Annotated in this window: 396 protein-coding genes and 11 pseudogenes (2 of these 407 only partly in view); 92 read left to right on the forward strand and 315 right to left on the reverse strand. The window is 45.9% G+C overall.

From position 1 onward, the window contains the following. Positions 1 to 390: the 5' portion of a C40 family peptidase gene (locus A7975_RS06005; RefSeq protein WP_053377818.1), read on the reverse strand. Its footprint begins 219 nt before the window's first position; 390 of the gene's 609 nt are visible here — the first part of the coding sequence; its start codon is at positions 388 to 390; its stop codon lies off the left edge, out of view. Positions 391 to 676: 286 nt separating this feature from the next. Then, complete coding sequence (locus A7975_RS06010; protein WP_483295906.1) at positions 677 to 1,846, reverse strand: MFS transporter; 1,170 nt, start codon at positions 1,844 to 1,846, stop codon at positions 677 to 679. A 125-nt stretch (positions 1,847 to 1,971) separates the two neighbouring features. Between A7975_RS06010 and A7975_RS06015 the strand changes: the two genes are divergently transcribed. Beyond that, a complete protein-coding gene (locus A7975_RS06015; protein ID WP_063846100.1) occupies positions 1,972 to 2,928 on the forward strand; it encodes a LysR family transcriptional regulator in 957 nt (318 codons plus the stop codon). A gap of 129 nt (positions 2,929 to 3,057) precedes the next feature. Here A7975_RS06015 and glnA read toward each other — a convergent pair whose 3' ends face one another. From glnA to A7975_RS34695, 15 genes are all read right to left on the reverse strand, one after another. After that, positions 3,058 to 4,386, reverse strand: coding sequence for a type I glutamate--ammonia ligase (glnA, locus tag A7975_RS06020; RefSeq protein WP_053376246.1), 1,329 nt, complete (start codon positions 4,384 to 4,386; stop codon positions 3,058 to 3,060). Positions 4,387 to 4,431: 45 nt separating this feature from the next. After that, positions 4,432 to 4,842: a MerR family transcriptional regulator gene (locus A7975_RS06025; protein ID WP_053376247.1), complete on the reverse strand. Its 411-nt coding sequence runs from the start codon at positions 4,840 to 4,842 to the stop codon at positions 4,432 to 4,434. 62 nt (positions 4,843 to 4,904) lie between these two features. Continuing rightward, on the reverse strand, positions 4,905 to 6,197 hold the full coding sequence (locus tag A7975_RS06030; RefSeq protein ID WP_065384485.1) for a methionine gamma-lyase family protein: 1,293 nt from the start codon (positions 6,195 to 6,197) through the stop codon (positions 4,905 to 4,907). Positions 6,198 to 6,234: 37 nt separating this feature from the next. Then, a complete protein-coding gene (gene hflX / locus A7975_RS06035; protein WP_053376249.1) occupies positions 6,235 to 7,527 on the reverse strand; it encodes a GTPase HflX in 1,293 nt (430 codons plus the stop codon). 28 nt (positions 7,528 to 7,555) lie between these two features. Further along, positions 7,556 to 8,542 carry an AAA family ATPase gene (locus A7975_RS06040; RefSeq protein ID WP_053376250.1) on the reverse strand — a complete coding sequence of 329 codons (987 nt, stop codon included), beginning with the start codon at positions 8,540 to 8,542 and terminating at the stop codon, positions 7,556 to 7,558. 90 nt (positions 8,543 to 8,632) lie between these two features. Continuing rightward, positions 8,633 to 9,310, reverse strand: coding sequence for a YdcF family protein (locus A7975_RS06045; RefSeq protein WP_065384486.1), 678 nt, complete (start codon positions 9,308 to 9,310; stop codon positions 8,633 to 8,635). Then, positions 9,307 to 9,864: a ribonuclease FAU-1 family protein gene (locus tag A7975_RS06050; protein WP_053376252.1), complete on the reverse strand. Its 558-nt coding sequence runs from the start codon at positions 9,862 to 9,864 to the stop codon at positions 9,307 to 9,309. Before A7975_RS06050 ends, A7975_RS06045 begins: the two co-directional genes overlap by 4 nt. Positions 9,865 to 10,088: 224 nt before the next feature. After that, positions 10,089 to 10,724, reverse strand: a complete 636-nt coding sequence (locus A7975_RS06055; protein ID WP_065384487.1) for a peptidylprolyl isomerase — start codon at positions 10,722 to 10,724, stop codon at positions 10,089 to 10,091. A gap of 2 nt (positions 10,725 to 10,726) precedes the next feature. Continuing rightward, entirely contained in the window at positions 10,727 to 13,201 is a 2,475-nt protein-coding gene (locus tag A7975_RS06060) for a penicillin-binding protein 1A (protein ID WP_065384488.1), read from the reverse strand. A gap of 149 nt (positions 13,202 to 13,350) precedes the next feature. Next, entirely contained in the window at positions 13,351 to 13,596 is a 246-nt protein-coding gene (gene hfq, locus A7975_RS06065) for an RNA chaperone Hfq (RefSeq protein WP_053376254.1), read from the reverse strand. 17 nt (positions 13,597 to 13,613) lie between these two features. Beyond that, complete coding sequence (gene miaA / locus A7975_RS06070) at positions 13,614 to 14,627, reverse strand: tRNA (adenosine(37)-N6)-dimethylallyltransferase MiaA (RefSeq protein WP_483295892.1); 1,014 nt, start codon at positions 14,625 to 14,627, stop codon at positions 13,614 to 13,616. Continuing rightward, positions 14,624 to 15,400: a class I SAM-dependent methyltransferase gene (locus A7975_RS06075; protein WP_053376255.1), complete on the reverse strand. Its 777-nt coding sequence runs from the start codon at positions 15,398 to 15,400 to the stop codon at positions 14,624 to 14,626. The genes miaA and A7975_RS06075 overlap by 4 nt, the downstream gene beginning before the upstream one ends. Continuing rightward, positions 15,397 to 17,442, reverse strand: a complete 2,046-nt coding sequence (mutL, locus tag A7975_RS06080; RefSeq protein WP_065384489.1) for a DNA mismatch repair endonuclease MutL — start codon at positions 17,440 to 17,442, stop codon at positions 15,397 to 15,399. The genes A7975_RS06075 and mutL overlap by 4 nt, the downstream gene beginning before the upstream one ends. A 27-nt stretch (positions 17,443 to 17,469) precedes the next feature. Further along, the gene (mutS, locus tag A7975_RS06085) at positions 17,470 to 20,169 is read right to left on the reverse strand and encodes a DNA mismatch repair protein MutS (protein WP_065384490.1); all 2,700 of its coding nucleotides are present in this window, start codon (positions 20,167 to 20,169) and stop codon (positions 17,470 to 17,472) included. 234 nt (positions 20,170 to 20,403) lie between these two features. After that, positions 20,404 to 21,144 carry a putative amidoligase domain-containing protein gene (locus A7975_RS34695; protein ID WP_255314214.1) on the reverse strand — a complete coding sequence of 247 codons (741 nt, stop codon included), beginning with the start codon at positions 21,142 to 21,144 and terminating at the stop codon, positions 20,404 to 20,406. Between A7975_RS34695 and A7975_RS34700 the strand changes: the two genes are divergently transcribed. Both A7975_RS34700 and A7975_RS34705 read left to right on the forward strand, forming a co-directional pair. After that, positions 21,128 to 21,490, forward strand: coding sequence for a hypothetical protein (locus A7975_RS34700; protein WP_255314219.1), 363 nt, complete (start codon positions 21,128 to 21,130; stop codon positions 21,488 to 21,490). The two genes, A7975_RS34695 and A7975_RS34700, sit on opposite strands and share 17 nt — an antisense overlap. A 3-nt stretch (positions 21,491 to 21,493) precedes the next feature. Next, positions 21,494 to 21,790, forward strand: a complete 297-nt coding sequence (locus A7975_RS34705; protein ID WP_255314220.1) for a hypothetical protein — start codon at positions 21,494 to 21,496, stop codon at positions 21,788 to 21,790. A 169-nt stretch (positions 21,791 to 21,959) separates the two neighbouring features. On the opposite strand, the gene A7975_RS06095 is transcribed toward A7975_RS34705, so the two are convergent. From A7975_RS06095 to A7975_RS06120, 6 genes are all read right to left on the reverse strand, one after another. Beyond that, positions 21,960 to 22,523, reverse strand: a complete 564-nt coding sequence (locus A7975_RS06095) for an outer spore coat protein CotE (RefSeq protein ID WP_053376259.1) — start codon at positions 22,521 to 22,523, stop codon at positions 21,960 to 21,962. Positions 22,524 to 22,929: 406 nt separating this feature from the next. Continuing rightward, positions 22,930 to 23,898: an aromatic acid exporter family protein gene (locus A7975_RS06100; RefSeq protein ID WP_065384492.1), complete on the reverse strand. Its 969-nt coding sequence runs from the start codon at positions 23,896 to 23,898 to the stop codon at positions 22,930 to 22,932. A 38-nt stretch (positions 23,899 to 23,936) separates the two neighbouring features. Then, complete coding sequence (locus tag A7975_RS06105; protein WP_483295907.1) at positions 23,937 to 24,734, reverse strand: ABC transporter permease; 798 nt, start codon at positions 24,732 to 24,734, stop codon at positions 23,937 to 23,939. Between the two features lie 82 nt (positions 24,735 to 24,816). Next, positions 24,817 to 25,614 carry an ABC transporter ATP-binding protein gene (locus A7975_RS06110; RefSeq protein ID WP_065384493.1) on the reverse strand — a complete coding sequence of 266 codons (798 nt, stop codon included), beginning with the start codon at positions 25,612 to 25,614 and terminating at the stop codon, positions 24,817 to 24,819. Between the two features lie 28 nt (positions 25,615 to 25,642). Beyond that, positions 25,643 to 26,653 (reverse strand): ABC transporter substrate-binding protein, encoded by a 1,011-nt coding sequence (locus tag A7975_RS06115; RefSeq protein WP_065384494.1) that lies wholly within the window; start codon positions 26,651 to 26,653, stop codon positions 25,643 to 25,645. A 166-nt stretch (positions 26,654 to 26,819) separates the two neighbouring features. Continuing rightward, a complete protein-coding gene (locus A7975_RS06120) occupies positions 26,820 to 28,334 on the reverse strand; it encodes a carboxypeptidase M32 (protein ID WP_053376263.1) in 1,515 nt (504 codons plus the stop codon). A gap of 139 nt (positions 28,335 to 28,473) precedes the next feature. On the opposite strand from A7975_RS06120, the gene A7975_RS06125 reads away from it, so the two are divergent. Together A7975_RS06125 and A7975_RS06130 are read left to right on the forward strand one after the other, a co-directional pair. Beyond that, positions 28,474 to 28,806: an iron-sulfur cluster biosynthesis family protein gene (locus A7975_RS06125; RefSeq protein WP_053376264.1), complete on the forward strand. Its 333-nt coding sequence runs from the start codon at positions 28,474 to 28,476 to the stop codon at positions 28,804 to 28,806. Then, the gene (locus A7975_RS06130; protein ID WP_053376265.1) at positions 28,803 to 29,369 is read left to right on the forward strand and encodes a beta-class carbonic anhydrase; all 567 of its coding nucleotides are present in this window, start codon (positions 28,803 to 28,805) and stop codon (positions 29,367 to 29,369) included. Before A7975_RS06125 ends, A7975_RS06130 begins: the two co-directional genes overlap by 4 nt. A gap of 23 nt (positions 29,370 to 29,392) precedes the next feature. Here A7975_RS06130 and A7975_RS06135 read toward each other — a convergent pair whose 3' ends face one another. Next, on the reverse strand, positions 29,393 to 29,932 hold the full coding sequence (locus A7975_RS06135) for a DUF309 domain-containing protein (protein WP_053376266.1): 540 nt from the start codon (positions 29,930 to 29,932) through the stop codon (positions 29,393 to 29,395). A gap of 192 nt (positions 29,933 to 30,124) precedes the next feature. Here A7975_RS06135 and A7975_RS06140 point away from each other — a divergent pair, with 192 nt between their 5' ends. The 3 genes from A7975_RS06140 to A7975_RS06150 all read left to right on the forward strand — a co-directional run bounded on the left by A7975_RS06140 (position 30,125) and on the right by A7975_RS06150 (position 32,936). Continuing rightward, positions 30,125 to 30,541, forward strand: a complete 417-nt coding sequence (locus A7975_RS06140) for a hypothetical protein (protein WP_053376267.1) — start codon at positions 30,125 to 30,127, stop codon at positions 30,539 to 30,541. Positions 30,542 to 30,543: 2 nt separating this feature from the next. Continuing rightward, on the forward strand, positions 30,544 to 30,822 hold the full coding sequence (locus A7975_RS06145; RefSeq protein ID WP_176707671.1) for a YxcD family protein: 279 nt from the start codon (positions 30,544 to 30,546) through the stop codon (positions 30,820 to 30,822). A 206-nt stretch (positions 30,823 to 31,028) separates the two neighbouring features. Beyond that, on the forward strand, positions 31,029 to 32,936 hold the full coding sequence (locus A7975_RS06150) for a glycosyl hydrolase family 18 protein (protein WP_255314186.1): 1,908 nt from the start codon (positions 31,029 to 31,031) through the stop codon (positions 32,934 to 32,936). A gap of 70 nt (positions 32,937 to 33,006) precedes the next feature. On the opposite strand, the gene A7975_RS06155 is transcribed toward A7975_RS06150, so the two are convergent. The 4 genes from A7975_RS06155 to A7975_RS06170 all read right to left on the reverse strand — a co-directional run bounded on the left by A7975_RS06155 (position 33,007) and on the right by A7975_RS06170 (position 35,864). Further along, positions 33,007 to 34,302 carry an ATP-binding protein gene (locus A7975_RS06155; protein ID WP_065384496.1) on the reverse strand — a complete coding sequence of 432 codons (1,296 nt, stop codon included), beginning with the start codon at positions 34,300 to 34,302 and terminating at the stop codon, positions 33,007 to 33,009. A gap of 212 nt (positions 34,303 to 34,514) precedes the next feature. Next, positions 34,515 to 34,961 carry a methyl-accepting chemotaxis domain-containing protein gene (locus tag A7975_RS06160; RefSeq protein WP_231637641.1) on the reverse strand — a complete coding sequence of 149 codons (447 nt, stop codon included), beginning with the start codon at positions 34,959 to 34,961 and terminating at the stop codon, positions 34,515 to 34,517. Next, complete coding sequence (locus tag A7975_RS06165) at positions 34,922 to 35,452, reverse strand: HAMP domain-containing protein (protein ID WP_369688901.1); 531 nt, start codon at positions 35,450 to 35,452, stop codon at positions 34,922 to 34,924. The genes A7975_RS06160 and A7975_RS06165 overlap by 40 nt, the downstream gene beginning before the upstream one ends. Then, a complete protein-coding gene (locus tag A7975_RS06170; RefSeq protein WP_065384498.1) occupies positions 35,346 to 35,864 on the reverse strand; it encodes a BMP family ABC transporter substrate-binding protein in 519 nt (172 codons plus the stop codon). The genes A7975_RS06165 and A7975_RS06170 overlap by 107 nt, the downstream gene beginning before the upstream one ends. 556 nt (positions 35,865 to 36,420) lie before the next feature. On the opposite strand from A7975_RS06170, the gene A7975_RS06175 reads away from it, so the two are divergent. From A7975_RS06175 to A7975_RS06185, 3 genes are read left to right on the forward strand one after another with little or no spacing between them, the layout of a single operon-like run. Further along, positions 36,421 to 37,518, forward strand: coding sequence for a fatty acid desaturase family protein (locus tag A7975_RS06175; protein ID WP_065384499.1), 1,098 nt, complete (start codon positions 36,421 to 36,423; stop codon positions 37,516 to 37,518). Between the two features lie 22 nt (positions 37,519 to 37,540). After that, complete coding sequence (locus tag A7975_RS06180) at positions 37,541 to 37,861, forward strand: MocE family 2Fe-2S type ferredoxin (RefSeq protein ID WP_053376275.1); 321 nt, start codon at positions 37,541 to 37,543, stop codon at positions 37,859 to 37,861. 12 nt (positions 37,862 to 37,873) lie between these two features. Further along, on the forward strand, positions 37,874 to 39,133 hold the full coding sequence (locus tag A7975_RS06185) for an NAD(P)/FAD-dependent oxidoreductase (RefSeq protein WP_065384500.1): 1,260 nt from the start codon (positions 37,874 to 37,876) through the stop codon (positions 39,131 to 39,133). A 369-nt stretch (positions 39,134 to 39,502) separates the two neighbouring features. Here the strand turns inward: A7975_RS06185 and A7975_RS06190 are convergent, their stop codons facing one another. The 15 genes from A7975_RS06190 to A7975_RS06260 form a co-directional block, all read right to left on the reverse strand. Beyond that, positions 39,503 to 40,399, reverse strand: coding sequence for a sugar phosphate isomerase/epimerase family protein (locus A7975_RS06190; protein ID WP_082197994.1), 897 nt, complete (start codon positions 40,397 to 40,399; stop codon positions 39,503 to 39,505). 130 nt (positions 40,400 to 40,529) lie between these two features. Beyond that, positions 40,530 to 41,360, reverse strand: coding sequence for a sugar phosphate isomerase/epimerase family protein (locus A7975_RS06195; RefSeq protein WP_065384501.1), 831 nt, complete (start codon positions 41,358 to 41,360; stop codon positions 40,530 to 40,532). Further along, entirely contained in the window at positions 41,360 to 42,460 is a 1,101-nt protein-coding gene (locus A7975_RS06200; protein WP_065384502.1) for a Gfo/Idh/MocA family protein, read from the reverse strand. The genes A7975_RS06195 and A7975_RS06200 overlap by 1 nt, the downstream gene beginning before the upstream one ends. Before the next feature lie 181 nt (positions 42,461 to 42,641). Then, on the reverse strand, positions 42,642 to 43,460 hold the full coding sequence (locus A7975_RS06205) for a sugar phosphate isomerase/epimerase family protein (protein WP_065384503.1): 819 nt from the start codon (positions 43,458 to 43,460) through the stop codon (positions 42,642 to 42,644). Positions 43,461 to 43,463: 3 nt separating this feature from the next. Further along, complete coding sequence (locus A7975_RS06210) at positions 43,464 to 44,360, reverse strand: sugar phosphate isomerase/epimerase family protein (protein WP_065384504.1); 897 nt, start codon at positions 44,358 to 44,360, stop codon at positions 43,464 to 43,466. Positions 44,361 to 44,372: 12 nt separating this feature from the next. Next, positions 44,373 to 45,185 carry an alpha/beta fold hydrolase gene (locus A7975_RS06215; protein WP_065384505.1) on the reverse strand — a complete coding sequence of 271 codons (813 nt, stop codon included), beginning with the start codon at positions 45,183 to 45,185 and terminating at the stop codon, positions 44,373 to 44,375. 17 nt (positions 45,186 to 45,202) lie between these two features. Further along, entirely contained in the window at positions 45,203 to 46,048 is an 846-nt protein-coding gene (locus A7975_RS06220) for a sugar phosphate isomerase/epimerase family protein (RefSeq protein WP_065384506.1), read from the reverse strand. 7 nt (positions 46,049 to 46,055) lie between these two features. Next, on the reverse strand, positions 46,056 to 47,048 hold the full coding sequence (locus A7975_RS06225; RefSeq protein ID WP_053376284.1) for a zinc-dependent alcohol dehydrogenase: 993 nt from the start codon (positions 47,046 to 47,048) through the stop codon (positions 46,056 to 46,058). Then, positions 47,045 to 47,824 carry a ThuA domain-containing protein gene (locus A7975_RS06230; protein WP_065384507.1) on the reverse strand — a complete coding sequence of 260 codons (780 nt, stop codon included), beginning with the start codon at positions 47,822 to 47,824 and terminating at the stop codon, positions 47,045 to 47,047. The genes A7975_RS06225 and A7975_RS06230 overlap by 4 nt, the downstream gene beginning before the upstream one ends. Before the next feature lie 6 nt (positions 47,825 to 47,830). Next, a complete protein-coding gene (locus A7975_RS06235; RefSeq protein ID WP_065384508.1) occupies positions 47,831 to 49,453 on the reverse strand; it encodes a glycoside hydrolase family 43 protein in 1,623 nt (540 codons plus the stop codon). 75 nt (positions 49,454 to 49,528) lie between these two features. Next, complete coding sequence (locus A7975_RS06240) at positions 49,529 to 51,187, reverse strand: ABC transporter substrate-binding protein (protein ID WP_065384509.1); 1,659 nt, start codon at positions 51,185 to 51,187, stop codon at positions 49,529 to 49,531. A gap of 68 nt (positions 51,188 to 51,255) precedes the next feature. Beyond that, positions 51,256 to 52,155: a carbohydrate ABC transporter permease gene (locus tag A7975_RS06245; protein ID WP_065384510.1), complete on the reverse strand. Its 900-nt coding sequence runs from the start codon at positions 52,153 to 52,155 to the stop codon at positions 51,256 to 51,258. Position 52,156: 1 nt separating this feature from the next. After that, entirely contained in the window at positions 52,157 to 53,128 is a 972-nt protein-coding gene (locus A7975_RS06250; RefSeq protein ID WP_442950626.1) for an ABC transporter permease, read from the reverse strand. Positions 53,129 to 53,284: 156 nt separating this feature from the next. After that, the gene (locus tag A7975_RS06255; RefSeq protein WP_065384511.1) at positions 53,285 to 55,516 is read right to left on the reverse strand and encodes a helix-turn-helix domain-containing protein; all 2,232 of its coding nucleotides are present in this window, start codon (positions 55,514 to 55,516) and stop codon (positions 53,285 to 53,287) included. 99 nt (positions 55,517 to 55,615) lie between these two features. Next, positions 55,616 to 56,446, reverse strand: coding sequence for a helix-turn-helix domain-containing protein (locus A7975_RS06260; protein WP_065384512.1), 831 nt, complete (start codon positions 56,444 to 56,446; stop codon positions 55,616 to 55,618). A gap of 136 nt (positions 56,447 to 56,582) precedes the next feature. On the opposite strand from A7975_RS06260, the gene A7975_RS06265 reads away from it, so the two are divergent. From A7975_RS06265 to A7975_RS06280, 4 genes are all read left to right on the forward strand, one after another. Continuing rightward, positions 56,583 to 57,398: a helix-turn-helix domain-containing protein gene (locus A7975_RS06265; RefSeq protein ID WP_053376291.1), complete on the forward strand. Its 816-nt coding sequence runs from the start codon at positions 56,583 to 56,585 to the stop codon at positions 57,396 to 57,398. 101 nt (positions 57,399 to 57,499) lie between these two features. Next, positions 57,500 to 58,171 (forward strand): Crp/Fnr family transcriptional regulator, encoded by a 672-nt coding sequence (locus A7975_RS06270; RefSeq protein ID WP_255314187.1) that lies wholly within the window; start codon positions 57,500 to 57,502, stop codon positions 58,169 to 58,171. Between the two features lie 149 nt (positions 58,172 to 58,320). Continuing rightward, a complete protein-coding gene (locus A7975_RS06275) occupies positions 58,321 to 58,512 on the forward strand; it encodes a YgaP family membrane protein (protein WP_053376292.1) in 192 nt (63 codons plus the stop codon). A gap of 284 nt (positions 58,513 to 58,796) precedes the next feature. After that, a complete protein-coding gene (locus tag A7975_RS06280; RefSeq protein ID WP_082197997.1) occupies positions 58,797 to 59,225 on the forward strand; it encodes a nuclear transport factor 2-like protein in 429 nt (142 codons plus the stop codon). 77 nt (positions 59,226 to 59,302) lie between these two features. Here the strand turns inward: A7975_RS06280 and A7975_RS06285 are convergent, their stop codons facing one another. Further along, a complete protein-coding gene (locus A7975_RS06285) occupies positions 59,303 to 60,175 on the reverse strand; it encodes an AraC family transcriptional regulator (protein WP_065384513.1) in 873 nt (290 codons plus the stop codon). 220 nt (positions 60,176 to 60,395) lie between these two features. Between A7975_RS06285 and A7975_RS06290 the strand changes: the two genes are divergently transcribed. Next, positions 60,396 to 60,824, forward strand: a complete 429-nt coding sequence (locus tag A7975_RS06290; protein WP_065384514.1) for a VOC family protein — start codon at positions 60,396 to 60,398, stop codon at positions 60,822 to 60,824. A gap of 105 nt (positions 60,825 to 60,929) precedes the next feature. On the opposite strand, the gene A7975_RS06295 is transcribed toward A7975_RS06290, so the two are convergent. Together A7975_RS06295 and A7975_RS06300 are read right to left on the reverse strand one after the other, a co-directional pair. After that, positions 60,930 to 61,625: a DUF7002 family protein gene (locus tag A7975_RS06295; RefSeq protein WP_065384515.1), complete on the reverse strand. Its 696-nt coding sequence runs from the start codon at positions 61,623 to 61,625 to the stop codon at positions 60,930 to 60,932. Positions 61,626 to 61,706: 81 nt separating this feature from the next. Then, entirely contained in the window at positions 61,707 to 62,204 is a 498-nt protein-coding gene (locus tag A7975_RS06300; protein ID WP_065384846.1) for a DinB family protein, read from the reverse strand. 236 nt (positions 62,205 to 62,440) lie between these two features. Here A7975_RS06300 and A7975_RS33525 point away from each other — a divergent pair, with 236 nt between their 5' ends. Beyond that, positions 62,441 to 62,767: a hypothetical protein gene (locus tag A7975_RS33525; RefSeq protein ID WP_065384516.1), complete on the forward strand. Its 327-nt coding sequence runs from the start codon at positions 62,441 to 62,443 to the stop codon at positions 62,765 to 62,767. A gap of 44 nt (positions 62,768 to 62,811) precedes the next feature. Here A7975_RS33525 and A7975_RS06310 read toward each other — a convergent pair whose 3' ends face one another. Beyond that, complete coding sequence (locus tag A7975_RS06310; RefSeq protein ID WP_053376298.1) at positions 62,812 to 63,354, reverse strand: DUF1697 domain-containing protein; 543 nt, start codon at positions 63,352 to 63,354, stop codon at positions 62,812 to 62,814. 236 nt (positions 63,355 to 63,590) lie between these two features. Between A7975_RS06310 and A7975_RS06315 the strand changes: the two genes are divergently transcribed. Next, a complete protein-coding gene (locus A7975_RS06315; protein WP_053376299.1) occupies positions 63,591 to 63,887 on the forward strand; it encodes a hypothetical protein in 297 nt (98 codons plus the stop codon). A 59-nt stretch (positions 63,888 to 63,946) separates the two neighbouring features. Here A7975_RS06315 and A7975_RS06320 read toward each other — a convergent pair whose 3' ends face one another. From A7975_RS06320 to A7975_RS06330, 3 genes are all read right to left on the reverse strand, one after another. Next, positions 63,947 to 64,864, reverse strand: a complete 918-nt coding sequence (locus A7975_RS06320; RefSeq protein WP_053376300.1) for a hypothetical protein — start codon at positions 64,862 to 64,864, stop codon at positions 63,947 to 63,949. Positions 64,865 to 64,940: 76 nt separating this feature from the next. Then, positions 64,941 to 65,396: a hypothetical protein gene (locus A7975_RS06325; protein WP_141680208.1), complete on the reverse strand. Its 456-nt coding sequence runs from the start codon at positions 65,394 to 65,396 to the stop codon at positions 64,941 to 64,943. Positions 65,397 to 65,575: 179 nt separating this feature from the next. Further along, on the reverse strand, positions 65,576 to 66,181 hold the full coding sequence (locus tag A7975_RS06330; protein ID WP_176707672.1) for an acyl-CoA thioesterase: 606 nt from the start codon (positions 66,179 to 66,181) through the stop codon (positions 65,576 to 65,578). A 172-nt stretch (positions 66,182 to 66,353) separates the two neighbouring features. On the opposite strand from A7975_RS06330, the gene A7975_RS06335 reads away from it, so the two are divergent. Next, on the forward strand, positions 66,354 to 67,247 hold the full coding sequence (locus A7975_RS06335; protein ID WP_065384518.1) for a LysR family transcriptional regulator: 894 nt from the start codon (positions 66,354 to 66,356) through the stop codon (positions 67,245 to 67,247). Positions 67,248 to 67,309: 62 nt separating this feature from the next. Here A7975_RS06335 and A7975_RS06340 read toward each other — a convergent pair whose 3' ends face one another. Next, on the reverse strand, positions 67,310 to 68,059 hold the full coding sequence (locus A7975_RS06340) for a phytanoyl-CoA dioxygenase family protein (protein WP_053376304.1): 750 nt from the start codon (positions 68,057 to 68,059) through the stop codon (positions 67,310 to 67,312). Between the two features lie 198 nt (positions 68,060 to 68,257). Here A7975_RS06340 and A7975_RS06345 point away from each other — a divergent pair, with 198 nt between their 5' ends. Beyond that, positions 68,258 to 69,238 carry an HD-GYP domain-containing protein gene (locus tag A7975_RS06345; protein WP_053376305.1) on the forward strand — a complete coding sequence of 327 codons (981 nt, stop codon included), beginning with the start codon at positions 68,258 to 68,260 and terminating at the stop codon, positions 69,236 to 69,238. 161 nt (positions 69,239 to 69,399) lie between these two features. Here the strand turns inward: A7975_RS06345 and A7975_RS32860 are convergent. From A7975_RS32860 to A7975_RS06355, 3 genes and pseudogenes are all read right to left on the reverse strand, one after another. Then, positions 69,400 to 69,815, reverse strand: a pseudogene (locus A7975_RS32860) (VWA domain-containing protein). Continuing rightward, positions 69,791 to 70,471, reverse strand: coding sequence for an LrgB family protein (locus A7975_RS06350; protein ID WP_065384520.1), 681 nt, complete (start codon positions 70,469 to 70,471; stop codon positions 69,791 to 69,793). Before A7975_RS06350 ends, A7975_RS32860 begins: the two are co-directional and overlap by 25 nt. Continuing rightward, positions 70,468 to 70,839 (reverse strand): CidA/LrgA family protein, encoded by a 372-nt coding sequence (locus tag A7975_RS06355; RefSeq protein ID WP_065384521.1) that lies wholly within the window; start codon positions 70,837 to 70,839, stop codon positions 70,468 to 70,470. Before A7975_RS06355 ends, A7975_RS06350 begins: the two co-directional genes overlap by 4 nt. 109 nt (positions 70,840 to 70,948) lie before the next feature. Here A7975_RS06355 and A7975_RS06360 point away from each other — a divergent pair, with 109 nt between their 5' ends. Then, positions 70,949 to 71,836 carry a LysR family transcriptional regulator gene (locus A7975_RS06360; RefSeq protein WP_065384522.1) on the forward strand — a complete coding sequence of 296 codons (888 nt, stop codon included), beginning with the start codon at positions 70,949 to 70,951 and terminating at the stop codon, positions 71,834 to 71,836. A 20-nt stretch (positions 71,837 to 71,856) separates the two neighbouring features. On the opposite strand, the gene A7975_RS06365 is transcribed toward A7975_RS06360, so the two are convergent. Then, the gene (locus tag A7975_RS06365; protein ID WP_065384523.1) at positions 71,857 to 72,810 is read right to left on the reverse strand and encodes a diacylglycerol kinase catalytic domain-containing protein; all 954 of its coding nucleotides are present in this window, start codon (positions 72,808 to 72,810) and stop codon (positions 71,857 to 71,859) included. Then, positions 72,807 to 73,865, reverse strand: coding sequence for an SPFH domain-containing protein (locus A7975_RS06370; RefSeq protein ID WP_053376310.1), 1,059 nt, complete (start codon positions 73,863 to 73,865; stop codon positions 72,807 to 72,809). Before A7975_RS06370 ends, A7975_RS06365 begins: the two co-directional genes overlap by 4 nt. A 266-nt stretch (positions 73,866 to 74,131) precedes the next feature. Here A7975_RS06370 and A7975_RS06375 point away from each other — a divergent pair, with 266 nt between their 5' ends. Beyond that, positions 74,132 to 74,494: a hypothetical protein gene (locus A7975_RS06375; protein WP_065384524.1), complete on the forward strand. Its 363-nt coding sequence runs from the start codon at positions 74,132 to 74,134 to the stop codon at positions 74,492 to 74,494. Beyond that, on the forward strand, positions 74,485 to 74,751 hold the full coding sequence (locus A7975_RS06380; protein WP_065384525.1) for an ATP-binding protein: 267 nt from the start codon (positions 74,485 to 74,487) through the stop codon (positions 74,749 to 74,751). The genes A7975_RS06375 and A7975_RS06380 overlap by 10 nt, the downstream gene beginning before the upstream one ends. 43 nt (positions 74,752 to 74,794) lie before the next feature. On the opposite strand, the gene A7975_RS06385 is transcribed toward A7975_RS06380, so the two are convergent. The 4 genes from A7975_RS06385 to A7975_RS06400 form a co-directional block, all read right to left on the reverse strand. Beyond that, on the reverse strand, positions 74,795 to 75,283 hold the full coding sequence (locus tag A7975_RS06385; RefSeq protein WP_053376313.1) for a hypothetical protein: 489 nt from the start codon (positions 75,281 to 75,283) through the stop codon (positions 74,795 to 74,797). Positions 75,284 to 75,436: 153 nt separating this feature from the next. Next, positions 75,437 to 76,429, reverse strand: a complete 993-nt coding sequence (locus A7975_RS06390) for an ABC transporter permease (protein ID WP_065384526.1) — start codon at positions 76,427 to 76,429, stop codon at positions 75,437 to 75,439. Continuing rightward, the gene (locus A7975_RS06395; RefSeq protein WP_065384847.1) at positions 76,426 to 77,916 is read right to left on the reverse strand and encodes a sugar ABC transporter ATP-binding protein; all 1,491 of its coding nucleotides are present in this window, start codon (positions 77,914 to 77,916) and stop codon (positions 76,426 to 76,428) included. The genes A7975_RS06390 and A7975_RS06395 overlap by 4 nt, the downstream gene beginning before the upstream one ends. Before the next feature lie 123 nt (positions 77,917 to 78,039). After that, entirely contained in the window at positions 78,040 to 79,176 is a 1,137-nt protein-coding gene (locus A7975_RS06400; protein WP_065384527.1) for a sugar ABC transporter substrate-binding protein, read from the reverse strand. A 144-nt stretch (positions 79,177 to 79,320) separates the two neighbouring features. Here A7975_RS06400 and A7975_RS06405 point away from each other — a divergent pair, with 144 nt between their 5' ends. Beyond that, positions 79,321 to 80,103: a hypothetical protein gene (locus A7975_RS06405; RefSeq protein ID WP_065384528.1), complete on the forward strand. Its 783-nt coding sequence runs from the start codon at positions 79,321 to 79,323 to the stop codon at positions 80,101 to 80,103. Between the two features lie 147 nt (positions 80,104 to 80,250). Here A7975_RS06405 and A7975_RS06410 read toward each other — a convergent pair whose 3' ends face one another. Beyond that, entirely contained in the window at positions 80,251 to 80,931 is a 681-nt protein-coding gene (locus tag A7975_RS06410; protein WP_082197998.1) for a TetR/AcrR family transcriptional regulator, read from the reverse strand. 174 nt (positions 80,932 to 81,105) lie between these two features. Between A7975_RS06410 and A7975_RS06415 the strand changes: the two genes are divergently transcribed. Further along, complete coding sequence (locus A7975_RS06415; RefSeq protein ID WP_065384529.1) at positions 81,106 to 82,077, forward strand: aldo/keto reductase; 972 nt, start codon at positions 81,106 to 81,108, stop codon at positions 82,075 to 82,077. A gap of 96 nt (positions 82,078 to 82,173) precedes the next feature. Here the strand turns inward: A7975_RS06415 and araA are convergent, their stop codons facing one another. Both araA and A7975_RS06425 read right to left on the reverse strand, forming a co-directional pair. Further along, a complete protein-coding gene (gene araA, locus A7975_RS06420; RefSeq protein ID WP_065384530.1) occupies positions 82,174 to 83,664 on the reverse strand; it encodes an L-arabinose isomerase in 1,491 nt (496 codons plus the stop codon). 184 nt (positions 83,665 to 83,848) lie between these two features. Beyond that, positions 83,849 to 84,034 carry a hypothetical protein gene (locus A7975_RS06425; RefSeq protein ID WP_053376320.1) on the reverse strand — a complete coding sequence of 62 codons (186 nt, stop codon included), beginning with the start codon at positions 84,032 to 84,034 and terminating at the stop codon, positions 83,849 to 83,851. 212 nt (positions 84,035 to 84,246) lie between these two features. On the opposite strand from A7975_RS06425, the gene A7975_RS06430 reads away from it, so the two are divergent. From A7975_RS06430 to A7975_RS06440, 3 genes are all read left to right on the forward strand, one after another. After that, on the forward strand, positions 84,247 to 85,113 hold the full coding sequence (locus A7975_RS06430; protein ID WP_065384531.1) for a class I SAM-dependent methyltransferase: 867 nt from the start codon (positions 84,247 to 84,249) through the stop codon (positions 85,111 to 85,113). After that, positions 85,113 to 85,826 carry an RluA family pseudouridine synthase gene (locus A7975_RS06435; protein WP_065384532.1) on the forward strand — a complete coding sequence of 238 codons (714 nt, stop codon included), beginning with the start codon at positions 85,113 to 85,115 and terminating at the stop codon, positions 85,824 to 85,826. Before A7975_RS06430 ends, A7975_RS06435 begins: the two co-directional genes overlap by 1 nt. A 151-nt stretch (positions 85,827 to 85,977) precedes the next feature. Next, positions 85,978 to 87,102 (forward strand): CapA family protein, encoded by a 1,125-nt coding sequence (locus A7975_RS06440; protein WP_255314188.1) that lies wholly within the window; start codon positions 85,978 to 85,980, stop codon positions 87,100 to 87,102. An 11-nt stretch (positions 87,103 to 87,113) separates the two neighbouring features. Here A7975_RS06440 and A7975_RS06445 read toward each other — a convergent pair whose 3' ends face one another. Further along, a complete protein-coding gene (locus A7975_RS06445; protein ID WP_053376323.1) occupies positions 87,114 to 87,518 on the reverse strand; it encodes a MarR family winged helix-turn-helix transcriptional regulator in 405 nt (134 codons plus the stop codon). Positions 87,519 to 87,721: 203 nt separating this feature from the next. Here A7975_RS06445 and A7975_RS34010 point away from each other — a divergent pair, with 203 nt between their 5' ends. Further along, positions 87,722 to 87,889, forward strand: a complete 168-nt coding sequence (locus A7975_RS34010) for a hypothetical protein (RefSeq protein ID WP_176707673.1) — start codon at positions 87,722 to 87,724, stop codon at positions 87,887 to 87,889. Here A7975_RS34010 and gyrA read toward each other — a convergent pair. The 17 genes from gyrA to leuC form a co-directional block, all read right to left on the reverse strand. Then, on the reverse strand, positions 87,870 to 90,332 hold the full coding sequence (gyrA, locus tag A7975_RS06450) for a DNA gyrase subunit A (protein WP_065384533.1): 2,463 nt from the start codon (positions 90,330 to 90,332) through the stop codon (positions 87,870 to 87,872). The genes A7975_RS34010 and gyrA overlap by 20 nt on opposite strands. 12 nt (positions 90,333 to 90,344) lie before the next feature. After that, the gene (gene parE / locus A7975_RS06455) at positions 90,345 to 92,315 is read right to left on the reverse strand and encodes a DNA topoisomerase IV subunit B (protein WP_053376325.1); all 1,971 of its coding nucleotides are present in this window, start codon (positions 92,313 to 92,315) and stop codon (positions 90,345 to 90,347) included. A 46-nt stretch (positions 92,316 to 92,361) separates the two neighbouring features. Continuing rightward, positions 92,362 to 93,348: an ABC transporter permease gene (locus A7975_RS06460; protein ID WP_065384534.1), complete on the reverse strand. Its 987-nt coding sequence runs from the start codon at positions 93,346 to 93,348 to the stop codon at positions 92,362 to 92,364. Then, positions 93,341 to 94,294 (reverse strand): ABC transporter ATP-binding protein, encoded by a 954-nt coding sequence (locus A7975_RS06465; RefSeq protein WP_141680209.1) that lies wholly within the window; start codon positions 94,292 to 94,294, stop codon positions 93,341 to 93,343. Before A7975_RS06465 ends, A7975_RS06460 begins: the two co-directional genes overlap by 8 nt. Positions 94,295 to 94,356: 62 nt before the next feature. Next, positions 94,357 to 95,181 (reverse strand): GDSL-type esterase/lipase family protein, encoded by an 825-nt coding sequence (locus A7975_RS06470; protein ID WP_065384536.1) that lies wholly within the window; start codon positions 95,179 to 95,181, stop codon positions 94,357 to 94,359. A 796-nt stretch (positions 95,182 to 95,977) separates the two neighbouring features. Continuing rightward, entirely contained in the window at positions 95,978 to 96,253 is a 276-nt protein-coding gene (locus A7975_RS06480) for a YqkE family protein (protein WP_053376330.1), read from the reverse strand. Positions 96,254 to 96,453: 200 nt separating this feature from the next. Beyond that, positions 96,454 to 97,638: a formate-dependent phosphoribosylglycinamide formyltransferase gene (gene purT / locus A7975_RS06485; protein ID WP_065384537.1), complete on the reverse strand. Its 1,185-nt coding sequence runs from the start codon at positions 97,636 to 97,638 to the stop codon at positions 96,454 to 96,456. Between the two features lie 159 nt (positions 97,639 to 97,797). After that, positions 97,798 to 99,621 (reverse strand): ABC transporter ATP-binding protein, encoded by a 1,824-nt coding sequence (locus A7975_RS06490; protein ID WP_053376332.1) that lies wholly within the window; start codon positions 99,619 to 99,621, stop codon positions 97,798 to 97,800. Next, the gene (locus tag A7975_RS06495; RefSeq protein ID WP_065384538.1) at positions 99,621 to 101,408 is read right to left on the reverse strand and encodes an ABC transporter ATP-binding protein; all 1,788 of its coding nucleotides are present in this window, start codon (positions 101,406 to 101,408) and stop codon (positions 99,621 to 99,623) included. Before A7975_RS06495 ends, A7975_RS06490 begins: the two co-directional genes overlap by 1 nt. 295 nt (positions 101,409 to 101,703) lie before the next feature. Further along, positions 101,704 to 105,363 (reverse strand): dynamin family protein, encoded by a 3,660-nt coding sequence (locus A7975_RS06500; RefSeq protein WP_065384539.1) that lies wholly within the window; start codon positions 105,361 to 105,363, stop codon positions 101,704 to 101,706. A 10-nt stretch (positions 105,364 to 105,373) separates the two neighbouring features. Then, complete coding sequence (locus A7975_RS06505; RefSeq protein WP_053376335.1) at positions 105,374 to 105,646, reverse strand: hypothetical protein; 273 nt, start codon at positions 105,644 to 105,646, stop codon at positions 105,374 to 105,376. A gap of 5 nt (positions 105,647 to 105,651) precedes the next feature. After that, positions 105,652 to 106,347, reverse strand: a complete 696-nt coding sequence (nth, locus tag A7975_RS06510; RefSeq protein WP_053376336.1) for an endonuclease III — start codon at positions 106,345 to 106,347, stop codon at positions 105,652 to 105,654. 163 nt (positions 106,348 to 106,510) lie between these two features. Beyond that, positions 106,511 to 108,991: an S-layer homology domain-containing protein gene (locus A7975_RS06515; protein ID WP_065384540.1), complete on the reverse strand. Its 2,481-nt coding sequence runs from the start codon at positions 108,989 to 108,991 to the stop codon at positions 106,511 to 106,513. A 128-nt stretch (positions 108,992 to 109,119) separates the two neighbouring features. Further along, positions 109,120 to 109,674: a GerMN domain-containing protein gene (locus tag A7975_RS06520; RefSeq protein ID WP_053376338.1), complete on the reverse strand. Its 555-nt coding sequence runs from the start codon at positions 109,672 to 109,674 to the stop codon at positions 109,120 to 109,122. Positions 109,675 to 109,693: 19 nt separating this feature from the next. Further along, entirely contained in the window at positions 109,694 to 111,121 is a 1,428-nt protein-coding gene (locus A7975_RS06525; RefSeq protein WP_053376339.1) for an N-acetylmuramoyl-L-alanine amidase, read from the reverse strand. Between the two features lie 157 nt (positions 111,122 to 111,278). After that, a complete protein-coding gene (leuD, locus tag A7975_RS06530; RefSeq protein ID WP_053376340.1) occupies positions 111,279 to 111,878 on the reverse strand; it encodes a 3-isopropylmalate dehydratase small subunit in 600 nt (199 codons plus the stop codon). 28 nt (positions 111,879 to 111,906) lie between these two features. Then, positions 111,907 to 113,322 (reverse strand): 3-isopropylmalate dehydratase large subunit, encoded by a 1,416-nt coding sequence (gene leuC / locus A7975_RS06535; protein ID WP_053376341.1) that lies wholly within the window; start codon positions 113,320 to 113,322, stop codon positions 111,907 to 111,909. 162 nt (positions 113,323 to 113,484) lie between these two features. Here leuC and A7975_RS06540 point away from each other — a divergent pair, with 162 nt between their 5' ends. Next, entirely contained in the window at positions 113,485 to 114,378 is an 894-nt protein-coding gene (locus A7975_RS06540; protein ID WP_053376342.1) for a LysR family transcriptional regulator, read from the forward strand. Here the strand turns inward: A7975_RS06540 and A7975_RS06545 are convergent, their stop codons facing one another. Continuing rightward, positions 114,379 to 115,179 (reverse strand): carbon-nitrogen family hydrolase, encoded by an 801-nt coding sequence (locus A7975_RS06545; RefSeq protein WP_065384541.1) that lies wholly within the window; start codon positions 115,177 to 115,179, stop codon positions 114,379 to 114,381. A gap of 122 nt (positions 115,180 to 115,301) precedes the next feature. Between A7975_RS06545 and A7975_RS06550 the strand changes: the two genes are divergently transcribed. The 8 genes from A7975_RS06550 (at position 115,302) to mtnB (ending at position 123,244) form a co-directional block, all read left to right on the forward strand. Next, the gene (locus A7975_RS06550; protein ID WP_065384542.1) at positions 115,302 to 115,763 is read left to right on the forward strand and encodes a hypothetical protein; all 462 of its coding nucleotides are present in this window, start codon (positions 115,302 to 115,304) and stop codon (positions 115,761 to 115,763) included. A gap of 87 nt (positions 115,764 to 115,850) precedes the next feature. Then, positions 115,851 to 117,041, forward strand: coding sequence for a pyridoxal phosphate-dependent aminotransferase (locus A7975_RS06555; protein WP_065384543.1), 1,191 nt, complete (start codon positions 115,851 to 115,853; stop codon positions 117,039 to 117,041). A 338-nt stretch (positions 117,042 to 117,379) separates the two neighbouring features. Further along, entirely contained in the window at positions 117,380 to 118,486 is a 1,107-nt protein-coding gene (gene proB, locus A7975_RS06560; protein WP_065384544.1) for a glutamate 5-kinase, read from the forward strand. A gap of 17 nt (positions 118,487 to 118,503) precedes the next feature. Next, positions 118,504 to 119,754 carry a glutamate-5-semialdehyde dehydrogenase gene (locus tag A7975_RS06565; RefSeq protein WP_065384545.1) on the forward strand — a complete coding sequence of 417 codons (1,251 nt, stop codon included), beginning with the start codon at positions 118,504 to 118,506 and terminating at the stop codon, positions 119,752 to 119,754. 61 nt (positions 119,755 to 119,815) lie between these two features. Next, positions 119,816 to 120,685 carry a pyrroline-5-carboxylate reductase gene (gene proC / locus A7975_RS06570; protein WP_065384546.1) on the forward strand — a complete coding sequence of 290 codons (870 nt, stop codon included), beginning with the start codon at positions 119,816 to 119,818 and terminating at the stop codon, positions 120,683 to 120,685. Further along, positions 120,682 to 121,911, forward strand: coding sequence for a 2,3-diketo-5-methylthiopentyl-1-phosphate enolase (locus tag A7975_RS06575; RefSeq protein ID WP_065384547.1), 1,230 nt, complete (start codon positions 120,682 to 120,684; stop codon positions 121,909 to 121,911). Before proC ends, A7975_RS06575 begins: the two co-directional genes overlap by 4 nt. Next, positions 121,911 to 122,594 (forward strand): 2-hydroxy-3-keto-5-methylthiopentenyl-1-phosphate phosphatase, encoded by a 684-nt coding sequence (locus A7975_RS06580; RefSeq protein WP_065384548.1) that lies wholly within the window; start codon positions 121,911 to 121,913, stop codon positions 122,592 to 122,594. The genes A7975_RS06575 and A7975_RS06580 overlap by 1 nt, the downstream gene beginning before the upstream one ends. After that, entirely contained in the window at positions 122,591 to 123,244 is a 654-nt protein-coding gene (gene mtnB, locus A7975_RS06585; protein WP_065384549.1) for a methylthioribulose 1-phosphate dehydratase, read from the forward strand. Before A7975_RS06580 ends, mtnB begins: the two co-directional genes overlap by 4 nt. Positions 123,245 to 123,314: 70 nt before the next feature. On the opposite strand, the gene A7975_RS06590 is transcribed toward mtnB, so the two are convergent. Together A7975_RS06590 and A7975_RS06595 are read right to left on the reverse strand one after the other, a co-directional pair. Then, positions 123,315 to 123,770, reverse strand: a complete 456-nt coding sequence (locus tag A7975_RS06590) for a hypothetical protein (protein ID WP_053376352.1) — start codon at positions 123,768 to 123,770, stop codon at positions 123,315 to 123,317. Between the two features lie 126 nt (positions 123,771 to 123,896). After that, positions 123,897 to 124,550 (reverse strand): TetR/AcrR family transcriptional regulator, encoded by a 654-nt coding sequence (locus A7975_RS06595; protein WP_065384550.1) that lies wholly within the window; start codon positions 124,548 to 124,550, stop codon positions 123,897 to 123,899. A 184-nt stretch (positions 124,551 to 124,734) separates the two neighbouring features. Between A7975_RS06595 and A7975_RS06600 the strand changes: the two genes are divergently transcribed. Next, the gene (locus A7975_RS06600; protein ID WP_255314215.1) at positions 124,735 to 125,748 is read left to right on the forward strand and encodes a MerR family transcriptional regulator; all 1,014 of its coding nucleotides are present in this window, start codon (positions 124,735 to 124,737) and stop codon (positions 125,746 to 125,748) included. 82 nt (positions 125,749 to 125,830) lie between these two features. Here A7975_RS06600 and A7975_RS06605 read toward each other — a convergent pair whose 3' ends face one another. From A7975_RS06605 to A7975_RS06705, 21 genes are all read right to left on the reverse strand, one after another. After that, a complete protein-coding gene (locus A7975_RS06605) occupies positions 125,831 to 126,511 on the reverse strand; it encodes a DnaD domain-containing protein (protein ID WP_063846103.1) in 681 nt (226 codons plus the stop codon). Positions 126,512 to 126,537: 26 nt separating this feature from the next. Then, the gene (locus tag A7975_RS06610; RefSeq protein ID WP_065384552.1) at positions 126,538 to 127,752 is read right to left on the reverse strand and encodes an acetate/propionate family kinase; all 1,215 of its coding nucleotides are present in this window, start codon (positions 127,750 to 127,752) and stop codon (positions 126,538 to 126,540) included. Further along, entirely contained in the window at positions 127,752 to 128,624 is an 873-nt protein-coding gene (locus A7975_RS06615) for a 3-hydroxyacyl-CoA dehydrogenase family protein (protein WP_082198001.1), read from the reverse strand. The genes A7975_RS06610 and A7975_RS06615 overlap by 1 nt, the downstream gene beginning before the upstream one ends. A 151-nt stretch (positions 128,625 to 128,775) precedes the next feature. Further along, complete coding sequence (locus A7975_RS06620) at positions 128,776 to 130,269, reverse strand: AAA family ATPase (protein ID WP_053376356.1); 1,494 nt, start codon at positions 130,267 to 130,269, stop codon at positions 128,776 to 128,778. A gap of 1 nt (position 130,270) precedes the next feature. Then, positions 130,271 to 130,801, reverse strand: coding sequence for a hypothetical protein (locus A7975_RS06625; RefSeq protein ID WP_082198002.1), 531 nt, complete (start codon positions 130,799 to 130,801; stop codon positions 130,271 to 130,273). 113 nt (positions 130,802 to 130,914) lie between these two features. After that, positions 130,915 to 131,412, reverse strand: a complete 498-nt coding sequence (locus A7975_RS06630) for a cell wall elongation regulator TseB-like domain-containing protein (RefSeq protein WP_053376358.1) — start codon at positions 131,410 to 131,412, stop codon at positions 130,915 to 130,917. Between the two features lie 32 nt (positions 131,413 to 131,444). Then, entirely contained in the window at positions 131,445 to 132,746 is a 1,302-nt protein-coding gene (locus tag A7975_RS06635; protein WP_053376359.1) for an amidohydrolase, read from the reverse strand. Next, entirely contained in the window at positions 132,727 to 133,383 is a 657-nt protein-coding gene (locus tag A7975_RS06640; protein ID WP_053376360.1) for a redox-sensing transcriptional repressor Rex, read from the reverse strand. Before A7975_RS06640 ends, A7975_RS06635 begins: the two co-directional genes overlap by 20 nt. Then, entirely contained in the window at positions 133,380 to 136,286 is a 2,907-nt protein-coding gene (gene dinG / locus A7975_RS06645; RefSeq protein ID WP_065384553.1) for an ATP-dependent DNA helicase DinG, read from the reverse strand. The genes A7975_RS06640 and dinG overlap by 4 nt, the downstream gene beginning before the upstream one ends. A gap of 16 nt (positions 136,287 to 136,302) precedes the next feature. After that, positions 136,303 to 137,004: a tetratricopeptide repeat protein gene (locus A7975_RS06650; protein ID WP_053376362.1), complete on the reverse strand. Its 702-nt coding sequence runs from the start codon at positions 137,002 to 137,004 to the stop codon at positions 136,303 to 136,305. A 122-nt stretch (positions 137,005 to 137,126) separates the two neighbouring features. Continuing rightward, complete coding sequence (gene panD / locus A7975_RS06655) at positions 137,127 to 137,510, reverse strand: aspartate 1-decarboxylase (RefSeq protein WP_053376363.1); 384 nt, start codon at positions 137,508 to 137,510, stop codon at positions 137,127 to 137,129. Further along, positions 137,437 to 138,387 carry a pantoate--beta-alanine ligase gene (gene panC, locus A7975_RS06660; protein WP_065384554.1) on the reverse strand — a complete coding sequence of 317 codons (951 nt, stop codon included), beginning with the start codon at positions 138,385 to 138,387 and terminating at the stop codon, positions 137,437 to 137,439. Before panC ends, panD begins: the two co-directional genes overlap by 74 nt. After that, entirely contained in the window at positions 138,384 to 139,298 is a 915-nt protein-coding gene (panB, locus tag A7975_RS06665; RefSeq protein ID WP_065384555.1) for a 3-methyl-2-oxobutanoate hydroxymethyltransferase, read from the reverse strand. The genes panC and panB overlap by 4 nt, the downstream gene beginning before the upstream one ends. Positions 139,299 to 139,554: 256 nt before the next feature. Next, a complete protein-coding gene (locus A7975_RS06670) occupies positions 139,555 to 140,529 on the reverse strand; it encodes a biotin--[acetyl-CoA-carboxylase] ligase (RefSeq protein WP_065384556.1) in 975 nt (324 codons plus the stop codon). A 54-nt stretch (positions 140,530 to 140,583) separates the two neighbouring features. After that, positions 140,584 to 141,864, reverse strand: a complete 1,281-nt coding sequence (locus A7975_RS06675; protein WP_082198003.1) for a CCA tRNA nucleotidyltransferase — start codon at positions 141,862 to 141,864, stop codon at positions 140,584 to 140,586. 28 nt (positions 141,865 to 141,892) lie between these two features. After that, the gene (gene bshA, locus A7975_RS06680) at positions 141,893 to 143,056 is read right to left on the reverse strand and encodes an N-acetyl-alpha-D-glucosaminyl L-malate synthase BshA (RefSeq protein ID WP_065384558.1); all 1,164 of its coding nucleotides are present in this window, start codon (positions 143,054 to 143,056) and stop codon (positions 141,893 to 141,895) included. A gap of 64 nt (positions 143,057 to 143,120) precedes the next feature. Next, positions 143,121 to 143,819 (reverse strand): bacillithiol biosynthesis deacetylase BshB1, encoded by a 699-nt coding sequence (gene bshB1, locus A7975_RS06685; protein WP_053376368.1) that lies wholly within the window; start codon positions 143,817 to 143,819, stop codon positions 143,121 to 143,123. Further along, positions 143,816 to 144,238: a methylglyoxal synthase gene (locus A7975_RS06690; RefSeq protein ID WP_053376369.1), complete on the reverse strand. Its 423-nt coding sequence runs from the start codon at positions 144,236 to 144,238 to the stop codon at positions 143,816 to 143,818. The genes bshB1 and A7975_RS06690 overlap by 4 nt, the downstream gene beginning before the upstream one ends. A 29-nt stretch (positions 144,239 to 144,267) precedes the next feature. Then, complete coding sequence (gene dapB, locus A7975_RS06695) at positions 144,268 to 145,074, reverse strand: 4-hydroxy-tetrahydrodipicolinate reductase (RefSeq protein WP_065384559.1); 807 nt, start codon at positions 145,072 to 145,074, stop codon at positions 144,268 to 144,270. 5 nt (positions 145,075 to 145,079) lie between these two features. Further along, positions 145,080 to 145,625, reverse strand: coding sequence for a tetratricopeptide repeat protein (locus A7975_RS06700; protein WP_053376371.1), 546 nt, complete (start codon positions 145,623 to 145,625; stop codon positions 145,080 to 145,082). Between the two features lie 54 nt (positions 145,626 to 145,679). After that, the gene (locus A7975_RS06705) at positions 145,680 to 146,015 is read right to left on the reverse strand and encodes a nucleotide pyrophosphohydrolase (RefSeq protein ID WP_053376372.1); all 336 of its coding nucleotides are present in this window, start codon (positions 146,013 to 146,015) and stop codon (positions 145,680 to 145,682) included. Positions 146,016 to 146,168: 153 nt separating this feature from the next. Between A7975_RS06705 and A7975_RS06710 the strand changes: the two genes are divergently transcribed. After that, positions 146,169 to 147,023, forward strand: a complete 855-nt coding sequence (locus A7975_RS06710) for a YitT family protein (protein WP_065384560.1) — start codon at positions 146,169 to 146,171, stop codon at positions 147,021 to 147,023. A 5-nt stretch (positions 147,024 to 147,028) separates the two neighbouring features. Here the strand turns inward: A7975_RS06710 and A7975_RS06715 are convergent, their stop codons facing one another. From A7975_RS06715 to A7975_RS06775, 13 genes are all read right to left on the reverse strand, one after another. After that, positions 147,029 to 147,901: a sporulation protein YpjB gene (locus tag A7975_RS06715; RefSeq protein ID WP_053376374.1), complete on the reverse strand. Its 873-nt coding sequence runs from the start codon at positions 147,899 to 147,901 to the stop codon at positions 147,029 to 147,031. Between the two features lie 42 nt (positions 147,902 to 147,943). After that, entirely contained in the window at positions 147,944 to 148,573 is a 630-nt protein-coding gene (locus A7975_RS06720; protein ID WP_065384561.1) for a DUF1405 domain-containing protein, read from the reverse strand. A gap of 90 nt (positions 148,574 to 148,663) precedes the next feature. Then, positions 148,664 to 149,539: a menaquinol-cytochrome c reductase cytochrome b/c subunit gene (locus A7975_RS06725; protein WP_053376376.1), complete on the reverse strand. Its 876-nt coding sequence runs from the start codon at positions 149,537 to 149,539 to the stop codon at positions 148,664 to 148,666. An 18-nt stretch (positions 149,540 to 149,557) separates the two neighbouring features. Then, a complete protein-coding gene (gene qcrB / locus A7975_RS06730) occupies positions 149,558 to 150,229 on the reverse strand; it encodes a menaquinol-cytochrome c reductase cytochrome b subunit (protein WP_053376377.1) in 672 nt (223 codons plus the stop codon). 16 nt (positions 150,230 to 150,245) lie between these two features. After that, on the reverse strand, positions 150,246 to 150,776 hold the full coding sequence (locus tag A7975_RS06735) for a Rieske (2Fe-2S) protein (protein ID WP_053376378.1): 531 nt from the start codon (positions 150,774 to 150,776) through the stop codon (positions 150,246 to 150,248). A 241-nt stretch (positions 150,777 to 151,017) separates the two neighbouring features. Continuing rightward, positions 151,018 to 151,440, reverse strand: a complete 423-nt coding sequence (locus tag A7975_RS06740) for a DUF2487 family protein (RefSeq protein ID WP_065384562.1) — start codon at positions 151,438 to 151,440, stop codon at positions 151,018 to 151,020. Positions 151,441 to 151,636: 196 nt separating this feature from the next. Next, on the reverse strand, positions 151,637 to 151,819 hold the full coding sequence (locus tag A7975_RS06745) for an IDEAL domain-containing protein (protein WP_065384563.1): 183 nt from the start codon (positions 151,817 to 151,819) through the stop codon (positions 151,637 to 151,639). Positions 151,820 to 151,841: 22 nt separating this feature from the next. Further along, positions 151,842 to 152,348: a gamma carbonic anhydrase family protein gene (locus A7975_RS06750; RefSeq protein WP_065384564.1), complete on the reverse strand. Its 507-nt coding sequence runs from the start codon at positions 152,346 to 152,348 to the stop codon at positions 151,842 to 151,844. A 106-nt stretch (positions 152,349 to 152,454) separates the two neighbouring features. Next, positions 152,455 to 153,630, reverse strand: a complete 1,176-nt coding sequence (locus tag A7975_RS06755; protein ID WP_065384565.1) for a hypothetical protein — start codon at positions 153,628 to 153,630, stop codon at positions 152,455 to 152,457. Positions 153,631 to 153,828: 198 nt separating this feature from the next. Beyond that, positions 153,829 to 154,407: a histidine phosphatase family protein gene (locus A7975_RS06760; protein WP_065384566.1), complete on the reverse strand. Its 579-nt coding sequence runs from the start codon at positions 154,405 to 154,407 to the stop codon at positions 153,829 to 153,831. A 71-nt stretch (positions 154,408 to 154,478) separates the two neighbouring features. Continuing rightward, positions 154,479 to 155,081: an anti-sigma factor gene (locus A7975_RS06765; protein WP_053376384.1), complete on the reverse strand. Its 603-nt coding sequence runs from the start codon at positions 155,079 to 155,081 to the stop codon at positions 154,479 to 154,481. Continuing rightward, the gene (locus A7975_RS06770; RefSeq protein WP_053376385.1) at positions 155,078 to 155,674 is read right to left on the reverse strand and encodes an RNA polymerase sigma factor; all 597 of its coding nucleotides are present in this window, start codon (positions 155,672 to 155,674) and stop codon (positions 155,078 to 155,080) included. Before A7975_RS06770 ends, A7975_RS06765 begins: the two co-directional genes overlap by 4 nt. 344 nt (positions 155,675 to 156,018) lie before the next feature. Beyond that, positions 156,019 to 157,464 (reverse strand): HEAT repeat domain-containing protein, encoded by a 1,446-nt coding sequence (locus A7975_RS06775; RefSeq protein WP_065384567.1) that lies wholly within the window; start codon positions 157,462 to 157,464, stop codon positions 156,019 to 156,021. A gap of 138 nt (positions 157,465 to 157,602) precedes the next feature. Between A7975_RS06775 and A7975_RS06780 the strand changes: the two genes are divergently transcribed. The 4 genes from A7975_RS06780 (at position 157,603) to A7975_RS06795 (ending at position 162,495) form a co-directional block, all read left to right on the forward strand. Further along, on the forward strand, positions 157,603 to 158,475 hold the full coding sequence (locus A7975_RS06780; RefSeq protein ID WP_065384568.1) for an AraC family transcriptional regulator: 873 nt from the start codon (positions 157,603 to 157,605) through the stop codon (positions 158,473 to 158,475). A 156-nt stretch (positions 158,476 to 158,631) separates the two neighbouring features. Further along, positions 158,632 to 160,164, forward strand: coding sequence for a spore germination protein (locus A7975_RS06785; protein ID WP_065384852.1), 1,533 nt, complete (start codon positions 158,632 to 158,634; stop codon positions 160,162 to 160,164). 28 nt (positions 160,165 to 160,192) lie between these two features. Next, positions 160,193 to 161,299 carry a GerAB/ArcD/ProY family transporter gene (locus A7975_RS06790; protein WP_065384569.1) on the forward strand — a complete coding sequence of 369 codons (1,107 nt, stop codon included), beginning with the start codon at positions 160,193 to 160,195 and terminating at the stop codon, positions 161,297 to 161,299. Between the two features lie 5 nt (positions 161,300 to 161,304). Then, entirely contained in the window at positions 161,305 to 162,495 is a 1,191-nt protein-coding gene (locus tag A7975_RS06795) for a Ger(x)C family spore germination protein (protein ID WP_082198007.1), read from the forward strand. Between the two features lie 99 nt (positions 162,496 to 162,594). On the opposite strand, the gene A7975_RS06800 is transcribed toward A7975_RS06795, so the two are convergent. Both A7975_RS06800 and A7975_RS06805 read right to left on the reverse strand, forming a co-directional pair. Then, a complete protein-coding gene (locus tag A7975_RS06800) occupies positions 162,595 to 163,962 on the reverse strand; it encodes a sensor histidine kinase (RefSeq protein ID WP_065384570.1) in 1,368 nt (455 codons plus the stop codon). Then, on the reverse strand, positions 163,959 to 164,672 hold the full coding sequence (locus tag A7975_RS06805; protein ID WP_065384571.1) for a response regulator transcription factor: 714 nt from the start codon (positions 164,670 to 164,672) through the stop codon (positions 163,959 to 163,961). The genes A7975_RS06800 and A7975_RS06805 overlap by 4 nt, the downstream gene beginning before the upstream one ends. A 161-nt stretch (positions 164,673 to 164,833) precedes the next feature. Between A7975_RS06805 and A7975_RS06810 the strand changes: the two genes are divergently transcribed. Then, on the forward strand, positions 164,834 to 165,565 hold the full coding sequence (locus A7975_RS06810; RefSeq protein ID WP_065384572.1) for a hypothetical protein: 732 nt from the start codon (positions 164,834 to 164,836) through the stop codon (positions 165,563 to 165,565). Between the two features lie 307 nt (positions 165,566 to 165,872). Here the strand turns inward: A7975_RS06810 and A7975_RS34715 are convergent, their stop codons facing one another. Both A7975_RS34715 and A7975_RS34720 read right to left on the reverse strand, forming a co-directional pair. Further along, positions 165,873 to 166,520 (reverse strand): CBM96 family carbohydrate-binding protein, encoded by a 648-nt coding sequence (locus A7975_RS34715; protein WP_442950661.1) that lies wholly within the window; start codon positions 166,518 to 166,520, stop codon positions 165,873 to 165,875. After that, a pseudogene (locus A7975_RS34720) lies at positions 166,497 to 167,768 on the reverse strand (family 8 glycosyl hydrolase); the annotation flags it as partial. The pseudogene A7975_RS34720 and the gene A7975_RS34715, both read right to left, overlap by 24 nt. A gap of 450 nt (positions 167,769 to 168,218) precedes the next feature. Here A7975_RS34720 and A7975_RS06820 point away from each other — a divergent pair. After that, complete coding sequence (locus A7975_RS06820; RefSeq protein ID WP_065384574.1) at positions 168,219 to 169,550, forward strand: ArsB/NhaD family transporter; 1,332 nt, start codon at positions 168,219 to 168,221, stop codon at positions 169,548 to 169,550. Between the two features lie 276 nt (positions 169,551 to 169,826). Here the strand turns inward: A7975_RS06820 and A7975_RS06825 are convergent, their stop codons facing one another. From A7975_RS06825 to A7975_RS35615, 9 genes and pseudogenes are all read right to left on the reverse strand, one after another. Beyond that, entirely contained in the window at positions 169,827 to 171,101 is a 1,275-nt protein-coding gene (locus tag A7975_RS06825; RefSeq protein ID WP_082198009.1) for a glycosyl hydrolase family 8, read from the reverse strand. 255 nt (positions 171,102 to 171,356) lie between these two features. Continuing rightward, a pseudogene (locus tag A7975_RS06830) lies at positions 171,357 to 171,536 on the reverse strand (glycosyl hydrolase family 8); the annotation flags it as partial. A 281-nt stretch (positions 171,537 to 171,817) separates the two neighbouring features. After that, positions 171,818 to 172,255, reverse strand: a complete 438-nt coding sequence (locus tag A7975_RS06835; protein WP_053376395.1) for an RrF2 family transcriptional regulator — start codon at positions 172,253 to 172,255, stop codon at positions 171,818 to 171,820. Positions 172,256 to 172,465: 210 nt separating this feature from the next. After that, complete coding sequence (locus A7975_RS06840) at positions 172,466 to 172,912, reverse strand: MarR family winged helix-turn-helix transcriptional regulator (RefSeq protein ID WP_065384576.1); 447 nt, start codon at positions 172,910 to 172,912, stop codon at positions 172,466 to 172,468. Positions 172,913 to 172,974: 62 nt separating this feature from the next. Next, the gene (locus A7975_RS06845) at positions 172,975 to 173,331 is read right to left on the reverse strand and encodes a DoxX family protein (RefSeq protein ID WP_063846107.1); all 357 of its coding nucleotides are present in this window, start codon (positions 173,329 to 173,331) and stop codon (positions 172,975 to 172,977) included. Positions 173,332 to 173,622: 291 nt separating this feature from the next. Then, positions 173,623 to 174,258: a pyridoxamine 5'-phosphate oxidase family protein gene (locus tag A7975_RS06850; RefSeq protein ID WP_065384577.1), complete on the reverse strand. Its 636-nt coding sequence runs from the start codon at positions 174,256 to 174,258 to the stop codon at positions 173,623 to 173,625. Between the two features lie 214 nt (positions 174,259 to 174,472). Further along, positions 174,473 to 174,805 carry a hypothetical protein gene (locus A7975_RS35245; RefSeq protein WP_065384578.1) on the reverse strand — a complete coding sequence of 111 codons (333 nt, stop codon included), beginning with the start codon at positions 174,803 to 174,805 and terminating at the stop codon, positions 174,473 to 174,475. Between the two features lie 89 nt (positions 174,806 to 174,894). Beyond that, on the reverse strand, positions 174,895 to 175,521 hold the full coding sequence (locus tag A7975_RS35250; protein ID WP_304362768.1) for an SBBP repeat-containing protein: 627 nt from the start codon (positions 175,519 to 175,521) through the stop codon (positions 174,895 to 174,897). Beyond that, entirely contained in the window at positions 175,418 to 175,693 is a 276-nt protein-coding gene (locus A7975_RS35615) for a DUF7948 domain-containing protein (protein WP_483295908.1), read from the reverse strand. The genes A7975_RS35250 and A7975_RS35615 overlap by 104 nt, the downstream gene beginning before the upstream one ends. A gap of 281 nt (positions 175,694 to 175,974) precedes the next feature. Here A7975_RS35615 and A7975_RS06865 point away from each other — a divergent pair, with 281 nt between their 5' ends. Beyond that, positions 175,975 to 176,205, forward strand: coding sequence for an inositol monophosphatase family protein (locus A7975_RS06865; protein WP_065384580.1), 231 nt, complete (start codon positions 175,975 to 175,977; stop codon positions 176,203 to 176,205). A gap of 67 nt (positions 176,206 to 176,272) precedes the next feature. Here the strand turns inward: A7975_RS06865 and sdaAA are convergent, their stop codons facing one another. Together sdaAA and sdaAB are read right to left on the reverse strand one after the other, a co-directional pair. Beyond that, a complete protein-coding gene (gene sdaAA / locus A7975_RS06870) occupies positions 176,273 to 177,193 on the reverse strand; it encodes an L-serine ammonia-lyase, iron-sulfur-dependent, subunit alpha (RefSeq protein WP_065384581.1) in 921 nt (306 codons plus the stop codon). Continuing rightward, positions 177,190 to 177,870: an L-serine ammonia-lyase, iron-sulfur-dependent subunit beta gene (sdaAB, locus tag A7975_RS06875; protein WP_065384582.1), complete on the reverse strand. Its 681-nt coding sequence runs from the start codon at positions 177,868 to 177,870 to the stop codon at positions 177,190 to 177,192. The genes sdaAA and sdaAB overlap by 4 nt, the downstream gene beginning before the upstream one ends. A 254-nt stretch (positions 177,871 to 178,124) precedes the next feature. On the opposite strand from sdaAB, the gene A7975_RS32870 reads away from it, so the two are divergent. Together A7975_RS32870 and A7975_RS33530 are read left to right on the forward strand one after the other, a co-directional pair. Beyond that, positions 178,125 to 178,238: a sporulation protein YjcZ gene (locus tag A7975_RS32870; protein ID WP_082198011.1), complete on the forward strand. Its 114-nt coding sequence runs from the start codon at positions 178,125 to 178,127 to the stop codon at positions 178,236 to 178,238. A gap of 131 nt (positions 178,239 to 178,369) precedes the next feature. Beyond that, positions 178,370 to 178,540, forward strand: coding sequence for a hypothetical protein (locus A7975_RS33530; RefSeq protein WP_141680211.1), 171 nt, complete (start codon positions 178,370 to 178,372; stop codon positions 178,538 to 178,540). 156 nt (positions 178,541 to 178,696) lie between these two features. Here the strand turns inward: A7975_RS33530 and A7975_RS06880 are convergent, their stop codons facing one another. Next, a complete protein-coding gene (locus A7975_RS06880; RefSeq protein WP_053376403.1) occupies positions 178,697 to 179,860 on the reverse strand; it encodes an MFS transporter in 1,164 nt (387 codons plus the stop codon). 171 nt (positions 179,861 to 180,031) lie between these two features. On the opposite strand from A7975_RS06880, the gene A7975_RS06885 reads away from it, so the two are divergent. The 6 genes from A7975_RS06885 (at position 180,032) to A7975_RS06910 (ending at position 186,727) form a co-directional block, all read left to right on the forward strand. After that, complete coding sequence (locus tag A7975_RS06885; protein WP_082198012.1) at positions 180,032 to 180,847, forward strand: SDR family oxidoreductase; 816 nt, start codon at positions 180,032 to 180,034, stop codon at positions 180,845 to 180,847. A 145-nt stretch (positions 180,848 to 180,992) separates the two neighbouring features. Beyond that, positions 180,993 to 182,495: a spore germination protein gene (locus A7975_RS06890; RefSeq protein WP_255314190.1), complete on the forward strand. Its 1,503-nt coding sequence runs from the start codon at positions 180,993 to 180,995 to the stop codon at positions 182,493 to 182,495. Continuing rightward, on the forward strand, positions 182,492 to 183,712 hold the full coding sequence (locus A7975_RS06895) for a Ger(x)C family spore germination protein (RefSeq protein ID WP_082198013.1): 1,221 nt from the start codon (positions 182,492 to 182,494) through the stop codon (positions 183,710 to 183,712). Before A7975_RS06890 ends, A7975_RS06895 begins: the two co-directional genes overlap by 4 nt. Positions 183,713 to 183,724: 12 nt before the next feature. Next, entirely contained in the window at positions 183,725 to 183,958 is a 234-nt protein-coding gene (locus tag A7975_RS06900; RefSeq protein ID WP_065384583.1) for a hypothetical protein, read from the forward strand. A gap of 13 nt (positions 183,959 to 183,971) precedes the next feature. Further along, positions 183,972 to 185,099 (forward strand): GerAB/ArcD/ProY family transporter, encoded by a 1,128-nt coding sequence (locus A7975_RS06905; RefSeq protein ID WP_053376406.1) that lies wholly within the window; start codon positions 183,972 to 183,974, stop codon positions 185,097 to 185,099. Positions 185,100 to 185,236: 137 nt separating this feature from the next. Next, positions 185,237 to 186,727, forward strand: coding sequence for an RtcB family protein (locus tag A7975_RS06910; RefSeq protein WP_255314191.1), 1,491 nt, complete (start codon positions 185,237 to 185,239; stop codon positions 186,725 to 186,727). A gap of 54 nt (positions 186,728 to 186,781) precedes the next feature. Here A7975_RS06910 and A7975_RS06915 read toward each other — a convergent pair whose 3' ends face one another. Together A7975_RS06915 and A7975_RS06920 are read right to left on the reverse strand one after the other, a co-directional pair. Next, positions 186,782 to 188,443: a M20/M25/M40 family metallo-hydrolase gene (locus A7975_RS06915; RefSeq protein WP_141680212.1), complete on the reverse strand. Its 1,662-nt coding sequence runs from the start codon at positions 188,441 to 188,443 to the stop codon at positions 186,782 to 186,784. A 211-nt stretch (positions 188,444 to 188,654) separates the two neighbouring features. Then, positions 188,655 to 189,134, reverse strand: a complete 480-nt coding sequence (locus A7975_RS06920) for a 2-thiouracil desulfurase family protein (RefSeq protein ID WP_065384584.1) — start codon at positions 189,132 to 189,134, stop codon at positions 188,655 to 188,657. A gap of 141 nt (positions 189,135 to 189,275) precedes the next feature. Here A7975_RS06920 and A7975_RS06925 point away from each other — a divergent pair, with 141 nt between their 5' ends. Beyond that, positions 189,276 to 189,827, forward strand: coding sequence for an undecaprenyl-diphosphatase (locus A7975_RS06925; protein ID WP_065384585.1), 552 nt, complete (start codon positions 189,276 to 189,278; stop codon positions 189,825 to 189,827). A gap of 47 nt (positions 189,828 to 189,874) precedes the next feature. On the opposite strand, the gene A7975_RS06930 is transcribed toward A7975_RS06925, so the two are convergent. From A7975_RS06930 to A7975_RS07010, 17 genes are all read right to left on the reverse strand, one after another. Then, positions 189,875 to 191,284 carry a HAMP domain-containing sensor histidine kinase gene (locus A7975_RS06930; RefSeq protein ID WP_065384586.1) on the reverse strand — a complete coding sequence of 470 codons (1,410 nt, stop codon included), beginning with the start codon at positions 191,282 to 191,284 and terminating at the stop codon, positions 189,875 to 189,877. Beyond that, on the reverse strand, positions 191,281 to 191,955 hold the full coding sequence (locus tag A7975_RS06935) for a response regulator transcription factor (RefSeq protein ID WP_065384587.1): 675 nt from the start codon (positions 191,953 to 191,955) through the stop codon (positions 191,281 to 191,283). Before A7975_RS06935 ends, A7975_RS06930 begins: the two co-directional genes overlap by 4 nt. 57 nt (positions 191,956 to 192,012) lie before the next feature. Beyond that, the gene (locus A7975_RS06940; protein ID WP_255314192.1) at positions 192,013 to 192,810 is read right to left on the reverse strand and encodes a COG4705 family protein; all 798 of its coding nucleotides are present in this window, start codon (positions 192,808 to 192,810) and stop codon (positions 192,013 to 192,015) included. 177 nt (positions 192,811 to 192,987) lie between these two features. Then, complete coding sequence (locus A7975_RS06945) at positions 192,988 to 193,743, reverse strand: class I SAM-dependent methyltransferase (RefSeq protein WP_065384589.1); 756 nt, start codon at positions 193,741 to 193,743, stop codon at positions 192,988 to 192,990. Positions 193,744 to 193,895: 152 nt separating this feature from the next. Continuing rightward, entirely contained in the window at positions 193,896 to 194,219 is a 324-nt protein-coding gene (locus A7975_RS06950; RefSeq protein ID WP_065384590.1) for a hypothetical protein, read from the reverse strand. 314 nt (positions 194,220 to 194,533) lie between these two features. Next, positions 194,534 to 195,232 carry an aspartate/glutamate racemase family protein gene (locus A7975_RS06955; RefSeq protein ID WP_065384591.1) on the reverse strand — a complete coding sequence of 233 codons (699 nt, stop codon included), beginning with the start codon at positions 195,230 to 195,232 and terminating at the stop codon, positions 194,534 to 194,536. 289 nt (positions 195,233 to 195,521) lie between these two features. Next, on the reverse strand, positions 195,522 to 196,490 hold the full coding sequence (locus A7975_RS06960; RefSeq protein WP_065384592.1) for a metallophosphoesterase family protein: 969 nt from the start codon (positions 196,488 to 196,490) through the stop codon (positions 195,522 to 195,524). Positions 196,491 to 196,530: 40 nt separating this feature from the next. After that, on the reverse strand, positions 196,531 to 198,282 hold the full coding sequence (locus A7975_RS06965) for a glycoside hydrolase family 35 protein (protein ID WP_065384593.1): 1,752 nt from the start codon (positions 198,280 to 198,282) through the stop codon (positions 196,531 to 196,533). Positions 198,283 to 198,313: 31 nt separating this feature from the next. Beyond that, on the reverse strand, positions 198,314 to 199,975 hold the full coding sequence (locus tag A7975_RS06970) for a DUF4091 domain-containing protein (RefSeq protein WP_065384594.1): 1,662 nt from the start codon (positions 199,973 to 199,975) through the stop codon (positions 198,314 to 198,316). Positions 199,976 to 199,977: 2 nt separating this feature from the next. Continuing rightward, entirely contained in the window at positions 199,978 to 201,252 is a 1,275-nt protein-coding gene (locus A7975_RS06975; protein ID WP_065384595.1) for a Gfo/Idh/MocA family protein, read from the reverse strand. A 39-nt stretch (positions 201,253 to 201,291) separates the two neighbouring features. Then, positions 201,292 to 202,182, reverse strand: coding sequence for a carbohydrate ABC transporter permease (locus tag A7975_RS06980; protein ID WP_065384596.1), 891 nt, complete (start codon positions 202,180 to 202,182; stop codon positions 201,292 to 201,294). 14 nt (positions 202,183 to 202,196) lie between these two features. Continuing rightward, positions 202,197 to 203,087, reverse strand: coding sequence for an ABC transporter permease (locus A7975_RS06985; protein ID WP_053376419.1), 891 nt, complete (start codon positions 203,085 to 203,087; stop codon positions 202,197 to 202,199). Between the two features lie 90 nt (positions 203,088 to 203,177). Then, complete coding sequence (locus A7975_RS06990) at positions 203,178 to 204,896, reverse strand: extracellular solute-binding protein (protein ID WP_065384597.1); 1,719 nt, start codon at positions 204,894 to 204,896, stop codon at positions 203,178 to 203,180. Positions 204,897 to 205,013: 117 nt separating this feature from the next. Further along, the gene (locus A7975_RS06995) at positions 205,014 to 206,354 is read right to left on the reverse strand and encodes a response regulator (protein WP_065384598.1); all 1,341 of its coding nucleotides are present in this window, start codon (positions 206,352 to 206,354) and stop codon (positions 205,014 to 205,016) included. 2 nt (positions 206,355 to 206,356) lie between these two features. Beyond that, positions 206,357 to 208,090, reverse strand: a complete 1,734-nt coding sequence (locus A7975_RS07000; RefSeq protein ID WP_053376421.1) for a sensor histidine kinase — start codon at positions 208,088 to 208,090, stop codon at positions 206,357 to 206,359. A 552-nt stretch (positions 208,091 to 208,642) separates the two neighbouring features. Continuing rightward, positions 208,643 to 209,287 (reverse strand): DUF7010 family protein, encoded by a 645-nt coding sequence (locus A7975_RS07005; RefSeq protein ID WP_053376422.1) that lies wholly within the window; start codon positions 209,285 to 209,287, stop codon positions 208,643 to 208,645. Between the two features lie 47 nt (positions 209,288 to 209,334). After that, positions 209,335 to 209,787: a GNAT family N-acetyltransferase gene (locus tag A7975_RS07010; RefSeq protein ID WP_065384599.1), complete on the reverse strand. Its 453-nt coding sequence runs from the start codon at positions 209,785 to 209,787 to the stop codon at positions 209,335 to 209,337. A gap of 189 nt (positions 209,788 to 209,976) precedes the next feature. On the opposite strand from A7975_RS07010, the gene A7975_RS34020 reads away from it, so the two are divergent. The 6 genes from A7975_RS34020 to A7975_RS07030 all read left to right on the forward strand — a co-directional run bounded on the left by A7975_RS34020 (position 209,977) and on the right by A7975_RS07030 (position 214,123). Beyond that, positions 209,977 to 210,129 (forward strand): hypothetical protein, encoded by a 153-nt coding sequence (locus A7975_RS34020; RefSeq protein ID WP_176707674.1) that lies wholly within the window; start codon positions 209,977 to 209,979, stop codon positions 210,127 to 210,129. Beyond that, positions 210,126 to 210,737, forward strand: coding sequence for an SCO family protein (locus tag A7975_RS07015; protein ID WP_065384600.1), 612 nt, complete (start codon positions 210,126 to 210,128; stop codon positions 210,735 to 210,737). The genes A7975_RS34020 and A7975_RS07015 overlap by 4 nt, the downstream gene beginning before the upstream one ends. A 427-nt stretch (positions 210,738 to 211,164) precedes the next feature. Continuing rightward, positions 211,165 to 212,517: a cytochrome ubiquinol oxidase subunit I gene (locus tag A7975_RS07020; protein ID WP_053376425.1), complete on the forward strand. Its 1,353-nt coding sequence runs from the start codon at positions 211,165 to 211,167 to the stop codon at positions 212,515 to 212,517. Beyond that, a complete protein-coding gene (locus A7975_RS07025) occupies positions 212,514 to 213,527 on the forward strand; it encodes a cytochrome d ubiquinol oxidase subunit II (RefSeq protein ID WP_053376426.1) in 1,014 nt (337 codons plus the stop codon). Before A7975_RS07020 ends, A7975_RS07025 begins: the two co-directional genes overlap by 4 nt. Positions 213,528 to 213,555: 28 nt before the next feature. Further along, entirely contained in the window at positions 213,556 to 213,660 is a 105-nt protein-coding gene (cydS, locus tag A7975_RS35620) for a cytochrome bd oxidase small subunit CydS family protein (protein WP_442950627.1), read from the forward strand. Positions 213,661 to 213,775: 115 nt separating this feature from the next. Further along, positions 213,776 to 214,123: a VOC family protein gene (locus A7975_RS07030; RefSeq protein ID WP_053376427.1), complete on the forward strand. Its 348-nt coding sequence runs from the start codon at positions 213,776 to 213,778 to the stop codon at positions 214,121 to 214,123. A 114-nt stretch (positions 214,124 to 214,237) separates the two neighbouring features. Here A7975_RS07030 and A7975_RS07035 read toward each other — a convergent pair whose 3' ends face one another. From A7975_RS07035 to A7975_RS07080, 10 genes are all read right to left on the reverse strand, one after another. After that, positions 214,238 to 214,588 carry a c-type cytochrome gene (locus A7975_RS07035; protein WP_065384601.1) on the reverse strand — a complete coding sequence of 117 codons (351 nt, stop codon included), beginning with the start codon at positions 214,586 to 214,588 and terminating at the stop codon, positions 214,238 to 214,240. A 20-nt stretch (positions 214,589 to 214,608) separates the two neighbouring features. Beyond that, positions 214,609 to 215,253, reverse strand: a complete 645-nt coding sequence (locus tag A7975_RS07040; protein WP_053376429.1) for a response regulator — start codon at positions 215,251 to 215,253, stop codon at positions 214,609 to 214,611. Next, positions 215,250 to 216,089: a sensor histidine kinase gene (locus A7975_RS07045; protein WP_255314193.1), complete on the reverse strand. Its 840-nt coding sequence runs from the start codon at positions 216,087 to 216,089 to the stop codon at positions 215,250 to 215,252. Before A7975_RS07045 ends, A7975_RS07040 begins: the two co-directional genes overlap by 4 nt. Positions 216,090 to 216,297: 208 nt before the next feature. After that, the gene (locus A7975_RS07050) at positions 216,298 to 216,828 is read right to left on the reverse strand and encodes a GNAT family N-acetyltransferase (protein WP_369688903.1); all 531 of its coding nucleotides are present in this window, start codon (positions 216,826 to 216,828) and stop codon (positions 216,298 to 216,300) included. Between the two features lie 173 nt (positions 216,829 to 217,001). Beyond that, positions 217,002 to 220,040, reverse strand: coding sequence for a family 43 glycosylhydrolase (locus tag A7975_RS07055; RefSeq protein WP_065384603.1), 3,039 nt, complete (start codon positions 220,038 to 220,040; stop codon positions 217,002 to 217,004). Positions 220,041 to 220,273: 233 nt separating this feature from the next. Next, the gene (locus tag A7975_RS07060) at positions 220,274 to 221,419 is read right to left on the reverse strand and encodes a Ger(x)C family spore germination protein (RefSeq protein WP_065384604.1); all 1,146 of its coding nucleotides are present in this window, start codon (positions 221,417 to 221,419) and stop codon (positions 220,274 to 220,276) included. Beyond that, complete coding sequence (locus tag A7975_RS07065) at positions 221,416 to 222,894, reverse strand: spore germination protein (RefSeq protein ID WP_065384605.1); 1,479 nt, start codon at positions 222,892 to 222,894, stop codon at positions 221,416 to 221,418. The genes A7975_RS07060 and A7975_RS07065 overlap by 4 nt, the downstream gene beginning before the upstream one ends. Continuing rightward, the gene (locus A7975_RS07070; RefSeq protein WP_141680213.1) at positions 222,891 to 223,988 is read right to left on the reverse strand and encodes an endospore germination permease; all 1,098 of its coding nucleotides are present in this window, start codon (positions 223,986 to 223,988) and stop codon (positions 222,891 to 222,893) included. The genes A7975_RS07065 and A7975_RS07070 overlap by 4 nt, the downstream gene beginning before the upstream one ends. 187 nt (positions 223,989 to 224,175) lie before the next feature. Beyond that, complete coding sequence (locus A7975_RS07075) at positions 224,176 to 225,462, reverse strand: NAD(P)-binding domain-containing protein (protein WP_065384606.1); 1,287 nt, start codon at positions 225,460 to 225,462, stop codon at positions 224,176 to 224,178. A 73-nt stretch (positions 225,463 to 225,535) separates the two neighbouring features. Next, on the reverse strand, positions 225,536 to 225,982 hold the full coding sequence (locus A7975_RS07080; protein ID WP_065384607.1) for a MarR family winged helix-turn-helix transcriptional regulator: 447 nt from the start codon (positions 225,980 to 225,982) through the stop codon (positions 225,536 to 225,538). Positions 225,983 to 226,166: 184 nt separating this feature from the next. Here A7975_RS07080 and A7975_RS07085 point away from each other — a divergent pair, with 184 nt between their 5' ends. Genes A7975_RS07085 through arsC form a run of 3 tightly spaced genes read left to right on the forward strand, consistent with a single transcriptional unit; the run spans position 226,167 to position 228,274 of the window. Beyond that, positions 226,167 to 226,484, forward strand: a complete 318-nt coding sequence (locus A7975_RS07085) for an ArsR/SmtB family transcription factor (protein ID WP_065384608.1) — start codon at positions 226,167 to 226,169, stop codon at positions 226,482 to 226,484. Positions 226,485 to 226,533: 49 nt separating this feature from the next. After that, positions 226,534 to 227,826 (forward strand): arsenic transporter, encoded by a 1,293-nt coding sequence (locus A7975_RS07090; RefSeq protein WP_065384609.1) that lies wholly within the window; start codon positions 226,534 to 226,536, stop codon positions 227,824 to 227,826. A 25-nt stretch (positions 227,827 to 227,851) separates the two neighbouring features. Further along, a complete protein-coding gene (gene arsC, locus A7975_RS07095; protein WP_053376439.1) occupies positions 227,852 to 228,274 on the forward strand; it encodes an arsenate reductase (thioredoxin) in 423 nt (140 codons plus the stop codon). 58 nt (positions 228,275 to 228,332) lie between these two features. Here the strand turns inward: arsC and A7975_RS07100 are convergent, their stop codons facing one another. Together A7975_RS07100 and A7975_RS07105 are read right to left on the reverse strand one after the other, a co-directional pair. Next, positions 228,333 to 229,235 (reverse strand): NAD(P)/FAD-dependent oxidoreductase, encoded by a 903-nt coding sequence (locus A7975_RS07100; RefSeq protein ID WP_065384610.1) that lies wholly within the window; start codon positions 229,233 to 229,235, stop codon positions 228,333 to 228,335. Positions 229,236 to 229,502: 267 nt separating this feature from the next. Further along, positions 229,503 to 229,808, reverse strand: a pseudogene (locus A7975_RS07105) (DUF6843 domain-containing protein); the annotation flags it as partial. Positions 229,809 to 229,954: 146 nt separating this feature from the next. On the opposite strand from A7975_RS07105, the gene A7975_RS07110 reads away from it, so the two are divergent. Beyond that, positions 229,955 to 231,193, forward strand: coding sequence for an RNA polymerase sigma factor (locus A7975_RS07110; protein ID WP_065384612.1), 1,239 nt, complete (start codon positions 229,955 to 229,957; stop codon positions 231,191 to 231,193). 186 nt (positions 231,194 to 231,379) lie between these two features. On the opposite strand, the gene A7975_RS07115 is transcribed toward A7975_RS07110, so the two are convergent. From A7975_RS07115 to A7975_RS07195, 18 genes are all read right to left on the reverse strand, one after another. Further along, complete coding sequence (locus tag A7975_RS07115; protein ID WP_065384613.1) at positions 231,380 to 232,399, reverse strand: S-layer homology domain-containing protein; 1,020 nt, start codon at positions 232,397 to 232,399, stop codon at positions 231,380 to 231,382. Between the two features lie 28 nt (positions 232,400 to 232,427). After that, complete coding sequence (locus A7975_RS07120) at positions 232,428 to 236,159, reverse strand: polysaccharide lyase family 8 super-sandwich domain-containing protein (RefSeq protein ID WP_065384614.1); 3,732 nt, start codon at positions 236,157 to 236,159, stop codon at positions 232,428 to 232,430. Positions 236,160 to 236,231: 72 nt separating this feature from the next. Further along, positions 236,232 to 239,660 carry a cohesin domain-containing protein gene (locus tag A7975_RS07125; RefSeq protein WP_065384615.1) on the reverse strand — a complete coding sequence of 1,143 codons (3,429 nt, stop codon included), beginning with the start codon at positions 239,658 to 239,660 and terminating at the stop codon, positions 236,232 to 236,234. Between the two features lie 401 nt (positions 239,661 to 240,061). Beyond that, positions 240,062 to 242,896, reverse strand: a complete 2,835-nt coding sequence (locus A7975_RS07130; protein WP_065384616.1) for a LamG-like jellyroll fold domain-containing protein — start codon at positions 242,894 to 242,896, stop codon at positions 240,062 to 240,064. Positions 242,897 to 243,198: 302 nt separating this feature from the next. Then, positions 243,199 to 244,122: a helix-turn-helix transcriptional regulator gene (locus tag A7975_RS07135; RefSeq protein ID WP_065384617.1), complete on the reverse strand. Its 924-nt coding sequence runs from the start codon at positions 244,120 to 244,122 to the stop codon at positions 243,199 to 243,201. An 89-nt stretch (positions 244,123 to 244,211) separates the two neighbouring features. Then, entirely contained in the window at positions 244,212 to 245,384 is a 1,173-nt protein-coding gene (locus tag A7975_RS07140) for an epoxide hydrolase family protein (protein ID WP_065384618.1), read from the reverse strand. A gap of 212 nt (positions 245,385 to 245,596) precedes the next feature. After that, a complete protein-coding gene (locus A7975_RS34025; protein WP_176707695.1) occupies positions 245,597 to 245,836 on the reverse strand; it encodes a dockerin type I repeat-containing protein in 240 nt (79 codons plus the stop codon). Positions 245,837 to 246,095: 259 nt separating this feature from the next. Beyond that, on the reverse strand, positions 246,096 to 247,049 hold the full coding sequence (gene nudK, locus A7975_RS07145; RefSeq protein WP_065384619.1) for a GDP-mannose pyrophosphatase NudK: 954 nt from the start codon (positions 247,047 to 247,049) through the stop codon (positions 246,096 to 246,098). After that, positions 247,046 to 248,272 carry a MerR family transcriptional regulator gene (locus A7975_RS07150; RefSeq protein ID WP_082198015.1) on the reverse strand — a complete coding sequence of 409 codons (1,227 nt, stop codon included), beginning with the start codon at positions 248,270 to 248,272 and terminating at the stop codon, positions 247,046 to 247,048. Before A7975_RS07150 ends, nudK begins: the two co-directional genes overlap by 4 nt. A gap of 105 nt (positions 248,273 to 248,377) precedes the next feature. Beyond that, positions 248,378 to 248,788 (reverse strand): GNAT family N-acetyltransferase, encoded by a 411-nt coding sequence (locus tag A7975_RS07155; protein WP_065384620.1) that lies wholly within the window; start codon positions 248,786 to 248,788, stop codon positions 248,378 to 248,380. Positions 248,789 to 248,908: 120 nt separating this feature from the next. Continuing rightward, positions 248,909 to 250,021, reverse strand: coding sequence for a Ger(x)C family spore germination protein (locus A7975_RS07160; protein WP_065384621.1), 1,113 nt, complete (start codon positions 250,019 to 250,021; stop codon positions 248,909 to 248,911). Then, positions 250,018 to 251,118: a GerAB/ArcD/ProY family transporter gene (locus A7975_RS07165; protein ID WP_065384622.1), complete on the reverse strand. Its 1,101-nt coding sequence runs from the start codon at positions 251,116 to 251,118 to the stop codon at positions 250,018 to 250,020. The genes A7975_RS07160 and A7975_RS07165 overlap by 4 nt, the downstream gene beginning before the upstream one ends. Next, the gene (locus A7975_RS07170) at positions 251,105 to 252,646 is read right to left on the reverse strand and encodes a spore germination protein (protein ID WP_082198017.1); all 1,542 of its coding nucleotides are present in this window, start codon (positions 252,644 to 252,646) and stop codon (positions 251,105 to 251,107) included. Before A7975_RS07170 ends, A7975_RS07165 begins: the two co-directional genes overlap by 14 nt. Before the next feature lie 160 nt (positions 252,647 to 252,806). Continuing rightward, positions 252,807 to 253,814, reverse strand: a complete 1,008-nt coding sequence (locus tag A7975_RS07175; RefSeq protein ID WP_065384623.1) for a FecCD family ABC transporter permease — start codon at positions 253,812 to 253,814, stop codon at positions 252,807 to 252,809. After that, the gene (locus A7975_RS07180) at positions 253,811 to 254,818 is read right to left on the reverse strand and encodes a FecCD family ABC transporter permease (protein ID WP_065384624.1); all 1,008 of its coding nucleotides are present in this window, start codon (positions 254,816 to 254,818) and stop codon (positions 253,811 to 253,813) included. Before A7975_RS07180 ends, A7975_RS07175 begins: the two co-directional genes overlap by 4 nt. An 18-nt stretch (positions 254,819 to 254,836) precedes the next feature. Beyond that, positions 254,837 to 255,814 carry an iron-hydroxamate ABC transporter substrate-binding protein gene (locus A7975_RS07185; RefSeq protein WP_065384625.1) on the reverse strand — a complete coding sequence of 326 codons (978 nt, stop codon included), beginning with the start codon at positions 255,812 to 255,814 and terminating at the stop codon, positions 254,837 to 254,839. Between the two features lie 136 nt (positions 255,815 to 255,950). Further along, the gene (locus tag A7975_RS07190; protein ID WP_065384864.1) at positions 255,951 to 257,600 is read right to left on the reverse strand and encodes a helix-turn-helix domain-containing protein; all 1,650 of its coding nucleotides are present in this window, start codon (positions 257,598 to 257,600) and stop codon (positions 255,951 to 255,953) included. A gap of 144 nt (positions 257,601 to 257,744) precedes the next feature. Next, positions 257,745 to 258,632 (reverse strand): SDR family NAD(P)-dependent oxidoreductase, encoded by an 888-nt coding sequence (locus tag A7975_RS07195; RefSeq protein ID WP_065384626.1) that lies wholly within the window; start codon positions 258,630 to 258,632, stop codon positions 257,745 to 257,747. Positions 258,633 to 258,760: 128 nt separating this feature from the next. Here A7975_RS07195 and A7975_RS07200 point away from each other — a divergent pair, with 128 nt between their 5' ends. Continuing rightward, positions 258,761 to 259,225 carry a MarR family winged helix-turn-helix transcriptional regulator gene (locus A7975_RS07200; protein ID WP_065384865.1) on the forward strand — a complete coding sequence of 155 codons (465 nt, stop codon included), beginning with the start codon at positions 258,761 to 258,763 and terminating at the stop codon, positions 259,223 to 259,225. Between the two features lie 485 nt (positions 259,226 to 259,710). Here the strand turns inward: A7975_RS07200 and A7975_RS33535 are convergent, their stop codons facing one another. From A7975_RS33535 to A7975_RS07225, 5 genes are all read right to left on the reverse strand, one after another. Further along, positions 259,711 to 260,319 (reverse strand): DUF4183 domain-containing protein, encoded by a 609-nt coding sequence (locus A7975_RS33535; RefSeq protein ID WP_141680215.1) that lies wholly within the window; start codon positions 260,317 to 260,319, stop codon positions 259,711 to 259,713. Between the two features lie 159 nt (positions 260,320 to 260,478). Beyond that, entirely contained in the window at positions 260,479 to 262,287 is a 1,809-nt protein-coding gene (locus A7975_RS07210; RefSeq protein WP_065384627.1) for a PAS domain-containing sensor histidine kinase, read from the reverse strand. A 295-nt stretch (positions 262,288 to 262,582) separates the two neighbouring features. After that, a complete protein-coding gene (locus A7975_RS07215) occupies positions 262,583 to 263,560 on the reverse strand; it encodes a cation diffusion facilitator family transporter (RefSeq protein WP_053376459.1) in 978 nt (325 codons plus the stop codon). Positions 263,561 to 263,710: 150 nt separating this feature from the next. Further along, positions 263,711 to 264,337, reverse strand: coding sequence for a TVP38/TMEM64 family protein (locus A7975_RS07220; protein ID WP_065384628.1), 627 nt, complete (start codon positions 264,335 to 264,337; stop codon positions 263,711 to 263,713). Positions 264,338 to 264,383: 46 nt separating this feature from the next. Further along, the gene (locus tag A7975_RS07225) at positions 264,384 to 265,634 is read right to left on the reverse strand and encodes an ATP-binding protein (protein ID WP_065384629.1); all 1,251 of its coding nucleotides are present in this window, start codon (positions 265,632 to 265,634) and stop codon (positions 264,384 to 264,386) included. Positions 265,635 to 265,925: 291 nt separating this feature from the next. Here A7975_RS07225 and A7975_RS07230 point away from each other — a divergent pair, with 291 nt between their 5' ends. Beyond that, complete coding sequence (locus A7975_RS07230) at positions 265,926 to 266,405, forward strand: GAF domain-containing protein (protein ID WP_053376462.1); 480 nt, start codon at positions 265,926 to 265,928, stop codon at positions 266,403 to 266,405. A gap of 134 nt (positions 266,406 to 266,539) precedes the next feature. Here A7975_RS07230 and A7975_RS07235 read toward each other — a convergent pair whose 3' ends face one another. Further along, complete coding sequence (locus A7975_RS07235; RefSeq protein ID WP_065384630.1) at positions 266,540 to 267,433, reverse strand: phosphotransferase; 894 nt, start codon at positions 267,431 to 267,433, stop codon at positions 266,540 to 266,542. A gap of 128 nt (positions 267,434 to 267,561) precedes the next feature. After that, entirely contained in the window at positions 267,562 to 268,386 is an 825-nt protein-coding gene (locus tag A7975_RS07240; RefSeq protein ID WP_065384631.1) for a phytanoyl-CoA dioxygenase family protein, read from the reverse strand. Between the two features lie 204 nt (positions 268,387 to 268,590). On the opposite strand from A7975_RS07240, the gene A7975_RS07245 reads away from it, so the two are divergent. After that, positions 268,591 to 269,424 carry a helix-turn-helix domain-containing protein gene (locus tag A7975_RS07245; protein WP_065384632.1) on the forward strand — a complete coding sequence of 278 codons (834 nt, stop codon included), beginning with the start codon at positions 268,591 to 268,593 and terminating at the stop codon, positions 269,422 to 269,424. Between the two features lie 76 nt (positions 269,425 to 269,500). Here the strand turns inward: A7975_RS07245 and A7975_RS07250 are convergent, their stop codons facing one another. The 4 genes from A7975_RS07250 to A7975_RS07265 all read right to left on the reverse strand — a co-directional run bounded on the left by A7975_RS07250 (position 269,501) and on the right by A7975_RS07265 (position 274,090). Then, the gene (locus A7975_RS07250; protein WP_082198020.1) at positions 269,501 to 270,274 is read right to left on the reverse strand and encodes a DUF817 domain-containing protein; all 774 of its coding nucleotides are present in this window, start codon (positions 270,272 to 270,274) and stop codon (positions 269,501 to 269,503) included. 206 nt (positions 270,275 to 270,480) lie between these two features. Further along, a complete protein-coding gene (locus A7975_RS07255; protein WP_053376466.1) occupies positions 270,481 to 271,620 on the reverse strand; it encodes a toxic anion resistance protein in 1,140 nt (379 codons plus the stop codon). 25 nt (positions 271,621 to 271,645) lie between these two features. After that, entirely contained in the window at positions 271,646 to 273,334 is a 1,689-nt protein-coding gene (locus tag A7975_RS07260; protein WP_053376467.1) for a vWA domain-containing protein, read from the reverse strand. Positions 273,335 to 273,346: 12 nt separating this feature from the next. Next, positions 273,347 to 274,090, reverse strand: coding sequence for a hypothetical protein (locus A7975_RS07265; RefSeq protein WP_065384633.1), 744 nt, complete (start codon positions 274,088 to 274,090; stop codon positions 273,347 to 273,349). Between the two features lie 332 nt (positions 274,091 to 274,422). Between A7975_RS07265 and A7975_RS07270 the strand changes: the two genes are divergently transcribed. Then, a complete protein-coding gene (locus tag A7975_RS07270) occupies positions 274,423 to 274,905 on the forward strand; it encodes a GlcG/HbpS family heme-binding protein (protein WP_065384634.1) in 483 nt (160 codons plus the stop codon). A 525-nt stretch (positions 274,906 to 275,430) separates the two neighbouring features. Here A7975_RS07270 and A7975_RS07280 read toward each other — a convergent pair. Then, positions 275,431 to 276,387, reverse strand: coding sequence for a D-2-hydroxyacid dehydrogenase family protein (locus tag A7975_RS07280; protein WP_065384636.1), 957 nt, complete (start codon positions 276,385 to 276,387; stop codon positions 275,431 to 275,433). 22 nt (positions 276,388 to 276,409) lie between these two features. Next, complete coding sequence (locus tag A7975_RS07285; RefSeq protein ID WP_065384637.1) at positions 276,410 to 276,742, reverse strand: hypothetical protein; 333 nt, start codon at positions 276,740 to 276,742, stop codon at positions 276,410 to 276,412. Between the two features lie 159 nt (positions 276,743 to 276,901). Between A7975_RS07285 and A7975_RS07290 the strand changes: the two genes are divergently transcribed. Next, the gene (locus tag A7975_RS07290) at positions 276,902 to 277,702 is read left to right on the forward strand and encodes a DUF2935 domain-containing protein (protein WP_483295893.1); all 801 of its coding nucleotides are present in this window, start codon (positions 276,902 to 276,904) and stop codon (positions 277,700 to 277,702) included. Between the two features lie 46 nt (positions 277,703 to 277,748). Here the strand turns inward: A7975_RS07290 and A7975_RS07295 are convergent, their stop codons facing one another. Beyond that, positions 277,749 to 278,822 carry a DUF4037 domain-containing protein gene (locus tag A7975_RS07295; RefSeq protein ID WP_065384639.1) on the reverse strand — a complete coding sequence of 358 codons (1,074 nt, stop codon included), beginning with the start codon at positions 278,820 to 278,822 and terminating at the stop codon, positions 277,749 to 277,751. A gap of 180 nt (positions 278,823 to 279,002) precedes the next feature. Beyond that, positions 279,003 to 281,597 (reverse strand): GH116 family glycosyl-hydrolase, encoded by a 2,595-nt coding sequence (locus tag A7975_RS07300; protein WP_065384640.1) that lies wholly within the window; start codon positions 281,595 to 281,597, stop codon positions 279,003 to 279,005. A 145-nt stretch (positions 281,598 to 281,742) separates the two neighbouring features. Between A7975_RS07300 and A7975_RS07305 the strand changes: the two genes are divergently transcribed. From A7975_RS07305 to A7975_RS07330, 6 genes are all read left to right on the forward strand, one after another. Continuing rightward, complete coding sequence (locus A7975_RS07305) at positions 281,743 to 282,609, forward strand: AraC family transcriptional regulator (protein WP_065384641.1); 867 nt, start codon at positions 281,743 to 281,745, stop codon at positions 282,607 to 282,609. 78 nt (positions 282,610 to 282,687) lie between these two features. Then, positions 282,688 to 284,160, forward strand: coding sequence for a spore germination protein (locus A7975_RS07310; protein WP_065384642.1), 1,473 nt, complete (start codon positions 282,688 to 282,690; stop codon positions 284,158 to 284,160). A gap of 42 nt (positions 284,161 to 284,202) precedes the next feature. Continuing rightward, entirely contained in the window at positions 284,203 to 285,396 is a 1,194-nt protein-coding gene (locus tag A7975_RS07315; protein WP_065384643.1) for a Ger(x)C family spore germination protein, read from the forward strand. Beyond that, positions 285,393 to 286,508, forward strand: a complete 1,116-nt coding sequence (locus A7975_RS07320) for a GerAB/ArcD/ProY family transporter (RefSeq protein WP_065384644.1) — start codon at positions 285,393 to 285,395, stop codon at positions 286,506 to 286,508. The genes A7975_RS07315 and A7975_RS07320 overlap by 4 nt, the downstream gene beginning before the upstream one ends. Before the next feature lie 611 nt (positions 286,509 to 287,119). Continuing rightward, complete coding sequence (locus A7975_RS07325) at positions 287,120 to 288,331, forward strand: MFS transporter (protein WP_065384645.1); 1,212 nt, start codon at positions 287,120 to 287,122, stop codon at positions 288,329 to 288,331. Between the two features lie 17 nt (positions 288,332 to 288,348). Beyond that, positions 288,349 to 289,308: a TIGR03571 family LLM class oxidoreductase gene (locus tag A7975_RS07330; protein ID WP_483295894.1), complete on the forward strand. Its 960-nt coding sequence runs from the start codon at positions 288,349 to 288,351 to the stop codon at positions 289,306 to 289,308. Between the two features lie 589 nt (positions 289,309 to 289,897). Here the strand turns inward: A7975_RS07330 and A7975_RS07335 are convergent. The 5 genes from A7975_RS07335 to A7975_RS07355 all read right to left on the reverse strand — a co-directional run bounded on the left by A7975_RS07335 (position 289,898) and on the right by A7975_RS07355 (position 297,350). Next, positions 289,898 to 290,722 (reverse strand): carbohydrate ABC transporter permease, encoded by an 825-nt coding sequence (locus A7975_RS07335; protein ID WP_082198078.1) that lies wholly within the window; start codon positions 290,720 to 290,722, stop codon positions 289,898 to 289,900. 82 nt (positions 290,723 to 290,804) lie between these two features. Continuing rightward, a complete protein-coding gene (locus A7975_RS07340) occupies positions 290,805 to 291,662 on the reverse strand; it encodes an ABC transporter permease (protein WP_082198079.1) in 858 nt (285 codons plus the stop codon). Positions 291,663 to 291,807: 145 nt separating this feature from the next. Beyond that, positions 291,808 to 293,448 (reverse strand): extracellular solute-binding protein, encoded by a 1,641-nt coding sequence (locus tag A7975_RS07345; protein WP_065384649.1) that lies wholly within the window; start codon positions 293,446 to 293,448, stop codon positions 291,808 to 291,810. Positions 293,449 to 293,589: 141 nt separating this feature from the next. Next, the gene (locus A7975_RS07350; protein ID WP_065384650.1) at positions 293,590 to 295,929 is read right to left on the reverse strand and encodes an AraC family transcriptional regulator; all 2,340 of its coding nucleotides are present in this window, start codon (positions 295,927 to 295,929) and stop codon (positions 293,590 to 293,592) included. Between the two features lie 260 nt (positions 295,930 to 296,189). Beyond that, positions 296,190 to 297,350 (reverse strand): Gfo/Idh/MocA family protein, encoded by a 1,161-nt coding sequence (locus A7975_RS07355; RefSeq protein ID WP_065384868.1) that lies wholly within the window; start codon positions 297,348 to 297,350, stop codon positions 296,190 to 296,192. 425 nt (positions 297,351 to 297,775) lie between these two features. On the opposite strand from A7975_RS07355, the gene A7975_RS07360 reads away from it, so the two are divergent. Next, a complete protein-coding gene (locus tag A7975_RS07360; protein ID WP_065384651.1) occupies positions 297,776 to 298,606 on the forward strand; it encodes an AraC family transcriptional regulator in 831 nt (276 codons plus the stop codon). A gap of 172 nt (positions 298,607 to 298,778) precedes the next feature. On the opposite strand, the gene A7975_RS07365 is transcribed toward A7975_RS07360, so the two are convergent. The 16 genes from A7975_RS07365 to A7975_RS07435 form a co-directional block, all read right to left on the reverse strand. Continuing rightward, entirely contained in the window at positions 298,779 to 300,854 is a 2,076-nt protein-coding gene (locus A7975_RS07365) for an alpha-galactosidase (protein ID WP_065384652.1), read from the reverse strand. Between the two features lie 74 nt (positions 300,855 to 300,928). After that, complete coding sequence (locus A7975_RS07370; RefSeq protein ID WP_141680217.1) at positions 300,929 to 303,322, reverse strand: glycoside hydrolase family 95 protein; 2,394 nt, start codon at positions 303,320 to 303,322, stop codon at positions 300,929 to 300,931. Positions 303,323 to 303,419: 97 nt separating this feature from the next. Beyond that, a complete protein-coding gene (locus tag A7975_RS07375; RefSeq protein ID WP_082198022.1) occupies positions 303,420 to 304,424 on the reverse strand; it encodes a carbohydrate ABC transporter permease in 1,005 nt (334 codons plus the stop codon). A gap of 18 nt (positions 304,425 to 304,442) precedes the next feature. Next, a complete protein-coding gene (locus A7975_RS07380) occupies positions 304,443 to 305,348 on the reverse strand; it encodes a carbohydrate ABC transporter permease (protein WP_065384654.1) in 906 nt (301 codons plus the stop codon). Then, complete coding sequence (locus A7975_RS07385; RefSeq protein WP_065384655.1) at positions 305,345 to 307,915, reverse strand: DUF5696 domain-containing protein; 2,571 nt, start codon at positions 307,913 to 307,915, stop codon at positions 305,345 to 305,347. The genes A7975_RS07380 and A7975_RS07385 overlap by 4 nt, the downstream gene beginning before the upstream one ends. Positions 307,916 to 307,936: 21 nt before the next feature. Next, the gene (locus tag A7975_RS07390; protein WP_065384656.1) at positions 307,937 to 308,557 is read right to left on the reverse strand and encodes a Yip1 family protein; all 621 of its coding nucleotides are present in this window, start codon (positions 308,555 to 308,557) and stop codon (positions 307,937 to 307,939) included. Then, a complete protein-coding gene (locus A7975_RS07395; RefSeq protein WP_065384870.1) occupies positions 308,547 to 309,989 on the reverse strand; it encodes a hypothetical protein in 1,443 nt (480 codons plus the stop codon). Before A7975_RS07395 ends, A7975_RS07390 begins: the two co-directional genes overlap by 11 nt. 25 nt (positions 309,990 to 310,014) lie before the next feature. Beyond that, positions 310,015 to 310,884, reverse strand: coding sequence for a carbohydrate ABC transporter permease (locus A7975_RS07400; RefSeq protein WP_065384657.1), 870 nt, complete (start codon positions 310,882 to 310,884; stop codon positions 310,015 to 310,017). 4 nt (positions 310,885 to 310,888) lie between these two features. Next, positions 310,889 to 311,767, reverse strand: a complete 879-nt coding sequence (locus A7975_RS07405; protein WP_082198081.1) for a carbohydrate ABC transporter permease — start codon at positions 311,765 to 311,767, stop codon at positions 310,889 to 310,891. A gap of 104 nt (positions 311,768 to 311,871) precedes the next feature. Further along, positions 311,872 to 314,769 carry an extracellular solute-binding protein gene (locus tag A7975_RS07410; protein ID WP_141680218.1) on the reverse strand — a complete coding sequence of 966 codons (2,898 nt, stop codon included), beginning with the start codon at positions 314,767 to 314,769 and terminating at the stop codon, positions 311,872 to 311,874. Positions 314,770 to 314,839: 70 nt separating this feature from the next. Then, complete coding sequence (locus A7975_RS07415; protein WP_065384658.1) at positions 314,840 to 316,231, reverse strand: ABC transporter substrate-binding protein; 1,392 nt, start codon at positions 316,229 to 316,231, stop codon at positions 314,840 to 314,842. Between the two features lie 481 nt (positions 316,232 to 316,712). Continuing rightward, entirely contained in the window at positions 316,713 to 317,723 is a 1,011-nt protein-coding gene (locus tag A7975_RS07420; RefSeq protein ID WP_065384659.1) for a LacI family DNA-binding transcriptional regulator, read from the reverse strand. A 445-nt stretch (positions 317,724 to 318,168) separates the two neighbouring features. Then, positions 318,169 to 318,294 (reverse strand): hypothetical protein, encoded by a 126-nt coding sequence (locus tag A7975_RS34740; RefSeq protein WP_255314194.1) that lies wholly within the window; start codon positions 318,292 to 318,294, stop codon positions 318,169 to 318,171. Further along, positions 318,291 to 318,923 carry a GerAB/ArcD/ProY family transporter gene (locus A7975_RS07425; RefSeq protein ID WP_082198024.1) on the reverse strand — a complete coding sequence of 211 codons (633 nt, stop codon included), beginning with the start codon at positions 318,921 to 318,923 and terminating at the stop codon, positions 318,291 to 318,293. Before A7975_RS07425 ends, A7975_RS34740 begins: the two co-directional genes overlap by 4 nt. Beyond that, positions 318,887 to 319,120 carry a GerAB/ArcD/ProY family transporter gene (locus tag A7975_RS33540; protein ID WP_065384661.1) on the reverse strand — a complete coding sequence of 78 codons (234 nt, stop codon included), beginning with the start codon at positions 319,118 to 319,120 and terminating at the stop codon, positions 318,887 to 318,889. Before A7975_RS33540 ends, A7975_RS07425 begins: the two co-directional genes overlap by 37 nt. A 52-nt stretch (positions 319,121 to 319,172) precedes the next feature. Further along, on the reverse strand, positions 319,173 to 319,439 hold the full coding sequence (locus tag A7975_RS07435) for a Ger(x)C family spore germination C-terminal domain-containing protein (RefSeq protein WP_065384662.1): 267 nt from the start codon (positions 319,437 to 319,439) through the stop codon (positions 319,173 to 319,175). 406 nt (positions 319,440 to 319,845) lie between these two features. Here A7975_RS07435 and A7975_RS07440 point away from each other — a divergent pair, with 406 nt between their 5' ends. Beyond that, complete coding sequence (locus tag A7975_RS07440; RefSeq protein WP_065384663.1) at positions 319,846 to 320,814, forward strand: NADP-dependent oxidoreductase; 969 nt, start codon at positions 319,846 to 319,848, stop codon at positions 320,812 to 320,814. Between the two features lie 224 nt (positions 320,815 to 321,038). Here A7975_RS07440 and A7975_RS07445 read toward each other — a convergent pair whose 3' ends face one another. Further along, positions 321,039 to 322,076, reverse strand: a complete 1,038-nt coding sequence (locus tag A7975_RS07445) for a YheC/YheD family endospore coat-associated protein (RefSeq protein ID WP_065384664.1) — start codon at positions 322,074 to 322,076, stop codon at positions 321,039 to 321,041. A gap of 386 nt (positions 322,077 to 322,462) precedes the next feature. On the opposite strand from A7975_RS07445, the gene A7975_RS34435 reads away from it, so the two are divergent. Together A7975_RS34435 and A7975_RS34440 are read left to right on the forward strand one after the other, a co-directional pair. Further along, positions 322,463 to 322,621: a hypothetical protein gene (locus A7975_RS34435; protein ID WP_218061006.1), complete on the forward strand. Its 159-nt coding sequence runs from the start codon at positions 322,463 to 322,465 to the stop codon at positions 322,619 to 322,621. Between the two features lie 62 nt (positions 322,622 to 322,683). Then, complete coding sequence (locus A7975_RS34440; protein WP_218061007.1) at positions 322,684 to 323,154, forward strand: hypothetical protein; 471 nt, start codon at positions 322,684 to 322,686, stop codon at positions 323,152 to 323,154. Between the two features lie 556 nt (positions 323,155 to 323,710). Here the strand turns inward: A7975_RS34440 and A7975_RS07455 are convergent. Both A7975_RS07455 and A7975_RS07460 read right to left on the reverse strand, forming a co-directional pair. Continuing rightward, positions 323,711 to 324,565 (reverse strand): alpha/beta fold hydrolase, encoded by an 855-nt coding sequence (locus A7975_RS07455; RefSeq protein ID WP_065384666.1) that lies wholly within the window; start codon positions 324,563 to 324,565, stop codon positions 323,711 to 323,713. An 86-nt stretch (positions 324,566 to 324,651) separates the two neighbouring features. After that, positions 324,652 to 325,866, reverse strand: coding sequence for a YbfB/YjiJ family MFS transporter (locus tag A7975_RS07460; RefSeq protein WP_255314195.1), 1,215 nt, complete (start codon positions 325,864 to 325,866; stop codon positions 324,652 to 324,654). Positions 325,867 to 325,975: 109 nt separating this feature from the next. On the opposite strand from A7975_RS07460, the gene A7975_RS07465 reads away from it, so the two are divergent. Beyond that, on the forward strand, positions 325,976 to 326,845 hold the full coding sequence (locus A7975_RS07465) for a LysR family transcriptional regulator (protein ID WP_065384667.1): 870 nt from the start codon (positions 325,976 to 325,978) through the stop codon (positions 326,843 to 326,845). A gap of 130 nt (positions 326,846 to 326,975) precedes the next feature. Here the strand turns inward: A7975_RS07465 and A7975_RS07470 are convergent, their stop codons facing one another. The 4 genes from A7975_RS07470 to A7975_RS07485 all read right to left on the reverse strand — a co-directional run bounded on the left by A7975_RS07470 (position 326,976) and on the right by A7975_RS07485 (position 338,113). Next, a complete protein-coding gene (locus A7975_RS07470) occupies positions 326,976 to 330,710 on the reverse strand; it encodes an NPCBM/NEW2 domain-containing protein (RefSeq protein ID WP_065384668.1) in 3,735 nt (1,244 codons plus the stop codon). Between the two features lie 2 nt (positions 330,711 to 330,712). Beyond that, the gene (locus A7975_RS32885; protein ID WP_082198026.1) at positions 330,713 to 335,977 is read right to left on the reverse strand and encodes an S-layer homology domain-containing protein; all 5,265 of its coding nucleotides are present in this window, start codon (positions 335,975 to 335,977) and stop codon (positions 330,713 to 330,715) included. A gap of 547 nt (positions 335,978 to 336,524) precedes the next feature. Continuing rightward, positions 336,525 to 337,583, reverse strand: coding sequence for an LLM class flavin-dependent oxidoreductase (locus A7975_RS07480; protein ID WP_065384669.1), 1,059 nt, complete (start codon positions 337,581 to 337,583; stop codon positions 336,525 to 336,527). Positions 337,584 to 337,627: 44 nt separating this feature from the next. Beyond that, positions 337,628 to 338,113: a MarR family winged helix-turn-helix transcriptional regulator gene (locus tag A7975_RS07485; protein WP_053376502.1), complete on the reverse strand. Its 486-nt coding sequence runs from the start codon at positions 338,111 to 338,113 to the stop codon at positions 337,628 to 337,630. A 517-nt stretch (positions 338,114 to 338,630) separates the two neighbouring features. On the opposite strand from A7975_RS07485, the gene A7975_RS07490 reads away from it, so the two are divergent. Beyond that, positions 338,631 to 339,731 (forward strand): GerAB/ArcD/ProY family transporter, encoded by a 1,101-nt coding sequence (locus tag A7975_RS07490; RefSeq protein ID WP_065384670.1) that lies wholly within the window; start codon positions 338,631 to 338,633, stop codon positions 339,729 to 339,731. Between the two features lie 3 nt (positions 339,732 to 339,734). On the opposite strand, the gene A7975_RS07495 is transcribed toward A7975_RS07490, so the two are convergent. From A7975_RS07495 to A7975_RS07680, 40 genes and pseudogenes are all read right to left on the reverse strand, one after another. Then, positions 339,735 to 339,965, reverse strand: a complete 231-nt coding sequence (locus A7975_RS07495) for a hypothetical protein (protein WP_065384671.1) — start codon at positions 339,963 to 339,965, stop codon at positions 339,735 to 339,737. After that, entirely contained in the window at positions 339,962 to 341,122 is a 1,161-nt protein-coding gene (locus tag A7975_RS07500) for a Ger(x)C family spore germination protein (RefSeq protein WP_065384672.1), read from the reverse strand. Before A7975_RS07500 ends, A7975_RS07495 begins: the two co-directional genes overlap by 4 nt. Positions 341,123 to 341,174: 52 nt before the next feature. Beyond that, entirely contained in the window at positions 341,175 to 342,704 is a 1,530-nt protein-coding gene (locus A7975_RS07505) for a spore germination protein (RefSeq protein WP_065384673.1), read from the reverse strand. Between the two features lie 230 nt (positions 342,705 to 342,934). Further along, positions 342,935 to 343,177 carry a tautomerase family protein gene (locus tag A7975_RS07510; RefSeq protein ID WP_053376507.1) on the reverse strand — a complete coding sequence of 81 codons (243 nt, stop codon included), beginning with the start codon at positions 343,175 to 343,177 and terminating at the stop codon, positions 342,935 to 342,937. Between the two features lie 61 nt (positions 343,178 to 343,238). After that, positions 343,239 to 343,976: an SDR family NAD(P)-dependent oxidoreductase gene (locus A7975_RS07515; RefSeq protein ID WP_065384674.1), complete on the reverse strand. Its 738-nt coding sequence runs from the start codon at positions 343,974 to 343,976 to the stop codon at positions 343,239 to 343,241. A gap of 22 nt (positions 343,977 to 343,998) precedes the next feature. Next, entirely contained in the window at positions 343,999 to 344,658 is a 660-nt protein-coding gene (wrbA, locus tag A7975_RS07520) for an NAD(P)H:quinone oxidoreductase (protein ID WP_053376509.1), read from the reverse strand. A gap of 102 nt (positions 344,659 to 344,760) precedes the next feature. After that, on the reverse strand, positions 344,761 to 345,414 hold the full coding sequence (locus A7975_RS07525; protein ID WP_082198027.1) for a DsbA family oxidoreductase: 654 nt from the start codon (positions 345,412 to 345,414) through the stop codon (positions 344,761 to 344,763). Further along, complete coding sequence (locus tag A7975_RS07530; RefSeq protein ID WP_053376511.1) at positions 345,414 to 345,953, reverse strand: NAD(P)H-dependent oxidoreductase; 540 nt, start codon at positions 345,951 to 345,953, stop codon at positions 345,414 to 345,416. The genes A7975_RS07525 and A7975_RS07530 overlap by 1 nt, the downstream gene beginning before the upstream one ends. A gap of 35 nt (positions 345,954 to 345,988) precedes the next feature. Continuing rightward, the gene (locus A7975_RS07535) at positions 345,989 to 346,330 is read right to left on the reverse strand and encodes an NIPSNAP family protein (protein WP_065384675.1); all 342 of its coding nucleotides are present in this window, start codon (positions 346,328 to 346,330) and stop codon (positions 345,989 to 345,991) included. A gap of 34 nt (positions 346,331 to 346,364) precedes the next feature. Beyond that, the gene (locus A7975_RS07540; RefSeq protein ID WP_053376513.1) at positions 346,365 to 346,688 is read right to left on the reverse strand and encodes an NIPSNAP family protein; all 324 of its coding nucleotides are present in this window, start codon (positions 346,686 to 346,688) and stop codon (positions 346,365 to 346,367) included. A gap of 61 nt (positions 346,689 to 346,749) precedes the next feature. Beyond that, complete coding sequence (locus A7975_RS07545) at positions 346,750 to 347,493, reverse strand: SDR family NAD(P)-dependent oxidoreductase (RefSeq protein ID WP_065384676.1); 744 nt, start codon at positions 347,491 to 347,493, stop codon at positions 346,750 to 346,752. Positions 347,494 to 347,809: 316 nt separating this feature from the next. Further along, on the reverse strand, positions 347,810 to 348,379 hold the full coding sequence (locus A7975_RS07550) for a TetR/AcrR family transcriptional regulator (RefSeq protein ID WP_053376515.1): 570 nt from the start codon (positions 348,377 to 348,379) through the stop codon (positions 347,810 to 347,812). A gap of 200 nt (positions 348,380 to 348,579) precedes the next feature. Beyond that, on the reverse strand, positions 348,580 to 350,769 hold the full coding sequence (locus A7975_RS07555) for a glycoside hydrolase family 88/105 protein (RefSeq protein WP_065384677.1): 2,190 nt from the start codon (positions 350,767 to 350,769) through the stop codon (positions 348,580 to 348,582). Positions 350,770 to 350,851: 82 nt separating this feature from the next. Then, positions 350,852 to 351,706, reverse strand: coding sequence for an AraC family transcriptional regulator (locus A7975_RS07560; RefSeq protein WP_065384678.1), 855 nt, complete (start codon positions 351,704 to 351,706; stop codon positions 350,852 to 350,854). 33 nt (positions 351,707 to 351,739) lie between these two features. Beyond that, positions 351,740 to 353,344, reverse strand: a complete 1,605-nt coding sequence (locus A7975_RS07565; protein ID WP_065384679.1) for an alpha-amylase family protein — start codon at positions 353,342 to 353,344, stop codon at positions 351,740 to 351,742. Between the two features lie 15 nt (positions 353,345 to 353,359). Then, positions 353,360 to 353,545: pseudogene (locus tag A7975_RS32890) on the reverse strand (glycoside hydrolase family 125 protein); the annotation flags it as partial. Between the two features lie 15 nt (positions 353,546 to 353,560). Beyond that, positions 353,561 to 353,805 (reverse strand): annotated as a pseudogene (locus tag A7975_RS32895) (glycoside hydrolase family 125 protein); the annotation flags it as partial. A gap of 67 nt (positions 353,806 to 353,872) precedes the next feature. Further along, positions 353,873 to 355,162 (reverse strand): ABC transporter substrate-binding protein, encoded by a 1,290-nt coding sequence (locus A7975_RS07570; protein ID WP_065384680.1) that lies wholly within the window; start codon positions 355,160 to 355,162, stop codon positions 353,873 to 353,875. Positions 355,163 to 355,217: 55 nt separating this feature from the next. Beyond that, a complete protein-coding gene (locus A7975_RS07575) occupies positions 355,218 to 356,921 on the reverse strand; it encodes a response regulator (protein ID WP_065384681.1) in 1,704 nt (567 codons plus the stop codon). Between the two features lie 27 nt (positions 356,922 to 356,948). Then, a complete protein-coding gene (locus tag A7975_RS07580) occupies positions 356,949 to 358,712 on the reverse strand; it encodes a cache domain-containing sensor histidine kinase (protein WP_065384682.1) in 1,764 nt (587 codons plus the stop codon). Between the two features lie 176 nt (positions 358,713 to 358,888). Continuing rightward, on the reverse strand, positions 358,889 to 359,734 hold the full coding sequence (locus A7975_RS07585) for a carbohydrate ABC transporter permease (RefSeq protein ID WP_231637539.1): 846 nt from the start codon (positions 359,732 to 359,734) through the stop codon (positions 358,889 to 358,891). A 2-nt stretch (positions 359,735 to 359,736) separates the two neighbouring features. Next, positions 359,737 to 360,621 carry a carbohydrate ABC transporter permease gene (locus A7975_RS07590; protein WP_082198029.1) on the reverse strand — a complete coding sequence of 295 codons (885 nt, stop codon included), beginning with the start codon at positions 360,619 to 360,621 and terminating at the stop codon, positions 359,737 to 359,739. A 371-nt stretch (positions 360,622 to 360,992) separates the two neighbouring features. After that, a complete protein-coding gene (locus A7975_RS07595) occupies positions 360,993 to 362,135 on the reverse strand; it encodes a GntR family transcriptional regulator (RefSeq protein ID WP_065384684.1) in 1,143 nt (380 codons plus the stop codon). 125 nt (positions 362,136 to 362,260) lie between these two features. Next, positions 362,261 to 363,370: a glycoside hydrolase family 76 protein gene (locus A7975_RS07600; RefSeq protein ID WP_255314217.1), complete on the reverse strand. Its 1,110-nt coding sequence runs from the start codon at positions 363,368 to 363,370 to the stop codon at positions 362,261 to 362,263. Positions 363,371 to 363,414: 44 nt separating this feature from the next. Continuing rightward, complete coding sequence (locus tag A7975_RS07605) at positions 363,415 to 364,356, reverse strand: carbohydrate ABC transporter permease (protein ID WP_053376525.1); 942 nt, start codon at positions 364,354 to 364,356, stop codon at positions 363,415 to 363,417. A gap of 5 nt (positions 364,357 to 364,361) precedes the next feature. Next, complete coding sequence (locus A7975_RS07610; RefSeq protein ID WP_053376526.1) at positions 364,362 to 365,327, reverse strand: carbohydrate ABC transporter permease; 966 nt, start codon at positions 365,325 to 365,327, stop codon at positions 364,362 to 364,364. Positions 365,328 to 365,351: 24 nt separating this feature from the next. Next, positions 365,352 to 367,937, reverse strand: a complete 2,586-nt coding sequence (locus tag A7975_RS07615; RefSeq protein ID WP_065384685.1) for a DUF5696 domain-containing protein — start codon at positions 367,935 to 367,937, stop codon at positions 365,352 to 365,354. A 29-nt stretch (positions 367,938 to 367,966) separates the two neighbouring features. Continuing rightward, complete coding sequence (locus tag A7975_RS07620) at positions 367,967 to 370,093, reverse strand: YIP1 family protein (protein ID WP_065384686.1); 2,127 nt, start codon at positions 370,091 to 370,093, stop codon at positions 367,967 to 367,969. Positions 370,094 to 370,114: 21 nt separating this feature from the next. Further along, positions 370,115 to 370,987, reverse strand: a complete 873-nt coding sequence (locus A7975_RS07625) for a carbohydrate ABC transporter permease (RefSeq protein ID WP_442950629.1) — start codon at positions 370,985 to 370,987, stop codon at positions 370,115 to 370,117. 1 nt (position 370,988) lies between these two features. Beyond that, positions 370,989 to 371,951, reverse strand: coding sequence for a carbohydrate ABC transporter permease (locus tag A7975_RS07630; RefSeq protein WP_065384687.1), 963 nt, complete (start codon positions 371,949 to 371,951; stop codon positions 370,989 to 370,991). A 40-nt stretch (positions 371,952 to 371,991) separates the two neighbouring features. Then, positions 371,992 to 374,811 (reverse strand): extracellular solute-binding protein, encoded by a 2,820-nt coding sequence (locus tag A7975_RS07635; protein ID WP_065384688.1) that lies wholly within the window; start codon positions 374,809 to 374,811, stop codon positions 371,992 to 371,994. Positions 374,812 to 374,983: 172 nt separating this feature from the next. Then, a complete protein-coding gene (locus tag A7975_RS07640) occupies positions 374,984 to 376,498 on the reverse strand; it encodes an ABC transporter substrate-binding protein (RefSeq protein ID WP_065384689.1) in 1,515 nt (504 codons plus the stop codon). 82 nt (positions 376,499 to 376,580) lie between these two features. Then, a complete protein-coding gene (locus tag A7975_RS07645; RefSeq protein WP_065384690.1) occupies positions 376,581 to 377,876 on the reverse strand; it encodes a glycoside hydrolase family 125 protein in 1,296 nt (431 codons plus the stop codon). Positions 377,877 to 378,174: 298 nt separating this feature from the next. Further along, positions 378,175 to 379,263 carry a response regulator transcription factor gene (locus A7975_RS07650; RefSeq protein WP_065384691.1) on the reverse strand — a complete coding sequence of 363 codons (1,089 nt, stop codon included), beginning with the start codon at positions 379,261 to 379,263 and terminating at the stop codon, positions 378,175 to 378,177. Further along, positions 379,260 to 381,065, reverse strand: coding sequence for a sensor histidine kinase (locus tag A7975_RS07655; protein WP_065384692.1), 1,806 nt, complete (start codon positions 381,063 to 381,065; stop codon positions 379,260 to 379,262). The genes A7975_RS07650 and A7975_RS07655 overlap by 4 nt, the downstream gene beginning before the upstream one ends. A 116-nt stretch (positions 381,066 to 381,181) precedes the next feature. Next, positions 381,182 to 387,448 carry a fibronectin type III domain-containing protein gene (locus A7975_RS07660; RefSeq protein WP_141680219.1) on the reverse strand — a complete coding sequence of 2,089 codons (6,267 nt, stop codon included), beginning with the start codon at positions 387,446 to 387,448 and terminating at the stop codon, positions 381,182 to 381,184. A gap of 103 nt (positions 387,449 to 387,551) precedes the next feature. Continuing rightward, positions 387,552 to 389,141 (reverse strand): extracellular solute-binding protein, encoded by a 1,590-nt coding sequence (locus A7975_RS07665; RefSeq protein WP_053376537.1) that lies wholly within the window; start codon positions 389,139 to 389,141, stop codon positions 387,552 to 387,554. Positions 389,142 to 389,239: 98 nt separating this feature from the next. After that, positions 389,240 to 390,121 carry a carbohydrate ABC transporter permease gene (locus A7975_RS07670; RefSeq protein WP_053376538.1) on the reverse strand — a complete coding sequence of 294 codons (882 nt, stop codon included), beginning with the start codon at positions 390,119 to 390,121 and terminating at the stop codon, positions 389,240 to 389,242. A 10-nt stretch (positions 390,122 to 390,131) separates the two neighbouring features. Further along, the gene (locus tag A7975_RS07675) at positions 390,132 to 391,070 is read right to left on the reverse strand and encodes an ABC transporter permease (protein ID WP_065384694.1); all 939 of its coding nucleotides are present in this window, start codon (positions 391,068 to 391,070) and stop codon (positions 390,132 to 390,134) included. Positions 391,071 to 391,925: 855 nt separating this feature from the next. Beyond that, entirely contained in the window at positions 391,926 to 392,138 is a 213-nt protein-coding gene (locus A7975_RS07680; RefSeq protein ID WP_065384695.1) for a hypothetical protein, read from the reverse strand. A gap of 337 nt (positions 392,139 to 392,475) precedes the next feature. Between A7975_RS07680 and A7975_RS07685 the strand changes: the two genes are divergently transcribed. Beyond that, a complete protein-coding gene (locus tag A7975_RS07685) occupies positions 392,476 to 392,826 on the forward strand; it encodes an AMP-dependent synthetase and ligase (protein ID WP_065384696.1) in 351 nt (116 codons plus the stop codon). Positions 392,827 to 393,578: 752 nt separating this feature from the next. Here the strand turns inward: A7975_RS07685 and A7975_RS07690 are convergent. The 4 genes and pseudogenes from A7975_RS07690 to A7975_RS07705 form a co-directional block, all read right to left on the reverse strand. Then, positions 393,579 to 393,824: a glycine zipper domain-containing protein gene (locus A7975_RS07690; protein WP_053376542.1), complete on the reverse strand. Its 246-nt coding sequence runs from the start codon at positions 393,822 to 393,824 to the stop codon at positions 393,579 to 393,581. 203 nt (positions 393,825 to 394,027) lie between these two features. Beyond that, a pseudogene (locus tag A7975_RS07695) lies at positions 394,028 to 394,734 on the reverse strand (L,D-transpeptidase family protein). A gap of 269 nt (positions 394,735 to 395,003) precedes the next feature. Continuing rightward, positions 395,004 to 395,534 (reverse strand): spermidine/spermine N(1)-acetyltransferase, encoded by a 531-nt coding sequence (gene paiA, locus A7975_RS07700; protein ID WP_065384697.1) that lies wholly within the window; start codon positions 395,532 to 395,534, stop codon positions 395,004 to 395,006. Between the two features lie 24 nt (positions 395,535 to 395,558). Continuing rightward, entirely contained in the window at positions 395,559 to 396,008 is a 450-nt protein-coding gene (locus A7975_RS07705) for a MarR family winged helix-turn-helix transcriptional regulator (RefSeq protein WP_065384698.1), read from the reverse strand. Between the two features lie 734 nt (positions 396,009 to 396,742). Between A7975_RS07705 and A7975_RS07710 the strand changes: the two genes are divergently transcribed. Beyond that, positions 396,743 to 397,726 carry an ABC transporter substrate-binding protein gene (locus A7975_RS07710; protein WP_065384699.1) on the forward strand — a complete coding sequence of 328 codons (984 nt, stop codon included), beginning with the start codon at positions 396,743 to 396,745 and terminating at the stop codon, positions 397,724 to 397,726. Positions 397,727 to 397,996: 270 nt separating this feature from the next. Here the strand turns inward: A7975_RS07710 and A7975_RS07715 are convergent, their stop codons facing one another. After that, on the reverse strand, positions 397,997 to 398,185 hold the full coding sequence (locus tag A7975_RS07715) for a hypothetical protein (RefSeq protein WP_065384700.1): 189 nt from the start codon (positions 398,183 to 398,185) through the stop codon (positions 397,997 to 397,999). 608 nt (positions 398,186 to 398,793) lie between these two features. Next, positions 398,794 to 399,588: an SDR family NAD(P)-dependent oxidoreductase gene (locus tag A7975_RS07720; RefSeq protein ID WP_065384701.1), complete on the reverse strand. Its 795-nt coding sequence runs from the start codon at positions 399,586 to 399,588 to the stop codon at positions 398,794 to 398,796. A 397-nt stretch (positions 399,589 to 399,985) separates the two neighbouring features. Between A7975_RS07720 and A7975_RS34030 the strand changes: the two genes are divergently transcribed. Next, positions 399,986 to 400,123 (forward strand): hypothetical protein, encoded by a 138-nt coding sequence (locus tag A7975_RS34030; protein WP_176707677.1) that lies wholly within the window; start codon positions 399,986 to 399,988, stop codon positions 400,121 to 400,123. Positions 400,124 to 400,415: 292 nt separating this feature from the next. Here A7975_RS34030 and A7975_RS07725 read toward each other — a convergent pair whose 3' ends face one another. Both A7975_RS07725 and A7975_RS07730 read right to left on the reverse strand, forming a co-directional pair. After that, positions 400,416 to 403,412, reverse strand: coding sequence for an S-layer homology domain-containing protein (locus A7975_RS07725; protein WP_141680220.1), 2,997 nt, complete (start codon positions 403,410 to 403,412; stop codon positions 400,416 to 400,418). A 60-nt stretch (positions 403,413 to 403,472) separates the two neighbouring features. Beyond that, positions 403,473 to 404,123 carry a hypothetical protein gene (locus tag A7975_RS07730; protein ID WP_065384703.1) on the reverse strand — a complete coding sequence of 217 codons (651 nt, stop codon included), beginning with the start codon at positions 404,121 to 404,123 and terminating at the stop codon, positions 403,473 to 403,475. Positions 404,124 to 404,482: 359 nt separating this feature from the next. Here A7975_RS07730 and A7975_RS07735 point away from each other — a divergent pair, with 359 nt between their 5' ends. Genes A7975_RS07735 through A7975_RS07750 form a run of 4 tightly spaced genes read left to right on the forward strand, consistent with a single transcriptional unit; the run spans position 404,483 to position 408,577 of the window. Continuing rightward, complete coding sequence (locus A7975_RS07735; protein WP_082198032.1) at positions 404,483 to 406,027, forward strand: spore germination protein; 1,545 nt, start codon at positions 404,483 to 404,485, stop codon at positions 406,025 to 406,027. Continuing rightward, a complete protein-coding gene (locus A7975_RS07740; RefSeq protein WP_176707678.1) occupies positions 406,027 to 407,196 on the forward strand; it encodes a Ger(x)C family spore germination protein in 1,170 nt (389 codons plus the stop codon). The genes A7975_RS07735 and A7975_RS07740 overlap by 1 nt, the downstream gene beginning before the upstream one ends. 2 nt (positions 407,197 to 407,198) lie before the next feature. Further along, complete coding sequence (locus A7975_RS07745) at positions 407,199 to 407,441, forward strand: hypothetical protein (RefSeq protein WP_065384705.1); 243 nt, start codon at positions 407,199 to 407,201, stop codon at positions 407,439 to 407,441. Positions 407,442 to 407,467: 26 nt separating this feature from the next. Continuing rightward, positions 407,468 to 408,577, forward strand: coding sequence for a GerAB/ArcD/ProY family transporter (locus A7975_RS07750; protein WP_065384706.1), 1,110 nt, complete (start codon positions 407,468 to 407,470; stop codon positions 408,575 to 408,577). Between the two features lie 404 nt (positions 408,578 to 408,981). On the opposite strand, the gene A7975_RS34745 is transcribed toward A7975_RS07750, so the two are convergent. The 7 genes and pseudogenes from A7975_RS34745 to A7975_RS34760 all read right to left on the reverse strand — a co-directional run bounded on the left by A7975_RS34745 (position 408,982) and on the right by A7975_RS34760 (position 417,419). Then, positions 408,982 to 409,104, reverse strand: a complete 123-nt coding sequence (locus tag A7975_RS34745) for a hypothetical protein (protein WP_255314196.1) — start codon at positions 409,102 to 409,104, stop codon at positions 408,982 to 408,984. 24 nt (positions 409,105 to 409,128) lie between these two features. Next, positions 409,129 to 411,315: a glycosyl hydrolase family 95 catalytic domain-containing protein gene (locus A7975_RS07755; RefSeq protein ID WP_082198034.1), complete on the reverse strand. Its 2,187-nt coding sequence runs from the start codon at positions 411,313 to 411,315 to the stop codon at positions 409,129 to 409,131. A gap of 359 nt (positions 411,316 to 411,674) precedes the next feature. After that, positions 411,675 to 412,763, reverse strand: a complete 1,089-nt coding sequence (locus A7975_RS07760; RefSeq protein ID WP_065384707.1) for a GntR family transcriptional regulator — start codon at positions 412,761 to 412,763, stop codon at positions 411,675 to 411,677. Between the two features lie 1,201 nt (positions 412,764 to 413,964). Beyond that, positions 413,965 to 416,001, reverse strand: a complete 2,037-nt coding sequence (locus tag A7975_RS07770; RefSeq protein ID WP_053376556.1) for a GxGYxYP domain-containing protein — start codon at positions 415,999 to 416,001, stop codon at positions 413,965 to 413,967. 542 nt (positions 416,002 to 416,543) lie between these two features. After that, positions 416,544 to 416,666 (reverse strand): annotated as a pseudogene (locus A7975_RS34750) (hydroxymethylbilane synthase); the annotation flags it as partial. A 207-nt stretch (positions 416,667 to 416,873) separates the two neighbouring features. Next, entirely contained in the window at positions 416,874 to 417,263 is a 390-nt protein-coding gene (locus A7975_RS34755) for an MFS transporter (RefSeq protein WP_255314197.1), read from the reverse strand. A gap of 15 nt (positions 417,264 to 417,278) precedes the next feature. Then, positions 417,279 to 417,419 carry a hypothetical protein gene (locus tag A7975_RS34760; RefSeq protein ID WP_255314198.1) on the reverse strand — a complete coding sequence of 47 codons (141 nt, stop codon included), beginning with the start codon at positions 417,417 to 417,419 and terminating at the stop codon, positions 417,279 to 417,281. Positions 417,420 to 417,787: 368 nt separating this feature from the next. Here A7975_RS34760 and A7975_RS07780 point away from each other — a divergent pair, with 368 nt between their 5' ends. Further along, positions 417,788 to 419,923, forward strand: coding sequence for a fibronectin type III domain-containing protein (locus tag A7975_RS07780; RefSeq protein ID WP_065384709.1), 2,136 nt, complete (start codon positions 417,788 to 417,790; stop codon positions 419,921 to 419,923). A 551-nt stretch (positions 419,924 to 420,474) separates the two neighbouring features. Here A7975_RS07780 and A7975_RS07785 read toward each other — a convergent pair. Next, entirely contained in the window at positions 420,475 to 420,837 is a 363-nt protein-coding gene (locus A7975_RS07785) for a YmaF family protein (RefSeq protein ID WP_065384710.1), read from the reverse strand. A gap of 361 nt (positions 420,838 to 421,198) precedes the next feature. Between A7975_RS07785 and A7975_RS32905 the strand changes: the two are divergent. Beyond that, a pseudogene (locus A7975_RS32905) lies at positions 421,199 to 421,465 on the forward strand (transposase); the annotation flags it as partial. A 40-nt stretch (positions 421,466 to 421,505) separates the two neighbouring features. Here A7975_RS32905 and A7975_RS33545 read toward each other — a convergent pair. The 33 genes and pseudogenes from A7975_RS33545 to A7975_RS07945 all read right to left on the reverse strand — a co-directional run. Next, a complete protein-coding gene (locus A7975_RS33545) occupies positions 421,506 to 421,856 on the reverse strand; it encodes a hypothetical protein (protein WP_065384711.1) in 351 nt (116 codons plus the stop codon). A 108-nt stretch (positions 421,857 to 421,964) separates the two neighbouring features. Beyond that, positions 421,965 to 422,993, reverse strand: a complete 1,029-nt coding sequence (locus A7975_RS07795; protein ID WP_369688905.1) for an SGNH/GDSL hydrolase family protein — start codon at positions 422,991 to 422,993, stop codon at positions 421,965 to 421,967. After that, the gene (locus A7975_RS07800; protein ID WP_065384876.1) at positions 422,963 to 424,300 is read right to left on the reverse strand and encodes an FAD-dependent oxidoreductase; all 1,338 of its coding nucleotides are present in this window, start codon (positions 424,298 to 424,300) and stop codon (positions 422,963 to 422,965) included. Before A7975_RS07800 ends, A7975_RS07795 begins: the two co-directional genes overlap by 31 nt. Before the next feature lie 31 nt (positions 424,301 to 424,331). Further along, positions 424,332 to 425,333 (reverse strand): glycoside hydrolase family 130 protein, encoded by a 1,002-nt coding sequence (locus A7975_RS07805; protein WP_053376561.1) that lies wholly within the window; start codon positions 425,331 to 425,333, stop codon positions 424,332 to 424,334. Further along, positions 425,314 to 426,942 carry a glycosyl hydrolase family 28 protein gene (locus A7975_RS07810; RefSeq protein ID WP_065384713.1) on the reverse strand — a complete coding sequence of 543 codons (1,629 nt, stop codon included), beginning with the start codon at positions 426,940 to 426,942 and terminating at the stop codon, positions 425,314 to 425,316. Before A7975_RS07810 ends, A7975_RS07805 begins: the two co-directional genes overlap by 20 nt. 32 nt (positions 426,943 to 426,974) lie before the next feature. Then, a complete protein-coding gene (locus tag A7975_RS07815; protein WP_176707679.1) occupies positions 426,975 to 428,612 on the reverse strand; it encodes an extracellular solute-binding protein in 1,638 nt (545 codons plus the stop codon). Positions 428,613 to 428,672: 60 nt separating this feature from the next. Continuing rightward, on the reverse strand, positions 428,673 to 429,548 hold the full coding sequence (locus tag A7975_RS07820; RefSeq protein ID WP_053376564.1) for a carbohydrate ABC transporter permease: 876 nt from the start codon (positions 429,546 to 429,548) through the stop codon (positions 428,673 to 428,675). Between the two features lie 14 nt (positions 429,549 to 429,562). Then, entirely contained in the window at positions 429,563 to 430,480 is a 918-nt protein-coding gene (locus tag A7975_RS07825; protein WP_053377849.1) for an ABC transporter permease, read from the reverse strand. Positions 430,481 to 431,237: 757 nt separating this feature from the next. Next, positions 431,238 to 433,460, reverse strand: coding sequence for a helix-turn-helix domain-containing protein (locus A7975_RS07835; protein ID WP_065384714.1), 2,223 nt, complete (start codon positions 433,458 to 433,460; stop codon positions 431,238 to 431,240). 858 nt (positions 433,461 to 434,318) lie between these two features. After that, positions 434,319 to 434,563, reverse strand: a pseudogene (locus A7975_RS34770) (IS110 family transposase); the annotation flags it as partial. A gap of 3 nt (positions 434,564 to 434,566) precedes the next feature. After that, a complete protein-coding gene (locus A7975_RS34035; protein WP_176707680.1) occupies positions 434,567 to 434,743 on the reverse strand; it encodes a transposase in 177 nt (58 codons plus the stop codon). A gap of 66 nt (positions 434,744 to 434,809) precedes the next feature. After that, positions 434,810 to 434,989, reverse strand: a pseudogene (locus A7975_RS35625) (class I SAM-dependent methyltransferase); the annotation flags it as partial. Between the two features lie 54 nt (positions 434,990 to 435,043). Further along, entirely contained in the window at positions 435,044 to 435,658 is a 615-nt protein-coding gene (locus tag A7975_RS07845) for a DUF1349 domain-containing protein (protein WP_053376567.1), read from the reverse strand. Positions 435,659 to 435,737: 79 nt separating this feature from the next. Beyond that, positions 435,738 to 436,712, reverse strand: coding sequence for an aldo/keto reductase (locus tag A7975_RS07850; protein WP_065384715.1), 975 nt, complete (start codon positions 436,710 to 436,712; stop codon positions 435,738 to 435,740). Positions 436,713 to 436,808: 96 nt separating this feature from the next. After that, positions 436,809 to 438,422 carry a glycoside hydrolase family 13 protein gene (locus A7975_RS07855; protein WP_065384716.1) on the reverse strand — a complete coding sequence of 538 codons (1,614 nt, stop codon included), beginning with the start codon at positions 438,420 to 438,422 and terminating at the stop codon, positions 436,809 to 436,811. Between the two features lie 163 nt (positions 438,423 to 438,585). After that, positions 438,586 to 439,422: a carbohydrate ABC transporter permease gene (locus A7975_RS07860; RefSeq protein ID WP_065384717.1), complete on the reverse strand. Its 837-nt coding sequence runs from the start codon at positions 439,420 to 439,422 to the stop codon at positions 438,586 to 438,588. Then, the gene (locus tag A7975_RS07865) at positions 439,422 to 440,291 is read right to left on the reverse strand and encodes a carbohydrate ABC transporter permease (RefSeq protein WP_053376571.1); all 870 of its coding nucleotides are present in this window, start codon (positions 440,289 to 440,291) and stop codon (positions 439,422 to 439,424) included. Before A7975_RS07865 ends, A7975_RS07860 begins: the two co-directional genes overlap by 1 nt. A gap of 96 nt (positions 440,292 to 440,387) precedes the next feature. Next, positions 440,388 to 441,641: a sugar ABC transporter substrate-binding protein gene (locus A7975_RS07870; RefSeq protein WP_065384718.1), complete on the reverse strand. Its 1,254-nt coding sequence runs from the start codon at positions 441,639 to 441,641 to the stop codon at positions 440,388 to 440,390. A gap of 218 nt (positions 441,642 to 441,859) precedes the next feature. Next, positions 441,860 to 443,413: a helix-turn-helix domain-containing protein gene (locus A7975_RS07875; RefSeq protein WP_065384719.1), complete on the reverse strand. Its 1,554-nt coding sequence runs from the start codon at positions 443,411 to 443,413 to the stop codon at positions 441,860 to 441,862. Then, on the reverse strand, positions 443,391 to 445,253 hold the full coding sequence (locus A7975_RS07880; protein WP_065384720.1) for a sensor histidine kinase: 1,863 nt from the start codon (positions 445,251 to 445,253) through the stop codon (positions 443,391 to 443,393). Before A7975_RS07880 ends, A7975_RS07875 begins: the two co-directional genes overlap by 23 nt. Before the next feature lie 268 nt (positions 445,254 to 445,521). Next, positions 445,522 to 446,349 carry a sugar phosphate isomerase/epimerase family protein gene (locus A7975_RS07885; RefSeq protein WP_053376575.1) on the reverse strand — a complete coding sequence of 276 codons (828 nt, stop codon included), beginning with the start codon at positions 446,347 to 446,349 and terminating at the stop codon, positions 445,522 to 445,524. A 47-nt stretch (positions 446,350 to 446,396) separates the two neighbouring features. Then, entirely contained in the window at positions 446,397 to 447,710 is a 1,314-nt protein-coding gene (locus A7975_RS07890; RefSeq protein ID WP_082198038.1) for an ABC transporter substrate-binding protein, read from the reverse strand. Positions 447,711 to 447,803: 93 nt separating this feature from the next. Continuing rightward, on the reverse strand, positions 447,804 to 449,411 hold the full coding sequence (locus A7975_RS07895) for a response regulator transcription factor (protein WP_053376577.1): 1,608 nt from the start codon (positions 449,409 to 449,411) through the stop codon (positions 447,804 to 447,806). Next, a complete protein-coding gene (locus A7975_RS07900; protein ID WP_065384721.1) occupies positions 449,389 to 451,146 on the reverse strand; it encodes a cache domain-containing sensor histidine kinase in 1,758 nt (585 codons plus the stop codon). The genes A7975_RS07895 and A7975_RS07900 overlap by 23 nt, the downstream gene beginning before the upstream one ends. Before the next feature lie 69 nt (positions 451,147 to 451,215). Then, entirely contained in the window at positions 451,216 to 452,061 is an 846-nt protein-coding gene (locus A7975_RS07905) for a carbohydrate ABC transporter permease (protein ID WP_065384722.1), read from the reverse strand. 2 nt (positions 452,062 to 452,063) lie between these two features. Further along, positions 452,064 to 453,008 (reverse strand): carbohydrate ABC transporter permease, encoded by a 945-nt coding sequence (locus A7975_RS07910; RefSeq protein WP_065384723.1) that lies wholly within the window; start codon positions 453,006 to 453,008, stop codon positions 452,064 to 452,066. A gap of 264 nt (positions 453,009 to 453,272) precedes the next feature. Then, entirely contained in the window at positions 453,273 to 454,178 is a 906-nt protein-coding gene (locus tag A7975_RS07915; protein ID WP_053376581.1) for an aldo/keto reductase, read from the reverse strand. 28 nt (positions 454,179 to 454,206) lie between these two features. Continuing rightward, entirely contained in the window at positions 454,207 to 455,115 is a 909-nt protein-coding gene (locus A7975_RS07920) for a dihydrodipicolinate synthase family protein (protein WP_053376582.1), read from the reverse strand. A gap of 58 nt (positions 455,116 to 455,173) precedes the next feature. Next, positions 455,174 to 455,983, reverse strand: a complete 810-nt coding sequence (locus A7975_RS07925; RefSeq protein WP_053376583.1) for a carbohydrate ABC transporter permease — start codon at positions 455,981 to 455,983, stop codon at positions 455,174 to 455,176. A 36-nt stretch (positions 455,984 to 456,019) separates the two neighbouring features. Continuing rightward, complete coding sequence (locus A7975_RS07930) at positions 456,020 to 456,883, reverse strand: carbohydrate ABC transporter permease (protein ID WP_053376584.1); 864 nt, start codon at positions 456,881 to 456,883, stop codon at positions 456,020 to 456,022. Positions 456,884 to 456,946: 63 nt separating this feature from the next. Beyond that, positions 456,947 to 458,266, reverse strand: a complete 1,320-nt coding sequence (locus A7975_RS07935) for an ABC transporter substrate-binding protein (RefSeq protein ID WP_065384724.1) — start codon at positions 458,264 to 458,266, stop codon at positions 456,947 to 456,949. 125 nt (positions 458,267 to 458,391) lie between these two features. Then, entirely contained in the window at positions 458,392 to 460,131 is a 1,740-nt protein-coding gene (locus tag A7975_RS07940) for a cache domain-containing sensor histidine kinase (protein ID WP_065384725.1), read from the reverse strand. Then, positions 460,128 to 461,373: the 3' portion of a response regulator transcription factor gene (locus tag A7975_RS07945; RefSeq protein ID WP_065384726.1), read on the reverse strand. The gene runs 317 nt beyond the window's last position; the window shows 1,246 of its 1,563 coding nt (coding positions 318-1,563); the start codon falls outside the window, past its right edge — the gene reads right to left on this strand; the stop codon is at positions 460,128 to 460,130. The genes A7975_RS07940 and A7975_RS07945 overlap by 4 nt, the downstream gene beginning before the upstream one ends.

The following is a 461,373-nucleotide window of genomic DNA, read 5'->3' on the forward strand; positions in this document are numbered from 1 at the left end:
AAAATAGGAGTGGACAGGCTGTAGGTCCATATCCAGCAGCACGCCAAACAATCCAATCAGATTGTAGCTGTAAAGATGTTTGTTCTTTTCAAAATCACGAATGGTTTGAATCAAATTAGCACGCTGCTCCGCGCTGACAGCTATTCGAAGCAAAGCACATCGTGTATGGGGAAAATGGCGAAAGGTCCCTTCATACATATCTTCCCTAACGAAACCCGCCAGTAAAGGATTGTTTGCTTTTTTTCGTCCGAAGCTAAATACTTCATGCAGGTTTTCATCCAGGACGAGTGAAGCATGATTGTATGGCGCACCCGTAAACCCTTTAATCAGCCTTGTAAAAATAGTACCCGTATCGGACAGCAACACGTAGATGTTATCCGTCTTGCACATTTCCATGCTAGCTTGTATCATGCTGTTCACTCTCCAATAAATAAGCTCGTTTATCTATACGATTCATTTGAATGTGATCTCGATAACTTCTGAATTGAATATACCAACACATCGGCCAACCGAATAGTACTAACTCTATCTAGTACTGTTGTGAAACAAAAAAAATACACCCTTCAAAGCAGTTAGCCAAATTCTCCCCAGAGAAATGGTGATGCCTGCTTTAAAGCGTGTATATAGCTGTCACATGAATTTATTAAAGTGGATCTCCAGCACGCCATACATATTATCAAACCGTTCTTACGGCCTTTTTTGGCTCCTCGCCGTTACTTATTAGAAGCTGAACACTGATCATAATAAGAATAACGGCAATCATCGTGACAAAAGCTAATGTGAAGCTGCCGCTGCTGTCATGGATCAATCCTATGACGAGCGGTCCCATTGCACCTATGAGGTAGCCGCCGCATTGTGACATCGCCGCCCAAGCGCCTGCTTCCTTGGCAGTTTTTGTCTCAACGATCGGAAGCATTAAAGCTAGCGGGAACAAGCCGCCGGCTCCAATGCCAAGAAATACGACTGCAACCATAATCGGCAAATGAAATAAAAGCATCAGCACGCCAACAAGCTCGCACAAGCTGCATAAGACAAGAAATAATTTCCGATTACCAAATCGCGATACGATTGCAGGCAATGTCATCGAGACCGGTATCTGCATGATGGTAAAGACGGTAAGAATCATCGCGGCGCTCGTTTTATTGTAACCGAGACTTTGCGCAATCGGTGCGATCCACGCCGTTATCGAATAGAACATACAAGCCATTAGGCCAAAGAAGAGCGTTAAAAGCAGTGCCCTTTTATTTTTGAGCGGCAGCCGTGAATGCTCCTCCTGCTGCTGCTGCTCCTCGTTGTTCTTGCGCTGCAATAGTGCTACCCAAAAAACCAAAGCCAGTACACCGAGCACAGCCCAGCATGCAAGCGTAATTGTCAAGCTATGATTGCTCCGCGTGTAGATAGGGATGGAAAGCCCAGAAGCGATCGCAGCGCCTACTGTCATGGATACGGAATAAACGCTCACAACACCCGGCTTGCTCGGAAAATGCTTTTTAATATAACCTGACAGCATAGGGCCCGCAAGTCCGATTCCGATGCCGGCAATAAACGCGGTCAAGATCAGTATCGTAACTGAGCTATAAAGTCCTCGCAGCGCAGTTGCAGCCGTAATAAGAAGAAGAGCCGAAAAAATCGCACGCTCCAGTCCTAACCAATCACGAATACGGGTCGCCAGCGGCGCAAATATTCCCATACATAATACCGGAAGCGTCGTTAACAGGCTTACTGCAAGACCGCTCATGCCAAGCGTTGACTGTATGGTATCCAATAGTGGAGCTACGGAGGTTATCGCAGGCCTCAAATTTAAGGAAGCTAAAAATAGGGCAAAAAGTAAATAAAACGTTCGCATCATTCTCTCTCCTGTCTCTGTTTAAACACCTTGTGTACTCTGAGTATAGTGACCCTAATTACATTGATCAATACTATTATTTCTATTATTATAATAGTAATAAACTATCATTGGGGGGCGAGCTCATGGACACTCGGCATATTCACTATTTTATGGCTGTATGCGAGCATCTGCACTTTACAAAAGCAGCCGATCGTCTTGGCATCAGTCAGCCTACGCTCAGCCAGCAAATCAGAGTGCTTGAAGGTGAGCTTGGCATGCCGCTCTTCGATCGTATCGGCAAAAAAATAGTGTTAACCGAAGCCGGCGAACTGCTGCGCTTGCATGGCGGAAAAATGATTCAAGCGGAGCAAGACGCCAAAAATGCGATACTCGAATTGCTGGCTGGTGAACGAGGAAACATCCGCCTTGGCGTTCTTCCTTCGGATCTCGATTTCCAGCTCGTTCCGTTGTTCATCTATTTTCATGAGAAATATCCATCCATTCAACTGCAAGCCTTTTCCACAATCCGCGTCCAAGAAGAGGTTCTCAGCAACAATGTGGACATCGGCATCGGCTTAAAAAGCGCTCCTGACCCCAGGCTAATTCAAATGCCGCTTGGTTCAGAACCATACCATTTGCTGGTATGCTCTACAAATCCTTTAGCTGACAGAAAACAAATCGAGCTTCAGGAGCTTCAGCATATTCCGCTCGTCATGTACCCGCTTGGTTATCTAGGCCGCGATCTGGTGGAGGAAGCATGCAGGGAGCTAGGCTTCTCACTCTCTACCGTTATGGAGACAAGCTCTGCTACGTCGCTGCTGCAGCTCGTCCGAGCAGGCATAGGGGCCACCGTCCAACCTGAGCATCTTCTCAGAGGCGTAACTGTCCAATCCGGCCTTGTTTCCATTCCGATCATAAACCGCCCCCCTTTCCGCCATTTGGTGCTCGTATATCGCTCTGACCGGTTTATAAGCCACGCTCAAAAACAGCTTGCCGCATGGCTCACTTCCTTTTTTCAAAATGATCATCAAAGTTCAAGTGACAACAATGCCGACTCTGCCGGATTAGAAAACAAAACCCGAAAGACAGACACCATTTAAAATGGTGTATCTTTCGGGTTTTCATTTATTCCAATTAAAAACCCCTTAAATAGCAATGGAAAAACCAATCGGTTCTTTCATTGCTTATTTTAAGGGGTACTCTACATTTCGGTATCAAAAATTTTAGATTTAGTAAAGAGTCAAATACTGATCGCGTTCCCATTGGTGAACTTGCGTGCGGTACATGTCCCACTCGATTTCTTTCAGCTCGTAGAAGTGTGCAAGCGCATGGTCGCCTAGAGCATCGCAAACGATGTCGCTTCTTAGCATTTCATCAAGAGCTTCCTTCAAATCAAGCGGCAAGCTTGGAATACCAGCATCCTGACGTTCTTCCTCTGTCATGATGTAGATGTTGCGGTCTGTTGGAGCCGGCAACGGAAGCTTGTTCTGAATGCCGTCCAGACCTGCTCTTAGCATCACAGCAAGAGCCAAATATGGGTTAGCCGCCGGATCTGGATTACGAACCTCTACACGCGTGCTAAGACCGCGTGAAGCTGGAATCCGAATCATTGGCGAGCGGTTGCTTGCAGACCAAGCGACATAACAAGGCGCTTCGTAGCCTGGAACAAGACGTTTGTATGAATTGATTGTAGGGTTCGTAATAGCTGCCATCGCACGAGCGTGAAGCAAAATACCAGCCATGTACTGACGGGCAACTGTGCTAAGGCCCAGCTTGTCCTTCTCATCGTAGAACACGTTTGTTTCGCCTTGGAACAACGATTGGTGGCAGTGCATACCGGAACCATTTACGCCGAACAACGGTTTTGGCATGAACGATGCATGCAAGCCATGCTCGCGTGCAACTGTTTTTACCACTAGCTTAAACGTTTGAATTTGGTCAGCTGCTTTAATCGCATCTGCATATTTAAAATCGATTTCATGTTGTCCCGGTGCTACCTCATGGTGGGAAGCTTCAATTTCAAAGCCCATCTCCTCAAGCGTCAGCACGATTTCACGGCGACAGTTTTCACCCATATCCATCGGCGCGAGGTCAAAGTAACCGCCTTGGTCATTAAGCTCTGTTGTCGGCTCGCCGCGCTCATCGGTTTTGAACAAGAAAAATTCCGGTTCTGGACCAACGTTCATTGCTGTGTAGCCAAGCTCTTCCGCTTCCTTCAAGGCACGTTTCAAAATACCGCGCGGATCTCCGGCAAACGGCGTTCCGTCTGGCATATAAATGTCACAAATCAAACGGGCAACGCGATCTTGTGTTACCCATGGGAATACAACCCAAGTATCTAAGTCGGGGTACAAGTACATGTCTGATTCTTCAATACGTACATAACCTTCGATGGATGAACCGTCAAACATCATTTTGTTGTCAAGAGCTTTCTCAAGCTGGCTGACTGGAATTTCAACGTTTTTAATCGTTCCTAGTAGATCCGTAAACTGCAAACGGATAAACCGAACATTTTGTTCCTGTGCTATACGTCTAATATCGTCTTTAGTGTAACTCACAGAATCATCTCCTTAGTTTGCGAATCATGGGTTATAAAAGTAAAACTAGCGCTTATTTAAGAAACGGGTCAACTGACCTTGAATAAGCGACGCTTGACCCGGCCTTTTCTCAAGCAATTGCTGCTTCAGCAAACGGTGCAGCTGCTGATCGGAAAGCTCGCGGCGCTTCACTTCCGATTGCTCGCTGACGATCGTTGCGTCATCCGACTCTTTCGATACCGGATTCATCACTTGCTTGATGCCTGCGATGTTAACGCCCTTCTCGATCAATGATTTTATTTCCAAAAGCCGTTCTACGTCATTAAACGAAAATAACCGTTGGTTTCCTGCCGTCCTTGCAGGTACGATCAATTCATGCTGCTCGTAATACCGGATTTGCCTTGCCGTTAAATCCGTCAGCTTCATCACGATGCCGATAGGGAATAAGGCCATATTTCTGCGAATATCATCAGCCATGTCGCATCAACCTTCCAGTCGCTCATTTATATGTCCATTCTATATGTTACAACGCAAACGTGTCAAGTTATGTAAGGTTTAATCACAATTAAACCGCTATCCACGAGCCGATATAACGCAGTTAGAACACCGTATTTTGCATGAGCGTAAGTAAGGCCGCCTTGCATATATGCAATGTAAGGTTCACGTATAGGCGCGTCAGCTGACAGCTCCAAACTGCCGCCTTGAATGAACGTACCTGCCGCCATTATAACGGCATTCTCATAACCGGGCATGTCCCAAGGTTCAGGCACGACATGGGAATCTACCGCCGCCGCCTGCTGGATGCCTTGCACGAATGCGATCAAATGCTCTGCTTGTCCGAAACGGACTGCTTGAATAAGATCGGTTCGAGGCTCATTCCATCTTGGCTTCGTTACAAATCCGAGCTCCTCGAACAAGGCTGCAGCTAGAACGCTGCCCTTGATCGCTTGTCCCACCAAGTGAGGCGCCAAAAACAGTCCTTGGAACATAGGGCGAAGCGTGCCTAACATCGCGCCAACCTCGCCGCCGATGCCAGGCGCAGTCAACCGATATGCCGCTGCCTCTACTGCAGCAGTTGTTCCTGCAATATACCCCCCCGTTTCGGCCAAACCGCCTCCGGGGTTTTTGATAAGCGAACCCGCCATTATATCTACGCCGACCTGGGTAGGCTCTAACAGCTCTGTAAACTCACCGTAGCAATTATCAACGAAAACAAGCACATCGGGTTTCAGCGCTTTGACACGTTTGACAATTTCGGCAATCTCAGCAACGGTAAAAGAAGCTCTCCAATCGTACCCGCGCGAGCGCTGAATCCCGATTACCTTCGTCTCATCTGTAATCGATTGCTCGATACGTTCCCAGTCAAGACCTCCGTCTTCTTGCAACGGAACCTCTGAATATTTCACTCCCCAATCCTGCAAGGAGCCGGTTCCGTCACCCGGCTTGCCAATCACCTTATGAAGGGTATCGTAGGGTCTTCCCGTGACATATAGAAGCTCGTCCGACGGCCGAAGCACACCGAACAAAGCACAGCTGATCGTATGCGTGCCGGACACAAAATGAGGCCTAACGATCGCAGCTTCCGCCCCCATCACGTCCGCATAGACGAGATCGAGAATTTCACGGCCGCGATCATTATAGCCATAACCCGTTGAGCCGGTAAAATGAAAATCACTTACTTTATGACGCTGAAACGCTTCAATAACTTTCCACTGATTTCGCTCCGCTATCCGATCAACGCTGCGAAAAGCTTCTGCAGCAAGCTCCTCGGATCGCTCTGCAAGCTGCTCGAGATGCTCCCAAAGCTTCTGATTCTCATGTTGCAAACTCATTTGATCTCTTCTCCTTCAACGTTTTGCTCAGCAAAACTTACTGCTCAATAAATTGTTTCAATCGATGCCCATGCTGTTCATACTCTTGTTTGCTAACATGTACAGTTAGCCGAAGCGACTGTTCATCGATCTCTTGATTAATAACCTCACCGCTGCGATAAGCGAGTGCGATAAGATCGCCGCGCTCAGCTGGTACGATGAACGTTAGCGTATCCCCGCTCAGCTTATCTTGAATGGTCTGCCTTAAAAGCTCAAGATCCTCCGCATCATAAGCGCTGATCACGAGGTTATCGCCGCCGGTGATGGGCAAATCCGCCAATGAACCGTCATTTATGCACATATCCTTTTTATTATAGACCATTACATAGGGCTTATCTGCGGCGCCAAGGTCGCCTAATATTTTGTTAACCACCTTAATTTGTTCATCGCGCATCGGCGAGCTGCTGTCAATAACATGGAGCACAAGGTCGGCCTCGCATACTTCCTCCAAGGTCGCACGGAAAGCGGCAACAAGGTCATGCGGCAAATTTTGAATAAAGCCTACCGTATCCGTCAGTACGATTTCTCTGCCGTTAGGCAGCTCGAGCGTCCGCGAGGTGGGATCTAGCGTAGCAAACAACTGATTCTCAACGTAAACATCCGCATTCGTCAGCTCACGGAGCAATGTCGATTTGCCGGCATTCGTATAACCAACCAATGCAACTTGGATGGCGCCTGATTTTTTGCGGCGTTCGCGGTGCAGCTTCCGGTGGCGGACAACCTCTTCAAGAACAGTCTTGAGATCAAAAATCCGATCACGAATATGACGGCGGTCAGTTTCAAGCTTAGTTTCCCCCGGCCCACGAGTACCGATGCCGCCGCCTAGACGCGATAGGTTTTTGCTTTGCCCAGATAGGCGCGGCAGCAAATAGCTGAGCTGTGCGAGCTCAACTTGGATAATACCTTCACGCGTTTTGGCACGGCCAGCAAAAATATCCAAAATCAACTGCGTCCGGTCGACGATTTTTAAATCCAGCGACTCTTCGAGATTGCGAACCTGAGCGCCGGAGAGCTCCTGATCGAATATTGCCGTTGTCGCCCCAAGCTCATCAGCCAGCGCTTTAACCTCCTGCACCTTGCCTTTGCCGATAAACCATTTGGAGTCGGCTGTTTCTTTATTTTGCGTAATGGTGGTTAGCACTTCAACGCCTGCTGTCTCGGTTAGCTGCACCAACTCCTGAAGCGACATCTCCGGGTCGCCGCCCTTACGCTTATCGTTATTTGTAACTAAGCTTATCAGTATCGCTTTTTCAACCATATTGGGGTTGGTATCGAATGTTTTCTCGCTCATCTCATACTCCTTCTAAACTACGCCGTCATTATGTCTTTGTGTCCCACTTCAAATCCTCAGGCCTGATCGTCATAAGCTCCTGCTTCGCAGGAACGGAACTGGCGTATTGCGTAAGCAGGCGAACGGCCTGATACCTGATCGACTTCTCAATAGCATTTCTAACATATCTGGCATTGCTGAAGGAGAACATGGTGCTTAGCTTCTCCTGCATCAGATGCTGCCTTAATTTAAATATGGTCTGCGGGAGCAAAATATAGTCACGATCCTTGGCCATCAGCTCGCTGATCTGTATCAACTGATCAACCGAATAATCCGGAAATTCGATCTGGATCGGAAAGCGTGACGGCAGCCCTGGATTCGTCAGCAAGAAGTCCTCGATCTCGGCAGGATAACCTGCGAGGATCAGCACAAATTGATTTTTGTGATCTTCCATCGCTTTGACCAATGTATCAATGGCTTCCTTGCCAAAGTCCTTCTCCCCGCCGCGGGCGAGGCTGTAGGCTTCATCCACGAACAGCACGCCGCCGATCGCCTTGCGGACGAGGTCGCGTGTCTTCTGCGCCGTATGGCCAATATATTCGCCAACAAGATCCGCTCGTTCCACCTCGATTAGATGCCCCTTCGCTAGGACACCCATCTTCTGAAAAAGCTTCGCCACGATACGGGCAATCGTCGTCTTCCCCGTCCCCGGATTGCCCTTAAAAATCATATGGTACACATGCGAGCCGCCAAACAGCCCCGCTTCGGAACGCATTCGGCTAATATAAAGCAAAGCATATATTTCGTACACAAGTGACTTCACGTTTTCCATGCCAATCATCGGCTCAAGCTCTTTCTGAATATCGGCATAATGATCTACGCCTGGCAGCGGCTTGACAGCCGGCAGCGGGTCAGCCTCGAGCGCATGCGCAGATGCGCCTAATTGAAATGTCTCTTGACTTCTAAGGACCACATTAATTTGCCGGGAAGGCCTTGCGGTGCCATTTCCGGGGCCTGATATGACGTGTCCACTCATCTGTCGCATCACCTATCCTTTGCATCAAAAGCTGTAGCGGCTAAACCGCACTACAAGTTTATTCTACCTTGCGGCAGCATATTAGCAGATTTACAGCGATGAATCCGAATAGGGAATTCCAAAAGCGAGAAGCAGCGAGTCGAGCCTCCATTTCGTAAATGCTAGTACCTCGCGTGACTCGTTGTATACCGGATTTAGGACCTTCGATTTGGTTGCAGCGACTTGAAAAGGCTTGAAATCAAGCTTTTTGGCAATCTCCTTAGAACGGGCTGCATGGTAATCATGTGTAATAACGATCAAATCGGTCAGCTTATGCTGCTCGGCAATGCTCTTGCTGAACGATAGGTTTTCGTACGTGCTGGTCGCTTTGTTTTCTAGCAACAGCTTGTCAGCTGAAATACCTTTTGCAATGAGATAGTCGCGCATGCCCTCTGCTTCCGTCTTCACCGAACCGTTGTTATCCAAGCCGCCGGACAAAATAAGCTTGTCCACCAATCCCGTATCGAATAATCGGTATGCGAAGTCCAGCCGTTCCTTAAGCGCTGGACTTGGTACGTCATTCCATAAAGCGGCCCCCAGCACAATGCCGGCATCCGCCTTGACTAACTGCTTATCCATGGGAAAACCATTAATTAACCATAATAAATATCCGCACCAAAAGACGCCTGCACAGATGGTCCATGCAACAACACGAAACAGGAGCAGCCACGGATGACGCTTTTTCGTTCGTTTCCGCGATCTGCTCCTCCTGCCTGTTGCCGTATTCATGATTCGCTTAACTCCCCGGTTCGCTCAAGCAAGCTCTTACGGTGTTTAAGGCTAAGCGTAAAATAACGGAATCTGCCGTTGCGAATGCTCGAGAGCAATTTACCGGCCGTTTTTCGAGCGAGTGCCACATCCTTGCCATTCACATCACCCTGCCTATGCGCGTCTTCGAGCTCATCCTCGTCCATGAGGAACACTTCTCCGCTTGGCAGTACGACTACGTCCAAATAAAGATCATCGAACCAAGGTACCTGCTGATCCGTTAAGCCTTGCGTTTTGCATACATCGATATACCACTGCACGACGCGTCCTTTATCATCAAACATCGTCGTTACGACAAAATGCTCGCCTCGTGGAAAATGCTGCATCCATAAGTAGCCGCGATCGGCCAAACAAAGTCTCCGTCCGTTATATTCCTTCCATAACGGCTCACGCAATTCATGAATCCGGTAAAACGTTACGAGCCCTTTGAACTCATCGCCGTCAAGCGCTAGGCACGAATAGCTTTTGCGCAGGATACGCCGCCAGTTAGCCCGGTCTGAAAATTTTCTCTTCATACGGAACGTACCTTTCCGTTCATTTAGGAAAAGCTTGCCAACTCATGCATAGCTTTTCCTTGCTTTGATTGAACAACGAACAACTCGTGATTAACGACAGTTGAAATTTACCTATAAAAAAAGATTACCATATCTTAACGTCCATCTCCAGCCGACCGGCAAAATAAACCAAGCTCTCCGTCCCAAAACAAAAAAATACCGCCACGAATGGGCGGTATTTTTGTTTATTGCTCAACGATTTCAATCGCTTGAACCGTAATATTTTCGGCAGGGACATTGTTTTTCAAAGGTGTCTTCGAAATGGCTTGGACGGTGTCCATGCCGCTCTTCACTTTGCCAAAAATCGTATAATTCGGCTCCCGGTTCAAATTGGAAGCGTCGGGCCCCGTGCATATGAAAAACTGGCTGCCTCCTGAATTAGGCTTGCTGGCATTTGCCATTGCGACGACGCCTTCTTCGTACTTCATCTCCGTATTAAGCTCATCCGGAATAGAATAACCCGGCGTACCCGTCCCATTGCCCTTCGGGTCACCGGTTTGAATCATAAAGGATTCGATTATACGGTGAAAGGACAACCCTTCATAAAAGCCTTCGCGGGCTAGAAACACAAAATTGTTCACCGTTACCGGCGCTATATCCGCGAACAGCTCCACCGTAAAGTCGCCTTTTGAAGTTTGAAACTTCGCTAAGTACGATTTATCGAGATCAATCTGCATTTCCGGCATCTTGTCCCAGCTCATCGTCTTAGCCGAAGCTTCTGCGCTTTTCCCAGAACCGCTTTTGCCGCAGCCTGACATTAACAGCACAACTGCGACAACTGCGATCAAAAAAAGGAATCGCGTTTTCTTTCTAATCACCATTACTAACCACCCGTTCCTTGCGTATTGCCGCCGGTTTCAGAGTTTCCTAAAGCATTGGTGCTGTTGCCGTTACCATCGCCATTTCCAGGAGTCGGTGTTGGACTTGGATTAATCGTTCCAGGATTTTCCGTTTCCCCTGGCTGCTCCGTTCCATCGCTAGGAGGAGGCGTAACTTCACCTTCTCCCCCATCGATTGGAGGGGTTATTTCACCACCATCGGGATTGTTCGGATCCGGTTCCATCGGAATGTCAGGAATTATTTCCGTCTCTGGAATGACAACTTTAACTTTCTGGGATGGCGGGCTTTCCTGATCGTTCTTGGCATCATAAGCAACGACATAATATTCATAGGTCATGCCCGGGAACGCACTCATATCGTCAACGCTAGTTGAAGGCGTATCTACAAAATGAATAAATTCACTCTCCGACGCTTCCTTGCGGAACACTTGATAAGTGACTTCTCCATCCTTATAAGCGTCCCATGACAACTGAACTCTTGTCTGTTCTGGAATATATGCCGCATTAAAATTCGTAATAGCTGCCGGCGGCTTATTTTCTTTAATGCCTTGCGGTTTAACAAAGTTCGACTTCGGTACATCCTTCATTGCGGACTTCATAACCTTAGAGAACATGGATGCGGCTTGACTGCTGCCAGTCTTTAGGATGTGTTCCTTATTTGTCTTATCGTATCCCATCCATACCGATGCTGTCCACTCCGGCGTGTATCCGACAAACCAAGCATCACGAATACCCGAGCCTGTGTAACCTGGAATACCGTGCTGCGTTGTACCTGTTTTACCCGCTAGCGGACGGTCGATTGCCGCACGTGTACCCGTACCGCCCTTCTGAACGACCGTTTGCATCATCTCCGTCAGATAATAGGCTGTATCGGCAGACATAAGCTGCTTCGATACTGGGGCTTTATAGACGTAAGGATTGAATTTTTTGCCTTCGATCTTCGTGATCGCATGCGTATCAACAGACTTCCCGCCATTTGCAAAAACACTGTATGCGGTAGCCATTTGCATTGGCGTGGCACCCTTCGTCAAACCACCAAGCGCGGCCGTCAAATTGCGATCATCTTTCTCCAATGCAAAGCCAAGCTTGCTTGCAAATGCAAAACCGCTTTTAAGGCCTACTTGGTTCAACATCCAGACAGATGCCAGATTTCGCGAATCCTTAATCGCTTGCTGCATCGTGACCGGAGTCGCTCCCCATCTATCCGTGGGACAATAGCTTCCGTAACATTTTTTGTCATTGGCAAGCACGGTCCATGGGTAGTACTCGCCTGTTTCAAGCGCTGGTCCATATGAAATGATCGGTTTAAAAGCAGAACCTGGCTGACGCGGAACTTCAACGCGGTTGAGCCCCTTCTTGACGTAATCCCTGCCGCCTGTCAGCGCCTGGATCGTGCCGTCACGGTGATCAATAATAATCATCGCGCCTTCAACCTGCTGCTCATCCTTGCTCTTTTCAAAGTTTTCATCGTTGTCGAACTGCGTATCCATCGCGTTTTGCGCTTGCTGGTTAAGCGTAGTATAGATACGGTAGCCTCCGATCCGAAGCTCTTCCTCGGACATTTTAGTTTTCTCTACCGCTTCCTCAACAACGTAATCGATAAAGGCTGGATACTTGTCCGTGTTTCTCTCATCAAAGTTTTTCGGAACCTCGTATACAACCGCTTTAGCTTCCTCCATCTCGGCCGCCGTTATATAGCCTTGATCGTACATAAGCTTGAGTACGACCGCTCTCCGGTTCATGGAATCCTCCGGATGCATGATTGGATTGTAACGGTTAGGCGCCTTCGGCATAGCCGCAAGCGTTGCGATCTGCCACAGCTCGAGCTTGTCGAGGTCAGTGTCAAAATAATATCTTGCCGCTTCCTTCACGCCGTGTACCCTTTTGCCGAAGAAGATCCGGTTTAAATACATGCCTAAGATTTCTTCTTTGGACATCTTATGCTCTAGCGCCACTGCAATAGAGGCTTCAGTCGCTTTACGGAAAAACGTTTTGTCCGCCGTCAAAAACACGTTTTTGGCTAGCTGCTGCGTAATCGTACTCGCGCCCTCTACTGCGCTGCGTGCAATAACGTCCTTCACCACTGCTCGCCCGATAGCAAAAAAGTCGATGCCCGAATGCTCATAGAAGCGTTGGTCTTCCGTTGCGACAATCGCATTAAGAAGCTGCTTAGGCATTTCAGAAAACTCTGCTATCTCACGGTTTTCATTCGGATCAGACAGTCTGGCAATCTCTTCGCCTTTCGCATCGTAGATAATGGATGCTTCGCCGAACACCAGCTTATTGGCATTTTCAGTCAACACCCGCTCACCGTTTAACACAATAAGCAAGTAACCGATAATGCCGCAAATGATTGCGATTACTGCAGTAAAGAATAAACCATAAAACCATTTTTTTCCCGATATCCTTTTTTTCTTCTTCTGTTTCGGTGCAGTCTTGCTGCGTGGTCGTTCAGCCATTGCCGACTCCCCTCCTGTTGTTCCAAAGTTCTTCTATCTATTTTTGCCACAAAACGACAAGAGCAACCCAGCTTGGAGCGGGTTGCTCTTGCATGCCGCTATCTAGTTAAACGATACACGTTGTTAGAAAGTTTCACTATTGCTCTTGCCTATGATTCGGAACCGCTATGATCCTGCTGCATAAGAGAAACGTTCCGCTGCGGGGTAAACGTCGAAATAGCGTGTTTATATACCATTTGTTGACGACCTTCGCTGTCGATGATGATCGTGAAATTATCGAACGCTTTAATAACGCCCCGAATTTGAAAGCCATTCATTAAAAAAACCGTAACCGGTATGTTGTCTTTGCGAAGCTGATTCAGAAACGTATCTTGAATATTGATCGATTTGTTCATTGGACGTTACCCCCGTCTTAAAAAGATTGATTAGAAGTATATTCAAGATTAACTTGAAACTTTCCTGCTATTATACCATGAACGACTTGCAAATTGTTGTGAAAATTTTCCCCCATATCGATCCAATGAATGTCATTCATATGGCGGAACCAAGAAAGCTGGCGTTTGGCAAATCTGCGCGTATCTCTTTTGAGCCTCTCTACAGCTGCTTCCAGCGAGCAATTTCCACGTAAATAATCTGCGATTTCCTTATAGCCAAGACCCTGCATTGCGACCGCGGCTGGCGGCAAATCTCGTTCAAGTAACTGCCTCACCTCATCTACCAGTCCTTGTTCCATCATCAAATCTATCCGCTGCTCTATTCTACGATACAACTCCGCACGGTCCATAGTCAAACCGATGATGCAAAGCTCATAAGGAGACTCCTTCGTTTGGCCTGCTTGCTGCTCCGAAAAAGTCTGGCCTGTCATATGGTAGACCTCAAGCGCGCGAATAACCCGTCTCAGGTCGTTGGGATGCAGCCGCTCTCCAGCCGGAGGATCAATGGCTGCCAGCTTCGCATGCAGCGCTTCATGACCAAATTCAGCGGCGAAGCGCTCCTGCTCAAGCCGGAAAGCTTCATCGGAGCCAATATCAGCAAACTGAAATTGATAACAAACCGATTCTACGTAAAGCCCAGTGCCCCCGACGATAAAAGGCAGTTTGCCGCGACCAGCAATTTGTTCGATCGCAGCTGTAGCGCCTGCCTGAAAATCGGCAGCGGAATACGCTTGATCCGGTTCGCAAATGTCAATCAAGTGATGCGGAATGCCTTCACGCTCATCGAGCGCGATTTTGGCCGTCCCAATATCCATTCCGCGGTATACCTGCATGGAATCACCGGAAATAATTTCGGCATTCCAAGCTTTGGCAATGTCAAGGCTCATCCGCGTCTTGCCGACTGCAGTTGGTCCGATGAGCACAAGCAGCGGCTGCTTGCGAACCGGCCTTTCTTCCGCAGCCTGCTGCGCGATGTTTAGTTGTTCACTCAAAGCTGTATCACTCCATATGCGATTTTCGAAGTATTGACATGCCGACGCTCGAAGCCGAGCCTTGCAAACTCTTCACTTGCTTGATGCTCCTTTAGCACTACGCTTTTGCGGGCAACCCGCTTTGCCTGCTCAATTGCATCACTTGATAAGGCATCCATATTGGCGACGGCGCGAAGCGGCTCCATCGAGCTGGATTCGTTAATCGGCTGTCTAAACATCGGATCAAAATAAACGATGTCCACGCTGTTGTCAGGCAATCCTGACAAATATTCTATATGATTCACGCATTTCATCGCAATGCGTCGCATTGCCTCATTCACATCGGGAAGACTGGTCTCGTAGCCAGCCAGTCCCTCTCGTACGAGCGCGCAAAGCACAGGCTCGCTTTCGATTGCGGTGACAGAACCGCTAGGTCCAGCGGCATATGAGAAGACAAGCGAATCCGATGCAAGCCCTGCTGTGCAATCGATGACATGATCCCCCTCCTCGCAGCCAGAGAGCTGAATGAGAGGATCCGTCTCGCCGCGCCGCAGCCGCTTTACCCGTACATAGGCCATGCTGGGATGAAAATAAAGCGGCGTCTCCGATTGACCGTCATAGTAGCGAACCTCTTCCTCGGTCACAACGATCAAACGCCTGTCATGGCTTAGCGTCAAAAGCTTATTCACCGTCAGATTGCCGCGCGCTTTGAGCGGAGAAGCAAGCTCTGCCGACAGCCTGCTTGCCTGTTCGAGCGCACGGGAAGAAGGCTTAGCCGTTGTAGTGACAATCAAGACATCACCCGCTTGAACATTTTCTCCAGCTGATAGGTCGAAAGATGCACGATGATAGGACGCCCATGCGGGCATGTATACGGCTGCTTGCAATTCGCAAGCCTTGCCAGCAATGTCTCGCCTTCCTCGCGATTCATCCGGTCATTTGCCTTGATGGATGCTTTGCAGGCGCACATAATGGCGGCTTTCTCGCGCAGCTTGCCGATATCAATGGACTTCCGCTCGGCAATAAGCAGCTCCGCCATCTCCTCAAGCAAGGACTGCTCCTCGCCCTGCGGCATCCATTCCGGGTAAGAGCGTACGAGAAACGTCTGCGAGCCAAAGGGCTCGAGCTCTACTCCCGCTTGCGCAAACATAGGAATAAGGTCCCTCAGCTGTGCAGCCTCGCCCGTCGTAAACTCAAGCGTAAGCGGAACGAGCAGCTGCTGGCTTGCCGCTTCGGGGTGGCCAAATTTATGGAAATAATATTCATAATTAATTCGTTCGTGAGCCGCATGCTGGTCAATCAAATACAGCCCATCCTGCGACTGGGCAACGATATAGGTGCCGTGATGCTGCCCGATCCAGTACAGCTCGGGGAATGACGGCTCGCCGCCGGGAGCATCGTCATCGGAAGGCAGCTGCGCAACCGGCGCTTCAGCCGGAGGCATGTCAGGCAAGCTGACTTCGTTTGCCGATGCGTCGCCTTCTAGACGTTCCGCTTCCAACTGCTCTTGTTGCAAATCAATCTGAGCAGGCTCTGCCATCGTTTGCTCGGCGACTGTGGATGCCGCTGCTTCAGCCCATGGCGCTGACGCCTCCCGAACAGCTAATGCCTCCATGTTCGGTGAAGGCGGCGCATACAGCTTCTCAGCCGCATTGCGAGGGACGTATTCACGTTCAATGACCGGCGGCTTATACGATGCTGCATTTGGCTTACTCGATGATTGGGCAGGCTGAAACGGCTTAAAGGAATCCGCAGCCGGCTCAGGACGGTGGAACGAGATCGCATCTTGCACGAACAAAGGTTTGGAACGCTCCTGCTTGCTGCTCGATTCAGGTCCCGGAATATGGCGCTGGCGACCGAGCACCGCTTTAATGGCATCCTCAATCAGCGTGCGTAGCTCCGGCTCCTTGCTGAATCTGACCTCCATCTTGGATGGGTGAACGTTGACATCAAGCAAGCTGGGATGCATGCCCAGCTCCAATATAGCCAGCGGAAAACGGTTGATCGGCAGCAGCGTATGATAGGCTTGCAGCAACGATTGGTTAATGGTGTGGCTTCGTATATAACGTCCGTTTACGATCGCGGTTATGCCATTGCGATTGGCGCGTGTCAGCTCAGGCTTCGAGATGTAGCCGCGCAGCTCGTAATCGGAAGTCTCCGCTTCAATGGGAAGCATGACCTTCGCCGTATTTGAACCATAAACGGCGGCAATGACTTGCAGCCTATCGCCTGTTCCAAGCGTTCGCAGTAGCACGTTTCCGTTATGTTTAAACGTAAAGGCGATGCCAGGATGAGCTAGCGCAATCCGGTTAATATAATCGGAAATATGGCCAAGCTCCGTTTGGATCGCTTTCATATATTTAAGCCGCGCAGGCGTGTTGTAAAATAAATCGCGCACGGTCATTTCCGTTCCTTGCGGCGCATTTGCAGGCTCATCAATCGTCACCTTGCCGCCTTCAATCGCGATGCGGCGCGCAAGACCGGTGGACGTCTCCGATGAGATGCATTGCAGCCGCGATACGGCGGCAATACTCGGCAGCGCCTCGCCTCTAAAGCCTAAGCTAGCAATGCGAAAGAGATCGCTGCTCGTCGAAATTTTACTCGTCGCATGCCGCTGAAAAGCCGTAACGATATCGGACGCCTCGATGCCGTAGCCGTTGTCGATGACCTTAATTAGCGATAGGCCGCCTTCTTCGATCATAATATCTACTGTCGTGCTTCCAGCATCAACCGCATTCTCGACCAGCTCCTTGACGACCGAAGCCGGTCTCTCGACTACTTCACCCGCCGCGATTTGGTTGGCAAGCTGCTCGTCCAGCACTTTGATTTTTCCCATGGCGTTACCTCTCCCCCTCTCGCATGGCTAGTCGTTCAATTTACTCTTCATATCATTTAGCCACTGCATCGCCTGCATAGGCGTTAAATTAAACAAGTCAAGCTTGCGCAACTGATCGGCCAGCAGCTCTGCCTTCGGGCTTGCTTTCCGCTTGGCAGGCTCTGCTTCCTTGGCAGCCGCCGGCTCGTCAAAGATAGAGAGCTGAACGATTCCGCGGGACTCAAGCGCCAGCTCGGCTTGCTTCTTCCCATCCGGTTGTTTGGCAGGAATCTCCTCATACGAATACGCAGATTCAGCGAGCGGAGTATTTGCTCTTCCGATCGGTGCCGCCTTTTGCAAATCCAATTCAACCGTTTCATCTAGCAGCTCATATGCTCTGCCGATAATCGACTGCGGCAAGCCAGCCAGCTGTGCACAATAAATGCCGTAGCTTGTACTGGCCGCACCCGGAATAAGCTTACGCAGAAACGTTACATTATCGCCGCTTTCCTCGACTGCCATACGTGCATTCGTGAGCGAAGGCAAAGATTCTTCTAAATGAGCCAGCTCATGGAAATGCGTGGATACGAGTGCTTTGCAGCCGATATGATGATGCACGTACTCGATAACTGCCTGAGCAATGGCCATGCCTTCGCCCGTTGAGGTGCCGCGGCCCAGCTCGTCAATAATGACAAGACTGTTCGAGGTTGCCTTCTCGGTCATCAGCTGAATGTCCTTCATCTCCACCATAAACGTACTCTGACCGCCAATAAGATCATCTGCAGCGCCGATTCGGGTGAAAATGCGATCGATTAGCGGAATAACAGCAGACCTCGCAGGAACGAAGCAGCCTATTTGGGCCATGATGCAAATGAGCGCCACTTGGCGCATGTAAGTGCTTTTGCCGGCCATATTCGGACCCGTAATAAGCAGCATCCACTGCTTGTCCTTATGAAGCTCCGTTCCGTTTGAAATAAATGGCGTTCCATCCATCATCGCTTCAACGACCGGATGCTTGCCGTCCTCGATGTGCAAATCATAGCTCTCCGTCACCTTCGGACGAGTAAACCTGCGCTCCGCGCTCACCGTTGCCAATGATTGATAAACATCAAGCTCGGCAATGATCGCGGCAGCTTTTTGGAGCCTATGCAGATGATGCGATAAATGGTCTCTTAATTCAATGAAGCGCTCATGCTCCAAATCGACCATTTTGTCCTCCGCTTCAAGAATAAGACGCTCTTTCTCTTTCAGCTCGGGCGTGACGAAGCGCTCTGCATTGGCAAGCGTCTGCTTGCGCTCGTATCTGCCTTCCGGCAGGCTCGATAGATTCGCTTTGGAAACCTCTAAATAATAGCCGAATATGCGGTTGTAGCCGATTTTCAACGTTTTGATGCCGGTTGCCTCGCGCTCTTGGCGCTCTAGCTCTGCCAGCCATTTCTTGCCGTTCGTGCTCGCTTCGCGCAATTGGTCCAAATAAGCGTCATAGCCCGCGCGGATCAATCCGCCCTCTCGAATCGTAACAGGCGGCTCATCGACAAGTACCGTCTCAATGAGATCAGCCAAATCAGAACAGTTATCCGTCCCGTCAACAAGCGCTTGGAGCACCTTTGATCCGGATTGCTCACATAACGCTGTAAGCTGCGGAATACGGCGCAGCGAGCTGCGCAGCGCATTCAAATCGCGTCCGTTCGCGCTGCCGAAGGCTACCCTGCCTACGAGCCTCTCCAGGTCGTAGATCGGCTGAAGCTCGCTGCGAATGTCGTCTCTCAAGATCAAATCAAGGTATAGCGTCTCAACCGCATCCAAGCGGGCTTCCACGGCAGCGCTGCTTAGCAGCGGCTTGTCAATCCAGCGGCGCAGCAAGCGCGCGCCCATCGACGTCTGCGTGCGATCAAGCAGCCAAAGCAGGGAGCCTTTTTTGTTGCGGTCGCGCACGGTTTCGGTTAGCTCTAGGTTTCTTCTAGTGTAATGATCCAAAATCATAAACTGATTGGGCTCATAGCTCGTTATTGTACGCACATGGCCGAGCGAGCGCTTCTGGGTTTCCTCCAGGTAACCCGTCAGGACGCTAACAGCCTGCAGCCTGGCTCCTGTTACTTTGCCAAGCTCACGCTCGCCGAACTGCTCGGTCAGCTTGTCCGCAGCCATCGGCTCGCGAGGAGTAAGCAGCAGCTGCTTATTCCAGACCGCTGCCGCTTGGACATGGCTCAGCAGCTCGCTGTCTCCAACGAGCTCGGAGGGCTGATAGACGTTGATTTCATCGATCAGCGCTTCCATATGCTCTGGGAAAGAGGTTACATAAAGCTCGCCCGTCGATAGATCGCAAGCGGACAGCCCTAATATGCCGCCAACCCGGACGATGGCAGCGATAAAATTGTTTGTTTTGCCTTCCAGCGCTTTCGATTCCATGACCGTACCCGGCGTAATTATTCGCACAATCTCCCGGCGCACAACGCCTTTCGCTGCCGCCGGGTCTTCTACCTGCTCGCAGATCGCTACTTTGTAGCCTTTTTCAACGAGTCTGCTAATATAGTTTTCGGCGGAGTGGTAAGGCACGCCGCACATCGGGATCTTTTGCTCTCCGCCGCCCTCTCGGCCCGTTAACGTAATCTCCAGCTCGCGGGATGCTGCTATTGCGTCCTCAAAAAACATTTCATAAAAATCGCCTAATCGAAAAAATAAGAAAGCATCCTTCGCTTCTTCTTTAATTGCAAGATATTGCAAAATCATTGGAGTATATCCAGCCATTCCGATCCTCCTCAATAACGTATCTATCATGGCGCTTCGTTCGTTCTGTTATAGTTAATATCATTAATTACATACGCAAGCCGATTGTGCTGCCCTATCCCACGCAGTAAACATTAGATATTCATTATAACAAGCGGAACAGATGTGCGCCATAACGGAAAACAGTTTGAATCGGAACAAAAGGTCTGATGTTCGTGGTTAAACAAACAAATACGAAAAAATTAACGGGGTTAACTATAGCGGCAGCCGCCACTTCACGCGGATGTCCGAGCTTTCATCCCAAGTCGTGCCGCGCCTTGCCGCTTCTAAGAGCGGCTCGATATAGGGAGCAAGCTCGCGGTAGCTGGAAGTGGCGGAGATGGATGCGGCAAGGCCGTCCAGGCAGCCGGCGAGCTCGGAGCGATCGCCGGCGTAATAGGCTTCGACATACCGCTCCTCGAGAGCCGGTATGTAAGAAAGCTTTAATGCTTCGCGGGCGCATAGCAGCGCTAACGCGAAGGAGGCTTTGGCCGCTGCCGGCGAGACGAGCCAGCTCGGCAGCGTCCGGTATTCGAACCCGCCATGCGGCTGCTGGCGGAAGTCCCCGAGCGTTCCGTACCGGGGACGGCGGGCCCGCCCTGCGGGGTCCTCTACGAGAGCGAGCGGGAATGCCGCGTAGCTGTCGAGCAGGCGGAGCAAGCGGCTCGTCAGCGGCGCTCCGCTGAGGTGGATATGCCCGCCGAGCGCAAGCCCCGGCACGGGCATGGCTCCTGCGGCCCAGCGCAGCGCGGGCTCGCTGATCCGGTCGGCGGCGCGCTGCAATAGCCGCCGCACGTTCGCGGCGAGCGCGGCCGGGCTATCCGCCGGCTCGGGCCGCAGCTCGGCGACGGGATACAGCAGCCGTCGCCCGACAAGCACGGCGTCGGCACCGGCTGCCCCGCCGACGCCAGCGCCAAAAAACCGCGACGCCGCCGCAACCTTGCCAGCCGGCGTCACGAGTACAAACTCCGGATCGGCGCCAATAAGCAGCTCCCGATCAGCAGCCCCAGCTCCCGCCGCCGCATGCCAAGCGGCGAATCGCCGCAGCGATGCCGCCTCCAGCCTCGTATCCCTCAGCTTCGGCCAAGCAGCGCGGACGGCTGTGCGCCCGTCCCCGCCAAGCGCGACCTCGGCCTCACCGATATCGAGGCCGAGCGTGTACAGCGCAGATATCGCTGTACGAACAACCCGCCGCAGCGCCGGGTCCTCTGGCCAGCCGCCTGTATCCCCTGCCAGCAGCGGCTTGCTCGGCATGATTTTCCCCATGGCATCGATGCGCTGCATTTCCACCGGCTCCAAATGAACGATGCCAACGCGTAACAAACGCTCGCTCTCAATGGGCGGTCCGCCGCAAAGCCCCGCACGGCGCCAAATGTGCAGCTTCTCTGCATCCGACTGCTTAGCAGCGATGTGGCCGCTTGCGTTCAGCACCCAAACGCCCGGAAACCGGCTGCAGTCAATCGTTCGGGCATCCGACCATGCGATTACCGCATCGCCAGCCGCCACCTCTGTCCACGGCTGGGAACGGAGCGGCTTTCCGCTGCGCTCTCCCGCAATATCCGGGTCATTTGGGCTATGTGCAACGCTCTCCAGCCGATCGTAGCTGCCTCGCCATATCCACGTCGAAGCCATCCTGCTTCCCGCCTTTAATCATTTTTTGCACGAATGTGATACATGCCGTTAAAGATTTCAAAAAAAAAGAGGGCTTTCGCCCTCGAATTTGCCGCTCCCGCAGCATATGATACCTTAGACAGTAAAGCTTCCCGGCTTGCTTACAGCTCGTCGTCCAGCAAATCTGGATCCAAATCCTCATAATCGTTATCGCCGAGGCTGAACTCCAAATCCTTGCCGTCCAGGTCGCCGCAACCGCCTGGAAGTACTGCCACGCAAACCTTAGTCTCGGCAACCAGCTCCACCGAAAACTCACGCTCTACCCGAATCACGACGCCAGAGCCGTTCGAAGAAATATTCGCTTCGATACAGTTCGGCTCCTGAATGACGTCGGCTGACACTTCCACTGTAGAAGGCCGATGTTTCGGATCTACATAGGAGAGGTTGACATGCTCGACGTAATGCACGGATTCCTTAGCTACGTCTGTCTGCGAGTTTTTGCTGTACGAATACCAAATGTTGATATCGTAAGTACCAATTACCTCAATGCCGTCGCCCGAACGAACCGCTTCATACTGATGGTTGATTATCCATGCTCCCAGAATACTGGTCGGATGATGAGGCGGCGTTACGGTATGGGTTACAGTGGAAAACTTACGACCTTTGCCGCAGACAGCTTTCGTAATTATTTCTCTGTACTGGAGCTGCTTATCTGCAATAGTCATTGATTTAACCTCCTCCATACAATCATTCATTTAAAGTGTATGCAGGACATTCGTCTAGGGTGACTGTTTATTTTCTCGAAATATAAGATTATATAAGTTTCATACTTATAGCGATCCATATAGATCTTTGCGTAGCGTATACTAGACCGCCCAAGGCCTTCATATAGCCGTTACGCTCAAAATATAAGAATACATAAGTCTCACCCTTATACCGATGCTTATATTTCTCAGCTATACGTATGCTGCGCCGTCTTAGTAGACGTCAGCCGTATACGTTCTGAATACGAGATATTATAGGTTTATTCCTATAAATACGCTTGTATTCCTACGTGATACGATAGCTGCGTCTCCCTTGCCGCCACAGCCGTATACGCTTGCCTTCGCAACGAATTTTTCCCTTTACATTCTATGGCAGAAGTTCGGACGACATGACTTTTCTTTTTTTTAATCGCTTTGCAATGGCTAAATACCGCTCCAGCTCGCGCAGCAGCATGAGAAGCGAAGCGCGTACCTCGAACTCATCGCGTGTTTTCGGCAGCTCCATCGCTTGGAATGATTGCGCCAGCCTATCGTGCCGGTCCTCCACATTGCCTTTGTACACATCTGATTTCACGTCGCTCGAGAGCTGATCCAGCAAATCCGCAATCATGACCGCCTGCGGGAATTTCTGATAGACGAATGCGAGCTCAACGAGCATTTGCTGCACCGATTCAAGCTGCTGCCTGCGCATCTCGAAATAGGTCGACCAATATTCCTCTTGGCCCCATAGCCGATTTTCCCGATTGCGGACGGATTGGTGCGCGCCGTCTTCAATAGCTGAGTAGGCTTCCAATATTTCGCCGCCATTCCATACATGTGCCGGATTGCGCAGCGTGAACGCCATTTCTTGAAAAATAACGCCGAAGTTATGCTCGATCGCTGAACGGTAATCGTTAAGGCGATGCTCATCCTTCGGCATGTATATGATGTTCACGATCGTTGCCCAGCCAAGGCCGGCGAATAGCAGCATAATCTCGTTGCCGATAATCCCCGTCGTCACCTCGCCGCGGTTGAATAGATGGAAGACGATAACGGAGCTTGTAACGATGCCGTCCTTCAATTGAAAACGCGACAATACTGGAAAGGTGATGAGAATAAAGACGGCAACCGCCCAAATGTGAAAGCCGAACAAGGTGAAAATAAGCGATGCAAAAAAAAGTCCGAGCACCGAGGCGATAAATCGCACAAATGCGCTCTTCAGCCCTTTCATCCGCGTCACTTCAACGCCGAGAATAGCAAGAATCCCGGCGCCGAGCGGCGGCTCAAGCCCAAAATATACGGCAGTATAGATGGCTGCGATGGCGGCTAACGCCGTTTTGATAATACGAATGCCCATGAAATAACCTCGCGTACGATAAGATTTATTTCTACATCCTACCGCTCGCGCCAGCCTTCCGTCAACCGCCGCTCAAGGGCGGCAACCAGCTGGTACATAACCGTTGCAACTACCGCGATAACGATCAAGCTGGACAATACCAGCGTAAAGTTGAAAACCTGAAACCCATAAATAATCAAATAGCCAAGACCCAGCTTCGCAACGAGAAACTCGCCAACGATGACGCCGATCCATGCCAGACCGACATTTACCTTTAAAGTAGATATGATGACGGGGAACGATCCTGGCAAAATGACAAGCTTGAACAGCTGCAATCGGGAGGCTCCGAACAGCCTGACAACCTTGATGTAGCCCGTATCGATTTCCCGAAAACGATTGTATATATTTAATGTCGTGATAATAACGGTAACCGACAACGTAATTGCCACGATCGACATAAAGCCCGGTCCTAGCCCTACGATAAAGATCGGGCCAAGCGCCACCTTCGGCATGCTGTTAAGCACGACTAAATAAGGATCAAACACGCGAGACAAAAACGGGAACCACCAAAGTGCCGCCGCTATCGCAGTGCCTAGAAGCGTGCCCAGCACAAACCCGACGATCGTTTCGGTGACGGTCATCCCGACATGCGGCCAAATCGAGCCGTCCACCATCGTCTTCCAAAGCTGCAAAAACATTTTGGACGGATAGCTGAACAGCAGCGGATCGATCCAATTATTGCGTCCGGCTGCTTCCCATAGGCTAACGAACAAGAGGAGAAGAACGGCCTGAGCAGCGATTACAGCAGCCGTTACACGCCGCTTCTGCGATTTAAAACGGGTATGAAGGTCGCTCATCCAATCGCGACGATCGTCCTGAATACCCGATATAGCAGCCTCATCCTGCTTATCCGTCTTCATCCGTCCCGTCCCTTTGTGATCATCCACTCTGCCCACCTACTTCCAAGTCTTCCTTATCAAGCTCTGCCCATAAACGGTCGAACAGCTCTTGAAAACCCGGCAGCTTGCGAGCCGCCATTGGCGCAGCCAGGCGAATATCCTCGGGTATTTCAACCTCCCGGCGAATATGGCCAGGGTTGCGGCCAAGCACGATAACCCGGTCGCTCATCGCAGCCGCTTCCGCCAAATCATGCGTCACGAGTACAGCTGTTTTGCCAAGCCGCTTCAGCGTCTGATGAACCAAGTCTTCAAGCTGAAGCTTTATATGAAGGTCTAGCGCCGAGAACGGCTCATCGAGCAGAAGCACCTCCGGCTCCGTGGCAAGCGTTCTGGCTAGCGCGACTCTTTGCCGCATGCCCCCTGACAATTCATGCGGATATCTGCGGCCCGAATCCGGCAAACCAAGTTCATCCAGCAGCTTATCGACGGCTTGCAGCGCCTTCTCTGTCTTGTGGCCGCTAATTTCTAGTCCTACGGCGGCGTTTTCTCTAATCGAACGCCAAGGAAACAAATAATCTTGCTGCAGCATATAGCCTACTTTAGGCGAGGGGCCGACAACCCGCTCGCCATTAAGCAGCACTTGACCTTTTGTCGGAGGAAACAACCCTGCGAGCAGGCTGAGCACCGTCGTCTTGCCGCAGCCGCTTGGCCCGACCAGACTAATGAACTCCCCTCGCTCAACCGTCAGCTCGATGTGCTCGACTGCGAGCGAGGCCCCCTTTTCATTCACATAAACATGTGATAATTGCTGCAGCTCAAGCACTGGTACATGCGTCATGCCTAAGCCTCCATTTCCTGCCCTGCGGTTATTTCACCGCTTCGATCGCTTTTTCAGCAAAGGTAGTATTCACCAGCTCGCTATGCTCCGTACGCTTCTCCAGCTCTCCGGCTGTCGTAATGACGTCCAGCAGGTTATTCCATTCCGCTTCGTCAATGATCGGATCCGTTGCGAATGAGCCTTGCTGCTTGTAACGATCGATCGAGCTGATCAAAATATCGCGATCTACGTTTTCAAAATAAGGAAGGACAACATCGGTAATTGCCGCAGCGTCGTTGTTTTGAACCCATAGCTGCGCTTTATGGATCGCATTTGTAAATGATTGAACGACTTTTTTGTTTTTGTTGATATAGCTCTGCTTCGCCATAAAGACGGTATAAGGCAGATGTCCGCTTTCTGCGCCAAATGAGGCGACAACATGGCCTTTGCCTTCCTTCTCAAAAATCGAAGCCGTTGGCTCAAAGAGCTGTACGTAATCTCCGGTTCCGGATGCAAAAGCTGCTGGAATGTTCGCAAAATCAACGTTTTGAATCAGCTCCAAATCCGCTTTCGGATCGATCCCCAGCTTCTTCAGCGCAAATTCGCCAGCCATTTGCGGCATACCGCCTTTTCTTTGACCTAAGAACACACTTCCTTTTAACGAATTCCAATCAAAATTGGCATCCGCCTTTCTTGCTACAAGGAATGTTCCGTCGGTTTGCGTCAGCTGCGCAAAGTTGATGATTGGATCGTCCGTTCCTTGCTGATAGACGTAAATGGACGTTTCAGAACCGACCAGGGCAACATCAATCGCGTTTGAGAGCAATGCCGTCATCGTTTTGTCGCCGCCCGGCGTCGTTGTTAATTCCACATCAAGGCCTTCCTCTTCAAAAAAGCCCTTCGCAACCGCAACATACTCCGGTGCATAAAACAATGATCGAGTGACTTCGCCGATTCGGACTTTCACTTTATCCGAATCTCCTTTGCCGCAGCCTGCCAGTACAGCAGTCATGACGAGTGCTAACGAAAGCAGCAGCGACAATACCATACGTCTTTTCATTTTGGGTCCCTCCTGCGCATTTGCGTTAAGTAGATGTAATCCAGCCTATGCGGTATCCGCATAGGCGGTGAATGTACGCAAAAAAAGAAGGCTGTCCGTGTCGCCATTTAGACGATCGGACAGCCTCCAATTGATACGCAATAATTTTCTTTGGTTCATTAACAGCTTACAGCTTATAAATATCCGTATATTTGTTCGTCAAATACGTAACCAAGTGCTGAGGGTCAAGCGGCTTGCCTGTCACGCTTTGAATGAGCTCGGAAGGTGTTCTAAGCTTGCCGTATTTGTATATCCGCTCGGTCAGCCACTCTTTAATAGGATGCAGCTCGCCGCTTTCGACATTTGACCAGAAGCCTTGAAGCTCACGCTCCATCGTATCTGCAATTTGAGCTGCGTACATATTGCCAAGGGAATAGGAAGGGAAGTAACCGAACGCTCCGCCTGACCAGTGAACGTCCTGCAGCACGCCTTCCGCATCGTTTGGCGGCGTTATGCCCAAATATTCTTTATACTTTTCATTCCAGATGGCTGGCAGATCAGCAGCCTTCACGCCTTCATTGAAGATCAGCTTCTCCATTTCGTAGCGGATAATAATATGCAGGTTGTAAGTCAGCTCATCGGCTTCAATCCGGATTAGGGAAGGCTGTACGACGTTGTTCCCGCGGTAGAAATGGTCTACGCTAACGTCGAGCTGTCCAGGGAAACGCTTCTGCATCTCGCCGAAATAACGATTCCAGAACGGTCTGCTGCGGCCGATCACATTTTCCCAGAAGCGAGACTGCGATTCATGAATACCCATGGACGTTCCTGTGCAGAGCGTTGTACCGATCAGCTCTTCCATAATGTTTTGCTCGTACAGCGCATGGCCGCCCTCGTGTATCGTGCCAAACAAAGCACTCGTGACATCGTCTTCCAAATAACGTGTCGTAATGCGGACATCGCCTGGATTTAGACCGGTAGCAAATGGATGCACGCTTTCGTCAAGACGTCCCGCTTCAAAGTTATAGCCCATTTGTTTCAGTATGTACAAGCTGAAATCCTTTTGTGCTGCTTTGTCATAATTTTGCTTAAGGAATGAAGCATCCGGCTGATGCGGCGAATTCGCAATCGCTGCTGCGAGCGGAACAAGCTGGGCACGCAAGCCTCCGAATACGCGGTCAAGCTCGGCTACCGTCATCCCAGGCTCATATTGATCGAGCAACGTATCATAACGGGTCGCTTTTGGACCCCAAAGATCGATAAATTGGTTCGTGTACGAAATAACCTTCTCCAAATACGGCTGGAAGCCGGCGTAATCATTATTTTCCTTCGCTTCCTCCCACTTCGACTCGGATTGCGAGGATAGCACGACATATTCTTGATAAAGCTTGGGAGGAATTTTGACGCTGCGGTCATATTCCTTGCGAGTCTCCGTGACGAGTCGCTGATCGATTTCGTTAAGCTCCGAATAAACTGAGCTTTCCTCAAGCGTTGACAGCCATTCTCCTAGCTCAGGCGACGTTGAAAGCTTGAATTGGTCGGCGGACAAGGCTCCGATAACCTCGGAACGGTTATCCATCCCTTTGCGAGGTGCGCCAGTGCGCAGATCCCAATAGAGAACCCCAAGCGCTTCTCCGTAGCTTGAAATTTTGCGAACCGTTTCCTTAAAGCTTTGCAGAGCTTCGTTATGTTTTGTCGACATTATTTATTCCGCCTTTCCATTTTGTTATCGGATTAGTCCCATTCATTTGAACTTCACTTGATCTTCATTATTCCAATCCTTATAATCATCTTAAACCTGCTAGACATACAGCGCAATAGAGAGAAAGAGAGGAAACCATATGCATATCCAATTTTCGAAAGCAGCTATTGAACGGTTATCTCCCTATTTACAAGACGGCAAAAGCTTGCTGAAGCTCCTCCACGATACCGAAGGCTGCGGCTGCGTCGTCAGCGGTGTTCCTGCCCTTCAGTTAATTAGCGAGCCTTCTGTCGACGACAAGCTTGCACAAGGTGAACCATTCCCCTTCTATTATGAGCCTCGACATGAGATCTATTATGAGCCGCAGCTTCGCGTCGATTACAATCCATCCAACGACAGTTTTAGCCTAAAGAGCGATAGCCAAATATATACGCTTCACCTTCGATTCATAACCAAAGGAAGTGCGGCATGAACAAGATCGACGAAATTTTAACCTACAACAAGTTTTTTGTTGAAGACCGTGAATATGAAAAATATGCAACAAGCAAGTACCCGAACAAACGAATGGTCATTGTCACCTGCATGGACACGCGTTTGACTGAAATGCTGCCCAAAGCGATGAATCTCAAAAACGGCGATGCCAAAATTATTAAAAACGCCGGCGCGATTGTCACGCAGCCCTTCGGCAACATTATGCGGAGCGTCCTCGTTGCGCTATATGAGCTGCAATCAGATGAGGTTTTTGTCATTGGCCATACCAATTGCGGCATGACGGGCATAAATCCCGAGCTGATTATTCAGCATATGGAGGAACGCGGCGTATCAACGGACACCATTACGACGCTGAAACACTCCGGGCTCAATTTAATGCGCTGGTTGACCGGCTTTGATAACGTGCGTGACAGCGTTCTAAACAGCGTTAGCATCATTCGCAACCATCCCTTGCTGCCGGCAAACATCCTTGTTCATGGATTAATCATTGATTCGGAAACAGGGGCATTAGAGCTGGTAGACGCCGCTTATCCAGAGGCGTAATAGAAACGGGAGCATGACGGCTGTTAAGACAGTCCGTTGCGCTCCCGTTTTTTTGCTGTATAGGCTTCCATTCTTGCCGCGATAACATCGGAACGGTCTCTCCTGGTATGCCGGTGAATAATCGATTCATCATCAAGCGGGCTTGAAGCCCCCCATATTAAACCTCGGCTTTTGCAAGCTTCATGACATAAAGAGATAACCTCTTCGTTAACGATTTGCAGGTTCAGATCCGTATAAATCGTTTCTTTCTCCGATTGAAGAGCAGCGATTCTCGGATTCAGCTCTAATAACAAACGATCCTTATCGATACCCAGCTCCTCCAGCGGCGATGCCGATAGCTTCCGCCCCGCCTGCGTCAGCATCTTCAAGGACCCTCGCAGATTGCCTCTTCGTTCATGATAAAGACCAACTGCCAGCTGGATTAGTCCAACCCATGTGTCCGCTAACGGATCATCAGGATGCTCCTTCCAATATTCCTCAAGCAGCTCGTGGCATTCGAAGAAATCTCGCGTAGCGTGCAGCTCAACCAAATATGAAATATACGCATTGGGAAATTTATTCATTTCATCCTCCAAGACAAGCATATTTCTATGCACGCTTTGTCATTATATTATAAAAATATTAGCATATGTCGCTTATACTTTCATACATTTAAACCAATCCTATATAAATAAATGAAACCTATGCCTCTATGAGCCGTATTAAAGTTTGGTAAACAATCGATGTATTAAGCATATCAGGAGGAGAAAAGACAGATGAAAAAGGGATTCATGGTCATGCTGGCATTAGCTCTATTCTTTACGTTAGGGTTCGGACAGTATGCCGATGCAAAACCACGCGGCGGCATTAAATCTCCAAAGCAAAGCGTAACACAAAACCCGAAGAAATCGGATAACGTTAGCCAAACGAATCCGGGCAAAAAAGCAGGCGCAACTGCAGGCACGACAAAGCCGGGATTTTTTAGCGGCGGCGGCCTAATGAAAGGCTTGATGATCGGTGGCCTAGCTGGTCTAATGTTCGGCAGCTTGTTCGCTGGCATGGGCGCTTTCGGCAATATTCTAGGGCTTATGATAAACTTGCTCGCTATTTTCGCGATCATTATGCTCATTCGCGTAGCGTTCGTATATCTTCGCAGCAAGCGTAACCCGCCAGATCAACGGAGACCTTACTAATCGTGCGTATCTATACGGATGAAATTATAAACGCCATCTGCCTGAACATGGCCGATCGAAGAGGCGTAAGCCCAACGGACGTGGAAGTGCAGCTCTCATGGGAAGAGGAGTACGGATACACGGCTGAGGTTTGGGTGAAAGGCCGCAGCCAGTTCATTATAGAGGCTAATATCCTCGAGGCTATCGAGCAATATATTTATAAGCAATACAATCTGCGCGTTTTCCGCTCCAACATTTCGCTCGACGCGGACGAAGAATTTTGGGCGGACATTACCGAATAAAAACAGGAAACATCCGAAGCTTGCTTTTATCGCAAAGATAAAAACGACAGCTATCGGATGTTTTTTTGTTCATTTCAGATCATCTCTTTCATCTGCTAATTATTGCTAGTGCAATATCGATAGCTTTCGAGCAACCTCCCCTCCTTTCTCGCGTCTAACTAAACGATTGCGAGAGGAGAGTGTGAAGACAGCATATGAGAAGAAAGATGAGCACAGCTTTACTGCTGCTGTTGCTTTGCCAAACGATAATGACCGGCACTGTCGGCATCGTAGACGCAGCAGCAACACAAATGACAAAGTTCCGGGTCTTTCAAAATGACCAAGCACTGCGTGAGTTTGCTACTGAGGCACAGGCTATCGCTTTTGCCAAAAAATTCGGTTACAGCCATGTAGAGAAAATTGCAGACCGAGGCTGGGTTTGGGATAACTTCCCTCGTTATAAGATTTACCAAAATGGTCAGACGAACCCCAAGTGGGAGTTTAGAACTTATGAGCAGGCATTGCACGTAGCTACAAAGCTAACCAATGTACATATTCGCGATCTTGAAAACATTGGTTGGGCCTATCAATCGTATGCAAAGTACAAGCTCTACCAAGGTGACAATACGAAGGAAAGCTGGTCCTTTCTCACGCTTGCAGCCGCAAAGCAAGAAGCTAAAAAATGGGGCAACGCGCATGTTATGGAGCTGTCAACGAACAAATGGGTATGGGGCAACCTAACTGAAGCTCAGGTCAAAGCGCAGCGCGCAGCAAATTCAGCCTATCAAATTACGGTCAATGGCATTCCGGTTGAAGGACAGCCGCTCTACTCTTTCCTTCTGGATGCGATCAATGCTTCCTCAGCCGTAGCTGGAAGCGAAGTGCTTAATACCGCAACAAGCAAAGTGGTTCATTCGAACCTGCCTAACTATTTAGTCATGCAAAATGGGGCAACTGTCAGCGCCGCTAACAGCTTGGACTCGGCCGTGCAAATGGCTAAGAAAACGCCAAATGCTGAGGTTTATTTTAATGGCAACGTTTATTGGTCAGGTATTCCCTACTTAGCCGTCTACCAAGGCGAGAAGAAACTAAGAACATTTAATACACGAAGCAGTGCTGTTGCTTTCGCGAAAGCTTATGCCAATAGCAGCGTAAGAACGAGCGAAGGCCGAAAAATGTGGAGCAACGCCAAAAGCCTCGTTTATATGGGATGGAATGGCAGCGCGACAAGCGCCACAGTATTAAGTCATGTGGCGAATACGCAGGGATTATCGATTGATTCTCCAACCTGGTTTGAACTCTCAGCTGCTGACGGCACTTTCACGGATACATCCGATCAAGCCGTTGCAGATACGTTTAAGAAACAAGGCATTAAGGTGATGCCGCTCGTTCATAACCAGTTCAACAAAAAACTTACGACAGCATTTCTTTCTAACCATGCCGCCCAGCAAAAGTTTATTGGCAATCTCACCGCTAAGCTCTCTAAGCTTGGAGCTGCTGGCGTGAATCTCGACTTCGAAGAAGTAGCGGGCAGCGATCGAAAGGCTTACACTGCCTTCGTTACCGCGCTGGCGAAAGCGGTGCACGCGAGTGGCATGCAGCTGTCCGTCGATCTGCCTAGAGGCAGCTTAAGCTGGAATCATAACGCCGCATACGATCATGCCGCTCTCTCCGCTGTGGTGGATACCATTGTCATTATGGCTTATGACGAGCACTGGAGCGGCAGCGATACGCCGGGCTCCGTCGCAGGTCTAGCTTGGGTTGAAGAAGGCGTAAAACAATTTCTAGGTTATGGTATACCAAGGAACAAGCTCATGCTTGGCATTCCTTTTTATGTTCGGGAGTGGAAGCTCGACAGCAATAACAAGCTGGTTGGGAATCGTGCGATTTTCATGAAGGAAGTGCCCAAGCTAATCGCCGATACGAATGCGCAAGGCGTATTGGATAAGGAATCCGGACAAATGAAATATAAATACATGAAAGATGGCTACACCTATTTATTTTGGGCGGAAACCGAGGCTACGGTCAAAGCTCGCATCAATCTTGCCAAAGCATATGATCTCGCTGGCGTTGCCGCTTGGCGGCTCGGATATGAGAGCTCGGATCTATGGACAATGATGCTGCGAATGAAGTAAATACGAATGCCCCCATTCTCTGATTAAGAGAATGAGGGCATTTGTTATTTTTTGCTTAGTAGATATACCGTTACATAGAAAACATGACTTTCTGCTCGGGTACTGCCGCCGGGAAACGTATCGTAATCTTTGTTCCCTCTCCTGGCTTGCTCTCGAATGTAATCTTACCGTTCAAGGCTTCGACAATTCGAATCGTTACCAATATCCCAAGCCCTGTCCCCGTCTCCTTTGTCGTGAAAAAGGCCGAGCCGATATTGTCCAAATCTTCCTTGCTCATCCCTGTTCCCGTATCCATGATTTCAATGAAAATTTCCTCGTTGCGATTATAAGCGTTGATTATCACCTCACCCGTATCCGGGATCGCTTCTACTCCATTTTTGATCAAATTCAATATGACTTGCGAGAGTTTTGGTTTATCCGCCCACACAAAGAGATCGGTTTGGCTGCAATTCAAGTGCATTTGGACATTTTGTATCAAGCTATACGAGTTCATGATCTCAATCGTATGCGTTAAAAAACTAGAAACCTCGATTAACTCAAGCTGGTCTGCCTGCGGCTTAGCCAGATTCAAATAATCGGTAATGATATATACTGCACGATCCAATTCCGATAAGGCTATATTCATATAACCCTTTTGTTTGTCATCGACGGACTCTTTGAGCAATTGCAGAAAACCTTTTACTACAGTTAACGGATTGCGAACTTCATGGGCAACCGATGCCGCGATTTGGCTGACGATCTTCAGCTTTTCGCTACGCTCCAGCTCAAGCTTCAGCATGTTGGTCTCTATAATATGCTCCTTGAGTAAAGCGGAAATGCCCATTCCAATTAGCGAGGCTAAAACCAACAATGACAACGTAAAAAAATTTGGAGTCTGATGCGTTAGCGACCCCTGATGCATGTCTATGTAAACATAAAAGAAGATTTTAATGAAAATGACTGAATTAAGCGCTAACAGCAAGCAAATAACGATTCTTTTGAACGCTTTATAATGAAGGAAAGGCTTCACTAAGAAAAAGCATGGACAAATTGTAAACAGTGCAATGATTCCTGCAAATACAACGGCATCGCCGCCTAAATAAACGCGGTACAAGGCAGCTATCGTTATGGCCAGGATGCCAGGAACATATTTACCGCCACTGTAAAGAATAGAGATAATGATAGGAATCGTTCTTAAATCGCCTTGAAATTCTCCCACCATGTGAACCGGAGCTGCCATGCAAAGTATGGCTGACGTGCCGAACATCAGTCCACTCACCACTTGGTAGCGCATGCTGTTCATGATCTTTTTACGATTTAAAAAGAACTGTTGGATAAAGATCGGAAACAATATGATAATGAGATGGATAAGTAGTTGGTTTACCATATCTTTTAATCCATTCCCTCTCCTTTTACATTATTTGTATAGTTCTTTGGAACTATCAATTACAGTTTTAATATAGCACAAATCATGCGCGAGCATCAGTGTTAAAATCGGCATTTTGTAAGGTGAAAAAAAATAAAACTAACTCGTGCGAGATCGCAACGAATTAGTTTTATAGGAGTAAATTATTTATTTTAGCTTGCCTAATGCAGCCCTCAATTTAGCCGAGTGCTCTCATCATGCAACTTAAAGCGCTCAAGCTGGCTATGCAGTTCGTTTGCAATTTGCATCAGATGCTTGACTTTGATTCGGGAGGAATCGAAAGCTTGCTGCTGTTCCAATGTCGACGCCGAAATTTCTTCGCTTCCGGCGGCTGACTGCTGCGTAACCGCGCTGATGTTTTCTACCGATTGCAACACGCGGCCGCTTTTTTCCTGAGAGATATTCATGTCTTGCGTTAGCTGTTGGAGCTGATTGACGATGTACTTAACCTTCTCATCAATGACTTGGAATGATACTGTTGTTGCATCCATTGCGCTAACTTGCTGCTTCGCAAGATCTAGCCCATCTTCCATTACGTTTGTCATCTTGTCCATACGTTCAGTAATTTGATTCACTAGATTTAAAATATGTGATGCCGTGTGGGTGGACTGGTTTGCCAGTTTTTTGACCTCGTTGGCAACAACCGCGAAGCCGCGTCCCGCTTCACCTGCTCCATTGCCTGCTGACCTTCCAAAACCGCATGCGCTGCTTCTTCACTATATCGGCTTGATAATAGCGATGCCTCCACATTTGTCGTGAAGCCTATCTGTACATCTTCCATCAAGGCTACGACGTTCAGCAAATCCCCGGAAACCACCTGATTGCCTTTAGCCAGCTCATCCGTAGCAATGGAGATTTGGCTGACAATTTCCGTTAAAATTTTATTTTCAGAATCAATCTCCTTAGCATTGCTATCAATCTTTGAGCCTGCATCACCAATGGATTGTGCCAAAGCGTGCAGGTTGGACACCATTAATGCAAAGGACACGCTCATCTGGGCTATCTCATCGTGTCCCTTGGGCTGCGGCACCCGGATGCGAAGATTGCCCGATGACACTTCCCTTGCGCATTTGTTCAGCTGGGAGAACACCAACCAAGAAGCTTCCCTCATCCTCTTTAAATGTCAGGGATGCTACATTCGGCAGCTCAGAAGTATCGTCAATTAATATAAATTGCTGCTCCGGAAATTGCTCCGATACGTTTTCCAGGCTTTCTTTTACAGCAAACCCTAGACCTACGATCAAGTCGCATTTTTCGTCAACAAGCTCCGTTAAACCTTGGTCAAAACTTTCTAAATCCGGCAGTTCCCGATAGTCCAGTTCAATGCCAAGCTCATCGCGTGCTTTCGTCAGCCCTGCAAAAGCCCCGTCGCTGAACGACTGGTCGCCCAGTCCGTCATTCGAGAGCATGATGCCAACCTTCAGCCGCTTGGGCGAGGCATGCTCTTCCTTTGCCCCGCATCCATTTAATAAGATGGTCATCATAAGCGGGAAAAGAATAAGCAATCGAAATGATTTCATCATACTGCATGCCCCCTTTGATCAAGTGATGTCGAATGTAGCTGAAAATTGTCTAATTAAGGATATTGTAAGTTTCATCTTCGCTAGCTGTGTTAAGGGGAGGTTAAGAAATTATAAAGTCTGGGACTTTTGGGGGAGGGGGAATTAGAACTTTCAAGTTAAGTGGAATAATCCCTATCTCATGTGGGATCAATCTTTATTGTCAATCGTGTCACCCTTCCAAGAAACATTACACACAAGCCTGTAGACCAGAAAAACCTCCACTCATCACAAGCCATCAATAGACACATCTATTTTCAACCTCACTTTATTTCCAGCAGCCCCCTTGCTTCCGCATCTGAAACTAATATCTCCCTTTTCCTTTAAAATGTAGCGCTTAACCTATCTCATATAGCTCCTTCATTTTCTTCCTTCTTTCAATTCCCTTCCAATCAACGTTTTATCAGCATAATCTTCAGAATATCAATTGCAGACAAATAACCATCAATCACGCGCATTGTTTAGCCACCCCGGATTGTGTACGATCCATATAAACCATTAACGAAGGAGGAAGCTTAAAGTGGCTACCCATTCGAAACACAAAAGGGACTACAGCCTAACAGGTCCCGAGAATGATTTGGCAAAGCAAAAAGGGCTTGTCGCAGCGGATTGGTATACGAGCCCTATCCCCCGCTCCAAGCTGAAGGAGCTTATGAAAAGAAAAGACGGACCCGCCATTCGGGATACGATCATTTGGTTTGGGGCGCTTGCGGCAGCTGGGTGGTTAGCCTATTTATCGTGGGGCACGTGGTGGGCACTGCCTGCATTTGCGATTTATGGCGTTCTTTACGCTTCGCCTGCCGACTCTCGCTGGCATGAATGCGGACATGGGACTGCATTCAAAACCTCATGGATGAACGAAGCCGTCTACCAAATCGCTTCCTTTATGATTTTAAGGCCGGCGACGCCTTGGAGGTGGAGCCATTCCCGTCATCATACCGATACGATCATCGTGGGCAGAGACCCGGAGATCGTATCCCCGCGACCGCCAGTTTGGCACGTTATTGCGATGGAGTTTTTCAAGCTTTATGGCGGTCCTCGCGATATAAAGCGCATGTTTCTACATTGCTTTGGCAAGCTGGACGCGGAGGAAAAAGAGTATATCCCGGCAACGGAAATACGCAAAACCTGTACCGAATCGCGTATTTATGTCCTTATTTTCATAGCAGTCATCGCTGCTTGCCTGTATTTTGGCACCATCCTACCCGCCATGTTCATTGTACTGCCTTCCTTCTTCGGAAGCTTTCTCGTCCTTATGACAGGCATGTCCCAGCATCTTGGACTGTATGAGGATGTGCTCGATCATCGACTCAACACGCGTACGACTTATATGAACCCTGTCCTTCGTTTTCTCTATTGGAATATGAACTATCACACCGAGCATCACATGTTCCCGATGGTTCCTTATCACGCTCTGCCGAAGCTGCATGAAGAAATGAAGCATGACTGCCCGGCACCTTCGCCAAGTCTTTACGCTGCGCTGAAGGAAGTGTTTACCGCACTTTTGCGGCAGAGACACGACCCGTCGTACACGATTATTCGGCCACTTCCCGCTTCGGCGCGTCCGTACGTCAACGGCCCAAACACCGGGGATCATAATGAAGCTGTCTCAAAATAAATGAAAAAAAGAGGTGTGTCATATGACATATGAAGGCTGGATTGCGGCATGTGAAGAAGACGATATCGAGGAAGAGGACGTTATTCGATTCGATTACGAGGAGCGAACCTTTGCGATTTACCGCTCCGCAAAAAACGAATATTTTGCTACAGACGGCTACTGTACGCACGAGAAATTTCATTTGTCGGACGGATTGGTTATGGGTAACCACATTGAATGTCCGAAACATAACGGAAGGTTTGATTATACGACTGGGGAAGCCAAGCGTGCTCCCGTCTGTCAGGCTCTCAGAACCTATCCGATTAAGCGGGAATCTGGACTCGTCTGGATCAGGATCAATTGAGGAGGCTTTATTTTGACTGAATACGGCATGGTTATCATAGGAGCAGGAGAAACAGGCGCACGAGCAGCATCTGAGCTTCGCAGCTTGGGCTGGACTGGCATTATTACACTTATTGGCGAGGAAGCCCATGCTCCTTACGAACGTCCTCCTTTATCTAAGCAAGCTTTACAAGAAGCAGCAGAGCCTTCGCCGGCTTTTATACTTGATCATAAAAAGCTGGAAGAGCTCCGCATCTTATGGAAGAAGGAAAACAAGGCCACTTCCATTGATAAGGGCAAACATATGATTAAGCTTGAAAACGGTGAATCGATTTTCTATGAACGCCTGCTGCTTGCTACAGGCGCCAAACCGAGAACGCTTCCAGCTGAACTATTCGAGCCACGGCCCGGTTCTATTATCGATACACCTCTCGTTCATTATCTTCGTTCGTTCAGTGATGCGCTCTCCCTTCGCAAGCGGCTGCAGCCGGGAAAACGTATCATCGTGATCGGCGGCGGCTTCATTGGCCTTGAAGTAGCGGCAAGTGCCAGCGCTTGCGGCTGTGAAGTAACCGTCATTGAGGCTGGACCGCGTTTATTGATGAGAGGCGTTCCCGAAGCAATTGCATCGATTGTGGAAGCCCGACATCGCTCGGCTGGCGTTCGGATTCAGCTCGGTGTGGGAATCTCTCAAGTATCAAGTATAGGCGATGAGAAAATCGTCACCTTGGCAAACGGTGAAGCGCTGGTTTGCGACACGATCATCGCAGGCATCGGCGCTATCCCCGAAACGACGCTCGCCGCAGAGAGCGGATTAGTTATAGAGAACGGGATTCGGGCGGATAATAGGCTTGCTACAAGCGACCCCGATATTTTTGCCGCAGGCGATTGCTGCTCCTTCCCGCATCCTCTTTATGACGGGGCACGAATCCGCTTAGAGGCATGGCGCGCCGCTCAGGATCAAGGTACCTTTGCAGCGGCAAGCATGCTAGGCGCCAAGGAGAGCTATGATGCCGTACCGTGGTTTTGGTCGGATCAATTTGAACTCGCCTTGCAGGTAACCGGCTTGCCTTCAGCAGGAACGGTAACCGTTCAACGCAGCCTTGGCAGTGCAGGGGAGCTGTTTTTCCACTTTACAGGCGAGCACCGCCTTATCGCGGCAAGCGGCATCGGAAGCCCCGGCATAGCAAAAGAGATTCGGCTGGCGGAGAAGCTCATTGCTGCACGGTCAATTCTGGATCCTGCGCAGCTTGCTAGACCCGATGTAAAGCTAAAGGCACTTTTAAATGCTTAGCTGCTTCCAGCCTGACTTGGCATCACATGTAGCATAATGCGCATAAGGGTATGGCAGAATCTTTTACAGCTCATACAGCATAAACCCACATATAACCCTTATATTTTAAAACGCAAAGGCATGCTTTTCTGAATAGGTCAACAATCCCAATACGCCAACGAGCCCTAGATGCAGCTTAATCTCTAGCGGCTCTTTTTTGCTTTGTCTACTCTTATATTCAGAATGTGCTTAGTCCGTCACGTTATCAAAAGTCTCCAACCCGTTAAAACCAGAATTGGAGACGCTCTTTTCTTATTAGTATTCCGAAAGGCTAATTGACGTCGGCTCGTACCTTATGGACTGTACGTTCGGTTCTCATACCATCAGCCACTACTTCCACTCGGACACTACACGCTGCCACTGCGCCTCGGCGATCTTTTTGAAGAGCAGCGCCTGCTGCCAGCGGTCCGAAATTTCGACTTCGTCTCCAGCGGTATTTCTACGCGTAACGGCATAAAACCCTGGAGGACCCAGCTCGGTTACAAAAGGCAGCACATCCCCCGGCTGCGCTTGACGGAGCCAATAGCTCATTCCCTTACTCCACCAGCGCTCAAAATGGGGCAGCATCGGATGGTCGCCTTCTGCACCTACGTCAATCTGAACTTGTTCACCGTTTGAAACACGAGCGTGTATGCCTGAAGTACGCTCCAGCAGCGTGTCAAAATATCTCTCTGTCTTTGTCAGTGAACCGTTCAACTCGCCAGCTACCACGTAATGGGACAAATCAATCATTAAACGAAGCTCCGGCAGTTCGCGAACATATTCGGCTGTCCGAATCAGGTCCTGCGTAACCGTTCCTCTATGCGTCTCGATGAACGTGGGAATGCCCGCTTCGCTTGCTTGCGATAGCAAGCCCGACAGCAGCTTAATCGCTTCATCATTTATAACAAACGAGTCCATCACCTGCAAATTCAAATATTGTACGCGGCCAAAGCGTTTAGCATCCTTAATGTACGCGCTTATATCTTCAACCTTATCCGGAAAGGCGATCGCATTAAAACCGAGCTTATACCGATCAAGAAGCCGTTGCCACTCCTCCTCTTCCGCTTGCGAGGGCACTGCTGCACTGATTGCCGTGTAACCTGCGTCCGCGATTTTCTCAAATTTTTGCTCCATCGTCCATTCCTTACCATCCTCGCCGAGCAGATTCATCGCCCACCACGATTGCTGCAATTCCAGTCTAGGCGCGTTTGACGAACCGTCATTTATCGCATTTCTTGTTCCCATATCAATTCCTCTTTTCTAGGGAGTATCTTCGACATATTGTGCACGGACGAAAAAGCCGACTTTAACTTAATAGCCGGCTTCCATTGTCCTTCCTTTTGATATCGAACCAGTCAATGGCCATTCCACTGCCTTATGCCAAAAGCCAATTCGGATGCTTCGCCAATCGATCCTCGATCAGCTTCAAAGCTTTTTTATTTCTCTCTAAATGAGAATAGGTGTCCCCACCCATGCCGTAGCCCTGAAAACCGAGCGGACCACCGTACCCGTGCTTTTTCAGCGCTGCCAAAAAACCGAACAGATCAAGCTCCCCCTGATCGATGCATTCAATCGAAGCAGGCAATCCGCCAGGAGGCAGCTTGCGGCTGCCGCAAATATTTACGGCATGCAAATATGGCAGGCAAGCGGATACAGCTTCATTTAATTTTGTACCGTCGACGGCATACCAATGGAAAGAACTAAAGGTCATTCCGAGCAGCGGGTGCGAAAGCTTGCTAATTAACCTATGCGCATCCTCCCAACGCTCCAGCCAAAAAAACACATGGTGGTAAAGTGAAATTTGAATCCCTCTACGTTCGGCAATCTGCAGCAGATACGATAACCACTCGAGCGCCAAACGGTCCCCATCCGGATCTGATGGCACGTACCTAGAGCCACCCATCGTTAAGGCTAACTCTACTCGGCTGCACCCCTGAATAGTCTCTAGCATGGCAACGATTTTTGCCGCTTCCGGGTGCTCCTTCGGCAGCGTTACATCCAGCACCGCATACACAGCGGCAATGTCCAATCCATAGTCATCCTTTACTCGGGGCAGCTTTTCAAGATCCGTCCAAGCCTGCTCATCCCATAAGGTTAAGTATGCCGCGTCGTAACCAAGCTCGCGCAGCATTTCACAGCGAACCTCAAACGGATAATGACCCAAGCTGTTATAGAAAAAAGTGTCCATCGCATATACGCTTTCCATCAGATTCCCTCCATCGCAACGACTTGCCCCTCTCCGCTGCGCGCACAGTCATAGATAGCAGCGAGAATTGAAAAGTTGAATACCGCTTGTTCGTTAACAATAGCGGGCGAATGTTGCCCGGAAATCGCTCGAAAAAAATAAACGATCGGCTTATCCATCATGCCCAGCCCTTCATTTGAAATGGTGCTTCGATTCTCAGCCGTATCACCGTTCATATCGTAATAATGAGCCAACTCGCCGCTTCCGTCGAAGCACAACCAATCCCATTGCAGCGCTCCCGCAGTACCTTCAATTTCAGTCAAGCTCCTCTCGGAGCCATGGCAGCATGCAGCGCGCTCGTATTGCACAGGCACAACGCTGCCGTCAGCCAAGTGAAACCTTAGTAACGCACCGACATGCTGCTCCACATCGCTTTGGATCTCGACCGCATGCGGATGGTTCGTTTCAGGATTTGTCGTCCACGCATGAAGGACCTCGACCTTTTGCGGCTGCAGCACTTCCGTTAAACTGGCAATATCGTATGGGCCCCAATCCATCAAGGTTCCGCCACCGCTTATTGCGCGGTTTAGAAACCAGCGGCTCGTCGGCTGATACTCGATGCCCGTCCGCGCCCTTTTCCTTCTCTGAATCCACTGTACTTGATACAGCTCGCCTATTCGGCCCTGATCCAGCAGCTCTTTTACTCCTGCAGTAATTTCCAATCCTGCAAACCGCGAGCTGCAGCAGCCCAGTATTTTCCCCGCTTCCCGGGCCGTTATCAGCATCAGCGCCGCCTCTTCCTTATTCATGGCCAGCGGTTTCTCGCATAACACATGACGTCCGGAGCGAAGCGCCCTGCAAGAAATTTCGGCATGCGTGAGCGGTGGTGTCGCAACGATGACAATATCGTTCTCCTCCGCTGGCTCATCCAGCATAGTATCTAAATGCTCCACTGGAAAGGCCCACGGATATTTTTCGGCAAACGCCGCCAAAGCTGACGGATTCACGTCCGTGACGTAAAGCAATGCCCGCTCGCTCTCTGTTTCAGTTAAACGAGCAATCGCCTCGGCATGGTATCCGGCAATAGCCCCAGCTCCAACGATATAAATCCGCTGTTTCATGATCCACTCTCCTCTATTTGCATTAACAAAGCTACAAAACTCTCAATCCCCTTCATACAATGGAGAGGCGCGTCCTCTTCTTACTATTAAAGCAGACTCACACCAAAGCCCATTCAACATTCCACTGCATAAATTTGCAATTGCGATCCATTCAATGCACAAACAGCTGAGTGAAGCTCGATTACTCCCCCATAACCGCCAGCTCTTCGCGAATATAAACTCCATTTTGCAGCGTTACCCGATCCGGGTCCGATTCGGCGCCTTTGGATTCTTCCTCCACCATGATCCAGCCGTCATAGCCGGTTTCGTTCAAATAACGCATTATTGCTTTATGGTCAATAGAGCCTTCGCCCAGCGCGGACCACGATTCGTTGGCAGCATTCATATCCTTAAAGTGGACATGCTTGATCAGCGAGCGGTACGTTCGAATTATGGCCTCAACGTCCATGCCTCCCTTGGAAATATGTCCCGTATCCGGCGCATAACCGCAGTACCGGGCATCCAAGCCGTTTAGCAGCACCTTGTAATCATCTTCCACTCTGAAAATCGAGCCGCTCGGCGAATTTGGATGATACGCGCATGGGATGCCTTGCTCGGAGGCGCGGCGGGCAACCGCATTAATATTCGCCAGAGCGTTCGCCTGCCGGCTCGCAAGCTCGCTGCGATCCTTGCCCGGAAGCTGCACCATGGTCAATACCGTTCCCGGGAAGTGCTCCAGATAGCGGATGACGCGATCCGCTTCCGATCTTTCTTCCTCAGTCTCTACACCATGCCGCCAATCCAAGGCTAAGCAAAGCGCGCCAAGCTGCAGTCCCCTCTGGTTCAGCGCGTCCAGGAGAGCAAGCGGCGCATCCCTGTACCGCCCAAGCATGCAGACTTCCGGCTCGATTCCTATCCCTCCTGCCTCCGTCGCCACGTCCATAATATGATCCAGCTGGTCGCGGTATTTTTCATAGGACATTTGCCACGTATAGGTTTGAAAACCAAATGAAATCGCCATCCGCTACTCCACCTCCTTAATGGCTTTGCGTATGAACGGAATCGCCTCGCGTCCCCATTCCTCCACCTCAGCGTTAAAGCAGAAATCGACGCACCACCATTCCATGGCTGATACCAATGGTTTCAGTTCTGACAGCACGGCTTGAAAGTCAATTTCTCCCGCTCCAAAAGCTGCATGCGTGCTCGTTTCTTCATCATGCAAGGTCCCGTCCGAATCGATGAGATGGAAATGCCCGATATGGTCTTCAAGCAGCCTTGCGTATTCCGTAATCCCGCCAGACAGCAGCTCTTTCTCCCCGGTTTGGCGGGCGCCGACAACTCCACTCATATAAGCATGACTCGTATCGAACAGCACCTGAAAGGCCGGGTGGTTCACCGCTTCCACGAGCCGCTTCACCTCTGACGGCTTATTCAGCCAGAAGCCAGGCTCAAATTCCCAAACGATGCGCAGCCCCTTCTCTGATGCCAATTCGGCGGAAGTGCGCCATGTCGATACAAGCCTTGAAAAACGCTCCTCGTACTCCGCCTCCGTCAGCGCTTCCGGAGGGCTTACGGTATCCACGCGAATCGTGGCGATGCCAAGGTCCAAGCAAAAATCGATGTAGCCTTGCAGCAGCTCCAAATAGGCGGATTGCTCGCTGCGGTCTGGCGGCGCTGAAGTAAAGTCCGGCGCGTAGCCCGAGATGCCAAGGCCGTAAGAGCGGATTTCCTCCAGCAGCGCTTGGCGGCTCTCGGCCGTCGGATAAAGCTCCGGCGTCGGATGGGGAGCAAATCCGTTGATTTCAACCCCGTCATATCCCGCATGCTGGGCATACTGCAATATTCGCGCGAGTGGCCAAGGCGCCTCTGCAAAAGGACCAAAAGCAAACGCCCAGGAACCGATTGAAATTTTTGGATTCATCTTCATCTCTCCTTATTCGTTAGCTTCCCTATGGCGCAGCAAAAAGTCCAGCGTAATCCGGTTAAAATCCTCCAGCCGGTCCCAGTGATGCGTATGGCCGCTGCCTTCAAAAATATGTTTTTCGGCGTGCTTTATTTCCTCCGCAATTGAAAGCGACAACGGCAGCGGTGTGAAGATGTCTTTATCTCCAACCGTAATGAGCGTCGGCGCTGCGATCGCTCCGAGACGTCCCATCGTATGATGCGAAATGCAAGCCTCACATTGCGACTGAAACGCATGAATAGTCATCGGTGAGGGCTGTTCGAACGCCGCCTGCTGCGCGGCCTCCAACACTTGCAAATGCTGCTCATGATAGGCAGGGGTATAAATGATAAGCTGAAGCAGCTTCTGGAAATCGTCCGCCTCCATAAGCGAATAGGCGTTGCCAAGCGTTTCAAAAACGCGCTTCGTATACGCATCGCAAACCGCCCACGAGCAATTCAGCGTCAGGCTTATGATTCGCTCGGGAGCCGTTAGCGCAGCTTCCTGCGCAATGGCGCTTCCCATGGAGATGCCTGAGAAGTGTGCCCGCTCAATGCCTAGCGCATCGAGCAGCCCTATCGTATCGGCGGCCATTATTTTCGTCGTGTACGGCCCCTTGGGCTCGGAAGAACTGCCCGCGCCGCGGTTATCTATCAAAATGCAGCGGAAATGCTGCTCATAGTCACGCACATGCTCCTCCCAAAGGCTGCCATCGGCCCCTAGTCCCATCAGCAGCACTAGCGGTTCTCCTTCCCCCCGTTCCGTATAAAACAGCTCGATGCCATTGGTATGAATCAAAGGCATTGCAGATTCCCTCCCCGTCAAGCCAAATGGCTTCTGATATATTGAACGCCTAGCCGTGCTGCATCGTCCGGATGCTCCGCATAATCGCGCCACAGATGCAGCCGGGAGATTAACCCCGGAACCTGCTGGCCGAAGGCTTCGATCGTAAGCCAGCCGTCGTAGCCGATTTCCTTCAGCACGTCGAAAATTTCTTTAGGCACGGCATGCCCGCTGCCGGGAACCCCGCGATTGTTCTCCGAGATATGAACGTGGACAATATGTTTTGCTGCCTTCCGCCATGCTTCAGGCACATTTAGCTCTTCGATATTGCCGTGATGCGTGTCTGCCAGTAGCCCTACATTCGCAAGCCCTACTTCTTCCACAAACCGGACGCCGTCTTCCATTGTATTGGCAAGGTACATTTCGAATCGGTTGATTGGCTCAAGGGCAAGCTTGATGCCCAGCTTCGCGGCAAATTCGCCCGCGGCGCGCAGCGTCTCCACCGCATAGCCCCACTCCTCGGGCTGCGGGCCTTGCCCACTGAAGCGGCCAAGGCCTTGGAACAAAGGACCGCATAACACATCCGCTCCGATAAGCTTTGTATTCAAAATCGCGTGCTTCAATATTTCCAGCGCATTTTCCCTTAAACGAACGTCGCTGCTGGCAGGATCAGCCGAAGCCGCATCAAGCGCTGCGATTCCCGTACTTCCAAGCCCTAGCTCCTGCAAAATCAAGCCAAACGCTCTTGCGTCCGCAGCGTCCATGCTGTCGACCGCAAGCTCCACGCCATCAAAGCCCCAATTTAGAATCTCTTGAAGCAAATGAAGATGCTTGCTGGGATCTGGCTTATCCGTCCAGAGAAGCAGATTCATTCCAACCTTCATGACCTGATCACTCCCATGGCTTTAAAATGATTTTGCCGCTTTGCTGTGATGCGGACACCTCGAACGCTTCCTGGATGCGGCTCATCGGAAAGGTATGCGTAATCAGCAGATCTGCGAGCGGAGACTGCTCAATCACCTTCATCAGATTCGGAAATTCATTCAGGTTGTAATGCCAAGAGCCTATCAGATGAATGCCTTTGCGAAGCAGGTCATCGCTCACTTTGATTGGCGTCTCGGAGAAACATTCCCCCACGAAGGCTACTTTGCCCTTACGCTTAACCGCATCGATCTGCAGCCGGTGCGCCGAGACGACGCCTGAGCAGTCTAGTCCATAATCCGGCCCAATTCCGCCGGTCAAAGCTTTGATTTGGCTAACGGCGTCCGGATCACGCGGATCAATGATATGCTCTACGCCCATCCGCTTTGCAAGCTCCACCCGGTATGGGTTCATTTCCGCCGCGATGATCGTGGCTCCCCGGAACTTTGCGTTAACGATCGCGCCGAGGCCGACTGGTCCGAGTCCCGTAATCAGCACGGTTGAGAATACGTTCACTCCCATCGTGGCGAAAGCGCCGTGCGACGGCCCAAGTCCGCAGCAGGCCAGCGATGCTTTCTCATAGGAAACGCCGTCCGGTATTTTGGCGAGCAGCCAAGAAGGCTTTGATAGATACTGCGTCATCGTCGGCTCATGATGGTTCTGATTATGCTCGCAGTAGATGAAGTCGCCTGCCACGCACATCCCGCATTCACCGCATGGATATTGCGGCATGACCACGACGCGGTCTCCGATCCTTACTTTGCTCCCCGGAGCAACCTCCACGACCTCGCCTGCCGCTTCATGGCCTAAGCAATCCGAATGATCGCCGTGGACGAAGCTTTTATATTCCGCACACATCGGCGCGGCATGGACCTTGACTAGCGCCCAGCCCTCCTTCAATGCCGGCTTTTCCCGATCGATCAATTCCGCTTTTTTCTCCCCAGTAATCGCTGCCAGCTTCATAACTCTTCTCCTCCTTCTATTAAATGCTCAGCTCCAACAGCCCAATGCACGGCATTTAGCAGCAGGCGCCTGAACGCTTCGAGCTCAAAATCCTCGGGATGCCCCATCGTCGTAGTAAAAACCCGTCCGCCGCCGGCATGTATCCGAGTCCAAGCTACCGGGTGCACGCGCGGAGTCTCGCTCGTATACGACCAGCCGTTATCCTCTGGATTGACGGTTGCCCCGTTTAGAAGCGGAACCGTTCCTTCCGGCGGATAAGGAAGCACCTGATAGAGCCAAGAACGGCATTCGAAATGCGTCGGAATGCCCTTAAGAGCCGGATGCTCAGCTGCACCCCATGCGACCGAGACGCTAGTTGATGAAGAATGTCCAAAATGGCGGATCCATGGCGCCCCTAGCACATCGATGCCAAAGCCATCATTCCACTTCTCAAGCGGGTGGCCAACTGGATATTGGAATGCGTGCGTGCTCGTCCGGAGTCCAACGACCGGCTTGCCCGCTTCCAAATATTCGCGGATATATCGGAACTGCTCCTCCGGCAGCTGGCGGAAGCGAATATAAAATACTGCCAGATCGGCATCTTGCAGTGCGTCGAGTCCAGCAATGTCCGTCGGATCGCCAGCGCCAAATGTCGCCGTAAGAACGGTTACTTTGGCTCCATGTTTCGTTGCAGCTTCTTCTGCGATCAGAGGCATCGTTTTTTCCGAATCATATTCATCCTCGCCGCAAACAAATACGATATGACGGCCTTTCAACGACTCGTTGGGTAATATCACGTTATCTCACTCCTTCTCCTCATAACGGAAGTAGTCGAAGTCGGCCGCCTTGCGCCCCCCCGACAAATCATGGGCGCATAAACCGATGAAGGCGCCGGTAAATCCCCAATCGGTAAAATAACCGTCTACCAAATGGGTCGCATATTCATCCGAGATTTTACTGGCATCAAGCACCGGGCCTATCGTATGCCAATCCGTTCCATCCCATGAATAATAGAATTGAAGCTCGGTATGCGAAATCACGAGCCGCAAGTAAGCGCGCGCTCCCGCGGGAACCGGAACCGGCGCATCGGTATGCTCTTGGTAAACGCCATGATCGTTGGCAAGAATAGCAAGATGAGTACCTGCTGCCTCGTCATAGCCAATACGAAGATAATAGTAGTTTTGAGAATTATAATAATAGATGAGTCCGGCCATCTGCTGGTAAGTCTTCGGTTCAAACTCTACCACCGTCTCCGCCTCGCACCGGAATGCTTGCTGGCGCCTGCCTGCTAGACTGTGCCGGAAGCGGGAATTGGGAGACTCCATACCCTTTAGGCGAAGAAAGCCCGGGCGTTCCGTAACGGACAGCCAGTCTTCCCTTATGGGCTGGCGAAGCGATTGCCACTGAATATCCAGCTTGCCGCCGTCGAAATCGTCTACGCTTGGAGATTCCGGAAATGGATGCTTTGGCAGTGCCGGCGCCTGGACGGTAACATTCGGTGAATTCCCGCCCCCATCAAGCCGGAGCCATCCATCCTCCGACCACGCACAGCGCTGAACAGCCGTTTCCCGGCCCAAATTGCAGCGTTTGTCCTCTGTCTCCAGCGGCCGTCCGCATAAATGGACGATGTACCATTCGTCGCTTTGCGTGTGCACTAGGCTGGCATGCCCAGCCTTTTGCAGCTTCAGATCCGGCTGATGGTAGGCGGTAAGCATCGGCCCCAAAGGATCCGTTTCATAAGGTCCGATAAGCTCTTTCGATCGAGCCACCGTAACGGCATGCTCATAGCTGGTTCCGCCCTCGGCAACCATTAGATAATAGAAGCCGTCTTTCTTATATAAATGAGGCCCTTCCGTCAGCCCCAGCTCCGAACCGGTATAGATCAAACGGGAAGGTCCGACGAGCTGCTGCCTCTCCTCTGAATATTCCTGCAAATAAATCCCGTTAAATGGATCATGGTCTTTGCGGTAATCCCACTGCATTTGGACGATCCATTTCCTGCCGTCGTCGTCATGGAACAACGAAGGGTCGAAGCCGCTGCTGTTCAAATAAACCGGGTCTGACCAAGGGCCTTCAATATCGGGAGCCGTTACTACATAATTATGCGTGTCCTTGTAGGCGCCAGCATGGCTTTTCACATCGGTGTAGACCAAATAAAACTTACCCTCATGGAAAGTAAGGCATGGCGCCCATACGCCGCCGGAATCCGGATTGCCCAGCATGTTCAGCTGGCTTGGCCGATCCAGCGGACGGGTAAGCAGCCGCCAGTGGATCAGGTCACGGGAATGATGGATCTGTACGCCAGGAAACCATTGAAAGGTCGAAGTCGCCACATAGTAGTCATCGCCGACTCTTACGATGGACGGGTCCGGGTTAAAGCCTCGCAAAATCGGATTTTGTATACGCGCCAGCTCTTGGCTCTTCATCGTCTCACTTCCTTCTCGGTAAAATGAACGGCCTGCAGCGCTACGCCGCAGGCCGCTAGTGTCATACTGAACGCATCATTTTTTCATTTTGTTCAGGTTCGCGTCATATGCTCTTTGCAAAATTTGCAAATATTCGTTCAGCTTCAAGCCTCCGAAGCCTTGCACATAGCCGTTCCAATCCTTCTCGATATCCTTATGCCCCGTGATGAACTGCAGCATATTCGAACGGACGTAATCCTCTACCGTCGCTTTATATTGCGCAGCTTTCTCGACGTCCTCGTTGCTGATAAAAATATCGATCGGGAGCATTTCATCCTCTTTCGGCTCGAACCCTTCATACTTTTTCGTCTCCGTGACCAGGCGCAGTTCATAGCCCTCCGGCGACAGCATATCTTGGGATACCGCTTCCGACTCGAAGCGTTCGCGCGGACGGAAATCCGGGCCTGCTTGATCCCAGCCGTCTGTGTGGATCGTCTCGCTTCTGTAGGAAGGGTCCACCTGATAGACGGCAGGCTTGCCGTTCACGTCAAGCTGGCCGTCGCTTGCCTTGCTCCAGGAATGCCCCTCAACCGAAAACACTTGACCCCTTGTTCCTTCTTCGGTCCATAGATAGTCCAGCATTTTGATGGCAGCGATTTGCTGCTCTTCGTTTGCTTTATCCGTTATGACGAATCGTCCCTGATTGCCCACCGATTTGTAATAGCCCGATAGCTGAACGCCTTTTGGTCCTTTGAGCGGCGGAACGGCGACGTAATCCTGATTGCGCTCATCCGTTGCGGCTACCCCCATCTGCACATGGCCGATTGCAAATGAGCCCAAAATCGTTTCGCCGACGTTGTTGCCGAGCTGCTGCAGCCCCTCCTGGTTTTGCGTGAAGGCTTGCGGATCGATCAAGCCTTCTTTGTACAAGGATGCCAGATAGGTTAGCCCGTCCTTCCATTCCGGCTGATTGGCGGAGAGCTGCACCTCTCCATCCTTGACGCGGATATAAGAGAAGGATTGACCATCGCCGTTATTGTAAATGAACGGATTCATCAGAAAACCCGTAATATCGCCATGCCAGGTGTATAGAGCGCCGCTAAGCGGAACTTCATCCGCAATGCCGTTGCCGTTCGGATCTTTCGTTTTGAAGGCACGCAGCACCTCTGCATATTCCTCGGTAGTCGTCGGCATCGCAAGCCCAAGCTTGTCGAGCCACTTCTGATTGATCCACAGCTTCTGCGCATACCAGCAGTGATAACATTCGTTAACCTGCGGCATGCCGTAAATATTGCCGTCCGAAGCCGTAACGGCTGTTTTCAAATCCGGACGCTCTTCAAATATTTTTTTAATATTCGGCGCGTATTGCTCGATCAGATCATTAAGCGGCAGGAACACGCCCTGCTTGCCGAACTTCATCTGCTCGGCAGGCGTAAAGTTGCCGCTAAGAAACACTTCCGGGTAATCGCCGCTCGCCATAAGCACGTTGCGTTTATCGTTGTTATCGTTAGGCGGCCCGACCGTAAACGAAAGCTTAACGTTCGTTTTCTGTTCCACCAGTTTGGTAAACGGATTATCAAGGCTTGCAAGGTTGGGCGATTGATTGATGAATGCGGACAATTTGACCGGTGCCGCTTCTCCTTCAGCGGCTCCATTCGATGCTTGACCCTTGGAATTATCGGTTTTCGAGCAAGCGCTGAGCAGCAGCGCAGCAGTCAATAGAACGCCGGCTATTAATTTCCATGATTTTCTCATTCTAGACACCCCTTTAGACTCGTTATGGATACAGCTTCCGGATAATCACTACCTATCATCTGTTTAGATTAACCTTTAAGAGAACCAATCATGACCCCCTTTACGAAATGCTTCTGAACAAATGGATATATGATGAGGACAGGCAGGCTCGAAACGACGATAAGCGAAAATTTCAGCAAATCTTTCATCCCTTGTCTGGCTTCCATTGTTCGTACGTCTACCATCATCGAATTATCGACGGAATTCTGGATCAGTATTTCGCGCAAAATCAGCTGAAGCGGATACAGGTTTACGTTTTTCAAAAAGATCAGCGCATCAAAGTAAGCATTCCAAGCGGTCACGGCGTACATGAGCGCAAGAACCGCAACGACCGGCTTCGATAGCGGGAGAACGATCGACCATAAGAACCGGAGATCGCTGCAGCCGTCGATTTCTGCCGCTTCGTTAAGCTCATCCGGAATCGACTCCTGGAAAAACGTTTTGGCGATAAATACCTGCCACACCGCAATGGCCTGCGGCAGCAGCAGTGCCCAGCGCGTATCGATCATGCCAAGGCTCTTTACCGTCAGATAATACGGTATCAGTCCTCCGCTGAAGATCATCGTGACAATGATCAGATACATAATTAACGTTCGCCCGTAAAAGGTCCGCTTTGACAACGGATAAGCAAGCGCGAACGTCAGGAAGACGCTGATCAAGGTGCCCACGCCCATATAGAAGAGCGAGTTGGAATAACCCGACCATATGCGCGGGTTGCTCAGTACGGCAGAATAGCCTTTCAGCGACGGTTCGACCGGGAAGAGCCATACCCTTCCGGCAACGACCGCCTGCGGCGAGCTGAACGAAGAGCTCACAATATAAATAAGCGGGTAGAGAACGGCAGCAAGCACGGCAAACAATACGATGTAAATGACGGTGAGCAGCACCTTGTCTGACAACGGCTCTTTGATAGCACTCGATTTCGCCATATTAGAACAACCCCGATCCTGTAGCGCGTCTTGCACCAAAATTGGCTAGCAGTATTAAAACTAGATTAATCAATGAATTAAACAAGCCGACAGCCGCCGAGAAGCTGTAATTCGCTTGAATCAAGCCGACTTTGTAAACATAGGTCGATATGATTTCGGAAGCGCTCGTATTCAGCGGATTTTGCAGCAAATATACCTTCTCAAAACCGATATTCAGCAGCTGACCCATGTTCAGGACCAAAAGCAGCACCATGATCGGCATAATGCTCGGCAGATCGATATGGATAATTTTTTGCAGCCGGCTGGCGCCGTCGAGCTTAGAAGCCTCGTATAGCTGCGGGTTGACTCCGGCAAGGGCGGCGATATAAATAATGGCGCTGTACCCCATGTACTGCCAAACGTCAGATAACACGAAGATGGTCTTGAACATGGACGGCTCGCCGATGAAATTGACGGAATCAAAGCCAAGCGCGGTACGCACATGATCAATTACGCCGATGCGCGGTGCCAAGAAAAGCAAAATCATCGAAACCATCACGACGGTAGAGATGAAGTACGGCGCATAGGTGACCATTTGAACGGTACGCTTGAAGAAGCCGTTTTTTAATTCATTGATCATAAGCGCCAAGATGATGGGAGCCGGAAATCCAACTGCCAGCGTGTACAAGCTTAGAAACAACGTGTTCTTAATGAGAAGCCAAAAATTCGGATGGTTGAAAAACGCTTCGAAATGTTTGAAGCCTACCCAAGGGCTGCCCCAGATGCCTGCCTTCGCGCTTAAATCCTTAAACGCGATTTGAACACCTAAAATCGGAACGTATTTGAATAGAACAAAATAAACGAGCGGCAGCAGGATCAAGAGATAGAGCTGCCAATGCCTTTGCATCTTTCTGACGATTTCGGTTCGAACCGTCCGCTTGATGGGTTCTGTCGGCATGCGTGCCGCGGCTGGAATTGAGGTCATGTTGGACACCTCGCAACGCCTCCTTGTGACTATGGATTGGTTTGTTGGGGCAACTATACCCCACGAAACCGCAGCCCGGCAATTTACAAGATTCCGGCGGTATACAAAAATCGGACCGAGCCAGGGCGGCGCGATCCGACTGTTTTCTATACCATTTTCCTAGTCTTAACCGGACTTTTCCTTGCGGTAATCGCCCGGCGGCACGCCAACTACCCGCTTGAAGACCCTGTTAAATGAAACCGGATTCAAATAACCGACCGTCCGCCCGATTTCCTGAACGCTCATCTCCTTTTCCAGCAGAAGCTGCTTCGCGAGCTCTACCCTTCGATGAATGAGGAAATCGATAAACTTGATATTGAATTGCTCCTTGAACAGCGAGCTGACGTTTTTGGAAGGAATATCGAACTGCTGGCTTAAATGGATAAGCGAAAGATCAGGATTGAATACATGCTCTTCAATATACAGTTTCATCTTCAGGGCAATTTCTGCCGCCCCGCCTCTGCTTGCTTTCTCCGAAATGACATATTCAAGCTTCTCCATAATGCCCAAAATCTCTTCCTGGACATCCTCCAGCGTTTCGAATTGATCGATAACATCCTTCATGATCGCTTTGTTCGTCTCCATAATTTCGTCGTTAAGGATGGTGCCGTGCACATGCTCAAACAAATAAAACACGAAATAATTGAGCAAATTAACCATATCCTCACGCTTCAGCTTATTTTGCTTGAACTGCTCAAACAGCGTGAAGTATTTCAACCGCCATTCCGGCTCCATCAGCCGGAACGCATAAATGAGATTGCGAATTTGCTCAAGCTGGTTATACAGCTCGAAGGAGGTTCCCGTCTCAGTCTCCCAATACCCGATCGTGCGGTTATTTCCGAACACCAGCCTGAAATTAACGGCTTCAATCGCATTCTTATATGAAGACTTGAGCATGGCGACCGAATCGGTCGTTTGCCCGATTCCGAATGTGGCCGTGAACGGCAAATTGGCTCTGATCCACTGAAGCGCATTGTCTGAAACCTTAAGAATGCTGTCCATTAGCTGATTCTCGTCGGCCTCTTGCACATAGATGAAGCCGCACATTTCTTTATCGTTCACCCATTCGCTCCAGCTGGAGAGTCCGTACCTCTGGATAAGCTCCATGTACATATTTTGAATAATAAACCGAAACAGGATCATATCCTGCTCCCGGTATCTCGACAATACGTCTGAATATTTGTCTATCGAAATGACGATGACGGATGACTTGCGGAAGCCGCCCGTAAAGCCATGGCGCTCCATCTCCGCATTCCATTCCGCATTGGCAAGCGATCTAGACCCGTTCATCACCTCAACGAAAATCGACTTTTTGCGGTAGCCGCTATTCAGATCGGATTGGGACTTGAACAAATTGAAGCGCTGGACCAAGGAATCGACGGTTGATTCGATATAATGGAACTCGTTCCGCTCAGCAGCGCTCTGCTCGCCTGAGGCATGGGAGATTTTATCCAGCTTCGAAATAAGCGCGCGCAGAGGCTTGTAATTACGGTTCGTCATATATACGATCGAGAGCATGCCGATAACAGCGACGACGAGGGCGAGAATGATCCATACGCTCGAGAAGGTTTGCAGCAGCGTAAAGCTGCTTCCTTTCTCCAGCCCGCTTTCATAGGTCCAGCCCGTGTAATCCGATACGATCGTTGAAATCGCTTTTCGCCTCTCCGAATTCTCTTTCACCGGGTTGAAAACCGGCTCGTTGTCTTTGCCCATTATCGTAACGTAACTGGCGGTTTGGTCCATCTTTTGCGATACCAGCCCTTCAAGCGAGCTTGCCCGCACGTTAATGATGATTAGGCCGCTTTCGCCGCGGCTCGTCAAATATTTACGCGCAAGCGAAACGACCGGCTCCTCTCTTGATGCATGAAATTCTTTGAATGGCCGTACATTCGTCCAGTGGTAGGAGTAATTATCCTGCCTCAGCTGGTCCACGAAGGCTTTGTCCGAGAACTGCTCAAGCGGCGACACCGTATTGGAGCTAAGCACGAAGCCGTCCCGTTCCCTAACTAAATAAATGGAATGGATGCTTTGGTAAAGCTGCTTCATATTATTGAATTCCTTAGTCATTTGGTACGTAAAAAAAACAGACGGCTGCCCCTCTTGGTCAAAATAATCGAGCATATTAAATTCGTCCGATTTGCTGCGCGTCTGAATCGTCACCATCATATGGTCGATCGACTGCAGAGGCTGCTCAACCGTCTGAACAATCTGATTGTTAACGCTTGCGTAAATATGCTCGGTATCCTTCTGTGCACGCTCCGTCAGCACCTGAAAAAAGATGAAAAACAAAAATGAGATCATTAGAAAGAAAACCGGCATATAAGAAAAAAGCAGGCGGTAGTACCACGTTTTGCTCATTTTTTTCATCTCCATCCCTATAGATATCCCATTTATCTGTAAGCGCTTTCGAAAAACGACAAGCCTTATGCATTCATATTAACAAGACAATGTGATGGGTTACAATGGAAATTGAGACCTTTCTTCAGCTTGCTCCGACTGTTTGGCGTAAGCACGGGGACTTTTCCCCATCCGCTCGCGGAACAGCAAGGCGAAATGGCTGTAATTATGAAACCCAACGTCGTAAGCCGCTTCTGTAACGTTTCGGCCGGAGTGCCTAATGAGCATTGCCGCTTGCCGAATTCTCATGTCGTTGATCGTCTTCACGATCGTTAGCCCTGTTTCTTCCTTAAACAGATGAGATAACCTCGAAGGGGATAATCCCACCGATTGGGCGATATCTTCAATCCGAATCGTTTCTCGCATATGTCTGGATAAATAGTGCAGCGTCTCCTCCACTCTCGGATCGCCTTTCCTCTCGCACCGTTCTGCAAGGAGCAGCAGAATTCCCCGAATTTCATTCTCGCATAACGGTTCCCAGTGTGTGCGCTGCTCCCTTGAATCTTGAATGACATTTTTAAGCGCCTGATAGACCCGTTCCTGCAGCCCCGCTTTCCCGAGCGATATTTTTATAAGCTCCTCGGAAGGCAAGTAACTCGTTTCAATCATAGTCGGAAAATGGGCCCAAATGAAATTCCATCTGCTTCCCGGAACTGTTCCGTATCGGTGGGGGACACCGCTTCGCAATATTGCAACTTCACCATCTGAGCAGATTTCTTCTCCTGCTGGTGTTTGGAAATATCCCTTACCTTCAAGCGTATACGTAATAAGCCAATCCGACATGCCCGAAGGACGGCTGGTCATATATCGGTCCGATTCATTAAAGTGTCCGGCAAAAATCGTGCCATAAGCCGGAGCATCATAGTTTTCCAAACGATCAAACCCCGTCAAGCAAACTCCTCCTCCGCCTTTTCTCCTAGCATACCGTCAAGAAATCCTCGCGGCAATGGCTGCTAGTTGCGATTTTGTATCTCCCATTGATATAATGCGGCTAGAACAATATTACCTTGCCAAAGAGGTGGAATCCATGTCTTTCCTTTCGCTTGGCCTCTCTATTTCCGATATCGGACATGCTACAGCCGGATCTATCGTGTATCCGCCAGGAGGTCGCCTTGGTCCCCGGATTCAGCAGGATGTCCAGCTCGTTATGTTATATACGGGCGAAATGAGTGTTGAAATCGACGGAAAAATGTTAAGCATCGGCCCCGGCCATGTCGCGCTGCTTAAGCCGGGCTGCGAGGAAAACTTCACCTTCTCGCGAACCGAAGAAACCTGGCATCGCTGGATAGCCGTACATTTAAACGATCTGTCAGAACCTGCACGGCAGGCGCTTGATCAGCTTCCTGCAAGCCTGCCGCTTACGGAGGAAATGAATCGGCTGCTCGATCTTATGCTGAACGTCCAGCGCTATGCGCAGGCGGAAGACCCGGCCGTCGTCAGTCTAGGCTTGGCCGCTCTTTATCTTTATCCTACCGAGTCGAGAAGAGCGCTGCTGCAGAAGGAGAAGCATCCTGCCATTTATCAGGTGTTATCCCTAATCCATGAGCGTTACATGGAAGAATTGACGCTTGCCATGCTCGCAAGCCAAGCCGGGTTGTCTCCCGAACATTTGGTTAGGCTGTTCAAGCAGGACGAGCAGACAACGCCCATCGCCTATTTGTGGAGCTACCGGATCGGCAAAGCTATCGAGCTGTTAACCAGCACCGGATTAAACGTAACCGAAATTTCGCATCGCTGCGGCTTCAAGACCTCACATCATTTTGCAAGAATGGTCAAGCAATCCACTGGTCGTACCGCATCCGAAATAAGGCGAATGTCATGGAGCGGCATGCGCAAATTTTGACGCTTAATATGTAATACGGTAACAATGTCACAGAAACGAGTCCGTTATGTATGGTAAAATACAGCTGCCATGAAGACCCATTTTGCAAGGAGATGAAGTCGGTGAGTTTAACCGTGCATGCCTGCATTCCGCAAATTATTTCTCTATTTCCATGCTTATCCGATATTAGTGAACAAGATTGGAGCATTAAAGGAATTGAAGTGCTCGAAATATCGCCGAATTTCGTGTTCCACGAAGGGCAGTTTTTGGAGCATGCGGTTATGCTTCTGGAAGGTACCGTCCGAATGTACAAAATTAGCTCCAGCGGCAGAGAAATAACGCTTTATCGAATCAATGGCGGGGAATGCTGTCCACTGATGACGTCCAGCATTTTAGGCGAGAGCGAATATGAAGCTTCTGCTTGTATCGAAAAACCATGCCGCGCCCTATTGATACCTGTATCGACTTTCCGGGACTGGATGGATAAGTATCGGAATTTTCGCCAGTTTATGTTTAAATCTTTTGCCAATCGAATAATCATCATGTCGAATCTGCTGGATAGCATACATTTCAAATCCATTCGCGGGCGCATTGCGGAGTATTTGATTCAGTCCGCGGACGGCAGCGGAAACGTAATGATTACTCATGATAGGTTGTCGATTGAGCTCGGAACTGCCCGAGAGGTCATTAGCCGCACGCTGAAAATGCTTGAAAAGGATGAGCTGATTTTGCTCTCCCGGGGCAAAATATCGATTATCGATCATAAAGCGCTTGAACATTATTTGGAATCATAGTCCTCGCCAACATCAACCTCGACCAATCTGTTTTACTCTTCGCTAAAACCAGACTAATTTTTCTATGTGACTTAGTTACGGTTTCTTGGGCTGCGCCTTGATATGATCAGGACTGTAGAGAATAACAAACCGAAACGGAGGAACAAGCAATGAAAAATGTAGGCGGAGCCGATCGTATGATACGCATTCTATTAGGAATTGCGTTTTTGTCGCTTTTCTATTTTTTGGGCGGGTACTGGAAGCTGTTCGGCCTTATCGCCCTGCCTTTGCTACTCACTGGCCTGATGCAGAGATGCGGTATAAATAAACTGCTCGGCCGCAACACATGCCGGATTGGCTAGACTATCAGACAAGTCTTGCAATTTACTTACACGGGCGAAACTATCCCTCTCAAAGCGCTGCTCCTATTGGCAGCAGCTTCAAGAGGGATATCTTTTTTATAAATAACTTTCCATCGTAAGACCTGCGGCTCTAGATAATTTGAACGGGAATTGTAAAATGAGAACAGCCTAACTCATGTAAAGTAGATTTACATAAAACGTTGTATGGCATATAATAACATGATACATATTTTGCATACTTCACATATTTTTTACAATTGATAAACATAAAGGAGCGGGATATTTTGATTCATGTTCAATCCGGAGAACTAAAGCTGATATGCGCTGAAGATTGCGGCAACTCGCCAAAAAAAAAGCTGCTCAAGGATTTTAACATCGCTTTTGCTAATTACGATATAGACTTTATTCGTGAGAACATTTCGGAGGAGATGTGCTGGAATTTAGTCGGCGAGCAGCTGCTCATCAAAGGGAAGGTTCCTGTCGTCGAGACGCTGAAAGTCATGAAGAAAAACAAAGTGAGCGAACTTTCGATCACGCACATCATTACACACGGGAATACCGGGGCTGCCAACGGCTTTATCAAATATGAAAATAACAAAAGCTATGCTTTTTGTAATGTGTATCTTTTCAGCGGCGCGGGTAAAAATGCAAAAATAAAAGAAATAACTTCCTATGTACTCGAACACGATGTGCCCAACAGCCCGACGGCTTGATCCAATTTTCAAATAATAGCCGCTTAATCTCTAGATTATGCGGCATTCAACCATCCCTATCCCGTTATCTACTCAGCTTACTTTTTTAAGATTGGTATCCATATCTCGCTTCTAAAAACGGGTGAGCTTACATCTTTATGCTCGTTCCACAAAATCTCCGGCCCCTCGGCTTGCTCGTAATTGGTGGATGGGAACCATTCGGAATAGATGCGTCCCCAAATCTCTTGCAGCGCAGCAGGAAAAGGTCCGGCCGCTTCAAATACCGCCCATGTCAATGCAGGCACCTCAAGCTGCGACAGGTTAGCTGGACATTCGTTAGAGGTTGCGACACCGATATAATGATCAAGCTCCCCTCTTTCCTCCATTCTGCCTTCAGAAAAGTTAGTGGAGGCGCTTAGCAGCCCCATCGGTGCCACATTTGATAAACCTTTTAGCGTCGTTATCGTTTCTTCATTCAAGCTTTTCCACATCGAGGCAATTTCCTGATTAACGCCATGGAATACAATCGGGACTCTTTTTTTAATTCCGATCACACGAAAAGCCTCTTTTTCTTCGATTCTGTAATTCATCTCAATGCCTCCCTTAATCGTTAATTGAAAGCTCATCCGCGGAAAGGCTCTTAGCGGTTGACCATTGTTTTTTGCATCGGTAGGTGTGATCCCGTGTAAGCCTTGAAATGCTCGTGTAAACGAGTCCGGTGAGCTGTAACCGTACTTAATTGCAAGATCGATAATTCTAACATTGCTGTTTGTCAGCTCCAAAGCGGCAAGAGTTAGCCGCCTGCGGCGTATATACTCCGATAGCGATACGCCCGCAAGGAACGAGAACATTCTCTTAAAATGATATTCCGAGCAAAAGGCTCGCCTTGCAGCTTCTTTAAAGTCAATCTCTTCCGTTAGGCTGGCTTCAATATAATTCAATGCCTGATTCATGTTCTCAAGTAAATTCATGTCAAACCTCCTTTCCACACCATTAGAATAACAAAAGCTGCATGCCTCGATCCGACATTCCGTGCACAATAACGATGGGTCTATGACAGCTGCCGCAGAATACTATCTTCAGCCTTATTTACACAAAGATATGAAATCGTATATTTGAATTGCTACTTGTAAATGATACAATAGGAAAGCAAAGAAACTATCAAAACAAATCGTTCGAGGAGTGAAACAAATGGCTGTTGATCCTTATCTTAACTTTAACGGTAATTGTCGTGAAGCTGTTGAATTTTACGCTAGCGTCTTTGGAGCGAATGAGCCAAAATTCATGACTTTTGGCGATACGCCGCCTAGTCCCGAATACCCTCTGCCAGAGGAAGCGAAAAGTTTAATTATGCACACGCGGCTAAACATTCTAGGAACGAATGTTATGTTTTCTGATATTTTTCCTGGCATGCCTTATGTAGAAGGAAACAACATTAGCCTCGCAATCGTTCATGAGAACATAGAAGAACTTCAATCGATTTTTCACAAGCTGAAAGAAGGCGGAGCAGTCGTCATGGAGCTTCAAGAAACGTTTTGGAGCAAATGCTACGGCAGCCTTAAAGATAAGTTCGGCATTGAATGGCAATTTAACTACGACGATGGTGAAATGAACTTCTAGATTTCGAACTACTCGCAGATTCAAAAATAGGGTACGGAGCTTTTCATCAATTGAAAAGTTCTATACCCTTTTTTTGAACAGCCAAATGGGATTTCTCCCATTCCTCTATTTTGCTTTCTTATTTTGTAAATCCGCAAGCGGCTTTGCCAGTCCCCTCCAACGTATAGGTAAAGCATCGGCTTCACTTAAGTATATAGCCCGCAAATACTTCGTTAAATCGTTAACCTGATCTTCAATCAAAACCTCGCGTATTTCCGATGCTTTTGTAGGTACCGTGTGATTGATTATGCGCTTAAACTCATTTGCCGGTAAAAACATACCCAAGCTTTTTTTATAAGAACAGCGATGCGGAAAGCGCGGCGCGCTCCCCGAGTCGTATTTAGAAAATTTCACGGCTGAATCATTTTCACTTAGCAAACAATAAGCATCCGCTTCCAATATGGCAAATTGCTCGTCTGGTTCTCTGCGGGTATACATATCCAACATTTTCAGGCAATCCCTAACAGTTGGCCAGAAGAACACATGTCGGTCCAAGCACGAACGAAACTGCTCCTGCGTCGTTGAAGGGTCGATCATACTATCAGGAATCCGAAGATGTGCATTTATCGTAATCGTTAATTCGTCATAGCTCACGTCCATCATACCAGCTCTGCGCTCGCCTGTAAGATGAGGATCGATGTTATAACTGGACAATAATCGATCCAGATGCGCAATAGCAGGCAAATTCCTTGCCCTCGTAAAATGATAAAGGGACTTTCTCCCCTTCGTTTTGGTCACTTCCGATATCACATCATCCCGCAACGCTCTCTCCCCTGTCGAAATTCGATAGCCATAGCATTTCTATAATGTCAGCTTTTCAAACTACAGCGATTATATTTAGCATTAAACGGGATAACCCCCGCCTGGCGGCGGCCAAGCTCCATTTATTCGGCGAAGCAGTACGATCTCCCCTAAATGATAGGAATTATGTGAGGCAATGTTGCGCAAAATGCCCGCTTTCGTTTCGGTAGGAAAATGTGCTATGGATTCATCCAGCTGCGTAGATCGAGCAATCTGACACGCTTTATCGATCCCACTTAGAAAATGCTGAACAATCGCTTGCCACTCCTCTTCGTTCTCCGGAGCTTCCTCGCTCGGCCAGCTATCCATCACATGCGAAGGCATGAGTGGCTTTCCTCCCTCAAGGTAGGTCAACAAAAAGCTTTGCCAGTAGCTCATATGCTTTAACAGCTGATAAATGCTGTAAGGCGCTTCACCGGTGCGTTTGCCTGCAAGCTCTGCTGTAATATCCGGCAATGCTCTAGCAATTGGGATATGTCCGCGTTCACCAATTAACGATTTTACGAGCGCTTCACCAAATGCTTGATTGGATTCTAGAATAGTCATCGTTGTTCTCCTCTTCCTTCTGTAAGGTTTCGTACGCTGCAATGTATTAGTTATTAGATTGTATAAAATTAAGTTTCACTAAATAATAATACTGCGCAGTTATTCGCTGTGTCAAGAAGGGTGATACGCACGTTAAAAAGCCTATTTAATAGAATCCGTACAAATGTACAAACATTATTCTATCAATAATCATAAGATGCTATTAATTCTGATTAAGGGAGATGATAGAAATGCCAAGAAACAAAAGCGGTGGTAACAGAAGCGGTGGAAATCGCAGTGGTGGTAACAGAAGCGGCGGCAACCGCAGCGGTGGTAACAGAAGCGGTGGAAATCGTAGCGGAGGTAATAGAAGTGGAGGCAACAGAAGCGGCGGCAACGTGCAACGCGTTTTATCCCAAATTGGAGTTGGTACTCCTGGTATTCGCATTCACTTTGACAATACTTTCCACACCGGCGTTTTCTTAGGATTTAGCAACGGCTCAGTCATCATTCTTGACAATGGAGTTCCCCGCTATATCAAGGTTACTGCTGTCACTGCCGTCGACGTTGGCGTTTAATTGTTTATAGAGTGCCTGTGCAAGGCACTCTATACATAAGTTTCTCAATGAGAATTCAATGCATCTGCCATTGCTTGAAGCTTTAAAACCGTTTTCCAGTTGCGTGCGGTTGCAGGAAGTACCTTTTGGAATTTTTTCGGAAGGTTGGAATCGAGCATGCTTCCGCTATAAAAGAAATAAATGTCTCTTCCGGCAATCAGATAATCATCGTCATTCAGTTCAACCTCTGGGAGCTTGTCAATCGTGTCATCGGTAGGCGGTTTCTTTAAAAAAGTAAGATGGATGCTCTGTCCCTCTGCCAAAGACTTAAAATCAAATGGGCATTTATCTATAATGCTTGCAAGCTCGGAAGCAGACCGTAAAATAACAGCAATATTAAATCCAAAGCATTTGCTAATTTCGCTTTCGATTTTCTCTTCCAGCAGTTCCTCCCCTTCCTCCGATTCGAACATCACATTTCCGCTATTTATGTAAGTTTGTACGCGTTCGAAGCCCATCGCTTCGAACATTTTTTTAAGCTCAGCCATTTTTATCATATTGTGTCCGCTCACATTAATTCCTCGCAATAATGCAAAATAAATGGTCATGACGCTGCTCCTTCTCGTCCATTGGCGTTTTTTTGGCATTCTTTACTATTATAACCTGCGCGTTAACGAATGTCCTGTCGACCGCCTCCGCCTTGCGGCATGATTCGTCAAATCATCCTATAATAAGCCCCGAGCGTTTGACAGCCTTTTTTGCCGAAATCCTATATTCTTGTCTTGTTCCTATGCAAGGCTTCACTGAAATATGCCAATTATTTTTAGAAAGAAAGAGGAGATGGATGATGCTAATTAAAAAGAAAACCGATATTGCTTTTATTTTAGAGAACTTTAACGAATTGGCGCAATGGGACGCTTCGGGCGAAAAATTTTATTTCGTCTTTGCCGATCGCAAGCGCGGCGGACAATGGACGCTCATGAGCTACCCGGAGGAGCGCTACAGTATACATGGACTAGGGCAGGACTATTTGGATGAGGCCGAGCATTTTTTCGATGAACAAGAGCAGATCCATTCCTTCCTTTGGGAAAATCGAGCTGCTTTCAACGCTGCTTTAAAACCAACGACCATGTGCAGCTAACTTTTGGAGCGCAAAAAAACAAAAAAAACACACATCATTGACGTGTGTTTTTTGCTGTTCTATTTTAACGAAGCTGGCGTCCCTTTGTAGCTCAGCCTCTGCTGCAGCATTTCAGCGAGTTCCTCTGGCGTGTCCCAAACAAATGGACGGATTGGATGTGCTTGAACGAGCTGCTCATTCATGGAGCTTCGTCTCACCGTCCATATAAGAGGGATATTTTTGCCAAGCGCATAACCCGCTGCAAAATAAACCTCGGCTGATTGATCGGTCAGATCAGCAATGATAAGCTTGCTATCGGAAATCATTGAAATCGAATGATTCTCTCGATCTTCCTGTTCGGATTGAACAAACAAGCGGGGCAAATACCCGCACTGCTCCATTTTGGGAAAGATACTCTCCTGCCATTCCCTGCGCAGCTCATGATCCTCTGGAAGAAGCATGAAGCATGGTTTTAATCTTCGCCCCCCTGCACCTGCAGCAGCTTCGCTCCACCCTTTCTCCGTCAGCTTAAATGTCATCCCTTCCCTAATGATCAGCTGCCCCTCTTTGAGCGTCTCTATAATGTACACAAGCTCTTGCAAATTCGGCGAATAGGTCAAGTTAAAGCTTTGCGACAGCGGATGGATGACTACTGCCTCTAAAGGCGCATCCGAATGCCGGTACAAATATTGCAGCAGGCGGCCTGCTTTATCTTCGACAGAAACAGGAATTTTCGGTGAATTAGCAATCACCTCAATGGTTTCACTTGTCAGCGTAACCAACTCGCCGCAATCGGTTTGTTCGCGGATATATGCGGAAATGACCGGAAACCGTTTGCTTTTCATTTGATAAGAAATCGAATTAATGGCATTATAACTCTCTCTTAGTAATCGGTAAGAACCGTCAGGCACACAATAGCAGCCCATATAATGATCATGCTCACCTTTTGCTTCAATTGGCACGATCTCAGAACAGAACAAGCATCGTTTCTTTTCCATTATCGTAATTCACCCCTATACATGTATCTTTCGCACATCTTACCGGATATTAGGGGTGATGTGCGATTAAGATTCTTTAATAAGGGGTGGTAATTTTTTCTTTACACCGGCATTGGCTCTCCAATTGGTCACATTTGTTGCAGTAATAAGGGTAAAGTTCGGAATCGTCATTCGCCTTTGCTTCAACAATAATTTTATAGAGTACATCAGCTTCCCCGTCCTGAAGATCAAGATCGCGATAGATGTCGCTTAGCGGCGGCGGATTCTCATTGCGGAAGGAAGCAAGCGTAACAGGACTCATCTCCCAGCTGCTTGCTTCATATTTCTTTATTCGACGCGGCGAAGGTTGATTGGAGCCATTAAAACGCACAATAATGAAAAGAATGAAAGAAGACACGAGCATAACGGTACCTGATTTCCATGAATCCGTTAATCCGAGTACAAGGACGGAGAAAATGACGGCTGGGAAAACAAACAGCAGCGAGAAAAGAGCGACAAACAGCTTCACTAATATTCTCCCTATTTCGTCCATGGCTTACTCCTTTTTTATAAAAAATCGCCTCTTTTCATCCTATGCTGCAACAGGTTATCCCTATTTTCAGTTTATGCCGAACAAGCTACGCGAGTGGAATCCAATCAAAACAGGCTGCAACGCATACATTCGCGGCAGCCTGATGATATAAATCTTTTGCAAACGGGTATTGCTTTCGCCTACCAATCTACGCCCCATGCCGACTCATAACCTTTGTTTGCAGCATTTTGCGGCCTAGACTGCGCACTTGTTTCCTTAACACGTTCCGTGCCCATAAAGCTTGCAAAATGTTTGCTTTCCTGCCGGCGGATCCGTCTAGCTTCCTTGCGGTCAGGCGCGGTGTCAAACAATAACCGCTCCTCATCCGATTCTGCGATTACGCCCGGAACTTCCGTTGGCTTGTCATCATCGCCTAGTGCAACAAAGGTCAGGAAAGAGGTCGCGCATACTCTGCGTCCGCCTGTTAACAAATCCTCAGTCACTACGCGGACAAATACTTCCATTGACGTTTTATGCGACCAAGTGACAAATGCGTTCAGACTTACCGCATCGCCTTTTTTGACTGGATACAGAAAATCGACGGAGTCCGTAGATGCCGTCACAACTGGCCTGCGGGCATGCTTAGTTGCGGCAATCGTAGCCACATCATCTATATAAGCCATTAGCTTTCCTCCAAAGATCGTACCGTGATGGTTCGTATCCGGCGGAAGGACGATAGCTTCTTTTATCGTTAATGACGCTGAAGCGGGTCTAGCTTTTATAGGCAATACTAATTTCTCTAACATGTTCATGGTAACACCTTTTTTCTTTATAAAATTTTTTCGATAACGCTAAGTTTACACCTGAATCACATATAGGTAAAATACATATATCGAATAGTTTTCATTCCTTTTCATTATACTTGCTCTTACCTTTGAACATATACGGATGCTGTCCAAGCAGAAGGAGACGACCCTCATGGATCTTAAACATTTGAATTATTTTGTCGCCGTCGCAGAAGCAGGCAGCTTCACGCAAGCTGCACGCAAGCTTCATGTTACGCAGCCTTCTTTATCGAAAATGGTACGTTTGCTGGAGGAAGACCTCGGCGTGCAGCTCATCGACCGCTCCGCCAAACAGATTGAACTGACGGATGCCGGTCTAACCATCCTCCGCTCGGCCAAGCATATTATTCAGTCGTTCGAGCATATGTCAAGCGAGCTTGAAGAGGTCGCCAAACTAAAAAAAGGAATGCTCCGACTCGGCATTCCCCCAATGGTAGGCGGTTATTTTCTTCCGTCCATTATTGAAAAATTTTTGACCCACTATCCGCAGATACGACTGCAAGTCATTGAACAAGGCGGCAAAAGCTTAGAGCAGGATATTTTGCAGGGCGAGCTCGATTTCAGCATGGTCATCCTCCCTGTCAAAGATGTGGAGAAATATCATGTTCTTCCCTGCATGAACGAAAACCTGCGCCTTGTCGTTCACGCCGGCCATAAGCTTGCTTCAGAGCCATCCATTCGGATGGATCAGCTGGAACATGAGTCCTTCATTATGTTTCGTGAAGACTTTACGATCCACCATCTGATCAAAGAGCAGTGCACGGCGGCTGGCTTCGAGCCAAAAGTCGTGTTTGAAAGCTCCCAGTGGGACTTCATGACGGAAATGGTCGCTGCAAAATACGGCATTACGCTTTTGCCAGAGCGCGTATGCATGCAGCTTGACCCAAAACGCTTCGCTTCCGTATCCATAGTCCAGCCGTCGATCCCCTGGCAATTATCGATGATCTGGAAGAAGGACAAGTACTTGTCCTTCGCATCGAAAGAGTGGATTCGGTTCATGGAAAACGAGCTCCAGAATAACAAATAACTTATAAAATGCCCGCCAGCCCATGTTGGTTCGACTTTAAAAGCCCATGGCGGACTCAAAGATTATTTCAACACATATTTCTCTCGCAGATCCTCACGCAAAGTTACAGCCGAATCCTCTCTAATGTAATGGCAAACGTATGAGCGGCGCCAGCGGTCTTTGCTGCGGTTGCGATTGGAGGAATGGATCAGCAGCTCATGGAAAAATAAAATATCACCTTTCTCCATTATGACTGGGATTTGCTCATTTAGATCAATGCCTTCCGTCTCTTCCGTCCACTCTTCATGCTCCTCGAGATTTTTCACCTTGCCATGCGGCAGCAGCCCTAGCTTATGCGTGCCCGGAATCACCCATAGGCAGCCATTCTCGGCATCAACCTTCTCTTCCATCGCTATCCATGCCGCAACCATCGTCATGGGATCATTTTTGATATAATAGTAGTCTTGATGTGCAGCTTGGCCTGGTGAGCCCGGTTCCTTGTAGAAATACATGCTCTGCACGCACACAGCCTCTTTCTCCATAAGCTGTGCAAGCGTTCCGCGTACGAGCGGCAGCTTCATGACCTGCCTTGAGAAACTGTCATGCTGATGAGGGTTGAACAGCCGTGTCGAGAAACGTGCTTTCTCTGAGGTTCGAGCAAAGTCAGGCGTCTCTTCCAGCGGAGCCGAACGCATCTCATAAATATGTCTATTAAAAGCATCAATTAAGTCGCCGCTGCAGCCTTTTTTTATTAAAATATAACCGTCTCTCTTGTATTGCTCAAGCTGTTCGTTGGATAATGGTTTTAAAAGCTCGTTTGGTAAGGTAATCATTGCAAACATCCCCTCTTCCATAAGTGAATGTGACCGGTGAATGTATACCCTGTCACTATACGTAAATCTTACGGTGGAAGGCCGTCATCAGCAATGGCTATAATTATCGTTCTTGTGTCTGAGATTGATATTCTCATGGAGGAGATATACAACCTTTTTACATACAGATGTTATTACATAGACAAGGGAGTTCAGGTTATGAGTACTAGACAAAATTTGCAACGCGGGGTTGAATTGATTGGTTTGCTTGCTGCTTGTTGGTTTGCAGTGTATGCCAACAATGGGACAAGCGGGGTATGTGTGCATTTATTTTATTTTCCGATTATTTTAGCCGCTAGATTCTGGGGATGGAGAGGCGGAGCAGCTGTTGGACTGTTAGGAGCGATTTCATTAGGGCCATGGATGCAGCAAAATATTCATTTGAACCTTGATCAAACGACGTTCAATTGGACGATCCGTATTTTCTTCTTTATCGGATTCGGTGCTTTTACCGGGATGTTATTTGCTATTTTAAAAAATAGCCGAAACCACATTCTGCTCCAAAATGCCGAGCTGGAACAAAAAAACGAAGAAATCATTAATCAAAAAAACGACATGGAGCAGCAGAGGAATGAAATCGAAAAAACGAAAGATCAAATCAAACAATTCGGCACCGAAATTATTAAAGTGCTGGCGCAAGCGATTGAAACCAGAGACCCTTTTACCAATGGTCATAGCCAGCGAGTAGCCGAGCTAGCCTATATTATTGGCGATCGTATGGGACTTAGCGAACGTGAGCTGCTGAGCTTGAAGTGGTCCGCCCTTGCTCATGACATTGGGAAAATAAACATACCTGAGCATATTTTAAACAAAGAAGGACGATTAACGGAGATTGAATACGAAACGATAAAGAAGCATACGGAGCATGGCAAGCGCGTGCTGTCCGGCATTCAATATGCGGAAAACGTGATAGATGGCAACGGTTATCGGGACGGGTTAACCGGCGAGCTGAATGCGCTTCAAACGCGCATCATCGGGGTATGTGACGTTTGGGATGCGCTGACCTCCAACAGAGCCTATCGCAAGGCTATGACGGATGAAGAGGCGATGACGATTATGATAGCGGGCAGAGACGTCCATTTTGATGCGGAGGTACTCGATATTTTGCTCGATTTTGTTAAAGAACAAGGAGTCGATTAATTGGGGTTATACGGCGGTTTATCAGCTCATTTGGCGGGGCTTGCGTAGAAATAAGTCATATTTCTATACTTATTATTCGAATTTGAGCTAGTTGGTGTGAAATAGAGCTAGTTTCTAGCTCTATTTCCATCAGTTAGCGGCTCTATGTTTAATGAAATGCCTTAGCTTGGCCTAATAATCCGTTTCTCTTTAGCAGCCTTCAGCCAGCTTGGAAATTCATTTAACAGCCAATCGTACAGCCTTTCATCCGATATGGCTGCAATATCATCAATATGGACGAAATTCGCATTATCCACGATCCGCCCCTCCATCGTATCAAGCTGCTTCAGCACCTCGAAGTCAGAATGGCCGATCCCGACAAACTGCCAGAAGATCGGTTGAACGCAGCGTTGATGATGACCTTCTTGATTGGCTTCACAACGCCCCCGTTATTAATAAAGATAATAAATACAGACGTTTCGCTATCCTCCTCCACCGTATATTTACGAATGACATCCTCCATGACCGGTGGCTCGTTATTGCGTTCAAACTTATGTTTGGCATGGTTGCTTCTTAACCAAATAAACCGATCAGCCAAGGGGCAGCTAGAAGCGTAACGAATGCGGTGACCATCATCGCAATGCCTGCAACCGAGCCGGTAACCGCATCATATTCAAGCGCTTTGCTAATACCGGCGGAATGAGCGCTTGTTCCAAATAAAACTCCGCGCGCGATGGCACTTTTGATCCCGAACCATTTCACGATAAGCGGTCCTGCAATTAAGCCTATTAGGCCTGTTAGGAGTGTAGCAATTGCCGTGATTGTCGGCACGCCGCCAATGGAGCTGGATATTGAGATCGCAATGGGCGTTGTTGCCGAGCGTGGGGCTAGACTCTCCATAATGTCTGGCTCTAGTCCAAATAAATAGGCTAAGCCTGCTGAACTCAGTATGGCGATGACAGCGCCGGCGGTAACGCTGGTTGCAATGGCCCAGCCATTTTTTTTCAAAATGTCCAAATGCCGATACAGCGTCATTGCCAGTGCAATCGTAGCAGGCTCAACCAGCTTCGTCAGCCACCCCGCTCCTTCATCATATTGATCAAAAGAAACGCCGCTAAGCTGCGTCGCAAGAATGACAACGATAGGCGCAACGAGCAGCGGCGTCAGATAAACCTTCGGATAAGCGCGGTACAATTTCTTTGCGGCCCAATAGACGGCAATCGTGCCGCATAACCAACCTATAGCTTGGATCATCTCGCTTCCTCGCCTCGTTTCACGGCCAATCGTTCACCGATCAGCCCCGCAAACAGCATAACCGCAATCGTGCTAATGAATATCGAGAGAAAAATAAATATACCGCTATGGATGACTAAGCTTTTGTAATTCGTAATGCCAACCGCAGCAGGAATAAAAAATAACAGCATCTCCGCCAGCAGCCATTTTGAGCCTAATTCGATCCACTCCATGCGGATTACTTTTAGCTGCAGCAAGGAAAATAAGATGACAATGCCAACGATGCTGCCCGAAACCGGCAAATGCAGCCATGCGACGATCGCATCCGATAGCTGCGCCAGTACAATAAATAGGAGGACCTGTACCGCTGTTTTTAGCATCTTCCCCATGATGACTCCACCTCTTCCACTACAAGAAGTATACAGAGTGAATCCTCATAGGTAAAATGAATATATCTTATGATTCGCATTCCATTTATCTATGTGAAGAGGTGACCGGATGGAAATCCGCCATTTGCAGTACATTGCTGAAATTGTCCGCTGCAACAGCTTTACCAAAGCGGCCGAAGCGCTGCACATTACCCAGCCTACGATTAGCAAAATGATCAAAAACCTGGAGAACGAGCTTAACTTTGAAGTGTTCGACCGCGACGGAAAGCCTATTAAGCTTACCGCTGCCGGCAAAGCCATCTATGATTATGCCGTGCCAATTCTAGAGCTGTTCGATAATTTGCAGACAGAAATTAATGATTTGACCTATTTAAAGAAAGGCAGCATCCGGATCGGACTGCCTCCGATGGCTGGTTCGAGCTTTTTTCCAAGCGTGCTAAAGAGCTTTCAGGATCGTTACCCCGGCATTGCGATAAAGCTGGCCGAAGACGGAGCGAAAAAAGTAGAGGAGCAAGTTGCGGAAGGGGCACTGGATGTGGGAGTTGTGTTATGGCCGGTTGACGAGACGCTGTTTGAATCCTTCCAGCTTGTCTCGGATCGGTTAAAAGTCCTTCTCCATCCTTCGCATCCGCTTGCAGCCAGCAAGCAAATAACGCTTAACGAGCTGGCAAATGAGCGGTTTATTTTGTTCAACAGCGATTTCGCCCTGCATGACCGCATTATTAATGAGTGCCAAGCGATAGGCTTTGATCCGCATATCGTCTATGAAAGCTCGCAATGGGACTTTATCGGAGAAATGGTCGCAGAAAATCTAGGGATAGCGATGCTTCCAGAGCGAATATGCGCGCTGCTTGATTCCGCGAAAGTAAGCACGGTTCCGCTCGTTCAGCCTGTTATTCCTTGGCGCCTTGCGATGGTGTGGAAGCGGACGGGCTATCTCTCGTTAGCGACAAGAGAATGGATAGCTTTTAACAAAGAACGTTTTGCCTCACAGTAGCAGCATATTGCTTCCGCCATCTAAATGATCAGCTGACCTTTGCTCTCTGCTGGACTAATCGTTGCTTCCACGCCGGAGTTAAATGACAAAAAGTCGCTTTCCATGCCATCGCTAAAGATGACGCCATTCTCAGGCATTTGTGACGTAATGCGTAGCGGGCTTGCTTCATCGATCTGGCCAAAAACAAGCTCTGCGCCTGTTATTTTGCTAGCGAACGGCTCTCTCACTGAGAAATATAGGTAAGGCGAGTGACAAGCGAAGTCATTCCGGTCGAGCATATTCGGCGCAAGCGTTATTTGCTGATTGGTTGCGCTGCTGACGATTCCGGCTGCTCCGGTTAGAACGCTTTTAAACCAGCCTGTAGAGCCAAGCCCCGTGGAGACGATAATTCCGCTCGAGGATTGCTGCTCGATCCGATTGTTCTGCATTAGCGAATAACGGGCGGATACATGCGTTTTTTGCCCTACGAACAGATCGTTCACCCCATACAAAAGCTGTCCATCATTGAGCTCGACTTTGGCTAAGGTCACTTCTTTGATCTGGCGCCTTTGATTCAGCACATCAGGCACGATTAGTTTTAAATCGTTGACCGCAAACGGCAGGAGCACCCCATCCCAGCGCATCGGATCGGGGTTGACGCCGATTAGCGGCTGTTCTCTTAAATATTTCAGCGTATTGGCGACAAGACCATCCTGCCCAATGACGACAACAACATCCTGTTTGCCAAAAATAAAATTAGGCACATGCTCCCTTTCTACGATTTGCACGCGTCCCATTACACTCAGCTCCGCTGCCGCATGCGCGACAGCCTTCCGGTACCGTTCGTCCTCAGCGATATAATCGCCAAAGTCCGCTCCAAGCCGCTCGATGTAGAACTGCGCCTGCTGAACGGTATTGTAGCGAACGGCCAGCTCCTCCAGACGCGTCCTGCGCTTAATTAAAATTATTTTATGGCTGAGCATCGCTTCCTTCATCGGCTCCCTCCTCCCCCTTTATTTCCCGGCATTGCCAAATGCTCTGATCCCGACAGAAGCCCCTGCAATAAATCAGGAGTAATATTGAGCTGACCAATCTTCTCAGCCTTCTCCGCAATATCCTGAAATGCAATAGCAATCAATTTGCTTGGTTCCATGCCCAGGTTCGTCATCGCCTGCAGCACATAAGGCTGCGTACCGTTTATCGACTTCATAATGGCTGCAAGCTCATAGGCTTTGGCATCTGCTTCGGCATTTTTGTTCGCAACGGCAAGCTCAATCAACGCTCGCTTCTGTTCCTCAAGCGCCGTGTCAAAATGAAGCTGCTCTTCTTTCATTTCGTTTTGCTTCTGCTTTACCAGCCTCTCGGCATCCAGCTGTGTTTCTCTAATTTGCTTTTTCTTTGTTTCGATCGCGATTTCAGTGCTCAGTTCGTTCTCCTTAACACGTCGTTCCTGCTCAATCGAAGCATTGCGGCGCTCGTATAACGCTTCATCCGCATCACGAAGAATCTCCTCGCGTGCCTTCGCTTCAAGCGCTCGCATCGTCTCTTTGTTAGGCAGGATCGCAAGCACGGAAAGACCCATCAGCTCGATGCCAAGCTTCTCGATTTCCTCGCTCTCTTTAACTTCCCTTATCGTGCGGGCAACCAATCTTTCGCTTGATTGAATCGCCTCTTTTAAGGGCATTTGCTCCAGTTGTTTTTTGATCAATACCTTCACGAGATGAATGATGCGCTGTGCCAGCTTGTTTGGATCGTCAGAGAGGTACGTTTTCTTTTTTAGATGGTACGTATAATTTAAAATTTGCGTCGTTTTCCTGTAATCGACAATGCGATAAGTCAATTGACCCTGCACCGTAACGGTCTGGTAGTCATGTGTAATCTCTTCGAACATAAACGGAACGTCAATTGAGGACACAGGCACGACAACCACCGAAGTAGTCGGCTCATAATAATAAAAGGAGAGGCCAACCCCCTCTTGGACGACCTTCCCGTTTTGCACCTTTAACACATACTCGCTTGGCTGAAATTTGACGAAACGAAATCCGAACATCAAAATGACCTCACTTTCGATTGGGTTTGGATAATTGTTTATATTTCAAATATATCAAATTGATATTATCAATACGATAACATCGATTTCCAATACTGTCAATATGAAAGTATCACGATCTAATCATAAAAGCTATGGCTTAAGTCCCCCTCCTAAATATCCATTTCTTGCAAAGTATTCGTTTACAAAAGGACTAATTTATTATAAAATTCTTAATAACGAACACCATGTTCGTAACTAATGTATTGTCGGGAGGTGTTGATGTCATGTCCAAATTCAAAAAAGTTTTATGCCTTACCTTGCTAATAGGCGTATGTATGTTCCCGGCTTCCGCATTTGCTTCATCTAGCCATTCATTTTCTGATGACAAGAAAACCTTTTTCTCCAGCATTCTATCCGTTTTCTCGGGGTCAAAAAGCAACAGCAATCAGAATAGTAACAATAATTATCAAAACAACAATAATAATAAAAACAACAATCAATCCAATAAACATAAGGTCGATAAGGATTGGAACTCCAAGGGTTGGTTTGATTGGTGGGATGATGATGACTGGTGGGATGACATCTGTTGGTGGGACAAGAACAAAGATGATTCCTACAAAATTTGGGAGCGCTACTATTGTTATTAATCCGCCATTATTTGCAAAACCGTTGGCTGGCGCCGGCGGTTTTTTTATATTTCCCAAGCACGGCAGGCGGTGAAGCATGGCATCTTAAGCCGCTTCAAAGGCGGCATGCTATTGGTTTATTAAATACGGATAGGCGTCTAAAACAGATGTACGGGAAAGGTCTTCAAATTGTGAGCACGCCTGATCAAGGAACAACCGTCTCCTTCATCATCCCGAATAAATCAGCCAACAACAAAGAAAGCGACAGGAGCCTATAATGGCAATGTCGCTTTCTTTGTTGTTCGATTCGCCACCTGTATGCTAATAGCGATAAGCTTTGCAATGCAGTCTTACACCGAGAACTGCCACCCAATCGTCAAAAGCACGCATCATCCGTCCTGTTCGTTTCTCGTTCTTATAACCACGGTAATCCTTTAACAAGGGAACAAGCCAGCTGCTTAACGGAGAAGCCGCATTTCCGATGGAATAACGGATCTGACAGCCTTTGGCATGCGGTTTAAGCTCGTAATCGTTGCGGTACCACCAGCCTCCGAATACCGTAAAATGCCCGTTCGCTGCATCGATATCCATATACGCTACGCGAATGGCTGCCGCTTCATCGCCCGTATAAATCGTAAACAGCTGCGGGCCTCCCTTCACCTGCAAAGTGCCGCCGCTTCCACTTGCACCCGTCAAGAGCAGCGGCAAATGGCTCGCTGTTATCCGGCCTATAGGCATTGTCGATAGATAACTCACAACCTCTTCGTATGGTTTCTCTATAATTCCCGTGTAAGAGATGATTTCCTTCAACGCCATAGCCCCCAATGAAAATATGTATCTTCATTTTGACAGAATTTTTCATGCTAACACTCGCACCTCAGCTCGATTTCTTCTCCGCCTTAAGGCGGAGAAGAAATAAAAAAACCATTCGAGCGTAAGCCCAAACGGTTTTGCCAATAGCAATTAATGCTTTCTCTTATAATAGGTAATCGCAAGCGCAAGGGCAAGAACGGAGCCCTTCACGATATCCATCGCGTAGTAAGGTACGGACAGCATAATAAGTCCGTTTGACAAAATGCCGATCAATACAGCGCCCGCAAATGTGCCAAAGGCGTTCGGCTTGCCTGCTCCTAGTACAGAATAACCGATAAATGCAGCCGCTACCGCATCCATCAAATAAGGCCCGCCGGCATTCACTTCCGCATTCATGACACGCGCGCCTAGGATGATGCCGCCAATCGCAGCAAACAGTGCTGAAATTAAATAGGCAAACAACCGGTATCTGCTAACCGCGATGCCTGACAGCTTCGCCGCTTCTTGATTGCCGCCAATCATATACATATAACGGCCGTGCTTCGTATACGTCAGAAAGAGATGAACAATAACGACGATAAGCAGCATAATGATTATGATCCAAGGAACTTGTCCAAGCTTGCCGAACAGCTTCGGTATTTGTCCAGTGGCAAAGTCTCCGCTTGGCATGACCATATTTTGCGAAATGGTTGCCCCTCTAGTGTAGGTTAGCGCCACCCCTTGGAAGACGAACATCGTTGCAAGCGTCATGAGCATATCTTGAATTTTAAAATTAATGACGAGAAAAGCGTTTATTAGACCAACGACTAGACAGAACGCAATGGTGACCGCGATGCCGAGCCCAAAGCTTTGACCGTGCCATACGTACATCGAAATGACAAGTGCATTGGCAAGCGATGCTACAGAACCTACCGACAGGTCAAAGCCGCCAACTGCTAAAGAGACGGTAAGGCCAATCGCAATGATCGTCACAATCGAGATTGAGCGTAAAATGTTGATAATATTAGCCGTGCTAAGAAAGTTGTCTGTAACGGTGCCAAAAAATACGACCAGCAGCAAAATGGTAATCAGCGTGCCATACTTGTACAAAAAATCAACGAATTGAAACGGTTTTTTCTCCCGAATGGAATCGGCAGCATTCATGTTAACAAGCCTCCAGTACTGTATAGCAATATCTCTTCCTCGTTCGTGCTTCGTGTCTCCAGCTCTTTAATAACTTCGCCGTCATACATGACATAGATGCGGTCCGTTATGCCGATCATCTCGGACATCTCGCTCGACGCATACAAAATACATTTCCCGCGCTTCGCAAGCTCTGCAACCAACTCATAAATATCCCGCTTAGCGCCAACGTCAACACCTTTGGTCGGTTCGTCGAATATATAAACATCCGCGTCAGCAAGGAGCCACTTTCCGATAGCTACCTTCTGCTGGTTTCCGCCGGAGAGGTTTTTCACTTTCGCTTGCCCGTTTGGCGTCTTGATGCCGAGACTTTGAATGATCTCGCCAGCGGCTTTCTTTTCCTTCGCTTTGCTAAGCCATGCGCCCCATCCCGTAAATCGGGCTAACACAGCAGCGGTCAAATTGTCGCTTACCGACTCCTCAACAAAAACACCCTCACGTCTCCGCTCTTCCGGGACGAGTGCGATACCGTTTTTTACGGCTTGATAAGGCGTCCGATTGGTTAAGCGTCTCTTATTGATAGATAACTCGGCAGAAGAGCCCGGCACTGCACCGAATAAAACACGGCAAAGCTCCGTTTTGCCAGCGCCAACCAAACCGGCAATTCCGACGATTTCCCCCTTGCAGATATGTAAATCAACACCGTTAACTTTATCCTGATCGCGAATGCCCTTAGCTTCAAACCACTTCTCGCCTACGGTAATTGTTGGTTTCGGGAACTGTCTGTCCAGCTTCTCCCCAAGCATATATTCCACGACTTTATGCTGATCTACGTTCGAGAGATGCTCTCGTATAACGAGCTGCCCATCCCTCATGATCGTAATATCGTCACAAATCTCGTAAAGCTCCGGCAAACGGTGCGAAATAAAGATAATACCGACGCCTTCCGATTTTAATAGGCGAATAAGATTGAATAGCTGCTCAGTCTCACTATGGCTAAGCGGTGCGGTTGGCTCATCGAGCACAAGGAAGCGGCATTGCTTCGAGATCGAGCGGGCAATCAGCACCATTTGCTTCTCGGCAAGCGTAAGATCTTGAACGAGCTTTTTCGTTGGGACCTTCACATTCATTCGGTCTAAAATGCTCTGCGCCGATCGGTGCAGCTGCTTCCAATGAATAAGCTGCTTGCTTCCCATATCATGCACGGTATGCTCCAGCATAATATTTTCGCCTACGGACAAAATCGGAATTAGCGCCGTATCCACCTCTTGATAAACGACCTGAATGCCGTTATCCTTCGCATCCTTCGGCGTGCGGATTCGGACCTCCTTGCCATCGATCAGGATGCTCCCTGTATAATGATCATGCGCCCCGGCAAGCACCTTCATGAGCGTGGACTTCCCTGCGCCGTTAGCTCCGATCAAAGCATGCGCCCTTCCGGCAGAAGTATGAAAATCAACATCGGTCAATGCCTTAACGCCTGGAAAGGCGATCGATATCCGTTTCATTTCCAGTCGGCTTGCCTTCGAGTCTATCAACAGACCCACCTTCCTCTCCAAACAGGATAGAGCGCCCTTATCCACTTGGACAAGGGCGCTATTTTAAAAATCTATTATACCATTATTTATGAATTATTTGCCGTTTGCGCTTTTTAAAGATTTCATCCACTCTTCTTCAAAAGCATCCGAAGTGCCCCAGCCTGGAATAATGTCTGCCAAGGTAACCATGTTAACCGGCTCGCTCGATTTTTTCAGGCCCTCTTGATCGATAAGCGCAGCTTCCAAATTGTAGGTGGAAGGCGTTTCTTCGCCAGCGATTTTTTTGGCTAGCAGCCTCACGTTCACCGCACCGATCATTTTTGGATCAACAGCCGCTGTAGCTGCCCATGGGCTGTTCTCTTCTTGCATGATTTGCAAGTCAGCGTTCGAAACGTCAATGCCGTAAATTTTGATTTCTGTGCGGCCCGCTTCAATCAGCGCTCTTGCCGCACCGATTGCAAATGCGTCCCATGTTGCAAAAATCGCGTCAATCTCGCCTTTTGGATGCTTGGTAAGCATAGCAGCAACCGCATTTTGCGTATCAACCGATGTATTTGCGTTCGCTACGCCAAATCGTTCAACTTCCTTGATGCCTGGATATTTCGCAAGCGTATCTTGATAAACCTTGTTGCGGCGAACCATCGGCGGGAAACCGTCTACCCATAGATAAACGATTTTTGCTTCCTCGCCTTTTTCTTTCACGAGCTGATCCAGTGAAAATTGCGCAAGCGCCTCATCATCCTGGGATGTCAAGGTCACGCCTGGAATAGCGGACAATTCGCCAACGGAGTCAAACGCAACTACTGGGATTCCTTTGTCCGTCAGCTTCTTTACCGCATCCACTGTTGCCGGGTCATCGCCATGCGAGATTACAACGCCGTCATAACCGCCATCGGTCGCTTGTGCGATTGCATCGTGGAATTTAGCAGTGTCGCCATTTGCAGAGAACGTATCGACTTTAAAGCCGAGCGATTCGCCTTCTTGTTTGGCACCGACCAAAAATTGCGCCGTATGGTCATCTCCGCCGATTTTGCGGATAACCATCAATTTAATTTCATCCTTAGCAGCAATAGCCGCTGGAAGATTTTCGATATTTTGGGCACCTTCACTGACAGTGCCTCCTTTTGAATTGCCATTCGAGCTTTCTGTTTTTCCTTGTCCGCAGCCGGTTGCAATTAACGCAATCGCAAGCAGCAAGCCAAAAACCATACGAAATTGCTTGTTAATCATTCTGACTTCTCCCCTTATGTATAAATATGACTATTATCATAAGTAATCCTATAGGATATTCAATTTTACGTCAAGATAAAGATGCCGACTAACAAGCAAAAAAATGATAAAATATAAGGGGACAAACAGAAAGGCGGAGATTTTATGGTACAGGTACATCCTTTTATTATTGAGCCAATCACGTACATAGCCTTCGAAAACGAAGCGGAGCAAATAGAGAAATGCAAGGAATGGAGCTTGCTGTCGGAGAAGGCGTCGAAGTCAAAAGCATTTTTCTACAAAGGCAACGGCATGAATCTTGCTTGCAGCATTGTGGGCTACGTCGATAGGATGACTGCTGTCATCTCATTTGACAACGAACAAAAACACTGCATTCACCCCTCCTACCTGAAGGAAATGCAAGCTGCCAACTATGGTCAGAGAAGCTCTGCCATTGCGGATGAAGCTGCTTCCTCAGATCCAGTTGAGGCTGTATCCATTGAAGCAGAAGCTAGCTCGCCTAATGAAACCGTGCTGGAGCCGCAGCCGGAAGCAGTTGCTCCAGCGGAAGAATCGAAGCAGCAAGAGCCTGAAGCACAAGCGCCGCCAAAAGGGAAAGCGAAGAAGGAAAAAACGCCTAAGCTGCAGCTTCCCGAAGAAAAAGTGAAAATGTCAGCTACGGTGAAGGAATTTACGACTGTGCCTAACAATTTCTCCGATACGGAGGATGAAGTGGTCATCTATGAAGCGGTGTCCATAGCAGATCCAGCAACCGACGTCGGCGTCGCTTGGTCGAGCCACAGCGCCACTCTCAAAAAATTCGAGCTTGAAATCGGGGATACGATCCATTTTGAAGGGAAAATTGTAGCCAAAAAGCTCACAAAGCACCCCATTCCCTACAAAATTAACAATCCGGCAAAAATTCAAAAAGAGACATCCGAATCTTAATCGAAGGATGTCTCAAAAGTATTGATTGCGCTGGAGAGATAGCCCGCTTTGAACAAAAAAGTTAGTAAGCATGAAAAATAGCGGTACAGGGGCTGTCCCTGTACCGCTTTTTTCTTTACTGTTTTTGAAACAGCCACTTCCATTTGATTATCCGACGCCATAAGTCACCTTACGGACTAAATATTCCAACTTCTCGTTCATAGCCGTGTCATCTGCTCCTATAAAGGCTTGTGAGGAAAGCAATTGCAGCTTTTTAATTTGATAATAGTCGAAAATAGCTCCTCTAAGCGTCAGCTGATGTTTCATCAAATAGAGCGAATCCAGCAGGTTTCTAAACATCAGCTCATCCTGGATGATCATTAAAGACGCATTAAGCTTATTAAAAACGGCAGCTTCCGCCCCTTTTTCGTATAGCTCTTTAAGACGGCCATTCCGCTCGCCAACCGCAACCTGAATTCGGCCGAACAACTCCGGATATACCTCATTCAGATCATTGTAAAAAACATCGGTGCCGTAATTGGCGATCAGCAGCGTTTGCGAGAACGACTTTTGAAAGCCTGCTATAAACGACCCGCTTCCATCCGTCAGCTCCTTGTCCGCTTCTATTATATAAGCAATAAAATTTTCGACCAAACGCTGGATGACTTCGTCCTTAGACGAGAAATACTTATAGAGTGTTGCCTTCGATAGATCCATATGTTTAGCGATATCATCCATTCGCATCTGTTCAAATCCATTCGTTTTGATTGGATTCAAAATACGGGATATAAACTTAAGCTTTATCGTCTCGTCCGAGTAACGAGAGGCTGCTTCTTCTTTTGGCTTCAATTCCGCTCACACTCGCTTCCTACGCTCCAGTATACACAGATATTTGATTTTAATAAATAAAACAAGACGAAGTAAACTCATTCACATATTTTGAGTTTACTTCGTCTAACTGATCGTATATGCTAGTTGGGTAGTTTAAACGTTGCTGCTTCCACCAAAAAGGAGGGATTCCTCGTGTTAACAAGAAAATTAGGCGATTTACAGGTTTCAGCGCTTGGGTTAGGCTGCATGGGCATGTCACCGGATTATTACGGCGCGCGTGATGAGTCGGAATCGCTTCTCACGCTGCAATATGCGCTAGAACATGGCGTAAACTTTTGGGATACGGCTGATGTATATGGCCGCGGCCACAATGAGACGCTGCTGTCGCGAATACTAAAGGATCGCCGAGACGATATCGTTCTAGCAACAAAGTTTGGCTTTGTCGTGAAGGACGGCAAGCTTGGCGTTGACGGCACGGCTAAACATGTCAGAGAATCTTGCGAAGGCAGCTTAAAGCGACTCGGCGTTGATCATATCGATCTTTACTATTTGCATAGAGTTGATCCGAATACGCCGATTGAAGAAACGGTCGGCGCAATGGCCGAGCTTGTAAAGGAAGGAAAGGTTCGCCACCTTGGATTGTCTGAGGTATCCGGCGATACGCTGCGGCGCGCCCATAACATCCACCCCATTGCAGCGGTGCAATCGGAATACTCGCTATGGAGCCGTGATATCGAAGAGACGACATTCCTTGCTTGCAGAGAGCTAGGCGTAGGCATCGTTCCTTATAGCCCGCTAGGACGCGGTTTCCTTACGGGGCAATTCAAGAAATTCGAAGATTTTGCTGAAAATGATTTTCGGCGCGGCGTTCCACGGTTTCAAGGCGATAACTTTCAAAAAAACCTCGACATCGTTTCCGAGGTAGAGAGCATCGCGATGGAGAAGGGCGTAAAACCCGCTTCCCTTGCGCTCGCTTGGGTTCTTGCGCAAGGTACGGATATCGTTCCGATTCCAGGTACGACGCGCAGACATAATTTGCAGACCAATATCGACGCCTTGAGCATTGAACTTACGACTGAGGAACGCCGCCGAATCGATTCCATTGCCGATCGTATAGAAGGCAATCGTTATTCCGAGCAAGGAATGAGCTTCACGAATTTATAAATAAGCGGTCAACGATAAAGAGGCTGCTGCGTTAAACCTTTGAATGGTCTAATGCAGCAGCCTCTTATTTTATCGCTTGATCTAGAATTATGCCGATTAACGAATGCGGTAGCTAAGATCATTCCAACGAAGCTCGTTGCGAATGCCGCGAACGGACGAGTGCTTATCGATCACGACGGTCTCGATGCCGACCTGATCAGCCCAATCCACAAGCTGCTCCGTTGTTACAACATAGGAGAAGACGGTATGGTGAGCGCCGCCTGCATAAATCCAGCTTTCCGCTGCTTCACGAAGCGATGGCTCAGGCTTCCATAATACACGGGCAACCGGTAGCTTCGGCATATCGTGAGTCGGCTTCACGGCATCCACTTGGTTAATGATCAAGCGGAAGCGGTTGCCGAGATCAATGAGCGAAGCATTAAGCGCCGCACCGGAGCGTCCGTCGAATACGATACGCGCTGGATCAGCCTTGCCGCCGATGCCAAGCGGATGAACTTCGATTTTTGGACGGCTGTCCGCAATCGTCGGACACACCTCAAGCATATGGGAGCCAAGAACAAGCTCGTTGCCTTCCTCCAAATGATACGTGTAATCCTCCATAAAGGAAGTACCTTTGTTGTTAGCAATCAGCTTCATCAGACGGGTAAGCGCGGAGGTTTTCCAATCGCCCTCGCCGCCGAACCCATAGCCTTGCTCCATCAGGCGTTGAACCGCTAAGCCTGGAAGCTGCTTCATGCCATGCAAATCTTCGAAGGAAGTCGTAAATGCCGAGAAGCCGCCCTCTTGCAGGAACGCTTTGAGGCCAAGCTCAATACGGGCTTGTTCGCCAATGGAAGCCAAAGAAGCTGCATTGCCGCGCGTTTCGGAGGAAATATCGTACTGATCATTGTACTCCTCTAGCAGCTGCTTCACTTCAGCGTCTGAAACCTCGTTCATCCGAGCAACCAGATCGCCAATGCCGTAACCGTTGATCGACCAGCCAAATTTTATTTGCGCTTCCACTTTGTCGCCTTCCGTTACCGACACTTGGCGCATATTATCGCCAAATCGGGCAACCTTCAAATGGCGTCCTTCGTTTACGGCAATCGCCGTACCCATCCAGCTAGCAATGCGCGAGCGGGTAACGCCGTCTTCCCAGTGCCCTGTTACGACTTTGCGTTCAAGGCCAAGACGGGAAAAAATATGGCCATACTCGCGGTCTCCATGCGCCGATTGATTCGTATTCATGAAATCCATATCAATCGTATCCCATGGAATATCGCGATTAAACTGTGTATGAAGATGAAGCAGCGGCTTGCGAAGCTCCGATAAGCCATGAATCCACATTTTAGCCGGTGAGAATGTATGCATCCATGTGATGAGGCCAGCACAGCTCTCGTCCGCTTTCGCTTCTATACAAAGCTTGTAAATTTCTTCAGGAGTTGTAACTACAGGTTTAAATACGATCTCGGAGGCAAAAACAGAATCTTCGTTCAACGCCGCCGTAATGATGCGTGAATGCTGTGCAACTTCCTCTAATGTTTCTGGACCGTACAAGTGTTGACTACCGGTAACAAACCAAAATTGATAAGGCTTAACTTGTAGCATTTGAATGGTTCCTCCTTAAGTATACTCATAAATGCATGAATCACACGCATTAACTTGTACGGACATTAGCGCTAGTTATCACTGGTATGACGGAGCACTTGTACATACAACTTGACGTACGTTTATCATACTCCGAAAGGTAAAGGTTTTCAATATCATTCCTCAATAAAATTAAAAACGGTTGTTAGATTTGTTCCAAACGATAGGTATAGCCGCAAAAGGAGCAGCGAAATAGAACGCTTTTGTCACCAATCGTGAAGGTTAACCGCTCATCGTCCTCGATCTCGATATACTCTCTTCCCTGCTCGTCCCGATCTCCCGTTGCAAACATAGCCGTTTTATTTCCGCACTCGCATTCAAAATTCATCATGATAGTGTTGCTCCTCTTAATATGTAATGGTAGTGAAATATTTCGTATCGATCTGAGATAAAATAGGAAAACAGCCGCCCTCTCCACTACTTTCGAATAAATACCAGCCTCCAATTGCTGTGGTTTCATTGCTTCATCGTGTTAGCTTCGATATAATTAGCGATGACATTATTATATTACAAAAACAACGTCAAGGAAGGGTTACGAAAAACATGTACATAGCAGATAAATGGGTTGATTACGAGGTCATAGATACGGGAGACGGAGATAAGCTCGAACGCTGGGGCAACTATACGCTCAGACGTCCAGATCCGCAAATCATTTGGCCGATCAAAAATGAAACAGGCCTGTGGAAAAAAGCAGACGGCCATTACCATCGGAGCAATTCCGGCGGAGGCCAATGGTCGATGAATCCTACGCTTCCTGAACGCTGGACGATTTCGTATGGCGAGCTTAACTTTCACATTAAGCCGACTAACTTCAAGCATACCGGCTTATTCCCGGAGCAAGCAGTTAACTGGAGCTGGATGATGGACAAGATCAGATCGGCAGGCCGTCCAATCCGCGTGCTGAATCTTTTTGCATACTCAGGGGGCGCTACCGTTGCTGCTGCCGCTGCAGGCGCGGAAGTTTGCCACGTTGACGCAGCCAAAGGGATGGTTCAGTGGGCGAAGGATAACGCTCAGCTGTCAGGACTGGAATCCGCGCCAATCCGTTATATTACAGACGATGTATTTAAATTTGTGCAGCGTGAGCAGCGCCGAGGCAAGCAATACGATGCGATCATTATGGACCCTCCTTCCTATGGACGCGGTCCAAACGGCGAGACGTGGAAGCTTGAAGAAAATCTGTTTCCGTTTCTGCAATCTTGTACGTCTATCTTATCCGACAATCCGCTGTTTCTATTGATTAACTCTTATACGACAGGCTTATCGCCTTCTGTGCTGCATAATCTGCTGCACATGACGATGAATGACAAATACGGCGGCGAAATTAATTGCGGCGAGATCGGTTTGCCGATTACGAAGTCCGGCCTAAACCTGCCTTGCGGAATATTGGGACGTTGGGAGTCTAAGTAATGGCCATCACCGTTTTATTTGAAGATAATCATGTGCTGGCGGTCGTCAAGCCGCCTGGCATTCTCTCACAAGAGGATGACACAGGCGATGCAGACATGCTGACGCTGCTTAAACAGGATTTAAAAGAGCGACACAACAAGCCGGGAAACGTATTTCTCGGCCTCGTTCATCGTCTTGACCGCATGGTTGGCGGCGTGATGGTTTTTGCCAAAACCTCGAAAGCAGCCTCCAGATTGTCTGAATCCGTTCGCAGCCGCCATTTTGGCAAAACTTACGTCTGCGTGGTGCAAGGCGTTCCAAGCAAGCCGCATGCAAGGCTGACGCATTATATCCGCAAGGATAATAAGCAAAATCAGGTCACCGTTTTTAATAAGCCGACGAATGATGCGAAGGAAGCCATTTTAGATTACGAGGTTGCAGCTGTTAGCGGGCGGTATTCATTAATTGCCGTTAAGCTCCATACAGGCAGGCCTCATCAAATACGAGCCCAAATGGCGCACATCGGCTGTCCGCTCGTAGGCGATCTAAAGTACGGCGCAAAGCCAACTGCCGGCATGAGCGACATCGCACTATGGTCAACCTCGGTTTCAGCTCCTCATCCCGTTACGAAGGAATGGATCAGCTTCCGCTCTATACCGAGCGGTTCGGATGTATGGACCTGGTGGTCTGCCGAGCAGCTTGAAGCTGCGTCCAAAATGTTAAGCGATGCGTAACCGGACGGACATGCACAAGACGCGCCGCAAAAGACACCGAAAAATCCAATCCGTTTTATTAGTGCTAAGCTTAATTGGTTTGTTGATTATTTTTTTGATGCCCTACGTTATCGATAGGGCTTCTCCACCTGCTATTCCGGCAGCGACCACTGTGACCACACCTAATGAAATAGCTATTGTGACGCCATCTCCATCCCCTTCTCCGCCGCCAACCGAACCACCAGAGCCTGAATTTGCAGATGCGGTATGGATGGCAGTAGGCGATGTCATGATGCATACGCCGCAACTTCCCGGAGCTTATGACAAAAAGACGAACCGCTATAACTTCAATCCTTTTTTCAAAGCGGTTAAGCCTATTTTGGAACAAGGGGACTGGGTTATTGCCAATCTCGAGACACCGATTGCCGGCGTAGAGTTCGGCTACAAAGGGTACCCGCAATTCAACGCGCCTGTTGAGCTTGGAGAAGCACTAAAGAACGCAGGCTTTAACCTCATTACGAACGCAAACAATCATTCTCTGGATCAAGGCGAATCGGGCATACTGCGTACGCTTGAAAATTTAAAGAAACTTGGCCTCCCGTCCAAAGGAACTGCCGCATCGCAAGAGGAAGCCGACAAGCTTGTCTTATCAGAGAAAAACGGCATTGTGATGGGACTGCTTGCATACACGTATGGAACGAACGGCATTCCTGTTCCTGAAGGCAAACCTTATCTGATCTCGTTAATCGATGAGCAAAAAATAAAAGCCGATATTGCAGAGCTTCGTGAAGCTGGCGCCGATTTTATTACGGTATCCCTTCATTTCGGTACCGAGTACCAGACAGCGCCAAATGACGAGCAGAAGCGTCTGGCCAGAGCGCTTATCGCAGCTGGGGCAGATATCGTTGCAGGCTCTCATCCCCATGTCGTACAGCCGTATGAGGTCGTTGAAGCAACCGAAGAAAATGGCCATTTAAGAAAAGGACTTATTATTTATTCTATGGGTAATTTTATTTCCAATCAGCGGGGCGAAACGAAGGATTACGGAGTTATATTCAAAGTGAATGTTCGTAAAAATATAACGGACGGTACCATTGACCTCACCGAGATCGAATCGATTCCGACATGGGTGCATCGCTATAAGCCGGATCATGCATTCCGCTATCGTATTTTGCCTATTGAAGAAACGATCACCGCTGCAAGCGACACCTTGCTAACACAAGCCGACTACGATATGCTCCAAAAAAATTACGATATGCTGCGCAATCGGCTCGATTCCATGAAAAAAACAGAGTAGCTCGCAGAAACTTACAAATTGGCTACTTTGCCAAGCAAATAAACAAGCAGCTGTTGATTATGAGAGGAAATGCGGTCCAACGATTGTTCGATCATTTCGGTCCGAATCGTTGTACCGCGCTCCGCTTCCGCTTTGCCCTTCTCCGATACAGACACCCACACGATTCTTCGATCATTATCATCCCTTGTGCGTTCAATAAGCCCATTTTTCTCCATACGGTCAAGCAGCGTCGTTATTGCAGCAGGCGTGGTCGCTAAATATTGAAGCAAATCCGATGGTTTCATAGGTTGATGCTGCAGCAATAAATCTAGCACGTTCAGCTGGCCTTCCGTCAAAGGAGCAAGCGACTGCTCTAAATTGTTTTTCCATTCCCGCGAAAGCTTCGTCCATAATCGAGTAAATTCTCCAGATACCATAGCTTACACCCGCTCCCTGTCAATTTACATCTATTTGCTATTCATTATAGCAGTCTTTAATGTCGAATTAAAGATTAACCCAATTAATAATTTGCGATATTAATCGATACAATAACGAACATTGTGACAGCGTTAGACATACAATGTGGCGAAGGCCCAGAGCTATGTCTATTTTTGCTTAAATAGTAAGGAGCGTGAACCCAGTGGAAGAAAGAAAAGCGATCATTATTCAAAAAATTAAAAGTTATGGCATCATAAAAGACCCACAATGGCTGGACCGCCCGGATGAGCTGGTACCATTGTGGGTCATGCTTGAAGCTATATTGGAAGTGATCGAACGTTTTGACCCGCCTAATCGCCCTTTTGACTAGAATCTAATAGAGAGCGTGCAAGCGTATTCGTGATCACATCATTTTTCTCGACGGGGAACACGAGCTTACCTATCGCTTTACGCTCTTCAATTGGCGCTTTCTCAGAGGCTGCAACCAGCTTCGCACCTGAAGTCGTAATGGCCACGATTTCTTTGGCCTCCCTGCAATAATAAGCACCAACCAGCGATGCGCCGTTCGGACGGACGCGCTTGCCTTCCTTGAACTCAAACGTTTGGACACCCTTGCCGCCTCTTCCCTGGATCGGATAATCCAGCAGGAGCGATCGTTTGGCATAGCCGATATCCGTAATGACGAGCACTTCGCCCTCGTCCTCTGCAACACGTTCCGCGGCAATGATCTCATCGCCATCCTTGAGCTGTATGCCCCTGACGCCAGTCGCCACTCTTCCCATCGGATTAATCTCGGACTCTGCAAAACGAATGCTCATGCCTTGCTTCGTGACCAGCATCAATTGCTTCGTGCTGTCGCTCAACACGACGCGGATAACCTCGTCGCCCTCAGAAACCTTGCAGGCTGCAACGGCAGTTGATCTCGTTGTTGCGTATTCCTTAAGCTCCGTCCGCTTCACCTGTCCTTTTTTGGTAACGAAGAATAACGAAGCGCTGGAGGCAGCTATATCCTTAATCGGAATGACACTCACGATCGAATCGTCCTTCGGCATCGGAACGACGTTTACGATTGCGGTACCTGTTTCCTTCCATTTGAATTCCGGAATTTGATGGACAGGCAATAAATAATATTGCCCTTTCTTCGTAAACAGCAGCAAATTGTCAATCGTATTGACCTCAAGCAGCTCTCTTACGAAGTCGCCTTCCTTCACTCCTGTATTTTGCCGCTCTCCGCCTGATCTGGTGAACGATAACATGCTTGTCCGTTTTACGTAGCCGTCTTGGCTAAGCGTAACGAGAACATCCTCAGCTGTAACAAGCACTTCAAGGTTAACCTTCAGCTCCTCGATTTCTCCGCGAAGATCGGAACGCCGGTCAATGCCGTATTTCGTTTGGATTTCAAGAAGCTCGTCCTTAATTACGCCAATCAGCTTCTTGTCGCTCGCCAAGATCGATTTCAAGTAAGCGATCTTCTTCATCGCTTCCTTCAGTTCTTTCTCAAGCGTCGTAATTTCAAGGTTCGTTAATCGGTACAGCTGCAACGTAAGAATCGCATCCGCTTGGCGTGCGGTGAAGCCGAACTTCGCAATCAGGTTATCCTGTGCGTCGCCGCGGTTTTTCGAGGCTTTGATCGTTGCAATAACCTCGTCCAAAATATTGAGCGCCTTTACTAGACCTTCGACGACATGCGCCCGATCCTCAGCCTTCTCGAGATCGTACTTCGTGCGGAAAGTTACGACTTCCTTCTGATGCTCGATATAGGCGGATAAGATTTGTTTCAAGCCAAGCTGCATCGGCGTTTTGTTCACGATTGCGACCATATTGAAGCTGTAGGCTACCTGTAGATCTGTTTTCTTGAACAAATAAGCCAAAATGCCCTGCGCGTCCGCATCCTTCTTAAATTCCACTACGATGCGAAGGCCATTGCGCCCGCTTTCGTCGCGAACCTCTGCGATCCCTTCGACCTTCTTCTCCAGACGAATGTTTTCCATCGCGGTAACGAGTCTGGATTTTACGACCTGGTACGGAATATCAGTAATGACGAGCTGCTGCTTGCCTCCGCGCATTTCCTCGATCGCGGTTTTGGCACGTATATAAATACGGCCTTTTCCGGTCGCGTAAGCGTCCCGGATGCCTTCTTCGCCCATGATTATGCCGCCGGTAGGAAAATCCGGGCCCTTCACATAGGTCATAAGCTCCTCAAGCGTAAGCTCAGGGCTTCCCATAAGCGCGATACAAGCGTCTATAACCTCTCGCAGGTTATGGGGCGGTATTTCCGTGGCAAAGCCGGCAGAGATGCCGCTGGTCCCGTTAACGAGCAGGTTAGGGTACCGCGACGGCAGCACAACCGGCTCCTTCGTCGTATTATCGAAATTATCTTTGAATTGAACCGTTCTTTTCTCAATATCACGCAGCAGCTCCATCGCGATCGGCGATAAGCGCGCTTCCGTATAACGCATAGCCGCTGCCGGATCATCATCCTGCGAGCCCCAGTTGCCGTGACCGTCTACGAGCGGATGCCCCATCTTCCATGGCTGCGCCATCCGTACCATACCCTCGTAGATGGATGAATCACCGTGCGGGTGATAGTTACCCATAACGTCGCCGACCGTCTTAGCCGATTTCCGGTATTGCTTATCCGGCGTATTGCCTGAATCGTACATCGCATATAGAATACGCCGCTGCACCGGCTTTAAGCCATCGCGAACGTCAGGAATGGCACGATCCTGAATAATATACTTTGAATAGCGTCCGAAGCGGTCTCCTACAACCTCCTCCAAAAACGCCGGTAAAAACTGTTCCAGCATACTCATGCAGAATTCCCCCTATTCCTCATACTCCATAAAGTCGACATTCTCAACGATCCAGCGCTTGCGCGGATCAACCTTATCACCCATAAGCGTAGATACCCTGCGCTCCGCTTTGGCTGCATCCTCGATTTGAACTTGCAATAGAGTCCGTTTCTCCGGGTCCATTGTCGTCTCCCACAGCTGGTCGGGATTCATCTCGCCAAGTCCTTTATAGCGCTGAAGCTCGTAGTTTTTTCCGTATTCCTTCAAATAGTTTTGCAATTGCTCGTCCGTCCAAGCGTAACGAATCGTTTCCAGCTTTCCTGATTTACGAGTAATTTTGTACAATGGCGGCTGTGCGATATATACGCGTCCCAAATCGATTAACGGCTTCATATAACGATAGAAAAAAGTAAGGAGCAGCACTTGAATATGGGCACCGTCTGTATCCGCATCCGTCATAATAATAATTTTATTATAGTTGCATTCCTCGGCAGCAAACTCCGAGCCTACGCCCGCGCCGATAGCCGAAATGATCGCTTTGTACTCGTCGTTTTTCAAAATATCAATGAGCTTGGCTTTCTCCGGATTCATCGGCTTGCCCTTAAGCGGCAGCAGTGCCTGATATTTCGAATCGCGCCCCTGCTTCGCAGAACCGCCCGCTGAATCGCCTTCCACAATAAATAGCTCTGTGCGCGTATAGTCCTTGGACTGCGCCGGAGTCAGCTTGCCGTTGAGGTTCGAGCTCTCGCTCTTCTTCTTGCCGCTGCGAATCTCCTCGCGTGCTTTGCGTGCGGCTTCGCGCGCTTTCGATGCTTGCAGCGATTTCTTAAGCAGCATTTGCGCAATTTGCGGGTTCTCTTCCAGAAAAACCTGCATTTTCTCGGTAACGATCGCATCAACTGCGCTCCGAGCGGAGGAGCTTCCGAGCTGATCCTTAGTCTGGCCGACGAATTCGACCTCAGACATTTTAATATTAATAACGACCATCATGCCTTCGCGCAAATCATTGCCCTCAAGGTTTTTGTCCTTTTCCTTGAGCATAGCTGCTTTGCGGGCGTAATCGTTCATGACGCGCGTGTATGCCGTTTTAAAACCGGTTTCATGAGTACCGCCGCCGCGCGTTGGAATGGAGTTGACGAATGAAGCGATCGTCTCGGTATACCCATCGTTATACTGCAGAGCAACCTCTACTTCAATTTCATCCCGCTCGCTCGCAAAATGAATCACATCATGCAGAACCGTTTTGTCCTCGTTCAGAAACTGAACGAATTGACGCGCTCCGCCTTCGTAGTGAAACACGTCCTGCTTGCCGCTGCGGTCGTCTTTAATCGAGACCTTAAGTCCGGAGTTCAAGAACGCGATTTCCTGCAAGCGCTCCGCAAGCGTATCGTAGCTTAGCGTCGTACCGTTCTGAAACACGCGGCCATCGGGTTTAAAAGTAACCTTCGTGCCCGTGCGATTCGTCGATCCGATCACCTCTAGACCACGAACCGGCTCCCCGACATGCTCCCGGCCAGCCTCATCCACCCAATATTCAAAACGCTGACGATGGATTTTGCCGTCACGGAAGATTTCAACCTCGAGCCATTCCGACAAGGCATTCGTAACCGATGCGCCAACGCCGTGCAAGCCGCCGGATTTCTTGTATCCCCCGCCGCCAAACTTTCCGCCCGCGTGCAAAATCGTAAACACGACCTGCGGCGTCGGTATACCGGTCTTATGCATGCCGGTTGGAATTCCGCGTCCATTATCATGAACGGTTACTGCGCCATTCTTATGCAGCGTTACTTCAATCGCCGAACAAAATTTGGCCAAATGCTCATCGACCGCATTATCGACGATTTCCCAAACGAGGTGATGCAGGCCTGAACTGCTAGTACTGCCTATGTACATACCTGGCCTTTTGCGTACAGCGGTTAATCCTTCAAGCACCTGTATATCATCGGCCTCGTAGTTCCTGTCTGCGGCCGCTGTATTAGCGAAGAGATCTGTTTGCTCTGACATGAGCGTCCCCCAATCTGTAATCACGTTTCCGTATCTTCAAGCTATTTTAATTCAAGATGTCCTGTTTCGTAAAGACGCCAAAGGACAAGACTACTGCAACAATTCCCCAAACCGCAAGCACCGTAAGGGAAAACGGCAATGACATTCCTTCTATCGGAGGCGGCGAACCGTCCAAATAAGCGGTCAGCTTCAAATTCACGGCGAATAAATATTTGGCGCTAGTCCAAGAAGATGTCATGCCTGATAAAATCGTACCTGTAATAACAGCCGCCATCATCGTCACCATGCTGGCAGTCGTGCTGCGAATAAGAACCGAAACCATAAAAGCCAGCAGAGCAACCGTCATCGCAGAGAACCACGCCAATCCCGATTGCATCCATATATAAATCCACTGGGGCACTGCATGCGCATTTGATGGATCAATCGCTGATCCTCTCATTTGGAAGCCGGTAAACACGGGCATCGTCCAGCCCGAGTAACCAAAAAACAAGCCGGAGAGCAAATAACATAATAAAGCGGTAATAACGACCGTAAGCGATACATATAAGGTTAACACAATAAGCTTGCTAAGCAACACCTTCCACCGTTGAACCGGCCTGGTGAGCAGCATTTTAATCGTTCCCGACGTCCGTTCGCTCGATACAATGTCTGCTCCTAGCGCCAAGACGAGCATTGGAATAAATAAAGTTACGGCATTATCCAGAAAGCTTCTTGTGAACGTTGCACCGTTTGGAGCGCTTGGATTAACATCATGGTCCAAATAATACTGCAGCTGCTGCACGGCTGCGCGCCTGCTCCGCTTCCATTCGTCCGGAATACGGTCGCTTGACAGCGTATTTTCCATATCGGTAATCTGCTGCAGCACCTGATTGCGCCAATCTGAAAATTTGGCTTCGTTATTTTTCACAACCTTCAGCTCAGCGTAAGTAAAAATCGGAATAAGCGCAAGCAAAATCAGTACGATTACAAAAAATCTTTTTTTCTTCCATATTTTCAGCATCTCGTTTTGGATGAGCGGCAATAAGCTAGTCACTTGTCTCCCCCTCCGTCAACGTTAAAAATAGCTCCTCCAGCGTAGGTGCTACTTGATGCACGGACATCACCCCGATATGCCGCTCAACAAGCTGCTCAACACTGCCAGGAATTTGATCCGTATCCATCGTCGTAATGATGGCATCCGGCATGCCGGCTAGCATGCTTTCATCCAGCAACTGTGAATCACGCTTTATGAATGCAATTTCCCGATTGCCTTCGAGCACCCGCTTGCCAAGCTCCGGCTTATCCAGCTGCCAGATCACATAGCCGCTAGCCTGCTCAACCAGGTCATCCACCTTGCCCTCAGCAAGCACGCGGCCGCCGTTAATAATAGCTACCCGATCGCACATAAGCTGTATTTCACTAAGCAGATGACTGGATATAAAAACGCTCATCCCATCATTCGCCAGCATTCGGACAAACTCACGCAGCTCCTTGATGCCTTTTGGATCAAGCCCATTCGTTGGTTCATCCAAAATAAGCAGCTTGGGCTTTCCGAGCAGCGCTTGGGCGATGCCCAGCCTTTGCCTCATGCCAAGCGAATAGGTTCTCACTTTTTCATGAATGCGCTCCTCCAGTCTCACGATGCGAATGACCTCCCAAATTCGGGCCTCGTCGATCCCTTTCATCATCCTCGCAAAGTAAGCCAGATTTTCAAAGCCGGTCAAATACGCGTATACCTCTGGATTCTCCACGATACAGCCGACAAGGCTCAAAGCCCTCTCAGGCTCCTTGTGCACATGATAGCCGCCTATATAAACCTCACCCGAGGTTGGTTTGATAAGATCGACCAGCATGCGGATGGTTGTCGTTTTGCCGGAACCGTTAGGACCTAAGAAACCAAAAATTTCCCCTTCGTTTACTTCAAAGCTAACATCATGGATGATCGTTTTACCGCGAATTTTTTTGTGCAGCCGGGTGACGGATAGAACGGGTTTCATCATGATCTCCTCCTGATGGGGCATTTCGTACCAGCTTTGTCCACTCTTAAGCGCTCTAAACCCAACTAATCCAAGGAATCCAAAATACGTGCCGCTATCTTGCCATAACCTTCATGATTGGGATGAAAATGATCGTTTGAGACATGCTCGGCAATTTTCCCTTCAAACAAGTCAAAGGTCGGAATCATCATCATATTCGGATAGCTGTGCAGAAGCGTATAGGCCTCTTCATTCCACTGCTGTACGCCAAGACTGCCGCCGCGAAGCTCCTTGATATCGTAAAAGGGATTGTATAAGCCTATATATACCATTTTGGCTGAGCTGTTTATTTTGTTCAGACTCGTAACCACCCTCGCCAATTGATTTAATGCTGCCGGAATCTCCGTTGCCAGCCCCGACATGCTGTAAGCGGACAGCTTGCGGCCGGTATTTTTGGCACGGGTATTTTGAAATAGATCATTGCCGCCTATGGACAAAAAAATTAAATTTGCGCTTTTGAGCGCATAAGCGAAGCCCTGGTCATGCTCTAGCCGATCAGCGAGCTGATCCGCGCGCAACCCGTTTATCGCGAGGTTGTTAACGATTTTAACCGGCTTTTTCCACTGGTCGCGGAGACCCTCGGCTGCTTGCTTTACATATCCCTCGCCTGTATGATCGCCAGTTCCCTTGGTAAGCGAATCGCCTAGCGCGACGATCCGAATTTCCTTAGCCTCTTTTAGAGATCCTGCTTCTGGCGTCATCGCATCTTGTTTTATTTCTATGGCAGCCTCTCCTGATTCCAAAGTTGGATAAAGAGTGTCCTTGACTGCCCATCCAAAACCAATGCACAACAACGCTGTGGCGCATATCGACGATACCGCTAAAAAACGCCAGAGCCAAGTAGCTTTCAAGTTGTATCTTTCCTCCTCACATAGCTTTGCAGGTATGCGCTGCGTTAATAGTTGTTGTTAGCATGTTTTGCAGATAAATGGGATTTATGTATAACGCTTCGAAAAAAATAAAGGGGGCGGAGGCAAAAGCGGCATTCGCTTATTGGATCATTGTTAGAGTTTGACAATTCTCGCCTACCTTTTGTAATATGTATAACGATTAATAAACTTAAAACGATATGGTTGAGGTAGCCAAATGAGCGAGAATGAACGCATTGACTGCATGAAGTGCAAACATTATTTCGTTACCTGGGACCCTGGCGCGCCGAAAGGCTGCAAAGCTTTTGGCTTTAAGACAAAAATGCTGCCAAGCATCATCGTCTTGCAATCCTCAGGTAAGCCTTGTTTGAATTTTGAAGCAAAGCTAAAGCAGCAATCATAATTGATTTTTTAGAATAGTCGGGTTTAACTGCAGGTCAAGCCTAGCTAGTTTGTATCCGGTTATTGTAACTTTTATTTTATTAACTGGAAAAACTCATGCTAATTCGCATCCATTTTGCAAACAAGTTGGTTTAAAAGGAATTTCTCACGCTAATGAAGCACAAAACTCGAAAATGAAGCCGATTTCTCCAAATTACAAGGAGTTATTCCAGTTAAATGAGTCTTATAATCGTTTTTAGTGAAATTAGCGGGAGTCTTTACTGTTAAGTTGGAACCGACTGATGTACCAAAAGAAAATGCGCTATAAAATCTATAGACATAAAAAAAGCACCCTAGGGTGCTTTTGGCATTGTTTACGCTTGGAGAGGCATAACCTCTATTTATGCTTGGACCAGTTCGGATCGCTATGATCCAGCAAATAAGAGAAGTCATTTTCCAAACGTTTTTGCTCTTGCTTCTTCTTCTCTTCTTCCTGCTTGCGAAGCTCTTCCTTGCGCGTTGCTTCCGCCTGCTTCATTTCATCCGCTTGCGCTTTAAGCTTGTTAAGCACATCGCTGCCGAGAAGATCCTTTAGCGTCAGACCATTGTCGGCTTCTTTTTTTGGCTGTGCTTTTGGCGGTTGCGAAGCCGCTTTTTTTTGTTTCTTGCCCATTAAGATGACACCTGCCTTATTATGAATTCATGCTATTTGCGGCTCTTGCAAACGGCATATTGGACTAAAAAAATGATCGTTAATTATAATAGCCTCCAACCGCGCTCCTTGCAAGTATCAACTGGAAAATAAATTTAAGCCTTTTTCCAGCAAAAGACCGTTTCTAAGCCTTTGCGCTTGGAAACGGTCACTATTGCTGCTTATTGCTGATCGTAATCGATATAAAGCGATTCAGTTGCTGTTCTTGCCAAATCACGCGCTTGCTCGACATTCGAAGCAGAGCTCAGCGCTACCGCCATCCGGCGTCCAACCTTCGTCTCCGGCTTGCCGAATACACGCACCTGAGTGTTAGGAACCGAAAGCGCTTCTTCAATTCCGCCAATACGGAATGCCGTTGACTCCCGGTCTGCTTTCAGCGTATGAGATGCGCCAGGCGAAAGCAGACGAATCGTCGGAATCGGAAACCCTAGAATCGCCCTTACATGCAAGGCAAACTCGGACAAATCCTGCGTAGCCATCGTTACCATGCCCGTATCATGCGGACGAGGCGACACTTCGCTGAACAACACGCCGTCCTTCGTAATGAACAGCTCCACGCCATAAATGCCGTAGCCTCCAAGCTCATCTGTAATGCGCAGAGCAATCGCTTCCGCTTGCGCGATTTGCTGCTCAGTCATTTCATGCGGCTGCCACGATTCTATGTAATCGCCGTCCTTCTGAACATGGCCGATCGGCGGGCAATAGCTTGTCCCGGAAACAGACCGAACCGTCAGCAGCGTAATTTCGGACTCAAACGTAATGAAGCCCTCCACGATAATGCGCTGTTTTTTGGCGCGGCCGCCCTCCATCGCATAATTCCAGCATTCTTCAAGCTCCGCTTCGGAGCGGCAGACGCTTTGCCCTTTCCCTGAGGAACTCATAATCGGTTTAATGACGCAAGGAAATCCGAGTGCCTCTGCCGCCTGGCGCAGCTCGTCCAGCGTATCGGCAAACCGGTACGGCGCCGTTGGAAGCTCCAAGGTTTCAGCGGCAAGGCGGCGAATGCCTTCTCGGTCCATTGTCAGCCAAGCGGCGCGAGCGGTAGGTATAACGCGGTGCCCTTCCTTCTCCAGCTCGAGGAGCGTTTCCGTAGCAATCGCCTCGATCTCAGGAACGATAAAGTCCGGCCGTTCTTTCTCGATAATCTGGCGAAGCTCTGCTCCGTCAAGCATATCGGTCGTATAGCTGCGATGAGCAACCTGCATTGCCGGGGCGTTAGCATAACGGTCTACAGCAATCGTCTCGACGCCAAGCCGCTGCGCTTCAAGCACAACCTCTTTGCCTAGTTCACCTGAGCCTAATAGCAGCAGCTTGCGAGCATTCGATGTTAACGGTGATCCATACATAAAGAAAAAGAACCTCCTGGAAGCAAATCGATTCGTTAACCACAGCGATAGCTGTAGACTTTAGCGAATCGGTTCGTTTTTTCTTCCATTGTGGAGGTTCTAACGATAAAAATCAATCATTTTTATAAAATGCAATGCTGTCCGTGTCTGACTTATCTGTTATAGAAAACGGTACTGCGCTTCGATCAAGCCGTTATAAACGCCGCGCTTTGCGATAAGCGACTCATGATTGCCTTGCTCAACGATCTGGCCATGATCCAGCACGATAATTTCATCGGCATGGCGAATGGTCGACAAGCGGTGAGCGATCATAAAGGATGTACGTCCTGCAAGGAGCGCTTTAAGCGCTTCTTGGATTTTTAGCTCGGTTTCGGTATCGATGCTCGCAGTTGCTTCATCCAGAATCAAAATTTGCGGATCGGCAAGCAAAGCACGCGCGAACGACAATAGCTGGCGTTGTCCCATGGAAAGCACATTGCCTCGCTCCTCAACCTGCGTGTCATACCCATCAGGCAGCCCCATAATGAAATCGTGGGCATTGACCGCCTGCGCAGCCTTCACAACTTCCGCATCTGTCGCATTCAGGCGGCCATAGCGGATATTGTCTCGGATCGTGCCTGCAAAAATAAACGTATCCTGAAGCACGATGCCCACCTGCGAGCGCAAGCTCTCGATGCTCACATCACGGATATCGATGCCGTCAATCAGCACGCGGCCTTCTACAGGGTCATAGAAGCGGCATAGCAGGTTAATGATCGTACTTTTGCCAGAACCGGTATGGCCGACGAGCGCAATGGATTGACCTGCTTTTACATCAATCGTAACACCCTTGAGAGCGGGCCTGCCCTTCTCGTATTCGAAGACGATATGGTCAAACTTCACGTCGCCTTTAATTTTAGGCAGCGGTTTCGCTTCCGTCAGCTCAGCAACCGTCGGCTCTTCATCGATAAATTCGAAGATACGCTCTGACGATGCCATTGCAATGAGCAGCTGGGAGTACATTTGGCCTAGACGGTTGATCGGGTCCCAAAAGTTGCCGATGTAGTTGGCATAGCCGACTAGAAGCCCGACGGTGATTGCTTCTGTTTGAATGAGATGCGCGCCGTACCAAAACAAAATAAATGTACCGATTGCCGATGTAACCTCGATTACAGGTCCAAAGGCCTGGTTGAGCGCAGATGCTTTGTTCCATGACTTCACATTGACCGTGTTCATATGATCAAAGAAGCTCATATTGTCTTTTTCTTGCACGTAAGCCTGCGTAACCTTCATCCCTTGAATACTTTCGTTCAAGTGGGAGTTGATGCGCGATTGCTTAATCCTTACATCCTGCCAGGCAAAACGAATTCTTTTGCGCAGCGTCGTCGAGACGAGGAACATAAGCGGCACCGTAATCATGACCGCGAGTCCAAGCTTAAAGTTCCACACAAGCAGGATGATGACGATACCAAACAGCTGGACACAGTCCATCAGCAGGTTGACGACCCCGTTCGTGAATAGGTCCTGCAGCGCATTGACGTCGTTCGTTACACGAACCAGAACGGAGCCGGCTGGCCGTTTATCGTAGAAACGGAAGCTCAATTTTTGAATATGCTGAAACAAATGATTTCTAAGGTCGTAGATGACGCTTTGCCCGATAATATTCGTGTATTTGATCCGGTACGTATTGGATGCCCATTGGATAACATATAACAACAGCATGATGCCGGCGAAGATAAGCAGCTTAGGAACGCTTGTAGCACCGTTTGTAGGCGCGATCGCCTCGTCGATGGCAAGAATAACGAGCGCCGGTACGCCGAGGCGCGTAATCGTGCCAAGGATCATCATAAAAATAACGGGCATTAATTGCTTCGTGTATGGCTTCATGTACATGAACAAGCGGCGCAATTGTCCCCAGTTAAACGGTTTTTCAATCAGCTCGTCGTCTTGATAGATGAAGCGTTCGTTTTTGTTAGTCGCTTTAGCTTTGACACTCGTGCTCATTATACGGTACTCCCTTTCCGATCATGCGCTTGCTTAACTAGTGACGAATCATCAAGCGGATAGTCAGCATATTGAATGTTGTAAGTGTCGCGGTATGGACCCTGCTGCGCAATTAATTGCGCATGCGTTCCCCGTTGAACGATATGACCATTGTCCAGCACGATGATTTCATCGGCGTGTCTGAGCGAGGAGATCCGGTGAGCGATAATGAACGTCGTCCGGCCTGCCATCAGCTCCTTGAAGCCGGCTTGAATTTCATGCTCGGTTTCCATATCAACGGCGCTGGTCGCGTCATCCAGTATAAGAATGCGCGGATTTTTGATGAGCGCCCGCGCAATCGCGATCCGCTGCTTCTGTCCGCCGGATAAGCCCATCCCTCTCTCGCCTACGATCGTATCGTAGCCAAGGGGCAGCTCCATAATGAAATCATGAGCTTTGGCAAGCCTAGCAGCTTTCTCGATTTGATCTGGCGTAACATCCTTAACGCCATAGGCGATGTTGTCGCGGATCGAAGCCGAGAACAGAAATGTTTCTTGGAATACCGGCGCTATCAAGCGGCGCAGGCTTGCGACATCCAGATTGCGGATATCGATGCCATCGAGCGTAATCGTGCCATTTTTCACGTTGTAGGCTCTCATCAGCAATTGAATGATCGTTGATTTCCCGGACCCTGTCGCGCCAAGGAAACCAATCACTGAGCCTGCCGGCGCATCGATCACCAGATCGGTTACCGCTGGCGTTTTGTCCGGATAGCTGAAGGTTACATGATTAAAACGAACATGTCCCTTCACCGATTCGCTATTCACTTCAACGGCATGCTCGGAATTTTTGACATGCACATGCTCGTTCAGCAAGCCGAGAACACGCTCGCCGGACGCTTTAAATTGCGTGTAGTTGTTGATATGGAAGCCAAGACCCCACATCGGACCGATAATGTACCAAATCAAGCTGAAAAATGCGACGAATTCACCAAGCTTCAGTGAACCATTAATGACGAGAATACCGCCGGTGACAAGCAGGATGACAGCGCTTAAGTTAGCTACAAGCTCCATAACCGGGAAAAATTTAGCCCAGATTTTTGCGGCGCCGACTTGGTTCGTTTGATACGCCTCGCTGCGCACGGAAAACTTTGAAACCTCATGCGATTCGCGCGCAAACGATTTGACCGTACGTACGCCCGTAATGTTTTCTTGAACCGCAGTCGTTAGGTTGCTCATCGCTTGACGCATTTCACGGAATGCAGGGTGAATGTTGCGCTCGAAGCGAATTGCGGCAAAGCCGAGCAGCGGGATTGTCACCAGCGTAATAAGCGTAAGCTGCCAATGAATCGATAGCATCATCGCTCCGCCGAACACGATCATCAGCACCATGTTCAAAATTTGCGCAAAGCCAAAGCCGATAAAGTTGCGGATGGCTTCCAGATCCGCTGTAAGGCGAGACATTAGGTCGCCTGTCTTCGCTTTGTCGTAATACTGAAAGGACAGCGTTTGCAGCTTGTCGTACAAAGCGTTTCTCATACGGAACGCCACGCGGTTGCCAAGGCGTCCGCCAAAAAATCCGTGTAAAAACTGCATGCAGCCTTTAAACGTAACAACTCCTACTACGGTAAAAGCTAGTGCCGGCACTAATTCGAATTTTCCTGGCGTGATCACATCATCAATGAGATATCGCAGCAAATTCGGATAGACAAGTCCGAGCGCCGTAGCGAACATTAAGCATAATATGGAGGAGAACAGAAATTTTCGCTCCGCCCAATAGAATGCTTTCAACTGCCTTAAAACGTCCAAGTAAATCCATCTCCCCGTATCTATTTTGTAAGTATGAATGAATATTATCAGCATCGTGATAAGCGAGCAAACAGTATAAATATGCATATATGTTATAGAAACCGCTTAAAGCCGCGATATGGAAATTGGAAACGGTTAATGCTCCCAAATGGTCCTAAATCATGACAAATATGTGCCTATTGCTCACTTTTTGCACAAAAACACACTAAAATAAAAAAAGCTTTTGCGGGCGCGTTTGGCGCCAGCAAAAGCATTCAGCTGTTAATGCGATAGAACAGTCGACATTCATTGACAATTAGAGATGAATGAGCTGCGCGTACAGCTGCTTCAGCTCAGCCGTATTTGCGTTTCCAGTTAACGAGCTGCGCTTGCCGCTTTCGTATGCAAGCATATCCGTTTGCAGCTGGCCGCCTGCTTGAACAGCAGCGTTCTGCCAGATCTGCTCGTATAGCGCAGTCCATAGCGCCGTTTGCTCTGCCATCCATCCATTTAATGAAGGAGCAAGCAGTGTTTCAAGCTCTTTGCGAAGCAAAGTCTTGCCTTCGCCTTCGAAAAATTGACGCGGCGATTTGAATCGGCTCCAAAGGAGCTTTGAATCGATCGTTGTTGCTTCCCATGCGGCTGGCTCCTCCGGTGTTGGCAAAGCGGCCGGTGCATAAGGGATCGCGCTGTAAGCGGCTATAGCCGCTTCAAGGCGCTGCGCCGTGCCAGCATAAAGCTTTTGAAGAAGCGAATGAACGCCCCGCTCCATCCGAAGCGAAGTCGCAAGCATCTCCTGTGACAGCTCAAGCTGGACGAGCCTTTGCAGCTCAAGCCATGAAGTCCATATCGCTTTGCGCAAATCACGTCCATCATCCTGCAGCGACGCAGGGTTGAACGCGAGATTGTAAAACTCGCCAAAGCGATACTGAATTCGCTGGACGACATAATACAATAGCTCGCTAAGCTCCTGCTTGAGCTGTTCGGGCATAGCGCCTGACTGCAAGGCTTCGATCTCGCTGGAGGCATCGCTTACGGCTTGCTTAAGCATATTTAACTCTGCTTCGCGCGCCGCTGCATCCCCCTCCGCGCTTTGAAGCCAGCCGGCAACGGTTGCTGCCGCACGCTTCAAATCCTGCTCTGCCGCATCGATAGCAAGGCGTCCGAGGTCGTTCTGAATAAAGGAAAGGAATGATTGCTCGAATGCTTCAATGCCTGATCGGGCGAGCAGCTCAGCGTCTCCGTCAAGCTTGCCGTCAAGAGCTTGCAAGCTAGACACAGGAAATAGGCGCGGCGATCGAATCGCATGCTGCAGCAGGTTCGTTTCCACATGCTTCAGTACGCCGTCAAGCTCCTCTTGATCGGCCGCCAAATCGGCTGCGTTCACAAGGAAAAACATTTTATCAAGCTCGAATTGATCCTTAACCCGTCCGAGCTGCATTAGAAATTGGCGGTCGGCTTGGGAGAAGGCGTGATTGTAATACGTCACGAACAGAACGGCATCGGCGTTCTTGATATAGTTAAAGGCAACGCCCGTATGTCTGGCATTCACGGAATCCGCGCCCGGCGTGTCTACGAGGACGATGCCTTGCGCCGTCAGGGCACAGTCGTAATGAAGCTCGATTTCGCTGACGAAGCAGGAGCGCGATTCCTCAGCAACGTAGCGCTCGTACTCCGCTTGGTCAACCGTGAGCTGCTCGCCAAGCAGCGATTCATGCTCTGCCCAGCCTGCGCGAGCGGCGCGCAGGAAGCTAAAGTGCGGGCGGCCGCCAGCCCCGATGGAATCGGGGGTTAGGCGGTCAATCGCCCGCATCAGCGCAGCGGCATCCGGCAAATGCTCGGTGCCGGCTTTCTCGCCGAGCAGCGCCAAGGAATAGCGCAGGTCGTCTTCGATTGCGGCGCGCGACTTCATGACGATGCGCGCCGTGCCATGGCCGTGCTCCGCCGTAGGAGGCACGAGCCGGTTGATCGCTGCGGTCGTCGGATTAGGCGAGACCGGAAGCACCGGTTCGCCGATCAGCGCGTTCGCAAGCGATGATTTGCCGGCGCTGAAGGCGCCGAACAAGGCGATGGTGAAGCGGCTGTCCTGCAGTCGCTTCGCCTTATCGCGCATCGCATGCGCAGCTGCCGCAAGAGCCGCATGCGGTGCAAGCAGCTCCGCCGCGCTCGTTAATCGCGCAGCAGCGCCATGCTGCTGCGCTAGAGCAGCTCCGCCAGCTAGGGCGCTCTGCCCTGCTGCTTCCCGCTTCGGCGCAGCAGTTGCGCCGCTTCGGCCGCTCTCGCTCGCCAGCACTTCCTTCGCCGCCGCAGCAAAGCTTGCCGCGGGCACAACACCCGCGCCAGCTGCGCGCGGTGCCGGCAATGCCGGCCTCGCCGGCGCCTCAGGCATCGCTGCCGCCAGCCGTGACTCATGCTCATCCGCGCGCGCCGCCAGCGCCGCCAGCGCACCAATAGCGCCAGCCTGCGCACGAAGCGCCGCCAGCTGTGCCTGTGCCTCAGCGGCGGATGCTGCGCCTACCGCCGCCGCATGGTCCGCCAGCGCATCGATCAGCTCAAGCGCCCGCTGGCGATAAACCGCCTTTACGTCCGCGGCTAGGTCGCGGCTATACGTCATCGTGTACTCATTCCCGATGACGGCGCCAGCTTTAACCCTCTCCAGCAGCCATTCCGAATCCGGCAGCCATGCCAAAGTCCGCGCGAGCTCTGCTTCCAGCCGCTCGCTGTCAAATCCGATCCGCTCCGCCTCAACGCGGAGCAAATGCTTCACATGCCAGTCAATTGAAGCGCTGATTAAGCTGTTCAATTCCTCGCTGAACGCCGCAAGGCGCCTCTCCTGCTCCGCAGCCGTCTTTGCAGCCGCAAATAGCAGCCCCGCCTTAAAGCCGGGTTTGCGGCTCTCTAGAAACGTCTGTGCCAAATCACGCAGTGCTGCCGGCGTTATGTTGGCATTATCGAGCAGCGACTGCAGCTCTTTGCGAAGCTGGCCGCGGTAAACTTCTTTTTCGCCCGCTAATTTGCCAATGAGCGCCTGCAAGCGGTCCATCTCGCTCGTAACCTTCGCAGCTGCTTCCTCACCGCCTGCCTCCGCAAGCAGCCGTTCCCGCTCAGGCTCGCTTTGCAGCTCGCTCCATTTCAAATGCCCTGCCGCCACATGGCGCAAGGAAGCGTCTACGCTGTATACGCATAGCGGCTTGCGAATCTTCTGCAGCGAATCGAGCAGCTCAAGCAGCGACTCCCATTCCTGCTCCGGATGATCCGGCTCGCGCAACGACAAATAAACGATCCCCGCCGGCTCCAAGTGCCAAGCGTGAAACGCATCCTGTACACTTTGGCGATAGCTGGCGAAGGAGAGCTCGCGATCGCGATGTTTATCAATCTGATTCACAATGAAATATAAGGGCTTGCCCCAGTCCTTCAACTGCTTGGCAAAAGAGAAATTGATTTCGGATTGCACATGATTATAATCCATTACATAAAACACGACGTCAGCAAGATGCAGCGCCGATTCCGTTGCCATCCGATGCGCGTCATCGGTGGAGTCGATACCTGGGGTATCAAGCAAAACCGTATGATCGCCTAGCACCTCGCTCGGATAAACGATAGATACAGACGTAAACTGTTCACCGTCCACGCAATAGCGATCAAGCTGATCGATTGGAACTTCCGCTTTTGTTGCCACGCCGCCGCGAAGCGTTTCTACTGCCGCATACGCACGATCGCCGCCGCGAATCGATACGACGTTTGCGCTGGTCGGAATCGGGCTTGACGGCAGCAGCTTCGTGCCGCATAACCGATTAATTAAAGTTGACTTGCCAGCCGAAAAATGTCCACAAAAAGCGACAGTAAGCCGACCATCGGTCAGCTTACTGTTTAGCTCCTGTGCTTGCTTGGCATGTAATGTATCTCCTGCCGCTTCCATAAGGCTTGCTGCCTCGGATATAGCTCCCGCTATGCTTTGCACCGTTATTTCTGTCATTTGCTTCTCCTTAAACGGCTTGCTCTTCTTCAGACGGCAAACAAATTTCAAATACATTGCCGTGCTGCAAAATCATAATGTTGCGCTCTTTGTCTCTCATCACGACAACCTCAGGTTTTACGCGCATACGCTCGATGTATTGCTCAGGCACGTCGCCGGAGCCGCTAACTGTAATTCCTTCAACGACTAGGTCTTCGTTCTCCTCTGGCGGAGACTCAAGCACCTGCTCGTAAATATCGGAAAAAAGCTCAAAATTGTTTGTGTAAACGGAAATACAGTTCATTTTCATCATCCTTCATTGGCTATTTTAGGTTTTATACTCTTATTTTTTGTTTTAAAACCTGGCTTCATACGTTGTTTTCCTTCTTTGCACAAATCAAGCAGCGGACAAATCGGGCACTGCGGGCTTTGCGCTTTGCAATGATAGCGGCCAAAGAAAATCAGCCTGTGGTGGGTTAAGGTCCACTCCTCGCGCGGTACGAGCTTCATCAGCTTCTTCTCAACCTCTAGCACCGAGTCCGCTTCCTTTGCGAATCCCAGCCTCTTCGATACTCGATCCACATGCGTGTCAACGGCAATAGCTGGAACGCCAAAAGCATTGGACATGACGACGTTAGCCGTCTTTCGGCCTACGCCTGGAAGCTCGGTCAAGCCCTCATGGCTTTCGGGCACTTCCCCGCCATATTTATCTATGACGATGCGGCATAGCTTTTGTATATTGGAAGCTTTGCTGCGAAACAAGCCGATGCGGCGAATGTCCTGCTCAAGCTCCTCCAGCGGTACGCTCAAATAATCCTCGGGACCCTTATATTTTTCAAATAAAGACACCGTCACTTTATTGACCGTTTCATCCGTGCATTGCGCCGACAGCAGCACGGCTATCGTAAGTTCGAACGGATTGCTGTGATTAAGCTCGCAGTGCGCATCTGGAAACATGTCCGCAATAATGTCCAGCACATGACGCATTTTTTGTTTCGCGGTCATCGTCCTCTCCCCTAATCAAACACTATCGTTCAAAGTGTAGCGAAATTTGTCACGCTTCGCAACCGTAATCAAGCACATTCTATAAAAAAACTGCCCATATGGGCAGTTTTTTCACAAAAAATAAATATCTAGCGCTATTATCGCCACATTTTTAAGGATTTCGTTACTTGACGATGGCAACCGCGTTATTTCTAAAGCTATAAATGGTAATCGCATCTCCAGCTTTAAATGCGGTAACCGCAGCTGCATTTCCGTTTATCAAATATTTGGTATTGCTGTTAACGTTAAAATAATTCCGGTTATCCGAATTGGAAGTAATTTCAGTCCACACTTGTCCGGAAAGAGCATTGTAGCTGGTGAATATGCGGCTCTCGCCAATCGCTGCCGTAATTTGCGTTTTAACGCCGTCAGGCTTCTGAACCTCTACATAATCACCAACGGCAAGCAGGCTTGTCGCATTGCCTTGATTTGACCCTTTAATGATGTTAAAGCCAGCATCGCTATTGTAAGCCAAAGTTTTTCCAGCAAGATCTACAATGGTTACGTTGGTAGCCGTAATCGATTGTACTTTTCCAAAAGTAACAGGAACAACTCTAGCTGACATCGCTTGTTTGCCGATGTAGTTGACCGTGATTAATGAGCCGGGAGCGATTTGATCAATCGCCAGCTTAGCTCCTGCTTCGTTTAACAGATCAGTACTGAGTACAGATAGATCAAATGCTGCTGTTGCTGCATTTTTAACACGGATCTTCTTATTGATCGTATCAAGTGAAACCACTTCGTATTGCGTGCTCGTATGCACTTTAATGCCGGCCACTCGGTCTTGGCTGCTGTTCAATTCCAGTGTAAGCAGATCTCCCGTTCTCAAATCGCTTAGGCTAGGTACGTTTATAGCTGAATGCTCCACGTATGGAGTGCTATAAGGTACTGCAATTGTAGCACCGCCGTCCAATTTAATCGTCATCATGCTGGAGCTTGCGTTCAAAGAAACCAAAGTACCAATATATCTTGTTACGAATTGCAGGGAGATAATTGAATTGCCAGTGTAGCTAATAATGATTTTACGGTTAGGCGTCAAATAGCTGTTTGCATTAGCCAATGAAATCGCGCCGCCGTTATATTCGATTTTTGTTTTATCCGTAAAATACAGCGCCTGAGCATTCCCGCCCGAAGCGTCCATCACGGTCAATAGCTTCTTGTCATAGACGAAGCTTGCAACCTGCGCGCCAGCGATCATTTTCACGTTCCGTTTCGCAACTTTAATTTTTGTTACTTGGTCCTTGTCATTGTATGTAAGCTCAACTTGATCGGCTTCCTTAATCAGGTCGCCAACTGTAGCTCCAACCACCCCGTCAATTTCAACAATTACCGTATCAGCCATGAATTTAGATACGAGCGTAGAGTCCGTCATTATGGTAATGAGCTCGCCATCCGTACCATAGAACGTACCGCTTGCTGTTGTCGTCGAAGGCTGCGGTGCTGCGACAATTTTAAGCGCCTGCGGCGTTTCGCGGAAAGAATCCTGCACAATGCTGATTTGGCTGTCACGTTTAATAGCGCTTAATGAGAGCGGATTGCCTTCCGTATCAACTACGGCAACCGAGTCATTATAGAAGATCTCTACCGGCTTATTGTCAATCCAAACATATATTTTTTTCTCAGCCGCAATCAAGCGGTCAAGCGTGCCTGAAATCGTTTTGGTGTACTGCTTGTCGCCCTTCACTTCCACATATTTCGCTTTGCCGTCTTTGGCGATGACCGTTACATCACCGTACTCTAGCAATTGCTGCTTCGTAATCGGCGTTTCTTTATCATAATGGTAGAATAGCGTGTCCGCATCGATCGTATAGCTTGTTTCCTTCTTGTCGCTGTACAGCGTAAGCGAAGAATCCGTAATGCGTGATGCGATTCCATTCACTTGGCCCTCGTAAGCTACCGGATACAGCTTTTCTGCACGGCTGAACATCGTGGCAAGACTCGCACGGTTTACATTTGCTTTTGGATCAAATTTAACGGTAGTAACCCCTTTTACCAAATCAAGCTTCAAGGCCGCATTTACATAACCATTGTAGATCGTGCTAATTTGCGAAGCATCCGAAAACGTTGATACCGTGTTTTGCAAACGTGCCGCTTCTTCTTCCTGTTCGATCGCTCGAACGAGCAGCTTCGTTACCCATTCGCGAGTAGCCGGTTTTGTGCCCCATGCTACTTTGGTGTCCTTCGCAGCGAGCTCGAACTCTTCTTTTTGATCGAGTAGGCCTTCTTGGAATGCTAGAGTTACGTACGCCTTAAAGAAATTGCTTACAGCAAATGATGTCGGGAACCCGATAATGGCATTTTGATCCGCTTTCTTATCAAGTCCCGCAAAGCGCAGTGCCATAAGCACAGCTTCCTGCTGACTGACGTTTTCACTAGGACGGAACATAAAGGCGCCGCTTGTCGTTGTATTTCCTTCAATAATGCCCTGCAAAGCAAGCTTTGCTATATGTTTTTCAGCCCAGTGGCCGCTGCTAACATCTTTAAAAGGAGTAGTTAGTGCAGCCGCAGCACTAATCTGTGAAGGAATAATTACACCGCTGCCAGCTACCAGCGAGAAAGCCAGCGCTCCAACCAAAATCTTTTTACCTGCAAATTGCAATGTCATAGATCATATTCCTCCTGAATGTTTATGATGATTCATGCAGAAACGACTTCGCTATCCTTTTGCAAGGGCGGAGCCGTTTCTGAAATACCTATAAGCAGCAGAATAATCTGCTTTTGAGCCTTTAAAGCTTATTGATTGCTTGCAGTTTCTCTCTTCATGGGATGCTCTAGTTCAAGATGTCCCATTAGCGTTTCGATCTTCTCGCCATCAACTAACAGCTGAATGGCTTGTACAAAATCAAATTGGAACAATGTTTTTTGAAGAGTTTCCAGCACCAGCTGTTCGCCAGGCGCGCCGAGGCGTGCCTCATCCGGCAAATGAATATCGAGCGTAACAAGTCCATCTGCTAGTTCTACGGATTTGATTTCAATTGGTTTCCATAAAACCAATACGTTCTCGCCAGCATCTTTCTGCAATTCGGCAAGTGCGGCTTTTACTAAATCAGCATCCGTTTCATACGTTAACTTAACGGTATGCTCGACTGTTTCAGTTAGCTCGTCATCGGTTAAATAAATCGTAGTGTCTCGCTCGTTTAATACCGGTGTAGGCTCTGGAGAAGGCGACGCCGTTGGAGCAATCGTACTACCTGGGTTGTTTTCTGGCTTTTCCTGTACACCACAGCCTACAATCGCAGCAGATAAAATGATGACAGCAAGCAGCCCGCGTGCTTTGAATGTTTTCATTACACTGAACACCTGCTTTCTATTTTACTTTCAAGTATTCCTTAATCCCTGCTACTAGCTCTGCAGCGATACGGCTCTGTGCTGCGTCGTCAAAAAGGATTTTTGCATCGGAGGTGTTTGATAGAAAGCCTGCTTCAACTAATACGGCTGGCATCGTCGTTTGCTTGATCACTTTATAAGCTTCTTTTTTGACTCCGCGGTCTTTAATGCCTGTTCCCGCAATCAAATGCTTATGCATGATATTTGCAAACGCTTTGCTGTTGTCCCGGTAATAGTAGGTTTCGGCACCGGATGCTGTACTTCCTCCGCTATTGGCATGAATGGACAAAAACAAATCGGCCTTAAGGTTCTCTGCAAACTTAATGCGATCGTCTAAGGATGGATAGGTATCGCCCGTTCTCGTAAAATGAACCCTTATTTTTTTTTCTTTTTCAAGCAGCGTTTTCATTTTCAATCCAACATTAAGATTAAATTCTTTTTCCCATTTGTTCAGGACGCTTTTTGCGCCAGGGTCTGAGCCGCCGTGCCCAGGATCGATTACGACGTCAAACACGTCATTCGATGCCGGCGGGTTTACAGGGTCGATAATAATTGGCGGATCAACTGGAGCGTTTGGATCGGCAGGAACATCTGCAAGCGCCATAAAGCTCAGCTGGATCTTGCCCAGGTCCTCCGTCAGCACATAACCCGTATTATCCGCGATTTCAATAACCAAACGTGCTGTTTCTGGCGTTTTTGAAAACAAGGAATAACGGATCTTTTGCAAATAAGTGCTGTCTGTTACATTAACCTCGATTTGGCCGCTAAGAAGCTGGGTGGTCAAGTCCGTAGAATATGCGGTATTCGGAAAATCAAATACGACACGTTTCGGATTTTCGAGCAGCAACGGCTTGTTCGCTTTGACGGCGCCTTCATAATTGACCGTCAAGCTGCTGTTGCCGTCATAATAGACCTGCGTGATCCAGCCTTTCGTTGTTTGGTCTGGCACAGTCGGAACTGAAGGATCCTTCGACTGCTCGTACATATGTACTTCCTTCTCGGTGGCCTTCCACTCAAAATTAAGGCCAAACTGCTCGCCTATAAATCGAAGTGGAACTAACGTCGTACCTTTGATGATAGCTGCTGTGGTATCCATTTGTACCACTTGGTCATTTACCATCGCCATTTTGTCATTTAATTTAATCTTGATGACATCAGTGCCATGATTGACCGTCGCTGTTTTGGTCGCATTATCCCAATCGATTTGGTAGCCTAAGCCCTCTGATACCGTCCGCACTGGCACAACAGTCGAATTGTTGATGATTTGCGGATTGACATCAGTTTTTAACAGCTGACCATTCAAAAAAAGCTTTGGGACGACCTCTGCTGCCGATGCAGCTTGTCCAACAGTGGCGAACATCGCAAAAAAGACCGACATTAACAACAACATGGATACAAATTTCTTCATTTCCCACCTCGATGACTGAAATTGCCCGCATCGAATGAGTGCATTCGACTTTTACAGACTAAATATTAGACGCAGCTTGTCAGAAAAAGTTGCGTATAAAGGAAAAAAGAGGACGATTCCCCCATAACGGTCGAATCGTCCTCTTTGCTTCAATAAATTAGCCAAGACGAGCGGCGTGCTTTTGCTCGTATGCTGTAATTTTGTCTTCATGCTGAAGAGTCAAGCCGATATCATCAAGCCCTTGCAGCAAAAATTGACGACGGTGCTCATCAAGGTCAAATGCGATCGTTAAGCCATGCTCATCGGAGAGCTGCTTGTTTTCCAAATCAACGTTAAGCTTGTAGCCTTCGTGCTTCGCTGTGCGCTGGAAGATCTCTTCCACTTGCTCTTCGCTGAGCTTGATTGGCAGGATGCCGTTTTTAAAACAGTTATTGTAGAAAATGTCCGCATAAGACGGAGCGATAATTACTTTGTAGCCGTAGTCAAGAATGGCCCAAGGCGCGTGCTCACGGGATGATCCGCAGCCGAAGTTTGCACGGGATACAAGGACAGAAGCGCCCTCGTAGCGTGGTTTGTTCGGTTCGAACTCAGCGTTCACATCACCGTTCTCGTGAAAGCGCCATTCAAAAAATAGGAATTGGCCAAAGCCGCTGCGCTCAATGCGCTTCAAGAATTGTTTAGGTATGATTGCATCAGTGTCGACATTGACCCGGTCGACCGGGGCGACGATGCCTGTAAGTTGTTTAAACGGTTCCATATCGGTGGTACCCCTCTCTCGCGTTCAATTAGTTCAACACTTCGGATTTAATTTCCCAATCGCGTACGTCTGTGAAATGGCCTTTAATCGCTGCAGCAACCGCCATAGCAGGCGAAACAAGGTGAGTACGTCCGCCGCGGCCTTGGCGGCCTTCGAAGTTACGGTTGGAAGTCGATGCGCAGCGCTCGCCCGGTTTCAATACGTCCGGGTTCATCGCAAGGCACATGGAGCAGCCAGCGTCACGCCATTCAAAACCAGCTTCTGAGAAAATTTTGTCCAAGCCCTCTTTCTCGGCTTGAATTTTTACGCGGCCTGAGCCTGGAACGACGATTGCCGTTACGCGGTCGCTTACTTTGTAGCCTCTAGCGATTTCAGCGGCTGCTCGCAAATCTTCAATACGGCCGTTCGTGCATGAACCGATAAACACATAATCGATTGCGATTTCGTTCATAGGCGTACCTGGTTTCAAATCCATGTACTCAAGAGCAGCTTCAGCAGCTTTGCGCTCATTCTCTGTTGGAAGATCAGCAGGGAATGGAACTTTAGCTGTAATGTTAGTTCCCATACCCGGGCTAGTACCCCAAGTTACTTGCGGGATCAACGCATCAACGTCAAAGTGAACGACTGTGTCGTACTCTGCGCCTTCGTCAGTTGTTAGCTGTTTCCAAGCTTCAACCGCTTCGTCATAGTTTGCAGGCGCATATTGACGGCCGCGAAGATATTCAAAAGTAGTTTCGTCTGGTGCGATCAGGCCTGCGCGAGCGCCCGCTTCGATGGACATGTTGCAAACGGTCATACGCTCTTCCATCGTCAAGCTAGTGATAGCCTCGCCAGTAAACTCAATGACGTAGCCTGTTGCAAAATCCGTGCCGTATTGCGCGATAACGCCAAGAATCAAGTCCTTCGCCGTTACGCCTGGCTTGCGAGTGCCGTTGAAGCGAACCTCAAGCGTTTTCGCTTTCGATTGCTGCAAGCATTGCGTAGCCATTACGTGCTCAACCTCGCTCGTACCGATACCAAACGCCAAAGCGCCGAAAGCACCGTGAGTAGAAGTATGGCTGTCGCCGCAAACGATCGTTTTGCCCGGGTGTGTAAGCCCGAGCTCAGGGCCCATAACGTGCACGACGCCTTGGTCGATGCTGTCAAGATCAAACAACGTTACGCCAAAATCTTTACAGTTTTGCGTAAGCGTGTCGATCTGCTGCTTCGAGATCGGATCTGTAATGTTGAAGCGGTCCTTCGTTGGTACGTTATGATCCATCGTAGCGAAAGTAAGGTCCGGGCGGCGTACTTTGCGTCCAGATAGGCGCAGGCCTTCAAACGCTTGCGGCGACGTTACTTCGTGAACGAGCTGCAAGTCGATATAAATAACGCTTGGCTTTCCTTCTTCTTGATGAATGACGTGATTATCCCAAATCTTCTCAAACATTGTCTTTTTCGTCATTATATTCACCCCATCGTTTCATTAAATCTTCTGCTTTTCTTAACTGAACCTACTATAGCATTTCTTTCTTCATTGATCCAAGATATAATATCTATAACGGCTATAGGTAATAACTATAATGGAAGTTTCATTGATCCCGGTCCGCATAGAAAGGAAATGGATATGGAATTAAGACAATTGAACTACGTCATACAAATCGCACTAGAAAAAAACTTTTCGCGCGCAGCGGAGAAGCTTCATATCGCGCAGCCTTCTCTAAGTCAGCAGCTCTCCAAACTAGAGCAAGAAATCGGCGTGCTGCTCTTTCGCCGAACAACCAATTCCGTCGAGCTGACTCAGGCCGGCCAGGTGTTCGTCGACAAATCGCAAGCTATTTTAGATGCGGTTGAACAGCTTAAGCAAGAGATGGACGATATGGCGCAAATGCGCCGGGGACGTCTAGTCGTAGGCACGCTGCCCATTACAGGCTCGCATATTCTGCCGATGGTGCTGCCGGTCTTCGGCGCGCAGTATCCGCAAATCGAGGTTGTTTTGGTCGAGGATACGACGGCTAAGCTGGAGCAGCTCACTGCCAGCGGAGGCACCGATTTAAGTTTATTGTCCCTGCCGCTTATCGACAGCTCGCTATCTTATGAGCCTTTTTTGGAAGAAGAAATATGTTTGGCGGTGCCTCCTGCGCATCCGCTTGCCCGACGCGAGAATCCAATCGGCATTTCGGAGCTGCAGGATGAGCCCTTTATCGGACTGAAGCGCGGCCAAGGCTTCCGCCAAATTACGGTTGATATTTGCGAGCAATCGGGTTTCTCGCCACGGATCGTATTCGAGAGCAGCAACATCGAAACCATTCAATCGCTGGTTGCCGGCGGAATGGGAATCGCTTTTGTCCCACAAATGCTAACGCGGATCAAAGGGACTGAATTTGCTCCCACTTATTTGCCCCTAAACCCAAAACCGACTAGGACGCTGGTGGTCGCTAGTCGGAAAGGACGCTATTTATCGAAGGCTGCTGACGCCTTTATTCGTACATTAAACAAGACGATCAGCAGCTATCAATAATTAGGCGTTATATATAGTAGGTCTGCGATCTTCAAATACCGGTATTTTCGAACGGACCGAATCAACCAATGACAAATCAATATCCGCATAAAGAATCGTTTCCTCTTCTCCTGCTTCCGCAATCGTCTCTCCCCATGGGTCCAGCACGAGGGAATGGCCGAAGAAATGGGCTTCTCCGCTTTTGCCCATTCGATTGCAGGCAATGACGAACATTTGATTTTCGATTGCTCGCGCGGTGAGCAGCGTCCGCCAGTGATGAAGCCGCGGATGCGGCCATTCTGCAGGTACGAACAGCAGCTTGGCACCGCCAAGCGCCAGCTTCCGCGCGAGCTCTGGAAAACGAATGTCGTAACAAATCATCATCCCTGCCCCTGCGCCTTCGATTTCCAGCTTGCCAAGCTTATCCCCAGCAGCCAAATACTTCTCTTCATCCATAAGCCGGAAAAGATGAATTTTGGAATAGTCGGCTACGACGTTCCCCTCACGATCGAAAACATAAATCGTATTGAGCACTTTATCGTCCTTCAGCTCCGCAATCGAACCTCCGATGATGTGGACATTATGTTTTTTGCTAAATGCTGATAAAAAGGTTTTTGTCCTTTCCCCTTCATGGTCAGCGATCGTTTGAATTTCGGTTAACGCATAACCCGTATTCCACATCTCAGGCAACATTATTACATCCGGCTTAACTTCCCCGCTTACCGCTTCCTCAAGCATGCTCGACAGCTTCGCAAAGTTTGCTTCCGGATATCCCGCTTCTATATGCATTTGCAGCAGTGCAAGCCGCAATTGATCGCTCATCCGCCATTCCTCCCCATATTGCTTTTTTTCCCTAATGATACCTTGTCATGGTTCTGTGTCAAGATGGGAACCGTAACTAAGAGCTCTTTACCACTTTACGATAGAGAAGGAGAATGTCTGTTATGCTTCCAAAACGAATAGCCGCGATGCTTCTGGCATGCTGCTCGCTTTTCCTGTTTGCACAAATCGCTGCCGCCCATCCTGCCCATGTCGCTCCAAGCTCTGAGGTTGGCCTTAAACCGGTTCAAGTATTTGATGTTGCTGCCGGCAAAGTTATCAAAACGATCCCGAACGACGCAGCTTATCAATCCTTTGCTGCTTCATGGATCGGTTCCATAACGGGGCTTGCTCCCCAAATGACAAGCGACGAAACGTGCAGCTACGTGTATAGAGTGCCGCTTGAGAAAGCGGTAACGATCAAAACGGGAGATGTAAAAGTTACTTCAGATGATCTGTTTTTATTTTACTGCAAGGATAAACCGCCGCTGCTGCTCGTATTTGATGAGAAGCGCAGACCGTATTTGTTCTTATTTAAGGCGGACATCAAGCCGTTTATTCAAAAGGTCGGCGTTCCCGCTATCTAAGCCAAATGCTTCTCTTCTCCCCACTTTCGTGCTACATTTATGCTATTGTCTAAATAGATAGCGATTTTTCATGTGGAGTGTGAGGGAATGGAAACACAAATCGGTCAACACCTTATTCAACCTGCAGATCGGATGAACGGACTTCCGACGCAATTTTTTGCCAAGCTTGTCGCCAAGGCGAATGCCCAAGCGGCTAAGGGACGCGATGTCATCAATTTGGGACAAGGCAATCCGGATCAGCCGACCCCTCCCCATATTGTTGCAAAGCTGCAGGAAGCTGCCGCTAATCCGCTTTACCATAAGTATCCGCCGTTCAGCGGCTACCCTTTTCTCAAGGAAGCCGTTGCGAAGCGATATAAAGAAGATTACAACGTAGATATTGATCCAACGACTGAAGTCGCTATTCTTTTTGGCGGAAAAACAGGCCTTGTCGAAATTAGCCAGTGTCTGCTTAATCCCGGCGATGTGTGCCTCGTCCCAGATCCAGGTTATCCTGATTACTGGTCAGGCGTTGCGCTTGCGGGAGCCGAGATGGCCTTTATGCCATTAACGGTGCAAAACAGCTATTTGCCGGATTACGATGCCATAAGCCCAGAGCTTGCAGCGCGAGCAAAGCTTATGTTCATGAACTATCCGAACAATCCTACAGGTGCAGTCGCGAATGCTGAATTTTATGCCAAAACGGTGGAGTACGCCGAGAAGCATGGCATTGTAGTCGCAAGCGATTTTGCTTACGGCGCAATCGGCTTTGATGGCAATAAACCGATAAGCTTCCTTCAAACGCCTGGCGCCAAGGAAGTAGGCGTGGAGTTCTATACGCTCTCCAAAACCTATAACATGGCTGGTTGGCGAGTTGGATTTGCGATTGGCAATGCGCAAATCGTCAAACTCATTAATTTAATCCAGGATCATTACTATTGCAGCTTGTTTGGCGGCATTCAAGAAGCTGCTGCACTCGCTCTGACCGGTCCACAGCAATGTGTATCCGAGCTGAGAGCGATGTATGAACGCCGCCGCGACGCTTTATTCACGGCGCTAGAGCGTATTGGCTGGAAAGCGGCTCGTCCCGGCGGATCTTTTTTCTGCTGGCTCCCTGTTGCCGAAGGTTATACTTCCGAATCGTTTGCCGACCTGCTTCTGCAAGAGGCTGACGTTGTGGTTGCACCGGGCGTTGGATTCGGTACGCATGGCGAAGGCTTTGTCCGTCTTGGCTTGCTGACTGATGAAGCGCGCTTGGAAGAAGCGGTTGAGCGTATCGGAAAGCTGAATTTATTTTAGAGCAATCCCGCCATTTGCCTTTCTTTACAGCGGCATTGGATCGTGATATGCTTGTAGGAATTGAACATGAAACGTGATGACGGGACAATTAAGCAAGAAAGGTCGCGATCAGAGAGTAAATTCCATGGGCTGCAAGAATTTACCGAAGGCCGCTTGCTGAACCTACCTCCGAGCGGCCGGTGATGAACCGGACAGCGCCTTCTGTTATAGGCTTAAGCTGGATGATCCTACCTGTAGAGATCATCAACAAAGGTGGTACCGCGGAAGCTAAGACTTTCGTCCTTTATGGACGAAAGTCTTTTTTGTTGTCACGAAACAAGCATAGGATGGGATTAATGATGACAGAACGTATTGTCGTAAAAATTGGCAGCAGTTCGCTTACGTCCGAAGAAGGCGGCTTAAATCGCGAACGCATTCAGTATTTTGCATCGGAACTTGCTGTGCTTCACCAAAGAGGCAGCAGCGTGATGCTCGTAACCTCCGGCGCGGTTGCAGCCGGCTTTCGCCAAATCGGCTACGCGACTAAACCTAAGATCGTACACGAGAAGCAAGCTGCGGCCGCAGTTGGCCAAGCGCTGCTCATGCAGGCTTATCAGGAAGCATTCAGCGGATACGGCATCGTAGCCGCGCAAATTTTGCTGACACGTGCGGACTTCTCCAATCGCCGCCGCATTCAAAATGCTCTGATGACGATTGAAGAGCTGCTCCGGCTTGGCATTATCCCGATCATCAACGAAAATGATACGGTAGCGACCGACGAGCTGGTTCCCAAATTCGGAGATAACGACAGCTTATCTGCGCTTGTAGCGGCCATGACGAAGGCTGCTCAGCTTGTCATCATCACCGATATGGATGGCTTGTATACCGAGGATCCGCGTAAAAATCCGCAGGCAGTCAAAATTGAGCGCGTAGATCAAATCTCCGAGGATATTATGAAGGTTGCAGGCGGCGCAGGCTCCTCTGTCGGCACAGGCGGCATGCGCTCCAAGATCGAAGCGGCACGCATTGCCATGCGGGGCGGTGTCCTTGCTTTTATTGGAAAGGTACAGCAAGAAGGCGATTTGGCGCTTGCGGTAGAAGGCAACGGCCGCGGCACTTATTTCGATACGAAGCTGAACAGCCTGCCTATGAAGAAACAATGGCTCGGCTTTCATTCGATGCCGCAAGGCAAAGTTACGATCGACGAAGGTGCTGTTAACGCCCTGCTCGAAGGGGGCAAGAGCCTTTTGCCAGCAGGCGTAACAGAAGTGCAAGGCGAGTTCCTCCCCGGCGACGTCGTTGAAGTGACGAACAGCCAAGGCGACACGCTCGGTCGAGGCGTCGTCAATTACGCCGCATGGCAAATCCAAGCGGTTGCCGGCATGACCACTGAGGAAGTAAAACGCAGAGTTGACGTTTCCCGCATCGAATTTATTCATCGCGACGAGTGGATTACATTGAAATAATAAGGAGGCTTCCTATTATGGCCAGCGAAGTAAGACAGAAAGCAACATTGGCGCAAGATGCATCAGCCATTATGAACCGATTGACAACAGAGCAAAAAAACACAGCACTTATACATATGGCAGACGCCCTGCTCGCCGAGCAAGCTGCCATTATTTCCGCAAATGAGCTTGATTTGCAGCGCGGTCGCGAGCAAGGCACTAGCCCTTCCCTGCTCGACCGCCTTGCTCTAAATAGCGACCGTGTAGCAGCGATTGCCGAGGGACTTAGACAAATCGTGGATCTACCGGATCCTGTCGGTGAGCTTCTTGAGCATTTTGACCGTCCAAACGGATTAAAGGTAGAGAAAGTTAGAGTTCCGCTCGGCGTCATTGGCATGATCTACGAAGCGCGTCCTAACGTTACTGTAGATGCGGCAGGTCTTTGCTTGAAAACCGGCAATAGTGTCGTCCTTCGCGGCGGCTCTGCAGCAATCGAATCAAACCGCAAAATCGTAGAGGTTCTAAAAAATGCGCTTGCCGCAACGGCAATGCCTGCAGATGCCATTCAGCTTATAGAAGACTCGGACCGTGCCTCGGTGAACGAGATGCTGAAGCTTAACGGCCTGCTTGACGTTGTTATTCCAAGGGGCGGAGCATCACTAATCCGCAACGTAGTCGAAAACGCTACCGTGCCCGTCATCGAAACCGGTGCTGGCATCTGCCATACTTTTGTGGATGCTACCGCCGATTACGACATGGCCGTAGACATTGCATTTAATGCAAAGGTGCAGCGTCCTTCCGTCTGCAATTCAATGGAAACCTTGCTTATAGAGGAATCGTTTGCCGAGCAGCACCTCGCAAAGCTTTCCGATCGCTTTGTTCAAGCCGGCGTAGAGCTTCGCGGCTGCGAGAGAACCGTTTCGCTTATTCCTGGCACTAAGCATGCTACGGATGAGGATTATGGCACAGAATATAATGACTATATTATGAATATACGTATCGTTCCGAATCTTGACGCCGCGCTTGCGCATATTCGCCGTTTTGGAACGAAACATTCGGAATGCATCGTAACGGAAAATGCTCACCATGCTGAGCGGTTTATCCAAGAAATTGATGCGGCAGCCGTTTATCATAATGCCTCCACCCGCTTCACCGACGGCTTCGAGTTCGGTTTTGGCGCAGAAATCGGCATAAGCACGCAAAAGCTCCATGCACGCGGACCAATGGGCCTGCCGGCTCTAACTTCGACCAAATACCGGATTTACGGTACCGGTCAAGTACGCGGCTAATGCAGCTGATTCAAAGGCAAGCTAAATCAAATTTATTATGATATTACGGAGGTAAACAACAATGACCCTGCTAACACAAGCTGGAGTAGCCAGCCTACAGATCTGTTTCTACGGAGCTGGTTCAATGGCCGAAGCGATCGCGCGAGGTTTAATTAACAAGAAGCTCGTTGAGCCAAACCGAATTTCGATGCTTAATCGGCAAAATGAAGAACGCCTTAACGAGCTGAATGAGCGTTACGGCGTGCAAACGATCGTTCAAGGCTCAAGCAATGAAGCCTACTTGCGTGAAGCCGACATTATCTTTTTGGCGATGAAGCCTAAGGATGCTGCCGCAGCTATCGCGTCCATCCAACCATTGGTTTCACCGAAGCAGCTTATTATTTCAGTTATTGCCGGACTATCCATTAACGCGATCGAGAAGCTGCTTGGCGGAAAAGGCGCTGTCGTCCGGGCAATGCCAAATACCTCCAGCACGATAGGCCTTGGCGCTACGGGCATCAGCTATTCGGATAACGTGACTCCGCAGCAGCGAATCATCACGGAGGCGATCTTCAGCTCCGTCGGCATCAATGCCGTCGTTGATGAGTCCTTGCAGCAAGCCGTGACCGGCGTATCCGGCAGCGGGCCTGCTTATGTGTATTTCTTCATGGAATCGATGATTGCATCCGCCATTGAGCTTGGCATTTCCGAGGCTTCGGCCAAGGAGCTTGTCGTGCAAACCGTGCTCGGCGCTGCGGAAATGATTCGTTATACGGGCGAAGAGCCGGCAGAGCTTCGTCGCAAGGTAACTTCGCCTAACGGCACAACGCATGCTGCCATTGAGCTGATGCGCGAGAATCAGTTTTTGGAAACGGTCAATAAGGGTGTCAAGCGCTCTGCCGAACGTGCGGGAGAGCTCGGAGCAGAAATCGAGAGGAGCATTACGGAATGAACGGAGTATGTATCGCAACCTATCGTTCCTATGACGATAAAGCCGATTTTAACAAAAAGGCGCTTTCGATAGCAGTCGGGTTGACGGTTGGCAGCTGGACCGAGCTTCCTGAAGCGCAAAAAGCAGACATGGAGAAGCATCTGGGGAAAGTGCTGTCCGTGACCGTCAATGAGCCCGCAAATGCTATGCCTGGCGAACGTTACGCTGACATTAAGATTGCATATCCGGACATAAACTTTAGCCGCGATCTGCCTGCCCTTCTCGTTACAGTGTTCGGCAAGCTTTCGATGGATGGCAAAATCAAGCTGCTTGACCTGGATGTATCCGAACATTTTGCTTCGGCTTTCCCTGGGCCAAAATTTGGCTTAATCGGCGTTCGCGAACTGCTTGGCGTTGCGGAGCGGCCGCTTTTAATGAGCATTTTCAAATCGGTTGTTGGATATGACCTTGCTAACTTGCAGGATCAGTTCTATAAACAAGCGCTTGGCGGCGTTGATCTGATCAAAGACGATGAAATCTTGTTTGAAAATCCGCTTACGCCGCTTGAGAAACGCGTTGAGGCTTGCATGGACGCCGCTCGTCGCGCTGAAGCGGAAACCGGCCAGAAGCTGCTGTACGCTGTGAATTTAACTGGACCTACCTCTCAGCTTGCCGCGAATGCACGCAAAGCGATAAACGCAGGCGCAAACGCATTATTGTTTAACGTGCTCGCGTATGGCTATGATGTGCTTCACGAGCTAAGCAGCGACAAATCGATAAATGTGCCTATAGCCGCTCATCCAGCTATGGCAGGCGCTATGTATCCGTCGCCGCACTACGGAATCAGCGCTTCGCTGCTTCTTGGCAAGCTTATGCGCCTTGCTGGCGCCGATCTCGTTCTTTTTCCTTCCCCGTACGGCTCAGTAGTCATGCCGAAGGAAGAAAACTTGGCGGTTAAGGATGCTTTGCTTGAGCCGCTGCATGGCTTGCGGACGAGCTTCCCGGTTCCGTCTGCCGGTATTCATCCCGGACTTGTTCCGCTTATTCTCAAAGACTTCGGTACGGATGTTGTCGTTAATGCAGGCGGCGGCATCCACGGCCATCCGATGGGCACAGCGGCTGGCGGACAAGCGTTCCGTCAAGCTATTGCTGCTACATTAAATCAAGTGCCGCTTCGCGATGCTGCTGCGCAGCCTGGCAATGAAGCATTGCAGGCCGCTATAAACGCTTGGGGGATCAAAGAATAATGACGGAGAAAATAACAGCTAAGAAACGCATCGTATTCTGCGATTTTGACGGAACGATAACGGTAAATGACAATATTATCGCTATTATCAAACATTTTAACCCAGAGGGCTGGGAGAAGATTGCTGAACAAACGATTTCGCAGGAGCTTACGATTAAGGATGGAGTCGGGCAATTGTTCCGCCTTCTCCCTGCTTCCATGCAAGAGGAAGTTGTAGCATTCAGTATTTCCAATGCCCGCATTCGGGACGGGTTTACTGATTTTCTCGCTTATTGCAAAGAGCAGCAGATTGAGTTTTACGTAACGAGCGGCGGCATCGACTTTTTTGTTTATCCGATTCTCGAGCAATTCGGTATTCCAAGTGATCACATTTATTGCAACGGAAGCGACTTTAGCGGCGAATCCATTGAAATATTGTGGCCGAATCCATGCGATGGGCATTGTATCAACGATTGCGGCATGTGCAAAACGACCATTATGCGCCGCTTTCCTGCCGATCAATACGAACGGATTATTATCGGCGACAGCGTAACCGATTTTGAAGGCGCAAAGCTTGCAGATGTCGTGTTCTCACGTTCCCATCTAACTGTGAAATGCAAAGAGCTTGGGCTTGCGCATCATGAATACGAAACTTTCCACGATATCATCCATTATATGAATGCTGAAAGGACGACTTCGCAATGAGCTTTCAACAAATCGCATTAGAAGATAAACAACGCGCTCTATCCGAGCTGCGTGACGTGAAGGAGCTATTCGCTTCGCGCGGCTGGTTTCCGGGCACAAGCGGCAACCTATCGATTCGTGTAGGGGATTTCAAGCCTGATGATTTTCAATTCGCGGTTACGGCAAGCGGCAAAGATAAAACCGTTCATACGCCTGAGGATTATTTGTTCGTTGACCAAGATGGCAAACCATGCGAGACCACTCGCCTGAAGCCTTCGGCAGAAACCCTTATTCACTGCGAAATCTACAAGCTGACTGGCGCAGGCGCGATTTTCCACGTTCATACGGTTTTCAACAGCGTCATCTCTGAGTACTTCTGGGATCGCAAGTCGGTGCCGGTTGATGGGGTTGAGCTTATCAAAGGCTTTAACATCTGGGATGAGGAAGCGCATATCGATATTCCTATCGTCTCCAACTTCGCTCACATCCCTTCTATCGTTCCCGAGGTAACGGATCGCATCATTCCGAACATTCCAGGCATTTTACTTCGCAAGCACGGCATTTATGCTTGGGGCGCCAATGCTTTCGAAGCAAAGCGTCACCTTGAAGCGTTCGAGTTTATTTTTGAATATGTATACCGACTGGAGCTGCTGCAGCACGGCAATCGATAAATTTTTTACGTATGCAAAACAGGTGTCTCAATAGCAGAATGCTGTTGGGACACCTGTTTTTTTATAACGGTTATTCGTTTTCGATTTCAACAAATTGCTGCGGATTGGATCGAATATAAGTGCTGATTAGCTTCAACGAATTAGGAGCAATTAACAGAAACCGTTCAAAGAGAAGATTTACAGTACTTAGAAGAACATCATCATGACCCAAATCGTTAAACGCGGCGTCACTCCATTGCAAACCCAGCTTGTCATTTCTCGCTTTAAGCACTTTCTCGGTGTCTTTAAGCAATTCAAGCATAGGCGCATCGCCAAAGAAACGTAATCCGCCCGTCACCCCGTTCCAATACGACGGCTTATCCAGCAAATAGGAGATCCAAGCGTAATACTCGCTGCTCGAGTTTTTTGCATGGTCGTACATCACTCTGAACATGCATAACGCCTGCTGTCCTTGCGTGAGCTGTGAGATGGCTGCCGTTTTGATCGAGGTCTCTTTTCCGCGAATTCGAGAAAATGTGGGTTCCATGCATGCCCATCCTAATCTTTCATCATCCAGTGAAACAAATGTCTGTTTTCTAATCGCTACTAATGTCATTCAATCGCTCCCTTGTTTTTTGACTAACATGAATGTCAATTAAAAGGGCAAAAAAAATTAACCGACTCGAATTACTGCTAATGCAGATTCAATTACTTGCTCTAAGACAGTCGTTAGCCGCTGCTTCATCTCTTTCTCTGAAATGCCCCGTGAAATAAGCTCCTGCTGCTCTTTGTCCAAATAATTCATGCCTTGCGATACCGCTCCCCAGAACTGCATAGCCATAAGGCTAGCGTCTCCCGGCAAAATCATCTGCTGGCTGATACCCTTCTCAATCGCATGCGTCATAGGACTTATAAAGCTCTTCACCCATTCAAATGGAGAAAACGTCTCCGCCGTATACAAATAATGAACGTCCATGCTAATTCGCATAAAAAAGCGTGACACAGCTGCATCATCCAATACTTGCGTGCAAACGATGCGGGCGTACTCACTGAACAGGTCTAGAGGTGCCCCTTCTTTTTCAAAATGGGACTTCGTGAACTGTTCGCTTTTGTCCATCCGATCCTCATAAAGCTCACGAAACAACGCCTGCTTGTTTTTAAAATAATGATAAACCAGTCCGCGCGCCAGACCGGCCCGTTCCGCTATTTCGCCAATCTCGGCAGCCGCATAACCTTTTTCCGCGTACACGAGAATAGCTGCTTGCAAAATCTCTTTTGTCCGCTGTTTGCGAATTTCTTCATTTTGTTCATTTGTCCGTGGCGACATGCTGTATCCCTCTTTTTCGTTGACATTCATGTTAATCAAAAGCATACTTCAAAATCTGGAAATTGTAAATGACTTGCTATCCCTTTCTCTTCTCCCCTCTCAAACAAATAGCGATAATATTTCATATTGACTTTAACGTAACGGAAATGTTCATAATGGCATGAGGGAGTTGATTGAATTGAAGGTGCATGAAGCTGCAAAGCAGCTCGGCGTAACACCGCGCACGCTGCGATTTTACGAAGAAAAAGGGCTGATTAGTCCTTATAAAGCTGCGGAAAATAATTATCGCTCATACTCCGATGAGGATCTTATTCGGCTGCGCTGGATCATTTCCTTGCGGGAGCTGGGCATGACGGTATCGGCAATTCAAGATGCACTGGCCGTTCTGCATGCACCTGATGCTTTTATTCGCAAAGTTGACGGTGCGCGAGCGCTTTTATATGAGCAATGGATAACGGCTACGAAATCGCTTCAGGCACTTGACGAGACGATCTTGGCTTGGCAGCGAAACGGCCGCGCAGAGCTAACTCAAGCTGAAAGTGCGGCGGAAGAGATGAAGCAGAACCGCGTCGAGCGGGCGTCATGGACCGACCAGTGGAATTATGATAAAATGGCGCTCAGCTATGGCTATAAAGCTCCAATCGTGACGCTTGAAGGCGTACTTTCAGAGGAGCAATATAACCAAGCTCTCTTAAAAACCGCCGAATGGCTTGATCCGCGTGTGGATGAGCTTGGCTTGGAACTCGGTGCAGGCAGCGGAAATTTATCGGTTTTATTAGCTTCTACAGGAGCACGATTAACCCTTATTGAGCAATCCGCAGAAATGCTTGCCATCTTAAGAGAAAGGCTGCCGCAAATCGATGCCAAACAAGGCAACCTGCTCGCCCTTCCGTTAGCTGCCCAAAGCTATTCTTTCATCGGCTGCAGCTTCGCCATGCATCATTTGACACCTTCCCAGCAACTGCTCGCTCTGGAAGAGATGGACCGGGTACTCGTAAATGGCGGACGGCTTGTGCTTACGGGTTTAATAGTTCATCTAGTTGATAACCAACATAACGGCACGCTTACCTATCTACCGGCAAAATGGACACCATCCTCCGCCTCAGAACTCGCAAGCTGGCTTGAGGGCAGAGGCTATTTAACGGTTACTGATCGCCTCAATCCAGTTACAGGACTACTTTACGCAAGCAAACCTTAAGCATTCAGGAGCTCAGCATATCGAAACAAAATCATTAGAGAAGATTGGTGAGATTGAAACAAAAAAAGCTAAGCCATATGGCTTAGCCTCTTCCTCCACGAAACTTTTGCGCATGAGCGCGCGCTTCTTCTGCATTCGTAACCCGATTGCGGCTCCACTCGATGAGGATCCGGTCGATGTAGCGCAAGCTCAGCTTGCCTGCGAATACGGCTTCCTTAAGCGCAAAGCGGATAATTTCATCCGTATAACGGTCATGGTCAAGCCAGCCGGAAATCGTCTCACATTCGATCGGCGACAGCAAGCGTCCGAACTCTTGCTCGAATACGCTGAACAAATCCGAGGATGACACCGCTTTGGGCTTAGCAGGCTGCCGTTCAGCCTTCTTCGTCTCCCGCTTCTGCTCCGCTGTCAGAGCTGCAGCTTTAAGCAGCCAGCCCGTCCAGTTGTAGCGCTCTGACTGCATGCCAGTCCCGATATCCACATACTCGTCAATCGTCAGAAAATCGTCCTTCATAAGCCGCCCCAGCATTTGGCCAACCTCACGGCCTGTCAGCCCCATCCGCTCTGCCAGCTCTTCCGGTGTCGGAAAATCATTCAAATCCGCTTCCATGTAAACCATGATTTGCAGCAGCAGCATCGCTTCTGAGTCCGACAAATCAAGCTGGCGGTAAGTGCGAAGGAGCATCGCCGATACATGTACGCCGCCCTCTTGCACTGCAGCGGCCATTCCATGCGAATACGCCTTCCATATCTCGTTGTTCACTGCCAGCTGCCCCCTATACTAAGCTTTTATGATGTTTTAGCTGCTTGCTTAACTAGGTTGTACGTATCTCTCGCGATCAACAGCTCTTCATTCGTAGGAACGACGAGTACTTTAACGCGCGAGCTGTCCGTCGTAATTTCACGTGCATCCTTGCGGCGCTCACCGTTACGGCTTTCATCCAGCTCGATGCCAAGGAATGAGATTCCATCGCAAATCGCTTTGCGCAAAGCAACTGAATTTTCGCCAACGCCGGCGGTAAATACGATCGTATCTACGCCGTTCATCGCCGCAGCGTACGCGCCGATATACTTTTTCACCCGATAAGCATACATGTCGAAAGCAAGCTTCGCGTTTTTGTCACCTTCGAGCATCGCCTCGGTAACCTCGCGCATGTCGCTGCTAATACCGGAAATCGCGAGCATGCCGCTATGTTTGTTAAGCATAGAATTAACTTCATTTAATGTCAATTCTTCTTTATTCATAACAAACGGTACAATCGCGGGATCGATATCGCCGCTTCTCGTGCCCATCATAAGACCCTCCAAAGGAGTCATGCCCATGCTCGTATCAAACGATTTTCCGTCCAAAATAGCCGCGCAGCTTGCACCGTTGCCAATGTGGCAGGTAATCATTTTGAGCGATTCCAGCGGTTTCTTCAAATAGTCAGCCGCCTGCGCGCTTACATAGGAGTGCGAAGTGCCGTGAAAGCCGTATCTCCGAATTTTGTGACGGCGGTATAACACCGTTGGGATTGGATATAAATAAGAGGTATTTGGCATGGTCTGATGGAACGCCGTATCAAATACGACAGCTTGCGGAACATCGGGCAAATTCGTCTCTACCGCCGTAATCCCCATCATATGAGCAGGGTTATGAAGCGGCGCAAGATCAAACAGCCTGCGAATTTCAAGCTTTACGTCTTGCGTAACGAGCACCGAGCTGCTGAAAACTTCTCCGCCGTGAACGACGCGGTGGCCGACGGCATCGATTTCGTTCAAATGGCTAATAGCGCCAAATTCAGGATGCGTCAGCATATCCACTACGCGCTTTACCGCTGTAACATGGTCTAAAATTTCGCTTACGTTGCGAACCTCAGGTTTATCGACCGGTTCATGTGTGACGATGGAAGAATCCATCCCGATGCGCTCTACTCGGCCGCTTGCAAGCACCGATTCATCCCGCATGTCGTATAGCTGATATTTTAACGAGGAACTTCCTGCATTGATGACTAGTACTTTCATTAGATCCGATCCCCATCCTTATCGTATTTGAAGAAGCCGACGCCTGATTTGACGCCAAGATGCCCGGCACGGACCATTTTTTTCAGCACGATGGATGGACGGTATTTAAGCTCGCCATACTCGCGGAACATCCGGTCAAGCGCTGCCAGAACAGAATCAAGGCCGAAGCGGTCGCACATTTCAAAAGGACCATGCTGGAACGAATAGCCGATGCGCATAGCATTGTCAATATCCTCGGCTGAAGCTACGCCTTCCTCCAGTACATGGAGCGCTTCGTTAATAAACAAGCAAATAAGGCGCGTCGTAACGAAACCAGGAGATTCAAATACCATGATTCCTTTTTTGTTAATGACCTCTTCTACAAAATGTTTCGTGCGTGCAAATGTTTCTTCCGAAGTTTTTAAACCACGAACGATCTCAACCAGATCAATTTTGAATACCGGATAAATAAAGTGCATGCCGATGACACGTTCAGGGTGCTTCGTTACGCTGGCAAGCTCCGTCAAGCTTAGCGTGGACGTATTGCTGGCAAGAATAGCTGTTGGACTGCAAATGCTGTCGATCTGCTCGAAAACCGCTTTTTTATCGTCCAGGTCCTCTGTAATCGTTTCTATAATCAGCTCGCACTCCGCCAATTTCTCGAAGCTGGTTGTCGGCTCAATTCTATTCATAATCAGCTTCTTCTCTGACTTCGTGAGCGCCCACTTCTCGATTTGCTTATCCAGACTTATCTCGATCATTTGTTTACCATATGCAAGACGCTCATCTGAGCGTTCGATGATAATGACGTCTAACCCTTTCGAAGCAAGCATCTCTGCAATGCCTTGCCCCATTGTTCCTACCCCAACCACGCCAACTGTTTTTATGTGCAATGTAATAGCTCCTTTAATATGGTGAGTTTGCCTCGTGCAGCCTATTGAGAAGCATTCTCTGCAAATATAGTTCAACCTTATTATAACGGTTTTCATCAAAAAGAGAAGGCGGACAGACACTCCGCCTTCAAATTGTAATATTGTAAACGCTTTATGCTGCTGAGCTTGCCGAAAAGAGGCTTCTAAACTCATCTCCGCTCAATGTTTCATCGCGCAGCAGCGTCTCCAGCGATTGCGTAAATACATCGCGCTTCGACTCCAGCGTCGCTTTTGTCTGCAGCATCAGCTCATCTAAAATCTCGCGGTTGATTTTCGCATAAGCTTCCTTGGTGATCATCGAGGCATCGATGATGCCAAGGTCAGTCAAGCCGGATTCGACCAGCGTTTTCACGATGCTCATCGACTGTTCAAAGTCGCCTCGCGAGCCTGTGCTGCGGCCGCCGTAGAACATTTCCTCTGCGGCCGCCCCGCCTAGCGCAATCATAATTTGGCCATTTAGAAACTGCTTCGTATAAAGGTACTGATCCTGCTGCGGATTGTGACGAACATAACCAAGCGCTTGTCCGCGCGGCGATAATGCGACCTGCGAGACGCTGCCCGGCCGAACAACCTCAGCCATAATGGCATGTCCTAGCTCGTGCAGCGCGATGCGCTCGCGTTCTTCCTTCGTAGCTTCACGATCCGTTTTCTCGCCCATCATGACTTTATCAATAGCCATCGATAGATGGTTTTCGCCTATTTTTTCGCTGCTTTCACGCATGGCATAAATCGCTGCTTCGTTCATCACACTCTCAAGCTGAGCGCCCGAGAAACCAAATGACTCTCTGGCAATGCGATCTAGGTCCACATTCTCATCAATTGGCTTATTATTGGCATGGATGTTCAAAATATGCAGTCTGCCCTTCTTATCCGGGAGATCGACCCCAATATGCCGGTCAAAGCGGCCTGGGCGCAGCAGCGCGCTGTCGAGCATTTCTTTACGGTTGGTAGCCGCTATTAACAATATGCGAGGCGATTCATTTGCGTAAATGCCATCCATCTCCGTCAACAGCTGATTTAACGTTTGATCATATTCCCGTTGTTGGCCGCCGTCTCTTTTGCCGCCGATGACTTCAATCTCATCGATAAAGATGACGGCGCTGCTTTTTTTCGCTTTATTCGCCTTCGTGCGGGCTTCCTTGAACAGATCGCGAACGCGCCCCGCCCCTACGCCTACATACATCTCTACGAACTCACTGCCTGATGCTGCTAAATAGATCGAATCGGTATACTGCGCCGCCGCTTTGGCAAGCAAAGTTTTCCCCGTTCCGGGAGGACCCGAAAGCAGAATGCCTTTTAGCGGCCGGATGCCAAGCTTCACGATTTGCTCTTGATGCACAAGAAAATCAAGCGCCTCTACAAGCTCCTGCTTTGCCCGCTCCTGGCCTCCAATTTGTTCAAAGGTCAATGGTGTCGATTTGTCTTCGGCGCGGCGCTTCTGGCTGGATACGGCGGTTAGCTTGCCTCTGCCGCGTGCTGCAAAGACGACTGCAAAGCCAAGAACGCCGAGCAGCAGCATCGGAACGACGTTTTGACCAATAAAAATAAAGAAAGCAATAAGAACAGGTACAAATCCAATCGCGATATCTGCTCCGTATTTTCTCATATTACCATGCCTCCAATTGGGCTGGCGTACGTGGAAGCACCACATATTTGACGGCTTCCGTATTTTTAATCGTAATATAAACGTTGGTATCGTCCATTTCTGTCGTTACCGTTGTGTCCTTCATCGATTTAGCTGCATCATCCATAGCAGCCGGAATGCTCGAATACGTTTTTGTCTCCATTGCTTCTGCAACTTTGAACATCGAAGAATACCAAAGATCATCAAGCTGTTTATTCGATTTGCCTTTGATTTCAAGATCGAGCCTGCGATTGCCAAACACGTCTTTGCCATTCGTTGCAATGCTGCCGTATATATCTCTAATATTGGCGTCAGGCGCCAATTCCAACTTAATCTTTACTTCGTCGCGGTTCATGAATGGTTTGTCCGAAGATAAGACCCCGTGAACTTCGTTCACTACTTTGTCTAGTGGCGCTGCCACAGCCACTTGATTATAAATCGCCCAGCCTCCGAACAAAACGGATGCCGTAATTGCAGCGGTAATGATTACAGGTATTATTCGTGGTTTTATCATAATCAAAATCCCTCCCGCAGCTGTATATTGATATTTCGTATATCAACTCCGCTATACGAAAGTATATCATGTTTACCTGCGGGAATCGTCCATCAATAAAAGGAAACGGAGCCTTATGGCCCCGTTTTTGCTGGTAATGTATATGTTTCGACCAATGTCCCTGTATCAAAGCTATAGAAATCATATAGCGAGTGCTGAGGCTTTTGGCCGTTATCGTAATAAACTTCCCAAACCTTTTTGTCATCTAGCAATCCGGGTTGAATCCGTTTGATCTGCGCAGCAGGCTTCTCATTTTTAAATGAGTTCTTTAGCGCTTGCTCAGAGATGCCATCAGAGGCTTTCACAATTTCGGGCAGCTTGTCTCCGGTCATAAAGACGAATACCTTTTCATCCGCTTGATTGACGCCTGTTACGATCCAGCTCTCTTTGCTCCAGATGTGATGGTAGACCGTTTCGATAGATGTAAGGTCAGCCGCCTTGGTCGCTTGCTCCTTGGCGTCCTTTATAGCAGCCCAATGCGGGCTCTGTATCTCGCGGAAATAAATGAAGAAAGCAGTTATAAGCAGCACGAGACATAAGGCGATTAAAATGATCCATCGCTTCAGCGTCATAAACGGCGGACGTTTCCTTGATTGTACTCGCATTAGGCTTGCAGCAAGCGGTCGAAGCTCGCTTGCGCCTCGTAACGGATTTTCTCCTCATCCAGCAACGTGCATTCGCCGTTTTTGAGAACTTGGCGACCGTCGATCCACACATGCGCAACATCGCGTCCAGATCCGGAATAAACCAAATGCGAGATCATATCTGTTTTCGGATAGAAATGCGGCTGTTCAATATCAATAGCGATGAAATCGGCTTTCATTCCTACCTTAAGGCTGCCGATTTGATCCTGCTGCCAGATGGACTTAGCGCCATAAACCGTACCCAGCTTTAATGCCTCGTAAGCAGGAATTGCGGTAGGATCGCCGGAAACGCCTTTATGCAGCAGCGCTGCCATACGAATTTCCTCGAACAAATCCAAATTGTTATTGCTTGCAACGCTGTCTGTTCCAAGTGAAACGGTAACACCTGCGCGAATCAAGTCTGGTACGCGCGCGATGCCGCTCGCCAGCTTAAGATTGCTGACCGGATTATGCGATACCGCTACTCCTTTTGCAGCTAGAAGCTCGATTTCGGCATCATTTAAATGAACCGCATGCGCAACGAGCGATGGGCGCGAGAAGAAACCAAGGCGATCCAAATGCTCGACCGGACGAAGCCCATAATCTTTAACATTTTGCTCAACCTCTGCAATGGTTTCGGACATATGCGTATGCAGCGGCAGATCATAATCATGTGCGGCTTGGACGAAGCGTTCGATATATTCCGGCGGGCAAGTATATGGCGCATGCGGTGAAATCATCGTCGTAATGCGTCCATCCGCTTTGCCGTTCCAATCACGGGCGAAAGCAATCGCTTCAGCAAGCTTAGACTCTTGCACATCCGGCGGGCATAGGCCAATTACGCCTCTTGTCAAAACGCCGCGAATGCCGCTTTGATCAACCATTTGAGCCACTTGATCCATCCGGTCGTACATGTCCACGAATGCTGTCGTGCCTGAGCGCAGCATTTCTACGATAGCAAGCGCGCTGCCGGCACGTGTATCTTGGTCGACATATTTGCCTTCCATCGGCCACATTTTCTGCTCCAGCCATACTTGCAGATTTTGATCATCGGAGTATCCCCGAAGCAAGCTCATCGCTGCATGACCATGCGTATTAATAAGTCCCGGCATAAATGCCAGCTTGCTTCCGTCGATTTTTTGAACGTCCTCTGAGAGCTGCTCCGGCGCCGCCGTACCTATGTAGGTAATTCGGTCGTTCGTAACGACCATATGTCCTTTAAATGTTGGATTTGCGTCATCCATCGTAACGAACAAACCATTTTCAATCCAAATCTGACTCATCCTTTGACTCTCCTTCTCTAACCAAATAGTAGGCTAAGCTAAGCAATTCCTTCGTAAAATCCGCATTGTGTATCCGAATTTCATCGGGTACCCGCAGGATGGCAGGCGCAAAATTTAGAATGCCCTCCACACCCGCTTCGACGAACTGATTTGCAACGTTTTGCGCTTCGAAGGCAGGTACCGTTATGATGCCTATTCTTATCTTCTGCTCCGCAACGGTTTTGACCAGCTCGCTCATAGGCAGCACGATCAAATTGTTGATGCTCGTTCCGATCTTGCTTGGATGCACATCGAATACGGCCGTAATCTGCATATTATCCTTTGAATATTTATTGTAATTGCATAAGGCATGCCCCAAATTACCGGCTCCCACCAGTGCAACTTTGATTGTCTGATCAACCTTCAAAATCTGCCTTATCTTCTCGATTAGATAAACAACGTCATAACCGACACCCTTGCGCCCAAAATCGCCGAAATAGGCAAGATCCTTTCGGATCTGAGCAGGGTTAAGATCAAGCTTCACGCCCAAATCCTGTGAAGAAACGGTCTGAATTTCGCGATTATGCATCTCATTCAATACTTGGAGATAAATCGGAAGCCTCCTGACGACAGCCTCCGATATTTTTGTTTGCTTCATCGCTTATCCTCCTCTGCACTTGACGCTACTTGACTAACCTGCAGTACTCCTGGCTTCTCGTCCGATAACCATTCGCGCATTCGAACAATCATTTGGTCCGTATGCATCGTTTCGATTTTTGGACCTGGCAAAGAATACAAGAAATGTTTTCCATAATACGTGTCAATGACTCTCGTATCGTAAATGATGACAATGCCCTTGTCTTGCGACGTTCTTACAAGCCTGCCAAAGCCCTGTTTAAAACGGATTACCGCTTGGGGTATGGACAGCTTCATAAACGGATTTTGCTTTTGGCGCTGCAGCATTTCAGCTTTAGCTTCTGCCAATGGATGGTTTGGCGGCTGAAAAGGCAGTCTGACGATTGCCAAGCAAATCAAAGCCTCGCCAGGGATGTCTACACCCTCCCAGAAGCTGCTTGTGCCAAGCAATACAGATTCAGGCGTTTGGCGGAATCTTCTCGTAAGCTTCGTTCGGTTGCCGCTGTCGATCCCTTGGCCCAGCACTTGAATGCCGGAAGCGCTTAGCATCTCTTTGAGCGGCTCATAAACTTGCTTCAACATGCGGTAGGATGTGAAAAGGACGAGCATCCTGCCCTGTGTTTCCTTCGCCGCGTCACCGAGTGATTTTACAAGCATCTCCAGATAAGAATCATCCACTGCAGCGCCTCTTAATACCGGGAAATTACGCGGGATAACGACAAGCGCCTGCTCCCTATAATTAAAAGGCGAAGGAAGCTGAACGGTTTTTAGCCGCCCTTGCTCTTCATAACCCGTAAGTCCTAGCTGCTCAGCCGCATATTGGAAAGATTTCTGGACGGATAACGTTGCTGACGTTAACACGATGCTTTCTTTTACATCAAAGAAATATTTTTGCAGCTGAGCGCTTACATCAACAGGCACGCCGTACAGGTGCACAGACCGGTAACGATAAGTGCTGCTTGCTTCGATCCAGAATACCGAATCCGCCAAATCGAGCTTAATAAACGTCCGCAGCTCATCCTTCAGCCGTGATAAATCACGGACCGCACCGTTCAAATCGGTTATGATCGCCTGCACGCTAGGATCGTCGACGCGGTCCTTAATATCCGTAACCATCTTGTCAACGGTTCGTGTAACGCGGTTCAGCTCCGTATGCAAGTTTCCTTCAACCGTTACGCCATCCTCCCAGCTCGCAGGAAGCTCGTTTTTCTTAAGACGGCATACGGTTTGCCCGTTCTCGGTTGGACCGTCTGAAGAAGTCGCCGTGAAGCTGTAAAGCATCTCGAACAGCTTATCCCAATGCTCCTTGATCTCTTGAAAAATAGGAATGACCGTATCAATCGTCTCCAGCCATGAAGCTTGATGAGCATCATCCTCATACATCAGCTTTTGGCGGAGCGCTGGCAATAAGCCTGACCGGCTGTCCTTAAATAAGCGAAGCACAGCCTGCGTCAAAGAGAAATAGTTGATTTGCATGCCAAGATGCTTTCCTGCCACCTCTTCGACATGATGCGCTTCATCAATAATAAGATGAGTATAGGTTGGAAGCAAACGATGGTCCGCTTGGACGTCCGTAAACAGCATCGAATGGTTCGTAATCGTAACGTCGGCAATATTGGATTCGTGTTTTGCCCGGTGATAAAAGCATCTTTTGAACCATGGGCATGCCCGGTTTAGGCAGGAATCCGTATCGCTCGCTACAGTTGACCAAAAGTCAGCGCCTTTGTTGCCAAAATTCAGCTCCTCTTGATCTCCTGTTTCCGTTTCGCCTAGCCAAACAACCATCTGCGCGGCAGTTACCGTATCCTCAATCGGCGATACCAAATCCTTCGTATTTACTTTCCCTTCGAATTTGCGGAGGCACAAGTAATTGCCTCGCCCTTTGAAGATAGAAGCTCTAAATTCGAAAGGTAAAATCTCTTCGAGCAGCGGGATATCACGCTGCCTGAGCTGCTCTTGCAAATTAATCGTATGCGTGCTAACGACAACCTTTTTGCCGTTCTGAATGCCATAGTATAGAGCCGGAATCAAATAACCTAATGACTTCCCCGTACCTGTCCCAGCTTCAATAAGCAAATGCTGATTTTGATTAAGCGCACTGTATACCTCTTGAAACATCGCTACCTGCGCTTCACGCTCTTCATAATTTTCGAACTTTTGTTCAAAACGTTGCCTGACCTCAGCTAAATAATTGTCGAAAGAAACATCCGTCAGCGGCAAAGCGTCGCTGCTCCCTGCGCGTGCAGGCTGCTCGTCGCTCCATTCGCGTACCTTCATCGCGAATTGATTAAAGTAGTCGTATTCATTTGATTCAAAAACGGTTCGATACTCCATCTGCTGCTGCGTATGCTTAATAAACCAGCTCAAATCGCTGCCATCATCCACAAGCGCAGACAGCCGCTGCAAAGTGAGCAGCGGCAATTTGCGTAGCTTTGTAATCGATTCGATCAGCAATTGCGCGGTTGCCCGCGCATCGCTGTCGGCACGATGATGCTGATCATGCTGTATACCGAAGAGCTCAGAAACGGCTCCAAGCTGATACGTATTAATTGTAGGATATAATATGCGAAGCAATTCAATGGTATCGAGCCTGCGCCCGGCAAAAGAACGCAAACCGCAGCGTACCAGCGCTTGGTTCAAAAACCCTGCGTCAAAGCCGACATTGTGTGCGACAAGTACCGCGTCGTCCAATAAGGGGACAAGCTTCGCGATTACCTCGTTTAGCCTTGGAGCATCCGCAACGACCGATTCATCAATGCCGGTTAATTGTGTAATGAAGGCCGGTATTGGGATGTTAGGCCGAACAAAGGAGCTAAACGTATCGATGATTTCAAGCTCATCGGAAACGATGACCAGACCAACTTGCAAAATGTCATCCTCGTGGCCATGTCCCGTCGTTTCTAAGTCCAATACTGCAAATTTCATTCATTCCCCGATCCTCTCACAAACAGCACAGCTCCGTGCTTCCGAAATATAACGATAATTGCTTGGGTGTTTCCTGGCATGACTTCAAATTGTTGAGCGGATCCTTGAAGCTTGGGCAGACCTCGTAAGCCTTTTTGAATAACAGCTCCGCTTGCGCCAAATTCATGCGCACCGCTTGAATGCACCCTAGCGCATTATAGCCCATAGCGAGCCATTTGGGAAAGTCCGTCAACGCAATCAACAGTTGAAAATGCCGCTGCGCTTCATTCCAATTTTGGAGATGCATATGAGTCATGCCCAAAAACAGTCTAGCCAAGTTACATTCCGGCGATTGTATAATAGCCGTTTGAAATTGTACCGCTGCTTGCGAAAACATAAATAACTTATAATAGCCTTGACCTTTGGAAATAATCGACGCAAGCTCGTCTGGTATTTCTAAATCAGCTGAATTGCATGGTATTGCAGATGCTGCAGCCTCGCCATGCACGGGTGCGACCAGTTGAGGCTTTGCAGCTGTGGCTAACTCGCCTTGCTGATCCTTGAACTCAGCAAACTTCTCCTCGAATTCAAGCCACTGCGCAATAAACGTATCGCTAACTTTTTTTAATTCATTCATTTGTTCTTCGAATTGCTGCTTTTCCTGTGCGCCTGCACCCTCATACTGTTCAATAATTTGATCAAGCATGTCGTTCATGGATGAAAACATATGCTGGAACATACCGCATCCCGCCTTCGCCAAAGAATTAAGGAGTGTTATGTTCATTTTTTGTTTTAACGGCGCTTTTCATACGGTGTCCCATTCGTTACATAACGCAGGGATTAACGTATCCGATTCGCAAGTTACAGGATAGTCGCGTGAAGCTCTTCATTCAACATTTGCAGCGGGCGATTGTTGGCATCTAGGATCGTAACGATTGGTTTGTGCTGCTTTGCCTCTTCGTCCGTCATCATTGCGTATGAAATAATAATAACCTGATCGCCTGGCTGTACTTGCCTTGCCGCTGCACCATTTAAGCAAATGACGCCTGAGCCTCGCTCGCCTGTAATGACATAGGTTTCAAAGCGCGCTCCATTGTTGTTGTTTACGATTTGAACCTTTTCGTTCTCCCAAATGTTTGCCGCATCCATCAAGTTCTCGTCAATGGTAATGCTACCTACATAGTTCAGGTTCGCTTCCGTGACGGTTGCCCGGTGCAGCTTTGACTTCATCATCGTTCTGAACATGCTCATTCACCTCCGCTGCTTGTATTAATTGATTATCGATAAGACGCGTAGTACCAAATTTTACGGCAAGCGCCAATATTAACGGTTGTTTAATGGATTGAATTAGAGCTATCGCTTCCGGTGCCTGCAAGGATGGGTAATGCAGCAATTCTACATAATCGATCACCGCTTCGCTTGCTTTGCTCAGCTCGACTTTAACCTTCGCTTGAAGGCGCTCAACGGTCATTTCCGGCTCCTCCGCCCATTCAGAGGCTTGCTGGAGCGTTTTTGATAAAATGACGGCCTGTCCGCGCTGCTCGGCGTTAAGATATACGTTTCTAGAGCTAAGTGCAAGCCCATCCGGCTCGCGTACGATTGGGCATGGAACAATTTGCACAGGGAAGTTAAGATCATGGACCATTTGCTCAATAACCGCCACCTGCTGCGCATCCTTCATGCCGAAATAAGCGCGGTCCGGCGCGACCAGATGAAACAATTTACTGACAACCGTTCCAACGCCATCAAAATGGCCGGGTCTCGATGCGCCGCATAAACGATCGGTAACCTGATTGACGATGACCATCGTAAGCGGCTTGCTCGGATACATTTCCTCAACGGAAGGGATAAAGACGATATCGGTTCCGCATTCTTCAGCCAGCGCCAAGTCCCGCTTCTCATCGCGCGGATAACGATCCAAATCTTCGTTTGGCCCGAATTGCAGCGGATTTACGAAGATGCTAAGAACGGCAACCTCACATTCTGAGCGCGCTTGGCGCAGCAGCGAGGCATGGCCCTCATGCAAATAACCCATCGTCGGAACAAGTCCAACTTTTTTATTTGCTTGGCGGAGGTTCGACAACTGCTCTTTGAGCTCCGCTTTCGTCCGGCAGATGATCATGGCAGAGGAACCTCCTTTTTTGGCTCGCTTTTATCCGCTTGTTCATTCTTTGCCGCATTCGAATCAGCACTGCCGTACAACGAAGGAATAGCTGCTGCCGGCTGAGCGGAGAAAACATGCTCCTCTGCAGGGAAAACGCCCGTTTTTACTTCGTCGACATAAGATTGAATGGCATTTCTAATCGTCGTTCCGATATCCGCATAGGTTTTCACGAATTTTTTCTCAAAGTAAGGTGATGAATATTGCAAAATATCATGGTAAACGAGCACCTGCCCATCACAGCCGCGGCCTGCGCCGATGCCGATAATCGGTATCGTAAGAACATCGCTGATCATCGTGGCAAGCGACTCGGGCACAAGCTCGATAACAATACTGAAAGCGCCTGCTTCCTCCAATGCCTTCGCGTCTTTGATCAACTGCTGAGCTTCCGAATCCAGCTTGCCTTGCACCTTATAGCCGCCAAGCTGATGAACCGATTGCGGGGTAAGCCCGATATGCCCCATTACCGGTATGCCTGCTTTCACAAGCGCCGCAACATCAGAAGCGATCTCTTCGCCGCCTTCAAGCTTTACCGCTTGGGCGCCGCCTTCTTGCATAATCTTCGCTGCATTGCGCAGCGTGGATTCGCGGCCGATGCCATAGGTCATAAACGGCATATCGGCAACGATGAACGTATGCTGGGCACCCCTAGCAACCGCTCTTGTATGATAAACGATATCGTCGATCGTTACGGGTATCGTCGTGTCATAACCCAGCACGACATTCCCGAGTGAATCGCCGACCAGTATAACATCAATTCCAGCTTCTTCAGCAAGCTTGGCTGAAGGATAATCATAAGCTGTCAATACGGAAATCGCATTGCGGTCCTGCTTCATCTTCTTCATATTCGTAATCGTCAGTCGTTTCCTCATCAGCTTCATCCCCTTTTCAATGATAGGATAAACACAAAAAAACCTTTTAGCCGCTGCTAAAAAGGTCCCCAAACTGAAAAGGAAACGTTTGCTTGTTGTGCTTCCTTCTGTCTCGGTCCCTACGGCTCAGAGCAGAGTGTGCATTCCCAACCATTTACATATTTTTTGTTCGTCATCAGTGCAGCTTCCGTTAGAATACCGCCCGATAACACTAGTTTACCAAACTTTCTGCAATCCGTAAACGGCTTGAAACGCGCTATAGAGGTTCGCCCATTTCTGCGGAGAAAACAGGCTTCACCGTTCCGTCCGCAAGCTGAATTCGGATCGCCCCGCTCTCATCAAGCCCGATAGGAATACCCGTAATATCACCTTGAGGCGTTATAAGCCTTGCAGTCTTGCCAAGCGATACCGACAACGCTTCCCAGAGCGTAATGATCGGACTAAACCCTTGCTCTTGGTAAAGGAAATAAAGCTGTTCCCATTCCTTCAGAAACTCGGCGATAATATCCTCCCGCACCCATTTTTGCTCCGCGCTGATGCGAAGGGAAGTTGCCTTCTCCAGCAATTCCACGGGATAGTCGGCTTCTTCTAAATTTACGCTAATGCCGATGCCTGCAATTACATAACGCAAACGTTCATCCTCAGCAGCTGATTCAAGCAATATTCCGCTTATTTTTTTCCCGCCGATGAGCAGGTCATTTGGCCATTTGATGCCGATAGGCAAAGAAGTAACCCGCTTCAAGCTTCTGCATAACGCGACAGCCGTCAATAACGTAAGCTGCGGCGCAAAATGAATCGGCACGGATGGACGCATCACCATACTCATCCAAACGCCCTTGCCGCGTGGCGATACCCAGTTGCGCCCCATCCGGCCGCGTCCGCTGACCTGCTGCTCCGCTAGAAATAACGTACCTTCCGCAGCGCCTTCTTCTGCTGCTGCGCGAGCGAGATTTTGCGTAGATTCCACCGTTTCAAAATAATGAATCGTCTTGCCAAAAGCGCTTGTATTCAAGCGGCTTGTCAGCTCTTCGACAGCAAGGTTGTCCGGAACGCTAAGCAACCGGTAGCCGAGCCTTCTAGACGCTTCAAAATGATAGCCTGCTGCTTCCAGCTTGCGGATTTGCTTCCAGATCGCAGTCCGGCTAACGCCGAGCTCTTGGCTCATGCTTTCTCCCGATATGTATTCACCTGGCCTGTCCTCAAACAAGCGAAGCAAGGGCTCATGATTCATTCCAATCCCTCCTAAACTAAAAGCGAAGAAGGACTGAGTTCCCAGTCCTCCTGCTTATTTCCACTGTGATGCTTGCTTAAGAAGCGTTTCCTTTTGATTTTCCAACTCTCCCAATGCTACCATTTGGAGCAACCGTCCAAGAAACTCTTTTACCCAAGGTCCCGCATCTTTTTGCATATGGCTCGTTAAATCTCTACCGCTTATTTTAAGCTGTTTTAGCGAAGTGACAGGAATATCTTCAAGCCAACCGTTCAAACGGTTTAGAAGGTCGCTTGAGAAGATCTCCGGCGCTGCATGAACCTTACGCATGATCACGAGCCACTCGCCAGCTTCAAGCTTTCCAAATCGGATGATGATATCCAGCCAGAACGCATGCAGCTCATTTATATCGGCTTGCTTCGACCTTATTTCCATACATTTATGGATTTCTATTATCGTTAAAATAAACTTGCTGCGCGAATTGGAAAATCGAAGAACTTGAAGCGCTTGCTTAGCAGCATCACTTGAAATCCTAAGCGCAATAGCAATCGCGGCCCAGCGTCCATCGATTGACTCCACCTCATGCAGCAAGCTAAAGAGATTTCTTGCTTTGCCGCTCTGGTAAGCTTCTTTCATCGATATAGCCGCTTCGTCCGGAAAAGGCTCCTTCAAATGAAACAGCAATTCGCTTGCCGCAACATACCGAAGCGCTCTCTGCGGATCTGCGCCGGCAAGCATTTTGTCTAGCTCTACCTGTACACGTTCCATTGCGATAAATTCAAGCAATTCCCGATGGCGGATAATCGCTCTCCACGTGCGAAATGCAGGGACCAACTGATAAACGCCAATGAAACGGACAGCTCTCATCATCCGCAGCGCATCCTCTTGAAAGCGCGCTTCAGGGTCGCCTACAGAGCGAATCGTCTTATTTTGCAAATCATGCATGCCGCCATATGGATCATATAGCTCGCCGTCCTCGGCAAGCGCCATGGCGTTCATCGTGAAATCCCGCCTAAGCAGATCTCCGTCAAGTTCCGTTATATAGAGCACGCTCTCCGGTTTACGATGGGCTTCATAAGCGGATTCCTGTCTAAACGTCGTAACCTCATAGGTGACGTCTTCATGGATGACCGTAATCGTGCCATGTTGCAAACCCGTCGGTATGCAGCGCTCAAAAAGCTCTAGCACCTGCTCCGGACGGGCTGAAGTTGCAATATCGACATCCTTGATTGGCAAGCCTAATAATGAATCCCGCACTGCGCCGCCCACAAAGACGGCTTCGAAATGATGTTCTCGAAGCCGCTGAACGATGGGCAATGCGGATAAAATCGGTTCAGGAAACGAAAGCCGCATCATACTCACCTTTCTTGGCAGCAGCTACCTCTTAATCGCTGCAGACGGCAATCGGCAAGTCTGCCTCGATGCCAAGCACCCGATAATAAATTTCCTCATATTGCGTCGTTATTACGTCATTGCAGAACTCATTTCTAGCTCTGAATATGCAGGCTTGTTTAAACTGCTCGTGCAGCTTCTCATTTGTAAGGAGCCGTTCAACGTTTTTCGCCATGTCCTCTACATCGCCTATTGGCGACAAGAATCCTGTCTCACCGTGCGTAATCAGCTCGGGAATGCCCCCTGCATCCGATCCGACAGTCGGAACGCCGCAGGCCATCGCCTCAAGCGCCACTAAGCCGAAGCTTTCCTTCTCCGAAGGAAGCAGCAGCACATCCGCCATCGAGATGACCTGTGCGACATCCTCCTGCTTGCCAAGGAAATGAACGCGATCCTCAAGACCAAGCTGCCTGATCCGGCACTGGATCTTGGAAAGCTCTGGCCCTTCGCCCACGAGCAAGAGCTTAGAAGGCACCTTCTCTGATACGCGTGCAAAAATATCAACCACATCGCCAACACGTTTTACGGGGCGGAAGTTGGATATATGCATCAAGATTTTCTCGTTCGGCGCCGCGTAATCCGCTCGAAGCGATACGACATCCCTTGGGTAATACACACGCTTATCGACAAAATTATAAGTTAAGTCAATAGGTGTGGTGATATCAAGCAGCTGCCTCGTTTCATTGATTAGATCCTTGGATACGGCCGTAACGGCATCGCTTTGGTGGATGGCAAGACGGATCAGGTTCTTTAACGATTCATCCTGCGCCAGCACCGTAATATCGGTACCGTGAAGCGTCGTCACCGTTTTAAGTCCATCCCCGTTCATCTGCTTCGCCAAATAAGCACAAACCGCATGGGGTACCGCATAATGTACATGGAGCAGATCAAGCTGCTGCATTTTGGCTACCTGCGCCATTTTGCTCGCCAAAGCTAAATCATACGGCGGATAGCGGAACACATAATAATCATTGACCTCTACTTCATGGAAAAAAATATTTTTATTAAAGTGTCCCAACCGAAAAGGAATACTGTGCGTTATAAAATGAATTTCATGGCCGCGTTCTGCCAGCAGCTTACCAAGCTCAGTAGCCACGACTCCCGATCCGCCCAAGGTTGGGTAACAGGTTATGCCAATCTTTAATTTTCTCGCCACTGTTGTCGCGCCTCCTGTGTTCGTCACGTATAACTATTGTATTACACAAGAGCTGTACGATTTGTCAAAAAAATTGTACGGCGTGTGGGCGCTTTAAAGCAAAGCCCTCCGCATACGACCAGCCTCTTGCTTGTCCAAGCAGCGAATCACGCGCTTCCACTCGCTCTACATAACGGTTCGTGAGCGGTGTTGCCACACGGTCTGATCCGGCTGCCGCTGCATCAAATTGCGAACGATAAGCCAAAAGCGCGTTACGCTTCGTCTCATGGAAATCACTAATATCAACGATCAAGGACACTTGATCAACGTCATTTATATAATAATAAATAAGCTGCGACACTTGCACCGCAGGCAGCTCCGGCATATACCTTCGAAGCTTGGCATTAAACACAGCCTCTTCAATCAATTGGCTTGTTGCCACATGATCGGGATGACGGTCTACCCAATATGGTGCAAAAATGATGCGCGGCTTAAATGTACGAATTTCAGATACAATTTGCTCAATCTGATTTCTTGTAGGCTCTAGCCCCCGGTCAGGCAGTCCAAGATTGGAACGCATACTAAGCCCAAGCACCTTAGAAGCCTCAGCCGCTTCCTGCTTTCGCAGCTCCACCGTGCCGTTTGACGACATCTCAGCCTCAGTCAAATCACAGACGCCGACTTTGAAGCCGGCTTGCACATGCTTCGCGATCGTACCGCCCATTCCAATCTCGGCATCGTCAGCATGTGCGCCAAAAACGAGAATATCTAGCGATTCGGTCATTCGGCAACACCCGGTTTATATTTATGGACAAGCTCCCGCCATGCGAAGTCTCCGCGCTCAAGCGCCTTTACGAGCAATTCAGCAGTCGCAATATTGGTCGCAACCGGAATTCCCTGAACATCGCATAAACGAAGCAATGCAATAATGTCGGGCTCATGAGGCTGAGCCATCAGAGGGTCGCGCAAAAAAATAATTAAATCCATCTCATTTTGAGCCACTAGCGCTCCAATTTGTTGGTCGCCGCCTAGCGGGCCCGACATGAACCGATGGATGGACAAGTTGGTTTGCTCCATAATACGCGTGCCTGTCGTACCTGTCGAATACAGCTTATGCGGAACAAAAACCTTCTCATATGCGATTACAAAATTTACGATTTCCTCTTTTTTTCGATCATGCGCGATAAATGCTATGTTTAACATGCCGTTCCCCTCTCCTGGTGACGAAATACCTAGTCCATGATATGTTCGAAGCCGTAAATTAAACCGCTGTATGTCATAACCTTCTTCACGGCTACATTGACACCTGGCATATATCCTGCGCGGTCATAGGAATCATGACGAATCTTAAGCGTCTGGCCGTTGCCTCCGAATACGACCTCCTGCTGTGCAAATACGCCTGGAAGTCTCACGCTATGTATGCGGAATCCGTTGTAATAGCCGCCGCGAGCGCCTTCTATTACCTCTTCCTCATTTGGATTGCCTTGGCGCAATTCCTTGCGAACCTGCGAGATCAACTCAGCGGTCTTGATCGAAGTGCCTGACGGCGCATCCAGCTTTTGATCGCCGTGATATTCGATAATTTCCACATGCGGCAAATATTTTGAAGCCTCAGCCGCAAATTTCATCATCAAAATAGCTCCGATTGAGAAGTTTGGCGCTATAAGGCCGCCAATCCCTTTTTCTTGGCAAAGCTCGTCCAGCTCCTCGATCTGTTCCGGCGTAAATCCGGTTGTCCCGATTATGGGACGCACGCCAAACCCAATCGATGTTTTGGTGTTGCTATAGGCTACCTGGGGCACTGTAAAATCGACCAGCACATCGGCATTCGAGCTGCTGAGCGCCTCTTCAAGCGTAGCGCTAACAATGACTCCTGTATTTGCTTTACCGGCAAACAAGCCAGCGTCAACAGGACCCGCTGAAGGAGCGACGGCCGCAACCAATTGAAGCGTCTCGTCCTCCAGCACCATTTTGACAACCTCGCGCCCCATTCTTCCGCTTGCGCCAGCTACTGCCACTCGTATTTTTTGTGTCGTCATGCTTATCACCTGTTCCTTTTTCTTTTTCGTACGTTTATGCGCAAGTGCTGCATGCGTCGCTTTCGGTTCACGTCGGCAAACAATCTTCTCGCTGCTGAATGGCTTGGATCAAGCCGCATCGCTTCCCTTGCGTTACTGGCAGCCTTATCGTATTGATTAAGGGCAGCGTATATCACTCCAAGCGTATAAAATGCATCAAAGCTAAGCGGGTCTAGCGAGCTCGCACGATCCAGCAGCTCTGCTGCTTCGACAAGCTTCGGCGGTACCTTCGCTAGCAAAAGGTCCGCTTCAGCCAGCAGTATCCTAGCTTCAACGGTTTGTAAATGATATTTGTATTCCGCATGCTCAGGATCCAGCCTTAAAGCTGACTCCGCATGCTGCTTCGCTTTCGCCCATTTGCCGCTGCGAGCGCATGACACGGCGCATGTGTGATAATAAAATGCATTTTCCGGTTCGGCTTCGATCGCCTGCTCGAACCAATATATCGCTTGCTCGAAATCGCTGTTAAAGATGAATTCATAAGCTTTTTTGATGCAGCTCTCTCCATCCATCCGCCCATCCTCCTTGTACACAGGTTGATGGTACAGCATATGTTAGGAGCTTGTTTACAGTTCGGTTATTTTCTTCGTCCACCGATTCGCATCACGAGTTGTAAACTTATGCATGACTTTATTATGCGCTTCCGTTAAATCAATATTGAGCGAATTCGCAAAACAAGAAAGAATAAATAAAATATCGCCAAGCTCCATTTCAACGGAATTATCCGCCTCATCCGCTTTTTTGGGCTTTTCTCCATAGAAGTGGTTCACTTCGCGAGCAAGCTCCCCTACTTCCTCTGACATTCTGGCCATCAGGGCAAGCGGGCTGAAGTAGCCTTCTTTAAATTGAGAAATGTAATCATCTACTTCTCGCTGAATATCTGACAATGTTTTTTCCGACATCGAAACATTTCCTTTCTGTCGATAGCTATACTTCACTATGTTAACGTAAAGGCCTATTTAAAATCAATGTTTTTTGATTGATGATATTTAGCCATACTACATGTAAGTCATTGTTAGCCATTCGAAAATAGAAACTGAACGGGGTTGCCAAATATGCTACAGCAATTGCGGTTGATTATTCCCATCATGATCGGCACTGCTATCTATGCGTTTGGGCTGCACTATTTTGTCATTCCAAACCAGCTTATGGAGGGGGGTGTTACAGGCATCGCCGTCTTACTCAACTATGCTGCTGGACTCCCGCTATCCATCTCTACATTAGTACTCAACATCCCCTTGTTCTTTCTGGGCTGGAAGGCGCTTGGACGCGGGCAAATGTTGTATACGCTTATTGGCGTTATATCCTTATCCTGCTTCCTTGCGCTTATGGAACAGCTGATTGACCGCGAATGGGTCATCCCGTTCCACGGCACCAACGACTATATGCTCGTAGCTCTCTATGCCGGCGTATCCCTTGGGACAGGACTCGGCATCGTATTTCGATTTGGCGGAACAACCGGAGGCGTAGACATTATCGCGCGCATCGTTTCTCGTTCAAAGGGAATGAGCATGGGACAAATTATCCTTTCATTTGATGCCTTCATCATCGGAATTTCTTTGTTTTATATTACGATTGAAAAGGTGCTTTACACCCTTGTGACGGTGTTTATTGCCTCAAAGCTGATAGACTTCATTCAGGATGGCGCCTATGCAGCCAAATCTTTTTCGATCATATCCGAGCATGGCGAAGCGATCTCCGATCAAATATCGCTTGAGCTTGAACGCGGCGTCACCCTTATCCCCGCAAAAGGCGCTTTCTCCGGACAACAAAAAGAGGTCGTCTATTGCGTCGTCCAGCGGCAAGAAATACGCCGGCTGAAAACGATCGTCCGCAATATCGACCCCAAAGCTTTTATCGTCATTAATGAAGTGCATGATGTGCTTGGCGAAGGTTTTAAAGAAGAATAACCGCTCTACTTCGTAATCGGCTTTACGCCAAATGGATTTGCTTTATATTTTCTCCAGCCCGAATAGGTAAGAATGGCGGATATAAGCGCACCTAAGAAAAGCGTCCAGCTAAGCGGATTTGAGGTTGGAATAGCTGCAACAGCCGGCAAAGAATTTTCTCGCCCACTCTGATCAAACAAGCGTACGAGCGATTCCTTTAACGCCTTCAAGGAGCGGTCAATCATAGCATCATTCGTAATATTATGTACATTGGCTTCGAGCAGCTTATTCGTATAGAGAATCCGTTCGGTAAGTTCAGCCTCAAGCATGCCGCCGTACAGCATCCGAATGGCCGGCTCTATCCGCTTTGCATGCTCCTGCAGGCCCGTCATTGAAGCCCTTGCCGCAATCGCCCCATCACCCGTCTGACGTTTCCATGCTTTCTCTACACGTGATAGATCATCCAGCATGACGCTCTCGTATTGCAGCCATAAGGCATGCTCGGGTCGAATTAGCGCATCTGCAGCCAATTTAATGCGAGCTGCCTCCATCAACCAGCTTGAGCTGCCAGCACCGCTTACCAACGTATGCTCAATCGTTCTTGCATCCTGCGCCATTGCCGACCAGCCCTCTTCATTTCCCATTGTTTGCCTAAGCCCGCCTTCAATAACCCGCTGCAGCTGCTGGACGTACTGATAGCTTGTCTGGCGATTATTCGTATTAGCTGCTTCATATAATGAGCTTGCCATATCATCCAATCGCTGTAGTTGCTTATATGGGCTTGACGATAACAAAGGCGCATACTGGCTTAGCGGCGCACTATTTCCCCATACAGAACCGGCATAACCGATCGTCATGACGATACATATGACGAATGGAATTATAAATCGTATCTTCATGGACATCCCCCCATAGATCAATCTATGAGGGGATGTCCACTGTTATACCTTCTTTCTAAATCGCCACACGAGCAAAGCAGCCCCTAAGCTGAAGAAGGACAAACCATATGTAAAAGCACGCACTGCCGAAAGATCATCATTTAATTCATCCGCCAGGTACGGGTATATTCCAAACGTATAGTCAACCGTATCATTCAGTAGCAGCCAGCAAGTAGCCGCGATCAGAGCAACGACTCCCGCTTTCATAAATCGAAAAAAAAGCAACGCCTCGAATGCCATGCCCAGATGGGAAGCAATAAGCATATAATGCTGCCAGTGAAGCTCCGCGCCCTGCCAAGCCCCTGCCACGATCATCGAAACGGCCCAAATCCCGTATTTTACGGAGCATACGACTGCTAATGCTTCTATTATACTGCGGCCAACTTTAACAAGGCCGTAGGACTTTCGTGGCGGAAACAAAAAATAAAGGAGAGCAATAGTGAAAAACAAGCTTGCCGTCGGGGAATCGGGTACAAACACAATTTGCCATAGCGGATGAGTTTCAAGCGTAGCGACAAGCTGGCTTTCATACCAGATGTAACCATACACCGTCCCGCCCAAATTGACGATAAAAAGGAGCCATAAAAATGGCCGGCTAAGCAAAAATTCGCGGCTCCAGAAATAACTGAGCATGTTGAACCACTACTCCTTCGACATAAGCTAAAATGTTATATTCGAGAAAAAAACCTGACCGTATAATCCGATCAGGTTTTTTCAAACAATTTATTCAGTTGCTGCTTTTTGCTTAGACAGCCAAGTCGTTAGCTGGTCTATTTCTTCGGCAGACAACGAATCTTTAAATGCAGGCATCGCGCCATTGCCACGACCATTCGTAACCGTTTCAACGAGCTGCTCTTTAGATAGTCTATCGCCAACGCCGACTAAGCTTGGTGCATTCCCTTGACCTTTAAGATCAGCGGCATGACAGCCTACGCATGCTGCTTGCTTAGCGATGTCCATTGCTGGATCATTCGCATCAACAAGAGATGCTTCAACGGTTGGTTTCGTGTAGTTTGGACGCTCTTTACCTGCTTCCGCAGCTTCGCGCGCCTTCTCTTCACGTTCAATATGCTCTGGAACTTGACCATTGATCTCCAGCTGATGCTGGTAGTGGTCCCAAGAAACTACTGTTAAGTATACGCATGCGATTAGCGTTAGCCCCATTAGAGAGGATGCAATCGGACGACGGTAGAAGCGGCGCTCCTTGCCAGTGTCCAAAAACGGTGCTAACAGCAATGCGCCGAACATAATGGCTGGAATACCTACAGTACCAAGCAAGATGTAATCTTGCGATACGTATGGGTATTTCAAAAATTGATACAAGAACAAGAAATACCAGTCCGGCATCGGTATGAAAGCCGCATTCGTTGGATCTGCTGGATAGCCAAGTGGAGCCGGCTCAGCGATAACCCATACTAGAAAGCCGACTAACACAACGCAGCCTACCATCCATTCCTTAAGCAGGAAGTTCGGAATAAACGCTTCCGATTTACCTGGGAATGACGTGTAGTCCGGTGGGATGTTCGGATGGTTGCTCTTCTTAACACGCGAGTCGCCTACAAAGACAACCTTCTCATTCGAATTATGACCATGCGCCATAAGTAAGCCTCCCTTCGCTTAAAGTGGTCCCGAAATACCTTGTTTCCGAATCATGATAAAGTGCGCTGCCAACATCGCGATCAAAGCGCCAGGCAAGAAGAATACATGGATCGCGAAGAAACGAGTCAGCGTTTGCGCGCCTACGATATCGCCCCCGTATAGGAAGGAAGCGAGATATGGTCCGATTACCGGTACGGATTCAGCAATTTGGACACCAACTTTTGTTGCGTAGTAAGCTTTGTTATCCCAAGGAAGCAGGTAGCCTGTAAACCCTAGGCCTAACATGATGAAGAAGATCAGCATTCCGACAACCCAGTTCATTTCGCGCGGCGCCTTGTAAGAACCGGTAAAAAACACTCGAAGGGTATGTAGGAACATCATTACAATAACTAAGCTTGCCCCAAAATGGTGCATGCCTCGAACGATTTGTCCGAATGCAACCTTATGCTGCAGGTAATCAACGCTCGCATAAGCGTTAATGATGTCCGGAACATAATACATCGTCAAGAACATACCGGACAAGATTTGAATGACTGTGATGAAAAACGTCAAGCCGCCGAAACAATAAACGAACGCAGAGAAATGGTGTGCTGGGTTGACGTGCTCAGGCACTTCATGGTCAGCTACATCTCTCCATAGCGGCGTAATGTCAAGACGTTCGTCGATCCAGTTGTATACACTTTTAAACATCTGAAATACGCCCTCCTTACGTTCTTGTATTCGGCATTACTGGACCCAAATAAACGAATCCGCCTTCAAGCTTCACTTCGTACTCATCCAATGGATTTGGTGCAACCGCTAGGTTTTTGCCGTCTTTCGTGTAGCGCGCGTCGTGACAAGGACAATCGTATTCATTTTTACCCTTTGTGTTCCAGCCAATTGTACAGCCCAAGTGCTTACAAACTGGCGAAAGCGCAAAAATCTTACCATTAGCATCCTTTGAAATCCAAGCTGCAAGCTCAGGATCACTTACGTACCAACCGTCGATCTGATGAATTTTAAATTTAAATTCTTGTGGTTCGTTCGTAATTTTGCTCTCTTCCACAACTTTTACGTAAGTGCCCTCACCCTTCTTTTCAAGGAGTGGGTCCACTGCAAAACGAACCATTGGCAATACCGCGCCACCCATCATAAATGCAGTTGTGCCGCCGAGCGTATATGACAAAAATTGACGCCGGGACATTTCTTTGCGCTGAACCGGTCGATGCGCGGTCTCGTGTTGTTCATGGTTACTCATCTTCTGTTCTAACCCCCTTTGCCAACCATATCTCGCGTCTTGCCGCAGGGCAAAAACACATGACGAACTAGGACATAACTTATAATAGCCTAGGTGCTTGGGAGCGTCAAGAATATGGCTTCATATTTGAACGTTTATCAAATTACCGTTCAATAATTTGTTATCATTTTGTCACATTTGACCTTGTCTGGCATTTGTTTTCCCCAAATTTTGATCATATTATACGGCAAATTCAAGAAGTTTATGTAGCTTGTCCACTCCAAAGCGCGCGAATTTGATTCGATACCTCGGTTTGAAGAGGCAGGGCGTCTTCCTCTGTCGGCTGCAACCATAAATCGACGGAAGGGCACTTGAGTTTCAATTCTTTGTCCGGCGTAACTACGATGACGTAACGAAAGCCAGCCTGCTTCACCGAAGCGCACCACCGCTCCACATGCGCAGCAAAATTGTCCTTACCATAAATGTAATGCCAAGCCGGATAAGTAACGACTCTCCCTTTAAACGGTATCTCAATTAAATCGAGCAAGTCCCTTAGCCGCTCCAGCCACGCCGTCGCCTCGTAAGGCTGCATAGGCTCAACCATTCCGGTTATCGGCAGCAGGCAGGTGTCCAAATAAGGACTAAGCTCCTCCCACTGCTCCTTTGATATTTCACTAAACTTCATCCCTTGCGCTCACTCCTTAACATATTAACAGCATTCACCAACATGACTGTTTCTATGTTAACTCCATTTCTACCGATTGCCAATTGCTATGTTCAGAAAAAAAGCTTTCCTGCACTTAAAGCGGACGCATGCGTCCGCTTCAATCAGAAAAGCTTCTTGCGATCTATCGACATAGAGCAGTCTAGGGCGACGAACGCTATTTTTTGAGAGCATTCAACTGTTTCGCGAGACGGTAAAACGTATCCTCGTCACCTGCGGCCAGTGCTTTGTCTATTGCCGTATAAATTTGATTGGTTTGAAATTTCAATACCGCTTCGTCTAAGACGAATTCTGCGGCCAAACCGAGCATCGCTTCATACGCTACTTTCATTTTGTCCATAGGATACACCTCCAAACCGGCGTTAAGAGATCCTATATTCTATTCCTTTTGTCACGTAGCTCTCCATCGTCTTTCTCATGCGCAGCAAATCATCCTCTGTCAATTCTCTTACGACTTTGGCGGGTGAACCGATAGATAGAGTATAGGGTGGTATTTTTTTATTCTCTGTAACAATCGAACCGGCTCCTATTAAAGCATATTCACCAATGTCTGCGCCGTTAAGTACGATTGCCCCCATTCCAATTAATGTGCCTCTGCCTATCGTGCAGCCGTGTATAATTACGGCGTGGCCAATAGACACCTCGTTATCTAGTATTAATGGTTGATTTGTATTTAAGTGACCGACTACGCCATCCTGAACGTTGCAGCTGTGACCGATCTGTATAGGCGCAAGATCTCCGCGCAGAACCGCATTAAACCAAACCGTGCTTTTCTCAGCTATCGTTACATCTCCAATAATTTTAACGCCTTCTGCTATGTACACATCTTCATGAATTTTTGGCATTACACCTTTGTAGGGAATCAACATCTTTTTTTATCCGCTCCTTCTGATACTCAAATATAGGTTGAATGCTGAGCTTATTCCTTTAACTCTAACTTATATTTGATTGTACACCAAGAGCGGATAATTAAAGTTATCGCAGCGCAATAGGTGGAGTTTCGTCTATGCTGACGCCTGACACGATGGCTTGGCCTGCCTTCGTCATTCTGACAACCGCCCCATACACGGGATGCTCGCCAAGCCGCAGCAGCCCCAAATGAACCATCATCGTCATTACGCGCTGCTCTAAGATCGTATTTGCATCGTCATAGTAGTAAGGCTTAATGAACGGAACGAGCACGCTTCTCAGCGATTCGACCGTAACCCATTCGCCGGCCAATGCATGGATCCAGTGTACGAGCGATAACAAATGTGTGATCGGTCCTTTATAGAGCTTGAGCCAGAACCGATAGATTTGCTCCGCTTCGCCAGCAGGCTTGCTAAGGATGCGCTCCTCGCCGGCAGCGGTGACCGACAGTACCGTTTGATTCTCGCTAATAAACTTGGCGTAATAGCAATAATCGTAGATGAACGACAACCGATTCGGATATTGATTGAAGTGCCGGCCATAACCAAAACGCCATGCCCCTTTGGCGGGAAGCTCTTCTTGGACACCAAACTGATCAAGCAGCTGCAGAGTGAACCTTTTGTACATCGAGCCGTCAGCCGTTACCTGCACCTCGTTGTGGCGTATGTAATGAAGCAAATGTGTAATGTCCTCTTGAATGAGCATCTGCTCATCGCGATAAACTGGAGGTTCGTCGGTGTATTGCAGATCTGCGGCAAACCGTTTGGCAAGCGTGTTCCGAAAGCGAGCTTTCATATCGATCGGCACCTGAAACAAATACCTGCTCGGACCGCTGAATCCGTTAAACAACCAGCCCTGATGCTTAAATTTTGCGATCATTTCCCTAGGACTAAGCGGCTTATCGGCTGCCTCTGTCTGTTTTTTGGCTCTTTTTGACTTTTTAGGCGGCTCTGGCTCCGGTTTTACAGCTTCATCCCCGAATCTGCTTTGCTGCACACGAGCGATTAAGTCCTCCAAACTAAAGGAATTTCGCGCTTCGAACAGCAAGGAATTCAGGAAGCGTAAATCCTCCAGCTTCATGCTGCTTATTTGCGCTTCAAAGACATCATTCCGACTTACGGTAGAGAGAATGGACTGTATCAAATCATTTTTCGAATGTCCGTTGCACTCGCAACGGTATACATCTGCAATTCTGCTAAGCTGTTGGATGTCTGCATAACCTAGCATATCCGATAAATTCATAGCTCTCTCCTTTCTGCAAAAGCCGCTTTTCAGCTGCTAGTGGCCCGCTTCGTAAGCGTACTGTGTAATGGATAAGCGTCTGTTAATACCATTATGGGAAAGTATCTATCTTTTTATAACCTAGCTTGCAAGGAGTTTGCGCAAAAAAAAGAGTCCTGGCTTCATACGCATGAAGGCAGAACTCTTTGCTCGATGTTTTTACGGATTTAAATGTATCGTACAATTATATAGCTGCGGATGCCATCTCTGGTCCCTATGCTCCAAGATGGAGTAAGAAAGGTTCGATAGATGCTGATCCTCAAGCTCCGAACAAAGCTCCGCCAGCAATTGAGCCAAAAAGCTGCCATGCGATACAACGAGCAAGTTGCGGTCTGGGTACTCAAGCTGCCATTGCTTAAGCGCGCTTATCCCCCGTGCTCTAACGTCAGCATCCGGCTCGACACCCTCGGCAACGCTTCGCCATTCTTTGCCCCAGCGGGCATGCCGCTCCTGCTCCTTCGTTCCTTCAACCTCGCCAAAGTAACGCTCTCTAAGGCGCGGGTCACTATCCAGCATAGGCAGCTCCAGCTTCTCCGCTATGATTTGCGCTGTCGCGTATGCGCGCAACAGATCGCTTGAAACGACAGCATCCCAAATCCGTTCTTCACCGCTTAACCGTTCAGCTAATGCTTTAGCTTGTGCGATTCCCTCGATATTAAGCGGAATATCGGTCTGACCTTGAATTTTCCCTTCGGCATTCCAATCTGTTTTTCCGTGGCGCACTAATCCAATCAACAAGTCTGCATCCAGCTCCCTTTCATGATAGATACAACAAAAAGCTCCCTAAGGAGCTTTACGATAAAACAGCGTTAGCTTCGCGTTCGTGACAGCCAATTCAAAATAAGCAGCGTCATAATGATACCGAGCAACGACAAAGCAACATAATATTGCGGAAAGGCTGGCATAACCTTTAGAACAAACGGATCGCTGATGCTGGCAACCGGAACCTCAGCATAAAATCCAGCCGTCACCACTCCATCGCCGGAAGCATTAGCCGTATCCATCAATCCGCTTAACTCGGCTACTTCCGCTTGTGTGGGACCCCCCTGGTTATCAAATATGAATACAAAAAACGCACTCGCAAACATAGCCATGCAAGCGGCAATGATTAGCGCAAGATTTCGGCGAAACGACTTGGAGAACTGATAGCTTTTGTGCGGAACCGGCATTAACCAGGATTCCTCCGCATAGATGCGATCCATTACACTGCGATTAACATGCTCTGTTGGACCAAAGGTATCCTCCTCCTCGGAAAGAAAACGGATCATATCCTCGCTCTCTTCCCATAGACGGAACTGTTCCGCACAAGCCGTGCACTCCTGCAGATGAGCGTCTATCGCTATCCGATCCTCATCATGCTCAGATAAATCCCAATATTCGCCGAATTTGTCTTGCGCATCGTTGCAATTCATCTCGTATTCATCCCTTCGTATTCTTCCATCAGCGGCGTTTGTCCGAAATATGGCTCCAGCTGCGTCTTTACGCTTGCTCTCGCTCGGAAAAGCAGTGATTTAACAGAACTGACCGTTTGCCCCAAAATATTAGCGATCTCTTGATAGTCCAGCTGGTCATATTCCCGAAGAATAAGTGCTGAGCGCTGTTTCTCTGGCAGATTGTTGATCGCTTCGCGTACCATCGCCATCCGTTCATTCCGCAGCACATGCTGCTCCGGAACCGCATCAAGCGCAGCAACAGGCTCGAATCCGGATTCATCGAGCGAGACATGCGCTGATTTTTGTTTGCGAAGCTCACTGAGCACCGTATTCCGGGCTATCGTATACAGCCATGTCGAAAAAGAAGCATCCAGCTCGCGAAACGAATGAAGGCTGCGATATGCTTTATAAAAGGTTTCGGAGCACAAATCCTCAGCCAGCAGCTCCAGCTTCGCACTCTTGAGCATATGATATATAAAAGCTAATATTTTACGTTGATAGCGCCGCATAAGCTCGGAGTACAGCTCGACATTGCCATCCTTTATCTCACGTATTAATTGGGAATCAGTCATGACAGGCGAACCTCCTCCACCTGCGGATTATTCCCGGACCGCCATACTACATTGTACCGGCCGGGGAACGAAAAGTTGCGGTCTTTATCATAAAAAATTCTTAAAATACGAGTATACATATTATTCGTGTCGCAGAGGCAAATTCCTGCTTCTTTCGACAAAAGGATAAAATACAATATTTTTACAAAATGAAAATGATTTTCCGAATCGGCACCCTTAAAATGTATAATCTGGATTTGACCTTTGTATGCCTATATGCAAAACAAAATGAGCCTTAGATACAAATCCTAAGCGCTCATTTCTTTTGAAAGTATTAATAACTGGTTTAGCCGCTTCTTAGCCTTTTAAAAAGTGCTTGCTTTATTCGTATCCGGGCACCAACGGGCTGACCGGTAATAACGCAGCAGGACGTCCACTGCCTCCTCCGTTCTCAAAAACGTTAATGCTTCAAATGCATACGCCCGAACATATCGATCCGAACTGTCCAGCGCCTTGTTTAGTGCCGATATTACTTCGCTGACATTTCCATATCTTCCGACTCGCAGCAGCGAGAGTGCAGCCGCATAACCGATCTTATTTCGAATATAGCTCTGATCAGTCTCGGGATGGCCTGCCCGTTCTTCCCGCTCTTTTGCCACCGCTTCCTCGAGCGTGCGTGTTAGCGCTGCTACAGCTTGTTCGGAAGGCTCTGCGATCATGCCCAGCGCTTCTGCCGCATGACGGCGAACAGACTCGTTTTCGTCCGATAACGACTGGATAAGCTCACGAAGCGCCTCATCCGTTGGAGCGCCAATCATCCCTATTGCTGAGCATGCTAACGAGCGCTTCTCTCCATCCTCATGCTCAAGCAAGTCAATTAACCCGTTAATGGCCTGCTCTCCAGCTGTCAAAATCGCATAGGTTGCTCGTTTGGCTGCTTCATATGTGCCAGTGCTAATAATCGCATGCAATTTGCTGATGCCTTCTGCTCCTGCACGCGCTAACGCATATGCCGAATTTAATGCAGCATCTTCGTTTTGTGATTGTGCCAAGCTTGCCAATCGCTCGATATCGATGGATTGATCCGTGCCTTCCGGCTCCGCTTGCCCCCTCATCCAATCCCAAATGCTCTGCCACACTGGCAGGCGTGCTTCGGACATTCCATCCGGAAGCTGGAACGCTTCCTTCTGATGATCCCAGCTTGGGGCCGTAGGCGCACTCAGCCTTGCAAATTGGAATTTCAGCATGTAACGATCCATATTGGACGTATTAAGCGAAGCTTTATGCCATAGATCAAAGTGTACTAGCACCATTGTGCCGGCAGGACCTGTTGGCAGCATAAACGGCTTGTCGTCTCCGGGGTACGCTTCATTATATTGTGAGCCTGGCATAATCGCGGTTGGACCAAGCTCCTCCGTAATAGCCTGCGTGTAATAAAAAATCATCGCCCACCAAGGCCGGTGGCTGCGCATGGCGCTCCAGTAACCATCCTTATGCCAATTCCCGCCTCCAGGGTTCTGATTGGCAGGCTGGTTGTAATGGCAATGGCGATGCGGATGCAGATAATAGTCAGGTCCAAGTATGCCTGTTAGCGCCCCCTTCACGACTGGCGTATCAAAAAACTTCTGAATGTCGGGCACTCTTGGCAAAATGTTGTTTCCAGGATTGCCTTCCTCCTGCAGCACCTCATGAATCCGGCTCATCACCTTCAGATGCAGCTCATTTGGAAGCTCATTGTTCAGCACTAGATAGCCTTGGGTTATGAATTGTATAATTTGTTCATCAGTCAGCAATTTCAAATGTTGTTGCATTATGAACACTCCTTAATTTATCTTGTAACTACAGTATTTAATGTATTTCATTAGCCTTAAGAAGTATTTAGCAGGCTGTCATTTATTTGCACAATCGACGGATTAATTCCATTCAAATGAATAACGGAGGATACAAGCATGTCTTTTTCTGGATTCCACCCTTACGTTTATTACGCGACCCGCTACCCTTTTGCCAAAGAGCAGTCCAGCTTCCCGCGGATTTGTTATTCCAGCTCCATTTATTTAATAAGCGAAGGCTTCGGTATTCTGAAAACAAACGGTCGAGAGTATGAGACAGGCCCCGGATCACTCATTCATATCCCTGCCGGCCAGCATCACGAATGGCTCGCGGACAAGCAGCAGCCTATGGTGCACATCTGTTGTTACTTCGATTGGCATTACGTGGAGCGTCAATGCATTTCCGATTGGGCTGCCCCAATCTGCTATCAGCCAAACCAGCTTCAGCATGCGCTTGTCGGACCTGCCTTCCCCTATTCCATTCCTGAAATCATTCATGTGGACGCCACACGCCCATGGATTGATCATTTTCAGAGCTTTTATAAATCAGGGGAATTTACAAATGAGAAAACGTTTATGCGCAGCTTGACGACCCAAAGAAATTTTCAAGCCTTTATCGATTACTTCTTAACGGTCATGCTGAAGGAATCCCATATTCCTGACCCCCGAATCGGACGGCTGCTTGATCGAATGGAACAAAATCTGTTGCGGGGGCTGAACTATCCGCCGGCGTATTATTACGGGGACCTTAACATGAGCCGCGGCCATTTTTTTGAGCTTTTCAAAAAAACAACCGGGTATTCCCCTGTCCAATATATGAATAGATTTCGAATTGGCCGCGCGGTGGAGGATCTGCTACATACGAATCTCAGCATCACGGAGATCTCCGACAAGTATCATTTCAGCTCCGTTCATTACTTTTCAAGGCTCTTTCATAAACAGACCGGCCAGTCGCCAAGAGGTTACCGCTCATCCGAGCAATTCAAAAATTAAAGACTGGATGCCGAGACAGCACAACCTCGCTGGGACTGTGAGCCATTTTGCATAATTAAGCCGATTTAAATCAATAATACCAAGGAAAATGAATACATTTCTTTGGAGAGAAGGAAGATTGCCATTATCCGTTTCTTTAAGAATAAACAAAATAAAATGACCTCTCAGCCTGCGACACAATTGGAATACGATAGACCAGCTGAACAATTGACTCCAAGTATTCGTGAAAACGAGACTCTTTTTAGAGATGTATTTCATAACTGCTCCGACATTTTATTTCGCCCTATCCAGATCGAGGAACAGCTGAAATTAATGATCATATATGTAGATGGACTAATTGACACCGCAACGCTAGAAAGCATCGTCCAAAAGCCTCATTTGTTTCAAGATAAACTGCAAGGAAATTTAGCTGAGCAAATCAAAAAGGAAGCGGCTGCGATCGCCTCAACCCAATCTTCAGCTTCAACAGACGACGTAATTAAAGCCGTCTTGAAAGGCAATGCTGCCATACTGATAGATGGGGAAGCAAACGCTTTGATTGTGGAAATACCATCCTATGAGAAACGTGCCATACAAGAGCCTACCTCGGAAGTGACGCTGCGCGGACCAAGAGAAGGATTCATAGAAACCTTGCGCGTGAATACAAGCCTTGTTCGCAGAAAAATCCAATCTCCCAGACTGAAATTTGAATCGATGGTAATTGGAGAGCTATCCCAAACGATCGTCTCGATTGCTTACATAGAAGGAATCGCTGAGGAAACGGTCATAGACGAGGTTCGAAAAAGGTTAGGCCAAATCAAAATCGATGCCATTCTCGGATCGGGGTATCTCGAAGAGTTTATTGAAGATTCCCCCTACTCCCCATTTCCGCAGGTACAAAATACAGAGCGGCCCGATGTAACAGCCGCTGCACTGCTGGAAGGCAAAGTTGCCATTATGGAGGATGGTTCACCCTATACGCTTATCGTACCAATGACGTTCTGGGTATCACTGCAATCCGCTGATGATTACTATGAGCGTTTTTTCTATTCGTCGGCGATTAGGTGGATTCGGTATGTTCTGTTAATCATTTCGCTGTTATTGCCATCCGTCTATGTAGCGATCATTTCCTATCATCCGCAGCTGATGCCGACGAATTTGCTGCTCAGCATAGCGGTAGCAAGGGAGCCAAGTCCATTTCCAGCCGTTATTGAAGCGTTTATTATGGAATTTACGTTCGAGGCATTGCGGGAGGCAGGAGTGAGGCTGCCGAGAGCAGCCGGTTCGGCAGTCAGCATAGTGGGTGCGCTAGTTATCGGGCAGGCTGCTGTACAAGCTGGCATCGTCTCGGCTCCCATGGTTATCGTTGTAGCGGCAACCGGCATTGCTTCGTTTACCATTCCGCGTTATAACTTCGGGACCTCATTCCGTTTGCTGCGTTTCCCGCTGCTGATCCTCTCCGGAATGATGGGGTTTTTCGGGATTGCATTTGGCATTCTCTTCATCCTTATCCATCTTGTGAACCTGAATTCCTATGGCGTGCCGTACTTCTCCCCGATTGCTCCAAGATACAACAGCGATCTAAAAGATGTGCTCTTTCGTGCGCCTCGCTGGACTATGCACAAGCGTCCGGCGTTCACAGGAGTGAACAAAGAGCGGCTTTCATCCAGTCCGATGCCTAATAAGAAGACGAATCAAGACGAAGATTGATGTTTCTCACCACTTGAGAGGAGGAATAATGATGAGGAAGATGAGCATATCAGGAAACCAGCTTTTTTGGTTAATCTTCACGATGCAAACGGGAATGTGCCTGCTGCTTAGCATCACGCCTGTAATCAGACACGCCATGCAAGACGCATGGATCTCCGTTATTCTAGCTGGAATCGTATCCTTGCTCGTCACTTGGATGAGTGTCAAACTGTGCATGCGTTATCCGAAAATGACTCTGATTGAATTTAGCCGAAGCATACTCGGCAAATGGCTCGGCAGCATCATAATCATCCCTTACCTCATCAAATGGTATTCCATAATAGGGGCTATATTAAGGCAATGCTCGGATTTTTTACATTTGATGCTGTTTGACAGAACCCCGTTTTGGGTCTTGATCATCATGACCATCGCTCTTCTTGTCTACGTGACGATCACTAGAGGTATTGAAAGCATCGCAAGATGCGCGGAAGTAATCGGTCCTCTCCTGATCATGACGGTCATTATCGTGTTTCTGCTATCGCTAAAATACATGGATTGGCATAAAATTCTTCCCATTTTAGTAGATAACAAACCATCGGATATATGGAAGGGATCGCTGCCTCCCATGAGTTTTTTTGCTGAGTCCACCATTTTAACGATGTTAATCCCGTTTATGTCTAAACCAAAAGCAGCGATGTCTAAAGCCATGAGAGGCTCACTCGTCGCTTTTATGCTGATATGGCTCATTACGATCGCTGTCGTTATCTCGTTTGATCAATTGGCTGTAGGGATGAGGTATCCCTTTTTTGTCATGACCGGTTTCATCTCCACCATGGAGTTTATTCAAAATGTCGACGCTTACGTCGTAATCATTTGGTTTTTCAGTGTGTTTATAAAATTAGCACTGTATGTGTTCGCGGCAAGCTACGGTACGGCGCAATGGCTCGGCATGAAAAATTGGAAGAACGTGATCTGGTTTGTTGTCATCGTTGGCTTCGTTGTTTCCGTCTCTTTCAAAAATGTGGATCAATCTTCCATTGACTACCCAAGTATGTACCGTATCCCGCTCGATTTTCCTATCACCGCTTTCGCCATTCCTTTACTTCTGCTCGTAGTGAGCTTTTTCCGCAAAAAAACAGCCAAAGAAGGAGGTTGAACCGTTTGAGACAAGTCATGCGATGCGCCAAGCTGCTCCTCTGCATTTCTTTGATCACTTTAACCGGCTGCTGGGATCGCAAGGAGCTTAATGACCGAGCTATCCTGTTAGGATGGGGAATGGACTACAAAGCAGGCATGTACCATGCTACAGCCCAGCTTGCGACTACCTCCCAATTCAGCGCGGAGCAAGGAGGGGGAGCCGGCAAGACCAGCTCGTTCGTTACCTCTGTAGGAAAAGGGAAAAATATCCGTTCTGCCGCTGACGATATGGATTTGAGGCTGTCTCGCTCTTTGTTTGCCGGACATCGAAGATCAATCTTGATTGGCGAGGATCTGGCCAAGCATGGCATTGCAAAAGTCATTGACGAGTATTCGCGTTATATCATCGTGCGATTGCGTACCGATATGTTCATCGTAAAGGGGGGTACTGCTAATGATATCCTTAAACAACAATATCCGTTTGAACGGATTCCTGTATTAGGTATTTTCAAAATACACTCTCATCTCGTAATTGGAGCCGAAACCGCATTGCGGGATTTTTTGATTGCCGCTTCCTCCGAAGGCAGCACCCCTGTTCTGCCCGTGCTTCAAGTTTTGAAAAACGTAGAGAAGGAAAATAAAAAAAACAAAGCAAATGAATCGACGATTATTTTTGCCGGAATTGCCGCTTTTGACGAGCAGTTGAAATTAATCGGTTATTTGGACGCCAAAACCAACGCGATGCGGCATTGGATCATGGGCAACATTAAAGATCTCTCTTTGACGCCAGATGTTCCGGAAGAACACGGCAACATGTCCGTTGATTCAAGGCAATTAAAAAGCAAGGTGACGGTTGATTTAAAAGGGGATAATGTGACAATCAATATTCGTTTATCTGGCAATGGCAACATTCTTGAAAATAACACGAAGCTGGATCTTGCGAAGTCAGACAATATTATGTATCTGCAAAAAGCATTAAACAAAGATGTGGAAAAAGAGGCGCAGAATGCGGTTCAAAAAGCGCAAAAAATAAAAGCTGATGTTTTCGGATTCGGCGAATTTGTACATAGAAAGTATCCGAAGCGCTGGAAAACGATGCAAAAAAATTGGCAGCAAACTTTTGCTCGTGCGAAGATTGAAGTCGTCTCGGATATTATCATTAGAAAAACAGGTCAACTAGGAGAACCGCTTCAATTGAAAAAAAAGAAAAGCTAATGCAAATAAGGCAGCTAACGTACCCCAGTCGAACGACTAATTGGAAAAACGTTTCGCAGCCTTATTTTTAATTGAAGCAAAGTTTGGCTTGTTTAGCAGTTACGCAGCCTTCAACGGGAATCGCATCCGCACATGCGCGCCCCCTTCGTCATGGTTTTGCGCCATAATGGTGCCGCCGCAGCGCTCAACGATTGCACGTGATATCGCAAGCCCAAGCCCCGTTTCCCCGTCTTTCCCCTTTACGAAGCGATGGAACAAATGTGGAATCAGCTCCTCCGGCAAGCCTGCCCCGTCATCCGTAATCGAAATTTCCATCTCGGTTTTATGAATCCCTGCATGGATTCGAATCTGGCTGCTCGCATATCGGGTGGCATTGGACGCTACATTAAGCAGGGCCTGCAGCAATTTGTCCCGATCCGCCTGTATCGCCCATTTTGCTTCCAGTCCATCGGATATGGCCGTCGTTATCGTCAAATCGTTTTTAGTCAGAAGCGGATTTATCCTCTCAATCGTCTCTGTGATTAGCTCTGATACGCTAACCTTCGTAAATTTGAAATGCTCTTCCTCTCCATCGAGCTTAGCCAGCAAGGTCATCTCGGTGACGATATTTTTCAGCCTGCTGCTCTCGCTCATGATGATGTCCAGTCCTTTGCCAACCTGCTCCCCTTCAAATATGCCATCCCGAATGCCCTCCGCATAGCCGGAGATCGACATTAACGGCGTTTTCAGTTCATGCGACGCATTCTGGATAAATTGCCTTTGTATAAAATGATACCTTTCCATCTCGCCAGCCAGCTCGTAAACCGATTGGGCGACGTCGCCGATTTCGCCTCCGGCTTTCACCAGCTTCACCTCGGAAAATCGGCGGCTTTCTACTTTTTTCAGCTCGCTCTGTACCTTCATTAGAGGTTTAATTAACTTCCTCGTAATGACAAGGCTGAGCAGGAACGCGAATGCTCCGCCGCAGCACAATACGATAAGAAGCCGACCCATGAGCGATTGCTCAATCGCTTTGATTTTGCTCATAGGCGCAAACAGCGTCAAGGTACCTCCCTGCGGAATCGCGCTTGCCGCCACCAATACCTGCGAATTATCCGCTTGATAGACATTTTCGTAGCGAATGCCGCTATCGTTCAAAGGCTTGACGGAAACGTCAATCTTCTGTGCTTCGAGTGTACTGAATACAACATTTTCGCTCGCATCCGTAATTACGGCATCCATGCCTACTAGCCCTTGCTTAGAAATCGTTGATACTGCTGTGCCCATTTCAACCGGATAGAGCGTCGCCGCTGACGCTTTGCTAGTCGTAAGCTGGGTCGAAATGGAAGTGCTTAGCTGCTTCATATCCATCTTCTGAACGTTAATAAAGTGATCCAATAACACGTAATGAAAAATGACAGCCGTTAGAGAAAGCACCAATACGAGCAAAACCGCAAACGCTATATTAATCTGGTAGAGCAGCTTCATCCTTGAGATTCGCCTCCATCCATACGCAGCCGATAGCCGTGTCCCCATACCGCTTCAACAGGCAATAACTCGATTTTTTTGCGCAATCGCTTCACTAAATGGTCAACCGCCCGGTCACTCCCAAAATAATCGTCTCCCCAAACGATCGTGAGCAGCTCATCCCTTGCAAACGCCCGGTTCGGACGTTCCGCCAAAGTTTGGAGCAAGGCAAACTCCTTCGAGGTTACATCAACCTCTTCTCCGCACCAAAAAGCTCTTCGCTCTTCTACTGCCAGCTGGAGCTGACCCGCATCAAGCTGTAGAACCGGCGCTGCTTGCTTGCCTTCCTCGATCGTCTTCATCTTATACCAGCGCTGAAGCTGCCGTTTGATGCGGGCAACAAGTTCACGCGGACTAAACGGCTTAACCAAATAATCATCGCCGCCAAGCTCCAACCCCAATATTTTATCAACCTCATTATCGCGGGCTGAAATCATAATAATAGGCACTTCCGCTTCCAACCGTATCCGCCTGCAAAACTCATAACCGTCCATTCCCGGCAGCATAATATCGAGCACCCACATGTCTGGAGGATCAACTCGGAGCTGCTCCAATGCTTCCTCCGCAGTTGCGAGCGCTACCGTTCGAAAATGGTCCTTCTTCAAATAAGCTTCTACAAGCTCGCGTATATGTTGATCGTCGTCGACGACCGCTATGAAATAATCATTCATCTTACAGCCTCCCTGTCCATGTTCCTTTATCAGTATATCAAAGGGACGGCTCCTAATGGGCTTTGCCATCGTTTTTCCACAATCCGTCACTTAGTTTGCCATACTTGATCGATAAACTAGGAAATGTAAGACAAACCCAAACCTTGAAGGAGTGTTTATCAATGAATTACAAGATGATGTTCAAAAATGTTGCCATGACCACCCTGCTGCTCTCTGCTGTCGCTGGTCCCCAAGTATTTGCTGACTCGGCCAAGCAATCGGTCAACCATGCAGAAAAGGCAGGCACTGCTGTAAGTCATTTAATGGAAACAGTTAAGCTGGAGAATGCTGCTGCCACTACCTTTGCTGCCAGAAACATACTGGATCCTTTGAAGCTAGCCGAAACTTATGCGCCGGATACGGTTAACGAATGGAAAAGCACGCTTGAGCGATATAATAACCTAACATCTAAACTTTTCTATTTCGCTAGTGCAGATCAGCTTGAAATCGTCGGCTCAGCCGATCTAGGCAAAATGGTTAACGAGAAGTCTTCTGCGGACACGATCAGTGTATCGCTCAAAGCTTTGTCAGCGGAGGAAGTAAAGCAAATCGGCGAAAAATCGATTACATTGACCAAAGCGGAAGGCGTACCAATTGAAGTTAAAGCACTTGATGGCAAAGAAATCGCCTCTGCAGAAACAGGTACGACAAGTGCTGTAAGCGCAGTACGCCTTACAACTGCAACAGCAGTTCCCCTAGATGGCAAGTTCGAGCTCTCACCATTTGCTCAAGGATGGACGGAACTGGACAAGGCTGTCGGCTCCAAGGACGCAAACGAGATCAAACAAGCGCTTAGCAAACAATTAGAGCTGTACAAGCAGGAGATTGCCGCGCTAGAGAAAGCGGAGAAGTGAACTTCTCCCAAACCTTTCCTATAATAGCATGAAAAAAAGGGCACTGAAAAATGAAAATTTTTCAGTGCCCTTTCGTATGCCGAGAGCGTTTTTTGACTGCCGATTCATGCTCGGAGAGAGAGTCTAGTAACTACTCGCTAGCTCCTACGTAAAATCGGTCATATTCTCACTTTCATCTGCTTGGGCAAGATGGTCAAAGCTGCATGGGGAGATTTTAACGGGAAAACCTCACATTTCATAACCCCCGATAAGTCAAACGAGCCTTAGAATCACTTCTAAGGCTCGTTTACTTAGCTAATTGATTGGTCTAGCCACCGTTGATAATAAGAACCGGACGTCTCGATGAAGTCGAATTCTCTTTAGACGCAAAATCCGCTCCAGCATCATCGGTCAAGCCGACGATTCGGAATGAAATCGTATTGCCCGAAGCATTCTGAACGAAGGAAGTGACGTCTAGATTGACGTATGTCCCTGCCGAGCTAGCCGTTGCTGATCCGAGTGCAGTACCGGAAGTTGTTGGCTGGTTCGAATATTTAATCGTAGATTCCGTCCATGAGTTTGTCGTTATGCCAATCGCTTGTAATGGGAACGAGCTCGTATTGCTGTGAAAGCTGTTTACGTACAATCTTATGACTGCCGAGTTTACCGTACCTGTAACCGATGATTTATTGAATTTCAAATAACCTTTACGGTCAAACGATACATTTGACTCTCTTTTCTTAAGCGTTAGCGACGCTTGGCTGCCATAATTATCGCCGCTATATGTGCCTCCACGCACAAAGCTGTCTTCCGTTACCGCCAGTGTCGTCCCAGGATTGTTAGGTCCAGAGGTCGCGGTTGGACTTGGTGTTGTCGTCGGGCTAGGAGTAGCGGTTGGCGTTGGAGTCGGTGTTGCCGTCGGAGTTGGCGATGGGCTTGTTCCGCCGCTTCCCGGTTTCCACCAGTTGCCTGAGATGTAAAGCAAATTAAGTAAGTTGAAAGAATCGCTGAAGTAGCTCGACTTTGCATTTTTCATCCAGTCCCAGCCAGCGTTCACCCAAGCCTGGTGGCTAGTGCTCGTCGTTGCCGCAGAAATCAACGGCGCTGTAAACACAGCTTCACTATAGCTATTAAGAGCGGTACCGCTTAAAGAATAACCTGCTTTAATGCCAGCTGGCGAGTTGCCTGTCTTGCCTTTGATCCATACCGCCATTTTGTCAGCGATTGTTTTGGATCTGGTGTCACCGTAGAGAGCGTAATCCATGACGATCCGCAGCGGTACGCGGGAAGCATTGTAATAAAACGCGTTCGTTTCTTTAAACTCATCCAAATACCATTCCGGCGCCGGCTTGGCAGGATTATCCACAATGAAATCGGAAATCAATCCTGTTGTGGAAGCATACGAATTGCTGACTTGCGTGTACGCCGTATATAAGCTATTGATGACATTGATCCACGTTTGATCGCCCGTTACATCATAAAATGCACGGAGATGGCTGAGCATCCAGTCAGACGGCCTTGAATTTGTTGCCGTCTTCGTATCCCAATCCCCTAGGTTAAGGCGATTGCCATTCGTCACGTTGCTGGCTTTAATGGCATTGATCATTTTCTTGGCTTCAGACAAATAATTGATCGTCCCGCTGGAGCCCCATTGATTATGCGCCAATACGAGGGAATAAGCGATATCCAAATCCCCATCCGTAGCGGAGCCAAAATGGCCTTGCGCATTAATGCTGTCCGCTACAACCCAGCCCATCAAAGCTGAATTGCCTGAGCTTTTGAAAGCTCTTGCCGTTTTGAACATCCCATCATAGACCGTCTTAGCGTTCGAATCATATCCTGCCATCAATGCCGTAATAACCATGCCGAAGCCCTGACCCTCAGAGGTTCCAAGCGGATTAAATCCCTCTGCGCTTCCTGTTATGTCTCCTTTAACGTAATAGCCTCCAGGAAGTGACGACAGGTTGTTTTTCACATACTTGCCTTTCCAGTAATCATAATACGATGAGACGGAAGCATTCATGGATGATTGACTGACATGATTAGGTTTAATAATGCCGGGATAACTGACTTGCTGCGGAAAAGGCTTCAATTCCCCTGCTGCGCGTACGGTGCCCTCGAACGATGCAGGTACCTGGGATACACCGGCAACGATGATCGTTGCAAGACCAATAACGGCAGCTTTCTTAAACGTGCGGGCCAATCGAAAAACGCTTTTGTACATCATTTCGCCTCCCTTATAATTTAAGCGCTTAAACTTTTTGGTTAAAAAAAATGAAAAAGGAATGTCCCATCCATATTTCTTCTTCTTTCCCAAGTAAGTCAAGCGCTTTCACAGAGAGTGTATCACAAAAGATACTGGTTGAAAATGTATTTATTTGCGATTTTCGCACTCGGATATGGCGTACTTAAATAGACTCTTATCCATTGTCGGTAACTATCATTACGAGACAAACATCTTCAATTGATACTCGCGCATTTTAATAGGAATAGGGATATTGACCAGTACGAATGATATGTCTTGTACGTATACATACATTACATCTTAACTATTAAATGCAACTTTAGAGGAGGGATCGCCTATTCACTAGAAACGCAGTTGGGACGGAAGTAAACGTATATAAAATGCAAACTAACTAGAGAGAAACTTCTATCCACGAAAAGAGGTTTAAGCATGCACGATTTAATGATTATTATGACACTCTGTTCCTTCCTTTTGACGATCGGCTTCATATTTTGGCGTCCCCATGTTAACGAGGCGATTCCGGCATCGATTGGCGCTTTTTTCGTCCTTCTCAGCGGCAGCGTTTCACTAGCAGACCTCGGTCAAATAACAGAGACGATAAGCGGCGCCGCTATCACCATTATGGCAACTATTGTTATGGCTATTGTTTTAGAGAGCTTTGGATTCTTTTATTGGGCGGCGGAGCTTCTCACAAGAAAAGCAAAAGGCTCCGGCATTCGGCTATTTTGGCTAACGAATCTATTTTGTTTTCTCATGACTCTTTTCGTTAATAATGACGGCAGTATTTTAATAACGACACCGATTTTATTGCTTTTGCTAAAAAATATGGGACTGAAAAATCATCAAAAAATACCTTATTTGCTATCAGGCGCATTAATTGCGACAGCATCAAGCGCTCCCATAGGCGTTAGTAATATCGTGAATTTGATCGCACTGAAAATCGTTCACATGGATTTGTACATGCACACCGCGATGATGTTCGTGCCAGCCTCATTAGGGCTAGTCCTATTGACCTTGCTGCTCTTTCTTACCTTTTACCGCGTCCTCCCTAAAAAGCTGCCTGAAGTAAAGCAATGGAATTTGATTCCGGGGAGCCATCCTTTAAAAGAAGTCGTCCAGCATGAAAACCGCAACAAATTTATGCGCAACATACTCATCTTCGTATTTTGTGTCCGGATTAGCTTGTTTGTAGCATCCTATTTCCACTTTCCGATCTCGTTAATGGCTGTAATCGGATCTTCCTTGCTGTTAGTATGGCGCTGGTTTTATTTGAAAGTCCCCCCTACCGATATGCTGAAAAAAACGCCTTGGTACATTTTCATCTTCGCCTTTTGCATGTACGTGATCATTTACGGCTTAAATAATATAGGGCTCACGGAGTGGCTTGTTGGTTTTCTCCAGCCTTTGGTATCAAGCAGCTTATTAAATGCCAGTGTTTTTATGGGTATTCTGCTCAGTATTCTATCGAATTTATTTAATAATCATCCAGCGCTAATGGTAGGCACGTTAACCCTAATGGATATGGGACTCAATCCAATAACGTTAAAAATCGCTTATTTAGCGAGTGTTGTGGGCAGCGATATCGGTTCACTTCTTTTGCCTATCGGCACGCTTGCTACATTAATGTGGATCCACATCGTAAGAAAAGGCGGAATATTGATAACCTGGGGACAATATTTGAAAGTCACTGCCCTCGTCATTCCCGTTACCGTCATTTTCACTTTGGTCCTTTTATCATACTGGGTATCGTGGTTGTTTTAATGAAGCAACTTTTATTTAACGCATATATAAAAAAAAAAAGACCTCCGATAAGGAGGTCGTCAAAAAGAGGATTTATGCACATTTTAGTTTATGCCAGCAGGAAATGAAGAGTATGGGTTTTCCATGCTAATTATTTAACCAAATGAAAAATAGATGATTTTGATGAACCTGCCATTTAAAAAGCCCGCCAAGCGTGAACGCTTGGCGGGTAAGTGGCGGGTGATTTTACGATGAGGTCAAAATTGCCATAGCTCGTATGTTATTGGCTCCGCCGCTTCACGGCTTCCACCAGTTACCGGAGATAAAGAGCAAGTTAAGTAAATTGAATGAATCACTGAAGTAGCTTGATTTGGCATTTTTTATCGTGTCCCAACCTGCATTTACCCAAGCTTGGTTGCTGGAGCTTGCAGTAGCAGACGAAATCAATGGTGCAGTAAATACGGCTTCACTGTAGCTGTTGAGAGCTGTTCCGCTTAACGAGTAGCCTGCTTTAATGCCTGCAGGCGAATTGCCCGTTTTACCTTTGATCCAATTGGTTACTTTATCTGCGATTGCTTTGCCTCTTGCATCCCCGTAAAGAGCGTAATCCATTACGATCCGAAGCGGTACGCGGGATGCATTGTAGTAGTAAGCGTTCGTTTCCTTGAACTCATTCAAATAATTTTCTGGGGCTGGCTTGGCAGGATTGCCAACAATAAAATCAGAAATTAGTCCCGTAGACGAAGCATACGTGTTGCTGACTTGCGAATATGCGGTATACAGGCTGTTAATGACATTGATCCACGTTTGATCGCCTGTTACGCTATGAAATGCGCGAAGGTGGCTCAGCATCCAATCAGACGGCCTGGAATTGAGGGCGCTCTTCGTGTCCCAATCCCCAAGATTAAGGCGATTGCCTGTCGTTACGTTGCTAGCTTTGATCGCATTGATCATTTTTTTGGCTTCAGACAAATAGTTCACCGAGCCGCTTGAACCCCATTGCCGATCTGCAAGAATCAAGGAGTATGCGATGTCCAAATCGCCATCCGTGGCAGAACTGAAATGGCCTTGTGCGTTTTTGTTGTCTGCGACAACCCAGCCCATCAGATTGGAGTTAACTGAGCTTTTGAACGCTCTTGCTGTTTTGAACATTCCGTCAAAAATAGTTCTGGCATTCGAATCATGGCCTGCCATTAAAACGGTAATGACCATTCCATAGCCCTGGCCTTCTGATGTGCCAAGCGGCTTAAATCCTTCCGCACTTCCTGTGATATCTCCTTTTACGTAGTAGCCTCCAGGAAGGGATGCCAGATTGTTTTTGACATATTTGCCTTTCCAATAATCATAATACGACTTAACCGTTGAATTCATTGAAGCTTGGTTGACATGGTTCGGTTTAATAATGCCTGGATAGGAGACTTGCTGTGGAAATGGCTTCAGCTCCCCTGCTGCCCGTACGGTCTCCTCAAGTGATGAAGGAACCTGTGACACACCCGCAATAACGATCGTTGCAAGTCCAATTACTGCTGCTTTCTTAAATTTACCCGCCAAACTAAAAACACTTTTGTACATCATTTTGCCTCCTTTAAAAGTTTAAGCGCTTAAACTTATTTGGCTAAAAAAAAGGTGAAATCCTTATGTTGAACCCACTTTTTTTTAAAGCATAACGCATTGAAGCGCTCTCAAACAGAGTGTACCACAAAAATTACTGGTTGAAAATGTCTTTTTTTATTGTGCTTAGATCCGCCAAGACCGGATCGATTCTCTGATCTTGGCGGGTACATTCAAGCGATGGAAACTAGTCTCCAATCTTATTAAGGATTGGCATCACGGTTTCCACCAGTTACCCGAGATGAAGAGCAAGTTAAGTAAGTTGTAGGAGTCGCTAAAATAACTTGATTTGGCATTTTTTATTGCGTCCCAGCCTGCATTCACCCATGCCTGATTGCTTCTGCTCGTCGTAGCAGCAGAAATAAATGGCGCGGTGAATACGGCTTCACTGTATGCGCTCTTGTACATTTTTCAGCCTCCTCAAAAGTTTAAACGCTTAAACTTTTGGCCAAAAAAAAAGATGGAATAGTTTTTTTTCTAAACCACTTTTCTTCTTAGCCCGTTATAGAAGCGCTGTCAGACAGAGTGTATCACAAAAGTTTCTGGTTGAAAATGGGTTTTTTTAATTTCTTTTATGGCTGCGGTATCGATACTCAAAGAGAAAGAGAACCATGCGCCTTAATACCCTTATCTGTATGTTAATATTTGGTAAACTAAAACCCGTTACTTACATTTCGTTAAATCACAAAAAAATCCACGCGCTCCATTACATCCACAATCGTAAATCGACGTAAGTAATCAATCGTATGTTGTTCGGCCTCAAACAGTATTTTTTCCAGCTCGACGTCTAATTGTTCACCCGCTTCTCCGCAATCCACTGCAAACTCTGGCTCTCCTGCTCCTGCGCTGACGGCCATGTAAATCTCACCCAACGTAATTTGATCTGCTGCTTTCCGCAAAATATAGCCGCCCTCGCGCCCGCCCTTAGACTCCACGATACCTGCAACCGTTAATGCCTGCATGACTCTTCGCATAAAGGTGGCGTGCGAATTCACCTGATTCGCAATCATTCCGCTCGACAGCATGCTTCCGCTTTTAGCTAGCCATACGATCGAATGTACCGCTATTTTAAAACGAGGAGGCCCTATGTTTATTCCTCGGCTTGCTGTACTCATTCTCGTTCACTCCTTATTGCCTTTTCATTCTATTATGCAACTTTGTATAGCACATTATAGTGCATACCCAATTAATGTTCAACATTTCTGCCATTAAGCTGCGATGTCTCGTCAAAAACGTATAAAAGCACAATAAAAAAGACCTATTTTCAAGGTCTTATTTCATGAATGTTCTCCATATTGTTACCTAAACATCCGATACCTCGTTACTCAACTTTCCTGTGCGCCTAACCCGATTTTTTTGAGCAGATGGATCAGTTGAAGCTTCTCGTCATTATCAATATAGGAAAGGTTTTGAGAAATCACTTCAACATGCTTGGGAAAAATCTCATTAAATAATGCTTCCCCCTTATCCGTTAGGTTAACATTAGATGTTCTGCGATCCGTGGGACTTGGCTGCCGTTTTACGAAGTCGTTTTTCTCAAGCTTGTCTACCACATAAGTAATGCTTCCGCTTGGAATGGAGAATATTTCACTGATTCTTTGAATAGGATGCGGCCCTTTATTGTAGAGCAGCTCTAGAATCATAAAATGGTCGGGACTGATCCCGTGGCTTGCAATATCCCGCTGCACATTTTCAAATACAGCTTTGGACGCTTTAGCCCAAATTCGGAATAGTCGTAAATCAAGCTCGCTTTGCTCGTTTCCTTGGTACATTAGACTACCTCCTTAAACTTATCGATCAACCGTTCGAATAAGGAGAGCTCGCCGCTCTGACCTTATCCAAACAAAACGCTCCAATTCAAAATGAGGACGATCAACGATAAAACCATCAAAATGATCGGCATGCCTGCTTTGGACACCGGGTCCTTCACTCGTAAATGCGTAATTATGGCTCCAGCCATAATTACAGCAAGCAAAAGGGCTCCGATTGCTGCAAGCCTGTCATTCCAGATTCCTGCAACGAGCAGCGCGGCACCGCCAATTTCAAGCAAGCCTGTTATTACTCTAAACCATTGAGGCATACCATAACGCCGAAACTCATCTACCATTTGCTTGGAACCGAATTTTGAAGCACCAAATACCAAAAAACCTAAACTTAAAATAATTTGAATCACAATCGCAACTATATTCATTTTAACCCACCTCTTATAATTTTCCTACTCTTAGATATACTAAGTATATATATCTTATAATTAGGATATTATTATCCTAACATTAGCGTAATTAGCTGTCAACTACTTTTTTGATGCAAAAAAGAGCCGATCAGTCCCAGAGAGGCATCGGCCAACTTTTTAAGTATACGTTCAGGTTACTTCTCTAGGAAAACGAAGTTCAAATGGCATCCGCAACAGAGGCTATCTCAATGGTGACATTCATTTCAAACCACCTTTCGATTCGTTCAATGTTTATTATTCAAAAAAACATTAATACAGCCGCTTGGCGTAACCCTCCTCTAGATTTGCGGCAATAACCTCTGAGGTTATTCCTTCAAGCTTGATATGTGCGGATAAGATTTTTGATGCGGAAGGCAGCTTCTCCTTTTCTATACGAGTCTCTAACTCCCATAGACCTGAACGTTTGAATGCTTTGGCACAATGCAGGAAGCACTCTTCAACGGCAACAACGATACCTACTGTTGGAATGATTTGATTTACGGCCATAGACTTTAACAATTCACTATCCTTCGTTATAAAAGCACGTCCATTGACACGCAACGTTTCTCCGAGACCGGGTATAAGAAAAATAAGACCTACTTCAGGATTCGAGAGTATATTGCACAAAGAGTCCATTCTTTTGTTCCCTCTTCGTTCCGGAATTACTAAGTAATGGTCGTCAACTACGTGTACAAAACCTGCAGCGTCCCCTCGCGGAGATACATCACATTTTCCGCTGGCATTAGAGGTTGAAATAAATAGGAACGGAGACTTAGCGATATAATCTCTGCAGTGCTCATCAAGATGAGAAATGGACTTTTGCTGAACGATCTCGCTCGGGTAACCAATGATGGATCTCAGCTCAGATTCGGTCAATATGATCTCCTGATCATTAATAAATGACATAATTATCCCTCCATAATGGTATGACAAAAACGTTACTACTAAAAGTACAACAATTGTTCAAATTCATTTTCATTGATTCGACTGAAATTATAATTAGTAGGGATTCTCTGTTTTGATTCAGTAATCCTGCCCAATGAGGAGATGCAGCTTAAAAACAAAAAAAGCCGAAAAACAATCCTATCAAATAGGATTGTCTTTCTGCTAAAAGTTGATGTTATTTTATTTTCTTGCTTAGCTTTCCGCTTTCGCATGATTTTTTGGAAATTTGTTTTTTTCGCATGATGCGTTTTTTGCAAACTTGTATTTTCTTTTTAATCACACATTTATAACGTTTCTTTTTCCTTTTAATAATTTTTATGGCGCACTTTTTGCCTCTTGGACCTCGAGCCCCTTTTGGTCCTCTAGGACCTCTATTACCTCTTGGTCCTGTTTTTCCTGTTTTTCCTGTTTTTCCAGTCAAACCATTAACAACCGTTGCTCCCGTTGCTCCAGTTGCACCTGTTGGTCCCATCAATCCGTTTATTCCATTCTGGCCTACGAAATCCATTGCTCCCGTCGTCCCTTTCGCTCCTATCGGTCCTATCGGACCTGCCGGACCAGTCGTTCCCGTCGGTCCCCGCAATCCAGCTGTTCCGTTTAGGCCCGTAGAACCTGTAGAGCCTGTTGAGCCTGTTGCTCCGGTCGCTCCCCTAGCGCCCATTGCTCCTGTTGCTCCAGTAATTCCGCTAGCCCCTGTCGATCCCGTAGTTCCATTTGTTCCTGTTTCTCCCGTAGCTCCAATTGCACCAGTAGTTCCCGTAGCCTTTGACCGCCAAGCGATGTTTGATAGGCATCTGCTGACAGAGGAAAGGTAGTGGATTCGGTATAGCCGGTCACATAGGCGTTTCCAGAGGAATCAACTGCTATAGCCCGCCCTGAATCAAAACCATTTTCGCCATAATAGGTGGAATAGACAAGGGCATCACTCCCTCCATTTAAGCTTGATTGTAATGCGCCGCTTGTAAGGGGGAAATTGGTTGAAGTCGTATTTCCAGTTACATAGGCATTGCCGCTTGCATCAATTGCTATCCCTTGAGCATGGTCATAGGAACTTCCCCCCAGGTAGGTGGAGTAGATTAACGCGGTTCCAGCAGCGTTTAACTTTGTAATAAACACATCGTTATCTCCGCCAAAAGCCGTTTGAAATGCTCCTGCTGTCGTTGGGAAATTTAAGGCTGTCGTTTTTCCCGTTGGAGAGTTCTGTATGCCAGTTGGCTGTATCATTTCCAATCAAGAAATTTACTTTTTCCGCACTTTTGTGACGGCCCGTAACTTTTACCTCTGGGTTAGCATCAAGAAATTGAAGCGCAAGGACATGATTCTCGTCATGCTGGTCGGTTTTATCAGTGAAGACGAACGCTGCTTCTAGCGCAGTAAAATAAATGCCATAACCCAGCCGATCTGTAAAATATCATATATCCGCACTCGCAACTCCAGAATTTTCGACAAAGGTTAATGGGATCTTGCCATAGTTATTCATGATGATATGACTATTTTGTTCGTACAGCCCTTTGATAGGGAGACTAACGAAAATACTTTGCTGTCAAAGAGAGTTCAATAAGAATACGGCTTAAAAATCCCAAATAATGGTTTTTTCCTAAACCATATGGTTGAGCTTTTTACACGAGTTGGGGAGCATTTATTGGAAAATTACAGCCGGAAGCTCTTGCCGTTCGTATGCTTGGATCTGTCGCTCTGCAGCTGGCGGATGTAGCCTGTGGCAGAATAGATGCTTACTGGGAATATGGGGAACAGTTCTATGATTGGATGGCAGGCGCTTTAGTTGTTCAAGAGGCAGCAGGCGCTGTAACAGACATTAACGGAGACCCGTTCACTTGGGCATCAACGGGCATTATTGCGGGAAACATGCAGCTCCATGCAGTAATACAAGCGATGCTTAAACGTTAATTATGAGTAGAAGCAAATATTGCCCACTAACCTAAACGGTTAGTGGGCAATGAAGTAACTCCGCGCATTATTGGTCAATATCGTTCCCCTGTCCTTCATCGCGAGCATTCTTTCTGTCTTTGGCGAGTTGTTCGAAAATTTGTATGCCGGTTGGCGTCTGAGCCAACCCCCCGCCAGCCGTCTCACGGTGAATATCCGGCATTGCGCTCCCTACTTCGAGCATGACTTGTATAACCTCATCTGAAGGAATAACGCTTCTTACGCCCGCAAGCGCCATATCAGCGGCAGCTAGCGCATTGACCGCCCCAAATCCGTTTCTAACAATACAAGGAATTTCCACTAAGCCGCCTACCGGGTCGCAAATCAAGCCAAGCGTGTTTTTAAGCGCAAGTCCGACTGCGTGAACGGCTTGCGCGGGGGTTCCGCCTTTCAGCTCCACAAGCGCTCCGGCAGCCATCCCGATGGCAGAGCCGATTTCAGCTTGGCAGCCTCCTTCTGCTCCGGATATAAAAGAGTTGTTCGCGATGACATACCCTATTGCCCCGGCGCAAAACAGACCGTTCACCAAATGATCGTCATCCCAGCCGAACCGTTCCTGACTGCTGATAAATACGCCGGGGATGACGCCGCATGATCCGGCGGTTGGCGTAGCGACGATGCGCCCCATAGACGCATTCACTTCAGAAACCGCGAGTGCATAGGCCATTGCCGAGCCAGCAAACGGCTCCAATGAAGCATCCGGCTTGCGGGTATATTCATACACCCGTTTCGCATCTCCGCCAGTCAGACCGCTCCGGGACGTTTTATCCGAAGAGATTCCCTTTTGGGTGGCTTCCTTCATGATGCCGTAATAGTTCTTCATTTTGTCCCATTCCTGATCCTCCGTCCGGCCGGATTCCTTCGCTTGATCCTCCAGCATAATACGGTAGATCGGTTTGCCTTCACTTACGCTAACCATCGCAAGTTCCTTTAGGGTTTTAAATCTCAATGCGGAACACCACCATTTAAATTAATGTAATTAAGGTTATTCACATGATCCAGCCTTTTGGCCTTCGCTAGCAGCTCTTCAGAGATCTCGCCATCCGTTTCAACTGCCGTCGCAGCTTGTCCGAGTCTGCCTTTGCGGTCTACATCCATATAACCGATATTGATATTGGCATCGCTTAGCAGCCGCGTGATGCTTGCAAGCACGCCAGGTTGATCGTCATGGAATAAAATGAGGGTCGGATAATTAGCGGTAAATTTGAGATCAAACCCATTCACCTCCACCACTTCGATATTGCCACCGCCAATCGAGCAGCCCGTCATTTGAGCGCTTTTCGAACCCGAAAGAAGGTTAATCGCCAATGTGTTCGGATGAACGGCAGCCCCGCTACCCGTTTGAAAAGTCACTTTCATCCCAAGCTTATCCGCCAAATCCAGCGAATCCGGTACTCGCTCGTCATCGGTATCGAACTGAAGCAGTCCCGCGATTACAGCCAAATCCGTCCCATGACCGCTATATGTAGCTGCGAAAGAACCATAAAAAATAATATCAGCCTGCTCAGGCTGTTCGCCAAACAAACCGCGCGCAACCCTTCCTAACCGGACGGCACCTGCCGTGTGTGAGCTTGACGGACCTATCATGCCTGGACCGATAATAGAAAACACATCTTTAAAGCGCATATTACTTAATACCTCCTACGAAAGCCAGCTATTCAAATGTTGCTTAACAAATTTGTCATCCATAACAGTCTTGCCCAACTTGGACCTATTTCTCCGCTGACAATTAACAATAAAGGATTTCCCTCCGTGAGGATCAGTAATTAGCCTACTGGGCAAATAACCTTTATCAAATGTACCCGGTACAAACATCCAATCATTCCTATTCTAATCTGCATAACCTACAGAGTAGTCAGTATCAGGGAGGTGAAAGTTTAATGTCTGGATTCGTTGGTGGTGCAAATAATAGCATTGGTTTTATCCTTGTTCTTTTCATCCTGCTTGTGATTATCGCTTGCAGCTGTGGCTTTGGTGGATTTGGCGGTTACTAATCGATAAACGTGTATGAAACCCTTTTGGGCAAATGAATATGATCAAATAACTCTGTAACAAACACCCAATCACTCAGCTGTTGCCGTGCATAAGTTACAGAGTACCCAAAACGTAAGGAGGTGCAATGAAAATGTCCGGTCATGTAGGTGGTGCTTTCTCACACACTGGTATTATCCTGGTGCTTTTCATTTTGTTGGTCATTATCGCTTGTAGCTGCGGTATATTTGGCGGCGGCGGTTACGGCGGCGGTTACGGTAACGTCGGCGGCGTAGGCGTTGGTCCTTACGGCAAAGGCTACTAATTAACCACTGAATGCACCTGTGCATTCAAATTGCACAAATTCCTTTAAATAGATTGAAGAAAAAGGCCCATCCAATGGGTCTTTTTCGTATGTCGCTGCATAAAAAAAAGCACCTCATCCAAGTGAATTGGATAGGTGCTTTGCCGTCTCGAGCTTTTATACCGCTTCGTTGCTAGCATTATTCTTGCCGCCATAATACCGATAAAGAACGAAGCCAAACAACATGCCTAGAAAGGACATGGCCGAAATCGAGAGATAAAGCGTTTTAGCGCCAAATGTCCCGTAAATAAAGCCTCCTAAGTAGGAAGCGAGTATCCCTGATACGCCAAAGAACAGCAGCGCCAATACGGTCTGGCCTGTCGCCCTCCACTCTACTGGAACGATCCGGTACAAATATTGAATAGCCGCTGAATAGAAAATCGGGAAAGTCAGCACTTGCAGGATTTGCAGATAAGCCAATACATGCGGATCTGTTATCCAGGCTGAAAGAAAAAAGCGTATGAAGAAAAAGATGGACGCGAATGAGATCAGCATCATCTCCTTGCCTTTGCGCATCCACCAAAAGCTCAAAGCAAATACAATAATTTCACTCCCCGCCGCTAGAAAAAAAGCCTGTCCGATCAGTTCGGGCGTGCCTCCCAGCTCGCGGATATAAATGCCTAGAAACGTGTCGTTCATCCTCGCCGGAACCGAGCAAACAAATACGAGCAGCAGAAACATTAGCGTCTCTTTATTGCTCATAAAATGTTTAAGACTGCTTAAGGTAACAGGTTTTCCTGTAACCGGCACGTCAGACATTTTCCAGCTTATAAGTAAACTGATAAGTCCAATGCCAACAAAAAGCAATGATAAGCTGTGTGCGCCAAAATAGGACATGACGTACCCTGTGAGCAGCGACGTAACCGCATAACCTAAAGCTCCATATGTGCGTACGGATCCGTAGCTAACACCGGATTTTTCAGATATAGAGAAGTTAAGACTCTCTAACAACGGGTCGATCGGCATTAAAAAGAAGTACAGCAGCATCGCGAATAAGATGAGCAGAAAAAAAGAACTGGAGCTGTACAAAAAATAACCGATCACGCTTGAAATTAAGACCAATAGGATGAGTATTTTTCGAATGGTTCTCGTCTTATCGCTGATCATTCCCCACAACGGCTGTGTAATAATGGTGATAAAGCCGCCCGTACCGATAATAAAACCGATCTGCGCTGGCTGCAAGCCCTGTTCTGCAAGGTAGACGGGAAGAAATGTAATGAACATTGAAAGTAATGCAAAGTACAAAAAATTAAAGCCTCGTAATAATTTTAGCGGATTCATGAACGTTAAAGCACCTCAAATAATCTATAGTTTGGATTGATTTCTTACAAGTATAGCAGATGAGGGCCAGATTTTATTACTAAATCATTCGCGTTCTTGTTCATTTAGAATAAAAAAGCATTCCCAAGGAACACTAAATCGGAAAATTACTGTCCTTCAGGAGGGATAATCATGAACATAACCGAAGAAAAACAGCAGCAAACAAACATGCTTCGTGTAAAAGATAAAGTGGCCGTCATTACAGGCGCTGGATCTGGAATCGGACGTGCGGCAGCACTGCTTCTGGCTAAAAATGGCGCAAAAGTATGTCTCATCGATTTAAACAACAACCGAAGTGAGAGCGTGGAAAAACAAATCAATGAATTAGGCGGAGAATCCTTATTTATAGATACAGATGTATCAGACCCAGACCGGGTAAATAAAGCGATTCAAGCTGCGTTTGAACAATGGGGCCGAATAGACATCGTGTTTGCAAATGCGGGAATCAACGGCGTCGTCTCTCCCATTGAGGACATGACGCCGGAAGCATGGGACCATACGCTGACAACGAACTTAAAAGGAACATTTCTAACTGTTAAATATGCGATTCCGCATATGAAGAAAAACGGCGGAAGCATCATTATTACAAGCTCCATTAACGGCAGCCGTAAATTTTCCGGATTTGGCATGTCAGCCTACAGCAGTTCAAAAGCAGGCCAAATTGCTTTTGCCAAGATGGCAGCCCTTGAATTGGCTAATTATAAAATTCGGGTGAACGTTATCTGCCCAGGCGCAATTCAAACCAATATCGGCGAAAGTACAAAAGAAACGCCCCAACTTGATAAAATCAAAATTCCGGTTAAATATCCGGAGGGCAGCCAGCCGCTAGAGCATGGACCGGGTCAGCCAGAGCAGGTTGCTGATTTGGTATTGTTTCTAGCGTCGCAGGAGTCGAGCCATATTTCAGGAACTGAAGTATTTATTGATGGGGCGGAGACGCTTCTTTAGGTGAATGAAAGGATTCAAATGAGGAGCGCTGAAACTGCGCTCTTTTTTTGTGCTGCCCTGTACCCCGCATTAACATGTATTTATATGGATAAACAGGATACCCTAACTATACGACTATATTAGCCATCAGATCAGAGGTATTCAGATGATTAATCAAACAGACACCATTGATGACCAGCCTTTGCACGCTGCTTTAAAGCTTAATTTAAAACAGCTGCGCGATAATCTCGGAAATAGTCCTGACCTGGTTTCCCGTCAATTTCAAGTGAATTTAGCAAATAACATGCCTATACAAGGAGCCATCGTTTATATTGATGGGCTATCAAGCTCAAGCTCTATGCTTCAATCCGTCTTTACGGGTAACAATGAGAACAATCCGTGTACCACACCAAATGAACTGTTGGACTACTACAAGGAAAGCGTCATTCCTGAAGGCGCCGTATTTAATCCCGCTTCGTTTAATGAGATCTTTGATCTGCTGCTTACTGGGAACAGCATTCTCCTTCTTGACGATTGCGCTCAAGCGCTTGCTGTTGACACAAAAGATTTAAAAGCACGCCCTGTGGAAGAGCCTAATGTCCAATCCGTCGTACGCGGCCCGCGTGAAGGATTTACAGAAGTGTTAAGCTGGAACACCGCTATGATTCGCAGAAAAATCAATAGCCGGCATCTATGGTTTGAGACCTATAAAATAGGAAGCGTCACGCAGACAGAAGTTGCGGTTATTTTTATCGAAAATCTCGTTTCGGATAGTGTCCTTGAAATGGTTAGAGAACGTTTGCAGCAGATCAATATCGACGGCATTCTAGAAAGCAATTATATAGAAGAACAAATTCAAGACAAAAAATATTCACCTTTTCCAACCATATTTAATTCGGAGAGGCCTGATGTGGTAGCTGCAGGACTACTGGAGGGCAGAGTCGCGATCATGGTGGATGGGACCCCTTTTGCCTTGCTCGTTCCTGCGCTGTTTACGCAGTTTTTTCAATCAAGCGAGGATTATTACGAACGGGCAGATTTTAGTACACTAATTCGTTTGCTTCGCTTTCTTTCATTTATTTTGGCAACCATTACACCCTCTTTCTATATTGCGATAACAACGTTTCATCAGGAGCTGCTCCCAACGACCTTACTCTACAATTTGGCAAGCCAGCGCGAGGGTGTGCCTTTTCCAGCCTTTGTAGAAGCGTTGATCATGGAGATTACCTTTGAAATCCTTCGTGAAGCCAGCGTGCGAATGCCGAAAACGATCGGACAATCGATCTCCATTGTTGGAACGCTAGTCGTCGGGCAAGCTGCAGTAGAAGCCGGTCTCGTAAGTGCTGCCATGGTTATAGTGGTTTCCATTACGGCTATCTCCAATTTCGTACTCCCAGCTTTCAATCTAGGAATTGCGGCTCGCATTATCCGTTTTCTGCTGATGATCATGGCAGCATCCTTTGGTTTGTACGGCGTATTTATCTTTATTATTGGGATTATCTTTCATCTGTGCAGCCTCACATCATTTGGTGTTCCTTATATGGCGCCGCTGGCTCCCTTCAATAGCACAGATCAGAAAGATACCCTCTTTCGTGTACCCTTGCGCTCCATGATTACACGACCAAAGAGTCTTAATCCCAAAAATCTAGTGAGGCAGAAAAAAACATGAATCGATCTAAGTCCCTGATTAGAAAACTTCTTGTCGTCATCGTACTCCTGCTCTTTGCTAGCCTTATATCTGCTTGCTGGAGCAGGCATGAGCTAAACGAGCTGAGCATCGTCGTAGGGCTTGCCATCGATAAGAAAGGCGACCGATACAACGTAACCGTACAGATCGTCAATCCGAGTCAGGTTAGCAATAAGAAAGCGGGTTCAAGCAGCTTCAGTCCCGTCGTTTCTTATGAAGCAACAGGCGTTTCCGTACCGGATGCCCTGAGCAGAATGACGGTTAAAGCAGCTCGGCAGCTGTATTACCCGCATCTACGTATATTGATTATTGGCGAGGATGTCGCGCGCAGCGGAATCAGCAAGCCGCTCGATTTTATCGCAAGAAACCGTGAGATGAGAACCGACTTTTTTCTCATTGTGGCTAAAGGAACGACCGCGGGAAAAATTTTGAACATGTACAGCCCTATAGATCCGATTCCTGCGAACAATTTATATACCAAGCTGGAAACCTCAGACAGACTTTGGGCAGCGACCGGGAAAATCACATTGGACAAGCTTATTCAAGATTTATCCCAGCAGGGCAAAGGGCCGACATTGACCGCTATCGAAATTGAAGGCAACCCTTCAAAAGGAGATAAAATTACGAATGCTGAATATGTTGACCCCGAGGTCATTCTCAAATATTCCGGGATGGTCGCTTTCAAACTGGACCGCATGGCTGGCTGGCTGAATGAAAATGACTCGAAGGCTCTCAATTATATTCAAAATAGCATTATCAAAACTAGCGGCATAATTGCTTGTCCAGAGTCTAAAGGAAACATCAGTCTTCAAATCGTCCATTCTCATGCTAATATTCGTGTAAATACGAAGAGCGGAGCTCCGGAATTCGAAGTCATTCTCAAAACGGAGCAGGACATCACGGACATTAGCTGCGAGCTCGACATTACACAGCCAGAAACCTTTGCGAAATTAAACAAACTCGCTGACAAGAAGCTGGAAGAAATAATCAATCGCACTCTGCATAAATTTCAAAAGCAAGTCAAAGTAGATATATTTGGATTTGGTTCAGCTCTTCACCGTTCCGATCCGAAAATGTGGCATGGCATTAAGGATTGGGATAAAACCTTCGAGAACGTGAAAATCACTGTCCATTCCCACTGCACCATTCGGCGAATTGGCACTACGGTACAGTCTGTCAGAAGCACGATTAAAAAGTAGGTGGCGGCAACGATGTGGTTATGGTTAGGCGTAATTGGAGCATGGGCGTGGGTTTTCATTGTTGAAATCCCCCCCCTCTTCGGCAAACGCAGAATGAAGGAGCTCATGCTGATCATTCTAATTATGATTTTAGCAACCTCTGGCAGTCTGGTTTTCATGTATATGAACGTACCGCCTAACCCTGTGGAATGGATAGCAAAAATAATATCACCTTATGCTCGTGCACTTTACTCGTTGATGTCCTGAAAGGAACAGACCGATGATGAAACAAGATACGTTAAGCGTTCGCACGTTCACCATATTAGTTATTTTTTTCATGATTGGCACCTCTATCCTCATCACTCCTGCGGGACTTGCTTTGGTAGCCAAACAGGATGCTTGGCTCGCTGCCATTGTTGGGGTCGGCCTAAACCTTTTAACCGTGCTCATCTATGTCGTAATCGGCAAACGATATGGGGACAAAACAATCATCGAGATGTGTCAGCTTGCTTTTGGAAAATGGGTTGGTAATGTAATAGGGTTATGTTTTATCGCTTTTTTCTATTTGCTCGCTTCCCTTATGATTGGTGATCTCGGTTTTTTTCTTACGACACAAACGTTGCCTGAAACGCCGATCGAAATTATCCAAATTATTTTCGTCATTATCGTAATCATCGGCGTTCGAGCTGGGATGATCGTGTATTCCCGTGCGTCGCAAATTTTTTTTCCGATACTGTTTTGCATGCTCTGCCTGCTCATATTGCCAATCTTTCCTCAAGTAGAAATCATAGATTTTGAACCGATGCTGGAGTATGGCTTTAAGCCGATTGTAAAAGCAGGCTTTACGTTTTCCGGCTTTCAGGAAATCATCGTACTCTCCATGCTCTACCCTTATGTAACGAAATCAGCAACAAAAGGACACGGCTTTGTATGGGGAACCGTGATTGGCGGAATGGTCCTGATCATCATTACCGCAGGATGTATAGGCGTAATGGGAGCAGCTGTCACAGGCAATCAATTATTCCCTGCATACGTCCTAGCTAAAAATATTAATATCGGCCATTTTCTCGAGCGTATCGAAGGGATCATGATGTTTATTTGGATATTGTCCATCGTGATGAAGATTGTGATGACGTTTGACGCATCGTTGATCGGAATATGCCAAATATTCAAGCTGAAGGACCCGAAGCCGTACACCATTCCCCTTGGATTTGGCTTGATAGCTCTTGCTCTGCTATGTTACCAAAACACAATTTCCATCAATAATTTCCTTACGAAAAACTGGACGCCGTTTGCTTCGATTTTTACGATAGTCTTGCCCCTTTTAATTCTAGGTATTCTAATGTTTCGCGGGTCGGTAAAAAGGGATAGCCAACAAACAGATGCTCCTGAAAATGAGCAAGCCTAATGCTTTTCCATTATTGAAATGCTATATTGGAAATATTCAACGAGGAAAGGGTGATTTGCCATGTTATGCATTTCCATCGAATACATCGCAATTACAAATTTGAAATATAAAACAACTAACCAAAAGGATGGTCCTTATTGAACATTAACAACAGCAACGAAATTCCAGTCCGTTTTTTTATAAACGATAATATTAAAGTAGAAAAAAATGCCATAGAAGAGCTTGACCAGCTGCTGACCGTGAATGAATCAGTAGCGACGTTAAAACATTATGCTCCCGGTTATTTTTCGAACGAAAATGCTAAAGTTGAAGAGGTTGCCATTACTCCGGATTTTCATAAGGGAAGCGGAATCCCGATCGGGACTACGATTTTCACCAAAGGGTTCGTCATCCCCCAAGCCGTAGGCAACGACATTAACTGTGGGATGCGGCTTTATACCACCTCATTAAAGGAAGATGATATTCGGTCGAATAGTAAAAAAATAGAAGCCGATATCCGCCATATTTTCTTTGAAGGCGGTCGTAGCATCCCCATGACAAAAGTTCAGCGTGAAGCAATCCTCAAAGAAGGCTTAATGGGCATTCTGGAGTCGCAGAAAACGATGAACCGCAGCGGTTTGTGGGCGTTTTATGATGCTAGGCAGCAAGAGGAAGACCTGTCCAAGGTAAACCGTTTAGGCTCATTCATTACTGACAAAGTGGACGGTCTAGATAGCTTTTTGGGCAGCAGTGAAGTCTCCTATGATAGTCAGATTGGCTCAATCGGCGGCGGGAATCATTTTGTCGAGATTCAGAAGGTCGTTCATATACGTAACCATGCGATAGCAAAAGAATGGAATATCAAAAAGGGCCAGGTTGTCGTGATGATCCATACGGGCTCTGTATCGATCGGACACCATGCCGGGCTTAACATCAAAGAGATGCTAAAAGAAATTTATCCCGCATCATTAAAGCATCCAAAGAACGGAATCTACGTACTGCCTCATTCTGAACAGCATGCTTCACAATGGAATCGTTATTGGAACCTGCTTCACAACGCAGCAAATTTTGCCTTTGCGAACCGGTTGTTTTTAGGACTCATGCTTCAAAAATCGTTAGCGCTAAGCATAAAGGATTTTGAGTATAAGCTATTATACGATGCTCCGCATAATTTCGTTTGGGAAGAAAATGTTGACGGCAGCGCAGGCTTTATCCACCGCAAAGGTTCTTGCACAGCAAGGTCTGCAGAACAAATGATGAACACTCCTTTCCAATTTACTGGAGAACCTGTCTTCATCCCTGGCTCCATGGGGGCAAAAAGCTATATTCTAGCTGGCCTTGGCAATCGGGATAGCTTGTACAGCGCAAGCCATGGCGCAGGCAGAAATCTTTCTCGAGGAGAGTCTGTAAAGGTTGACGATGCTTTGTTCCGCGATTTTATTGCAAGGTTTAATATTGTAACACCTATTGATCCGAATCGAAATGATATTAAAGCCAGACAAGATATTCTCAAGAAGTGGGAAGAAGAATTAAAGAAAGAAGCTCCCTATGCGTACAAGAATATCAACGACATTATTGAATCGCACGAACAGTTCGGTATGGCGCAAGTCGTTGCTGAAGTTGAGCCCATTTTAACAATAAAAGGGTAACCCCAAAATGCTAGAAGAGGCCCATGCATAAATGCATGGGCCTCTTCGGATGTATTAATGGGTTTGCGCGTGTGGTAAACTGCGCCCCTTACAAATAACAGGGAAAATGAGTGTAAACGCAAGAGCGATAACAGTAAGCAAAGCTCCTGCTAGTTGAAGGGTCATTAAGACATAGATCAAGTAACAGACTGGAGCAAACAGAAGCAGGCCCGGCATCGCAAAAAATACTGCCCCCCACTTCCCTGCGTCCCCTTTTTGACGAATAGAAAGATTTAACCCAACAAGGCTGGCTAGAAGCGGCCATAAAATGAGATAGCTGCCGCCGGGTAAATAAATCGCCATAACTATGCTAAGTACCGTCCATAACAGAAGCGTGCCTGCCCACACATTTTCCATCCGAATCTTCCTAGAAATCAAGCGCACCAAAAGGAAGACAATCGACACCGCAGCCACAATGTATCCAATTAAAAAATATAAACTCACTTGAGGGTCAAGTAAAATGACCTTAAGCTGCTCATTGGATACAAGCGAGGTTAATCCGCTCCATGACAGCGTTACTAACCCAAAAACGACTATTAAACTAATAAGCGTAATCATAAATCCTCCAGCCAGCCCTTTGACGCTTATCTTCTTCTGGCGAATGCCATGCGCTATAGTGAGGATAAAAAACAACGTGCCAACGATCATCAACCATATACTCCATGATTGTGGATAGCTGACCATATGACTGCCATATAGGTTAAAATAAATCAGGTCCTCTTGCTTTACTTGCTTGAGGTCAAGCTGTCCGAAGTGCCTGGACAAACTTAACATGTACTCTCCATGATGCTGCAAGCTTGAAGGATCGAGATTCTCCGGAGTGTCTATGGGTTGATGATAGGCGTTTAACCCCATGCCGAATGCAAAATTCAATCCAGGCAGATCTCCCTGCTTGAACACCGTTAGATCCGTGTCATTAGGCATCCTTTTGTATAGGCTATAAATGATGGAATACGCGATAGGATCAGGAGCGGCTTTGATGAACTCTTTGATTAACCATCCATTTTGGTCACTTGTCTCAAACATAAAGGAAGGCCCTTTATTGCCACGCGCTTCAAAATTAAGCACAACCCCAACATCCTTGGCGAATGGATGCTCATTTATAAACGCTTTAGCGCCATTAAGTCCCGTTTCTTCGCCGTCGGTCATGAGTAAAATAAGATCATTTTTCAAAGGACCCGATACCTGCAGCGCACGGATCGTTTCCAGCATTGCAGCAATCCCCGCTCCATCGTCCCCAGCACCAGGGGCAGTTGGTACGCTGTCGTAGTGTGCGGTTATCATAACAGCTTTGCTGTTATCCGTCCCCGGGATGCGCGTAACTATATTTTCAATCTCGCCTGCTTGCGGTGAAGAATCTGTTGCTTTTTGTATTTCTGGTGTTAAGCCGAGACCTTCAAGTTCGTTGACAAGATAATCTTGAACAGCTTGATGAGCTTGGCTTCCGATTGGATGGGGCATTTTCGCAATGATCTCAAGCTTCGTCATGGCCCTCCCAGAAGAGAACTGATCCGGCGGGGCATCCGACTTGACGCTTCGGGGTGCTTGTATTTGCAGTAAACCGATCAGAATCGGAACTATGATCAGCAAGCATACGACAATCCCCTTTACCCATTTAGGCGGAGCTTCATGCTTCGTTTTCAGTAAAAACTCAGGATGATTCGTTTTGATACCCACTCACTCCTTCTCGGCTTGCTTAGCCATTATTTTATTTACAATGTTAGGTTAAGCATAGCAGAATAATCCAATTTAGAAGTAAGGACTAAAGACTGGACTTTCACCTAGACTTTAGTCGATGTTGGTTTCAGTTAATGGCTTCAACTTCCTGATATATAGAAAAAACCACCTCAAGGGTAGTTTCCGTAATTTATTTGTAAAATAAAGAAGATTATTGCAGGGAGTATGTCGTCTCTTCTAACACGGAATCAAGATTCTCTTCCGAAACGACTCTCAGTCCATTTCTCCTAAGCAAAGCAGTCGTTACGCCGTTTCCGACCGCTTTCTGGCCAATAAATTCACCATTATATATCATCGAGCTTCCGCAGGATGGGCTATATTCCTTTAAAACAATGATCGTTGCTTGTACTTCTTGCGCTTTCTTCAGTGTCAAATATGCGCCTTTGATGTACATATCGGTAACGTCCGCCCCGGATTTCTCAACTACTTTGGCTTTCCCATCCAGCACATCTTCTCCATCGCCGCCAATGATTTCAGCAGGCTCCCTAGGCGTGGAGAAACCTCCCAGCAATTCAGGGCACACGGTAATCGCTTTATTCTGCTGCAGCATTTTTTTTATCCGTTGATCTAAACTATGCGTGCCGTTATATCTTACTTCTAGTCCGGCTAAACAAGAACTTACTAAAATCAAACGTTCCACCTCTTCTTCAAATCCAAATGATAAATCCATTATAATTTCCATGAAATCATATGTACATGTTTTCACAATCGATTCACGCTAAATTTTCATAAAGCTATGTTAAAGTTTTGAGAAAAAGAAGAGGTACTTGCTATGAACAATCGTATATTTTATTTCTTTAATCATTTCGCCGGCCGTCATGATTGGTTTGACGATTCAGTCGAACTGTTCGCACAGGGAATCGTCTGGTTCATGCTTGCCGTTATGGCCTATCTTTGGCTTACAGGGAAAGAGAGAAATCAGAAACTTGTCTTCTATTCCTTATTAACTGCTTCTGTCGCGCTCATGCTGGGAATCTTTATGATTTCACCTCTAGTCAACCACTCCAGACCTTTCGTCGATCATCAAATCATGCAGCTGATTCCGCATGTGCCGGATGCCTCCTTCCCCAGCGACCATGCGACACTCGCTTTCTCGTTGGCATTCAGCATTTTATTTGTGAAGCGTAAGCTGGGCATCGTGATGTTGGCGCTGGCTATCCTTACGGGCATCTCGAGAGTATATGTTGGCGTTCATTACCCAGGCGATATATTAGGAGCTGCTGCGCTTTCTTTCATCATTAGTTATGGAGTCTATAAACGAAGCAGCCGCTTGGAGGTTATCCCCTTATATATGATTAAAATGTATCGAAAGTTAATGAAATAAAAAAGACGCCTCCTTTCCCACTTGCTAAATGGGGTTTGGAGGCGTCTTTACGCTTGACCAGCTTCATCTTTGAATATCGGTAAAATGAAAGACACAATCGTTCCTTGTGCTTCGGAGCTCTTGATTTGAATGGTCCCACAATAAGCTTCAACTAGCCGTTTTGCAATTGAAAGTCCGAGCCCGCTGCCGCCCTGCTTACTGCTCCTTGCCTCATCGACGCGGTAGAAGCGGTCGAATACACGGGGCAGATGCACCGCCTGAATGCCCAATCCCTTATCCCTTATCTGGATCTGAACGGTTTGGTCATCAAGCGCGTCTCCGGCTATCTTTATATCCTTCTTATCACCGGAGTATTTGATTGCATTATCAAGAACAATCATTAAAATCTGTTTCAAATGATATCCTCGAATAGCCGCAGCCCTATGCTTCAGGGCGTCAATGTCGATTTGGAACACAAATTCCGGGTGAATTACGGCAAAGCCGTCCACTACATGATGCACGATTTTATAAATATCAGCTTGTTCCGTGCTTGTCTGCTCGCTAGTTGCCTCAGACGAAGCCAGCAGATCATGAGTGAGATTTTTGAGGCGCGCCAATTCATCCAGAGAAGCATTCAGTGATTCGGTTAATACAGTCGGGTCGTTCCTCCCCCAACGGGCTATCAGGTTTAGATGGCCCTCAATGATCGCGATAGGTGTTCTGAGCTCATGCGAAGCATCCTCCACAAATCGATTCTGTTGTTGGAACACCTCTTCCAGACGATCCATCATATTATTAAAAATAAAACTAAGATTGGACAACTCATCCTTATTGTCCCAATATTCTACTCTTTCCCCTAGTCCGTTATGTGTAATCTTCTCCATCGTCTCTGATAGCCTAGCGACGGGCTTGACCAATTGTCTGCCAAGCAGAACACCTGCAAACATACTGAATGCGGCGCCTCCCAAACCTCCGATAGCCATCACTAGCAGCAAAATATGATTCAGTCTTTCGTAGTTTTCCAAATTTCGGACAATTTCAATTGTGCCTATGAACTCATCTGTCCTGATGGGACTTCTCATGACTAATAAATGATCCTGTTCATGCCACAAGCTTACGAGCGTGTTAGCATCCACCTTCTCCGGCTTTACCCAGGAGTCGGGCAAATTACCGTTAACCGTAAATAAAGGTGCCCCGTTCTTGTCTAGTATGCGAATAAACTGATCCGGCTGATTCACTTTATCGAGGAAGTTTTTTCCAGAGGCCACATCCTTTGAGTCGTTATCCGCGTAATAAACGAGAATTTCATCCATGTTTTTTCTGATTCCATTCTCTTCTTGAGCAAGAATCCACCGATCCAGAACCAAATATTGAACCGAATTATAGAGGAGAAAAAAAACACACATCCATAAGGCGGACCACAAGGTGATCCGCCATTTCATCGGCAGCGTGTTTATTCGAGACATAATCATTTTCATAACCGCATCACATATCCTATTCCACGAACCGTTTTAATGTATTTCTCATCTCCCGGAGAGCCTAATTTATTCCTTAAATATCTGACATAAACATCGACAACATTCGTTTCCACTTCGGTATTGTGGCCCCACACTTTATTAAGCAGGTTGTCCCTTGACAACACCAAGTTAACATTTTGCATAAATACAGCCAGCAGATCGAATTCACGCTTCGTAAACGTTATGGTATCGCCTGATTGCGTAACGACTCTGGCATTCAAATCAACATTTAAATCCAGAAAAGATAACGCAGATAACGTCTGTTCACTATGCTCATACCTACGGAACAACGCTCGCATGCGGGCAAATAGTTCTTCAATGGCGAACGGCTTTGGAATGTAGTCGTCTGCTCCATAATCCAACCCGGTTACCTTATCCGTTACCTTATTCCGCGCGGTCAACATCATAATGAGCGTTTTCTTGTGTTCGCGAATGTTTCTGCAGACCTCAAATCCGTTCATCCCCGGCAGCATCACATCAAGCAATATCAGGTCAAAGTCATGCTCAAGTGCAATGGCAAGCCCGCTCGTCCCATCATACGCGACGGTGACTTCAAACGAGGCATGCCTGAGCTCCAGTTCAAGAAATCTTGCGAAGTTCGGTTCGTCCTCAACAATTAGAATTTTTTTCATATATCCTCCCGCTGCTTCCTTTTACCTATTATAGCCTTTTCACAGCGTTTGCCTGCTCTATTTTCCAACCGGGTTCACGGCTGAGTTTTCATCCTTACGAGATTTCGTCAAATAGATAACCAGACTCAGAATCGTAACTAAAAAGATTGCACTGGTTACAACCGTACCTAGGCCAAGACCTCCATCCTCCCGCGGTTGAGATAAATAGTCGCCTAGCGAGGCACCAAGCGGCCGAGTCAAAATATAAGCGATCCAAAAAGCGAGTACCGCATTTAGCTTGAAGCGAACATGAGCCACCGTCACAACAGCGATTAGCCCGGCAAATATAAGCGCTGACTTCCAATAACCCAAGTCAATGCTCTCCGCCACAAGATCGCCAGCTGCCGTGCCGAGCGCAAAGGTGAACAGAATGGCCAACCAATAAAAAGCTTCACGTCTACTTGTTATAATCGAATGAATAGACAGAGATTTCTCGCTTGCATACCACGCTGCGAATGTCGCCGCCAGCGCAAGTGTAAAAATAACTGTAGTCGTCACCAATGAAACACCCATGTTATCTACGAGATTATCTGTAATCAGAGTACCTATAATACTGATTAGGACGACTACCGACCAGTATACGACTGGCACGTATTTGTTCAATTTAAATTGATAATACAAGACTGCGATTAGAAGGATGCTCATCACAAATGTCGTATTGGTCAACCCCAAATCAAGGTTGCTGTCAAGAAAATCCGCTGCGGTTTCACCTACCGTCGTTGCTAAAATTTTGATGATCCAGAAAAAAATCGTAAGCTGCGGAACTTTGTTAAACAAATCTTGACTTAAAACGGTTTCATGCTTGTTCGTTTGCAAGATGAACCCATCCTCTCACCCAAAGTTATACGGCTTTCTCAACCGCTGCAATGAGTGTATCAAGCGATTATGAAAATTCGAGGTGAGTGATCGCCTCTATCCCCTTATTATTCCATAACAAACATAAAACCACTCCGTATGTTGGAGTGGATTCATTGATTATCGCTATCTTATTTTTTAAACTTCGCCCCAGTATACCTCGGTCTCGTATTCAAAAAACACTTTTCCATTCTCCTTATTCCGTTCAAATAAATGATGCAGCTCATTCATCATGAGATCGTATTTCGGTTCTCCGAATGCAGGCGTATAGGAAGACGACCGTAATCGACCGCTCAATCCTTCAAAATCAAACACTTGTTGATAGATGAATCGTTTTTCATGCATGTTCCCCGATTTGAAGAAAGAAACCAGTATTTCTGGCGAAATGTTTTTATGATTCACTTTATTGTAGTCCGTGCCAAAAGTTTGCAGCAGTTGCTCGTACCCTTCCCGAAAAGGGGTACCCTGAAGAAGCCTCGAATTCCATATTAACACAACCTTGCCACCGGGCTTCAAAATTCGTTTAAATTCCGATTGCGCTGCGCTGCGGTCAAACCAATGAAAGGCCTGAGCACAAACGATAAAATCTACAGACCGATCCGGCAGTCCAGTCATTTCAGCGGAGCCGGAAACGGCACGGTAATTTTTTTCACCGTTAAGCGTCTTTTCCGCAGCTCCCCGCATTTCTTGGTTCGGCTCCACGGCCGTAACATGACTCCCGCGCTCCAAAAGCAGCTTTGAAAAAATACCTGTTCCTGCACCAATGTCCGCGATCTTACTTTTCGCTTGCACTCCAACAACATCGTATAAATAATTAATCGCTTCATCCGGATAGCTCGGGCGAAACTTTACATACGAATCCACCCGGTCAGAAAACCGTTCTTTACTATTCATCAATTGCCACTCTCCTTCTAAGAAAGGTAATGAATGCTGTTTAATAACGGACTAACTTTCAAATCATTTTCGCCACACTGTTTCATTAGTTGAAACACAGTTTCACTTTTTAATATCATTTTACAATAAGACCTCTCATATGGCTAGCTATTCTAACTGTTTTTTTCAAAACCCAACATCTGCTTTATTAATTCGTTCGCCTCTTCTTTATTGTCTGCTGGGCCAAAAACATATCCATTAATCCCATATTTTTCATCAATGCCATTCAGCATCAGCCAGATTTTATCAAGATTTCTTGAGGCCGTGATGGTTCCAATGCTTTTTAGAACTGTCCAATTGTTAGTTTCTGTAATCAAGAAAAAGTATTTTTGACCGTCGAACTCTAATTTGAAAGGATATGTTAAATCTTTATCTACGGTCAGCGTTCCCATTACGGTATTTTTCCCAAGAAGCCTTTTATATCCATCTCCGCTCATTTTGATTATTGTTTCTTGCTCAAAATCGGAATCAAACGAATAGATAATAGATCGATATTCCCTCTATACTTCAAATTTTTTTGGATACAATGAATAAACGATCAAAGCAATCATGACGAGTATGAAGCTTCCTATGATTTGATTTTTTCTAGCCACATTTTTGTCCTCCCGCATCAACATTCCTGCCTTTTAATGCGCATTATCCCATTTAAGTTTATATCTGTAAACAAATTCTGTGAACAAAATATTTTTTTGCAGCACAAAAAGGATGCCTTTTATGATCGGCATCCTCTTCTATAACCACTTACTATGGCTTAGTTCTCTTTTAAAGCGTAATCAACAGCACTTTCTGCATGTAGCCTTGTCGTATCATAAATCGGGATACTGCAATCATCTTGTGCGATTAATAGCGTAATTTCAGTACAGCCAAGAATAACAGCCTCTGCCCCCTGCTTGTTCAAACCGTCAATAATCTTCAAATAAGCTTTTCTAGATTCATCATTAATGATTCCGAGACAAAGCTCTTGATAGATGATGTCATGGACGATCTTTCTATCCGATGCATTCGGAACGATCACTTCGAGCTCAAATTTTTCAGCGAGCCTGCCCTTGTAAAAATCCTGTTCCATCGTAAAGGCAGTTCCCAGCAAAGCGACTTTCTTAATGCCGGCCTTCACAATTTCTGTTGCAGTTGCATCAGCAATATGAAGCAAAGGGATCGATACCGATTCTTCCACTTCCTTTGCCATTTTGTGCATCGTATTCGTACATATGACGATTAGATCAGCCCCGGCAGCTTCTAGCTTCTGTGCGGAATCAATCATGATTTTTGTAGCTTCATCCCAATTCCCTTGATGCTGAAGATCGATGATTTCTTGAAAATCGACCGATAACAAAATACTTTTTGCAGAATGGTGTCCGCCAAGCTTTTCTTTTACGCTTTGATTGATGATTTGGTAATAGAGCAATGACGACTCCCAGCTCATACCGCCAATAAGACCTATTGTTCTCATCTTATTACCACTTAGATTTGCACTCATTCTATTCCTCTCCACTCTCTCTTTTGTATGTATTCCATCTTAACACCTTTATCCTTTATCCCGCTATAAATCCAGGCGACTTTGCAGCGGCACATTCGATGAACACTCATCCCTTTATCATATTGTTAGACGAATCGCATCTCCTCCACTAGCGGATTAGCGCCATTCTATTTTCCGTCGGTTTCCGTCACGATATCAAATACAAAAAGAGAAACCCATCGCTTCGGAAAAAGCGTGGGTTTCACTACAGCCTGAACCGGCCTTATAAGGCCGGTTTTTCATATTCCGGCAGATGTTCCGTTTGGTCTTTAATCGTTGAGCCATCCTCTAGACGAAGCCAGCTATCGATGCTGCGTTTGCCTTCCGTCAATTGAATAACGCGCGCACCCCGCTGGAACCCTTGCCTGCCGTAGGTATTGAATCCAGTCGCCCGGCCGTAATAAAGCCGTATGCCGTAAAGCTCTCCCCAATAATCGTTAATATGATCATGTCCGCAATAAGTAGCCATCACATCCCCTTGCGCTATCATCGCCGAGAAGATGCCTGCCTGCGTTTTGGCTGAGCATACCTTCTCATGTTTAGAGCCGTAGCATACTTCCTGCCTCCATACGGTTTCGTACTCAGGCAGAGGAATATGAAAGAATGAAATCGCCGGCAATGCTTCCCCGTCAAGCCTTGCTTTCCATTCACGAGATTGCTCGGTATACCACTCAACCTGATCATGGCGGATCCAATCGTACCCCGGAACGATCGGCTGCTCGGAGTATGCACCAGAATCAAAGCAATAGAGCAACGCTGCTGCTTTTTCGTTATTTGAGCCAAAGACGGGGAGCACATAGTTTCCTACGCCATGTATGTGTTCAGGTCCCCTTTCAGCCAATGTGTAAGCGTGTTTTAAAACTTCGCTCATCAGTTGATCCCTTGTAATGCCGTTCTCCGTGTCATGATTACCGAATACGACGCCCCAAGGGATGGCGCGTTGTTCGACGGCGGCAACCGCTTGCCGAAAGGCGCCAGCAGGATCGTGGCATAAGCTGGACCCGTCCTCATGCGTGCCCGTATAAATAACGTCCCCTGTAAACATAACAAGATCCGGTTGCTCCGCATCCAGCACAAGCTCCATAACAGCCTTCGATTGCAAATCTAAATCAGATCCGTCTATCCAATGAATATCTGTGAATTGAACGATTGTAAAGGTTCCATCTTTGCGAAAGCGAAGCGCACTTGACATCCATATACTTCCTCTCAACGAAGTTGTTATCTGATTTCATTTATGAGCCTAGATCAGGCTGATCCAAAAAGGTTACCGCTTTATCAGCGGCGCCATGCAATTCAAAAATGACAATCTCATTGTCGCCTTGCCTCAGTATCGGCCCCGGCACATACAATGTTTTCTGCGGCCCCATATTCCAATAGCGTCCTAAATTAAAGCCATTGATAAAGACGACTCCTTTGGTCCACCCTTCCAAACTGAGGAACGTATCGCAAGGCTCATCCACCGTTACATTTCCGCGATAGAAGCTTGGTTCCTCTTGCTCAAACAAGCCTCCAAATACTAGAGAGGACAAATCCTTTAACGGCAGCGTATGCGTTGTCCAATCCGATAGGAACTGTCGTCCGTAGCGCACGCCTTCGGTAATCCCTTTCCGGTCTTTCATGTAAGGCCCATAATTGACACGGCCTGCATTCTCGACAAGTATGGTGAGTTCAACTCCGTCAGCAGGAACTTCAAACTCAAGCTTCACATCGGCATGGACACGATCCAAAATGGCTGCAGGCTGCCCGTTAAGGAAGACCTGCGCACGGTCATGCAGATCTTGCAAGAAAAGCTCTTCTTTCGGACGAGGACCGCTTATAAAGGTACGATAATGAACAAAACCGTAATCCTGGCCCAATTTCTCCATCGTCTCCGGAAATGCGGTATGGATAGGTGTCGACATGCGATCCAAATTTGCCGTTAATGAGGCTTGCCCAGTCATTGCCACCCGTCCGTAAGCTTTCTTGGCGATTGGGGCCGGCAATTCACAAGGACCAAGCTCCACATACTTTGAAATGACATCGCGCACCGCATAATATTTAGCCGTTGGTTCACCGGATTCGTTCAGCAGCGCATCATAGTCATAGCTTGTAACCGTCGGTTCATAGCTCTCCTTTGTATGGCCGTTTGCGCCGTTATAGAAGCCAAAATTCGTTCCTCCGTGGAACATATAAAAATTAACGGATGCATGCAGGCTTAGCATTTCATCTAGTACATATGCGACATCTTCGGCTGGCCGGGTATGATGCTCCTCGCCCCAATGGTCAAACCAGCCGTTCCAATATTCCATACACATGAGCGGCGCGTCCGGTTGATATTGTTTAAGCTTATCGAATGCTTCAACTGCCCGGGAACCAAAATTCACCGTTGCCAATACACCGTCGATCATGCCGCCTTGCAGCATCGCGTCCTCAGGTCCGTCCGAGGTAAATAACAACACATCCACCCCACGGGCGATCATGCTCTCTTTTTGATGCGTTAAATATCGTTTGTCATTGCCGTAGCTGCCATATTCGTTCTCGATTTGCATGGCGATAATAGGTCCGCCGTTCGTGCATAATAGCGGCTTCAATTTCGGAAGCAGCACATCATAGTAGGCGTCTACATGATCAAGGAACGGCTTATAATAGCAGCGAAGGCGCATATCCGAATCAGCAAGCAGCCATGAGGGAAGTCCTCCGAACTCCCATTCCGCACAAATATAGGGCGAAGGCCGAACGATAACATGCAATTCCAGCTCTCCGGCCAGCTCTATAAAACGAACAAGATCAGCCATCCCTTCAAAATAAAACTGGCCTTTCTTCGGTTCGTGAAGGTTCCAAGGCACATATGTTTCAACGGCATTAAACCCGCAAGCCTTTAATTTCAAAAGACGGTCCTCCCAATACTCCGGGACGGTCCGAAAATAATGGATGGCTCCCGAAAGGAGTCGTATGGGCTGATCATTATAATAAAATGTAGATCCCGAATAATTAAATGTAGCCATTTGTCTTCCACCCCATCAACTATTTAATTGCTTATGCAAAATGGCTGGCTAACGCTTGATTGATCCGCTCTCTTGCCGCTAACAGCCATTCTCCGCTTCCTCTTGGATAATTGGCGAACGTCAATGGCTCAGCCAAATCCTGTTCCATGAGCTCAACCGTCTTTTGTTTGCCAATCTTCTGCTCCAGCAGCTCTAGAGCCCGCAAATCCTGTATGCCCTCGTAGAGCACTTCCAAACGAATCGACTCAATCGGGCCTTCTTTGCCCGGATAAACCAAGTAAGCGTCTCCCGAAGGGAAAGCCAGCTTCGCATCGGTCGTCCGGAAGGGGTCTAACTGCTGATCCAGCGAATATTGCGAGTACCAAAAGTTATAGCCCCAGTGCAGAAATCCTTGCAATCCAAACTTGTATAGCTGTAATCCGATGACCCGATTTCTGGCAGACGGCATGTTAAAAAAACGGTTCGACACCTGTTGATGCTGCCCGCAGCAATAATAAGTCCATAAGTCCGGAACTTGATGCTCTAGGAACGGTTCGATATGATTGTTCGCTGGAATCGGTCTCTTTACTAGACCCTCTTTATATAAATCCAGATCGGACAGCGCATCCATTACGGGATAATCGGATAGATGCTTATAAATGATCTCGCTTGCCGATCGGTACGATTCCATATGCTCGAGTGCAGGCTCATCGGATATATGGAACCAGCTTTGCTGCTCCAGCCCATTCTCTTTCAAATAACGGTCCAGACTAGGCAGAAACTGGTCCAAAAAGCCCAGATACGACTCAGAGGATGCATCCGTCTCCCAGCCGAATAGCTGCCGCTCTTCTCCATCAATCGTTCCCATAATTTTCGGCGCGCACTTCGCTCCCCACTGCGTAAATAAATGGGAAAACTCAAAGTATTTGAAGCCCAGCTTCCGGCACATCGTTATCCACCGCGTAAGCTGGTCATATCCGAATGAATAAGTGCTTCCATTCGCCGCCACTTCAACGAGTTGAACCGTCGGACGCTCTCCTCCTATTGCGGTATCGAGCGGAGGCGTAAACAAAGGCGTCAATATCATGTTCATCCCATGCCTTGCCATCGTATCTGCATAACGTTCCAGAAGTAACCAGTGCGATTCGCTAAACACCTCGACCCCGTACTGCGTAGCAATACAATCCGCATGAAACCATTCCGTGTGAATGAGCTGCTGCGGTGGCAGCGTGACCGGAATGACAGTCAATTCAAATACATCGGATTTCGCTAGCTGCTCGCCATCAGCTGATTGAAAGGAGATCCGTACCGGGTGAACACCCGCAGGAACCGATTTATCCAGAGCGATGCTCACCCATACTGAACGCCATTGTCCGGGAACCGATACAACCGATTGCTGTTCCAGCTCGTATAATGGATCTGGATATAATCCAGGCGCCGTTCGCAAGACGTCAGTATCCGGATCGCTGTAGCAGGGCATCTCCGATGGAACCAGTCCGACGGATCTAATCGTTGCATGCTCTGCGATAGGCGAATCTATTTTCAAAACCATATTTTTCAGAAGGGTGTCCGAGGTGTAGGCTACCTGAAAGGAGAACGTTTCGCCTAGAAGCGCCGATGCGTATTTATAGCTTTCATTAGCAGGCTTTTCATCCGCGAAAACCTTTGCCAAAGAGCTTAACAGCTTCGTTTGAAACGGCAACGGTTCACTCATCCTTATTTCACCTCTTCGCATAAGATGCTTTGTGCAAAATCTTTAAGATCGATACTGTTGCCGTCCAATCTTGACCGTTCCGCCGCAAACGCCATGAGATGGCTTTGAATCGATTGGTTGGCCGAGGTAAGGCCCTCGCTCTTGCCGTCATCCCTTACCAGCTTTAAGAAATCCTTGAGCAAACCCATATCGCCGCCGCCGTGGCCGACATGGCCTCCCCTATCTTCAAATACGATTCGCTCGATCTTGCCGCTGCCGAAATGAATAATCTCAATTTCATTTTTCTCCATGGCGCCGCGGATTTCGCCTTTCGTCCCCATCAGCTTGATCGTACGGCTGACGTCTCTCGTAAACGCACTCATCGTAAATGCCGCAGTGACCGAATTAGCGAACTCCAAATTGACAACCTGATGGTCAACGACATCGTTGTCGCAGTGATAGACACATCTGCCGTAAGGGCCTTCTTCCAGAGCCTTATAACGGGCACTGTAGCTGATGTCATTGCTAATTGCCGATGTAGGCCAATTCGTATCGTCTGTCAAATAAACATTAGGAGCATAATAGAGACAGTCATCCGCGGCCGGACATCCGTCCAAGCAGCGCAGCGGCGCCCCTGCCGGCGCTTGATCGGATTTGAAATGCGAGAGTGACCCGAAGGAGGACACGCGAACGCATTCTGAACCCGCCAGCCAGAGCAGAATGTCCAAATCATGGCAGGACTTCGCTAAAATCATTGGGCTGGACTCCTCTTTCCGGCGCCAATTCCCCCTGACAAAGCTATGTGCTTGATGCCAATAGCCTACGTTCTCATTGTGCGAAATAGCCATCAGCTTGCCTATTGCGCCGTCATCCAGCAAACCTTTTATAGTAGAGAAAAAATTCGTGTACCGCAGCACATGGCAAATCGAGAACACGCGGTTGTATTGAGACGCCATCTCTCCCATTAGCATACATTCCTTGGCATCGGGAGACATTGGCTTCTCTAGAAGGACATGATAACCTGCCTCAAGCGCCTTCATGGTCGGAATGAAATGCTGCTTGTCTTGCGTGCAGATAAGCACGGCATCCGCAAGCTTCGGCAAAGCAAAAAAATCATCCCAGTTATCAAAACACCGGTCATCTGCAATTCCATGCCTCTTTTGGAAGCTGTTCCTGCGTTCGGCGACCGGCTCGGCAACCGCTACGACCTGCAGCTCATGCGGATGCGAGAGCGCATATTCCAAATAATTGATTCCGCGCAATCCCGCTCCGATTATGGCAACTGTAACTTTTTTCATAAAACAATCCCTCTCCCCCGCTGCTGCAAACTTTTTCAGCTATTCTTTGACGCTTCCTACGGTCATGCCTTTAACAAAATATTTTTGCAAGAACGGATACACCAACATAATGGGCAGTGCGCCCATGAAGATTTGCGCCGTCCGCAGCGTTTTCTCGCTCAAGTTATCCATCGCTTTGAGCTGCTCGATAGACAAGGAAGACATTTGGGCATTGATCGACATAATGAGTGTGGACAGATAGGTTTGAAGCGGGTACTTATCCGGTGAATTCAAGTAAAGAATCCCGTCAAACCAAGCATTCCAATGCCCGACAATGGTGAACAATCCGATCGTTGCGATCGACGGAAGCGATACCGGCAAATAAATTTGCCAAAGCACTCGCAAGTGGCCTGCACCGTCAATCGTAGCCGCCTCGTCCAGCTCTCTCGGAATGGATCTGAAAAAATTCAACATAAGGACCATATTCCATACATTCAAGGCTCCCGGTAGAATGAGCGCCCAGATCGAATCTATGATGCCTGTATTTTTGACGATAATATAAGTAGGAATTAATCCGCCGCCAAAAAACATCGTAGTCGCAAAAAACCATACATACGGGGTTCTAAATTTAAACTGGTTATTCGATTTGGATAACGGAAACGCAGTAATGAACACGAGCAGCATATTTACGGCCGTTCCGAGTACGACCCGCTTTACGGAAACCCATAACGAACGGAAAAACTCGATTTTTTCTCCCAAATAGACATAGGCATCCGTGGAGAATCCGACAGGCCACAGGCTTACATCCCCGGCCATCGCAGCCGTATTGGAGCTAAGTGAAATAGAAAGCAGATGAATAAAAGGGATAATGCCGAGCAAGGTGACAGAGGTTAACAACAACGTATTGAGCACGACAAAAAGCTTTCTGCTGATTGATGGTTTGTGTACCATAGTATGACCTCCGCCTAAAATATTCGATAGTTGTTATACTTGTAAGCCGCATAGTAGGTGATGGATACCAGTCCTAAGGATAAGACAGATTTAAAGAGACCTATCGCGGATGCGGGTCCGAATTGCTGGCTGAATATGCCTAACCGGTATACGAAAGTATCAATAATATCTGCCCCTTCATAAACAGTCGGGTTATACATGATCAGAATTTGTTCGAAGCCTGCATTTAGAATGCCTCCCAAGCTTAAAACGCCAAGCAAAATAAGAATCGGTGCCATGCCGGGAAGCGTAATATGAATGACCTGCTTCCACCTTCCTGCCCCGTCCACCTCTGCCGCTTCATAGAGCGTTGCATTAATTCCGACGATGGCAGCAAGCATGACGATCATGTTGTAGCCCATTCCCTTCCAGACGTCTGACCCAATGATGATGCCCCTGAACCAGTCATTGTCCAGCATGAACATAATCGGTGACGCTCCCGCTGCGGACAACAAGCCATTTATCGGTCCATTTAGAGAAAACAATTCAATAATGACGCCGCCCAGCACGGTCCATGACAGGAAGAAAGGCAGGAAAATAGCGGACTGAATGAAGCGCGAGAACCATGTCTTCGTGACCTCATTCAGCAATAGCGCAAGAATGAGCGGCACAAGCAGGAACAGCACCATTTTTATGAGCGAGATCAACAACGTATTCCAAAGCACTTGATTAAAATCCGGTAGATTAAACACGTAACGGAAGTTATCAAGCCCGACAAAATCAGATTTAAAAAATCCGGACAACGGTTCAAACTGTTGAAAAGCCATGACAAGACCGGCCATTGGACCGTACGCATAAATCAATGTAGCGACAACACCGGGCAATAACATCAAATGGAGCAAATATTCTTTTTTCAACGTTCTCATAGATGACCCTCCTAACCGGATGCTAAAGGTAAAGCGGGAGGCGTTGTCGACTGCTCGACTCTTCTCTCCCGCTTTTTTTGGGACAAAGCTTTAATTTTTCGGCTGCTTGCTATACCACTCATTAACCTCTTGGGTAATTTGGTCGCCGCCAAGCGACTTCCAGCTTGCAACGAACTTATCGAATTCATCGATTGGCGCGCCCATGATGATTTTGGTAAAGGATTCTTGCATCAGCTTATCCAGCTGCGCGCCCTTCTCCACTTGCGTTATGGTAGGAAGGCCATAAAATTCGTTGTTCACAAAAGCTTGGGTTTCTTTAATTTTCCGTGTCGTTCCCCAGCCGCCTTCTTTGGCCGCACGGCTATAATATTGACCCCAATTGACGCCTTTGGAAGCATTAGCCGTATTCCCTGCAAGATAGTCGGTGCCTGCTTTGAAGACATCGGCTACGTTCTTATAGTTCTCGTCATCCAGCTCAATCTCAGTCAGCTTGGCATCCATCGTCTTGTTAACTTCTGTATAAATCGTGTCAATCTGAGCCGGATTATAAATCCGTGGGTTAAACCAGTTATATACGTAACCATTCTCGGCTTTGTTCTTTTCCAAATATTGCTTATTGCCCATTTCAATGTAGAAATTGATCATTTTAATCGCCGCTTCCGGATTTTTAAATTTTTTGTTCACGGCGAAGACCTTTCCTGCACGGATCTTTGGTACAAGCGATTTGCCTGGTCCATCAAGACCTGGAATTTGAACCGCGATCCATTCGGCCTTCGGATCATTGTCCACGTTCAAGTTAAGCGGCCAGTTCGGGTACCACCATTCTCCGAATACCAAGCCTACCCTGCCTGCCGTAATATCTTCTACTGCCTTATTCTCGTCCTTCAACGCAAACTCTTTGTTTAAAATGCCATTCTGATACCAGCTTTGCAGCTTGCCTAGAACGGTCTTCACTTCAGGCTGGATTAGTCCGGCCTTTAATTTATCGTCGCCATCCTTCAGCCAAGCGGTCTGGGCATCGCCAATGGAAGGGTATGCACCGAATCCGTTGAAGAGTCCCCGTACGTCAAAGCCCCAGAAAAACAAAGTCTTCTGCAATGAGATGCCGTAGGTGTCATCCTTGCTATTTTGATCCGGATCATTTTTTACGAATGCTTCTGCAACCTTCTCCAGCTCATCGATCGTCTTCGGAGCCTGCAGGTTCAAATGATCGAGCCAGTCCTTCCGAATCCAAAGCAGCTGCGTAGATAGGAATGGATCTTCAAAAGCCGGGATCGCTAGCTGCTTGCCATCCGAACTATACGTCTTCATTGCAAACCCGCCATCGGATTCCATATATTTTTTGAGAGTCGGCGATGCATACTGCTCATAGGCTTCTGAAAGATCAGCCAGCATGTCTTGCTTTTTCAGCTTCTCGAAGTTTTTTGGATCAAGCTCTAAAATATCAGGCAAATCGCCCGATGCCATGGCAAGTGCAAACTTTTGCTCATATTGGCCGGAAGGAACGGTCCACTTATATTTCACATCGATATTCATCATCTCTTTGAGATCCTTGAAGTAAGCATTTTGCTCCGGCGTAATTCCTTTTGGCGTTCTTGAATCTTCCGGCGGATTAAAGCCGAGCACTTCAGTAACCGTAACCGGCTCGGCATATTTGCCGAATGGATCCGGCGCAGCGGCGTCGTTCTTGGCATCCTCTGTGGAAGCCGGCGTATTAGCCTTGTCATTCCCCTGACCAGAGCATGCCGTAATTGCTGAAAGCGACAGCGTTAACAACAAAATCATTTTTAATTTTTTATCATTTTTCATATCGAACACGTTCCCCCTTTTGATCTTGTTCATGACTTTGTTCCCTGCATTTATTATAGGCTTCGGGAGAAAACGGTTTCAATTTCACTATTTTTACTTTGCTTTCACTTTTTTTACCTATCGTGAGTTTCGGTACTCTTGAGGGGATAAACCCGTCATTTTTTTAAAAAAGGTCGTGAAATAAGAAGGCGAATCAAAGCCTGTCCTAATCGCAATTTCATTGAGCTTCAAGGTTGTCGTCATCATCAGGTCAATTGCGACATTCAGCTTCGTGGATTGAATAAACTCGAGCAAATTATGCCCCGTGCTTTTCTTGTAATATCGGGACAGATAAGAGGGATTAAAATGCACCTCATCCGCAATGGCCGTTAAGGATACATCCCCCGATAAATGCTTATTTACGAATTGGTGGATTTGTTCAATCAGTAATTTCGTGAATTCATCCTGCTCCATCCCCCCGCTATTGCACAGCGCAGTTTCATAACCGGAGGACTTTTCCAGATCAACAATGACCATATTTTGCCCGAGCTGAACTCTTTTCTGAATCATGGCGCGAACGGCTTCCGCTTGCTGATGGATCACGTCCCATTTCCCCATCAAATTTCCTGAAATGCCAAATGAGACAGAAGCGTCCAGCACCTCTTCACATTCGTTTTGTACCAGCTCAAGAATACCTTTCATATAAGAAACAAAGCCCTGCCAATCCCGTTCCGCATCGGATCGTTCATTGGCAAAACGGTTCAATAAATCTTCATCCGGTTGAATAAGCCACGCTAGCACACACCCGTCATAAACGGCTTTCTCGCTTGTTATAGACGATGGCAAATGATTGTCAAATATCCGCTCTACCGATTGCAGCACCTTTAACTGGTGGACATCCAGCCGATCAACCTGTCCAACGACAAACAAGGAAGGACGGTCAAACAAGATGTTAAAATCCACCTCCGCATAAAGCGGATCGGTCAATAGCGAATTGATCGGTTCTCCGCTCAGCATGGCTTCCATCAGCTGTTTTTTAAGAAAAGGCTCGGCGATTTGAAGATGCCTTTGCGCCTTTTCCTGATGAAGCCTTTGGCGTTTCTCATCGTCCAGTTTATGAATAGCTCCCTTCACCGCTTGAAATATCGGCTCCATCCCTTCCGTTTTCAGAATGTAGTTTTCTACATTTTTGCGAATCGCTTCATACACATAATCAAATTCACTGTATCCCGTGAGAAAAATAATTCGGCATGATGGCCAATAATAGACCATTTCATCGACTAACTGCAGCCCGTTTTTCTGCGGCATCCGAATATCGCTCACCAATATGTCCAGTTTCATTTTTTTCGCGATCTCAAGCGCTTCGCTTGCGGAATACGCCTTGCACACATCTAGTTCAAAATCCGGATTTTGCTGAAAAAGCTGCACTAAACCATTTACAATGACCGGCTCGTCATCCACGATTAATAATCGGTACATATTCATTCTCCTTTGTTCCTCAGATGGATAATAAGCTCTACTTTTAAGCCGCCGTATTGGCTTCGAGAGACGAACAAGCCGCTCCCCGCGCCATATATGAGTTCCAGCCGATTGCTGACATTAATTAATCCCGTCTTTTCAACTTGCTTCGTTTTCACCTCTAGCTGCTCCTGCAGCTGCTCCATTTTGTCGTCGGTTAACAATTGACCGTTGTCTTCGACGGTGATGCGAACCGTCTCGTCCTCATAGCTAGCGCCGATATAGACAACACCCTGATTCGTGCCATCTTCAAAAGCATGATCAAACACATTTTCAACGATTGGTTGAATGATGAGCCTAGGCACGTAAACGGTATGCAGCCGATCGGATATGTCCGTATATTCATACGAGATCCGATTAGAGAAGCGGATGCATTGGATTTCGCAATAATCAAGCGCATGCTGGAACTCTTTGTCCAAGAGCACTTCATCTGAGCCGCTTCTTGTAATGTATTGATAGTAGCTTCCAAGCTTCTGAGAGAGCTCCGCCGCGCTGTCCGAATCGCCTACTTTACACATCATATAAATATTAAAGAAGCTGTTATACAGAAAATGCGGATTGATCTGAGACTGCAGCTGCTTCAGCTCCGAGTGCTGCAGCGCGATTTTTTGCTCGTAATTTTCCTCTATCGAGGTTTTCAATCTGTGCGCCATCCGGTTAAAGCTTTGAAATAAATAATGAAATTCATCCTTGGTCTTGGATTCAATGACTAAGTTTAAATTGTCGGTTTCGATCATTCGAAATGCCTTGCGTAAATTGGATAACGGACGGTGGATCATGACATTTACCGATAAGGAATACAGTACCAGTATGAGAATTGTAATGCCGAACAAGAAGTAATACAACGTATAAAACTGGCTGAGCGGCCTAGTAATTTCATTCTGATTCACATACATAATTAACGACAGATTTAAAGAACTGACAAAATTATGCGTAATAAAATAATTAATGCCGTCCACCTTTTTAATACCCGAGACGCTCTCCACATGATCGCTTTGTTCATGAACCAGCTGCTGCTCAATCTTGCTCGCATGCTCGTTTTGTGACGTGGATAAAATGCTTCCCAGCCCCTCGCTCCCTAGCAAAACCTCGGATTCCTGATACAAGGTGGCAATTTGATTCAGCTCTTCGAGCAGCTTTGTTTGGGAAATCTCAATGTATGACCAAATATTGTTCAACGACTCAATAAAGAAAATCCGATCGCCGACCCTGTAAAAGGAAGGTTTTTCAGTGCTCTCCAATAGCGATGATATGAGCTTATATTCCTCATTCGGAGTATCCGTAACGCCGGTCATGCTCGAAATGGTTTTGCCGACTGACGCAACATAAGTACCTGCGTTAACGACGTAATCACTGGCGTTCAGGATTGGATTTAACCGATCCCTCACTTGTTCGATTAATTTGACCTCATCATATTTCGCCAGGCTTCTTCCTCTGAAGCTTAGCTTCTGTAAATCGTCGCCATTTAGAAACTGCAATTGCTGGTTGCGGATAAAATACATTTCTTTATCCAATTGCTTAGCATAAAACGACGCCCCTGCAGCGGCTGAATCCAATATCGTATTTTTCGAAAAAGACATCCCTTTGTAATTCACCAAAATGTTCATCGTAATGAGCGGAACAAGAAACACGATAAATACGATGACTATTTTCTGGTAAACGAACCACTTTGCTTTGCCGGCAGCCTGCAATTTCATATGAAACCTCCATCAACATCTTAATTTGACCGAATTTCCCCATTTAGGTTGATCAGGAGAATGTAAACGCTTACTGTTTAGTTGGAAATACTCTAGTTAGTTTCTTCTAGAAGAAGGGCATCCCCTTTTTTAAGCTTTCATTTTTGTTTGAAGCATGGAGATATTAATCAAATACCACAGTCAAATCTATTAAACTATGAATATAGTAAATGAACTTATCAAAAGGAGGCGATCGGAATGGGATATTGTAAATGCAATCATAAAGAGAAACAAAAAGATGTAAAAGTCGTGTTTGTGAAGCCTGGTCAAAAAGTTCTTATTATCGGTAAAAAACATCAGCGCTCATGTAAACATTATTTCTAATTTCTTAGGGTGCTTGCTCATGCGAGCTCTCCTACATACTTGTATATGCATGATAAGATGAGCTGTATTATTTGTTATAAACGCTTTATTACTATAAAAGGTTTATCACAAAAAAACCACCCCTAAGGGTGGCTAACACTCTGTATGCCTTACGAAGCAACCTCTCATTCTACATTAACTTAATACCCTTTAAGCTCCAAAGCTATTTCCAGATTGCTGGCTAACAGCAGATGAAAGAAGCTTTTTCCCCATTAGCCATACTGCCAATCCTGTTCCCCATAAAATCAAGGCAGAACCGAGACCAACAATGGACATATACGCAAGAATCTGATGATCCCCAGCGGTCAGCGTTTCAGGAGCGAACAGCCACGTGCCTACCGCAAGCAAGCAAAGCAAAGAGCCCGTTATGTAATACAGTTTAACTCGAAATAAGGGCGCCAGCGGAAAAAAATGAACGCCAACTATAATGGCAATAAGTATGGGAATCAGTTCACTGTGATTCATCATATTGCATATGGCAACCGCTATAAAAATGGCGACGCCCTCAGCCGCGAATATGAGGTTAAACGTCTTCTTGTTTGGTTTGCCGAAGCCGGAATCTGACTTTGAACCTTGATTCGCTAGCTTTTTTGAAGCACGTATAAGTGCTCCTGCTCCAACCAACAAGGAGACGCCAATCGCCACCGCTATAATCAACAACCATGCCGTTCCCCAGCCTTGCAAGCCCATAACGCCCGTATACGCCCATAACGTGCCGAACAAAGCCATGAAGATAACGCCCGAAGCCGTCCCTCTTATAGCCGCTCCAGGAACCGTGTTTGATCCATTGCTCATTTTAAAATGATTCCCCTTTCATTTCAGCATTTTGATCTTGTTTATTTTCAGAAAATCTTTTTCATGCAAATGCTATCATCACTATTTACATACGGCTCATAATTTTCAATTCGTTCAAATCCGAATTTATAATAGAGTGCAACGGCTTCAGGATTGTTCGTGCCGGTTTCCAATATCGCGCCTGCTTTCCCTTCTTCCAGCGCCCATGCTTCAAGCTCCAATAAGATGGCTTTGGCGATGCCCATTCCCCTATTTTCTGCCATGACGAACATTCTTTTTATTTCAATTACGCTTTCATTCTCGGTGACTCTATAGCAGCCGCATCCAGCGGCATTGCCATCATCGTAAGCAACGATTACATTTGCGTCTAATTTAACGTGATTGAAGGCGACGAAATTTTGTTGTGTATCCGGGTATCGAATCCACAAATCTTTATCCAGCAATTCGATTAAACGGCAAAAATCCGGATCATTTGAAGTCGTTCTTTTTAAGCTAATCATACAAACCTCCGTTGCATTACTTGTTATCGATTCTTTTCCTAATCAAAATATGACCATAAATATTCGGCACAAACGAAACATAAGCGTCACAATTAACGCGAAAATAGCTCGTTCGAGTCATTATAGGATTGTGCCCTTTCCTCCTATAATGATGAGAAGATATTTAGAATCGAAAGGAGACTAAATCATATGCTTTATTGGTTTATTTTAGGCGGGTTATTTTTAGCTGGCGGGGCCTACGTGATGCTGAATGGAGCAAAGCTGGTCCAAGAAGATAATAGACTGCAGGACAAGGCGGCACATTCCTATTCAACTGGGATGCAAGAGAATTCACCCACATGACAACTAAGAAAATAAGCCCCTTTCTTATCGCGGTTATTGTACTGCTCATTGCGTTGGCTGCTTACTTATTTTATACGCTTCAAAGCAGCGGCAGCAAGCTTCCGATCGTCAAAGAGGCACCTGATTTCACGCTGCAAGAGCTAGACGGCTCCAATTTTGAGCTCAAAGACAATCAAGGCAAAGTTATGCTTATCGAGTTCATGTTCACGAGCTGTCCCGACATTTGCCCGGTTACCACGTATAACATGGTGCTGCTTCAGGATGAATTAAAAAAGCAAGGCAGCTTTGGCAGCAAGGTGCAGTTTGCCTCCGTCACCTTTGACCCCAATACGGATACGCCTGACGTTTTGCGATCATACGGACAGCGTATGGGAATCGATCAAGCGGGCTGGAAGCTGCTGCGTGGAGACGAAGCTTATACGATCGAGACGGCCAAACAATATGGAATCGCTATTCAAAAGCTAGACGATGGCCAGTTCGTTCATACGGTTACTTCCCTCATGCTCGTCGATGCCAAGCAGCAAATTCGCAAGGTTTATCGCATGGGTGACGAAATGGACAACTCGCTTGTTTTAAAAGATATTAACACCCTTTTAAAAGAAAAATAATATTCATCAATGTAGCAAGCTCATAGCCAATTAGAGCCGTCCAACCAAGTGAATCAAGCTTGGGGACGGCTCTTTCCATTCGCCGGATATAGCCGCTGCCAATGTTCAATGATTCGTTACAATTGTCTGTCCTTTTAGCCCTATCGAGCCATATTACGAATACGACTTAAAGGGCATAATAATCCAATATCCTTTTTTCAAAGCTAAGGTCCAGCATAGTTTGTGAATTACATCACAAAATTCGAAAGGTAGTGAAGGCATGAATTCGAGCAAAAATAATCGTTCCAGTCGGCAGGAGCGAAAATTGATAATGTTATGCGCGGTCGTAGCGCTGCTCATGCTGTTATCGATCATTCGCAAGTTCATGGGTTAAGGTCAATTGCCATAATGAAACCCTATCCATTAAATCTTCGAAGGAGTGAATGTCATGCTTTTAAACGGATATGATCCCGTTATTTTCAGCCGTATTCTAACCTCTTTGACTTTGGGCTTTCATATCATCTATGCAACGATCGGTGTCGGCGTCCCGCTGATGATTGCGCTGGCTGAATGGATCGGCATTAGGCGAAACGACTTTCATTACCTGCTTCTCGCTCGGCGCTGGGCGCGCGGATTCGTCATCACCGTTGCAGTCGGCGTGGTAACAGGGACTGCGATTGGGCTTCAGCTAAGCTTGTTATGGCCAAGCTTTATGAGAGTAGCGGGGCAATCGATCTCATTGCCGCTATTTCTTGAAACTTTCGCTTTCTTCTTCGAGGCGATCTTTCTTGGGATCTATCTCTATACATGGGATCGCTTCAAAAATCGGATGACGCATTTCTGGCTGTTGATTCCCGTCGTCATAGGCTCATCCGCATCTGCTTTTTTCATCACTATCGTAAATGCGTTTATGAATTATCCAGTTGGCTTCACTTTAACCAATGGCGAAATAACGGATGTGAATCCGATTGCAGCCATGCTAAGTCCAGCAATGCCAACTAAAGTAGCCCACGTCCTCTCCTCTGCCTACTTGACCTGTGCATTCGTACTGGCAGCAATCACGGCTTGGTCGCTCCTTAAAGGAAAAAACCATGTTTATTATAAGAAGGCTTTGAAGCTTACTATGGTTTGCGCTTTTGTATTCATGGTATCCACGGCGCTTATCGGTGATTTATCGGGCAAATATCTCGCCAAATACCAGCCGGAGAAGCTTGCTGCAACGGAATGGCATTTCGAAACGATGGGCAAAGCGCCGCTTGTGCTCGGGGGCGTGCTTACCGAAGACAATGAGGTTCGTTTTGGACTTAAAATCCCCTATGGGCTTAGCATCCTTGCCCATAGCAATCCCTTTGCGGAGGTGATCGGGCTAAATGAATTCCCGGAGGACGAACGGCCCCCGCTTTGGATTCATTATCTATTTGATATCAAAATGGGCTACGTCGGCTATATGGTGCTCGTCTCCCTTATCTTCCTCGTGGAGATGATCCGAAAAAAAGGAAATACGTACCGTCGCTGGCTATTACGCGCGATTATGCTAGCAGCGCCAATTGCGATACTTACGATTGAGCATGGCTGGATTTTCTCCGAGGTAGGAAGGCAGCCTTGGATTCTGCGCGGCATTATGCGTACAACGGAAGGCGCAACCACATCCAATCATGTTGATTTAATGCTTTTGCTATTTGCATTGTTATACCTTGTGCTAGGGGTTTCCTCGGTTCGGGTGCTGCTTAAAATGTTCCGAAACAATCAAGCCGAGGATGAAATAGCTAATTTTGAAAAGGAGGCTTCCGCTAAACGATGAGCTACGAGGTCATTGGCATTACCGTGCTTTGGACATTTCTGTTCGGTTATCTCATCATTGCTTCTATTGACTTCGGTGCCGGTTTTTTCAGCTACTACAGCTCGATTACAGGAACGAGACATTTGATTCACTCGATCATCGACCGTTATCTCTCTCCGGTGTGGGAGGTTACGAACGTTTTCCTCGTTTTCTTTTTTGTCGGGTTTATCGGCTTTTTTCCGGATACGGCCTATTATTACGGGACTGCCTTGCTCATTCCGGGCAGTGTTGCGATTGTGCTGCTTGCCATTCGCGGCGCTTATTATGCTTTTAACCATTACGGCTCACGCAGCAGAAAAATATATACGCTCATGTACGGCGCAAGCGGCCTGCTTATTCCTGCAGCCTTATCCACCGTACTGACGATATCGGAAGGCGGATATATCGAGGTAACGAAGGAAGGCAAAGTCATATTTCTAGTCCGTGAGCTGTTTACCAGCAGCTACTCATGGTCAGTCGTTTTGCTCGCGCTCGTCAGCGTACTCTATATTTCGGCTATGTTTCTAAGCTTTTATGCCCATAAAGCGGGAGACGCCCCGGCATTCCAGATCGTTCGGAAGTATGCGCTTGTGTGGAGCTTGCCGACAATATTGAGCAGCCTTCTCGTCTTTTTTGCCATACATGGCCATAACCTTGAGCATTTCGAGAAAATGATGGACCGAGCGTGGATGTTCGGGCTCTCCTTTCTGTTTTTTATGCTTGCTGTCTATTTCGTTTGGAAAAAGCAGAGGCTCGGCTTATCGTTCATCTTCGTTATTTTGCAATTTGCTTTCGCGTTTTATGGATACGGCTCTGCGCATTTGCCTTACATTCTGTATCCTTATTTGACCATACACGACAATTTCACAAATGAATCGATGGCCATTGCGCTTATCACTGCTTTTGTGCTCGGTCTGCTGCTCTTGATTCCTTCACTCTACCTGCTGATGAGACTGTTTCTATTTAACACCAATTACGTCAAAGGCAAATGAAAACTCAAAATGAAGGCTGGTGTTACGCATGGAGTTTTTCTTAATTATGATTGCCCCGCTGTTAATCGTAGGCATGGCGATAGCATTCCTTTTCCTATGGGGCGCCAAAGGCCAAACGTCACCCAAGAAATAAGGTGCAGCAATAAGCTAACTGGAAGTATAGTCGAAAAAGGAAATTAAAAATAAATCTCGAATATCTAATGTAATCGGATAGCTAAAAACGTGATGACAGACAGGAGTTAGATGCCATGATAAAAGGTTTCGGAGGAATATTTTGGAGAACTAACAATCTTGAAGTTACAAAGAAATGGTACAGTGAAGCGTTGAAGATTGAAATCGGAAATTGGAATGGGACGATCATAAAACCCCAATTAGGAAATGAGACTATCTTTTCTTTCTTTACCGAGAATGACCGTTATTTTCCGACAGAACAACAAGTGATGTTAAATTTCCAAGTGCATAATCTAGACGAGACTATTCAGCATCTTGAGCATATTGGTGTACCTCTTGCAAAGAAACAAGAGATCAGTGAATATGGAAAGTTTATTTGGATTGAAGATCCTGACGGTCGACTGGTCGAGCTCTGGGAGAAGTAACGCGTTGAAATTCAATTGCTATTTAGGTAACGGGAAACGTTTGTTCAATAAAGACAGCGGCGGGCCAAGACTTTATTTTTCAAGTCTTGGTCCTCCGCTGTTTCATTTTTACGATCAGTTATGCTCCGCAAGCCATGTAGCTAGACTTTGTATTTCTTCAGCCGAAATGCTTTTTCCGAATTTCGGCATACCCTTGCGGCCATTCGAGACGATTTCGATTATTTCATCCTCCGTTAGTCTGGCTCCAACCTTCTGCAAGTTCGGGCCGGCTCTTCCCTGCAGCTCGTTGCCATGGCAAGAAATACACATTTTCTTGTATAGCGCCTCCCCTTCGCTGCTCTCCACGCTCTCGCCTTCACCTTTGCCGCTAGCCGGCTTATCGCTGGTCGTTGCCTCCCCGCAAGCGGAGAGCAATAATACAAACGAAATAACAGATAATGCCGAAACATATTTTAATTTACGCATAATCAAATAACCTCCTACCGTTAATAATATCCTCGTTCATAAGCATATCTGGCAAGCTGGACCCGGTTTTCCAAATGCAGCTTTTGCAAAATGTTTTTCAAATGATTTTTGACCGTATGCTCAGAAATAATCAGCTCCGCAGCGATATCCCGGTTCAACATCCCACTTGCAACCAACGATAAAATTTCTTTCTCTCTTGCGGTTAATGGGGATTCCTCAACCTTTGGTTTTTCGATTCGGGAAAATTCGCTTAAAAGGCGCTGGGCAAGCTCCTGCGACATCGGCGCCTCGTCAAATGCGACCGCTCTTAAATATTCCAGCCATGCGCTCGGATTCAAGTTTTTGAGCAAATATCCTTGCGCTCCCTTCTTAAGGGCCTCAAACAGATGACTTATATTATCGGACACCGTTACCATCACGATTTTCACATAAGGGAACTTTGATTTGATTTCCTTCGTTGCTTCCAGACCGCCCTTGTTCTTCATGTTAATGTCCATTAAAATCATATCCGGCATAACCTGCTCCGTCCAAAAAATAGCTTCCTCGCCGTTTTGCGCTTCTCCTACGATTTCAAACAAGGAATCTCCGCTAAGAATTTCCTTCATGCCTTCTCTCGCATGGGGATGGTCATCTACGATTAGGACACGTACCGATTGTTGGTTCATCGCTGCTCCACCTGCCTTTTCTTTAAGACTGACAGTGTTGTTCTGCCCGATTCTCTTCTCAAATCCAGCTCCCAGCCCAGTTCAAACGTTTTTTCCTTTAAAAATTTCAAACCATAGCTGCCTTCCTTCAACAAAGGATTGCCGGCAAACCCTAAGCCGTTATCCGTAATCACGCATCGCCAGCCCGCTTCCCTCGTCTCTAAACGAATACGAATATGATTCGCTTCTTCCGCATGTTTTCTAATATTACGCAAGCCTTCTCTAAGAAACTCGTACAAGCCTAACTTTTCTTTCACGGTCAAATCAATCTCTGTTATTGGCCATTTGTACTCGACTTTCACCTTTGAATCCAGATGCATCTCATTGATAAGATCGCTGATTGAATTTTCCCCAGGCACGGTTACGGCTTCTGGCGGATATTTTAAATGAGCAATCGATTGGCGCACATATTCATTCACTTCAAGCACGGTTTTCTTTATGGAAAGCAGCTGTTCATTTTGTTCCTTGTTTTGGTTAACCTGATCTAGCTTGACAGAGACTAAAAATAAGGACTGCGCAATGCCATCATGCAGCTCCTTAGCAAGATTTTCACGCTCCTGCAGCGCCGCCTGCAGCTGCTTCGAATGCTGCAGCTCTGCTTGAATCGTTTCCAAAATAGCAAAAAGCTTTGTTAAGAGGAGCAATGTGATTAGAAACACAATTAACGGCGACAGCCAATTGCCAGCGTCCATGGATAGATAGGGAAGCAGGTATTCATGCCGGACGAACTCCCAAATCCAGATCGTTAATGTTGGGATAATAAGAATTAACCATTTGATTTGTTTATACAGCTCCAATAGCCTCCTTTGCGAATCGATGACATTCTTCGCTTGCGCTAAAGCTATTGTCTCTTATTCCCCCATGATCGCACATGACTCGTTAGAGCTACTTGATAAATAATGCTCCTTAACAAGGCTCAAATGTCACAAATCATCCACTGGTGCAGATAAACAAAAAAACCACCCCGCGGGGTGGCCAACATTTTTCAGCATCATGTTTAATAGCCTATAAGCTTAATTTCATGCCCTCGTGGCTGGAAACAAATCCTAATCGGTCATAAAATCGATGGGCATCGCTGCGTTTTTTATCCGTGGTTAATTGGACGAGTCCACAGCCGCTTTCCTTTGCGATATCGATAGCGTAGCGAAAAAGAGCTTCTCCAATACCTTTACTCCGATATTGCTTATCCACACGAACTCCCTCAATTTGAGCTCTTTTCATTCCGAGTCGAGCAAGTCCCGGTATGAAGGTAAGCTGCAGGCAGCCAATGACCTCTTCGTTTTCTACGGCAACTACAATCGAATTTCCATCCTGCTTTTGGATTTCCGAGAAAGCATCTATGTAAGCTTGCGGCAATGGCAATTCATATTGTTCCCGGCTTACTCCCAGCTCATCATCAACCAATAAACGCACAATTCCTTCAAGATCATTAATTGTAGCAGTTCTAATGTTCAAACGTATCGCACCTCTTCGCATTTCATAATATTCATTAGCATTTGACTGGCAGAGCCGATTCACAGCTAGTACAAAGTTCATTTCGTAAAAGCGTGGGCAGTAACTCCATTTTACCAGAGTACGGTTTCTTTTTGTTCACTTTCAGATTAACAGTATTGATTATATCGTACTATGGAAATCCGCTCGCTGTGAAAAAAAAGAAAGGTCTCGAAAGGTCATTGCAGACCTTTCGAGACCGATCGATACACCTTGCATTATTGCAGAATCGTCCTTGCAATAAACGCTAGATCAGCAATATCAATGATACCGTCGTTGTTAACATCTGATTTTTTGATCAAATGCCAATCCGGGCTCGTCGAATTTTTGCCGTAGCTGGCCGCTACAATGGCGAGATCGCCAATGGTCACTTTTCCATCTACGTTAATATCTCCCGACACGGCAGGATTGACCGCATTTTTAAAGGTTTGCAGCGCTTGATTAAGAATGCTCACAGCTTGATCAATTGCGGCTTGGCTAGTTGCGCTGTCCGATACCGCTTTGGCTGCATCGATCGCCGCTTGCATCGTTGCTTTGGAACCGAGAGGGTATTGTCCCGGCGCACTGCCTTCTGCCGCGGCATCCACAGCAGCCTGTGCTTGAGCAATTAACGCATTTAATGCTTCTTTGTTCAAATCAACAGTGCCAGTGACTCGAACGTTATACGTGACAGGAGCGAGTGGCGTCTCCACGCCCGCAGCATTCGCAATTAACGCTTTCGTGAGTGTAACACTTGTTTTCGCTGTCTCTTTGAGCGCCTTCCAGTTAAGTTTAATCAGATCCCCATCGGTCGTAACGGCGTTATCTTCCCCTTGGCTTGCCACTAGCATACGTACTTGGCCAGGGACATCCGTATTGAATTCAACGACCATAAGACCTTCCTTTAACGATTGGGCTGAAACAAATTCCAACTTATCGGAATCATAGTTGAATATTAGATCCTGGGCAAAAATAGCGTCATCCGCGCCCGCCGATACATGGGTTAGTCCATAGTTCACTTCGACGTTGCCGCCAAGCTGAACTTGAGCTGAACCTGTTAGCGTACCTGCTAAATCGCCTTCGACAGGAGAAGTTTGATTTGGAACATCCGCTTTATACATCGTCACAAAGTCCAAATTCAGATCGCCTATACTATCCGAATCAATACGGTAGCTGATCACATTTTTGCCCGCTTCTAGATCCAATCGCTCGGAACCTGTAAACCATTCATCCCAGCTGATTGCCGTTTTATCCGGTGCGATTGTTTTTACATGCTTGCCATTTACATAAACATTGATTTTGGCTCTCGCAGGCAGCTGCGTAGTAGGATTATTTGTGGATTCCCCGTCCACTTGTACACCATAAGCATATCTCACGCCTACGATATAATCGCCTGCTTCCTCTGCATTTACAACAAAGCTTGCTTCAGTACCTGCTTTTTTGGGCAAGTGAATATAGCCTGTTCCTTGGTAATTTTTATGGCTATTGTCTTTTGTAATCTCACCATATAGAATAGCATCCTCTGCTTGATACATGTCCCCAAGTCCCAAGTCGCCGGAAGGCAGCTGCTGCCATTCATAAGGAGAAACCGGCTGGCCGAAATGTGGCGTTCCATCGGCATTCCAGCCTATTTTCTTAACATTGACTTGGCGCCACCAGTTACGTCCCGTATCTTGATAGACACGAGAATGATAAATCATCCAGTCTTCCTTGCCGTCAGCCGATTTGACAAAACCTGCTCTCGCTGGACCAGATACATCGCCGGTTGCAACGAACACATCATTTGTGCGAGTCCACGAGCTTGGATTCAAGAAGTCCCCGTCCGTATTCGTAAAATATGATAATCGATAACCGTCGGAAGCATAGTCGCCTTCTGACATCGTAATAAATACTTTTCCGTCTCTTTGCAGAACGCGCGGACCTTCCCCGCCGCCACCCGGCAAAAACGAGCGGTCTGCCGTAATCGTATACGGGTTATCCATTGGTGCGATTGCGGGTCCAATGGGCTCCCCGGAGCCTAAGGTGCCCCATACCGCATACAGCTTCCCTTTATTTTCAAATACCGTAAAATCGTTTGCTTGTTTATACACGCCGTTTTCGCCTGCATATAATGCGCCTTTATCCACGTATGCCCCTTGCGGGTCAGCGGTTACGGATTCTAATACGGTAGCCATATGCTGATAGCCAAATTCTTTTAAGTCAGCGCAGTAATAAATATACCATTTGCCATCGAAGAAAAAGATTTCCGGTGCGAATATACGAGTTTGGTCACCTTTTGAATCATAGACCATGACCTTCTCGCCCTGATCGATCAGCGTCCTTGATTTCGATACATAAACTTTATTGTTAGAGTCTAAGTTGCTAGAGGACACGAAGTAATAAAAGCCGTCTTTATACGTTACAAAAGGGTCCTGCCCTTGATATAACGGGTTGTTAAATTTATCAGATATAGTCGAGCTCGTAACACCCATCTCTTTCATAAAATCGGAGCGTGCAATAGACAAGCTTTCAATCGCTTCTATTAATAATTGCACCTTTTCCCGATCGCTTATTTCTTTGCCGTCAATCGTGCCAAGCAATTCTTCCGCAATCGTTTTTGCCCCGTTCAAGCTATTTAATGCGCTTTCATTAACTTTGTCGGCAAAATTTCCAGTTAAATAATCGATCTTTTGAATTTCTGCTGTCAAATCGCCTTTTTTAGTTGTAATCAAACGGTCTGGCGGCAAATAAAGGGCTGATTCCGGTACGACTTCTCTGCTCTGGCTTGCGCTCTCCCATTCCATACGAAGCCATGTGCCTCCCCAGCCTTGTAAATATTCGACTTTAATATCGTAATGCTTGCCTGCTTCCAAAGAAACGGGAACGCTCACTTGCGGCTTTTCCCATGTTTGCTGCCAAAAGTCAATGATCAACTCGCCATTAACCCAAAGCCTGAATCCGTCATCGCCTACCATATGGAAAGTATAGTCTTCTGTATATTGGGGTACGATCGTTCCTGTAAAACGTGCCGTATTATAGTCGGGCGATCCAGTCAGTTGGTTGAAAATGCTTCCAAAGGAATCACCATTTAAATTAGCGACCGCTCTGTCCCCCCGAAAATCGTCAAAGGTAAATACCGAAATATCTTCACGATTATTAGGGTTTTTTACACATTTAAAAAATTCGCCTAACAATCCATGACCATCCATATTAGGATCAGCGGCATGGGCATTCGTAGGCAGGTTAATCATGCCTGCAAATAAGATGATGGCCATGAATATTCCTAAAATCTTTTTCATCGTTGTTCCTCCTAATCACTCATGTTCTATCGGTAAAACGCTTATGTATCACTGTTTTTTTCCTTATACGATTTCCTCCTTATTTAACTGTGTGCCTAAAGCTTATCACCTTTTTAAAATTATATATTTGTAATATCCCGACCTTTTTTACGATTTTCTATCCTTTTTTTCAAGCAAAAAAAGAACAGAGACTTTAACGTCCTGTTCATCATGATATAAGCTCATTCTATAGGCTAGCGCTCTGTCCCTTTATATTTGCCGGTATTCATTAAATGGATATCCACATGAATGTCACCTATCGAACCATCGGTCAAAAAAAACGGATTCGCACGGGACAAACGATGAAACTCGGAAGGATCGGAACGATACAGCGACTCCCGAAGCCGGAAAGGATCGCATTTAACCTTAATCGCTTTGAGATGAGTGGTTATAATCTCCTTGCGAATCGTTTCAATTGCTTGCCGCTTCAATTGATCCATTGGAACATCCTGCAGCAGCTCAATCACGTAACCCTTGGCATCCACTTCTATATTAAATTTAACATCTCCTTTGATGCTTGCCGGTTGAATGACCATTTTAGGAGTCATACACATAATGACGGCTGCTGGCGACCCATTAACGTCCACTTGAAGCGGCATTCGCTCCAGCTTTACTTCTGCCCACCTCATTCCTTGCAAATCTTTCTCGGACATCCATCCAATCATTTTATTTTTTTGAAAAAAATAGCCGCCGGATAAGTTGAACAGCGGCTTAGCCTTTTGATCCTCGGTCCAATCTTTGGCATCAATATCGATGGATGGGATCAAGCCCGGTTCGCCCGGTTCATTCAAATTTGCAATGATGCGATTGCCTGTCACCGGCATAATGATCGAGTATGGTGAATCAGACTGCATCGCCGTGAACATAATCGTAGAAAGCGGCGATAAATTCAGCAGCGATTTTTGCGTTAAGATTTCCGGAAGCTCCCGTTTTGTACCATAGATCAAAATGTTGTACCGCACTTCCCTATACCGATTAATTGCGCTGTAAACGGAGGTGACCCCTTTTTTGAGGACAGCTTCCGTCATGACCACCGCATTTACATGCCCCCAAAATACATGCAGCTGGGATGTTCTGCTGATATCCGTTAGCGCCAGTGCCAGCGTATCTCCCTTGCCCTTGCCGACCCAGATCGGAACCGGTTTGCCAATATTGACTTGCTCGCTATGGGAGATATTCGCAAAATTCAAAATTTGAGCGTAAGCGATCCATTTCCCTTTATCAAAGTCAACGCCGATTGCCGTCGCATAGGCCATATTTTGAATTTCCGGCGTCTTCGAGCAGCCATTTAAAATAAGAATGCTGGACAAAAGGATAGCCAAAGTCCGGAACACCTTCATTCCGTATCCTCCTTCTTCCTATCGCTATCGACCGTATTTAATCCAAGAGGTCTTCTCGATATCAGATCCCATGGCACTCTTAAGAACGAAATGATCATTTCTCTGACTGAAAGCGGTGAGAATGGCGCCAAGTAGCTTACGCCAAACGACTTCAACGAGCCCATGTAACCAACGAGCAAAATCATTCCCAGGATGACACCGTACATGCCCAGAATCGCCGATAAGAAAAAAAAGAACAGTCTCAGAATGCTGACCTGCGTACTTAACGTCTGATTGACCAGCGTCACGCCCGATACCGCCGTAATAGCTCCTACAACCACTACGGATGGGGATACTAGACCTGCGCGAATCGCTGCATCGCCAATAATGAGCCCGCCTATTGAGGTCAGTGTCTGGCCAATTGCGTTCGGAAGCCGTACCCCCGCCTCTCTGAATATTTCAAGCAGCATTAACAGGAGAAACATCTCCATATGCGAAGAGAGCGGAAGCCCAAGCCGGGTAACGGAAATGGTCGCCATCATTTGAAACGGAATCTGATCTTGATGGAATGACATAAGCGCAACCCATATCGCGGGAAGGAAGATAGACAGAAATAGGCTGATGCCCCTAATGATTCGTGAGAAAGAAACGTATGCATAGTTGAAATGAGCGTCCTCCGGCGATTTTAAAATAAAGGTTAATCCCGCTGGCGCAATTAGCACCATCGGCAATCCATCTACAACAAGTACCACTCTGCCCGATAACAAGCTTTGAACGGCATAATCCGGCCTTCCCGTAAAATCCATAATGGGCAATAGCTTGAATTTGGAATCGGACAACATTTCCTCCAAATGGCTGATGCTGAATACCCCATCAATATCGATCTTATTTAGGCGGCTGCGCACCTCGTTCAAAATGGCGGGATTAATGATGTCATAAAAATAGAGAATGCCGATCTGCGTCTTTGTTCTCCTTCCCAAAGTAACATTCTCGACATGGAGCGAAGTACTGCGAAGACGTTTGCGGATTAAGGCAATATTGACGGTAATATCTTCAACGAAACCATCTCTTGGTCCCTTGACGGAAATTTCCGTGCTCGATTCATAGGGCTGCCTCGTTGGCCGATCAGCAATGCTCACGTAAGCTACCTTGCTCTCATCTGTAAAAACAAGCAGAAGATTGCCTTGAAAAAGAGACTCCGCTAATGTCTCTGAAGATGCTTCTGCCAATTCCGTTATCGAGAGCGCATTCGACAAATGGGCAATCGGATCATTGAACGAGCCTTGTTCCTTAAATAACCGATTCAGCTCCGGTAAAATGACCCTTCCGATATCCGCAGTATTGCTAAGTCCTTCAGCGTATACGATCACGACTACCGCTCTGCCCTCTTCTCCAAACGGGCAAGCCTGAATTTTTACATCGGAAGACCCCGCGAAGAGCGACGTAATGGTCTCTTCATTCCAGCTCTCTGTTTTTGACTTTATTGGTTCAGTCATGTTTTGCCCTCCTCTGGAGCAGATCCTGCGAACAAGGCGATAATCATCCATACGAAAGAAATGGACAACAAGACAACTAACGAAAGAGGCATATAATAATGAACCATCCACAAATAGAAGGAATATTCGTTCACCGGAAATAGCGACAAAATCATGTAGCTTGCCATAATGGCACAAATAGCGATGTAGCGACTGCGCGCTTGACGAAGCGAAAGCAGCTCAACAAATAAAAAAACGGATAAGCTTATCCGGATGATTGCACCGGATAGCCACTGGAAGATCGATAGAAAGTCAAGATGCTCGATAAATTGCCCAATTTTCACTAGTCTCCACTGCTCATAAGGTGATGTCGTCTGATGCGCGGCCTCTAACGGCCCAAATTCTGTGATCGCGCCAATAATCGGACCCAGCGATATCACGATTGAGAAAAGTCCATACAGAAGCAATTGCCACGAACGAACTTTCGACTTCAAATGATGCTGAAGCACGATCAAAGCCAATAATTCCACGAAGCCGGCTCCGGAATAAACCATCCCATCCCAAACGGGTTCCCACCCGTGCTCTAATATTGGCCTCAGAAGCGCATAATCTTTCATCGGTGCATTAAAGGTGCTTACAAATATGCCTAGACAGACGACAATCGGCAGCAATACGCCGGCTACGACGGCTATAACTCTTATGCCCCACAAAGTTATGGCTGTACAAAATAACACCAAAGAAATAACTAACAGCATCTTTGGCGTTGATGGCAAATAATTTGTAATATGCCAAGTAGCGGTATGAACGACCGTCATTCCGCCAATCAAATACATTTGTATGCAAACAGGCAAAATGAGCAGCCAGGAGACAAAAGGTGATGTCCTTCTTGATAACCATTTTTTCCATTCCTGCTGTCCAGTACGGTTCATCAGCCACACTAATAATAGAATCCAAATGAGGAAGAACGCTCCGCTAGCTAAAACCGTAATCCATGAATCCCTCTTTGACGCCGATAAAATCATCGGATTTACGATCACATGGCTGGCTAAACCGTTCATCAAAGCAAACATCATAAATACTTGTACAAAATTAATTTTATTGCTCGAAGATATCAATCTTTATCACATCCATATCTGTACAAAGCATGAGCTGCTACTCTATTTTGGTACTTTTTTCATTTTTCTATTCCGATACTGTTGCTTTAGCTTGGAAACGAGCGAAATGCTTCTTCGCACCTGTTAGTCTGCACAGCAAAAAGAGCTGCTGATAAGCAGCCCTTACGAAATTGATTTGCCGCAGGCTTCACTCCGGTCCGCAGCAGGAATTTGGTGCTTTTAGTGTGATCTTAGCTTTTGAAATGCTGCAAACGCCTGTTTCTGGCAAATGGAGCTTCACGTCGAGCGCGGAGTTGTTGTCTCCGGCTAAATAAGCTGCGATACTCCTAACCTGCTCATATCCCGTTGCTAACAAGAAGGTAGGCGCACGCCCATAGCTCTTGGCCCCAACGATATAAAAATGCTGCTCCGGCTGTCTCAGCTCTGCTTCGCCATGCGGCCTTACCGTACCACAGCTATGAATGTTGGGATCGATGAGTTCAGCTAGCTTAGGAACGCATTCAATCGATGAATCCGCTTCGAACCTAAGCTCTCGAAGGAAAGAAAAATCCGGTCTTGCTCCCGTTGCCGCGATAATCTCATCAAAACCCTTTATCGAAGCATCGGCTTCAACTATATTTAGCTGATTACCTTCTCTCTCCAGAGCGTGGATATGAAACGGGGCATGCACATTCACAGCACCTTCCCGTACGAGCTGAGACGCGCGCATCCCCAGCTCCCCCCTCGCGGAAAATCCATCATTTTCTCCTCCGCCAAACGCTTCCTCAATCGTTTGTTTTCTCAAAATCCAATGGATCTCCGTAGTTGGGTTCGTTAACTTCAAATGATGGAGCAAAAGAACGGTATGGATAGCCGAGTGCCCGCTCCCTACGACAGCTGCGGTTTTGCCGGCGTAACGTGCAGAATGAGCGCCTTTTAAGTCTGGAATTCCATAATAAATAGATGCGTGCAAATCCATCTCCCTATCTGCATAATCACCGCTGACGCCAACCGGATTAGGCGTGCCCCAAGTTCCCGTAGCATCCATAATCGCGGCAGCCTCCAAACGATTCACGGTACTATTGTGCAGATAGACGACTTCGAAAGGCGCTTTTTCGCGGCCTGAGGTTTTCATCTTATCGAAACCTTTTCGGTGAATGGCAATCACGCGCGATTCTGTTTTCATATGAGGCTGCAACCGAGCTAACTCAGATAAAGGCTTTAAATAATGTTCAAACAATTGTTTGCCGGTGGGCAGCTCTTCCGCGGCTGGAGCGCTCCATCCTTCTGCAAGAAGAAGCTCCCTCGCAGCAGAATCGATGTTATATTCCCAAGGCGAGAACATTTGGATATGCCCCCATTCCCGTACGGATGCGCCAACCGATTTCCCCTGTTCCAAAAGAACAAACGGTATTTGTCTTATCGTTAATTGAGCTGCGGCTGCCAGAGCTATTGGCCCGCCTCCGATGATGGCTACCGGTAATTGATTTTTCATATAAATGCCTCCAATGATTTAATTTTATTTGCATATTGCAAGTATTTGTCCAAAAAACAGATGAGGCCAACTATTACCCCATCGGTGTGCAGCACATTTTTGATTTTTGCATGCTTCTGTTAAGCAATTGAATGGATCGAAGCACCGTATCTCGCTCAAACTCATTCATAAATGAAAAAACCTCGTCAAGATAATCCGTCATCATTTTATCAATCGAACCCGCTACGAACTTTCCTTCCGTAGTAAGTGACAACAAATACACTCTTCCATCTTCGGGAGATGCTGTTTTCTTTACTAATTTCCTTTTTACTAATGATTGTATTTGCCTGCTAAAGGTGGTGATGTCTACACCAAGCGTATCAGCGACCAATTGCATAGACGGCATGGACTGGCGGTTAATTTCGTATAAGATATGGCTGTGTATGATCGATATATCTTGCCCGCCGATCTGGCAACAGTTCTTGCTTAACAAACCAAACTGTCTTGCAAGGATTTGCAGTAGCTCACGTGGATTGTTCATTATTCATACCTCCTGTTCTATTTATAACGGATTTACTTGTAATATGCAAGTTGTTTTTTATATTCGTTCATACTTATATAATCCTTTACTTATATTAAAAAGCGGAGTATATTAGCGAGAGAAGAAATGGCACAGGAAGAGCTAGCTTGATGTACGCATTCTAATCCGATACAGGAGTGATTTGATGAAACAACCGATCGACTCTCTTTCCGAAACTTTAAAATTGTTGTCTGACAAAACTCGCCTTACTATTCTAGCCATGCTTAAAGAAAAAGAATTATGCGTCTGTGATATCGTCGCTATTTTAGAAACGACACAGCCTAATGTAAGCCAGCATTTAAAGAAATTAAAAGTGGGCGGTTTGGTCAATGAAACTAGGCGCGCACAATGGATTTACTATTCTTTGAATATCGAAGACAAGCCTTATCTTCGTGCAATCGTGGATGAACTTCCATCGATGAAAGAAGAGCTTGGGAAGTTGCGTCCTGATTGTTGCAATTAATGAGCAGCTTTCATTACAGCAGCTCTGAAGAAAGCTTTTAGGAGGAGATATGTTAGTACTTGCATCTGTTATTTTTGTAGTGACACTCATCTTCGTCATATGGCAGCCAAAAGGTTTGAATATCGGCTATTCGGCTGTTGGCGGGGCTGTTATTGCCTTGCTGTGCGGCGTCGTTAATTTGCAGGACGTGTGGGATGTAACCGGCATGGTCTGGAACGCCACACTCGCATTTGTCGCCGTTATTTTGATCTCCTTGATCTTGGATGAGATTGGTTTTTTCGAATGGTCAGCGCTCCATATGGCGCGTTTTGCCAAAGGAAACGGTTATCTCATGTTTACCCTCGTCGTGTTGCTGGGTGCTGCCGTCGCTGCTTTTTTCGCAAATGATGGCGCTGCACTCATTCTTACGCCGATTGTACTCGCAATGGTACGAGCTTTAAAATTTGATGACCGCATGATCCTTCCCTTTATTATGGCGAGCGGATTTATTTCCGATACGGCGTCGTTGCCGCTTGTAGTCAGCAATCTGGTTAATATCGTTTCTTCCGACTTTTTTGGGATTGGATTTGCCGAGTATGCGAGCAGGATGATTATTCCGAACTTCTTTGCGGTTGGCGCCAGTTTGCTCGTTTTATTTCTTCTCTTCAGAAAGAGGATCCCAAAAAGCTATGATCTGAGCCAGCTTAAACAGCCTCGAGATGCCATTAAAGATATGCGCTTGTTTAAGCTGTCTTGGATGGTTTTAGCCGTCTTGCTCATTGCTTATCTAGTTAGCGAGTTTATCCATGTTCCTGTATCGATTATCGCTGGACTGGCAGCTATCGTCTTTATTATTGCGGCGCGCAAAAGCTCTGTTATCCATACTGGCGCTGTCATTAAAGGCGCTCCATGGTCGGTTGTCGTTTTTTCCATCGGCATGTATGTCGTCGTTTACGGACTGCGAAATGTCGGACTTACGGATCAGCTTGGCGAAGTGTTTCAATGGACAGCGGATCAAGGCTTATTTATGGCCACCATCGGTACAGGCTTCATCGCAGCCATCCTCTCGTCCCTCATGAACAATATGCCTACGGTTATGATTGATGCTTTAGCTATCCAAGGAACGACCACAACCGGTGTTTTGCGAGAGGCGCTCATTTATGCAAATGTTATCGGTTCTGATCTAGGCCCTAAAATTACGCCAATCGGGTCGTTGGCTACTTTGTTATGGCTGCATGTTCTGTCCAAAAAAGGCGTGAACATTACATGGGGCTATTACTTTAAAATTGGAATCGTGCTCACGCTTCCCGTCCTTTTCATTACATTGGTTGGCCTTTACTTATGGCTTAGCATCATACACTAAACGAAATCATAAGGAGATATACAATATGGAAAAGAAGCTGGTCTATTTTTTGTGCACAGGCAATTCATGCAGAAGCCAAATGGCGGATGGTTTTCTTAATGCCCTCGGAAGCGAACAATACGAAGTGAAAAGCGCTGGTCTCGAAGCCCACGGCTTGAACCCGAGAGCTGTACAAGTAATGAAGGAAGCAGGCGTAGATATTAGCCAAAACGCTTCTAACGTTATAGACCCTGTGTTGTTGAATCGCGCTCATTATGTCATTACGTTATGCGGACACGCCGACGAGCACTGCCCTGTAGTTTCCAATCCGAATGTAGTAAAGTGGCATTGGGGCTTTGATGATCCCGCTAAAGCAACGGGCACGGAAGACGAAATTATGGAACAGTTCCGAGCCGTTAGAGATGCCATTAAGTCGCGCATCGAAAAATTCGTGACAGAAGGACAATAATCTTCTTTTGTTGGACAGGCTGCCGATCGTTCGGCAGCCTATTGTTGTAAAGGTTACGTTACTCGAAATCTTCCTCCGTCAAATCCATATTGACACCCGCAGCAGTTCGGCTGCCGGAAGCCGCAGCAAATATTAATTGGGATGGCATTTCGTTTGCAGCGTCCCCCGCGGAGTATATGCCAGGTATCGAGGATCTTCCCCATTCATCCGTCTTAATGCCGCCAGACTCCGTCCTCTCGCAGCCCAAATTTTCTCCAAGCGCTGTGCTTGGCACTAATTTTGGAGACACGAAGCCGCCGTACCTTGGTATCTCCGTACCATCCGCAAACCGAACAAGCTCTAGCCGCCCATTTTGCCCGATGAACGCCGACACAGGCTGCTCCATCACGACGACTCCTTTTGTTTCCAGCTGCTTTCGCTGTAATTCGGACAGGGATGCTTTACCGTTCGTGCAGACGACCAAATCCTTGCTCCAATTGAAAATCATTTTGGCCATGTGGAAGATGGACGGATGATCGGAAACGACGACGAGCGGCCGTTCCCTTAGCTCCCAGCCATCACAATACGGGCAGTTAAACAAGCTTTTCCCATACAGCGGATAAAACCCTTCGATCTCAGGAAAAATCTCCTTCACGCCGGTTGCCAAGATTATTTTTCTCGCTAGGATTCGATCGCCCGAGGATACATTTACTTCAAATCCCGATTCTTTTTTTTCAACCGAAACAACCTCGATCTGCAGATGCTCGACAGACGGATAACGCAGCACCTCCTCATAAGCAATGCGGCGGAACTCAGACGGCGTTACGCCATCTCTCGTAATAAAGCCGTGAGACGCATGCGTAACGGCATTTCTTGGTTTATTGCTATCGATCAACACAACGCTTCTCTTTGCTCTGCCAAGCACAAGGGCTGCATTTAGCCCGGCGGGACCTCCGCCAATAATAGCGCAATCGTAAATCATGAACTCATCTCCTGTTATGTGGATATTAAAGACTCTTTTTGTCTATAATATAGCGAAAAAAACGCATATTATAGACGCCAAACACAATCCGGCTTAACCCGAAAGCATGAACGAGCATTCGCGGCATGTGCGGTGCATCATTCATTGCTTTTGAAAAACTCATGTCAGCAGCGCCAGATTTAAAGACTTACTATATCTATAATATCCTTGATTTTTAGGATGTGTCAAGCAATGCTTTTTTTAAACGCTACGTTTAGGCAATCCCTATCACCTTCCCCAAACGCTAAATTCTTCGCTGCACTTTGTTTTAGTAATTTGCAGATACGTATGTCTCGTAATGATAGACCCGATCTCGGATGAACCATTTCCTTTGCCATAAACACAAAGCGTATCTATGGGCGTTCGCCGCCCGTCTTGGCTGACATAATAATATTGGTCGGTCACCAGTCCATACTCCATATCGGGTTTGGACGTATCAAATGTTCCGTCAGCGTTTATCGGTATGACATCAAATTTTCCTTCCTTAACAAGCATTGGTGCTCCTTTAACGTTGTAATTCACCTGAATATTTCCCTCAAAGCCCTGCCAGCAGCACGTAGGCTAGAGCCAACAAGCAACGCCATCGATTAGTAAACTCAAATTTTTTTTTTTGCTTGTTTGTGGCTTTTTGTTAAGCTGCGGTGTCTAATTGAATGTAAGGTCAAGAGGAGGTACTTACCATGTCTGGAGCTCAAGACAACTACTCTGTTTATCCGGATGAACAGGGTAACATCAAAAATTTTCAAATCGCCTACGAGCAATATCGCCATCGAATTTGCAAATATTTCGCATTGAAAATAAATCCGATCGTTGCAGATGACTTAACACAACAGGTTTTTTTAAAGGCAATCGAAAACATCCATACCTTCAAAGAAAACGCGAGTTTATTCACTTGGATTTTCAAGATTGCTCAGAACACGGTGAAAAATGAATTTCGAAGCTTATCACGAAAAAAAGAAATACCCTATGATTTTGTAGAATATGAATCACAGTCTATCTCTCTTGATTTTGCAAAAAATGTTGAGATTCGTATTGATATTGGTGCTGCGTTAAAAAAACTAACTGAGCTGGACCAACAAATTATTACTTTGCGTTTTTTTGTTGATTGTACCTTATTGGAAATTTCCAAAATCGTTGGGATGCGCGAGAGTGCGGTCAAAAACAGACTGTACCGGTCTTTAGAGAAATTAAGAAGAGAATTAAAAGAATGGGGTGACATTACTATAATGTCTATTCAAGATATGATATCAATCGTAAATAAAAGTGAAACAAATGACATGGCTGCTCGTCTGAAGAAGGTTCATCAAGACTTATTTCATGAGCTTAAGGATAAGGTCGAAACCATTTCGTTGAAGTATAAGCACCAGCCGTCAAGAAAAATCATCATTGAAATTTATCCGGACCTACCTACCTTCCATCAAGCCGTGGGAGAAGAAAATGCGCCTAATTGGTTCATGGGTACCTTTGAGGAAAACGATTTGAAAATTGTTTCTCCTTTGAATCCCGGACCGGAGCATACGTATCAATCCATTCTAAAATCCACCGTGCACTTGTTTACAATGTGGTTAATCACTGACATTAATCCGCTTGCTCCAAAATGGATTCGTCAAGGCATTGGAGGATATGAGTCAAAAGGAATGAGCGAAGAATTCATCAGGAGCAGTACTTTGGATATCATTGATACTCTTGTTATCCCGTCTTTTCAGGAGTTAAATAATGATACTTGGGATTTTGAAACGATGAAAGGATTCCAATTTTCATATTTAATCGTGGAATTCGTTATCGATAAATATGGTTTAGACGCATTAAACAAGGTGATTAGAAATCCGAATGATTTTAATGGAATCTTTCAACGATCTGAGCCCGAGTTGTATGATCAATGGGTGGAGTATGTAAAGAACAAACGTCAACAACCTTAACTCTACTCAATCCCCCCATAAATGAGCTGCCAAGGCGCTTCCGAATGAAAATAGAGCTAGAAACTAGCTCTATTTCATTCAAATAAGCGGAAATTCCAAAATCAAGTCTAAAAGTTAACCTTACTCTGCGCATTTCCGCCGCCAAAGGTACAACCGCACTGCCATCTACCCCAGACAAGTTCGTAGTTAAAGCGCTTGATTAGTCTCCAGCAATCTCAATACAATTACCGTAGCTTCCGCTCTTGTTGCATGTTCACCCGGTACAAACCTATTGCCTCCGCGGCCTTGCATGATGCCTTTTTGAGCAACAATCTCTACCCATTCCTTGGCCCAGCTCGGAATGCTGCTGTTGTCCGCGAAATTGATTTGCGTGCCATCACTCTCTTGTATTTTCAAGCTTCGAGCGGCTATTGCTGCCATTTCCGCTCTCGTAATCGTTTGATCACCCCGGAATGAGTGATCCTCATAACCTTGAATGAGTCCCGCTTTTACCGCTTTAGCCACTTCTGGCTTTGCCCATTCAGGGATTTTCTTCGCGTCGGTAAACGTTAGGCTGCTTTGTTCCTGTAACTGCAAAGCACGGGACAGGATTACAGCAAACTGTGTCCGAGTGATCGAGCCGTTTGGAAGGAAGCTGCCATCTGGGTACCCGGCTATCATCCCTTTGCTTGCCGCCTCCATAATGCTATCTTCCGCCCAGTGACCTTTAATATCCGTAAACGAGATTGCCGCCGCCGCAGCGATTAACACTTTTTTGTCCAATGTGTAGGTCAGGGATTGCAGGTGGCTATCTACAACCTTCATGGCTTCCCATTTTATAGCTGCGGCTTCATTTGTCTTAGCTTTGAATTTCAAAGTTCCAATAAAAACATCTCCCTCTTCCCCCGCAATGTTGCCGATTTTCGTATGTGCAATTGTAATTTCTTGGTCCTTCTTAATCGGAGAGACCGAGAAGCCTTTCATTTGCGATTTGGATTCGAGTAGTTCCAGCTTCTTGGGGTCATAGGTGAACTTAGCCTCGTATGCGTACATATCCTTGATATGTTTGCCGTCCATCCTGATGGTAACGGTTTCGCCTGCTTTTAGTTTCTGCTTGTCAGCGGTCAATTGAAACGCTGGGGAGTCCGCCGCAAAGGCAGCGAAAGGCAATAGACTTGGGGAACAAATTATACTCATTAATAGAATAAAAATCATTTTTCGTTTCATGTGAGCACTCCCTTGCGAATGATTGCGACTACTCTAAAATTTTTCGAGCCAACCCGACCAAATCTTCTAGATCAACCTGCCCATCTCCGTTAATGTCTGCGGCTTTAGCTTCATTCCAATTCGGGCTGTTCTTATCTTCTCCGTAGTGCTTCGAGATGATTGCCAAATCACCGATACTTACCTTGCCATCCCCGTTCAAATCTCCGACAAGCGTACTGCCGCCTGAGATATTTAACACGATCGACATCGTTTCGGCAGCGGTTTCGACACCTGCTTCATCAGCCAACATAGCCTCTGCAATGCTGATTTCGCTGCTGCCGGAGCTTTCCGGTTTCACTTTAAAAGCTAACTGAAGCAAAGTAGCATCATCTGCAATCGCATGCTGAGCCCCTAGACTCGCGAGCAACAGCCTGATTTCCCCTGGACTGTTCATTTCCTTCTCAATAAGTCCTAACCCTTCGCGTAGGTTATGTTCACCCATAAACTCTAGCTTCGCTGCGTCATAGTTGATCGTAATATCTTCCGCAACAACGGCTTTCGTCAACTGGCTTAAGCTTAAATCTAAGATAACGGTTTGGCCAGGTATGACATTCGTATCTTGGGCAGCCAATTTCACCACATTGGCAACCATTTCTTTGCGCAAGGAAATCGTGTGCGTCGCGCCAAGTGCCCCGGACGTATTCACTTCCAGCTTTATAGCAGGTGATACTTGCAGGATATCTACCGTGCTGTCCTTGCTGACCAAAGCATAGCCCTCCCTTGCAATTTCAACCGTTACCTTGCTTTGAGACTGGGTTGGATCGGAGACCGAGATGGTGAGCTCGCCATTTTTCTCCTTGACCATCACGGAAGCCGGCTGACTCGACGTGATGAAGGAAGCAGTGCTTGCTTTCCAGAAATTCGCTGCCGTAATGCCTAGCGTTTTTTCATGAACGGCCTGAACGTCCGGCGTATTGCTAATAATCTCGATTTGCGGATTACCGCTATAACGGGCAGAAGCCGCTTCGTCCTTCCCTGGCAGCAGCACATAAGAATAATCTGCATGGCTTGGTTGTACGCCATGCTCTACCGCTAGGCTCAAGTAATTTCTAGTGATGAGATCCGTCGTGCCATCTAATTTGTTAATATCGGCATAGCTGCCGGTTCTCGCCTCGCGCAGCCCCTTCAGGTTAACGCCCCCCGGAAAATAATAACCAATATCGGATCCGGGTACATTGCCTGCGAGATGCGCCCAATGTACCCCCGTTAAAGTCTCTGACAAGCCTAGTTCACTCGACTTCAACACACCATCAACAGTCAGCTTGTTACCGCCAAGCTCATTGAGCTTGCGATTCTCTACAATCGTTTCAACTGGACGGTTGTCCGTGCTATTGATGCCTGCCCCTAACGCCACTATTTCATCATCGAATGTAAACCAGGATTTCAGGCCGCTTAGCGAACTGCCAGTCACCTTCGATAAGGAGAAATCCATCCCTGCAGCGCCATATAGCCCCTCCAAAGAAGAACCTCCGACCCATTTTTTCGTATTCGGATAGTTCGCCCATTCTCCCGGCGTTTTCCCCTCACCCGAACGGTCTGTCGTCGTTCCCGCTAATCGGAAGGAATCTACCGTCGCCCAAAATGCGTCACGGTACTGTGTTTGATCCTGATTGTACAGCGTAGTCATGCCTATGCCGGTATACCAGCCTTTCTTGTTTTCTGTGTTCCCGTATTCAAAGGCTGAGATTCTGTCCGAGAACATACTGATTCCTAAACCAAAGCCTGGGCGTAGATGCACGACTCGATCCATTCCGGCAAACACCTGATGTTTAAGCAATTCCCCTCTCGGCGAAATCGAATTGTCATTCATCAAGGACTTTACGAGCTGCATCTCATATAGCGACACGTCCTCCACATAACTCGCTTGTTTATCCTTCTGAATCCATTCCTTCACCATGCGCTTGAACGCCAGTGCCTTGTTCCCCGGAGCGGTATCCGCCAATCGCAGGATGGACAAAATCATCGATTTGGCGCTTCCGTCAGCAGCTCGCGAGATGCCGCGTCCGTTAACCATATCCATCGACAAGCCGTTATAAATGATCGGTTGAAAAGCATTTATAACCCAATCGTACACGTTGCTGACGTTCGGATCGGTAATCGGCCATGGCGAATCTTTAAGTATGTACGCCATATCCGCAGTACGCGCCAACCATTGCGCACCATAACCCCCCGTGTAAGCAACGTAGAAATGCTGAACGACAGATCCATCCCGATATACGCCGTCTCCCTTATCCGTATACTTGTACTCATTGCCGATCGGGGCGAGGCCTTGTGCAATCTTTGCCGCGGACTTTCCGATGACGCCGCGAAGCGACACATTAAACGCTTTATCCATCAGGTTAGCGCCGACTTCCTTAACCCCGCTTACATCGCGTCTGGTCGGGTCCGGCAAAAACCGATCGAACGCTTTCAAGTAGTTTTGAAGCTGTTCCGAAGACAAATCCGCATACATGAGCACCATCAAGTCGTTCAACGTACGGGGCGTTGAAATCTCCCAAACGTACCAGTTGCCGTATTCATTTAACCGTTCATTGTAACGATTGACATACAGCCAATCCATGCCCTTGATAATAGCTGCTTTCAGCGTTTCATTCTGGTAAAAAGCAGAGCCCTGAATCGAATAACTCAGCGCCATCGCTTTTAAACGCTCATAGGATTGGCCGAATTGATAAGGATCCGTCTTGCTCGCAAGGTCGGTCCAAAGGGTGGTTCTCCCTTCGTTTTTGTCCATCGTGTCCCAGTAGCCGGTATGCTCATTATTGCTGACGCTATGAGTCAACTGATCCAGATATGCGGTTGCATCGGCATCCATACCATCGTTATTTGGTAACCCTGTTAGTCTTACAAACCATTTCTGGCGCATTGTGTCATACGCCCCGAGCATATCCTCTGACTCCACGCTTACCGTACTTTCACTGTAAAATAAACCGTCTTCCGTCATCGCGCGAATGACTGCTGTCCCTGCTGCTTTCGCAATTACTGATCCACCATCGACCGACGCAACCTCTTCATTTGATGAGCTCCACAGGATCGGCTTGCTTGAGGCTCCGCTCGGAATCGTATTAGCGGTCAGAACGGCTGATTTCCCCACCTCCAACGTTATGGACGAAGGTTCAATTTTAATGGCTGTCATACCGTCCCACTCCTCAAGCCAAAGATCATCAAACCAAGCCGTACCGGTTCCGGTTTCGAGAAACGGTTCAATTTTAAGCTTGCTCGCCGTTGCCGGAACGGTCATGACCGCTTCGTGCTTTGTCCAATCCTCCGTACCTTTTAATACAACCGTTTTGGGACCGTCGCTTACCTTGCTTCCTGTGCTGGTCAAATACTGGGTGCGAACGAATACGCCATTCTCTGAAACTACGTTTGCTGTCTTCATCCACACGCTTAGCCTATACGATTTCCCTGGCGTTACCTGCACCGTAGCTCCGATCGATCCCCTGCTGCTTGTCGGAGCGTCAATTCTGACCGATTTAGAACCTTCGCGGTATACGGAGCTATCTACAGAAGCGATAGGGTTACCGCTCGGATACCACTCCGTCCACCCGACAGGCTCGATATTATCCGTCCATTTATTTCTTGCTGTTGTTCTCGTCTCCTCAAAGCTGCCATTAGGTATTACATTTTGGGGCGGATCTGCAGCCACGGCAATGGATGCCCCAGGTGCAATGAGACCGATTAACAATGACATGCTAAGAAAAAAAAGACGTATTTTCCGCATATTGTTCTCCCTTCGTATTCCCTTCAAGTAAAATGAGGAGGAGAATGGTTCTCCTCCTCATTTGGGCTTTCGCTAACCGATCATAAGCTTGGCAACTGCAGCCAAATCGACAATATCAATTTTGCCATCATGATTGAGATCGAAGCGCTTCACATCTTGCCAATCTGAACTTGTCGTATCTTTGCCGTAATGTACGGCAATCAAGGCCAAATCGCCTACGCTTACTTTCTCGTCACCATTGAAATCGCCAGGAATGCCAGGCTCTTCTACAATCACCTTAATGCCAAGAGAAGCTAACTCAGCTGTTGTCTCAGCTCCTTGCTCATCGCCAAGAGTAGCAGAAGCAATGGAGATCGTTCCAGTTGCTGTCTCCGCAACCTCCTTAGCCTTAAAGGTAAGCAGCGCTATTTCAGCGTCCTTCGCCACTGCTTGCCCTGCTCCAAGGCTGGCGATAATGAACTGGAGTTTTCCGCTTGCTCCTACTTCCGAGTCCACAATGGTTACGCCATCGATTAACGAAGCCGCCTCCACGTATTCGAAGAGGTTCGCATCGTAATTCAATGCGATGTGCTGCGCATAAACCTTTTGTTCGACTCCGTTTAATCCGTATTTTATCGCGAATGATTTTCCGCTCTGGATAGATTCCGGTCCGGTTAAGATAGTCGCTAAACGCTCCGGCTTATTTACGGATACTTTGAGCTTTTCCGTTTTGTAAGTCGTTTTGACATCCGATGATGCATATTTGATGTTATCGAATCCGAATGTCCGTCCGCTCGCGTTATCCCAAACAAACGCAAGTGAAATCCGGTCAAAGTTTTTTATGGCCGTGGTCGTCTTAACAAGCTGATTGTCGATATACATCTTTAAATCTGTGCCCGACGTATAGTCCCATTTAAGTTCATGCCAGCCAACCGTGCGCGGAATGGAGGTTTTCTCCCAAGCGGTAGCGGAACTGCTAGCTCTTATCGAATAATTGTCCAAATTGCCTACAGTGCCGCCGTCAAAAAATATGCCCATTGCAGCAAAAAGATTTTCTCGTTTATTGCCGACATGGGATACGACTCTCGTACGTCCGTCTTTCGAACCGTCATCATATAACATCATCGTTACGATGCCTTGCTGATTGGGTCCAAATACTTTTTCAACAGCTGGCGGATTGTCATATAGGACGCCGTATTTGCCATGATAGGCCACTTTATCCGATAGCTTGCCGCCTGACCCGCTCGTTGGCGGATTTTGCTCCGTCACAAAATCTCCCCAACCATTTTCAAAGCTTTCCGAATAGATAAGATTTTTGTATTCTTGTATGTCAGCAGTTACGCCAATTTCATTTACTCCCGCTAAATCGCCTGTGAAGGTAAGTTTGCCGGTAAGCGGATCAACGGCAGCATGGGGGTTGTCGGTTTCATAAGAAACTTTATAATACGGCGGATTGTTAACTGTACCGCCGCCCTGCATTTCACCGTCAATTCTGAGCTGTACAGTCTTCTTATCCTCGGACAAATATGCGTCATCAGAAGCGACGATATATTTATTTACCGGTGTGCTCGGATGAACGGTGACCTGGCTAGTCGCTTTCACGCTGGCATTCACAACACTTTGTGCCGTTATCGCCGCAGTGCCAACAGAAATAGCCGAAATCTTGCCGCTTGCATCCACCGAAGCAACGGATGGGTTGCTGCTGGACCATTTCACTCCCTTAAACCAAGCATCGGCAGGCAGCACGGTTGCGGTAAGAGCAGCACCCGACTGTCCTAAATAGAGCTCCGTTGCCGTTTGATTAAGCTTTATTTCCGTCGGCAAAACCTCTGGCTTAACGATTACAGGCGGATCATTCGAAAATTCATGAGCGCCAATATCTGCAGCGCCGCTAATATTATTGTTAAAGAAGTCCTTTGATGCTGCCGCCCATACAGATGGCGTCAAGCTGGAAACATCCGCCCCCGCATTAATTAGCGGCGAATCGCTGAGCAATTTATAACCATCCAATGCGGCAGCGTTGAATGCATCCAAACCGGAGATTATATTTTTCGGCTCTTCCCCCGGTCTCGCGAACTTAGGACTTTCAAAAATACTGTTTTCCAACACAACGCCTGAGAAGCTTTGTCCTTTAATATCGCTCCCCGGATAAAATGCGTTGTTTTTAATCTCACCGCCGGCGAACGTGTTCGAACCCATATTCATCGTGCCTTTTGCCATAAAGATATTGTTATAGAGCTTGGCATATCGATTCGTATGGCTGAAGATTTTAGTGTTGATGTTCGAATCGGCAAAGAACGTATTATTATGAATCAACGGTGCATCATTTGCGGTTGTCGGCAAATAATGAAGCAAATACGCTCCATTGCCGTCATTCACGCTAATATTGTAACGGACTAGCGAATTTCTTGAGCCGCCCATGAATAAGATAAAGCCGCCTCTATTATCATGGCTGTAATTATATTGATAGAGAGTACCTTCACTAAACATATCAACGTCGAATGCTTGGCCGTCATTATAGCCAAACTTGCCGCCATAAACCTCGTTATATTGAATGACCGTATCTTTTACGGCGATAACCCACAAGCCCGCATAATTGACATTGCCGACGTTTTTGAAGGAATGATCAACAACCGTGTTATATTCGATTCTGCCATTGGTCCCGATATTGCTCATGACGATGCCGTCGCCTTGCACCTTCTCGATATAGTTATTTTTGAATTGCACATTCGTCAGCACTTTCGGGAAGTTAGCCGTTACGTCCCCTTCCTTATACAATCCTGCATTTCTTATGCCTTCAATATCAACATTAATGACCTTGTTGTTTTCCACGAGTGCATCGCTGATATTGCCTAGCAGAAGAATTCCGCCGCTGCCCATTTTATGTCCTTTGGGATTGCCGTTAACGTCGTGGACGTAGTTGTTTTTTATGACAATGCCTTTGTGGGCGTTAGCCAGCCACTGTGCCTGATTTGTTGCAGAGGTTTTAATCGCGATACCTGCTCTTTGCGAAATGATCGTTTCACTATAATTCGTTACCTCAAAGTTATTGATTTCTAGGTAACTGCCGTCTGTAATATCGATTACCGCAGACTGCGTTTTGTCCGATACCCCGCTGTAATACGTATATAGTGAGAAAGGTTCAGTCGTTGTCGTACCGTTTCCATTAAGGATTGGCCTGCTATTCGGATCTGTACTGCCGTATTTATCGAAGATAATCGGCGCTTCTGCAGTTCCGGCTATGTTCTTTAGCTTTAAGCTGCCCGCCCATACATCACCTGCTTTAAACAGGAATTTATCGCCCGGCTGCATAGCTGCGGTACTAATCTTCTCTAGCGACTTCCAAGGCTTCGCTTGCGATAAACCGTTATTATTGTCATTGCCTTCAGAAGAACTGATGTAATAGGTTGTGCCGGAAGCAGCGTGCGCTTCCTTTGGAGATATCGTGGGAACAAGTAAGGCGATCATAAGCGCAATCATAATAAAAGTGCGGTTCGTCTTATAAATCCGTCTTTTTCTCATTTTACAACTCCTCTTTACCGTCATTTTTCCATACGATCCCTGACTAACAATAAAAACGATCCATCCTGAAACGTGCTCCCTTTCGTCCCCCTTATTTTTATTTCTTATTGTTTCACCTCAAGAGAATGAAGTGTAAATAAGCTTATCCATTCCATTTTCGTTCATTACTTCGAAGCGTTGACCGGAAAGCGCTTTCAAACAATGCGATACGTTATGTATCCATTGTAATTTGAGTTCATCTATTCAATAATTGACAAACTTTACTTATACGAGACTATTTTTACTCCTTTTAATCTTTTGTGTTGAAGCGGGGATTATCTCCAACCAATCATGTGTTTATTCGAAAAAAAGGGTGCTCCTACGCCAGAATGACGTAATAAGCAACCCCTTTTTCCCTAGCTTTATTTGCCTATAATCTGCGAAGCAACAGCAGATAGATCGAGAATATCAATTTTGCCATCACGGTTTATATCGGCAATCTTCACTTGCTGCCAGTCTGGGCTTGCTATCGTCTTCCCATATTGAGCCGCAACGATCGCTAAGTCACCAACGCTTACTTTGCCATCATGATTGACGTCAGGCGAACCTTCCGCTTGGTCTGGCATAATAGTAACGGCAAGCGTGGAAGGCTTCGCTTTCGCTTCGTTGCCTTGCGCATCTCCTAACAAGGCATCCGTAATCGCGATCGTTACCGTGATCGCCTCTTCAACCGGCTTTGCCTTGAACGTTAACTCGATGAGCGGCGTACTGCCTATTATCGCTTTTCCATCCCCTAAGCTTGCTGAGATGAGCCGAATCGTGCCTGGTGTATTTTCTGATTTGGATACGAGATTCACATCACCATTCAACGATTTGGCATCGACAAATTCCAATGCGGAAGCATCATATTGCAAGGTGAAATCCTCTGCGTAAGTGCTGGTTGTCACGCGGTTTAATTCCATATTCACAGTAAAAGCTTGGCCTGAAGCGACCGCATCTTCGTTTAGAACCAACGTCGTGGCATTGTCAGGGAGCTCGACATTGATATGGGTGTCTAGTTCCGTCTTCGCTATTTTGATTTGGGCAATTTCTTGCTGCACCGCTTCTTTTGTTACGATTTTGGATGCAAATGTTTGCTCTGCTTCAGCTATTTTTTTCTTATACGTGTTCATCGCTGACGCTGGATATTGTCCTGGAGCTGAGCCTACAAGCTCGGTATTGTCCGCTAATTGCCTTGCAGCTTGGATCTCACTGTATAACGTGTCAATTTCGGTGATCGCCATACGCTGCGTGAGATCATCGTACAGCATTTGCACTTGCTCCGGATAAATCGCACTACTATACAACCGAGCTACACTAACGTCCCCATCCAGCACATAGTTCCCTCTATTGCTTGCCTCGGGATCCGCGCCGATCGCGAATTGAATGTCAGGCTGGCTCAAAGTGCCTGTGACCGCTATTGAACCTACATTCACGCCATTCAAATACATAACGATTTGCCCGCCATCATAGGCAGCAACTAAATGATAGATTTTCCCAGCCTGCAATTGAGCTCCTACACGCTTGTAGCCGCCATTGATATGCGCCCATAATTCCATTTTACCTGTTGATGTTGATTCGAAGCCCAGCCCTCCGCTTTGGGTGTTGCCGAACACATCTTGCGTACGGATCGTATTCAACTTGAACATGGATTCAATCGTAAATGCTTTCGTTACCGCTTTGATCGAGCTGCTTGTAGGAATGGCGAAATATTCATTCGTCGTTCCGTTCATGCGCCCAACGAATTGCCTAAACTCGGGGCTGTAAACGATTTTGGCGCTGCTGCCGGTCGATGTCGCATGATTCCTTGCAGGCGAGCGATCATTCGCCGTACCGTCTAAGAAATCAATATCAATGACATCAGCAACGGGCCTCTCGGTTGCAGGAGGCCTTACCTTCGTCGTCGCCTCATCTGTTAACGGAACGTCACTCCGATTGCTGAATGCATCGATAGCTGTAACTTCGACTCTATACTTTGTCGCTGGCTGTAAGCCGCTTATCTCGAATGACAACTGCGATGGAGCAGGATCATCATACATTTGCGCGAATGCAAGAAAAGATTGAGCCGCCGCGCCTGTCGTTGCGTTGACGGCCTTCACTTCATAGGATCTGACGAACAAATTATCGGTGGCCTGATCGAACGTTACGCTCATTTTGTTCGTACCTATGCTGGTTGGGTCAATGGCAGCTTTTGCAGCAGCAGGGAATGAAGGTTTAACTTTATCTCGGTCGCTTGTATACGTGAATTCGCTTTTAACCGCAGGATATTTAATCACCCAATCGTCGCCTGTCCAAGCATTCGCATGGAAATCTCTGCGCTTAATATGTACTTCTTGATCAAGCACTTCGACGACAAGCCCTTGCGTGATTTCATCCGTTGGATGGATGCCTTGGATCTTGCCGGGCTCGAGCTCAGGATACCGCACCGCAGATGTGCCTACGGATGTGAAATCCTTCTGCATAACAGAACCGGGATCATCCAGCACGTAATGAGAGTGCCCTGAGAACGTAATCACCTGAGGATACTTCGCTAACGTGTTATACAGTTTTGTCGCATTTTGCTTATGTCCCCACAAGTCGCTGCCGTAAACCGTGTTTGTTATAGGCTGATGCAAAAAAACAAAGATTGGTTTATTCGCGTCCTGCTCTTCCGCCAGCTTCACGTCAAGCCAGTCTAACTGCGTATCGGACAGCGTTCCGTCACGTGTGCCATCCTCGCTGCCAAGTATTATAAAATGGTACCCATTGATCCACTGGTCATAATAAATGCCGCTCATGCCTGTTTTTTCTTTAAATCGCTGCTGCGTGCCGCTAATATAATCATGGTTGCCAATCGTGAACAGCGGAACCGCATTCGGCTCTTTTCGTGCATGATAATTGCTCATCAAAGTATCGTACTGCGCTGCCGTGCCGGTATCGGTAATATCGCCTACTGCAGCAAATGCATCATAACCCGGTGCAATTTGTTTCAATTGATTGAGGACCATTTGCCATTTGGGGACATCCTTTGACGTTTTGCCAATATGAATGTCGCTAACAACTGGGAATACGAGATTTTTCCCATCTGGCCGTGCTGTTGTTGTACGCAAATCCGAAGAAGCGGCATTTCCTTGGCCCACACTGATCATGGAGCCAAGCAGCTGTAATGTTAAAGCTGCGATCAGTATTTTCGACATGGCCTGCGAAATCCTCAAACGTTTGAACCTAACTTCCATCATTGAAATTCCTCCTCATTTCATTGTACGGGCAGTTAAGAATCGAATCGCCAAGCTGTTGTTTAATGATACGTTTTGTATCCATTCATTCTATACTGGAAATGATGGCTTCAATAATAGACAATCTTTACTAATACGAGACTATATTTACACCTTTATCTGCATCATGTAATAAAGATGAAATCTATTTTTCATCTCGTTTTAATGAAGACCGCCTATAATAAAAACAACCCCTTTTGTGTTATATATATAATGAAGACCCACAGCACCGAATGCTGTGGGTCTCTTTTTGTCCAATTGGATGATTAGTTTATGTTATAGATTCGGGCCATTTTCCTTATATGCCCGGCTAGCTCCTCGATCAATTCAGCCGGCTCGATAACCAGGACAAAGCTGCTATAGCTCAAAATACTGCGTACCGCCCGCTCCGTCGAGGAGTAATGGGCAATGACCGATAACGTCCCGTCTGGATGATCGGATACTTCATCATAGCCGAATTCGTCCCTTACCCTAGTCTTCATTTCAGGCTGGAAGCGAAGCACTGCTCTCACCTTTTGAAAATCCGCTTTCTCCATGAATTGCCGTTCGACATCTTGCAGTGTGTAGTTCCTGCGAATAAAGGTATCCGATAAGCTGCTCAGATGAAGCATGCGGGAGAGCCTAAATACTCGAATGTCGGATCGCGTAAGGCAATAACCATATACGTACCAGACATACCCTTTGAGAAAAAGACCCATCGGCTCAATCGTCCGCTCCGTCTCCTGCCCTTTGTTGTCCAAATAATGAAAACGAACCACCTTCAGCTCCTTAATCGCTTTGTGCAGAGGTTCAATTTTCTCTTTGTCATTTGGTGCCGGTTTAAAATCAAGATCAACTTGAGCGGAGCTTGCTCCGCTTGCCGGAGCCGGCATTAATGCGCCCACTCGCTCCAGCAGCTCGTTAATGTCCGAGCTGTCCGTGGCGGATTTGGCTCCTCGGAGCGCAGAGCAAATCGCCGAAAAATCGTCAAAGGACAAAACCTGTTTATCGATGCGATAACCCGACATAATTTCATACCCTCCATCCGAACCCGGGAATGATATGATCGGAATGCCTGCTTGATTAATGGATTCCATATCTCGATAGATGGTGCGCAAGGAGACCTCGAAGCGTTCAGCCAGCTCGGTCGCACTCACGCGGGTTTGGTTTAATAAAGACATCGTTATAGCAAGTAATCGATCCAGTTTCACACGAGGTTCCTCCCTGCCGCAAATATGGTACCGGCTCAAGTTTCTACAATAGTTCTGCGCCTGCCTGCCTTTAACCTTCTTTGCTTATCTTATCTAAATCGGCTGAAGAAGTTTTGCAGTTCGGTAACTAGAAGATCAGACGCGTCTAATGCGGCAAAATGGGTACCACGCTCAAACTCTGACCACTGCACAATATTAGTGTTGTCCCGAGTTGCGAAACGTTTCATCGATTTAAAATCATGCCCGAACACCGAAACTCCCGTTGCCGTCGCGTTTGCTTCTTGCGAGGACTTCTCCTGTGGATGGACATTCTCATAGTACAAGCGGGCAGAGGATTCGGCTGTATTGGTCAGCCAATAAATCATTACATTTGTCAGCAGCGCATCACGGTCAATAAAATCGATATGGTCGCCAAAGCCGTTGAACAGCTCCGCTATCCAAGCAAGCTGCCCTACTGGGGAATCAGCGAGCCCATAGGACAACGTCTGCGGACGCGTCTGCTGTATGGCGTTATAGCCTGCGCGCTCATGGAAGTTCGCTAAAAACTGCAAACGGCTTTGATCATCCTCCGACAGGTCAACCATTTCTTCCGGATTGCCGGATGGGAACGAGAACAGCTGCAGAACTTGAATGGCGAGAAGCCCTTCCGGCTTTTGAATGCCCATCTCACGGGATACTAGTGCACCGCAATCGCTGCCATGAGCGCCGTATTTCGCGTATCCCAAACGGTTCATCAGCTCCGCCCATGCCCTTGCAATGCGAGAAATATCCCATCCTGCACCCAGCTCCCCGCCCGAGAAGCCAAAGCCGGGCACCGAAGGTATAACCAGATGGAAGGCATTCGCCGGATCTCCGCCATAAGCGCGAGGATTAGTTAACGGACCGATTAGATTCCAAAACTCCACAATGGAGCTCGGCCAGCCATGCGTGAGAAGCAGCGGCAGCGCACTAGGCTCAGGCGAGCGTATATGCATAAAATGTATATTGGCTCCATCAATGGTCGTCGTGAACTGCGGAAACTCATTCAAGCGGGCTTCATGCTTGCGCCAGTCATATTCATTTTTCCAATACTCAGCTAACTCTTTCACATATGCCGATGATACCCCGTATTTCCAGCCAGCGTCCTGCAAGCTATTCGCCCAGCGTGTATTCGTTAAGCGGTATTGCAGATCATCAAGCTGTGCCTGTGGGATTTGAATTTGAAAAGGTTGAGTTTCCGTATCTAAAGCGTTAGCTGCGTGGTTTGATTGAAAGGTTGACATTGTTATTTCCTCCTCGGATTTGGGTTTGTTTCGTTTTCTTCTCTACAATTCTTATGATAAGGCATCCACCCTGACAACATGATGTCAGGGTTGTAGAGGCTTATAAAAAAAGCAGCCAAAGCAAAATTTCTGCTTGGCTGCCGGTCTTATTCCACCAGTGCTTCATCTCACAAAATTTTAAATCCCCCTTTTATACCATGATTCCTTCACACTTACACATTCAAAATTTTTTTCGCCATTTTTGCAAAATCTTCAATATCAATCTGGTTATCGCCACTTAGGTCAGCAGCCTTCGCTGCGTTCCAGTCTGGACTGTCGCTGTTCTTGCCGTAGTGGCTGGCAACGATCGCTAAATCTCCAATCGAGATTTTACCGTCATGGTTCAGGTCGCCATCTGAGCCGCTGCCCTCAGTGCGATAGCCTCTCTCGTGTAATTCCCGCCATTGTCGAATTCTCCCGACCCCTTATTAAACACAACATAATACGATAATGGATGGCGCATTCTGCAGTTAGTTTTTAATGGGTGCGCTTCATCAGCATACATGTCCCCATAGCTATGTGTATTTACAAAAAACAGGAATTTATTGTTATTTTCCGTGAATAGGTGTGAGCTCAAGTAGAGCAAGCCCGTCAATATGCTGCCGAATTAATACCAAGCAACCCCCGCCTGTTCAACAGGGGAGGGGCTAATTTGATGCTAGCTTCATAACTTTAGAGGCTTCTAACCGGTATCTCATTGAGATCACAGAATATTTTTTTCCCCATAGCTTCAGCTGTTCTGACCATTTCATCGGCACCCTTTGACGGTCCCCCAATTCTCAGTACCGCGTCACAATGAGATAACAAGCGAACGGACGATGGGTGAAACATACGGTCGAAAATCTCATCTCCGATCCGTCGTGATCCTGCCATTTCCATGAGCGGCAGCGCATACCATTCGCCAAGTACCGGCATATGCCCTATTTCATAAACGCGTAATGCCGCTTCATTCATCAGCCGCATATTAGCCTCGATTAGCTTTGAATCGTCTCCCGTATTGGAACGGTAAGGCCCCGCTACCAATATATGCAGTGACTTGCTCTTGGGCTGAATCAACCCGTTAAGCTGAGCGTATTGAAGCAGCATAATCGTTTTCCCATCTCGTATTTCACCGTTCTCCACCATGCTCAGCGCTTGCTCGAAGGGCAGTTCCAGCACTTCGATCTCTTCCTGTTCTTTTTCTGCGCCTCCGCCCTGTCCCGTCTGCATATGCGAGGCATATTCCGCAACAAAAAAATATAATATTTCCGTGACCGAGCCCGGAGACATATAAGCCTCCCCAACCTTCTGGACATTAGCCAACCGGAATCCGGTTTCCTCTTCCGCTTCTCGGAGTATGCAGTCCTCCGGCGAGTCCTTATCCAGCAGCCCGGCGCAAGCCTCGATAAGTATCCCGTTCTCATTTCCGTTTATATAAGTCGGCATTCGAAATTGCCGGGTCAGAATCACGGTTTGCTTTTCCAAGTTATACAGCAGAATCGCAGCGCCGTTGCCACGGTCATACGCTTCTCTTTCTTGCGTTTCCCAGCTGCCGTCGCGCTTTTGATACTTGAAAGTCATCTTCTTCAAAACATACCAATTATTAGATAAAATTTCTTCTTTCACGATTTCAATATTCGGATTCATATGTATTTCTCCTTATCCTCAACCATTTTTTTTGCCTTAAAAAATCCCGAATCCTTCGTGATGTAGAGAGCTCCTTTTTCCGCTATCTTGGCACGCAAATAAGTTGTGAATTGGTCGAGCTTCCCGCCGACAAGAACCGTCCTCGCATTCATCGGCGTTGAAGTAATGTATTGGATGAGAGGCTGTTCATCGTCAATCAGCATGTGATCCTCAAAGCGGATCTGTTCGATCTCTGCAAACGAGTCCTGCAGCGCTTCTTTCCCGTTATCCAGATGGAAACGTTCCATTACAGGATCAAGCACCTGAATATTTGCGTCAAAAGCTTGCGTCAACTGCTCGATTTCCCGCAAATGGCTTTTGCTCATCGTTGAGGCGTACAAGCAGCCACCAGGCTTTAGTATCCGATGCATTTCAGGGACAGCCCGGTTAATATCGAGTACATGATAGAGCATGTGATTGGCAATTACGATATCAAATTCATTGTCATGAAAAGGAACCGCCTGGGCGTCGGCAACTAGAAATTTGAATCGCCCGCTGTGCGCACCCAAACTTATCTTTGCCTCATCAAGCATTCCTGGCGACAGGTCCGTAAGCGTAATGTTCCAGGTTTCGGGGATGAGGTCTACATTTCGCCGCCATAAGGCAGCATCACCGCAACCAAGCTCCAGCACCTTTAAATGGGGAACCGAGCCCAGATGTTCAAAGAACCACCTGTGCCATCCGATCTTATTGAGGCTAAACTGATCGTACAGACTTATTCTCGCTTGCAGCCGAAATGCGTTTTGGTACTGCTCACTCCAGTCCTTTTCCTTATGAATCGATTGGATTATGCCCGCTAAACCTTCCCAATCCACTTCCTCACCTTGCTCATCAACCATACCCAGCGCTTCTTCAATGGTTTTAGATACGTACATCATATGAGCGATCTTATGCTGGATGATGTCTTTTTGCATCTTCAATGAGCTTCTTAAGTCTCGTTCTGGCGCAGTGTCGTTCAGCATAATTTGACTGATCTCGGCCAGGGATAACCCGATGTACTTAAGCATCTGGATCTTTTCCAGTCGTGCTACATCATCTTTGCTGTATAGTCGGATGGATGTATGGTTGTATTTTGCGGGCTTCAGCAGACCGATCTTATCATAATAACGGAGTGTTCTGAGCGTCATCCCCGTTCGCTGCGCAAGCTGGCCTGTCGTCAGATATTGAACTTCCCCTGGCTTCAAACACCCATCCTCCTTTCGTGATTTCCATTATATAAGGTGACGTAACGTCACCTACAAGCTTTATTTAAAAGAAGGGCTGCCACATGGCAGCCCTTCGATATTACGCTAGATTAATCCTTTGGTCAGCAGAATTTCCAATGGCTCATTTTCAAGCAATAAACAGCCTGCATCCCTATAACCTAATTTTCTGTAAAAGTGCTGTGCCTCTTCGTTCGCCATCGTAGATGTCATCACCCATTTAAAACCATTTTGTCTCATCTCTTCTTCCCAAAAGAGCACAGCTTGCTTCCCTATCCCCTTGCTGCGATATGGTTCATCAATCCAAATCATATTCATAAAAGGGGTATTGTCCCAAAAATAACCATGCCTCATCCATCCGATATTCGTTTCATCATCATTTTGTAATAGATATATTTCATTTCCCTGAATTTTCGGTAAAATTAAACGCTCTAAAAGATGGTGATCATGGATTCTAACGTATTCATAGTCTGATTCCGTTGCGGCAACTACTCTCAACACTACCCCCCCTTTATATTCACAGGTTTTGCAAGTCTTTTTTAAGAGGCTGCTATGCTAGATTTACGAATATGGATCTCAACTATATTACCATAATTCGGAATCGCCCGTAACCTGAATTCACTCTGTAATGCCCGTGTTCACGATTTGCAAGGAGACACTTGTATCGAAAGGAATTTGCGGGTACTCTTTCTTCCAGTCGATCTGCTTCCATAGTTCGGGGTGAAACGACATAAGTCTGCGGGCAATTCCAAAACCGTCGTGCTTGGCCAATTGCATCTTTTGAATAATGGCTATCGATTCGTCCCTCATCTGTTCCGATAAGAACCGTTCAAGATCATGCATCACACTCATCTTATATAAATGGTCGCTTGGATCTTCTAAAATAGAAACCCTAAGCTTTAAATCTAGCTTAACCCTAATTTGCTGCTTGTCCGATACGATTACTTTAAGCTTTCGCGTTAATTTCTTTACTTCGAAGGTGACGTAGTTGTAGCTGTTTGTATTGTTTAAATCCACCGATTTTAATGTCAGCCTCGCGTTTTTGTTTTTACTGCCCGACAAAAGAAGATACACCCTAGCTTCGTCCCGGTCTAGCTTTCCCGTCATCTTGGTACCGCTGAACATCGCAATGCCGCTAACGGTTGGCATTCCTTTATGATTGATCAGATAGGGCAAGGCAAAGTCAAACCCGCGGTCCAGCGGATGAAGCGTTTCAATATTGACCCGGGGAATGGCCGACGATTCTTCCATACTGCTGAGAAGATCGTCGATGTACAAGCCGATCGTCTTCGTCCCAATATGCTGAAGCTCGATCATATCCTTCGCTTTTCCTTTCGTAACGGCGATTCTCGCGGTTAAGGGACTTTTCGGATCACGATAATACAGATCAAGGTAAGGTTTGATATCTGCGTTTTTCACTAAAGCTTCGCCGATCAGAAGCACTCTCAATTTGGCTGAAGAATAGCCGCCGGATACTTCCTCGTCAATCAATTCCGTTGCATGCTGGCTGCTTCTCGCCATCACGGAATGGACTTCGCTCCTATCCTTGCTGCCTGCTTCTGTCACCGTAATATCCCGAATGGATACCGTGGACTGAAGCATGCCATCGGTACCTTGATCCATGCCGCTTATGCTCACATTTCTCTCGTTCTTTAAAAGCTGTTGATCCCAGCATCCGCATAACAAAGCGGCAATTGAACCTATCATTACCCAGTGGAGGTGTTTGTTCATGCTTCCGCCTGTTCCTTCCTTTTGATCTTCAAGAGCAAGGAGATGCTCAGTAAAACGACCGGAATCACTACAAGAGAGACGCCGGTTAGGATCGATACAATTCTCTGCAGTGTATTAACCATGTCTTGATCGTGTGGGACAAGCGAAATACAGAAGATGATTAGGGCAACAAATGGCGCAGTCCCCGCATGATTTTTTTTACCGAACAGCGTGGATACCGCCTTAGCCGACATGTACAGAAAGACCATTACCGTCGAGATGACCACGACTGTCCAGATCGTTAAGAAATATAAATCGGCACGCTCGAATATGGTGAATGACAACCCCTTCACCATGTACAGAACAGGCTGAGGAATAACCCTAAGCTCTTCCGGGCTGAAAACAATCAAGCAGGTGAACACCAAAAAGGTATACATTAGCGTCGAGAATAGATTAGCGTAGAGCGTTGCTTTCAAAATTTGTTTGCTTTTCCCCTGTACGTAGGGATAACAGAACAAAAGAATTTCAAAGCCGTACAATGAATTCATGGATTTCAGCATGCCATTTACGATATTTGAAAACCCGGCTTGATTGATTGGCAAAATATACATAATATCCGCGTCTCGGTACGCATATGTCGCGATAAAGATTAAGGCAAAGATCAGCACAAATGTCAGCACTAAAAACCGCGCAATCAATCGAATATTTTCCCTGATCATATATAGGGATGTGAGCAGCATGAGAGCCAAGATTACCCAGGCGGGAGTTCTTAGAAAAATCCAATCCCTGATCACGTCGGCGAATTGGACCAACATGAGGCTGCATTCAAAAATGAACATCAGCACATAAATGATATGCACGATTTTCCCCACGAATTTCCCTAACAGCAGAGGTAAATAATCAAACAATATCATCGCGGGAAATCTCCGGCTCAGCCCCCACATGATCACGATCATGAGACATACCGCGAGTCCTGCCAAAATGACGGAAATCCAAGAATCGTTTTTAGCAACGGTTTCAACGATGGAAGGTAAAAACAAAACACTTACTCCGATCTGGGCTTGAATAACGATAACCGTCAGTTGTCCTGGCGTTATTTTCTCCTTATCCGCGATCATCACTCCTCTCCTCCTTCGAACTGTTTTCTTGAACCAGCTTTTGTGGATGCGCGTCAATAGGACGTTCATTCAGCTTCCAGAAGGGAAGCCGAACAATAGCGTCCTTCCAATCCTTCAGCCGCAAAGGAGCAACTGGGGCGAAGTAAGGAGTACCAAACGATTCAAGCTTGCATAGATGCACGGCAATCGCGGTTAAAGAAAACACGATGCCCAAAAATCCGAACAGCGCTGCCGCAATCATCACCGGAAACCTTAACAGCCGCACAGAATAACTCATCTCATGAGAGGGAACGACGAATGACGCGATTGCAGTCAAAGCAACCACGATGATCATCGGGTACGATACGAGTCCGACCCGAACGACCGCGTCTCCGATGACCAGACCTCCAACTATGCCAATCGACTGGCCGATAGGCGCGGGCAATCGCATTCCAGCTTCTCTGAGCAGCTCTATCGTAAGCTCCATGAACAACGCTTCCAGAATGGGCGGGTAAGGAATTTTCTCAACGCTGCCTTTAATTTGATAAAACAGTTCCATTGGGATGACTTCATAATGAAACGACACGACCGCAATATAGTAGGCAGGTAGAGTAATGGCGATCAGGAAGCTTAACAGCCGTAATAATCTTAGGAATGAACCAGCCAGGGATCGACTGTTGTAATCGTCAGGCGATTGATAAAATACGAAGAAGGTTGCAGGCATGATCAGTACGGCAGGCGTTCCCTCCATTAGAAGTGCAACGCGGCCTTCCAACAGATTACCCGCCACTCGATCAGGCCGTTCGGTTTGAAGAATTTGCGGAAATGGAGAAAACGAACGGTTCTCGATATATTCGAGCAACAGATAGGCATTCATTAAGTTATCCGCGTTGACCGCCTTCATTTTGCGATCAATCTCCTCAACTAGTTCCGGGCTCGCCAGGTCGTTCAAATATACGAGGGACGCTTCGGTCTTCGTCATGTTCCCCAACGTATATCGGCGCACGACCAAGTTCCGGCTGTTGATTTGCTTGCGGACTAACTGAAGATTAACATGCATGTTCTCAATAAATCCGTCATGCGCACCTTGAATTGATTTTTCGTTAGCAGGCTCATCTACTGCTCTAATGTTGATGCAAGGAACATAAATCGCGTGGCTTTCTTGACGGCCTTCAAGGAAGAGAACGGCATATCCGCGAATCATGAGATCGATGACATCCTCTAGATTGTTGTGTTTCTCTATTATTGCACCTGTCAGATCACGATCCGGATTCGCTTCCTGCGCTCGCTGCAGCGGCTTTAGGATAATCTCCTCGATTTTGCCCGGATCACATGCCGAATTGAGATAGAGAAGGCAGCTTTGCTCAGCTAGAAAATGGATGGGGCGGTTAACAAGATCTTCAGTATGGAAGAGGGCTTCGTTTACATATGAAACATTTTTATCAATGGTATCAGCCACGTTATGGAAAATCGGCTTTTTTCGGTTAGTGCTGGACATGCCCGTGCTTTTACGATGATTGTTAGAAAAGATCTGACTGAAAAACCCCATAACGGCACCCCTTTCCTCTTTTCTTCACAGCGTATTGTTACCAGCATATGGTTCCTTTATTCCAACGCCTAATCGTCCCATTGAAGTCGAAGAAACAAAAAGACGACATTCAATTGGTGAATTGAATGTCGTCTTTATTAGTATCGCCGCTTGGTCTCGGCTATTTTTTTAGCAATAGATAAACAAAGTACGGCCCGCCGATTAATGAAACCATGATGCCTGCCGGAATCCCGTCAGGATCGACGAGATTGCGTCCGAGCGTATCCGCGATTAACAGCAGCCAGCCCCCGAGCAAAACCGCAACGGGAATGAACAGCTGATTGCGAGGACCTACCAATGCTTTGGCAATATGCGGAGCCATCAGTCCAATAAATGCAATTCCGCCTGTTACAGATACCGCAGAAGCAGCAGATGCAACTGCGGTCAGAATTAACACAAGGCGTTCCTTTTCAAGTTTTAAACCAACGCCAATTCCCGTCTCTTCGTTTAACGCAAGAAGATTAAGTCTATGAGACTTATATAAGGTAAACGGTATGAGCAGGAACAACCATGGAAGCAATGCCCAAATAAATGGCCAATCCGCCCCCCATATATTGCCCGCAATCCATTTCGCGATAAAATCAACCTTCGAGCGTTCCGCAGACGAGATGATTACAATCATAATCCCCGACAGCGCCATGGAGAAGCCGACGCCAACCAGCACTAGCCGGATGGGATCAAGCCCGCGCGATCGGCTGTACGAGAATAAATAGATAAGAACGGCCGTTACCAATGCGCCTACAAAAGCAACAAGCGGCAGGACGTAAACAAATGATCCCACGTCGATCGGGACGTACAGGAAGAAGACGGCTATCGCCACGCCCGCTCCAGAGTTAATGCCGATGATACCGGGATCTGCCAGGTCGTTGCGCGTGACGCTTTGCAAAATGGAACCTGAGAGCGCAAGCGCCATACCTGACAGCAGCGTAATTACAATCCGCGGCAGCCGGACGGAGAACAAGACAAAATCTTCTTTGAATGTACCATGGCCGAATAAAACAGGTATCAGCCTGTCAAACGACAAAGAGGAATAACCGATCCCCATACTGGCTGCAGCTGTTGCAACGATAAGCCCTAAACTAACAAGCAGGATTAAGCGTTGTTTACGAATGAGCGCTAACCGTATCATGAGAAAGCTTTGCCTCCTCTGCGCACGACGAATAAGAAGAAAGGCAAGCCTAGCAAAGCTACTATAGCTGCCACCGGTGTCTCATACGGCGCGTTAATCGTACGGCTTAGCGTATCGGCAAGCAGCATGAACGTTGCTCCCACAACAGCCGAGAAAGTCATGATATGCCGATAATCGGTGCCTGCGAATCTACGGACGATGTGCGGAATCATCAGACCCACAAATGCCATATTGCCGACAAGCGCTACCGAGGCCCCAGTAAGTACAATGACAAGAATAAACAAGATGGCTTTGATCAGCATCAGCTTTTGTCCGAGACCCGTCGCCACCTCGTCGCTCAAACTAAGTATGCTCACTTGGCTAGACATAAGCAGTGCCACCGCAATCCCGATTAAAATCACCGGTGCAATAGCTTGGAGCTGGCTCCATGTTGTTCCGATCAAACCTCCAGCGGTCCACATCGTTACGTCTTTGGAAATTTTGAAAAAGATGCTGACGCCATCCGAGATGGCATACAAAAATGCGGAAACAGCAGCACCTGCCAATACGATTCGCATCGGAGACAATTTTCCCCGCCTCGTCGAGCCAAGAATGATGACTAAAGCTGCTCCAAGAGCGGCGCCAAGGAAACAAGCGACCATGATGCCGAAATAGTTCAGCCCCGGAATGAATACGAAAGCTAACGCAAGCGCCATGTTGGCGCCGGAAGTTAGGCCAAGCAGGCCCGGATCAGCAAGCGGATTGCGCGTGACCCCCTGCATGATAGCGCCGGATACGCCAAAAGCGGCGCCGATCAAAATCGCCGCAAGCTCACGGGGCAGCCTAATCTCACGCAGGACGAGAATGCTGTCACTTTTCGAGTCGGAAGTTAGTGCAAGCCAAAAATCCTCGAACGTCGTATCCGCGGCACCAAATATCATCGACGCGATGAAGCTCAGCATAAGCACAATTGCGCAGACAAGGAGCTTGTATGAGATAGGAACAAGGTGTCGTTTACTCTTCATTGGACTCTCTTCTTCTCGTTATTGGCCGAGAAAGTTTTTTATGAAAAATTCCAGTTGGTATTCCATGCTAAGCGGGTCGTTAAAATAAAATGCCTTCGCATCCGCTTCAAAGACATGCCGGTTTTTGACAGCCGGAATATTTTTATATGTCTCGGTATCTTGGAACGAGTTGTCTTCATCCGCGTTTTTGCTGAAAATAATATAGTCGCCTGTGTAATCCTTCAAAACTTCCGTCGATACGGCAAAGTAGCCCTCTTTCTTCGTCGCTTCCTTCACTTTCTCAGGCATGCCTAGGCCGAATTGCTGATAGAGGATTTCCGTTCCGCGGCCAAAATTTTCACCGTAAACGTAGAGCTGCTTATTGAACGTCTCGATGACCGAAACCGTCGCATCCGCGCCGATTTTCGCTTTGATTTCTTCTCCGACCTTTTTGGTACGCGCATTAAAATCTTCGACCCAATCCTTAGCTTCCTGCTCTTTATTCAACAGCTTGCCGATTTCAAGCTGCTGCGTCAGGAAATCAACTTTGCCGTATGTGTAAGTAACGGTAGGCGCGATTTGCTTGAGTTTGTCGATGTTCTTAATATCGGAGAGACCGATAATGAGATCCGGATTCAGCTCGATGATCTTCTCAAGGCTTTCGTCCGTAACTGCTTCTGTATTAGCTAGCTTCTCTACGAAATTCGGGTTGGACTTGGACATTTCGTCCACGCCGACAAGCGGCACACCTAACGCCATAACATTCCCCGTTAAAAATCGTGTGATCACAATAACACGTTGTGGATCAGTCGGAACCTCTACAGGCCCATTCTCGGATTGATAAGTAAAAGTGTCCGAATCCGTGGCGGTTGTAGGTGACTCCTCACCGGACGGTGCGTTCGAGGAAGACTCGGAAGTCGTGTTGCTAGCATTGGTAGTTTTGTTCGATTGATTGCTTCCGCAAGCGCTCAAAACCATAACTAAGATCAAAACGAGTGGTAAATAAAGCTTTTTCATAAGATGACTCTCTCCCTTTTCTAGTGCTGCCTTTTTTTACGGCATTGAAAATAATTATCATTTTCATTTCCATAAAACTATTATAGGGATCCCGTATACGTCGAGCCATGCCTTTTTGTTTGAAAAATCCTTTGGACTATTGGTTACCTGTAAACAACGTTACTGCCCTTTGAAGCTGCAAGCGAATAGATACCGGATTGTAAGGAATCCATTCATCCCGGTCGAGCAAATGCACATGATTAAGCTGTACGGCAGGAAGCTTGCTCCAATAGTAGGACTTGAATATCGCCTCAGAATGCGCGGTTGAACCTTTCACATCCGGAAACACAATGACAAGTATTCTATCCCCTGCATAATCTGCAAGCTCCGATATCTCAATGGGAATGGAATGAAATTGATCCCCGCGCGTCTCCATCTCCCGCTTGATCCTTGCAGGTGGCTGCAATCCTAGCGATTGATAAATAACACATCCTACATTGCGAACTCCATATACGAGCAATTCTTCCGGCTTTATAACTAGAATCGTAATCACTTCATTTGCAGCTTGGCTTTGCTCTACCTTCGAACGTGCTGCCTTTTCCTCTTTCTCAAAATCGGCCAACCATTGCTCGGCTTTATCACTTCGTTGTATGACCTCCGCGATCAGACGCATATGCTCTTTCCAGCCTAATTCCATCCAAGAAATTTCCACAACCGGCGCAACTGCACGCAAATGTTCTCCATTCAATCCATAATGATGCAGATGCTGGCTTGCCGCAATAATCAGCTCGATGTTGTTATCGAGCAAGGAAGCTTTCACCTGTTCTGCAGAACTGGTCGTATTTATAAACACCATCGTTTGCGGCGGCTGAAGACCAAACGTGTTAACGTATTCGCTGCTTTCCGAAATGAGCACAGCTGGCTCCAAGCCAAGCAGAAGCAGATGGCAGGCATAAGGCGTAAGCAATACGGCCACTCGCTGGAACGATCCTCGGTTGTAGGCAGAGGGCGCTGCGCCTGTCTGCTGCTTAAAACGGCGGCTGAGATAAAACTCATCCTTGTAACCAACCTTCAGCGCAATCTCTCTAAGCGTGCCCGAGCCGCTAAGCAATAGCTCCTTGGCACGGTGAACACGAAGCCGCGACAAGTATTCATTCGGCGAGAAGCCGGTATGCTGCTTGAAGAGAATCGAATAGTGCGATGCGCTTACGCCTGCAATGCCAGCTAATTGCTCACGCGTGATTTTATCGCTGTAGTGGTTCTCCAAGTAAGAAATGCTGCGTTCCATCGAAGGTTTTTCGCTAGAAGCATTTTTGGCCTCTTGCCCCTCCAGCAATTGGAGTAAAATTTGGTGAAACACAATTTGATTTTGCACATGCCGAATTTCGCTCTCTGGCAATCGATGGATATATAGCTCCTCCACATAGGCTGTGATCGCAGGTTCATAGGCGAAAAATTGAATATTCGAATTCGAGGCTGCCTCGCTCTTCCGCACCATTGTACCTTCCGGCAGTGAACTCGATTGCTCCCTTGTACTAATAGCAAGCTTATAGACATGGGGAGGATGCTGGATATTCGCAATAAGAGCAGCCTCGGTATGAGCCGGGAGAAGGATGACGCTTCCTGCCGTCAGCTCGTAAGTATCATCATTGGCCTGAAGGCTCCCCTTGCCGCTGGCGATCGCAATGAGAACAGTTGAACGCTCATTAATTTCATACAGCGGGAGATTAGAAGTGCTATAAACCGAAAGAATGTTGTCAGCCGTATATAATGGAAAGTGAGACTCTGCCCACTCAGAGACAACCATGTTTTTCACAACCAAAACCTCCAATCCAAATCATAGTGAAAAACGTCCTTGAGCTTTGCAACGAATTAGTAAGGTCCTGATGAAACCATTTTATTGTACAACCATTAGGTAGATATCATCCATACTCAGCTTCAACAAACAATATTAATCTATGCTTTCAAATAAGAAGCCTCTTTTTATTAATAATTGTTTCGTAGAATTCCACAGTATATTTTGCATAGCGATATCTCCGCCCGGGTATGCAGGCACAATAGCGTTTCCTGTTCCAACGTTAAAATATCCGCCGGTCACCCCTTCGTATTGCGGCTCCGCAACTAACCGGGTTATGATATCCGCTCCTTTGCGCGGATCACCGATACGCAAAAAATGCAATAGGTGCTCCAGCATAGATGCAAACCAAAGCTCACGCCCCAGACCCGTCACATTAAATCCTGGATTTAGTGCATTGACCGTAATCCCGGTTCCACTCCATTGACGTGCCAATTCAGCCGTAAACATAATATCAAGCAGTTTCGTTTTTCCATATATCGCCGATGAGCCTCTGGAAGTAAACATAGACGTATCGACCAGATCCTCTGGAAGCTTAAGTTTACCATGGCTGCGCGATGCTTCAGAAGCAACATTTACAATCCTGGCATTTCCTGCGTTCATTAGGGATTGCTTTAAGGTATGCGTCAATAACCACGGAGCCAAATAGTTTACTGCTATCATTTCTGCAAACCCTTCTTTAGTTATCCTCTGTTCGAATGCATGCAGCCCTGCATTATTCACTAATACATCTATTTTTCGATAGCCATTTTTTATTTCATTTCCGACTCGCCTGACATCCTCCAGCAAGGATAAGTCTCCATAATAGAAATCTACTTTTGTTTCGGGTGAACGATCATATAATAATTTCTTCGTCATTTCCGCCCTATCTCTGCTTCTAGCTGTCAATACCAAATACGTATTACGCTTTGCTAGTTCAATTGCCGCAAGTTGCCCCAAACCGCTTGTTGCGCCTGTGATTACAATAGTAGAACGAGTAGTCATCATGATTCCCCTTCACCTCAAACTTTTGACACCTAACAGGTGCCGCTTTATAATTGATATATATCAACTATATGTTTTTGATTGATATATGTCAAACATATGGCATTAACCAATTCGAGGTGAATAATATGGAGCATGATGATCCCTACAAAAATACGCCGAGAGCGCAGCTTGAACTTCAGCTCGGCGAACAGATAAATGCACTCATTAGCGCCTCGCATGCGCTCAATGTAAGAGCGGCGGCACGTTTTGATTCATCGCTGCAGCCTGCAGCTTTTCTTATTGTTCGTTGGCTTTTCTCGTTCGGCCCAACAAGTGCCACCATTTTAGCGGAATCAACAGCAATGGACCGCAGCTCAGTTACTCGTCTTGTCAATCAACTTAAGCTCTTGGACTATGTAAAAAGTGAGCCTTCCCCTGAGGATCGTCGAGGAATACGGTTATCTCTTACGGAGCTTGGACGACAAAAGACAATTGATGCCCTAAGAGAGAAAGAGTCTGCATTCTATGATCGCCTTTCAAAATGGGATGATGAGCAGCTTGAAAATTTTACAGCAATGCTCAGACTCTTTAACGGAAACGATCGTATCTAGCATCGTTCACATTTATCTAGAAATTAACCTAATTTTTTAATTATTACCGAAGCATTTACATTAGTTTGTGTCCCGCCAGAGACATGATTGCCTGTCCATTGGTTTGCTGAGTCCCTGCCCCTGATCCATATACGGTCCCTGGAGCCAGAACTCCATTTAGAAAGAGTGCGAATTGGTTCGGTTCAACGCCAGAGATCGAGATAGGAACATGTACAATTCCGGGTGTTACGATAACATTTGTATCAAAAATAACATCTGTCTCTAATGGTACAGTCTGAGCGCGCTTAGATTATAAATAAATCCGGATATGATTGGGGGGGAGATCGGCAATATGATCGGCATTATACTCATTTCCTTTCTCATCATGATTTGCAGCAATTATGTACGAAGCTCGATAAACAAAGAAAAGATAATGCCGACAATCCTTAAAATTAAGAATTGCTGGCAAGGGAAGGGCTGGAAAAATATATTTGATTAGAACCCTATTAAGCGATAACTTGAGCTAAAAACCTAACGATTTCAATAATAATTGGCGTACCCGAAAAAATATCTTGATTGTTGAAAATGATGGTCAAAGCGCTTTCGTTCAAAAGATATATACCACCTTCTTGCAGGATCCCGTTGATATAAAGATTGCTGTAGCTATTTGGTCCAATGTCTAAAAATGCGGTAATAGGTGTTCCCTCATCATTAGTGAATGCATTAGCTGGAAACGTTACTTGAGTTTGGGTGTCTTCGGTTATTACATGAAAATATCTTTGAACAGTAGGCAAAATGATGATGTCAGGGATGATAACAGTCCCCGTCGCGCCTCTTTCACCTTGTGGCCCTTGTGGCCCTTGTGGCCCTTGCATTCCCTGAGGTCCTTGTATGCCTTGTTGATCAATAACAACAGGATTCCGTTTTACAATAATGATCTTTTTATTTTTTTTCCTTCTTTTTCGAGGACGATTTGGAATGATTCTCTTATCGCATTTTTTTCTATTGCTAGAAATAGAGTATCTCCATTTCACCCCTGATGTTGAACATAATTTCTCGTTACATTTATGTTTTCTTGTCCGTATTATCTTCTTTGCAGCTAATTTCCTACCCAAGCCATATCACTCCCTATTACATTCATGTATATATGATATGATACGATCGCTTTGAGGTATGGACTAAATATCAAGTACGATTAGGTTGGAATCTATTTTTAACATAAATAGGTATCGGTAACCCTTGCCTAAAAATAAAAAAACCACCCCAAGGGGTGGCTACGGAAACGGCAATGTGATTGTCGTTGTGGTTCCTTTACCAAGTTCGCTTTGAATATCGATGTGCCCGTGATGGGCTTCAATGATCTTGAAACAAACCATCAAGCCTAGTCCCGTTCCTTTTTCTTTCGTTGTGAAAAACGGTTTTCCAAGATTAGCAATTTGATCATGGTGGATCCCCAAGCCATCGTCGCTGAACACAATTTGCAAGTCAGACGTATCCTTGGCAATGATCCTCACACTTATTGTACCTCCGGATGGCATGGCTTCTATTGAATTTTTGATCAAATTTATAAAAACTTGTTTCAGTTGATTCGGCTCGCAAAAAATCCGTGAATCCATCGCATCCAGATAGAAATTCAATTGAACATTATATAAAATGGCCTGTGGCTGCATCATAAATATGACGTTCTCAATCAGGTCTTTTGAATCGGTTTCCACAAACTTATCAGCTTGGGGCTTCGCCATACTCATAAATTCATTCACGATCTGGTTGATTCGTTCAATTTCTACGAGCATAATATCGACGTAAGCTGTTTCTTTTGACTTTAAAAGCTGTAAAAACCCTTTTAACGCCGTTAACGGGTTGCGTATCTCGTGGGCTATTCCAGCAGCAAGCTCGCCCACGATGGATAGCTTCTCCGCTCTTCGAATGATATGATCAGACCGTTTGCGTTCTGACATGTCTCTAATTACGGTTTGAATGACGGGTTCTCCATCATGCCTATGTATAAAAATAGATGACACCTCGACATCCACTACAGTCCCATCCAATCGCTGCAATTCAAGGCTTGTAAACTCCATAAAGCCATCGGTTTCTATAGCTTGTGCAAATCTTTCCATTATCCCCTCATGGTAACTGATACTGGAAAATTCGAAGACTGAGCGTCCTATAAGCTCCTCTGTCGTTTGGGCGTTAAACAATTTTAACGCCATATCATTAACGAAGGTAATGATACAGTTTCTGTGAAGTATGATAGGCTCAGGAGATAGCTTCAGTACACGGCTATATTCCCGCTCTTTTTGAGCAAGCTCAAACACTGCTTTTTTTCTTTCTGTAATATCTCGAAATAATAGCTGAACCGATCTATTGCCTTGAAATTGAATAGGTACGGCTTTGACTTCGATATGGATAATTTCATCATCTAACCGTATGAGCCTTTTATCCAAAAGCGAACAAGCTTGATTGAACGTATATAACTGATTGATTTCGCCGAGCAGGATGTCTAAATCATCAGGATGAAAAAATCGAGCTGCATTTTCGCCTATCAGTTCCTCCGGTTTTGAAACGCCAATGAGGATTACCGCTGCAGGATTTACAAAAGCAATCCTATTATCCTGTAATACCACGATAGGCTCAGGAGAGTTTTCGACCAACAGGCGATACCGCTCCTCGCTTTCTTTGATCAGCGCTTCTGCCTGTTTCTTTTCCGTAATATCCCTCTCGACGCCAACGAATGCAACGACCTCTCCGCTATCATCTCGCATCGCAGAAATAGTCACATTCGCATAAAAAGTACTGCCATCTTTTCTTAGCTTTTCAACTTCCCGCCCGCTGTATTCTTCGCCTTGTATAATTTTCTCATATAACTCAAACACCATAGCTTTATCTTTTTCCGGCGTCATCGGCAAAATCTTGCCAATCACTTCTTCTTCGGTCCATCCATGAAGTTCCTCGAACTTCTTGTTGATACCGAGTACTCTTCCTTCTGTATCTACGATAACGACTCCGTCAGAAGTAATATTTAGGAAAGATAATATTAGTCTGGGTTTATTTAATGTTGAAAAAAAATCTTTAATAAATATCACCCTTTTTCAATTATGTCACAGACTATTTTCCATCTATTTTTGCATCATATCGTATATTAATAATAAAATAAATGGTTGATCGGTCTATCGTTCAAAAAAAAATTAGTCTAACTTATTTTATTCCAAAATCATTATTTTAGTTTGTATTTTCGACAGTATTCGCTTCAAATTTTTATTTGATATACATCCTAATAGCTTTTTAGAGTTGCTTTATCATTCAGCAAAAAAAACACCCCGAAGGGTGGGACGTACGATAAAGATTTCATTTTATGTAAAAATTCATTCGCAAGCATTGTTAGCCCTCTTTGTCTGGAACCCAGTTTTGAAAACCGTTGTCTTCAAGAATGCCAAGCGTTACATCCGTGATGTCAGGATCGGTAAGCAGTTTGTCTCTTATGCGAAACTTAATATCATCGGCTTCGGCAAGCGTTAGCCCCGGCTTAAGTTCGATTAGGCCATCAACATGATAATATCTGCCTTCTTGCAAAATTCGCATTTGAAATATATCGGTGACATTCAGATCTGAACGTATAAGCTTTTCCACTTTAACCTCTACATCAAGAGGTGCCGCAACGCCGATCAGCCCGACCATGTTATCATAACCTACCCGAAAAGCGACGCCAACCATGAGTAAACCAATCAATATCGTCGATATCCCATCTAGCAGCTCAAAGCGAGTTACCGAAGTTACTACTACTGCCAACAGAGCTAGTAATGCTCCGAGCGTTGCCACAATGTCTTCATAAAACACTAATCGTGTCGGTGGAGCAGCACGGCCTACATTTCGGAATGAAGCGCTAATAATTCCAAAACCGCTCGCTTCTGTACGTGACTCCCGAACAACTTCCTTCATCACTTTTATCAGGACGAAACCATCAACCGCAATCGAGAGCAGAAGAACTATAAAATTAAGCCAAAAACCGTGCGCTTCCACAGGATTATGCAAGAGATGAAACCCTTCGATAATCGTATGGTAAGCCATAACGGTAACGACAATTACCGCAATCATGCAAAAAATATTTATAACCCGGCCAAAGCCGATGGGGAACTTGGGTGTAGGTTTTTTCTCCGCTAATACGCTCCCTGTAAAAACAAAGGCTTGGTTAACCGCATCGGCAACGGAATGCATTGTTGATGCAAACATGGCTCCACTCCCTGTTATTGCAGCAGCTATTCCTTTTACGATAGCTAATGCAGTGTTACCGATAGCGGCAGTTCCAGATGACATATTCCCTTTTTTCATTAAATAGATAAAACTATTTTGTTTATCCATTATTTTTACCTCCTGAATCTTAGCCCTTTACCATTGCGGCTGTATTCCATGCATGCTGATAACTATCAAAAATCAATCATTTGGCTTCGAGTTATTATATACCTGAATGTTGCAACCCATTCACCGCTTTCCTTTTATCCTTGCTTTTCATCAAATACGCTGACGCTTCGTAATGAGTTGATAGATTAAATATACACTCATCAGAAAAACCCCATAAACCGCGATGACAACTAGCGATCCCATTGCTCCGGATTGAATGCTATCTCCAAGATAAGTGAAAACCAATATAAATGGGATTTTACCTAGGAGCGTTGCGGTTAGAAATATTTTGAATGACAAACCAAATGTGCCCGCATAAATATTAATGAGTGCCGCTGGCATGATGGGGATCAGCCTTGCCAATAAAATCGACCAAAAGACGCGCGTCCGTAAAAAATCATCCATACGGCGTAATTTTTTTGAGTTTTCGAGCCAAAGCATGCCCATATCCTTAAATAAATACCGCACTAAAAAATACACGAGCACTGCTGCACTCGTCGAAGCTATTAAATTGATGATTCCGCCATTTAACAACCCGTATTTCGCGCCAATGATTCCACCAATTAAACCGAATGGCACCCCGGGTACAGCCGCTAGAAGCACAACAATGATAAATACGAGTGGAAAGAAAACATCCTCCTCTTCTCTAAGCCACGCGATTAACTCATTCCATTTTAATATCATCACCAACAGAAGCACGATATTGATAAAAACGATCATCCACTTGCTAAAACTCAAGGGCATCACCTTTCAATAAAAACGATTAAATCACAGCAGAATAGCATTAAGCCTTCGGAATTCTCGCTACGACTTCTGTACCTGCATTTTGTTCACTGAGCACCTTTAATTTTCCATTAAATGATTTGATAATTTGGAAGCATACCATCATACCTAAGCCAGTGCCGCTTTCCTTCAAGGAATAATAGGGTGAGCCCAGTCGGTCTACTTCCTCTTTCGACATCCCTATTCCCTCATCTTTTACACGTATTTCCACATGTGATTGATCCAAAGCGATGCATGAGGCCCAGACCGTTCCGCTATCAGGTATGGATTCAATCGCGTTTTTCATAATGTTAATTAGGAATTGGTTCATTCTTTGGGCATTTCCGTGAACGATGCAGTTGCTCTCAATATGGGTTTGGATAATCACGTTTTTGCTTAGCGCATAATTTTGCAACAAAGCCACGGCTCGTCTTAGTTGATCAGCTACGTCCACGTCAACATCTAAATCCGAGAGCGGTTTCCCAAAACTCAAAAACTGATGAATAATGTTGTTTGCTTGATCCAATTCTTCAATAGACAGCTTAATATACTGCTTCTTCTTATCAGGCATATCAGGCGTATCGAGCAGCTGAAGAAAACCCCTGGCTACCTGCATCGGATTACGGATTTCATGGGCAAATACACCTGTTAAATTTCCAATCAGCCGCAGCCTTTCCGCATTTTGAAGCTCTTTGCGCATCGTATGGATCTCTGCCATGTTCTCATTTAAAGCGGTCATCAACCAAGCTATTCCAGCTGCACATCCGAAGTGCAAAATTTGCAGCGTTAGGCTCTCAGTTGTAATTCCCTTAAGGACCGAGACAAATACAGTACCCGCCAAGCAATAATACGACGATAGCAAAACGGCAATTTTAATTCGCTTGTTTTTGCTGGATACTTTAACGAATGTCTTCTGAAAATAAAGAATAACAGAAAATCCACAGGCAATAGCCAGCAGCGAGCTGTAAAAGCCGGTATCGACGCCTAAATAATATCGATATATAATGACCAAAAGCGATAAGAACACACCTGTTCTTTGACCGCCATACAATGTACCTATCAGCAAGGGAACGATTCTGAAGTCATGATGCATGCCGTTTCCGTAACTTATTGGAAATGACATACAAAGGAAAACTGAACTTCCCCAAAGCAAAGCTAGAAAAAGGTTAGTATTTTTTCTGATTTGAATATGGCCTAACAAATAGGCCTGATATATGCCAACTGGCACAATGACTAATGATAACTGCAGCAAGAAGTCTTTGATTATGCTCAAATGCCGCCACCTCACCATCCATTTGAATAACATGGACATGCATCTTTTATCTAACACAAAGCCCAATTATTTGCTAAATAAATTGTACAATGAACATGAAGAAATTAACAAGATTCCGAATAAAAAAGTGAATGTTGCTGTCGAATTTAGCGTTATACTTTGACGGCATATCGTAAATCGGTTTTGAGTATTGCTTTTTCTACCCATGGGTGAAAAATTTATTGTATGTTAAACTATATGAACAACAAGCAATAGCAGATTTAACACCTTATACGATAAAGGAGTCGAATTATGTTTCATCCTGAACAATACGAAGGAACTCTCGAACAAAAATACGAGCTAGCGATCCGCCAGCTACAAGCCTTGCTGGATGGTGAAACCGATGTTATTTCTAATCTGGCTAATGCATCGGCGTTGCTAAATCAATTTTTAGATAATATCAATTGGGTTGGATTTTACATCTATCGGGGGAATGAGCTCGTTGTGGGACCGTTTCAAGGCTTGCCGGCCTGCGTTCGTATCCCGTTACATCGAGGCGTCTGCGGGAAAGCTGCAAGCGAAAGACTGACCGTCAGAGTTGGAAATGTCCATGAGTTCCCGGGACATATCGCATGCGACTCCGCTTCTCAATCAGAAATTGTTATTCCTATCATAAAAGACGGCGAGTTGTTCGGCGTTCTCGATATTGATAGCCCTGTGCTCGATCGCTTTGATGAGGTTGACCAGCATTACCTAGAGAAGTTCGTCAATCAATTAATCACCTATTTATAATTTGAAAAAGCTTCGAGTAATCGTATTTTAGCGGTCGCAGCCTTAGAAAATTTAGTTGTCTGAAAAAAAAACGAGCCTCAGAATCGCTTCTCGAGGCTCTTCCTATTAATCTGCATAACAAGTTCTTGCGATATTTATGGTTTATTCGGTGTTTTCGCTTCGGATCGAATATCATCTCGAATCATAGCAACCAGTTTTGCAACTTGCTCGTCCGATAATGCACCCGACGCGATTGAACGTGCGGCGGCCGGAACGTACCAAGCCCGTATCTCTTCCTCTGTTACCCCGGATAGCTTACCGTACTCGTCGACGAAAATTTCATAGGCTGCATGACGCCAAGTTTCAAAAAAAGCAATGACGGCAGCCGGTGTTTCCGGTGGCAAGACGGCATATTCAATCATCACACAAACTTCCGCGACGTCTGCGGCTGGGTTGCCAAGCGAAGCATGCATCCAGTCTACCATGAACGGCATACCGTTTCTTAATATCAAATTGCCTGGATTCGTGTCACCGTGGCAAAGCTGTCGTTTAACAGGCAAAAGATCCATATACGCATGGATGGAAGTGATTTCGTCATTGGTAAATGCTGCAGGCCGGCCGATAATCGCTTTTAAATGCTCCATTTGTTCAGTAGCTACGCCGGAGACGTTTGCTTTGTGAATGTCATTCAGCACTCTCGCATATTTTCGTAGATCGCTGTCTGCCTCGTTAAAATCGATCACTCGAAAAGAATACAAATGTTCAAATATTCGGTTCAAGATCGTTTCCCCGACTATCTTTTCGAAAATAATACCGTGGCGCCCATCACAGGTCACAAGTTCAAACGGGCGAGCGGCTGGAAGCCCGCTTTCCCAAGCAGCGGAGCAGTTCCGATATTCGAGCTGAACAGCTTCCGGCGGCGTGCTTGAATGAAACAGCTTGACGACTTTGTCGTCGCCACCCCATTCGTAAACTTCACAACTTGAGCCTATACCTATACATTTGCCTAGCATCGTCAACTGAAAGACCTCCTTATAACGATCGGTCATCCTAGGGTTACTCTCCAACTTAAAATTCACAATAATAGTATAATAATCCGTCTACTAATACCTCCGTCTGGGGATGTAGTTGTTAGAATTTGTAGAGACAACTTCAGGAATGACTCGCATAATGGGCACTATTTAAAATGACCTCGAGGCTTTTTACCGCTCCATCTCTCGTCCACCTTCTCGTTTACCGATTGATATCTCGCATCTACGCTGATTCGATACTGGTTTGTCGTATTCTCGAGCGAACAATGAAGCAAATACATCCCAAAGATGAGAACATCTCCAGCTTGAAAAGCCATTGTCGCCCACTTGCCGCCGAATTTTTCCGTAATTACAAGCGGATCATCCGTATAGTGGCCAATGCCATCCCGGTCCGAATCCTTCGAGCCGTACGTGCGCTTCAATTGTTCAAACCGGTGCGATCCGAGACAGATGGCGAGACCACCCATCTCAAGCGAAACGTCACCTAGAGGAGACCAAACGGTGTATACATGCTGTGTGCCTCTGCCCATATACACAATGTCATAGTGAGCCCCTGTGAAATCTCCTTTTCCAACGGCTCTGAGCCATTTATATCGATAAGTAAGAGCTTGCTCGCGAAGGAAATCATCGAAGAAGCGCATCACATGCTCCCCGTTCAATACGTTAAGCAATTCAGGCAAATCCTCGTTGGTGCCACCCATAAAAATACTTCTGCTGCCATCGGCCATGACTCCTTCCTCAAGCAGCGTGTCCCGAGCGATCTTCCCGGTTCTGTCCATTTTCTCTAAAATGCTCATTCGGGCACGAAGCACTTGTTCCCGTTCATGAAACCCGCGAATCAGCAAATATCCGTCATCCTCCATCCGCTGACGCAGTGCCGCCATATCATGGATAATATCGTTTGAGCTTCTCAATTCAGTTAAGTGCGGACCATTCATCTCGAGTTCACGACTGCCTACCTTGACCATCATTGCGAATACACTCCCCTGCCAATTTGTCATCAAATTATTCTCAATTTTGTTTGCTTTCTATAAGTTGATTGTAGGTTAAATCAAGGTGCTCATCCATGGATAACGGTATTTATTTCATGTATAATTGTACAAAAGATGATCCAATAAATGTATATAAGCCAATGTTTCAATGTATTTTAGAACTTATTAGAGGTGACAGACACAATGTCCTACATGAACATCCCCTATGGTTTAGAAGGAAAATCAATTCCTCCTTGCCATTTTAATTCCATCTGGAAAGTACAAGCAAACGACGCGTACCAAGTAACCAAAGGAGAGGGATTCGCTGCCCCCGGCTTGTTTATTACCTATAACGGAAAAGGAACCCTGACTCAATTAACAGATCGGATTGAACTGAATGCAGGTTCATATTTTTTCGTTCAGGAAGCTGTTGCGTCTACTTATAGGTGTCAAAATGATGATTGGAAGTTCTATTTTCTTGACTTCAGCAGCCTGGAAATCGCGCACTTTCTCCAGCTTCCCGTCGGTGAGGTCCTTTCAACGGATAAAATGACAGAGGCCATTCAACTCTGTGAGCGAATGATTGACAATCTGATTGCACAGCCGACCGGATACGCTTATACCGCTAATATTTTGCTGCAAGAAATACTGCTCTTGTTCGCCCGGGAACTATCGATAGAAGATACGTTCCGTCATACGGAGCTGAGCAAGATCCTAATCGATATGCATAAAAATATGGACAAGCCATTCCGGGTCGAGGAATTCGTGAAAAAAAGCGGCTTGTCCCGCACGTCTTTCTTTACCCGTTTTCGTTCCATAACCGGACTGTCTCCAAGCAACTATATGTTAAAGCTAAAGCTGGAGTCGGCAAAAGCATCCCTCGAAACGACAAATTTGTCGGTTAAGGAAATCGCAGCTACGCTGCATTTTTATGACGAATTTCACTTTTCAAAACTGTTTAAAAGAAGCTGCGGACTATCGCCAACCGCATTTCGCCGCCTGAAAGTATCGGGACGGCAGCCACCGGAGTTTTCTTAGAGCATTTGATTTTGAGCATTAAAAAATCGCCCATCCGCCGATATAGCCGGCGAATAGGCGATTAGCTCTACCTAAATCAATCGTTTTTTGTTCGATTAGCTTTAACATATTTAAGCTGGGCCACGATGATGACGCTAATGATAACTAGGAGGAACCACGAGCTGATCTTGCTGAAACTAACCAACTGCCAGGTTTGATGCTGATCAGGGTATTTCCAAGCATCAAAAAATGTAGCTATATTCTCCGCTAGCCAGATAAAAAAACCTACAAGGATAAAGGCGAGCGTTAAATGCATTCGATAAGCAGTAGTCCGTACCCGATATATAATCCGTGTTTTCCAAAAGACGATAAATACAAGCGCAGTCAGCCACCAACGAAAATCAGGAATAAAGTGATGCGTAAAAAAGTTGAAATAGATCGCCCCTCCAAGCAGAGCCGCAGGCGTAAGCCCCGGCCACCCTGTCATGTCCATTCGCAGTCTCCGCCATACCTGGCACATAAAGCTTGCTACACTTGCATACATAAATCCGCTATAGAGCGGGACACCGAGCAGCTTCGTATATCCTGGCTCAGGATATTCCCACGATCCCATCGATACTTTATAGATTTCCAGACACAGACCAATAATGTGAAAAATACAGATTACTTTGATTTCATCAAGCGTCTCTAATCCGCTGCGGTACATGAAATATTGCACACCAAGCAGAATCAGAAGAATGGCATCATAACGATAAATGAAGGGCAGCTCTATTACGCTTGAGAGAGCTAAAGTTCCAAAGATCGCAACAGGAAAAATGCAGCTCATCGCCTGATGATAACCAAAATGCAAGAGTTGAATGATCGGTTTCAATTCTGTTTATCTCCTCTGCATGCCCAATTAATCGTACGATTCATCAAATGGACATGTGTAATCGCGATGTAGGCCGCTCATTTGACTTAAACCAAGAATAAAGGTGAAATCCCTATTGATAAAGAGAAAGTTTCTCGTTTAATATTTCTTATTTTGGGTTAGTCTACATCGTTTTGAGATGCTAAACAAAAATAAAATACCAAGTCCTATAACCCTAATTTTTGACCTTTCTCCAGCCTTAGAATTCTGCTTTCCCCTTCATTAGCCAGCTCTCTAAACTGATTTATGGTTTCACGCATCCTTGGGAGCGCCTCCTGCTTATACGTACTAATCGAATCCAGCGCCGACAGCACATCAACAAACGCCTGTTTCATCGTATCGACTGAAATATTCGTTTCGAGTGACTGCTTTTGGATTGCTGCGCCCTGATCCTTCAGCATTTTTGAAGTGCCGCTTATTAGATTGTCAGTAGTCTGATTGAGAAGCTCAATCTTTTTAAGGACAATTCTCTGATTGTAGAGGGCGCTTGCCACCGTAACTGAGATTTTCAAGGCGGAGACCGTAACGTTTCTAGCTCTGTCTACCCCTCTGATGAGCTCCTTATTATTTCTCATAACAACCTCAATGGCCATGATCCCCTGCTGATTAACGACCAACATTTGCTGCAAATCCATGAGGCGCTGGCGCAAAGGAAACAATACCTCCTCCGTGATAAAGAGAATTTTATCTTCAGACTCCTGGCGAAGCTTTGCCGCTTCAATCTGAGACTCAATCTCAGCATCCATTAACACGCCTAGCTGGATTTCCTTTTGAAGCTTTTTAGTGAGCTCCCTGAGCCCATACTGTTCGAGCTCCAAAGTTGTGTTATCATTCTTTAATACCGTTTTCCCCTTATCCAAAGATAATATAATGTCCGAAATGACCGCATCCGCTTTCTGGTATTTCACAAAATAACGCCGTAATGGGTTAAACAGCATGCCTAACAGACCGTTTTTGGCAAAATCCACGACGCTTGGATCTAAATCTTTTAGCTGAAGATGCAGCTCCGTCAAGCCCTTGGCTACTTGCCCGCCTTCATCCCCTGTTTTGGATAAGTTTCCTACAGCTACTTGTAAGAGAGCATTTTTTTCCGAGGACGACCTCATTGATCCCATTCCGAAACTATCAATGGATTGCAGCACCGCTCTCCGCTTCTCCAATGACTCCATATCGAGTGCCAAAATCGTTGAAACGTTGTTTAAGGCCAGCTCTTTTAGCTGCTTTATTTCCTCAGGCTCAGGCTTTACCTGCTCCTCGATCGCCGATTTCAGCTTCTCCTCGCTGATTACTTCCATCGTAAAAGACATTGCAGCGCCTCCTCATTGGTTCGTATTACATCTGAACGTTGAGCAAATTGCCGATCTTATAAACAACATCCTCTGTATCTGCGTTGATGCTTGCCGCCTCATTAATGCTTGAAATGCTTTGAAGAGCCTTGATGTTCGCATTATAGCCAATCGTATAGACAGGGATGTTGAACGTCTCAATCAATCCTCTGATATCCTTAAGCGAATGCCCTTCATTCGTCTCTCCATCGCTCAAGACAAAGATCAGCGGCTTCACCTCCGGATGCAAAGCCACCTCATCCTGAAGCATTTTCATCGCCACCACGATGCCGTCAAAAGTAGCTGTCCCCCCGCTGGCCTGAAGACTGTTTATCGCTCCGACAAACATGGACTGCTGATTCGTGTCGTACTTCCCGATAGGAAGATTGATGGCAACATCGCTGGAGTAAGAAACAAAACCAATACTATTGTCACGGCCTAAATACTTTTGTCCTTTCAATAACGATTCCTTCAATCGGTTCAACGGTTCACCGCCCATGCTTCCCGACACATCAGCTACGAACACGGCCGCGATCGGCTTGCTCCCATCCTTCTTCTCCTTCCACAGCTTCTGCGCGGCAGACAAGAGACTGCCATCCACCACTTCAAGCTCAGACTGATAATCTTGAAGACCATTAAAACCCTTCTCCTCAGCTATACGCTGATATTTTTCCTGCTCAACAAAATCGGCAAACTTCTGTATTATCTCCAACTTATCATTGGGCAGATCACCCAAAGCGTAAAGCGGACTGTCATGCCTAACGCCAAAAGGAGTGAACACATAACCTGCTTTAAAATCCGTTGCATTCACAAAGGTTTGATATTCTAAAACAAAAGCATCCAGCATGCCTGTCTTTGCTGCGTCACGCATTTGCAGCGTGGTTGATGCAATAAAAGGGACATTGGCCTGAAACTTCTCGAAGCCTTGAACCGCTTTCTCCCCAAGAAGGTCAGTGCTGTCAAAGGTTCTGAGGGCAGTCACCAGAAAATTTAAACCTGTAGAACTGGCAAAAGGATCTGTATACCCCATAGCCAGCTCATTATCCGCAATCGCATCTGTAACCGTCTTAATATTCAGAGCACCATACTTGCTTACCAGCTCATCATACTTTTTCTTTGTTGTTACAATACCCGTAACATTACCGACAAGACGCTTAGATACAAGCTGAGCAGCGATTCCATCCGATTTAACCATTTCTCCCCATAGTTCATTTGAAGGGGTAAATCCATCTGGTACATATTTACCTGACCTTATATATTCGGTAGCTGTACCTGAAGCGATATTACGGATCATGACAGATACCGGTTTTCCATTTATCGAGATATTGGATTTATTGAAATCGGTGGCCACTTCATTTAACCAGCCGTCAACACCTGTACCAGATTTCTCTGTGGATGAGAAAATTTCTACGAAGCTGTCGGTCGTATTGGTTACCGATACTGGGAACTTAGAAATATCGGGTAATGAATCGCCGATCTCTACAGGATCAAGGTCGATTTGGCCCTTTATCTGTTCCGTAGTCGTCACAGAAACATCTTTATATAGTTTATCAAGCTTTTTAGCCGCATCCTCCGAGGTGACCTGAGTCTGGGTTTTGCCTAAATTGGACGTTAAACTGATCCCTAAATATACAAGTAAAAATACAATCACAGCAATCGAGACTAACACCACAAAAGCTTTTCCTTTACCTGCCATAGCTGTCCCCTCTCAATGCTTATAAAGTTTGGTCTGCTTGATTAACAAATCAATTTCCTTCATACACGGCATTTCCTCGACATCTCTATAATCAGCGCTGTTTAATAGAGATATTTCCAATAATAATTTATCTAACTTTAATAGAATTTCTTCGTTTGCACCAAGATAACCCGTGACGTAAGATAAGTACTCGTTGTATAAATCGTTTTTTTCTTTCACAAGTTTGTCAGAGAACTTCGCGGACTTTTGCTGACTGGCAAAGCTTGCGTACCCGGAGACATCGAATACAGATAATTGATTAAGAATGCCCCGAATATTGAGATAGAAAAGCTTCTCAACCTCATGGATAACCGAAGCAAACTTCTTGTAGCTTATCTCCGTCTGATCAAATCGCTGGCTAAGCACCTCAGACAAAGTGAGCTTCTTCTTTTCAATTCGTTCCAACTGATCAAGGGCAAGGGAAATATCCTTCTTTAGCCCTTTTGCATTTCGATAATGGTTAAGCGCAGCGATAAAATCCTCACGCGTCACTATTTTCTTGACAGGCGCCGCAGCAGGAGCTTTAAAGAGTAACGCATAACTCCCGTAAAGCAGTACAAGGAAGCTCACCGCCAACAAAGTTATGCCTGAAGCTGTTTCAAGTACACTTTCACCTCCTATTTCCACACCTAAAATTCCCGGTGACAGAACGATAATATTAAGGATCGCAACTCCGCCTACAAGCCCAAATAGTTTCAAGGATCTCCCGTTATCCAACGTACACACGTCCCCCGCTATTACTGTAACTTACTCCGATTCAGCTGATTTAGAAGCGTCAAGCTCATCATTCCTTCATGGATAAAATGAAGATATAACACTCCTTATGTTTAATTTATTCAGAGAATAACCGAACAAGCCCCTAAATCTTGCTCATTATCCGATTGATTTTATTAATGGGAAAAGAGATCCCTAAGGATCTCACTAATTTATATGAGCAATAAAAAAAGCTATCTGGAAGGTTGCTTGCAGCTATCTTGCTCGTTGAATTCACCATCCTAGGGGAATGACCATAAAATAACGGAGTACCGAATTTCTGAGGAGTGAATGTTTTGGTCAAATTGACTTTAGAAGCTGCAAAACAATTGCTTGCAGTCGCAGAACAGAAAGCCCGGCAAATGGGGCTGTCGAGCGATATCGCGATCGTAGATGAAGGGGCCAACCTAATCGCGTTCCATCGTATGGACAATGCCCGAATTGCTGGTATCGACATCTCCCAGAACAAGGCTTGGACTAGCGTAGCCATGCAGATGCCGACAGCCAACCTTGCGCAATCGGCGCTTCCGGGCGGTCCCTCGTTCGGCATCAATACGACCAACCATGGCAGACTTGTCATCTTGGGCGGTGGCATCCCTCTCGTTAGTAAAGACAAAATCATCGGTGGAATCGGGGTAAGCGGGGGCACGAGCGCTCAAGACATCGAGGTGGCCAATGCTGCGGTTCAAGCCTTCAATAGCCTGCTTGGATTTGGAGACACGGCCATGACTAGCGCTCGCATCGGCTCTACCATTCGAACAGGTAGACTGGCACAATAGAAAGCTGTTGCTAGCTCAATCGTGTTAATCACTTCCATTATATCCTCGAAGAAAACTAAAAAAGCTGACGCCGATGGAGAATCGACGTCAGCTTGCTTCCTCGTTTGAACACAAAATATACGTTCCTATAATTACAACTCGTTATTTGTTTTCGGGATAGCTGCTAACGATGTTGGAAATAAACCATGTGTCAGGGATATAGAAAGAGACGCCACCCCAATCAATAGGGTCGACCTCAATCGAAGCAACAATCTGTATTTGTTCGACCCCTGCTTTATTTCCCTTGACAAAAGCGGTTCCCTTAGCGGTTGTATTCAAATCTGTAGATTCGGAATTTACTCTAAAGCTTTTCAATTGAATGACTTTTTCGTTGACTGCCGTATCATGAATAGGTTTTTCTTGTTTTGTAGACTGCTGAAAGAATGCTCCACCATACGAAGAAATGACCTAAAATTTGCCGAGTACCTCCGATTTTGTACGATCTCAGCATGGTAAATGAGCTCTCCCTACCCGTCCTAGCTTATATCAAGAAAGCGTTCTAACCGGCGTCCCGGATAGATAAGCTTCAATATTTTCAACCACGTCTTTATAAAAAGCCTCATAATTCGCTTTCGATACATAGCCGATATGCGGCGTAGTAAGAAGATTCGGAAGCGATCGATAGATATCGTCCTTCGGCAAAGGTTCCACCTCGAACACATCTACCGCGGCGCCGGCAATTCGGCCATTCTGCAAAGCTTCGGCAAGTGCACCTTGATCTACGATCGGAGCGCGGGACGTATTGATCAAATATGCCGAAGGACGCATGCGTTCGAGCTCTGCGGCACCAACCAACCCTCTTGTCCGATCGCTTAATACAAGATGAATGGATACAAAGTCGCTGCTCTCCAAAAGCTCCTCCTTAGAAGCGGCTAATCTCACTCCAATCTCGTCGGCCCGCTCTTTCGTTAAATTCTGGCTCCACGCCGTAACGTTCATGCCAAACGCGTGGCCAAAATTGGCGATCTTGCTGCCCAATTTGCCGAGCCCGAGTATGCCCAGCGTCTTGCCGTACAAATCTGCTCCAATGGTGCTTTGCCACTGACCGCTGCGAATCGCGTTGTGCTCCTGCACAATGTTGCGGGCTAGCCCCAAAATCAAAGCCCACGTGAGCTCGGCTGTTGCGTTACCTGCGCCTTCCGTGCCGCAAACGATAACTCCTTGCGAAGTGGCTGCGGTCATGTCGATCGACGCATTGCGCATGCCTGTGGTAATTAGCAGCTTCAAGCGGGGAAGCTGAACAAGAAGCGATGCTCGGAAAGGCGTCCTCTCACGCATAATCACGACAATCTCGCAGTCTTCGATCTGTTTGACCAGCTCATCCGGTTGATCGATATGCCGATCGATGCTCTTGACCTCCACCTTGTCCAAAATCCGAGACCAATCCGTGGCAGTAAACGCCACTTGCTGATAGTCGTCTAATATTGCGCAGCGAAGTTTCATATTGTATTTGCCTCCTTCCAATTTAAAGCGGACGCGGGCAAGCAATGAAGCCACCCGTAATCCATGCTTGTACATCGAACACATAAATGTATTTACAGTATATTGCTGTCTTAAGATCCTTGTAAACAGCTGGCGAAGCCTTAGCCTTTTTCAGCATAGTCATAGAGCAATAATCCTTTGACACGCGCGAAACCCCGCTCATTAATGCAAGGGGATGTGCTGGAACAAGGCTGCCTATTTCAACCGAATTGAAAAAAGAAATTAAGAGCTCGACAACAAGCAAAACGCCGCCCAGGAGCTGGGAGGCGCGATCCGGGTCTTCAAGGTGAATATCAGCGGAATCGTAAGCATCCATCAATACTTCAATAAATTGGATTTTTTACATCCGAACAAGAATGCAAATAATTAAAACCGATTATGATCTTCAAATGCCACTTGAATAATTCTAGATAGGGAATAGTACAAATTCTTCTTTCATACAGTACCTTAAAGATTGATGAAGGAGATGCTGCCATTGTTAGATCAGTCATTTGTAGCTCGTTCTTTAGAAGAAGTTAGATTTTGGTCTCGAATTATGAAAGAGCATTCTCTTTTCCTTAAACTGGGTTTCCGTTGTGAGGATACCCAATTAATAAATGAAGCAAATCATTTCTATGCCATTTTTGAAGCCATCGAAAATAAATCCAATGCCTTTACCATTGGAACAGATCCCGCTGTAATTAAAAGATTTAATGAAGAAGTGCATACTGCGGTCTCATATATTTGGGCTTTCAAAAGAAAAGTACTCGGTTTAATACTGACGTGTCAACTTCCGGGTGCAAACAACTTCCCATTGTTGGTCGATCATGTGAGCAGAGAAGCTAATTATTTCAGAAATCGGTTGTCGGAATTAAATTCCGGTCGGCTTGAGCCACTGCCTGATGCAATAATTGACGAGAATGTTTTCTTTTTAAGAATCATGGCTGATCACGCCAAATTCATCAGTCATTTACTTGATCCTTCCGAGCGGCAGCTAGTGGAACAAGCAAATCATTTCAGTCAAGAATTTGATACTTTACTATTTCAAGCAAAGGACTTGGAATCTATGCGTCCTCAATCGCAAACGGTTCCGCTGCTTGACCAATTTCTTGATCAGAACAGGGTGTCAGTTAAATCGCTTCGTGACTTTAAGAGGACAGCCCGTGATCTCATCGAAGCCTGTCGTATAAAAAGTATCATTCATCCGTTATTAGCTGATCACGTATTTCGGGAGGCCGAACATTTCCTTGTAATCATTGATATGTTTGAAAATAGCTTGACCGGCAAACCTGCATAAGCAATCTTGCTTAACAGAAGCTTACAAAGCTGCTCAGGCTGATGAACTAATGATCCTCCTTCTTTTTAGCCAATATTAGTTTTTTCAAAGCCGTTCTTGCGTATTGTCCTTCTCCATCCGTCCACCCATTTATTTTTCTGAAATCAGTATTGTCTGTAATCTGGTCTATGTTACCGATCAAGCGTGTTTCTGCTAACAGCTTCATATCGGCATCTACAATTTGATTCGCAATAAGTCTGGCAACCCCTTCACCATTCATCACTTTGAAAGGGCGATCATAGAAGTATGAAACATCATTAGGAATCTTCTCTGTGACCTTTAGTCCGTTGTGCATCTTTGATAAATGTTTATAAGCATCATTAAATGCATGCTCACGTTCTCGCCATGTAGTTGCCGTTTGCGCAATCCAAAGATAAGGCATTAGTTGATCACTGCATTTCAAATGCTTGAATGCTGTACCAAACCATTTCGGATAAGGGGCATATTGACGCTCCATTAGGAAACAAAGGTTTATGATATCACGGACAAGGCGTGAAGCAATAATCGCTGAGCCAAGCTCGTCGCCTATAAAGCCTGAACGAAGCATTAGATGTTCTTCTTGACCGATGCGTTGCCAACTTGATGCCATTAAGTACAACCAAACATCTTGAGGATAATAATCGAATTGATTCCTTAAATTGTAAAGTACTCGATGATCGTCCCTGTAAACAGCTCCTCTAGTTATCTCAAGAAGCGACTGCGAAGGAAACGTAAGCCAATCCACTGGCTCTATTGGTTCATCTCTGTTAATAGCCAAGCAGCCTTTAATGAACTTTGGCACCGTTGTAATTACGCTCATTCGTACATCAACCGGAAAGCCATAAAACCGTTCCGGAGCTCGTGCGTGTAAAGATCCTTGTATTTGGTCGGAATACCCGATATCTTGTTCGTTAAGAAATAGATATACCCGAGGTCCCCAATCGTGATCAGTTGACATTTCCGTATCATAGCCAAGCACTTCACTACCGGGACCCATTAGAGCCGATGAATAGGACAAGTAAGGATAGGTGTCCGTCAAGACCGGCTCAACGACTTCCATATCAAATCGGCGACATAATTCTATTCCATTTATAAAAGGCATTCTTGATTCCTCCACTTCAAGTGAACAAGACATCCATTCAATTCAATTTACACATTATTACAACATAAATGAAATGCAAATGTACAGTTGCCTCTCCTCGATTATTTTACCTTCCGGAAACTCGCTTGAGCTTCTCAGCAAAAAAGCAACCCCGACCATTAGATGATCGGGGTTACTCGCCTAATTAAACTTAATAACCAATAGATTATTACCATCTAGTATAACCGGACTGGCAAAATGGATTTCGTTAGCGGTGATCCGGTATTCCAAGTTAACGCCTCCCGATTGCATGTTAGTTACCGCGTTCGTTCGCTCTTCGGAGAGCTTGAGTACGAGGAGCTCCAACCTGCCGCTTATCACATGAATCAGCGCTTGTTCCAAATTTTGCTCGAATATTCCCCAGCCCATGTCGAGCGACCAGAAGGTACGGAACACGCCATTCGTCGTTTGTACGGGGCTAAAGCCGATCATGCCTTTGACCATATCGTATTCGAAGCCGCTGAACGCCTGCAGCAAGGAATAGCTGGCCATCGATCTGGCATAGTTGCTGCCGCATTCGATCTCGTTCCATGGATTGCGCTTCTCTCCGTCGTAACGTTCGCGAATGGCCTTCACGATGGAAAGGCCTTCTTCGACGAGTCCCTCTTGAATCATAAGAGACGCTGCTTGATATTCGAAACCTGTCATCGTTTCCGAGTTATACGTAAGCGGAATCGCCGGCTTGCTTACGCCTTCCGGCCAAGTGCAGATGACGATTCCGCCTTCGTCATTCAGCGAGAAAAGCCGCCAAGTATTCGCTTCATGCCTCATACTTGGCTTGAAATTATTCCGATATAAGGATTTCAAAGCTGTACGGATTTGATTCTTATCGAAGATCTCGCCTAGCCCGCTCAGATTGGCATGCCACTGGGCTACGACCTGATCAATAGCGCACCCTTCTGCGATCTGGTATTTAATTTCTCCCAGTTCCTCGTTCCAATAGGTATTAAGGGTCTCATCATCGAAACAGTCTACTACGGATTTATTAGACAAATTGATTTGCTGAATATAATACTCACCATTAAATAAGCAATCATCGACCCACCGTTTGCCCTTTTGGAACAAGCCTTCGAATTCGTCCGCCGTTACCTGTTCGCCCAAGAACGCCGCCATTTCGGCGCCTGCCTTAAGAGCAGCCAAATAAAAACCGCTCAGCCAAGAATTCGGTCCGTACAATTCCATATCCAAGGTGTGATGTTGCCTGCCTTCCAGAATACCCTTCTTGTCGGGATCCCACTTGTCTTCGTTAGTATCCGCCCACGCATACGTGATGGATTTCTTGATTTCCGGCCAGTTGGATTTAAGCCATTCCGTGTTTCCGGAAATCTTCCAATCGCGATAAGCTTTGATGACCCCGCCGAATTGACCGTCCGCGCAGGCTCGATCATCGTTTCTCTTTCGTCCAATTGGCAGCATGAGCCGGAATGACATTCTACCGTCTTCGTCCGCGTTGTATTTGTAATCCAAATCCCGCATGCTGCGTTCCAAACCCGGGAACAAAAAGGGCAGCGAGTAAGCATAGTTCCATACATGCGTGCAAGAACCTTCACAACTGCCGACATCCTCGATGCAGCCTTCAAATCCGTAGAAAGAACCGTCAGTCAGGCGCAATACGGTTGGCGATTTAATGACGGACAAGTTGGCGGAAACCGCGTCTTTGACAACCGCTGGCACCGTCGAAGAGAATAGCGCTTCTTTGAACTTAATCGTGTCTCCGTACAGGCGATCCCAATGCTCGAAGGCATACTTCGCGCTTGCACGGGAATCTTCGAACAGTGTTCCATAATAATTTTTCCAGCTGTTTGGTCGTTGCGGATTCGGGTTCCAAAAATTGTCCACGTTGGGAAAATGCCAACTGATTGTGTATCTGATCTTCTTCTTCTCTCCGGGCGCAAGCTCTATATGCGCAGCTAGCGATGCCGAGTCCTTCCTAGCCTTAGGCTGGTCTGCCACATCATACTGCCTGTTCTTCATACGCCCCGGTTGTTTGAAATCGTGCCAAAACATCTCCAAATTATCGCACCATCCGCCTCGGTACCAAAACTCTTGATAACTGACGTCTGCCGCATCCGTAGATATGGTGATATCTCCGAAGCTAGGATCATCCTCGCCAAACTGATTGGTTCCTAGCTTGATCATATGTATGCTCTGTCCTTGCGACCCTTTGATTTCGCTATATCGGTGATAGACCTGTTCCGTCGGAATGGGATTTCCGACCGAGAGGCATAGCGTGTATACGATTGGTACTTTGTCCGTATTTTCAATTTCCCACTCGAAGAATGCCGCCGGAAGGCTTGAATCGTCTGCTTGCAGCGGAATGAATGGGTTAAAGGCAAGCAATCGCACCCGTCCCGGAAACGCTGATTCCGCGAAAGACATGTTCGCCAACGGGAATTCGCCCCTGAATTCAACCTCTTGGAAATGTGGCATGCCTGCCATCGTCTGGCTTTCAGGCCCGTAGCCATACCCGCTGTGCAAAGGAGCACCGCGAAGATGCTCCCCCATGTAGGGAGCTTGCATGTCGCCGTTTAACACCCGAGCGTCCAACAATTTGCCATCATGCTCCGCCTTAACCGCGAAGTGGCTAAAACCGTTGAAGCTCTTTTTGTTGGGGCGATTAAAGATTTCCCAGTCCACCAATCTGCCATTGCCCGCCAAACCGATACATCCGCTGCCTATTCCTCCGAGCGGAAAGCTGATTTCCCTTGTTTTTTCGCCAATGTATACGTTTTCCAAATGTTTAGCCTCTCTTCATCTATGATATACTTAAGCAACGTAATCTACTAATCATAATGGGAAAGCAACTATATTCCTTTATATATTCGTCTTCATTTTTATGTATAAAACAATCATCTTTTGCTTATGAGAGAGGTTATTACGGATGAGATTAGAAGACCATGCCATAGCCCCCTATATTCGCAACTCGGATTATGCGATCCGGCAGCCGTTTATGCTAGGAGAACGCAATCTGCTGGACTACATCCTATTTTACGTGCAAGAAGGCCAGTTTGAGATTCAGATTAACGGTCAACTGCACGCATTAAAGGAAGGAGATCTATGCCTGCTTCAACCAGGCGACGTGCATACCATTAAGGGAATTACAAATACGATTAATCCGTACGTTCACCTCGATTTTTTCTATAATCCGCTAAGGGAAAGCAGCTTCATCACCCTTCCCGGCCAAGTGGACATGACTTCGTATGCGTCTTTCATGCAGCCTAGACTGCATGATTTCGAGGCGATTCGAATCCCCTTCAAACTAGAGAAAGACCATGCGTACATGCGGGATCTTCTATTTAAAATGATTGAATGCTGGCAGCTGCAAACTTTGTTGGGAATCATGGAAGCCAATCGACTTGCCCACGAATTTCTGACCGCGCTATTCAAACAATACATGAAGCCTCAACCTGGCTCATTATCCCGCCAGCCATTCCTGAACTGGATCTTATCTTATTTCGCCTTTCACATCTCTGAACCTATCAACGTAAGCGATATGGCAAGAAGGGCCTGCCTTTCGCCTTCTCGATTTACCGTGCTTTTTAAACAGCAATTTGCCATGACTCCCTATCAATACTTGTTGAAATTACGAATCGAGCATGCGCAGGAACTATTGAAGGAAGGTCTCTCTCTCCAAAAAACGAGCGAATTTTGTGGCTTTACGGATGTTCATCACTTCTCCAAAACATTCAAATCCGTTACGGGGATCAACCCCGGTCAATATAAAAAAAACCCAAACTGCCTAAGCTAGGCTAGTTTGGGTTAATATTTTATATGCATAATTAATCCCCTCCAGAGACAAATTAACCATGAATTGGAGTGGTGATTCATGAAACTTACAGAGAAGGTACTTACATCGGATCTTGCTGAGAGTGAGGCTATTCTGAAGGATATCCTTCACAATTCGTCTGATGTGGTATTCCGGAAGCTTCAAACGGATGGTCAAACACTGCTTTTCGTATACGTTGATGGCTTATGCGATACTAATTTGGTAGAACAAATCATTCTAAAACCCTTTTTATACAAAGGGTTTCCGGGCGATAGCAACGAGGATTCCCATTTTACTCAGGTGGTTCAACGGCTGATGCTTCCGGTGTTGAAAGTATCCTCGGTAACGATAGCCGGGAAAGTAGTCGAGGGAATTCTTACGGGCCATGTGGCCCTCCTCGCCGAAGGTGAATCCGAGGCCATGCTGGCGGACTTCCAGCACTACCAAGAGCGCAGCGTCGAAGAGCCTTCTAGCGAAGTCGTAGTCCGTGGTCCTCGTGACGGCTTTACCGAGTCTATACGAGTAAATACGAGCTTGATAAGAAGACGGCTCTGTACCCCCCAATTGGTCAATAAGTCTTTCCAAGTCGGGGAAAAATCAAGTACAAAAGTAGAAATTATCTATCTGCATGAGGTCGCCAATGAATCCATCGTGGAAGAAGTAATACGGCGCATCAACCAGATCAAAATCGATGGGATCCTTGAATCGGGATACATCGAGAAGAAGATCGAGGACACTCCGTATTCTCCCTTTCCACAAATTCAGAACACCGAGCGTCCCGATGTCGTGTGCAGTGCTCTATTGGAAGGCAAAGTTGCGATTGTCACAGCTAATACGCCTTTCGTGCTCATCGTTCCCATGACCTTCTGGACCGGTCTTCAAGCATCCGAGGACTACTACGAACGAGCGGTTTTCACGACGCTTGTGCGTTGGGTCAGGTACTTTATGCTCATGATCGCTCTGCTGCTCCCGTCGATTTACGTTGCTCTAACGACCTTTCATCCGCAGATCATCCCGACAGTCCTTCTTATCAGCATCGCAGCAGCAAGGGAGGGCGTGCCCTTTCCAGCCGTTGTAGAAGCGCTAATGATGGAGTTTATGTTTGAAGCCCTTCGTGAAGCCGGAGTTCGGCTGCCGAAAACGGTAGGTTCGGCCGTCAGCATCGTAGGCGCCCTAGTCATCGGACAATCAGCTGTAGAAGCAGGCATTATCTCCGCTCCCATGGTCATCATTGTAGCTACTACCGGCATCGCATCCTTTGGAATACCCCGCTACAATTTGGGAAATGCGTTCCGGATTCTCCGTTTTCCGATGCTGCTGCTTGCAGGATTTATTGGAGTTTACGGAATCCTTGTCGGGATTACGGTGATCCTCATCCATTTAACTTGCCTGAGTTCATTCGGCGTTCCCTACCTCACCCCTGTAACTCCCGAAATAGCAGGCTTTGACAAAAGTCTTATTCATCGCGCGCCGAGATGGAACCTCCGTCGTCGTCCGAAAAAAACGACAGGGAATAACGACAATCTCACTTAATGATGTTCAGGCATCCTTATTTCCAAAAGAAGGTGATGGTTCATGTATCGTAAATTCGGGGTTGTCCTAGTGATGTTACAACTTCTCACGATTGCTTGCTGGGATCAGAAGGAGTTGAGCAACCGGTCCATCTGGATTGGCTCAGGTTTTGACCGTGCCCCGAATCGAGATATCATCCTGAGCGGGCAAATACTAATACCAGGCCAACACAGCCAAGCAGGAGGAAAAGGTAATTCCTCCGGTAACAGCACCGGATTTTTCATCGTTTCAGGCAAGGGTAAAAATGTAAGTCAAGCAGCAGGTGATTTGCAGGGTAAGCTTTCTCGCCTAGTGTTTCCTAGCCACCGAAGAGGTGTTTTTATCGGGGAACATTTCGCAAAGGAAGGGATTACCGACCTGCTGGATGAGCATACCCGTAATCCGGAAGTCAGGTTGCGCACAGATATCTTCGTCGTTAAAGGCAGCACAGCCCGGGAACTACTCCAATCCGGATATCCCTTGGAGAAGATTCCCGCGATCGGCGCTTATAAAATATTGGAGCTTACCAGTGGCATGAAACAGACGACGTTTATGCGATTTCTGAGAGCAGCTAGTAGCGAAGGCGCTAGTCCCGTAATGCCCGTGATTTCTTTGGAACAAAAAGACGGCGAAAATCAAGAAGCAACAAAACAACATGCTTTTCGGATCAATGGTATGGCCATTTTTGATAATAAGTTGAAATTGAAAGGATTTATCCGTCAAGAGGAAGCGCTGAATGTGAATTGGATTACAGATGTTCTGAGCAGCACTACGGTTACAGCCTTCATTCCGAATGGGCAAGGAAGTGTCAGCTTGCACCTCTCGCGGGCTGGTCGCAAAATTCGAACGGACGTCCAAAACGGCAAGCTTGTCTTTCACGTCCGATTGACTGGCAAAGGAATGATTCGCGAGAACCAAAGCCGGCTTAATCTACGCGATCCTGAAAATGTCAAGCTGGTCAAGCAAGCTCTGGAATCCGAAGCAGCAAAAGAAGTAAAACAGATCATATTCAAAATGCAAAATACATATCGCGAAGATATTTTCGGTTTTGGTGAAGTATTGCATAGAAGAAACCCTTCTCTTTGGAAAAAATGGAAAGGAAACTGGAATGAGCATTTTACTATGGCAGAATTTGATGTAAAAGCGGATTTTACGGTAACTCAAATAGGGCTGACTGGGCCTGGCTTACATTGGCGGGAGGAGGAAACAAAACGATGAACAGGCCCAAAATATCTGCAAATCAAGTGTTTTGGATGACGTTTTCGATTGAAATGGCGATGACCTTGTACTTGACCCAATCGCTTGTCATCCACACGGCGAAGCAGGATGCCTGGATGTCTTTCCTGATCGGGGGCGTTATAGCCTGCGGAATTACACTCCTATCCGTGGCCTTAGCTCGTTTATACCCAGACCAGACTCTCGTCGAATTCAGTCGGACGATTCTAGGCCGGTGGCTTGGAAAAATAATTGTCGTTCCCTTTCTGGCAATGTGGATATTCATCTCGAGTACTCTGCTTCGCCAGTTTTCAGATTTTTTCCAAATGATCATGTTTGATCAAACACCTGCAAGCGTACTGATGCTTATGATGATGTTGATCGTATCTGGCTTGGTATGGACTGGAGGGATTGCATCGATTGCGCGCTGCAGCCAGCTCGTAGGTCCTATCATTATGGTAATCGTCGTTTTGATCATATGCCTAAGCTTTAACAACTTCGAGTTTGAGCAAATTCTGCCCGTTTTTAGCGATTCCGGTATCGGAGCGCTTATTCGAGGAAGCCTGACACCTGCTTCGGTATTTGGTGATGCCGTATTCCTTCTTATGTTGACTAGGTTCATGGAGAATCCTCGTCAAGGAACGAAAAGGGCCGTATGGGGCGTTGCGGTAGTCTCCGTCATTTCCTCCGTCCTGACCTTGACGGCTTTGTCAATCTTCGGTCCTGCTTTAGCGTCCAAAATGCTGTTCCCGACTTTTGAGATGATACGGTACGTCTCACTTATGGAATTCATACAAAACATCGAAATTTTTTCAACGGTTATCTGGTTCTTTAGCGTATTTATTAAATTAAGCGTTTATTTATTCTCGACATGCTACGGGATATCCCAATGGTTAGGCTTGAAGCATTGGACTCGTTCAATCTGGGTGATCGCACCGGCAGTGTTTCTTCTCGCATGGAAGTTTCCTCAAACAGGACTTTATGCATCCAAAATTCAGGTTCAAATGGGGCTTCATTACTTCATGCCGATCGTGCTGATCGGTATCCCCCTCCTGCTGTGGATTGTTGGCACTGTACGTAAGCGTTCGCGTCATACTAGACATGTCGATCCATGATGTGAGTCGTACGGAAAGGTTTAATATGTTGGCTGTTTATTCTTCTGCGATGTAAAACATTCGTTATACGTTACTTTGTTTGTCTTTTCATATTTTCAAAGCTTTATATAAATATATTTATCTGTATTGTGTTATTTCATAATTTGTTTTATATATGACTCAGACCTTAGAATAGGGATACATTCATAATCAAATACTACTGGGGGATAAGCAAATGTCAAAGAAAGTGTTGACCGTTGTCATTAACTATACAGATATTCATGAAGGCAAAAGGACAGGGATATAGCTGTCAGCATTTACAGCGTGATTTTTATGAAGGAAAAAAAATAGTAGCAGCCGTTTGCCACAGACCGTTAGGTTTAGTGGTTGTTGCTTTATCGATTTGATAACCTCTTGTCTGGGGCAAAAGAAACGGTTCGAGGCAAGCATCCTCCTTTCCTGCTGGGATACGAGATTCGTGATCTTGGAGCGCCATTCGTGGCATCGCCGAACTATAGGTACTTTAAAGTACCTATATAACTAAAAAGTACGTACTTACCAATAACATTTATATGGTTATATAATAGCACTCATGAACCGGTCAAAAAAAAATAATCTCAGGAGGAATAAACATGAGTCACACGATTGCAAAATCATCAGCTTCTGGTCATGAAGCAAAACCAAAAACGGGCACATGGGCGCTTCTTGCGCTTGCAATTAGCGCATTCGGTATTGGAACAACAGAATTTGTCCCTGTAGGTCTTCTTGCTTCTATTGCAGAAGATTTAAACATCGGTATCACGTTAGCCGGGCTTCTTATTTCAGGTTATGCCATAGGGGTCGCTGTCGGAGCGCCTATCCTTACCGCACTCACCAATCGCATGAGCCGCAAATCCTTGCTTATGACGCTCATGGTTGTATTCATCGTCGGAAACATTGTCGCCGCACTCTCTCCATCATTTGAACTTCTACTTGTTGCTCGATTCATCACGGCCTTCTCCCATGGCGTCTTTTTCTCCATTGGAGCGACCATTGCCGTTCAATTAGTATCGCCAGAAAAAAAGGGTAGTGCCATCGCGCTTATGTTTACCGGACTTACTATCGCAATTGTGACCGGTGTCCCTCTCGGAACATTTATCGGACAGGCATTTGGCTGGAGAGCAACTTTTTGGGGTGTTGCCTTGCTTGGTGTTATTGCGATCATTTCAAGCGCTGTGCTTATCCCAAAAAATCTAAAACAATCTCCACCATCCAAATTATCAGATATGTTCCGATTGCTTACAAATGGCCGATTGATGCTGGGCTTCCTTATTACGGCATTCGGTTATGGAGGAACCTTTGTCGCTTTCACTTATTTAACGCCTCTTCTACATGATGTAACCGGCCTAAGCCATGGCTTCATTAATATTCTTTTGATCGCCTATGGTATCGCTGTAGCATTTGGTAACTCTTTAGGCGGAAAACTAGCCAATAAAAACCCAATACGCGCATTATTTTGGATGTTTATCGTTCAAGCGGCTGTATTGGTCCTTTTAACCTTCTTAGCTCCATTTAAAATAGCTGGCATAATTGGTGTCATTTTAATGGGTCTGCTTGCCTTTATGAACGTGCCTGGTCTTCAGTTATATATTGTTCAGCTTGCTGAGAAGTATGTGCCATCGGCTGTTGATGTGGCTTCCGCAATTAATATTGCAGCATTTAACATCGGTATTGCTGTTGGGTCAATAGTAGGCGGGATCGTTATCGATTCGTTGGGTCTTGTGCATACGCCATGGATCGGTGCAATTATGGTTGCCATCGCAATTATACTCTCAGGTATTTCGGCAAAGCTTGAACGGAATTAATGAAAGGGGGAATACGAATGTTTAGCAATCATCAATCTTACCAAAGCATGTACAAAGAAGGCGAGCTAACGCTTGGTCTCCATATTCCGCTTGAAAACTATCAAATGAAAGCTCCAACGATGGCTAATCAAATTGAGTTGGCGCAGACTGCTGAAGCCTACGGTTTTACTACACTATGGCTCAGAGACGTTATTTTGGAAGATCCGCTTTTTGGAGATCCTGCTGTAGGACAAATTCATGATATTTTGATTTTTGGCACTCATTTGCTTAGTCAAACCAAAAAAATCGCGCTTGGAACATCTGCGCTCGTGCTTCCTCTTCGCCATCCGTTAAGGCTGGCAAAAGAGGTCGCTACGATTGAAGCGCTTTTTCCCGAAAGGCTCATCATGGGGATCTCTTCCGGCGATAGGCGTGCTGATTTTCAAGGTCTTGGAGTCGACCATCCGAGCCGCGGCATTCAATTCCGTGAATCCTTGTCCTATCTCGAAAAGGCACTCTATGAGCATTATCCTAAAATCGACTCTCGTTATGGTCAAATTCAACAGGCGACTCTCGTTCCGACACTAGAGCGAAGAATCCCTACTATGATAACCGGAGTTGCCCAGCAAGAATTTGATTGGCTTGGTGTCCATGGTGACGGCTGGATGTATTATCCGCAAGGACCAATACGACAGTCAGAAGCTATAAAAGCATGGAGAGAGTCAGCAGCTCGCCAAAATCATACCGAATTCCGACCATTTTCCATGCCGATGCATCTCGACTTAGTAGAAGACCCAGATGAAGATGCTACGCCGATTCGGCTAGGTTTTAAAGTTGGTCGCAATAAATTAATAGAATTGCTCGGATTATATAAAGACATTGGCGTAAATCATCTCTTTTTCGCTCTTTTTGATAGTCAGAGACCAGCTGACGAAGTTATTCAAGAACTGGGAGAGTTCGTATTGCCACATTTCCCGCCACACAAAATCAACGGGTAATATAGCATTCCATTCATTTTTTTCCCTATTAAGTCTTATATTCGATAACCATTCTTACTGTCAAATTGGGGGCGAGTCGATTCGCCTCCTCCTTATGCCGCGTCGAACCCAAAAATACAGTCGATAAAACAATAAGGTATTCCAGATAACTTAATATCATAACGAAATAAAATGAGCAGGCTGCCGCAGCGCCTGCTCATTCATCCATGTGTTATTCAACTATCGCTCCTGTTAGTCGAGTGAATTAATATCCTCTACAAATGGAGATACTACATTTAAGGCAATCGATTTTTGAATGTGGTTGCTGTTCTCACATCGTCATCACTCCCTCCTTCAGTATAGAAGGACTAGGCTTTGTTCCCCATGACTACTCCTCCGCATTTTGTGATCAATTCTCTGCAAGCAATTGACTAATGCGAGAACATTTGGCCTTCCAGCCGCTGTTATGGGTACAATAACGTCTACCTTCCACACCGTATCCTTTTGCATACAAATCAATCATTATCAAAAAAAGACCACCCCGAAGGGTGGTCTGCACTCAAGATGACTACTATTAACAGGAACAAAATCAGGTAATGCTATGCCCTCCTTATTCCTTAATGGACCCGAGCATAACGCCTTTAACAAAGTATCGCTGAAGGAAGGGATACAGCAGCAATATCGGGACGGTCGCAGCGATGATCGTTGCATATTTGATCGTTTCTTGAATAAGTCCTTTGTCCACGTCGGACACCGCCGTCGTCATCGAATCCGTGTTGTTCGTAATTAAAATTTCCTGCAAAACAAGCTGCAGCGGATATAGATCCCGGTCTCGCAAGTAAATCAAGGCATCCATATATGCGTTCCAATGGGATACGCCGTAGAATAGCGTCATAACTGCCATAATCGGCAAGGAAACCGGAATGAAGATTTGGAACAAAATACGGAAATCGTTGGCGCCGTCAATTCGGGCCGACTCCTCCAGTGCGACGGGTATGCCTGCGAACGACGTGCGCATGACAAGCAGATTCCACGTGCTGATCGCGGATGGCAGTATCATCGCCCATCTGGTGTCGAGCAGGTCCAGGTTTTTCATATTCAAATAAGTCGGAATAAGTCCTCCCGAGAAAAACATCGTAAACACAATCCCGAACATGATCGGCCCAACGAGCTTTACGCCCTTGCGGGACAACGCATAGGCGGCGAAGCTTGTAAGAACAAGATTCAAAGCCGTGCCTGCGACAACATATATTCCCGTGTTCAAATATCCGATCGTTATCATCGGATTCTCGAACACAAGCTTATACGATTCGAGGCTGAAGCCCGCCGGGAAAAAGAGCAGCCCCCGATGGTCTATCAATTGCATTGGATCGCTTAACGAAGCGAACAGCACATATAGAAATGGATATAATGTAACGGCCATTAACGCCAGCATGAACAAAGCATTCGATGTGTCGAATATCCGCTCTCCTAAACTGATGCGAGGCTTCAAATTTGCTGCACCTCCTGAAATGGAACTACCACAGGCTCGTGTTGTTGATCTTCCGGCTCACTGCGTTAGCAGATACGAGCAAAATGAAATTCATGATGTTGTTGAATAAGCCGATTGCCGCCGAAAAACCGTAATCCATCTGGAGCAAGCCACGCCGGTACACGAACGTGGATATAACGTCCGCCGTTTCGTAAGTTGTTGAATTATAGAGCAGCAGAATTTTTTCCAAGCTGCCCCCGGCCATGAGCGTACCCATTCGCAAAATGAGCATTATGATGACGGTTGGCATAATGCCGGGGACGGTTACGTGCATAATTTGCTTGAATCGCCCCGCTCCATCCGTCTTGGCTGCTTCATACAGGCTCGGATCAATTCCCGCGATCGCGGCCAAATAAATGATCGAGCCCCAGCCTACGCCTTGCCAGATGCCGGATGATACATAGATCGACCTAAACCATTCAGGCGCAATCAAGAATGATACGGACGGTATCCCAAGTAGGTCGGTCAATTGATTGATCAATCCGTCACCCGATAAAAAATCCACCATCATCCCCGCAACGACGACGATTGAAATAAAGTGCGGCAAATACGTGATCGACTGTACGATATTTTTGAATGCGCGTTTGCGGATTTCGTTAAGCAGCAAGGCAAGCAAGATCGGAGCCGGAAAACCGAACACGAGTTCATAGATGCTGATCATTACCGTATTGCGAATCAGTCTCCAAAAATAATAGCTTTCATAGAAAGACACGAAATGCTTCAAGCCAACCCAATCGCTCGCCCATATCCCTTTGGCTGGAGAGAAATCCTTGAAGGCGATCTGCAAGCCATACATGGGCATGTACAAAAACACAACGTAATAAACAACGACCGGAAGCAGCATGAAGTAAATGTATTTATGGCGGGACCAGCCCCGTAACGTTTTCAATTTTTATGTCCTCCTTCGGCATGCAAGGTAGAAAAATAGCGGGTCCCCGGAAATTACGCATCCGCGTAAGCTTCGCCGGGTATCCCGCTCCAGCTTGGCATTACCGTTTCAAATATCGATCGTATGCAGCTTGCTGAATTTCAAGCGCTTCCTGGATGCCCATTCCTTCAATGGTCTTCACGAAGTTGTTGAATGAATCTATTGATTCCGCGCCCATTACGTATTTGTCAAACATCTCGTCGCGGTAAGTGTTTACGTCCGTCATGATCGAAGCAAGGCGTGCCGATTCGTCATTCGTGAACGACAACGGCGGCAGCCAGTTCTCGTTTTCGACATCCATCCAAGTATTAAGCGCCGCTTGCTGCTGCGGCATTGAAGCGTTTTGCAACTGGTAGCGTTTATCCTGTACGAACGGGCCTCCGAACGGAATCGCGTACCTTCCGAGCGAAGTGCCGAACGCAAGACCGTCCGGGTTTTTCAAAATATCGTCGGTATACGTCGGGAAGCCGTCTTTCATGACGTAGCTCTTGCCTTCGATGCCGAAGTTGAACAGCATCGAGCCTTCTTCCCCGTACTTGTAGTCGAGCCATTTTACCGTTTCCTCGACATGTTTATTATTTTTCGTGATCGCTGCTCCAACGCTGTTGAAGATCGGCTCGCGCTGGCCGAGCACCGGCTTTTCGCCTTTCGCGAGCGTCGGGTAAGGTGCGCCGGCAAGGTTAAACTTCGGATTTTTGGCGGACATGGCCGTCGTATATTTTCCGATGCCGCCGCCTACGGCCAGCTCGGAAGCGCCGAGCAGCTCACCTGTCCATTTCGCATCCTTCTGCTTGGCATCCGTTCCCGCATAATCGCGGTCAATCAGGCCTTCCTCATACCAGCTGCGCATCGTTTGGAGAAACGCCTTGTATTCTGATTGAATCGGGCCAAATACAACTTTGCCGTCCTGCAGGTTGAACCGCCCGGAGGTTCCCCATGCGTTCAAGAACACATTGCTGAAGTTAAGCATTGTATCTCTGGCGATTAGCAGCGGAATTTCGTCTGCCTTGCCGTTTTTGTTCGGATCTTTTTCTTTAAACGCTTTCAAAACCGCATGCCATTCATCGATAGTCGTCGGCATTTGGAGTCCTACTTCATCCAACCAATCCTGGCGAACCCCGATTCCTTGATACGTACGAAGATAAGGGTCGCTTCTTAAGAAAGGAAACGCATAGATACGACCGTCATCCGTAGAAATATCCTTTTTGATTTCCGGATTTTCTTCCAGCAGCTTGGACAGGTTCGGAGCGAACTTCTCGATGTAATCGTTAAGCGGAATAATAACGCCGTTGTTCATCGCGCCTACGCCGCCGCCCGGATAGTCGTTCCACCCCCACTCGATTACGTCCGGATAATCGCCGGAGCTCATAAGCAGGTTGAATTGGTTTTTCTCTTGGCCTACTGCAGGATGCTGAAATTCGATATGAATTCCCGTCTTTTTCTCCGTTTCTTGATAGGCGGCCATGTCGTTTTGCGTTTTCATGCCTGGAGCCGGATTACCTGACATCGTTACAAAATAAGATAGCGTGAGCGGCTCTGCTACAATCTTTCCGTCTGCCGGTGCGTTCGTGGCATCCGCTTCCTTCGGCGTGTTCGCAGGACCCTCTTCTTGTTTGTCCCCGCTGGAGCATGCCGACAATACGACCGTTAATGACGTAAACGCCGCAAGCGCCGTGATCCAATACCTTTTACCGTACTTCATAAATCGTTACCCCCTCGTTACTTGTATGAGATGCTGCGTCTTCCGCAGCCACCCCCTTATGTTAGCGGCGTGCCTTGCTTGCTGAATACGTCCTAACTGTTCGATCCATATTCCGATTGATAGATCGAATACTATTCGTCTTTAAGATTGATGTTCCGTTTGTATGTTGGCGCGGTATTGGCCGGGTGTAATGCCTTCATGCTTCTTAAAAAAACGGATAAATCCAATATCGTTTGAATAACCGACAGCCTGGGCGATATGTGCGACCGTGCATGGCGACTCCGACAGCAGCCGCTTCGCTTCCTGCAAACGTACTTCGGCTATGAAGTCAAGAATTGTCCGCCCTGTTGCTTTCTTGAAGAAAGAAGACAAATACGGCTGCGTAATGCCAAGCTCATCCGCAATCAAGCCGACGCTCAGCATGTTTTGATCGAAGCGTTCATGAACGATCCGTTTGATCGTGCCAAGCATCCGGCTTCCCTGATCTGTGCGCCCTTCTTTCCATAATGAGCACACGATCAGGAAATCCGCTTTCAGCTCCTCGAAGGCGCTCCGCTGATCTTGAACGGAATTTGGATAATTCATTAACAACCGCATAGCGAGTCCCGTGTCCGACTTAGGCGTGTTCTGGACAATGCGATACAGCGTAGAAGAAAGATTCATGAGAAAGTAAGAGCCGATACGCGTGCCGCTTACGCTGCCGTCATCATGATCTGCATACAATGCATCCAGCAGTTGTGCGGTTTTCTCTTCCTCTCCCGACTTCACGTAGTTCGTCAACTGCTGTTCGATATCCAGCGGGTAGTAATAAACCGGCGCTTGATCCGACAGCTTGTCCGTTCCGGTAGCCGACGCATGGATTTTGTAGCTTTCACCCAGCCTTTTAAGCGCATCGCGGAACGCTTCCCCGATTTGCTCCATATCGTGCACGACGGAGCTCCTGCCAATGGCAACCTTCAGCCGGAAGCGCTCGCTCAGCACCTGATCGAGGCGTTCCTCAATCGACGCAAGCTGCTCTAGCCGTTCGGCCTCGCTCGCTTCATTGAAATTGATCAAAAGCGCAATCCTTCCTTGATCGAGCTCGCTCGTAAAGGCAATATGCCGCTCATTCGCCAGCTCGGATGCAATATTGGAAATGATGAAGTTCACGAACATCCATTCCTTATCGCTCGGAAACGGGCTCATGTCTTCCGCATCTATTAGCATGACGGCGAAGGACGGGGATACGAATCCAATTCCCATAAACTGCAGCGATTCCGGATGCAGCTCATGCGGGTCCGCATACCCTCTGATCAAGCGGTTCAAAAAATGTATGCGGATAATGGGTGTCTGCTGCGACAGTCTTGTTCTAAGCTCCGACTCCGTCAGCCTTGCCGATTGAATCGATGTGTGGATCAGCTCATATTCAATGGGGCCCTGCTTATTCTGTGCAGCGATTGCTCCGCCCTTCACCGCAGATACGAGATCGCGGATCGGACGATAGTTCCGATAGGCGAGATAGCCGGATACAACCGCTCCTGAACACGCTGCTAACAAAAATAATAACAATGCCCAGCTTCGAACCTCGTTTACTTCCTCCAAAAAAACGGCGCGCGGCACTTCCATGACATATTTCCAGCCGTAAACGCTGGAGGAAGCATAGGATACGACCAGCCCTCCGCCACCGCGGCCGGCTTCCAACTTCCCTTGGTTGCCCCGCATATCCGAATAGCCAAATGGCAGTGGCTCCTGCTTGTCTGCCGTTGAGCTAATAATTCGGTCGGAATCGTCCAAAATATAAATTTCGCCTCGTCCTGCCTTCGCGAGGCCGTCCAGCATTTTTCGCAGCTGCTCGTCGTTAATCATAATAAACAGCGTAGCCAGCCTTTTCGATTGGTCTATGAGCGGCAGCGTCTGCATATAGGCGATAACGTCGTGCTTTCCTTCAAATTTGCTCCTAGTGAGCAGAGCCGGCTCGAACGTCTGGTAGTGGTAGCCGCTTTCGAACTTGGCGATCCAATCTTTCGCGCTCATCCCATCGAACTTGTCTACCTCGTCGAACAAAATGTCCGGCTTCGTTTTTACTCCCGGTCCGAGCATTGTACCGGACTTCGGCAGGTAAATATAATAATCATAAATATATGGTGTCAGCTGTTTATAACGCTGTAAATCATCGGCCATTTTGATCATATCGTACTGCTCCCGGTCGGACATCGGTAACTTGCTGTTCATTAGCTGGACCATTTTCGGATGATTGGCGATTTGTTGCTCCAACTGCTCGATAAGCTGGAGCTGGCCGTCGGCAAGCTCCCTAAGTTGAGCGAGCATTGCCGAGTTCGTTCGCTCAACAGAATGCTCGACAACGTCCCTTGCTCGCCAATAAAGAAGACTGCCGATAATAATAAGCAGCAGTAGGATAGCCATATAGGACCAAAACAACGCCGACCAAGCGCCCTTTAAATGCAACCATCTATACCGATTCACGCGTCCTTTATTTCTCATCCATGCTCCTCCGCTTTCCATCACATTTTAAAGTGACTCCCTCTGAAATCAGGCCTAAATACTTGTTTCAGCATATCAAACTTACATACCGCTAATGACTATCGTATTGTTCGATGAATAATACATTTGTAATATTCGTGTACCTAGCAGGGCTTTTCACAGGTGACGCCCCTTACTAGACGTGCCATGAAAAAAAACGTGCGGCAAGGTACTGCCGCACGTCTTCGATATTTTGTAAACCCCGAGTTCAAGCTGCAGTGCTAGGAGCCGTAACTGCCTGACGTATCGAGCAGCAACGATTCAACCGCTTTTAATTTGGATGCAGCCGCTCTTTTGTTTAGCTCTTCCCAATATAGCTCCTCATCGATCGGAAGCTCGACCGTTTGCTCCAGCCAGCTAGACAAATGCATCGCATTCGATAGCGTTAAGCTATGGATGCCCTCCTCGCCGCCGGCAACCAGCGGGTCACCGTACAATACCGATTTGGCAAATGCGGCTAAGACGCCCATGTGCTGGCTATTGTCGCCTTCCGTCTGAACAATGGATACTTCTACCGCCGGACTGGCAAAGCCTTCTTTGGATTCGAAGCAAAACTCGCGCTCGTTCTGGCTCAGCTTATGGAGCGTCAACGTATTGTTTTCACAGACCAGCTTGCCTCTCTCCAGCGTAATTTCAAATCGGTTCGTGCCCGGCAGGTCGGCGGTCGTCGTCACGAATACACCCGTCGCGCCATTTGGAAATTCTAAATACGCCGTCACGTCGTCCTCCACCTCAATATGATGCCATTTGCCGTTATGACAGAACGCACGAACTTTACTTGGCATTCCGCATATCCACTGAAGCAGGTCGATATTATGCGGACATTGGTTCACCAGCACGCCGCCGCCTTCGCCGGCCCAAGTCGCACGCCAGCTGCCGGAATCGTAGTAGGCCTGTGTTCTGTACCAGTCCGTAATGATCCAGTTCACCCGTTTGATCGCCCCTAATTCTCCGCTGTTCACAAGCTCATGCATCTTACGGTATAACGGATTCGTCCTCTGGTTGAACATCATTCCGAATACGACATCGCTCTGCTGCGCCTTATTGTTCATTTCTCTAACCTGCTTCGTATAAACGCCGGCAGGCTTCTCGCACATAACATGAAGCTTCCGTTCGAAAGCCTTTATCGCAAGGGGCGGATGAACGTAATGCGGCGTTGCAATGATAACCGCGTCGCATAAGCCGCTGTCCATGAGCGCTTCCGCGTTTACGAATAATCCGACCGTTTCCGGCAAATACGTTTTGGCCGCCGCCAGTCGTTTTTCGTCTGAATCGGCAACCGCGGTTAGTTGTATATCCGGCACGGCCCCTCCGAGCAATTTTCTCGCGTGATCCGTTCCCATGTTGCCCATTCCAATAATGCCCAGGCGCATTTTCTCCATTATCATCCTTCAATCCCCTCTCCCATCCATCAATAGCCAAACTTGGCCAAGCTATAGCAGCTCGTTCGCAGTCAATCTAAACGATAGCCTAGGCAAAAATCCTGCTCAATGAGCAAATAGTTGTTTTTTTCCTTATCAAGCGCTTACAATATACCTATCGCATACCGATACGTACTTCATTTCTGCAATCTTTATAGACGAACGCCTAACATCCTCTTCCGTCTGAACAAACGATCTAATTGCTTATAACTGAGCGCCAAAAATCATGAAACCCTTACCCTCCCTTATCTTCTTATATGAAGCCTACACTCATTAATTATAGTTTTCCGTTCAATCGCCGCCATTGCGAAAAGAAAGGAATTCATTGCAAATATAGCGGTCATCTACTACACTTGAGTGGAAATCGTTCCCGGGAGTGATAAGCGATGCAATTAGTAGATATTCATACGGACTCTATCATTCTTCACCACACCGTGGATAATCAAAAAACAGATCGGTATGCGCTCCACTGTCACAATTTCTACGAGGTGTTCTACTTCATCGCGGGTGATGTAAGCTACCTGGTGGACGGCAAGCGGTATGCTCCAAAGCCGAATAGCATACTGCTGATCGCGCCTCATGTGTTCCATGGCGTCAAGATCGAGAGCGACTCAGCCTACGAGCGCATATCGCTTCACTTTGTGCCTAGCTTCCTGCCCCTTGAAAACCAGTCGATTCTACTGTCTCCCTTTCAAACGGCTTACGGTTATGCCAATGTATATTTAACTGATGACGGACAAAAAGACTTTCATCATTTCTTCAAACAATTAATGGATTGTCGTTATATGGATGAGGATTACCGAGAGCTGTCGCTGCGCATCCGGCTGGAGGCGCTGTTGTCACAAATATTGTTCACGAGCCAATCTCTGAAGGACCGATCCGAATCGGCCTCGTCAACTACTACCGTCTCCAGTGTCATTAAATATTTAAACGACCATATCGGCGAGCCCGTTACTCTGGACGACCTTTCCTCCAAATTTTATATAAGCAAGCATCACTTGAACAAAATATTCCGCAAAGCAACCGGCACAACCGTCCTTAATTATGTCATTCACAAGCGGGTCGTCATGGCTCAAAATTTGATGCTGCAAGGCCAATCAGCCAACACTGCTTCTGCGATAGCAGGCTTCGGAGACTACTCCTCCTTCTACCGCGCCTACAAAAAAATTTTCCGCCATGCCCCTTCGGTCAAGCAAACCCCAATTCTCCTCCAGTAGGAGAAGCCGTTTCCAAAAACTGCTCGTTCCAACGATCACTATGTAACCAAGAGCAGCTCCAATTATTTTTAACAATAGATTATCATGTAAAAAAAACACCGTGTAAGAGGAATTAGTCCATCCCTACAGGATGGACTAATTCCTCTTAATGAGCTTGCATTAATTTGCGCAATTAATTTTGCCTGAACAAAAATAGCTTGGATTCGGAGGGGGCGAGCTCGGCACGGTACATGTCCGCACCACCCTCTATACTCCATTCTCTTCCATTCCATAAATCTCGGACCACAATCCCATTAGAGGAATCGATGCCAAACCGTTCAAAGGATATGATCTTTTCACTTCCGCACTCTGCATCAAAATTAAATGCCGCAACCCATGTTCCTTTTTCATCGCTAAGTATGAACAAATCCTCGCTTTTATCGCCGCTGCGCCCCTCTACTGGACGGAATGTAACGCCTTTGCGCGCCAGAGATATTACCTCAATATTTGTCATCCATTCCCTAGCACGCTGCTTCGCTTCTTCCATCCGGAAATCGTCGCCAAGCAGAAGAGAGGTGCCGGCTATAACAGCGCTGTTCAATCTGCTTCTACCTTCTGCTTCGGTGATTGATCGTTGATTGCTGCTCTTATACAATACGACATGATCGGGATCGTTAAAGCGGTACAAGGAGTCATTAATCCACCAACCGTAAGTCAGCGCGTTTAGCATATACTCCGTATCGCCAATCGTCCCGAACGCGTCACAGGATACGCGGCGGCTATGCGCATAACCATGAGGAAACAATGGCGCAATGGACAAATTAATTAAAAATGGCCGGCCTATGTGCTTTGGATCCAACGTTTCGCAAATATGGGCCATCCCTTTATTATACGCCTGTATGCCCGTTCGAACGCTCGAATCATGGAATACGCCTTCCATGGCGCCATGTGTCAGGAAGTCCAGCTTTACGTAATCAAAGCCCCACTCCACGAAACTATCCAGTTTTCGCTTTATTCGATCCAGCGCCGCCGGATGAGAAGGATCGATCGCAAAGGCGCCATCCAGCTTCGGCAGCGGGTTACCTGCCTGGTCCTTGATTAAGATATCCCTGTACAGCACCGCTCCATCCGTTTCTTCTACCGGCGTATCCGGATCGCTTCCCCAAAACGCAAACGGCGTATAATAAATACCCGGCTTTTGCCCATTTGCCTTCACTCTGTTCACTGCTTGGCTAAGCTGCTCCGGGGACAAATTGTCCCAGAAGGAATCAAAGTTGACGTATAAGCTGCCTTCATCATCAGAGTAACCGTTCAACTGCAGTTCGTTTCGGAAAAAATCCGAAGTGTGCGTATATACGTCAAAATCAATCTCTGACATAACGGCAGACCAGCTGTTCCAACCTATTGGGACGCCGCCTTGCCATGGAAGAGCTGGGGACAGCTTCGCGTTCGCCTTTCCGTAAGTTTCAAGCCCGTCGCGATAGTCCTCGAATGCGCCTACGAATATCGTCGGCGATACGATGCTCTTGCCTCGCAAGGACCCATGCGCAACCGTGTCCCGCGTCTGCATATCAGCAGCACCCCCGTATACGCGAAGCCTGCCGACCGAGCCCGAAAATGTTCCTTCAACGGCTAATCCCGTTTTCCATGTATCATGCGTGACGGACCCCAGAACGAATCCATTTCTGCGTTCCGAATGGTAGATGGCTGTCACTTCATAGCTGTGTACGCTGCAAGGTATGGCATGGGAAGCGAATCGGACCCATTTATCATTGTCAAACGGCATGAATAATGCTCTTATTTCGCCAGTCGATTCGGGAAAAGAGCCGAATTCCAAAACGCTTCCATCATTTAAATAGGAAGCGAGCGGCGTCATCTCGTTTGTCTCCCATTCGAATTCAGATTCTAATTCCAACTCGACTAATAAATACGGAATCTGTTCATACATTCGTATATGCTGGCGCATCACCGGCTTACCCAAATCTTCATGCGCAAATGTCCAGCGGATGCCCTGGCCGAAGCTGTCTTCAATTGCCTGCACCGATGTTTGGTCAACCCCGTGCTTGCTATAATAAGTGGAACGTAATTGTTCAAGTCCATATCGTGCTTCCGCATAAAGCCCAACCACGGCCTCGCCGCTGCTCCAACGAAGCGTTATCGTCCCACCTCCAAAATCCGCTTCCGCGCGGACTAACCCGTTATCTACAGTGAATCCAGTTGAGGCCTTCTCCAGCTTCATTTCACCGATCTTCATTTCCGTAACATTCATTATCAGTTCTCCCATCCTCAAACCCGATTTGAAAACAAAACAATAGCATCATTACTTATCCATTCGCGCAGCCATTACCTATCGAGCAATCCAGTATTTATAATCTTAAATTTCTGACCGGAAGCGGTGTCGAATTGAACAATGTTATTCTCGGACAAGTTCACCTCAACCCGTTCCCCGTCAGAGGTTACAATAGCCCAAGTAGGATCTGTAAGTAGTGAACAGCTTCCTCCACTTAGAGATTGAATTTCTGCCTCTGCTAGACCGCCTTTGTCCCAGCGGATAAGCACCTCAAATCCACCGCGTGCGCGAAGCCCCTTGATCTCACCTTTTGGCCAAGCATCGGGAAGCGCGGGAAGGAGCTCCAAATAATGCTGATGCGATTGCAGCAGCATCTCAGCAATGCCTGCCGTCACTGCAAAATTGCTATCGATCTGGAATGGCGGATGCGCGCCAAATAAATTCGCATATACGCCCCCATGATCATAGAGCTCCATATCGCTCTCCTTCACGAGCCGAAGCGACTGGTAAAGGAGCCGCAAGGAGCGGTTCCCATCACGGAATCTTGCCCATAGGCCTACCTTCCAGCCCAGGCTCCAGCCCGTGCCATCATCCCCGCGTATAAGCAGCGATTGCTTCGCCGCCTCGAATAGCTCCGGCGTAACGCTTTCCGTTAATTGCCGACCGGGATAGACGCCAAACAAATGGGAAACATGTCGGTGATGCACGTCCGAATCCTCGAAATCCTGTGACCATTCCTGCAATTGTCCATGGCGCCCGATTTGCAGTGGCAGCAAGCATCCTCTTGCCGCTTCGAGCTCTGACCTGAAGACATCATCCATGTTCAGGCATAATGAAGCTTCAATACAATTCGTAAATAAATCCCAAATTAAAGATAGATCCATCGTTGCGGCGATACTTACGCCGAACGCGCCCGCTTTTGTCCTAAATTTATGCTCTGGCGAAGTGGATGGAGATGTCACGAGACGTCCTTGTCCGTCATCGATCAGCCAATCCAGACAAAACATTGCCGCTTCCCTCATAATCGGATAAGCTTGATCGCGCAGGTAAAGCTCATCCTTGCCAAAAGCAAAATGCTCCCACAAATGCTGAGCCAGCCATACGCCGCCCATCGGCCAGTAAGCCCATGCGGGATCTCCGTCCCCGTAATCGCCAACAGGCGCGGATTGAGCCCAAACGTCTGAATTATGATGCGCAGTCCAGCCTCGTGTGCCGTAATTCGTACTTGCCGTTACCGTACCGTTCACAGACAATTCGCGAATAAATTCCAGCAGCGGCTGATGACATTCGGCCAGATTACAGGTTTCAACGGGCCAGTAATTCATCTCCGCATTGATGTTCAGCGTCCAGTTGCTGCTCCAAGGCGGTCTTGTGTACTCATTCCATATCCCCTGCAAATTCGCAGGCTTCGCACCGGTTCGCGAGCTTGCGATCATCAAATAGCGCCCGTAATGAAACAGTAATTCTACTAATCCCGGATCGCTTGCGCCATAATCGGTAACCCGGCTGTCTGTCGGCATATCCGCAGGGGCCGTAGAATCACCTAGAAGAAATTCCACCCGATTAAATAAAGCTTTATAATCCGAGATATGCGCCGCTTTAATCTGGTCATATGACTTCCGAAGACCGTTGTTCATTGCGGCTCCCGCTTCCGCGCCGGCGTCTTTCCCCTCGCTGCCCGGAAGCCGATTAAAACCGTTGAAGCTAGTTGCTGCGCTAAAATAAAAGCAGACCCGCGTACTTCCATATACGTGAATGCCGTCCGCATCTACCTTCACGACTCCGTCCTCCGATCTTGCTTCTAGCAAGCCTTCGAAAGTCATCGCCTCTGATTGGGAGCCATCACTGTATACGATTGGTTTACTGTCGTTAAGATAACTAGGCGCCACATGCTCTGGTGCCTTACCCTTCATCATATAACGCTGCCCGTCTGTCTCTGTGCGATAACGAAGCGGACTATCCAAACGAGCATGGACGTCTATGGCTCCGCGCTCGCTTGCTTCAAGCCGCAGCACGATAAGCTGATCCGGATACGAGGCGAGCAATTCCCTTTTATACGTAATATCCCCGATACGGTATTCCACGCTCGACAATCCGTTTTCCAAATCAAGCGCTCTGCGGTAAGAATCATATTTATTGCCGTGCTCAAAGGATAAAAGCAAATCTCCAAAAGGAAGAAAGGATTGCGTATAAGGGCCCATCAATTGTTTAGTTTCAATATCCGCCTCCGCATATCGTCCCTCTTCAAGCAGCTTTCGCACCCGCGGCAGCGCCTCCTTGGCTCCGGGATTGTTACAGTCCTTTGGATACCCAGACCATAACGTGTCCTCGTTAAGTCCGATTCTCTCTTTCTCTACGCCTCCGAAAATCATAGCACCTAGTCGGCCATTTCCTATTGGAAGTGCTTCTGTCCATGCGGACGCAGGTTTGTTATATTGCAGCTTCATGCTTGCACCTCTCTTTAGCCATGTCATTTTAATGCTACCTATCATCTGAGGCCCCCGTTGACCTGGAGCTAAAGGATTCAAATGCTAGGTGATCTGCTTATCCAACCATACCGCTTCGTTCCATACTCTCTACGAAATGGCGCTGAACAAAAAGGTACATGATGATCAGCGGTAAAATCGCCATCAGCACCGCTGTATTTTGGATCATGGACAAATAAAGCGGATCAGGCTTTACCCACTCTCCCGGCGGCGTAAGGTAAAAGAAGATTTGAGCTGCCGCTGTGGACATCATGGACGACATCACTTTGGCATCATTCAAAATCAGCCCGGTGAAATAAGAATCATTCCACTGCCACACAAACGAAAATAAAGTAACCGTTATTACAGAAGGAATCGCGTTCGGCAATATAATTTTGGTAAATGTCCCAAATGTGCCTGAGCCGTCAACCAAAGCCGCCTCTTCCAGTTCCAACGGAATCCCCCTAAAAAATTGCCGGAAAATATAGACGAACAGACCCGTTTTCAGTCCCATACCTAGAGCCGAGGAAATGATGAATGGCCAATAAGAATTAATTAAGCTCAATGGCTGACCTTGAATAAATGACACAATGCCCAATATATCGAAGTTTTTGTATTGTAAATAAGTCGGAATCATAATGGTCTGCGGCGGCACCAGGATCGTAAAGATCACGCATCCGAACAGCAGGCCGCTGCCGCGAAACTTGATTCTGGAGAAGCCATAACCTGCAAGCACGCAAGAGAATGTCTGCAGAAACATCACGACGCCCGATAGCAGCACCGTATTAAGAAGTATTTTCGGATAGTTCAAGGCCTCGATGACTACTTTGAAATTTTCCAGCGTGAAATGCTTCGGGATCCAGACCACTGTTGCATCATACATATCGATCGGGTCTTTGATTGCAATCATAACTTTAATCATGATCGGGTATAAAATAATGAACGAAATGCCGCAAATCAATACCGACCGTATGAATATCCATAACCATGACTTCAGCTTGTTTATCCAGAAGCTCCCTTTGGCCATACGTTCCCAGAGCAGATTTACTAGTCCCCGTTTCGCAACTGCCGCTTTCGTTTTCATGTCGTCCCTCCATGCTGGTTAGTTGTAATAGAACACTTTTTTGGAAATGAGCATCACGACGATCCATAGGAAGACGGAAATGACCGCAAAATAAATCCAGGCCATCGAAGCGCTATATCCAAACTGGAAGGACTTGAAAGCCGTATCCCGGATAAGACTGGTTGTCGGACTGCTGAGCAAATTATCTATAATGGAGTAAATGACATTCGTCAAAATAAGCGGACTTATCATCGGGAATGTAATTTTCCAAAATGATTCGTAAGCCGTCGCGCCCTCGATCTTGGACGCCTCATACAAGGAACCCGAAATGGATTGCAAGCCTGCCACAAAGATCAGGATTTGCACGCCTGACGAGGTAACAATTTGGTAAATCCGGTTGACCGCACTTACCAAATATTCAACAATACGATAATCTACACCCGAGTTGAGAATCAGCTTGGCTAGTTCCAGATTTTGGAACATGGCGAACTCTCCGCTGGATTGCTGGCTGGCGTTATTAATGACGCCTTGCATATAATCGCCGCTTTCAATTGACGCGATAACGCCGGATGCTAGTATAACCGGAAGGAAGAAGATCGCTCTTGCCAGAGCTCTCCCTTTGAACCTCTGGTTGAGCAGCACAGCCGCGAATAAGCTGAAAATGACAATTAAGGGAACATTAATGACCATATTAAGGAGCGATTCCGTTAAGGTTCTTACGAAATGCTCATTTACAAACAAGACGTTTTTGTAGTTGGACCAGCCGGCAAACTGCATCGAAAATCCTGTTTCATCCACATTCAATGTATTGAAGCTGTAGCGCAGCGAGTTAATGAGCGGGACTAAAAACAGGAGCAGGAATCCGATAAACCACGGGATGATAAACCATATCCCTTTATACTTTTGCTTCTGATGCAGCGTCAGCCCGATTTTGGGTAGGTTCAATTGCGCTCGCCTCCAATAAGGTAACCCATCGATTCGACGGCATCTCCATTCACGTTGATCGCGTAATCGTTGTAGTTGACGATCACTGTCGTTCCGTCCTCGTAAGTTGTTTGATATAAGCCTTTTTCCAGCATCCTGTGATTTATGATCGGCTGGGTTTGTACCCCGCTTAGCACAGCATTGACCTCATCATAGGCGCTCTTCGCCTCGCCAATCCAATTCCGGTAGTTCGCCGAAAACAAATAATCGAACTCGGACCCCTTCACCGATGACGATTCGGCATAAAACCACGTAAAATTCAGATTCGCACCGGTCTCCAGCGCTTTCAGAACATGATGGCGCATCGTCTGCTCGTCGGCTATATTGAGTGCTTCACCCGCGTAATCGATATACCCATGAAGCGCAATTTCATAGAATGGCACCCCCCGATCCGTAATGTTATAGCCGCTGTTATAAAGTGGAGCATTGACTATATGGTCGGCATACGGAAGAGCCCACGCGTTGCCGCCTGACATCATCAGCTTGGATGAACCAGCCAATTTGGCAAGCTGCTCTAGCACGACCCGCTTCGTCTCTTCTCTGGTGATCATATGCCCGGCATTAAAGTCGGAATTCAGTTCTCCGCCCATATCGCGTAAAGACAGCCCGGATGCATCGAGGTTCCCATAGCTGCGCGCAAAGCTATTGATTAAATCGGGCAGCTTTTTCGGCGATAGCGCATAAGCCGTTCTCCCCTCGGTCTCCTTGAAATATCCCGCTGGATTGTAAGGATATATGTTCGCTAAAGCACCGGTAATGGTTCGCGAAGCTTCCTTCTTGGGACTAAAAGTCCAGCTGTCCTGAACGCTCATAAAAGCAGCGTCCGGGTACACCTCAATGCCATTTCGGTTCGTGTAATTAAGCAGCTTGGCGAACCCTTTCTTCCCTCCTAGCTTCTTGTCGACAGAGATGGAGGAAGGGCTGGAGTGGGCAATCCCCCCGTTAAACCAACCGGTATAGCGCAGCTTAATATTCTCGATCCCGTCTCCTTGAAGATCCTCTAAAATTTCCTGGGCTTGATCAAAGGTTGTCAGCGGCTGATAGGAATTGTACGGAACGCCAAGAAAAAACTTTTTCTTGGGCACCCCTCCGATTATTTCTACGAAGAAAGGAGTCTGCCCCTGCCCCTTCACTCTTTCAAGTCCATGCTTTTCAGTTAAATAAGTGCGGTAATAGGAAGCCATACCGGAATAGCTCGCCGCTTCTCCTTGCAAGAAGCCATATCGAATCGTAATATCTCCCTGATAAGGCTTCGCCTGAAACTTGGGCACTGTCTGGGTGGTCCAAGCGCCGGAAAGCGTCAGCGGCTCAAAAGCATTAATCTCGTAGCTGCTATGAACATAGTTATATGAGTTTGTTCTGCCGCTAATATCGGCCTCCACTCTGGCAATTCCATCCCCATCCTCAATAATTGCCACAAAGGCCGTATCGTCCTTCTTCATACCAAATACCGGCAGACGGGCAGGTGAGCCGCCGAGCGGTTTTAAGCGGCTGAAGCGGGTAGCGTCAATCCCATACAACGCATCCTTATAGGGAGCGGCATCCAGCTTGCCGTTATTCAAGTAAATTAGGGAGCCCGATCCATCCGGTACAAACATGTATCCTTCTTGTCCTGTCCCGGCAGCACCGAAATAAGGCAGCACCGCAAGCGTTTGCAAATAATAGCCTTTCGAATCAAGGCTCTCGGTTGAGACATGAACGACAAATTGATCTCCCGCCAGACGATAGGTGACAGGAAGCACGAACAGCGCCTGATTAGCCGCATTGCCGCCCGAGTTAGCCTCACGATCAACGTTCATTTCTTCCTCGTTATAACCAACCTCTGCGAATACTGCCAATGTTCTCTTCAAGGCCATTCCGTTTAGCGCAGCGTCCCAACGTTCGTATACCTGCTTTTCCGGATTATGCTTAAAGCGATTAAGCAGCTCTTTTTTGCCCTCGTCATCCTTAATTTTATCGAGAATGAGCGTCTGGAATCGTTTCTCGCCTATAACAGGCGGAATTTGCTCGAGCCCACGCAATTTCTCGCCGATGGTGTAGGTGATTTGAATCCCGTCGTTTAATTTCTTATATTCGAACTGGTTATACTGAACGCTTTGACTGAACGAATTATATTGCTGAGGTTTGCCAGATGCATCGGAAAAATGGAGCAGCAATTGGCTGGACAACATCGATTTGTTAATGCCTGACGCTTTACTGTCCTGTTCGCGGCCTTGCGGATTGGAATGCCAGAACGACCCGTCCCGCTTGTTTTTGACGGCAATCTCTGTCGTCTTGGCATCAAAATAGAGCGCTAATGATTCGTTCTCCGCCACCATCTCCATCGCTAATGTTTCGGCAGCTTGCGATTCGTTGGCGAATTGGGCCGGTGACTCCGTTGCCGAATTAGTTGGCTGTTCTGCTGCTGGTTCTGCTTTAGCTGACCCCGCTTCATCGGAAGGCTCTGCCGAGCTAATATACATGCTGCTTGCCCATGCAAGCATGCTGAATACAATTGCCGCAATCGTCATTCTCCAATTGCTTTTCACCCGTATACCCAACCTCCCTTCCTAGCTTCGCAATGAAATCTCGGTATAAACTGCAAGAACAAAACCTAACATCTCTTGCAGCAGACTAAAGAACAATAGAGCTAAAAATAGTATGATTCCCATCACCAACAAGGTAAGGGCCATAGTCACAACGGTTTTGGTTACTGAATATTGATGAACGGTCATTGTTCCGATAAATAGCAGCCAAATAAACCATAGCACCGCCAGCGATTCAATTAAGTAATAAAAAGATGCTTCCCGCAATGTAATGACGTTGCTGAGTAATGTATTCCCAAAACGCATGAGCACAAGCGGGAGAAGGGAATACCCTGTAGCCATAACGATTTCTTTAAATTTGCCTTCCCCGTCCATCAGCGTAGTCAGTGACCAATTCGATACGCACCAAAGGAAAAAGGGCAGCACAATATACTGCAGCTCGTTTATGCTGTTTAAATCACCGGGATAGTTGAAGTTGACGACATAACCGGAATACTGACGCAGTATGATCGTTGCAATCGTCAAAAGCAGCATGATTAACAACGAAATCCGGAGCTTCCCTTTATTTTCGTATTTCAAATCCCAGAACCCTTGGAACGGGTGAAAAAGTAAATAAAACGGATATTTGGTCATCTCACGTAACATTCGCCTTCACCTTTCCAGTCGTCCGTCTTTTTATAAGCCTCCAACACCAGAACGCCACACCAAGGACAATGACGACCGTCATGCCTAATCCAAAATAATTCCGCAAAATTTCTTTGCGGTACTTCCCAAGCGCTTTGGAGTAGTACTCTCTGTCATATCCTAAGCGGAGATTTTCCATCGCCAGCTTATTTTCTCCTTGCCTGAGCAGCGCTTTCCCAATACCGACATAAGCGATTTCATTATTGGCGTCCAGGTTAAGCAGTTCACTCCATTTGCTTTCCGCTTCATCATATTTGCCGGTGACTAGCAAATCATTGGCTTCATTAATCAATGTTCCGTAGCGGGTCGGGTTAAACACATTGATCCGGTTCATCCCCTGATCAAGCACGAAAAATTGCTTGCCTCTGCTTTCAAGGGCAATCGGCGTTTTGAATGTTCCTTCCTGATCCCCTATCCGGCCAAAAATATACAGCAAATTCCCATCCTCGTTGTAACTAAATATGCGGCCTTTTTTGGAATCAAGCACACTATACAATCCACTGTCGCCTACTTTTACATCGACAAGAATAGAACTTGCTTCGGGTGAACCCGAATATACGTCGCCCTTTGGATAGAAGTACCCTTCTCGCCGTAGCACGTCCACTCCGGTCGGGTTCAATCGTTTGACCGGATTGGTGGAGTTGATCTCCCCGGTTGTCGTATAAATAAACCCTTCCTGATCGACATCCAGGTTGTTGAATTCAATCGGGATGAATTGAGCCAGCTTGCTTCTTTGCGACTCGGTCGACAGTTGTTTCCAGAAATAATCCCATATATTAAACTTTACCGGATTGGTTCCCATAAACCCGGTGAAGCTTCCGGCCGCATCCAGCTCAATAATGCCGTCGAATACCCCTGTGCCTATCACATAGATGCGACCGGCATTATCCAGCGCAATTTTTCTTGGAAGGTATTCAAATCCAGCGCCAAAGATTTCCGACTTGGGGGCGCCGATTTCCCGTACGAACACCCCCTCATTGGTCAGTTCTACAACTCTACGATTATTGGTATCGGCAACATAGATGTGGCCTTTTTGGGTTACGAATATGCCTTGCGGGTTATTGAAAAGCTGCTGCTTGCCCGCGTCTTGAAACCCGCGAATTTGCCGAATAACGTTCCACTGTTCATCAAAGACGACAATCCGTCCGTTTCCGGCATCCAGCAAATACAGATGTCCATCACTAGCCACGTACATATCTGTTGGTCCATTGAATTTACCGATTCCTTGCTCGGCGCCATCGATGACCCTTTCCGGCAAATAAGCATTCGGTGTGCTTTTTGTCGTCCCCCAGTACGAATACGAATATCCCTCATAGGGCGCCGCTGCTTGCAGCGGCGCTGCAAACAAGCTGATTGCAGCGAGCAGCAGAGCGGCTACGCATATTGACTTCATGAGCTTCACTCGTCTCCCCCCTGCCCTATTCCTTCATTCCGGAAGATGCCATCGTCTGGATAATTTGACTTTGCGTAATAATGAACATCACAACCGGAACGACCATCAGCAGCAAGGCAACTGCCGCCCCGGCGCCTGCACGTGCAATGCCGCCTTGTATGATTTGACCCATCGCAAAGTGCATCGTTTTTAGCTCCTCGCTGTAAATGAAGCTGCCTCCGTCTGTTGCCCAAAGCATTTGAAATAACAATATAATAAGTGTGAACCATGCCGGTTTCACCAGCGGCATCACAATCGACCAGAAGATCCGGTATTCATTGGCTCCGTCGATCTTGGCAGATTCAAGTAACGCCATTGGAATTTGTTCGATAAATTGCTTCATTAAATAAAGCCCCAGCGGAAATGCAAATGCAGGGATAATAATCGCCCAATACGTATCGATCCAGCCAAGCCAAGACATGGTCATATAGTTCGGGATGGCCGTAACCTGTGAAGAAAACATCAAGGACAATACAACAATGCTAAACAGCGCTTTCGAGCCGCGGAAGTTATACTTGGCAAGCGGATAGGCTGCCGCGGAAGCAAGAATAACATGCCCTACGGTCCCGACAAGCGTAATAAATACGGTATTAAAAATATATCTCGAGAATGGAACCCAAGATTTCGCCATCAGGTGAAACAGGTCCGGAAAATTGTTTAATGTTGGGTTCCGGACAAAAATGGTAGGCGGAAATATAAAAAGCTCGTCTAACGGTTTGAACGCATTATTAATGGTATAAATTAAAGGGATGGCCATAAAAGCTCCAAACAAGCCCAGCAAGAGAAACAACAGGAAATTCACTTGCCAGGAACGATTGATTCTTTTTTGACCGCCTAATCGGAGCGAAATTCTCACGGACCTATTCACCCACCTTCCTAAGCATCTTCTGGATAATCAAGTTTGAGCCAAGCATGATCATAAACAATACCGTCGCAATGGTCGACGCATAGCCCATTTCAAACCGGATTGTACCGTAATCGATCAGATGCGTAACAACGGTATGGGCCGAATACTGAACGCTGGGAAAACCGGCTAAGTTCATTGCTACATCCGCCACAGCGAAGGAAGCTGTAATCTGTATGACCGCCCCGAACATAAGCTGCGGCCGCATGGACGGCAGCGTAATATACCACAGCTCCTGCCAGCGGTTACGGATGCCGTCCATAGCGCCAGCTTCAAACAGCGTTCGGTCAACTGTCTGCAAGCCGGCGATGAAGGCGAGAAAGCTGGTTCCCAGACTTAACCACAGCTGAACGATAATAATAATCGTCAGTGTATATTCCGGATTTAGGAACCACATGACAGGCTCATTAATAAACCCGAATTTCATCAAAAATCCATTTACGATGCCATATGAATCTCCAGAAAACATGATCTTCCACACAAAATAAATATTGCCGGAAATCGAAGGCGCGTAAAATATCAGCGTCATAAATGCACGCAGCTTCGGACCCAGTTCATTAATCAGCCAGGCAAATAAGAAACAAGCAATATAACTAATCGGCCCTGTAATAACAGCAAAAATAAACGTATTTTTTAATGCGATAAGAAAAATGTCGTCATCCAGAAATAATCGCGCATAGTTGCTCCAGCCGGCCCAGCGGGGGAACTCCAGCATATTGAAATAGGTCAGGCTGATCAGGATCGATATTGCAACCGGCAATACTGTAAAAATGAAAAACAGCGCCATATACGGAGCGATCAGCACATAGAGGTGCTTATCCCGCTTTAAATCCATGATGAGACGCTGCAATTTACCCGGATTCGGCTTCACGGCATTCTGATGCGAATGCCTTTTCGCTTTTGCGGGTAGTACATCTGAATGCTGCAATAGGTTCACCTCTAATTTTGTTTCAGATTAATTTCTTTTTGCTTGAATTCGATTTCGCGATTGATTTCTTCGACATAGTCATACAGCGCATCCCTTGAGTGTGTCCCATTGTTAATGACCTCCCTGAATGCATTATCCAGATTCCGTCCTGTATAGTAGCCCCCCGGAACTTCCGGAATGCCTTTCACCCATTCCCACTGCTTCTCCAGGTTCCGATAATCCTTCGTCGGCCAAGGCAGCTCTTTCAGCGCCTCGATATTGGCTGTCGGATAACGGGCAGCAGCCCCCATCAATCCTTCCATCTCCCTACCAAAGCGAACCTGTGCGTCTTTACTCGTCCACCACTTCATAAATTCCCAAGCAGCGTCCTTATCCTTGGCCTGATTCATCATAATAACGGCCGATCCACCGCTAGAGACATCGCGCCTAATTGTGCCGTCAGACTGCATAAGCCCCGGAACAGTGGTAAACTCCCACAGCCCTCTTATTTCAGGAGCCGAAACGGACAACGTATTATAGAAAGTATAATCAGTAATCGCCATCGGAATTTCGCCCGTCCTAAAGCGGGTTGTCAAATCGAACTGGAGCGGAAACTTATAATTGACGAAAAAATCCGTCCATTTCTTAAAGGCCTGCATGGAAACTTCTGAATCCAAAGCGCTCAATTCTCCGTCATTTTTATAAAACTCACCATCCTGCTGGTAAAGCATCATCGCGAATGCCTTGCTTGGTTCAAGTGTGGATACACCCGATGTTTCTGCGAGTGGCAGAGCGAATTCCATCTGATGCTTTTTCAAAACCGGAATGACTTCATAAATGTCTTCCCAGGTTTGCGGAACTTCGAGGCCAAGTTCCTTCAATATATCCTTTCGATAAAACAGCATCGGAAATACTTGCTGTTCCGGCAGACCAAAAACGGCATCTTGGAACTTGTAAGGCGTAATCGCACTGTCGCGAAACCTTCCTGCCACTTGCTCGTAATCGCTGAATGCTGTTAAATCGACAATGGCATGGCGCATCCCGTAATTGACAGGAATATCATTGGAAATCTGCATGGCGACATCTGGCCCCTGACCGGAAAGCGTAGCAGGCATGAGAACACTCGGGTTTACTAGCTTCAGATTCACGCTGATTCCCGTTTCCTTCGAAAACGTATCGTCAGCCATCGCTTTCAACACCTGTGCCTGGTCGCGTCCCGTACCGATCCATACCGTAACCGAACGCTCATTTGTACTTGTATTGCCAATACTGTTGTAATCGACGAAGAAGGAACTGGTTAACGTCCTTATTTCATGTTTTATTTTACTGATAAATGATGCTTTCGCTTTCGGCATTGGCTGTTCCGGTGAGGCCAACACGAAATAATCAATTTCTAATGGCTGCTCTTTTACCTGCAAAATCCACGTGCCCAAGCTTCCGACGTTTGTTTTGAACGATTCGAGGCGAGTTTGCAGCGTCTCCGGATGCGCTGCCAAGTCTTGCAATTGATAAGCCAATTTGTTCAATATTTCGATCCGATCGCTTTTTTCTCCGGTAATATCGATCATTTGGTCGAAAACTTTATTTAGAATAGCACTCTGCTTCTGAAAGACTTCGATCATTTCCGGTACTCTTTTTTCCAAATTATAATCACGGAACGGGTCAGGAACCCCGCCTGTAATCATCAAAACTTTACGATAAATCGCATTTAATTCCAGAATGCTTGATTGAACTTGGCGAATGTGCGGTGCAATCGAACCGAGGCTGACCTCTAGTTTCAACTCATGTGGTCCTTCCGTTAAATAAAACAAATACGGCTCTTCCCCATCGCCAATGGTGATCATCTGCCATTCGCTCGAATAATAAAACGGTATTTCCTGCACTTCCTGGAACGGAATTTGGTTATCAATCCGCAGCGTTCTTGTTGAATATACGCCTCGTAAAAGCTCTTGCCTGCCTTTGATGCCAATTTTATATAGTCCATCCTGCGGAACATCCATTGTCCATGTAATGGTATCGCCCGGCAGCTTCCAATTGGTTCCGCCAATCGTGTTAATCCGGATTTCAGATACGGACTGCGGTTCTGTGTTCGGGTTGGAGCGATCCGTAATCGGGTACAACGTTGGCGATGATTTAAACTGGGCCTCTTCGCCTTGTATCTTGATCATTTGACCGCTTGACGCTTTCAGCCCTTTTTCTTGATTTTGATTCTTGATCTCCTCATAGGTTGGAAGCTCATCAATTGGGCTTAGCTCGATAGCATCAATAATGACCGGCTCTTTTAATGAAACAAGAGTGATTTTATGCTTGCCGGCAGTAAAATAAAAGGAATAGGGCTTTTCATAATATCCTTCGGAATCCCGAAACGGCATTTCCTGCCATCCGAACACCTCTACCTGCCGGGGCCGGATATCATTGCCTCTGTTATCCCGCTCAATTTGGTCTTTATCGTTCGTCCATATCCGTGGAAACAGGAGGCTTCCCGCGCCGGAAAATGGAACCTTGCCATTGATCAGCAGCATCCGCTCAATAGACGAAGCTTTTCCTTCAACCGTATAATACCGGAGTGACAGATTGTACAAGCCCTCCTCGGGAACCGTTATCTCCCAATCCATAGAGCCCGAATCGCCGGTTTCCACAAAATCTCCCTGCCGGCCACCAACCGTGTTCAATCTCTTCGGTTCCATCCCATCCGCATGAGTAAAGGAACCGCCTGGAATAACGATTTTTCCTTCCGGCTCGTTTGCATTTTCATGCACTTGCCGATAGCTGTCATAGCTATCGGCTTGGAAAACAAATTCGTCAAAATGATCCGGATTGTTGCTCGTTTCCGCATTCGCAAGAAGCGGCTTTAACCAGCCGCTCTCCGAGGGAACCATCATGGTGCACAGAAGCAGTAAAACAACTGCAGCGCGCAATACGTTAGGCATTTTCAAACATATCCCCTGCCCTGCTGAATATTTATTCTGTAAAAATTTCGTGGCTTGCAATCACCTCTAGCTACTCACCTTTTAATACCTTATCTACGTTGGCCTGCATTTGCGGCAATATTCTGGCTACTCCAGCAGCAGGTGTAGCTTTGGAATTTGAAATGTCTTTGAATAGATCTCCGAAAAGAGAATCAATGCTATATGCGCCGTATCGCGAAAATTTAGTAATGTTAAACGTATTCAGCGCATTTTCTACAGATGCCTCATCTGAGAACATGGACTCGGCGGCTGTGCGATTGTTTTTATCGATATTCTCGAAGTCCTGCATGTCTTCCCAAATTTTATATACAATCTCTGGGTCTTTAACACCCCGTGGAATCATGTTGATATGCATCTGTGTCAGGCCCATAATATAGTCGTTTGCTTTCGGTCCTTTCGGGAAGGGTACGAAAGCATATTCATCTACCATTTGGTTTTGAAAGCGATTTGGTATCTCCCAAAGTCCGCCTGGATACATCGCAACTTTACCTTCTCTGAAGAACCTTGCTGGGTCCTCCCAGTCGTTGCCCTCATCCCGCTTCACGACTTTATATTCGTTATACAGCTTATTCATCATTTCGAGGGCTTCCAATGCATTTGGCGAATCAAGGGTGACCCTTCCGCTCGCTTCGTCAAAAATAACGCCGTCGTTGGAATGAATCAAATGTTTGGACAACTCAGCTGGCGAACCGGTCAGACCCCATTGATCAATTGTCCCGTTTCCGTTTTTGCTAATCGTCAGCTTTTGGGCAGCGTCCACGAACGCATTCCAATCCCACTTTCCTTGTTCCTGCAGTTCTGTCGGGGTTGGCATTCCAGCATCCTGAAAAATCCGTTTGTTATAAAAAAGACCGGTCTGATCATAAAGGGCGACACCTGACAGGAAGCCGTACGTTTTCCCGGTGCCATAGCTTCCCGATTTAATAATCAGATCGGAAAGTTTGGTATCTTCCTTCACGTTCATATAGTCATCGAGAGCTGTAATGTAGCCTCCCTTAACCAAAGTTTCAGGATAAATGTGCGCCACGAGCACGACATCGGCAAATGGCTCGCCAGCCATTACAGTGGAGGAAAGCTTCTCCGCCGTTTGAAATAAATCGAGAGCTATATATTTAATTTTCACGTTATATTTTTTCTCAACCTCGGCTTGCACCGCCAACGCCTTTTGGCCTTCCGGCGTTTCAGGGTTGGGGGTACCGTCCCACCAGGCAGAGAACACAATTTCTCTTCCGCCCAAATCGTACTTAACTTCGATAGGTTCTTCGCTCGGTTTATCCGTTTCTTTTATTGCAGAGTTACTGCCATTGGTTGCGGCTGCTTTATTGGTCTCATTGTTTGCTGAATTGCTTCCTGCGCATGCTGACATAACAAACATCAATACAAATACTAAAGAAATGACAACTAATTGCTTCGTCTTTTTCATGAATACACACCCCTTGTTATCAGTTATTGAGATGAGGTCAGCGCTTACATTTTACGGACTATCTTATCCGATTACATTTCATTCACCTCCCCCAATAAATAGAAGCGCTTTCAAAAGGACTGAAAAATTGAATCTCTTACTTTTATTTCGATTTACTTTTAATTAAATTTCACTTAAACATAAACTGACTGTATTCGTGATAAATGCAATTCTTGTATATATTTTATTAGTGAATATTAACTGTATTATTACTCGAATTTCATATTATCAGACTGTCAAAATATTTTCAACCACTTTTTCCCACCTCGTTTATAAGCGCCTATAGTACTGAAATTGATCTATATTCCCACATGTCTTTCGCACTTCAAACGAATTTATTTTACTTAATAATTCGCAAATCAGAGACAATAAAAAAAGCAATGGGCAGAAAAACCTGCACATTGCTTTTGAGCTTTTACCCATATTCCATTTGAATAAATGATTAAGATAACTGAAATCCGCAGCTGTCGCGAATGATGAGTGTGGCCGGTATCGTCACTTGAACAGGAATTTCCCTGCCGTTAATTTGATCCAACAAAAGCTTGACTGCCATTCTGCCCATCATCTCCGATTGGATCTTCACCGTAGTGAGAGACGGGTTCACATAAGCGGACATCGGAATATCATTGAAGCCCACGACCGCCATATTCTGCGGTACGCGAATTCCAGCATCCTGCAAAGCGCGCAGTGCTCCGATAGCTAGATTGTCATTCCCAAAGAAGAAGGCTGTCGGAAGATTGCCTTTTTCGATAATTCGCTGCATGGAGGCATAACCCTCAGTAGTCGCCCACTCTCCGATATAGACATGCTTGGCATCATAGATTCCGTTCTCCCTCATTATGACCTCATAATAATGATGGCGTTCATCTTTCCCTTCGGATCTCCAGCCTCCCATATAGCCGATATCTTTATGCCCTGCCTTAATCAAATGCTCCAAGGCAAGCCTCGTAGCTCTTTGAAAATCAATGACGATGGAATCGAATTTTTCAACATCCGGCGAATAATCTACGAATACGACGTTCTCTACTTGATTAATGATCGGAGCAACATTTTCTATGGAACCCCCTATCACGATTGCCCCATCGACATTGTTAATCACGACATCGGGATTCCCAAATTGAGATAATCGCAACATATTGGTCTTTATGATCCCGGCAGCGATACATTCTTTTTCGATCCCTTCTCTGATCAAACTAAAGTGGGCATCCATCTCTTCTTGCTGCTCCGTAAGAAAGATAATCGTCCCAATTTTTGCGTCGCTGTTCGTAGCGACTGCATTTTTCCCTTTACGCTCGCGCGGAGTTTTGTAATTAAACTCCTCGGCTATCGAAATAACTCGCTGACGCGTTTCCTCTGACACCGAGAAGGTTTGATCTCGATTTAACACCCTGGAAACTGTTACGCTGGATACATTTGCTTTAATTGCTATGTCACGTATGGTAGCCAATTTCATACCCCATCTATATGTCAGTTAATTTTCACTTACGTTTTAATAATATCAGTGTATGAACTTGATTGCAATATTGACAGACCAAACTCTTTATCATCAAAAAAAAGCCACCTGAATAGGTGGCTAGTGCTCACTAGAAGTGCAAATGTATAGATAGGTGTGGAGAGTCCTAGTCATTAAATGTATAGTCAAGCCTCCTAAATCAAAAAAACACTTCATATTAGTCAAATCCTCTTATTCCAACCCATTCGCTATTACAGCCTTCAGAGCATTCGCCATAGAAACGTTTCACACGACTTGTTGGAAGAGTGGCGATTAATGGTGCCGCATCTTTTACAAATCACATAACCAAGCTCCAAATCATCCTTCGCTTTGTTACACCCATTTCGTCACAATAAGAGACAAATGCACAAAAAAAAGCCTTTGGATCGCTCCAAACGGCTTCTCCTTATTTCTTTCTTGGTTTAAACCAGCTTATTAGTGATAGGAGCAAAGCCGCTGCAACCATCGTGATCGGCAGTGCCCAAGGCCATTGAATCAACACGCATGATACCCATGGAAAATGTATGCTCACTGCGCCTCCCTCCTGCGTTGCCGCTTACCGAACAATGACAGCAAAAGAATGATTCCCGGCAGGACGATATACATCGGAACCACAACAATATTCGCAATGCTGCCCAGCCAAACCTCTAAATGTTCGGTTAGATAGTTAGCCATTGACATTGCCATTACATATGCAATTAACGTAGTCATCCATATGGCTTGTCGATCATTGGACGAATAGGTCAGATCGCGAATGCAAAGTACTGCAGCAAACAAGTAAACGGATATCTTAATGAAGGCTGAGCAAATAAAATACATGGCTCCAAGAACCTCCATATTTTCTAAAAAGTCGGCAACACTAGTCATTTTCAATATGGTAAAGGCAGGAAAGACCATTTTCTGGAACAGATACTCTCCTAATGCGGTTATGGCTAATACATCAAATAATACGATAAATAAACCGGCAAATAGGGTAGCCCCACTGCTGATGCGCCCTAAATATCCTTTTTTCTTAAGCATGCACCAAAATACAGCCATGGCAAAACATTCTCCATATGTCGTCGTTATGCCTACCGGCCAAACATTGTTTAGTACTCTGCCGAATCCATCTGCTAGCACGGGCCTTAGATATCCGCTGTGCAAACTGTACTTTGAAACCATTGCACAAATGGATCAAAATGATTGAACTTGGCGATCGTGACATAACCCGCAATGAGTATCCCACCCAACAATGACGATATCATTACGGTAATCCAAGCATCTCGTCCTGAGTCGGAACCGGAGCCGAAGATTACCGTTGTCCCGAATTGAAACAAAACCATGAGTGAAAACAAATGATAAGACGATATATTTATCATTTAATATCCTCCCTTGTACTTCCGCCTTCGAGTAATCCGGTTTGCACGACTTTTAATTTCGCCAAAATATCGACTTTGATGTCAGGGAACAAGGTTGACCAATTTTTTGAATAATATTTATTCCGCGATTGAATATTTTACTCTTCACGCTCGATATTTCCCCAATGACGTGCCCGCCGCCGAGCTCTTCCGGAACGTTCACGGCGACTACGCCTTCTTTCATCTCATTGCGTATCCATAGCAAAGTCATCGTTTCCGTCTCGTTCAGCCACCCGATGAGTCTGTCTTCTTGAAAGATGGCTGCGCCCTTGGAAACCATTAAACTGGTTGAGTTGGCAACCCAGTTCTGAGGAGGGGCAATCGAGATTAATGGAGCATATGCTTCCTGTCCTACATCCTGATTGCTATTTAATCAAATGACACATATTCAAACTTTCCACTTGCCGCAAAAAGCATCAAGCGTACCTTCAAAGGGTACTTGTTAGTGCCTATGTCACTTCAAAGTACGTACTTATCAATATCGTTTTTATGGTTATATAATAATATCGAATGCTATTATGGCCAAATTCAACAAGCGACGCTCGCTCTAAAAACTAAATTTCGGCTGACATGCTCATTCATGAACTTGGAGAATGCGTATTGCCGCATGTTCCACCGCACGATAATAGCATTTAATAGCGTACACACTTTTGGATCTATCATCATATGAAAAAGGAGCTGTTAGCATGAAAGGAATTGGGATTTCGCGGTACGGGTCTGTCTCACAGCTGAAGGTTATCGACATGCCGACATTGCCGCTTCAACCGGACGAGGTTCGTATTGCCATTCGGGCAAGCGGCGTTAACCCCGTTGATTGGAAAATACGTGAAGGCCTGCTTCAACATAGCTTTCCTTATGAATTGCCGCTCGTTTTAGGTTGGGATGGTGCGGGAGTCGTCTTGGAAGTGGGAGAAAAAGTTCATTCTCTTCAAGCGGGGGACGATGTTTTTTTCCGTCCGGAAATCGAGAAGCATGGAACCTATGCGGAAGAAATCAATGTGCCGGAACGCTTCGTCAGCCTAATGCCGAAAGGATTAACGTATGCCGAAGCGGCATCGCTGCCGCTCGTCGGCTTAACGGTATGGCAGGCGCTGGTGGAGGTCGGTAATGTCACGGAAGGACAGAACGTACTGATCTTAGCCGGTAGCGGCGGAATTGGATCAATTGCCATTCAATTGGCCAAAACACTTGGAGCCCGCGTTACGACAACGACGAGTACTCGAAACGTAGACTTCGTCCGCTCCCTTGGAGCCGACGAGGTAATCACCTATGACCAGCCACAAAGCCATACCTTACCTCATGTATTCGACTTCGCTCTTGATACCCTTGGCGGCCAGCACTATTTGGATGCCGTTGGCTGGATGAAACCAAATGGCACGATTGCTACCATTTTTGGCGGGCCACATGAATCCAGACCTTTCTCTCCGGTAGCGGTAGAGAAAAACATCCGAATCGAATATGTATTTACGCGTCCAGATGCGTCTAATCTCCATCACATCAAACGGTTGGTAGAGATGGACAGACTAAAACCGACTGTTACTGAAACATATCCGATGACGGTTGAAGGAGTACATGAAGCTCATATGTCCAATCAAACTGGCCGCACTAAAGGAAAAATCGTATTAGTACGAGAACGCGACCAAGATATCCACTAATCATTAGGGGACCGATAAGAATTTTTGTATTTTATTAATCATCACTAATTAATTTATCAGTTTGTAATTATTGTAAAATAGTTCGTCTTGAAAAAAGAGCATGCCAAATCCCCATCCATAGGTGGATGGGGATTTCATAAGCAGGATCGTTTTTCCTGCTTAGGTCAGATGATATTCTTCTTTATTGGTAAGAGTCGAGAAAATCTAATGAATCAGCAGTTTTCTTATGAATGAGAGAGATAATAAGCATATTCCAATGGTCTACTAAAAATTAAATTTTTGTTTTTAAAACTTTTAAGATCTTTGTATATATCTTTTTGTGGTTTTCCGTTTAATTCAATAATCCATAGCTTACTTTGCTCGTCTAAAGCGAAATCCACACTCAATTCTCCCAATGAACCCATATGAGCTTCTGCTTCTTGCGCAGCCGTTATGCTTAACTCATGAAGAGAATGGAAAATCTCATCTGTATTGCCCTCACTAAATAATAAGGGGAGAATTTCTGCGGCATCAAAAATGAACTCACACATACTCGTGTTGAAATAATGCTCATAGGCCACTCTGCATGCGATTGTGGAAACCTTCCACTCTCCCAAAATATCTTTTTGAACAAGGGCACGAATATCAAAATAGCGTTGATTAATCTGCTGGATACAAACCCCTTGCTGAACCATGTATTTCTCTGATCCAAGAAGTTCATCTAATTTTTCCTCAATGCTTTCATTTTTCCTGCAAATATACCTCGGAGCCAAAGCGTGCAAAGATATATTGACATCCCCATCATTCGTTCGTTCAACCCGGTACACTGACTTCCCCTTGCATCCATAGTCAGGCTTAATATATATGACATGATATTTTTCTAATAACGCTGATACATTTGCTTGATCGTATAATACCGTTTCTGGTACATAAGGATTAAGCACAGACTGTTTTAAAAAATTGTAAAGATCCCATTTATTGAAAAAGTTGATATTGTTGAAGCATTTATTACTGCCAATCACCTTTTCAAGACGTTGAATCGTTTTTGTCTCTTTGTTAAAGCACCGGTTATAGACGACATGGGGAAAAGCGAAAGAGCCTTGTTTCCATACGCCCTTAATCTTGCTGAGTCCATTAATTCGTTGTTTCTCCCAAATAATGTCCGCAGGTGTAAAGACGAATAGCTTTAAGTTTAAATGATCATATCGCTGATAAAGCTTCAGAACACTTTTTCTATTGTTTTTTTTGCTCACCAAAATCCCTACTAACGGCCGATTCTCCAATCCTCTTCACTCCCTGGCCTTCGATCACTTTTATTATCTAATGCTGGCACAGACGCAATGGTATGGGACAATAACATAGACGAACATATATCAGCGAATATCTTACTTTATTTGCCTATTTTAAGTTTGATAGGTATTTGGAGTGTTTCTCTTAGTAGGCTTTTAATATGATGAAATAGATTGATAATAAGGAGATGAAATGATGGGTAGATGTAATTGTCCCCCCGGTCCTCCTGGACCTGAAGGACCGCGTGGGCCCCAAGGACCAATAGCAGAAGGACAGCAATTACTTCAAGGACTTGGAGGAGCAATCGGAGCAGCTGGACCAGCAGGACTGGCAGGAGCACTTGGACCAGCTGGATTAGCAGGACTTGCAGGAGCACTTGGTGAAGCTGGACCTGCTGGACTTGCGGGACTCGCAGGAGCACTTGGAGCAGCTGGACTTGCAGGAGCAACCGGAGCGACTGGAGCAGCAGGACCAGCAGGACTTGCAGGAACAGCTGGAGCAACCGGGGCAACTGGAGCAACTGGAGCTGGAGGATTAATTCCATTTTCAACGGGGATCATTCTTAGCGGTGCTACAGTAGTTTCAGCCGCTCCAATTTTAATGGGTTTTGGTAGTCACACAGTCGAAGTTATTGATGGTTCTGGAGAATCGACTAGTCCACCTGAAGCTGGTGGTTTTGCTTTCCCAATTCCATTTGCGGGTACCATTCAAAATTTACAAATCAGTGTAGATTTATTGGTTGCTTCTGTGGTTTCTATCAATACTCTCGGTCTTCAATATGATTTTACAGTATTCCGAGCACCCTCAGTTCCTAATAATGGCATTGATCATCTGTCTTCATCTTACGTGACCACACCGCTTACTAGTTCGGTTAGATTCGGATTTCCCAATAATGTCATAACAGCTGGTACTTTCCGATCCGCAACGAATATTAATGTTGGGGGATCATTAGTAGTTGCAGCGGGTGACCGTATAGGCATTCGTATAAGGACGCTCTTGTCGACAGATCCTTCAGCTGCTGATATCACTCAACTCTCCTTTAGCGCTACTCTTTCTTATACTCCTTCTTAATAGCCACATCATGATTGAATAAATTTGCTCCCCGCTTGATGAGGTTAGCCAACCTTTACTGGTTGACCTCCGTCTTTTATCTTTAACAAGTACAAGGAGTTGGTAAAGAGAACCACGCTATTCCAATTTGTCATCATATATTTGGGTTTTGATTAAAAAACTCCCCTGCAAGATTTATAACTTCCGGTCGATATTGCTACTACCTACTCGAATCCGATATTCCATGCCGCATCCTTTTTGCAGACAAATCAATCATTATCATAAAAAAACCACCCCGAAAGGTGGCCCGTACTCATGATTGTGCTATAGGATTTGGATAGGAGTGTATAGCCTAAGGATCTCTTTTAAATGTCCTATCACGTTTACGGAGCCTGCTACTTCTTTAGCACGAGGGAAAAGCTTGCCTTCCGGTGATAAGAAATCATTATTAGGATCAACTAAACGAAGTCCCGTTGTTGTTTTATCCTATGTTTTTATCAATTGAATGCATTCCTTACTAGCTCCACCCCTGTAAACATATTTTTTATTTTGAAAATCGATTGCTCCCGTCGATGTATCAAATCCCGTTTTTATCAAAAAAACGCAACATTAACTCCCCAATTTCTTTCGCGTGCGTTTCCAAAGCAAAATGACCTGTATCTAATAGGTGAATATCAGCATTAGGTAAATCTTTTTTAAAAGCATTAGCGCCTTCCGGAATAAAGGAGCTATCGTTTTTACCCCAAGCTGCTAATAAAGGCGGCTGGTATTGTTGCAGATATTTTTGAAACTCTGGGTACATCTTCACATTAGTTTGGTAGTCAAAAATTAAGTCCAGTTGTTTTTCATCACTTCCCGGTCGGGACATATACGCAATATCAAGAGTATACCCGTCTGGGGAAACTTGATTTTCCTTTGTTCCGTCAACATATTGGTATTTTATTGTATCAGGCGCAAAGGCGGTCCGGTAACTGTCTCGTTTCTCTTGTGTTGGATTACGCCAATATTCTTCTCGAGCCGCCCATTTTTGACCAAGTCCTTCACGATAAACGTTGCCGTTCTGACTTATTATTGCTGTTACTTTTTCTGGATGGCGCATAGCTAAACGAAAGCCAATCGGCGCTCCATAGTCAAAGACATATAAAGCATATTTAGTAATCCTAAGCTGATTCATAAAGGCTTCCATTATTTCAGTAATTTGGTCAAAGGTATATTGAAAATTGTCTCTGTCAGGTGATGAGGAATGACCAAAACCAGGATAGTCAGGGGCAATCAAATAGTAGTCATTTTCTAATTCAGGCATCAGATCTCTGAACATATGGCTTGCGGACGGAAAACCATGAAGAAATAAGATAACCGGTTTATCCGGATTGCCGGCCTTACGATAAAACACTTGTAATCCTTCTATTTCTACATAATGATAGGTCGTCATGTTATTTCCTCCAATTTATCAGATGAAACGGTGTAGAATCGTTGCTAATTATCGCAACTTACGATTTAGGAATCGCGCATCCCCGGTTAAAATTGTACTGCATTTTTTTCTGGATTCTTCCCCTTGGACATAACACTACCCACTATCATCACAATTACAGCAATAACAAGTACCGAGGCTGCAAGAGCCAAGGATATGCTGAAACTATTGGTTGCATCCATTACAAAACCTGCCCCTATGGGACCAAGGATTTGTCCAATCCCAAAAAAACCAGTCATCCATGCAATGGCTTGACTACCACCTGTAGGTTTTAATGCACGAGCCGCGGTAATCGCAAGCATAGAAATCCCCATAAAGGTCCCGCCAAACAGAATTGAACCCAGACCAACACCGACGATATTAGGTACTAATACAGGCAAGATAACCCCTATAGCTTGTAGAATAAGCGCAATTATCAATGGCTTTACATAACCCATTTTACCCATGCACCAAGACCAGAATATAGTCGATGGCACCGCCGCTACCCCAACGATAATCCAGCTATAATCAGAAAAAAAATCCATATTCGGAACTTGTTTGACATAAGAAACCAAAAATGTCGCGCTAACGATATAACCCAAACCTTCAAGACCATATACAACAAGCAAATAAGGAAATAACTTTGATTCTTTTATAGAAGACTCTTTATCGCTGCCTTTCAGGGAAATATGTTGCTTTTTAGGCTCCTGGATATAACTCCAAATAAAGGCGACAAGAATGATGCTAATTACCAAGAGACCTATCCATCCTCCTCTCCATGAGTGAAGACTGAACAATGGAATGAGTAACCCTGATAGTGCAATACCAAATCCAACCCCGCCGTAAAAAATACCGATCCTTTTTCCACGGTTGTCAGCAAGAAGTGCATCTAAAACTAAACTCGATGCGAGGACAAAAATAAAACCACTACTCATGCCAGCTATGAAACGCAGGATCATCCACCAAGAAAACGAAGATACAACCCCCATTAATCCCGTTGTTAAAATGCATAAACCCACTTGAATTCGCAAATGAGTAGATCTCCGCTCTCCAAATGTAATGATACCCGCGCAAAAAGCTGCAACTAAGTAACCCAAGTTATTACTTGCCGCCAAATAACCAGCTTCAGTTATGGATAAATTCGTTTGTGACTGCATGAATGGAAGTATCGAGGTGTATGAAAAACGAGCGATACCCATTGCAATAGCGAGCATAACAAATCCACCAATTAAGATTTTTGTCGAAGCAGCTTTATCAGTTACTTTTATATTTGGTCGTGTCAATTGTTCTTCCCCCCTCCTGTTTCAATTGTAACTTCACCGTGACATTGTGTAAAATGAAGTTAAACGATGCCTAGCATTAAAAAAAACAATACGTAAACGGAGGCTATTTATGGAGATCCGCGACATGCACATTTTTTTGACTGTGGCAAACGAAGGCAGTATTACACGTGCGGCTGAGAAATTGGAATACGTTCAGTCGAGTATAAGCATACGTATTCAACAACTTGAAAATGAACTTAATACCGTTTTATTTTATAGGCAACGACAAGGCGTTCAGCTTACTACATCTGGACAGATCCTTAAGTCTTATGTAGAGAAAATTTTATCTCTTACGCAAGAGGCCCGGCAAGTTGTATCGGATAAATCAACACCACAAGGACCACTTCGAATAGGATGCCTTGAAACGACAGCGGCAGTTCGTTTACCGAATATTCTCGCCGATTATCATCATTCCTATCCAAAGGTCGATTTAACATTGAAAACTGGCACGACGGACGACCTCGCTAAGTTAGTCCTGAAGTTTGAATTGGACGGTGCATTCGTATCCGCACCAATTGAGTATGAAGAGTTAGAAACAACGGAGATCGGCTATGAAGAGCTTGTGCTCGTAACGGGAGGACAAAACCTAACTATTGAGCGAATTGAAGAGTTACAAAATCAAACTCTACTCGTTTTTAGAATTGGTTGCTCCTACCGTCAAAAATATGAAGAGTGGTTAAGCCTTAAAGGAATTAGGCCATCCAAGATTATGGAGTTCGGTACCGTTGAAGGAATCCTTGGATGTATCCATGCGGGGCTTGGCATTTCGCTGTTACCCCGTTCAGTTGTGGAGAGGGCAAGTGAGCGCTATAGTCTTCAAATTCAAAACATATCAGAGAAGTTATTCAAAACTGCAACTTTGTTTGTTCGCCGCAAAGACTCTTATTATACTCCGGCCGTATCTGAGTTAATAAGAATATCAAAAGAAAGATTTAATTAACTCGGCTTGTCTAATGACTGCAACTAAGCAGAGCTGTCCATTAGTTTTATACAACAGGATTTGAAATGTACGGCTATTTACAAAAAGCAGTCGCCACAAGCTATGAAACCGCTTGAGGCGACTGTGTTTTTTATTTCAATAAGGTTGGAACCGCCAAGCTAACAGAAGCGGTTAATTGTTGGTCAAGCTGATCCAGAGCAAATACTTTCACGGTATAGGATAATTGCGCAGCATCCTCGACATCAAAGAAAGCAGCGAACTCTTTAGCAGTAGAAATAGGATCTGATTCTATAGCGAAGATGCTTACTGGCGTTGTGTCGTTCATTAACTGGAACACGATTACTTGCTTGCCTTGTCGCGGTTCTGCTCCCGGAGTGAGCGCTACTTCCACCTTGGCTCCAATACCCGAACTGCGATCGAGCACGCCGTCCGAAATAAAGGTATAGGGCTCAACTTTAGGTCCTGTATTCATAAATCCCGCATGAATCCAATCCCCGTGGTCAAAGTTCTTGTCGCCGGCGTCATTCAGAGATAATCTGATCTGCTTTGCGCCGTCAGGCAGCGGTACGTCAAAGTTCCATACCATGCCTTTGCCGACAAGCGGCGAGGATGAAAGCAGCTTTTCATCCACATAAACCTTAAAGTACATGCTTGCATAGCCACCGTTTTCATTAACTTCATCATCCGTTCCCGCCACAGCGACAAACCTTTTCGCGCCTGTCGGGATATTGTAAACAATATCAGAGTTGGCATGTGTACCCAATCCATGGTCGTATCGTTGGCCTGCGACAGTCAGCTTATTTCCATCGATGGATTTATTCTTTTTGGGTATGTTTGCCCATCCTGATGTCGCGCTCACCCAATCCATTTGATCCAAATAAACGTCCGGCAGTGGCGGCACAGGACCATTATGCTCAAAAGTATGCAGCGTTTTGGATACCGTATTCGAATCCCCATATCCTTGCACGAACAGCTTTGCTTTTATGGTTGCGCTGCTCACCGGCAACGTAAACGGTTCCGTATACAACAGCGAATCTCTGGTCGGTTCGCTGCCATCGATAGAATAACGGATTTCGTAGCTGCTTCCCTCTGCATTCGTTTGTATGGCTACTTTACCGCCGATATCCATCCAGCTGCGCTCACCATCATAGACGATCTGCAAATACGGCGACGTCTTGTTAAAGCGGGCGGAAACAGCGCTTCCTGCTCCTTCTCCATTCATAATTTTTGCGCGAACGACGGAAGAAGAAGTGATTTCAATAAAATTCTCATATTTAGGCGAGCTTGCCGTCGGTTCGGATCCGTCAAGCGTGTAGCGTATTTCACTCGAAGCGTCCACGGGCTTGAGGTACACTTTTCGTTTATTCAGAAATCCTCCGCCAAATGGCTCCATATCGAGCTTCGTAAACTTAGCCACATAACCTCCGCTACCGCGCATCGACAGATTTAGCACACTGCTTGAGGTTACCGTTTTATTCTCAATGATATATCCGTCTTGTTTAGCCCTATCATCCATATAAATGTGCCCCGTATAATTCCCGCTGCCCAAAAACGATAGCGCCACATCCAACGAGCGCTCCTGCAAACCATTCATTACGGCTACATACCAAGTCGTACCCGAACGTCTAGCCATGGCCGATACCTCGCCGATCTCGCTGCCTGGGAGCACAATCGTCTCGTCCCATGCGGTTGGAATGCTCTTAATGAGCTCCACAGCCGGATTCATTAACATATTCTCCGGATGCTCGCCAAATGAAAGACTTGGCGACGTGAAGCTGAGAGCCGTGGCAATCTGATGGCTCCAGGAGCTTTGCCCCATACGATTGCTGAATGACATCGGCGTATAATCGCCATGACCGGCCAAGTAACGAGTAAAGGGCAAGGTTGTGTTATGGTCTGCCGGAGGCGCGCCTTGCTCCAAGCCGTGAATGCCTTCCCGGGTTATCTCGTTCGGATATGTACGAGATAACCCCGTCGGCTTATTGGCGCCATGAAAGTTGACCATCAATTGATATTTGGCCGCATCCTCCAGCGTATCGCGGTAGAAGTTGATCTTAAACCGTTCTTCCCCATCGATAAAATCAAGCTTCACACCAACTACACCAGCGGCTTGCGCCTTCTCGAAGAAGGCCAAACGGTCAGCACGATTGAATATGCCTTTCACACCCGAACGGTCTGAAGCCGATTTCCACAACCAGCTCTCCACATGTTTGGATTTGCCGTAATCGACAACTTCTTTGACAGCGGCCCAGTAAGCATCGGGCGTAGCAGCCCAGTCCGTCCATCCCTCATCGATCAAGTTGTATGGAATGCCGAGTTCAGAAGCATAGTCGATATAAAGTTTCATATTCTTCAGCGAAACATCGCCATCGACGACCCAAGACCAGGTCGATGGCCCCGGCTTAATCCAGTCCGTGTTGTTATCAAAGATGGCTGCTCTCGGGGGGTTAACGTTCGGAACAATATCGCTGTTCACTAAGCCATTCAAATCGTTTGCAACGGATACGATTCTCCAAGGCGTTGCCACGGAACCGGATAAAGTCCAGCTCCCCCCATTCATAAAGTTGGCCTTGAAGGTGCTGTTCCCTTCGGCGACAAGGGTCATGCCGGCATAATTGACCAAAGCTCCTTCCGTTATCGCCGCATAGCCGCCATTATCAGGCAGCTTTATCGTCATCGGCGGTCCGATTTTGGTGCCGACAGGAACCGATTTAGCACTTTGTTTCGTATATTTCCCTTCATAGGAGATCGTATTTTGTTGGTACCAGACTGTGCTGTCAACAGGAATTTTAAAACTGCTGCTTTCGCCGGAAATGGCATAATCCGCAGATCTTGGTGGGAGTACATAACGGAAAGCGATACCGTCATCGAACAGCTTCACTTCCAGCGAATACTTCATTCCAGTAATCGTATTGATCATTGGAATTGTCGTCAGCGTATGATGATCGCGAGCCGTGGAATGCTGTCCGATCCATGGATATGAAACGGGATCAGGTGAACTTGTCACCACTTCGGCTTGATCCCAAACCGCACGTTCGCCGATGTCGATACCCTCGATAATGACGCCGAGAAACGAATATTCAATCACTGTTTTTCCATTAAATTTCATAGAATACGCTAGTCTGCCGTTCATATGCTCTATCGTGCTTGTCACTTTTCCTTGGGGACTTGCGATATTCACTGGTTCTGAAGGCTCCCATTCGTCGGAACCGTCACTCAGCAGGAATTTGGCGTCCAGCCAGTTTGTGTGATCGCAGGTAGGATCGCCCAGATTGTCCGTAATCAATGTCAGCGTCTTTGCCCCGGCAGGAATGCTGACATTGAACATATACGTTTCGTTAATTTTCAACTCGGGCGAGCTCGCAATGACGACATCGTCAGCCTTGACGTAAAATTTCGCTTTGGCCTTCACAAACTCCGGGTTGGACTTCACCTCGTCATCGATACCTGCTAAAGCTGTAAAACGCTTATACCCCGGATCGAGATTGTATTCGATTTTGGAGCTTGCATGTGTGCCGATCCCTTTGCTGTACACGATGCCAGCGGAGGTAAGCGGATTGCCGTCCAATGATTGATCTCGCTTACTAGGACTCCAGTAAGACTCGGAGCTTACCCAGTCCAGATCGGATACATAAACCGACTGCTGCACGCTTGATTGAGCAGCAGGGTTGGCATCCGGCAGCTTCACGTTGTAGGTCGCTTCGGTTACCGATGAATTAGATGTAATTGCGTTCGAAGTTTGTACAAGCTCAGCAGCAGTGACTTCTTTGGAGAATCCTGTTACAAAGCTAAAATTGATGGTCATCAAACAAGTTATCAATAACAAACTTACGACGGCGTGGAGCCTATGACGTCTTCTTTTCATATTCACTCCTCCTCGAACAAGAGATTATAGATAGCCTGCGCATTTTGCGCGCGGGTTGCTTGAGACTTTGGATCAAACTCGCCATCCTTTACCCCTTGCATCACCTTAACCGCCAATGCTTTATTAACGGCTTCCACTGCCCATTCAGATACGTCAGCCCCATCTTCAAAGGATTGCAAAGGTTTTGCTGCCAAGCTAATCTTCCCATGCTTAAATTCATAAGCATTCACAAGCATAATCGCCATCTGTTCACGAGTGATCGCTGCATGAGGAGCAAATTCAGTATCCGTGACTCCTTTAACGAGTCCAGCCCCATAAGCGGCTTGGACAGCACCAGCAAACCATGCGTTGTTATCAACGTCTGTAAATGGAGATGCGTTTGCGGTTGTATTTGCCGTTAATCCTAAAGCTCTTATCAGCATAGCTGTGAACTCTGCGCGGGTGGTCTTGTCATCAGGAACGAACAGGTTTTCCGTTTTGCCTGTTATGATATGTCTAGCCGATAACACTTCCAGCGTACGCGCCACCCAGTGGCTTTTATTAACATCATCAAACGACTTTCTATATGCCATAACTGCATATTTGCTCAAATGCTTCAGCTGCACGGTGATCGTTGCTGTATCCGGATTCGTATTCCCGCCAATAAACTCCCATTGATCCGTCTGCTCATTGTAGTAATAAACACCAAGCAGCAAGGGATCCGTATTAGCCTTGTCATAAGGCAAGGAAATTTCGACGCTTCCATGCAATTGTTCGGCTTTAATCTCGCGATTATCCTTAGTTAGCAAGGACACTTTGATTTCATAGATTTGGCCCGAGATTCTTAAAAGCACTGCCCCTTGCTGAGCCTGGCTGACATTGCCTGACACCGGCTCCAACTTGACTTGTACGATAGCTTCTTCCATCGTACCTGCCTTGGAGAGGAGATACTTCAACTCCTTCTGATCAATGGTGACAGAAGCACCTTCAACCTTCACTTGCAGTGCTCGATCTTGAATATCTTTCATGGATACAAGGGCTGATGTTTGGTTCTTATCGAGCTGTACGAATGCCATACCCTCTTTCATAACCGGAATGACCGAAGGCAAGACATGGTTTGTATTGCCGCCATTATTCGGAGATTCGTTATCGCCCCCGCCATTTTTCTGAGTGATGGTTACGAGAGAACTACCCGCGATGCCTGATCCATCTTTTGCCGTAGCTTTTACAGTAACAATTCCTGCTTTAATCGCTGTTAATACCCCTTGCTGATCAATCTGAGCTTGACCTGTTTCATTGTATACAGACCAAGTCACCGTTTTATTCGTTGCATTAACAGGCAATACAGTTGCTGCAAACTGCGCTTGGCTGCCAACAGCCATGGTGTAAACGGAAGGATTCAGACTGATCTCATCTGCTAAAACTTCCGAGCCGCTGCCTGTTTCTTCGATGACCTCGAAATGCTTCACCGTTCGTACATCCCCGCTTCCGGCAACAATCGTATACGTCCCGATCATAGCGTCTTTCGGCAGCGTAAATGAGTCACTGAAATTTCCGCCCTTTAACACATTGACATAGAGGATGCTTTGGTCCGGCCTTAACACTTTAATTGTAAGCGTGCTCAGCTTTGTAAGCCCGGTTATCGCAACCGTATCTCCTGCTTTCTTTTCCGTAATATCTTGCAGCTCCGGCGCCTCAACCGGTTCTAGATAAGGCTGCATTACCTGCGCAAGCCGATTAGCAATCTTAACATGTCCGGCGCTGGAAGGATGCAGACTGTCGTTGAAATCGGATGACGGATACGCATCTATCCAACCGGATGTATCTACATAATGCAGCTTGCCATCGCCTGCAGCGATTCGGCTATTGACTGCGGCTAGCGTAGGCGCAGCTTTGAAGCCGCCAAAGGTGCGAAGAACAAACAACTGCGCAGCTGGGTACTTCGTCCTTATCTGCTGGAGAAATGCCGTATATGTGGTCTGAAAATCGCTATCTGACACATTGAACTTAGCATCATTAGTCCCTAAATTAATAACAATCCCATCTGGCTGGTATGTGCTGAAATTCCAATCCGGTGAGTCCGGATAATCGCCTGGCTGCAGTTTAAAATATTGCTCGCTCATCCCGAGTGAATTAGGCGCATAGCAAGCTATACCTGTCTCCAGGCAGATCCCGGTGTAGGCAATCTGAGTGTGATCGGCATTTAACTGCTCTCCTGCTAGCCATGCGTAAGAACCGATCGATACTTCAGGCGTTGTGTAGCCAACGGTAATGGAATCGCCAATGAACTCAATCAAATGCTCCCTCGGAGCCGCTGGCACAGTGGTCGCTCCGCTGTCAAGAAGCAGTCCTTGAAAGGACAGGACATCCAGAACATTCTTGGAAACTACGGTTAATCGATGTGTTCCAGCAGGAAGCGGCGTCGATGTTATAGGGACGGTTCCGTTCGCATTTTTATACAAAACGTAAGGGCCATCATCGATCTTGGCATACAGATTCGCTGAAGCACCCATCTTAATTTGGACGTTCGTCCCCGTGAAGCTTACCCGCAGGGATGCGCCTGGCCAGTAGCTTTTATATGTTGTTGATGAGCTCCGGTCCCATCTGCCCATATAGTGAATGTTGGCATCCCCTGGAGCGACAAAATCCAGCACAGGCGCTACCTGCGGTGTGGCATTGACTTCATTGGACGCAGCGCTCACTCCTCCAGGATAGACCGCCTTAATCACAAAAAAATAGGTCGTTCCATTGCCCAGTCCTTCTGCCTTGTAGCTGTTAACAGAGCTGTTCACAGAAGCTAGTGCCTCTCCATATGAACCTTCAGCAGCTCGGCTAAATATTTGATAGCTTGTCGCCCCTTCAACTGCGTCCCAGTTCAAGCTAACTTGCCCATCCCCTGCAATAGCGGCATGCAATGTAGGCGTACCTATTCCTGTAACGGTCACCGCTGCCGTCGCCAAAAATTCTCCATTTGACGTTGCAGCTGTAATGGTGGCGGTACCAGGTCCTGTTGCGGTAACGAGACCGCTGTCGTTTACATTGGCGACATTGGGATTACTCGATGCCCATATTGCTCTTTTGTTCGTTGTATTCTCCGGAAGCAGCGATGCCGAAAGCTGCTCCGTCATGCCTGTCAACAAGTCTAGCTTCGTCTTATCAAGCTTAATACTGTCTGCTAATATCTCTGGTCCATACACCTCAAATTCCCAAATGGAGTATCCGAATTGCGTAGCTCTGACCGTTCCGTACATGCGAACGTAACGGGCGCTTACTTCGTTAATTGAAACCGTTTCCAAAGAACCTTTTCCGCTTGTGGTGCTGAACACATTAGTCCAGTTCTTTGCATCATCGGACACTTGAATTTGATAGCTTTTGCCGTACGCCGCTTCCCAATAAAGTCGTACTTCGTTGATCCGTTTGGTTTCGCCAAGATCAACATACAACCATCCTGGATCAACGCCTCGCTTGGACCCGAAACGCGTTGTAAGATTACCGTCGAAGGCCAAAGAAGCCGTATCGGTCGAACCGTCGCTTGAAGATCCGACTGCCGGTTGTTTTAGTGCCAAGTTGGTCCGCGGTCTCGGTTCTTGTTCCTGCACCGGTTTAATCGTAACTCCGCTATAAAATTCCCGATCCGTAAAATTCATTTCATGTAAAGTCGTCGCAGGCGTAGAGCTCCCCGGCATATAAACATTTTCAAAGGCAATGCCCGTTATCAATGCCCCTGCCTGCCCTTTGATTTTGGCAAAGCTTTCACCGGCGTCGCGCACGGTAATATCCTTCACGGTAACCCCAGTGATCGGCCCTACGCCATTGTTATTGTGATTCACCGTAAACAGGGTCATCCATGCGCTATTGTCCTCATTTTTACCGCTAATGTCCTCCACGTCGATATTTTCAAACGTCACGTTGCTTACCGAGCCATCCCCATATTTATGATGGATTGCGAAGCCTACAGCTGCCTTATACACAACGCCATCTTTAAATGTGATGTTGTCCTGATTTTGCATGACACCCTGACCTATTTTGTAGCCGTAACATAAGGTCCATGTGATACTGTCCTCGATCACAACATCGCTCACTGGTTCTGGATTCCCAGGCCAAGGAACTTTTCCTGATGCGATATCCGTATCCTCTTGCCATGCTTTCGTCGAATAAGGATCATCTAAAGCAATTCCGATCGAATTGCGTACGACAGCATTTTGCGACTCGACGATATCAATCCCGTCATTCTCGCCCATGCCAAGGCTGTTAAACATTTTTAAATTTGTAAATACCAAATCATTGGAACGAACAGGCATGACAGCCCACCCCGCAGACTCTCGAATGATGACGCCGTCCATCGTAAAGTTGGACGTGGCAATTGGGACTACTAGGTTGTTGATCATCCCTTTATTGTTGGTACTCTTATCGTCGTGAAGAAGTTTTCCGTTACCGTCGATCGTTCCACGTCCGTAGATCTTAATATTCTGGGAGTCAAACGCTGTGGAGATCCACCATGTTGCAGGTCTGCCCATGGAATTTTTAAACCAATGCTCCGTATAATCAGCCGTCTTCCCTGTACCGACAAAGGTTGCTCCGGGCTGCATGTAGATGGCTGTATTGCTCTTTAGTATTAAGTTACCAATATAGTACGTTCCAGCCGGTACATAGACAACGCCTTGGGCGTTATTTCCCCGTCCCGTACCGTAGCTGCTGGCATCATCAATTGCCTTCTGAATCGCTGCCGTTCTTTCGGTTACCCCCGTCTGAACGCCAGTTGTCGTTACTTGGTAAGGAGCTTTGGTAATATTGTAGATCCCTTCTCCTGATGAGGCTGGAATATCGGTTTCCGCCGGATCAGCCGCAATGACGAGCCTCGTTGTTCGGTTGTTCATTGAAATGATCAAATACTCATCCTTCTGAGTTGTAATCGTTAACGTTCTGCCTACAACACTATCAGCCTTGATTCCAAGTTTCTTAGGACTGATTGCGTACTCATGCACCTTGTCCGTATTCAGAATCGTCACCTCATACGTCACAGGGCCGCCGGACATCGAGAAATGAGCGTAATCATAATCGTTGTATGCTTTAATTACCGGGATTGGCACCCCATTCGCTTTGAGCGTGAAGTTCGCTGAGGCCGAATACCTTGAGGATTGATCGTAAGGAAAAATCTCTGCGGGCGCTGCACCTGCGTCCATTGTTAACTCCGGTGCAGCTTGAGCGGTTTCTGTCGGAAAAATAAGAACCGACGCCATTAGCGCCAACGACAAAACCACACTAAGCCATCTTTTAACCTTTAACATTTGCAAATGTCCTCCTTCATGATTGTATTCATTAGCCTCCACCTTCGATTGAAAGCCCTTACATTTTCTTCGTGCGTGTTCAGTTTAGCAGACTACTCCCGCTTCCATAATGAGGAAAATCCCACTTCTAGGGCAGATATTTATATATTTAAGTGCTTGTTTGCAAATGAAACAAAAAAGCAGACGCTGCGAGTTATGTAATCACTCTTGTCGCGACTGCCTACACTATCATTGCAAAGATGGGAGTGGAATATGAAAAGCCGAGGGTAGGATTGAAAAACAATTGTACGAGACACTGTACGCCATTTCATGGAAGGTTCGGATGAGGCATTTAGAAGGTGAAGAGAAAAATATTCATTTTAAATTCGAGTAAGTGATGATGCGCTTTAATGAAATCGACGTAAGTATTATGATTAATATTCGGTATAGAGGTTAGAGCTTTAACCTAATTAGGCTGCCTCTATATTAGTAGCAGTCTGAGTTGTATGATGAGGCCAGCCAGTTTTTACTGGTTGGCCTCTTTTGATTAACAAATCGAATATGATCCTCAGAAAGCTCTTTCCTCAGCTTCCCATCTTGCGACCTCTTCCCGAACTCGCGGTGCGACTTCCGTTCCCAATAGTTCAATGGCTTTCATAACATCCTCATGTGGCATGGTGCCAACGGGCAAATGCAGGAAAAATCGAGTGAAACCTAAATGTTTGCGCATGTGAATAATTTTGTTGGCAACCGTTTCGGGATCGCCTACATAGAGTGCGCCTTCTAAGCTGCGTGCGGCATCGAATTGTGAACGGCTATAATGTCCCCAACCGCGTTCTTTACCAAAATAATTAAACGATGCCTGAGTGGGAGGGAAATACTTGTCAACCGCTAGAGAAGTACTCTCCGCAACGAACCCGAGTGAGTGCACGGCTATCTTTAATTTCGATGCATCATGTCCTGCACGAGTCGCAGCTTTCTTATAGAGTGGCACGAGCGGAGCAAATTGCAAGGGACTCCCGCCAATGATCGCCAAAACAAGAGGCAGTCCAAGTACGCCTGCTCGTATGACCGATTCCGAATTGCCCCCACTGCCAATCCATACGGGCAAAGGATTTTGAACCGGACGCGGATACACACCAAGATTCGTAAAGGCAGGTCGATGCCCTCCCTTCCAGGATACCTTCTCCGACTCCCTTAATTTTAATAATAGCTCCAATTTTTCCTCGAAAAGCTCTTCATAGTCTTTTAGATCATATCCAAACAATGGGAATGCATCGACCATAGAGCCTCGACCCGCGATAATCTCAGCGCGTCCATTTGAAATACCATCGAGCGTGGCAAATTGCTGAAATAAACGTACGGGATCAGCAGCAGATAGTACGGTAACCGAACTGGTTAAGCGTATCCTTTTGGTCATGGGCGCCGCCGCGGCCAATATAACGGCCGTAGCGGAATCCCCAAATTCCTTACGATGATGCTCTCCGACTCCAAATACATCCAATCCAACCTGATCGGCAAGGACTATTTCTTCTACAACCTCACGCAGCCGCTGCGCATGACTTATTGTCTCGCCCGTTTGAACATCGGGAGTTGTTTCGACAAACGTATCTACACCAATTTCCATTTTCAAATCCCCCTAAATACAAAATTATAATAAAATCCTTCTTATCAGAAAGAATCCACACCATCATTTTTAACATGGCCTTCACGATTTTTAATTCCATATCCGATTTTCTTCAGCACGTGAATAAGTTCTAGCTTCTCCTCATCCGTCGCGAAGGACAAATTGTCGGAGATCGTTTGAACATGCTTTGGGAAGATATTGTCAAAGTAACTTCTTCCTTCCCCGGTCAATGCCACATTTGTTTTACGTCGATCACCCGGGATGGGGAGCCGTTCCACGAACCCCTTCTTCTCCAGCTTATCGACCACAGAGGTGATACTCCCGCTAGGAATCGAGAAAGTATCGCTAATGATCTGAATGGAATGCGGACCTTTATTGTAAAGAAACTCGAGAATTCGGAAGGTTTCCATACTTAACCCATAGCTGTCAATGTCACATTCTAAACTCGCGTATAGCACTTTCATCGAGTTGCTTATTACACGTATGAGTCTTAAATCAAGCGCCTTGCCCTCAACATCGCGTTCAGTCACTCTTCCCCACCCCCTTATCTTGGTTTTGCGTACAACGGATATTCCAGTTCTGTAAGGACAAGTTCTGATACGATATTTTTCCGTTAAAGCATTCCTCTTTCGCTTCATATTCGAAGCCGGAAATTTGAGTGTTCCCGTGAAAATCTCCTTTCTTCATCTTAGATAGATTTAATATCCTAAGAATATTTATTCTATGAATATTTATCCTAAGATTATTTATTCTAATAATATATAAAATATAACTAGTCCATTAATTTGTCAACAGGTGAAATAAGCCTGGGTAAATGGAGGGCGGGTTGATCCTGTCACCCGACACAAAAAAACACTACCGTTTTTTTAAATTTGGGTAGTGTTTTTTAAGATAAAATAGGTTATTTCATGTGGATGCTAAAGACATCTTGTCTTCTTACTGAATCAATATATTTTGGCAGAGTCTGTCGTTTCACCTGTCAAACCTGTTTACCATATGTGAAGAAAGGTAATAATTGCTGTATATCTGTTCAGAAGGAGAACGCGAATGAAATCCGCTGAAAAAATATCGGCAACTCAATTGAGTTTTTTACTTTTTTCCTTTATAGCTCCCACTGTCATTCTTATCTTACCGAGTTTGATGGTCAATATTTCCAAGCAAGACGCGTGGATAACGATTTTCCCTGCGGTCTTGATCGGGGCAATCAATATTTGGGTGATGATCATATTGTCCAAACGCTACCCGGGTCAAACGATTATTCAGTACAGTTCACAAATCTTAGGTAAATGGCTAGGAAAATGTTTGGGATTGTATATTGTTTATTACTGGATTAATTTTGATTTCATTATTCTTAATCAACATATACAGTTCATAAATACGGTTCTGCTCCATAAAAGCCCATCAATCGTTGTCAGTCTATCATTGGCACTCTTATGCGGCATCGCAGTCTATATGGGGATCGAATCTATAGCAAGATGTAACGAATTCCTTGCCTTAGTCATGTTTGTTTTGTTGATTCCACTCCTGATGCTCATGCTCGCGGAATTTGATCCGGAGCGGCTCCGTCCCGTGTTGAGCGAAGGTATGCTGCCAATCCTTCAGGGGACGATATATCCTGTCGCTTATTTAAGTCAATTCATTATTTTGGGGTGGCTTCTTCCTTATTTAAATCAACCGAAAAAAGCATTCAAAGCTTCGTTTATCGGATTGTTTGCTAACGCTGGACTACTCGCCATTACAGTCTTGCTTTTGATTATAATATTTGGGCCATTAACGGAAAAATTGACTTTTCCCTTATTAAGCGTCATTCAGTATATAGGCTTTCAAGGAAGCTTTGAACGCTTGGAAGCTTTGGCAGTAGCGATATGGGTTATGGGTTGTTTTGTAAAAGTAGCTCTTACCTTCTTTATTATCTGTCTAAGTATATGCCAACTTTTTAACATTAAAAATTACAGAGACCTTGTAATGCCTATAACGATTTTGTCAGTGTTAGGTTCGGTTTCGGTTTTTGCAAACTATTCCACCGATTTGAGTTATTATCTCAAATATACATATCCAAGCTATGCCATATTTACACAATTAATTATACCTATTTTCCTTCTAATAATTGATTCCATAAAAAGCCTTTGGAAGAAATCGGCGCTTTAGCTTTCATTGTTTTAAAATCATTTTTCCGATGGGTTCAAATATGCTTCTCACAGGAATTGTTGTGCTTGGAATATCAACCTTGGCAAATATTAAAGAACCAACGATCATACAGATCCCCATCAAACCACCATACAAAAGAGCCGCTTTAGGTTCTTTTTTATTTAGAAAAATCTGAACGTTATAGATGGACAAGCCCAACGTTAGGATTACGAAAGTTACGATTTGCAGGATCATTTTCCAATCTCCTTATCTTGCATCTCGAAAGAAGAATGTACCATTCCGGATCCTTTAATCTTCAGATCAACATCAATCGTCATATGTACCTCTGGAAACCGCTTATCCCATTGGTTCTTCAAAACAGCCCATTTACCCGGATTATTCTTATATATTTCCTGGCCAAAACCTACACTATCCACTTTATACTTCTTTTGAATTTTAAATAGAAAATCTTGAATTTGTTTCTTAACCGCATCTTCTAAAGCTTGTTTTATTACCTTTAAATTTTTTGGATCGTTAATATCCAAATCGGAAGTATTCTCGACCAAACTTCCTTGACCTTCAAGCTGGATCTTAAATTGGACAGAATCATTTGGAGTCTGCGTTATAATTTTGCGATCTGCTTGGTTCAAAACCATACCAACTTCCCCACCTTTGGGTAAATTTGTCGTGATTCGACCGGTCTTTAACTTGTCCGTCAACCACAGTAGCCCCAATGATTCTTTTTCATCTAATAAACCATTTAGTTTGAAGTCTTTAAAAACAGCGGCGCCTGCAAAATTAAATATTTCCTTATCTGTATCTTTAGAGTGGAAATCGCGTTCAATTGTCCCTACAACGGGATGAATGCCCTCACTTGCATACGCAATAAAAAAATCGCGTATCGTTACTGCCAAATTATCTCCTGTAATTTGCATTTCCTTCACCGCTTCGATTGATACTTGCTTTAAAGGATAATTCAATTTCAAAATATCCCGCCCTTCTCCTCCTTTTACAACCATGATATACGTTTTTAATCGATTCTTAGGGTCATGAGTAAAAATATCCAGCACATCATTAATTCCATGCTTAGCTAAACGTTCACTAACAAAAATAATGCTTCGATGGGAGAGGAACAATAGGCGTGAGCTCTTCTTCTGAAGTTTCCGGTGAATCTCATTTCCATCCTTTCCTTCTGCGGATATAATGAAAAATTGATCTTCTTTCCCTCCAACATGATTCCCTCCTTCAGTAGATGAGGGTATGGCGATTTGAAGGGAACACAGCACGTTGCCATTGTCCGACAGATCTAAGGCAGTAGCTGTAACAAATGCAAGATCATTAATTTCCGTACGATCCCAGCATCCGCAAAGGATGATGAATACGAGAAGTATCATACATTTTAATGCTCTCATCTCTTATACCCCCAATCCTTCAATACGCCTCTACCCTAATTTCCAAGATCTGCTAATTCGGTCCTTCTCGTGATTTGGGATCTATAGAATGGCGAAACTTCACCCAAATCGGTATCCTTATGAAAACATCTTTCAATTTGGCAAACTTCAGCGGAGCGACTGGTGAAAAATAAAGAACCCCGAATGAACGTAGAGAGGTCACGTGTAACATGATGCCTAGAAATCCTAAAACAATGCCATAAAGACCCATAGTTCCCGCTAAGAATAATATTGGAAAACGCAGTAATCGGATCCCATTTGCAAAACTATATCGGGGAATCGTAAACATGGAAATTCCAGTGATGGACACGATAATGACTACCGGAGCAGATATTAATCCTGCTTGGACAGCTGCTTGGCCAATGACCAATCCTCCAACAATACTAATGGCTTGGCCGATCTGCTTAGGCAGACGAATTCCGGCTTCCCGCAGTGCTTCAAATATGATTTCAATTAGTAAAGCTTCAATCATCGCAGGAAACGGCACAGATTCCCTTGATGCCGCAATACTCAAAACAAGACTAGTAGGAATCATCTCCTGATGGAAGGTCGTAATAGCTACATATAGTGGAGGGGCAAATATCGCAAAGTTGATAAAAAGGAATCGAACCCATCGAACAAAAGTAGCGACTGGCCAACGAATATAATAATCTTCACTTGCTTGAAGTCCTGCCCAGAACGTCATCGGAGCAATTATGACGAATGGGGTAGTGTCTACAAGAATGGCAACTTTTCCTTCAAGCAATTCAGCAGCTGTCACATCCGGACGTTCCGTGCTATGAAGTTGAGGAAATGGTGAATAAGGTTGATCTTCAATAAATTCTTCGATATTTCCGGATTCGAGTACACCATCCAATTGAATCGGCTTCAATCTGGTTCTAACTTCGTCAATTAATGTATCATCCGCAATACCCTTTAAGTATAAAATGGCTATTCGAGTTTGGGAAAGCTCTCCCAAGGTCATATACTCTACCTTTAGTTTTGAGGTTTTGAGTCTGGCACGAATCAGACTTATGTTTGTTGAAATATGTTCAATGAAGCCATCCCTTGGGCCGCGTATTACCGGCTCGGATGACGGTTCGTCAATACTTCTTTTGGATAAACCGGGAATTGAAACCGTCATCACATTATTGCTTCCCGCCATTAAAATGGCGGCATAACCCTCTAATACATGGCGAACGGTATCTGATACAATTGTAGAACTGTACGTGGAACCAATGGAGATCATTTCACTTTTAAGATCTTCTGCTTCTTTAGGAACATCTCTAGTTAAGCTTGTTAGCATTGGTTTAATGACATGCTCATCAAGCATTTTTTCATCAATCAGGTTATCTATGTAAACAATGAGCCATTTAATGTTGTGATTAACCTCTATCCGTCGGTATTCCAAGTCGGAACAATCCTGAAACGTTTCTTTTAAAATCTTTTCGTTTTGCTCAATATCCGAAGTAAACTCTTTTTTATTGTCCTCCTCCAGATTTGTGCTTTTCATTTTTAGTTTTTTTTCGAATTTCTTGAATCTACCACTTTTAAATCCTCTCATGAAAGCATCTCCAGTTTGTCAAATTCATTACTGTTATTATGCCAAATGGAGGAATACCTATTCGAAAACGATATTCATCTTGTCAAAATTTCCACCCTGTAAGGAGCTAAGCGTTAGCTGACGGAGTGCTTTATTTTGTCGATTCACAGGAAAGCCCTGCAGATCCTTTAGGACCTGCAGGGCTTGTTATTGATATGACGCCGACTAAGTATCGATGTCAGTTAGAGTGATTACATATCCTTCTTCATAGCGGCAAGCTTTCGGCGATATTCCAACGCAGGCAGTCCGCCCCAGCCCCAATTATCGGTGTCAACCTCTTCGATAACGACGAAGGTAGATTCTAGCGGCTTGTTCAAAACGTTGAGCAGAAGCTCGCTGACCCCTTTAATGAGCTCCGCCTTTTCTTCCGCCGTGACAGACTGACGATCTGGTGCTGTGCCCTCGCGGGTAACTTGAATCGTGACGATCGGCATCGATATTCTCCCCCCATCTCAATCGTAAATGTTTAGATGTTTTGTTCTGCTGCTATATGGCTTAGTGTCCAGCATTTTGTCCACCATCAACATACAGGGTTTCACCCGTTACGAAGTTGGCTGAATCCAAATACAACACAGCTTCAACGATTTCATGCGATTCGCCCATGCGTCCCATTGGATGTAGTTGAGCTAGCGCTTCGTGTGATTCGACGGGATGCATGGGCGTTTTAATGACTCCCGGTGAGACTGCATTCACACGAATACCTCGGTTAGCATACTCAATGGCTAATGATTTCGTCGCAGATTTCAATCCGCCCTTCGTCAACGAAGCGAGTACAGAAGGAACGGAAGCCGATGGTTGGTCAACCAGACTCGTCGTGATCGTAACGATGTGTCCCGTACCTTGTTTCAGCATCACTGCAACCGCACGTTGGGTAACATGGAAGAAGCCGACGACATTAGTCGATAAATACGTTGTAAAGTCCTCTTCTGAATACTCGGTAAATGGCTTGGAAATGAAGATTCCGGCATTATTAACCAGCGTATCGACGCGTCCAAAGTGAGCCAAACTTTCATCGATTAAGCGCTGCGCGACCTCAGGATCTGCAACATTACCGGCAACAAATCGCACTTGTTTTCCAGTTGGATCGATTTCTTTTGCAGCATCAGCTAACTCTTGTTCTCGACGTCCATTGATAACGACATTCGCTCCTTGATTCACCATCTCAACTGCCATAGCTTTCCCAAGTCCGCTGCTTCCGCCTGTTATTACGAATACTTTTCCCCGAATGCTCATTTATTCATTCTCCTTCTCCAAATTACTGTCCTAAACCGTTTTTCAATGCTTTAGCAACCGATACGGTGCGTTTTGCTTGATGTTCAGCAGAAGCGCGCACGTCTTCCTTCATCTTTCCGTTCTGATCCACTGTTACGCTTGTTCCGTATGGATTCCCTCCGGCAACAAAAACAGATGGATCAGTAAATCCAGGAGCTACCACAATCGCTCCCCAGTGGTACATTGACGTATACAGCTGAAGGATCGTTTGTTCCTGTCCCGCATTTGCATTTTGGGCGGAGGTCATCGCGCTAACGACTTTATTCACTGTTTTGCCTTGAGCCCAAAGACCGCCTGTCGTATCGATGAACTGTTTCAATTGAGCCGGCAGATTGCCGAATCGAGTTGGCATGCTGAAAATAATCGCGTCCGCCCACTCCAAATCCGCAACTGATACAGTCGGGATATTTTTAGTTTCTTCAAGATGCGCTTTCCATGATGGATTGCCATCAATAACGGATTGCGGCGCAGTTTCTGCGACTTTTAAAACTTTCACTTCTGCCCCTGCTTGACGGCCGCCTTCCGCTGCCCATTGAGCCAATTGGTAGTTCGTTCCACCCGAGCTGTAGTAGATGATGGCTAGGTTAACGTTTGTTGACATTTGATTAGTCTCCTTTTTGAATAACTTTTGAATGAGCCCCATTGGTATCGCCCCAAACTTTTTTTATTATCTGCCGTGTGCCGAGACCCGATCCACCCGCGGATGCGGATAAAAGACCAGAAGGCTTGGCTTTGATATCGTTCTTTAACCCCTCGCAGCAGATGAACTGTTTTCAAACAAATGCATAAACTCGCTTGGAGATTGCAGACCAGATAAGCTGATCTCCTCATTGATTACAAAGTAAGGAACCCCTCTGATGCCCAGCTTTTGCGCGCTGCGTTGTCCTAATTCAACTTTTTCAAGTCCATCGCCTTTAAGGAGCCGTATTTTGAGTTCAGCAGCATCGTCTGTAACCCCGCTGGCACTCGCTATTTCCACAAGTTCATTCACATCACCGATATTAATACCTTTTTCAAAATATGCCGTGTAAATATTCGCAATCAATTGCTCTTTCAATTCCTCTGGCGTAACCGCAATTAACTGATGGGTTAACGTCGTATTCGGTGTAAATTTCACCATATCCATATTAAACGTAAGGCCGAATTGAGCTCCATATTCGTTATACTGCTTCATTCTTGCTTCGAATTGTGCATTTCCGCCCAATCTCCCAATCATAACCTGCCGATAATCTTCTCCTTCAGGTCGAATGCCGGGATTAAGCTGATAAGCATGCCAACGGACGGTTGCGTTCGTGCCTTCTGGCAATTTTTTTAATGCGGATCGCAGACTGGTCGTCCCCATACGACACCAAGGGCAAGTCGTATCCATGTAAACGTCTATAGTCAAGTTTTTCATCATTATTCAACCACAACCGGCTTTACCGTTTTTATGTGTTGAACGTATTCGATGCTGCTCTGTGCCAGACGTTCCTCCGTTACATCAGAAGTGTCGTTTAGTGAGAAGTGAGGCAAGTAAGTGGCGCTAATGAAACGAGCAAGCGCTTGAATTGGATTCAATATTTCTTCCAGGGTGAGACGATTGGAGCCAGTTGGTTGATAGGACTCCTTCGTGCCATAAGTTGTGATTGCCACTCCGATTTCTTTACCCGTCGTTTTCGTGGCATCCGGTCCATAAGCCCAGCCGTACAGCAATACGGAATCAAACCACTTTTTCAGTAATGGCGGTGTGCTGTACCAATAAAGCGGATATTGAAAAATAATCCGGTCATGCGCCTCAATTAACTGCTGCTCTCTAGAAACATCGATCTTTTCATCTGGATATTCTTTATATAATTCATGAATCGTGATATCATCATGTTTTTTCAATTCTTCCACCCATGATTTATTCCAGTTGGATGTTTCGATATTTGGGTGAGTAACGATTACTAATGTTTTCATTTTAGTCGCTCCGTCTCATATTTTTTTTTTTAATATTAAGGACTAGTTATATTTTTATTTATTTTCGAAAAACGCTGTATTTTCATAAATATACTCTCTTGCTTGTTTACTAATGGTCCATCAAGTTCTGAGATTCGTTTTACTTCCATCCATTCAGGATCGTTGCGGAAACGATTGTAGTTAAGATTACGCGTCTCCATATTGGCATGCTCAACAACATAATAAAGACGGTTATTTGCATCATCCGCATCTTCCCAAAAATGCGTAATTTTCATGCCGTGATTCATAAATAATTGAATAACATGATCTTTAAACCTATCTTGGATAACCTTCATTTTGCCTGGATTCACATCATAAATTCGAAGCTCATATAACATCTTTTCCCTCCTCCGTTTAGGAAAATGGTTCTTTTTATCCCTTTTGGAAAAAAGACGCTTCATTCATATAGATGATTTCGACATTCTCATGCAGCGGACCGTTTTTTTCGGTTCTTTCCTTAACATCCAGCCATTCTTGATCCTCCAAGAAGGCCTGAAAGTTTCGTTCACGCGATTCCGCATCCGAATGCTCAAGCACGTAATACAAGCGATCCTTCGTTTCGTCTGCGTCCACCCAAAAAAACGATACCTTCATGTCATGCTTCGCAAAAATGTTTATCGTATCGTCCCGAAACCGATCCAATATCGCTTGCATGCGGCCGGGAACCACTTGGTAGATCCTCAGTTCGTACAACATAAATTCGATCCTCCTTGAAGTACATTTAATATTTGTTCCCACTCAAAAGATTATTTGCGGCTTACCACTGTCCGGCGTTTTGACCGCCATCGACATGAAGAATCTCTCCCGTTACGAATTGTGCGGATTCCAGATAAACAACGGCATCAACAATATCCTGAACCTCGCCCATTCGGCCTACGGGATGCAATTGGGATAGGTATTCATGTGTCTCAACCGCATGCATCGGCGTCTTCGTGATTCCTGGCGCTACTGCATTCACGCGAATGCCTTTGTCCGCATACTCGATCGCCAGTGACTTTGTAGCTGCATTCAAGCCTCCTTTGGTCAGTGCGGCAAGTACAGATGGCACGGCTTTAAGGGGCTGCTCTACGACTCCGCTTGCCGTGATGTTGACGATGTGGCCGGAACCCGCCTTCATCATCTCGTTGACTGCGCGCTGAGTAACTCGGAAGAATCCTGCTACATTGATGGACAGGATCGATTCAAAATCTGCTTCCGTGAAGTCCGTGAATGGTTTCGCTATAAAAATGCCGGCATTGTTCACCAGTGTGTCGATACGTCCAAAGCGCAAAAGTGCTTCCTCGATTAAGCGTTCAGCTACTTGGGGATCTGAAATGTTGCCAGCAATGTACGAAACTTGTGCGCCTGTCGGATCTACCTCTCTTGCAGCCTCTACAAGCGCTTGTTCACGGCGCCCATTGATGACTACGTTAGCTCCTCGCTTCACTAGCTCAATTGCCACTGCTTTTCCAATGCCGCTGCTTCCACCTGTAATCACTGCTACTTTACCTTGAAAACTCATTTATACTTCCTCCTGTATCTATCTATTAAAAGATAGATTTAATTTAATGGAATAGCTGTCTTCTTCTTTAAGATGTAAGGAAACTGGCTGTATTTCTTTTTCTGCAATCCATGCAATGTATATTCCATAAAGAACGAATACCTGCATATACGACGACTAAGAACTATCCCAACTCATATTTGCTGTTCTTGTGTTTTTGTTCATGATCGTATTCTACCTTTTAGTAGATAGACTGTCAACCCTGAATTTCAAATTTCTAATTAATTTTGACTACCTATCAAAAGATAGAATATGGGCTGAAAAAAATCCGCCTTTTTTACGTTAAAGCGGATAATAATCCTTCGGCAATCCGATCAAACCTGTTGATATCCCGAAAACTTCTTGCAATTAATTGCGCACCTTGAAGCGAAGCAAGAAATTGATGGGCAAGCAAATTCGCGTCACCTTTAAAATGCAGCTCCCCTTCACGCCGTCCCTGATCCAATACGCGCTCCAACCAGGTTAGATTGGCTGTGAATAGCTGAGCTATCCCTTCTCGGGTTTTGTCTGATAAAGTAGCCAAGTCGGTAGAGAGCATAACCCCCATACAAGTACAATAATTTTGAACAGGATCTCCGTAAAGCAATACGAACTTGCGCAGTTTTTCTAAATGATTTTGTGTTGCCGCATCAATTTCAGCTATTGCAGAAATGAAATTTCTGTAATACCTCGCAATCAACGCATCTCCTAGATCCTCCTTATTAGGGAAATAGTAATGAATGCTTGCAGTGCGTATCCCTACTTTTTCTGCAATGTGCGCATAGCTGAATCCGTTAAACCCAAACTCCTGTACGATCGACTGGGCAGTGTCCAAAATAGTATCTGCTGTATTTTTGTTTTTGTTCATGTTGCAATTCTACCTTTCAATAGATAACCTGTCAACAATGGGCACTCACATCCAGGAATGCTGACCGTTATCTGAATAAAATTAAAGCAAGGTCATCAATCTAATGATTGAAGACCTTTGCTTTTGCTTCAATGATCAATACTAAACTGATCATTATCTATTTATTATATCTTCAATAGCCGAGTGCTTCATCGATCTGATCATTCTTGAATAAGCTCGTCATCACCATTTTCTTTCAGCCAATCCAGAAGACGATGCATCTCAACTCCTGCGAGCAGCACGATGCCAATGCCGTGCGTGTCATTAAGCTGCGTGTGCAGGTCGTACTTATAATAATGGCTGGAGAAAGAATAGCCTGAGCCTCGGCATACGCCGTATAAATTCCCTTTTGCGTCAATGCTATGACGCGTCAATCCTTCCCAAGCGCGGTACGCGCTTTCCGCAAAGGCGGAAACATCCGGCAGCCAGCCGCTGCGCACGCCCCTGGAATAGGCATAGATAAACATAGCCGTGCAAGATGTCTCCAAGTAGGCATCCATCTCGTCAATGACCTGGCGCCACAGCCCTTCTTCGCTCTGGTAAGCAAGGTAGCTGGAGCTTAACGCTTGAAACATGCCAAGCAACTCGCCCCGTAAATAATGTTCCTCCGGCAGAACGGCAAGCAGCTCCGACAGCGAGAAAAGCACCCAGCCGTTTCCGCGCCCCCAAGGCACCTCGGTCGCCAAACGCTGCTTAAAGTCAAAGACATGGGACATCATGCCGCTCTTTGGCATAAACAAATACTTTTTGTACAATAAGAACTGTTTTGCCGCTTCGGTTACATAAGACTCGTCCCCCGTGAGCTGATAATATCGGCATAGGAAAGGCACGGCCATATACAAGTCATCTGCCCATAACGTATTCGCGCCATGAGGATGCTCGCGGTAGAAGGCGCCGTCAGGCAATTTCTCTTGTACTTGCACCATATAGCGCCCGATTTCATGGGCAAGCCGCTCTGCTCCCGGCAGCTCACCATGATCCTTAAGCGCCTCAAGCATGATCGAACCAAACGAGCCGCAATCGTCAAGGCTGTCGATGTGGGCAATGGGATGTAATATGCCCGGAGCGCCATATTGCCTTTGGTCCCATTTCATATACGCATACCAAGATGTACTTTGACCGACGTGATCAGAAACGTAGCGAACTAGTTCATTCCGCTTAAGCTTTCTTCCGGCCTCCAACAGCCCATACAGCGTAACACCCAAAGGATAATTCCATTTTCCGAACAGCGCTGCTTCCATATAAGGCCGAATCCATGTGCCGGGAGCATCAATTCTCCAGTAGGTCCCCTGCTCCCCATCCTCAAAAACACGATAAAGCTCATTTAGCTGCCCGATTTCGGGAATGTGGTTTTCCACGAACGGTCCCAAATACAGCCAATTACCAAAACCGCCTTTTACCTCTATCGGGCTTGAAAAAGGCACTATTCGATCACCGCTCCAAATCGCTGCATCGACTCCCCACTCGCTCGCAGCCGTTTGCTTGATGATGAGGCTGTGTTCTCCGAAAGACAAATCGATAGTTACATCAAATTCGCCAGGCTGGTCGGCGTGGTAAACCTGCTGACCGTCGATAAACACCGTAATAGCGCTAGCGGCGACGCCCTTTATGCGGCAACCGCCGCCAACTGCCGGGTGATGCAGCCGCGTCCAGGCGAAGCCCGTCCGCCCCGCTCCTGCGCCGAACAATCGCGAAAATGGCGAAACAGCCTGCTCCTCTGCCTGCCATCCAAGCCGTGGATGCCAATTCAGCGAATTTCCAATCTCGGATTGGCCGGCCTTTGGCAACTGCTCCACAGGCAAGGGCTGCTGAATCGGCTCGCTGAACAACCAGCCTTCCTGGCCTTCACGCTCTTCGGATGCAATGACGGAATGGTAAATAACCCACTTCGTATTCGACGTGCCGAACGCGCCTCCAAAGCCCGCTCGCGTTTTCGTGAATTTTAACACTACGTCGTTCCAGCCTTGGCCAAGGACGGAGCCGCAACCCTTTGTTTGCCTCTCATTCTCTTCATGCGGCAAGGAGCGATAAATGCTTTTGCCGTTTACGAAAATCTCTAGCGGGCAGTATGCGGTCACCGACCATTGCAGCTCCGCATCCGAAACATCGCTCCATACCTTTCCCCATGCGTAGCTATGCTGTCCGGGCTGCGCTTCGGGGAACCGTTCATCCAGGTTGAACCTATATCTAAAATCCTCCGCACGCTGAATGCCCTCTCGGTTAAAAGCGCGGTATACGTAAGGCTGTGCCGGATGCTCCGCAACGTAACGATTGGATAGCCCATGCAGCGCAGCATCGATATCCGCTCCCGTTTTCCCGTAAATACTGTCTTGTATCTGTAAATTTGTCATTGTGCGCTACTCCCTCCCCTGCTTCCTGAAAAAAAAGCGTTCCCTCCCCGTAAGGATTGAACGCCTGTGCTCCGACTCATGATCAACGCCCGTGCGCATGCTTCCTATAATGCTCCGGCGTCGTTCCAGCAACCTGCTTGAATACCTTCGTGAAATGAGAGGCATGCTTGAAGCCCACACTGTAGCAGGTATCCGTCACGGACAGGTGCCGATGCTCCTGAAACAGCACTTTGGCTTGATTCACACGGCGGGTATACAAATATTTCATAATCGTTTTCCCCGTTAGCTCCTTGAACAGCTTGCTCATATAAAACTTATTTAAGTGCAGCTTGTCCTGCAACAGATTGAGCGTTATTTCCTCCATATAAAATCTCTCTATATAGGAGATGATGCTTTGCACATGCCGCTCGGGCTCGGAGCAGTCCTTCACCGAGAGCATGTATGGACCGCATAAATCATAAATCCAATACAACATATCCTCCATGCCCAGCTGAAATCGGCTGCTGCCGACAAAATCGCCGCGGGCGTAGCACCGCTGCATATTAGCTAGCATTAGCTCTGCTTCGGTTTGCTGCCTGGCATTGAGGCGCAGCCTGCAATGCTGAAGCTCGTAGAAAGGACGAAGCACCTCAGGCCAACGATCTTCGGTCTCTGGTTTCGACTCCAAGGACCGGATGATCCGCGGTTCGAAATGGAGCACCGTCCGGACGTAAGGCGCCTGCCGAATGATGTCCGGACGATGAAGGGTCGTACCCTGCATAATCAGCATATCGCCAGGTCGCAGCTCGTACCTGTTATCCCCCACCCAATAATCCGCCTGTCCGCTGTGAAAATAAAACAGCTCGCATTTGGTGTGGGAGTGGGAAGCCGGGTCCGCATCCGGAGCCGATTTCCGGTACTGCCAATCAATCAGATCCTGCCCCTTGCATGCATCCATGTCCTTCCCCCTCCAACTCAAAGCTAATTCAGGCTACAGCCACCAATGGTTTTCTTCGTCTGTAAGCGGCAAACGGTCGCGTCCCGTCCACTCGTATGTTTCGTTGCCGTCAGCCGTGCGCCAGCTCGCCGGACAATGATTATACATCCAGTCCAAAGGCTCCGCCGCATCCCGTTCAGCAGCGGCAGCTGCAAATGCTGCTTTGAGCGCATCGATTTGCTCGTCATTCAGATCGCCAGGATCTGCCGATACGAACAACGGCGTTCCGCTCTTGGCCAGCAAATCCAGCCACTGCTTATTGAGCTCCCACGGAATTTGCGGCGTAATTCCCACGCAATCGGCATCATGGCTAAAAAAGGCTCCGTGCTGCGGCATACGGAAGGCAAGTGTGTTGACGCCCATTCTTCTTGTACGCTCCCATGATCGCCCGCTCGTATCATCGCCTGTTCTCTGTATCTCGAACAAACCCGCCGCCAAATGGCCTATCGTATTACAGCCGATGATCATGCTGTCCTTCGAGGCGGCCGCAATCGTGCCATACAGATCCGCAATAATTTCGGCGCTCGTTTTCGAACGGTCGGCGAAGGTGTAAGGAAGCTTGTTCGTACGGCTTTTCATGTCCATGCCCCATCCGCCGAAAAGGTCATACGTCGTAAAGTCATGCTTAATCAGTTCAAAGCCCCATTCATTCATCCGGCCGGTAAACTCTGCTACATATTCCAACACTCCGGGCACGCTCGGATCGAGGTAATGTCCTTCCTTCGTATAACGAATCCAAGCGTCCGGCACGTTCTCATGCGTCAAGAGCGGCCGGAGCCATATGCCGGGCCTTACCCCTGCTTGCTTCATTTGCGCCGCCAATTCCCCCATATCCGGGAAATCGCGGTTGCCAATCCACGGACCACCGTTGCCCGTCACGCCGGCACCCAGCTGCCAGCAGTCGTCAATGACCATGAAGGGCCGGTTTGCATTCTCCCCGGCAAGATTCGAAATGAAGCGCGAATCCTCCAAAATGCGTTCAGCTGTACTTTTGCCGTAGGCATAATACCAGTTGTTGCCGCCGTATACGGGAAACTCCGGCATTAACGAACGATCGCACAGCATTTCACAAAACCGGCGCGCTGCTTCGAACGATGACTCCGAATCCGTACCCTTCCGCTCTGTTAAAACGGCCATCTCCAGCCGTCGCGCGCCTAACTGAACGCCGAGGCTGCCGCAGCTGACATCAAGCGTCAATGTGACGCCTGCCGAATCGACTTGCCAATAACACATCGCACTAGGGCCAGTCTTTACCCCGAAGCCATTCGTCGATTTTCCATCATGCATGAGCACGTACCAGGGAAACACCCGCTCCGGCTGAAGCCCCATCCATCCGAGGTCGCCGTACCCCCGCTCCCAATGGTCGGCTAGCAGCGTAATCGGACCGCTAAACGGGCTATTCCAGCGGATTCGAACCGTCTTGACTTCAACGCCGCTCGCTTCAAGCGACAGCTTGATTTCATTTCGACCTCCAGCCTGTTCGGTTGACACAGAAGCAGAATTGCCGCTCCATGCGCTTTGGCCGGAGGGCTCTAGCCTCTCCCAGCCTTCCGTTTCCACAAACACGGCTGCCGGCCGGTCGTATATCGTAAAATTCATATCGAATCTCCTCCCTTATAGCTTGCCTTCGCGGAGCAGCCGGCTGACAAGATCGCCGAACAAACTGTTCGCCCATGCGAACCAAGGGCGCGTATACTGCTCCGGATCGTTGACGTCAACACCTTCGTGCATAAAGGCCGTCCCTGCATCGATCGACAGCAGCGTCTCCAATAAGCGCTCCACTTCCGCCTCATCCGTGCTCGTGAGCGCCTGCTAGGGGTCCATGAGGATGCTTTGCATTTGCCGAGATATCAGCCCCTCGATGATGCGCCCAAGCTCGGCGTCTTCCTTCGACAGATGAAGGTAATGCTTTACCTGTGCGCTGGAATCCCTAAGCCACATGGCTGGTATGTCTCCGTAATAACGAAGGTTGTGCCATCGCCTTGCAGCTTGGTCGTCGTGCTGAGTGTGTTCGGGTAACACTGCTTAAACATAGCGAGAAGCTTGGGGCGATGCCCCAGCCGATCTTCGGCCTCGGTTAGCCAGTTCTGTACCGATTAAGGTAGCTTCACTTCAAAGGGCTCCTTTCTACTTCAAGCTGGCTTCCGTATCGGCCGCAAGCTTCTGAATCGTCTCGTACGCCTTTTCCGGCGTCGTTTTGTTGAATATTACGCTTTGAATCGTATTGTTCATGTCACGGCCAAAATCATTGTAGCCCGGCGGCTGCGCCGTAAATGGTTGAGCGTTCTTCGCGATCTTCTCCAGCATCTGCTGCCCCAGCTTATCGGCATCGGTCAAGTCCGCCTCGATCGCAGCCATCACTTCATCGGATACCGGCGTGCCCCGCTCTGTTTTTAAAATTTTGCCGGCTTCCGGGTCATTCAGCAGCCAAAGGACAAACTTTTTCGATTCCTCGGCCTGCTTCGTGCCCGCACTTATCGACCAGTAGAACGTTGGCTTCAACCAGCCTCCGGCCTCCGCGCCTGAAGGGAATGCAGCCACGCCGAGCTTGCCTGGCAATAAGCTGTCATAGGCGGCGATCTGCGAGGAATGCGTGCCTTTCATCAGTACCGTGCCTTTCACAAGGGAATCGAACTGCGTGTCAAGCTCAACGTCCGAGATCGTTTGCTCTGCGGGAGCTACAACGCCGTCTTTGCGGATCTGGCTCCAAATGCCGGACCATTCCAGCCATGTATCCTTATCCATATTCAATTTGTTGTCAACATAGAAAGGACCTTTGCCTTTTGCATGCTGATAAGCCCGGTATTCTAACTCGCCTGCCGAAAAGTCTCTCGAGAGATACATCCCGTCCGGTAATTTAGCGCGCGCATCGCGGGCCATTTCAAAGAAATCATCCCAGGTCCAGCCTTCCTTCGGTTCCTCGATGCCATATTGCGCAAAGAGCGCCTTATTGTAAACGATGCCATAACTGTTTCTTCCTGCAGGAAGCGCTACTTGCTTGCCCTCTACGGTTCCCGTCTCCAATAGATTGGCGTCGAGCTTCGACAAATCCGCACCGCTCCAATCGAGCAATTGGCTGCGTGTGGCGTAGTCTCCTAGATAGGAGGCGTCCATTTGGAAAATGTCCGGCATATTCCGTGCTGCAGACAGCGTTGCGAGCTTGTCCCAGTAGCCATCCCAGCCGGAGTACTCCGATACGATCTTCACGTTCGGGTTTTGCTCCTCATACAGGTCAATCGCTTTCAGCGTTGCATCGTGCCGTGTTTGCGAGCCCCACCACATGACTCTTAACGTAACCTGCTTGTCCCCCGTGTTTCCTGCTTCCCCGGCAGCATCTTCCTTTTTGCCGCCGCAAGCCGCCAGCGAAACCGTCAACGCTGCTGCCAGCATGACAGTCAACCACCTTTTGGTTTTCATCTTTTAAGCCCCTCCTTGGATGTTTAGGTTGATACACTCGAATGGTAACATAGCGCTAATTCGCTGGATATGAGGGGGATGTCCGATTATTTTCAATATTTGACGAAAAAGCGGAATTGTACGTTTCGAACAGCTGCGTCGGATTCATTCCCGTATATTTTTTAAATAATGTGCTGAAATAAGGCACGTTTTTGTAGCCAACCTTATCTGCGACTTCATAGATTAGATGTTTGCCTTCCATGATGAGCGCCTTCGCTTTCTCCATCCGCACCTTGGTCAAATAAGAATTAAAGGTGTCGTCCGTCGTTTTTTTGAAAATATGGCTCAAATAGCTGCGCGACATGCCAATCTCGTCTGCAATTTCGGTTAACGTCAGCTCCTTTTCATAATTTTCATGCACGTATTGAATGATAAATTCGACGGCCTGAAGATGCTTCACATTTGCGTTGGCATGGAATTGCTCGCCAATCTGCTGTAGCTTGCCAATAAGCCACGTCTCCATCTCCTTGGCCGTGGTCAAAGCTTCGATGGCGGCATAATTCTCATCGTTGGTTTGACGTTGCTCTTGGTCGATGCCCGCCTGTGATAAAGCATGGGTGATAAGCCCCCAGAGCTCCGAGCAAAAGTGGCGGATATACGCGATAGGTATTTTGTTGATACCGTCCTGCTGGATGATGAAACGCTGTATAATGGCGATAGCTTGATCGATTTGCGCGTGCGCGACCGCCTCTGACAGCTCCTGGTACATTTTGAATGGATAGATGCCCTGCTTTAGCTCCTGATAAAGCTGATATTGCTCCTTGTCGAACGATTCTGGCAGAGCAAATACTTTATGTTCCTTGCTTAATCGGCGGTTTTTGAAATAGATCGCATTGAAAGCTTCCTCCGTCGAAGCGGCGATCTCTCGCCATTGGCACTTCATCCCGCCGATGCCTGTCACGATTTCGATTTTCAAGAAGGAATAGACCGCATGAGCGATTCGTTCCGCAAGCTTAATCGCCTTGGCTTCCGCTTCTGCTCCATCGCCTTCCCCGCTTACATGAAGAAGCAGCGCGCAATGGTGGCTGTAAAGCTCGACAAGCTCCGATTTGGGCCATCCTTCTGCTGCAATCTCCTCGATGATGTTGCTCAGCGCAAAGTAAAATAAATTATGGTCGACCATCGAAAGCTTGCTGATTCTCTCCGTTCGCACCATTTCAATGACGATAACAAGATGCCCCTTGTAATCCCAAGCGCTGAATTTCCGATTCACCTCTTCAATATCGCCAATGCCGGCGTCACGTGTACCAGTAACGACGTAATTCATCCACTTTCTTTGCACGTAGGGCTCATATACCATCAGCTTTTCCTTCAACCGCTCGTTCTGTTGCTGTTCATTCATGACCGTCTCGAGCTCAGCGATCGATTTCGACAATACTTCCTTCATCGTCGTTAATGAAATCGGCTTATTTAAATAATCATCAACCTGTAAGCGCAGCGCCTGCCTGGCATATTCAAAATCCGAATAGCCCGATAGCACGATAATTTTCCCTGCGAATCGTCGCTCGCGCAGCTGCTCGATCATGGCAAGCCCGTTCATAACCGGCATGTAAATATCGGTGATTACAATATCCGGCTGCTCAGCCATAATGAGCGCAAGGCCTGCTTGGCCGTCCTGGGCGTCTCCGACCACCTCTATGCCAAGCTCTTCCCATATGGCGATGCCCCGCATGATTTGTATGATTTTCCGTTCGTCTTCTATAATGACCGCTCTCCACATATCCGTTCCTCCTTTGAATATTGACTATCAGCGATAATAGTTCACTCTATCCCGTTTGGGTATGAGGACGGTTACTGTAGCGCCTTCCCCGGGCAAGCTGACGACTTGAATGCCGTAAGGCGCCCCGAACAACGCTTCAATGCGCTCCTCTACATTGCGGATGCCATAGCCGCCCATCTTCTTCTGATGCTGCGGCATTTCGTCTTGATTTGGCCGGAAGCCGTTTCCGTTATCATGAACGACAAAGGCTATGCCTTCTTGATGCTCCGTTACCTGTATATGAACAGCTCCGCTTTGCCGACCGTGAAAGCCATGCATAACGGCATTTTCGACTATCGGCTGAAGCAGCACCTTAGGCATATAATAGGACTCGAGCGCTTCAGGCAATTCAATTGAAACGTCGAGTTTGAACGGCTCCATCCGAATTTGCTGAATCTGCAGGTAGCTTCCTATATAAGCAAGCTCCTCCCTTACCGTAACGATCGTATCTCCATTGGACAATCCGATGCGGAACATTTTGCCCACCAGCTCCAGCACTTCGCTGATTTTGGGTTGATTGGCTTCAATGGCCATCCAATTGATTTGATCCAGCGTATTATACAGGAAATGAGGATTAATCATCGCCTGAAGCGCCTTGACATCCAATTCCTTCTGCTTGATATATTGCTTCTCCTGATGGGCATACAGCTCTGTAACCCGTTCGGTCAGAGCGTCGTAGCCACGGAATAAAATGCCGAACTCATTCGTATAATCGCGCGGCATTTCAGATTTAAGCCTGTCGACCGAGAATCGGTCCATCCCCTGCTTCAGCGTCATGATTGGCTTCATAAACTGGCGGGAAAAAATTAGCGTGAAGAAGAGGGCGATCAGAATGGCCGCAACGCCGATTGCTCCCAGCGTTAACGCGATTCTGGAGCTGTCCTCGGTTATGTCCTTCATGGGGGTGAATTGGATAACCTGCCACTGTGCGTTTCGGTCTCCCGATTCAGTCACGAAATATGGCTCTCCGAGTTCGACCTTCCTGCCGTTTAAATAGCTTGGATGTGCAAATTCAGCTTGGAGCATGTCCTGCAGCCAGACGTTCTCCTCCTGATCGAAACCTGCATCCGTCATCATCTGATGGCCGTTACCAAGCAGCACTCGCTTAATTCCGCGGTTCTTATTGCTTTCATTAAGCAGCGTATCGCGCACCGCCTCCGGCTTCACGTCCAGCACAAGCACGCCGAGAAACTGATTCGTATCCGAATATATTTTTTGCGCAAAGCTGATCGCCTGCTTATTCTGGCCCCCGGCTGCGACCTCCCGTTCGCCGATCCATGCATAATCGCTTTGGCTCACGAGCGAATACCACGGCTCCTTCGGCAAATCGTCCATTTCCTCGAATCCAGCCGGCAGGCCGATCATCGGCAGCGGATCATGCATATACACATGCACGGAACTGAGTACATCATTCCAGCTGTACACAATATTGGATAAATAATAGCCTAACTCTTGCTGCCCCAATTTTCTGCTGTAAACATCCGCTTGCTTGTTTCTCAAATAGTTAAGCAGCGCTTCATTTCTCGTAATCGACAAAGCGACCTGCTCTACCGAGGTCATTTTCGCATCGATTCGCTTGCCAACCTCATCAAGCAGTTCCTGCTGATAGACAGACACCTGCTTGGACATGTAGGCGGCTGTTACTTGATAGCTCACAGCCATAAGGAGAACGAGAAACAGCACCAAAAAGCCCCCGAACGTGAGCATGTACAAACTGCCCATACGATAGGTTTTGAACGGATTTCGCAACACGCAATAACGACCTCCCGCGCCGGCTTATACGGCTTTTAGCCTCTAGTTTGGAAAGACGACAAAATGGACAAAACGAATCGCTCTCTCCGCAAGCTTCATGACGGCAAAAGCATCATTCAGCTTACGGAAAGCGCGACTCCCTGTCCATTGCGCCTTTTCTAAGAATCTACTAAGTATTACCCTTTTAGGCCCGTCGTTGCAATTCCTTCAATAAATTGCTTCTGTGCCAAAAAGAACACGATTACCGAAGGAATGATCGACAGCAGCGACATCGAGAGCATTTGTCCCCATTCGACGCTCGACTGCGAATCCATAAACAATCGAAGGGCAAGCCCTACCGTAAATTTCTCAACGCTGTTTATATAAAGCAGCTGCTGGAAAAAATCGTCCCATGTCCATAGAAAGGAATAGATGGCAACGGTGACAAGCGCCGGCTTAACGAGCGGCATGATGATGCGGAAATAAATGCCGAACGTCGTGCAGCCGTCAATTTTGGCCGATTCATCGAGCTCCCTCGGAATGCTGCGAATGAATTGCACGAGCAGGAAGACGAAGAATCCGCCTCCTCCGAAGAAATGGGGCACAATAATCGGCAAATAGGTATTGATCCAATTCAAATCAAAAAACATGACATACTGCGGGATCACAATAACCTGTGAAGGAATCATCATCGTCAGCATAAGAAGCGCAAACCATAGCTTGCTGTACTTGAAGTTTACGCGGGCGAAGCCAAAGGCGACCAAGCTGGCCGATACGACGGAGCCCGCCACGCTGAACAGCTCGATAATAAATGAATTCGTGAAGAAACGGCTGAACGTATAGTCCGGTATGGCCGTCCACCCCTTCACGTAATTGCTCCACTGCGGATCGCTAGGAAAGATGCCCGGGAGGCTCATTTCCGCATTCGTTTTCAGAGAAGCGCCAAGCCACCATACAATTGGATAGATCATTACCGCGCAAACAAGAATTAGAATCAAATGCGTTGGAAGATGCCGAGCCTTCATCCGCTTTAAAGTACTCATCGTCATTTCCCTCCTTCGCTTTCATAGAACACCCAGTACTTTGAAATGGCAAAATTAATCGCGGTAGCCGCAGCAATGATTAACAGCAGCACCCAAGCAAGAGCGGAAGCATAGCCCATCTGGAAAGCGCCAAAGGCCTTCTCGTATAAATAAAGAGCGTACATATACGTCGATTTTAAAGGGCCACCTTTTGTGATGATGAAGGCTTGCGTGAACATTTGGAACGAGCCAATGAGGCCAAGGATCAGATTAAACAATATAACAGGCGAGAGCATCGTTAGCGTCACGCTGAAAAACTGCCTGACCTTGCTCGCTCCGTCCACCGCGGAGGCTTCATACAGCTCTTTAGGTATTTGCTTTAAGCCTGCCAGAAAGATAATCATCGCTGAGCCGAATTGCCAAGCCTGCAGCAGAACGAGCGTGCTGAGCGCCGTTTCCGGATTCGTCACCATACTCATGTTTTCAATGCCAAACAAAGCGAGTATCTTGCTGATGAAGCCTTCCGCTCCGAATATGTTTTTCCATAGAACAGCAACCGCGATGCTGCCGCCTATGAGCGAGGGCAAATACATAATCGTCCGATAAAAGGACATCCCTTTTATTTGCTTATTCAGTACGATTGCGACGAGCAGTGCGAACATAAGCTTAAGCGGAACCGCAAAAATGACATAAGTAAACGTAATGCCAAGCGATTTCGAGAAATTGGGATCTGCCGTAAACATCCTCTTATAATTGTCCGTTCCGACCCAGCTTCCCGGCTCCAGCAGCGAATAATCAGTAAACGAAAAGTATAACGATTGAAGAGCCGGATATAGCGTTAACAAAAAAAATCCGAATAGAAACGGGGATATAAATAAATAGCCCGTTAAATTCGCATAAGACTTCATGGCTGCACCTCTTTTTCTCATATTGTCTGACCAACCTCGGTTACTGTCATTATAGAGGCTGGCCAACAACGCTTAAATGAGAGAGACGTGCGATTTCTTTCAATATCGGACGAATTAATAATGAAAATAAAACAAGACTGTCATCTCGACAGTCTTGTCATGGTGATTGACTTGCTGGTCTTCAGCTTCCAGAAATTGCTTCATATTGAAATTCTACGATACAAAGAACTTTTAATCAATATATCATTTTTATTATATCAACATGTCAATATGTTATCTATATCTTTTAAGTGTATAATTACATGCAAAAAAGGGACGAATCTAGAGCCGTCATTACGGCTCGTGGAATCGTCCCTTGAAACATTTTGACGTTAAATCGATATGGTTGAATTCCCTTGAACAATCTCATGCACCACAATGTTGTTTAATTCCGTAACCTCATTATTCAATCGACGCAATAATAATTCTACCGCTTTCCTTCCTGTATCACGCTCGTTCTGGCGAACATGGGTAAACAAATAATCGTCAAAAGGCTGACTAGGAGAGTCGAAGCAAACAATTTGATAATCTTCCGGAATCCTTTTTCCTAAAGACAGCAGCACTTCACGTAAAATGAGAGCGAGGTTGTATTCAGAAACTACATACGCATTAAGGTCCTTATTGATGTCCACGAAATGACGTACCGTCTCTATATCATACTGTACTCTGATCGTTTCAAACGATTGCGGCAAAGTGCTGTAGAGATTCGTCATGATATGCTCAGGTTTAGGCGTAATTCCTTGCTGCATGCAGGCGTCGCTGAAACCCAATATCCGATCTTCAATTGTCGTCGTATTGTCGGCTGGCGTGGATAAGAAACCGACATGCCGCCCCTCTTGCCGCAGCAATATGTTTGTCAGGTCATACGCTGCCTTCCTGTTGTCTGTATACACTGCGCTTGCGGCGATTCCCTTCAAATATCTATCTACTAATACGATCGGGAAGCCGTTTAATACTAATCTAAGCAATTCGGAATTGTAGTGCTCGCCGTGGCCTGGAAATACGATAATACCATCAACACCAAGCTTAATGAAGGTACGGATTGCAGCTTCCTCTTCCTCACGATTGTCATAGGTCAGCTTCATCATCATCACGCAGCCGTTTATTGCGCATTGTTCCTCTATGCCCCTTATTAGATCAGCACCGAATGCATCGCCAAAATCGGGAAGGATCACACCGAAAATGCGCCCATCCTCATTTACCGGCTCCGCTTCACCGCTTTCCATCTGCTTCTGCAGCTTCGTTTCGTTCAGGTCAGGCAATACCTCCGCTACGAAGGAGCCCTTTCCTTGTATTCTCTCAATTAATTTATATTGCGAGAGCATCTCCAATGCCTTCTTCGAAGTAATTCGGCTTACGTTAAAGTGGGCGGCCAGTTCTTTTTCCGATGGAACACGCTCACCTTTCTTCAGTTCGCCATCATTGATCTTTTGGAAAATATAGTTAAAAATTTGCTCGTATAAAGGATTTTCCATAAGGCTACCTACCTTGTCATAGTATCTTGATATATCAACTATACATCTTTATTATCACGACATCAATATATGAAAAGGCGAAATGGGGCAACAGCTTTGCTATTGCCCCTCTACGTCAGTAACCATTATTTCGAATCTAACCTTTCTATTTTTGCAGCTGCCTCTATTAGGAATACACCGCTCAATTGCACGGATATGTCCAGAGGCTCTTGATGGGGTTTATCCCATGCAGTGCCAAACAAACCAACTTCATTTGTACTGCCTTTCGACAGCAGCGTATCCGCATTATGAAGGATCATTTCTTTGATTGGGATGCTTTCGTTGATTTCATACAGATTGATTAAATAACGGATAAAAATGCCTTTGAATAACCCGCCGTCTCCCGTTCCTTCTTCCTTCATCATTCCGGACTCGGCATCCGTATGATATTTCATAGCAGAGACGGCGGTTTTCTCCGCATCTGCCAAATAACCTTTGTCATTTGTAATCTTATATAGCTCTACAGCCGCTCCTAGATAAGTGCCTTGGTTATATGTAAATATCCATTTCTTATTGACGTTCAGATCACCATTGCTCTCCAGCTTAAGGCCATCATACACAAGGCCGCTTTCGGGATCAACCAAATGTCGCTTTTCCCAATGATATATTTTTTTGGCCCATTCCAGATCTTCCTCATCGCCAAAATACGCATACATCCTTGCTGCCAAAATGGCTGCAGGACCGTTGGAGCATGCATTTCGACTCTCTCGTTGATCCTTTTTCCATGCCATGCCACCGAGCTCGTCTTCCCACCAAGCTGTCTTAATATCTTTCCAGAGTTTTAATACATAGCTTTTGACCGTCTCGCTTTTGGTTGCATCATAAAGTCTGAGCGCTGCAAGAGCTAGCCACTCCATATCATCATAAAACTCATTGAACAGCGACCCGTTTTTCTTGATGATACTTTTGACGATCCCTTCTGCCATGTCCGTATAGGCAGCATCACCCGTTCTTTCATACCCATCCATCATGGCATCTACAGCGTGAGCCTTCCACCAGTAGTTCAGGTTTTCTTCACGTTCTTTGCTGTATGGATAAGCATTGTTCATCAACTTTCCATTCTTATCCCAATAATGCTTGATGAGCATTTCCTCTGCCCATTCCGCTTGATGATTATAGTTTTCCACAAGCTCCTCTTTTCCGCTGCAGCCTGTCAAGAAAAAGCTACCGACAAGCAGCAAGCACATACTTTTCATAAAGTTCACTTCATCCGTCCCTTCTTCTTGCAACGTTCCGATTGTTAGCCTACAATTCCACTATGTTCAATGCCCTCTACGAGATATTTTTGGGCAAACAGATACACAATAATTAATGGAATGACAACTAATAACGACATCGTGTTCGTTAAAGTAGCAGTCAAAGGTTGACCTTGTTTTAGCCCTATGGTGGCGCCCTCCATCATCAAGCCTTCAAAACCGACAAGCAGCGAATTGGATAAGAGCTTGATTTGACTAAAGAACATGGAAGAATAGAAGCTATCCGTCCACTGCCATGAGAAGGAGAATACAAAGATTGTAATCATCATGGAAAACGAAAGCGGAAGAATAATCATGCTGAACGTCCGAAACAAGCCAGAGCCGTCCACGTACGCCGCTTCCTCTAATTCCTTCGGTATTCCTTTAAAATATTGCCGCATAATCAAAATATACAGTCCGTTTTTAAATCCAAAACCAATCATCGATAGAATCGCCATCGGCCACATGGAATCCATAAGCCTGACAGTCCCCCCCGTAAAGGTAGACAGCAGACCGAATAAATCAAAAAAGCTGAACTTCATATATAGCGATATCATGTACGTTTGCGGCGGAATCAGAATGGTAAGCACCACCAGAGAAAATACGATGCCTTTTCCTTTGAAATTAAAACGCGCAAGCCCATATCCGACCATCGTACAAACCAGCATTTGAATCATTCCGCTTAGAAAAGAAATGCCGAACGTATTCGACAGCCCTTTAAAAAAGGACGTATATTCGATTACCGTTTTGTAATTAAACCAGGTAAACTGCCTTGGGATAAAACGTACCGTACCATCTATTAAATCCTGCGGGCTCATAAAACTATTAGAAAGCTTTACGAGCAGCGGATACAAGATAAGAAACGCCAGCCCAATGAGAAGCAAATAGCGAATAATCGACCAGAACAAGCCATTTACTGCATGCAGATTTAAATATTTAGCCCGCATATCCATCACTCCCTATTCTGATAAAAAACGAATCTGCTGACGAAAAATCCAATGACGACAAGAAATATCGCTGCCACCAAAAAATAAATCCAAGCCATTGCTGAAGCAGTGCCATATTGGCCAAGCTTCATCGCATTCGAAATGCTATGCATGATTTGGTTTTTGCTTCCTGTAAAGGAGTCGATAATCGAGTAAATAATATTGACCAAAATTAACGGACTGATGAGCGGAAATGTGATCTTCCAAAAGCACTCCCAAGCCGAACAGCCTTCGATTTTGGCAGATTCATAGATAGACGATGAGATCGCCTGAAGCCCCGCCAAAAAAATGAGAATTTGCACGCCTGAACTATTAATTACGGCAAATATGTTTTCAGCAGCTCCAACGGTAATATTCACGAGCGCCGGACTGAAATCGAGCATTTGGAACATATATTTTTTTAGCTCAAGATTGCTGAACATTCCGCCTGACGATTCGTTGACGATCGAAGCGCCGGTATCAAGCCCCGGAATGCTCTGATAAGCGTTCATAATCGAATTGCTTAAATCCGCTTTATCGATGATTCCAGTAGCTAAAATGACGGGTACGAAAAAAATCGCTCTAAAGATCCCTCGACCCTTCATTTTCATATTTAACAAAACGGCAATAAACAGGCTGTACATGACGATAATCGGAATATCGAATAACATGTTCTGAACAGCGCCGTAAAGCTGTTTGTTAAAGTTGGGGTCCACTCTTAAAACCTGATGATAGTTATCCAATCCGATGAATTTTGCCGAAAATCCACCTTGAGTTAAAAGATTCACATCCATAAAGCTAAATCGCAACGAATCAATGAATATACCCAGAAACAGCAGGAGAAATCCGAGTACGAAAGGGCTGACAAAGACCCACCCCATCAGATCCCTCTTCTGCGTCACGGTTAGCCTAAACCTTTCTTTTTTGTTTATGGCTGCAGACAATTTGTTCATTGCCGGTGATCCTCCTCGCTTGGTTTACGGATTAATGACCGCGTAACCCATTCCATCTACTGCGGTTCCCTCAACCTCAATTGCTTTATCGCTGTAATTAACAATAATCGCCATACCATTTTCATAAGTTGTTTTGTAGACATCTTCGCCAAGCTGTTGATGGTTAACGATCGCCTGATCCTGAACATTTTTCAATACGTTGTTCATTTCTGCATAGATGGCTGCAGCGTTCTCCTCCCAATCATCGAATTGGGAAGCGTATAGATCATCGAATAAGGATGCATCTTTCAGAAGGCTGTTTTCTCCGTAATTCAATTTAAAATAAACGCCGCTGCCATATTCCAGTGCTTTTAAAACGGCCGGACGCAGCTCGCTCGCCAAGTTCAAAGCTTCGCTGGCATACCCAATGTAGCCATGCAGCGCGATTTGAATAAAAGGCACCTGCTCATCTGCTATCGAGAAGGAGCTGTCTTGATCAGGCAAATTCAAAATATGATTGACATAAGGAAAGGTGTACGCATTTCCATCGTCTGTAATCATGTCCTCATAATCCTTTTTCGCTTTGGTTAAAACGTCTGTCATTATTTTTCTCGAGTCCTGCCGATTGATTTGATCGCGGTTTTTAAAATTGGAATTCAGGCTCTCTCCCACCGTTGATAGGGATAGCGATTTTAATCCAAGCGAGTTATAGTCTTTGGCAAATTTGTTGAAGTATCCAGGAATCTTCTCCGGATTAATTCCCCATACGCTGCTTTCATACTCCAACGTAGCTACGTTAAACAGACCTTTGTAGCTTGTTTTCTGAAACAAGGAGCGAATGCTATCCTTTTGCGGCTTAAAGCCATCAAAGGCTTTATTAGAAGAAACATAAAGAAGATCCACATCCGGGAACAACTGCGCCCCCAGCTTCTCTGCTTTCTCTGCCAGTTTCCGCAGTCCCTTCGCACCGCCGAGCACGGACTCTACCTTCATTTTTGTAGGCGCTGTATGGCTCATGCCCCCGTTATACCAACCGGTATAACGAAACTTAATGTTTTCGATACCGCTTTGAGAAAGTTTATCCAGCATCAGCCCCGCTTGATCAAAGGAAGTGACAGCCACTTGGCTGCGAACAGGAATCCCCAGCTTCCGCACCATCTTATCGACAGATCCCATTGTGTCCAAGTAAAATGGTATATTCTCATCTACACTTACTTTGCTCAAGCTTCCTTTATCAACGAGATACTGTCGATATGCCTTTGCCATCCCTACGTAATTCGCGTCATCTCCAGTAAGGAAGAAGTACTTCATGACGATGTTTCCGCCGTATACATTTTTCTCGTAAATGATCCAAGGCGCCTGCTCAAAAGCATCTTTTGCTATAAAAGAGTCTTTATTTCGAATCGTGAAGTTAGCGTAAGCCGTGTTATAGGAATGATTGATACCGCCCATAACTCCGTTAATATCCGCTATCGCATCTCCCTCTTCAATAATGGAGAACAATGCTGCTCCATCCTTTTTGATGCCAAACACGGGCACTCGAAACTCTTGTTTGTAGCTGCCTCTTGGCGACTGCGTTAAGGCATAATCCGGTCCGTACATTTTACCCGTCGTCAATAACGTGTTTTTGCTCGCATCGTTATTGAAATTCAGGAGCGTCCCCGAGCCGTCAGGAAGAAGGATATAACCCTCCTCGCCGGTTTGCCCGGCGCCGAAATAATTCAGCACAGAAAGCTTTACAAGATTGAAGCGAGATTTATCGTATTCAATGTCCCCATTATAAAGAGTGACCGTTAAGCCGCTGTCCGCAAGCATGTAATCAAGGCTCATTTTAAAATAAGGAAATACGGAATCATCTCCGTTGTATCCGACCTCCGCGTAGTCCTCCTCCTGCTTCTCGTACGTATAGCCCGCCTCTTTAACGTAGTTTTCCAATACCTTTTTGTCCCGCTCCTTTACGGAGGTTTTCAATACATAAATATCTTCCTTCTCCAAAATAGGATATTTCGCAAGCAGCTCCTGGCCTTTGCTTCCTTCCGAATCGGCACGACCATAGAGGATATAATAGGCTAATAGCTTCTTCTTATCCCTTTCCGCTTCCATATGATCAAGAACATTTTGCTCAAAGCTGACCTTCGTAATTTGACGCGGCAGCAGCATTCGCTGCTCCTCGCGGCCGATTACCATGTCTACTCTTAAGCCGTTATCGATTTTCCCCCAGCTCACTTGATCCAGCTTCATGGCATGGGTGTAGCTATTCATTTCCAGGTCGCCTTCTTTGCCTTTAACGTTGTAGACAACCTTAACCTGCGACATCAGCTCCTGCTTCATCGCATCGCTCGCTTTCGGGTCTTCAAGAGCGTTTGGAGGGTTGGAATAAAATTTACTTCCTGTAGCTTTATCTTCAACCGCCACGCCGCCCGATGCATTGTCGAAGTACAGCAGGAGGCGATCATTCTCAGCAGCAGTAACCAAGCCGCCATCCTTTACTGCTTTTTTCATGTTGGGCGAGCTGGCTTTGTCCGTTTTTGTTGATTCGACCGCTTCCGCCGTTATTCCATTTGTCGGAACCCCTATCGAAAGGGCAACCATTAAAACTAATAGTCTAGAGATGATCCCCTTGACATTCATATAGCTGACCTCCTATTCGCCATCCAGTTCTACAACCGAAACGTAATTTCATTGATGATCGTCTTAAAAAAGGTATTCATATTTTGCAGGATGTTAATGAACAGCACCGTAAGGAAAGCGATGAACCCCATTCCTACTATCGAGATTGCAGAGGTATAGAGATTCTTGAATGGACTGTAATCATTGGTCACCAACACGCCTATAAATATGAGCCCGAGAGACCAGCCTAACGCAAGAGTTGTAAAAAAGGTAATAAACTGCTGCTCTTCCAAAACGACGATGTTGCTAAATAGGGTGACGGGAACCGTGATCAAAACCATGGGCACTAACGAATAGGAGGACGCGATAAAAATATCCTTCAGGCTTCCTTCACCATCCATCAATGTCGTGAGACCCCAGTTTGCACAGCACCATAAGCCAAATGGAATTAGGACGCTAAGGAACGTATCGTAAATTTCAATTACACGCCAGTCGGAAGGGTACAAGATGTATCCGCCTGCCAGCTGCTTAAAGATGTCTACAGCCATAACGGCTGCAACGATAATAACAGCGGCACGAACACTGCCTCTCTTCTCATGCTTCAAATCCCAAAACCCGTCAAAAGGATGAAACATCACATGGAAGGAATAAAGCAGTTCTTCCCATAGCGTTCGCTTGCCCGGCTTTCTCCAGCCAGCAGCGTTTACCTTCTTTGCATATTTGAAAAAATGGTACACTAGCCACAGAATGGCTGCAGCAACGATCGGAATGAGAATAATCATTTTGCTTACTATTTCCTTCCGATACTCTGCAAAAGCCTTAAAATAATGATTCCAATCATTTGCAAGCTTGTAATTGTGCATCGCTTCCTTGTACTCTTCTTTGCGCATGTTAGACTGCGCAACGCCGGAATATGCCATCTCAAGCGTCGGATTCATCTTCAAAACCCGCTGCCAAGCTGCGATTGATTCATCGTAATTCCGAATTTTCCGATAATGAATCGCCGCTGCAATGTTATCGCCGTATTCCGTTCGTCTGAAGACGGTCAACTTGCTCGTATCCTTATCCAGAACGAGAAGATTATCGCTTTGGTAAGCAAGCGCGGAAGCACTTTGGAACACTCCGTTTTGGGCTCCGTACCCGCCAAATACATAAAGAAGATTGCCCTCGTCATCATAAGTAAAAATCTTATTTTGCGAGGAATCGAGCGTACTGTATGCCCCGTCCTCCGCCAATGCTACGTCTATAAAACGAGAAACCTTATCCGTAGTTTGAATATCGCCAGCAGGCGGGAAAGCTCCATTACGTTTCAAAACATCGATGCCTGTATGGTTCAGCCGCTTAATGGGGGCATGCTTGCTTGATTTATCTCGGTTAACGAGCGCGCTGTATTGGTTTCTCGCATGAATCGCACTACTCGTAACATAGGCGAAACCCAGCTGATCGATCGTAATATTGTTATACTCGGTCGGCACGCTTTTGGCTGTGCGGCTCTTTTGCTCTTTGGTCGTTACCAGCTTCCAGAACAAATCAGACACCTTGGGCACTACCTTCTCGGCGCCTACGAAACCTTCGAATCCACCGTCGGCATTCAAGGCAATGACACCCATGTTCGTGCTCTTCGAAATGACGTAGATGAGACCGGACGGATCTACGCCAATAGCCGAAGGCTCATAGATAAAGCCGACTGGAAAGACATCCGAATCCGGAGCGTTCAACATTTTAGCCAGGCTTCCATCCTGATGAAGGACAACAATTCTAGCGTTTTTGGAGTCGGCAACGTAAATCAGCCCCTCCTCTGACACAAAAATGCCCATCGGACTGTTGAACTGGTCCTTTGTAACGCCATCCTCATGGACGAACTCCGTAATTTCTCGTTTTATCCGATACTGTTCGTCCAGAATAATAATTCTGTTCGTTCCGGTATCCGCTATATAAACCCAATTATGATCGTCAACAAACAAATCCAAAGGCTGATTCAGCCCTTTGTCCGTCATTCCCATATCCTTGGCGCTTAACACCTTGTCAGGCACATAAGCGTCAGGAGAAACGAGATACTCCCCATCATAATCATAAAAATAGGTTTTATATGGAACCATGGCGGAAGCTGATTCAATTCCATAGCTGCACAACATTAATAGTGCGGCAAAAAACAAGATCCACTCTTTTCTAACCACCGCATTCTTCCCCTTCCATGCCTATTCTTTCATGCCTGATGCAGACATGGTCTCAATAATTTTTGACTGAGAGATGATAAACACGATGATAGGCACAATCATCATTAGCACCGCTGCAGCCGATCCCGTCCCTGTGCGGGCAATACCGCCGGCTAAGATTTGGGACAATGCATAGTTTAAGGTTTTTAGTTCCTCGCTTTGGATGAAGTGATTCGCACCGATTCCCCATAAACCTTGCATTGAAAAAATGATAAGAGTCAGCCAAGCGGGCTTGACCATAGGCATGACGATGGTCCAAAAAATCTTCCATTCGCTGGCCCCGTCAATGCGAGCCGACTCCAATATGGCATCGGGGATCATCTGGTCCATAAACTGTTTCATTAAATACAGTCCTAGAGAGGATGCAAAGGCCGGAACAATAATAGACTGATAGGAATCAATCCAGCCTAAGGAAGAAATGATAATAAAGTTCGGTATTTGGGTCACGACACCGCTAAACATAAGCGAGAGTACAACGGTGCTGAACATGATGCCTTTGCCAGGAAATTTATGTTTGGATAGGACATAAGCACATAAGGAAGCGATTACCACATGGCCAGCCGTACCCACTGCTGTAATAAATACGGTGTTAAATATATACCGACTGAATGGCACCCACGAGTCGCTCATGACGGCGAGCAAATCTCTGAAGTTATCCAATGTAGGGTTATTCACTAGAAACCGAGGAGGAAAAAACCAAATTTCCTCTAACGGTTTAATGGAATTAGAGATTGCATAAACCAATGGCAGCATCATAAAAATGCCAAACAGCAGCAAAAACAAATAGATGCCAAAGTCTGCGAAAAAGGAACGTTTAATGCCGCTCTTGCTACGATGAAGCTTGATTTGAATCACTTCATTCACCTACCTTTGCCAGAAGCATTTGCACAATCTTATTCGCTCCGATCATGATAATAAACAAAACGGTAGCTATAGCCGAGGCATAACCCATTTCATAACGAATGGCGCCATAGTCCTCCAAATGGTTAACGATGGTATGCGTTGCATAGCTGTTGCTCGGCATGCCGCACAATGCGGTAACAATTGCACCGGTGCCGAATGCGCCGGTAATGCTCATTACGGCTCCGAACATGAGCTGCGGCTTCATTGAAGGCAAGGTTACGTACCATAGCTCCTGCCACCGATTTCGAACCCCGTCCATAGCCGCCGCTTCATAAAGCGTGCGATCGATCCCTTGCAATCCGGCGATAAAAGAGAGGAAGCTCGTTCCAACACTGGTCCATAAAGAAACGATAACGACAAGTGTCATCATATATTTCGGATTCTCGAACCATAGAATAGGTGAAGAAATCACATTATAGCGAAGCAGAATGGCATTGGCATAACCATAAGCGTCCTTGTTGAAGAAAATGCCCCAAACCAAATAAATGTTTCCCGATATGGATGGCGCGTAAAAAATCAAGGTTAAGATCGTTCTCAGCGATTTGGGCAGCTCATTAATAAGCCATGCGAACACGAGACACATTATATAGCCGATCGGCCCCACCATCACGGCGAGCAGGAACGTATTTCCGATAGCCTTAATGAAAATATCATCGCCGAGAAACAGCCTAATATAATTGTCCATGCCAACGAAGATAGGCGCTTCCAGCAAGTTAAAAGAGAAAAAACCTAATATTAATGAGATAATGACGGGCAAAGCCGTGAAAGCAAAAAACAAGATCATATATGGGGCAGCGAAGAGGTAGGAAACTTTATTCTTTTTAATCGATTTCCAGCCCTGCTCCAATTTTCGCCCGATATGCTTGCCCTGCCTTTTAGGCTCAACAGTTCCTGATATCACCAAATCTCTACTCATGAATGGGGTCCTCCTGAATCAGTAAAGTGGCAAGGCATGATCATTCCAATTTGAACTCCCGCCTTTTTCGCGTTATTTCATTATTAACTTCTTTCACATAGTCCAGAAGAGATTCAGGATCACCATTGTTATAAGCTGCAGCGGCGGCGAATCCGATGTTGCGAGTCACATAGTAGCCTCCCGGAACCTCCGGCGTACCTGTAGCAAATGACCACTGCGTCATCAAATGGTCATACTCGGTTTTTGTCCAAGGCATATTTGCAAGCGCCTCCATATTTGCGGTCGCTTGTTTGGCTGCCTTGCCGAGGATAGCCTCCATTTCCATTCCGAATCTGGACTGCGTCTCCGCACTCGTCCACCACTCCATAAAGCGCCACGCGTCGTCTTTCTTCTTAGCGCCCTTAAGCATCATGATCGCTGTTCCCGTAGCAGGCGTCGCCCGATTCAACTGTCCGTCCTCCATAACAGTTCCCGGAAGCGGAGCAAACTCCCACAGCCCTTTTATTTCAGGAGCAAACGCGATTAATTGGTTATATGTCGTAAAATCTGCGATGCCGATCGGCATTTCACCCGTCCGAAAGCGGTTGCTGAAATCATAGTCCCTCGGAAACTTATAGGTCGTAAACAGCTCCGTCTGCTTCTGGAAAGCCTCGATGGTCAAATCCTCTTCCAGCGTCGAGCGGCTTCGTTCCTTGTTGTACAGCTCGCCATTTTTTTGATACAAAAAGATTTGCAATCCCGTAATATCCGCCGGAAAACCGATTTGCATATTTTGTTTCTGTATCTCAGGTATCAATCGATAAAATTCATCCCACGTCTCGGGAGCCTTAAGCCCCATATCATGCAAAATATCTTTTCGGTAAAACATCATAGGGAACGATTGCGTTTCTGGCAAAGCGTACGCTTTCCCATCTAATTCAAAGGGAACTAGTGCACTGGGATGGAATCTGGAGGCAATGTCTCCATAGTTCGGCATGTCTTTGATGTTCTCCACTGCGTTTCTTAGTGCATATTGGATCGGATCGGCTGCCAGATTTCCCATCGCAACATCCGGACCCGTACCTGCCAAAACCGATGGCAAAAGCGTTCCTTCCGTTACCAGCTTTAGCTTTACGTTAATGTTAGATTCCGGCGTAAACGTATCATTAATCATTTCTCTGATGATTTGCGATTGATCCCGTCCGGACGTCAGCCATACTTCCAGCGGCTCTCCTTTTGTCTCGCCTTCCGTATTCAAGGCATTGTAATCCACAAAGAAGGACATCGAAAAAGACTTCGTTTCAAAAATCATTTTTTTGAAAAAGGATGCATCTGCCTTTGGCAGCTTCTTGGATACAGGCATTACGCTAAAATAATCTACCGTTAAAGGCTGCTCGCCTACAGTCAAAATCCAAGTTCCAAGCGCGCCCACATTTTCCTTAAACGGTGTGAACGTCTTCGCAATATTAGCTTCCGGATTTTTAACCATTTGCTCCAGCTGGAAGGCGACTTTATCAAGCAGAACCATGTTTTCGCCTTTTTGACCGACCAGCGCCTCCATATCAGCCGATACCTCTCTAAGTATCGCAGCATGCTTCTTCATTGCAGCTATCGCTTCCGGTATTAATTTTTCAAAACCGTAATCACGATACAAATCCGGCTCAGCACCGGTTATCATAAGAATTTGCCGATATACGGCATTCAGTTTAAACAAGCTATCATCGACCCTGTTCAGCACGTCTGCCAAATCTCCGAGCGTGACTTCCATCGCAAGCTCATGCTCACCCGGTTCAAGGTAAAAAGAAAATGGCTGATCGTCATCCCCAAAAGCTTTTACTTGCCAATTGTTTCCGTACTTAAATTTCACAGCTTTCGCTTCTTGAAACGGTACGGCCCCATCCAGCAAAATTTTACGGTTGACATACATGCCGGCTAATTTGTTTTGCTTGAATCTAGTCGCAATCTTGTATAAGCCAGCTTCCTCTACCGTGAACCGGTAGCTGATCCACTGTCCTGGCATTTTCCATTTATCGCCGCCTATGCTGTTCAAGCGGAGCTTGGATGGATCCTGCGGTTCCGTAATAGCCGATGACCGATCTGAAACGGGGTACAGCGTATTATCCGATTTCTCATAGCTATTTTCTGCTTGAACCTTAATCGTTTTAGCGTCCGCTTCCTTGTAGCCTTTCGCTTCATAACCCGCTTTTACCTCATCATAGGTTTGAAGCTCCTCCGCTTTATAAATACGGACGGTATTTAAAACCACTGATTCCCTCACCGATTCGAATCCAATGGTATGCTTGCCTTTTTCCAAATAAAACATTAATGGATCGTTATAATAGCCAAGTAAATCCTGTAATAGCACCGTTCTCCATCTAGGCGCTTCCGTCTGTTTCGGCCTAATGTCATTTCCCTTTTTGTCCTGAGTGATCGCACTCTTGTCCTTCCAAACCCGAGATAAATTTATGTATTTCGCTTCGTTATATGGAACTTTACCGTCAATCGATATCATTCTTTCAATTGAATTGCCTTTTCCATCTATCGGGTAATAAAGCAATTCGATATTGTACATCCCGCTCTCTGGAACGTTTATTTCCCATTCGATCTTCCCGCTTTCACCCGTCAGAACAGATTTACCTTCCATTCCTTCAAAATTATCGAGGGTTTTCAAGTCTCCCTCAGCATTCGAATACGTATTCGCCATAATCGCAATATCTGCTTTTCCAGCTTTTTTATCGGCATGTTGCTCGAGATAGGCGCGGTAGCTTTGCAGCTTAATTAAGTTATCATCCTTGCTTGCGAAGGCCGCGTGTGGCCATATAATCACCAACAAACATAATGCAATTGCTGCCACTAATCGTTTCGCTATTTTATTGTTCATACACGTTCAACTCGCACCGTCATATTTGTTTCCTCCAAATGGACAGAGATTCATTGTCTTCAGCATACAAAAGGGAAAACTGCATCTTTTTTCAAAAAAAAAGAAAAGGGGCCGCAGCGCTGGCGTCAATCGACATCTGTCATATAGCCCCTTTATCTATTTAGTGATGCTGCTATTCTGCCTTTTTCTTTTCCTCAGGCTTAGGTTCAGGCTCGACGAATTCACCCTTCAGCCTTAGAGCAAGCTCCTCAAGACCAATATTTACAGCATCCTCGATTTCCGCTACCTTGGACGCAGGTTCAAGGTTCTGATCGTAGAAGCCGACATCAGGAATTAGAGACAAGCCGCTGTGGACGTTACCTTGCATTTGCTGACCGATAAACGCCATATCCGAAACACCGTAATTTTTCAATTGCAATAGCGTCTCAAGCGATTGCTCATCACGAAGTTGCGTTAAAGCCACTTCATCCATCCAAATTTTCTCTTCGCTTTGCGCTTTCCATGCTAGCGCTTCCAAAATCAATCCCGTTTTATCAAGCTCTTTGTTCGTAACCGGAACAGCAATCGAAGGTGCGTCATGACTTACCCAAGTGCGGTAATCGTCCGTATTGTTGCCCATCGGCAAGGGGATGAAGCCAAAATCACTTTCCATTTCATAAATCGGATCAATAACGCCACGGCCTCTGGAATAAGCTAAAAACAGCGATTTCCCTTCTGCAAAAGCCTTCACATAGGCGTCCATATCCTCGCCATCTTTTTTAGGGAAGAACGTATCTCCTTTTTTTGCCAACTTCTTAATCATTTCAATCGTCTCGTATGCTTTTGGCGTATTCACCGCATACTTCATGCTGCCATCACTAGCAATATCAATGATTTTGTTGCCTGATGCTAGATATAACGCGACAGAAATATCCCAGTCATGTCCTGTTGCAAGTCCATAACGGTCATTATTGTCCATTACGCCATCACCATTTAAATCTCGTTTTGCCGCTTGCTCCATTTCGAGCATTTTCTGGAACGTCCATTGTTTGTTTTTCACAAGCTCATAAGGATCTTCGAGCCCAAGCTCATCAATAATGCTTTTATTGAATGCCAGAACCCATACTTCATCGCCTTGGTTAGCGAATGGCGCTGCTGTTCCATACGTTCTATTGTCATAAGTAAGTAAGAATGAAGTGTTGTATTCTTTCCAATAGTCCTGATCTAATCGAAGGTTAGGAATCGTATTCATGTCCACAATACGCTTGCCGTTAATATGTCTTCCCAGCTCCCAGGTAGGAGCAACGATGATATCAGCATATTTGTCGCCTGCCAATACCGCCGCGCCAAACTCTTCCTCGGAATGTTTTCTAACTTCAATTTTCACGTTGTATGTTTCTTCTACCCACTTGATTCTGTCAATAACGGCATTGGCAAGATCAGAGCTTCCTTCTTGCGGAAACCATCTGTTGGCATTGTTATCCGCAACGATGAATTTATAGCCGCCTAGATCTTTCACAGGAGGAGCACCGTCATCTGCTGTTGCTTCCGGGCTTGGTGAAGTTGTGTTTCCTGCCTCTTCTACCTTGTTTGTAGCTTCAGCGTTCTCCTTGTTTTTACCTCCGCCATTATTACTTGTGCAAGCGCTCGCAAAGATGGAAATAATCAGGACGCATACGACTAACAAAAACATTCTCTTTTGTTTCATTTTTCTGCCCCTTTCAAAGCTTTTATTTGTTATACGGGTCCTGCCAGCAACAATGTCAGTCCCGCACGAACACAAATGAAGGTCAAACCGATTCAAAGAGATGCTGTTTCTTTTCTTCTACGAGCTTATAAATAAGTTCACCGAGTAAGCTGTTAGCCCATGCAAACCACGGTCTCGTGAATTCATTAGGATTGTCTGCGTGAAAACCCTCATGCATAAAACCCGTTCCGCCGTCTGATCTGATTATCGTTTTTAGGAGTTCTTGTATTTCCGCGTCGTTGTCTGAAGTAAGTGCTTGCATGACAAGGCTTATATGCCATATGTAATTCGTGGGGGTATGAGGGCTTCCAATTCCTTTAGCTGCTTTTCCTGCAAAATAATACGGATTCTCTTCACTCAAAATAAATCTTCTTGTGTTCTGATAGACAATATCCTCTTTGCTTGAATATCCAAGATAAGGAATCGACAACAAGCTAGGCACATTAGCATCATCCATTAGGTTGTAATTCCCTAGACCATCTGTTTCATAGGCGTACATTTCGCCAAACGTTTCGTGTTTATAGGTGCCAAAAGCTTTTATGCCAGCATCGATTTCGCCGCCTAGCTTTTTTGCAGCGAGTTTCAACGCTTCGTCTCCGTATATGTCTTGGGCGATCTCTTCCACGTATCTCAGAACAACAACTGCGAACATATTCGCGGGAATGAGGTAATGGTACTTGCAGGAATCGTCACTCGGCCTGAATCCCGACCATGTCATGCCTGTGTATCCAACTGGACTTCCTTTTCCATCGTTGCTTAACGTATCCGACTCTGGACAATTAAACCTTTGGAAGCTGTAGCTCGATTGTTCAGCATGTTTCTGTTCTGCAGACCAGAGCGCAATAATTTTGTTAACCGCTTCTTTAAAGGCGCCATCAAACATTTCCGTTCTTTTTGTTGCCTTCCAGTACAGATAAGCGAGCTGTATCGGATAACATAGGGAGTCGATTTCATATTTCCTTTCCCATACCCAGGGATTCCCTTCGGTTACATCTCCAGTATGTCCGCTGTTATCCGGCCCTTTATTGAATGCGTTTGCATAAGGATCAATTTGGATGTATTGCATCTGCCTTTTTATAAGTCCCTCTATCATGTTCTGATAGTGGTTGTCTGATGCAGCCAGCGGAATGTAATGTCGAACCTGAGCAGAGGAATCACGCAGCCACATGGCTGGTATATCACCCGTAAAAACAAAAGTAGTTCCATCCTCAAGCCATTCCGTTGTGGTCTCTAGCGTATTGTAAAAGCAGTTCTTATAAAACTTAACGATTTCAGGCCACTCTTCTAGAGCTAAAACCAAGGTGTCACTCTTTTTCATATCGGTAATAGATAGATTCATTCGAAAACAATCCCTCCTAATGATGATCTTCAGCACATTGGGTAAACCCTCGTGTTAAGCGCTTACAAATAGTATATTATAATCAATATGTCAACATGTCAATATACCAACTAATATTTTCCTTTGTATTTTTAAAAAAACACTATAGGCTGGAATCGCATTGATATACAAATTTACCGGCTGCAAAAAGCACAATCGCCTCGTATACCCATTTCTAATGGACAAAAAAGACCATCCGAAGAATCGGACAGTCCATTTGATTGAATGTACGAAATAAATCTTGAAAAGCTAGCTACGATCAATCGTTATTTAGCCTGTTCTTGTATTCCATCGGATTAATGCCGTGATACTCCTTGAATATTCTAGAGAAGTGCACGCTGTTCTCGTAGCCAACCCGGTTGGCAATCTCATAGCTGCGCAGCGACGTCGTGAGCAGAAAGTCTCTCGCCTTGCGCATTCGAACGCTGATGCAATACGTCCAGATCGTCATGCCCGTTTCTTCTTTGAAAAGTATGGCTAGATGCGATCGGCTCATTGCGACATGGTCAGCCACGTCCTGCAGCCCCCACTTCTGGGCATAATACTCCTCGATATAGCGTTTGACTTGATCGACCGCGCTTTGCTTCTGCAGGTTTTTGCTTCTCCTTGCACCTTCCATTAGAACATTCGCCGCCTCCTCGAGCCGTCTGACCGCGCATAACCGGAAGTATGGTCGCACCCGTGACAAAGCCAAAGTTACTTCACCAAGTCCGGTGTCTTCACCCTCCTCGTATTGAACCTCGATATCCCGCTTCTTCAGCTCCTCGATGACAAGCTGCACCCACGCCATTGTCAGCTCGTTCCATATTTCAAGCCTTCCTTCGAGCCACAGCTCCAGCGCAGCCAGCGTATCGACGATCAGAAGCGGCTGACCGTGTAAGTAAACCGACGTGATCATCTCGACCCATTGTTCGAGCAGCGCCTTGTAGCTTGGAAGCTTGCGCAGCAGGAGCTGATTTGCTTCATAACGCCGCTGTGTCCGAATTCTCGCACACGCCTTGCCTACAACCTTGGTTAATACGTCCGAATCTATCGGCTTCAACATATAATCGACAGCTCCTAATTGAAGGCTTCGCTTGGCATATTCGAAGTCGTCATAGCTGGAAATAACGATGCAAGTCATCCAGGGATATTTGTGGTTGACCTCTTCTATGAGTTGAAGGCCGTCAACGAGAGGCATTCGAACATCGGTAATGCATATATCGGCAAAATGTCCTGCCATCCAGTCGAGCGCCCTCTGTCCATTCGCCATCGCTGCAGACACGGCAACGCCTTCCATTTCGGAAAGCCTGATCGACAAGCTCCTTCGGATGAGCTCCTCGTCATCGACGATTACGATTCGATTCATATCTCCCACTCCCTTCTTTTCGTTCGCATGGGCAACCTGACTTCCACGACGGCTCCGCCCGTGCCTTTATCGTTGTCAAACATGATTTGTGCATCGCCTGCATAAAACGTATGCAAACGGTAGATTAAATTCGAAATGCCGATGCCCGTATAGTCATAACGAGGATGTCGGTGATCGCTTGCTAGTTCACCTCTTAGCCTCGACAAGACGTCTGCTGAGAACCCTTTGCCGTTGTCGCGCACGGAAAGAATAAGCGTTGATGCGTTAACGATTGCCGCTGAAATATGAATATCGACTGACTCGGCTGTTGTCTCCCGCGTATGCTTAATACTGTTCTCCACGATTGGCTGGAGGAGTGCCTTGGAGCAGCAAACATGCCTAATCTCCTTCGGAATATCGATCGTATACGACAGATCGTCACCGTAACGGATTTTCATAATCGCCAAATATTGCTCCGTATAACGAACCTCGTCCGCCAAGCTGACCTCCCATTCCTTGTAGTCCGATGTATACCTGAGCATATGGGACAGCGCGACCGCCACGTTGCCGATATCAGGCTGCCTGTAGATTACCGCCATCGAATTGATCGATTCCAGCGTATTGTATAGAAAGTGCGAGTTAATTTGGGATTGCAGCGCAGATACGACCGCCTTATGCTGCTGGACGCGCGTCTCGGCAAGATCGCTCACCGATTGCTCCAAATGGCCGAGCAGGTTATTGAACGATAAGCTTAGATCCGTCACCTCATCATGCCCGTCGATTTGCGCGCGGAACTTGAAATCGTTTTTGATTTGCGTCATAACCATCGCCTGCCTGAGCTTGGCAATTCGCTTCACGATGGAGGAGGCAGCCCAATACGTAAGCACAACCGCTATAATTAACGCCGTGACTGATATAAATATCGTCATATTTCGAACATAATCAATGCTTCCGGCAATTTTTTCGTAAGGGATAACGGCAAAAATTTTCCAATGGGTCCGTTCGATCGACTGGAATACGATAAGCTCCTCTCTTGCGCGGTCATTGATCGAGCCTTCGCTTTTGCCTGCCAGCAGACCAACGATTCGTTCATCCGTTCTTTTCATCACATTCCCGGGATTGGAATGGTGAATGACCGTCCCGTCCTCAGTTATGACGGCGGCTTCGCTCGAATCAGCGATGCTGATTTCGTCCATTACATTTTGTGAGGGCGTAAGTGAGATGTCCATTTTGACATAGCCGTTATTGAATTTTTTGAAAAGTGTAAGCACCGGCTTATCCGTCTTGCGGTTGCCGTAATCCAAATAATAGTCCGCGATCCGCGGAATAAATTCCACCTTGTCGTAGTTGCCCGAATCGGCAAGGAACGGCTCGTCCCGCACGCTGTAATCGAGCGAAAGCACGTAGCCGTTGGCGAAGGTTTGCTCCTGCCCGTTCGGATTGTACATTGTGACAGACATCAGCTCTGGATACTGCAAAAAAACGCGATTCAAATAATTGACCTTAATCCGCTCATAATAACGAACAAGATCGGAGGAAAGCTCCGTATTATTCGAAGCATGAAGCCATTCCCGATATTCCAAGCTGCTTCCAAGCAGCAGAAAGATCATTTCGTATTCCGTATAGAAACGGTTCAAGTTCATATTCGCTTGTATAAGCACTTGATTCGTCAGTTTATCGATATCTTTGCTGACGGAATGCAGCGTCTGGGCATAACTGAAATAGCCGATAGCAGAAACGGTAAAGACAAGGATTGTGACAATTAACGCGACCAGCTTCCACTTCAGCGATCTTTTCATATGCTTGATGATAGGTTTCAACAATGTCGTATCCTCCAGGCCATAACAAATGGGATTCTACCCTACTCTAATGATTCTATCACCATTTCACAAGAGTAGACCGCGGAGAACGACAGCGTTCGCCACGGCCAAATGAGCATTTAATCAAATTTGTAGCCTAACAATTTGTACATCATTACAGCAGCTTCGGCACGAGTGGAATGGCTCGTTGGGTTCAGCTTCGAGGCGCTGCCCTGTACGAGTCCTTCCTGCACCATTGAAGCAATAGCTGCTTCCGCGTAAGGAGCGATCGTACTGCGATCCTTGAACGATATGAGCTTCTCTGAAGATGCTTTTGGCAGCGGCTTGCCCGCAAGCGGCAGCGCCCTAGCAATCAGCGCGAACATCTCTTGGCGGGTTATCGCAGCTCTCGGGTGGAAAAGGCCGTCTGCCTTGCCGCTGGCAATGCCAAGCACATGTGCCGTTTCCACCGCCTCGTAGAAGTAATCGGTCTCTTCAACGTCTCCGAAGGAAGAGGTCGACACACCGGCAGTCAAACCTAGCGTCTGAAGTAGAAGCTTCAGGAAGTCAGCTCGCGTCACCGGAGCGCCAGGGTTGAACGCCACCTCGGACATGCCGTTAACAATGCCTCTTGCCGCAAGGGCTTCGATAGCTTCGCGCGCCCATGGCACGGTAGCAAGGTCATCAAAAGCTTTGTCGTTATACACAATGGCGTATGTGCTAAAGTGGTCCGTTGTGAAGCGCATCTCTCCCGTTGTATCCACATAACGGCCGGATGGCACCCCTTGTGCCTCCCCAGCATCGCCGACATGCCAGATACTCAGACGATGTGCTTGCTGCCGTTCTCCGTCTGCGGCGCTGTAAGGAAAGCTAACCTCGACCGGCGCTTCCTTATTGTTGTAATGCAGCTTAGTTTCTTTCGTTGACACCGACAAATCCAATACGAGCCGAGCTTTACCTTCCAGCTCCGTTCCTGCAGGCAATAAAGCCTGTGCGATAGTGACGGTAACGAATTGCGACGATTTCGCTGCTTTATTATTGGCAAGCATATGATCAGGAAGCATCAATGTCCCCCACTCAGTGGACAGCTCTATCCATTTGCTGCCGCTGCCCGTCAAGTAAGCAGACGGTATCTGCAAGCCATAAGAGGTCGCGCCTGCCGCACGAGGCAGCTTAATCCTAATCTTGTTCTTGCCCGTCTCGCTCGCTGTCGCCTTGGCGAAAGCATCGTCAATGTTCGTCCCGTCAAGCGACAAGACTAACGCCCCGTCGCCGGCCGTAGCATGCGAATTGGGAAAGTGAATGCTAACCTCGCCATCGATAACCTCTATGACGGGCTTCTCGGTTACCTTTACAGGCGGTTGAGTTGGGTTCCCTGCTGTGTCCGTCCGTGTATGGAGCATTGGTCCGTTGGCGGACCAATTACCTGCTTCATCAACAGCTTCTACTTTAAAGTCGTATTCCGTACCCGGTTTTAGATCGGCAGCCGTCCAGGTTAATTCGGAAGTCGTTGCCGCTTCGATGCCGTCAATGAACAACTTATAGCCCGTTACGCCGATCTGATCGACCGCAGCATCCCAGATTAACTGGATGGATGTCTGGCTCACGCGATCTGTCGACAGCTTGCTGCCAAGCGGCCAGCGAGGGGGCATCGTGTCTTGTGGTACTGAAACCTCGGGATCTGTCGTACTCGGCCCAAATACGGTCCAGTTGCCGACAAGATCGACCGCTTCTACTTTATAGACGGCATCTGGTTGCCCTGTCTCATCCACATATCTAGCTACGGCGCCATCAACCAAGGCGATAGGCTCGCCGTTTCGATAAAGCTGGTAGTGCTTCATACTAATATTGTCTACCGCAGCGTCCCAAGTGAGAACAATCTTGTTTGCTTCAACCGTCGCACGGATTCGTGAGCCGGTCGGCCATTGCGGCGTAATCGTATCCATCTGCAGTGTCCTCACATGCTTAGAGGCAAGCGGCTCAGAGAGATTTCCTGCGTCATCGACTGCGACGATATGAAAGGTATACGGCGTATCGCTGTGTAATCCTGCCGCAAAATAGCTTCCAATCTCCGCACCCACTTCACCGATAACAGCACCGTCCTTATAAATGCGATACTTCGTTACGTTCGTGTCATCCACCGCATCCGGCCAATGGAGCCATACGCCAGACGTCGTTACGAGCATTTCCTCAAGCACGCTTCCCTCTGACCATGCCGGGGCTTTATCGTCGGCGGCTAGTGTCATGACCGGAATGAATGGACCGCTCGCTTCATTCCCTGATGCATCTATCGCTCTCACGCTGAGCGTATATGCTGTGCCAGGCAGCAGACCGGTTACGGTAAACGCGTGAATGTCTCCAGCAACTTCAGCAATCTTCACGTTACCTTTGTAGATGGCATAAACAGCAATGCCGTATTGATCCTCGGCTGGTGTCCACTCTAGCTTAACTGCTGAGCGCTTTAAATCGGATGCTTTGACAACAGATCCTTCGGGCCAAGTCGGCGCCGCCGTGTCGGCTGCTGCAGTTGTTGCTTGCAGTTCAGGTCCTGTCGTCGTTTCCTGAGCCGCATCCAGCGCTTCTATCTTAAACGTGTAAGTGGTTGCTGCCGTTAACCCAGTGACCGCGTAGCTCAATACGTCTGCTGCTACCGTATCGATCGCTTCGCCATCGCGATAGATGCGGTAACCGTTCACGCCAGTGTCATCCGCTGCTGCCGGCCAAGCAAGCTTGAGCATATTGGGCTTCTTATCACTCACGATCAGAGTAGATGAGCCCCAATCCGGAGCATGAACATCCTTTGGAATCTCATCCGTACCTATAGACAGATAAGGCCTAAAGGCAGCGTTCGCCCCTGTCGCTTCCTTGGAATAAACATCGACGTTCTGATCGAGCCAGCTGTCATCTGTTAGCTTGAAGCTGACAATGCCATCGCCATTCAGTTCCGAACGTACGTAATCCGTTACCGGAATCGACACCCAATAGCCAGCATTTCGCACGGTCTTGCTGCCTAGCAAGCTGCCGTCAGCTGGCTTGTTCTTCCAATTCATAGAAGTCTCGGACCAACTGTCTCCCGCTTCATACAGCTGCAAGCCGATATCCAAATTCGGCGTTTGTACCGCGTAGACGTACAAATTCAATGTCGCTTCATACACGCTGCCCGTTACGGTATCGAGCGGGAATTTCAAATAAGCTCTTCGGTTGTTGCCCGTATTTTTGTTCTGCTCTGTACCCGAAGCGCCTGCCGCATTCTTATACCTCAGATAGGCGATATTGTTCGTCGTTCCGTCTCCCCCGAACACAGCCGGCGCTTGAATGAAGACATCGTCGCTCGGATGCAGCGCCGTACCATTGCGAACGATGCCAGAGGATGTATGAACCGTGACCGCAGGACCTGCCGATGTCCAGTTATCTTTCGCGTCACCCGCTTCGACCCGGAACGTGTAAGTTAGGCCGTCCTCCAGATCTAACGCGTTATATTGAAGCGTATTTCCGTCTACTTCCACAAGCATCGTATCGTCCTGATAGATTCGATAAGCGGTGATTGCGTTGTTGTCCGTCGCAGCCGTCCAATTCAAACGGATAGATCGATCCGTTACCGAGCTGTACTGTAGCATTCTCGACTTCGGCCACACTGGGGCAGTGGTATCTTGCGATGCAGTCGTGCTCACCGTTGCCTTAGGTCCCGTTGTTGACCAATTACCTGCTTGATCGGCAGCCTCCACTTTGAACGTATACGTACGATTATCAGTTAATCCGCTAATGCGGTAGGACTCGACTGATGACGGCAGCGTAATCATCTCTTTGTCCCCCTCGAACAACCGATATGCGCTTATGCCGCCGGGATCCAAAGCACCGCTCCAATTCACCGTTACGCGGTCACCCTCGACTCCCGTTGCCCTCAAGCTAGACTCTGCCCATACAGGAGCAGTCTGATCTTCAGCACCCAATGTTTTGAACGTCACGATCGGTCCGCCAAGCGATAGATTGCCGTCACTGTCTTTCGCTTCCACGCGCACTGTATACAACGTACCTGCCAATAAATTGGTCAGCGCATAGCTTCGTTCTGTCGTGTCATTCCGAATTTTCCCGTTCACATAAATACGGTAACCGCCAACGATGCCATTATCGACGCCGGCTGGCCAGCTCAATCCAGCTCCATCCATGCCGAGCTCGGTCACCGTTAGGAAAGAGCCTTTCTTCCAGCCTGGCGCCGTAGCATCGGCGACATCTTCCGATGTTGTCGTGACTGCAATGGGCTCGCTCATAAGTGAACGGTTACCCTGCGCATCTACCGCCTCCACCTCGTACGTGTATTTCGTTCCAGGCGCCAAGCCCGTCATATCAAAGCTCGTAATCGTTGCATCCACTTCGTGGAGCAAGCTGCCGTTTTGATAGATGTGGTAGCCTTTCACTGCTGTATTGTCATAAGCATCCAGCCAAGTTAGCGTCACGGCTGTCGCTGAAGCTGCGGATGCGCCAAACACGCTGCCGTAGGGCCATACTGGCGGTGTTATTTCCGCATTTTGATCAGGTATAGGCAGAGGTACGAACGCTTCTGGCGTTTCTTCCTTTTGGCCAAGCACGATCGCCACATGGTTGTCGCTGTTCTTGTACAGCGACCGCTCTACTACTTCGCTGACACCGTTGTAGTCGACGATAATGTCGTAATCGCCATAGAAGCCGCGTTCCTTGTAGACCCCGCCTTCGTCGGTTCTTCCTCGGCTATCCGTCCACCAGGCTTCATAGACGAGCTTGCGCCACTCCTCACCGGATGGCTTCAAGCTCCAATCGCTGCGGAATAGCGGAGCATTGTTCTGCCAATGCGCGCCGTCCCAGAACCCCCACATTGTGAACGACTGCACGTTCGGGTGGCTAAAGGTCGCAATCAGGATATCTCTCGTGAACATCGCCTGTAGGTCTTGGCGCGGCGAATTCATATCGAATTCTGTAATCGCGATTTCATCCGCATAATTGGTGAAGTGCGTCAACTGATCATAGAAGTCCATCGGCGCTACCGGCGTACTTCCGAAGTGTGCCTGAATACCGATGCCATCGACCGGCGCATTGTTGTCCTTCAACGTCTGTAGAATATTGGAAAGGTTGCTGATAACCGGAGCATCAACGCCCAAGATTTGCGTTTCATTCACGTATAGCTTGGCATTCGGATCAGCTTCCTTGGCAATCTTGAACCAATTTGCGGCGATCTCGTCGCCATAGTGCCCGCGAATCAACTTGTTGAGCACGGGCTCGTTAAGCACGTCCCAGTCGAATAGACGCCCCCGGAAATAACCGGCCAATTCGTGAAAATGATTCTTAATCCGCTTATCGATCGCTTCGCGGTCGTTCAGTAGCCCGCCGATGTCGGCCGGCATCCGGCTCGCTCCGTCCCATAGCAGAGCATGCCCTCGAACGGCAAACCCGTTCTCCCCAAGCCAATTGTACAACTGCACCGTTCTGGCTCGGTTACCTTCCCACCACGACCACTTCATATCGTTCTCCATGACGACCGAATTGAAGTTCTCCTTCAGCTTTGTCCGGTACATTTCCGAAACGGCGTCCGTACCGAGCGCAAGCTGGCTGTTCACCGCTGTGCCGAACTTAAACTCGTGGTTCCTCATCTTCAAATGAATATCCGCCCCTTCAACCGGGCGTCCCTCTTTATCTTTTACCGTAATCGCGAAGTCTCCCTTGCGATTTTGCTCAATACGCTCGTTCGCTTCCGCACGCCAAGGCGCGTCATCCTCCATCCCCTCGTACGTGACGGGCGTACTCGGCAGCTGATCAAATGTAATCGCTTTCATATAATTGATTAATTGAAGGTCAGCGATTTCAACGACCTGCGGCTTAAAGCCAAGGCGCAGCGTTAATTGCGCATTATTAGCAGGAAACTCACCGACAGGCATGAGCAGTGCAGCTTTGATTGGAATCAGAAATTTTTTCCACTGCGAAGGAATCGCAATCGTTTCGTTAATCGACTTATCCCAGGTTTGTGTCTTCTCCAAAACGACTGCCAGCTGTCCCTCGGCCGTCTCATGCGTTGAGCTGATCGTCCTCGCATAGAAAGAAGCTAGCAGCACGTCATCCTTCTCAATCTGCCCCTCAATCGGCAGCACATATTGGAACAGATAAGTGCCTTGCGGTTGCGTGCTCGTCGTGAAACGAAGTGCTTTTGTGAATGTCTGTCCCTCGACCCCCACCTTTTCGACAGTACCATAGGCCGACGCTTCCGAGTTAAGCGCAGCGCCATTCAGCTCTAAATCATCTAGCAGCACTTCACTTCCGGCAACCTCGCCCAGCTCCTCCTCGGTCAATGCTTGCGCATATACGGCAATAGACTGCATCGGCAGCCAGATCAGAAGTCCAATCAATATTAAAGAAATCCACTTGAGTGATCCTGTTCGCAACTACTCTCATCCTTCCTCTTAAGCGAACTCCCCTCTCTTCCAATAAACACGACCTGCCGTCGGTATTGGAAGAGAGAGCTTCGCTCGTTATTTACGACATCGATTATTTACGGTTGGCGTTGTACCAATCCGTCATCTCTTTTATAGCTGCTTCGCCGCCTTGTTTCTTCCAGCTCGCCACGAACTCGTCGAAGTAATCGAGCGGCTTCTCGCCGATAATGATTTTGGCTGCAGCCTCTTGGAACAGACCGCCTTTGTATGACAACTCGGCGTTTTTAGTCAACGTCTCGGATGGCGGCATACCCGCTGTCGGATTTGCGATGCCTTCGTTACGGGATATTCCAATCGTTTCGATCAGCTTGTTATAAGCCTCTTCGTTGTTAATCTTAACCTTCTGCGCCTCTTCATTGAACCCGTGCATCGTGAAAATATCCTGTCTCCAGAGCAGGTCGGGATCTTTTTTGTCGCCAACATATTTGAGTGCCGTGCCTTCTTTCGTAAATGTCTGTCCTTCGATGCCCAGATCAGAGAACAATTGGCCTTCCTCCGAAATGAGCCAGTCGAACAGGCTTACGATTGCTTCCGGATTTTTGGCATCCTTTTTCACAACGAAGGTTTTCAGTATCGCCTTCTCGACGCGCCCTACTTCTCCGTTGTAGTTAACGCCATGCGGTGTAGGAATCGCGACCACGTTCGGATTTTTGTCCGCAAGCAGGTTGTTAAGCTCCTTCTGCCATGGTTCCCATACGCCTAACACAACATGGTTCCAAGAGCCTACGAGGTCGGACTTGATCTTTTGATCCCATACCGCTCTGGTATTCGTCAGGAACTCCGCATCAATCAGCTTCTCCGCATACATCGTCCGGAGCATGCCGAGCGCTTGTTTCATATTCGGCGTAACGAAGCCAGGCATAACCTCGCCATTAATCAACGTATTCGAATCGAGGTTAACGCCATACATGCCAAAGATGTTGTCAGCCCATTCGAACTTCTCGCGGCTGGAGAACGGAATCTCGTCCTTCTTGCCATTGCCATTCGGGTCTTTGTCGCGGAAAGCTCTTAGCATGTCAAGAAACTCATCGGATGTTTTAGGCGCTTCCAGACCAAGTTTATCCATCCAGTCCTTGCGAACGAAGATGACGCGTTCCGCTGGCGCATTGCCTTGGGCTACTTGCGGTATAGCGAGTATTTTACCGTTAAGGGTTACCGCATCCCATGCGGATTGCGGCGTGTTTTTCAATAAGTTCTGTCCATATTTCTCCAGATAAGGCTTCAAATCGAGGGCGAGGTCATTCGTGACAAGCTCCGAGTTCTCAATGCCCCATACCATATGCACGTCAGGCAGATCGCCGGAAGCGAACTTAAGGCGCAGCTGCTCCATATAATTCTCATGCGGCAGGAACGTAATATTGAGATCCGTGTTCGTCTTTTCCGCAAGATATTTGACCGTAGGCAGATCCATCGACTTGCCTGGCGGAATTTGGCGGGCATGGTTGGATACGAAAATACTGATTTTAGCCGGATCGGCCGATGGCGCCGGAGCGTCGGTCGCGTTCGCCGCTGGAGATGCCCCCGGAGCCGTGGAAGCTCCCGTGTTATTTCTGTTATCGGTATTATTGCTGCATGCCGAAGCGATCAAGAATAGAGCAGTAACGCCTGCCAATAGCCATTTTCTCTTATCATTTGGTTTCACTTTGATTGACCCTCCCAGATAGTTTCCTTCTTAAATATGGCTGTGCACAACATGTTTAGCAAGCATCACCTCCCTAGTGTGATGTACGGCGTCTATCTCTACTCTTTGACCGAGCCAAGCAATGCGCCCTTGATAAAATGTTTTTGAAGGAACGGGTAGATGATGATAATCGGAATCGTCGCCACGACGATCGTTGCCATCTGCAGCCCTTGCGGCGTAATCGCCGTAGACAGCTCCGTGACGGATTGTCCTCCCGCAGAATCCATATCGAATTGCGAGATCAGCTTATACAAGTACAGCTGCAGCGGTTGCTTCTCCCGATCGGTAATGTACAACAAGGGACCCAGGTAATTATTCCAATGTCCTACAGCGTAAAACAAAATCAAAGTTACATTAATTGGCATCGAAAGCGGCGTTACGATCCTCCATAGAATGCGGTATTCGGACATCCCATCGACTCTGGCAGCTTCAAATAACTCCTCCGGTATCGAGCGGATGAAGGTGATGCACAGCATCATATTAAAGGCACTTAAAGCGCTCGGGATGATCAACGCCCAGATGCTGTTCAGCATATTGAGGTCCTTAATCATCAGGTACATCGGCACCATCGGCGCTTGGAATATCATCGTAAATATAATGAAGAGAAGAATGTATTTGCGTCCGCCCAGCCATGTCTTTGACAACGGATACGACGTGAGCAGTGTCATGACCATATTAATCGCGGTTCCGACGAGCACGATGACGACGGTTACGCCGAACGATTGCCAAAACACGCGGTTTTGAATCACGAACTTATAATTCTCCAAATTGAAGCCGACCGGCCACAGTTTTACTTCGGAATGCGTAATTGCTTCATTGGAGCTTAACGAGCCTGCCACGACGTGAAGGAGCGGTATCGCGATGGCCAAGCAAAATACTGCAAGCAGCACATAGTTGAACGTATCGAAAAAAATTTCCCCAGTCGATCTTCTGATTCTCATGTTCGTCCTCCTAATAAATACCTTCGCCCGTTGTCCATCTGCTGATGCGGTTCGCAACGACCAAGAAGATAAAGCCAATAACAGACTTGAACAAACCGATTGCTGTCGTTATGCTGTACTGGCCTTGCAAAATACCGACCCTGTACGTGTAAGTATCGAGCACGTCGCCCGTCTCGAATGTCGCTGGATTGAGGAATTGATAGATTTGTTCGAAGCCCGAATCCATAATATGTCCAAGCTTTAGAAGCAGCAATATCATAATGGCAGGCAGCAGTCCTGGCAGCGAAATATGCAGAAACTGCTTCCATCTGCTGGCACCGTCCATCTTAGCCGCTTCGTACAAGGAAGGGTTAATGCCGGCGATGGCGGCAATGAAGATGATGGCGTTCCACCCCATCTCCTTCCAAATGCCCGACGTTATAATTATCGACCTGAAATATTCCGGTTGCTGCAGGAAGGCGATCGTATCTCCCGTCTGAGCGTGAATGAACTGATTGACCAGTCCGTTCGTCGGCGAGAGCAGCATGTAGGTGAGGCCGAACACGATCGTCCAAGACAAGAAATGCGGCAAGTACAGAAGCGTTTGTACGAATCGCTTGTAGAACATGTGGCGCACTTCGTTTAGCATGACCGCTAAAAGAATCGGCAGCGGGAAAGCGAATACAACTTGATATAAGCTGATGATCAGCGTGTTCTTCATTAAACGTCCGAAGTTCGGATACGTAATGAACTGATTAAACCATTTGAGCCCTACCCACTCGCTTCCTCCATAACCTTTGAAAATATTGTAGTCCTGGAAGGCGATGAAGCTGCCCATGAGCGGTACATATTTGAACAGTAAGAAAAACACGATGCCCGGCAGAAGCATAATGTAGAAAGCACGATGACGGATAAGATATCGCCAGAACTTTCGATGATGTACGGTGGATTGCTGCGTAACAGTTGTCATTTTGCGCCTCCTGTAATGGCTTGTTTGTAATGTAAGCTAAGTATAGGCCCGGGTGGTCTCTCCCAACAATGTGAGCAGAATTCGATTTACTATAGTAATCGTCCAAACTAAAAAAAGGTTGCCCCGAAGATCTGTACTCGACCTTCTGGGCAACCTTTTCGAGCTTGCTGCTTTCCATATATCCTCGACGATTGCATCTGGCTTGTAATGACGAGGTTAAATGTACTTGTCGGTTAGCCAGCGATACTGACTGGACTAGGGGCAATATTGAACCCCATCAAAAAAACCACCCCGAAGGATGGCCCGCACTCATGATGAGTGCTGTAGGATATGGATAGGAGCGGAGAGTCCTAGTCTTCAGCTGTAGCTTTGATCTAGTCGTTTAACCCACTTGATTCCACCCTTGGACCAAGCTTCCAATATCACAACATCTGCTGCAAAAATTATTCAAATGATTAAATATATTGACAACATCTATTGGACAATGAAAGGTCTCGATGTACTTTTGAATAGTCGTAAATATGAACGACAGCACCCTGTTCGAAGTCTTTTTTATAAAAACTCAATAATTTGTTGTGCTGTTTCCTCTGGTGAAGACAGCATATTAACATCTTTGACCAATCCAAACAACTCTGGAGATGGAAGTGCCGATTTGTATTGTACTGGATGCTCTCGCATACTTGCTGCAGCGCAGGAAACGATTCAGACAAGCAGACGATACGTAGGTACAGGATCAGCTTGAGCACAGCCGCAATGGCGGCTACACTCAATTTGTGCCATTACGTCAGGTCACTTCTAAGTAATCGCACAGCTGCCGCAGTTATCCGAAATCGACTCCATCCCTTGTTTTACTCATTAATTAGTACCTCTTTGTGCATGCTTCGCCAAGAACCCGTCCAAAATCTCTGCCATTGGCCCGTTTTCCAACGGCCCCTTCAGCTCGTTCCTAACCAGCAGCAAAGCAGCAGCAGGAGGCATATGAATCGTCCGTAGCGCTTCGATCAGAGTATTCTCTTCGTCACTTAGTCGTTTTATGTACTGCAACTCTATCGGTTCAGGTGTTATCACCAGTTTCACTCTCTCTCATAGGGTGGTTATTTTCCTTCCAAATTCACGGCGTCATCAAATACAGAATTATCCTGTCTTTATCATACTCTTGTCACTCGTCCTGGCAAATTACAAGGAAGTGCTGTCACACATTCCCCTTCAAAGTATTAGCTAATGTGATCGCAATTAACCAAGGTGGACACATTTGACTCTTATGTCGAGATCGCAATCGTGCTTAAGTGATGAATTAAAGCAAACAAGTTTGAAATCGTTTTTGTTATAAAAAATGGATGAATATATTTTTCGTTCTAAGAAAAAATAAACAAGTCAAAAAGTACAATAACAGGAGGAACAAACAATGATTCAATTTCTACCAAATAACCAAATTTCTCAACAAATCGCACATGCAGAACAACTCATTCAACAATTGGTAAACCAAACTCAACAAGCATCAGGTCAATATCAACAGTTATTAAATCAAGAACTAAATAACGCAAAACTGCTTGAGCAAATCGCTCAACGTGAACAACAAGCTGCACATATTATTCAAACAGCCTTACAAGGACATCAAACGGCACTGCAACAACTACAACAAATCTCCAATATCTGCAATCAAATTTCACATGAACAAACAACTAACTCGCAGGTAAATGCCTATTCCAATATGAATAATCAGCAAGCATTTGGAGTAAATCACTATTCACACTAATTATTTGTCCTTTGTATTTTCATGCAAAGAATGTATGGAATGAGGTAATAGGTACTTCTATAAAGAAGACTTAATCTATACCTGATCCAGCAGCGGCCAAGGTTTTACATGAAACGCTTGGCGTCGATGGGGGCAAAGCAACAAGCACTTAGCAGAAACAATGGTACTTGGGAAACATGAATTAATTTACAAGAAATGAACCAACTCTCCAGACACCTTTAAGCAACATACATAAAACCCTGTATTGCTCGTCTGCAGGGTTTTATTTTTTTAACCTTGATCCGCATTACAATCTTTTTTGTTTATCGTTATTGAAATCCATCTTATAACCAGCAGGCATTCTTCCCACTCACTAACTAAACACTATGAACATGATAAGAAGTGCTTTAATAAAGGAATCAGAGGAAACAGTCGTGAACATAGAAAATATTGAAAACAACAGACTCTCAATCTGCGCCCTCGGCGGAGTGTATGAAATCGGAAAGAACATGTATGTTTTACACACCCATAGGTACAGTTGTTCATACCGGAGACATGAGCTTGCTCGTGAGAGGGTAGTTGTACTGTGTACTCTTATTTATATAGCCATAAAAATATCCCCTCCAAGCGTCACTCCTACCGCCATGATAAAATGACAGTTTTTTCGAGTGCCTACTTAAAGGGGATCACAACAAGATTTGATCAAAACGACGGCTTTTTGTTATTTCATTAATATCGAATCAAATGACTCAATAGGTAAATGATTCAATTTTTTACTCTTTTCGGTTTGAGTCGCCATCGTTATCTTCAGCAGCCTCGCCAGCCTTGTTGCCCAACGCCGCGCCTACTATGCCACCAACTACTGTTCCAACAGGACCCAAAGCGGTACCTACAACAGCACCGATTGCTCCGCCACTCACAGTTCCTACAGCTTCTCCAGCGGTAACTTCATCGTCATTCTCATTAAATCTTTTGTGGTCTGAATCATCATGTCGATTGAAATCATCGTTTTTAGTCATCTACTGTCACTCCCTAATTTTAATAAACCCTACTGCGTATAACGCAGTCTCAAAATTATATTGCCCTAAACAATTAGAAAGGATTCTTAAACATTATTTAACATAGAGGGCATCGTCATCATTATTAATTTAAATAGCAGATAGCAAACTTGATACTTTTAATGCCGAATGTAAAACAAAAGGGAATGATACTAGCATGCCCTTCACTCTAACAGTCCTAACTCTTCATATACCTTAATGGAGACGACGCCATTTTGCATCAAATGATGGTCGCGCTGAAAATTTTTCACTGCGGCTGTTGTATTCGAACGAAATTTGCCATTAATTATTACCTGAAAGTATCCAGCGCTCTTCAAACGGGACTGAATTAATTGCACCTCTCCCCCGACGTCTCCTTCCGCCAATTCCTTGGGATCTTGAAATGGTTCTCCCAATATATGCCCATAAATTGATACTTTTGTTCCGAGTGGAATCATATTGAATAACTCAATGACATCGTTGTTGTTCATTCGGATACAACCATGACTCTGATGCTGTCCGATAGAATTCGGCTTGTTCGTCCCGTGAATACCGTAAGTTCCCCAAGGGACGTTTAATCCTAGCCATCGTGGACCAAAAGACGATCACCAATTTCCCCCTTTGATACGACTTGGTATTCTCCCACGGGGGTAGGGGTGGAAGGATTACCAACAGCGACGTTATACGACTTCAGTTTCTGACCCTGTTTCTGCACGATTAGTCGGTGTTGTTGAGGATAAACTTCGATAGAATACCCCCTATGGTCAGTTACAATTGGAAGTGATGGAATGGCGTAAGCCGTTTGGGAATTGCTTACTCCAGACATGCTTAAATATAGCAAAGCTAATGCAATAACTTGAATACAGAAGTGAGTTATCTTGTGATTCATAATTGTAATCACCTCATGATCAAGGTTTTTTTTCCTGTTATCGATATAGCTTTTCGATTACGCACTGGGTATAAGTGCCATAAATTTGAACGTTAGTGAGAATTCATTTAAGTCATCTCAAGCGATGTTGTTCAAATTTCCAGAATGTATAAAATGAAATTCTGAGGAAACCATACAAAATGTTCATCGCCTTGTTACATGGAAATGCTGCATATCGAATTAAATCGTATATGCAGCATTTTTTTGTTCTACTCGACATTAAATCGCTGAAATCAAAAATCCAATTTTATGAGTGTTTTACTCATGATAATATCGATTTGTTCTTCATCTCCCATATAGAAAGAGTGAGATCCCGTTTGAACAAAGTTCATTTTTTCATAAAAAGTAATTGCGCTCTCATTTTTTTCCCAAACCCCTAACCAAATTTTCTCTTTATTCCGTTCTATTGCTATTTCTATTGTTTTTTTTATTAGATATTTACCAAGCCCCTGTTTGTGAAATTTTCCCCTTATATAAATCCTTTCGATTTCAAGTGAATCATCGCCCATGGTTTCAGTTTGAGCATTATTGGTGTTTAGCTTTAAATACCCGGCAATTTCCTTATTAGAATAAATAAAATAGAAATCCGAAGAGATGTTCGATAATTCTTGTTCTAATTGTTTTAAATGAAATGCTTTTTCCAAGTAAGCTTTCATATTTTCAGGTGAATTTTGCTTCTTAAAAGTTTCATTAAATGTTTCGATACTAATTTCTTGAAGTAATCCTAGATCCTCAAATGTGCATTTTTTTATATTTATAGTCATATTGATTGTTCTCCTTTTAGTAAATCAATAAATTCTCTTGTTTCCCTTTTTTACATACTCCCAGTCTTTCTCTACATTTTTTCTGACCCTATGCAGCAGGTTAAACATTGTTTTTACATCACTTTCGGAGAATCCAGATAGTGCGACCAAATTGGAATAATCGTTTTCCCTTTTTATAAAAGGGTAAACAGTCAGCCCTTTTTCTGTAGGAAATAGTTTTTTTATTTTCTTGTTATATTGATCATCATTCTTTTCAATAAATCCATTAATCTCTAGTTTATTTATCGCACGAGCAGTTGTTGTCCGATCTACCTTTATCAGTTCAGCTAATTTTTCTTGAATAATTCCTGGATTTTCAACTATTCGTACGAGGTACAAATACTGCCCTTTTGTAAGGTCATATTCTTTGAACTCTATATTGCTAATTGAATCTAATACCCTAGCAATCATTCCAATTTCCCGTAGGATTTCCATCCTATCTACATCCCCCGCTAATTTAATATTTTTCAAAAGTGGTATGAAAATAGTACATCAATTTTGTTGTATTTACAACAAAATTTCCTGTAAGAAATGCCATACTAACCATCTAGGTTTTTCTTTTGAACCTCTAGCCCTTCGATTCCGTAGACTTCATATCTGCGTCACCACTTAACCAAAGTTGTTTTTGATATCCCATATGTATCCGAAGTGGACTTGATGCCAAGTTCACCACATTCGATTTTTTTGATAATGGCGAGTTTCTCTTCTGCAATAGACATGAAAAATGCTCCCCTCATTAGCAGCAGGTTTTTATTATTTCACCTGTCTACTATTCGGGGAGCATATCACACTCCCAGTCACCCTTCTCAGTTCAAGGCGATCCGGAAAGCAAGCTATAAGCTGCATTTTCGACAAGCATGTCTCCGGTTGAAAAAGCCGTTGAGCGTTGCGTCCACTAAAAAGGATGGCCCGCGCTCATGATGAATGCTGTAGGATTTGGATAGGAGCGGAGAGTCCTAGTCTTTAGCTGTAGCTTTGATCCAATCGTTTTACTCCCTTAATGCCACGCTTGGACCAAGCTTCCAATATCACAACATCTGCTGCAAAAATTATTCAAATAATTAAATATATTGACAACATCTATTGGACAATGATAGTCTTATTTTGCCTAATTGACATTGATTATCATTATTGGTTAGATTGAAAAAACGGATATCGGGGGAAATACAATGAAACGGCTATTACAGATTAGTATCGCACTATTATCTATCCTATTTATCACCGCAGCTTGTGGCTCGAAAAATTCGGATAACACTAACAGTGTCGTCCCGAATACTACGAACACTGATCCTATTATTATTAAACATGCAAAAGGCGAAACTAAGCTTAACAAACCTGCAGTGCGAGTCGTCGCCTTGGAGTGGATCTTTTCAGAGGAGTTAATCGCACTAGGTATTCAACCTGTAGGCAATGCCGACAATAAAGAATACTCGATTTGGGTAACTGATGAAGCTGCACTCGCAGATAGCGTTACGGATGTCGGCTTTCGTTGGGAGCCCAACTTAGAGACGATCGCGTCGTTGAAGCCTGATCTGATTATCTCGAATACGGATAATAACGATGCGATTTACAAGCAGCTTAATGCTATTGCTCCCACGATTGAATTTGATCCCTATCCGAACGAAGGAGACGCCTACACAGGGATGGTGGACGTATTTAAAACCATTGCTAAAGCGGTAGATAAATCAGAAGAAGCAGATAAAGTGCTCGCGGATCTTGATGAGCATTATACAGCAGCTAAAGAAAGACTATTAGCAGCCGGCAAGGACAAATTCAATTATGTCATTACCCAAGCATTCAGTAGCCAGAATGCTGTAACGTTGAGAATGTTTACGGATACCTCGACAGTCGTTCAAACGCTCAATCGTATTGGTTTAACCAGCGACTGGAAGTCTGAGAAATTTGAGAAGTATGGTTTTACGGACGCCACCTTCGAGTCCCTTCCAGCAGTGAGCAACTCCAATTTCATCTACATTGTTCAGGAAGAGGATAACGTTTTCGGTGACCCAGTGAAGGATAATAAAGTTTGGAACGGATTAAATTTCGTTAAAGAAAACCGGACTTATGGCATAGGTGGAGACACCTGGACTTTCGGTGGCCCCCTCTCCTCTAAAGTATTAGTTGATCGTGTAGTAGATGCTATAACGAAATGAAAATGCTCGTTTAATCGTGGGTGGCTTAGCCGCCCGATTGACTTTCAAGTCATCGGGACCATGCTAGGTATTATTTTGTTTTACCTCTACTTTTTAAATTTCCTGCTGCCTTTGCTGAAAGGCATGAATTCCCCTTGGAGTCGGATAGAAACCGCTCACCTTCTACCGTATTTCCTCGACCTCCGGAGGGAAACCGAGATATACTCGTCAATCATACCATGCGTAATATTGTTTCCTTCCATGGCTGCTCCCCTCCTTTTGTGCTCCTTGTTATTTGCGGCGTTTCCGGGCAATTCTAGAATAGAAAACGATTGCAGTGATAAGCATGCTAATAAAACCAATATTTTCTGCTGGTCCCTGTTCCATCCCGAACACCATGCAAAGATTCGTAACCAAGCTCTTAACAAGCAGCGCCATTACGATCAGCAATAGCGGACGCATAATATTATAATTTTTCAACTGATTTGACACTCCTGACTGCAACCGAAATTAGACAGGCTCCCTATAAATCCGAAACTTGAAATCGCTTTAACGGGAGCAATCCCGGCAAGTATACCAGTTTCCTGCCCATTCGTCCAACCTTTCAGCTTTTATGCTCTATAACGTCATCGCCTCCCCATCCTTAGCCGGAAACGATTCCTTCAATGAGGGTCATTTTTGGCGTGCGATGGCCTTCCGAAAATAGAATCCTAAAGCTAGCACCCCTAGCAGTTCTCAGCTCGGACAACTAACAACAAAAATATGAACAGAGACAAAAGGGGCCCACGTGTCGTGCTAATTTTAATGAGCCCTATATATAGGAGTTTTAATCAACATAGGCAGCTGTCTGCCACCACGCTATCTTGCCCGTAAGCATATAAAAAGAGCAGGCAATCGAAACGCCTGCTCATCCATGTGAGTATTCAGCTATCGTTAACAGCAGTAAAATTCAATACAGCTCTTATAGCGTTTTCTCCATTTGAAACGGATATATAATAATTAAACATGAGCTCCGCGTGTTATGCATCGCTTTGCTCTGTACGCTATTTGATAAATTAGACGGGTTATTGCTCAAATGATTGCGAAGTTTATAGAATGCTTTGAATAATCCCGCCTTCTACTCGTTGAGCTGCCCCGTTGATGGCAGACGCCTTGTCGGAAGCAAGAAAAACAATCGTATCGGCTACTTCCTCGACTGTCGCGTAACGCTGAATCAATGAAGAAGGCTGATCTTTCTCAAAGTAATCCTTTATGAAAGTATCCAAGTCCTTCCCATTCTCTCTGGCAAGCTCCAAAATGAATGTGCTGAAACCTTCTGTCCACGTCGGTCCCGGGAGAACAGAGTTTACTGTCACATTCGTGCCTTTCGCCACTTCCGCCAAGCCCCTGGATAACGTAACGAGTGAGGTTTTCGATACCCCGTAAGCGATGAGTTCCGGATACGGTTTGATACCCGCTTCGCTGGCAAGATTAATGATTCTTCCGGTATTGCGTTCTATCATTTTCGGTAAAAAAGCACGGGACATCCTGACGGCGCTCATTACATTAATTTGATAATAATCCATCCATTCCTCGTCCGTCACATCGAAAAAAGGCTTTACGGTAAAAACGCCAGTGTTGTTGACCAACACATCCAAATCACCTAGATTATTCACTTTGTTGACGAGTTCGACACAGTCTTCTTGTTTGGAAACGTCAGCTCGGATCCCATACACATTACCCAATGCCGAAAGCTCTTGCACCGTTCTTTCAACATGTTCGTCAGAGCGGCCGTTAATGATTACTTTTGCTCCCTCTTTCAAGAAACTGATTGCGGTTCCTTTACCGATCCCAGCTGTAGATCCCGTAACAAGTACTAATTTATCTTTTAAGTTCAATTGCATTTTCGATCTCTCACTTTCAATTGTATTTGTAAAACACTCGGACGGTCATCCGGAGCTTAGACTGCAGCAAACGCCGATCACCAAATATCCGCCGCTTTGCCTACTCTAATTTTCGAGTGATTCGTCATAACTGCATCAATGCGTTTACCTTTGTGATGGCCTCGTTAGATTTTTTGATTTCGGATTGATTATAATACGTTCAAAAAAATAATAATAATTATATAAAATAGCAAGTTTCATAAATATATTTATACCAGTCAAGTTATTTGCTATAAAAAATAATTCGAAGTGGCTAAAGCGATTTTTTACGGCACCTGTATGAAATTGTTGAGTTGTAAGTCGAAGCATAAGTGAATTTCTCCGGAGACAAATTAACCATGATTTGGAGTGGTGGAACATGGAATTGACAGAGATGGTACTTACATTGGACCTTGCAGTGAGTGAGGCTATTCAGAAGGATATCCTTCACATTTCGTCAGACGTAGTATTCCGGCAGCTTCAAACGGATGGTCGCATTGCGTTGATTATTTTTTAAAGCATCGTCTGCCCGACATCGTAAAAAAAAGCACAAATTGTCCTGTTGATAGCAAAAAGATTACTAAAGAAGCTTTGGGATCCAATTAAGAGTAAATTTTAGAAATTGATTTGATCATTTGAAACGAATAATGGAAAGGCTTTTTTTAATTTCACTCTATATAATCGCTGTTAAATGAACTGAAGCACTAAAAAAAAAAAACACCATCCGCATGCGGATGGTGTTCATGATGGTGGAGGCGAACCGTCACAGTTGACTGCCCGCCTATTGATACTACTTTTTCAAATCCCACTCATGGTGCAAGCAATTTATCCAACAAGCGAATGATCATCGCAACTAACTCAGCACGGGAAGCAGATTCATTCGGTTTGAACAATCCGTTGCTTTTACCGCTCACGATTCCTGCATTTGCAAAAGCATTGATTGGCTCAGAAGCCCAGTTCGTAACGACATCTGAGAATGGATTGGATGTGCTAGGAACATAGTTCGTCAGCCGTGCAAGCATGGTAACGATCTCGGCACGGGAGATTTCTTGATTAGGATGGAAAGAACCATCACTATATCCTGTGAATATCCCTTTAGCCTGTAATGCTGCAATCGCTTCTGAAGCCCAATGCCCTTTTGTGTCAGAGAAGGAAGAACCGCCTGAATCCGTTAAACCAAAAGCTTTTGCAATCATCTTGGCGAACTCGGCGCGAGTTACCTTCTCATTAGGATGATAAGAACCATCGCTATAACCCGTTACAATACCCATCTTAGCAGCACGTTCCACTACTGAAGCACTCCATGAAGACGCTGGAACATCCTTAAAGCTTACTGCAGGAGCAGATTTCTCTTTTTCCACAATTGACTTAACTACGTCCACATCTATCTTGTCGTTGAAGACAGGCTTCGAAAGCGTTGGTGTTGCAGTTGGTTTTACTGTTGGTGTTGGTGTTGGTTTTACTGTTGGTGTTGGTGTTGGTGTTGGTGTTGGTGTTACTACTGTTGGTGTTACTGTTGGTGTCGATGTTGGCGTCGGTGTCGGCGTTGTCTCATTTCCTGTTGTCTTCACGACAGTAAACTCATCGATCTTATTCCCCGCACTCGTACGTGCTTCCACATGAATCCCATCCTCAGTAATTTCAATAGCTGAATATACTGGCACGTCTTCATCAAAAATATAATTCAAGTAATTATATTGAGTGCCATCATAGAATTTCCAGCCCGAAGCACCGCCATCAAGATATACGGTACCTTCATTTGTAGCCTTGTTTGGCTTTCCATCCAGCATGGGATAGGTGCGCGCATACACATGATCATGACCAACTAGAACCAAATCAACTTTCTTCTCTTCTAAAATAGGTGCAAAATACGTTTGTGTATACTCAACAAGGGATTCTCGACCATTTTCTGTGTGATAGGCAGGACGGTGGAACATAACGATAGTCCATTTTTTATCATTCCGATCCAATTCTTCTTCCAACCATGCTGCTTGATCAACCATTTGTTCCTCTGTACCTTCTGAGTTCAATACGACAAAATGAGAATCATCGACCTCATAAGAGTAAGCATATTGCAGTTGGGATTCTGGTCCGTTCTCTGGGAAATTCGCACCTTTGGTGAATACTTCTTTCCCTTCACTCTTCACATCATGATTACCCAATGTTAGAGCAGTTGGAAGTTTTGTTGCATAAACCGAAGAAGCTTGCCAGAACTTTTGCCATTCTTCAAATGCGCCACCTACATCAACCATATCTCCACCATGCATAACAAATTGTGTTGATGGGAATTGTTTCAAAGCGTTAGTCATTAGTTCTTGATAGGCTTGTATTCCTTGTGATTGATTCGTATGAGAATCTGTAATAAACAAGAATGAGGTCGGTGTTGATTTGTTCTGATCTACAGTAGAATATTCATGCCACTCCGACCAATTGCCCTCATAGCCTACACGGTATTTGTAAGTGGTGTCTGCTTTCAAGCCTTCAATTAGAGCATTATGAAACCGGATTTCACCCTTCGTTCCATTTTCCTTCATACTAAGCACTTGAAGTTCACTCTCAGCTTCATGCTGTTTTACATGATTGACATCAGGACTTTCTCCTGTTCCCCATTCACTAGCTTCGATGTATTGAAGATAAGTAAAGGTTTGGTCAGGTTTCGTTTGCCAGGCAGCACTCAGTTGCGAAGACATATCTTCTGTCACATAGGTTTGAACATATTGAGGTTCATCTGTACCGTACTGCTCCACGACTTCATAATTGACAACCTTGCTGTTCTGATCACCGTTGACAGCTTGAACCTGATAGGTTCCAAGTGCCAATGTAGTTAAGTCTGTCGTTAATTGTCCTTTAGCATCTGTTTTACCAAGGCTGCTGTCCAATAACTTTTTGTTAACATCTGATTCAGAGATATAGCCTGTTGTTTGTCCATCTGCGAGAATAACCTCGAATAATCCATCCTCAGCTTCTGCTGAAGCATAGTAACGTTCACCAGCTTTTGCAACCATTAATACATTAGATGACGTATCGTCGTCCTCATATACATTAGACGTTACTGTGTTAACCGTAACTACTGAGCTCTGCTTTAATAATCCAGTGAAAACAATATCCGCACCTTCATACCGTTTGCCCTCACGGTCTAATACTGTAAACGTAGAAGGTGTGCCCAAACCAACTCCCGTCATCTCCAACTGATATGGAAATGCGATTGTATAGTGAATAGGAGCAGCTATTGGTGAGCTAGTCTGAACTTCGCCAGCTGTGAGATTCGTATTGCTCATTGTTATGGTTTTGTAATCTTCACCGCGTTCTAACGCGGCATGAGAGCTCACTCTGAAGTTAACAGTAACGAGATCTTGGGCTGCTGCTATTACGTTATTAAGTGCTACCTTAACAACTCCATGCTCATTATCAATATCAGAGGTTAGGGCAACTCCAGTCGCCTGAGTAATATTTTCAACTTGAAGAGTATTAGCATCATAGTTTAATGCGAATTCAGCCCGTTCTGCATTCAAGTAATCTTTGATACTGACTTGAACAGAATAGTTTTCATTACTTACCGCTTCTTTGACAGCGGTCATGAGCAAACGTTCTCCTGCATTCATCGTGAAGGCGAAAGTTTTCCCTGCCGGGTTGCCATTCTTATCCTTTACTTCAATAACAAGCTCATGATAACCGCCATCCACATTTTCTCCTGGATAAGTTAATAATTTTGTATCTGGAGAATAGTGAACTTCATCCGTAATATTCGTTCCATCCAAAAGAACTGATAAAGTATCCAAATCCAATCCTGATCCGTTATCGGTCAACTCAACCTTTAATTCATCAAGTGGAGCGCTTAATACTTCATTCTCAACAGGGGCTATAGGTTAAATGTTTGGAACGTCTTTATCCTCATCAAGTTCCTTATAGATAAAGGCAATATCATCTACCCAAATAGAACCCTTATTTTTCTTGCTCATATTCGATTGTTTCAACTGGAAAAACAGTTCAAGGACAACCGGTCCTGGTTTACCCTGCGGAACATCCGCCTCGATATATTTCCAACCAGACCAGTCTATACCCATTTGATTTTGATCATAGAATTCTGCTTGGAAAGAAGATCCGCCTTTATCTCTAAATTTTGTCGTTAGCAAATGTCCTTCATTGTTCCCATAAACCCACATGCCTACTTTAGTTGGGTAACCTGTTACTGGGATATTACCCGTTTTATAACCTACTTCAATTTGAGAAGGATTATCTACTATACCAATCATATCGTAATCAATTCTAGCCGAATATTGTCCATTTCTTACATGCTTCTTGTTATCTTCCAAGTGCAGCGTTGCATCATACATACGTTTAGGATTAAATTTCACATCTGAGATTCCATCTTCAAAATCTTCAACCATGACGGATTGTGTAGTTTCATCTACTGCATAGACATAATTATTTTGACCAAAACCTGTAAGTAAATTTCCACCTAGCAGCGTTATCATTGCTGCGATGACTATTGTCTTTCGTAATGCTTTTGTTTTCATTAATTTTCCTTCTCCCCTTAGTAAAATTATGATTCAATCCGTACTATAACATTGCAATGTAAAATTAAAATGCCATAACTATTAAGAAATTTTATTATATTCACATGAATTGCAATTAATAATTTCCCAATAAATAGGACTTGAAGTATACTTATCCGTTCTCGAAACACTAAGCTCAAAGAGTTTTACGAACGCATAAAAGCCGAAGGAACGCCCCATAAAGTGGATTTGGTCGCATGTGCAAATAAGCTAGTTTATTGGCTCCGCCCCTTCCCCAATCCAAAGGCAGCCGAATATCTTTCCTCCATCAGGGAAAAGATGTAAATGATTCGACATTTCGCTTCGGATAGGAGACTCGCATGCGGAAATTGCCCAATCCTTCAACTAATCACACTTCATCCGACAAGCCTTCTTACCCGAATATTTCTCCCCGCCTGGAAGAAAACTTGAAGTCGGTTCAAGGTTTTTTTGCCAACTGCAAAGACTTGAAAATTTACCGTTGGAGTTATGGACAGGACTTGGAGCAATCTGCCTTTACCGTCTATTTCGATACGCTAACTAAAACGACCGTTACGAATTTTGCAAAGGAAACGCTGCAAAATCTGGTCCCGTATGAGCTTGGGCCAGCCGAGACGGTTACGATTAAAGATGTTATCGATTATTTTGAGAACCATGGCATAGCTTCCCCTAACGTTGAGCTTATGAGCGATATGCAACAAGCTGTCAGGGGTATTCTGGACGGCAAAGTCATCATTTTTTTCCATGGATGGTCTAAAGCTATCGCCTATTTTGCCCTTGATGTCGAGCAGCGTCAAACCTCCGAGCCCATCACGGAGCCTACCGTTCAAGGCCCGCATGTCAGCTTCATTGAAAGCTTGGACCGCAATATCGGTGTCATTCGAAGCTTGCTGAAATCTCCTGATCTTAAATTTGAGTATTTTATATCCGGGGAAAAGGTCCACAGAACCATATCCTACGGTTATTTGGAAGGCGTCGTAAAGCCGGAGATATTAGAAGCGTTTAAACAAAAGATTGAGGGCATTAATCAAGAAGAAATTATTGAAGTTTCCTATCTTGAAGAGTGGGTTAATGATTCCAACTACTCGCCTTTTCCACAAGTTCGGTATACGGAACGCCCGGATACGGCGGTTACTTCTCTGCTGGATGGCAAAATCATTGCATTAGTGGATGGTAGCCCTTCGGTTCTGATCTGTCCGGGGAAATTCATAGAATTCTTTACAAACAGCGAGGATTATTACTATCGGACGATTTTTTCTTCGTTGATTCGATTGATCCGACTGGCTGCGTTCCTCATGGCGCTCATGCTGCCCAGCTCCTATATAGCGTTATCAACGTTCCACTCCGAACTCATACCGACGGTTCTCCTGCTAGCCATATTAGATACACGGGAAGGAATCCCCTTCCCGGCTGTGATAGAGGCGCTGATTATGGAGTTTTTCTTTGAGTTGCTGCGGGAGGCGGGCATTCGACTGCCCCGGCCGATCGGTTCGGCCGTCAGCATAGTTGGGGCGTTGGTTATCGGCCAAGCAGCCATTCAATCACAGATTGCATCTCCAGTCATGGTCATTGTCGTTGCCTTGACGGGCATCGCTTCCTTTGCGCTTCCTCAATACAATATGGCCATCGCACTGCGGATTCTGCGCTTTCCGTTAATGTTTCTCGCAGCGACGTTTGGAGGGCTAGGCATCATGGTTGGCTTTATTCTCATTTACCTTCATCTGGCGACTCTGCGTACCTTGGGTGAGCCCTATCTGGATTCGCTGGCCCCGCTGGATTTGACAAGGCTGCGAGATACAATTTTCGTGCTGCCAAGACGTTTGCTGGTTCATTCGCCTCGGAGTCGACATCTACATAAAAAATCCGCAGAAAGGAAGAAATCATAGTGAAGCCACTCCTCTCCTTTCTCGCTTCATTTCTTGTTCTTTGCCTGCTTAGCGGATGCTGGGATAATAATGAACTGGACGAGTATGGCTATGTGCAGGCGATATCGATTGATCAAGGCGAGGGCGGTTTTATCGATATCACGACTCACTTTTATAACCCTTCCAGTAAAATGCAATCCGGTATGGCAACGAATGCATCTGTTAAAGGAATTAATATTCATACAACGGGTGAAACCTTTTTTGAAGCGATGCGAGAGATTCCTACAAAATTCGGACGTAAAGCCAAATGGGATCATATGCGTGTCATTATCATCGGAGAGAAATTAGCCAGAACATTGAACATCCGAGAAGTGCTTGATTTTTTCTCTAGAGACCATGAACCACGGGGCACGATTCTACCCATCATTGCTGAGAAATCAGCGGCAGAATTTCTGGATATCAAACCGTTTATCGAGCAGACCATAGGTCAACAGTATAGAAAAATGGAGACGATCGGATCTCTCTATTCCGCCAAAACGTCTAACCTGCCGTTATATGATCTCGCTATACAACTAAGCAGTCCTTCCAAAACCTCTGCTATGCCTTACTTGCATAAAAACAGCTTGGATAATAAGGCGGCAATATCCGGAGTCGCATTGATTCAAGACGGGAAAATGGTAGGGATACTTAAGGAAAAAGATACCGAAACGCTGATGATGCTGACAGACAGATATATCTATGGGGTATTTGAATTCCCATGCATGAATCATGAAAAAAAGCAGATCTATAACAAAGAATCGCTTGAAATAATCAATCTCAACAGTCAATTGGTTTCGAAAGTGAAAAACGAGAATGTAATCGTCGACATCCATATGTCGATCGAAGGTACGACCGGAGAATTGCGATGCTCAGACCTGAAGACCAAGCAAGATATGGAGCGTTTTGAACAGACGATTAAAGATCAAGTGGAACATCAGATTCAACATACTATCCGAACCTTAAAGGCCAAAAAAATTGATGTGCTCGGAATCGGGAATCAAATTTATCAGAACAACCCGAAACTCTGGAAACAGCTGGAACCCATTTGGGTTGACAAGCTTGCGCAAATGCAATTTCAAACCCATGTTCAAGTTCATGTGTTAAGCACTGGCATGAACGCAGGTACGATATTCGGGAAAAAGGAGTACTAGATGTGATAGGAAAATTCATCTGCGTCTTGCTGTTGGCCTCCGCTATGCTGATCCATGACATCCCGAAAGTGATGGCCGCCAGCAACCGGGATCGGCTTGTGTACATAGCGGTGTTGGCGCCGCTCCTCTATCTTGCTGTTATCTTTTTAGCGGCTAAGCCATGGCCTAACCTGGATATGATTTTCAATTTATTTACCGGGCCGGCTAAGCTTTTCATTCATTGGCTCGATCCCACGCATACGTGATTTCTATAGAATTTGGAGGAGCACCCATGAAACAACAAGAACCTATCAGTTCAATTCAATTGTCCATGCTGTTCCTTTTTTTCATGACAGGCTCCTCCGTCGTAATTGTCCCCGCTCCCTTAACGAACATTGCAGGCAATGGAGCATGGCTCTCTCTTCTCATTGCCTCGGCGATGGGAATGCTTCTGCTGACTGCTATCCTTTATTTAAACCGGCTAGCCCCAGAGCTTTCGTTGGTCGAGCAAGGCCGCTCCGTATTGGGAAAGGGACTCACCTTCTTGGTGTTGATCCCTTTCGCCTGCGTTTTGCTTTGGAATATTTCGGGCGTTGTCATTGAGATCGGAATCTTCTTCAAGAATACGATGATGAAAGAAACCCCTACTTATGCTGTAAGCACATTGTTTTTTATAATGATCGGACTAACAGCGATGGCAGGAATCGAGGTAATTGCTCGGATGGCTGCCGTATTTATGTTTCTGATGTTCGGCTGTATTGTTCTGATCTTGATCCTGGTCTCAAGCCTGTACCATCCGCAATACCTTCTCCCAATAATGCCAGATGGAATTGGACCGATCTTGAACGCCTCTTATGTAGTTTATGGGTTTCCCTTCTCCGAGATGGTCGTATTTTCGGTCATCTTATCGTATGTACGTAAGGATGAGAATTCTCAGCTGCGCAAACATATGTACGTTGCGCTTGTTATCAATTCCTTGACGCTAATAGCCTCGGTCATTAGCAGCATTATGGTACTGGGACCATTGTCCGGAGATTTGAAATACTCTTTGTACCAATTAGCCAGGCTAATATCGTTTCAGGAGGTGATCGAGCGAATCGAATCCGTCATCGGAATCACGCTTATTGTTGGCTTTTATTTCAAAGCTTCAATTCTCCTGATCATCCTGATTAAAATGTTGAAAGAACTTCTAGGCTTGAAAAATGAACGCTTAGTTGTATTCCCCGTAGCATTCATTTGCCTCATGCTGTCGTTAACCACCTATACGAAGGAGTCTCAACTGGATGAGTTCGTCAAAGTGACATGGCCGCTGCTGAATAGTCTCGCCTACACCTTACCCGTTCTTCTGATTCTAGTGGTCACGGTTATTCGGTATCATAGCAATCGAAGCAAGGAGCAGTAGTTGTGATTGACTTGACATTCAAGCCAGCACATCAACACCTTCAATCGACGAATAGTCATTCCAGCAATGATGACAATAAACAGGATGCACATCATCCAGAATCGAATCCTATCGCTTGACGTCAGACTCTCTTGGCTTATGACGCCAAGCCGATAAAAACAGCACATACGCTAATGCCCATTAGTATTACCAACATAGTGAAATACAAAAAAGCAGGCCTGATGTTCCCCTAATCCAGGTGAACTCAGACCTGCTTTTATTCCATCATCCAAATAAATTTTCCAAATTAAATTGATTTTATATAGATGGATACACACAGTATTGGTAATAAAGCAAAAATTACCTAGCAGGAACTGGACTGATACAATCGCCGTTCTCTCCCCGTAATCCTTGCCGAACTGCACCTACAACTGCAACGCTTGATCGGTATATTTCTTTTGCTGCTCAAGCAATACACGCTGAGGGTGTGTGTAACCAACACCCATGTGACTATGATAGTGAAAAAGTACTTCTTTAATTTTTGACATGAATACTCATCCTATATTTTAATGTTATCTTCCTGAACTTAAGCTATAACGCTTGCCTTCTTCCGTAGTAAAAGAAACGATGTCTCCCGACAACTGCGCATCGATTTTTTTTTGAATATCTCCGCATTTCTCCATAACCACAACTTCTTCCAACGGCCATGGGTTGACGATTTGACATGTTCTTCCTTTATCGCTTGTAATGTCTACGTAAGTTACGTTTTCATTTGTTAGTTCGCTCGATACCATGAATGCTCCAACGGCTCTTAAATTTGTAAAGCGGGCGTTTCTATCACGGGGCCAGGTGGGAAATAGCTTGATAACATGCTCATGGCTTTGCATTAGCATCTCGTTGATTGCCGAAGGTACACCACTGCAGCACTCAATGCCGCCTCCACCGAAGAAAATAAACAGATTCGGATAGCCATGTTTAAGGCACTGACGACGTAACTCGCGCAGGATGACTTCCGGATCGTATCCGACCCGAGCCGCGGCTGTAAATATTGTCGGAAAACCATTATAATCCGTCCAACGGTTCAAAACAGTAATCGTATTTTGGGCTATTTCAAGCAGTTTCGGATCCGAGCCAAGTCCGATCGCTCCGGCAGGCCAGATATGCTGAATGGCCAGCGTATTATCATTCCACCAATCTCGCCCTTCTTCCGTTAAGCGAAATATCGTTTTTCCATCGCGCTCGTATGTTGGAAAATTGCTGATATGCTCTAATATATGAGACCATTTATCCCGCCGGTTCGAATCGAGATTCAATTCATGGGACATATCCAGCAGCCCTTTGAATACCGCCCGAATTAGCGCTAACGAGAGGATCGGATTTTTTTCCTCGAGCTCCCGCAACCATTCATCGTTAGGATGTGAGTCCGAAAAAGTGGGGACTTCGTGAATCGCATCACGATATATGACATATCGGTTTTCTTCGAATGTCAAATAATCCTCCCAGAAATCGGCAACTTCAAGTAGGAACGGATATGCCTCCTGACTCGCATATTGCATATCATAAGAGTAGTAATAACGCATCAGCATATTGATTGCGCAATACGCCGCATTGCTTTTTTGCCCCAAAAATAAATGGCCGTTCTCATATTTTATGCTTGCATGTGAAGTGGATAGGGCAGTCGGTAATCCTTTAGGTCCAATACCGACATCATAATAGATTCCTTTGCAGCCTAAATATTGTTCAGCATACCTACGTCCGTTCGGCATGTATTCCCGCAACGGCGTATCGTAGGGTTCGCTCAATTCAATATGATTCGACGAATACACTCCCCACCAAGGGGCTTGGTAATTGTAATTCAAATGATAATCCCCCGCCCAGGCAGAGGCGTCCGTCGTAATCCAGTTGCCGAACAAACCAGGCGGAAACGCCTTGTTGCGGCTGCAACAAGCCATGATGTAGTGAGAGCCGTACCAATACTTCTCCAGCACGTCGTCGCCGATTTCAATCTCGGATTTTGCCCAAAACCGGCTCCACCATTGTTTATGTTCTGAACGAAGCATCTCAATTCGGTTTACGTCCATTAGTCCGGCTCTTCCAACCGACTCTAGCTGATAATCTTCAACATTATGATTCGTTAATACATATGCAACGATATATGTCTTTACTCCCGGCTGTAGCAGGACTGAACCTCGCCCGCCGCCCAAGCTGCGCATGGCGACCGTACCTTCTGTAGGCCAATCGAGGTCGGCGCCGTTAAACTTTCGAGACACCCAAACAACATCGTCCTGCTGCCCCTCTTCCGTCTCGGATTCATTCCCTTGCTGTACCCACAAGTCAACCGAAATCGTTAGGGCATCGCCTTCACATGAAAGCTCAACGATTACCGCATTCTCGCCAGCCGAAACCCAATAGTTTATGGATACCGATGTCGCGTCATTATGTAATACCGATGTAACTTCCGCTTCAAGCAACCTCTGTTCGCTATAATATGAAGCTTTTGCCAACGCAGGCATATGAATATCGATTCCCCCGAGCAAGCAAGGACTGCCGTTCGGATAAATCCGCTTCGCTTTCCAAAAGTCGGTCTTCGATATCCATAAACGCTGCCGTTCTGGTGATCCACTGATCACTACGCCAACATCACCGTTTCCAATTAAAGGGCCGTCCACAACTTTGTCCGTAGGTATGTTTTTGGGCGGTTCCGTGAAAATTCCGTTATACTTGGCCATTCGCTCTTTCCATTCAAATTCACTTTTCAACCATCGTCACTCCTGTACATGAAATAATAGAATTACCCGCAATATCATTATCAATAAGGAATATTGCGGGCTCGCTCATACCGCTATTTTTCCACTCTGTCTTGGCATCTCTTAAGAAAGCGTTTTATAATTCAGTTCGATAAGTCAGATGTTATAATAATTAGATATCTGTGTCAATAAAAAGTTCATTTAACATCATGTTTATGATACAGATTTTAATACAATGTTAATCAAATAACAAAGTGGAGAAGTGTAAAAGATATCCAAAACTGAACTAAGGGCTTCTGGTCAACAAAAAGACGACTATTATCCCAGATATTTGGAATCACAGTCGTCTTAATTTCAATAACCAGCTATATCTAAATCGATTTTACAGATTCCCCAATGTCCATCCTGGATTTGCAAACTTGCCCGATATTATATTGTTCTTCTTTTCCATCGATTAAATGGAGCAATAATCTGGCGGCACACTGTCCCATTTCATAGAAGGGTTGCGAAATACCCGTTACATTGAAATTAATTTTCCGGTTTAAATTGGAAGCATCATACGTTACAAGCGATACATCCTCGGGAATGCTATATTTTAGTTTTTGGAAAGAATGAATAACCGCTTCCCCAATCTGATCATTCGCTGTCAATACAGCCGTAAAATTCAATTGTTTCATTTTCTGCTCAAATACGTCACAATACCAATTAAATTCGTCCGAAAAATCTTCCATTCTTGTTGGTATAATCACATCAAATTGCTCGGAATATTCTAAATCAGAATCGATAATGGCTTGTTTAAATCCTACTAACCGTTCATTCATTGTACTTATGTTCGAATTACGGATAAATAATATACGACGATGGCCATGATTGATTAACAACTTCGTTAAATGATATGCCCCGGTAATATTATCGCTTGTTACATACGGGATATTGCTGTTATATACTGTTCGATCTAAGCATACAACTTTAATTCCATTATCTTGAAGGAGGGTGAAGATTCGATTATTGATATCTTCATGTCCATGACTCAAAATCGGACATAAAATGACTCCTTTGACTTTTCTCGCTACCGCTCCTTTTGCAAGCACTTCCAACTTCTCCAAATTTCGATCATTACTTGAACTTATCAGTTGATATTCTTGTAAATATAATACATCTTCAATTCCTCTCAATGCGGCCGACCAAAGCGGATTTTCAATGCCAAAAACGAAAGCAGCCACCAGATGAGTGCTGCCTTGAACAGTGAGCTTCCTTTTATCCATGAAAGTGCCTCTTCGGGTATCCCGGATTAGCCACCCTTCTTCCACTAATTCTTTGATGGCTTTCTCCACCGTATTCACACTGGATTCGTAGTATTCGGAAAAATCTCTGCTGGAGGGCAGTCTAAGGCCTTCCGCCCACTCCCCATCCATTAGTCTTCTAAGAATGTCTTGTTTAAGAATAATGTACTTAGCCACAAAATGAAATCTCCCTGTTTTTATTACCACATTAACTTTTCGCTATCGCTGTGTCAAGTTTTTTGATACAGATTATACAAGTACCTCTTTTTCTGACTACAAGTCTAAGCAAGGACAATTGACCAACGACGAGATTCCCTAACTACTACCAGATAAGTCGCTCGAGGAGCTAGCAGAGGCAGTCCGTCTCATCAGCCACTGTCCCCGAAGTAACTAAAATGGATATAGCTTATGAAGCCTTCCTGGATGAACTGTCGCACATGGTTTGAAAACCATCACCGAAAAAAATCCACTTCTTACATCTATATCTATTAATGTTTTTTCTCATACAATTCATTCATAAAGTTTCCGGCACTGATTATCCCTTCTTTTGCTTCCTCCAAAGAGGAATAAAAACAAGCCAGTTGTGAAACATGGAAGGCCAAGATGCCGAAGCACCGTACGATCGATTAAGAAACGATGAATTAAAGGTGCTTGTTGGCCTTATCGGAGCGCCAGGGAATAAGGGCGGACCATTCATTCGCCCCTCCAAGTTGAAATCCCCCCCTTCAGAAGTTCAAACTAAATTTGATAAACCGGAAGAGTTCATCGGCTCAAAAAATTGACCAATAAGGATGAATGGGTACAAAATCCTTTTGTGGACTTAAATAATAACCACCTTGTTTAACATAGATAGATCGCTCCTTTCAGCTTTTCTGCCCCAAATTTTACTTGAAATGCCATCTAATTTCTAGGTAAACTTTTTATATAATCAATTTTATTGATATTTACGTTATTCAGCCAATTAACTCAACGAGGCTGCCGATTTATGCCGGCAGCCTCGTTCTGGTGATAGTTAAGCTATTGTGTCCCGTTATCGTAATGACTAAGGCAGGCTACTTACAAGGCCACGTTGTACTTTTGAATAGTCGTAAAAATTAACGACAGCTCCATGTTGACCAATCCAAACAACTCTGAAGATGAAAATGTCGTATTGTCTTGCACTGGATGCTATCGCATACTTGCTACAGTGCAGGAAATGCTTCTAGCTCGTAATGCATCTTGTAACGATTGAAAAGCCGAAGACTCTTTTCGTATCGGCTTTGAGGATTATCACCACCTTATAGCACAATGGGATTATTGCTTAAAGGGCTGTCACAAAGGTCTATTACCTTTGTGACAGCCCTCACTAATTACTAAGAACAATAATTATTTCTCAAACTTATTTGGACAATCCATAAGCTTTTCTGACGAGTGAAAAATATTCATCAGCCTTAACGATTTTGTATTCTGGCCCAAGAGATTCTGTGATAGCTAAAACATCCGTTGGTGTCATACTCCAAGCGTTGATCCCAATCGAAATAAACTTTGAAGATTTTCCATCCCAATCTTTTTTCACTTCAGACAATAAATTTTTACCGTCCTGGATAGTTGAGATACCCCGCATGATAGATACAGGAAGACTCCCGTTCATGATCTTAATATCGTCTTTATCTTCCCCTGCCAAGAAAAGGCCAGGGAGTTTGTAATTTTTTTCATACGCTGCTGCCGTCGACTCGCTGAGTGGAATGTCTTTTCCAAGTTCCCTATTCAGCACATAAGGGTACGACATGTCGGTTTTTTTAAGATACGAATAAGATTGTTTCAGGTATTCCGAGAATGTCTCCTTCGGCCAGACATGTGGATTGAAGTAGCTCGCTCCAGACGGTCCTGCGATAAGCAGATCATTTTTCGTTGCAGTTGCACGGTAATGATTCAGAATGGCAGGAGCTGCATCATACAAAAGCGGACTTGAGGTCCAGTTAATTGGCACTTTGCCTCGAGCGGGATCATCCCATAAGTTACGCATATGATTCTGGTCGTATTGCAAGTTGTCACCTTCGCCAAAGGTATAGGTCACGTAAATTTTATTCTCCAGCTTAGGATCAACTTGTTTTGGTGTTGGTTCTTGTTTTACTTTTGTTCCTGAAAATACGGTCATGTTATGAAACCAGTCAGAAGGTAATACATAAACGCTATGTCGAGATGTTAGTTCGAGACCAGCGACCTCGCCTTCGAAATCATTGTCGAACCACCCCATATAAGGTGTCCCTGGCTTTACGTCGGAAAGAATCTTCTCAAAAAGCGCCTTTTCTTCTGGTATACTGGTTGACAGCCAGAAGACCATCGCTTTGTTTGCTACGGCATAATCACGTAGAAAACCAAAAGGTTCCTTCTCCTCGGATGAAAGTGGTTTAGTACTGCTTGCAGATACTTTGTATTGGTTCCACATTTCAATAGATACTGTTAATTGCTTCGTATTTGCACTAGGTTTAAATTCGTATACAAAGTAATTACCGTGATCTACGAAGCGGTGATCGCTTCCAGGTAAAAATTTGGAGTTATGTCGGTCATAGAGAAAGGCTTCTTCCTCGGTGGTACCCGTTTTAAAATCTGAGATGACCTGTCCGTCTGCCTTCACAGTCACTTGATGAACTGCTGGCCCCCAGCCATCCTGAGGAAAGGCATCATCGAAGCGGAGATATACTGCCTCTTTTCCCAAATATGAAGACAAATCAAATTCATATGTTTTCCGATTGCTTCCATCACGTATTTGTTCCTTTTCGATAGCAATCGTTTGGAACAATTCAGAATTTCCTGGCGGGATCGGGATGGATGTGTCCGGACTCAATCCGACCAACATTCTCTGAGTCGTTTGGCTCCAGAGATTCTCATATTGCCAATTGTACGCGTCCATACGATTTTTAAATTTGCCCTGTAAATCTTCTAGTACCGTCAGGTGATATGGTGCTGCAGTTAATTGTTGTGCAAGTTCAGGACTCGCGACAACGGCATCTTTTAGTCCTGCAAGTGTAGTTGCCACATTAATCGAATCCGGTATATTAGGATCATAAACAATAACGCCTTTAACCTCTTTTACATATTTCTTGAGAACATCCATAGCATTGTCATGTTGCTTATAAGGAACCTTTAAATCTTTCAGCCAAGGGTCAACTTTATTCTGAATCACATAAATTCGTGGTTGTTCCCTGTTAATAATTCCTTCAAGGGTCGTCAGAAGCAATTTAATATCCCCTGATGCCTCATACACATTGGCAACATCCAAATGTTTAGCTTGACCGAAGTTTGGAAGCGCTTGATTTTTAGGCCATTTTAACGAATTCCCTTCCGTTGAAGCATCAGTAGCAGCAAATGCACTAACCGATAACACTATTGTAAAGACTAAGGTAATACACAAAACGGCAAACTTACGAATCATAATTTTCATTTCTCCTTTTAATTGTGATGTGATGCAACAGAACAATCAGCGTTCTCTTCTTATACACCCCTCCTTCAGAAACAAGAAAAATAGGACTCATCTATATGTTAAATATATTGTATATAAACTTCAACACCTTTGACAAACGTTCCTAAAATTCTACATTCAATTACATAAAACGACGTTTTTTTTCGAAAATAACACATGTTTTGTTGGTTTCCAATTTGAGTTTGTTTCATTTCCGAATTTGAAAATACGAAATCACCCTGCACTAAAAATATATTGAATATATATTTACTCGATTCATTTATTACTCATAGCGACAGCCTCATGCAGGATGTGAAATAGTAATTCAGAACACCAGCACTTAGAAAAAGAGAGACACTATAGTTATAAAACAAATATAGAATGCCTGGACCCTTAAAGGATGCAAGCATTCTATTAATAATACCTTTTGATACCGTTTAATCTCCTATATTCTCAAATTGCACATAACATAGACGAGCTCGTTCAACAAATAATGGCAACCGGTGTCCGGTTTCTGCACCAATTGGCACGTGACATCCACCATTTAGTACCCCGAGAAATGCTCTCTCCGTAGTTACCTCCAACGCTGTTTGTGGATCATTATACAAGTCCAGTAACTTCCTTAATTCAGTATCGTCATACTCCCTATCTTTCTATTAATCCCCACTACAGGCAATACATGCAATTTATTTGAACAACTTATTATAACGATTAAAGTCTGCCCATTATATCAACAAAATCAGCAGCTAGTTACTTACCGGCTGCTGTTCTGATGTGTTGTCTTTATCTATCGTTCAATTAGAACGGCATCCATTATTAAACCAAATCCATCAATAGATATCTTTTCAAACATCCGCTTTATCGGATACGCTCAATTTCTGTTCCAGCATTCCGGATCTACGACGCAGGGATAAGGAATAACTAGCTGGGATGAGTCCTAGTGCAACGCCAACCCCACCAATCCAACCGGCTGCTGTAAGAGAGATGTTTTCTACGATGACGCCCCCGAGTACAGCCCCCACGGCCATGCCCAACTGCACGATGGAATTGTTCATACTCAGGATGATCCCCGAAGCCTGAGGAGCCATACCGATTAAATAAACTTGTTGAACCGGCCCCGTCGACCAAGCTAAAAATGACCATAACATCAGCAAAGGCAACACGAACATGGTCGAGTGCGAAAATGCCGCGAGTAAAAATAATATACCGAAGTGTAAGAGCAATCCTCCAAGCATCGTGCGGGGGATTCCCTATTTATCTACACCGAAGCCGCCAACCTGGGAGCCTAGGAGACTAGCCAGCCCAAAGGCAAACAATCCGATGCTTACCATCCGCTCGCTCATCCCCGTCATGTCCAGAAGAAACGGCGTTATATAAGTGTACAGAATCATATTTCCTAATATCCAGAAAAAACTGATGGACAGCGCGACCGAGATTCGGGGACTTTTTAGCAAAGCGAGCTGTTCCCGAATAGGAACGGGAGCCTCTCCTTCCGTCCTTCCAAATCGACTCGTTTCGCTAAAATTTCATTCAAGCATAAGCCTTCGTCAATTCTATAGTTCTACATAAAGCTTTATACAGTTTAACCGCTTGCCCCGTATCTTCTTGATTTTCTCAGGGGATTCATTGGTTCGTTGCTATCCATTGCCTCCACGCTTAACATGGATAGCTTATGAATAAATTAATAAATATTCAAAACGCGAACATCATGGTATATTATTACTCTAAATGAATAATCAGTTTGATTAAGGAGGAGATTATGAAGTCATATCGATTAAGAATACCGAACTTGCTCATTATAAGCTTTTTGCTCATGCTTTTCGTTCCCCAGTATGCCTACGCGCAAGAGAGTGGAGGCAGCCCAGAAGCTGCTGATTTAACATCTGTTATCGGAAACGTAAGTCCCTCAGACGGCACAATGATTAACGAGAACTTTACGATCATCAGCTTTGGACTCGGGATTCCACTAGCAGAAACAGGTTCAATCCTTATCATGGTCGATGACCAACAACTAATAGAGCCGAATTATCTGCATGGTTTGGTATTCACGTACTGCTCGAATCTACAAGATGGTACGCACTCCTTAAACATTCGTGTCTTAGACCATGATAAGAAATTATTGCAGGAATACAACGGAAGCTTCAATGTCCGGCTCTCAGTATGGGAAAATAGTGTCTTGGAAGCAGCGAATATCGAAGCGGATTCACTCCGATTATCCTGGACGCCTGCCAAAGAGAGCATGGGTTACAGAATATATGGTAATAGCATACTCCTAGGGGCAGTGAACGGAAACATCACCACATTTGATGCAACTAATCTGTGGCCAAATACCACATACAACTTTAAGGTTGAGGCGGAGCGCTCCGATGGCAGTTGGACGACAGACGGCCCTGCCCTTAAGGTGTCAACCTACCCTCAGGATCGTTTAGAACCGCATATTGAATCGGTGTCTCCCGCTGACGGCAATAGCTTAACGACGGCTTGGTCGAAGATCACTGCTAAAGTATACGATGAGAACTCCGGCATAAATCTTAGCATGTGCATGGTTGGGGTCGACAATATGATGGTGCCGTTCAGTTATGACGAAGCATCTGAGACGTTGACTGCAATTACTCCCAGATTGCCTAGCGGCACTCACTCCCTTCTCATCTTTGCCACAGATAACGATGGTAATCAAACGCAGTACAACAGCAGCTTTACCATATCATACAAATCAGGAGCGCCGTTCCTGGAATGGAGCAACATGCTTCGTGCCGCTCTTGACGCAGGTGATCCTGCAGATTTAGAGGATGTACGTAAGCTAAGTTCTGAATTTGCAGAACTGGGCGAGATAAACGACCTGTCCTTGATTGATCCGATCTGGAACAAAATCAAACTCAAGCTGCCTGCATCTGTTGATCAGGCTCAATTGAAAAAGAAGCTTTTTCATATCATTTTGTCGATAGGTTCCCTTCCATACGATCAACTGGAATCCGGGTTAGAAGACACCTTGTCTGATCCCGAGTTTCTGCTGACACTGAGTACAATAGCTGCGGCAGGTGGAGAAACGAAACTAACGATGGAGGATATTGTTTCGTTCATTTTTGGGGATGGCAAGGATCTCAGAGGTATCGAAGGGCATATTCAATATTATCTCTCGCAATTGTCTCCAATTGAACTGTTAGGACATTTAGGCAATAATCAGAAAATGACTGACATCCTTATGAAAGCCATAACCAATCAGCTTAGTCAATCAACCTATTACAAAATAAGCAAGATTTTGAGGAATCTTAATGTCACTCCTTATGATGTTCAGTCTACAATAATGAATTTCCAGAAAAAACTAGTACATGACGAACCAGCCGCCCATGCATGGACTGTTGCCTATATCCGATCAATGGCACAGGCGTCGGTTAAACTTAGCAGCGGCGGCTATCAGCGTAATTACAGTTTAAAGGTTGCCTCTATTGACATTCCACCGCAAGCACTGGCATGGAAGAAGGTATCCGGAAGTTCTCTTTTCAATATCCTGCCGGACGGCACCGCCTCCATTCCTGAACAGGTGAATATAGCAACCGCGGTTATTCAAGCGGCTATCGTCAACCCAAATAGCGGGGCGAATAAAGTAATTTTCCAGAAAGAAGTAACCATCATCGCTGACAAAGACCCAGCAATAATTCTCCAGAGCATCATGAATGATTTCGAAAGCAAACAGGGTGAAGTACAACGTAAGCTTAACGTCGCGACAACGCATGAAGAGCAAACACAGTTGCTACTTGAATTGATGAATGCTGGAAAAGCGGCGATCAAGCAAATTAATATGTTAAACATATCGGAAGTAATTAGAACGGATGCCATTGACACGATAACAAAGGGGATTGTACATGCGGCAAGCAGTTTGCTGATCGTCTTCTAAGGTGCTGCGTCTGCCACTTAGTCAATAAAAGTGCCTTGATCTTAGATCATTCGGTAAATAGACAAAAAGGGACTATAATTATGTAAGTCCCTTTTTTTCGTTTTCGAAAAATGGTTGGTATTCAAACCATATCGTTTGATTTAGACCTCATAATTACCTAACTGATCAAGATTTCCGTTAATAAAATAAAAGATCGAGCCAAAAATCAATTTTCACTTTCCCACCAGATTGATTGGCCAGTCTCACCCTCTTCGTAATATGCTTGTTTCCCGTTTTCAAGTTCAATGGGTTGCTTGCCTGGCTTAGATATTTACTCTGGTTCATCAATAACCTTCCTCAAAATATACCTTATTTCTTACGCGGTCTATTTTTTTAAGCCGGACCTTCATTGACTAGATGATGCGTGCCTCTCGGCACGCGCTTAATAAAAAGAGCAGGCTACCGTAGCACCTGCTCATCAAAGTCTAATATTCGACTATCGTTTTCTATTGAATGTTGTACTTAAAATCGTTTCTTCATGACCATTCATATCTTTCTGTATAATTTAATCATTAAACAAGAGGTGCTTGAATCAATGTTGCGAATTTAAATGGATGAACATGACCATCATTTAATGTCGTTTGGCCTGTTACAAAATGTACATGTTTGCCATTTCCGACTGGAATGGCCGGACCAGTTACAATTTTTTTCAGTTTATGAAAGTGGTTCAAGAAATCTGTGTTCGTAAGATCAATTTCATGGACATGGCTTTTTCCGACTCGAATCGCTTGCCCAGTAACTCCTGCAAAGCGGTGATTATGTCGATCATTGCCCTCTTCAGCCAGTTTTGTACTTCCTTCAAATTCATGTACGTGCCGCTGTCCCTTTTTACAAGCTCTAGTTTTCTTTATTATCTTAGCTTTTTTCCTCTGCATTCGTTGCATACCTCCTATGATTACGTGACTCATAACTGACTATATGACTCACATTATCCTATTAAGGTAAACAAATGAATGTGCTAGGCTATTATCAACGTTCTAATAATAATTTTATTTATGAACATAATTTCATTGATTTACTCTGCCCGTTAGAATTCCTGTAAAACGAAAAATTTGGTGTTTGAACTAAAACGAGCGCCTCGGTACGATGGGGTTACGCACGAGTTCAGCCTAGCACACCGGCTTGTCGATCAAGGGATTGAGACCGTTCTGGGTTAACCCTCATTTCGTCAAAAAGAACAAGGGGACGCGCTTGTCATTGCAGATATGATCAAAAACGGGTATTATTCCCCTGTTCCTCGGTGGGGCCGGTGATCTTGGCGGCTACACGCACGGAAATGCTCTGTTGCGGCATCCAGGGGTCAATCTAGCTGAGGCAAGTTCCGGGAAATGGGGTGGAAAGATGATGCTCAGTAAGCGAGCCCGTTCACGTTTGCGACATTTCCTCTATCTCATGACGATGTGTATGGTTATGACAAACCCAGAAGTTCGGGCATTACAGCGTCACAATGTAGAGGAAAAGAAGCAGATGAAGATGAAATCCATCATGAAATTATGCAGTAAAAAAGGCATGAAGCCAATTAAGGTGAATTGTTCAAAATTACTTATTTCATCCATGGATCTTCAACATGCCCATCTAGTTCAGCAACTGTTTCTTGAATAGTGGCTCTTATTTCATTAGCCAGATCCTCATCTAATAAACTATTTACGTGCTCATACGCTTTAACTAATCCTAATCGACCAATAATTAATGTTATAAGATCTATTGCATTAAATGATTCTTTTTTACACTTACTAATTATCCAATTTTCAACCTCATTCTTAATAACATTATCCAATAATTCATACGTATGCCACTGTCTATCTGATAATTCTAGCAAAGCCGCTAAAGTCTCTTCTACTTCATTAGTTTGATATTTTCTCTCTAAGATGAATTCTTCAAACAGCTCCTTCAAACGAAAATACTAAAGAAAGACCCTAAGAAAAAATCCTTAAGGTCTTCTTAACTAAAGCCTTTAACTTTTTTAATAAGTTCATGAACCCGTTGATATACCCTTAAATCACTATATAATGTCCTTCTTACGGAAAGGCATTATGATCTTTTCCATAAACCGTGAACCTATGATTTCATATCCATCCCCATCAGGATGCAGATGGTCAGGAAGGTGGGACGCATCGTCCGAACCAAACAACTCCAACCCATCCATATAGTAAATGTGATGATCACCGCGCGCCCGTACCATCTCTACGGTTTGACGCACATCCTCCCGCATCTCCGGCAGAGTGAAACCGAGCACATTATCGATTGTCTCACGATGCGCGGCATAGAGCGGTGAAATAACGAGCAGAGGCGTTTGCTTATGTTTATCCCTTATTGTTTCCAACATACCAATTAGCGCCGGTTTGAACGTACGAGGACTTAACGAAGCAGCCCCGTATACATTTATTCCCACGCAAAGTGAGATGAAATCAGCTGGCAAATCACGGATGAGTTTCCCAACCATCGGCTCCAGATGGCAGTTTCCTGAAAAACCAAGGCAAGTTAAGTTAAGACCGCTTTCCCTCGCTGTAATCGCTGGCCATGTGCGAGATGGACTGTGCGCACCTACACATTGCGTGATTGAACTGCCATAGGTGACCCATTTCGGTTGTGTATCCGGGAAAATCCTCATTTCTGCATTCTGCTCGATCCACAAGCTGCATACCGTCATACCAATATTTTGTGGCAGATAAATAATGATCTCTTTTCGTCCATGATATAGGTTAGTATAGGTAACCTCCCTATCACTCTCGTTCAACGCTGCTGTAGCGAACAATTTTCCATCCACCATACAATCTAATCGGGCCTCCCCTTTAATTGGAGAGAATTTCAGTACAATTACCGTCGAATCTGTGTGAAAACAAAGTCGCACTCCCGCACATATCTCTGCTTTTGAATCGATCCCATTTGGAGGATACAAATCATAATCTTGGTATGGGATACGCCAAGGCTTAATCCCATTCAATGTACGCTCTAATGAGACCGCCCCGAGAAACAACTCATCCGTTATTGGGATTTCCTTCAACTCACCGCACCTTCTTCCCCCAGCCATACGCCATTCCGTAAAAGCATCTGCTGGAGCTCAACAACAGAAACTTCCCTTGACTTTACAGATGATTTCATAGCTAAGGCAGCAGCCGTACCGGATGCCTCACCCATAGCGAAGCAATTCGGCATTACGCGCAGCGAACCTTGTACTGCCCGCTCCGAAGATGCAGCTCGTCCCGGAACCCACATATTATCGATCCCTACGGGCAATAAAACTCTATAAGGGACCCCATGTGATTCACCTGGTGCCAAGTGCTTAAATGTCATATTTTGTTTGCTGGTTGCCATATGGATATCAATATAGTATGCATTGCGGGCAATATCATCTTCGAATGAACGCGCCTGCATAAAGTCTTCCTCTGTGAGCACATAATCGCCTTGAATTCGCCGTGTTTCTCGAATTCCAACCTGTTCCCCAGTCGCAACGACATGAGCTTGCTCGAATCCTGGTACATACGCTCGAAAGAACTGAACCTGACGCTCAACAAGCCTACGTCCTTCAATACCCCCACGCGTCAAATCCTCAGCTTTCGTGCCATCAATACCAAATATATGACCAAAGTTAACGCCAACCAAGTAATCATTAACCCATGCGAGCCCCGATACCAATTTCCGTCCTTCCGGAAGGACTCCATCAGCCATAGCCTGTTCAACGGTTTGATGAAGCTGGCTCGTATCCCCTGACTCCTTAACGAAACGATTAAACTTCTTGCGATCCACATTTGCGAGCAGATAGCACATGCTGGCAGATTGCAACTCTCCTTGTTCTCCGCCCTTCTGGAATGGAACACCGGCCTTCGCTGCAATATCGGCATCTCCAGTCGCATCAACCACATAACGGCATCGTACGACTGAACGACCAGATTTGTTCACGATAATGATCCCTTCGATGTTGCGATGATCCTCTGACAAAATCACATCGAACACAAATGTATGATAAAGCAAGGAAACTCCGTTCTCGAGTGAAGCATCATCATACACACGTTTGAGAACCTCAGGATCAATCGGCACCCAATCCAGCGTATTCGCATATTTTTTGCGGTAATCATCGTTACAAGACTGCTTCATCCGTTCCATCAGCTTCATGCCGAGTCCCCGAATTACAGGCTTCACTTTATCTGTAAATGGGCAAAATGCTGGAACAAGCGCTACCGTTCCCATCCCCCCCAAGAAACCACGCTGCTCAATTAATAGTGTATTCGCGCCGTTTGCAGCCGCACTAATGGCAGCCGCTATCCCGGCAGGTCCACCGCCAACAACAACAACATCCACCTCATGCGATACAGGAATTGATTGTGCTGGTATAATCATTTCACCGTAACTCACTGCGTTTCCCCCTCTGTTACTTGCCTTCTAAACATAGGCGTACTAAGTCATGAACATCTGCAGTTGCGAGACATTCCACTGTGTCGGCAGCACCGTAATAAATTTTGACTTCCCCCGAGTCTTCAAGAATCATTCCGCCTGGGAAAATGACATGATTACGAAAACCCCCATCAATCTCATAGGCTGCTTCAGGTGCGAGTATCGGTGAACTAGACATACCTACGATCCGGCTTGGATCAACTAAATCGAGTAGCATAATACCTGCTGTATATCTTTTCTTCCAGGTTTCCTCCCAACCATTCTTACCTCGTGAAGGATTAATATCAACGGCGTGAAAAGTCGTTAACCACCCTTTATCCGTCTTAATCGGCGGAGCCCCTGGACCAATCTTGTCATTTGCAAATGGAACTTGCTCTACAGCTAGCATAAGCTTGGAATTTCCCCAATAACGCAAATCTGGAGAATCACTCATCCACATATCGAATCTATCGATCCCATGTCGGCTGTAAACCGGGAACGGACGTTCCAGCCGAATATATTTCCCGCCTACTCTTTCTGGGAACAGCACCATATTCCGATTGTCCGGGACAGACAAGCTGAGGACTTCAAAAGAACTAAAGTCATCCGTTGCGGCAATACCGCCGCGAAGCCCATGCTTCGTATCCACAGCAAAACACATATAGCATTTCCCTTCGATGACTGTTAACCTCGGGTCATAGACCCGAATCACCTCTTCATCCTCCCAGCTCCAACAAGGGAACGGATTAACCTCCCATTTCACACCGTCATCACTAAATGCGAGACCCAAATTCGTAGTATTATGCGGTAAAATGGTCTGACTCTCTTCATCTCCATAATCATTTCGGAACACCATGACATATTTTCCTTGATATTTCACAACACCAGCATTAAATACCATGGCTGGGTTATAGGGGATATCCTTTGGAGCAAGTATCGGGTTTGCAGGATGACGATGAACCAAGACACTTGATTGAAGATTACCAATTGTGAAATCCATCACACTTAACCTCCTCCTCGGGCAATATCATAATTCCGCTATTGAAATCTCGAATCAAGAAATTCATGTCGGCTAAACTCGCAGCTGCCTTCTCCTGTCCGGGCATATAAATATTTTGAAACATGACATTCGTGATCGGAGCACCTTTAGTGCCTTGTATCTTGGCGCTGCCTCTGCCTTTGTCGTATACCTTGATGTTCTTCACCTTAACATCTGTAATCGGTCCGATGCCTAACTGATTCCCGTTCACGATGAACATGGTCATCCAGGCGCTATTATCATCGTTCATATAGCTAATATGTTCGATTTCCATATTTTCAAATGTAATATGATTCGCTTCAGCTGTTCCATATTTATGATGAATGCCGAAACCAACGGCTGCGTCATAAACAACGCAATTTCTAAATGTTATGTTCTCTTGATTTTGCATGACGCCTTGACCTATCTTAAAACCATAACAAATCGTCCATGCCATACAATCTTCAAACAGAACATCATCTACAGGCTCAGGATCTCCCGGCCAGCATACTTTCCCGGATGCGATATCTGTCGTTTCCTTCCAGGCTTTGGTTGAGAATGGATCGTCTAGCCCTATACCAATCGCGTTTCTAACAACGACTTGTTGCGACTCGCATACATCGATTCCGTCATTTTCTCCCATATTCAAGCTGTTGAACATCTTCAAATTAACGAAGTTTAATACCTTCGATCTTATCGTCGTGATTGCCCAGGCTGAAGCATTTCGAATGGTAATACCATCCACGCTGAATGCCGAGGTAGCAATCGGGACAAGTAAATTATTGATCATCCCATTTTCAGAGAGTGCTTCTCCGTTACCGTCAATGGTTCCGCGGCCGTATATCTTGATATTGGTGGATTCGTAGGCAGTCGAGATCCACCACGTCACAGGTTTACCGACAGAATCCTTAAACCAGTGCTCTTTTAGGTCTGACATATTACTCGTGCTGATTAACACGGAACCTGGCTCCAGATAGATTGCTGTATTGCTCTTGATCACCAGATTCGAAATAAAGTAGGTTCCTGCTGGAAAATAAACTATACCTTGAGCACCGTTACCATGAGATGTACCATATTGGCTGGCATCATCGAGTGCTTGCTGAATTGCGGCGGTTCTGACTTGTATCCCGGTTTTAGCGGCGGCTGGCACAATATCATACGGACCGCGTGTTACATCGAAGACCCCTTCATCCGTCGCAGAAGGAACATCCGTTTCCCCAGGATCTGCTGCAAGAACTACCCGTTTCTCCCGATTATTCACACGGATGATAAGATATTCATCTCGATCAACGATGAACGTCATCTTATTCCCTGTAATAACTGGGGAAATATTCAACTTTAGCGGACTAATCGTATACGTTTTGATCTCGCTATCATCAAGCAAAGTCAGTTCATAGGTTACTTGACCAGCCGTCACGGAGAAACTAGCATAATCGTAATCCTTCGTATAAGTCGTAAACGGAATCGAAACGCCATTTGCAGCTAATGCATATTCGGCGGAGGTATTATATATTTCTGGTAGAGGATAGGGATAGACCTCCGCTATCCCCTTCCCCTGATGATCTACTACAGGTACAGATTTTCTGTTCAAATTGATCCCTCCCAAAATGAGTCGTCAGTGACCTATTGTTCATTAATCATTTTAATGAAATCTCGATTATAGATGATCTTGTCTGAATTGTTCGTAATCCAATCACTATAGAATTGGTCGATTTGCTGTCCACCAGACTTGCTCCATAAATCTTGAACATCTGCCAAAGCCTGATCTGATGTATATTTATTGCCGCTTACAATCGACTTCTTCCACATATCATTAATCGTTGCTACGCTCTTATCAATAATTTGCAAGTTTGACGGCAATCCCGGCCAGTTCGTAATCGGATAGGCATAATCATTGGCTGGATTAAAATAAGCTGCATCAGCCGCTGCAAGAATTTCTGCGAATTGCTTCTCTTCCGGAATGCTTGGATCAAGCTTAACACTAACTTGTTCGCCCTTCGGCAATGTTCCGATGGAGCTCATAATGCTTAAATCTAACGTGCCCACCAAATCCTTTTTGTTCTTTTCTGGATCTATCGGCGTAGCAATGCCTTCGCTATCCTGAGTATAATGCTCACCTTCTATCCCGTTCTTAAGCGTCATAATCGTATTTTTCTCAACGAGAAAATCGATATATTTCATTACCGCAACGGGATCTTTCGCATTAGCATTAATACCGCCCGTCATTTGAATCGGAGACTTGAAACCAGGGTTAAACTGCCCGAATGGTCCCGCAGGTACTGGTATCGCCATGACTTCTGCGCCCAGAACATTTTTAAGCAAAGATTTATACTCATCCAGCAATGATGCACTGTCTACTCCGCCGCTTGCGAAATAGAATCCAAGCTTACCGTTCACCCAATCTTGCTTCGCTTTTTCCCCGTTCTTATCCGTCAAGAAATCTTTATCAATGATCCCTGCATCAAACAATTCTTTCTGGAATTGCACGGCAGCTTTGGCTTGTTCGCCAATGTTCGGGTTTACAAGCTTGCCATCTTTGACAAATCGGCTAGCATTATTAAACATGGAGTTAACCACGGATTCAGCAGATGCCCCGCCGATGTTCATGCCAAACGTATCTTTTTGCCCATTTCCATCGGGATCATTTTCACGGAATGATTTTGCTATTTGGAACAATTCATCTACTGTCTTTGGAGCATCTAACTGAAGCTTTGTCAGCCAATCTTTACGTACTAAAATATAATCGTTATTTTTCGCGCCCAGTATACGTCCAAAATTGTAGGTCTTCCCGTCATCCTTTTGGCCGAGCGTCAGCAATTGCGGATACTTCACTGTTAATTCCTTGTACGACGTGCTATGCTCCGCTATCAAATCATCCAAAGGCAAAAGCTGTTTTTGAGCATACAGCTGATTGAAGAAGCCGCCATCGTATTCCAAGATCAAATCAGGCGCATCTCCTGACGCGAATAATAGATTTAGTTTCTGTACTTGCTCAAAGCGAGGGAACGGTACAAACTTAACATCAACTGGTCCCTTTTCATTCATCCATTTCGTCCAAATATTGTTATCAATCGTTCCTGCTTCCGGCGGAACTTTTCCGCGATCATATAATGTCGCAGTGATTGAGCCTCTCTTTGAACTATCCTCTGTTTCTGATGACGCTTTTGAATTATCCTCTGATGAGCAACCTGCAAATAAGGATGCTGCTACAAATAATGCGGTTAAACTTAACGACACAGATTTCATAAAAGGATGTTTCATTCGAATTCCCCCAATTATTAGTAGAATAATTAGCATATCTATTGACTTCATTTCATCTGATTAACCTTTAACGGCTCCAATCATAACGCCTTTAACAAAGTACTTTTGTAAGAACGGGTATACGACTAGCATCGGAATCAGCATAACGAACAGTGCTGCTGCTTTAATCGATTCCGGTGTCATTTGTTGAACATCATCCGTCTGGAGATTATTCATCTCTTGCAGCATCGATTGACTCTGAACCATTTGCTGAACCAATACCGCTAAATTATATTTTGTAGAATCATGAATATAGATCATGATACTCGAAAATGAATTCCAATAACCAACAGCATAAAACAACGTCAAGGTGGCAATCACTGGCATTGATAGTGGAAGTATAATCTTTAACAATTGCCTCCACTCTCCACACCCGTCGATCCTTGAAGCTTCAACAACTTCTTCAGGAATATTTTCAAAAAATGTTCGCATAATCAGCATGTTATACGTACTTACCAGCCCTGAAAGCCATAATGCCCAATAAGTATTAACAATTCCTAAGGCCTTCAACACTAAAAATGTTGGAATGGTTCCACCGCTAAATAACATCGTAAATACGATGAGTAAGGTGAATGTACGTTTTGCATAAAAGCGCTTTTTAGAAAGAGGATAAGCCGCCATAATCGTAAAAGCCATGCTTAAAGCAACCCCAACAACGGTAATAATAACGCTATTCTTAAAAGCGCTAACAATACGCGTGCCTTCAAACAACGACTGATAGGTTTCAATGGTCCAACCTACTGGCCAGAAAGAAACCTTTCCCGATAAAATAGCATGAGGGTCGCTTAAGGAAACGGAGAACAGATGCACCAGCGGCAACAAGCAGCTTAGAGCAGCGATTGTCAGAAAGATGTAGTTGCTTATGATAAAAATTTTCTCACCGCGAGTAATTTTCATGTTTTCCTCCTTCCTTACCATAAACCTCGGTCAAATTTCCTAGCAACTATATTGGTAGTAAATATGAGAATAAATCCGACTACCGATTCAAATAATCCCATGGCAGATGTTAAACTGAATTGCCCTCCCTGAATACCGACCTTATAGATGTATGTGCTAATCACTTCCGACACATCAAATACACCTGAATTTTGCAGCACATAAACCGGATCAAAGCCTACACTCATCACATTGCCCATCTGCAAGATGAGAATCAAGACGATTGTCGAGCTTATGCCAGGCAACGTTACGTTCAGTATCTGCTTCCACTTGTTAGCTCCATCTATACTGGCTGCTTCATACAGCGATGGATCAATGCTCGTAATGGCTGCTAAGAAAATAATGGTGCTGAATCCTGCCTCTTTCCAAATCCCGGAACCTAAGAAGATAGCTATCCATGATACGTCGTCATAGAGAAAAGAAAAGGTATTGCCGGTTAAACGTTCAAGCACAGTATTCACAATACCTGTTTGCTCTGCGAATAAAGTGATAACGATCCCGCCTACAATGACCCAGGAGAAGAAATGAGGTAGATATACGAGCGTCTGAACCCACTTCTTAAACCACTGTTTCCTGACTTCATTCAATAAAACAGCAAGTATAATTGGAATTGGGAATCCAACAACAATATTCAACACACTGAGCAACAGCGTGTTACGAATAATATTAAGCGTTTGCGGGTTGCTAAAAAGAATTTCGAAGTTTCTTAGTCCATTCCAAGGGCTATGAAGAATCCCTTGTCCAAAATTATAATCCTTAAACGCCATGATTGATCCAAACATCGGAACATATTTGAAGATAATATAAAACAACAATACCGGTACAAATAAAATTAATAAGGGGATGTTATCTTTCAATCTTCGTTTCGCTTCAAATCGTCGTCGCTCCTTCATTTGAATTCCCAGTGTTCCATTAGCGGTACTGTGCATTTCCTTCAAGTTTCTTCACCTCCTGCAATCCTCATATGTATTTCTTTGCGGCCGCCAATCGACTATAGCTTCTGAACGTCCAATTGCTCAATGGCTAAGATTCAAATCATATACTTTTTTCCGAAATCATCGTTTTTTGCGCTCATCTTGATAATTCCTAGGATTGATTATTTTCTAAAAACCGCACGGTTAAGCCCAAAAACGCAAATTGCGGCAACTGCTACCATTTCGATCTCGATGAGCTTTTCCCCGCTTCGCAGAAACGGCGTGATGTCCGCTTCGTAGGGGTCCCAGATAAAAGCACGCACTTTTAGCCCGTGCACGAACAAGCGCAAGACAATCTTATCTGGGGGAGCGGCAAATTTACACGTTGTGCTTGTCCACATTAATAACCTTGGTCCGTCTTTTTATAGAAAGCGATTGTTCACTTCCTATTGCCTTTCCAATCACCTGCTTCCAGTTGTTCATTCCTTAACCATAATGGTTTCGTTCGATATGGGCTGCCAGGTCATCATTCCAAATCGTCAATTTCACCTACGTCGATAGATATCGTATCCATCACAACCTCTCGGATGCAACCTGATTACGCGGCACATAAGCGACAATCATCAATTACTAAGATTCGGTTTTTGCGATTGATCTTTTTCATAAACGGCAAAATAAAATAACGCCCGTCGCAACTGACATATTAGCCAGTACTTCGGGCGCTTCTTCTTGTTAATCACATTTTTCTATAATCACCTGGAGTCATTCCAAAGTACTTCTTGAACCCTCGGATGAATGTCATGGAGTTGGTATATCCAACTTGGCTTGCAGTGTCCTGAACAGATAATGGCGTCTCCGTAAGCAAAACTTTTGCATTTTCTAAGCGTACTTGCGACAAATAGTCAACAAATTTAACGCCTATCTCTTCCCGAAACAAGAAGCTCAAATATTTTCCATTCATACCGAACTCATCCTCAAGATGCTTTAGCGACAATTCCGGATTCGAATACTGTTCTTCAATATATTTGCGGACGTTTTGCATTAACGCATGATGTTTCCTGGTGTCGCGAAGCTCTTGAAATTGCTGTTCTGCATGAAGCAGCACATCCAGCATCTGTATCTTTGTTTCTTCGACAGTCTCCATTCCCTTTAAAATGTTGTTCATTCTTGGCAGTATATCTCTTTTCCAACTAACCTGGAATTCATCCGACAGTTCCATAATTTCTCGGTATAAATGATTAATGAGATCGTTGATTAAATAATAAACTTCGCTTTTTGCGTACATCCCCTCTAAGACTTGTTGAAAGAAAATCTCAAATTCGTCCTTCCAACGAGCTTCCCCCATACGAAAATAATAAGAAAGAGAGCGGAGATAATGAATCAATTTATAAGCTTCACCTTGTTGGATTTCATTCATATGTACTTGGGTAATCACTTGATTATTTCCTTTTACTGACTTATAATTCAGAGTCATCTGGGCTTGGTCGTACAAATGGTAGATTTGTGCACTGTCAGCAACGCATTGACTCACGCCAAGGGTGATACTGAACTCTAAATTCTTCTGTACCCAATCCACCATTCGGTTGCAAATGACCGATATATTGTTATCGGATTGCTCAAGATCCGCTTGAGTCAAAAATAGTATGCATAGCCGGTGACTTTCTAACCATTCCGCCCAAATCTCAATCTGATAATGATCTGCAATTTCCTTGAGTACGCTGTTAATGATGAATTTCAATAAATACTGGTCTCGGTTAGAATAACTTTGTCCAAATTCAGCATAACGGTCCACCTCAACGACCGCTATGCATATATAAGTAAATTCCGAAGAAAGCCTCAGACTCGACATTTCTTTCTTCCATTCCGCTTCCTGCAGAATAAGACTGCCATCTGTTAAATCCTTCAACATATGACGTCTTTTTGAAATCAGTCCTTCTTCTTGCTCCTTCTCATATTCTGTCACCCGCTCGAATAAATCCTCAAATGCTGCTTCAATGAATTTAAACTCATCCACCGATTGATCTTGAAAGATACTGCTCGGCTTGGATGACAGACTCGTAATCCGTCCAAGAATCGACTGAATGGGTTTATAATTACTGCGTGCTGTATAAATAATCCATAGTGTCCCGAGTAATAACACCGCGATTCCAATGCTGAAAAACACATAATATACCCATGAACCAAATTGATATAACTTCTCATTCTTAATCCCAGTATGAAGCTCCCATCCTGTGTAACTCGAAATAAATTGATGCAACTGTTTACCGTCTCCAGTATTTTTCGGATCATAGATATTATGATCGTCGGTACCTATTAAATTCGCATAACTTACATCGGACGATGATGACATCTCATTCACAAGTTGCTCAATAGCTTTGACTTTCACATTCACAACAATCACGCCTAGCTCCCCTGAGGGAGGTGTAACTCTGCTTGCAAATGTAACTACTTTGTTCGATGTCTCCGCATACTTGGTTTCTTGGTAGACCCGAGCGTTAGACCATTTCTGAGCTTTGGGTGAAGAACTTACCATTTCTTGAATAAATGCTTGATCACCAAATTTCACAAGTGGAGTAAGCATATTTTCCGTGAGAACGCTCTCATCACTCATGCGGTATAGATAAATCGAATCGATCATCGAGTTCGAAACTTTTAATTTAGCTATTTCATTCGATATCTCATATTTCCAGTAATATTTGTCTTCTTTATCGTCCGCACTAAAATACTGCTTTAACTTTTCATTATAAAGCACGGCGTTTAACACAAGACGTTCAGTCGTCTTCAAGTTATAATCAACGACTTGCTGTACATGTCTCGCAAACACGCCATTAGCGCTCACCACAGCATTCTTCGATAATTGCGCAATCGATAGAAACATCACCGTTAATAGAACAAATGTAAGCAAAAAGAACACGGGCAAATATGAAATAATTTGCCGCTTCAACCACTGTCTAGTCATACCTTCCCCCACTCAACATTTTTAAAAAACATTTTCATTGTCGCATGATTCGATGAAGGTGTCCATGATGTAGAAATTATACATTTCTGTTCTAGAAAGAAAATAAAGCATTAGACTAGTCCCAACTATAAAAACAGCGTAAGCCGTGGACGAGTAAATAAAGTCCTAGACTTACGCTGTTTTATTGAGCTAACGTTACCCGATAGCTCAATGATTAATTAGAATTACCGTCCGTAAGGCCATAGGTATTGTTAATTGCCGTGGAATAATTATCCCATTTAAAATAGAAAGGGCCTATGTTTATTTTTTTATCCTCACCTTCTAATATAAAATCTCTCCAGATGTTAAAACGGGATACCTATAGTACAAATATTCGTGAGGTTGCCTTAAAAGAAAATAATCAATCATTTGCCGTTGATTATCACTAGTGCCCCAGCCTAATGCGGGGACCATGTCATATTTCCTGAGTCTATCGTAAATCGATTTGCCATCAACAATAATGTCAGCAAATTGAGTATTCTTATTCCCATCTTGGCTTGAGCCCAGCTCCTCATATCGGCTTGAGAGTTTTGTGTCTAATTGATTTATTATTATCATTTTACCCCCACTTACTGTACAAACTAATATTTCTACCCAAAATTATAACACTATTTTTTGACCTGGTGAATTATCGTATATTCCCTCTATGGAGAAACGTTTTGCTCTTACATGCTCATTCATTCTTAGAATCTGACCGTGGTGCTCGTACCAGAAAAAATTCATGTGGAGCTAAATTGGAGACCTGTCCATGAATCTTCGTCCGTAAGATAGTTGCGTTCCGACTCATCCGCGCTTTTTTTATCTGTTGTCTCTACGATCTCAATGTTTCGTCATACCTGCATTTAGGCACTTTTTCAATATGCCGAACAGACCCCGAATGAGCTTGTTGCATAAGGCGATAAGGGACTGCATTTTTTCAAAGGATTATCCGGTCGTTTGGTGTAATACTCGTGCAACGCTTTAAAGGCTTCGTTCTTGGCTACCAATGGCATCAGCACACGGAAGAGTAAGGCTCGAAGTCGCTTCCTGCCTCTCTTCGTAATTTTAGCCTGTCCCTTGTCTTTGCATCAGCCGTTCATCCAAGTGCATTTCCAATTCTTCAAAGCTTTTAGTTGTGAACAATTACGGATATCTAACTGTTCAGTTATCCTTTTATCGCTTGAAGAAACCTCAAGATATTCTCTAACTGCCTTTATTTTAAATTCTTCAGTATAGTTTCGAAATGCTTGCCCCTTTTTATCCATAAAAATATCCCCTCCGAGCGTCACTCCTACCCCCATGATAACATGACGGTTTTTTTGAGTGTCCACTTAAAGGGGATGATACCAGAAAAATACAATTTCTTTGTTAGATCGTTGCTTTTTGTAAACATAATCAGCAGAACATGTAATATCAATGAATCCGATATTTTTTAATAATAGTTTAAGCTCTTCTATTCCATACCAGCGCATCGCAAAGCGTTGCAACTCGGTTTGACTCAACTTTCCTTGGTGCCTTCTCCTATTTTATATAGGTCTTGATTCCGGTTCCAACCACCTCCGAACTCATATGGAGTTATTTGTGATCGTTATGTCCCTAAATGATGCTTTCGCCATATTGTTCTCATTATGCGAAGTGACAGCTAACCCTAAATAGACAGTTCGATCGATTTTCATTTCATGAGTCGAATATAATTTCCATTTCTCACCGTCTGAGCTATAAAATCCGTAAAAAACATTACCAGACCTCTTTAGTCTTAACCAAGTATTTGGAAAATTAATTGGGAATTCTGCTGGTTCTGAGCAATAATCCATGGGATATATTGCAAAAGAATCATCTCCAGATTTTTCCCGATATTGCAACTCATAACCTCCATTATTTTTATTACGAAGGCTATTATCAGGAAAAACCATGAAGAAAACATGTTCACTATCAGCAAGTAAAGATTTACGAGCCATAAGACCCGCTTTCGTATAGAGATCAGCCATGCTAAGTGATTCTAACCTTACTGCCATATCGAAATCATCGTGAATCGTTACATAACTAAAATGGAATTGATCTGACGTCCCCCAGATGTCTTTCCCGCCTGCAATTACATCGTACCCTGCATCAACCTTTTCAATGGAACCCTTTAAATCTATGTTTCCAATATCTTCACTTATAAAATTCACCTGACTCATAGATACCTCCAACAGCTATCATGAAATTTGTTGATTTTAATTTCTGCGAATAATGTATATGGAAAACAACAAATTTCTCTTATGGTAGTCGTCTGCCTCTTGAACTTACAAATAGAGAATACCATTCTTCTCTCGTCAGGGTTAGCTTCATTGCCTCTCCACATTTTTGAATACGGTCTGGTCGAGTAGTACCTAAAATAGGTTGAATACCTGCAGGATGTCTCATTAGCCATGCTAATAGAATTGCCTCGGGTGATGTTTGTTTTTGATCAGCCATATCTTTAACTAGTCGTGATGTTTCTTTTATAGATTCGATTTGACCATCTAAATTTCTTCCCGAAAATAGTCCTTGTGCTAAAGATCCCCAGGCTTGAATTTGTATATTTTCAAGACGACAGTGTTCTAATGTTTCTTCAGGGAAATGAGCGTTTATTCGTTCTTCATGGTTTACAAGTACCCCAATTTCTAACCAATCAAGTTTAGCAAGGCTCATCTCCAATTGGTTGATGATTAAAGGTTCATTAGAATAGGATTGTAGCAGTTTGATTTGTGCTGCACTCATATTCGAAACGCCAAAGTGTCTTACTTTACCGGATTCTTTTAATTCATGTATTACTTCAGCAACTTCTTCCGGTTCCATCAGTGGATCTGGACGATGTAGCAGTAAAAAATCAATAAATTCGATTCCAAGTCTTTTTAGGATTCCGTCGACACTGTTGCGAATATAGTCTGAAGAAAAATCATATCTTCCGGGCCTTCCTGGACCTTCTTCAAATCGAATACCACATTTAGATTGAATTATTATTTTTTCTCTCAGATCCTTACGTTCCTTTAAAACTTGACCAAATACTATTTCTGCCTTTCCAAAGGTATAAATATCCGCATGATCAAAAAAATTAATCCCAATTGATAGTGCTGCATCAACTGCCTGATGGGCCTGCTTTACATCATCTTCTGTAATTGGATTTTGATTCCAGCCACCGCCCAATCCCATACATCCCATCACCATACGACTTGTGGTTATTCCTCGTTTTTCCAATTGCAATGGTTTCATTTTTTATCCTCCATATCATGTTTTTAATCTTTAATAATACTTGTTCATCGAGACGCGAAGGATAACGGGTTTCACCCGTATAGCGCTCGATTTTTCTTACACCCGATATACAATTGCCTCATAAGGCAGAAAATCGATCACCGTTTCCTGAATGGTTCGTTCAGGGTTATTGCTGATGACGATTTCGCCCAGCTTCCCTACGCCGAGGTCGGAGACGTTGCAGGTCGCGAGCTGCTCCGAAATGTTCAGCACCACCAGCCAGGATTCCTCTCCGAGCTTTCTCGTATAAGCGTAAATCTGCTCATGCTGATCCAGATAAGTCTCAAACTCGCCGTAAACCATGACCTCGTTGCTCTTTCTCAAAGCGATGAGCCGCTTGTAGTAATGGAAAACGGAATTTTCGTCCTTCAAAGCCTGCTCGACATTGATATCCTTGTAATTAGGATTGACGCCGATCCATGGTTGTCCTTCCGTGAAGCCCGCTTGCGATCCTGCATTCCACTGCATAGGAGTGCGGGAATTGTCGCGCGATAAATGCTGAAGCTCCTTCAGTACAGCGTCAGGTTCGCGACCTGTTCCGACCTCTTCCTTATACTTGTTCTTCATCGCAATATCGTTATATTCGTCGATAGAATCGAAACGGATGCCCGTCATTCCGATTTCTTCACCCTGATAAATATAAGGCATGCCCGGCAGGGTGTGAATGAGGGTGGCGAAGCATTTGGCCGACTGTTCTCGATATTCGGTATCATTGCCGAAGCGCGATACAACCCGCGTATGGTCATGGTTGTTCAAAAATTGGGAGTTCCAGCCCTTTCCCCACAATCCCTTGTACCAGCGATCCTGGATTTGCTTGAAGCGCGGCAAATCCCAATGGGCCATATAATCGCATACTTCAAAGTGGAAAAGAGTGTTTAATTCTCCTCGCTCCTCGCCGACGTAGAGCACGCCGTCCTCGGGGTTCACGAACGGAATTTCGCCGACCGTAAACACATCATAATGCTTTAACACTTTGTCGTGCATTTCCTGCAAATACTCATGAATGCCAGGGTTGTTGCCCAAATACGAAATTTCCTCGGGCCGCTCGGCGTCTGGGAAGCCCGGGATTTTGGCAAGCAAATTGATGACGTCCATCCGGAAGCCGTCGATCCCTTTATCCAGCCAAAAACGCATAAAATCATAGACTTCCTCCCGTACCTTCTCGTTCTCCCAATTCAAATCCGGCTGTTCAGCGGCGAAGGAATGGAAGTAATACTCGCACGTTGTTTCATCGTATGTCCAAGTGGAGGGGGCGAAATAGGAACGCCAATTGTTCGGCTGCTTGCGCCAAATGTAATAATCGCGCTTCGGATGTTCGATGCTGGATCGCGACTCCTGAAACCAAGTATGCTGATTGGAGGTGTGATTGACGACCAAATCCATAATAAGCTTCATTCCTCGGTCATGGACGGCAGTCAGTAACTTCTCGAACGTGGCCATCGTGCCCGCCTTCGGCATGACCGAACGGTAATCCGCAATATCGTAGCCGTTGTCGACGTCAGGCGAATTGTAGCATGGATTCAGCCAGATGACGTCCACACCCAGGCTTTGAATATAATCCAACTTGCTGAATACTCCCTCAAGATCCCCATATCCATCGCCGTTGCTGTCATAAAAGCTGCGCCAATACACTTGATAGACTACCGCTTCTTTCCACCATGTTTTGTTCATTTATTCTCTCCCTTTCCACTTCAACCGCATAGTCGGTCGTATTGCTTAGCACCGTCACATGCAGGTCATAATCCGTCTTTGATCTTTGCATTTCAACGCTTAGTTGGCCTTCGTCCATCCGAATCGCAGAATCACGCTGCTTGGCTTATACAAATACTAAATTTTACTTTACTGCCCCTGCCGCAATCCCTTTAATAATATATTTTTGTGCTATAGCATAGAAAATGAGAACAGGGATAATGGTTACGGTCAAGCCTGCCATCGCTTGATTCCAAACGATTGTAAACTCGCCGAAGAAATAAAAAGTTGATAGCTGGATAGTACGCAAGCCTTTTTCCGATAGCACAAGTGACGGGAGTAAGTAATCGTTCCATGAAGCAATAACATCGAGAATAGCAACGGTTACTGATATGCTTTTTAGTAAAGGAAATACAATTCTCCAGAATACACCAAATGTACTGCAACCATCAAGAACAGCCGCTTCCTCTAAAGCTATAGGGATTGACTTAATAAAACCGTGATATAGAAAGACAGCTATGCCAGCGTGGAAACCAATATTCATAAAGATCAATCCACCATGCGTATTAAGCACTGGCACATGCAAATAGGTACGTATCCAATCCATTACTTGCATAAGTGGCATCATTAATGTTTGGAATGGAATAAGCATTGTTGCGATAAACAAGAAGAAAATGATTTTACTCATGACATTATCGCGACGTACTAGCATCCACGCCGTCATTGAAGCAAGCACAATGACAAAAATAACAGTAGCAATCGTCACATAGAGTGAGTTTCCAAGTGCAGTTAGGAAATTCATCTTCTTAATTGCTGTTGCATAATATTCAAAGCTGAAGGTGCTTGGTAAAGAGAGTACATTTTCATATAATTCAGCACGTGTTTTGAATGAATTAACAATCATGATGTAAATTGGCGATAAAAACATCAGTGAGATTATAACGATTAACACAGAAAATATTGCATTTTTAGTCTTATTCATTACATCTGCACCTCTCTTCGCTTTGTAATTACGACTTGAGTAACCGTTACAAGCGCAATAATGACAAAGAACACGATTGCTTTCGCTTGACCAAGTCCATAGTTACCATATCCGAATATTTCATTAAATACGTTCATAGCAAACAACTCAGTATGGTGGATTGGGCCGCCATTCGTTAATGACAAGTTCACATCATAAATTTTAAACGCGCCCGACAACGTTAAAAACAAGCTAACTGTGAACGATGGCATCAATAACGGAAATACGATTTTGGTCATGCGATGCCACATATTTGCTCCGTCTACTTTAGCGGCCTCCATGACTTCATCAGAAATCCCTTGAATACCAGCAATATAGATAACCATCGTATAGCCTGCCATCTGCCAAGTGAAGACGATTACCAATGCAATTAAAGCGTAGTTTGAATCAATAAGCCAATTAAAGAAGATAGAGTCTTTTCCTGTTATAGACCCTATCTGTTTAACTCCATCAGTAAAAATGAAGCGCCAGATGTATCCCAGAATCAAGCCGCCAATAAGATTCGGCATAAATAATAGCGTGCGAACAAGATTACTTGTCTTGAATCCAGAAGTAACCAGCAAAGCAAACACTAAACCAAATAAATTAACGCTAAATAGTGCAAATACAGTGAATTTTATTGTATTCCACGCAGATGCAAGGAAACGCTTATCCTGCAACAACGCAGAATAATTATCAAAGCCAACAAAAACTTTAGGGGTACTAGCAATTCCACCCCAACTAATAAAGGAATAGTAAATTCCAATCAAAAATGGAACAAGAACAACAATACAAAAAACTAAAAACAGCGGCATGGTGAATATAAAATACCATAGTTTTTTATTTGGCATACGAAACTCCCTTTTATCAAGTTTGTCTTAGATGAAAAAAGAAAGGCCTAACATCCTTTGTAAGGGTTTAGGCCTTAAACAATGTATGTCTCTGTATTACTTAGCAGCTTTTACCCAAACATCTCGAAGCTTATCAAGGAATTGTTCTGGTGTTATGGAAGGATTAAGAAAAAATTCAGAAGCTAGCGGTGCAAGATCATTAATGATAATGCCTTGCGGGAAATAATTCAAAGCCCGGGGAATTGTATTTCCCGATTGTGATGCTTCATAAACTTGCTGTGATAATGGATCTAGGCCCGTTGGTTTAATCGTTGTAACCGCTGGAACAAAACCAAAATCATTAAGAATTGTATTTTTGCCTGTTTCGCTAGTATACAACCACTCTAAAAATGCATTAGCTGCTGTAATTTGTTCTTGAGATGCTTTATTGTTTATAACCCAACCAGATGGGATGCCGACTTCCAATTTATCGTTTCCAGCGATCGGAAGTGGAGCCAAACCGATATTAATATCATCATAGTCAGCGAGCATACTGTAACTCCAGTTACCTTGGTGTACAATTGCTGTTTTACCTGATGCCAGATCACCCATTTGTCGATCATACGTTACTTCAACTGGATTAACCGTATAAGCACGAATAGCTTCCATCAATTTGGAGAACTCCTGGAATTCTGGTACTTCTTTCAAATCAACTTCACCCTTGTTTACTTTCTTAATGAAAGCTACAGGATCTTTCTGCAATGCAAATGGCGTGTTAATAATATGTCCAATCAAGAAATACGCGGTTTGAGACAGTCCCAAACCATTGATACCATCAGCTTTGAATTTTTCAAGAGCTTGTATTAATGACTCTGTGTCTTTCACAGTTGAAGGATCATATAAATCTTTATTGTATACAAGCCCAAACCCTTCAATTCCAATTGGAACACCTACAACTTTACCGTCAATCTCCAAAGCCATATTTGGAACGATGTACTTCGCATAAGTTTCATTCGTCATGTCATAGAAATATGATGCGAATTTTTCAGCTTCAACACCTTGTTGCACAGAAAAAATGGTGGGACCTTCATTAGCAGCTAACTTTGTCTGTAACTGTGTAATGTAAGAATCACCTGCGGAACCCCAAACCTCAACTTCATTTCCTGTTTCTTTTTTATACTTAGAAGCCAAGTTCTCAAGCGACTCTGCAATTTCAACTTTACTTTGGAATAAAGAAATTTTAGCAAGCTTCTCAACCTTATTTCCACCATCACCTGCTCCTTCATTTGGATTTCTGCCTGTATTGTTGCCACATGCTGAAAAAATAAAAAGCATTGTAGTAACTAGTGCAAGACCCCATCTTCTCTTCATTTTTGCATCCCCCTATTACGATTTTGAAGTTTATTACACAACTTGATTATAACTATAAAAATTTACCGATCACAGGTGAAATATTCGCCTAAATGAGTAAATTATGAACCTGAAGTTCTTAAAAAGTATTAAAAAACAAAAAAACACATTCAGTTCCAACCAACTACTATCAACAATTTTGACAGAAGTATTTTGGATTATAATGAATGTGTTTTATGTTACATTTTGTATTTCTTTCGATAACCGCTAGGCGTGATACCAGTATGTTTTTTAAATACCTTACTGAAATAATTCAACTCTTCAAAGCCACTTTCACTCGCAACCTCTTGAATGGATAACTCAGTATGATCAAGCAATGAAAATGCTTTTTCTATCCTTAACTGAGTTAGATAATTCATAATCGTTGTGCCATACTCTTCTTTAAACTTTTTCGCCAAATATTGAGGTGAAAAATGAAATTTCTCTGCCAAACCCGATAATGTAACCTCTTCCTTCATATGATCATTAATATAATTTCTTACCGCAGCGATTGACTGAACTTGAGTTATTTCCAGCCTACTGTAGTTGACTGATTCTAGCAAATCACTAAAAATTTGTTTAATTTTTGACGACCATTCTTCCAGCTGTGATAACCAAAGCGGCATCGTCTCATGAAAGTTATCACTGTTAAGTTGAATATAAATTCGCACTAGCAAAAGGTTAATTTCTACGGTATAGTGCTGGAGCTCCCTTAAGCTTACAATCTCATACGAAGCCAACTCCATTTCGAAAGACTCGACCAACTCATGAAGATATTGTTTATTTTTTGCGAGAATTGCTTCTAAAATAACACGCTCCTTGTCTATAAAAAAGTGTATGGCTGTTGACTTTCGACCACTCTTATTGTGGCCAAAAATATTACAATTTAGAATCATCGATTTTTCCTCAAACAAGGCTAATTGAAGTCTACTAGCTGTCAAGCCCATTTTATAGAACCCAGAAAATGAAGATAGGCGCAAAGTTCTTTTCCATGCTGCCTGTATTTTTTTTACAACCAACTCTATATCCGTAAGTAAATAATTAGAACTTATAAACAATAGGATAAATTCTTCATGTTGAAGCACATACCAACTACCAAACGATTCAACCAGCTCTTGAACAATATTTTTCATCGAATAATTAAACAGCTGCTCGTCTCGAGCATAATATTGCTTTACGATTGCATCTTTGTTTCGCGGCAAAAAAGTAACAACATAAAAAAAATCAGGGTTGATTCCAATGGTAGTAAGAAAAGTAATAAGCTCTTCTTTGGAAACCTGTTCCTCCTCAATCAAGCGAGAAAAACGCTGCTCCGTAACGAGATTATTCACTTCATTTAAGCGAAAATTAGTGCTAAGCTCCTTTAGCCTAACTTCCTGCTCTTGTTTTATTTGATCGCACGCTTTTTGAATAGCTTTTTCCAAATCTCGAATTTTAAATGGTTTTAGTAAGTAATCCACACCGTTAGCAAGCAGAGTCGCCCTAGTGTAATGGAACTGTTGATAACCGCTTAGCACAATAACTTTGGAGGTCCAGCCTTCCTCCCGAAGCTTCTCTAAAAACTCTGTGCCATCCATAATATGCATGCTCATATCGCAAATTATCAACTCTGGGCTATGCTTCCGTACAAGTTCCAATGCCTCTAATCCATTTTCGGCCATAAATATTTGATTGATGTTATAACTTTGCCATTCAATCGATAGCTCAACACCTTCACGTACATGCTCTTCATCATCTACGATTAATAACTTCATCTTCTTGTCCCTCTCTTGATGCTTCAATTGGCAACGATAATGCTACGATCGTTTTTTTATAAGGCCTGCTAGAAATCGACCAATTAAATCCGTTTCCATAATAAAGCATTAATCGCTTCAATACATTGGACAAACCAATTCCCCGCTTCTCCGATACAACAACCTGCTCAAGGTAACCAGCTTTGACCTGTTCAATTTGCTGATCTGTAAAGCCTTTTCCGTTATCGATTACCTCAATTAACAGTGAATACTTAGTCAAAACAATGCTTACAATAATAAGGATTTGACCATTTCCTCGCTCTAAACCATGTATAATACTATTTTCAACAAGCGGCTGTAAAGTCATTTTAGGTACATAAATGCAACTCGCTTCATTTGGATATTCTAACTCAAATTGAAGCCTTTGCTTATAGCGACCTTGCTGAAGCACCATGTAATGCTGTATATGTTCGATTTCTTCTTCCAGCGTAACATCCTCGTTCTCAATATCCATAGAATAGCGAAACATAGCTGCAAATTCAGCAAGTCGATCACTGACGTCATGAGCTTTGGATTTTATCGCTAAAGTTCCAATCGATTGCAGCGTGTTATAAAAGAAATGAGGATTGATTTGAGCTTGCAGCATTTTCAAACGAGCTTGCGATAACTCAAGCTGATGACGATATTGCTTATTCCATAGCTCATCTAGCTCATCAGCCATCTCAAACAATCTAATTTCTAACAAATCTAACTCATCCGGTGTTGTCCGTACAGGCTTGCGCTTTAATTGAAAGTTACCCATTTGCAGCTTCTTAATGTGCCGCAACATTATTTTAATCCTACGCAACATGTAATAAGAGATAAAAGCCGCCAAAATGGAAACAAAAGCAATTGAAATTGCTTGAATTAACACCGTTTTACCAAGTGCAGAAGTACGTGCCTTATTAATAAGTGTGCGAGGTATAAAACTAACGATTGTCATGATTGAACCATTTTCATCTGTCTTGCTAAAATAGACATAACTGCCTTCATTAGTTTGAAGTTCCCCTTTATCTGTAAGTAGTTGGGGTGTATGAAGCCTTTGATAAAGTTCTTCCAGCCATGGTTCTCTAGTTTTTTGTACAGTCTCCTGATGCGTAGGTTGTTGATCTCCTTTTGAGAGTGATGGATCAGATGTCGACTCCATCTCATCTGCAGTTGTATAGAGTAAATCGAGATTATTTCCGATAAATAGATAAACAGGTCCTTGCTCACTTGTTGTTAAGGAAGTAAGCATATTGCTGATTTGTAATGGTTTAACATCAAAGGTAGTCAAACCGATTACTTCGCGAGTATAAATATCTATGAATGGCTTATTGATACGCAATCTTGGCTCTCTATTTTTAAGTGTAACTTGAAATGGCTGCTTCAGCTCACTATGTGCATACGAAATCTCATGATCTTTAAAATCAGGAATAATAACTATGTCATTATAATGATTTCGAATATTAAACTGCTTGTTTGTTAGCGCACTTTTGTAAGAAACTGCGCCAATCTCGCTATAATTCGCATATATTTTTTCAAGCCTTTGTTCAATATAGACACTTTCAGCAGGATTTTGAGCTTTTTTTTCCGACAACAGTCTAACAAGCTCAGGATCAGAAAAGTATGTCAAGCCAAGTAGTGACAATTCATGAAAATAAGACTGCAATGCTGACATCGTAATTGACATAGAATTTTGATTCAGCTCAACTAGCTGGCGTTTGATTGCGTTGCCTGTAATGTGATACGACAAATAATTCGAAATTATGAATGGAACAGTTGTCGCTACGACCAAGCTAATAATAATTTTTGTTATAATACTCCCTTTTATAAGCTTCATCTAGGCATCCTCCACTCATTCCCCCGTACATTGTAGCACAGCAATAGGGAAAATCGTAACATAGACGCGGACGCGCCTTGCACACTTGCCGTTTCGTAAGACGCTGCAGTCCGCTCATTTGACCAACACGATCAAGCAGAAGATTAAAGTGTTCTTGATGGTTTTATCCATGTTAATAAATACAATTAAAAAAGGAGCTTACGCTCCTCTAGTTAATTAATTCATGTTTATAAAGTACTGATAGAACATAAGCATAATTAATAAACGGCTAATTCCATTCCAATTCTACTTCTTTTAACAACTTCTTGAGTGCTCTTACAGCAATAACGAATAGATCTTCATTCTTAAAGCCATGAAACTTATCTATAGCTGCCAAATGTGGCTCAAGGGACATGAATCCGTTATACCCCTGTCGCTTGAGCTCAGCCGTTAAACGCTGCAATTGCCCGTCCCCTTCTCCCGCAGGCACAACCTTTCCACTTCCCATAAGCGCGTCCTTAACATGAATGTAAGAGATGAATGGCTGAATGATTGGATACGCTTCCTCCATAGGCCGAACCCCACATTGAACATAATTGGCGGGATCGAACGCTGCACGTAGGTTTGATGAGTTGCAGCTCATTAATATATCCTGACAACGCTCCCCAGTATCGCCATAAACACCTTTTTCATTCTCAAGGAGAAGCTGCACGTTCTCTTGCTCCGCTATCCAGGTTAGGTGTCTCATCCGAGTTATTACTTCTTTTCGGTGTAAACTAGGATCATCGCCCTTAGGAATATGGAAAGAGAAGATACGAATATTTGATGTACCAAAATAATTAGCTATTTCTATTGCTCGCTTAAAATCATTCAAATGCGGATCGAATTTATCCATAATTTCAATCTTTCCAATTGGAGAACCGATAGAAGATACTTTAAATCCTCGTGCATCCAGTCTATCTTTTACATAAGAAATTTCACTATCTGTTAGTTTTAATACATTTTTCCCAAAAACACCTCGAAATTCGAGATGTGAAATTCCTTCTGAAGCCATTACATCCAATTGCACCTCCAAATCAGAGGAGATCTCATCAGCAAAACCAGTTAATGTAATCATCGTACTCACTCCTTATTCTTTTTATGCAGCTACCATAATAAGCGAAGTTATTCATAATCCTTTGCTTTTTTGATAAGCACATCATAAGCAGCCTCAGGGGATATTTTCCCGAAAATAACCTGCTCTCCTATATCTTTATAATCCTTTTCTGTGTAGTTACTCCAACCTTTAGCTCCTTGACTGTACTTTTGCGCATCTGGTGCCACATTTTTGTTCAATTCGACCTGCTGCATATCAGCATTTTTTAATTGTGGTCTCAAATGTTCTAGTATGGTACTAGACACAGGGACACCTCTTGTTGTTGTCAGAATATCCGCTGCTTCTTCATCATTTATAAACCAATCAATAAACTTTGTAGCTTCTTCCGCATGCTTTGTATCAGCACTTACCGCCCAGAACATCGATGGCTTTAAAAAACCCCCGGCTTGCCCTCCCTTTGGCACTTTAACGAGCTGGTACACTCCTGGCTTTAAGCTATCATAACCAGTAAATATTGCGCCAAGTGAACGTCTAATCAACACTTTATCGTTGTGTAACAAGTCCAGCTTGGCATCATATTCAATATCCGTTGCCGTTATTTCAGCAGGAGGAACGACTCCTTTGGCTCTAAGTGCAGCGTATTTATTAATAAATTCAAGCCAAGTCTCTTTATTAATATTAAATTTGCCATCATCAGTAATAGGAGCCCCCTGACCCTTGCTTAACTGATAATGCGTATACATATCATAGTCTGATGTAGAATCTAGCAAAGCATATTTGTTATCCGCTAGCTTGGCTTTAGCATCTATACCAAATTGAAAATATTCTTCCCACGTCCAATCATTACTCGGCGGCTTTATTCCCAGCTTGTCTACTACATTTTTGTTATAGACCATTGCTGTAGCATTGTTACCAAGCGGTATGGCATATTGCTTATTTCGATACTTGCCTGTCTCTAGGAGCGCAACGTCAATATTTTGTAAACGTATGCCGGTAGACAATTCTGCAAGCTGATTGCGGCTTGCATATTCAGCGAAATATTTGAGATCTAATTGAAAAATATCCGGTGCATTTTTAGATGCTGCCTGAGTGGCTAGCTTATCCGCATAGCCGTCGTTGCCCGAGAATTCTGGATCAAAGGTGACGTGTGGGTTTTTTTTGGTGTAAAGCTCCAACGCCTTTAATGTAGGTTCGTGCCTCGTCTGTGAGCCCCACCAAACAATACGTAATTTGACAGGCTTTTGCCCCTTCGAACTATCAGTTAAACCATCGTTAATTAACGTGCCTGTCTCTTTCCCTGAACTGCAAGCAGATAGAGTCACCATAATTACCAAAGCAAAAAATAAGATGCTTACTATTTTCGTTTCAACTCTTTTTTTCATCAATTAGTCTCCTCTCAGTTGATCTTTCTTCATTATAGGAGCTATTAGAAAATACTAAAATATGAGCATTGAACAGTTTTCTTACACTATTGATCACAATTTACTTTTTCCTATCTCACTTGGGTTGACACCATGATTTTTTTTAAATAAGGAACTGAAGTATGGAACATTCCTATAACCCACCATTTCGGATATCTCATAAATTTTAAACTTACCATCAAGTAGAAGTGCCTTCGCTTTTTCCATTCTCACTCGAATCAAATAATTCGTAAAAGTCTCTCCCGTCGCTTTCTTGAAAATTTGATTCAAATAATTACGAGATAGATATAGTTGCTTGGACAACGTTTCTAACGTTACTTCTTCAGCATGACGCTGATGAACAAAATCAATCATGAAATCAACGACTTCTTTATGCTTCCTGTTCTCATACCATCCACGATTCGTAAAAATAATTTGGATCTTAGCGATTAACCAATGCCTGAAATCATCAATAGAATGAATGCTTTTAATTTCGTGGCTAATGTTAAGCTCTGAAAAGACCTCATCCGACCATGTATTTGCTTTATATAGTGTAAATGAGAGAATCGTCCAAAGCTCTGTACATAAATACTGCAAATATTCGGAATCTATCTCTGACAATTGACTAAACTGCAGCAGGTATTCATCTATGACTTGGTTAATCGTATCTTCTTTAGCATATAGAACTGCTTCAGAAAGATCCTGATAAAATTTAATCGGGCGAAATGTCACGACACTTAACTCTGAATGCACCCTCTGCTTCGTATGATATTGTTTCGTTGACTGCTGTAATACATCAAGAAATGCTTGTTCAGTAGAATCAGAAAGTTCTATTAAGCTCTTAACATCACCGATCCCTACCCGAATCAAAATGTTAAGATACGTGAATATACATTGTATAATTCGTTCTCCAACAGCACGTATTCTACTTAGTGATGTATCTATACTTAAATCAGGAGAAATATGAAGAACAACAGCTACGTGATGACTATGCAGTTCTACAAATTTTGACTCTGGCCAATCATCTTTTAATATTTCACAAATAATATTTTCTAAAGCAAAGCGAAATAAATTCCAATCCGCAAGGGCTAAATTTGAAATACGATTCGTATGTACCAGCTCGATTGCCATCACGACATGCTTATTTTGCAGCCAGCGCTTTTGCTCGATTATATTCAATTTCTCGTTCATTAGTGACTTTTCGAACGTCCCAGTAACGACTGCCTTCAACCATTCCTTCTGCACAAAAGGCTCATAACGCATAAGACGATATTTAATCTCTTCTTTCTCAAGTACATTTAATTCCTTAACCTCAAGGGACCTGACTACTTTTTCAAGTACATCGTTCAATTCATCCACTGTTAATGGCTTAGATAAATAATCACTTACCTGTAGGCGCAGAGCCTGACGAGCATATTGGAAATCGGAATAACCACTCAATATAATAATCTCGCAGCAAAAATCCTCATCTCGCAACTGCTCAATCATTTCGAGTCCATTCATAATTGGCATATAAATATCTGTAATTATAATATCAGGCTGAAGCTCCCGAATCTTCTTCAATCCTTCTTTACCGTCTATTGCAGTTCCAACGCATACTGCATCAAGAGAAGACCAAGCAATTGCTCTCTCCATTCCTTCTATAACTTGAAAATCATCATCAATGATGAGAACCTTCCACATTTAATCCCTCCTTCATAACCTTTTGATGTTTTATTATTGGAAGTTTAATCATTACAGTAGTTCCTTCATTGTGTATGCTAAATATTTCTACTCCAAAGGGTGTTCCAAAATAAGCCTCAATTCGCTCAACCACATTGCGTATCCCATAGCCTCCAGTCTTCATTGCTTTCTTTTCATTCCAATTTTCTTTAAGTCCAACACCATTATCTGAAATAGAGAACACCATCTTATCATTCTCGACATACCCTTTAATTTGAATATCTCCTTTCCTTCTGTCATGAAAACCATGAATAATTGCATTTTCAATAAAGGGCTGCAGTGTAACTCTAGGGATATAGAGATTCCTCATATTATCTTCTACTGTTATCGTGTATGTTAAATGATCTTGGAGACGTATTTTTTGGATTTGCAAATAGCATTCAATATGAGTTTTTTCATCTACGATCGAAATCATCGTTTCTCCATTGGATAGGCCTACCCGAAACATCTTGCCCATAAGGGAAAGTATTTTACTTATTTTGTGCTCTCCTGATTTAATTGCCATCCAGTTCACTAAATCTAGTGTATTGTATAAAAAATGGGGATTAATCATTGCTTGCAAAGCTTTAATTTCTGCTTCGCGCTGCCTTTGATGCTGTTCATTAAGGGAAACCATAAGTTCATCTATCTTTTCCATCTGCTTGCGATATCCATTAAATAAATATCCAAATTCATTCTTATAATCAGTAGGAATATCGTCAATTAGTAACTTCGAAGGTAATCTCTCTAATATTCCAACTAATAAAAGAATTGGTTTTGTAAACTGTCTCGAGAGAAATAAAGTAAAAATAGATACGATTACGATAGCTGAAAAACCTAAAGCTATGAAGATCTTCGCCAAACGGACGCTCGCATGTGTAATCTCTTTCCAAGGCGTAACTTCAACCAACATCCAATCAGAATCCAGCTTACTCCAAACGAGCAATGCTTCTTTCTCATTGATTAGAGTTAAATTATCCGTTTTCTTCTGACTAATCGAATCACTGATCCTCTCTTTCATCGATTCTGTCAAAAGGGGACTGCCAATCATGGATATGATTTTCCCGCTAATGTCTATTAACATCCGGCTTCTATTATTTGTTTCGCCGTGCAGCATACTTTCTATGTCAGATGCCTTGATATTTAGCAACAATAAACCATAATACTTACCCGAATTGCTATATAACTTTCGGGCAAAGCTAACTACCCTGCTTGTTCCATTATTTGTATGAATACGATGTGTGGAAATCCACGCATAATCATTATGTTGAATGTCGGAAAACCACTCTTCCTTATTTAGCTTCTCCAACTCAATGAACTGAACAGGATCTTGAAAGGAGGTTATAAAAGGCTTCTCCATATAAAAATTAATAGATTGAATCATCGTTGTGCTATAGCTGATATTAGAGAGCATTTTTTCCAAATCTCTCTTTCTCCTCAGGCGATCATAGGGATCCAAATCCTTATGATCAAAACCAATTCTGTCCATGTTAAGAGCCACCGATAATGATATCTGCTCAATTGCATTTAATTGAATATCCAACTGCTTGTTCAGTTCATTCAATACATCCTGCTGATATTTAGAAGTTGTATTTGTGAGCTCCTTGGAGGTTAAGCTATAACTCACCCATGTAAAAATCAACAGGAGCAGCGTAATAAAGATCAAGAAGCTTCCAAAAAGCAGACGACCTACACTTAATCGTTTAAACAAACCCAAATCATCTATGCTCCTTTCAATAGAAAAAAAGCTGCGTCTTAGCAGCTTTTCATCTTTTTTTGTCTCATTTTATCCTTTAACTGCTCCAGAGGCAATGCCATCTACAAAGTGACGCTGTGCCAAGAAAAAAATAATCAGTGACGGTATAATAGATACAAGTGACATCGCTAGTAACTGACCCCACGGCATCTCTGATGAGCTGTCTACGAATAGCTTCAATGCAAGTCCAACTGTGTATTTATCTACGGAATTGATATAGAGCAGGTGCCCAAAGAAATCATCCCAGTTCCACAAGAAGCAGTATATGGTAACCGTAACTAAAGCTGGCTTTGTAAGCGGCAAAACAATTCTCCAATAAATACCAAACCAGTTGCAACCATCTATCTTTGCAGACTCATCCAGCTCTTTCGGAATTCCTCTAATAAATTGAATTAATAAGTAGATAAAGAAAGGTCCTCCGACCCCTCCAGCAAGTAAGTGGGGGATGTAGAAAGGAAGATATGAATTCACCCAGCCAAAGTTATTAAACATAATATACTGAGGCACAAGTGTAACCTGTGTAGGAAGCATTAGCGTAATCATAAGTATTGAAAACCACACTTTTTTAAGTGGAAAATCGAGTCTTGCAAATCCAAAAGCAACTAAACTACAAGATATGACCGAAGTGATCACAACGCCTAACATGATTTCAAAAGTATTCATGTAGAAATGTGTGAATGTATATTTAGGCAATGCTGCCCAGCCATCTGTAAAATTACTCCACATCCATTCATTCGGAAATAAGGAAGGTGAGTTCATTTCTTCATTAGATTTAAAGGAAGCCCCAATCCACCATATTATCGGATAAATCATCAAAACACTGAGTACAGTTAAAAATATATGGGAACGAAATGTTTTTATTGTAGCAACATTCATGCCTACTTTCTCCCTTCCGTTTCTGTCTCATAGAATACCCAGTATTTTGAAGATATAAAGATAAAAGCAGTAGCTAGGCCAATAATAATGAGTAAAATCCAGGCTAGGCTGGAAGCATACCCCATCTCATATCTTGAGAATGCGCGATCATATAAGTAGAGAGCATACATATAGGTCGAGTTTACAGGTCCACCCTTCGTAATAATGAATGCTTGTGTAAACATTTGAAATGAACCAATAACTTGCAGTACGAGGTTGAATAAAAGTACCGGTGATAGCATTGGTAATGTAATACTAAAAAATTGTCTTATTTTAGAAGATCCATCCACTGACGAAGCCTCATACAATTCAAGGGGGATTTGTTTCAAGCCTGCAAGAAAAATGACCATTGAAGAACCAAATTGCCACGCAACAAGGATAATTAACGTCCCAAGTGCAGTAGATGGATTACTGATCCAGCTAACTCCTTCAATACCGAAGAAGGACAGGATTCGATTCAGAAATCCATCTATTCCAAAAATATTCTTCCATAAAATGGATACTGCCATACTGCTTCCAATCAAGGACGGCAGATATATAAGCGTTCTATACAATGAAATCCCTTTTAGTTTCTTGTTCAGGACGATAGCAATCATAAGAGCACTGAGAAGCTTAAGTGGTACTGAAAAAACGACGAACAATATTGTGACCTTCAAAGACTGAACGAATATTTCATCATCCGTAAAGATCCGCTCATAGTTTCTTAATCCAATCCATTGAGGTGCATCTAGTAAAGTGTAATTTGTGAATGAATAATAAAGAGACTGCAGCATAGGCCACGCTGTTAAGAGAAGTAAGCCAATCAGCCAGGGAGAAATGAATAAATAACCTGCTAAAGGTGATTCCCATCGACCTTTCAGGTAAGGGATTCGTGAAGCAATTACTGCATTCGCTTTTGTTTTTATCATAGTCTAACCTCTCTCTCAAAATAGCCTGCTCCTCAATTATAGAAGGACAAACATAACTTTAACATGAGAGGATCGAACACTTATATTTCACAATCGAACACATTAAGCAGTTTATGTTAATACAAAGCACCGCTTCGGTCGTAGATTTTTCTTTTTATTCGATACTGGTTTACTTCAGCGCTGAAAGCCAATTAATAAATGCTGAAGAATGAAAAAACAGCCTGTTACTAGTAACAATCACATAGTAATAGGCTGTCATATTTATTAATCTACTTCTTTCCCATTAGAGCTTTGCCAAATATCAAACCATTGCTGGTCACTCAGCTTTATCCGAAGTGCCGCTGCTCCCGCTGCGATCCGCTCACGGTTTCCTGATCCAATAATCGGCATGATTCTAGAAGGATGGTGCAGCAGCCAGGCATACATCACCTGATCGATCGACTCAGCATTTGTCTCTTCCGCAAGCACTTGCAGCCTTTTCTTCAGCTTTAAAGCTTTTTCGTGAGTGGCTTGAAACAGCTGTCCTCCTGCCAAAGGGGACCAAGCCATAGGCGCTATTCTTTTCTCTTGGCAAAGATCCAAACTCCCATCTGAAAAAGCGTTCACATGTGAGACTGAAATTTCAAGCTGATTGGTCACTAGTGGAAACGGCAAATAGGAGCTAAGGTTCTGGAACTGTGCAGGCAAGAAGTTCGACACCCCGAAGGCTCTAACCTTACCTGTCTCTTTAAGTTGGACAAAAGCCTCTGCAACCTCAGCCGGGTCCATAAGCGGATTTGGGCGATGTATCAATAACAAATCGATGTAATCCGTCTTAATATTCATAAGGGATCGTTCGACAGACGAGATAATATGTGATTTCCTAGTATCATAGTGCTTGATAGCATGATTTGATCGATTACCCGATATAAGCTTAATCCCGCATTTGGTTACGATTTGCATATTGGACCGCAAACTTGGTTGTAACGCTAATGCTTGCCCAAACAACGCTTCGCAGGTATAATCGCCATAAATATCTGCATGGTCAAAGGTTGTGATACCTTGCTCCTCCATGCAAAACTGCATGAGCTCCATCAGCTTAGAAGGACCAAGGTTCCATTCCGCCAACCTCCAATGGCCATGTATCATTCTCGAAAATTGGACCTCATCCGTTAGTACAAGACGTTCCATCTAGATGCCACCTCTTTGTTTCAAAATATTATGTTACAACGACATAACGCTCAACAAGAGCGTCCAGCCTTCTACGATCCTCATTGCTTAATGGCTCAATAGGACTTGATGTCCTCTCTGATGCAAACAAATTCATTTTTTTAGCTATATATTTCATTCCTGTTAGCCATGTCGGCCCGCCGATATGCTTTTTAATCTCCAGAAGGTCTTTTTGCAGTTCGTATGCCTTGGCTACATCTCCTCCCTTGCTGGCATTATAGATATCCACAAACAACTTTGGAAAAATATTGGTCATTCCTGAAATATTGCCGTGTGAGCCTAGTAGAAGGCTTGCCACAAACATCTCTTCTCCACCCCCAAAAACAGTGACACCGGAGTTCTCCAAGGCAATTAAATTCAGTAAATGAGTTCCCCAATCCGGACGGGTATCCTTGAAGGCCACCACGGAATCCAGTTTGGCTATCTCCACAATAGCTTCTGTACTAATATCGACGCCAGTTGCTGTTGTGTGCCCATATACCATGATGTCTAGGTCTGTAGCACGATCCAGCACTTCATAATGTCTTACAATCTCTTGTTGGCATGACGTATTCATATAAAAGTGTGGTGTGGAATAAACAATTTTAGCTCCGAGCTGCTCCAATTCTTTTATGTTCTCAATTACCCTGGAGGTGCCACAGTCGATTGCGCCACAGTACACTGGCACTCTGTCGCCAACCTCTTGTAATACGATTTCGTTGAGCCTTTTCCATACTTTTCTAGAAACCATAACTCCTTCACCTGAGGTACCGGCTGTGAAGATACCGTGAACACCATTGTCTAAATTATAATGAATAAGCTTGACCAATCCGACCTCATCCAAGGTCTCATTGTCTAATAATGGAGTCATAAGGGGTGGAACAATCCCGCCAACTGCTTGTTCATTACGTAATTTCATCTTTTATCCTCCTAGTAGTTAAAATAATATGAAACATACCTTATGGTTAAAATGAGCGCTAACCTTTCACAGAGCCCATTGTAATCCCTTTAACAAAGCTCTTTTGTAACGATAAAAAGAAAGTAATCATCGGAATAGCAGCGACTGACGCGCCCGCCATGGCGTAGCCGTAGTTAATGGTCAACTCATCATAAGCCATTGTTGATACCCCTAATGGCAAAGTCAGCTTATCGCTTGACTGAAGAACGATAAGTTGCCATAAATAATCATTCCAGGTTTGCATGAAGGCAAAAATGGCTAGCGCACCTAACACTGGTTTAATCAATGGCAAGATGATGTTCGTAAATAACCGCATCTCTCCGGCGCCATCAATTCTAGCAGCCTCTATCACTTCATCAGGCAAGGTCGACGCAAATTGACGGACAAGAAATACACCAAGCGGAAAAGCAATTGCTGGCAAGATAAGTCCCATCTGGCTATCTAGTAAATTCAAATTGCGGATAAGCATATACAGTGGAACTAAAGTAACCTGATGTGGCATCATCATCGTTCCCAACACTAATGCAAATATTATGTTTTTGCCGGGAAATTTCCGCTTTGCAAAGGCATAACCAGCCATAGCTGAAAAAAATAACACGAACAAGACAGTTGCAAGACTTGTAAAGACACTATTGAATATCCAATTAAGTGCCGGTTTTGTTGAAAATAAATGAATGTAATTATCCCAAATGATTTGCTTAGGAAACCAATCCGGCTGTCTTGACCAAATACTCGTCTGATTTTTCAATGAACCTGTAATCATCCAATACAACGGGAAGACAAATAGCAATGATGCTGCACTCAGACTGATATAACGAACTATTTTCATAACGCTGCTCCTTACGTTAACCCCAAACTTGTCTACTTAATTCGATTTTGTTTTAAACAGCTTAAATTGTAAAAAAGCAATCAGTATAATAATAATAAACAATACGACACTTTGAGCAGAAGCAGTCCCATAATCAAGCGATATAAACGCTGTTTGGTAGATCGTATATACGAGTGATTCTGTACCATGGAAGGGACCACCATTGGTAATGAGATGAATAACGACAAAGATTTGAAAGACACTAATAGTTGATGTAATGACGATTAATAGTGTTGTATAAGAAATCATGGGCAATGTAATCGTGAAAAATTGTTGTATCGGGCTGGCACCGTCTATTTCTGCTGCTTCATACAACTCTTGGGATACGCCATCCATCGCCGATAAGTATAAGATAATGGGTTGCCCAACCATCCATGTAATGACAATTACCGATATTGCAACAAGCGCACTAAGCTGCGTTTGCAGCACATCCACATTTTCTATTCCGATCATGCTTGCCAAGTAATTGACAATACCAATGCTCGGGTTGTACATCCAACTCCAAACTAAGGACAGGACTACCGGAGTGCTGACAACAGGCAAGTAGAATACAAGTCGATAAAGGCTCTTTGACCTTTTATTAAGCCCTTGTATCAAAGAAGCAAATATCAGCGAAATACAAACTGTTGCCGGAACGATTAGTAAAATATAGTAGAATGTATTGGCAAGGGACTTGAGAAATAATGTACTTTGAAAAATATCGAAATAGTTGCTTAACCCTACAAATTTCCGCGAATAGATATCAGCATCAAACAGACTTAAATACATCGTGTAAAACAATGGGTAAATAAGAAACAAACTAAGAAAAATGAAGTTTGGCGCTATGAAGAAGTAGCTCCATATCGTACTGCGCGTTTTCATGTGCTGGCACCCCAGTTGTAAGAATAAAAATCCATCTTGCTATTTTGGTCATAGGTTATTCCTCTATTTTTTAAGGGCAAGCGCATTGGCCGATTTCACAAAATCATCAAGTGCTTGCTGAGGTGTTTTACTTTTCTGAAATGCTGCTTGCAGTTCTGGGTACAACTTTTGCCTTAAATCTGCGTAGTATGGTACGGATTTCCCAAGGTTGACCTGCTCAAGTGGCTTGATCTTTTTCATCAACTCACCGAAATCTTCGTTTTCAATCGCATACTCCGAAGATATCCTGGCTGGCACACCTAGCACATTTTTAGAAATGGCTTTAACGTTTTCTGGCTCTGTCAAAAACTTAATAAAAGAAAGGGCCATTTTACGCTTGTTTTCATCCTTTTGCTTAAACAATGCATAGCCATTCTCTCCAGTATTCAGCATTCTTGGCTTCGTCCCGTTTTTGAAGATCGGCACAATGCCATATGGCTTAACATCACTGCCAGCAACATGGCCATAAATTTCCGGAACATTATAGATGACGGCCAGTTTTCCTTGCTTGAACAGCTCAATGGAGTCACTCGCCTGCATAGAAGAAGCTCCTGGAGCAACTAATCCTTCATCCATTAAGCTCAACATGTACGATAGCGCTTCCACACCTTCAGGACGGTTCAACAAATATTCTGTAAAATCATCGTTCGCCCAGCTGGCACCGCCAGACAATAGCCAAGCAGCATTGACTTGATCGGATTGATTGTTTTTTGCAAAAAATGCTGTACCATAAACATTCTTATCTACAACTTGCTTTAAAGCTTCCTTTAATTGCATCCAATCCCACTCTCTGTTATCCGGAATGAGATGCCCCAATCCTTTTGCTTCAAACAGTGTTTGGTTTATAAACAAGACGCTTGGTTGCGTATATAGTGACAACGCGTACAATTGATCATTGACCATACCCGTTGCCAAATATTCAGGTTTCCAGTCCTGCTTCTGGTCCGCAATCACTTCATCGAGCGGTTCGTATTGATTATTTTTAGCATGCTTCATAATTCTCATTGGTACGTTATCAAACAAGATATCTGGCGGATTGTTGCCTGCCACTGCTACATTGACTTTTTGCTCGATTTCTCCCCATGGAATAGAGACAATCTCAATGGTGACATTGGGATGTATTTCTGAAAATTTCTTCGCTTTTGCACGTTCCCAGTCGCCATAATTGGGACTGTCTTCACCTTCAACATTTTTCAGTCCCGTTCCCGCCCATAAGGTGAGTTTAATTTTTTCATCAGCTTGATTCCCATCCCGGTCTGTTTTCTCAGATTCTGATCCCGTCTGACATCCCATAACAACTAGAGACAAGCTTAAGATCATTACGACACTCTTCCATATTTTCATACCTTCTATCTACTCCCCTCGCACCTATGTTTTGATTACAAATAAATCATAACAAAATGCTTGAACTCAAAAAACACGACAGTTTCAATGTTTTATGGTGTATTTTTAAGGCAGCCCACATCAGGTCAATGAACAGGGTACTTCAAAACTACTCGGAAGCCACTGGTGCTTATATTTCCTGCAGTAATGCCATAACGTTCGCCATATTGTATATTCATGCGCCGATTTACATTATATAATCCTAAACCACTCTCTCCAGCAGGAATAACATCGTGAATTCTATCGAGCCGAATTGGCTTACTTGCGCCCGGTCCATTGTCCTCCACAACACAAAGCAGCAAATCGTCTTGTCGAAACATTTGGATCACGATTTTCCCGATTCCATCCTGCAATCGATTCGTACCGTGCTTAATTGCGTTTTCTACAATGGGCTGCAGTGTTAATCGTAAAATGGGCATATGCGAGATTGAAGGATGGATTTGGACAATCACTTGAAAGGAATAATTGCTCCTCATCTGTTCGATTTTAATAAATGATTTGACATGCTCCATTTCTCTCTCTACAGACGCAAATAGCTCTCCACCGCTTATACTAAACCGCAGCAGGTTAGCAAGTGAGGCTACCATTTCCGAGATCACCTTATTCCCTGAATGATCCGCTTTCCATTTTATGGAGTCCAGTGTATTGTATAAAAAGTGTGGGTTGATCTGATTAATAAGCATCTTCATTTCAAGCTCGCGCTTTTCTTCTTCCACTTGTTTAGTCGTGCTAATAAGTTCCCTCATCCCGCCAACCATCGAATTGTATCCTCTTGCCAGTTGGCCGATCTCATCGCTTCGTGTAACAAATTGGTAAATAATAGCTAACTCACCCATTTGCACCTTTTTCATTAATTGAACAACCAGACGAATAGGCATTGTAAATTTATTCGTAATTAAAGCTAAAAAAATAGACATGACGACTAGACTCACGACAATAATAATTATGGAAAATTCCCGTATTACTTTTATAGGTCCAAGCAAATCTGCTTTAGGTATCATTGCAACTAGTGACCAATTGGTGTCCTCTATTGCTGAAAACGCTACTAGCATGTGATCCACATGATTGACATTTATATGAAAACCACCGGAAACCTTATTATTCACTAATTGCCCCTTGGATACATTCCCAATATGTTGCCTTTCATCCGCATAAATAACGTTATTGTCCTCATCTATCATCTGAAAACTATATCGCTCATATTGTGGCGGCTTAATGAGTTTCTTGCTCAGCAATTCTTCCGGTACGTCAATCGTTAGAACTGCCAGCTTCTCCAAGCTTTTTAAGGAGCGGATAGTGCGAATAAATGTAAACCCTGCTGGCAGAGCAGAATCCCTATCTAATGTGTGCGCCTGCCAAAACGGCGTCCCCTCCAGCTGTAAGGACTTGTTGTACCAGTATGTTTCCTTATCAACACCGTCAGACTGTATCCTGTTTAAATAGTTCTTATAGGCTTCAATTCCCACTGGGTAAATGGTTAACTGAAATGGATTCTCCATTTCTTCCATGATAGGAAACAAGGCATTAATAAAGTATTGCTCGTTATAGTTATTGTTCAATTGCTCTTCCAGTAGCATTTGCAGCTTGTTATTGCCTATTACCTTGTCAGATTTATCTTGTACCTCTCGAAAAAAATCCCTCAAGCGCTCGCTATTTTGCTGCAGATTATTTTCTAAAAATGCGGATGATATTTGTTCAATCTGTTTGCTTGAGCTGTAATAGGATAATACGCCCAGCGCAATAATCGATAACGAGACGGATAGAAAGAGTAAAATAAAATTTTTCTTGAATAACGTCATTTTAGGAAGCCATGTTATTTTTTTCATTTGGAATAGCGGTACTCCCTTGGAGTTACTCCTGTACGTTTTTTAAACAGCTTGCCAAAATGTTGAGAATCGTGATACCCGACTTCTAATGTAATTTCATAAATTTTTTTATTCGAATTTCTCAGGCGCTGCTTGGCAACATCTATACGTAGCTCGGTCAGGTAATCCAGAAAGTTCTGCCCGCTCTCTCGCTTAAACAAGTGGCTGAGCCACACGGGATGAACTTTTAATTCATCAGCAACAAGCTGCAAGGATAAGGCTGAATTGAATTTCTCGACCATAATTTGCTTTGCCTTTCCAACAATAAAATGCTCTCCTATATGTTCTTCCTCTTTAAAATATAAATATTTTTCCAGGAAAAAATCATAGATATATCGTTTCATATCCGCTATACTCGATAGCTTATCCATCTCTTCCCATAGTTCAATTGGTGAAAAGTGATGCTGTTTATCTGTTTTTTCACTTAAATCGGTATATACTTGCAGGATAAACTGGTAAGCCTTGGCTGATAATTCACCAAAGCTACGAACCTCATCCATATAAGCCAGTTCGTTTAATGCCACTCCAATATAGTTACTCATTTGTTTAATATCACCCGCCAATATACAAGTAGACAATAAGGCTGGATAATCGTGTACCTCATTCGTGTCATGCATGAGAGAAGCATAATAGATTATTTCTTGATTGTTATCGTTAAGAGGTAGCTTGCAGGCTTGCAAAGATTGTGTAAAAGCAGATGACATATCTTGAAAGGCATTCATCCTGTCGCTTACGCCCAGTACAACGCGATACTTCTGATAGCAAAAGATTTGCTCTTGAATCATTTCAGCCAAATGATGAACGTCGGGGTAGGATGTAATAATAGTCCATTGCGTTCTGACATTTCGAAATAGAATCGACATGGGAAACTTTTCGAGCAATTCTTCAGCAATATTACCAATTGAAAAATGGTCTAGCTCCATTTCCACATCATTTTGTGCTTCACTGTTTTTTTTGATTGAAAGGACATAGTAGGGGCTGCTGGTCAGCCACTCCAGTTGCCAGATTCGTAATTGATGGAAAATATGCTCTTGAAGGGTTGTTTTGTGCAAACAAAGGCTCAGTACAAACTTATCCCTTAGAAATCTTGAACCAAATTTCGCTAATCCTACTTGCTCACTCACGTACTGCTGTGTAGTTTTTTCTTCCTCAATTAAATCAAGCATGTGAACGACCTTCTGACCGAAACCACTCTTATCGACT

It is taken from the genome of Bacillus sp. FJAT-26390 (assembly GCF_001682865.1).
Lineage (GTDB): Bacteria > Bacillota > Bacilli > Paenibacillales > Paenibacillaceae > Pristimantibacillus.

Excerpts from the sequence above, each read along its gene's own strand:
- A7975_RS06010 (WP_483295906.1), bottom strand. The coding sequence starts at position 1,846 with ATGCGAACGTTTTATTTACTTTTTGCCCTATTTTTAGCTTCCTTAAAT.
- A7975_RS06015 (WP_063846100.1), top strand. The coding sequence starts at position 1,972 with ATGGACACTCGGCATATTCACTATTTTATGGCTGTATGCGAGCATCTG.
- A7975_RS06025 (WP_053376247.1), bottom strand. The coding sequence starts at position 4,842 with ATGGCTGATGATATTCGCAGAAATATGGCCTTATTCCCTATCGGCATC.
- A7975_RS06030 (WP_065384485.1), bottom strand. The coding sequence starts at position 6,197 with ATGAGTTTGCAACATGAGAATCAGAAGCTTTGGGAGCATCTCGAGCAG.
- hflX (WP_053376249.1), bottom strand. The coding sequence starts at position 7,527 with ATGAGCGAGAAAACATTCGATACCAACCCCAATATGGTTGAAAAAGCG.
- A7975_RS06040 (WP_053376250.1), bottom strand. The coding sequence starts at position 8,542 with ATGAGTGGACACGTCATATCAGGCCCCGGAAATGGCACCGCAAGGCCT.
- A7975_RS06045 (WP_065384486.1), bottom strand. The coding sequence starts at position 9,310 with ATGAATACGGCAACAGGCAGGAGGAGCAGATCGCGGAAACGAACGAAA.
- A7975_RS06050 (WP_053376252.1), bottom strand. The coding sequence starts at position 9,864 with ATGAAGAGAAAATTTTCAGACCGGGCTAACTGGCGGCGTATCCTGCGC.
- A7975_RS06055 (WP_065384487.1), bottom strand. The coding sequence starts at position 10,724 with ATGGTGATTAGAAAGAAAACGCGATTCCTTTTTTTGATCGCAGTTGTC.
- A7975_RS06060 (WP_065384488.1), bottom strand. The coding sequence starts at position 13,201 with ATGGCTGAACGACCACGCAGCAAGACTGCACCGAAACAGAAGAAGAAA.
- hfq (WP_053376254.1), bottom strand. The coding sequence starts at position 13,596 with ATGAACAAATCGATCAATATTCAAGATACGTTTCTGAATCAGCTTCGC.
- mutL (WP_065384489.1), bottom strand. The coding sequence starts at position 17,442 with ATGGGAAAAATCAAAGTGCTGGACGAGCAGCTTGCCAACCAAATCGCG.
- mutS (WP_065384490.1), bottom strand. The coding sequence starts at position 20,169 with ATGGCTGGATATACTCCAATGATTTTGCAATATCTTGCAATTAAAGAA.
- A7975_RS34705 (WP_255314220.1), top strand. The coding sequence starts at position 21,494 with ATGCCAACGCGTAACAAACGCTCGCTCTCAATGGGCGGTCCGCCGCAA.
- A7975_RS06095 (WP_053376259.1), bottom strand. The coding sequence starts at position 22,523 with ATGACTATTGCAGATAAGCAGCTCCAGTACAGAGAAATAATTACGAAA.
- A7975_RS06100 (WP_065384492.1), bottom strand. The coding sequence starts at position 23,898 with ATGGGCATTCGTATTATCAAAACGGCGTTAGCCGCCATCGCAGCCATC.
- A7975_RS06105 (WP_483295907.1), bottom strand. The coding sequence starts at position 24,734 with ATGAGCGACCTTCATACCCGTTTTAAATCGCAGAAGCGGCGTGTAACG.
- A7975_RS06110 (WP_065384493.1), bottom strand. The coding sequence starts at position 25,614 with ATGACGCATGTACCAGTGCTTGAGCTGCAGCAATTATCACATGTTTAT.
- A7975_RS06115 (WP_065384494.1), bottom strand. The coding sequence starts at position 26,653 with ATGAAAAGACGTATGGTATTGTCGCTGCTGCTTTCGTTAGCACTCGTC.
- A7975_RS06120 (WP_053376263.1), bottom strand. The coding sequence starts at position 28,334 with ATGTCGACAAAACATAACGAAGCTCTGCAAAGCTTTAAGGAAACGGTT.
- A7975_RS06125 (WP_053376264.1), top strand. The coding sequence starts at position 28,474 with ATGCATATCCAATTTTCGAAAGCAGCTATTGAACGGTTATCTCCCTAT.
- A7975_RS06130 (WP_053376265.1), top strand. The coding sequence starts at position 28,803 with ATGAACAAGATCGACGAAATTTTAACCTACAACAAGTTTTTTGTTGAA.
- A7975_RS06135 (WP_053376266.1), bottom strand. The coding sequence starts at position 29,932 with ATGAATAAATTTCCCAATGCGTATATTTCATATTTGGTTGAGCTGCAC.
- A7975_RS06140 (WP_053376267.1), top strand. The coding sequence starts at position 30,125 with ATGAAAAAGGGATTCATGGTCATGCTGGCATTAGCTCTATTCTTTACG.
- A7975_RS06150 (WP_255314186.1), top strand. The coding sequence starts at position 31,029 with ATGAGCACAGCTTTACTGCTGCTGTTGCTTTGCCAAACGATAATGACC.
- A7975_RS06155 (WP_065384496.1), bottom strand. The coding sequence starts at position 34,302 with ATGGTAAACCAACTACTTATCCATCTCATTATCATATTGTTTCCGATC.
- A7975_RS06165 (WP_369688901.1), bottom strand. The coding sequence starts at position 35,452 with ATGAGGGAAGCTTCTTGGTTGGTGTTCTCCCAGCTGAACAAATGCGCA.
- A7975_RS06170 (WP_065384498.1), bottom strand. The coding sequence starts at position 35,864 with ATGATGAAATCATTTCGATTGCTTATTCTTTTCCCGCTTATGATGACC.
- A7975_RS06180 (WP_053376275.1), top strand. The coding sequence starts at position 37,541 with ATGACATATGAAGGCTGGATTGCGGCATGTGAAGAAGACGATATCGAG.
- A7975_RS06190 (WP_082197994.1), bottom strand. The coding sequence starts at position 40,399 with ATGGGAACAAGAAATGCGATAAATGACGGTTCGTCAAACGCGCCTAGA.
- A7975_RS06195 (WP_065384501.1), bottom strand. The coding sequence starts at position 41,360 with ATGGAAAGCGTATATGCGATGGACACTTTTTTCTATAACAGCTTGGGT.
- A7975_RS06200 (WP_065384502.1), bottom strand. The coding sequence starts at position 42,460 with ATGAAACAGCGGATTTATATCGTTGGAGCTGGGGCTATTGCCGGATAC.
- A7975_RS06205 (WP_065384503.1), bottom strand. The coding sequence starts at position 43,460 with ATGGCGATTTCATTTGGTTTTCAAACCTATACGTGGCAAATGTCCTAT.
- A7975_RS06210 (WP_065384504.1), bottom strand. The coding sequence starts at position 44,360 with ATGAATCCAAAAATTTCAATCGGTTCCTGGGCGTTTGCTTTTGGTCCT.
- A7975_RS06215 (WP_065384505.1), bottom strand. The coding sequence starts at position 45,185 with ATGCCTTTGATTCATACCAATGGCATCGAGCTGTTTTATACGGAACGG.
- A7975_RS06220 (WP_065384506.1), bottom strand. The coding sequence starts at position 46,048 with ATGAAGGTTGGAATGAATCTGCTTCTCTGGACGGATAAGCCAGATCCC.
- A7975_RS06225 (WP_053376284.1), bottom strand. The coding sequence starts at position 47,048 with ATGAAGCTGGCAGCGATTACTGGGGAGAAAAAAGCGGAATTGATCGAT.
- A7975_RS06235 (WP_065384508.1), bottom strand. The coding sequence starts at position 49,453 with ATGAAGAGCCAAGAGCTGGCGCGTATACAAAATCCGATTTTGCGAGGC.
- A7975_RS06240 (WP_065384509.1), bottom strand. The coding sequence starts at position 51,187 with ATGAGAAAATCATGGAAATTAATAGCCGGCGTTCTATTGACTGCTGCG.
- A7975_RS06245 (WP_065384510.1), bottom strand. The coding sequence starts at position 52,155 with ATGGCGAAATCGAGTGCTATCAAAGAGCCGTTGTCAGACAAGGTGCTG.
- A7975_RS06255 (WP_065384511.1), bottom strand. The coding sequence starts at position 55,516 with ATGAGCAAAACGTGGTACTACCGCCTGCTTTTTTCTTATATGCCGGTT.
- A7975_RS06265 (WP_053376291.1), top strand. The coding sequence starts at position 56,583 with ATGTCTTTCCTTTCGCTTGGCCTCTCTATTTCCGATATCGGACATGCT.
- A7975_RS06275 (WP_053376292.1), top strand. The coding sequence starts at position 58,321 with ATGAAAAATGTAGGCGGAGCCGATCGTATGATACGCATTCTATTAGGA.
- A7975_RS06285 (WP_065384513.1), bottom strand. The coding sequence starts at position 60,175 with ATGAATTTACTTGAGAACATGAATCAGGCATTGAATTATATTGAAGCC.
- A7975_RS06290 (WP_065384514.1), top strand. The coding sequence starts at position 60,396 with ATGGCTGTTGATCCTTATCTTAACTTTAACGGTAATTGTCGTGAAGCT.
- A7975_RS33525 (WP_065384516.1), top strand. The coding sequence starts at position 62,441 with ATGCCAAGAAACAAAAGCGGTGGTAACAGAAGCGGTGGAAATCGCAGT.
- A7975_RS06310 (WP_053376298.1), bottom strand. The coding sequence starts at position 63,354 with ATGACCATTTATTTTGCATTATTGCGAGGAATTAATGTGAGCGGACAC.
- A7975_RS06315 (WP_053376299.1), top strand. The coding sequence starts at position 63,591 with ATGATGCTAATTAAAAAGAAAACCGATATTGCTTTTATTTTAGAGAAC.
- A7975_RS06320 (WP_053376300.1), bottom strand. The coding sequence starts at position 64,864 with ATGGAAAAGAAACGATGCTTGTTCTGTTCTGAGATCGTGCCAATTGAA.
- A7975_RS06325 (WP_141680208.1), bottom strand. The coding sequence starts at position 65,396 with ATGGACGAAATAGGGAGAATATTAGTGAAGCTGTTTGTCGCTCTTTTC.
- A7975_RS06330 (WP_176707672.1), bottom strand. The coding sequence starts at position 66,181 with ATGTTAGAGAAATTAGTATTGCCTATAAAAGCTAGACCCGCTTCAGCG.
- A7975_RS06335 (WP_065384518.1), top strand. The coding sequence starts at position 66,354 with ATGGATCTTAAACATTTGAATTATTTTGTCGCCGTCGCAGAAGCAGGC.
- A7975_RS06340 (WP_053376304.1), bottom strand. The coding sequence starts at position 68,059 with ATGATTACCTTACCAAACGAGCTTTTAAAACCATTATCCAACGAACAG.
- A7975_RS06345 (WP_053376305.1), top strand. The coding sequence starts at position 68,258 with ATGAGTACTAGACAAAATTTGCAACGCGGGGTTGAATTGATTGGTTTG.
- A7975_RS06350 (WP_065384520.1), bottom strand. The coding sequence starts at position 70,471 with ATGATCCAAGCTATAGGTTGGTTATGCGGCACGATTGCCGTCTATTGG.
- A7975_RS06355 (WP_065384521.1), bottom strand. The coding sequence starts at position 70,839 with ATGGGGAAGATGCTAAAAACAGCGGTACAGGTCCTCCTATTTATTGTA.
- A7975_RS06360 (WP_065384522.1), top strand. The coding sequence starts at position 70,949 with ATGGAAATCCGCCATTTGCAGTACATTGCTGAAATTGTCCGCTGCAAC.
- A7975_RS06365 (WP_065384523.1), bottom strand. The coding sequence starts at position 72,810 with ATGAAGGAAGCGATGCTCAGCCATAAAATAATTTTAATTAAGCGCAGG.
- A7975_RS06370 (WP_053376310.1), bottom strand. The coding sequence starts at position 73,865 with ATGTTCGGATTTCGTTTCGTCAAATTTCAGCCAAGCGAGTATGTGTTA.
- A7975_RS06375 (WP_065384524.1), top strand. The coding sequence starts at position 74,132 with ATGTCCAAATTCAAAAAAGTTTTATGCCTTACCTTGCTAATAGGCGTA.
- A7975_RS06390 (WP_065384526.1), bottom strand. The coding sequence starts at position 76,429 with ATGAATGCTGCCGATTCCATTCGGGAGAAAAAACCGTTTCAATTCGTT.
- A7975_RS06395 (WP_065384847.1), bottom strand. The coding sequence starts at position 77,916 with ATGAAACGGATATCGATCGCCTTTCCAGGCGTTAAGGCATTGACCGAT.
- A7975_RS06400 (WP_065384527.1), bottom strand. The coding sequence starts at position 79,176 with ATGATTAACAAGCAATTTCGTATGGTTTTTGGCTTGCTGCTTGCGATT.
- A7975_RS06405 (WP_065384528.1), top strand. The coding sequence starts at position 79,321 with ATGGTACAGGTACATCCTTTTATTATTGAGCCAATCACGTACATAGCC.
- araA (WP_065384530.1), bottom strand. The coding sequence starts at position 83,664 with ATGCTACAAGTTAAGCCTTATCAATTTTGGTTTGTTACCGGTAGTCAA.
- A7975_RS06425 (WP_053376320.1), bottom strand. The coding sequence starts at position 84,034 with ATGATGAATTTTGAATGCGAGTGCGGAAATAAAACGGCTATGTTTGCA.
- A7975_RS06430 (WP_065384531.1), top strand. The coding sequence starts at position 84,247 with ATGTACATAGCAGATAAATGGGTTGATTACGAGGTCATAGATACGGGA.
- A7975_RS06435 (WP_065384532.1), top strand. The coding sequence starts at position 85,113 with ATGGCCATCACCGTTTTATTTGAAGATAATCATGTGCTGGCGGTCGTC.
- A7975_RS06445 (WP_053376323.1), bottom strand. The coding sequence starts at position 87,518 with ATGGTATCTGGAGAATTTACTCGATTATGGACGAAGCTTTCGCGGGAA.
- gyrA (WP_065384533.1), bottom strand. The coding sequence starts at position 90,332 with ATGAGTATGCTGGAACAGTTTTTACCGGCGTTTTTGGAGGAGGTTGTA.
- parE (WP_053376325.1), bottom strand. The coding sequence starts at position 92,315 with ATGTCAGAGCAAACAGATCTCTTCGCTAATACAGCGGCCGCAGACAGG.
- A7975_RS06465 (WP_141680209.1), bottom strand. The coding sequence starts at position 94,294 with ATGATGAAACCCGTTCTATCCGTCACCCGGCTGCACAAAAAAATTCGC.
- A7975_RS06480 (WP_053376330.1), bottom strand. The coding sequence starts at position 96,253 with ATGGGCAAGAAACAAAAAAAAGCGGCTTCGCAACCGCCAAAAGCACAG.
- purT (WP_065384537.1), bottom strand. The coding sequence starts at position 97,638 with ATGTATGGATCACCGTTAACATCGAATGCTCGCAAGCTGCTGCTATTA.
- A7975_RS06490 (WP_053376332.1), bottom strand. The coding sequence starts at position 99,621 with ATGAGCACGAGTGTCAAAGCTAAAGCGACTAACAAAAACGAACGCTTC.
- A7975_RS06500 (WP_065384539.1), bottom strand. The coding sequence starts at position 105,363 with ATGACAGAAATAACGGTGCAAAGCATAGCGGGAGCTATATCCGAGGCA.
- A7975_RS06505 (WP_053376335.1), bottom strand. The coding sequence starts at position 105,646 with ATGAACTGTATTTCCGTTTACACAAACAATTTTGAGCTTTTTTCCGAT.
- nth (WP_053376336.1), bottom strand. The coding sequence starts at position 106,347 with ATGACCGCGAAACAAAAAATGCGTCATGTGCTGGACATTATTGCGGAC.
- A7975_RS06515 (WP_065384540.1), bottom strand. The coding sequence starts at position 108,991 with ATGACATTGCAATTTGCAGGTAAAAAGATTTTGGTTGGAGCGCTGGCT.
- A7975_RS06520 (WP_053376338.1), bottom strand. The coding sequence starts at position 109,674 with ATGAAAACATTCAAAGCACGCGGGCTGCTTGCTGTCATCATTTTATCT.
- A7975_RS06525 (WP_053376339.1), bottom strand. The coding sequence starts at position 111,121 with ATGAAGAAATTTGTATCCATGTTGTTGTTAATGTCGGTCTTTTTTGCG.
- leuD (WP_053376340.1), bottom strand. The coding sequence starts at position 111,878 with ATGGAACCGTTTAAACAACTTACAGGCATCGTCGCCCCGGTCGACCGG.
- leuC (WP_053376341.1), bottom strand. The coding sequence starts at position 113,322 with ATGACGAAAAAGACAATGTTTGAGAAGATTTGGGATAATCACGTCATT.
- A7975_RS06540 (WP_053376342.1), top strand. The coding sequence starts at position 113,485 with ATGGAATTAAGACAATTGAACTACGTCATACAAATCGCACTAGAAAAA.
- A7975_RS06545 (WP_065384541.1), bottom strand. The coding sequence starts at position 115,179 with ATGAGCGATCAATTGCGGCTTGCACTGCTGCAAATGCATATAGAAGCG.
- A7975_RS06550 (WP_065384542.1), top strand. The coding sequence starts at position 115,302 with ATGCTTCCAAAACGAATAGCCGCGATGCTTCTGGCATGCTGCTCGCTT.
- A7975_RS06555 (WP_065384543.1), top strand. The coding sequence starts at position 115,851 with ATGGAAACACAAATCGGTCAACACCTTATTCAACCTGCAGATCGGATG.
- proB (WP_065384544.1), top strand. The coding sequence starts at position 117,380 with ATGACAGAACGTATTGTCGTAAAAATTGGCAGCAGTTCGCTTACGTCC.
- A7975_RS06565 (WP_065384545.1), top strand. The coding sequence starts at position 118,504 with ATGGCCAGCGAAGTAAGACAGAAAGCAACATTGGCGCAAGATGCATCA.
- proC (WP_065384546.1), top strand. The coding sequence starts at position 119,816 with ATGACCCTGCTAACACAAGCTGGAGTAGCCAGCCTACAGATCTGTTTC.
- A7975_RS06575 (WP_065384547.1), top strand. The coding sequence starts at position 120,682 with ATGAACGGAGTATGTATCGCAACCTATCGTTCCTATGACGATAAAGCC.
- A7975_RS06580 (WP_065384548.1), top strand. The coding sequence starts at position 121,911 with ATGACGGAGAAAATAACAGCTAAGAAACGCATCGTATTCTGCGATTTT.
- mtnB (WP_065384549.1), top strand. The coding sequence starts at position 122,591 with ATGAGCTTTCAACAAATCGCATTAGAAGATAAACAACGCGCTCTATCC.
- A7975_RS06590 (WP_053376352.1), bottom strand. The coding sequence starts at position 123,770 with ATGGAACCCACATTTTCTCGAATTCGCGGAAAAGAGACCTCGATCAAA.
- A7975_RS06595 (WP_065384550.1), bottom strand. The coding sequence starts at position 124,550 with ATGTCGCCACGGACAAATGAACAAAATGAAGAAATTCGCAAACAGCGG.
- A7975_RS06610 (WP_065384552.1), bottom strand. The coding sequence starts at position 127,752 with ATGAAAGTACTAGTCATCAATGCAGGAAGTTCCTCGTTAAAATATCAG.
- A7975_RS06620 (WP_053376356.1), bottom strand. The coding sequence starts at position 130,269 with ATGAGAAAATACGGAGCAGATATCGCGATTGGATTTGTACCTGTTCTT.
- A7975_RS06625 (WP_082198002.1), bottom strand. The coding sequence starts at position 130,801 with ATGATAAAACCACGAATAATACCTGTAATCATTACCGCTGCAATTACG.
- A7975_RS06630 (WP_053376358.1), bottom strand. The coding sequence starts at position 131,412 with ATGACGCTGAAGCGATGGATCATTTTAATCGCCTTATGTCTCGTGCTG.
- A7975_RS06635 (WP_053376359.1), bottom strand. The coding sequence starts at position 132,746 with ATGAGTCAGATTTGGATTGAAAATGGTTTGTTCGTTACGATGGATGAC.
- A7975_RS06640 (WP_053376360.1), bottom strand. The coding sequence starts at position 133,383 with ATGAAGCAAACAAAAATATCGGAGGCTGTCGTCAGGAGGCTTCCGATT.
- dinG (WP_065384553.1), bottom strand. The coding sequence starts at position 136,286 with ATGAAATTTGCAGTATTGGACTTAGAAACGACGGGACATGGCCACGAG.
- A7975_RS06650 (WP_053376362.1), bottom strand. The coding sequence starts at position 137,004 with ATGTTCCAGCATATGTTTTCATCCATGAACGACATGCTTGATCAAATT.
- panD (WP_053376363.1), bottom strand. The coding sequence starts at position 137,510 with ATGTTCAGAACGATGATGAAGTCAAAGCTGCACCGGGCAACCGTCACG.
- panC (WP_065384554.1), bottom strand. The coding sequence starts at position 138,387 with ATGATCATCTGCCGGACGAAAGCGGAGCTCAAAGAGCAGTTGTCGAAC.
- panB (WP_065384555.1), bottom strand. The coding sequence starts at position 139,298 with ATGAGGAAACGACTGACGATTACGAATATGAAGAAGATGAAGCAGGAC.
- A7975_RS06670 (WP_065384556.1), bottom strand. The coding sequence starts at position 140,529 with ATGAATCATGAGCCCTTGCTTCGCTTGTTTGAGGACAGGCCAGGTGAA.
- A7975_RS06675 (WP_082198003.1), bottom strand. The coding sequence starts at position 141,864 with ATGATGCGGCTTTCGTTTCCTGAACCGATTTTATCCGCATTGCCCATC.
- bshB1 (WP_053376368.1), bottom strand. The coding sequence starts at position 143,819 with ATGACCGAATCGCTAGATATTCTCGTTTTTGGCGCACATGCTGACGAT.
- A7975_RS06690 (WP_053376369.1), bottom strand. The coding sequence starts at position 144,238 with ATGTTAAACATAGCATTTATCGCGCATGATCGAAAAAAAGAGGAAATC.
- dapB (WP_065384559.1), bottom strand. The coding sequence starts at position 145,074 with ATGACGACACAAAAAATACGAGTGGCAGTAGCTGGCGCAAGCGGAAGA.
- A7975_RS06700 (WP_053376371.1), bottom strand. The coding sequence starts at position 145,625 with ATGGATGGAGAGAGCTGCATCAAAAAAGCTTATGAATTCATCTTTAAC.
- A7975_RS06705 (WP_053376372.1), bottom strand. The coding sequence starts at position 146,015 with ATGTCGGAAAAAACATTGTCAGATATTCAGCGAGAAGTAGATGATTAC.
- A7975_RS06710 (WP_065384560.1), top strand. The coding sequence starts at position 146,169 with ATGCTACAGCAATTGCGGTTGATTATTCCCATCATGATCGGCACTGCT.
- A7975_RS06715 (WP_053376374.1), bottom strand. The coding sequence starts at position 147,901 with ATGAAGATACGATTTATAATTCCATTCGTCATATGTATCGTCATGACG.
- A7975_RS06720 (WP_065384561.1), bottom strand. The coding sequence starts at position 148,573 with ATGCTCAGTTATTTCTGGAGCCGCGAATTTTTGCTTAGCCGGCCATTT.
- A7975_RS06725 (WP_053376376.1), bottom strand. The coding sequence starts at position 149,539 with ATGGCGCATGGTCATAATTCGAATGAGAAGGTTGTCTTTGTAGGCGAC.
- qcrB (WP_053376377.1), bottom strand. The coding sequence starts at position 150,229 with ATGTTTAAAAGTGTATACAACTGGATCGACGAACGTCTTGACATTACG.
- A7975_RS06735 (WP_053376378.1), bottom strand. The coding sequence starts at position 150,776 with ATGAGTAACCATGAACAACACGAGACCGCGCATCGACCGGTTCAGCGC.
- A7975_RS06740 (WP_065384562.1), bottom strand. The coding sequence starts at position 151,440 with ATGAAGTTTAGTGAAATATCAAAGGAGCAGTGGGAGGAGCTTAGTCCT.
- A7975_RS06745 (WP_065384563.1), bottom strand. The coding sequence starts at position 151,819 with ATGGACAAAATGAAAGTAGCGTATGAAGCGATGCTCGGTTTGGCCGCA.
- A7975_RS06750 (WP_065384564.1), bottom strand. The coding sequence starts at position 152,348 with ATGTTGATTCCCTACAAAGGTGTAATGCCAAAAATTCATGAAGATGTG.
- A7975_RS06755 (WP_065384565.1), bottom strand. The coding sequence starts at position 153,630 with ATGAATTTATCGGATATGCTAGGTTATGCAGACATCCAACAGCTTAGC.
- A7975_RS06765 (WP_053376384.1), bottom strand. The coding sequence starts at position 155,081 with ATGAATTGCAACGATGCGCAAGACAAATTCGGCGAATATTGGGATTTA.
- A7975_RS06770 (WP_053376385.1), bottom strand. The coding sequence starts at position 155,674 with ATGACTGATTCCCAATTAATACGTGAGATAAAGGATGGCAATGTCGAG.
- A7975_RS06775 (WP_065384567.1), bottom strand. The coding sequence starts at position 157,464 with ATGCAACAACATTTGAAATTGCTGACTGATGAACAAATTATACAATTC.
- A7975_RS06780 (WP_065384568.1), top strand. The coding sequence starts at position 157,603 with ATGTCTTTTTCTGGATTCCACCCTTACGTTTATTACGCGACCCGCTAC.
- A7975_RS06785 (WP_065384852.1), top strand. The coding sequence starts at position 158,632 with ATGACCTCTCAGCCTGCGACACAATTGGAATACGATAGACCAGCTGAA.
- A7975_RS06790 (WP_065384569.1), top strand. The coding sequence starts at position 160,193 with ATGATGAGGAAGATGAGCATATCAGGAAACCAGCTTTTTTGGTTAATC.
- A7975_RS06800 (WP_065384570.1), bottom strand. The coding sequence starts at position 163,962 with ATGAAGCTGCTCTACCAGATTAATATAGCGTTTGCGGTTTTGCTCGTA.
- A7975_RS06805 (WP_065384571.1), bottom strand. The coding sequence starts at position 164,672 with ATGAATGATTATTTCATAGCGGTCGTCGACGACGATCAACATATACGC.
- A7975_RS06810 (WP_065384572.1), top strand. The coding sequence starts at position 164,834 with ATGAATTACAAGATGATGTTCAAAAATGTTGCCATGACCACCCTGCTG.
- A7975_RS06820 (WP_065384574.1), top strand. The coding sequence starts at position 168,219 with ATGCACGATTTAATGATTATTATGACACTCTGTTCCTTCCTTTTGACG.
- A7975_RS06825 (WP_082198009.1), bottom strand. The coding sequence starts at position 171,101 with ATGTACAAAAGTGTTTTTAGTTTGGCGGGTAAATTTAAGAAAGCAGCA.
- A7975_RS06835 (WP_053376395.1), bottom strand. The coding sequence starts at position 172,255 with ATGAGTACAGCAAGCCGAGGAATAAACATAGGGCCTCCTCGTTTTAAA.
- A7975_RS06840 (WP_065384576.1), bottom strand. The coding sequence starts at position 172,912 with ATGTACCAAGGAAACGAGCAAAGCGAGCTTGATTTACGACTATTCCGA.
- A7975_RS06845 (WP_063846107.1), bottom strand. The coding sequence starts at position 173,331 with ATGAATATAGTTGCGATTGTGATTCAAATTATTTTAAGTTTAGGTTTT.
- A7975_RS06850 (WP_065384577.1), bottom strand. The coding sequence starts at position 174,258 with ATGTCATTTATTAATGATCAGGAGATCATATTGACCGAATCTGAGCTG.
- A7975_RS35245 (WP_065384578.1), bottom strand. The coding sequence starts at position 174,805 with ATGGATTTCGTAGGCCAGAATGGAATAAACGGATTGATGGGACCAACA.
- A7975_RS35250 (WP_304362768.1), bottom strand. The coding sequence starts at position 175,521 with ATGATACAGCCAACTGGCATACAGAACTCTCCAACGGGAAAAACGACA.
- A7975_RS06865 (WP_065384580.1), top strand. The coding sequence starts at position 175,975 with ATGCTTGGATCTGTCGCTCTGCAGCTGGCGGATGTAGCCTGTGGCAGA.
- sdaAB (WP_065384582.1), bottom strand. The coding sequence starts at position 177,870 with ATGCGCTTTAAAGATGTGTTTTCTATTATCGGTCCAGGCATGATAGGT.
- A7975_RS32870 (WP_082198011.1), top strand. The coding sequence starts at position 178,125 with ATGTCTGGATTCGTTGGTGGTGCAAATAATAGCATTGGTTTTATCCTT.
- A7975_RS33530 (WP_141680211.1), top strand. The coding sequence starts at position 178,370 with ATGTCCGGTCATGTAGGTGGTGCTTTCTCACACACTGGTATTATCCTG.
- A7975_RS06880 (WP_053376403.1), bottom strand. The coding sequence starts at position 179,860 with ATGAATCCGCTAAAATTATTACGAGGCTTTAATTTTTTGTACTTTGCA.
- A7975_RS06885 (WP_082198012.1), top strand. The coding sequence starts at position 180,032 with ATGAACATAACCGAAGAAAAACAGCAGCAAACAAACATGCTTCGTGTA.
- A7975_RS06890 (WP_255314190.1), top strand. The coding sequence starts at position 180,993 with ATGATTAATCAAACAGACACCATTGATGACCAGCCTTTGCACGCTGCT.
- A7975_RS06895 (WP_082198013.1), top strand. The coding sequence starts at position 182,492 with ATGAATCGATCTAAGTCCCTGATTAGAAAACTTCTTGTCGTCATCGTA.
- A7975_RS06900 (WP_065384583.1), top strand. The coding sequence starts at position 183,725 with ATGTGGTTATGGTTAGGCGTAATTGGAGCATGGGCGTGGGTTTTCATT.
- A7975_RS06905 (WP_053376406.1), top strand. The coding sequence starts at position 183,972 with ATGATGAAACAAGATACGTTAAGCGTTCGCACGTTCACCATATTAGTT.
- A7975_RS06925 (WP_065384585.1), top strand. The coding sequence starts at position 189,276 with ATGAACAATCGTATATTTTATTTCTTTAATCATTTCGCCGGCCGTCAT.
- A7975_RS06930 (WP_065384586.1), bottom strand. The coding sequence starts at position 191,284 with ATGAAAATGATTATGTCTCGAATAAACACGCTGCCGATGAAATGGCGG.
- A7975_RS06935 (WP_065384587.1), bottom strand. The coding sequence starts at position 191,955 with ATGAAAAAAATTCTAATTGTTGAGGACGAACCGAACTTCGCAAGATTT.
- A7975_RS06945 (WP_065384589.1), bottom strand. The coding sequence starts at position 193,743 with ATGAATAGTAAAGAACGGTTTTCTGACCGGGTGGATTCGTATGTAAAG.
- A7975_RS06950 (WP_065384590.1), bottom strand. The coding sequence starts at position 194,219 with ATGAGCGGAGATGGATATAAAAGGCTTCTTGGGAAAAATACCGTAATG.
- A7975_RS06955 (WP_065384591.1), bottom strand. The coding sequence starts at position 195,232 with ATGAGAACAATAGGTCTTATTGGCGGTATGAGCTGGGAGTCGTCATTG.
- A7975_RS06960 (WP_065384592.1), bottom strand. The coding sequence starts at position 196,490 with ATGTCAAGTGCGCTTCGCTTTCGCAAAGATGGAACCTTTACAATCGTT.
- A7975_RS06965 (WP_065384593.1), bottom strand. The coding sequence starts at position 198,282 with ATGGCTACATTTAATTATTCGGGATCTACATTTTATTATAATGATCAG.
- A7975_RS06970 (WP_065384594.1), bottom strand. The coding sequence starts at position 199,975 with ATGAGTGAACCGTTGCCGTTTCAAACGAAGCTGTTAAGCTCTTTGGCA.
- A7975_RS06975 (WP_065384595.1), bottom strand. The coding sequence starts at position 201,252 with ATGAAAAAAGTTACAGTTGCCATAATCGGAGCGGGATTGCGCGGAATC.
- A7975_RS06980 (WP_065384596.1), bottom strand. The coding sequence starts at position 202,182 with ATGGTACACAAACCATCAATCAGCAGAAAGCTTTTTGTCGTGCTCAAT.
- A7975_RS06985 (WP_053376419.1), bottom strand. The coding sequence starts at position 203,087 with ATGAGAACGTTGAAAAAAGAATATTTGCTCCATTTGATGTTATTGCCC.
- A7975_RS06990 (WP_065384597.1), bottom strand. The coding sequence starts at position 204,896 with ATGAAAAATGATAAAAAATTAAAAATGATTTTGTTGTTAACGCTGTCG.
- A7975_RS06995 (WP_065384598.1), bottom strand. The coding sequence starts at position 206,354 with ATGTACCGATTATTAATCGTGGATGACGAGCCGGTCATTGTAAATGGT.
- A7975_RS07000 (WP_053376421.1), bottom strand. The coding sequence starts at position 208,090 with ATGAAATTGCAGGCTGCCGGCAAAGCAAAGTGGTTCGTTTACCAGAAA.
- A7975_RS07005 (WP_053376422.1), bottom strand. The coding sequence starts at position 209,287 with ATGAGCAATGGATCAAACACGGTTCCTGGAGCGGCTATAAGAGGGACG.
- A7975_RS07010 (WP_065384599.1), bottom strand. The coding sequence starts at position 209,787 with ATGATTAGCTTAAAAAGAACGACTTCAAATGATCCGGATTTTTGCCGT.
- A7975_RS34020 (WP_176707674.1), top strand. The coding sequence starts at position 209,977 with ATGCTTTATTGGTTTATTTTAGGCGGGTTATTTTTAGCTGGCGGGGCC.
- A7975_RS07015 (WP_065384600.1), top strand. The coding sequence starts at position 210,126 with ATGACAACTAAGAAAATAAGCCCCTTTCTTATCGCGGTTATTGTACTG.
- A7975_RS07020 (WP_053376425.1), top strand. The coding sequence starts at position 211,165 with ATGCTTTTAAACGGATATGATCCCGTTATTTTCAGCCGTATTCTAACC.
- A7975_RS07025 (WP_053376426.1), top strand. The coding sequence starts at position 212,514 with ATGAGCTACGAGGTCATTGGCATTACCGTGCTTTGGACATTTCTGTTC.
- cydS (WP_442950627.1), top strand. The coding sequence starts at position 213,556 with ATGGAGTTTTTCTTAATTATGATTGCCCCGCTGTTAATCGTAGGCATG.
- A7975_RS07030 (WP_053376427.1), top strand. The coding sequence starts at position 213,776 with ATGATAAAAGGTTTCGGAGGAATATTTTGGAGAACTAACAATCTTGAA.
- A7975_RS07035 (WP_065384601.1), bottom strand. The coding sequence starts at position 214,588 with ATGCGTAAATTAAAATATGTTTCGGCATTATCTGTTATTTCGTTTGTA.
- A7975_RS07040 (WP_053376429.1), bottom strand. The coding sequence starts at position 215,253 with ATGAACCAACAATCGGTACGTGTCCTAATCGTAGATGACCATCCCCAT.
- A7975_RS07050 (WP_369688903.1), bottom strand. The coding sequence starts at position 216,828 with ATGAACTTTGTACTAGCTGTGAATCGGCTCTGCCAGTCAAATGCTAAT.
- A7975_RS07055 (WP_065384603.1), bottom strand. The coding sequence starts at position 220,040 with ATGAAAAAGATTTTAGGAATATTCATGGCCATCATCTTATTTGCAGGC.
- A7975_RS07060 (WP_065384604.1), bottom strand. The coding sequence starts at position 221,419 with ATGAAGGTGTTCCGGACTTTGGCTATCCTTTTGTCCAGCATTCTTATT.
- A7975_RS07065 (WP_065384605.1), bottom strand. The coding sequence starts at position 222,894 with ATGACTGAACCAATAAAGTCAAAAACAGAGAGCTGGAATGAAGAGACC.
- A7975_RS07075 (WP_065384606.1), bottom strand. The coding sequence starts at position 225,462 with ATGAAAAATCAATTACCGGTAGCCATCATCGGAGGCGGGCCAATAGCT.
- A7975_RS07080 (WP_065384607.1), bottom strand. The coding sequence starts at position 225,982 with ATGAACAATCCACGTGAGCTACTGCAAATCCTTGCAAGACAGTTTGGT.
- A7975_RS07085 (WP_065384608.1), top strand. The coding sequence starts at position 226,167 with ATGAAACAACCGATCGACTCTCTTTCCGAAACTTTAAAATTGTTGTCT.
- A7975_RS07090 (WP_065384609.1), top strand. The coding sequence starts at position 226,534 with ATGTTAGTACTTGCATCTGTTATTTTTGTAGTGACACTCATCTTCGTC.
- arsC (WP_053376439.1), top strand. The coding sequence starts at position 227,852 with ATGGAAAAGAAGCTGGTCTATTTTTTGTGCACAGGCAATTCATGCAGA.
- A7975_RS07100 (WP_065384610.1), bottom strand. The coding sequence starts at position 229,235 with ATGATTTACGATTGCGCTATTATTGGCGGAGGTCCCGCCGGGCTAAAT.
- A7975_RS07110 (WP_065384612.1), top strand. The coding sequence starts at position 229,955 with ATGTCTGGAGCTCAAGACAACTACTCTGTTTATCCGGATGAACAGGGT.
- A7975_RS07115 (WP_065384613.1), bottom strand. The coding sequence starts at position 232,399 with ATGAAACGAAAAATGATTTTTATTCTATTAATGAGTATAATTTGTTCC.
- A7975_RS07120 (WP_065384614.1), bottom strand. The coding sequence starts at position 236,159 with ATGCGGAAAATACGTCTTTTTTTTCTTAGCATGTCATTGTTAATCGGT.
- A7975_RS07125 (WP_065384615.1), bottom strand. The coding sequence starts at position 239,660 with ATGAGAAAAAGACGGATTTATAAGACGAACCGCACTTTTATTATGATT.
- A7975_RS07130 (WP_065384616.1), bottom strand. The coding sequence starts at position 242,896 with ATGATGGAAGTTAGGTTCAAACGTTTGAGGATTTCGCAGGCCATGTCG.
- A7975_RS07140 (WP_065384618.1), bottom strand. The coding sequence starts at position 245,384 with ATGTCAACCTTTCAATCAAACCACGCAGCTAACGCTTTAGATACGGAA.
- nudK (WP_065384619.1), bottom strand. The coding sequence starts at position 247,049 with ATGAATCCGAATATTGAAATCGTGAAAGAAGAAATTTTATCTAATAAT.
- A7975_RS07160 (WP_065384621.1), bottom strand. The coding sequence starts at position 250,021 with ATGAACAAACACCTCCACTGGGTAATGATAGGTTCAATTGCCGCTTTG.
- A7975_RS07165 (WP_065384622.1), bottom strand. The coding sequence starts at position 251,118 with ATGATCGCGGATAAGGAGAAAATAACGCCAGGACAACTGACGGTTATC.
- A7975_RS07170 (WP_082198017.1), bottom strand. The coding sequence starts at position 252,646 with ATGGGGTTTTTCAGTCAGATCTTTTCTAACAATCATCGTAAAAGCACG.
- A7975_RS07175 (WP_065384623.1), bottom strand. The coding sequence starts at position 253,814 with ATGATACGGTTAGCGCTCATTCGTAAACAACGCTTAATCCTGCTTGTT.
- A7975_RS07180 (WP_065384624.1), bottom strand. The coding sequence starts at position 254,818 with ATGAAGAGTAAACGACACCTTGTTCCTATCTCATACAAGCTCCTTGTC.
- A7975_RS07185 (WP_065384625.1), bottom strand. The coding sequence starts at position 255,814 with ATGAAAAAGCTTTATTTACCACTCGTTTTGATCTTAGTTATGGTTTTG.
- A7975_RS07190 (WP_065384864.1), bottom strand. The coding sequence starts at position 257,600 with ATGGTTGTCTCTGAGTGGGCAGAGTCTCACTTTCCATTATATACGGCT.
- A7975_RS07195 (WP_065384626.1), bottom strand. The coding sequence starts at position 258,632 with ATGACTACTCGTTCTACTATTGTAATCACAGGCGCAACAAGCGGTTTG.
- A7975_RS07200 (WP_065384865.1), top strand. The coding sequence starts at position 258,761 with ATGGAGCATGATGATCCCTACAAAAATACGCCGAGAGCGCAGCTTGAA.
- A7975_RS07215 (WP_053376459.1), bottom strand. The coding sequence starts at position 263,560 with ATGGATAAACAAAATAGTTTTATCTATTTAATGAAAAAAGGGAATATG.
- A7975_RS07230 (WP_053376462.1), top strand. The coding sequence starts at position 265,926 with ATGTTTCATCCTGAACAATACGAAGGAACTCTCGAACAAAAATACGAG.
- A7975_RS07235 (WP_065384630.1), bottom strand. The coding sequence starts at position 267,433 with ATGACCGATCGTTATAAGGAGGTCTTTCAGTTGACGATGCTAGGCAAA.
- A7975_RS07240 (WP_065384631.1), bottom strand. The coding sequence starts at position 268,386 with ATGATGGTCAAGGTAGGCAGTCGTGAACTCGAGATGAATGGTCCGCAC.
- A7975_RS07245 (WP_065384632.1), top strand. The coding sequence starts at position 268,591 with ATGTCCTACATGAACATCCCCTATGGTTTAGAAGGAAAATCAATTCCT.
- A7975_RS07255 (WP_053376466.1), bottom strand. The coding sequence starts at position 271,620 with ATGTCTTTTACGATGGAAGTAATCAGCGAGGAGAAGCTGAAATCGGCG.
- A7975_RS07260 (WP_053376467.1), bottom strand. The coding sequence starts at position 273,334 with ATGGCAGGTAAAGGAAAAGCTTTTGTGGTGTTAGTCTCGATTGCTGTG.
- A7975_RS07280 (WP_065384636.1), bottom strand. The coding sequence starts at position 276,387 with ATGAAACTTCGCTGCGCAATATTAGACGACTATCAGCAAGTGGCGTTT.
- A7975_RS07285 (WP_065384637.1), bottom strand. The coding sequence starts at position 276,742 with ATGGATGCTTACGATTCCGCTGATATTCACCTTGAAGACCCGGATCGC.
- A7975_RS07295 (WP_065384639.1), bottom strand. The coding sequence starts at position 278,822 with ATGCCTTTTATAAATGGAATAGAATTATGTCGCCGATTTGATATGGAA.
- A7975_RS07305 (WP_065384641.1), top strand. The coding sequence starts at position 281,743 with ATGAGATTAGAAGACCATGCCATAGCCCCCTATATTCGCAACTCGGAT.
- A7975_RS07310 (WP_065384642.1), top strand. The coding sequence starts at position 282,688 with ATGAAACTTACAGAGAAGGTACTTACATCGGATCTTGCTGAGAGTGAG.
- A7975_RS07315 (WP_065384643.1), top strand. The coding sequence starts at position 284,203 with ATGTATCGTAAATTCGGGGTTGTCCTAGTGATGTTACAACTTCTCACG.
- A7975_RS07320 (WP_065384644.1), top strand. The coding sequence starts at position 285,393 with ATGAACAGGCCCAAAATATCTGCAAATCAAGTGTTTTGGATGACGTTT.
- A7975_RS07325 (WP_065384645.1), top strand. The coding sequence starts at position 287,120 with ATGAGTCACACGATTGCAAAATCATCAGCTTCTGGTCATGAAGCAAAA.
- A7975_RS07330 (WP_483295894.1), top strand. The coding sequence starts at position 288,349 with ATGTTTAGCAATCATCAATCTTACCAAAGCATGTACAAAGAAGGCGAG.
- A7975_RS07335 (WP_082198078.1), bottom strand. The coding sequence starts at position 290,722 with ATGCTGGCGTTAATGGCCGTTACATTATATCCATTTCTATATGTGCTG.
- A7975_RS07340 (WP_082198079.1), bottom strand. The coding sequence starts at position 291,662 with ATGCTGCTTCCGGTCGTTGTTTATTACGTTGTGTTTTTGTACATGCCC.
- A7975_RS07345 (WP_065384649.1), bottom strand. The coding sequence starts at position 293,448 with ATGAAGTACGGTAAAAGGTATTGGATCACGGCGCTTGCGGCGTTTACG.
- A7975_RS07350 (WP_065384650.1), bottom strand. The coding sequence starts at position 295,929 with ATGAGAAATAAAGGACGCGTGAATCGGTATAGATGGTTGCATTTAAAG.
- A7975_RS07355 (WP_065384868.1), bottom strand. The coding sequence starts at position 297,350 with ATGGAGAAAATGCGCCTGGGCATTATTGGAATGGGCAACATGGGAACG.
- A7975_RS07360 (WP_065384651.1), top strand. The coding sequence starts at position 297,776 with ATGCAATTAGTAGATATTCATACGGACTCTATCATTCTTCACCACACC.
- A7975_RS07365 (WP_065384652.1), bottom strand. The coding sequence starts at position 300,854 with ATGAATGTTACGGAAATGAAGATCGGTGAAATGAAGCTGGAGAAGGCC.
- A7975_RS07370 (WP_141680217.1), bottom strand. The coding sequence starts at position 303,322 with ATGAAGCTGCAATATAACAAACCTGCGTCCGCATGGACAGAAGCACTT.
- A7975_RS07375 (WP_082198022.1), bottom strand. The coding sequence starts at position 304,424 with ATGAAAACGAAAGCGGCAGTTGCGAAACGGGGACTAGTAAATCTGCTC.
- A7975_RS07390 (WP_065384656.1), bottom strand. The coding sequence starts at position 308,557 with ATGTTACGTGAGATGACCAAATATCCGTTTTATTTACTTTTTCACCCG.
- A7975_RS07395 (WP_065384870.1), bottom strand. The coding sequence starts at position 309,989 with ATGAAGTCAATATGCGTAGCCGCTCTGCTGCTCGCTGCAATCAGCTTG.
- A7975_RS07405 (WP_082198081.1), bottom strand. The coding sequence starts at position 311,767 with ATGGATTTAAAGCGGGATAAGCACCTCTATGTGCTGATCGCTCCGTAT.
- A7975_RS07410 (WP_141680218.1), bottom strand. The coding sequence starts at position 314,769 with ATGCCTAACGTATTGCGCGCTGCAGTTGTTTTACTGCTTCTGTGCACC.
- A7975_RS07415 (WP_065384658.1), bottom strand. The coding sequence starts at position 316,231 with ATGAAAAAGACGAAGCAATTAGTTGTCATTTCTTTAGTATTTGTATTG.
- A7975_RS07420 (WP_065384659.1), bottom strand. The coding sequence starts at position 317,723 with ATGAAATTGGCTACCATACGTGACATAGCAATTAAAGCAAATGTATCC.
- A7975_RS07425 (WP_082198024.1), bottom strand. The coding sequence starts at position 318,923 with ATGGTTTCAAAGTACAGTTTGCACAGCGGATATCTAAGGCCCGTGCTA.
- A7975_RS33540 (WP_065384661.1), bottom strand. The coding sequence starts at position 319,120 with ATGATAAATATATCGTCTTATCATTTGTTTTCACTCATGGTTTTGTTT.
- A7975_RS07435 (WP_065384662.1), bottom strand. The coding sequence starts at position 319,439 with ATGGTTTCCAAGGGCGCAGCCATCTTTCAAGAAGACAGACTCATCGGG.
- A7975_RS07440 (WP_065384663.1), top strand. The coding sequence starts at position 319,846 with ATGAAAGGAATTGGGATTTCGCGGTACGGGTCTGTCTCACAGCTGAAG.
- A7975_RS34440 (WP_218061007.1), top strand. The coding sequence starts at position 322,684 with ATGGGTTTTGGTAGTCACACAGTCGAAGTTATTGATGGTTCTGGAGAA.
- A7975_RS07455 (WP_065384666.1), bottom strand. The coding sequence starts at position 324,565 with ATGACGACCTATCATTATGTAGAAATAGAAGGATTACAAGTGTTTTAT.
- A7975_RS07465 (WP_065384667.1), top strand. The coding sequence starts at position 325,976 with ATGGAGATCCGCGACATGCACATTTTTTTGACTGTGGCAAACGAAGGC.
- A7975_RS07470 (WP_065384668.1), bottom strand. The coding sequence starts at position 330,710 with ATGAAAAGAAGACGTCATAGGCTCCACGCCGTCGTAAGTTTGTTATTG.
- A7975_RS32885 (WP_082198026.1), bottom strand. The coding sequence starts at position 335,977 with ATGTTAAAGGTTAAAAGATGGCTTAGTGTGGTTTTGTCGTTGGCGCTA.
- A7975_RS07480 (WP_065384669.1), bottom strand. The coding sequence starts at position 337,583 with ATGGAAATTGGTGTAGATACGTTTGTCGAAACAACTCCCGATGTTCAA.
- A7975_RS07490 (WP_065384670.1), top strand. The coding sequence starts at position 338,631 with ATGAAATCCGCTGAAAAAATATCGGCAACTCAATTGAGTTTTTTACTT.
- A7975_RS07495 (WP_065384671.1), bottom strand. The coding sequence starts at position 339,965 with ATGATCCTGCAAATCGTAACTTTCGTAATCCTAACGTTGGGCTTGTCC.
- A7975_RS07500 (WP_065384672.1), bottom strand. The coding sequence starts at position 341,122 with ATGAGAGCATTAAAATGTATGATACTTCTCGTATTCATCATCCTTTGC.
- A7975_RS07505 (WP_065384673.1), bottom strand. The coding sequence starts at position 342,704 with ATGAGAGGATTTAAAAGTGGTAGATTCAAGAAATTCGAAAAAAAACTA.
- A7975_RS07510 (WP_053376507.1), bottom strand. The coding sequence starts at position 343,177 with ATGCCGATCGTCACGATTCAAGTTACCCGCGAGGGCACAGCACCAGAT.
- A7975_RS07515 (WP_065384674.1), bottom strand. The coding sequence starts at position 343,976 with ATGAGCATTCGGGGAAAAGTATTCGTAATAACAGGCGGAAGCAGCGGA.
- wrbA (WP_053376509.1), bottom strand. The coding sequence starts at position 344,658 with ATGGGGCTCATTCAAAAGTTATTCAAAAAGGAGACTAATCAAATGTCA.
- A7975_RS07525 (WP_082198027.1), bottom strand. The coding sequence starts at position 345,414 with ATGATGAAAAACTTGACTATAGACGTTTACATGGATACGACTTGCCCT.
- A7975_RS07530 (WP_053376511.1), bottom strand. The coding sequence starts at position 345,953 with ATGAAAACATTAGTAATCGTTACTCACCCAAATATCGAAACATCCAAC.
- A7975_RS07535 (WP_065384675.1), bottom strand. The coding sequence starts at position 346,330 with ATGTTATATGAGCTTCGAATTTATGATGTGAATCCAGGCAAAATGAAG.
- A7975_RS07540 (WP_053376513.1), bottom strand. The coding sequence starts at position 346,688 with ATGTTGTACGAACTGAGGATCTACCAAGTGGTTCCCGGCCGCATGCAA.
- A7975_RS07545 (WP_065384676.1), bottom strand. The coding sequence starts at position 347,493 with ATGAGTTTTCAAGGTAAAGTAGCAGTGATTACAGGTGGAAGCAGCGGC.
- A7975_RS07550 (WP_053376515.1), bottom strand. The coding sequence starts at position 348,379 with ATGAACAAAAACAAAAATACAGCAGATACTATTTTGGACACTGCCCAG.
- A7975_RS07555 (WP_065384677.1), bottom strand. The coding sequence starts at position 350,769 with ATGACAAATTTACAGATACAAGACAGTATTTACGGGAAAACGGGAGCG.
- A7975_RS07560 (WP_065384678.1), bottom strand. The coding sequence starts at position 351,706 with ATGGATGCATGCAAGGGGCAGGATCTGATTGATTGGCAGTACCGGAAA.
- A7975_RS07565 (WP_065384679.1), bottom strand. The coding sequence starts at position 353,344 with ATGAATTTTACGATATACGACCGGCCGGCAGCCGTGTTTGTGGAAACG.
- A7975_RS07570 (WP_065384680.1), bottom strand. The coding sequence starts at position 355,162 with ATGAAAACCAAAAGGTGGTTGACTGTCATGCTGGCAGCAGCGTTGACG.
- A7975_RS07575 (WP_065384681.1), bottom strand. The coding sequence starts at position 356,921 with ATGTGGAGAGCGGTCATTATAGAAGACGAACGGAAAATCATACAAATC.
- A7975_RS07585 (WP_231637539.1), bottom strand. The coding sequence starts at position 359,734 with ATGAGTACTTTAAAGCGGATGAAGGCTCGGCATCTTCCAACGCATTTG.
- A7975_RS07590 (WP_082198029.1), bottom strand. The coding sequence starts at position 360,621 with ATGAAGTCTTATGCGAATTTAACGGGCTATTTATTTATATCCCCGTTT.
- A7975_RS07595 (WP_065384684.1), bottom strand. The coding sequence starts at position 362,135 with ATGGAAAATCCTTTATACGAGCAAATTTTTAACTATATTTTCCAAAAG.
- A7975_RS07600 (WP_255314217.1), bottom strand. The coding sequence starts at position 363,370 with ATGAAAAGTATGTGCTTGCTGCTTGTCGGTAGCTTTTTCTTGACAGGC.
- A7975_RS07605 (WP_053376525.1), bottom strand. The coding sequence starts at position 364,356 with ATGCGGGCTAAATATTTAAATCTGCATGCAGTAAATGGCTTGTTCTGG.
- A7975_RS07610 (WP_053376526.1), bottom strand. The coding sequence starts at position 365,327 with ATGAACAAATTGTCTGCAGCCATAAACAAAAAAGAAAGGTTTAGGCTA.
- A7975_RS07615 (WP_065384685.1), bottom strand. The coding sequence starts at position 367,937 with ATGAATGTCAAGGGGATCATCTCTAGACTATTAGTTTTAATGGTTGCC.
- A7975_RS07630 (WP_065384687.1), bottom strand. The coding sequence starts at position 371,951 with ATGAGTAGAGATTTGGTGATATCAGGAACTGTTGAGCCTAAAAGGCAG.
- A7975_RS07635 (WP_065384688.1), bottom strand. The coding sequence starts at position 374,811 with ATGAACAATAAAATAGCGAAACGATTAGTGGCAGCAATTGCATTATGT.
- A7975_RS07640 (WP_065384689.1), bottom strand. The coding sequence starts at position 376,498 with ATGAAACAAAAGAGAATGTTTTTGTTAGTCGTATGCGTCCTGATTATT.
- A7975_RS07645 (WP_065384690.1), bottom strand. The coding sequence starts at position 377,876 with ATGAATCTATCTATTACCGATATGAAAAAGAGTGACACCTTGGTTTTA.
- A7975_RS07650 (WP_065384691.1), bottom strand. The coding sequence starts at position 379,263 with ATGAATCGAATCGTAATCGTCGATGACGAGGAGCTCATCCGAAGGAGC.
- A7975_RS07670 (WP_053376538.1), bottom strand. The coding sequence starts at position 390,121 with ATGAGAATCAGAAGATCGACTGGGGAAATTTTTTTCGATACGTTCAAC.
- A7975_RS07675 (WP_065384694.1), bottom strand. The coding sequence starts at position 391,070 with ATGACAACTGTTACGCAGCAATCCACCGTACATCATCGAAAGTTCTGG.
- A7975_RS07685 (WP_065384696.1), top strand. The coding sequence starts at position 392,476 with ATGATTCAATTTCTACCAAATAACCAAATTTCTCAACAAATCGCACAT.
- A7975_RS07690 (WP_053376542.1), bottom strand. The coding sequence starts at position 393,824 with ATGACTAAAAACGATGATTTCAATCGACATGATGATTCAGACCACAAA.
- paiA (WP_065384697.1), bottom strand. The coding sequence starts at position 395,534 with ATGACTATAAATATAAAAAAATGCACATTTGAGGATCTAGGATTACTT.
- A7975_RS07705 (WP_065384698.1), bottom strand. The coding sequence starts at position 396,008 with ATGGAAATCCTACGGGAAATTGGAATGATTGCTAGGGTATTAGATTCA.
- A7975_RS07710 (WP_065384699.1), top strand. The coding sequence starts at position 396,743 with ATGAAACGGCTATTACAGATTAGTATCGCACTATTATCTATCCTATTT.
- A7975_RS07720 (WP_065384701.1), bottom strand. The coding sequence starts at position 399,588 with ATGCAATTGAACTTAAAAGATAAATTAGTACTTGTTACGGGATCTACA.
- A7975_RS34030 (WP_176707677.1), top strand. The coding sequence starts at position 399,986 with ATGGAATTGACAGAGATGGTACTTACATTGGACCTTGCAGTGAGTGAG.
- A7975_RS07730 (WP_065384703.1), bottom strand. The coding sequence starts at position 404,123 with ATGAAAACAAAAGCATTACGAAAGACAATAGTCATCGCAGCAATGATA.
- A7975_RS07735 (WP_082198032.1), top strand. The coding sequence starts at position 404,483 with ATGCGGAAATTGCCCAATCCTTCAACTAATCACACTTCATCCGACAAG.
- A7975_RS07750 (WP_065384706.1), top strand. The coding sequence starts at position 407,468 with ATGAAACAACAAGAACCTATCAGTTCAATTCAATTGTCCATGCTGTTC.
- A7975_RS34745 (WP_255314196.1), bottom strand. The coding sequence starts at position 409,104 with ATGTCAAAAATTAAAGAAGTACTTTTTCACTATCATAGTCACATGGGT.
- A7975_RS07770 (WP_053376556.1), bottom strand. The coding sequence starts at position 416,001 with ATGATTCGTAAGTTTGCCGTTTTGTGTATTACCTTAGTCTTTACAATA.
- A7975_RS34755 (WP_255314197.1), bottom strand. The coding sequence starts at position 417,263 with ATGCTTGGAGGATTGCTCTTACACTTCGGTATATTATTTTTACTCGCG.
- A7975_RS34760 (WP_255314198.1), bottom strand. The coding sequence starts at position 417,419 with ATGATTCTGTACACTTATATAACGCCGTTTCTTCTGGACATGACGGGG.
- A7975_RS07780 (WP_065384709.1), top strand. The coding sequence starts at position 417,788 with ATGAAGTCATATCGATTAAGAATACCGAACTTGCTCATTATAAGCTTT.
- A7975_RS07785 (WP_065384710.1), bottom strand. The coding sequence starts at position 420,837 with ATGCAGAGGAAAAAAGCTAAGATAATAAAGAAAACTAGAGCTTGTAAA.
- A7975_RS07795 (WP_369688905.1), bottom strand. The coding sequence starts at position 422,993 with ATGGCTGGGGGAAGAAGGTGCGGTGAGTTGAAGGAAATCCCAATAACG.
- A7975_RS07800 (WP_065384876.1), bottom strand. The coding sequence starts at position 424,300 with ATGATTATACCAGCACAATCAATTCCTGTATCGCATGAGGTGGATGTT.
- A7975_RS07805 (WP_053376561.1), bottom strand. The coding sequence starts at position 425,333 with ATGGATTTCACAATTGGTAATCTTCAATCAAGTGTCTTGGTTCATCGT.
- A7975_RS07815 (WP_176707679.1), bottom strand. The coding sequence starts at position 428,612 with ATGAAACATCCTTTTATGAAATCTGTGTCGTTAAGTTTAACCGCATTA.
- A7975_RS07820 (WP_053376564.1), bottom strand. The coding sequence starts at position 429,548 with ATGAAAATTACTCGCGGTGAGAAAATTTTTATCATAAGCAACTACATC.
- A7975_RS07825 (WP_053377849.1), bottom strand. The coding sequence starts at position 430,480 with ATGAAGGAGCGACGACGATTTGAAGCGAAACGAAGATTGAAAGATAAC.
- A7975_RS07835 (WP_065384714.1), bottom strand. The coding sequence starts at position 433,460 with ATGACTAGACAGTGGTTGAAGCGGCAAATTATTTCATATTTGCCCGTG.
- A7975_RS34035 (WP_176707680.1), bottom strand. The coding sequence starts at position 434,743 with ATGGATAAAAAGGGGCAAGCATTTCGAAACTATACTGAAGAATTTAAA.
- A7975_RS07845 (WP_053376567.1), bottom strand. The coding sequence starts at position 435,658 with ATGAGTCAGGTGAATTTTATAAGTGAAGATATTGGAAACATAGATTTA.
- A7975_RS07850 (WP_065384715.1), bottom strand. The coding sequence starts at position 436,712 with ATGAAACCATTGCAATTGGAAAAACGAGGAATAACCACAAGTCGTATG.
- A7975_RS07855 (WP_065384716.1), bottom strand. The coding sequence starts at position 438,422 with ATGAACAAAACATGGTGGAAAGAAGCGGTAGTCTATCAAGTGTATTGG.
- A7975_RS07860 (WP_065384717.1), bottom strand. The coding sequence starts at position 439,422 with ATGAATAAGACTAAAAATGCAATATTTTCTGTGTTAATCGTTATAATC.
- A7975_RS07865 (WP_053376571.1), bottom strand. The coding sequence starts at position 440,291 with ATGCCAAATAAAAAACTATGGTATTTTATATTCACCATGCCGCTGTTT.
- A7975_RS07870 (WP_065384718.1), bottom strand. The coding sequence starts at position 441,641 with ATGAAGAGAAGATGGGGTCTTGCACTAGTTACTACAATGCTTTTTATT.
- A7975_RS07875 (WP_065384719.1), bottom strand. The coding sequence starts at position 443,413 with ATGAAGTTATTAATCGTAGATGATGAAGAGCATGTACGTGAAGGTGTT.
- A7975_RS07880 (WP_065384720.1), bottom strand. The coding sequence starts at position 445,253 with ATGAAGCTTATAAAAGGGAGTATTATAACAAAAATTATTATTAGCTTG.
- A7975_RS07885 (WP_053376575.1), bottom strand. The coding sequence starts at position 446,349 with ATGATTACATTAACTGGTTTTGCTGATGAGATCTCCTCTGATTTGGAG.
- A7975_RS07890 (WP_082198038.1), bottom strand. The coding sequence starts at position 447,710 with ATGAAAAAAAGAGTTGAAACGAAAATAGTAAGCATCTTATTTTTTGCT.
- A7975_RS07895 (WP_053376577.1), bottom strand. The coding sequence starts at position 449,411 with ATGTGGAAGGTTCTCATCATTGATGATGATTTTCAAGTTATAGAAGGA.
- A7975_RS07905 (WP_065384722.1), bottom strand. The coding sequence starts at position 452,061 with ATGAATGTTGCTACAATAAAAACATTTCGTTCCCATATATTTTTAACT.
- A7975_RS07910 (WP_065384723.1), bottom strand. The coding sequence starts at position 453,008 with ATGATAAAAACAAAAGCGAATGCAGTAATTGCTTCACGAATCCCTTAC.
- A7975_RS07915 (WP_053376581.1), bottom strand. The coding sequence starts at position 454,178 with ATGGAACGTCTTGTACTAACGGATGAGGTCCAATTTTCGAGAATGATA.
- A7975_RS07920 (WP_053376582.1), bottom strand. The coding sequence starts at position 455,115 with ATGAAATTACGTAATGAACAAGCAGTTGGCGGGATTGTTCCACCCCTT.
- A7975_RS07925 (WP_053376583.1), bottom strand. The coding sequence starts at position 455,983 with ATGAAAATAGTTCGTTATATCAGTCTGAGTGCAGCATCATTGCTATTT.
- A7975_RS07930 (WP_053376584.1), bottom strand. The coding sequence starts at position 456,883 with ATGAAAACGCGCAGTACGATATGGAGCTACTTCTTCATAGCGCCAAAC.
- A7975_RS07935 (WP_065384724.1), bottom strand. The coding sequence starts at position 458,266 with ATGAAAATATGGAAGAGTGTCGTAATGATCTTAAGCTTGTCTCTAGTT.
- A7975_RS07940 (WP_065384725.1), bottom strand. The coding sequence starts at position 460,131 with ATGAAAAAAATAACATGGCTTCCTAAAATGACGTTATTCAAGAAAAAT.